This is a genomic window from Escherichia sp. HH091_1A (assembly GCF_030295175.1).
Lineage (GTDB): Bacteria > Pseudomonadota > Gammaproteobacteria > Enterobacterales > Enterobacteriaceae > Escherichia > Escherichia coli_F.
The window spans coordinates 3,042,207-3,503,579 of the sequence record NZ_AP025747.1 but is presented as its reverse complement, the minus strand read 5'-3'; the positions used below and the strand labels follow the sequence as shown (position 1 = coordinate 3,503,579).

General features: G+C 51.3%; 442 protein-coding genes, 10 tRNA genes, 3 rRNA genes, 1 other RNA gene, 17 pseudogenes, 2 CRISPR repeat arrays and 4 other annotated features (2 of these 479 running past the window's edge). Of the genes and pseudogenes, 288 read left to right on the top strand and 185 right to left on the bottom strand.

The window, feature by feature from the left end; translation table 11 throughout:
- Both pyrG and eno read left to right on the top strand, forming a co-directional pair.
- A protein-coding gene (gene pyrG, locus QUF14_RS17705; RefSeq protein WP_000210878.1) for a glutamine hydrolyzing CTP synthase crosses the window boundary here: on the top strand, positions 1-933 show its 3' portion. 705 nt of this gene lie to the left of the window's left edge; only the last 933 of its 1,638 coding nucleotides appear in the window; the start codon falls outside the window, past its left edge; its stop codon occupies positions 931-933.
- 87 nt (positions 934-1,020) lie between these two features.
- A complete protein-coding gene (gene eno / locus QUF14_RS17700) occupies positions 1,021-2,319 on the top strand; it encodes a phosphopyruvate hydratase (RefSeq protein WP_000036723.1) in 1,299 nt (432 codons plus the stop codon).
- Between the two features lie 59 nt (positions 2,320-2,378).
- Here the strand turns inward: eno and QUF14_RS17695 are convergent.
- The 6 genes and pseudogenes from QUF14_RS17695 to QUF14_RS17670 all read right to left on the bottom strand — a co-directional run bounded on the left by QUF14_RS17695 (position 2,379) and on the right by QUF14_RS17670 (position 7,257).
- Positions 2,379-3,251, bottom strand: a pseudogene (locus QUF14_RS17695) (TPM domain-containing protein).
- 5 nt (positions 3,252-3,256) lie between these two features.
- Positions 3,257-3,964 (bottom strand): annotated as a pseudogene (locus QUF14_RS17690) (TPM domain-containing protein); the annotation flags it as partial.
- Positions 3,965-4,003: 39 nt separating this feature from the next.
- A protein-coding gene (locus QUF14_RS17685) for an IS3 family transposase (RefSeq protein ID WP_371829233.1) occupies positions 4,004-5,217 on the bottom strand; the annotation gives its coding sequence in 2 pieces (ribosomal slippage) (positions 4,004-4,929 and positions 4,929-5,217; 1,215 coding nt in all).
- Positions 4,820-4,936, bottom strand: a sequence feature (AL1L pseudoknot). It overlaps the preceding gene by 117 nt.
- A gap of 54 nt (positions 5,218-5,271) precedes the next feature.
- Positions 5,272-5,718, bottom strand: a pseudogene (locus QUF14_RS17680) (TPM domain-containing protein); the annotation flags it as partial.
- A gap of 251 nt (positions 5,719-5,969) precedes the next feature.
- Positions 5,970-6,641, bottom strand: a pseudogene (locus tag QUF14_RS17675) (TPM domain-containing protein); the annotation flags it as partial.
- Between the two features lie 13 nt (positions 6,642-6,654).
- The gene (locus QUF14_RS17670) at positions 6,655-7,257 is read right to left on the bottom strand and encodes a LemA family protein (RefSeq protein ID WP_000944224.1); all 603 of its coding nucleotides are present in this window, start codon (positions 7,255-7,257) and stop codon (positions 6,655-6,657) included.
- Between the two features lie 172 nt (positions 7,258-7,429).
- On the opposite strand from QUF14_RS17670, the gene queE reads away from it, so the two are divergent.
- Complete coding sequence (gene queE / locus QUF14_RS17665) at positions 7,430-8,101, top strand: 7-carboxy-7-deazaguanine synthase QueE (RefSeq protein ID WP_001199973.1); 672 nt, start codon at positions 7,430-7,432, stop codon at positions 8,099-8,101.
- A gap of 340 nt (positions 8,102-8,441) precedes the next feature.
- Positions 8,442-8,772: direct repeats of the CRISPR family, unit length 26 nt; unit sequence GTTCCCCGCGCCAGCGGGGATAAACC.
- Between the two features lie 638 nt (positions 8,773-9,410).
- Here the strand turns inward: queE and QUF14_RS17660 are convergent.
- Together QUF14_RS17660 and QUF14_RS17655 are read right to left on the bottom strand one after the other, a co-directional pair.
- Positions 9,411-10,889: an FGGY-family carbohydrate kinase gene (locus QUF14_RS17660; RefSeq protein WP_000039722.1), complete on the bottom strand. Its 1,479-nt coding sequence runs from the start codon at positions 10,887-10,889 to the stop codon at positions 9,411-9,413.
- 26 nt (positions 10,890-10,915) lie between these two features.
- Complete coding sequence (locus QUF14_RS17655) at positions 10,916-12,193, bottom strand: MFS transporter (RefSeq protein ID WP_001164555.1); 1,278 nt, start codon at positions 12,191-12,193, stop codon at positions 10,916-10,918.
- A 318-nt stretch (positions 12,194-12,511) separates the two neighbouring features.
- Between QUF14_RS17655 and QUF14_RS17650 the strand changes: the two genes are divergently transcribed.
- From QUF14_RS17650 to QUF14_RS17630, 5 genes are all read left to right on the top strand, one after another.
- On the top strand, positions 12,512-13,297 hold the full coding sequence (locus QUF14_RS17650; RefSeq protein WP_000021332.1) for an SDR family oxidoreductase: 786 nt from the start codon (positions 12,512-12,514) through the stop codon (positions 13,295-13,297).
- Between the two features lie 69 nt (positions 13,298-13,366).
- Positions 13,367-14,821, top strand: a complete 1,455-nt coding sequence (locus QUF14_RS17645; protein WP_000059298.1) for an FAD-binding oxidoreductase — start codon at positions 13,367-13,369, stop codon at positions 14,819-14,821.
- Between the two features lie 21 nt (positions 14,822-14,842).
- Positions 14,843-16,252, top strand: a complete 1,410-nt coding sequence (locus QUF14_RS17640; protein WP_186269270.1) for an MFS transporter — start codon at positions 14,843-14,845, stop codon at positions 16,250-16,252.
- Positions 16,230-17,009 (top strand): adenine nucleotide alpha hydrolase family protein, encoded by a 780-nt coding sequence (locus QUF14_RS17635; protein WP_001023531.1) that lies wholly within the window; start codon positions 16,230-16,232, stop codon positions 17,007-17,009. Before QUF14_RS17640 ends, QUF14_RS17635 begins: the two co-directional genes overlap by 23 nt.
- Positions 17,006-17,866, top strand: a complete 861-nt coding sequence (locus tag QUF14_RS17630) for an electron transfer flavoprotein subunit alpha/FixB family protein (RefSeq protein ID WP_024212020.1) — start codon at positions 17,006-17,008, stop codon at positions 17,864-17,866. Before QUF14_RS17635 ends, QUF14_RS17630 begins: the two co-directional genes overlap by 4 nt.
- Positions 17,867-18,011: 145 nt before the next feature.
- Here the strand turns inward: QUF14_RS17630 and QUF14_RS17625 are convergent, their stop codons facing one another.
- From QUF14_RS17625 to queD, 4 genes are all read right to left on the bottom strand, one after another.
- Positions 18,012-18,587, bottom strand: coding sequence for a glycerol-3-phosphate responsive antiterminator (locus QUF14_RS17625; RefSeq protein WP_001130280.1), 576 nt, complete (start codon positions 18,585-18,587; stop codon positions 18,012-18,014).
- A gap of 16 nt (positions 18,588-18,603) precedes the next feature.
- Positions 18,604-18,864: a ferredoxin family protein gene (locus tag QUF14_RS17620; RefSeq protein WP_000109507.1), complete on the bottom strand. Its 261-nt coding sequence runs from the start codon at positions 18,862-18,864 to the stop codon at positions 18,604-18,606.
- Entirely contained in the window at positions 18,855-20,126 is a 1,272-nt protein-coding gene (locus tag QUF14_RS17615) for an FAD-dependent oxidoreductase (protein WP_024212019.1), read from the bottom strand. The genes QUF14_RS17620 and QUF14_RS17615 overlap by 10 nt, the downstream gene beginning before the upstream one ends.
- A gap of 77 nt (positions 20,127-20,203) precedes the next feature.
- Entirely contained in the window at positions 20,204-20,569 is a 366-nt protein-coding gene (gene queD, locus QUF14_RS17610; RefSeq protein WP_001329795.1) for a 6-carboxytetrahydropterin synthase QueD, read from the bottom strand.
- Between the two features lie 315 nt (positions 20,570-20,884).
- Between queD and cysJ the strand changes: the two genes are divergently transcribed.
- The 5 genes and pseudogenes from cysJ to QUF14_RS17585 all read left to right on the top strand — a co-directional run.
- On the top strand, positions 20,885-22,690 hold the full coding sequence (cysJ, locus tag QUF14_RS17605; RefSeq protein ID WP_000211945.1) for an NADPH-dependent assimilatory sulfite reductase flavoprotein subunit: 1,806 nt from the start codon (positions 20,885-20,887) through the stop codon (positions 22,688-22,690).
- Positions 22,690-24,402 (top strand): assimilatory sulfite reductase (NADPH) hemoprotein subunit, encoded by a 1,713-nt coding sequence (gene cysI / locus QUF14_RS17600; RefSeq protein ID WP_001290698.1) that lies wholly within the window; start codon positions 22,690-22,692, stop codon positions 24,400-24,402. Before cysJ ends, cysI begins: the two co-directional genes overlap by 1 nt.
- 136 nt (positions 24,403-24,538) lie before the next feature.
- Positions 24,539-25,273: a phosphoadenosine phosphosulfate reductase gene (gene cysH, locus QUF14_RS17595; protein WP_000039873.1), complete on the top strand. Its 735-nt coding sequence runs from the start codon at positions 24,539-24,541 to the stop codon at positions 25,271-25,273.
- A 264-nt stretch (positions 25,274-25,537) separates the two neighbouring features.
- A complete protein-coding gene (locus QUF14_RS17590) occupies positions 25,538-25,690 on the top strand; it encodes a Hok/Gef family protein (protein ID WP_000956457.1) in 153 nt (50 codons plus the stop codon).
- Between the two features lie 195 nt (positions 25,691-25,885).
- Positions 25,886-26,897 (top strand): annotated as a pseudogene (locus QUF14_RS17585) (CRISPR-associated endonuclease Cas3''); the annotation flags it as partial.
- Between the two features lie 41 nt (positions 26,898-26,938).
- Here the strand turns inward: QUF14_RS17585 and QUF14_RS17580 are convergent.
- Positions 26,939-28,152, bottom strand: a protein-coding gene (locus tag QUF14_RS17580; RefSeq protein WP_371829233.1) for an IS3 family transposase whose coding sequence is annotated in 2 segments (ribosomal slippage) — positions 26,939-27,864 and positions 27,864-28,152 — 1,215 coding nt in all. Because the reading frame shifts where the segments join, the coding sequence is not laid out codon by codon here.
- Positions 27,755-27,871: a sequence feature (AL1L pseudoknot), on the bottom strand. Its footprint overlaps the gene before it by 117 nt.
- 55 nt (positions 28,153-28,207) lie before the next feature.
- On the opposite strand from QUF14_RS17580, the pseudogene cas3 reads away from it, so the two are divergent.
- From cas3 to cas2e, 8 genes and pseudogenes are all read left to right on the top strand, one after another.
- Positions 28,208-29,899 (top strand): annotated as a pseudogene (gene cas3 / locus QUF14_RS17575) (CRISPR-associated helicase Cas3'); the annotation flags it as partial.
- A 97-nt stretch (positions 29,900-29,996) separates the two neighbouring features.
- Positions 29,997-31,559 carry a type I-E CRISPR-associated protein Cse1/CasA gene (gene casA, locus QUF14_RS17570; RefSeq protein ID WP_100733709.1) on the top strand — a complete coding sequence of 521 codons (1,563 nt, stop codon included), beginning with the start codon at positions 29,997-29,999 and terminating at the stop codon, positions 31,557-31,559.
- Positions 31,556-32,092 (top strand): type I-E CRISPR-associated protein Cse2/CasB, encoded by a 537-nt coding sequence (casB, locus tag QUF14_RS17565; RefSeq protein WP_000029337.1) that lies wholly within the window; start codon positions 31,556-31,558, stop codon positions 32,090-32,092. The genes casA and casB overlap by 4 nt, the downstream gene beginning before the upstream one ends.
- Before the next feature lie 14 nt (positions 32,093-32,106).
- Positions 32,107-33,162, top strand: a complete 1,056-nt coding sequence (gene cas7e, locus QUF14_RS17560) for a type I-E CRISPR-associated protein Cas7/Cse4/CasC (protein ID WP_100733708.1) — start codon at positions 32,107-32,109, stop codon at positions 33,160-33,162.
- Positions 33,163-33,172: 10 nt separating this feature from the next.
- On the top strand, positions 33,173-33,919 hold the full coding sequence (cas5e, locus tag QUF14_RS17555; protein WP_000085043.1) for a type I-E CRISPR-associated protein Cas5/CasD: 747 nt from the start codon (positions 33,173-33,175) through the stop codon (positions 33,917-33,919).
- The gene (gene cas6e, locus QUF14_RS17550; RefSeq protein WP_000281466.1) at positions 33,901-34,551 is read left to right on the top strand and encodes a type I-E CRISPR-associated protein Cas6/Cse3/CasE; all 651 of its coding nucleotides are present in this window, start codon (positions 33,901-33,903) and stop codon (positions 34,549-34,551) included. The genes cas5e and cas6e overlap by 19 nt, the downstream gene beginning before the upstream one ends.
- The gene (gene cas1e, locus QUF14_RS17545; RefSeq protein WP_000144850.1) at positions 34,548-35,471 is read left to right on the top strand and encodes a type I-E CRISPR-associated endonuclease Cas1e; all 924 of its coding nucleotides are present in this window, start codon (positions 34,548-34,550) and stop codon (positions 35,469-35,471) included. The genes cas6e and cas1e overlap by 4 nt, the downstream gene beginning before the upstream one ends.
- Entirely contained in the window at positions 35,468-35,761 is a 294-nt protein-coding gene (gene cas2e, locus QUF14_RS17540) for a type I-E CRISPR-associated endoribonuclease Cas2e (protein ID WP_000063171.1), read from the top strand. Before cas1e ends, cas2e begins: the two co-directional genes overlap by 4 nt.
- A 96-nt stretch (positions 35,762-35,857) precedes the next feature.
- Positions 35,858-36,984: a CRISPR direct-repeat array (repeat unit 29 nt; unit sequence GTGTTCCCCGCGCCAGCGGGGATAAACCG).
- A gap of 82 nt (positions 36,985-37,066) precedes the next feature.
- On the opposite strand, the gene iap is transcribed toward cas2e, so the two are convergent.
- Entirely contained in the window at positions 37,067-38,104 is a 1,038-nt protein-coding gene (gene iap / locus QUF14_RS17535) for an alkaline phosphatase isozyme conversion aminopeptidase (RefSeq protein ID WP_000490406.1), read from the bottom strand.
- Between the two features lie 251 nt (positions 38,105-38,355).
- On the opposite strand from iap, the gene cysD reads away from it, so the two are divergent.
- The 12 genes from cysD to rpoS all read left to right on the top strand — a co-directional run bounded on the left by cysD (position 38,356) and on the right by rpoS (position 48,126).
- A complete protein-coding gene (cysD, locus tag QUF14_RS17530; RefSeq protein ID WP_000372392.1) occupies positions 38,356-39,264 on the top strand; it encodes a sulfate adenylyltransferase subunit CysD in 909 nt (302 codons plus the stop codon).
- A 1-nt stretch (position 39,265) separates the two neighbouring features.
- Positions 39,266-40,693 (top strand): sulfate adenylyltransferase subunit CysN, encoded by a 1,428-nt coding sequence (gene cysN / locus QUF14_RS17525; protein ID WP_001090338.1) that lies wholly within the window; start codon positions 39,266-39,268, stop codon positions 40,691-40,693.
- Positions 40,693-41,298: an adenylyl-sulfate kinase gene (cysC, locus tag QUF14_RS17520; RefSeq protein WP_001173654.1), complete on the top strand. Its 606-nt coding sequence runs from the start codon at positions 40,693-40,695 to the stop codon at positions 41,296-41,298. Before cysN ends, cysC begins: the two co-directional genes overlap by 1 nt.
- A 49-nt stretch (positions 41,299-41,347) precedes the next feature.
- Positions 41,348-41,671, top strand: coding sequence for a DUF3561 family protein (locus QUF14_RS17515; RefSeq protein WP_001246104.1), 324 nt, complete (start codon positions 41,348-41,350; stop codon positions 41,669-41,671).
- A gap of 193 nt (positions 41,672-41,864) precedes the next feature.
- Positions 41,865-42,176: a cell division protein FtsB gene (gene ftsB, locus QUF14_RS17510; RefSeq protein WP_000517476.1), complete on the top strand. Its 312-nt coding sequence runs from the start codon at positions 41,865-41,867 to the stop codon at positions 42,174-42,176.
- Between the two features lie 18 nt (positions 42,177-42,194).
- Positions 42,195-42,905: a 2-C-methyl-D-erythritol 4-phosphate cytidylyltransferase gene (ispD, locus tag QUF14_RS17505; RefSeq protein WP_000246156.1), complete on the top strand. Its 711-nt coding sequence runs from the start codon at positions 42,195-42,197 to the stop codon at positions 42,903-42,905.
- On the top strand, positions 42,905-43,384 hold the full coding sequence (gene ispF, locus QUF14_RS17500; protein WP_001219246.1) for a 2-C-methyl-D-erythritol 2,4-cyclodiphosphate synthase: 480 nt from the start codon (positions 42,905-42,907) through the stop codon (positions 43,382-43,384). Before ispD ends, ispF begins: the two co-directional genes overlap by 1 nt.
- Positions 43,381-44,430 carry a tRNA pseudouridine(13) synthase TruD gene (gene truD / locus QUF14_RS17495; protein ID WP_000568917.1) on the top strand — a complete coding sequence of 350 codons (1,050 nt, stop codon included), beginning with the start codon at positions 43,381-43,383 and terminating at the stop codon, positions 44,428-44,430. Before ispF ends, truD begins: the two co-directional genes overlap by 4 nt.
- Entirely contained in the window at positions 44,411-45,172 is a 762-nt protein-coding gene (gene surE, locus QUF14_RS17490) for a 5'/3'-nucleotidase SurE (RefSeq protein WP_001295182.1), read from the top strand. The genes truD and surE overlap by 20 nt, the downstream gene beginning before the upstream one ends.
- Positions 45,166-45,792: a protein-L-isoaspartate O-methyltransferase gene (gene pcm / locus QUF14_RS17485; RefSeq protein ID WP_000254708.1), complete on the top strand. Its 627-nt coding sequence runs from the start codon at positions 45,166-45,168 to the stop codon at positions 45,790-45,792. Before surE ends, pcm begins: the two co-directional genes overlap by 7 nt.
- A 184-nt stretch (positions 45,793-45,976) precedes the next feature.
- Positions 45,977-47,071: a murein hydrolase activator NlpD gene (nlpD, locus tag QUF14_RS17480; RefSeq protein WP_337459506.1), complete on the top strand. Its 1,095-nt coding sequence runs from the start codon at positions 45,977-45,979 to the stop codon at positions 47,069-47,071.
- 62 nt (positions 47,072-47,133) lie between these two features.
- Complete coding sequence (gene rpoS / locus QUF14_RS17475) at positions 47,134-48,126, top strand: RNA polymerase sigma factor RpoS (protein WP_000081550.1); 993 nt, start codon at positions 47,134-47,136, stop codon at positions 48,124-48,126.
- A gap of 120 nt (positions 48,127-48,246) precedes the next feature.
- Here the strand turns inward: rpoS and QUF14_RS17470 are convergent, their stop codons facing one another.
- Positions 48,247-48,654 (bottom strand): MarR family winged helix-turn-helix transcriptional regulator, encoded by a 408-nt coding sequence (locus QUF14_RS17470; protein ID WP_001208080.1) that lies wholly within the window; start codon positions 48,652-48,654, stop codon positions 48,247-48,249.
- 146 nt (positions 48,655-48,800) lie between these two features.
- On the opposite strand from QUF14_RS17470, the gene QUF14_RS17465 reads away from it, so the two are divergent.
- Genes QUF14_RS17465 through QUF14_RS17455 form a run of 3 tightly spaced genes read left to right on the top strand, consistent with a single transcriptional unit; the run spans position 48,801 to position 51,068 of the window.
- Positions 48,801-49,394: a non-oxidative hydroxyarylic acid decarboxylases subunit B gene (locus QUF14_RS17465; protein WP_000767725.1), complete on the top strand. Its 594-nt coding sequence runs from the start codon at positions 48,801-48,803 to the stop codon at positions 49,392-49,394.
- Positions 49,394-50,821, top strand: a complete 1,428-nt coding sequence (locus tag QUF14_RS17460; protein WP_000863189.1) for a non-oxidative hydroxyarylic acid decarboxylases subunit C — start codon at positions 49,394-49,396, stop codon at positions 50,819-50,821. Before QUF14_RS17465 ends, QUF14_RS17460 begins: the two co-directional genes overlap by 1 nt.
- A 10-nt stretch (positions 50,822-50,831) precedes the next feature.
- A complete protein-coding gene (locus QUF14_RS17455) occupies positions 50,832-51,068 on the top strand; it encodes a non-oxidative hydroxyarylic acid decarboxylases subunit D (protein ID WP_000562989.1) in 237 nt (78 codons plus the stop codon).
- A gap of 38 nt (positions 51,069-51,106) precedes the next feature.
- Here QUF14_RS17455 and QUF14_RS17450 read toward each other — a convergent pair whose 3' ends face one another.
- From QUF14_RS17450 to ltnD, 5 genes are all read right to left on the bottom strand, one after another.
- On the bottom strand, positions 51,107-52,471 hold the full coding sequence (locus QUF14_RS17450) for a GntP family transporter (protein WP_000104457.1): 1,365 nt from the start codon (positions 52,469-52,471) through the stop codon (positions 51,107-51,109).
- 88 nt (positions 52,472-52,559) lie between these two features.
- Positions 52,560-53,336 carry an HPr family phosphocarrier protein gene (locus QUF14_RS17445; RefSeq protein WP_001136937.1) on the bottom strand — a complete coding sequence of 259 codons (777 nt, stop codon included), beginning with the start codon at positions 53,334-53,336 and terminating at the stop codon, positions 52,560-52,562.
- A 4-nt stretch (positions 53,337-53,340) separates the two neighbouring features.
- Complete coding sequence (otnC, locus tag QUF14_RS17440) at positions 53,341-53,979, bottom strand: 3-oxo-tetronate 4-phosphate decarboxylase (RefSeq protein WP_001278992.1); 639 nt, start codon at positions 53,977-53,979, stop codon at positions 53,341-53,343.
- Positions 53,976-55,238, bottom strand: coding sequence for a 3-oxo-tetronate kinase (gene otnK / locus QUF14_RS17435; RefSeq protein ID WP_000590401.1), 1,263 nt, complete (start codon positions 55,236-55,238; stop codon positions 53,976-53,978). Before otnK ends, otnC begins: the two co-directional genes overlap by 4 nt.
- Complete coding sequence (gene ltnD / locus QUF14_RS17430) at positions 55,235-56,143, bottom strand: L-threonate dehydrogenase (protein ID WP_000847985.1); 909 nt, start codon at positions 56,141-56,143, stop codon at positions 55,235-55,237. Before ltnD ends, otnK begins: the two co-directional genes overlap by 4 nt.
- A 195-nt stretch (positions 56,144-56,338) precedes the next feature.
- Between ltnD and ygbI the strand changes: the two genes are divergently transcribed.
- Positions 56,339-57,106: a DNA-binding transcriptional repressor YgbI gene (ygbI, locus tag QUF14_RS17425; RefSeq protein WP_001295181.1), complete on the top strand. Its 768-nt coding sequence runs from the start codon at positions 56,339-56,341 to the stop codon at positions 57,104-57,106.
- Positions 57,107-57,156: 50 nt separating this feature from the next.
- On the opposite strand, the gene pphB is transcribed toward ygbI, so the two are convergent.
- Both pphB and mutS read right to left on the bottom strand, forming a co-directional pair.
- Positions 57,157-57,813, bottom strand: a complete 657-nt coding sequence (gene pphB / locus QUF14_RS17420; protein ID WP_001141287.1) for a protein-serine/threonine phosphatase — start codon at positions 57,811-57,813, stop codon at positions 57,157-57,159.
- Between the two features lie 105 nt (positions 57,814-57,918).
- Positions 57,919-60,480 carry a DNA mismatch repair protein MutS gene (gene mutS / locus QUF14_RS17415; protein ID WP_001272892.1) on the bottom strand — a complete coding sequence of 854 codons (2,562 nt, stop codon included), beginning with the start codon at positions 60,478-60,480 and terminating at the stop codon, positions 57,919-57,921.
- 75 nt (positions 60,481-60,555) lie between these two features.
- On the opposite strand from mutS, the gene QUF14_RS17410 reads away from it, so the two are divergent.
- Both QUF14_RS17410 and QUF14_RS17405 read left to right on the top strand, forming a co-directional pair.
- Positions 60,556-60,735: a hypothetical protein gene (locus tag QUF14_RS17410; RefSeq protein WP_100733706.1), complete on the top strand. Its 180-nt coding sequence runs from the start codon at positions 60,556-60,558 to the stop codon at positions 60,733-60,735.
- A gap of 31 nt (positions 60,736-60,766) precedes the next feature.
- Entirely contained in the window at positions 60,767-61,120 is a 354-nt protein-coding gene (locus QUF14_RS17405; protein ID WP_000015483.1) for a nitrous oxide-stimulated promoter family protein, read from the top strand.
- A gap of 38 nt (positions 61,121-61,158) precedes the next feature.
- Here the strand turns inward: QUF14_RS17405 and flhA are convergent, their stop codons facing one another.
- From flhA to hypA, 6 genes are all read right to left on the bottom strand, one after another.
- Positions 61,159-63,237 carry a formate hydrogenlyase transcriptional activator FlhA gene (gene flhA / locus QUF14_RS17400; RefSeq protein ID WP_001354926.1) on the bottom strand — a complete coding sequence of 693 codons (2,079 nt, stop codon included), beginning with the start codon at positions 63,235-63,237 and terminating at the stop codon, positions 61,159-61,161.
- 73 nt (positions 63,238-63,310) lie between these two features.
- Positions 63,311-64,321 carry a hydrogenase maturation carbamoyl dehydratase HypE gene (gene hypE, locus QUF14_RS17395; RefSeq protein ID WP_001059968.1) on the bottom strand — a complete coding sequence of 337 codons (1,011 nt, stop codon included), beginning with the start codon at positions 64,319-64,321 and terminating at the stop codon, positions 63,311-63,313.
- On the bottom strand, positions 64,318-65,439 hold the full coding sequence (gene hypD / locus QUF14_RS17390) for a hydrogenase formation protein HypD (protein ID WP_001212978.1): 1,122 nt from the start codon (positions 65,437-65,439) through the stop codon (positions 64,318-64,320). The genes hypE and hypD overlap by 4 nt, the downstream gene beginning before the upstream one ends.
- The gene (hypC, locus tag QUF14_RS17385; RefSeq protein ID WP_000334886.1) at positions 65,439-65,711 is read right to left on the bottom strand and encodes a hydrogenase 3 maturation protein HypC; all 273 of its coding nucleotides are present in this window, start codon (positions 65,709-65,711) and stop codon (positions 65,439-65,441) included. Before hypC ends, hypD begins: the two co-directional genes overlap by 1 nt.
- Complete coding sequence (hypB, locus tag QUF14_RS17380; protein WP_000337676.1) at positions 65,702-66,574, bottom strand: hydrogenase nickel incorporation protein HypB; 873 nt, start codon at positions 66,572-66,574, stop codon at positions 65,702-65,704. The genes hypC and hypB overlap by 10 nt, the downstream gene beginning before the upstream one ends.
- Before the next feature lie 3 nt (positions 66,575-66,577).
- Entirely contained in the window at positions 66,578-66,928 is a 351-nt protein-coding gene (hypA, locus tag QUF14_RS17375; RefSeq protein WP_001299100.1) for a hydrogenase maturation nickel metallochaperone HypA, read from the bottom strand.
- Between the two features lie 211 nt (positions 66,929-67,139).
- Between hypA and hycA the strand changes: the two genes are divergently transcribed.
- The 11 genes from hycA to QUF14_RS17320 all read left to right on the top strand — a co-directional run bounded on the left by hycA (position 67,140) and on the right by QUF14_RS17320 (position 75,897).
- Positions 67,140-67,601, top strand: a complete 462-nt coding sequence (gene hycA, locus QUF14_RS17370) for a formate hydrogenlyase regulator HycA (protein WP_000158081.1) — start codon at positions 67,140-67,142, stop codon at positions 67,599-67,601.
- A gap of 124 nt (positions 67,602-67,725) precedes the next feature.
- Positions 67,726-68,337 (top strand): formate hydrogenlyase subunit HycB, encoded by a 612-nt coding sequence (hycB, locus tag QUF14_RS17365; protein ID WP_001079186.1) that lies wholly within the window; start codon positions 67,726-67,728, stop codon positions 68,335-68,337.
- Positions 68,334-70,160, top strand: a complete 1,827-nt coding sequence (gene hycC / locus QUF14_RS17360) for a formate hydrogenlyase subunit 3 (protein ID WP_001274427.1) — start codon at positions 68,334-68,336, stop codon at positions 70,158-70,160. The genes hycB and hycC overlap by 4 nt, the downstream gene beginning before the upstream one ends.
- A gap of 2 nt (positions 70,161-70,162) precedes the next feature.
- Entirely contained in the window at positions 70,163-71,086 is a 924-nt protein-coding gene (hycD, locus tag QUF14_RS17355; RefSeq protein ID WP_000115219.1) for a formate hydrogenlyase subunit HycD, read from the top strand.
- Positions 71,087-71,103: 17 nt separating this feature from the next.
- Entirely contained in the window at positions 71,104-72,813 is a 1,710-nt protein-coding gene (gene hycE, locus QUF14_RS17350) for a formate hydrogenlyase subunit HycE (RefSeq protein WP_001288134.1), read from the top strand.
- Between the two features lie 9 nt (positions 72,814-72,822).
- Positions 72,823-73,365, top strand: coding sequence for a formate hydrogenlyase subunit HycF (gene hycF / locus QUF14_RS17345; RefSeq protein ID WP_000493785.1), 543 nt, complete (start codon positions 72,823-72,825; stop codon positions 73,363-73,365).
- Positions 73,365-74,132: a formate hydrogenlyase subunit HycG gene (gene hycG, locus QUF14_RS17340; protein ID WP_000067390.1), complete on the top strand. Its 768-nt coding sequence runs from the start codon at positions 73,365-73,367 to the stop codon at positions 74,130-74,132. Before hycF ends, hycG begins: the two co-directional genes overlap by 1 nt.
- Entirely contained in the window at positions 74,129-74,539 is a 411-nt protein-coding gene (gene hycH, locus QUF14_RS17335) for a formate hydrogenlyase assembly protein HycH (protein WP_001291923.1), read from the top strand. Before hycG ends, hycH begins: the two co-directional genes overlap by 4 nt.
- Positions 74,532-75,002, top strand: a complete 471-nt coding sequence (gene hycI, locus QUF14_RS17330) for a hydrogenase maturation peptidase HycI (protein ID WP_000132961.1) — start codon at positions 74,532-74,534, stop codon at positions 75,000-75,002. Before hycH ends, hycI begins: the two co-directional genes overlap by 8 nt.
- A gap of 167 nt (positions 75,003-75,169) precedes the next feature.
- Positions 75,170-75,481, top strand: a complete 312-nt coding sequence (locus QUF14_RS17325) for a type II toxin-antitoxin system HigB family toxin (protein ID WP_000547560.1) — start codon at positions 75,170-75,172, stop codon at positions 75,479-75,481.
- Positions 75,478-75,897 (top strand): helix-turn-helix domain-containing protein, encoded by a 420-nt coding sequence (locus QUF14_RS17320; protein ID WP_000126290.1) that lies wholly within the window; start codon positions 75,478-75,480, stop codon positions 75,895-75,897. Before QUF14_RS17325 ends, QUF14_RS17320 begins: the two co-directional genes overlap by 4 nt.
- A 114-nt stretch (positions 75,898-76,011) precedes the next feature.
- On the opposite strand, the gene ascB is transcribed toward QUF14_RS17320, so the two are convergent.
- Together ascB and ascF are read right to left on the bottom strand one after the other, a co-directional pair.
- Positions 76,012-77,436, bottom strand: a complete 1,425-nt coding sequence (ascB, locus tag QUF14_RS17315) for a 6-phospho-beta-glucosidase AscB (RefSeq protein WP_000110369.1) — start codon at positions 77,434-77,436, stop codon at positions 76,012-76,014.
- Between the two features lie 8 nt (positions 77,437-77,444).
- The gene (gene ascF / locus QUF14_RS17310) at positions 77,445-78,902 is read right to left on the bottom strand and encodes a PTS cellobiose/arbutin/salicin transporter subunit IIBC (RefSeq protein WP_001107839.1); all 1,458 of its coding nucleotides are present in this window, start codon (positions 78,900-78,902) and stop codon (positions 77,445-77,447) included.
- Between the two features lie 259 nt (positions 78,903-79,161).
- On the opposite strand from ascF, the gene ascG reads away from it, so the two are divergent.
- The 3 genes from ascG to hypF all read left to right on the top strand — a co-directional run bounded on the left by ascG (position 79,162) and on the right by hypF (position 83,254).
- The gene (gene ascG, locus QUF14_RS17305; protein ID WP_032193944.1) at positions 79,162-80,172 is read left to right on the top strand and encodes a DNA-binding transcriptional regulator AscG; all 1,011 of its coding nucleotides are present in this window, start codon (positions 79,162-79,164) and stop codon (positions 80,170-80,172) included.
- A gap of 149 nt (positions 80,173-80,321) precedes the next feature.
- Positions 80,322-80,849, top strand: a complete 528-nt coding sequence (gene hydN / locus QUF14_RS17300; protein WP_001078777.1) for an electron transport protein HydN — start codon at positions 80,322-80,324, stop codon at positions 80,847-80,849.
- A 152-nt stretch (positions 80,850-81,001) separates the two neighbouring features.
- Entirely contained in the window at positions 81,002-83,254 is a 2,253-nt protein-coding gene (gene hypF, locus QUF14_RS17295; protein ID WP_024212039.1) for a carbamoyltransferase HypF, read from the top strand.
- A gap of 126 nt (positions 83,255-83,380) precedes the next feature.
- On the opposite strand, the gene norW is transcribed toward hypF, so the two are convergent.
- Both norW and norV read right to left on the bottom strand, forming a co-directional pair.
- Complete coding sequence (gene norW, locus QUF14_RS17290; protein ID WP_100733705.1) at positions 83,381-84,514, bottom strand: NADH:flavorubredoxin reductase NorW; 1,134 nt, start codon at positions 84,512-84,514, stop codon at positions 83,381-83,383.
- Positions 84,511-85,950 (bottom strand): anaerobic nitric oxide reductase flavorubredoxin, encoded by a 1,440-nt coding sequence (gene norV / locus QUF14_RS17285; protein ID WP_000029614.1) that lies wholly within the window; start codon positions 85,948-85,950, stop codon positions 84,511-84,513. The genes norW and norV overlap by 4 nt, the downstream gene beginning before the upstream one ends.
- A 186-nt stretch (positions 85,951-86,136) precedes the next feature.
- Here norV and norR point away from each other — a divergent pair, with 186 nt between their 5' ends.
- Complete coding sequence (gene norR, locus QUF14_RS17280) at positions 86,137-87,651, top strand: nitric oxide reductase transcriptional regulator NorR (RefSeq protein ID WP_000010744.1); 1,515 nt, start codon at positions 86,137-86,139, stop codon at positions 87,649-87,651.
- Here the strand turns inward: norR and gutQ are convergent.
- The 7 genes from gutQ to srlA all read right to left on the bottom strand — a co-directional run bounded on the left by gutQ (position 87,648) and on the right by srlA (position 92,595).
- The gene (gene gutQ / locus QUF14_RS17275) at positions 87,648-88,613 is read right to left on the bottom strand and encodes an arabinose-5-phosphate isomerase GutQ (protein WP_001287422.1); all 966 of its coding nucleotides are present in this window, start codon (positions 88,611-88,613) and stop codon (positions 87,648-87,650) included. The genes norR and gutQ overlap by 4 nt on opposite strands.
- Positions 88,606-89,379, bottom strand: a complete 774-nt coding sequence (srlR, locus tag QUF14_RS17270; RefSeq protein WP_000804558.1) for a glucitol operon DNA-binding transcriptional repressor SrlR — start codon at positions 89,377-89,379, stop codon at positions 88,606-88,608. Before srlR ends, gutQ begins: the two co-directional genes overlap by 8 nt.
- A gap of 66 nt (positions 89,380-89,445) precedes the next feature.
- A complete protein-coding gene (gutM, locus tag QUF14_RS17265) occupies positions 89,446-89,805 on the bottom strand; it encodes a transcriptional regulator GutM (protein ID WP_000252910.1) in 360 nt (119 codons plus the stop codon).
- Between the two features lie 105 nt (positions 89,806-89,910).
- Positions 89,911-90,690 (bottom strand): sorbitol-6-phosphate dehydrogenase, encoded by a 780-nt coding sequence (gene srlD, locus QUF14_RS17260; protein WP_001077342.1) that lies wholly within the window; start codon positions 90,688-90,690, stop codon positions 89,911-89,913.
- A gap of 3 nt (positions 90,691-90,693) precedes the next feature.
- Positions 90,694-91,065 carry a PTS glucitol/sorbitol transporter subunit IIA gene (gene srlB / locus QUF14_RS17255; protein WP_000216203.1) on the bottom strand — a complete coding sequence of 124 codons (372 nt, stop codon included), beginning with the start codon at positions 91,063-91,065 and terminating at the stop codon, positions 90,694-90,696.
- 10 nt (positions 91,066-91,075) lie between these two features.
- Complete coding sequence (srlE, locus tag QUF14_RS17250; protein ID WP_000196939.1) at positions 91,076-92,035, bottom strand: PTS glucitol/sorbitol transporter subunit IIB; 960 nt, start codon at positions 92,033-92,035, stop codon at positions 91,076-91,078.
- Positions 92,032-92,595: a PTS glucitol/sorbitol transporter subunit IIC gene (gene srlA / locus QUF14_RS17245; protein ID WP_000573321.1), complete on the bottom strand. Its 564-nt coding sequence runs from the start codon at positions 92,593-92,595 to the stop codon at positions 92,032-92,034. Before srlA ends, srlE begins: the two co-directional genes overlap by 4 nt.
- A 255-nt stretch (positions 92,596-92,850) precedes the next feature.
- Between srlA and mltB the strand changes: the two genes are divergently transcribed.
- Positions 92,851-93,936 carry a lytic murein transglycosylase B gene (gene mltB, locus QUF14_RS17240; protein ID WP_012311623.1) on the top strand — a complete coding sequence of 362 codons (1,086 nt, stop codon included), beginning with the start codon at positions 92,851-92,853 and terminating at the stop codon, positions 93,934-93,936.
- Positions 93,937-93,974: 38 nt separating this feature from the next.
- Here mltB and QUF14_RS17235 read toward each other — a convergent pair whose 3' ends face one another.
- Entirely contained in the window at positions 93,975-94,214 is a 240-nt protein-coding gene (locus tag QUF14_RS17235; protein WP_000201677.1) for a hypothetical protein, read from the bottom strand.
- 182 nt (positions 94,215-94,396) lie between these two features.
- On the opposite strand from QUF14_RS17235, the gene pncC reads away from it, so the two are divergent.
- The 13 genes from pncC (at position 94,397) to luxS (ending at position 104,519) form a co-directional block, all read left to right on the top strand.
- Positions 94,397-94,894, top strand: coding sequence for a nicotinamide-nucleotide amidase (gene pncC, locus QUF14_RS17230; protein WP_001354923.1), 498 nt, complete (start codon positions 94,397-94,399; stop codon positions 94,892-94,894).
- A 79-nt stretch (positions 94,895-94,973) separates the two neighbouring features.
- Complete coding sequence (gene recA, locus QUF14_RS17225) at positions 94,974-96,035, top strand: recombinase RecA (protein WP_000963143.1); 1,062 nt, start codon at positions 94,974-94,976, stop codon at positions 96,033-96,035.
- Between the two features lie 67 nt (positions 96,036-96,102).
- A complete protein-coding gene (recX, locus tag QUF14_RS17220) occupies positions 96,103-96,603 on the top strand; it encodes a recombination regulator RecX (RefSeq protein ID WP_000140517.1) in 501 nt (166 codons plus the stop codon).
- Between the two features lie 127 nt (positions 96,604-96,730).
- On the top strand, positions 96,731-99,361 hold the full coding sequence (gene alaS / locus QUF14_RS17215; RefSeq protein WP_000047200.1) for an alanine--tRNA ligase: 2,631 nt from the start codon (positions 96,731-96,733) through the stop codon (positions 99,359-99,361).
- A 234-nt stretch (positions 99,362-99,595) separates the two neighbouring features.
- Entirely contained in the window at positions 99,596-99,781 is a 186-nt protein-coding gene (gene csrA / locus QUF14_RS17210; protein ID WP_000906486.1) for a carbon storage regulator CsrA, read from the top strand.
- Between the two features lie 314 nt (positions 99,782-100,095).
- A tRNA-Ser gene (locus QUF14_RS17205) sits at positions 100,096-100,188 on the top strand.
- A gap of 3 nt (positions 100,189-100,191) precedes the next feature.
- A tRNA-Arg gene (locus tag QUF14_RS17200) sits at positions 100,192-100,268 on the top strand.
- 199 nt (positions 100,269-100,467) lie between these two features.
- Positions 100,468-100,544: transfer RNA gene (locus tag QUF14_RS17195), tRNA-Arg, on the top strand.
- 197 nt (positions 100,545-100,741) lie between these two features.
- A tRNA-Arg gene (locus QUF14_RS17190) sits at positions 100,742-100,818 on the top strand.
- A gap of 415 nt (positions 100,819-101,233) precedes the next feature.
- Positions 101,234-101,800, top strand: coding sequence for a fructose-1-phosphate/6-phosphogluconate phosphatase (yqaB, locus tag QUF14_RS17185; protein ID WP_000273296.1), 567 nt, complete (start codon positions 101,234-101,236; stop codon positions 101,798-101,800).
- Positions 101,797-102,225 carry a YqaA family protein gene (locus tag QUF14_RS17180; RefSeq protein WP_000005713.1) on the top strand — a complete coding sequence of 143 codons (429 nt, stop codon included), beginning with the start codon at positions 101,797-101,799 and terminating at the stop codon, positions 102,223-102,225. The genes yqaB and QUF14_RS17180 overlap by 4 nt, the downstream gene beginning before the upstream one ends.
- A 72-nt stretch (positions 102,226-102,297) precedes the next feature.
- The gene (gene gshA, locus QUF14_RS17175; RefSeq protein ID WP_000611789.1) at positions 102,298-103,854 is read left to right on the top strand and encodes a glutamate--cysteine ligase; all 1,557 of its coding nucleotides are present in this window, start codon (positions 102,298-102,300) and stop codon (positions 103,852-103,854) included.
- A 149-nt stretch (positions 103,855-104,003) separates the two neighbouring features.
- Positions 104,004-104,519, top strand: coding sequence for an S-ribosylhomocysteine lyase (gene luxS / locus QUF14_RS17170; RefSeq protein WP_001130208.1), 516 nt, complete (start codon positions 104,004-104,006; stop codon positions 104,517-104,519).
- Between the two features lie 44 nt (positions 104,520-104,563).
- On the opposite strand, the gene QUF14_RS17165 is transcribed toward luxS, so the two are convergent.
- The 16 genes from QUF14_RS17165 to QUF14_RS17090 all read right to left on the bottom strand — a co-directional run bounded on the left by QUF14_RS17165 (position 104,564) and on the right by QUF14_RS17090 (position 120,652).
- Positions 104,564-105,676, bottom strand: coding sequence for an AAA family ATPase (locus tag QUF14_RS17165; protein ID WP_000638150.1), 1,113 nt, complete (start codon positions 105,674-105,676; stop codon positions 104,564-104,566).
- Entirely contained in the window at positions 105,673-106,380 is a 708-nt protein-coding gene (locus QUF14_RS17160) for an RNA ligase family protein (protein ID WP_001097129.1), read from the bottom strand. Before QUF14_RS17160 ends, QUF14_RS17165 begins: the two co-directional genes overlap by 4 nt.
- A gap of 255 nt (positions 106,381-106,635) precedes the next feature.
- Entirely contained in the window at positions 106,636-108,174 is a 1,539-nt protein-coding gene (gene emrB, locus QUF14_RS17155) for a multidrug efflux MFS transporter permease subunit EmrB (RefSeq protein ID WP_001295176.1), read from the bottom strand.
- 16 nt (positions 108,175-108,190) lie between these two features.
- Positions 108,191-109,363: a multidrug efflux MFS transporter periplasmic adaptor subunit EmrA gene (gene emrA, locus QUF14_RS17150; RefSeq protein ID WP_001295175.1), complete on the bottom strand. Its 1,173-nt coding sequence runs from the start codon at positions 109,361-109,363 to the stop codon at positions 108,191-108,193.
- Between the two features lie 126 nt (positions 109,364-109,489).
- Positions 109,490-110,020: a multidrug efflux transporter EmrAB transcriptional repressor EmrR gene (emrR, locus tag QUF14_RS17145; RefSeq protein ID WP_000378442.1), complete on the bottom strand. Its 531-nt coding sequence runs from the start codon at positions 110,018-110,020 to the stop codon at positions 109,490-109,492.
- A 90-nt stretch (positions 110,021-110,110) separates the two neighbouring features.
- Positions 110,111-110,446, bottom strand: coding sequence for an L-valine transporter subunit YgaH (gene ygaH, locus QUF14_RS17140; RefSeq protein WP_000119745.1), 336 nt, complete (start codon positions 110,444-110,446; stop codon positions 110,111-110,113).
- Positions 110,436-111,173 carry an L-valine exporter subunit YgaZ gene (gene ygaZ / locus QUF14_RS17135; RefSeq protein ID WP_000445658.1) on the bottom strand — a complete coding sequence of 246 codons (738 nt, stop codon included), beginning with the start codon at positions 111,171-111,173 and terminating at the stop codon, positions 110,436-110,438. The genes ygaH and ygaZ overlap by 11 nt, the downstream gene beginning before the upstream one ends.
- Positions 111,174-111,296: 123 nt before the next feature.
- Positions 111,297-112,481 carry an MFS transporter gene (locus QUF14_RS17130; protein WP_000165707.1) on the bottom strand — a complete coding sequence of 395 codons (1,185 nt, stop codon included), beginning with the start codon at positions 112,479-112,481 and terminating at the stop codon, positions 111,297-111,299.
- 191 nt (positions 112,482-112,672) lie between these two features.
- On the bottom strand, positions 112,673-113,665 hold the full coding sequence (proX, locus tag QUF14_RS17125; RefSeq protein WP_001216525.1) for a glycine betaine/L-proline ABC transporter substrate-binding protein ProX: 993 nt from the start codon (positions 113,663-113,665) through the stop codon (positions 112,673-112,675).
- Positions 113,666-113,721: 56 nt separating this feature from the next.
- Complete coding sequence (gene proW, locus QUF14_RS17120; RefSeq protein WP_000774978.1) at positions 113,722-114,786, bottom strand: glycine betaine/L-proline ABC transporter permease ProW; 1,065 nt, start codon at positions 114,784-114,786, stop codon at positions 113,722-113,724.
- Positions 114,779-115,981, bottom strand: a complete 1,203-nt coding sequence (gene proV / locus QUF14_RS17115; RefSeq protein ID WP_000985492.1) for a glycine betaine/L-proline ABC transporter ATP-binding protein ProV — start codon at positions 115,979-115,981, stop codon at positions 114,779-114,781. The genes proW and proV overlap by 8 nt, the downstream gene beginning before the upstream one ends.
- A gap of 355 nt (positions 115,982-116,336) precedes the next feature.
- The gene (gene nrdF / locus QUF14_RS17110) at positions 116,337-117,296 is read right to left on the bottom strand and encodes a class 1b ribonucleoside-diphosphate reductase subunit beta (RefSeq protein ID WP_000777927.1); all 960 of its coding nucleotides are present in this window, start codon (positions 117,294-117,296) and stop codon (positions 116,337-116,339) included.
- A gap of 9 nt (positions 117,297-117,305) precedes the next feature.
- A complete protein-coding gene (gene nrdE / locus QUF14_RS17105; protein ID WP_100733544.1) occupies positions 117,306-119,450 on the bottom strand; it encodes a class 1b ribonucleoside-diphosphate reductase subunit alpha in 2,145 nt (714 codons plus the stop codon).
- On the bottom strand, positions 119,423-119,833 hold the full coding sequence (gene nrdI, locus QUF14_RS17100; RefSeq protein WP_000080942.1) for a class Ib ribonucleoside-diphosphate reductase assembly flavoprotein NrdI: 411 nt from the start codon (positions 119,831-119,833) through the stop codon (positions 119,423-119,425). The genes nrdE and nrdI overlap by 28 nt, the downstream gene beginning before the upstream one ends.
- Positions 119,830-120,075, bottom strand: coding sequence for a glutaredoxin-like protein NrdH (gene nrdH, locus QUF14_RS17095; protein ID WP_001223227.1), 246 nt, complete (start codon positions 120,073-120,075; stop codon positions 119,830-119,832). Before nrdH ends, nrdI begins: the two co-directional genes overlap by 4 nt.
- Before the next feature lie 247 nt (positions 120,076-120,322).
- Positions 120,323-120,652 (bottom strand): ElaB/YgaM/YqjD family protein, encoded by a 330-nt coding sequence (locus tag QUF14_RS17090; RefSeq protein ID WP_001354922.1) that lies wholly within the window; start codon positions 120,650-120,652, stop codon positions 120,323-120,325.
- A gap of 151 nt (positions 120,653-120,803) precedes the next feature.
- Between QUF14_RS17090 and QUF14_RS17085 the strand changes: the two genes are divergently transcribed.
- Complete coding sequence (locus tag QUF14_RS17085; RefSeq protein WP_000281316.1) at positions 120,804-121,148, top strand: DUF2002 family protein; 345 nt, start codon at positions 120,804-120,806, stop codon at positions 121,146-121,148.
- A 36-nt stretch (positions 121,149-121,184) separates the two neighbouring features.
- Here QUF14_RS17085 and alaE read toward each other — a convergent pair whose 3' ends face one another.
- Complete coding sequence (alaE, locus tag QUF14_RS17080) at positions 121,185-121,634, bottom strand: L-alanine exporter AlaE (RefSeq protein ID WP_000492661.1); 450 nt, start codon at positions 121,632-121,634, stop codon at positions 121,185-121,187.
- Positions 121,635-122,300: 666 nt separating this feature from the next.
- On the opposite strand from alaE, the gene stpA reads away from it, so the two are divergent.
- Complete coding sequence (gene stpA / locus QUF14_RS17075; RefSeq protein ID WP_000115383.1) at positions 122,301-122,705, top strand: DNA-binding protein StpA; 405 nt, start codon at positions 122,301-122,303, stop codon at positions 122,703-122,705.
- A 46-nt stretch (positions 122,706-122,751) separates the two neighbouring features.
- Here the strand turns inward: stpA and ygaP are convergent, their stop codons facing one another.
- Complete coding sequence (gene ygaP, locus QUF14_RS17070; RefSeq protein WP_001229453.1) at positions 122,752-123,276, bottom strand: thiosulfate sulfurtransferase YgaP; 525 nt, start codon at positions 123,274-123,276, stop codon at positions 122,752-122,754.
- A 9-nt stretch (positions 123,277-123,285) separates the two neighbouring features.
- A complete protein-coding gene (locus QUF14_RS17065; protein WP_000137280.1) occupies positions 123,286-123,585 on the bottom strand; it encodes an ArsR/SmtB family transcription factor in 300 nt (99 codons plus the stop codon).
- Between the two features lie 182 nt (positions 123,586-123,767).
- Here QUF14_RS17065 and QUF14_RS17060 point away from each other — a divergent pair, with 182 nt between their 5' ends.
- Positions 123,768-123,926 carry a YqaE/Pmp3 family membrane protein gene (locus QUF14_RS17060; RefSeq protein WP_000508177.1) on the top strand — a complete coding sequence of 53 codons (159 nt, stop codon included), beginning with the start codon at positions 123,768-123,770 and terminating at the stop codon, positions 123,924-123,926.
- Between the two features lie 83 nt (positions 123,927-124,009).
- Positions 124,010-124,459 (top strand): potassium binding protein Kbp, encoded by a 450-nt coding sequence (gene kbp, locus QUF14_RS17055; protein WP_000522415.1) that lies wholly within the window; start codon positions 124,010-124,012, stop codon positions 124,457-124,459.
- Here the strand turns inward: kbp and csiR are convergent, their stop codons facing one another.
- The 7 genes from csiR to QUF14_RS17020 all read right to left on the bottom strand — a co-directional run bounded on the left by csiR (position 124,460) and on the right by QUF14_RS17020 (position 134,487).
- The gene (csiR, locus tag QUF14_RS17050; protein WP_000156814.1) at positions 124,460-125,122 is read right to left on the bottom strand and encodes a DNA-binding transcriptional regulator CsiR; all 663 of its coding nucleotides are present in this window, start codon (positions 125,120-125,122) and stop codon (positions 124,460-124,462) included. It lies immediately after the preceding gene.
- 20 nt (positions 125,123-125,142) lie between these two features.
- Positions 125,143-126,543: a GABA permease gene (gene gabP / locus QUF14_RS17045; RefSeq protein WP_001301367.1), complete on the bottom strand. Its 1,401-nt coding sequence runs from the start codon at positions 126,541-126,543 to the stop codon at positions 125,143-125,145.
- 326 nt (positions 126,544-126,869) lie between these two features.
- A complete protein-coding gene (gene gabT, locus QUF14_RS17040; protein ID WP_000097633.1) occupies positions 126,870-128,150 on the bottom strand; it encodes a 4-aminobutyrate--2-oxoglutarate transaminase in 1,281 nt (426 codons plus the stop codon).
- A gap of 13 nt (positions 128,151-128,163) precedes the next feature.
- The gene (gabD, locus tag QUF14_RS17035; RefSeq protein ID WP_000772892.1) at positions 128,164-129,612 is read right to left on the bottom strand and encodes an NADP-dependent succinate-semialdehyde dehydrogenase; all 1,449 of its coding nucleotides are present in this window, start codon (positions 129,610-129,612) and stop codon (positions 128,164-128,166) included.
- A gap of 22 nt (positions 129,613-129,634) precedes the next feature.
- Complete coding sequence (gene lhgD / locus QUF14_RS17030; protein ID WP_100733543.1) at positions 129,635-130,903, bottom strand: L-2-hydroxyglutarate dehydrogenase; 1,269 nt, start codon at positions 130,901-130,903, stop codon at positions 129,635-129,637.
- A gap of 19 nt (positions 130,904-130,922) precedes the next feature.
- Positions 130,923-131,900: a glutarate dioxygenase GlaH gene (gene glaH / locus QUF14_RS17025; RefSeq protein ID WP_000993113.1), complete on the bottom strand. Its 978-nt coding sequence runs from the start codon at positions 131,898-131,900 to the stop codon at positions 130,923-130,925.
- A gap of 334 nt (positions 131,901-132,234) precedes the next feature.
- Positions 132,235-134,487, bottom strand: a complete 2,253-nt coding sequence (locus QUF14_RS17020) for an alpha amylase C-terminal domain-containing protein (protein ID WP_100733542.1) — start codon at positions 134,485-134,487, stop codon at positions 132,235-132,237.
- 560 nt (positions 134,488-135,047) lie between these two features.
- On the opposite strand from QUF14_RS17020, the gene QUF14_RS17015 reads away from it, so the two are divergent.
- The 5 genes and pseudogenes from QUF14_RS17015 (at position 135,048) to QUF14_RS16995 (ending at position 142,939) form a co-directional block, all read left to right on the top strand.
- A tRNA-Ile gene (locus QUF14_RS17015) sits at positions 135,048-135,123 on the top strand.
- A gap of 751 nt (positions 135,124-135,874) precedes the next feature.
- Entirely contained in the window at positions 135,875-137,329 is a 1,455-nt protein-coding gene (gene ypjCB / locus QUF14_RS17010; RefSeq protein ID WP_000961344.1) for a YpjCB family protein, read from the top strand.
- A gap of 322 nt (positions 137,330-137,651) precedes the next feature.
- Positions 137,652-137,816 (top strand): annotated as a pseudogene (locus QUF14_RS17005) (recombinase family protein); the annotation flags it as partial.
- Between the two features lie 265 nt (positions 137,817-138,081).
- A pseudogene (locus tag QUF14_RS17000) lies at positions 138,082-138,198 on the top strand (ATPase); the annotation flags it as partial.
- A 67-nt stretch (positions 138,199-138,265) separates the two neighbouring features.
- Complete coding sequence (locus QUF14_RS16995) at positions 138,266-142,939, top strand: AIDA repeat-containing protein (RefSeq protein WP_286333072.1); 4,674 nt, start codon at positions 138,266-138,268, stop codon at positions 142,937-142,939.
- 319 nt (positions 142,940-143,258) lie between these two features.
- Here QUF14_RS16995 and QUF14_RS16990 read toward each other — a convergent pair whose 3' ends face one another.
- The 14 genes and pseudogenes from QUF14_RS16990 to QUF14_RS16925 form a co-directional block, all read right to left on the bottom strand.
- A complete protein-coding gene (locus tag QUF14_RS16990; protein WP_249822568.1) occupies positions 143,259-144,275 on the bottom strand; it encodes a site-specific integrase in 1,017 nt (338 codons plus the stop codon).
- A protein-coding gene (locus tag QUF14_RS16985; protein WP_097494069.1) for an IS3-like element IS2 family transposase occupies positions 144,260-145,488 on the bottom strand; the annotation gives its coding sequence in 2 pieces (ribosomal slippage) (positions 144,260-145,173 and positions 145,173-145,488; 1,230 coding nt in all). The genes QUF14_RS16990 and QUF14_RS16985 overlap by 16 nt, the downstream gene beginning before the upstream one ends.
- A gap of 81 nt (positions 145,489-145,569) precedes the next feature.
- Positions 145,570-145,767, bottom strand: a pseudogene (locus tag QUF14_RS16980) (Arm DNA-binding domain-containing protein); the annotation flags it as partial.
- Complete coding sequence (locus tag QUF14_RS16975; RefSeq protein ID WP_071533262.1) at positions 145,722-145,931, bottom strand: excisionase; 210 nt, start codon at positions 145,929-145,931, stop codon at positions 145,722-145,724. The gene QUF14_RS16975 and the pseudogene QUF14_RS16980, both read right to left, overlap by 46 nt.
- Positions 145,932-145,939: 8 nt before the next feature.
- Positions 145,940-146,086 (bottom strand): annotated as a pseudogene (locus tag QUF14_RS16970) (hypothetical protein).
- Between the two features lie 3 nt (positions 146,087-146,089).
- Entirely contained in the window at positions 146,090-146,332 is a 243-nt protein-coding gene (locus QUF14_RS16965) for a DUF4222 domain-containing protein (protein WP_000457706.1), read from the bottom strand.
- A gap of 31 nt (positions 146,333-146,363) precedes the next feature.
- Positions 146,364-146,735 (bottom strand): DUF5406 family protein, encoded by a 372-nt coding sequence (locus QUF14_RS16960; protein ID WP_001364479.1) that lies wholly within the window; start codon positions 146,733-146,735, stop codon positions 146,364-146,366.
- A 40-nt stretch (positions 146,736-146,775) separates the two neighbouring features.
- Positions 146,776-147,603, bottom strand: a complete 828-nt coding sequence (locus QUF14_RS16955; RefSeq protein ID WP_000720004.1) for an SPFH domain-containing protein — start codon at positions 147,601-147,603, stop codon at positions 146,776-146,778.
- Positions 147,600-147,788: a hypothetical protein gene (locus QUF14_RS16950; protein ID WP_001242070.1), complete on the bottom strand. Its 189-nt coding sequence runs from the start codon at positions 147,786-147,788 to the stop codon at positions 147,600-147,602. Before QUF14_RS16950 ends, QUF14_RS16955 begins: the two co-directional genes overlap by 4 nt.
- 176 nt (positions 147,789-147,964) lie before the next feature.
- Positions 147,965-148,546 (bottom strand): hypothetical protein, encoded by a 582-nt coding sequence (locus QUF14_RS16945; RefSeq protein WP_001364484.1) that lies wholly within the window; start codon positions 148,544-148,546, stop codon positions 147,965-147,967.
- Positions 148,543-148,731: a hypothetical protein gene (locus tag QUF14_RS16940; RefSeq protein WP_000660643.1), complete on the bottom strand. Its 189-nt coding sequence runs from the start codon at positions 148,729-148,731 to the stop codon at positions 148,543-148,545. Before QUF14_RS16940 ends, QUF14_RS16945 begins: the two co-directional genes overlap by 4 nt.
- A gap of 198 nt (positions 148,732-148,929) precedes the next feature.
- Positions 148,930-149,136 carry a hypothetical protein gene (locus QUF14_RS16935; protein WP_000141091.1) on the bottom strand — a complete coding sequence of 69 codons (207 nt, stop codon included), beginning with the start codon at positions 149,134-149,136 and terminating at the stop codon, positions 148,930-148,932.
- A 287-nt stretch (positions 149,137-149,423) separates the two neighbouring features.
- Positions 149,424-149,972, bottom strand: coding sequence for a helix-turn-helix domain-containing protein (locus QUF14_RS16930; protein ID WP_032287411.1), 549 nt, complete (start codon positions 149,970-149,972; stop codon positions 149,424-149,426).
- A 145-nt stretch (positions 149,973-150,117) separates the two neighbouring features.
- A complete protein-coding gene (locus QUF14_RS16925) occupies positions 150,118-150,807 on the bottom strand; it encodes an XRE family transcriptional regulator (RefSeq protein ID WP_000800136.1) in 690 nt (229 codons plus the stop codon).
- Between the two features lie 133 nt (positions 150,808-150,940).
- Between QUF14_RS16925 and QUF14_RS16920 the strand changes: the two genes are divergently transcribed.
- From QUF14_RS16920 to QUF14_RS16880, 9 genes and pseudogenes are all read left to right on the top strand, one after another.
- Positions 150,941-151,240: a transcriptional regulator gene (locus QUF14_RS16920; RefSeq protein WP_000677967.1), complete on the top strand. Its 300-nt coding sequence runs from the start codon at positions 150,941-150,943 to the stop codon at positions 151,238-151,240.
- A gap of 76 nt (positions 151,241-151,316) precedes the next feature.
- Positions 151,317-152,171: an ORF6N domain-containing protein gene (locus tag QUF14_RS16915; RefSeq protein ID WP_000973322.1), complete on the top strand. Its 855-nt coding sequence runs from the start codon at positions 151,317-151,319 to the stop codon at positions 152,169-152,171.
- Entirely contained in the window at positions 152,168-152,380 is a 213-nt protein-coding gene (locus QUF14_RS16910) for a Lar family restriction alleviation protein (RefSeq protein ID WP_000983808.1), read from the top strand. Before QUF14_RS16915 ends, QUF14_RS16910 begins: the two co-directional genes overlap by 4 nt.
- 17 nt (positions 152,381-152,397) lie before the next feature.
- A complete protein-coding gene (locus tag QUF14_RS16905) occupies positions 152,398-153,057 on the top strand; it encodes an ash family protein (RefSeq protein WP_100733675.1) in 660 nt (219 codons plus the stop codon).
- The gene (locus tag QUF14_RS16900) at positions 153,054-154,079 is read left to right on the top strand and encodes an ash family protein (protein ID WP_100733674.1); all 1,026 of its coding nucleotides are present in this window, start codon (positions 153,054-153,056) and stop codon (positions 154,077-154,079) included. Before QUF14_RS16905 ends, QUF14_RS16900 begins: the two co-directional genes overlap by 4 nt.
- On the top strand, positions 154,076-154,309 hold the full coding sequence (locus QUF14_RS16895) for a hypothetical protein (protein WP_000621232.1): 234 nt from the start codon (positions 154,076-154,078) through the stop codon (positions 154,307-154,309). The genes QUF14_RS16900 and QUF14_RS16895 overlap by 4 nt, the downstream gene beginning before the upstream one ends.
- Positions 154,296-155,204 carry an LvrA C-terminal domain-related protein gene (locus QUF14_RS16890; protein ID WP_001247834.1) on the top strand — a complete coding sequence of 303 codons (909 nt, stop codon included), beginning with the start codon at positions 154,296-154,298 and terminating at the stop codon, positions 155,202-155,204. Before QUF14_RS16895 ends, QUF14_RS16890 begins: the two co-directional genes overlap by 14 nt.
- Before the next feature lie 10 nt (positions 155,205-155,214).
- The gene (locus QUF14_RS16885) at positions 155,215-156,093 is read left to right on the top strand and encodes an ATP-binding protein (protein ID WP_000988192.1); all 879 of its coding nucleotides are present in this window, start codon (positions 155,215-155,217) and stop codon (positions 156,091-156,093) included.
- Positions 156,090-156,680: pseudogene (locus tag QUF14_RS16880) on the top strand (DnaB-like helicase N-terminal domain-containing protein); the annotation flags it as partial. The gene QUF14_RS16885 and the pseudogene QUF14_RS16880, both read left to right, overlap by 4 nt.
- A 41-nt stretch (positions 156,681-156,721) precedes the next feature.
- On the opposite strand, the gene QUF14_RS16875 reads toward QUF14_RS16880, so the two are convergent.
- A protein-coding gene (locus QUF14_RS16875; RefSeq protein WP_371829233.1) for an IS3 family transposase occupies positions 156,722-157,935 on the bottom strand; the annotation gives its coding sequence in 2 pieces (ribosomal slippage) (positions 156,722-157,647 and positions 157,647-157,935; 1,215 coding nt in all).
- Positions 157,538-157,654: a sequence feature (AL1L pseudoknot), on the bottom strand. (Overlaps the previous gene by 117 nt.)
- Positions 157,936-157,990: 55 nt before the next feature.
- Here QUF14_RS16875 and QUF14_RS16870 point away from each other — a divergent pair.
- The 13 genes and pseudogenes from QUF14_RS16870 to QUF14_RS16810 all read left to right on the top strand — a co-directional run.
- A pseudogene (locus QUF14_RS16870) lies at positions 157,991-158,794 on the top strand (DnaB helicase C-terminal domain-containing protein); the annotation flags it as partial.
- Positions 158,791-159,048 carry a hypothetical protein gene (locus QUF14_RS16865; RefSeq protein ID WP_001041869.1) on the top strand — a complete coding sequence of 86 codons (258 nt, stop codon included), beginning with the start codon at positions 158,791-158,793 and terminating at the stop codon, positions 159,046-159,048. The pseudogene QUF14_RS16870 and the gene QUF14_RS16865, both read left to right, overlap by 4 nt.
- Complete coding sequence (locus QUF14_RS16860) at positions 159,048-159,422, top strand: RusA family crossover junction endodeoxyribonuclease (protein ID WP_001215514.1); 375 nt, start codon at positions 159,048-159,050, stop codon at positions 159,420-159,422. Before QUF14_RS16865 ends, QUF14_RS16860 begins: the two co-directional genes overlap by 1 nt.
- Positions 159,419-160,240 carry an antitermination protein gene (locus tag QUF14_RS16855; RefSeq protein ID WP_000762919.1) on the top strand — a complete coding sequence of 274 codons (822 nt, stop codon included), beginning with the start codon at positions 159,419-159,421 and terminating at the stop codon, positions 160,238-160,240. Before QUF14_RS16860 ends, QUF14_RS16855 begins: the two co-directional genes overlap by 4 nt.
- Positions 160,241-160,283: 43 nt before the next feature.
- Complete coding sequence (locus QUF14_RS16850) at positions 160,284-160,421, top strand: hypothetical protein (RefSeq protein WP_001329662.1); 138 nt, start codon at positions 160,284-160,286, stop codon at positions 160,419-160,421.
- Positions 160,422-160,485: 64 nt separating this feature from the next.
- Entirely contained in the window at positions 160,486-161,199 is a 714-nt protein-coding gene (locus QUF14_RS16845; protein WP_024166254.1) for an STM1630 family protein, read from the top strand.
- Positions 161,200-161,373: 174 nt separating this feature from the next.
- Entirely contained in the window at positions 161,374-161,571 is a 198-nt protein-coding gene (locus QUF14_RS16840) for a hypothetical protein (protein WP_000917767.1), read from the top strand.
- Positions 161,572-161,721: 150 nt separating this feature from the next.
- Positions 161,722-162,780, top strand: coding sequence for a DNA-methyltransferase (locus QUF14_RS16835; protein WP_135276010.1), 1,059 nt, complete (start codon positions 161,722-161,724; stop codon positions 162,778-162,780).
- A 40-nt stretch (positions 162,781-162,820) separates the two neighbouring features.
- Positions 162,821-162,896: transfer RNA gene (locus tag QUF14_RS16830), tRNA-Ile, on the top strand.
- Positions 162,897-162,903: 7 nt separating this feature from the next.
- Positions 162,904-162,984: transfer RNA gene (locus QUF14_RS16825), tRNA-OTHER, on the top strand.
- A gap of 13 nt (positions 162,985-162,997) precedes the next feature.
- Positions 162,998-163,074, top strand: a tRNA-Arg gene (locus tag QUF14_RS16820).
- Positions 163,075-163,164: 90 nt separating this feature from the next.
- Positions 163,165-164,124 (top strand): Shiga toxin Stx2g subunit A, encoded by a 960-nt coding sequence (gene stxA2g, locus QUF14_RS16815; RefSeq protein ID WP_001364489.1) that lies wholly within the window; start codon positions 163,165-163,167, stop codon positions 164,122-164,124.
- 12 nt (positions 164,125-164,136) lie between these two features.
- Entirely contained in the window at positions 164,137-164,406 is a 270-nt protein-coding gene (locus QUF14_RS16810) for a Shiga toxin Stx2g subunit B (RefSeq protein WP_000738083.1), read from the top strand.
- Positions 164,407-164,499: 93 nt separating this feature from the next.
- Here QUF14_RS16810 and QUF14_RS16805 read toward each other — a convergent pair.
- Positions 164,500-164,634, bottom strand: a pseudogene (locus QUF14_RS16805) (hypothetical protein); the annotation flags it as partial.
- 341 nt (positions 164,635-164,975) lie between these two features.
- Here QUF14_RS16805 and QUF14_RS16795 point away from each other — a divergent pair.
- On the top strand, positions 164,976-165,191 hold the full coding sequence (locus QUF14_RS16795; RefSeq protein WP_000284517.1) for a class II holin family protein: 216 nt from the start codon (positions 164,976-164,978) through the stop codon (positions 165,189-165,191).
- A 3-nt stretch (positions 165,192-165,194) separates the two neighbouring features.
- Complete coding sequence (locus tag QUF14_RS16790; RefSeq protein ID WP_215261664.1) at positions 165,195-165,836, top strand: hypothetical protein; 642 nt, start codon at positions 165,195-165,197, stop codon at positions 165,834-165,836.
- 9 nt (positions 165,837-165,845) lie between these two features.
- Here the strand turns inward: QUF14_RS16790 and QUF14_RS16785 are convergent, their stop codons facing one another.
- Complete coding sequence (locus tag QUF14_RS16785) at positions 165,846-166,202, bottom strand: hypothetical protein (protein ID WP_000818213.1); 357 nt, start codon at positions 166,200-166,202, stop codon at positions 165,846-165,848.
- An 86-nt stretch (positions 166,203-166,288) separates the two neighbouring features.
- On the opposite strand from QUF14_RS16785, the gene QUF14_RS16780 reads away from it, so the two are divergent.
- From QUF14_RS16780 to QUF14_RS29080, 4 genes are all read left to right on the top strand, one after another.
- Entirely contained in the window at positions 166,289-166,822 is a 534-nt protein-coding gene (locus QUF14_RS16780; RefSeq protein ID WP_001092885.1) for a lysozyme, read from the top strand.
- Positions 166,823-166,977: 155 nt separating this feature from the next.
- Entirely contained in the window at positions 166,978-167,160 is a 183-nt protein-coding gene (locus tag QUF14_RS16775) for a hypothetical protein (RefSeq protein ID WP_052834940.1), read from the top strand.
- A 12-nt stretch (positions 167,161-167,172) separates the two neighbouring features.
- The gene (locus QUF14_RS16770; RefSeq protein WP_371832130.1) at positions 167,173-167,304 is read left to right on the top strand and encodes a hypothetical protein; all 132 of its coding nucleotides are present in this window, start codon (positions 167,173-167,175) and stop codon (positions 167,302-167,304) included.
- Complete coding sequence (locus tag QUF14_RS29080; RefSeq protein ID WP_001082615.1) at positions 167,301-167,768, top strand: lysis protein; 468 nt, start codon at positions 167,301-167,303, stop codon at positions 167,766-167,768. Before QUF14_RS16770 ends, QUF14_RS29080 begins: the two co-directional genes overlap by 4 nt.
- Before the next feature lie 1,028 nt (positions 167,769-168,796).
- On the opposite strand, the gene QUF14_RS16760 is transcribed toward QUF14_RS29080, so the two are convergent.
- Positions 168,797-169,009: a YlcI/YnfO family protein gene (locus tag QUF14_RS16760; protein WP_000095729.1), complete on the bottom strand. Its 213-nt coding sequence runs from the start codon at positions 169,007-169,009 to the stop codon at positions 168,797-168,799.
- Positions 169,010-169,403: 394 nt separating this feature from the next.
- Between QUF14_RS16760 and QUF14_RS16755 the strand changes: the two genes are divergently transcribed.
- The 24 genes and pseudogenes from QUF14_RS16755 to QUF14_RS16640 all read left to right on the top strand — a co-directional run bounded on the left by QUF14_RS16755 (position 169,404) and on the right by QUF14_RS16640 (position 192,386).
- Positions 169,404-169,913: a terminase small subunit gene (locus QUF14_RS16755; protein ID WP_000235436.1), complete on the top strand. Its 510-nt coding sequence runs from the start codon at positions 169,404-169,406 to the stop codon at positions 169,911-169,913.
- Positions 169,885-171,812, top strand: a pseudogene (locus QUF14_RS16750) (phage terminase large subunit family protein). The gene QUF14_RS16755 and the pseudogene QUF14_RS16750 overlap by 29 nt, the downstream one beginning before the upstream one ends.
- Positions 171,796-172,002 carry a phage head-tail joining protein gene (locus QUF14_RS16745; protein ID WP_000259002.1) on the top strand — a complete coding sequence of 69 codons (207 nt, stop codon included), beginning with the start codon at positions 171,796-171,798 and terminating at the stop codon, positions 172,000-172,002. Before QUF14_RS16750 ends, QUF14_RS16745 begins: the two are co-directional and overlap by 17 nt.
- Positions 171,999-173,591 (top strand): phage portal protein, encoded by a 1,593-nt coding sequence (locus QUF14_RS16740; protein ID WP_100733827.1) that lies wholly within the window; start codon positions 171,999-172,001, stop codon positions 173,589-173,591. The genes QUF14_RS16745 and QUF14_RS16740 overlap by 4 nt, the downstream gene beginning before the upstream one ends.
- A complete protein-coding gene (locus tag QUF14_RS16735; protein WP_001253984.1) occupies positions 173,581-175,086 on the top strand; it encodes a S49 family peptidase in 1,506 nt (501 codons plus the stop codon). The genes QUF14_RS16740 and QUF14_RS16735 overlap by 11 nt, the downstream gene beginning before the upstream one ends.
- A gap of 36 nt (positions 175,087-175,122) precedes the next feature.
- Entirely contained in the window at positions 175,123-175,470 is a 348-nt protein-coding gene (locus tag QUF14_RS16730) for a head decoration protein (RefSeq protein ID WP_000256809.1), read from the top strand.
- Positions 175,471-175,527: 57 nt separating this feature from the next.
- Complete coding sequence (locus tag QUF14_RS16725; RefSeq protein ID WP_000522660.1) at positions 175,528-176,556, top strand: major capsid protein; 1,029 nt, start codon at positions 175,528-175,530, stop codon at positions 176,554-176,556.
- Positions 176,557-176,607: 51 nt separating this feature from the next.
- Complete coding sequence (gene gpFI, locus QUF14_RS16720; RefSeq protein ID WP_001355131.1) at positions 176,608-176,991, top strand: DNA-packaging protein FI; 384 nt, start codon at positions 176,608-176,610, stop codon at positions 176,989-176,991.
- A complete protein-coding gene (locus tag QUF14_RS16715) occupies positions 176,984-177,337 on the top strand; it encodes a head-tail joining protein (protein WP_001204560.1) in 354 nt (117 codons plus the stop codon). Before gpFI ends, QUF14_RS16715 begins: the two co-directional genes overlap by 8 nt.
- 14 nt (positions 177,338-177,351) lie before the next feature.
- Positions 177,352-177,885 (top strand): phage tail protein, encoded by a 534-nt coding sequence (locus QUF14_RS16710; protein ID WP_000975024.1) that lies wholly within the window; start codon positions 177,352-177,354, stop codon positions 177,883-177,885.
- Complete coding sequence (locus QUF14_RS16705) at positions 177,882-178,277, top strand: phage minor tail U family protein (RefSeq protein ID WP_000683091.1); 396 nt, start codon at positions 177,882-177,884, stop codon at positions 178,275-178,277. The genes QUF14_RS16710 and QUF14_RS16705 overlap by 4 nt, the downstream gene beginning before the upstream one ends.
- Positions 178,278-178,284: 7 nt before the next feature.
- Entirely contained in the window at positions 178,285-179,037 is a 753-nt protein-coding gene (locus tag QUF14_RS16700; protein WP_100733826.1) for a phage tail protein, read from the top strand.
- A 13-nt stretch (positions 179,038-179,050) separates the two neighbouring features.
- Entirely contained in the window at positions 179,051-179,482 is a 432-nt protein-coding gene (gene gpG / locus QUF14_RS16695) for a phage tail assembly chaperone G (RefSeq protein ID WP_000479080.1), read from the top strand.
- Between the two features lie 26 nt (positions 179,483-179,508).
- Positions 179,509-179,922 (top strand): phage tail assembly protein T, encoded by a 414-nt coding sequence (locus QUF14_RS16690; RefSeq protein WP_074394174.1) that lies wholly within the window; start codon positions 179,509-179,511, stop codon positions 179,920-179,922.
- Complete coding sequence (locus QUF14_RS16685; RefSeq protein WP_286333071.1) at positions 179,903-182,482, top strand: phage tail tape measure protein; 2,580 nt, start codon at positions 179,903-179,905, stop codon at positions 182,480-182,482. Before QUF14_RS16690 ends, QUF14_RS16685 begins: the two co-directional genes overlap by 20 nt.
- Positions 182,479-182,808, top strand: a complete 330-nt coding sequence (locus QUF14_RS16680) for a phage tail protein (protein WP_000847337.1) — start codon at positions 182,479-182,481, stop codon at positions 182,806-182,808. Before QUF14_RS16685 ends, QUF14_RS16680 begins: the two co-directional genes overlap by 4 nt.
- A complete protein-coding gene (locus QUF14_RS16675; RefSeq protein WP_001152535.1) occupies positions 182,808-183,506 on the top strand; it encodes a phage minor tail protein L in 699 nt (232 codons plus the stop codon). Before QUF14_RS16680 ends, QUF14_RS16675 begins: the two co-directional genes overlap by 1 nt.
- Positions 183,507-183,516: 10 nt before the next feature.
- On the top strand, positions 183,517-184,260 hold the full coding sequence (locus QUF14_RS16670) for a C40 family peptidase (protein ID WP_032287410.1): 744 nt from the start codon (positions 183,517-183,519) through the stop codon (positions 184,258-184,260).
- A complete protein-coding gene (locus QUF14_RS16665) occupies positions 184,224-184,799 on the top strand; it encodes a tail assembly protein (RefSeq protein WP_236927366.1) in 576 nt (191 codons plus the stop codon). Before QUF14_RS16670 ends, QUF14_RS16665 begins: the two co-directional genes overlap by 37 nt.
- 72 nt (positions 184,800-184,871) lie before the next feature.
- Positions 184,872-185,210, top strand: a complete 339-nt coding sequence (locus tag QUF14_RS16660; protein WP_001332187.1) for a hypothetical protein — start codon at positions 184,872-184,874, stop codon at positions 185,208-185,210.
- Between the two features lie 66 nt (positions 185,211-185,276).
- Positions 185,277-188,978, top strand: a complete 3,702-nt coding sequence (gene gpJ / locus QUF14_RS16655) for a phage attachment tail tip protein J (RefSeq protein WP_286333070.1) — start codon at positions 185,277-185,279, stop codon at positions 188,976-188,978.
- A 66-nt stretch (positions 188,979-189,044) separates the two neighbouring features.
- On the top strand, positions 189,045-189,644 hold the full coding sequence (locus tag QUF14_RS16650) for an Ail/Lom family outer membrane beta-barrel protein (RefSeq protein WP_047085483.1): 600 nt from the start codon (positions 189,045-189,047) through the stop codon (positions 189,642-189,644).
- A gap of 64 nt (positions 189,645-189,708) precedes the next feature.
- Entirely contained in the window at positions 189,709-191,799 is a 2,091-nt protein-coding gene (locus QUF14_RS16645) for a prophage tail fiber N-terminal domain-containing protein (RefSeq protein ID WP_286333069.1), read from the top strand.
- 14 nt (positions 191,800-191,813) lie between these two features.
- Positions 191,814-192,386: a DUF4376 domain-containing protein gene (locus QUF14_RS16640; RefSeq protein ID WP_286333068.1), complete on the top strand. Its 573-nt coding sequence runs from the start codon at positions 191,814-191,816 to the stop codon at positions 192,384-192,386.
- Positions 192,387-192,584: 198 nt separating this feature from the next.
- On the opposite strand, the gene ssrA is transcribed toward QUF14_RS16640, so the two are convergent.
- Both ssrA and smpB read right to left on the bottom strand, forming a co-directional pair.
- Positions 192,585-192,947: a transfer-messenger RNA gene (gene ssrA / locus QUF14_RS16635) on the bottom strand.
- Between the two features lie 214 nt (positions 192,948-193,161).
- Complete coding sequence (smpB, locus tag QUF14_RS16630; RefSeq protein WP_000162574.1) at positions 193,162-193,644, bottom strand: SsrA-binding protein SmpB; 483 nt, start codon at positions 193,642-193,644, stop codon at positions 193,162-193,164.
- 170 nt (positions 193,645-193,814) lie between these two features.
- On the opposite strand from smpB, the gene ratA reads away from it, so the two are divergent.
- A complete protein-coding gene (gene ratA, locus QUF14_RS16625) occupies positions 193,815-194,252 on the top strand; it encodes a type II toxin-antitoxin system toxin RatA (protein WP_001300750.1) in 438 nt (145 codons plus the stop codon).
- Positions 194,242-194,532: an RnfH family protein gene (locus QUF14_RS16620; protein WP_001117842.1), complete on the top strand. Its 291-nt coding sequence runs from the start codon at positions 194,242-194,244 to the stop codon at positions 194,530-194,532. Before ratA ends, QUF14_RS16620 begins: the two co-directional genes overlap by 11 nt.
- 61 nt (positions 194,533-194,593) lie before the next feature.
- Here QUF14_RS16620 and bamE read toward each other — a convergent pair whose 3' ends face one another.
- The 3 genes from bamE to nadK all read right to left on the bottom strand — a co-directional run bounded on the left by bamE (position 194,594) and on the right by nadK (position 197,709).
- Positions 194,594-194,935: an outer membrane protein assembly factor BamE gene (bamE, locus tag QUF14_RS16615; RefSeq protein WP_001203437.1), complete on the bottom strand. Its 342-nt coding sequence runs from the start codon at positions 194,933-194,935 to the stop codon at positions 194,594-194,596.
- Positions 194,936-195,083: 148 nt separating this feature from the next.
- Positions 195,084-196,745, bottom strand: a complete 1,662-nt coding sequence (gene recN / locus QUF14_RS16610; protein ID WP_100733560.1) for a DNA repair protein RecN — start codon at positions 196,743-196,745, stop codon at positions 195,084-195,086.
- An 85-nt stretch (positions 196,746-196,830) separates the two neighbouring features.
- Complete coding sequence (nadK, locus tag QUF14_RS16605; protein WP_001059169.1) at positions 196,831-197,709, bottom strand: NAD(+) kinase; 879 nt, start codon at positions 197,707-197,709, stop codon at positions 196,831-196,833.
- Between the two features lie 121 nt (positions 197,710-197,830).
- Here nadK and grpE point away from each other — a divergent pair, with 121 nt between their 5' ends.
- Positions 197,831-198,424 (top strand): nucleotide exchange factor GrpE, encoded by a 594-nt coding sequence (gene grpE / locus QUF14_RS16600; protein WP_001296310.1) that lies wholly within the window; start codon positions 197,831-197,833, stop codon positions 198,422-198,424.
- 54 nt (positions 198,425-198,478) lie between these two features.
- Here grpE and QUF14_RS16595 read toward each other — a convergent pair whose 3' ends face one another.
- Both QUF14_RS16595 and QUF14_RS16590 read right to left on the bottom strand, forming a co-directional pair.
- A complete protein-coding gene (locus tag QUF14_RS16595; protein ID WP_010723175.1) occupies positions 198,479-199,765 on the bottom strand; it encodes an HlyC/CorC family transporter in 1,287 nt (428 codons plus the stop codon).
- Positions 199,766-199,785: 20 nt separating this feature from the next.
- Positions 199,786-200,577 (bottom strand): cytochrome C assembly family protein, encoded by a 792-nt coding sequence (locus tag QUF14_RS16590; protein ID WP_001338897.1) that lies wholly within the window; start codon positions 200,575-200,577, stop codon positions 199,786-199,788.
- 166 nt (positions 200,578-200,743) lie between these two features.
- Here QUF14_RS16590 and ffh point away from each other — a divergent pair, with 166 nt between their 5' ends.
- From ffh to rplS, 5 genes are all read left to right on the top strand, one after another.
- On the top strand, positions 200,744-202,105 hold the full coding sequence (gene ffh, locus QUF14_RS16585) for a signal recognition particle protein (protein ID WP_000460035.1): 1,362 nt from the start codon (positions 200,744-200,746) through the stop codon (positions 202,103-202,105).
- A gap of 136 nt (positions 202,106-202,241) precedes the next feature.
- Positions 202,242-202,490 carry a 30S ribosomal protein S16 gene (gene rpsP, locus QUF14_RS16580; RefSeq protein ID WP_000256450.1) on the top strand — a complete coding sequence of 83 codons (249 nt, stop codon included), beginning with the start codon at positions 202,242-202,244 and terminating at the stop codon, positions 202,488-202,490.
- Positions 202,491-202,508: 18 nt separating this feature from the next.
- The gene (rimM, locus tag QUF14_RS16575) at positions 202,509-203,057 is read left to right on the top strand and encodes a ribosome maturation factor RimM (RefSeq protein ID WP_000043335.1); all 549 of its coding nucleotides are present in this window, start codon (positions 202,509-202,511) and stop codon (positions 203,055-203,057) included.
- 30 nt (positions 203,058-203,087) lie between these two features.
- Positions 203,088-203,855: a tRNA (guanosine(37)-N1)-methyltransferase TrmD gene (gene trmD, locus QUF14_RS16570; RefSeq protein WP_000264781.1), complete on the top strand. Its 768-nt coding sequence runs from the start codon at positions 203,088-203,090 to the stop codon at positions 203,853-203,855.
- Positions 203,856-203,896: 41 nt separating this feature from the next.
- Positions 203,897-204,244, top strand: coding sequence for a 50S ribosomal protein L19 (gene rplS, locus QUF14_RS16565; protein WP_000065253.1), 348 nt, complete (start codon positions 203,897-203,899; stop codon positions 204,242-204,244).
- Positions 204,245-204,320: 76 nt separating this feature from the next.
- Here rplS and QUF14_RS16560 read toward each other — a convergent pair whose 3' ends face one another.
- The 4 genes from QUF14_RS16560 to QUF14_RS16545 all read right to left on the bottom strand — a co-directional run bounded on the left by QUF14_RS16560 (position 204,321) and on the right by QUF14_RS16545 (position 207,068).
- On the bottom strand, positions 204,321-204,803 hold the full coding sequence (locus QUF14_RS16560; RefSeq protein WP_000589843.1) for an OmpA family protein: 483 nt from the start codon (positions 204,801-204,803) through the stop codon (positions 204,321-204,323).
- Between the two features lie 15 nt (positions 204,804-204,818).
- A complete protein-coding gene (gene dgcN, locus QUF14_RS16555) occupies positions 204,819-206,045 on the bottom strand; it encodes a diguanylate cyclase DgcN/YfiN (protein ID WP_286333067.1) in 1,227 nt (408 codons plus the stop codon).
- Positions 206,035-206,553: a regulatory sequestration protein YfiR gene (gene yfiR, locus QUF14_RS16550; RefSeq protein WP_001212403.1), complete on the bottom strand. Its 519-nt coding sequence runs from the start codon at positions 206,551-206,553 to the stop codon at positions 206,035-206,037. Before yfiR ends, dgcN begins: the two co-directional genes overlap by 11 nt.
- Before the next feature lie 149 nt (positions 206,554-206,702).
- Positions 206,703-207,068 (bottom strand): DUF2799 domain-containing protein, encoded by a 366-nt coding sequence (locus QUF14_RS16545; protein WP_024212107.1) that lies wholly within the window; start codon positions 207,066-207,068, stop codon positions 206,703-206,705.
- Between the two features lie 209 nt (positions 207,069-207,277).
- Between QUF14_RS16545 and aroF the strand changes: the two genes are divergently transcribed.
- Entirely contained in the window at positions 207,278-208,348 is a 1,071-nt protein-coding gene (gene aroF, locus QUF14_RS16540) for a 3-deoxy-7-phosphoheptulonate synthase AroF (RefSeq protein WP_001168045.1), read from the top strand.
- 10 nt (positions 208,349-208,358) lie between these two features.
- Positions 208,359-209,480 carry a bifunctional chorismate mutase/prephenate dehydrogenase gene (tyrA, locus tag QUF14_RS16535; RefSeq protein ID WP_000225210.1) on the top strand — a complete coding sequence of 374 codons (1,122 nt, stop codon included), beginning with the start codon at positions 208,359-208,361 and terminating at the stop codon, positions 209,478-209,480.
- Positions 209,481-209,522: 42 nt separating this feature from the next.
- Here tyrA and pheA read toward each other — a convergent pair whose 3' ends face one another.
- From pheA to bamD, 5 genes and pseudogenes are all read right to left on the bottom strand, one after another.
- Positions 209,523-210,683, bottom strand: a complete 1,161-nt coding sequence (gene pheA, locus QUF14_RS16530; protein WP_000200113.1) for a bifunctional chorismate mutase/prephenate dehydratase — start codon at positions 210,681-210,683, stop codon at positions 209,523-209,525.
- Between the two features lie 21 nt (positions 210,684-210,704).
- Positions 210,705-210,830: a sequence feature (Phe leader region), on the bottom strand.
- The gene (pheL, locus tag QUF14_RS16525; protein WP_001386991.1) at positions 210,782-210,829 is read right to left on the bottom strand and encodes a pheA operon leader peptide PheL; all 48 of its coding nucleotides are present in this window, start codon (positions 210,827-210,829) and stop codon (positions 210,782-210,784) included. (Overlaps the previous feature by 48 nt.)
- A gap of 102 nt (positions 210,831-210,932) precedes the next feature.
- A complete protein-coding gene (raiA, locus tag QUF14_RS16520) occupies positions 210,933-211,274 on the bottom strand; it encodes a ribosome-associated translation inhibitor RaiA (protein WP_000178456.1) in 342 nt (113 codons plus the stop codon).
- 259 nt (positions 211,275-211,533) lie between these two features.
- Positions 211,534-212,245 (bottom strand): annotated as a pseudogene (locus QUF14_RS16515) (IS4 family transposase).
- Positions 212,246-212,366: 121 nt separating this feature from the next.
- Complete coding sequence (bamD, locus tag QUF14_RS16510) at positions 212,367-213,104, bottom strand: outer membrane protein assembly factor BamD (RefSeq protein ID WP_000197686.1); 738 nt, start codon at positions 213,102-213,104, stop codon at positions 212,367-212,369.
- Between the two features lie 134 nt (positions 213,105-213,238).
- On the opposite strand from bamD, the gene rluD reads away from it, so the two are divergent.
- From rluD to kgtP, 8 genes are all read left to right on the top strand, one after another.
- Positions 213,239-214,219, top strand: a complete 981-nt coding sequence (gene rluD, locus QUF14_RS16505) for a 23S rRNA pseudouridine(1911/1915/1917) synthase RluD (protein WP_000079112.1) — start codon at positions 213,239-213,241, stop codon at positions 214,217-214,219.
- A complete protein-coding gene (yfiH, locus tag QUF14_RS16500; RefSeq protein ID WP_000040131.1) occupies positions 214,216-214,947 on the top strand; it encodes a purine nucleoside phosphorylase YfiH in 732 nt (243 codons plus the stop codon). The genes rluD and yfiH overlap by 4 nt, the downstream gene beginning before the upstream one ends.
- A 129-nt stretch (positions 214,948-215,076) precedes the next feature.
- Positions 215,077-217,650, top strand: a complete 2,574-nt coding sequence (clpB, locus tag QUF14_RS16495; RefSeq protein WP_100733558.1) for an ATP-dependent chaperone ClpB — start codon at positions 215,077-215,079, stop codon at positions 217,648-217,650.
- Between the two features lie 441 nt (positions 217,651-218,091).
- Positions 218,092-219,633 (top strand): 16S ribosomal RNA (locus QUF14_RS16490).
- A gap of 171 nt (positions 219,634-219,804) precedes the next feature.
- Positions 219,805-219,880: transfer RNA gene (locus tag QUF14_RS16485), tRNA-Glu, on the top strand.
- A gap of 194 nt (positions 219,881-220,074) precedes the next feature.
- A 23S ribosomal RNA gene (locus QUF14_RS16480) occupies positions 220,075-222,979 on the top strand.
- Positions 222,980-223,074: 95 nt separating this feature from the next.
- Positions 223,075-223,190: ribosomal RNA gene (gene rrf / locus QUF14_RS16475) — 5S ribosomal RNA — on the top strand.
- The 16S, 23S and 5S rRNA genes sit together here with 1 tRNA gene alongside, the layout of an rRNA operon.
- A gap of 332 nt (positions 223,191-223,522) precedes the next feature.
- On the top strand, positions 223,523-224,821 hold the full coding sequence (gene kgtP / locus QUF14_RS16470) for an alpha-ketoglutarate permease (RefSeq protein ID WP_000140612.1): 1,299 nt from the start codon (positions 223,523-223,525) through the stop codon (positions 224,819-224,821).
- Here the strand turns inward: kgtP and QUF14_RS16465 are convergent.
- From QUF14_RS16465 to trxC, 5 genes are all read right to left on the bottom strand, one after another.
- A complete protein-coding gene (locus QUF14_RS16465; RefSeq protein WP_001221087.1) occupies positions 224,818-225,141 on the bottom strand; it encodes a YfiM family lipoprotein in 324 nt (107 codons plus the stop codon). The genes kgtP and QUF14_RS16465 overlap by 4 nt on opposite strands.
- Positions 225,142-225,185: 44 nt before the next feature.
- A complete protein-coding gene (gene pssA / locus QUF14_RS16460) occupies positions 225,186-226,541 on the bottom strand; it encodes a CDP-diacylglycerol--serine O-phosphatidyltransferase (RefSeq protein WP_000949265.1) in 1,356 nt (451 codons plus the stop codon).
- 113 nt (positions 226,542-226,654) lie between these two features.
- Positions 226,655-229,315: a peptidyl-lysine N-acetyltransferase PatZ gene (gene patZ, locus QUF14_RS16450; RefSeq protein ID WP_000083014.1), complete on the bottom strand. Its 2,661-nt coding sequence runs from the start codon at positions 229,313-229,315 to the stop codon at positions 226,655-226,657.
- A 31-nt stretch (positions 229,316-229,346) separates the two neighbouring features.
- Positions 229,347-230,045: a tRNA-uridine aminocarboxypropyltransferase gene (gene tapT, locus QUF14_RS16445; RefSeq protein WP_001354828.1), complete on the bottom strand. Its 699-nt coding sequence runs from the start codon at positions 230,043-230,045 to the stop codon at positions 229,347-229,349.
- Positions 230,046-230,113: 68 nt separating this feature from the next.
- Positions 230,114-230,533, bottom strand: a complete 420-nt coding sequence (trxC, locus tag QUF14_RS16440; protein WP_001098726.1) for a thioredoxin TrxC — start codon at positions 230,531-230,533, stop codon at positions 230,114-230,116.
- Positions 230,534-230,739: 206 nt separating this feature from the next.
- Here trxC and QUF14_RS16435 point away from each other — a divergent pair, with 206 nt between their 5' ends.
- On the top strand, positions 230,740-231,777 hold the full coding sequence (locus QUF14_RS16435) for a tRNA/rRNA methyltransferase (RefSeq protein WP_000997419.1): 1,038 nt from the start codon (positions 230,740-230,742) through the stop codon (positions 231,775-231,777).
- A 47-nt stretch (positions 231,778-231,824) separates the two neighbouring features.
- Here the strand turns inward: QUF14_RS16435 and ung are convergent, their stop codons facing one another.
- Positions 231,825-232,514: a uracil-DNA glycosylase gene (ung, locus tag QUF14_RS16430; protein WP_001262701.1), complete on the bottom strand. Its 690-nt coding sequence runs from the start codon at positions 232,512-232,514 to the stop codon at positions 231,825-231,827.
- A 304-nt stretch (positions 232,515-232,818) separates the two neighbouring features.
- On the opposite strand from ung, the gene grcA reads away from it, so the two are divergent.
- The gene (gene grcA, locus QUF14_RS16425; RefSeq protein ID WP_000627804.1) at positions 232,819-233,202 is read left to right on the top strand and encodes an autonomous glycyl radical cofactor GrcA; all 384 of its coding nucleotides are present in this window, start codon (positions 232,819-232,821) and stop codon (positions 233,200-233,202) included.
- Positions 233,203-233,257: 55 nt separating this feature from the next.
- Here grcA and eamB read toward each other — a convergent pair whose 3' ends face one another.
- Positions 233,258-233,845: a cysteine/O-acetylserine transporter gene (gene eamB / locus QUF14_RS16420; RefSeq protein ID WP_100733758.1), complete on the bottom strand. Its 588-nt coding sequence runs from the start codon at positions 233,843-233,845 to the stop codon at positions 233,258-233,260.
- Positions 233,846-233,947: 102 nt separating this feature from the next.
- Here eamB and QUF14_RS16415 point away from each other — a divergent pair, with 102 nt between their 5' ends.
- Positions 233,948-234,829 carry a LysR family transcriptional regulator gene (locus QUF14_RS16415; protein ID WP_000365856.1) on the top strand — a complete coding sequence of 294 codons (882 nt, stop codon included), beginning with the start codon at positions 233,948-233,950 and terminating at the stop codon, positions 234,827-234,829.
- Positions 234,830-235,037: 208 nt separating this feature from the next.
- Here QUF14_RS16415 and srmB read toward each other — a convergent pair whose 3' ends face one another.
- The gene (srmB, locus tag QUF14_RS16410) at positions 235,038-236,372 is read right to left on the bottom strand and encodes an ATP-dependent RNA helicase SrmB (RefSeq protein ID WP_000219193.1); all 1,335 of its coding nucleotides are present in this window, start codon (positions 236,370-236,372) and stop codon (positions 235,038-235,040) included.
- A 131-nt stretch (positions 236,373-236,503) separates the two neighbouring features.
- On the opposite strand from srmB, the gene trmN reads away from it, so the two are divergent.
- Entirely contained in the window at positions 236,504-237,241 is a 738-nt protein-coding gene (trmN, locus tag QUF14_RS16405; protein ID WP_024212068.1) for a tRNA(1)(Val) (adenine(37)-N(6))-methyltransferase TrmN, read from the top strand.
- Here the strand turns inward: trmN and nadB are convergent.
- Complete coding sequence (gene nadB / locus QUF14_RS16400; protein ID WP_001094511.1) at positions 237,226-238,848, bottom strand: L-aspartate oxidase; 1,623 nt, start codon at positions 238,846-238,848, stop codon at positions 237,226-237,228. The two genes, trmN and nadB, sit on opposite strands and share 16 nt — an antisense overlap.
- Before the next feature lie 255 nt (positions 238,849-239,103).
- Between nadB and rseD the strand changes: the two genes are divergently transcribed.
- From rseD to shoB, 13 genes are all read left to right on the top strand, one after another.
- Entirely contained in the window at positions 239,104-239,259 is a 156-nt protein-coding gene (gene rseD / locus QUF14_RS16395; protein WP_001303621.1) for a rpoE leader peptide RseD, read from the top strand.
- Entirely contained in the window at positions 239,256-239,831 is a 576-nt protein-coding gene (gene rpoE / locus QUF14_RS16390) for an RNA polymerase sigma factor RpoE (RefSeq protein ID WP_001295364.1), read from the top strand. Before rseD ends, rpoE begins: the two co-directional genes overlap by 4 nt.
- A gap of 32 nt (positions 239,832-239,863) precedes the next feature.
- The gene (gene rseA / locus QUF14_RS16385; RefSeq protein ID WP_001168459.1) at positions 239,864-240,514 is read left to right on the top strand and encodes an anti-sigma-E factor RseA; all 651 of its coding nucleotides are present in this window, start codon (positions 239,864-239,866) and stop codon (positions 240,512-240,514) included.
- A complete protein-coding gene (rseB, locus tag QUF14_RS16380) occupies positions 240,514-241,470 on the top strand; it encodes a sigma-E factor regulatory protein RseB (protein ID WP_000812053.1) in 957 nt (318 codons plus the stop codon). The genes rseA and rseB overlap by 1 nt, the downstream gene beginning before the upstream one ends.
- Entirely contained in the window at positions 241,467-241,946 is a 480-nt protein-coding gene (gene rseC, locus QUF14_RS16375) for a SoxR-reducing system protein RseC (RefSeq protein ID WP_000589075.1), read from the top strand. The genes rseB and rseC overlap by 4 nt, the downstream gene beginning before the upstream one ends.
- 197 nt (positions 241,947-242,143) lie before the next feature.
- A complete protein-coding gene (gene lepA / locus QUF14_RS16370) occupies positions 242,144-243,943 on the top strand; it encodes a translation elongation factor 4 (RefSeq protein ID WP_000790168.1) in 1,800 nt (599 codons plus the stop codon).
- Positions 243,944-243,958: 15 nt separating this feature from the next.
- A complete protein-coding gene (lepB, locus tag QUF14_RS16365; protein WP_000002542.1) occupies positions 243,959-244,933 on the top strand; it encodes a signal peptidase I in 975 nt (324 codons plus the stop codon).
- 272 nt (positions 244,934-245,205) lie between these two features.
- Complete coding sequence (gene rnc, locus QUF14_RS16360) at positions 245,206-245,886, top strand: ribonuclease III (protein WP_001068343.1); 681 nt, start codon at positions 245,206-245,208, stop codon at positions 245,884-245,886.
- Positions 245,883-246,788, top strand: a complete 906-nt coding sequence (gene era / locus QUF14_RS16355) for a GTPase Era (protein ID WP_000063883.1) — start codon at positions 245,883-245,885, stop codon at positions 246,786-246,788. The genes rnc and era overlap by 4 nt, the downstream gene beginning before the upstream one ends.
- A 131-nt stretch (positions 246,789-246,919) precedes the next feature.
- A complete protein-coding gene (recO, locus tag QUF14_RS16350; protein WP_000399393.1) occupies positions 246,920-247,648 on the top strand; it encodes a DNA repair protein RecO in 729 nt (242 codons plus the stop codon).
- Positions 247,649-247,659: 11 nt separating this feature from the next.
- Positions 247,660-248,391, top strand: coding sequence for a pyridoxine 5'-phosphate synthase (gene pdxJ / locus QUF14_RS16345; RefSeq protein ID WP_024212067.1), 732 nt, complete (start codon positions 247,660-247,662; stop codon positions 248,389-248,391).
- On the top strand, positions 248,391-248,771 hold the full coding sequence (gene acpS, locus QUF14_RS16340; protein WP_000986029.1) for a holo-ACP synthase: 381 nt from the start codon (positions 248,391-248,393) through the stop codon (positions 248,769-248,771). Before pdxJ ends, acpS begins: the two co-directional genes overlap by 1 nt.
- Positions 248,772-249,190: 419 nt before the next feature.
- Positions 249,191-249,271, top strand: coding sequence for a type I toxin-antitoxin system toxin ShoB (shoB, locus tag QUF14_RS16335; protein ID WP_000128779.1), 81 nt, complete (start codon positions 249,191-249,193; stop codon positions 249,269-249,271).
- Positions 249,272-249,464: 193 nt separating this feature from the next.
- Here the strand turns inward: shoB and yfhL are convergent, their stop codons facing one another.
- Together yfhL and QUF14_RS16325 are read right to left on the bottom strand one after the other, a co-directional pair.
- Positions 249,465-249,725 (bottom strand): 4Fe-4S dicluster ferredoxin YfhL, encoded by a 261-nt coding sequence (yfhL, locus tag QUF14_RS16330; protein WP_001196294.1) that lies wholly within the window; start codon positions 249,723-249,725, stop codon positions 249,465-249,467.
- A 55-nt stretch (positions 249,726-249,780) separates the two neighbouring features.
- Positions 249,781-250,629 (bottom strand): MurR/RpiR family transcriptional regulator, encoded by an 849-nt coding sequence (locus tag QUF14_RS16325; RefSeq protein ID WP_100733757.1) that lies wholly within the window; start codon positions 250,627-250,629, stop codon positions 249,781-249,783.
- A 208-nt stretch (positions 250,630-250,837) separates the two neighbouring features.
- Here QUF14_RS16325 and yfhb point away from each other — a divergent pair, with 208 nt between their 5' ends.
- Both yfhb and tadA read left to right on the top strand, forming a co-directional pair.
- Positions 250,838-251,473 (top strand): phosphatidylglycerophosphatase C, encoded by a 636-nt coding sequence (yfhb, locus tag QUF14_RS16320; protein ID WP_000190668.1) that lies wholly within the window; start codon positions 250,838-250,840, stop codon positions 251,471-251,473.
- A gap of 57 nt (positions 251,474-251,530) precedes the next feature.
- Entirely contained in the window at positions 251,531-252,034 is a 504-nt protein-coding gene (gene tadA, locus QUF14_RS16315; protein WP_001297409.1) for a tRNA adenosine(34) deaminase TadA, read from the top strand.
- Here the strand turns inward: tadA and mltF are convergent.
- Complete coding sequence (mltF, locus tag QUF14_RS16310; RefSeq protein ID WP_000734229.1) at positions 252,031-253,587, bottom strand: membrane-bound lytic murein transglycosylase MltF; 1,557 nt, start codon at positions 253,585-253,587, stop codon at positions 252,031-252,033. The genes tadA and mltF overlap by 4 nt on opposite strands.
- 257 nt (positions 253,588-253,844) lie before the next feature.
- Between mltF and purL the strand changes: the two genes are divergently transcribed.
- The 5 genes from purL to glnB all read left to right on the top strand — a co-directional run bounded on the left by purL (position 253,845) and on the right by glnB (position 262,337).
- The gene (purL, locus tag QUF14_RS16305) at positions 253,845-257,732 is read left to right on the top strand and encodes a phosphoribosylformylglycinamidine synthase (RefSeq protein WP_000970072.1); all 3,888 of its coding nucleotides are present in this window, start codon (positions 253,845-253,847) and stop codon (positions 257,730-257,732) included.
- Positions 257,733-258,308: 576 nt separating this feature from the next.
- Positions 258,309-259,736, top strand: coding sequence for a two component system sensor histidine kinase QseE/GlrK (gene qseE / locus QUF14_RS16300; protein WP_001353026.1), 1,428 nt, complete (start codon positions 258,309-258,311; stop codon positions 259,734-259,736).
- 164 nt (positions 259,737-259,900) lie between these two features.
- Positions 259,901-260,614, top strand: coding sequence for a two-component system QseEF-associated lipoprotein QseG (gene qseG, locus QUF14_RS16295; protein ID WP_001215869.1), 714 nt, complete (start codon positions 259,901-259,903; stop codon positions 260,612-260,614).
- Positions 260,604-261,938 carry a two-component system response regulator GlrR gene (glrR, locus tag QUF14_RS16290; RefSeq protein ID WP_012599921.1) on the top strand — a complete coding sequence of 445 codons (1,335 nt, stop codon included), beginning with the start codon at positions 260,604-260,606 and terminating at the stop codon, positions 261,936-261,938. The genes qseG and glrR overlap by 11 nt, the downstream gene beginning before the upstream one ends.
- A 60-nt stretch (positions 261,939-261,998) precedes the next feature.
- Positions 261,999-262,337, top strand: coding sequence for a nitrogen regulatory protein P-II (glnB, locus tag QUF14_RS16285; RefSeq protein ID WP_000717691.1), 339 nt, complete (start codon positions 261,999-262,001; stop codon positions 262,335-262,337).
- 43 nt (positions 262,338-262,380) lie between these two features.
- Here the strand turns inward: glnB and hmpA are convergent, their stop codons facing one another.
- Complete coding sequence (hmpA, locus tag QUF14_RS16280) at positions 262,381-263,571, bottom strand: NO-inducible flavohemoprotein (protein ID WP_000883134.1); 1,191 nt, start codon at positions 263,569-263,571, stop codon at positions 262,381-262,383.
- A gap of 327 nt (positions 263,572-263,898) precedes the next feature.
- Here hmpA and glyA point away from each other — a divergent pair, with 327 nt between their 5' ends.
- Entirely contained in the window at positions 263,899-265,152 is a 1,254-nt protein-coding gene (glyA, locus tag QUF14_RS16275; RefSeq protein WP_000919162.1) for a serine hydroxymethyltransferase, read from the top strand.
- A gap of 197 nt (positions 265,153-265,349) precedes the next feature.
- Here glyA and QUF14_RS16265 read toward each other — a convergent pair whose 3' ends face one another.
- Positions 265,350-266,543 carry an ROK family protein gene (locus QUF14_RS16265; protein WP_001354820.1) on the bottom strand — a complete coding sequence of 398 codons (1,194 nt, stop codon included), beginning with the start codon at positions 266,541-266,543 and terminating at the stop codon, positions 265,350-265,352.
- Between the two features lie 117 nt (positions 266,544-266,660).
- On the opposite strand from QUF14_RS16265, the gene QUF14_RS16260 reads away from it, so the two are divergent.
- From QUF14_RS16260 to QUF14_RS16235, 6 genes are all read left to right on the top strand, one after another.
- The gene (locus QUF14_RS16260) at positions 266,661-269,942 is read left to right on the top strand and encodes a DUF5107 domain-containing protein (protein ID WP_100733756.1); all 3,282 of its coding nucleotides are present in this window, start codon (positions 266,661-266,663) and stop codon (positions 269,940-269,942) included.
- Positions 269,943-270,038: 96 nt separating this feature from the next.
- The gene (locus QUF14_RS16255) at positions 270,039-271,022 is read left to right on the top strand and encodes a substrate-binding domain-containing protein (RefSeq protein ID WP_100733755.1); all 984 of its coding nucleotides are present in this window, start codon (positions 270,039-270,041) and stop codon (positions 271,020-271,022) included.
- Between the two features lie 22 nt (positions 271,023-271,044).
- Positions 271,045-272,556, top strand: a complete 1,512-nt coding sequence (locus QUF14_RS16250; RefSeq protein ID WP_000493506.1) for a sugar ABC transporter ATP-binding protein — start codon at positions 271,045-271,047, stop codon at positions 272,554-272,556.
- 24 nt (positions 272,557-272,580) lie between these two features.
- A complete protein-coding gene (locus QUF14_RS16245; protein WP_001276687.1) occupies positions 272,581-273,579 on the top strand; it encodes an ABC transporter permease in 999 nt (332 codons plus the stop codon).
- A 32-nt stretch (positions 273,580-273,611) separates the two neighbouring features.
- Entirely contained in the window at positions 273,612-274,706 is a 1,095-nt protein-coding gene (locus QUF14_RS16240; protein ID WP_000700837.1) for a zinc-dependent alcohol dehydrogenase family protein, read from the top strand.
- A gap of 11 nt (positions 274,707-274,717) precedes the next feature.
- Positions 274,718-275,590, top strand: a complete 873-nt coding sequence (locus tag QUF14_RS16235; protein ID WP_000158524.1) for an aldose 1-epimerase — start codon at positions 274,718-274,720, stop codon at positions 275,588-275,590.
- 47 nt (positions 275,591-275,637) lie between these two features.
- Here QUF14_RS16235 and QUF14_RS16230 read toward each other — a convergent pair whose 3' ends face one another.
- The 6 genes from QUF14_RS16230 to hcaE form a co-directional block, all read right to left on the bottom strand.
- On the bottom strand, positions 275,638-276,060 hold the full coding sequence (locus tag QUF14_RS16230; RefSeq protein ID WP_001094726.1) for a DoxX family protein: 423 nt from the start codon (positions 276,058-276,060) through the stop codon (positions 275,638-275,640).
- Between the two features lie 96 nt (positions 276,061-276,156).
- Positions 276,157-277,359: a phenylpropionate dioxygenase ferredoxin reductase subunit gene (gene hcaD, locus QUF14_RS16225; RefSeq protein ID WP_000660748.1), complete on the bottom strand. Its 1,203-nt coding sequence runs from the start codon at positions 277,357-277,359 to the stop codon at positions 276,157-276,159.
- Between the two features lie 9 nt (positions 277,360-277,368).
- Positions 277,369-278,181, bottom strand: a complete 813-nt coding sequence (gene hcaB, locus QUF14_RS16220) for a 3-phenylpropionate-dihydrodiol/cinnamic acid-dihydrodiol dehydrogenase (RefSeq protein WP_001281377.1) — start codon at positions 278,179-278,181, stop codon at positions 277,369-277,371.
- Entirely contained in the window at positions 278,178-278,498 is a 321-nt protein-coding gene (locus QUF14_RS16215) for a bifunctional 3-phenylpropionate/cinnamic acid dioxygenase ferredoxin subunit (protein ID WP_001080106.1), read from the bottom strand. Before QUF14_RS16215 ends, hcaB begins: the two co-directional genes overlap by 4 nt.
- On the bottom strand, positions 278,498-279,016 hold the full coding sequence (gene hcaF / locus QUF14_RS16210) for a 3-phenylpropionate/cinnamic acid dioxygenase subunit beta (RefSeq protein ID WP_001276083.1): 519 nt from the start codon (positions 279,014-279,016) through the stop codon (positions 278,498-278,500). The genes QUF14_RS16215 and hcaF overlap by 1 nt, the downstream gene beginning before the upstream one ends.
- Positions 279,013-280,374 carry a 3-phenylpropionate/cinnamic acid dioxygenase subunit alpha gene (hcaE, locus tag QUF14_RS16205; RefSeq protein WP_000211172.1) on the bottom strand — a complete coding sequence of 454 codons (1,362 nt, stop codon included), beginning with the start codon at positions 280,372-280,374 and terminating at the stop codon, positions 279,013-279,015. Before hcaE ends, hcaF begins: the two co-directional genes overlap by 4 nt.
- Positions 280,375-280,509: 135 nt before the next feature.
- On the opposite strand from hcaE, the gene hcaR reads away from it, so the two are divergent.
- Positions 280,510-281,400 (top strand): DNA-binding transcriptional regulator HcaR, encoded by an 891-nt coding sequence (gene hcaR / locus QUF14_RS16200; RefSeq protein ID WP_000423269.1) that lies wholly within the window; start codon positions 280,510-280,512, stop codon positions 281,398-281,400.
- Positions 281,401-281,560: 160 nt separating this feature from the next.
- Positions 281,561-282,700, top strand: coding sequence for a 3-phenylpropionate MFS transporter (locus tag QUF14_RS16195; protein WP_000244171.1), 1,140 nt, complete (start codon positions 281,561-281,563; stop codon positions 282,698-282,700).
- On the opposite strand, the gene csiE is transcribed toward QUF14_RS16195, so the two are convergent.
- The 3 genes from csiE to suhB form a co-directional block, all read right to left on the bottom strand.
- Complete coding sequence (gene csiE / locus QUF14_RS16190; RefSeq protein ID WP_100733754.1) at positions 282,692-283,972, bottom strand: stationary phase inducible protein CsiE; 1,281 nt, start codon at positions 283,970-283,972, stop codon at positions 282,692-282,694. The genes QUF14_RS16195 and csiE overlap by 9 nt on opposite strands.
- Positions 283,973-284,162: 190 nt before the next feature.
- Positions 284,163-285,017 (bottom strand): alpha/beta hydrolase, encoded by an 855-nt coding sequence (locus QUF14_RS16185; protein WP_024212144.1) that lies wholly within the window; start codon positions 285,015-285,017, stop codon positions 284,163-284,165.
- Between the two features lie 144 nt (positions 285,018-285,161).
- Positions 285,162-285,965, bottom strand: coding sequence for an inositol-1-monophosphatase (gene suhB / locus QUF14_RS16180; RefSeq protein WP_000553451.1), 804 nt, complete (start codon positions 285,963-285,965; stop codon positions 285,162-285,164).
- A 118-nt stretch (positions 285,966-286,083) separates the two neighbouring features.
- Between suhB and trmJ the strand changes: the two genes are divergently transcribed.
- The 11 genes from trmJ (at position 286,084) to sseB (ending at position 295,289) form a co-directional block, all read left to right on the top strand.
- Positions 286,084-286,824, top strand: a complete 741-nt coding sequence (gene trmJ / locus QUF14_RS16175; RefSeq protein WP_000940023.1) for a tRNA (cytosine(32)/uridine(32)-2'-O)-methyltransferase TrmJ — start codon at positions 286,084-286,086, stop codon at positions 286,822-286,824.
- 360 nt (positions 286,825-287,184) lie between these two features.
- A complete protein-coding gene (gene iscR, locus QUF14_RS16170; protein WP_001241357.1) occupies positions 287,185-287,673 on the top strand; it encodes a Fe-S cluster assembly transcriptional regulator IscR in 489 nt (162 codons plus the stop codon).
- A 240-nt stretch (positions 287,674-287,913) separates the two neighbouring features.
- Complete coding sequence (iscS, locus tag QUF14_RS16165) at positions 287,914-289,128, top strand: cysteine desulfurase (protein ID WP_001295373.1); 1,215 nt, start codon at positions 287,914-287,916, stop codon at positions 289,126-289,128.
- Between the two features lie 27 nt (positions 289,129-289,155).
- A complete protein-coding gene (gene iscU / locus QUF14_RS16160; RefSeq protein WP_000331707.1) occupies positions 289,156-289,542 on the top strand; it encodes a Fe-S cluster assembly scaffold IscU in 387 nt (128 codons plus the stop codon).
- A gap of 16 nt (positions 289,543-289,558) precedes the next feature.
- Positions 289,559-289,882 carry an iron-sulfur cluster assembly protein IscA gene (gene iscA / locus QUF14_RS16155; RefSeq protein ID WP_000028953.1) on the top strand — a complete coding sequence of 108 codons (324 nt, stop codon included), beginning with the start codon at positions 289,559-289,561 and terminating at the stop codon, positions 289,880-289,882.
- Between the two features lie 95 nt (positions 289,883-289,977).
- On the top strand, positions 289,978-290,493 hold the full coding sequence (gene hscB / locus QUF14_RS16150; RefSeq protein WP_000384413.1) for a co-chaperone HscB: 516 nt from the start codon (positions 289,978-289,980) through the stop codon (positions 290,491-290,493).
- A 16-nt stretch (positions 290,494-290,509) separates the two neighbouring features.
- Complete coding sequence (hscA, locus tag QUF14_RS16145; protein ID WP_001196587.1) at positions 290,510-292,360, top strand: Fe-S protein assembly chaperone HscA; 1,851 nt, start codon at positions 290,510-290,512, stop codon at positions 292,358-292,360.
- Between the two features lies 1 nt (position 292,361).
- Positions 292,362-292,697 carry an ISC system 2Fe-2S type ferredoxin gene (gene fdx, locus QUF14_RS16140; RefSeq protein ID WP_001124471.1) on the top strand — a complete coding sequence of 112 codons (336 nt, stop codon included), beginning with the start codon at positions 292,362-292,364 and terminating at the stop codon, positions 292,695-292,697.
- An 11-nt stretch (positions 292,698-292,708) separates the two neighbouring features.
- Positions 292,709-292,909: a Fe-S cluster assembly protein IscX gene (gene iscX / locus QUF14_RS16135; RefSeq protein WP_000523616.1), complete on the top strand. Its 201-nt coding sequence runs from the start codon at positions 292,709-292,711 to the stop codon at positions 292,907-292,909.
- Positions 292,910-293,086: 177 nt separating this feature from the next.
- The gene (gene pepB / locus QUF14_RS16130) at positions 293,087-294,370 is read left to right on the top strand and encodes an aminopeptidase PepB (RefSeq protein WP_000133558.1); all 1,284 of its coding nucleotides are present in this window, start codon (positions 293,087-293,089) and stop codon (positions 294,368-294,370) included.
- A 142-nt stretch (positions 294,371-294,512) separates the two neighbouring features.
- On the top strand, positions 294,513-295,289 hold the full coding sequence (gene sseB, locus QUF14_RS16120; protein ID WP_001354817.1) for an enhanced serine sensitivity protein SseB: 777 nt from the start codon (positions 294,513-294,515) through the stop codon (positions 295,287-295,289).
- A 31-nt stretch (positions 295,290-295,320) separates the two neighbouring features.
- Here sseB and timP read toward each other — a convergent pair whose 3' ends face one another.
- Together timP and sseA are read right to left on the bottom strand one after the other, a co-directional pair.
- Positions 295,321-295,446 (bottom strand): small toxic inner membrane protein TimP, encoded by a 126-nt coding sequence (gene timP, locus QUF14_RS16115; protein WP_244591678.1) that lies wholly within the window; start codon positions 295,444-295,446, stop codon positions 295,321-295,323.
- 342 nt (positions 295,447-295,788) lie between these two features.
- The gene (gene sseA, locus QUF14_RS16110; RefSeq protein ID WP_000108599.1) at positions 295,789-296,634 is read right to left on the bottom strand and encodes a 3-mercaptopyruvate sulfurtransferase; all 846 of its coding nucleotides are present in this window, start codon (positions 296,632-296,634) and stop codon (positions 295,789-295,791) included.
- 205 nt (positions 296,635-296,839) lie between these two features.
- On the opposite strand from sseA, the gene yfhM reads away from it, so the two are divergent.
- The 14 genes from yfhM (at position 296,840) to QUF14_RS16040 (ending at position 325,150) form a co-directional block, all read left to right on the top strand.
- The gene (gene yfhM, locus QUF14_RS16105; RefSeq protein WP_000736367.1) at positions 296,840-301,801 is read left to right on the top strand and encodes an alpha2-macroglobulin; all 4,962 of its coding nucleotides are present in this window, start codon (positions 296,840-296,842) and stop codon (positions 301,799-301,801) included.
- A complete protein-coding gene (gene pbpC / locus QUF14_RS16100) occupies positions 301,802-304,114 on the top strand; it encodes a peptidoglycan glycosyltransferase PbpC (RefSeq protein WP_001137629.1) in 2,313 nt (770 codons plus the stop codon). It abuts the gene before it with no gap.
- A gap of 148 nt (positions 304,115-304,262) precedes the next feature.
- A complete protein-coding gene (ndk, locus tag QUF14_RS16095; RefSeq protein ID WP_000963838.1) occupies positions 304,263-304,694 on the top strand; it encodes a nucleoside-diphosphate kinase in 432 nt (143 codons plus the stop codon).
- Positions 304,695-304,843: 149 nt separating this feature from the next.
- Positions 304,844-305,998: a bifunctional tRNA (adenosine(37)-C2)-methyltransferase TrmG/ribosomal RNA large subunit methyltransferase RlmN gene (locus tag QUF14_RS16090; protein WP_000003317.1), complete on the top strand. Its 1,155-nt coding sequence runs from the start codon at positions 304,844-304,846 to the stop codon at positions 305,996-305,998.
- Between the two features lie 284 nt (positions 305,999-306,282).
- The gene (rodZ, locus tag QUF14_RS16085) at positions 306,283-307,296 is read left to right on the top strand and encodes a cytoskeleton protein RodZ (protein WP_001090841.1); all 1,014 of its coding nucleotides are present in this window, start codon (positions 306,283-306,285) and stop codon (positions 307,294-307,296) included.
- Positions 307,297-307,322: 26 nt separating this feature from the next.
- The gene (ispG, locus tag QUF14_RS16080; RefSeq protein WP_000551807.1) at positions 307,323-308,441 is read left to right on the top strand and encodes a flavodoxin-dependent (E)-4-hydroxy-3-methylbut-2-enyl-diphosphate synthase; all 1,119 of its coding nucleotides are present in this window, start codon (positions 307,323-307,325) and stop codon (positions 308,439-308,441) included.
- Between the two features lie 110 nt (positions 308,442-308,551).
- The gene (gene hisS / locus QUF14_RS16075) at positions 308,552-309,826 is read left to right on the top strand and encodes a histidine--tRNA ligase (protein ID WP_001107167.1); all 1,275 of its coding nucleotides are present in this window, start codon (positions 308,552-308,554) and stop codon (positions 309,824-309,826) included.
- A 17-nt stretch (positions 309,827-309,843) separates the two neighbouring features.
- Positions 309,844-310,464, top strand: coding sequence for an ancillary SecYEG translocon subunit YfgM (gene yfgM / locus QUF14_RS16070; protein ID WP_000409211.1), 621 nt, complete (start codon positions 309,844-309,846; stop codon positions 310,462-310,464).
- A 10-nt stretch (positions 310,465-310,474) separates the two neighbouring features.
- Positions 310,475-311,653: an outer membrane protein assembly factor BamB gene (bamB, locus tag QUF14_RS16065; RefSeq protein ID WP_001177040.1), complete on the top strand. Its 1,179-nt coding sequence runs from the start codon at positions 310,475-310,477 to the stop codon at positions 311,651-311,653.
- A 117-nt stretch (positions 311,654-311,770) separates the two neighbouring features.
- Positions 311,771-313,243 carry a ribosome biogenesis GTPase Der gene (gene der / locus QUF14_RS16060; protein WP_001317982.1) on the top strand — a complete coding sequence of 491 codons (1,473 nt, stop codon included), beginning with the start codon at positions 311,771-311,773 and terminating at the stop codon, positions 313,241-313,243.
- A gap of 62 nt (positions 313,244-313,305) precedes the next feature.
- Positions 313,306-313,521, top strand: coding sequence for a zinc ribbon domain-containing protein (locus tag QUF14_RS16055; protein WP_000422357.1), 216 nt, complete (start codon positions 313,306-313,308; stop codon positions 313,519-313,521).
- 209 nt (positions 313,522-313,730) lie between these two features.
- The gene (sinH, locus tag QUF14_RS16050) at positions 313,731-315,905 is read left to right on the top strand and encodes an intimin-like inverse autotransporter SinH (RefSeq protein ID WP_286333066.1); all 2,175 of its coding nucleotides are present in this window, start codon (positions 313,731-313,733) and stop codon (positions 315,903-315,905) included.
- 55 nt (positions 315,906-315,960) lie between these two features.
- Complete coding sequence (locus QUF14_RS16045) at positions 315,961-316,953, top strand: SinI family autotransporter-associated protein (RefSeq protein WP_000802327.1); 993 nt, start codon at positions 315,961-315,963, stop codon at positions 316,951-316,953.
- A gap of 109 nt (positions 316,954-317,062) precedes the next feature.
- Positions 317,063-325,150 carry an adhesion domain-containing protein gene (locus QUF14_RS16040; RefSeq protein WP_000109683.1) on the top strand — a complete coding sequence of 2,696 codons (8,088 nt, stop codon included), beginning with the start codon at positions 317,063-317,065 and terminating at the stop codon, positions 325,148-325,150.
- Positions 325,151-325,198: 48 nt separating this feature from the next.
- Here QUF14_RS16040 and xseA read toward each other — a convergent pair whose 3' ends face one another.
- Positions 325,199-326,566 (bottom strand): exodeoxyribonuclease VII large subunit, encoded by a 1,368-nt coding sequence (xseA, locus tag QUF14_RS16035; protein WP_000937868.1) that lies wholly within the window; start codon positions 326,564-326,566, stop codon positions 325,199-325,201.
- A gap of 161 nt (positions 326,567-326,727) precedes the next feature.
- Between xseA and guaB the strand changes: the two genes are divergently transcribed.
- The 3 genes from guaB (at position 326,728) to QUF14_RS16020 (ending at position 331,283) form a co-directional block, all read left to right on the top strand.
- Positions 326,728-328,194, top strand: coding sequence for an IMP dehydrogenase (gene guaB / locus QUF14_RS16030; RefSeq protein WP_001299507.1), 1,467 nt, complete (start codon positions 326,728-326,730; stop codon positions 328,192-328,194).
- Between the two features lie 68 nt (positions 328,195-328,262).
- Complete coding sequence (gene guaA, locus QUF14_RS16025; RefSeq protein WP_000138270.1) at positions 328,263-329,840, top strand: glutamine-hydrolyzing GMP synthase; 1,578 nt, start codon at positions 328,263-328,265, stop codon at positions 329,838-329,840.
- Between the two features lie 192 nt (positions 329,841-330,032).
- Positions 330,033-331,283: a tyrosine-type recombinase/integrase gene (locus QUF14_RS16020; protein WP_176257241.1), complete on the top strand. Its 1,251-nt coding sequence runs from the start codon at positions 330,033-330,035 to the stop codon at positions 331,281-331,283.
- A gap of 32 nt (positions 331,284-331,315) precedes the next feature.
- Here QUF14_RS16020 and QUF14_RS16015 read toward each other — a convergent pair whose 3' ends face one another.
- The 10 genes from QUF14_RS16015 to QUF14_RS15970 form a co-directional block, all read right to left on the bottom strand.
- Positions 331,316-331,966 carry an antA/AntB antirepressor family protein gene (locus QUF14_RS16015; RefSeq protein WP_089579944.1) on the bottom strand — a complete coding sequence of 217 codons (651 nt, stop codon included), beginning with the start codon at positions 331,964-331,966 and terminating at the stop codon, positions 331,316-331,318.
- A 324-nt stretch (positions 331,967-332,290) separates the two neighbouring features.
- Entirely contained in the window at positions 332,291-332,539 is a 249-nt protein-coding gene (locus QUF14_RS16010) for a hypothetical protein (protein ID WP_000809680.1), read from the bottom strand.
- A complete protein-coding gene (locus QUF14_RS16005; RefSeq protein WP_000163459.1) occupies positions 332,536-333,186 on the bottom strand; it encodes an MT-A70 family methyltransferase in 651 nt (216 codons plus the stop codon). Before QUF14_RS16005 ends, QUF14_RS16010 begins: the two co-directional genes overlap by 4 nt.
- A complete protein-coding gene (locus QUF14_RS16000) occupies positions 333,179-333,430 on the bottom strand; it encodes a PerC family transcriptional regulator (RefSeq protein WP_001335975.1) in 252 nt (83 codons plus the stop codon). The genes QUF14_RS16005 and QUF14_RS16000 overlap by 8 nt, the downstream gene beginning before the upstream one ends.
- Before the next feature lie 157 nt (positions 333,431-333,587).
- Positions 333,588-333,836 carry a helix-turn-helix transcriptional regulator gene (locus QUF14_RS15995; protein WP_000675390.1) on the bottom strand — a complete coding sequence of 83 codons (249 nt, stop codon included), beginning with the start codon at positions 333,834-333,836 and terminating at the stop codon, positions 333,588-333,590.
- Positions 333,837-333,885: 49 nt separating this feature from the next.
- Positions 333,886-334,767, bottom strand: coding sequence for a RecT family recombinase (locus QUF14_RS15990; protein WP_052934174.1), 882 nt, complete (start codon positions 334,765-334,767; stop codon positions 333,886-333,888).
- On the bottom strand, positions 334,764-335,585 hold the full coding sequence (locus QUF14_RS15985; RefSeq protein ID WP_023352465.1) for a PD-(D/E)XK nuclease-like domain-containing protein: 822 nt from the start codon (positions 335,583-335,585) through the stop codon (positions 334,764-334,766). Before QUF14_RS15985 ends, QUF14_RS15990 begins: the two co-directional genes overlap by 4 nt.
- Positions 335,582-335,881 carry a hypothetical protein gene (locus tag QUF14_RS15980; protein ID WP_023352464.1) on the bottom strand — a complete coding sequence of 100 codons (300 nt, stop codon included), beginning with the start codon at positions 335,879-335,881 and terminating at the stop codon, positions 335,582-335,584. The genes QUF14_RS15985 and QUF14_RS15980 overlap by 4 nt, the downstream gene beginning before the upstream one ends.
- A gap of 2 nt (positions 335,882-335,883) precedes the next feature.
- Entirely contained in the window at positions 335,884-336,036 is a 153-nt protein-coding gene (locus QUF14_RS15975) for a hypothetical protein (RefSeq protein WP_001198620.1), read from the bottom strand.
- A 153-nt stretch (positions 336,037-336,189) separates the two neighbouring features.
- The gene (locus tag QUF14_RS15970) at positions 336,190-336,774 is read right to left on the bottom strand and encodes a helix-turn-helix domain-containing protein (protein ID WP_000836290.1); all 585 of its coding nucleotides are present in this window, start codon (positions 336,772-336,774) and stop codon (positions 336,190-336,192) included.
- A gap of 154 nt (positions 336,775-336,928) precedes the next feature.
- Here QUF14_RS15970 and QUF14_RS15965 point away from each other — a divergent pair, with 154 nt between their 5' ends.
- The 13 genes and pseudogenes from QUF14_RS15965 (at position 336,929) to QUF14_RS15905 (ending at position 344,909) form a co-directional block, all read left to right on the top strand.
- Positions 336,929-337,159 (top strand): hypothetical protein, encoded by a 231-nt coding sequence (locus QUF14_RS15965; RefSeq protein WP_001282457.1) that lies wholly within the window; start codon positions 336,929-336,931, stop codon positions 337,157-337,159.
- Between the two features lie 150 nt (positions 337,160-337,309).
- A complete protein-coding gene (locus QUF14_RS15960) occupies positions 337,310-337,510 on the top strand; it encodes a hypothetical protein (protein WP_000402893.1) in 201 nt (66 codons plus the stop codon).
- Positions 337,511-337,525: 15 nt separating this feature from the next.
- A complete protein-coding gene (locus QUF14_RS15955; protein ID WP_286333065.1) occupies positions 337,526-338,341 on the top strand; it encodes a DnaT-like ssDNA-binding domain-containing protein in 816 nt (271 codons plus the stop codon).
- On the top strand, positions 338,338-339,123 hold the full coding sequence (locus tag QUF14_RS15950) for a replication protein P (protein ID WP_052934273.1): 786 nt from the start codon (positions 338,338-338,340) through the stop codon (positions 339,121-339,123). The genes QUF14_RS15955 and QUF14_RS15950 overlap by 4 nt, the downstream gene beginning before the upstream one ends.
- Before the next feature lie 117 nt (positions 339,124-339,240).
- On the top strand, positions 339,241-339,585 hold the full coding sequence (locus QUF14_RS15945; RefSeq protein ID WP_001231255.1) for a DUF1064 domain-containing protein: 345 nt from the start codon (positions 339,241-339,243) through the stop codon (positions 339,583-339,585).
- A 61-nt stretch (positions 339,586-339,646) separates the two neighbouring features.
- Positions 339,647-340,297, top strand: coding sequence for a hypothetical protein (locus tag QUF14_RS15940; protein ID WP_100733752.1), 651 nt, complete (start codon positions 339,647-339,649; stop codon positions 340,295-340,297).
- Positions 340,294-340,938 (top strand): hypothetical protein, encoded by a 645-nt coding sequence (locus QUF14_RS15935; protein WP_000071054.1) that lies wholly within the window; start codon positions 340,294-340,296, stop codon positions 340,936-340,938. The genes QUF14_RS15940 and QUF14_RS15935 overlap by 4 nt, the downstream gene beginning before the upstream one ends.
- Positions 340,935-341,237, top strand: a pseudogene (locus tag QUF14_RS29075) (ead/Ea22-like family protein); the annotation flags it as partial. The gene QUF14_RS15935 and the pseudogene QUF14_RS29075, both read left to right, overlap by 4 nt.
- A 169-nt stretch (positions 341,238-341,406) precedes the next feature.
- Positions 341,407-342,270 (top strand): DUF551 domain-containing protein, encoded by an 864-nt coding sequence (locus tag QUF14_RS15925; protein ID WP_100733751.1) that lies wholly within the window; start codon positions 341,407-341,409, stop codon positions 342,268-342,270.
- Positions 342,270-342,392, top strand: a complete 123-nt coding sequence (locus QUF14_RS15920) for a hypothetical protein (RefSeq protein WP_001030561.1) — start codon at positions 342,270-342,272, stop codon at positions 342,390-342,392. The genes QUF14_RS15925 and QUF14_RS15920 overlap by 1 nt, the downstream gene beginning before the upstream one ends.
- Complete coding sequence (locus tag QUF14_RS15915) at positions 342,385-342,723, top strand: hypothetical protein (protein WP_100733750.1); 339 nt, start codon at positions 342,385-342,387, stop codon at positions 342,721-342,723. The genes QUF14_RS15920 and QUF14_RS15915 overlap by 8 nt, the downstream gene beginning before the upstream one ends.
- A gap of 39 nt (positions 342,724-342,762) precedes the next feature.
- Positions 342,763-343,437: a terminase small subunit gene (locus tag QUF14_RS15910; protein ID WP_001090120.1), complete on the top strand. Its 675-nt coding sequence runs from the start codon at positions 342,763-342,765 to the stop codon at positions 343,435-343,437.
- A complete protein-coding gene (locus QUF14_RS15905) occupies positions 343,434-344,909 on the top strand; it encodes a hypothetical protein (RefSeq protein WP_000132534.1) in 1,476 nt (491 codons plus the stop codon). Before QUF14_RS15910 ends, QUF14_RS15905 begins: the two co-directional genes overlap by 4 nt.
- 90 nt (positions 344,910-344,999) lie before the next feature.
- Here the strand turns inward: QUF14_RS15905 and QUF14_RS15900 are convergent, their stop codons facing one another.
- Together QUF14_RS15900 and QUF14_RS15895 are read right to left on the bottom strand one after the other, a co-directional pair.
- Positions 345,000-345,371, bottom strand: coding sequence for a Gp49 family protein (locus QUF14_RS15900; protein ID WP_001280573.1), 372 nt, complete (start codon positions 345,369-345,371; stop codon positions 345,000-345,002).
- Positions 345,372-345,574: 203 nt separating this feature from the next.
- Positions 345,575-345,651 (bottom strand) — tRNA-Arg (locus QUF14_RS15895).
- A 427-nt stretch (positions 345,652-346,078) separates the two neighbouring features.
- Here QUF14_RS15895 and QUF14_RS15890 point away from each other — a divergent pair.
- The 14 genes from QUF14_RS15890 to QUF14_RS15825 are packed head-to-tail and all read left to right on the top strand — an operon-like array spanning position 346,079 to position 360,966.
- Complete coding sequence (locus QUF14_RS15890; protein ID WP_000335899.1) at positions 346,079-346,285, top strand: hypothetical protein; 207 nt, start codon at positions 346,079-346,081, stop codon at positions 346,283-346,285.
- A 14-nt stretch (positions 346,286-346,299) separates the two neighbouring features.
- Positions 346,300-347,979: a portal protein gene (locus QUF14_RS15885; RefSeq protein WP_100733749.1), complete on the top strand. Its 1,680-nt coding sequence runs from the start codon at positions 346,300-346,302 to the stop codon at positions 347,977-347,979.
- Positions 347,976-348,272 (top strand): Bbp19 family protein, encoded by a 297-nt coding sequence (locus QUF14_RS15880; protein WP_000133159.1) that lies wholly within the window; start codon positions 347,976-347,978, stop codon positions 348,270-348,272. Before QUF14_RS15885 ends, QUF14_RS15880 begins: the two co-directional genes overlap by 4 nt.
- A 2-nt stretch (positions 348,273-348,274) precedes the next feature.
- The gene (locus tag QUF14_RS15875) at positions 348,275-348,970 is read left to right on the top strand and encodes a peptidase (RefSeq protein WP_001048088.1); all 696 of its coding nucleotides are present in this window, start codon (positions 348,275-348,277) and stop codon (positions 348,968-348,970) included.
- Between the two features lie 14 nt (positions 348,971-348,984).
- Positions 348,985-349,971 carry a major capsid protein gene (locus QUF14_RS15870; RefSeq protein WP_000111619.1) on the top strand — a complete coding sequence of 329 codons (987 nt, stop codon included), beginning with the start codon at positions 348,985-348,987 and terminating at the stop codon, positions 349,969-349,971.
- Between the two features lie 51 nt (positions 349,972-350,022).
- Complete coding sequence (locus QUF14_RS15865; RefSeq protein WP_286333064.1) at positions 350,023-350,460, top strand: Bbp16 family capsid cement protein; 438 nt, start codon at positions 350,023-350,025, stop codon at positions 350,458-350,460.
- Positions 350,461-350,470: 10 nt separating this feature from the next.
- Entirely contained in the window at positions 350,471-350,806 is a 336-nt protein-coding gene (locus QUF14_RS15860; protein WP_000012378.1) for a hypothetical protein, read from the top strand.
- A gap of 50 nt (positions 350,807-350,856) precedes the next feature.
- Positions 350,857-351,180 (top strand): capsid staple protein, encoded by a 324-nt coding sequence (gp10, locus tag QUF14_RS15855; protein WP_000424495.1) that lies wholly within the window; start codon positions 350,857-350,859, stop codon positions 351,178-351,180.
- The gene (locus QUF14_RS15850; RefSeq protein ID WP_000179257.1) at positions 351,180-351,785 is read left to right on the top strand and encodes a phage connector family protein; all 606 of its coding nucleotides are present in this window, start codon (positions 351,180-351,182) and stop codon (positions 351,783-351,785) included. Before gp10 ends, QUF14_RS15850 begins: the two co-directional genes overlap by 1 nt.
- Positions 351,785-354,226 carry a phage tail protein gene (locus QUF14_RS15845; protein ID WP_100733747.1) on the top strand — a complete coding sequence of 814 codons (2,442 nt, stop codon included), beginning with the start codon at positions 351,785-351,787 and terminating at the stop codon, positions 354,224-354,226. The genes QUF14_RS15850 and QUF14_RS15845 overlap by 1 nt, the downstream gene beginning before the upstream one ends.
- The gene (locus QUF14_RS15840; protein WP_000568023.1) at positions 354,226-354,690 is read left to right on the top strand and encodes a hypothetical protein; all 465 of its coding nucleotides are present in this window, start codon (positions 354,226-354,228) and stop codon (positions 354,688-354,690) included. Before QUF14_RS15845 ends, QUF14_RS15840 begins: the two co-directional genes overlap by 1 nt.
- Positions 354,690-355,235: a virion core protein, T7 gp14 family gene (locus QUF14_RS15835; RefSeq protein ID WP_000332878.1), complete on the top strand. Its 546-nt coding sequence runs from the start codon at positions 354,690-354,692 to the stop codon at positions 355,233-355,235. The genes QUF14_RS15840 and QUF14_RS15835 overlap by 1 nt, the downstream gene beginning before the upstream one ends.
- On the top strand, positions 355,235-357,943 hold the full coding sequence (locus tag QUF14_RS15830) for a transglycosylase SLT domain-containing protein (protein ID WP_286333063.1): 2,709 nt from the start codon (positions 355,235-355,237) through the stop codon (positions 357,941-357,943). The genes QUF14_RS15835 and QUF14_RS15830 overlap by 1 nt, the downstream gene beginning before the upstream one ends.
- Positions 357,943-360,966 (top strand): hypothetical protein, encoded by a 3,024-nt coding sequence (locus QUF14_RS15825; RefSeq protein ID WP_137462090.1) that lies wholly within the window; start codon positions 357,943-357,945, stop codon positions 360,964-360,966. Before QUF14_RS15830 ends, QUF14_RS15825 begins: the two co-directional genes overlap by 1 nt.
- Positions 360,967-360,987: 21 nt before the next feature.
- On the opposite strand, the gene QUF14_RS15820 is transcribed toward QUF14_RS15825, so the two are convergent.
- A complete protein-coding gene (locus QUF14_RS15820) occupies positions 360,988-361,515 on the bottom strand; it encodes a hypothetical protein (protein ID WP_064236748.1) in 528 nt (175 codons plus the stop codon).
- 72 nt (positions 361,516-361,587) lie between these two features.
- Positions 361,588-361,974, bottom strand: a pseudogene (locus QUF14_RS15815) (phage antirepressor N-terminal domain-containing protein); the annotation flags it as partial.
- Positions 361,975-362,402: 428 nt separating this feature from the next.
- Here QUF14_RS15815 and QUF14_RS15810 point away from each other — a divergent pair.
- Complete coding sequence (locus tag QUF14_RS15810; RefSeq protein ID WP_137462092.1) at positions 362,403-363,089, top strand: BRO-N domain-containing protein; 687 nt, start codon at positions 362,403-362,405, stop codon at positions 363,087-363,089.
- Between the two features lie 143 nt (positions 363,090-363,232).
- Here the strand turns inward: QUF14_RS15810 and QUF14_RS15805 are convergent, their stop codons facing one another.
- Together QUF14_RS15805 and QUF14_RS15800 are read right to left on the bottom strand one after the other, a co-directional pair.
- Complete coding sequence (locus tag QUF14_RS15805) at positions 363,233-363,868, bottom strand: hypothetical protein (protein ID WP_001136300.1); 636 nt, start codon at positions 363,866-363,868, stop codon at positions 363,233-363,235.
- Between the two features lie 228 nt (positions 363,869-364,096).
- Positions 364,097-364,744, bottom strand: coding sequence for a BRO-N domain-containing protein (locus QUF14_RS15800; protein ID WP_286333539.1), 648 nt, complete (start codon positions 364,742-364,744; stop codon positions 364,097-364,099).
- Here QUF14_RS15800 and QUF14_RS15795 point away from each other — a divergent pair.
- Positions 364,625-364,894: a hypothetical protein gene (locus QUF14_RS15795; protein ID WP_235175297.1), complete on the top strand. Its 270-nt coding sequence runs from the start codon at positions 364,625-364,627 to the stop codon at positions 364,892-364,894. The two genes, QUF14_RS15800 and QUF14_RS15795, sit on opposite strands and share 120 nt — an antisense overlap.
- 228 nt (positions 364,895-365,122) lie before the next feature.
- Here the strand turns inward: QUF14_RS15795 and QUF14_RS15790 are convergent, their stop codons facing one another.
- Positions 365,123-365,380 (bottom strand): hypothetical protein, encoded by a 258-nt coding sequence (locus QUF14_RS15790; RefSeq protein ID WP_001188254.1) that lies wholly within the window; start codon positions 365,378-365,380, stop codon positions 365,123-365,125.
- Between the two features lie 195 nt (positions 365,381-365,575).
- On the opposite strand from QUF14_RS15790, the gene QUF14_RS15785 reads away from it, so the two are divergent.
- Positions 365,576-367,807, top strand: a complete 2,232-nt coding sequence (locus QUF14_RS15785) for a hypothetical protein (protein WP_286333062.1) — start codon at positions 365,576-365,578, stop codon at positions 367,805-367,807.
- A gap of 30 nt (positions 367,808-367,837) precedes the next feature.
- Here the strand turns inward: QUF14_RS15785 and QUF14_RS15780 are convergent, their stop codons facing one another.
- On the bottom strand, positions 367,838-369,778 hold the full coding sequence (locus QUF14_RS15780; RefSeq protein WP_001617180.1) for an acyltransferase family protein: 1,941 nt from the start codon (positions 369,776-369,778) through the stop codon (positions 367,838-367,840).
- Positions 369,779-369,932: 154 nt separating this feature from the next.
- On the opposite strand from QUF14_RS15780, the gene QUF14_RS15775 reads away from it, so the two are divergent.
- The 4 genes from QUF14_RS15775 to QUF14_RS15760 are packed head-to-tail and all read left to right on the top strand — an operon-like array spanning position 369,933 to position 371,730.
- Positions 369,933-370,337, top strand: a complete 405-nt coding sequence (locus tag QUF14_RS15775; RefSeq protein ID WP_001546698.1) for a putative holin — start codon at positions 369,933-369,935, stop codon at positions 370,335-370,337.
- Positions 370,324-370,632 (top strand): phage holin family protein, encoded by a 309-nt coding sequence (locus QUF14_RS15770; protein ID WP_001546697.1) that lies wholly within the window; start codon positions 370,324-370,326, stop codon positions 370,630-370,632. Before QUF14_RS15775 ends, QUF14_RS15770 begins: the two co-directional genes overlap by 14 nt.
- Entirely contained in the window at positions 370,622-371,251 is a 630-nt protein-coding gene (locus tag QUF14_RS15765) for a glycoside hydrolase family 19 protein (protein WP_052934160.1), read from the top strand. The genes QUF14_RS15770 and QUF14_RS15765 overlap by 11 nt, the downstream gene beginning before the upstream one ends.
- Positions 371,248-371,730: a DUF2514 domain-containing protein gene (locus tag QUF14_RS15760; RefSeq protein WP_064236844.1), complete on the top strand. Its 483-nt coding sequence runs from the start codon at positions 371,248-371,250 to the stop codon at positions 371,728-371,730. The genes QUF14_RS15765 and QUF14_RS15760 overlap by 4 nt, the downstream gene beginning before the upstream one ends.
- 217 nt (positions 371,731-371,947) lie before the next feature.
- Here QUF14_RS15760 and QUF14_RS15755 read toward each other — a convergent pair whose 3' ends face one another.
- The 3 genes from QUF14_RS15755 to QUF14_RS15745 form a co-directional block, all read right to left on the bottom strand.
- Positions 371,948-372,487, bottom strand: coding sequence for a DUF5384 family protein (locus QUF14_RS15755; RefSeq protein WP_000755178.1), 540 nt, complete (start codon positions 372,485-372,487; stop codon positions 371,948-371,950).
- A 15-nt stretch (positions 372,488-372,502) separates the two neighbouring features.
- Positions 372,503-373,021, bottom strand: coding sequence for an outer membrane lipoprotein (locus QUF14_RS15750; RefSeq protein WP_001295476.1), 519 nt, complete (start codon positions 373,019-373,021; stop codon positions 372,503-372,505).
- A gap of 310 nt (positions 373,022-373,331) precedes the next feature.
- A complete protein-coding gene (locus QUF14_RS15745; protein ID WP_000076001.1) occupies positions 373,332-373,523 on the bottom strand; it encodes a YfgG family protein in 192 nt (63 codons plus the stop codon).
- Positions 373,524-373,540: 17 nt separating this feature from the next.
- On the opposite strand from QUF14_RS15745, the gene QUF14_RS15740 reads away from it, so the two are divergent.
- Both QUF14_RS15740 and pdeF read left to right on the top strand, forming a co-directional pair.
- Positions 373,541-373,693 carry a hypothetical protein gene (locus QUF14_RS15740; RefSeq protein ID WP_000017552.1) on the top strand — a complete coding sequence of 51 codons (153 nt, stop codon included), beginning with the start codon at positions 373,541-373,543 and terminating at the stop codon, positions 373,691-373,693.
- A 181-nt stretch (positions 373,694-373,874) separates the two neighbouring features.
- The gene (pdeF, locus tag QUF14_RS15735; RefSeq protein WP_100733744.1) at positions 373,875-376,118 is read left to right on the top strand and encodes a cyclic-guanylate-specific phosphodiesterase PdeF; all 2,244 of its coding nucleotides are present in this window, start codon (positions 373,875-373,877) and stop codon (positions 376,116-376,118) included.
- A gap of 38 nt (positions 376,119-376,156) precedes the next feature.
- On the opposite strand, the gene ppx is transcribed toward pdeF, so the two are convergent.
- From ppx to QUF14_RS15710, 5 genes are all read right to left on the bottom strand, one after another.
- A complete protein-coding gene (gene ppx, locus QUF14_RS15730; protein ID WP_001121344.1) occupies positions 376,157-377,698 on the bottom strand; it encodes an exopolyphosphatase in 1,542 nt (513 codons plus the stop codon).
- A gap of 4 nt (positions 377,699-377,702) precedes the next feature.
- Positions 377,703-379,769 carry a polyphosphate kinase 1 gene (ppk1, locus tag QUF14_RS15725; RefSeq protein WP_000529576.1) on the bottom strand — a complete coding sequence of 689 codons (2,067 nt, stop codon included), beginning with the start codon at positions 379,767-379,769 and terminating at the stop codon, positions 377,703-377,705.
- Positions 379,770-379,940: 171 nt separating this feature from the next.
- Positions 379,941-380,579 (bottom strand): phosphoribosylglycinamide formyltransferase, encoded by a 639-nt coding sequence (gene purN / locus QUF14_RS15720; protein ID WP_001028613.1) that lies wholly within the window; start codon positions 380,577-380,579, stop codon positions 379,941-379,943.
- Positions 380,579-381,616, bottom strand: coding sequence for a phosphoribosylformylglycinamidine cyclo-ligase (gene purM / locus QUF14_RS15715; protein WP_001353041.1), 1,038 nt, complete (start codon positions 381,614-381,616; stop codon positions 380,579-380,581). The genes purN and purM overlap by 1 nt, the downstream gene beginning before the upstream one ends.
- A gap of 18 nt (positions 381,617-381,634) precedes the next feature.
- A complete protein-coding gene (locus tag QUF14_RS15710; protein WP_286333061.1) occupies positions 381,635-381,844 on the bottom strand; it encodes a hypothetical protein in 210 nt (69 codons plus the stop codon).
- Between the two features lie 96 nt (positions 381,845-381,940).
- On the opposite strand from QUF14_RS15710, the gene upp reads away from it, so the two are divergent.
- The 3 genes from upp to QUF14_RS15695 all read left to right on the top strand — a co-directional run bounded on the left by upp (position 381,941) and on the right by QUF14_RS15695 (position 384,738).
- Positions 381,941-382,567 carry a uracil phosphoribosyltransferase gene (gene upp / locus QUF14_RS15705; RefSeq protein WP_001295473.1) on the top strand — a complete coding sequence of 209 codons (627 nt, stop codon included), beginning with the start codon at positions 381,941-381,943 and terminating at the stop codon, positions 382,565-382,567.
- Positions 382,568-382,652: 85 nt separating this feature from the next.
- Entirely contained in the window at positions 382,653-383,942 is a 1,290-nt protein-coding gene (gene uraA / locus QUF14_RS15700) for a uracil permease (protein WP_000198328.1), read from the top strand.
- A gap of 94 nt (positions 383,943-384,036) precedes the next feature.
- Positions 384,037-384,738: a DnaA inactivator Hda gene (locus tag QUF14_RS15695; protein WP_001307333.1), complete on the top strand. Its 702-nt coding sequence runs from the start codon at positions 384,037-384,039 to the stop codon at positions 384,736-384,738.
- Between the two features lie 105 nt (positions 384,739-384,843).
- On the opposite strand, the gene arsC is transcribed toward QUF14_RS15695, so the two are convergent.
- Positions 384,844-385,203: an arsenate reductase (glutaredoxin) gene (gene arsC, locus QUF14_RS15690; protein WP_000166449.1), complete on the bottom strand. Its 360-nt coding sequence runs from the start codon at positions 385,201-385,203 to the stop codon at positions 384,844-384,846.
- Positions 385,204-385,223: 20 nt separating this feature from the next.
- Positions 385,224-386,687: a beta-barrel assembly-enhancing protease gene (gene bepA, locus QUF14_RS15685; RefSeq protein ID WP_000489665.1), complete on the bottom strand. Its 1,464-nt coding sequence runs from the start codon at positions 386,685-386,687 to the stop codon at positions 385,224-385,226.
- Positions 386,688-386,899: 212 nt separating this feature from the next.
- Between bepA and QUF14_RS15680 the strand changes: the two genes are divergently transcribed.
- The gene (locus QUF14_RS15680; RefSeq protein WP_000892051.1) at positions 386,900-387,961 is read left to right on the top strand and encodes an AI-2E family transporter; all 1,062 of its coding nucleotides are present in this window, start codon (positions 386,900-386,902) and stop codon (positions 387,959-387,961) included.
- A 36-nt stretch (positions 387,962-387,997) separates the two neighbouring features.
- On the opposite strand, the gene focB is transcribed toward QUF14_RS15680, so the two are convergent.
- The 14 genes from focB to QUF14_RS15610 all read right to left on the bottom strand — a co-directional run bounded on the left by focB (position 387,998) and on the right by QUF14_RS15610 (position 402,922).
- Positions 387,998-388,846 (bottom strand): formate transporter FocB, encoded by an 849-nt coding sequence (gene focB / locus QUF14_RS15675; RefSeq protein WP_100733743.1) that lies wholly within the window; start codon positions 388,844-388,846, stop codon positions 387,998-388,000.
- Positions 388,847-388,867: 21 nt separating this feature from the next.
- Entirely contained in the window at positions 388,868-390,880 is a 2,013-nt protein-coding gene (hyfR, locus tag QUF14_RS15670; RefSeq protein ID WP_001251515.1) for a DNA-binding transcriptional regulator HyfR, read from the bottom strand.
- A gap of 29 nt (positions 390,881-390,909) precedes the next feature.
- Positions 390,910-391,323, bottom strand: a complete 414-nt coding sequence (gene hyfJ, locus QUF14_RS15665) for a hydrogenase 4 assembly chaperone HyfJ (RefSeq protein ID WP_000796783.1) — start codon at positions 391,321-391,323, stop codon at positions 390,910-390,912.
- The gene (gene hyfI, locus QUF14_RS15660; RefSeq protein WP_000075545.1) at positions 391,316-392,074 is read right to left on the bottom strand and encodes a hydrogenase 4 catalytic subunit HyfI; all 759 of its coding nucleotides are present in this window, start codon (positions 392,072-392,074) and stop codon (positions 391,316-391,318) included. The genes hyfJ and hyfI overlap by 8 nt, the downstream gene beginning before the upstream one ends.
- Complete coding sequence (gene hyfH / locus QUF14_RS15655) at positions 392,071-392,616, bottom strand: hydrogenase 4 subunit H (protein WP_000916069.1); 546 nt, start codon at positions 392,614-392,616, stop codon at positions 392,071-392,073. Before hyfH ends, hyfI begins: the two co-directional genes overlap by 4 nt.
- Before the next feature lie 9 nt (positions 392,617-392,625).
- Positions 392,626-394,341 carry a hydrogenase 4 catalytic subunit HyfG gene (hyfG, locus tag QUF14_RS15650; RefSeq protein ID WP_001102310.1) on the bottom strand — a complete coding sequence of 572 codons (1,716 nt, stop codon included), beginning with the start codon at positions 394,339-394,341 and terminating at the stop codon, positions 392,626-392,628.
- Positions 394,331-395,911, bottom strand: coding sequence for a hydrogenase 4 subunit F (hyfF, locus tag QUF14_RS15645; protein ID WP_000122523.1), 1,581 nt, complete (start codon positions 395,909-395,911; stop codon positions 394,331-394,333). The genes hyfG and hyfF overlap by 11 nt, the downstream gene beginning before the upstream one ends.
- A 4-nt stretch (positions 395,912-395,915) precedes the next feature.
- A complete protein-coding gene (gene hyfE, locus QUF14_RS15640; RefSeq protein WP_286333060.1) occupies positions 395,916-396,566 on the bottom strand; it encodes a hydrogenase 4 membrane subunit in 651 nt (216 codons plus the stop codon).
- Positions 396,567-396,577: 11 nt separating this feature from the next.
- Positions 396,578-398,017 (bottom strand): hydrogenase 4 subunit HyfD, encoded by a 1,440-nt coding sequence (gene hyfD, locus QUF14_RS15635; RefSeq protein WP_000429082.1) that lies wholly within the window; start codon positions 398,015-398,017, stop codon positions 396,578-396,580.
- 16 nt (positions 398,018-398,033) lie between these two features.
- A complete protein-coding gene (gene hyfC / locus QUF14_RS15630) occupies positions 398,034-398,981 on the bottom strand; it encodes a hydrogenase 4 subunit HyfC (RefSeq protein ID WP_001353042.1) in 948 nt (315 codons plus the stop codon).
- 10 nt (positions 398,982-398,991) lie between these two features.
- Positions 398,992-401,010: a hydrogenase 4 subunit B gene (hyfB, locus tag QUF14_RS15625; protein WP_100733742.1), complete on the bottom strand. Its 2,019-nt coding sequence runs from the start codon at positions 401,008-401,010 to the stop codon at positions 398,992-398,994.
- Positions 401,010-401,627, bottom strand: a complete 618-nt coding sequence (gene hyfA, locus QUF14_RS15620; RefSeq protein ID WP_001353043.1) for a hydrogenase 4 subunit HyfA — start codon at positions 401,625-401,627, stop codon at positions 401,010-401,012. Before hyfA ends, hyfB begins: the two co-directional genes overlap by 1 nt.
- Positions 401,628-401,879: 252 nt before the next feature.
- Positions 401,880-402,350, bottom strand: a complete 471-nt coding sequence (bcp, locus tag QUF14_RS15615; protein ID WP_001068682.1) for a thioredoxin-dependent thiol peroxidase — start codon at positions 402,348-402,350, stop codon at positions 401,880-401,882.
- The gene (locus tag QUF14_RS15610; RefSeq protein WP_000176186.1) at positions 402,350-402,922 is read right to left on the bottom strand and encodes a glycine cleavage system transcriptional repressor; all 573 of its coding nucleotides are present in this window, start codon (positions 402,920-402,922) and stop codon (positions 402,350-402,352) included. The genes bcp and QUF14_RS15610 overlap by 1 nt, the downstream gene beginning before the upstream one ends.
- Before the next feature lie 145 nt (positions 402,923-403,067).
- Between QUF14_RS15610 and dapA the strand changes: the two genes are divergently transcribed.
- From dapA to ypfH, 6 genes are all read left to right on the top strand, one after another.
- Positions 403,068-403,946, top strand: a complete 879-nt coding sequence (gene dapA, locus QUF14_RS15605) for a 4-hydroxy-tetrahydrodipicolinate synthase (protein ID WP_001592471.1) — start codon at positions 403,068-403,070, stop codon at positions 403,944-403,946.
- Between the two features lie 16 nt (positions 403,947-403,962).
- The gene (gene bamC / locus QUF14_RS15600; RefSeq protein ID WP_001297320.1) at positions 403,963-404,997 is read left to right on the top strand and encodes an outer membrane protein assembly factor BamC; all 1,035 of its coding nucleotides are present in this window, start codon (positions 403,963-403,965) and stop codon (positions 404,995-404,997) included.
- A gap of 212 nt (positions 404,998-405,209) precedes the next feature.
- Positions 405,210-405,923, top strand: a complete 714-nt coding sequence (gene purC, locus QUF14_RS15595; protein ID WP_001295467.1) for a phosphoribosylaminoimidazolesuccinocarboxamide synthase — start codon at positions 405,210-405,212, stop codon at positions 405,921-405,923.
- Positions 405,924-406,090: 167 nt separating this feature from the next.
- Positions 406,091-406,954 (top strand): KPN_02809 family neutral zinc metallopeptidase, encoded by an 864-nt coding sequence (ypfJ, locus tag QUF14_RS15590; RefSeq protein WP_001267498.1) that lies wholly within the window; start codon positions 406,091-406,093, stop codon positions 406,952-406,954.
- 14 nt (positions 406,955-406,968) lie between these two features.
- Positions 406,969-408,984: a tRNA cytosine(34) acetyltransferase TmcA gene (gene tmcA / locus QUF14_RS15585; RefSeq protein WP_100733741.1), complete on the top strand. Its 2,016-nt coding sequence runs from the start codon at positions 406,969-406,971 to the stop codon at positions 408,982-408,984.
- Positions 408,985-409,057: 73 nt separating this feature from the next.
- Positions 409,058-409,759 carry an esterase gene (ypfH, locus tag QUF14_RS15580; protein WP_100733740.1) on the top strand — a complete coding sequence of 234 codons (702 nt, stop codon included), beginning with the start codon at positions 409,058-409,060 and terminating at the stop codon, positions 409,757-409,759.
- Between the two features lie 94 nt (positions 409,760-409,853).
- On the opposite strand, the gene QUF14_RS15575 is transcribed toward ypfH, so the two are convergent.
- From QUF14_RS15575 to QUF14_RS15565, 3 genes are read right to left on the bottom strand one after another with little or no spacing between them, the layout of a single operon-like run.
- Positions 409,854-410,054 (bottom strand): YpfN family protein, encoded by a 201-nt coding sequence (locus QUF14_RS15575; protein ID WP_000383836.1) that lies wholly within the window; start codon positions 410,052-410,054, stop codon positions 409,854-409,856.
- Positions 410,055-410,081: 27 nt separating this feature from the next.
- The gene (gene dapE / locus QUF14_RS15570; protein ID WP_100733739.1) at positions 410,082-411,209 is read right to left on the bottom strand and encodes a succinyl-diaminopimelate desuccinylase; all 1,128 of its coding nucleotides are present in this window, start codon (positions 411,207-411,209) and stop codon (positions 410,082-410,084) included.
- Positions 411,210-411,212: 3 nt separating this feature from the next.
- Positions 411,213-411,569, bottom strand: a complete 357-nt coding sequence (locus tag QUF14_RS15565) for an ArsC family reductase (protein ID WP_000258228.1) — start codon at positions 411,567-411,569, stop codon at positions 411,213-411,215.
- A gap of 380 nt (positions 411,570-411,949) precedes the next feature.
- On the opposite strand from QUF14_RS15565, the gene ypfM reads away from it, so the two are divergent.
- Positions 411,950-412,009, top strand: a complete 60-nt coding sequence (gene ypfM / locus QUF14_RS15560) for a protein YpfM (RefSeq protein ID WP_001386977.1) — start codon at positions 411,950-411,952, stop codon at positions 412,007-412,009.
- Between the two features lie 98 nt (positions 412,010-412,107).
- On the opposite strand, the gene acrD is transcribed toward ypfM, so the two are convergent.
- A complete protein-coding gene (acrD, locus tag QUF14_RS15555) occupies positions 412,108-415,221 on the bottom strand; it encodes a multidrug efflux RND transporter permease AcrD (RefSeq protein WP_001273157.1) in 3,114 nt (1,037 codons plus the stop codon).
- Between the two features lie 163 nt (positions 415,222-415,384).
- Positions 415,385-417,085, bottom strand: a complete 1,701-nt coding sequence (gene narQ / locus QUF14_RS15550) for a nitrate/nitrite two-component system sensor histidine kinase NarQ (RefSeq protein ID WP_001353046.1) — start codon at positions 417,083-417,085, stop codon at positions 415,385-415,387.
- Between the two features lie 205 nt (positions 417,086-417,290).
- Here narQ and aegA point away from each other — a divergent pair, with 205 nt between their 5' ends.
- The 3 genes from aegA (at position 417,291) to QUF14_RS15535 (ending at position 421,082) form a co-directional block, all read left to right on the top strand.
- On the top strand, positions 417,291-419,270 hold the full coding sequence (gene aegA, locus QUF14_RS15545) for a formate-dependent uric acid utilization protein AegA (RefSeq protein ID WP_001078894.1): 1,980 nt from the start codon (positions 417,291-417,293) through the stop codon (positions 419,268-419,270).
- Positions 419,271-419,337: 67 nt separating this feature from the next.
- Entirely contained in the window at positions 419,338-419,913 is a 576-nt protein-coding gene (gene nudK, locus QUF14_RS15540; RefSeq protein ID WP_001353047.1) for a GDP-mannose pyrophosphatase NudK, read from the top strand.
- Positions 419,914-420,038: 125 nt separating this feature from the next.
- Positions 420,039-421,082, top strand: a complete 1,044-nt coding sequence (locus QUF14_RS15535) for a DUF1176 domain-containing protein (protein WP_001270520.1) — start codon at positions 420,039-420,041, stop codon at positions 421,080-421,082.
- Positions 421,083-421,172: 90 nt separating this feature from the next.
- On the opposite strand, the gene tkt is transcribed toward QUF14_RS15535, so the two are convergent.
- Both tkt and tal read right to left on the bottom strand, forming a co-directional pair.
- Entirely contained in the window at positions 421,173-423,176 is a 2,004-nt protein-coding gene (tkt, locus tag QUF14_RS15530) for a transketolase (RefSeq protein ID WP_000087259.1), read from the bottom strand.
- A gap of 19 nt (positions 423,177-423,195) precedes the next feature.
- Positions 423,196-424,146 carry a transaldolase gene (gene tal / locus QUF14_RS15525; RefSeq protein ID WP_001003725.1) on the bottom strand — a complete coding sequence of 317 codons (951 nt, stop codon included), beginning with the start codon at positions 424,144-424,146 and terminating at the stop codon, positions 423,196-423,198.
- A 288-nt stretch (positions 424,147-424,434) separates the two neighbouring features.
- On the opposite strand from tal, the gene maeB reads away from it, so the two are divergent.
- From maeB to eutR, 18 genes are all read left to right on the top strand, one after another.
- Positions 424,435-426,714, top strand: a complete 2,280-nt coding sequence (maeB, locus tag QUF14_RS15520) for an NADP-dependent oxaloacetate-decarboxylating malate dehydrogenase (protein WP_000342645.1) — start codon at positions 424,435-424,437, stop codon at positions 426,712-426,714.
- Positions 426,715-427,006: 292 nt separating this feature from the next.
- Positions 427,007-427,342 carry an ethanolamine utilization microcompartment protein EutS gene (gene eutS, locus QUF14_RS15515; RefSeq protein ID WP_000356956.1) on the top strand — a complete coding sequence of 112 codons (336 nt, stop codon included), beginning with the start codon at positions 427,007-427,009 and terminating at the stop codon, positions 427,340-427,342.
- Between the two features lie 12 nt (positions 427,343-427,354).
- The gene (gene eutP / locus QUF14_RS15510; protein WP_000820779.1) at positions 427,355-427,834 is read left to right on the top strand and encodes an ethanolamine utilization acetate kinase EutP; all 480 of its coding nucleotides are present in this window, start codon (positions 427,355-427,357) and stop codon (positions 427,832-427,834) included.
- Positions 427,809-428,510: an ethanolamine utilization acetate kinase EutQ gene (gene eutQ / locus QUF14_RS15505; RefSeq protein WP_000733929.1), complete on the top strand. Its 702-nt coding sequence runs from the start codon at positions 427,809-427,811 to the stop codon at positions 428,508-428,510. The genes eutP and eutQ overlap by 26 nt, the downstream gene beginning before the upstream one ends.
- Entirely contained in the window at positions 428,507-429,310 is an 804-nt protein-coding gene (eutT, locus tag QUF14_RS15500) for an ethanolamine utilization cob(I)yrinic acid a,c-diamide adenosyltransferase EutT (protein ID WP_000651275.1), read from the top strand. The genes eutQ and eutT overlap by 4 nt, the downstream gene beginning before the upstream one ends.
- Entirely contained in the window at positions 429,307-430,323 is a 1,017-nt protein-coding gene (gene pta, locus QUF14_RS15495; RefSeq protein ID WP_000583010.1) for a phosphate acetyltransferase, read from the top strand. Before eutT ends, pta begins: the two co-directional genes overlap by 4 nt.
- Positions 430,324-430,361: 38 nt before the next feature.
- Entirely contained in the window at positions 430,362-430,655 is a 294-nt protein-coding gene (gene eutM / locus QUF14_RS15490) for an ethanolamine utilization microcompartment protein EutM (protein ID WP_000387713.1), read from the top strand.
- Positions 430,656-430,761: 106 nt separating this feature from the next.
- Positions 430,762-431,049 carry an ethanolamine utilization microcompartment protein EutN gene (eutN, locus tag QUF14_RS15485; protein ID WP_000762196.1) on the top strand — a complete coding sequence of 96 codons (288 nt, stop codon included), beginning with the start codon at positions 430,762-430,764 and terminating at the stop codon, positions 431,047-431,049.
- An 11-nt stretch (positions 431,050-431,060) separates the two neighbouring features.
- A complete protein-coding gene (locus QUF14_RS15480; protein WP_001075727.1) occupies positions 431,061-432,464 on the top strand; it encodes an aldehyde dehydrogenase family protein in 1,404 nt (467 codons plus the stop codon).
- A 10-nt stretch (positions 432,465-432,474) separates the two neighbouring features.
- Entirely contained in the window at positions 432,475-433,311 is an 837-nt protein-coding gene (gene eutJ / locus QUF14_RS15475; RefSeq protein WP_000929692.1) for an ethanolamine utilization protein EutJ, read from the top strand.
- Positions 433,301-434,488 (top strand): ethanolamine utilization ethanol dehydrogenase EutG, encoded by a 1,188-nt coding sequence (gene eutG, locus QUF14_RS15470; protein WP_001178770.1) that lies wholly within the window; start codon positions 433,301-433,303, stop codon positions 434,486-434,488. Before eutJ ends, eutG begins: the two co-directional genes overlap by 11 nt.
- A gap of 315 nt (positions 434,489-434,803) precedes the next feature.
- Positions 434,804-436,030 carry an ethanolamine utilization protein EutH gene (eutH, locus tag QUF14_RS15465; protein WP_000512386.1) on the top strand — a complete coding sequence of 409 codons (1,227 nt, stop codon included), beginning with the start codon at positions 434,804-434,806 and terminating at the stop codon, positions 436,028-436,030.
- Entirely contained in the window at positions 436,027-437,430 is a 1,404-nt protein-coding gene (eutA, locus tag QUF14_RS15460) for an ethanolamine ammonia-lyase reactivating factor EutA (RefSeq protein WP_286333059.1), read from the top strand. Before eutH ends, eutA begins: the two co-directional genes overlap by 4 nt.
- 11 nt (positions 437,431-437,441) lie before the next feature.
- Positions 437,442-438,803 carry an ethanolamine ammonia-lyase subunit alpha gene (eutB, locus tag QUF14_RS15455; RefSeq protein WP_000769937.1) on the top strand — a complete coding sequence of 454 codons (1,362 nt, stop codon included), beginning with the start codon at positions 437,442-437,444 and terminating at the stop codon, positions 438,801-438,803.
- A gap of 20 nt (positions 438,804-438,823) precedes the next feature.
- Positions 438,824-439,711: an ethanolamine ammonia-lyase subunit beta gene (gene eutC, locus QUF14_RS15450; protein WP_000372324.1), complete on the top strand. Its 888-nt coding sequence runs from the start codon at positions 438,824-438,826 to the stop codon at positions 439,709-439,711.
- A 9-nt stretch (positions 439,712-439,720) separates the two neighbouring features.
- The gene (gene eutL / locus QUF14_RS15445; protein WP_001111038.1) at positions 439,721-440,380 is read left to right on the top strand and encodes an ethanolamine utilization microcompartment protein EutL; all 660 of its coding nucleotides are present in this window, start codon (positions 439,721-439,723) and stop codon (positions 440,378-440,380) included.
- A 12-nt stretch (positions 440,381-440,392) separates the two neighbouring features.
- Positions 440,393-440,893, top strand: coding sequence for an ethanolamine utilization microcompartment protein EutK (gene eutK / locus QUF14_RS15440; RefSeq protein ID WP_001295463.1), 501 nt, complete (start codon positions 440,393-440,395; stop codon positions 440,891-440,893).
- Positions 440,894-440,938: 45 nt separating this feature from the next.
- A complete protein-coding gene (gene eutR, locus QUF14_RS15435) occupies positions 440,939-441,991 on the top strand; it encodes an HTH-type transcriptional regulator EutR (protein WP_000753721.1) in 1,053 nt (350 codons plus the stop codon).
- A 76-nt stretch (positions 441,992-442,067) separates the two neighbouring features.
- Here eutR and QUF14_RS15430 read toward each other — a convergent pair whose 3' ends face one another.
- The 4 genes from QUF14_RS15430 to amiA form a co-directional block, all read right to left on the bottom strand.
- On the bottom strand, positions 442,068-442,385 hold the full coding sequence (locus QUF14_RS15430; RefSeq protein WP_001285744.1) for a hypothetical protein: 318 nt from the start codon (positions 442,383-442,385) through the stop codon (positions 442,068-442,070).
- Between the two features lie 40 nt (positions 442,386-442,425).
- Positions 442,426-443,688 (bottom strand): DUF1963 domain-containing protein, encoded by a 1,263-nt coding sequence (locus tag QUF14_RS15425; RefSeq protein ID WP_100733738.1) that lies wholly within the window; start codon positions 443,686-443,688, stop codon positions 442,426-442,428.
- Between the two features lie 137 nt (positions 443,689-443,825).
- Positions 443,826-444,725 carry an oxygen-dependent coproporphyrinogen oxidase gene (hemF, locus tag QUF14_RS15420; protein ID WP_000803901.1) on the bottom strand — a complete coding sequence of 300 codons (900 nt, stop codon included), beginning with the start codon at positions 444,723-444,725 and terminating at the stop codon, positions 443,826-443,828.
- 3 nt (positions 444,726-444,728) lie between these two features.
- The gene (gene amiA / locus QUF14_RS15415) at positions 444,729-445,598 is read right to left on the bottom strand and encodes an N-acetylmuramoyl-L-alanine amidase AmiA (RefSeq protein WP_000102907.1); all 870 of its coding nucleotides are present in this window, start codon (positions 445,596-445,598) and stop codon (positions 444,729-444,731) included.
- A gap of 213 nt (positions 445,599-445,811) precedes the next feature.
- On the opposite strand from amiA, the gene QUF14_RS15410 reads away from it, so the two are divergent.
- From QUF14_RS15410 to yfeX, 4 genes are all read left to right on the top strand, one after another.
- A complete protein-coding gene (locus QUF14_RS15410) occupies positions 445,812-446,237 on the top strand; it encodes a GNAT family acetyltransferase (protein WP_000406000.1) in 426 nt (141 codons plus the stop codon).
- Positions 446,224-446,673, top strand: a complete 450-nt coding sequence (locus tag QUF14_RS15405) for a DUF2919 domain-containing protein (RefSeq protein WP_024211954.1) — start codon at positions 446,224-446,226, stop codon at positions 446,671-446,673. The genes QUF14_RS15410 and QUF14_RS15405 overlap by 14 nt, the downstream gene beginning before the upstream one ends.
- Before the next feature lie 60 nt (positions 446,674-446,733).
- A complete protein-coding gene (locus QUF14_RS15400) occupies positions 446,734-447,309 on the top strand; it encodes an RpoE-regulated lipoprotein (protein WP_000838945.1) in 576 nt (191 codons plus the stop codon).
- Positions 447,310-447,404: 95 nt separating this feature from the next.
- Positions 447,405-448,304 (top strand): porphyrinogen peroxidase, encoded by a 900-nt coding sequence (gene yfeX / locus QUF14_RS15395; RefSeq protein WP_000084590.1) that lies wholly within the window; start codon positions 447,405-447,407, stop codon positions 448,302-448,304.
- A 57-nt stretch (positions 448,305-448,361) separates the two neighbouring features.
- Here yfeX and pbp4b read toward each other — a convergent pair whose 3' ends face one another.
- From pbp4b to murQ, 3 genes are read right to left on the bottom strand one after another with little or no spacing between them, the layout of a single operon-like run.
- Positions 448,362-449,666 carry a penicillin binding protein PBP4B gene (pbp4b, locus tag QUF14_RS15390; RefSeq protein WP_100733737.1) on the bottom strand — a complete coding sequence of 435 codons (1,305 nt, stop codon included), beginning with the start codon at positions 449,664-449,666 and terminating at the stop codon, positions 448,362-448,364.
- Between the two features lie 2 nt (positions 449,667-449,668).
- Positions 449,669-451,093: a PTS N-acetylmuramic acid transporter subunit IIBC gene (gene murP / locus QUF14_RS15385; RefSeq protein WP_100733736.1), complete on the bottom strand. Its 1,425-nt coding sequence runs from the start codon at positions 451,091-451,093 to the stop codon at positions 449,669-449,671.
- A gap of 3 nt (positions 451,094-451,096) precedes the next feature.
- A complete protein-coding gene (gene murQ / locus QUF14_RS15380) occupies positions 451,097-451,993 on the bottom strand; it encodes an N-acetylmuramic acid 6-phosphate etherase (protein ID WP_001175601.1) in 897 nt (298 codons plus the stop codon).
- A gap of 163 nt (positions 451,994-452,156) precedes the next feature.
- Here murQ and murR point away from each other — a divergent pair, with 163 nt between their 5' ends.
- The 7 genes from murR (at position 452,157) to cysM (ending at position 459,095) form a co-directional block, all read left to right on the top strand.
- Positions 452,157-453,014: an HTH-type transcriptional regulator MurR gene (murR, locus tag QUF14_RS15375; protein ID WP_000966433.1), complete on the top strand. Its 858-nt coding sequence runs from the start codon at positions 452,157-452,159 to the stop codon at positions 453,012-453,014.
- A gap of 128 nt (positions 453,015-453,142) precedes the next feature.
- Positions 453,143-453,934 (top strand): SDR family oxidoreductase UcpA, encoded by a 792-nt coding sequence (gene ucpA, locus QUF14_RS15370; protein ID WP_000517442.1) that lies wholly within the window; start codon positions 453,143-453,145, stop codon positions 453,932-453,934.
- Between the two features lie 303 nt (positions 453,935-454,237).
- Positions 454,238-455,254: a thiosulfate/sulfate ABC transporter substrate-binding protein CysP gene (cysP, locus tag QUF14_RS15365; RefSeq protein WP_000290221.1), complete on the top strand. Its 1,017-nt coding sequence runs from the start codon at positions 454,238-454,240 to the stop codon at positions 455,252-455,254.
- On the top strand, positions 455,254-456,087 hold the full coding sequence (cysT, locus tag QUF14_RS15360; protein ID WP_000458406.1) for a sulfate/thiosulfate ABC transporter permease CysT: 834 nt from the start codon (positions 455,254-455,256) through the stop codon (positions 456,085-456,087). Before cysP ends, cysT begins: the two co-directional genes overlap by 1 nt.
- Positions 456,087-456,962 (top strand): sulfate/thiosulfate ABC transporter permease CysW, encoded by an 876-nt coding sequence (gene cysW, locus QUF14_RS15355; RefSeq protein ID WP_000852677.1) that lies wholly within the window; start codon positions 456,087-456,089, stop codon positions 456,960-456,962. Before cysT ends, cysW begins: the two co-directional genes overlap by 1 nt.
- Positions 456,952-458,049, top strand: coding sequence for a sulfate/thiosulfate ABC transporter ATP-binding protein CysA (cysA, locus tag QUF14_RS15350; RefSeq protein WP_000021028.1), 1,098 nt, complete (start codon positions 456,952-456,954; stop codon positions 458,047-458,049). The genes cysW and cysA overlap by 11 nt, the downstream gene beginning before the upstream one ends.
- A gap of 134 nt (positions 458,050-458,183) precedes the next feature.
- Positions 458,184-459,095 (top strand): cysteine synthase B, encoded by a 912-nt coding sequence (cysM, locus tag QUF14_RS15345; protein WP_000105470.1) that lies wholly within the window; start codon positions 458,184-458,186, stop codon positions 459,093-459,095.
- A gap of 2 nt (positions 459,096-459,097) precedes the next feature.
- Here the strand turns inward: cysM and QUF14_RS15340 are convergent, their stop codons facing one another.
- Complete coding sequence (locus QUF14_RS15340) at positions 459,098-459,466, bottom strand: YfeK family protein (RefSeq protein WP_000719945.1); 369 nt, start codon at positions 459,464-459,466, stop codon at positions 459,098-459,100.
- A 104-nt stretch (positions 459,467-459,570) separates the two neighbouring features.
- On the opposite strand from QUF14_RS15340, the gene pdxK reads away from it, so the two are divergent.
- Positions 459,571-460,422: a pyridoxine/pyridoxal/pyridoxamine kinase gene (gene pdxK, locus QUF14_RS15335; protein WP_000096671.1), complete on the top strand. Its 852-nt coding sequence runs from the start codon at positions 459,571-459,573 to the stop codon at positions 460,420-460,422.
- A 42-nt stretch (positions 460,423-460,464) separates the two neighbouring features.
- Here pdxK and crr read toward each other — a convergent pair whose 3' ends face one another.
- Positions 460,465-460,974, bottom strand: coding sequence for a PTS glucose transporter subunit IIA (gene crr / locus QUF14_RS15330; protein ID WP_000522247.1), 510 nt, complete (start codon positions 460,972-460,974; stop codon positions 460,465-460,467).
- A 40-nt stretch (positions 460,975-461,014) separates the two neighbouring features.
- Positions 461,015-461,373: the final stretch of a phosphoenolpyruvate-protein phosphotransferase PtsI gene (gene ptsI, locus QUF14_RS15325; protein ID WP_000623136.1), read on the bottom strand. The gene runs 1,369 nt beyond the window's last position; 359 of the gene's 1,728 nt are visible here — the last part of the coding sequence; its start codon lies beyond the right edge, outside the window; the stop codon is at positions 461,015-461,017.

The following is a 461,373-nucleotide window of genomic DNA, read 5'->3' as shown; positions in this document are numbered from 1 at the left end:
ATTTCTCTGAAAGACGTCGATTCCATCTATAAAATTCCGGGCCTGTTGAAATCGCAGGGGCTGGACGATTATATTTGTAAACGATTCAGCTTAAACTGCCCGGAAGCGAATCTGTCCGAATGGGAACAGGTTATCTTCGAAGAAGCGAATCCGGTAAGTGAAGTCACCATTGGTATGGTCGGCAAGTACATTGAACTGCCGGACGCTTACAAATCCGTGATCGAAGCACTGAAACACGGTGGGCTGAAGAATCGTGTCAGCGTCAACATCAAACTGATCGATTCACAAGATGTTGAAACGCGCGGCGTTGAAATCCTTAAAGGTCTGGACGCAATCCTCGTACCTGGTGGTTTCGGCTATCGTGGCGTAGAAGGCATGATTACGACCGCGCGTTTTGCGCGTGAGAACAATATTCCTTATCTGGGCATTTGCCTGGGTATGCAGGTGGCGTTAATTGATTACGCTCGCCATGTTGCCAACATGGAGAACGCCAACTCTACGGAATTTGTGCCAGACTGTAAGTACCCGGTTGTGGCGCTGATTACCGAGTGGCGCGATGAAAACGGCAACGTTGAAGTTCGTAGCGAGAAGAGCGATCTCGGCGGTACCATGCGTCTCGGCGCACAGCAGTGCCAGTTGGTTGACGATAGCCTGGTTCGCCAGCTGTACAATGCGCCGACAATTGTTGAGCGTCATCGTCACCGTTACGAAGTCAACAACATGCTGTTGAAACAGATTGAAGATGCAGGTCTGCGCGTTGCGGGCCGTTCCGGGGATGATCAGTTGGTCGAGATCATCGAAGTTCCGAATCACCCGTGGTTCGTGGCTTGTCAGTTCCATCCGGAGTTTACTTCTACTCCACGTGATGGCCACCCGCTGTTTGCAGGCTTTGTGAAAGCCGCCAGTGAGTTCCAGAAACGTCAGGCGAAGTAAGTAAAAAAGTTAGAACGGCAACGCGTACCCAGGGTACGCGTTGTTTGTCTGGAGTTTCAGTTTAACTAGTGACTTGAGGAAAACCTAATGTCCAAAATCGTAAAAATCATCGGTCGTGAAATCATCGACTCCCGTGGTAACCCGACTGTTGAAGCCGAAGTACATCTGGAGGGTGGTTTCGTCGGTATGGCAGCTGCTCCGTCAGGTGCTTCTACTGGTTCCCGTGAAGCTCTGGAACTGCGCGATGGCGACAAATCCCGTTTCCTGGGCAAAGGCGTAACTAAAGCTGTTGCTGCAGTTAACGGCCCGATCGCTCAGGCGCTGATTGGCAAAGATGCCAAAGATCAGGCTGGCATTGACAAGATCATGATCGACCTGGACGGCACCGAAAACAAATCCAAATTCGGCGCGAACGCAATCCTGGCTGTATCTCTGGCTAACGCCAAAGCTGCTGCTGCCGCTAAAGGCATGCCGCTGTACGAGCACATCGCTGAACTGAACGGTACTCCGGGCAAATACTCTATGCCGGTTCCGATGATGAACATCATCAACGGTGGTGAGCACGCTGACAACAACGTTGATATCCAGGAATTCATGATTCAGCCGGTTGGCGCGAAAACTGTGAAAGAAGCCATCCGCATGGGTTCTGAAGTTTTCCATCACCTGGCAAAAGTTCTGAAAGCGAAAGGCATGAACACTGCTGTTGGTGACGAAGGTGGCTATGCGCCGAACCTGGGTTCCAACGCTGAAGCTCTGGCTGTTATCGCTGAAGCTGTTAAAGCTGCTGGTTATGAACTGGGCAAAGACATCACTCTGGCGATGGACTGCGCAGCTTCTGAATTCTACAAAGACGGTAAATACGTTCTGGCTGGCGAAGGCAACAAAGCGTTCACCTCTGAAGAATTCACTCACTTCCTGGAAGAACTGACCAAACAGTACCCGATCGTTTCTATCGAAGACGGTCTGGACGAATCTGACTGGGACGGTTTCGCATACCAGACCAAAGTTCTGGGCGATAAAATCCAGCTGGTTGGTGACGACCTGTTCGTAACCAACACCAAGATCCTGAAAGAAGGTATCGAAAAAGGCATCGCTAACTCCATCCTGATCAAATTCAACCAGATCGGTTCTCTGACCGAAACTCTGGCTGCAATCAAGATGGCGAAAGACGCTGGCTACACTGCTGTAATCTCTCACCGTTCTGGCGAAACTGAAGACGCTACCATCGCTGACCTGGCTGTTGGTACTGCTGCAGGCCAGATCAAAACGGGTTCCATGAGCCGTTCTGACCGTGTTGCTAAATACAACCAGCTGATTCGTATCGAAGAAGCTCTGGGCGAAAAAGCACCGTACAACGGTCGTAAAGAGATCAAAGGCCAGGCATAAGCCTGACTTTATCTGATTTAAAAATGCCAGCCTTCGGGCTGGCATTTTTTATGGTTGAGTTACCAGCGACCGGAAGCACCGCCACCGCCAGAAGAACCGTCACCTCCGCTAAATCCGCCACCACTTGAGCCGCCACCAGAACCGCCGCTGTCTGAATGATAACTTCTACCTGATGCTTTTTTCTGTGGGACACATAACCAGGTAAAGACCATAATGATGGTGAAAGTAAAAAAGAAGGAAAATACAGCAATGGAAAAAGTTTGATCGGAGAACAGGAATAAATCTATAAGATAGACTGTTGAAATACAAACACTGCTTTTAAATGCCCGACAAAAATTATTGCCTTGATGAAAAAACCAGAAAGGGAAGAACATCACTGCAAATACCCAAAAAATAGCAAAGTAGTAATGATCACTGGAAGACGCTGATTCACTTTCTGAAGGATTAGACGAATATTGGTGTTGTGAAGTGAGTTGGTTATTCAAAGCGATTATAGCTAACTCTCATCCCTTAGCTAATTTTTGTTTTTTAAAGGCGGGTATCATGATGTTACGGATGATATTGCCAGCCAGAGCATCGGTTACCTTTTCTTCCAGCCCATAACCTACCTGAATGCGGACAGTTCGATCCGACCAGGCAACAACGATCAGTATCCCATCATTACGTTTGGCATCTCCTAAACGCCAATTGTCAAAAACCCTTGTAGCATATTGTTCAATAGAATCGCCTCCGGTGGATGGCACTATTAATACAGCGACCTGTGCCCGTGTTTTTTGTGTAATATCCTGCAGCTGTTGTGTCAGTGATTGTTGTTCAGACGTGCTTAAGGTACCAGTAATATCGGTCACCTGTTGGCGCAGCTCCGGCACAGCAATTTGCTGGGCAAGCACAGGAAGGCACCATAAAGTGAGTAGAAAAAGGATTATACGCATAACGATCACCAACGGTCGGATGAACCGCCACCGCCAGAAGAACCGCCGCCACCGCGGAAAGAGTTTTTCGACGAAGAACGAGAATGAGCATTACGATTCCCCGTTTTCTTGTTGCTTTTATGCCCTGATCCCAGTTTAAGATTGCCAGTAAATTTGGCCACAATGATCAGCAGAACGATGCCAGCAATGGTTATTGGGCCGATAAAATGATCAATTAGCCCAATAATTGTTGAGATGAACGCAATATCTTTATTACTGGCGAATACCAGGCACCATCCCACAACAATTATCAGCAGCACGACAAACAATGAATTTCGTCCTGATTCACGAACCTGCGGAGCCTTCTTTTGTTTATTCACTTTAGCGTTTTTATTTTGGGGGGCCAGCATCATAGGAAATGTGCGGCATATATTAAAAACTACCGCGAGACGCTGCCAGCAGATTGCTGCGAAAAATAAACTAAAACAAACGACCGATACCCGCCGAATGATGACATCGTCCTGAAAGGAGAAAAACCAGACCATAGGAGTAATCATCGATATCATCCATATGCCAGGCCCGGGACGGCTGGTAAATCGCCAGAGGACAACGATGGCAACGATCATCAGTAATGTCCAGGCAAGACATGGCAGCGAGCGTTGCGGATTAGCAAACAGATGATTGGCTAAAGCATCCAAAGGGCTAAGATTCGCTTTTATATAGGTAAACTGTGAACCGCCCCGGGTTTCCTGGAGAGTGTTTTATCTGTGAACTCAGGCTGCCAGATCATTGTTTCCGATGGAAGCATAATAAGCTTTTTCTGCTTCTGCCGGAGGAGTATGGCCCAGCCTTCCCAGCAATCGTCGATTGTTATACCAGTCCACCCACGTTAGTGTGGCCAGTTCCACTTCTGCACGGTTTTTCCAGCTCTTACGGTGTATTACCTCCGCTTTGTAAAGACCATTGATGCTCTCAGCCATCGCGTTGTCATACGAGTCGCCTGTACTCCCTGTTGATGCCAGTAATCCGGCTTCTTTTAGTCGCTCCGTATAGGCCAGTGACACATACTGAGAGCCTTTATCGCTGTGATGGATGGTGCCAGACGGACGACGGGCCCACAACGCCTGCTCCAGCGCATCCAGCACGAATGTCGTTTCCATAGACGATGAGACCCGCCACCCCACGATGTATCCGGCAAACACATCAATGATAAACGCCACATAGACGAAGCCCTGCCATGTGCTGACGTAAGTAAAATCAGCCACCCACAGCTGGTCAGGACGTTCTGCCACGAACTGACGGTTTACGCGGTCACCTGTGGCAACGGTTTTCCGGCTGACGGTAGTGCGGACCTTTTTACCCCGGAGAACACCGGCAAGTCCCATAACCGCCATGAGGCGCGCCACTGTACATCTGGCCACCCTGATTCCTTCCCGTAACAACTGACGCCAGACTTTACGCACACCGTACACCTGATGATTTTCATCGTATACGCGCTGTATCTCTCTCTTCAGCCAGTCATCGTGCTGCGCACGGGCACTGCGTTTATCCGGATGATGTCGCTGTTGCTGACAATGGTAATACGTTGACGGGGCAATATGCAGTTCGCTGCATACCGGTCCGACCCCGTACTGCTCACGCAGCTTATCCAGCAGTGGCATCATTTTTTCCAGAGGCGGTCGAACTCCGCCTTCGCAAAATAAGCGGAAGCCTGGCGAAGGATATCGTTACTGCGGCGCAGTTCACGATTTTCACGTTCCAGCTCTTTCAGACGCTGACGTTCAGCGCTGGTGAGCCCACCATCACCGCCCCCGGTATCCCGCTCATGCTGGCGAACCCAGACACGCAGAGTCTCCGGCGTACAGCCAATCTTTGGGGCAATGGAACAAATTGCCGCCCACTGTGAGTCATATTCATCCTGACTTTCCAGAACCATACGAATCGCCCGCTGACGGACTTCGGGGGAAAAACGAGTATTTTTAGTCATCCTGTTTACCTCTTTCTCAGGGAGTTTAGTCTCCAGGATTTCCGGGGCGGTTCACTGTGCGATGCCTTCAATTCCCTGCGTTAACCCGGAGAAGAGATTATTTTTTTTGAATTCCGGTTGCATATGGTAATGAACAATTTGCGCAGCTTGTTCCGGTGGCAGCATCTCTTCCAGTCCATGCCCAATCTTCATTGACGCCAGCCCTTCCGGCCAAACGACGAGAATTAAGATACCTTCGCCGTACCGCTTCTCTCCAACGGGTTTCCAGTGATATAACCCGTAGCTTTGCGAGGCTGTAAGTTTAATGTCTTTACTCCCAGTGGTCGGCGTAACCAACACGGCCACCTGGAAGTGGTTTTGCTGCGCGAGAGTCTGTAATTGTTGATTTAAAGCAGTTTGTTCTTCTGTCGTTAATGTCCCGGTTAAGTCAGTGACTGAAGGCAATCTTTCAGCGAATACCTGAAAACCGCATAGCATCAGAAGTAAGAGAAAAATACGCATTTCAATTCCTTTTGTTACCAGCGCCCGGAAGCGCCACCGCCACCAGATGAACCGCCGCCGCCGCTGAAATTATCATTGTCAAAAGAGGATGAAGAGGAAGATGACGACGATGATGAAGAACGCCTGGAGGCCGAGTTACTTCTTTCGTAATGTGACGGTCGGTTGGCACTGCGCATCGAATCCCGAACCTTTTTGCCGAAGGGGGTAAAAGCGATGGCGACAGCCAGGAACGGTGTGGCGAAGCAGAGTAATGTTGCGAGTACTCCCCAGCTTCCGCCGAAACCTGCTATAGGTAAAACAAAGGCCAGTACAATAGCTGTGAAGCAAATTAGTCCCAGCGTTTTGAAATATCCTCTGGCGGAAATAAAGGTCAGTACTATTGCCCAGACTAACAAAGCCCACCAACCGTTAAAGGGCAAAGGGTGATCGGTCGGTGTTATCGTTGCTAAATTATTCCCCGTCAGACGATTATCAATATCGCTAATTCCCTTTTGCAAGCCGCCAGCCAGGTCGCCATTTTTAAATGCCGGAATAATACTGTTGCGAATAATTTTCCCGGACTGCGCATCCGTAATAACGCCTTCCAGTCCGTAACCGATTTCAATACGCACGGCCTGATCCTGCCAGGCGACTAACAGTAGAACGCCATCATCGCGGTCTTTATCACCTGGTTTCCAGCTATCGAATACCCGCGTAGCGTACTGCTCGATGGTTTCATCGCCCGTTGTTTCAACCACTAACACGACCAGTTGTGCGTGGCTTTTTTGCGTCAGAGCTTTAATCTGGTTGGTCAGGGTGTTTACTTCGCTGCTCGTCAATGTGCCGGTTAAGTCATTCACATACCTGGGTGATTCAGGTACTGGAATTTGTGTGGCAAACACAGATGAACAGAAGAAAGCCATAAGGAAGATAAAATTTCGCACAGGACTTCCTCGCTTAATGAGCATTAGCATTCTGGCTAAAATCTATTGTTGGGGTTTTACTCACAGCGGCGACATCATCCGGCAAATAATTTTTCTTCGGTGTGTAATCCATGACTTTTGCGGTTAACACTGCGGGGAATTTGCGGATAGTGACATTATATTGTTCGATGGCTTTAATATATCTTCCTCGCGCAACGGCAATTCGATTTTCACTTCCTTCGAGCTGTACCATCAAATTTTGATAGAGTTCCTGGGCCTTTAGCTCAGGGTAACGTTCACTAATTATCGTTAACTGACCGAGAGTGCGGGACACCTGCGCCTGAGCTTGTTGCCAGGTTTGTAATTTTTGTTCATCTCCCGGAGTTTGCTGAAGAGCACTACTGGCGCGATTAGCCTGACTACGTGCCAATGTTACGGCTTCCAGTACCTCTTGTTCATGGCTGGAATAACCTTTAATACTGGCGACAAGATTAGGAATAAGATCGGCGCGACGTTGATATTGATTTAATACCTCAGACCAGGAAGCGTTAACCTGCTCATCATAGGTTTGAATATCGTTATATCCACAGCCTGATAAATTGAAAATAAATATAATTACGATGAATATTCTGAGCATGGTTAAATCCCTTTTAATTAATTCCTTAAAACATAATACGCCACTTCATTTTATTCTTTATGATCTAATCCACTTTTTGCCTTAAACCTGCCTGTAACAGAATGTTAATAAGACATGATTGTTGTGGCAGGATCTGCAATAATTAACAATTATCCACTTCACAGAGAATGCTATGCAGTACCCGATTAACGAGATGTTCCAGACCCTGCAAGGTGAGGGTTACTTTACCGGCGTCCCCGCCATTTTTATTCGTTTACAGGGATGCCCGGTCGGCTGTGCCTGGTGCGACACCAAACACACCTGGGAAAAGCTTGAGGATCGGGAAGTCTCCCTTTTCAGCATTCTGGCGAAGACCAAAGAGAGTGATAAGTGGGGGGCGGCGAGCAGTGAAGATTTGCTGGCTGTCATTGGTCGTCAGGGATACACCGCGCGGCATGTGGTGATTACGGGTGGTGAGCCTTGCATTCATGATTTGCTGCCACTGACTGACCTGCTCGAAAAGAACGGTTTTAGCTGCCAGATCGAAACCAGCGGTACTCATGAAGTACGCTGCACGCCGAATACCTGGGTTACCGTATCGCCAAAGCTGAACATGCGCGGCGGCTATGAAGTGTTGTCACAGGCACTGGAACGAGCCAACGAAATCAAGCATCCAGTGGGACGCGTACGTGATATTGAAGCACTGGATGAACTACTGGCAACGCTGACCGATGATAAACCACGAGTCATTGCACTGCAGCCAATTAGCCAGAAGGACGATGCCACACGTTTGTGCATTGAAACCTGTATTGCGCGTAACTGGCGTTTATCGATGCAAACACATAAATATTTAAATATTGCCTGATTAAACATTTATAAGCGTTATAAATGGGTGGAACCTGTAAAGACTTCCACTCATTTATATTCTTTGTCGCCTCTGAAAAAACTCTATTTTGCCCATTCTGGACTAATTATTATCATTCTCTACAAATTCTCTGGCGTTAATTTTTCGTTGGAGTGAAAATTATTGCAGTGAAGTTTGGTAGATTTTAGTGGGTATAGAGTTATTTTAAATATTTACTTTTTTAATCAATGGATTAAGTGTTCTTTAACATAATGGATGTGTTGTTTGTGTGATCCTGTAAAGTTGGTAGATTGTGACTGGCTTAAAAAATCATTAATTAATAATAGGTTATGTTTAGAGAGTTCCCCACGTCAGCGGGGATAAACCGACCGCGTTTTTTTGCTCTGTACCGTTTTCGCAGAGTTCCCCGCGCCAGCGGGGATAAACCATGATCAGGACCCAATCAAACAGCAACAGAATAGAGTTCCCCGCGCCAGCGGGGATAAACCGCGCGGAGCACGGCGACGGCTGTTCATCTTTTGGAGTTCCCCGCGCCAGCGGGGATAAACCGTTGAATGGCTGATTGATGCGGCGGAAACATATGAGTTCCCCGCGCCAGCGGGGATAAACCGTACGTTAAACGCCATCTGTCATGGGTCGTCATGTGTTCCCCGCGCCAGCGGGGATAAACCACCATATAACCCGTTATCTCTTTCTCAAGTTTTTATATTAGCTGTACTTGTAATAAGCAACATATCCACATAACACCTCATGTTCAAAATAGTTCCCCATGCCAGATAAGTTCACAATTATCGATACAAAAAATCAAATTTAATCAAAGTGTTATATGTATAATCCTTAAACCGTTAAGAAATTTTAATATATTATTTTTTTAATATTAATTAATGCCTGTTAATTTTTTCTTTAGAATAACAGTGTATTTTTTAAGCTTGTTATTCATTGATTAAGTAATAAATCTGGAAGTTTGTCTTTGTTTTGAGGCTAATGAGTGGTTTTACATAACCGCCTCTATACGCTGTTGATGAATAGTTCTTATGAATAAAGATATCCAGTTCATACTTTAAGTGAAAATTGATAAAGTGCGATTCGTATTGTCTTTTATTCTAAAGACATCGAGTGTAGTTAATATTCCTTGTAAAAACAGGGATAAACCGAACTAGTTAAAGTTTTTATTATGTTCCCTGCATCAGCGGGGATAAACCGGACTTGTTATCATTTTTTAAGTTGTCGAACTTATGTTCCCCGCGTCAGCGGGGATAACCATTCAGGTATGTTCAGGCCGGGCATTTTCCCGCCCGGCCTTCCTCACTTACGCATTCGACCAGCTCTGGATCGAATCTTCATTCCCCAACTCACCATGCATCACTTCATACGATTTTTTCAGGATCACATCAGTGTGTTTGGTTAGGTCTTTGAAAATGCCTTTATTCATCGCGTCGTAGCGTTTGGCGTTGCTCTCAACAGGCATAAAGATATCTTTCACGCGAACCATTTTGTCGACAGCCGTTGCGTAATCCGGGTATAGCCCCAGACCTACCGCCGTATTAATCGCTGCCCCCAGGCTTGCACAACCGTTAATGGCGTTACGTCGTGCCGGAAGGTTGAACACGTCGGCAAAAATTTGCATAAACAGATCGCTGTTCGAACCGCCGCCAGTAATGATCACATGTTTCGCAAAGTGATTCATTTCATGACACATATTGTCGTAATTGTTCTTCAGCGTCAGCGCCACGCTTTCCAGTATCGAACGATATATCCATGCGTAATCCATGCTGGAATCAAAGCCGATCATAATCCCGCGTTTGTACGGTTCCCACGGATTGGTCAGCCAGTCCAGCACCGTCATCAGACCATTACAGCCAGGCGGCACACAACAAGCTTTTTTGTTGAGCAAATCTTCCGGTGAAAGATCCTGCGCCCTGGCATCCTGAATTAACGATTCGCCTAGCATGTCGCGCAGCCAACTCACCGTCCACATGCCTTTGCGAATACCGTAACCTTCATACAGCAAGGTTTGCGGAATAGAAGACATAATCGGCCAGTACGCTACCGGATCTTTCGGCAGTACTTTGCCGTTCATCATCAACGCGATGTAAGTGCCAAGAGAAATTACCGCAGTTTCATCATCCAGTAACCCGGCTCCCAGTGCTTCTACCGGTTTATCACTGGTGGTACAAACAACCGGCAGCCCAGCCGGGAAATGTGTCGCCAGCGCGGCTTGTGGTGTGATATGCCCAAGAACAGTGCCTGGCATTTGCACATCAAACAGCATATGACGGGGGATATTAAACTTCTCCATGACTGCGGCATCTTCACTCCATGCCCAGGTCTTATAATCCACCGGCCACTGACCAAAATAGTTGGCGATATTGTCTTTAAACTCGCCGGTTAGGCGATGCGTCAGATAACCCGAAAAAGAGGTGACATATGCCACGTCAGGATTCGTATGTTCGTAAGGGCGTGTAACGCGTGCATCCTGCCAGCTAATCAACGGCGCAGCTGGCGTGCCATCGGCTTTCAATAACGCACGGCAGCAACGGATAGATCCCAGACCAATGCCGACAATATCTTCTTTATTCCCGGCAAACTGGCTCATCAAATCGTGACCAGCAAAACATAATGATGCCCATAAATCATCGTCAGGATGTTCTGCGGTATCGGCATCTGGAGTGTGCATCGGTTGTAATAAGCCTTTGCCTTCGCAAACCACGTTACCTTCCAGATCGTACATCACCACTTTTGTGCTCTGACTTCCGCCATCAATCCCTATGATGTATTTTTTCGACATGATTTTTCTCCTGTAATTTTCCTGGCTTACTTGCTGCTAGCCATTGCGGGGGTGCTATCAGCAGTACGAATTTTTTGGAACAGCAAAAAGGTAAAGACGATCACCATGGCAAGCGCCGCCATGCCCATCAGCCACATATTGCGGTAGGCTTCTGCCGCGGGCAGGGTGTCTTGCCAGTAGCCGATAATTGGGTAAACGAAGACATCCGGCAGGAATCCAATCACCGAACAAATACCTACCGTGGTGCCCATAATGTAAGACGGTGTTCTCGCTTCGCCGGGGCAGGCCCAGTACAGCCCGCGCGAGGCGTAACAGGTGAATCCCAGAAGTAAAATCAGACCAATCCCCATCGCGACCGATTGCGGGTTAGAGTTCGTGATGAGCAGGGCAGTTAACGCCAGCAGGCCGAGTACGGAAAGGATTTGGATCACGCGGGTAGGGGATTTCACTTTGCTGTAGGTGGTGATAATGCCACCAAGTGGGCCGCACAGTGCGCGGAAGATTTTGTTGATCACAATCCCCATGTAGCTCGCCGCCACCAGCGACATGCCGTACATTTCGGTCAGATAGTTGGTGGAGTAACTCAGAATGGCGTAGATGGTGAAGACGCCAAAAATCACCATGCTGCAGTACCATGTGGTGCTGATACGCAAAACGGCAAGGATGTCGCTAAGCTGGAATGACTGTTTTTCTTCGGTGTTGGTATTGCGCAGGTTGTTGTTATCGCTAACAAAAAACCAGCACAGAATCCCCAATAAAATGTAGACCACACTGTAGATGATAATGACCGTTTTCAGGCTGGCGCTGTCATCCGGTGCAAAGCGAGAAAAGACCCACATGGTAAACACCGCCAGCGACATTACACCGACGCCGCGCAGCCCTTCCATCCAGCCCATAATTTTCCCCTGCTCGCTATGATCGCCAAGCAACGATGCGGCTTTAATCGACACCGACCACAGCATTAAAATCGTCGTTATCGCAAAGGCGACCTGAATACAGAGCATTACCCACAGCGGTGGATACGTTGCCATTAACAGACCCAGCAATCCGGTAATGATCATCGCGGAAGTAATCATTTTGCGATGCGAAAATTTATCGGCAATAACGCCGCTGGGGGCATAAAGAATAATAGCCGCAATACCAAAGGTACTCATTATTAAACCTATCTCGGTATTGCTGAATCCCATAAATTTAGCCATGGGAATTTGATAAATATAACGTAAATAAGCCAGATCAAAACTAACGCCGCCACTAAAACTAATTATCGCGAGGGTTATCCAACGGCGATATGAGTTGTGTTGCATATCGTATTCCCATTTGTAATAGACAAAAAAAAGAGAAAAGTAAGCCGCCCTTTCAGGTGGATTACTTTTCTCAGGTCTCTAGTAATTGCAATAAGAAATAACATGGAAAGCAGGGGTGTTGTGTGAGAGTAGTCACGCTTCTGCTTTTTAAAATTATTTGATAATACGAATATCACACTGTGATTACGATCACATTAGCGTTTATGCCCTTATGCTAAAAATTATCTCCAGTTACCAGAGATAATGAGAAAGGTAACTTCCCTCTCGCGGGGGAAGTTACCTTTCTTTTTTTTTGCCTTACGGAAATTGGAGCTAACTATGTCAATCGAATCTCTCAATGCGTTCTCAATGGATTTTTTCTCCCTGAAAGGTAAAACCGCAATTGTTACCGGCGGGAATAGCGGTTTAGGCCAGGCATTTGCCATGGCACTCGCAAAAGCAGGCGCAAATATCTTTATTCCAAGTTTCGTTAAAGATAATGGCGAAACAAAGGAAATGATTGAAAAACAGGGTGTTGAGGTGGACTTCATGCAGGTGGATATCACCGCAGAAGGCGCGCCGCAGAAGATAATTACCGCCTGTTGTGAACGTTTCGGCACCGTCGATATTCTGGTTAACAATGCCGGTATATGTAAGCTGAATAAGGTGCTGGATTTCGGTCGTGCCGACTGGGACCCGATGATTGACGTGAACCTGACCGCCGCATTCGAGTTAAGCTACGAAGCGGCAAAAATTATGATCCCGCAGAAAAGCGGTAAAATCATTAATATCTGTTCACTGTTTTCTTACTTAGGTGGTCAATGGTCACCTGCTTATTCTGCCACTAAACACGCCCTTGCCGGATTTACCAAAGCCTATTGCGATGAATTAGGTCAATATAATATTCAGGTAAATGGTATTGCCCCAGGATATTACGCTACCGATATCACCCTGGCGACACGCAGTAATCCAGAAACCAATCAGCGCGTTCTTGATCATATTCCAGCAAATCGTTGGGGCGATACTCAGGATTTAATGGGCGCAGCCGTATTTCTCGCAAGTCCGGCATCGAATTATGTCAACGGGCATTTATTAGTGGTTGATGGCGGTTATTTAGTGCGCTAATCCATAACGGTGGTTTCTGATTTCTTTTATTAATGACTATTCCATTTTTATTATCAGGAAGGAATTACTATGTCTTTATCTCGCGCAGCGATTGTCGACCAGCTAAAGGAAATTGTTGGTGCAGATCGCGTAATTACCGATGAAACGGTATTAAAGAAAAACAGTATTGATCGTTTTCGTAAATTTCCGGATATTCATGGTATTTATACTTTGCCTATTCCGGCAGCGGTCGTAAAACTCGGTTCCACAGAGCAAGTGTCCCGTGTGCTGAATTTTATGAATGCACACAAAATTAACGGTGTGCCGCGTACCGGGGCTTCCGCTACCGAAGGTGGGCTGGAAACCGTTGTGGAAAACTCGGTAGTGCTTGATGGCTCTGCAATGAATCAAATCATTAATATTGATATAGAGAATATGCAGGCGACGGCGCAATGTGGCGTTCCGCTGGAAGTGCTGGAAAACGCGTTGCGTGAAAAAGGTTACACCACGGGGCACTCTCCGCAGTCAAAGCCGCTGGCGCAGATGGGCGGCCTGGTAGCAACCCGCAGTATCGGGCAGTTCTCCACACTTTACGGCGCAATCGAGGATATGGTCGTTGGCCTGGAAGCAGTACTGGCTGATGGCACCGTGACACGCATTAAAAACGTGCCACGACGCGCGGCGGGTCCGGACATTCGTCACATCATCATCGGCAACGAAGGCGCATTGTGCTATATCACTGAAGTCACTGTGAAAATCTTTAAATTCACCCCGGAAAACAACCTCTTCTACGGCTATATCCTGGAAGACATGAAAACCGGCTTCAACATCCTGCGTGAAATCATGGTGGAAGGATATCGTCCGTCGATCGCTCGTTTGTATGACGCTGAAGATGGCACCCAACACTTCACCCATTTTGCCGACGGAAAATGCGTGCTGATCTTTATGGCTGAAGGTAACCCTCGCATTGCGAAGGCGACGGGCGAAGGGATTGCTGAAATCGTGGCACGTTACCCGCAATGCCAGCGCGTGGACAGCAAGCTGATCGAAACCTGGTTTAACAACCTGAACTGGGGACCGGATAAAGTGGCTGCCGAACGTGTGCAGATCCTCAAAACCGGCAACATGGGCTTTACCACCGAAGTGTCCGGCTGCTGGAGTTGCATACACGAAATCTACGAAAGTGTTATTAACCGTATTCGTACCGAGTTCGCGCACGCCGACGACATCACCATGCTGGGCGGTCACTCCTCTCATAGCTATCAGAACGGCACCAACATGTACTTCGTCTACGACTACAACGTTGTTGACTGTAAGCCGGAAGAGGAAATCGACAAATACCACAATCCGCTCAACAAAATCATCTGCGAAGAAACCATTCGCCTCGGCGGTTCGATGGTACACCATCACGGTATCGGTAAACATCGTGTTCACTGGAGCAAACTGGAACACGGCAGCGCGTGGACATTGCTGGAAGGGCTGAAAAAACAGTTCGATCCTAACGGTATTATGAATACGGGTACTATCTATCCGATTGAAAAATAATGTGTCAGGCAGCGTTTCGCGATGACGGGGCGTTGTCTTTTCGGCTTCTCAACCGGGAAGCCGTTCTTATTACCGGACAATGAAGGGGTAAAGATGAACACTTCACCGGTGCGAATGGATGATTTACCGCTTAACCGTTTTCACTGTCGAATTGCTGCGCTGACTTTCGGCGCACACCTGACCGACGGTTATGTTCTCGGCGTCATTGGTTACGCCATAATTCAGCTTACTCCAGCCATGCAACTGACGCCGTTTATGGCGGGAATGATCGGCGGCTCGGCGCTACTTGGCCTGTTTATCGGCAGCCTGGTTTTGGGCTGGATCTCCGACCATATCGGGCGGCAAAAAATCTTCACCTTCAGCTTTATGCTGATTACACTCGCCTCGTTCCTGCAATTTTTTGCCACCACGCCAGAGCATCTTATTGGACTGCGCATTTTGATCGGCATTGGGCTGGGAGGCGATTACTCAGTAGGCCACACCTTGCTGGCTGAATTTTCTCCGCGCCGCCATCGCGGTATTTTGCTGGGCGCATTCAGCGTGGTGTGGACCGTAGGCTATGTGTTGGCAAGTCTTGCCGGACATCACTTTATTTCAGAAAACCCGGAGGCCTGGCGGTGGTTACTTGCATCGGCGGCATTTCCTGCCCTGTTGATTACGTTATTACGTTGGGGAACGCCAGAATCGCCACGCTGGCTACTGCGCCAGGGGCGTTTTGCAGAAGCTCACGCTATCGTGCATCGCTATTTTGGTCCCCATGTTTTACTGGGCGATGAAGTGGCAACGGCGACCCATAAACACATCAAAACCTTGTTCTCTTCGCGCTACTGGCGGCGCACGACGTTTAACAGTGTCTTCTTTGTCTGCCTCGTAATCCCATGGTTTGTAATTTACACCTGGCTGCCGACTATCGCCCAGACTATTGGACTGGAAGATGCGCTGACTGCCAGCCTGATGCTTAATGCGTTGTTAATTGTGGGCGCGCTGCTGGGATTAGTTCTGACGCACCTGCTGGCACATCGCAAATTTTTGCTGGGAAGTTTTTTGCTGCTGGCGGCAACGCTGGTAGTGATGGCCTGTTTGCCTTCTGGCTGTTCATTAACGCTGCTGCTTTTTGTTCTCTTCAGTACCACCATTTCGGCAGTCAGTAATCTGGTGGGCATTTTGCCTGCGGAAAGTTTTCCTACTGACATTCGCTCGCTGGGTGTCGGTTTTGCCACCGCCATGAGTCGGTTGGGCGCGGCGGTAAGTACTGGCCTGCTGCCGTGGGTGCTGGCGCAGTGGGGAATGCAAGTTACCTTATTGCTCCTGGCGACAGTGTTGTTGGTTGGTTTTGTTGTGACCTGGCTATGGGCGCCAGAAACCAAAGCACTCCCGCTGGTGGCGGCGGGAAATGTAGGAGGTGTGAATGAACATTCTGTTAGCGTTTAAAGCCGAACCGGATGCCGGAATGCTGGCAGAAAAAGAGTGGCAGGTGGCGGCTCAGGTTAATTGCGGACCGGATGTTTCGCTGCTGCGAAGTTTACTCGGTGCTGATGAACAGGCCGCTGCCGCGCTTCTGTTAGCGCAGAGAAAAAATGGTACGCCGATGTCTTTAATCGCGTTGAGCATGGGGGATGAACGGGCGTTGCACTGGCTGCGCTATCTTATGGCGTTGGGGTTTGAGAAGGCAGTATTGCTGGAGACGGCGGCAGATCTGCGCTTTGCACCGGAATTTGTCGCCCGGCATATTGCCGAATGGCAGTGCCAGAATCCGCTGGATCTGATAATTACCGGCTGCCAGAGCAGCGAAGGGCAGAACGGGCAAACGCCATTTTTGCTGGCGGAAATGCTGACCTGGCCCTGTTTTACTCAGGTGGAGCGTTTTACTCTCGACGCACCGTTTATCTCGCTCGAACAGCGTACTGAACATGGATTACGCTGTTGTCGGGTCCGCTTGCCTGCGGTGATTGCCGTGCGCCAGTGTGGCGAGGTGGCCTTGCCAGTACCGGGAATGCGCCAGCGAATGGCTGCGGGGAAAGCTGAAATTATCCGCAAAACTGTTACTGCTGAATCGCCAGCGATGCAGTGCCGGCAACTGGAAAGGCCAGAGCAACGACGCGGTGCAACGCTTCTTGATGGGCCAACGGTAGCAGAAAAAGCGCAAAAACTGTGGCGGGATTATTTGTGCCAGAGGATGCAGCCATGAATATCGCAATTGTGACAATAAATCAGGACCATGCCGCAATAGCGGACTGGCTGGCGGAGCAGGATTTCAGCGGCAGCACATTAACGCACTGGCAAATCGAGCCGCAGCCGATGGTCGCGGAACAGGTGCTGGATGCGCTGGTAGAACAGTGGCAGCGAACGCCTGTGGACGTTGTTCTCTTTCCGCCGGGAACGTTTGGCGATGAACTGTCGACACGGCTGGCCTGGCGTTTACATGGTGCAAGCATTTGCCAGGTGACTTCATTAGATATTCCAACCGTAAACGTACGCAAATCCCACTGGGGAAATGCGCTAACGGCGACGCTGCAAACAGAAAAACGCCCGCTATGCCTCTCCCTGGCGCGTCAGGCGGGAGCAGATAAAAACGCCTCGTTGCCCTCTGGTATGCAGCAACTGAACATTGTCCCAGGTGCGCTTCCCGACTGGCTGGTTAGCATAGAAAACCTGAAAAATGTTACCCGCGACCCATTAGCTGAGGCCAGACGGGTGCTGGTGGTGGGGCAGGGCGGAGAGGCAGATAACCAGGAAATCGCTATGCTGGCAGAAAAGCTGGGAGCCGAAGTGGGCTACAGTCGGGCACGAGTGATGAACGGTGGCGTTGATGCTGAAAAAGTGATTGGTATTTCCGGACATCTGCTGGCACCTGAGGTGTGTATTGTTGTTGGTGCTTCCGGCGCAGCAGCGTTAATGGCGGGCGTCCGCAATAGCAAGTTTGTGGTGGCGATTAATCATGACGCCAGCGCGGCGGTATTTTCACAGGCAGATGTTGGCGTGGTTGATGACTGGAAAGCGGTGCTGGAGGCACTGGTGACAACCATTCACGCAGATTGCCAATAACGTGCTGCCGGATGATCCTGTCTACGGTTCTGGGCTGGGGACTGTAGGCCTGATAAGACGCGTCAAGCGTCGTATCAGGCGCTGAATGTCGGATGTGGCGTGCAGCCTACAAATCACACAAATTCAACTCGTTACGAGTGTCCCGTCAAAGCAATTTTTTCGCTAACGTCCAGACCCCGGTATTCGTGGTAGAAAGCGCCACTACACCGGCGTTAATCGCATTACGCGCATCCTCTTCATCGCACACCAGCCCGCCAGCAATCAGCGGCTGGTGGATTTTCTCCGTTACCCAGCCCAGCACTTTAGGCATACAGCCTGGCAGAATTTCAATACAATCAGGATTCGATTGCGCAACCTGCTTATCAATGTTGTGAAAAGAAATCGAGTCGACAATAAACAAGCGATGAATACAGAAAAAGCCTTCCGCTCTCGCCGCTTTTAGCATTGACGCTTTGGTACTGATAATGCCGTCCGCCTCGGTCACCAGTTTCAGAAACTGAATTACTACTTCTTTATTTGACGCGCCTTCCAGCAAATCGACATGAATAAAAGCATATTTTCCGGCGTTCTTAATCTTTTTGACGATATGACTGATGGTGCAAATATTGCCGTACAACACGGAAATAAACCGGCATTCAGAGTCGATTGCCAGTTGCAGGCTGGCATTGTCTTTAACGGCAGCAATCACCGGATTCTGGCGGAGCAGGTGTAAGAGGGGCATAAATTATCCTTATTATTTATCCAAAGCGGTAGGTGATGCCGAATCCGGAAGGCGGATAGCGCCACTGTTGTAGGGTTTTTTCATCACACAGTAAACGGCAGGTGCCACACTCCAGGCAGCCGCGATAATCAACGCGTAAGTCGCCTTCCGGCGTGAGCGAAAAAAGACCAGCCGGACAAGCGTTAATCAACCGTTCTGCCGTCTGGCGCTCAACGGAGTCTGCCGGAACAATATGTGGCGCATCAGCAGCGCGCCAGAGATTACGGGCTACAGACATCGAATACTCCTGACAACATCGCCCGCCAGATGCCACAGGCCGTGACGACGTAAATGACGCCAGAGCAACTGGCGCAGCGGCGGAACAGGTTTATCACCTTGATCCCATAAATCACGGGAAATATCCTGCATTAACACAGGCCACTTACGGTACCAGCCCGGGCGTTGCAAAAGCGCCGGAACATGCTGATAGCGCTGTAGAACATCCCACAGCAGGCTGAGCTCTACGTTGTAATGATAAAGCGGAAACAGATTTTGCGGCTCGCGGTGCTGGCAGGCGCTTATCAGCGTTTGTGCCGCCGCCTGTGCGCCAGCCAGCGCCATATCCATGCCGCGCACGGACATTCCGGTATTGACGCAACTGCGCAACGTATCGCCCACCAGCAGCCAGCCGTTACCGGCGTATTGCACCGGCATACTGTGCAAGCCACCTTCTGGCACCAGATGCGCACCATACTCCAGTGATTCCGTGTTTTTGATAAGCGGGCGCACTGCCGGATGCGTTTTAAAGCGAGCCAGCAGCTCGCTTGCCGGAACACGACTTTGCGTAAGTGAAGAGAGCGGGCAAACAATCCCTAACGAGAGTGTTTGTTGATTAGTATAAAGAAATGCGCCGCCGGGTAAGTCATCACAGATTCCGCCGCTGAACAGCAACGCTGAGCCTTCGTTATTCTCCAGATGAAAACGTTCTTCAATAGCGGATGTTTCCAGCGCCAGCACTTCTTTGATCCCCAACGCCATCGCTTCGCCAGCAGGACGAGTCACTAACCCGTGACGCTCAGCCAGGACGCTGTTGGCACCTTCTGCCAGCACCACATAATGGGCGCGGAGAATATCGTCACCACAAATGACACCACACACCCTGCCGTTTTCTTCATACAGCGCATCTACCGTCGCACCAGGGATGCATTCGACACCTTCTTTTTCGGCTTCGGCAACCAGCCACGGATCGAACCGTGCACGTAATACGCTCCAGGATTCACCGCCGGGCTGTAAGCTGGAAAACGTCGTTGCGCCATCCGGCGTTAGCAGAGAAAGACTTTCGTGAGTGATGCGTCGTTCAAGAGGCGCGGTCAGGTGAAACTGAGGGAGGAGTTCCGCGAGCGCATGCGTGTATAAACGCCCGCCGGAAAGGTTTTTACTGCCGGGAATTTCAGCGCGTTCCAGTAACAGAACGGATAAACCTGCCCGCGCGCAGCGTAAAGAACAAGCGGTGCCTGCTATACCCGCACCAATAATAATAATGTCGCAGTCGTCTTCCATGTCATGCCCCAGATATCCAGAGCGCAACACCCTAACATAGCGTTACTTAAGGGAAATTGACCGCCGACACACTCTTATCATTCGCCGCGATAGATGCAACCTGCGGTGCAGGTTTCTTTCACCATAACCGCACTTAACAGCGGAACAACCGGTTTAACCTGATCCCAAATCCATTTTGCTAAAACCTCGCTGGTCGGGTTTTCCAGGCCAGGAATATCATTGAGATAATAGTGATCGAGGCGATCATAGGTTGGTTTAAATGCCGCTTTCAGTTCAGCGAAATCGATAATCCAGCCCGTATGCGGATCGACTTCCCCGGTAATTTCCAGTCGCACCATAAAGGAATGCCCGTGCAGGCGACCACATTTATGTCCTTCCGGGACGTGTGGTAAGCGGTGAGCGGCTTCGAAGGTGAAATCTTTAAATAACGTGGTGGACATCATAATTTCTCTACATGACGATAAAACCGCCGTAGAGTACCGGAAAGGCTGTTTTTTCGCATTATCTAAAACGACTTTGTTGCGCAAAATCGCTGATTTATCTTAATGATTGGTTAAATTCATTTGTTTTTCATTGGGTTGGTTAATCTGTTTTGTTGTTAAAGACTATTGCTAAAACAGGTTAGTCGATTTGGTTATTAGTTATCGCTATCCCGTCTTTAATCCACACCGTTCACCCCGTTAACCTTACCTTCTCTTCTGTTTTATGGGCGCTGACAGGGCGCAGAAACAGCTTTGCTTACTGGAACATAACGACGCATGACGACACAGGTCCCACCTTCCGCGTTGCTTCCGTTGAACCCGGAGCAACTGGCACGCCTTCAGGCGGCCACGACCGATTTAACTCCCACCCAGCTTGCCTGGGTTTCTGGCTATTTCTGGGGCGTGCTCAACCAACAGCCTGCTGCGCTTACAGCGACGCCAGCGCCCGCCCCCGCCGCAGAAATGCCGGGTATAACTATTATCTCCGCTTCGCAAACCGGCAATGCGCGCCGGGTTGCTGAAACATTACGCGATGATTTATTAGCGGCAAAACTGAACGTTAAGCTGGTGAACGCGGGCGACTATAAATTCAAACAAATCGCCAGCGAAAAACTGCTCATCGTGGTGACGTCAACGCAAGGTGAAGGGGAACCGCCGGAGGAGGCCGTCGCGCTGCATAAGTTCCTGTTCTCCAAAAAAGCGCCGAAGCTGGAAAACACCGCGTTTGCCGTGTTTAGTCTCGGCGATAGCTCTTATGAATTTTTCTGCCAGTCCGGAAAAGATTTCGATAGCAAGCTGGCGGAACTGGGCGGTGAACGCCTGCTCGACCGTGTCGATGCCGATGTTGAATACCAGGCCGCTGCCAGCGAGTGGCGCGCCCGCGTGGTAGATGCTCTTAAATCGCGTTCGCCTGTCGCGGCACCTTCGCAATCCGTCGCTACTGGCGCGGTAAATGAAATCCACACCAGCCCGTACAGCAAAGACGCGCCGCTGGTGGCGAGCCTTTCGGTTAACCAGAAAATTACTGGGCGTAACTCTGAAAAAGACGTTCGCCATATCGAAATTGACCTGGGCGACTCTGGCCTGCGTTACCAGCCTGGCGATGCGCTGGGCGTCTGGTATCAGAACGATCCGGCGCTGGTGAAAGAACTTGTCGAATTGCTGTGGCTGAAAGGCGATGAACCTGTCACCGTCGAGGGCAAAACGTTGCCTCTGAACGAGGCCCTACAGTGGCACTTCGAACTGACCGTCAACACCGCCAACATCGTTGAGAACTACGCCACGCTTACCCGCAGCGAAACACTGCTGCCGCTGGTGGGCGATAAAGCGAAGTTACAGCATTACGCCGCGACCACGCCGATTGTCGATATGGTGCGTTTCTCTCCTGCGCAGCTTGACGCTGAAGCCCTGATTAACTTGCTGCGCCCGCTGACCCCGCGCCTGTACTCCATCGCCTCCTCGCAGGCGGAAGTCGAGAACGAAGTACACGTCACCGTTGGTGTGGTGCGTTATGACATTGAAGGCCGCGCCCGTGCTGGCGGTGCCTCCAGCTTTCTTGCGGACCGTGTGGAAGAAGAGGGCGAAGTCCGCGTATTTATCGAACATAACGACAACTTCCGCCTGCCCGCTAACCCGGAAACGCCGGTGATTATGATTGGCCCAGGCACCGGCATCGCGCCATTCCGCGCCTTTATGCAGCAACGCGCCGCTGACGAAGCGCCGGGCAAAAACTGGCTGTTCTTCGGCAACCCACACTTTACCGAAGATTTCCTCTACCAGGTGGAGTGGCAGCGCTACGTCAAAGAGGGCGTGCTGACGCGTATCGATCTTGCCTGGTCGCGCGATCAAAAAGAAAAAATTTACGTACAAGACAAAATGCGCGAACAGGGCGCAGAGCTGTGGCGCTGGATCAATGACGGTGCCCACATTTATGTCTGCGGCGACGCTAATCGCATGGCGAAAGACGTTGAACAGGCACTTCTGGAAGTGATTGCCGAATTTGGTGGCATGGACACCGAAGCGGCGGATGAATTTTTAAGTGAGCTGCGCGTAGAGCGCCGTTATCAGCGAGATGTCTACTAATGAGCGAAAAACATCCAGGGCCTTTAGTGGTCGAAGGTAAACTGACAGACGCCGAGCGCATGAAGCTTGAGAGCAACTACCTGCGCGGGACCATTGCGGAAGATTTAAACGACGGTCTGACCGGCGGCTTTAAGGGCGACAACTTCCTGCTGATCCGTTTCCACGGTATGTATCAGCAGGATGACCGCGATATCCGCGCCGAACGTGCTGAACAGAAGCTGGAACCGCGTCATGCGATGCTGCTGCGCTGCCGTCTGCCGGGTGGGGTGATCACCACTAAACAGTGGCAGGCAATTGATAAATTCGCCGGTGAAAACACCATTTATGGCAGCATTCGCCTGACCAACCGCCAGACGTTCCAGTTCCACGGCATTCTGAAAAAGAACGTCAAACCGGTGCACCAGATGCTGCATTCGGTCGGTCTTGATGCGCTGGCGACCGCCAACGACATGAACCGTAACGTGTTGTGCACCTCGAACCCGTACGAGTCGCAACTGCACGCAGAAGCGTATGAGTGGGCGAAGAAGATCTCTGAACATCTGCTGCCGCGAACCCGTGCCTATGCGGAGATCTGGCTCGATCAGGAAAAAGTCGCCACCACTGACGAAGAACCGATCCTCGGTCAGACCTATCTGCCGCGTAAATTCAAAACGACGGTAGTGATCCCGCCGCAAAACGATATCGATCTGCATGCCAACGACATGAACTTCGTGGCGATCGCGGAAAACGGCAAGCTGGTAGGCTTCAACCTGCTGGTGGGCGGTGGGCTTTCTATCGAACACGGCAACAAGAAAACCTACGCCCGCACGGCGAGCGAGTTTGGCTATCTGCCACTGGAGCATACGCTGGCGGTGGCGGAAGCGGTCGTTACCACTCAGCGTGACTGGGGTAATCGTACTGACCGTAAAAACGCCAAAACCAAATACACGCTGGAGCGCGTGGGGGTCGAGACGTTTAAAGCAGAAGTGGAACGTCGCGCGGGGATCAAGTTCGAACCGATCCGTCCGTATGAATTTACCGGGCGCGGCGATCGTATCGGCTGGGTAAAAGGGATCGACGACAAATGGCACCTGACGCTGTTTATCGAAAATGGCCGAATTCTTGATTATCCGGGGCGTCCGCTGAAAACCGGCCTGCTGGAGATCGCAAAGATCCACAAAGGTGATTTCCGCATTACGGCGAACCAGAATCTGATCATCGCCAGTGTACCGGAAAGCGAGAAAGCGAAGATTGAGAAGATCGCCAAAGAGAGCGGATTGATGAATGCCGTCACGCCGCAGCGCGAAAACTCAATGGCCTGCGTGTCATTCCCGACTTGCCCGCTGGCGATGGCGGAAGCGGAGCGTTTCCTGCCGTCGTTTATCGATAACATCGATAATTTAATGGCGAAACATGGTGTCAGCGATGAGCACATCGTGATGCGTGTAACAGGCTGCCCGAACGGTTGTGGTCGCGCGATGCTGGCGGAAGTTGGCCTGGTGGGTAAAGCGCCTGGGCGCTACAACCTGCATCTTGGCGGCAACCGCATTGGGACACGTATCCCACGGATGCATAAAGAAAACATCACCGAGCCGGAAATCCTGGCGACGCTTGATGAACTGATAGGGCGCTGGGCGAAAGAACGTGAAGCGGGTGAAGGCTTCGGTGACTTTACGGTGCGTGCGGGCATCATTCGCCCGGTGCTCGACCCGGTGCGCGATTTGTGGGATTAATATGAATTGCCGCTTCAACTCGGTTTTGTTGGCCTGATAAGCGAAGCGCCATCAGGCACTGTGACACCTTTTGCCGGATGTGGCATAAACGTCTTATCCGGCCTACTTAACCCGCAAGGCAAACAGTGAGGAATCTATGTCCAAACTCGATCTAAATGCGCTGAACGAACTGTCGAAGGTAGATCGCATTCTGGCGCTGGCGGAAACTAACGCCGAGCTTGAAAAACTGGATGCTGAAGGCCGCGTCGCCTGGGCGCTGGATAATCTGCCCGGTGAATATGTGCTTTCTTCCAGCTTCGGCATTCAGGCGGCGGTGAGCCTGCATCTGGTGAATCAGGTTCGCCCGGATATTCCGGTGATCCTCACCGATACGGGTTATCTGTTCCCTGAAACCTACCGCTTTATTGACGAGTTAACGGACAAACTCAAGCTCAACCTGAAAGTGTACCGCGCTACCGAAAGCGCTGCCTGGCAGGAAGCACGCTACGGCAAACTGTGGGAGCAGGGCGTTGAAGGCATTGAAAAGTACAACGATATCAACAAAGTCGAACCGATGAACCGGGCGCTGAAAGAACTGAACGCACAAACGTGGTTTGCTGGCCTGCGCCGTGAACAATCCGGCAGTCGCGCTAATTTACCGGTGCTGGCAATTCAGCGTGGAGTATTTAAAGTGCTGCCGATTATCGACTGGGATAACCGAACTATTTATCAGTACCTGCAAAAACATGGCCTGAAATATCACCCATTATGGGACGAAGGATATTTATCGGTTGGTGATACCCATACAACCCGTAAATGGGAACCTGGTATGGCGGAAGAAGAAACGCGTTTCTTTGGCTTAAAAAGGGAATGTGGGCTGCACGAAGGGTAAATATTGCCGGATAAAATAAACGCCTCTGTCAGAAATGATGGGGGCGTTTTTATTTTGCGAGCCGCATTCCGGCATTTAAACGTGAATATAGCAGGGGAAATCAACAGTTATAGAATGGCGTCGGGTGCTTGAGGCTGTCTGGTGTTGAGCATTCGCGAGGTTCCAGATGGACAAAAGCCCCAGGCGATATATCTATCAACCTGAGGCTTACGTTCGAACCCAAACAATTCGAATGTTAGTCTCTTCTTTGCAGGGAGGCAAGACATGCTGACAAAATATGCCCTTGTGGCAATCATCGTACTGTGTTGTACAGTACTGGGATTCACGCTGATGGTAGGCGACTCGTTGTGTGAGTTGAGTATCAGAGAACGTGGTATGGAGTTTAAGGCAGTTCTCGCTTACGAACCGAAGAAGTAGCCACCACGCGGGGGTAAAACCCCGCGTATTGAATTGTGATGGTTTGGTCTCCTGCACCCTTTTTTTCATTTATATTGTTTTTGTGAATATTATGCCTGTGTTTATTATTTATATATATCACAGATGAAAATCATTGAATTATTCATAATGTAAATATTTTATTGAACGATATATATCACAGATAATTTTTAATATATGCGTAAATATCCTTTAAGTTTTACTGAAGGATAAAAACATTGTGACTTTCTTTGATTTCTGGGGAAAAACCCGACGTGGCGAGAAAGAGGGTGGCGACGATTATCACCTTCTTTGCTGGCATTCGCTGGATGTAGCCGCGATAGGCTATTTAATGGTCAAAAACAACTGTTTCGGGCTGGCTGACTATTTTCGTCAATTAGGTTTCGCTGACACGGATCAGGCAGCACAATTTTTCGCCTGGTTGTTGTGCTGGCACGATACTGGAAAATTTGCCCGCTCATTTCAGCAACTTTACCTGCACCCACAACTCAAGGTTCCGGAAGGCGCAAGAAAGAATTACGAAAAGATCTCTCATTCAACGCTGGGTTACTGGTTGTGGCATCATTATTTAATTGAATGTGAAGAGTTGCTTCCTTCATCTTCACTCTCTTTGCGCAAACTTAAACGGGTAATAGATATGTGGATGCCCGTGACGACCGGGCATCATGGTCGGCCTCCTGACCGTATCGATGAACTGGACAACTATCTGCCTGAAGACAAAGCTGCCGCACGAGATTTTCTCCTTGAAATCAAGGTACTGTTTCCGCTCATCGAGATCCCTACATTCTGGGATGATGACGAGGGCGTTGAACTTATAAAACATTTTTCCTGGTATATATCTGCAACCGTCATACTCGCAGACTGGACGGGATCGTCAACGCGGTTTTTTCCACGCGTCGCACACGTAATGGATATTAAAGATTACTGGCAGAAGGCTTTAGTTCAGGCTCAAAACGCATTAACCGTCTTTCCCCCAAAAGCAGAAAGCGCGCCTTTCACTGGAATTAATACGCTGTTTCCTTTTATTGAGCATCCGACACCGTTACAGCAAAAGGTGCTGGATCTGGATATCAGCCAGCCAGGACCACAGTTGTTTATTCTGGAAGATGTGACTGGCGCAGGTAAAACAGAAGCGGCGCTTATCCTGGCGCACAGGTTGATGTCTGCGGGTAACGCTCAGGGGCTGTTTGAACCGCCCCGGGTTTCCTGGAGAGTGTTTTATCTGTGAACTCAGGCTGCCAGATCATTGTTTCCGATGGAAGCATAATAAGCTTTTTCTGCTTCTGCCGGAGGAGTATGGCCCAGCCTTCCCAGCAATCGTCGATTGTTATACCAGTCCACCCACGTTAGTGTGGCCAGTTCCACTTCTGCACGGTTTTTCCAGCTCTTACGGTGTATTACCTCCGCTTTGTAAAGACCATTGATGCTCTCAGCCATCGCGTTGTCATACGAGTCGCCTGTACTCCCTGTTGATGCCAGTAATCCGGCTTCTTTTAGTCGCTCCGTATAGGCCAGTGACACATACTGAGAGCCTTTATCGCTGTGATGGATGGTGCCAGACGGACGACGGGCCCACAACGCCTGCTCCAGCGCATCCAGCACGAATGTCGTTTCCATAGACGATGAGACCCGCCACCCCACGATGTATCCGGCAAACACATCAATGATAAACGCCACATAGACGAAGCCCTGCCATGTGCTGACGTAAGTAAAATCAGCCACCCACAGCTGGTCAGGACGTTCTGCCACGAACTGACGGTTTACGCGGTCACCTGTGGCAACGGTTTTCCGGCTGACGGTAGTGCGGACCTTTTTACCCCGGAGAACACCGGCAAGTCCCATAACCGCCATGAGGCGCGCCACTGTACATCTGGCCACCCTGATTCCTTCCCGTAACAACTGACGCCAGACTTTACGCACACCGTACACCTGATGATTTTCATCGTATACGCGCTGTATCTCTCTCTTCAGCCAGTCATCGTGCTGCGCACGGGCACTGCGTTTATCCGGATGATGTCGCTGTTGCTGACAATGGTAATACGTTGACGGGGCAATATGCAGTTCGCTGCATACCGGTCCGACCCCGTACTGCTCACGCAGCTTATCCAGCAGTGGCATCATTTTTTCCAGAGGCGGTCGAACTCCGCCTTCGCAAAATAAGCGGAAGCCTGGCGAAGGATATCGTTACTGCGGCGCAGTTCACGATTTTCACGTTCCAGCTCTTTCAGACGCTGACGTTCAGCGCTGGTGAGCCCACCATCACCGCCCCCGGTATCCCGCTCATGCTGGCGAACCCAGACACGCAGAGTCTCCGGCGTACAGCCAATCTTTGGGGCAATGGAACAAATTGCCGCCCACTGTGAGTCATATTCATCCTGACTTTCCAGAACCATACGAATCGCCCGCTGACGGACTTCGGGGGAAAAACGAGTATTTTTAGTCATCCTGTTTACCTCTTTCTCAGGGAGTTTAGTCTCCAGGATTTCCGGGGCGGTTCAGTTTTTTGGTTTGCCGACAATGGCAACGGCCAATGCCATGTACGATAGGCTGGTAAAAACCTGGCTTGCTTTCTATTCGCCGGAATCCCGCCCCAGCCTGGTGCTGGCACACAGCGCTCGTTCGCTAATGGATCGCTTTAACGCATCGCTGTGGTCTGGTGATTTTGTGGGGTCAGAAGAACCGGATGAACAAGCGTTCAGTCAGGGATGTGCGGCCTGGTTTGCTGACAGTAACAAGAAGGCGTTGCTGGCTGAAATTGGCGTCGGCACGCTGGATCAGGCGATGATGGCGGTGATGCCGTTCAAACATAATAATCTGCGGCTTCTGGGGCTGAGTAACAAAATCCTGCTAGCCGATGAGATCCACGCCTGTGACGCTTATATGTCGTGCATTCTTGAAGGGCTGATCGAGCGGCAGGCGCGTGGCGGAAACAGCGTTATTTTGCTTTCTGCTACGTTGTCTCAACAGCAGCGTGACAAACTCGTCGCCGCCTTTGCGCGTGGTGCAGAGGGCCAGCAAGAAGCTCCGTTGCTGGAAAAAGATGATTATCCCTGGCTGACGCATGTCACGAAATCCGATGTGCATTCGCACCGGGTTGCGACGCGCAAAGACGTTGAGCGCAGCGTGAGTGTGGGTTGGCTTCATAGCGAACAAGAGTGTATTGCGCGTATCGAATCGGCGGTAAGCCAGGGGAAATGCATCGCCTGGATTCGGAATTCTGTCGATGACGCCATCCAGGTTCATCGTCAGTTACTTGCCCGCGGCGTCATTCCTGCTTCCAGCCTTTCACTTTTTCATAGCCGCTTTGCTTTTAGCGATCGCCAGCGAATTGAAACGGAGACGCTGGCACGCTTTGGTAAAGAAGACTGTTCACAGCGTGCCGGAAAAGTCCTCATTTGTACTCAAGTCCTGGAGCAGAGCGTTGACTGCGACCTGGACGAAATGATTTCCGACCTTGCCCCTGTTGATTTGCTGATCCAGCGAGCAGGGCGATTACAGCGACATATCCGCGATATTAATGGTCAGTTAAAGCGTGACGGTAAAGACGAGCGTCACCCTCCTGTATTGCTGATTCTGGCCCCCGTCTGGAACAACTCTCCGGGTGAAGAATGGTTTGGCAGTGCCATGCGTAACAGTGCATTTGTCTATCCCGATCATGGGCGAATCTGGTTGACGCAGCGTGTGCTGCGTGAACAAGGCGCGATTCAGATGCCACACTCAGCCCGGCTTCTGATTGAATCAGTCTACGGTGAGGACGTGGTAATGCCGGAAGGGTTTGCCCGCAGCGAGCAGGAGCAAGTGGGCAAATACTACTGCGATCGTTCAATGGCTAATAAGTTTGTGCTGAACTTCAGGCCCGGCTATGCCGCCAATATCAACGATTACCTTCCGGAAAAACTGTCGACACGTCTGGCTGAAGAGTCTGTTTCCCTGTGGCTGGCTAGCTGTATTGACGGTGTAGTGAAGCCTTATGCCACCGGTGCACACGCATGGGAAATGAGCGTTGTCAGAGTGCGCCGAAGCTGGTGGAAAAAACATCGGGATGAGTTTTCTTTACTGGAAGGGGATGCGTTCAGGCAGTGGTGCGTTGAACAGCGGCAAGATCCGGAGATGGCAAACGTGATTTTAGTCACCGATGACGAAAGTTGTGGATATTCGGCTACGGAGGGATTGATTGGCAAGGTTGGTTGATATGCCTGCGACAGGATTCTCTGAATAGTTGATACACAAAAAAGGATGGAAGGATGGATAACCGACCTGGGATGGTCTTTTTTACGAGAGGATGCGTATGAACTCGTTTTCACTTCTGACAACCCCGTGGTTGCCCGTTCGTTATAAAGACGGAACGACAGGCAAACTGGCGCCAGTCGATCTGGCGGATGAAAATGTTGTCGATATTGCTGCGCCGCGGGCAGATCTCCTGGGGGCGGCATGGCAGTTTTTGCTGGGACTACTACAAACCAGCTTCGCGCCCAAAAATTACGGTCGTTGGGATGATATCTGGGAAGACGGGCTGGAGGTTGAAAAGCTACGGGAAGCATTGCTGTCTTTAGAACACGCTTTCCAGTTTGGCCCAGATTCCCCTTCATTTATGCAGGATTTCGAGGCGCTTACGGGAGATAAAGTTCCGGTAGCTTCATTACTGCCTGAGATTCCCGGCGCTCAAACAACGAAGTTTAATAAAGACCACTTTATTAAGCGTGGTGTAACGGAATACCTGTGCCCACATTGTTCTGCGTTAGCTCTGTTCTCCCTACAGTTAAATGCGCCGTCAGGAGGCAAAGGCTACCGCACCGGTTTACGCGGCGGTGGGCCGATGACCACTCTGATTGAATTACAGGAATATCAGGGCAATCAACAAACACCCTTATGGCGCAAACTGTGGCTCAACGTGATGCCGCAGGATGAAGCCAACTTACCGCTACCCAAAAAATTTGACGATCTGGTTTTCCCCTGGCTTGGCCCGACGCGTACCAGTGAACTGGCCGGTGCGGTGGTGACTGATGATCAGGTCAACAAACTCCAGGCGTACTGGGGAATGCCTCGGCGTATACGTATTGATTTTAATACCACGACAGTCGGCAACTGCGATATTTGCGGTGAGCAGAGCGACGCGCTCCTGAGCCTGATGACGACCAAAAATTACGGTGCGAATTATGCCATGTGGCAGCATCCCTTAACGCCTTACCGTGTACCACTTAAAGAGGGCGGCGAGCTTTACTCGGTCAAGCCACAACCGGGCGGTTTAATCTGGCGCGACTGGTTAGGTCTTATCGAAACGGGTAAGTCAGAAAACAATACGGAACTTCCCGCGCTGGTGGTGAAACTCTTTAATCCCAGCAGTCTGAAACAGGCAAAAGTGGGCCTTTGGGGATTTGGCTATGATTTCGACAACATGAAAGCGCGCTGTTGGTACGAACACCATTTCCCGCTACTGCTCAATAAAAAAGAAGGCCAGATACCAAAGCTGCGGCTGGCTGCGCAAACGGCTTCACGGATTCTAAGTCTGTTACGGAGTGCATTGAAAGAAGCATGGTTCTCCGATCCAAAAGGTGCAAGGGGTGATTTCAGTTTTGTGGATATCGACTTCTGGAACAAAACTCAGCATCGCTTCCTGAGGTTAGTGCGCCAAATTGAAGAAGGTCAGGAGCCGGACGAATTACTCGGCAAATGGAATAAGGAGATTTGGTTATTCGCGCGTCAGGATTTTGACGAGCGGGTATTCACCAATCCTTATGAGCCCGTTGATTTGAAACGCGTCATGACCGCGCGCAAGAAATATTTTACAACATCGGCGGAGAAGCAAAGTGCTAAAGCCGCCAGGGAGAAAAAGCAGGAGGCTGCTGAATGAGTATTGTAAAAGAGGAGCACAAAGCCACGCTGCGCAAATGGCACGAGGAATTGCAGGAAAAACGCGGCAATCGTGCCAGTCTGCGGCGTAGTACGACGGTTAATGATGTTTGTTTGTCAGAAGGATTTCGTTCTCTGCTAATGCAGACCCACACGTTGTGGAAAGTTGAAGCGCAAGAGTGGCGTTTTACCGCACTGGCACTGGTCGCTGCAGTTAGCGCCAATGTAAAAGCCATTGATGAACGGCAGCCTTTTGCCGCGCAGCTGGCAGCAGTAATGTCAGAAGGGCGGTTTTCGCGCCTGTCGGCAGTAAAAACGCCGGATGATTTACTGCGCCAGTTACGTCGCGCGGTCAAATTATTAAACGGTTCCGTCAATCTTATCTCTTTGGCAGACGATATTTTCCGCTGGTGCCAGGAGAGTGACGATCTGCTCAACCATCACCGCCGCCAGCAGCGGCCAACAGAATTTATCCGTATCCGCTGGGCGCTGGAATATTACCAGGCTGGCGACGCCGATAACGAACAAAATTAATAAAGGACTATCTCATGACGACATTTATTCAGCTCCATTTGTTAACCGCTTACCCTGCAGCCAACCTTAACCGTGATGACACCGGTGCGCCGAAAACCGTGGTGCTGGGTGGAGCAACGCGTCTGCGCGTTTCCTCGCAAAGTCTGAAACGTGCGTGGCGCACTTCTGCACTTTTTGAACAGGCGCTGGCGGGCCATATTGGTATTCGTAGTGGGCGTATCACGCGCGAGGCAGCAACTATCATGATTGAGAAAGGAATCGAAGAAAAAAAAGCCATCGAATGGGCGGCAGATATTGCCGATTATCTTGGTAAAGCCAAAAAAGACAAAAAACCAAAAGATCCGCTCACTAACGCTGAAACTGAACAGCTCGTCCATATCAGCCCTGCAGAATTTGACGCCGTAAAAGCGCTGGCCCATCAACTGGCAGAAGAAAAGCGCGCGCCAAAAGAGGACGATCTCGCTTTGTTACGTAAAGATCGTATGGCGGTAGATATCGCCATGTTTGGTCGTATGCTGGCGAATAAACCCGAGTTTAATGTTGAAGCCGCCTGTCAGGTCGCGCACGCGTTTGGTGTCAGTGAAACGATTGTCGAAGATGATTTTTTCACCGCCGTTGATGATTTGCGCCAGGCCTCTGAAGATGCTGGTGCAGGGCATCTTGGTGAAACTGGGTTTGGTTCTGCGCTGTTCTACACCTATATCTGCATTGATAAAGATCTGCTGGTCGAAAACCTCGGCGGTGACGAAGCATTAGCTAATCAGACCCTGCGCGCCTTTACGGAAGCAGCGTTTAAAGTTTCCCCAACCGGTAAACAAAACAGCTTTGCCAGCCGTGCCTACGCCTCCTGGGCGCTGGCAGAAAAAGGCACCGAACAACCGCGTTCTCTGGCGGCGGCTTTCTATGAACCCATTAATGGCACACGTCAGTTAGATGTGGCAGTGCAGCGTATTACAACGCTTCGCGAAAACATGAATACGGTTTACGAACAGAAGACCGAATGCGCAAGTTTTGACGTGATGAACAAACAGGGAAGCATGAAGGACGTGCTGGACTTTATCTGCGCGTAAGGGGCGGCTTATGAGCCAATATCTGATTTTTCAGCTTCATGGGCCAATGGCATCCTGGGGCGTTGATGCACCCGGTGAGGTGCGTCATACCCATGAACTGCCTTCGCGTTCAGCATTGCTGGGGCTGCTGGCTGCCGGGTTAGGGATACGGCGTGATGACACCGAATGCTTAAACGCGTTTAATCGCCACTATTCACTGGTGGTTTGCGCCAGCCGTAACCCGCGCTGGGCACGGGATTATCACACGGTCCAGATGCCAAAAGAGGTGCGTAAAGCGCGTTATTTCAGCCGTCGCGAAGAGTTGAGCGACCCTGATCTTCTAAGCGCGATTATCTCCCGGCGCGACTACTACACCGATGCCTGGTGGATGGTGGCCGTGGCAACAACAGCTGATGCGCCTTACAGCCTCGAACAGTTGCAGGAAGGTTTACGCCATCCGGTTTTTCCGCTTTATCTGGGGCGAAAAAGCCATCCGCTGGCATTACCCCTTGCGCCGTTACTGCTCGAAGGCAACGCGTCTGATGCCTTACGTAACGCATACCAACAGTATCAGGATCGTTTCCACGAACTAAAAGTCTCACTCCCGAAACTTCAGGATGAATGCTGGTGGGAAGGGGAGCACGATGGCCTGGTCTCGAGCAAAATATTACGCCGCCGGGATGTTCCTTTAAATCGTCAGCAGTGGCTGTTTGGGGAACGCACCGTCAATCAGGGGCCGTGGCTCAGCAAGGAGGAACCATGTACCTCTCAAGAATAACCTTACATACCGGCCAGCTTTCGCCTGCGCAGTTACTGCATCTGGTGGATCGCGGTGAATATGTGATGCATCAGTGGCTGTGGGATCTTTTTCCTGGCGGCAAAGAAAGGCAATTTCTTTATCGTCGGGAAGAACTCCAGGGCGCGTTTCGCTTTTTTGTCCTGTCGCAGGAACGCCCGGAGGAAAGTGAAACGTTCACCATCGAATGCCGGTCATTTGCGCCGGAGCTGCGTACCGGACAATCCCTTTTTTTCAACCTGCGAGCGAATCCAACAGTCTGTAAAGCGGGTAAGCGCCACGATCTGCTGATGGAGGCGAAACGGCAGGTGAGGGGGCAGGCGGAAGGAAGAAATGTCTGGTTGCATCAACAACAGGCGGCGCTGGGCTGGCTGGCTGCGCAGGGAGAGAGAAGTGGTTTTACACTGCTGGATACCTCGGTCGATGCCTACCGACAACAGCAACTGCGGCGGGAAAATGCCCGGCAACTGATCCAGTTCAGTAGCGTGGATTATACGGGGATGCTGACGGTCACCGAGCCAGGGTTATTTCTGCAACGTCTCTGCCTGGGGTATGGCAAAAGCCGGGCGTTCGGCTGTGGTCTGATGTTAATCAAACCCGGAGCAGAGGCGTGACGTTTGTACCACTGAGTCCGATCCCGTTAAAAGATCGCACCTCCATGATCTTCCTCCAGTACGGTCAGATCGACGTACTGGACGGCGCTTTCGTGCTGATCGACAAAACAGGGATCCGCACGCATATTCCGGTGGGATCGGTCGCTTGCATAATGCTCGAACCAGGAACGAGAGTTTCCCACGCGGCGGTGCATCTGGCCGCCACGGTGGGGACACTGCTGGTCTGGGTTGGTGAAGCGGGCGTTCGCGTTTACTCCTCCGGACAACCCGGAGGGGCGCGGGCAGATAAATTACTCTACCAGGCAAAGCTGGCTTTAACGGAAGATCTACGGTTGAAGGTGGTGCGCAAAATGTATGAATTACGTTTTCGTGAACCACCGCCAGCTCGCCGTTCAGTGGAGCAGCTACGGGGAATTGAGGGAGCCCGAGTACGCCAGACCTATGCATTACTGGCGAAGCAATATGGTGTGAAATGGAATGGTCGCAACTACGATCCTAAAGACTGGGAAAAAGGCGATGTTGTGAATCGCTGCATCAGTGCTGCCACATCATGCCTGTACGGTATATCTGAAGCGGCGGTATTAGCCGCGGGATATGCGCCCGCTATTGGTTTTATCCATGGTGGCAAACCGCTTTCATTTGTTTATGACATAGCCGATATCATTAAATTTGATACGGTTGTGCCAAAGGCATTTGAAATAGCGGCGAGGCAACCCGCAGAACCAGATAAAGAAGTCAGGTTGGCCTGTCGCGATATTTTCCGTAGCACTAAGTTAACGGGCAAATTAATCCCGTTAATTGAGGAAGTCCTTGCCGCCGGTGAAATTGAACCACCACAACCCGCGCCGGATATGTTACCGCCAGCTATCCCGGAACCTGAAACGCTGGGTGATAGTGGTCACCGGGGGCGCAGCGGATGAGCATGGTCGTGGTTGTTACAGAAAATGTCCCGCCGCGCTTACGTGGACGGCTCGCGATCTGGCTACTGGAAGTGCGTGCTGGTGTTTATGTTGGTGATACATCCAAACGTATTCGGGAGATGATCTGGCAGCAAATCTCCCAACTGGCAGGTTGCGGAAATGTGGTCATGGCCTGGGCGACCAATACCGAGTCGGGTTTTGAATTTCAGACCTGGGGTGAAAACAGACGTATTCCGGTGGATTTGGATGGGTTACGGTTGGTTTCGTTTCTTCCTGTTGAGAATCAATAAGTTACCCGTTCTTTAAAAATAAGGAAATGTTTGAATTTAGTTGGTAGATTGTTGATGTGGAATAAAATTGTTTAAAAACAGATACGTATGCTTAGTGTGTTCCCCGCGCCAGCGGGGATAAACCGCCCGGTCGTAAGAAACGACGGTTGCGGGGAGCATGTTCCCCGCGCCAGCGGGGATAAACCGGACAGACCAGTGGCGGCGGGGTAAATAAATGAGTGTTCCCCGCGCCAGCGGGGATAAACCGAAAAATAGACTTTCCCGACTGGATCTGCAAATGTGTTCCCCGCGCCAGCGGGGATAAACCGGCTGCGCCGCCGACAATAAAAAATTGCTTTACGTGTTCCCCGCGCCAGCGGGGATAAACCGGGGCCGGATGGCTCCCTTTTTATGTATTTAACGTGTTCCCCGCGCCAGCGGGGATAAACCAGTTCACCGCCCTTCTCTACTACGCCCTGTAACGTGTTCCCCGCGCCAGCGGGGATAAACCGAGTGCCTGACGCACAAAAAACAGCGCAAACAGGTGTTCCCCGCGCCAGCGGGGATAAACCGCCAGCGTTCCCGATGCTCAATTGGGCTGGTACGTGTTCCCCGCGCCAGCGGGGATAAACCGTATCAGAGGCGTGAATAGTTTTGTGTTTTTGTGTGTTCCCCGCGCCAGCGGGGATAAACCGCTTTCCTGTTTGTGTTCCTGAATTCATATTTCGTGTTCCCCGCGCCAGCGGGGATAAACCGTACCACCTGTGTATTGAGTTACGTCGCCGGGGGTGTTCCCCGCGCCAGCGGGGATAAACCGGAGCTTCATCGGTGGTTCTGGGAGCAACGGGAGTGTTCCCCGCGCCAGCGGGGATAAACCGGCACAAGTGACTACATCAAGGATGGGGAATGGGTGTTCCCCGCGCCAGCGGGGATAAACCGCCGCTGTCTTTATCCAGAACGCGCACGCTACCGTGTTCCCCGCGCCAGCGGGGATAAACCGATCTATTGGCGGAAATAGCGCCCGGTGCTGAGGTGTTCCCCGCGCCAGCGGGGATAAACCGATCGATAAAGGGGCCGGTCAGACGATCAGCATGTGTTCCCCGCGCCAGCGGGGATAAACCGAACCCACCGGTGCTGTCGATAGTATTGGCTAAGTGTTCCCCGCGCCAGCGGGGATAAACCGGTCGGGCTGATATTCAAACAACGCGAGGAAATGTGTTTCCCGCGCCAGCGGGGATAAACCGCTCTCGGTTCTGGGGTACTGTTACCCATAACTGAGTTCCCCCGCGTCAGCGGGGGAACTCCCAGCTCCCATTTTCAAGCTCATCAAGACGCCTTCGCCAGTTCCTTCACCAGCGGTAGCATTATCCGCATAACGTCACGGCAGCGACGTTCTATTCTTCCAGGAAGCGCCTTATCAATATGCTGTTGATTATCAAGCCTTACATCATGCCAGCTATTTCCCGCCGGGAAGGCCGGTGTTTTTGCGCGTTGCTGATAACCATCCTTATTTCCAAGATTCCAGTTGGTCGCCTCCACCGAAAGTACCGCAATACCGGCTTTGTCGAAAACTTCTGCATCGTTACAACACCCAGTGCCTTTCGGATAGTTTTTATTCAAACCTGGATTTGTTGTCGCTGCAATCCCATGATTATGCGCAATTGCCAGCGCTCGATCACGGGTTAATTTCCTGACAGCCTCTGGTGTATTTACACCACTATTAAAATACAATTTATCGCCAACAATTAAGTTATCGAGATTAATCACCAGCAGCGTATTTTTCTTTTCAGTATCGCTCATGCGCTTGAGTAAATTCTCAGCGCCTAATTTCCCTTCTTCTTCTCCACTGGTTGCCACAAAACGAATACCATACTCGGTAGGCGTATTTTTCAGACGTTCAGCCAGTTCCAGCATGACACCTAAACCTGCGGCGTTATCATCCATTCCTTGTAATGTCAGCCCGCCGAGATTGGCATCGGCGTCGGCATCGCTCAGTGGAGCGTACGTATCAAGATGCGCCATAATAATGATCTGCTGCGGCGCTTTGCCTTCATGAGCGGCAATCACCGTACTTCCCGTCACGTTGTGCCAGTTTTTGCGGTTATCGCGGGCGGTGTAAATATATCGGCTATTAAATGTCCGAATATCACTGCGATAACCCATCTGTTGAAACTGTTGGCGAATATAATCGGCAGATAACATTTCTGCAGGAGTTCCGGTCATGCGTCCCGGAAAGAAAGTAGCAATATGTCGTGCCTGTGTATTAGCAAAATCACCAGGTTTAGGTGACGAGGCGTGTACGGGGAGAATAAAGCATACGCCGAGCGCCAGGGCAGCGGTACGGTGGCGCAATGCGGAAAACATAGTGAGTCCTTAAATACCATGCAAATTTTTTTACCGCCATAGTATGAAACTGCCGCTGCGCTAAAACAATTTCAAATCTTCCTAAACGCCCGAAATCCGGTGCCTTAAGCACTTTTTGATATTAGCTTTGCCAAATCGTTATTCCGTTAAGGAACTACTCATTCTAATTGGTAATTTCATTCGTTCTCTTACGCTCCCTATAGTCGAAACATCTGATGGCAAGAAAATAGCGGTATTGCAAAGGAACGGTTATGGATCAAAAACGACTTACTCACCTGCGGCAACTGGAGGCGGAAAGCATCCACATTATTCGCGAGGTGGCGGCAGAATTCTCAAATCCGGTGATGCTCTACTCTATCGGTAAAGATTCCAGCGTCATGCTGCATCTGGCGCGCAAGGCGTTTTATCCGGGTACGCTGCCTTTCCCTCTGCTGCATGTTGATACTGGCTGGAAATTCCGCGAGATGTATGAGTTTCGCGATCGTACGGCTAAAGCCTATGGCTGCGAGTTGCTGGTGCATAAAAACCCGGAAGGCGTGGCGATGGGGATTAATCCATTCGTACACGGCAGCGCAAAACATACCGATATTATGAAAACCGAAGGTTTGAAGCAGGCGTTGAACAAGTACGGTTTTGATGCCGCCTTCGGTGGCGCACGTCGTGACGAAGAGAAATCCCGCGCTAAGGAGCGAATCTACTCTTTCCGTGACCGCTTCCATCGCTGGGACCCGAAAAATCAGCGCCCGGAGCTGTGGCACAACTACAACGGGCAAATTAACAAAGGCGAAAGTATCCGCGTTTTCCCGCTCTCTAACTGGACCGAGCAGGATATCTGGCAATACATCTGGCTGGAAAATATCGACATTGTCCCGCTGTATCTCGCTGCTGAACGTCCGGTTCTGGAACGCGACGGTATGTTGATGATGATTGATGACAACCGTATCGACCTGCAACCGGGCGAAGTGATTAAAAAACGGATGGTGCGTTTCCGTACGCTGGGCTGCTGGCCGCTGACCGGCGCGGTGGAGTCAAATGCGCAAACACTACCGGAAATCATCGAAGAGATGCTGGTTTCCACCACCAGTGAACGTCAGGGGCGCGTGATTGACCGCGACCAGGCGGGATCCATGGAGCTGAAAAAACGTCAGGGGTATTTTTAAGATGAACACCGCACTTGCACAACAAATTGCCAATGAAGGCGGCGTTGAAGCCTGGATGATTGCGCAACAACATAAAAGCCTGCTGCGTTTTCTGACCTGTGGTAGCGTCGATGACGGCAAAAGTACCCTGATTGGTCGCCTGCTACACGATACCCGCCAAATCTACGAAGATCAGCTCTCATCGCTGCATAACGACAGTAAGCGTCACGGCACCCAGGGCGAAAAGCTGGATCTGGCACTGCTGGTGGACGGCCTGCAAGCTGAGCGCGAACAGGGCATCACTATTGATGTGGCCTACCGCTATTTCTCTACCGAGAAGCGTAAATTTATTATCGCCGACACCCCAGGGCACGAGCAGTACACCCGCAATATGGCGACTGGCGCATCGACATGCGAACTGGCGATCTTACTGATCGATGCCCGTAAAGGCGTGCTCGATCAAACGCGTCGTCACAGTTTTATCTCCACGCTGTTGGGTATCAAACATCTGATCGTGGCGATCAACAAAATGGATCTGGTGGATTACAGCGAAGAGACGTTCACCCGCATTCGTGAAGACTATCTGACCTTTGCCGAGCAGTTGCCGGGTAATCTGGATATTCGCTTTGTGCCGCTCTCCGCGCTGGAAGGCGACAACGTGGCTTCGCAAAGTGAAAGCATGCCGTGGTACAGCGGTCCGACACTACTCGAAGTACTGGAAACCGTGGAGATACAGCGAGTGGTGGATGCCCAGCCAATGCGCTTTCCGGTGCAGTACGTTAACCGCCCGAATCTTGATTTTCGCGGCTACGCCGGAACGCTGGCATCCGGTCGCGTGGAAGTCGGGCAACGAGTCAAAGTGCTGCCCTCTGGTGTGGAATCAAACGTCGCGCGGATCGTGACCTTTGATGGCGATCGCGAAGAAGCCTTTGCCGGAGAAGCGATCACCCTGGTGCTGACGGATGAGATCGACATCAGCCGTGGCGATCTGCTGCTGGCGGCAGACGAAGCGCTACCGGCAGTGCAGAGCGCGTCGGTGGATGTGGTGTGGATGGCGGAACAGCCGCTTTCCCCTGGACAAAGCTACGACATCAAAATTGCCGGTAAGAAGACGCGTGCCCGTGTTGATGGTATTCGCTATCAGGTTGATATCAATAACCTTACCCAACGCGAAGTTGAAAACCTGCCGCTGAACGGCATTGGTTTGGTGGATCTCACCTTTGACGAGCCACTGGTGTTAGATCGTTATCAGCAAAACCCGGTTACCGGTGGGCTGATTTTTATCGATCGCCTGAGTAATGTGACCGTAGGTGCCGGTATGGTGCACGAACCAGTTAGCCAGGCAACTGCTGCGCCATCTGAATTCAGTGCATTCGAACTGGAATTGAATGCCCTGGTTCGCCGCCATTTCCCGCACTGGGGTGCGCGCGATTTACTGGGAGATAAATAATGGCGCTGCATGACGAAAACGTCGTCTGGCATAGCCACCCAGTAACTCCGCAACAACGCGAACAGCACCACGGTCATCGTGGTGTTGTGCTGTGGTTTACCGGCCTCTCTGGTTCCGGTAAATCAACCGTCGCGGGGGCGCTGGAGGAGGCGTTACATAACCTTGGTGTCAGTACGTATTTGCTGGATGGCGACAACGTCCGCCACGGCTTATGCAGCGATCTCGGTTTTAGCGATGCCGATCGTAAAGAGAATATCCGTCGCGTCGGTGAAGTGGCGAATTTAATGGTTGAAGCTGGACTGGTGGTGCTGACCGCGTTTATCTCGCCCCACCGCGCCGAACGCCAGATGGTTCGCGAACGCGTAGGAGAAGGGCGTTTTATCGAAGTGTTTGTCGATACGCCGCTGGCGATTTGCGAGGCCCGCGATCCAAAAGGCTTATATAAGAAAGCACGTGCCGGTGAACTGCGTAACTTTACGGGAATAGATTCCGTTTACGAAGCACCTGAATTGGCAGAAATTCATCTCAATGGTGAACAATTAGTAACAAATTTGGTACAGCAATTATTAGATCTGTTGAGACAGAACGATATTATCAGATCCTGAGACACCACCGGGTTTCCATGCCCGGTCCGTCAAAGTTACAGGATCAAATATGCGTAATAGCCATAACATTACACTAACAAATAACGACAGCCTTACTGAGGATGAAGAAACCACATGGTCACTGCCTGGTGCCGTGGTCGGTTTTATCTCCTGGTTATTTGCGCTGGCGATGCCGATGTTGATTTATGGCTCTAACACGCTGTTCTTCTTTATCTACACCTGGCCTTTCTTTCTGGCACTGATGCCTGTCGCGGTGGTGGTGGGGATTGCGCTGCATTCATTGATGGACGGAAAGCTACGCTACAGTATTGTTTTCACCCTGGTGACAGTCGGCATTATGTTTGGCGCACTGTTTATGTGGCTACTGGGCTAATTTGTACTTTCCCGTCTCCTCTGTTCATAATTCAAACCGTAACGAATAATGAGATTATGTTCTGCACGCCCTGGGTATACGTAACAATGGACAAATGTGGTACATTTGCCCGCGTTGTCGCGGTATCCCCAACAGAGGATGTAGAGTCGTCTTCGGATGCATGGGATGATGATGCCGTTTTTCAGGGGGCAGGATGGGTAAACTAACGCTGCTGTTGCTGGCTATTCTGGTCTGGCTACAGTATTCGCTGTGGTTCGGTAAGAACGGTATACATGACTATACCCGCGTCAATGATGATGTGGCGGCACAGCAAGCTACAAACGCGAAACTTAAAGCGCGAAACGATCAACTTTTTGCCGAAATTGACGATCTCAATGGCGGCCAGGAGGCGCTCGAAGAGCGTGCGCGTAATGAACTCAGCATGACCAGGCCGGGCGAAACTTTTTATCGTCTGGTGCCTGACGCGTCGAAGCGCGCACAGTCTGCGGGGCAAAACAATCGATAAATCAGCCCAGGAATTAACATGGCAACCACTCATTTGGATGTTTGCGCCGTGGTTCCGGCGGCCGGATTTGGCCGTCGAATGCAAACGGAATGTCCTAAGCAATATCTCTCAATCGGTAATCAAACCATTCTTGAACACTCGGTGCATGCGCTGCTGGCGCATCCCCGGGTGACTCGTGTCGTCATTGCCATAAGTCCTGGCGATAGCCGCTTTGCACAACTTCCTCTGGCGAATCATCCGCAAATCACCGTTGTAGATGGCGGTAATGAGCGTGCCGATTCCGTGCTGGCAGGTCTGAAAGCCGCTGACGGCGCGCAGTGGGTATTGGTGCATGACGCCGCTCGTCCTTGTCTGCATCAGGATGACCTTGCGCGATTGTTGGCGTTGAGCGAAACCAGTCGCACAGGGGGGATCCTCGCCGTACCGGTGCGCGATACCATGAAACGTGCCGAACCTGGCAAAAATGCCATTGCTCATACCGTTGATCGCAACGGCTTATGGCACGCGCTGACGCCGCAATTTTTCCCTCGTGAGCTGTTACATGACTGTCTGACGCGCGCTTTAAATGAAGGTGCGACTATTACCGACGAAGCCTCGGCGCTGGAATATTGCGGATTCCATCCGCAGTTGGTCGAAGGCCGCGCGGATAACATTAAAGTCACGCGTCCGGAAGATTTGGCACTGGCCGAGTTTTACCTCACCCGAACCATCCATCAGGAGAATACATAATGCGAATTGGACACGGTTTTGACGTACACGCCTTTGGCGGTGAAGGCCCAATTATCATTGGTGGCGTACGCATTCCTTACGAAAAAGGGTTGCTGGCGCATTCTGATGGCGACGTGGCGTTACATGCACTGACCGATGCATTGCTTGGTGCAGCGGCGTTGGGGGATATCGGCAAGCTGTTCCCGGATACCGATCCATCATTTAAAGGGGCCGACAGCCGCGAATTGCTGCGCGAAGCTTGGCGTCGTATTCAGGCGAAGGGGTATACCCTCGGTAACGTCGATGTCACTATCATCGCTCAGGCACCGAAGATGTTGCCGCATATTCCACAAATGCGCGTGTTTATTGCCGAAGATCTCGGCTGCCATATGGATGATGTTAACGTGAAAGCCACTACTACGGAAAAATTAGGATTTACCGGGCGTGGGGAAGGGATTGCCTGTGAAGCGGTGGCGCTACTCATTAAGGCAACAAAATGATTGAGTTTGATAATCTCACTTACCTCCACGGTAAACCGCAAGGTACCGGGCTGCTGAAAGCCAATCCGGAAGACTTTGTGGTGGTGGAAGATTTGGGCTTTGAGCCTGATGGTGAAGGTGAGCATATTCTGGTTAGAATCCTCAAAAACGGCTGTAATACCCGTTTTGTGGCGGATGCACTGGCGAAATTCCTGAAAATTCATGCCCGTGAAGTCAGCTTCGCTGGGCAAAAAGACAAACATGCTGTTACGGAACAGTGGTTATGCGCTCGCGTGCCAGGCAAAGAGATGCCCGATCTCAGTGCTTTTCAACTGGAAGGTTGTCAGGTGCTGGAGTATGCGCGGCACAAGCGTAAGCTGCGTTTAGGGGCGCTGAAAGGTAACGCTTTTACCCTGGTTCTGCGCGAAGTGAGCAATCGTGATGACGTTGAACAACGTCTGATCGATATTTGCGTAAAAGGTGTACCGAACTACTTTGGTGCCCAACGTTTTGGGATTGGCGGTAGCAACTTGCAGGGTGCGCTGCGCTGGGCGCAAACCAATACTCCGGTGCGTGATCGCAATAAACGGAGTTTTTGGTTGTCGGCAGCCCGCAGTGCGTTGTTTAATCAGATTGTTGCTGAGCGCCTCAAAAAAGCAGACGTTAATCAAGTTGTTGACGGCGATGCGCTACAATTAGCCGGACGTGGCAGCTGGTTTGTTGCCTCCAATGAAGAACTGGCGGAATTACAGCGTCGCGTCAACGATAAAGAGCTGATGATTACTGCTGCATTGCCGGGCAGTGGCGAATGGGGAACTCAGCGTGAAGCGCTGGCATTCGAACAAGCAGCTGTCGCCGAAGAAACTGAATTACAAGCCTTACTGGTGCGCGAAAAAGTTGAAGCCGCGCGCAGAGCGATGCTGCTGTATCCGCAACAATTAAGCTGGAACTGGTGGGATGACGTCACCGTAGAAATCCGTTTCTGGCTTCCGGCAGGCAGTTTTGCGACCAGCGTTGTCAGGGAACTTATCAACACAACAGGTGATTATGCGCATATTGCTGAGTAATGATGACGGGGTACATGCACCCGGTATACAAACGCTGGCGAAAGCCTTGCGTGAGTTTGCTGACGTTCAGGTGGTCGCCCCCGATCGTAACCGCAGCGGCGCTTCAAATTCTCTGACACTGGAATCCTCCTTGCGCACGTTTACCTTTGAAAATGGTGATATTGCTGTGCAAATGGGAACCCCGACCGATTGCGTCTATCTTGGCGTGAATGCTCTGATGCGTCCGCGCCCGGACATTGTTGTGTCGGGGATTAACGCCGGGCCGAATCTGGGGGATGATGTTATCTATTCCGGTACGGTAGCCGCCGCGATGGAGGGCCGTCATTTAGGCTTTCCGGCGCTTGCTGTCTCGCTTGACGGGCATAAACATTACGACACTGCCGCGGCGGTAACCTGTTCCATTTTGCGAGCTCTGTGTAAAGAGCCGTTGCGCACCGGGCGTATTCTCAATATTAACGTACCGGATTTACCGTTGGATCAAATCAAAGGTATTCGCGTGACGCGCTGCGGTACCCGACATCCGGCAGATCAGGTGATCCCGCAGCAAGATCCGCGCGGCAATACGCTGTACTGGATTGGCCCGCCGGGTGGTAAGTGCGATGCCGGTCCGGGGACCGATTTTGCTGCGGTCGATGAGGGCTATGTCTCTATCACGCCGCTGCATGTGGATTTAACTGCGCATAGCGCGCAAGATGTGGTTTCAGACTGGTTAAACAGCGTGGGAGTTGGCACGCAATGGTAAGCAGACGCGTACAAGCACTTCTGGATCAATTACGTGCGCAAGGTATTCAGGATGAGCAGGTGCTGAATGCACTTGCCGCCGTGCCGCGTGAAAAATTCGTTGATGAAGCGTTTGAACAAAAAGCCTGGGACAATATCGCCTTGCCGATAGGTCAGGGGCAGACAATTTCGCAGCCGTATATGGTGGCGCGAATGACCGAATTACTCGAGCTGACGCCGCAGTCGCGGGTGCTGGAAATTGGCACCGGTTCGGGATATCAAACGGCAATTCTGGCGCATCTTGTTCAGCATGTTTGCTCGGTTGAACGTATTAAAGGCTTGCAGTGGCAGGCGCGTCGCCGCCTGAAAAACCTTGATTTACATAATGTTTCAACCCGTCATGGCGATGGATGGCAAGGTTGGCAGGCACGTGCGCCGTTTGACGCTATCATTGTTACGGCGGCACCGCCGGAAATTCCAACTGCGCTAATGACGCAGCTGGACGAAGGCGGGATTCTCGTCTTACCCGTAGGGGAGGAGCACCAGTATTTGAAACGGGTGCGTCGTCGGGGAGGCGAATTTATTATCGATACCGTGGAGGCCGTGCGCTTTGTCCCTTTAGTGAAGGGTGAGCTGGCTTAAAACGTGAGGAAATACCTGGATTTTTCCTGGTTATTTTGCCGCAGGTCAGCGTATCGTGAACATCTTTTCCAGTGTTCAGTATGGTGCCTTGCACGGTAATTATGTCACTGGTTATTAACCAATTTTTCTTGGGGGATAAATGAGCGCGGGAAGCCCAAAATTCACCGTTCGCCGCATTGCGGCTTTGTCACTGGTTTCGCTATGGCTGGCAGGCTGTTCTGACACTTCAAATCCACCGGCACCGGTCAGCTCCGTTAATGGCAATGCGTCTGCAAACACCAATTCTGGTATGTTGATTACGCCGCCGCCGAAAATGGGGACGACGTCTACAACGCAGCAACCGCAAATTCAGCCGGTACAGCAGCCACAAATTCAATCTGCACAACAACCGCAAATCCAGCCGGTGCAGCCAGTTGCTCAGCCGCCGGTACAGATGGAAAACGGACGCATCGTCTACAACCGTCAGTATGGGAACATTCCGAAAGGCAGTTATAGCGGCAGTACATACACCGTGAAAAAAGGCGACACACTTTTCTATATCGCCTGGATTACTGGCAATGATTTCCGTGACCTTGCTCAGCGCAACAATATTCAGGCACCATACGCGCTGAATGTAGGTCAGACCTTACAGGTGGGTAATGCTTCCGGTACGCCAATCACTGGCGGAAATGCCATTACCCAGGCCGACGCAGCAGAGCAAGGAGTTGTGATCAAGCCTGCACAAAATTCCACCGTTGCTGTTGCGTCGCAACCGACAATTACGTATTCTGAGTCTTCGGGTGAACAGAGTGCTAACAAAATGTTGCCGAACAACAAGCCAACTGGGACCACGGTCACAGCGCCTGTAACGGTACCAACAGCAAGCACAACCGAGCCGACTGTCAGCAGTACATCAACCAGTACGCCTATCTCCACCTGGCGCTGGCCGACTGAGGGCAAAGTGATCGAAACCTTTGGCGCTTCTGAGGGGGGCAACAAGGGGATTGATATCGCAGGCAGCAAAGGACAGGCAATTATCGCGACCGCAGATGGCCGCGTTGTTTATGCCGGTAACGCGCTGCGCGGCTACGGTAATCTGATTATCATCAAACATAATGATGATTACCTGAGTGCCTACGCCCATAACGACACAATGCTGGTCCGGGAACAACAAGAAGTGAAGGCGGGGCAAAAAATAGCAACCATGGGTAGCACCGGAACCAGTTCAACACGCTTGCATTTTGAAATTCGTTACAAGGGGAAATCCGTAAACCCGCTGCGTTATTTGCCGCAGCGATAAATCGGCGGAACCAGGCTTTTGCTTGAATGTTCCGTCAAGGGATCACGGGTAGGAGCCACCTTATGAGTCAGAATACGCTGAAAGTTCATGATTTAAATGAAGATGCGGAATTTGATGAGAACGGAGTTGAGGTTTTTGACGAAAAGGCCTTAGTAGAAGAGGAACCCAGTGATAACGATTTGGCCGAAGAGGAACTGTTATCGCAAGGGGCCACACAGCGTGTGTTGGACGCGACTCAGCTTTACCTTGGTGAGATTGGTTATTCACCACTGTTAACGGCCGAAGAAGAAGTTTATTTTGCGCGTCGCGCACTGCGAGGAGATGTTGCCTCCCGCCGCCGGATGATCGAGAGTAACTTGCGTCTGGTGGTAAAAATTGCCCGCCGTTATGGCAATCGTGGTCTGGCTTTGCTGGATCTTATCGAAGAGGGCAACCTGGGGCTGATCCGCGCGGTAGAGAAGTTTGACCCGGAACGTGGTTTCCGCTTCTCAACATACGCAACCTGGTGGATTCGCCAAACGATCGAACGGGCGATTATGAACCAAACCCGTACTATTCGTTTGCCGATTCACATCGTAAAGGAGCTGAACGTTTACCTGCGAACCGCACGTGAGTTGTCCCATAAGCTGGACCACGAACCAAGTGCGGAAGAGATCGCAGAGCAGCTGGATAAGCCAGTTGATGACGTCAGCCGTATGCTTCGTCTTAACGAGCGCATTACCTCGGTAGACACCCCGCTGGGTGGAGATTCCGAAAAAGCGTTGCTGGACATCCTGGCCGATGAAAAAGAAAACGGCCCGGAAGATACCACGCAAGATGACGATATGAAACAAAGCATCGTCAAATGGCTGTTCGAACTGAACGCCAAACAGCGTGAAGTGCTGGCACGTCGATTCGGTTTGCTGGGGTACGAAGCGGCAACACTGGAAGATGTAGGTCGTGAAATTGGCCTCACCCGTGAACGTGTTCGCCAGATTCAGGTTGAAGGCCTGCGCCGTTTGCGCGAAATCCTGCAAACGCAGGGGCTGAATATCGAAGCGCTGTTCCGCGAATAAGTAAGCATCTGTCAGAAAGGCCAGTCTCTTATGAGGCTGGCCATTTTCTTTTGTATGGGGAGTTGGTGTGTTTCGTCGCCTGGATAAGACACGTCAGCGTCCCATCCGGCAATCAACATCCTATTTGCTCATCATCTTGCGCACCAGCTGCATAAACAGCTCCTGCTCTTCTCCACTCAAACGCCCCAAAAATTCCTCATCCACACTGTCGCCAATCGGTATCGCCGCAGCAAGTACCTTTTCTCCTTCGGCAGTCAGCCAGACAAAGCGTCGCCGCTTATCAGCGGTGTCATGTTCACGTCTGACTAAGCCACGATTTTCCATTCTTGCCAACATTTCTGCCAGCGTTGCTTTGGTGCTGACGGCTGCTTCCATCAGTGCCACCTGTTCGATACCAGGTTTATCAGCAATGGCGCGCATCACCGCGTACTGTGGTTTGGTCAGGTCAGGTAACTCGTGCTGCCAGCGGGCCGTATGCTGCTGAAAAAGCTGTCGTAACTGATGGAACGCTTTATTTCGTAACGCCATGTAAACTCCGGGCTAATTCTCTGTCGCTATCATAGCGGTTTTTCAGTGACGAAGAAGATGTTGTTACTTTTCAATCCTTGCCGCTGTGGAAATGAAGGAGTATGTTAATAATAACGTTCGTATACGAACAATTAAGAGAGTTAGCAATGAAACTGATCGTCGGGATGACAGGGGCTACCGGTGCGCCTCTTGGTGTGGCATTACTGCAAGCGCTGCGGGAGATGCCGAATGTCGAGACTCATCTGGTGATGTCGAAGTGGGCGAAAACCACTATTGAACTGGAAACGCCTTACAGCGCTCGCGATGTTGCCGCCCTCGCTGACTTCAGCCATAACCCGGCGGATCAGGCTGCGACCATCTCTTCCGGCTCCTTTCGTACCGACGGCATGATCGTTATTCCATGCAGTATGAAAACGCTCGCCGGTATCCGCGCTGGTTACGCCGATGGTCTCGTAGGGCGCGCGGCGGACGTCGTGCTCAAAGAAGGCCGCAAACTGGTGCTGGTGCCGCGTGAAATGCCGCTTAGCACCATCCATCTCGAAAATATGCTCGCACTTTCGCGCATGGGCGTGGCGATGGTGCCGCCGATGCCTGCCTTTTATAACCATCCCGAAACGGTAGATGACATTGTCCACCACGTGGTAGCCCGCGTGCTGGATCAATTTGGCCTCGGACATCCTCACGCCAGGCGCTGGCAAGGGTTGCCGCAGGCCCGGAATTTTTCTCAGGAGAATGAATAATGGCATTTGATGATTTACGCAGCTTCTTACAGGCGCTTGATGACCACGGCCAGTTACTGAAAATCAGCGAAGAGGTGAACGCGGAACCGGATCTGGCAGCCGCTGCCAACGCCACCGGGCGTATCGGCGACGGCGCGCCCGCGCTGTGGTTTGATAATATTCGCGGCTTTATCGATGCCCGCGTTGCAATGAACACCATCGGTTCCTGGCAGAACCACGCAATTTCCCTCGGCCTGCCGCCAAACACCCCGGTTAAAAAACAGATTGATGAGTTTATCCGCCGCTGGGATAACTTCCCGATAGCCCCGGAGCGCCGTGCGAATCCTGCTTGGGCGCAGAACACCGTCGATGGCGACGAGATCAATTTGTTTAATATCCTGCCGCTGTTTCGTTTAAACGATGGCGATGGCGGTTTCTATCTCGACAAAGCGTGCGTGGTTTCCCGCGATCCGCTCGATCCGGATAACTTCGGCAAGCAGAACGTCGGCATCTATCGCATGGAAGTGAAGGGTAAGAGTAAGCTCGGCCTGCAACCGGTGCCGATGCACGATATCGCCCTGCATCTGCATAAAGCGGAAGAACGTGGTGAAGATTTGCCAATTGCCATCACGCTGGGTAACGATCCGATCATCACCCTGATGGGCGCCACCCCGCTGAAATATGATCAATCGGAGTACGAAATGGCGGGCGCGCTACGCGAAAGCCCGTACCCGATCGCCACCGCCCCGCTGACCGGTTTTGATGTGCCGTGGGGTTCAGAAGTGATCCTCGAAGGGGTTATCGAAAGCCGCAAACGTGAAATCGAAGGGCCGTTCGGTGAGTTTACCGGGCACTACTCCGGTGGGCGCAACATGACCGTAGTGCGCATCGATAAAGTCTCTTACCGCACCAAACCGATTTTTGAATCGCTCTATCTCGGCATGCCGTGGACCGAAATCGACTACCTGATGGGGCCTGCCACCTGCGTGCCGCTTTACCAGCAGTTGAAAGCCGAGTTCCCGGAAGTGCAGGCGGTGAACGCTATGTACACCCACGGCCTGCTGGCGATTATCTCCACCAAAAAACGCTATGGCGGCTTTGCCCGCGCAGTGGGCCTGCGTGCGATGACCACGCCGCACGGTCTGGGTTATGTGAAGATGGTGATTATGGTCGATGAAGACGTTGACCCGTTCAACCTGCCGCAGGTGATGTGGGCGCTCTCGTCGAAAGTGAACCCGGCAGGCGATCTGGTGCAACTGCCGAATATGTCCGTGCTGGAACTCGACCCAGGCTCAAGCCCGGCGGGGATCACCGATAAGCTGATTATCGACGCCACCACGCCTGTCGCCCCGGACAACCGTGGCCACTACAGCCAGCCGGTGGTGGACTTACCGGAAACCAAAGCCTGGGCTGAAAAACTGACCGCTATGCTGGCCGCACGTAAATAAGGAGAACAAGATGATTTGTCCACGTTGTGCCGATGAACAGATTGAAGTGATGGCGAAATCGCCGGTGAAAAATGTCTGGACGGTCTACCAGTGCCAGCATTGCCTTTATACCTGGCGCGATACTGAACCGCTACGCCGCACCAGCCGCGAACATTATCCCGAAGCCTTCCGCATGACGCAGAAAGATATTGATGACGCGCCGATGGTGCCGAGCATCCCGCCGCTGCTGGCGGAAGGTAAGCGCTAAATAAAAGGTCCGATGCCCATCGGACCTTTTTATTAAGGTCAAATTACCGCCCATACGCACCAGGTAATTAAGAATCCGGTAAAACCGAGAATGGTCGTTAACACTGTCCAGGTTTTCAGACCGTCTGCTACCGACAACCCCAGATATTTGGTCACAATCCAGAACCCTGAGTCATTAATATGTGACGCGCCAAGCCCACCAAAGCAGGCTGCCAGCGTCACCAATACGCACTGAATCGGATTCAATCCCATCACCGCTTCTGAGAGTAACCCGCCGGTTGTCAGGATTGCTACGGTTGCTGACCCCTGCGATGCACGCAGCGCCAGTGAAATAATAAATGCGGCTGGTAACAGAGGCAGGTCAATCATTTGTAGCATGTTGGCAAGGGCTTTGCCGACGCCCGATTCCACCAGCACTTTGCCAAATACCCCTCCAGCACCAGTAACCAAAATCACTACCGCCGCAGTGGGAAGGGCTGAGCCCATAATGTCGCTGGTGTGTTGTAAGCTCCAGCCGCGACGTAAAGCCAATAACCAGAATGCCAGCACCAGCGCAATCATTAGAGCTACCATTGGTGAGCCGATCAGCTGTAGCGTACCAAGCAGGGGATGCGAAGGCGGCATCAGTGTTGCGGAAACCGTACCCGCCATGATAATCGCGATAGGAATAACAATTAGCGAGGTGACCAGCGCGACGCCCGGTGGATTTATTTTATCGCTTAATTTTGTCGCGCCTTCCTCACTGGCCGGAGCCAGTTGCATCTGTTCCAGTACTTCCACCGACATCGCATATTGGCGCTTATTGATTATTTTCGCTGCAAAGTAGCCAACAATCCCTACGGGAATAGAAATCGCAATACCGATGATGGTTAGCCAGCCGATGTCTGCGTGGAGTAACCCCGCTGCGGCGACAGGGCCTGGATGCGGCGGTACCGCCACATGAACAGTTAGCATGATTCCAGCGACAGGCAGGCCAAATTTGAGTGGCGATATTTTGGCAACCTTGGCAAAACCGTAAATGATTGGCGCAAGAATAATAAAGCCGACATCAAAGAAGACGGGAATACCGAGGAAGAACGCTGCCAGAGTCAGCGCAGCGATAGTTCGTTTGTCACCTAACTTGCGACTGAAATAATTAGCCAGTGACTCTGCACCACCAGAGTGTTCGATCATACGCCCCAGCATAGCGCCCAGACCAATAATAATAGTGACGGAACCAAGCACACCGCCCATCCCGGCGATCATCACTTTACCCACTTCGCCCGCCGGTATACCCGCCGCAAGTGCGACTAACAGGCTGACGAGGAGCAGAGCAACGAATGGTTGTACCTTTGCCTTGATGACCAGCAGCAACAGCATGATTACGCCAGTTAACGCAATGCATAACAATGTAATTGTGGACATGGGAAACCCTGTCTGAAAGTTATAGTTAACCTACCCCATCCGTAGATGGGGGGATGTATGGGTACGTTGTAATTAGGGATTTAACGAATTAGCGCCAGGCGTCAAACCAGCCAAGCCCTTCTTCGGTGAGGCCACGAGGTTTATATTCACAACCGATCCAGCCCTGATATCCCACCTCATCGAACAGGCGGAACAGCCACGGATAGTTGATTTCTCCATCGTCCGGTTCATGTCGATCAGGTAGTCCGGCAATTTGTACGTGCGCATATTTCCCGGCGTAGTCGCGGATTAAATGCGTCAGGTTGCCATCTACTTTTTGCGCATGAAAAGTATCTAGTTGAATAAACACGTTATCTCGCGCAACTTCTTCAACAATAGCCAGTGCCTGATACTGGCTGGAGAAGAGATAATGAGGCTTAACGCCGGGGCTGAGTGCTTCAACTAATATTCGCTTGCCGTGTGGCGCAAAGCGGTCGGCAGCGTAGCGGAGATTATCGATAAATACTGCCCTGTACCGTTCAGCATCTTCGCCAGCGGGCACGACGCCTGCCATCACATGGACTTGTTCACAATTGAGCGCCAATGCATATTCCAGTGCCAGGTCGATGTCTGCGTGTGCTTCGTGCTCACGTCCGGGAAGGGCGGATAATCCCCATTCCCCCGCATTAATATCTCCGGGAGCGGTATTGAACAGCGCCAGTGTCAGATGGTTTTGCTCCAGTTGCTTTTGGATTTGCAGGGTGGAGTAGTTATAGGGAAACAGAAATTCCACAGCATCGAACCCGGCTTTTCGCGCTGCGGCGAAGCGTTCAATAAAAGGCACTTCGGTGAACATCATGGATAAATTAGCTGCAAAACGAGGCATTGCATTAACTCCTTAATTCCGCAATTTCACCTGCGGTCAGATAACGGATCGGGCGGTCACCGAGAATAAAAATCAGCTTTGCCGTTTCCTCCAGCTCTTCCATATTGTTGGCGGCTTCTTGCAGGCTTTCACCGCAAACCACTGGGCCATGATTTGCCAGTAAAAAAGCCTGATTGTCTGCTGCCAGTTCCGCCAGATCCTGTGCGATGCGTTTATCGCCCGGTCGGTAATAAGGCACCAGCGGGATATTTCCCATCCGCATCACCACGTATGGTGTGAACGGACGAATAACGTTGCTGCTGTCCAGCCCTTGCAGGCAGGAAAGCGCCGTCGACCATGTGCTGTGCAAATGCACCACCGCTTTACAGCGCGGATTGTTGCGATACAGCGCCAGATGAAAGAGCACCTCTTTCGAGGGTTTGTCACCACTTAACCATTCGCCATCCGCGGCGACTTTGGAAAGCCGCTGCGGATCGAGATTGCCCAGGCATGAACCTGTCGGTGTCGCCAGTAAATTCCCGTCAGGTAAAAGCAGCGACAGATTGCCAGCCGAACCGGTTGCATAGCCGCGCTGAAAGAATGAACTGGCAATCCGCGTCATCTCCTCTCGCAAAGACTGCTCTACTTTTGCGAAATCGCTCATGATAAAAACTCTCTTTGGGCTCGTGAAAAAAAGGCTTCATCACCGAAGTTGCCAGATTTAAGGGCGAGTGAGACAGGCTTATCCAGTGCGTTTACCCACGGCACGCCGGGGGAAATGGTTGGGCCAATATGAAACCCTTTTATTCTCAGGCTCTGTGTGACTACGCCGGAGGTCTCACCGCCTGCGACAATAAAGCGTGTCACGCCTTCCGCTGCTAACCGCGCCGCTAGTTGAGAAAACAGTGTTTCTACTGCCTGACTGGCTTTTTGTGCACCGTATTGCTGTTGAATTGCTGCCAATGCGTCAGTGCTGGCGGTGGCAAAAACCAGTGGAGCAAGTACACCTTCCTGGCCCAGAACCCACTCTGCCAGCTCGTGTGCATAAGCGGCCAGAGTTTCGGTTGAGAGGCAGCGTGCCACATCAACTTCACGGGCTGGTGCAATTTGACGGTAATGTGCTACCTGGCGGTTGGTCATTTGAGAGCATGAACCGGAGAGCACTACGCCGCGCCCAGCGAGCGGATGCCCTGCTTTGCGAGCCTGGTTACCGTTTTCTTGCGCCCACTGCCGGGCAAGGCCAATCGCCAGACCAGAACCGCCCGTTACCAGTGGGGCATCGCGCAAGGCTTCCCCCTGAATTTCCAGATGGTGTTCGGTCAGCGCATCAAGCACCGCGTAGCGGTAGCCCTCTTGCTGTAAGCGAGCCAGCTCTTGACGAACGGCATCCACACCTTGTTCGAAAACATGTGCCGAAACGACGCCGCAGCGCCCTGTGGATTGCGCTTCAACCAGACGGGGAAGATAGCTGTCGGTCATGGGATTTACCGGGTGATGGCGCATCCCGGATTCGGCCAGCAGTTGATTCATTACGAACAAATACCCCTGATAAACCGTACGTCCGTTGACCGGCAGGGCCGGAGAGAAGACCGTAAACGGCGTGTCGAGAGCATCCATTAATGCATCGGTAACCGGGCCGATATTACCTTTCGCCGTACTGTCGAAAGTAGAGCAGTATTTGAAATAGATCTGTTTGCAACCTTGCTGTTGCAACCAGCTCAGAGCCGCCAGCGATTGCTGTGTGGCTTCAACCACCGGACAGGAACGCGTTTTCAGGCTGATCACCAGTGCGTCGATTGCTTCCGGCATTTTACCTGTTGGAACACCGTTAATTTGTACCGTTGGTAGACCGTTTTCCACCAGAAAACTGGCGATATCCGTCGCGCCGGTAAAATCATCGGCGATAACGCCAATCTTGATCATGATTTCGCTCCCGGTAGAGTGATGCCAGAGAAAATCTTGATAACTGCGCTATCGTCTTCTTTCCCGTAACCCGCGTTACTGGCGCTGGTGAACATATTCAATGCTGTTGAGGCCAATGGCAGCGGGAAGTGCAGGGCTTTGGCTGTATCGGCAACCAGACCAAGATCCTTAACAAAAATATCGACGGCTGAATGCGGGGTGTAATCGCCATCCACCACATGACGCATCCGGTTTTCGAACATCCAGGAATTTCCGGCGGCATTGGTCACGACGTCATACATCACATCCAGCGGGATCCCCGCACGGGCTGCAAGTGCCATCGCTTCGGCTCCGGCAGCAATATGTACGCCCGCTAACAACTGGTGAATAATTTTTACGGTCGAACCTAGTCCCGGTTCTGCACCTATGCGATAAACTTTTCCGGCAACGGCTTCCAGCACGGGTGCCAGTCGTTCAAAGGCAATATCGCTACCGGAGGCCATGACAGTCATTTCACCGTTAGCGGCTTTTACTGCACCACCAGAAACTGGCGCATCCAGCATTTCCAGATCGAATCCAGCCAGAGCGGTAGCAATTTCTTGCGCATCAGCACTAGCGATAGTGGAAGAAACCATTACTGCCGTACCGGGTTTCAGATGTTGTGCAACGCCTGTTTCACCAAACAGCACCTGTTTAACCTGGGCTGCATTGACCACCAGCACCAGCAGAGCGTCCAGTTTTTCGGCAAACGTCGCGGCGTTATCAGAAACCCCGCAAGCACCTGCCTCTTTCAACGTAGCGCAGGCATTGCTGTTCAGGTCTGCGCCCCAGGTAGAAAGACCTGCGCGGACACATGACAGTGCTGCTCCCATTCCCATTGACCCTAAGCCAACGATACCGACATGAAACTCAGATCCCGTTTTCATCTGCTCTCCTTGTTAATTTAAGTGATATTTTGTTTGATATTGTGAATATAAGCGCTGGAAGATAACGATATGGTGAGCTGATTCACAAAAATTAACATTATGTGTTATTTTATGTGAACTAAGCGTTAGTTGCGCCGCGCACGTTTCGCAGGCAAATAGCGTAGAATGTCAGCAGGACAAAGGAAGGAGCAAAAGTTGATACCCGTAGAGCGTCGCCAAATCATCCTTGAGATGGTAGCTGAAAAAGGCATTGTCAGTATTGCTGAACTAACGGACAGAATGAATGTGTCACATATGACCATTCGTCGGGATTTACAAAAACTGGAGCAGCAGGGAGCCGTTGTGCTGGTGTCCGGAGGCGTCCAGTCTCCGGGACGCGTGGCGCATGAACCTTCTCATCAGGTAAAAACTGCGCTGGCAATGACGCAAAAAGCGGCTATTGGCAAGCTGGCGGCAAGTCTTGTTCAGCCGGGAAGTTGTATCTATCTGGATGCGGGAACGACCACGCTAGCGATAGCACAGCATCTGATTCACATGGAGTCACTGACTGTGGTCACAAACGATTTCGTTATTGCGGACTACTTGCTCGACAACAGTAATTGCACAATTATTCACACTGGCGGTGCAGTGTGTCGGGAAAACCGTTCCTGTGTCGGGGAAGCCGCTGCGACCATGCTGCGCAGCCTGATGATTGATCAGGCTTTTATTTCTGCATCGTCATGGAGTGTGCGGGGGATTTCTACGCCAGCGGAAGATAAAGTCACGGTGAAACGGGCGATTGCCAGTGCCAGCCGCCAGCGAGTTTTGGTCTGTGATGCGACGAAATATGGTCAGGTGGCGACATGGCTGGCGTTACCATTAAGCGAGTTTGATCAGATTATTACAGACGACGGTTTGCCGGAGAGTGCCAGTCGCGCGCTGGCGAAGCAGGATCTCTCTTTGCTGGTAGCGAAAAATGAATAATGGCCTGCAATAACACCGGGTTACTCATGCTTCACAGAAGAAGCATGAGACTACTTTATTTTATAAAATGACAGCCGCCCGCTTTTCGGCGATCCGGTATCAATATAAATCTGGTTTGCGAACGTCTGGATGTTATCAAACATCATATGACCGAAGATAAAGCAGTCGGCGCCGTTTATTTCCTGTAACTCGCCTTTGAGCGATTTCAGTACGCGATCAACAGGCCAGAGCAATTCTCTCTCCGCTATTTCTTTGCCAAAGAGATATTCATTCCCCGGATAATCTGCATGCGCGATGACATATTTTATTATGTCGTTAGTGATTTCAACAATATGCGGAAGATTATGAAAACGTAGCAACAGGTCTATTGCTTCTTTTTGTTCCGTATCACTTAACTCAAAGAACCAGTCGCCACCGCTGGCAAGCCACATATTGCCATCGCCGGTCGCGAACGCATCCAATGCCATCGCTTCATGGTTGCCTTTAACCGATGTAAACCAGGGCTGGTTTAGCAGGCGCAGCACGTTAAGACTCTCCGGCCCACGATCAATATTATCGCCGACAGAAATAAGTAAGTCGATTTCAGGGCAAAAAGAGAGTTGATGTAAGCGGGATTGTAATAATTGATAGTCACCATGAATATCACCAACGGCCCATATATGGCGATAGTGATGGGCATTAATTTTTTGATAGCGTGTAGATGGCATGGTTTTACCCTGTAAAATAAGATTTCCTATTATACAGGGTATTTTTATTTGATTTGTCAGTTGTCGTTAATATTCCCGATAGCAAAAAACTATCGGGAATTGTTATTACACCAGACTCTTCAAGCGATAAATCCATTCCAGCGCCTGACGCGGGGTAAGTGAATCCGGGTCAAGATTTTCCAGCGCTTCGACCGCTGGCGACGTTTCTTCCGGTACTGACAGCAAAGACATTTGCGTACCATCCACTTGCGTAGCGGCGGCGTTCGGCGAAATGCTTTCCAGTTCACGCAGTTTTTGCCGTGCGCGCTTAATCACCTCTTTTGGCACGCCCGCCAGAGCAGCAACCGCCAGGCCGTAGCTTTTGCTCGCCGCGCCATCCTGCACACTGTGCATAAAGGCGATGGTGTCGCCGTGCTCCAGTGCATCGAGATGCACGTTGGCGACGCCTTCCATTTTCTCCGGCAGTTGAGTCAGTTCAAAGTAGTGGGTAGCAAACAACGTCAACGCTTTAATCTTATTCGCCAGATTTTCAGCGCACGCCCATGCCAGCGACAGACCATCGTAAGTGGACGTTCCGCGCCCAATCTCATCCATCAACACCAGGCTGTACTCCGTGGCGTTATGCAGAATATTGGCGGTTTCGGTCATCTCCACCATAAAGGTTGAACGCCCGGATGCCAGATCGTCAGCCGCGCCCACACGGGTAAAGATACGATCGATAGGTCCAATCTCGACTTTTTGCGCCGGTACGTAGCTGCCGATATAGGCCATCAGCGCAATCAGTGCGGTCTGGCGCATATAGGTACTTTTACCGCCCATATTCGGACCGGTGATGATCAACATGCGACGCTGCGGCGACAGGTTCAGCGGGTTAGCGATAAACGGCTCATTCAGTACCTGTTCAACCACCGGATGGCGACCTTCGGTAATGCGAATGCCCGGTTTATCAATGAAGGTCGGGCAGGTGTAGTTCAGGGTATAGGCTCGTTCCGCCAGGTTTACCAGTACGTCGAGTTCTGCCAGTGCGCTCGCGCTCTGTTGCAACGCTTCCAGATGCGGCAACAGCAGGTCGAACAACTCTTCATAAAGCTGTTTTTCCAGTGCCAGCGCTTTACCTTTCGAGGTGAGTACTTTGTCTTCATACTCTTTTAGCTCTGGAATAATGTAGCGTTCGGCGTTTTTCAGCGTCTGACGACGCATATAGTTGATGGGTGCCAGATGGCTTTGTCCACGGCTAATCTGAATGTAATAACCATGCACCGCGTTAAAGCCGACTTTCAGCGTGTCCAGGCCGGTACGTTCACGCTCGCGAACTTCCAGACGCTCCAAATAATCTGTCGCGCCGTCAGCCAGCGCGCGCCACTCATCCAGCTCTTCGTTATAGCCTGATGCGATAACACCACCGTCGCGTACCAGCACCGGCGGTGTGTCGATGATTGCTCGCTCCAGCAGATCGCGCAGCTCTGCAAACTCGCCCATTTTCTCACGCAGCGCCTGTACCGGTGCACTATCGACACTTTCTAACTGCGCGCGTAGTTCTGGCAGTTGCTGGAAAGCGTGACGCATACGGGCCAGATCGCGTGGGCGAGCAGTCCGTAAAGCCAGACGTGCCAGAATACGTTCCAGGTCGCCGACCTGACGCAGTACCGGCTGCAGCTCAGCGGTGAAATCCTGCAATGCGCCAATAGTTTGCTGGCGCTCAAGCAACACGCGGGTATCGCGCACTGGCATATGCAGCCAGCGCTTCAGCATACGACTCCCCATCGGCGTTACAGTGCAGTCGAGCACGGAAGCCAGCGTGTTTTCCGCACCGCCCGCCAGGTTCTGGGTAATTTCCAGGTTACGGCGCGTCGCGGCATCCATAATGATACTGTCCTGCTCACGTTCCATAGTGATAGAACGAATGTGCGGCAGAGTCGTACGTTGAGTATCTTTCGCATACTGCAACAGACAACCGGCGGCACAAAGTCCGCGCGGCGCGTTCTCGACGCCAAAACCGACCAGATCGCGAGTGCCAAATTGTAGATTCAACTGCTGGCGCGCGGTGTCGATTTCAAACTCCCACAGCGGACGACGACGCAGGCCGCGACGACCTTCAATCAGCGACATTTCAGCAAAATCTTCTGCATACAGCAGTTCCGCCGGATTAGTGCGTTGCAGTTCTGCCGCCATCGTTTCGCGGTCAGCCGGTTCGCTCAGGCGAAAACGACCGGAACTGATATCCAGCGTCGCGTAGCCGAAACCTTTACTGTCCTGCCAGATAGCCGCCAGCAGGTTGTCCTGACGCTCCTGCAACAGCGCTTCATCGCTGATGGTGCCCGGCGTAACGATACGCACAACTTTGCGCTCAACCGGACCTTTGCTGGTCGCCGGATCGCCAATTTGTTCGCAGATGGCAACGGACTCGCCCTGATTCACCAGTTTGGCGAGGTAGTTTTCCACCGCATGGTAGGGAATCCCCGCCATCGGGATCGGCTCTCCCGCGGAAGCGCCGCGTTTGGTCAGTGAAATATCCAGCAGTTGTGACGCACGTTTTGCGTCGTCATAAAACAGTTCGTAAAAGTCACCCATCCGGTAGAACAGCAGGATCTCGGGATGCTGGGCTTTCAGCTTGAGATACTGCTGCATCATGGGCGTATGGGCATCGAAATTTTCTATTGCACTCATGGGGTTATGTCCGGTTCCCTGATATTAAATGGGGTGTGATGGTTTTTATTTTCGTTGTAATCACATAAGGCGCACATGATACCGGAGTTAATCATTTCAGGGGAAGAAGCGAACGGCGAGTTCTTGATGGTGATTCCGGGAAAGATGCTGTTTTGCAGCTTTTGCGTGATGCTTATGAAGCAAGTACGCAAAATTGTATCAGTTGGCGACCCCTTCTTCTTCAGAGCCATAGTCTCCTTTCAAATTAAGTTGTAATATAAATACATCTTAAGAGTATGGAGGCAGCATGTCTGGCAAGCGTATCTCTCGTGAAAAACTGACGATTAAAAAAATGATCGATCTTTATCAAGCGAAATGCCCGCAGGCGTCAGCGGAGCCGGAGCATTACGAAGCGTTGTTTGCCTACGCGCAAAAACGGCTGGATAAATGTGTGTTCGGCGAAGAGAAACCCGCCTGTAAGCAGTGTCCGGTGCACTGTTACCAGCCTGCAAAGCGTGAAGAGATGAAACAGATTATGCGTTGGGCCGGGCCGAGAATGCTGTGGCGTCATCCGATCCTAACCGTACGCCATCTCATTGATGACAAGCGTCCGGTGCCGGAGTTGCCAGAAAAATATCGCCCGAAAAAACCTCGTGAATAGTATACCGGACAGGCAGATCTGTCCGGCACCTCATGCAGTTAAACCAATGCCGATTTATCAATCCCCAGTCGTTTCATCCGTGATAGCAGTGTGGTGCGTTTTAGTCCCAGACGTTGCGCCGCGCCTTTCGGCCCGGCAACCACGCCGTTAGTCTCTTTTAATACACGCACAATTAGCTGATATTCATCTTCGCCCTCCTGAGCGACGACCGTTGCAGTCGGCGGCGTTTTAGGTTCCGGTAAAGCAATATCAGGCAATGACAGCTGCAGCACGTTGCCACGTGTCAGCAATACCGCGCGCTCAATGACGTTTTCCAGCTCGCGTACGTTACCTGGCCACTCCATATTGCTCAACGCGCGCAATGTTTCGGCAGGAATGCTGTCGATATTACGCCCCAGACGGCGGGCAATTTTAAAAGTAAAGGCTTTCGCCAGCAGCGGAATATCTTCCGGACGCTCGCGTAGTGGCGGCAGGTGGATCGGGAATACGTTCAGGCGATAATAGAGATCGCTACGGAACTCGCGGTCGGCAACCATTTTTTTCAGATCGCGGTTAGTCGCGGCAATTAAACGCACGTCCGTCTGTATAATTTTATTACTGCCGAGACGTTCAAACTCCTGTTCCTGTAATACACGCAGCAACTTCGGTTGTAACTCCAGCGGCATATCACCCACTTCATCGAGGAACAGGGAGCTTTTATCCGCCAGCTCAAAACGACCGATACGCTGGGCGCTGGCTCCGGTAAACGCACCACGCTCATGGCCAAACAGATCGCTTTCCAACAATCCGGCAGGCATCGCCGCGCAGTTCATTTTTACCATGCGGCGATTATTACGCCCACTGAGATTATGGATCGCGCGGGCAATCAGCTCTTTACCAGTGCCAGTTTCACCGAGGATCAGAACTGTACTGTCACTTTGTGCCACCATTTCAACTTGTTTAAGCACGCTGTACATGGCTTCACTGCGACCAATAATCTCGCCAAATTCACTATCAACATTGTTGAGCTGCTCGGTCAGGGCGAGATTTTCATCAACCAGTCGTTCTTTCAGACGATGAATTTCCTGATAGGCAAGGGCGTTATCGACAGCGATTGCCACACGTTCGGCAATCTGGCGCAGTAAATTCAGATTGGTCGTGGTAAACACTTTCTCTTCGCATTGCGCCAGTTTCAGCACGCCCAGCATGGTGTCGCCAGACATCAGCGGTAACAGGCACAAGGTTTGAATCTGGTTGCCCCAGGTGTCGAACAACATGCGTTCGTAGGGGGCTAAATTATCTCGCTCGTGGAGATTAATCAGCAGCATCTCTTTGCTTTTAAACACGCGTTCGGTGAGGGTTCCTGCTTCATCGACTTCGCTCTGTTCGTGAGCGGGATGCTGTTTATCAAGATAGTGAGTGGAGTAGATGTTGAGTTTGTTTTTACGGTGGCTGCGTAAGACGATGCTGATATCGTCAATGTCGAAATAGTAATGGATTTCTTTGGCGACTTCGCTGACCAGTTCGTCCATATCCAGGCGAGAAAGCACCGCGTTGGTGATGGCAACCAGGATGCGGAAGTTATCGCGTTCCCGGCATAACAACTCATAGTCGACATTATTGACGACGCGGCTCTGGATTTGTTCGGTGACGACAGAAATGATCTGCGTAAAAGTTTGCAGGCGATTGAACTCTTTTTCACTCCACGGGCGATCGTCATAACGAATAAATTCACAGCCACCAAAAATATGCCCTTCCGCCGCCAGTGGCATCAGGCAATAGTGACCAAATTTGGGGTATAGCCCACCAGCGGCCAGCTGCGGCCAGGTTTCACAAAATTCTTCGTAACTGCAATGCAGTGTATCAGGGCGCGACAAAATGCTGCGCACCGGACCGTGTGCCAGAACAGTTTCGTCTTCATAATTTATGGGGGTGTCTTTTTCACGCGACGCGTAATAAGACGCACGTTGAGTATGCGCTTGCCACAACACAATAGCTGCATTGTCGGCGAGCGCAGAACGCTTTACCAATTGCGAAAGAGCCTCACACAGCGAGGCCAGATCGGGCTGCTGCAATAGTGTCCGAGTGATGTCGAACAACCCTTGTTGTCCGAGATCACTCATCGGTGTATATGACATTTTGTTCTTCCAGGAAAGCACCGCAAAGCGGTGCAAAAGGTCATTGACTAAATATAGGAGATTTAGAATTTTATTAGCATATACGCGGAAGCGGTTCGGCGTGTGGTAAATCGAGGGTTCGTTTCACGCCATACAGACCGGCAAGACGAACACCTTTACGTTCCACCACTTCACCAATCAGCGCCGCGTCTTTCCCCAGTGGATGGGAATGTAACGCCGCCAGCACTTGCTCTGCTGCGTTGCGTTCAACGGCGATCACCAGTTTGCCTTCGTTGGCAAAGTTAAGGGCGTCCAGCCCCAGCAGTTCGCAAACGCCGCGCACGGCAGGTTTAACCGGCAGTGCCGCTTCTGAAATTTCAATACCACAACCGCAGGCTGCCGCGAACTCATGAACTACCGCGTTCACTCCACCACGGGTGGCGTCACGCAGTGCCTTCACACCGGGAATATCACGCAGCGTCTGGATGAGCGGCGTCAGCACTGCGCAGTCGCTGACCAGTTCGCCATCCAGCCCCAGTTGCTCGCGCAGATTAAGAATAGTTGCTCCGTGGTCGCCGAGAGTTCCACTCACCAGCAGAACATCGCCTGCGGTTAGCGTCTGTGCGCCCCAGTGAATATTCGCCGGGATCGCGCCCATGCCAGCGGTGTTGATAAACAGTTTATCTGCCGCGCCGCGTTGCACCACTTTAGTGTCGCCAGTAACGATGGCAATGCCTGCCGCGCGGGCGGTTTCTGCCATGCTGGTCACCACGGCTTTTAGCGTCTCCATCGGCAATCCCTCTTCGAGGATAAAGCCACAAGAGAGATAGCGCGGAATAGCGCCACTGACCGCAACGTCATTCGCGGTGCCACAAATCGCCAGCTTGCCAATATTACCACCAGGAAAGAACAGCGGGTCGATGACGTAGCTGTCGGTGGAGAACGCCAGACGGTCGCCTTCTGCCACCAGCTGCGCCAGCTCAAGGCGCGCCTGGTCTTCCTGTTCTGCCAGCCACGGATTGGCAAAAGCTTCCATAAATAGGCTGTTGATTAATTGCTGCATCGCCTGGCCGCCGCTGCCGTGGGCGAGTTGGATATTATTCACGCTTCACTCTCCTGCTGACGATACTGATACCACGCGGCGCATGCTCCCTCGGAGGAAACCATCAGCGCGCCAAACGCGGTTTGAGGATTACAGGTGTTACCAAACAGCGGGCATTGATGCGGCTTACATTTGCCCGTCAATACTTCGCCACAACGTGCGCGCGGGTCATCGCAAACCTGCTGCGGTGCCGGGCGGAAATGCGCTTCGGCGTCAAATCGTTGATAGTCTGGCGTCAGGTGTACACCAGAAGATTCAATCATGCCTAAGCCGCGCCATTCGCTGTCGCCGTTGACGCAGAAGACATCCGCAATCGCCTGTTGCGCCAGCAGGTTACCGGCATCCGGCACCACGCGCCGATACTGATTTTCTACCTTGCTGTGGGCCGCTATTTTCTGCTCCACCAGCATGACCACGCCTTGTAGTAGATCAAGCGGTTCGAATCCAGCAACCACCAGAGGACGATGAAAATCACTGGCGATAAAATTATAGGCGTCGGTGCCGATAACCATACTGACGTGGCCCGGCGCGAGGAACGCATCGATACCGTTATCCGGCTGTTCCAGCAAACTGCGTAGCGTTGGGATCAGCGTAATATGCTGGCAGAAAAAGTAAAAATTTTGCACATCGCGGGCTTTCGCCTGTTGCAGAGTGATGGCCGTCGTCGGCATGGTGGTTTCAAACCCTAAGCCGAAGAACACCACTTTACGAGTTGGATTCTCCTGCGCCAGTTTCAACGCATCCATTGGCGAGTAAACGATGCGAACATCGGCACCGCGCGCTTTTGCCTGTAACAGCGACCCTTGTTTCCCTGGTACGCGCATGGCGTCGCCAAAGGTACAGAAGATGACTTCCGGATGGCTGGCAATCTCCACGCAGGTGTCGATTCTTCCCATCGGCAGTACACATACCGGGCAACCCGGACCGTGGATAAACTCGACGTTTTCCGGCAGCAACTGGTCGAGGCCGAATTTAAAAATGGCGTGGGTATGACCGCCGCACACTTCCATAATTCGCAGAGGGCGTTCAGCGGTGTAAGAGAGATGTGAAGCACGTTCGCGTAGATGCTCAATTAACTGCATCACCTGTTCCGGCGCGCGATATTCATCAACAAAACGCATTATTTTTCCTCGCCATACAACAGCGCGCCGACATCCGGCTCAACGTCAAACATATTTTGTAAGGCGTCGAGAGTGTCGCGCGCTTCGGCTTCATTAATTACGCTCATGGCAAAGCCAACGTGAACCAGTACCCACTGGCCCACGCGTGGCTGACCGTTTTCATCGCAGCTGCCGACTAACGTTAGATCGACGTCGCGCTGAATACTGCAGACGTCGACTTTCGCCTGGTTGCCGTCAATGGTGCGGATCTGGCCGGGAACGCCTATGCACATCGCTGTGTCTCCAGCCAGTTCAGCCACTGGTCCATCCCTTCGCCGCTGGTGGCGGAAATAAGGATGATTTCAATTTCTGGATTGACTTCGCGGGCGCAGGCGATGCACTTCTCAACGTCGAAATTGAGATACGGCAGCAGGTCAACTTTGTTGAGCAGCATCAGTGAGGCGGCGGCAAACATATGTGGATATTTCAGCGGTTTGTCTTCACCTTCGGTAACGGAAAGCACCGCCACTTTGTGTTTTTCACCGAGATCGAAGCTCGCCGGACATACGAGGTTGCCAACGTTTTCGATAAACAGAATACCGTTATCGTCCAGTGGCAGGCGCGGCGCGGCGTCGGCAATCATCTGTGCGTCAAGATGGCAACCTTTACCGGTATTCACCTGAATCGCTGGCGTGCCGGTAGCGCGAATGCGCGCGGCATCGTTCACGGTTTGCTGGTCACCTTCAATAACTGCGCACGGAACGCTGTCTTTCAGGCGTATCAAGGTTTCCGTCAGCAGGGTGGTTTTACCGGAACCAGGGCTGGAAACCAGGTTGAGTACCAACTGATTGCGGGCAGCAAAGCGCGCTCGGTTGCGTTCAGCCAGACGGTTGTTTTTGTCCAGCACGTCAATTTCGACTTCCAGCATCCGACGCTGGCTCATGCCCGGCGCGTGAGTACCCGCTTCGCCATGACCGTAATGCAGGTCGCCTTCTTCAGTCTGGCTGGGGGTAAATTCAGGCGCTTTAATGCCGGTGATTTTCATCTTCGGGCGTGCCGCCGGGGCAAATGGCGCGCTACGAAACGCGGAATGAGGGTTATGTTCATCACCCTCGATATACAGGTTGCCTTCACCGCAACCGCATGTTGTACACATCGCTCACTCCTGGTCTATTTCTATCCGCCGAATCTGTAAACCGTCGTCTGCCACAATTTGTAGCATGTCGCCATGACACTGTGGACAGCGTCGGACGCGCTGGGTTAATAGCGTCACATATTGTTGGCATGTTTCGCACCAGCATTCGGCCTCTTGTTCTTCGAGGTGCAGTTTACAACCTTCCGCCACGCTGCCGCGGCAAACCAGATCAAAACAAAAGGCAAGAGAGCTGGTTTCGACACAAGAAAATGCGCCAATTTTGAGCCAGACCCCAGTTACGCGTTTTGCGCCGTGTTTTGCGGCCTGCTGTTCGATCAATTCCAGTGCCCGTTGGCAGAGGGTTATTTCGTGCATATCGCCTCCCATTAACTATTGCCAGCTACAAGCAATAATTGTGCCAGTGTTGATTATCCCTGCGGTGAATAATGTCGATGATGTCGAAATGACACGTCGACACGGCGACGAAATTCATCTTTAGCTTAAAAATCGCTTTAATAACAATAAATTAAAAGTTGGCACAGAAAATGCTTAAAGCTGGCATCTCTGTTAAACGGGTAACCTGACAATGACTATTTGGGAAATAAGCGAGAAAGCCGATTACATCGCACAGCGGCATCGTCGCCTACAGGACCAGTGGCATCTCTACTGCAATTCGCTGGTTCAGGGGATCACGTTATCGAAAGCGCGCCTGCATCACGCCATGAGCTGTGCGCCAGACAAAGAACTCTGTTTCGTCCTTTTTGAACATTTTCGCATTTACGTCACCCTGGCGGATGGCTTTAACAGCCACACCATCGAGTATTACGTCGAAACGAAAGAGGGTGAAGAAAAACAGCGGATTGCGCAGGCACAATTGAGCATTGACGGAATGATAGATGGCAAGGTCAACATCCGCGATCGCGAACAGGTGCTGGAACACTATCTCGAAAAAATCGCTGGCGTTTACGACAGCTTATACACCGCCATTGAAAACAATGTACCGGTGAATTTAAGCCAACTGGTAAAGGGACAAAGCCCGGCGGCATGAGCTGAGGCTTTGCCCGTTTTGCAGGCGTTACGCCTGTTTGGGGATGGGCGTGTCGATGAGTGTCGAAAATGACATTTCATCGGCATGTTTTCGTCAAAAATGACAATCACCTGAGGAATGCCTGGTGAATCGTTTTGTAATTGCTGACTCCACGCTCTGTATCGGCTGCCACACCTGTGAGGCCGCCTGTTCAGAGACGCATCGCCAGCACGGCCTGCAATCAATGCCGCGCCTGCGAGTGATGCTAAATGAAAAAGAATCTGCGCCGCAGCTCTGTCACCACTGTGAAGATGCACCCTGTGCGGTGGTCTGCCCGGTTAACGCTATCACCCGCGTTGATGGGGCAGTGCAGCTGAATGAAAGCCTGTGCGTAAGCTGCAAACTGTGCGGCATCGCCTGCCCGTTTGGCGCAATCGAATTTTCCGGCAGCCGTCCGCTGGATATTCCGGCAAACGCCAATACCCCGAAAGCACCACCGGCACCGCCTGCTCCGGCGCGTGTCAGCACGTTGCTTGACTGGGTGCCGGGTATTCGCGCGATCGCCGTCAAATGTGACCTCTGTAGCTTTGATGAACAAGGTCCGGCCTGCGTGCGGATGTGCCCAACCAAAGCCCTGCATCTGGTGGATAACACCGATATCGCCCGTGTCAGCAAACGTAAGCGTGAGCTGACTTTTAACACGGATTTTGGCGATCTCACCTTGTTTCAGCAGGCTCAAAGTGGAGAGGCTAAATGAGCGCAATTTCCCTGATCAATAGCGGCGTGGCGTGGTTTGTTGCCGCCGCTGTTCTGGCATTTCTCTTTTCTTTTCAAAAGGCGTTAAGCGGCTGGATTGCCGGAATTGGCGGCGCGGTGGGTAGCCTGTATACGGCAGCCGCAGGCTTCACTGTGCTGACTGGCGCGGTTGGCGTGAGCGGCGCGTTGTCGCTGGTAAGCTACAATGTGCAAATCTCTCCGCTTAATGCGATTTGGCTGATAACTCTCGGCCTGTGCGGTCTGTTTGTCAGCCTCTACAACATTGACTGGCATCGCCATGCGCAGGTGAAGTGTAACGGCTTGCAGATCAATATGTTGATGGCTGCTGCCGTCTGTGCCGTCATTGCCAGCAATCTGGGCATGTTCGTAGTAATGGCAGAAATCATGGCCCTGTGTGCGGTGTTCCTCACCAGCAACAGCAAAGAGGGCAAACTGTGGTTTGCGCTGGGGCGTCTTGGCACTTTGCTGCTGGCGATTGCTTGCTGGCTGCTGTGGCAACGTTACGGCACGCTGGATCTGCGCCTGCTGGATATGCGCATGCAACAGCTGCCGCTTGGTTCCGATATCTGGCTGCTCGGTGTGATTGGTTTTGGCCTGCTGGCCGGGATTATCCCGCTGCACGGCTGGGTGCCGCAGGCACATGCTAACGCCTCTGCGCCAGCTGCGGCGCTGTTTTCCACGGTGGTGATGAAAATTGGCCTGCTGGGTATTTTAACCCTGTCTCTGCTGGGTGGTAATGCGCCGCTGTGGTGGGGAATTGCACTTCTGGTACTCGGCATGATCACCGCGTTCGTCGGCGGTCTGTATGCGCTGATGGAGCACAACATTCAGCGTTTGCTGGCTTACCACACTCTGGAAAATATCGGCATCATCCTGCTGGGGCTGGGCGCTGGCGTAACGGGTATCGCGCTTGAACAACCGGCGCTGATTGCCCTTGGCCTGGTCGGTGGTCTGTACCATCTGCTTAACCATAGCCTGTTCAAGAGCGTACTGTTCCTCGGGGCTGGGAGCGTCTGGTTCCGTACCGGTCATCGCGATATCGAAAAACTCGGCGGTATTGGCAAAAAAATGCCGGTTATCTCCATCGCCATGTTGGTCGGTCTGATGGCAATGGCTGCGCTGCCACCGCTGAACGGTTTTGCCGGGGAATGGGTTATCTATCAATCCTTCTTCAAACTGAGCAATAGTGGCGCGTTTGTTGCTCGTCTTCTCGGGCCGCTGCTCGCCGTGGGGCTGGCAATTACCGGTGCGCTGGCAGTGATGTGTATGGCGAAAGTTTATGGCGTTACTTTCCTTGGCGCGCCGCGTACCAAAGAAGCCGAAAACGCCACCTGTGCGCCGCTCCTGATGAGCGTAAGCGTAGTGGCACTGGCGATTTGCTGCGTGATTGGCGGTGTTGCTGCGCCGTGGCTGCTGCCGATGTTGTCTGCAGCCGTACCTCTGCCGCTGGAGCCTGCTAATACAACCGTTTCTCAACCAATGATCACGTTGCTGCTGATTGCCTGCCCACTTCTGCCATTCATCATTATGGCGATTTGCAAAGGCGACCGTCTGCCGTCGCGTTCCCGCGGCGCTGCCTGGGTATGTGGCTACGACCATGAAAAATCAATGGTGATTACCGCTCACGGTTTTGCCATGCCGGTGAAACAGGCATTTGCGCCAGTGCTGAAACTGCGCAAATGGCTGAATCCGGTGTCGCTGGTACCAGGCTGGCAGTGCGAGGGGAGTGCGTTGCTGTTCCGCCGGATGGCGCTGGTTGAACTGGCGGTGCTGGTGGTGATTATTGTTTCACGAGGAGCCTGAGAATGAGTGTTTTATATCCGTTAATTCAGGCGCTGGTGTTATTTGCCGTTGCGCCGCTGCTCTCCGGTATTACCCGCGTGGCGCGCGCCCGCTTGCATAACCGTCGCGGGCCGGGCGTGTTGCAGGAGTATCGCGACATTATCAAACTGCTGGGTCGTCAGAGCGTTGGTCCCGATGCCTCCGGCTGGGTGTTCCGCCTGACACCGTACGTAATGGTTGGCGTCATGTTGACTATCGCTACCGCGCTGCCGGTAGTGACTGTCGGTTCTCCGCTGCCGCAACTGGGGGATTTGATCACTTTACTGTATCTCTTCGCCATTGCGCGTTTCTTCTTTGCCATTTCTGGTCTGGATACCGGTAGTCCGTTTACTGCTATTGGCGCGAGCCGTGAAGCGATGCTTGGCGTGCTGGTCGAACCGATGTTGCTGCTTGGTCTGTGGGTCGCCGCGCAGGTGGCCGGTTCCACCAACATCAGCAACATCACCGACACCGTTTATCACTGGCCGCTGAGTCAGAGCATCCCGCTGGCGCTGGCGCTTTGTGCCTGTGCGTTCGCCACCTTTATCGAAATGGGCAAACTGCCGTTCGACCTGGCGGAAGCCGAGCAGGAGCTGCAGGAAGGTCCGCTCTCTGAGTACAGCGGCAGCGGCTTTGGTGTCATGAAATGGGGTATCAGCCTGAAACAGCTGGTGGTGTTACAGATGTTCGTCGGGGTGTTTATTCCGTGGGGACAAATGGAAACCTTCACTGCCGGTGGGCTGCTGCTGGCGCTGGTGATTGCCATCGTCAAACTGGTGGTCGGCGTACTGGTTATCGCGCTGTTCGAAAACAGCATGGCCCGTCTGCGTCTTGATATTACACCACGCATTACCTGGGCTGGTTTTGGCTTTGCATTTTTAGCGTTCGTCTCCTTGCTGGCGGCGTGATTAAAGAGAGTTTGAGCATGTCTGAAGAAAAATTAGGTCAACATTATCTCGCCGCGCTGAATGAGGCATTTCCGGGCGTCGTGCTGGACCACGCCTGGCAGACCAAAGATCAGCTGACTGTCACCGTAAAGGTGAACTATCTGCCGGAAGTGGTGGAGTTCCTCTACTACAAGCAGGGGGGCTGGCTGTCGGTGCTGTTTGGTAACGACGAACGCAAACTGAATGGTCATTACGCCGTTTACTACGTGCTGTCGATGGAGAAGGGCACTAAGTGTTGGGTAACGGTGCGCGTCGAAGTTGACGCCAACAAACCGGAATATCCGTCCGTGACACCGCGCGTTCCGGCGGCGGTGTGGGGCGAGCGCGAAGTGCGCGATATGTACGGTTTGATTCCGGTAGGGCTTCCGGATGAACGCCGTCTGGTGCTGCCGGATGACTGGCCGGATGAACTTTATCCGCTGCGTAAAGACAGCATGGATTATCGTCAGCGTCCGGCACCAACTACCGATGCTGAAACCTACGAGTTCATCAACGAACTGGGCGATAAGAAAAACAATGTCGTGCCGATTGGTCCGCTGCACGTCACTTCTGACGAACCGGGCCACTTCCGTCTGTTCGTCGATGGCGAAAACATTATCGACGCCGACTACCGCCTGTTCTATGTCCATCGCGGCATGGAAAAACTGGCGGAAACCCGCATGGGTTACAACGAAGTGACCTTCCTCTCTGACCGTGTGTGCGGGATCTGCGGCTTTGCTCACAGCACCGCCTACACCACGTCGGTGGAAAACGCGATGGGTATTCAGGTGCCAGAACGTGCGCAGATGATCCGCGCCATTCTGCTGGAGGTAGAACGCCTGCACTCGCATCTGCTCAACCTCGGCCTCGCCTGTCACTTTACCGGCTTCGACTCCGGCTTTATGCAGTTCTTCCGCGTGCGTGAAACCTCCATGAAAATGGCAGAGATCCTTACCGGTGCACGTAAAACCTACGGCCTGAACCTGATCGGCGGGATTCGTCGCGATCTGCTGAAAGACGACATGATCCAGACCCGCCAGCTGGCACAACAGATGCGTCGTGAAGTGCAGGAGCTGGTGGATGTGCTGCTGAGCACACCGAACATGGAACAACGCACCGTCGGTATTGGTCGTCTGGACCCGGAAATCGCTCGCGACTTCAGTAACGTTGGCCCGATGGTCCGTGCCAGCGGTCACGCCCGTGATACCCGTGCCGATCACCCGTTTGTTGGTTATGGCCTGCTGCCAATGGAAGTCCACAGCGAGCAGGGCTGCGACGTGATTTCCCGTCTGAAAGTGCGTATCAACGAAGTCTATACCGCGCTGAACATGATCGACTACGGTCTGGATAACCTGCCGGGTGGCCCGCTGATGGTGGAAGGCTTTACCTACATTCCGCACCGTTTTGCGCTGGGCTTTGCCGAAGCGCCGCGCGGTGATGATATCCACTGGAGCATGACCGGCGACAACCAGAAGCTGTACCGCTGGCGCTGCCGTGCCGCGACCTACGCGAACTGGCCGACCTTGCGCTACATGCTGCGCGGCAACACCGTTTCTGATGCGCCGCTGATTATTGGTAGCCTGGACCCTTGCTACTCCTGTACCGACCGCATGACCGTGGTCGATGTGCGTAAGAAGAAGAGCAAAGTGGTGCCGTACAAAGAACTTGAGCGCTACAGCATTGAGCGTAAAAACTCGCCGCTGAAATAAGGAATCGCCATGTTTACCTTTATCAAAAAAGTCATCAAAACCGGCACGGCGACCTCGTCTTACCCGCTGGAGCCGATTGCAGTTGATAAAAACTTCCGTGGTAAGCCAGAGCAGAACCCGCAGCAGTGCATCGGCTGTGCAGCCTGCGTCAATGCCTGCCCGTCAAACGCCTTAACGGTTGAAACTGACCTCGCCACCGGTGAGCTGGCGTGGGAGTTCAATCTTGGACGCTGCATCTTCTGTGGACGCTGCGAAGAAGTCTGCCCGACGGCGGCGATCAAACTGTCGCAAGAGTACGAACTGGCGGTGTGGAAGAAAGAAGATTTCCTGCAACAGTCTCGCTTCGCGCTGTGCAACTGCCGCGTCTGCAATCGTCCTTTCGCCGTCCAGAAAGAGATCGACTACGCCATTGCGCTGCTTAAGCACAATGGTGACAGCCGCGCGGAAAACCACCGCGAAAGCTTTGAGACTTGCCCGGAATGTAAGCGCCAGAAATGCCTGGTGCCGTCCGACCGTATTGAACTGACTCGCCATATGAAAGAGGCCATCTGATGAGCAATTTATTAGGCCCCCGTGACGCCAACGGCATTCCGGTCCCGATGACGGTGGATGAATCCATCGCCAGTATGAAGGCGTCGTTACTGAAAAAAATCAAACGTTCTGCCTACGTTTACCGCGTGGACTGCGGCGGCTGCAACGGCTGCGAAATTGAAATTTTCGCTACCTTATCGCCGCTGTTCGATGCAGAACGCTTCGGCATTAAAGTCGTTCCGTCTCCGCGTCATGCGGATATTTTACTGTTTACCGGCGCGGTCACCCGTGCAATGCGATCCCCTGCGCTGCGTGCGTGGCAGTCCGCGCCGGACCCGAAAATCTGTATCTCCTACGGTGCCTGCGGTAACAGCGGCGGGATCTTCCACGATCTCTACTGCGTGTGGGGGGGTACGGATAAAATCGTCCCGGTGGATGTCTACATTCCGGGGTGCCCGCCAACGCCAGCCGCCACGCTGTACGGCTTTGCAATGGCGCTCGGCCTGCTGGAGCAGAAAATTCACGCCCGTGGGCCGGGTGAACTGGATGAACAACCGGCAGAGATCCTGCATGGCGATATGGTGCAGCCGCTGCGTGTAAAAGTAGATCGCGAAGCACGCCGTCTGGCGGGTTATCGTTACGGTCGCCAGATTGCCGATGATTTCCTGACGCAGTTAGGGCAGGGTGAAGAGCAGGTTGCACGCTGGCTGGAAGCGGAAAACGATCCGCGTCTGAACGAGATTGTCAGCCATCTGAATCATGTTGTTGAAGAGGCGCGTATTCGATGAGTGAAAAGGTGGTGTTCAGTCAACTGAGCCGTAAATTTATTGATGAGAACGATGCTACGCCCGCCGAGGCGCAGCAGGTGGTCTATTATAGCCTGGCGATTGGTCACCACCTTGGGGTTATCGATTGCCTGGAAGCCGCGCTCACCTGCCCGTGGGATGAATATCTGGCATGGATTGCCACTCTGGAGGCGGGCAGTGAAGCCCGCCGTAAAATGGAAGGCGTGCCGAAATATGGTGAGATCGTTATCGACATTAACCATGTGCCGATGCTGGCCAACGCATTCGATAAAGCCCGGGCAACGCAAACTTCGCAACAGAAAGAATGGAGTACCATGCTGTTAAGTATGCTGCATGATATTTATCAGGAAAATGCCATCTATTTGATGGTGAGGAGACTGCGTGACTGACGTTTTACTCTGTGTTGGCAATAGCATGATGGGCGATGATGGCGCAGGTCCGCTGCTGGCGGAAAAGTGCGCCGCCGCGCCGAAAGGTAACTGGGTGGTGATTGACGGCGGAAGCGCACCGGAAAACGACATTGTCGCCATCCGCGAACTGCGCCCGACACGACTGCTGATTGTCGACGCCACGGATATGGGGCTAAACCCCGGCGAGATCCGCATCATCGATCCGGATGACATCGCCGAGATGTTTATGATGACTACCCATAACATGCCGCTGAACTACCTTATCGACCAGTTGAAAGAAGATATTGGTGAAGTGATTTTCCTCGGTATCCAGCCGGATATCGTCGGTTTTTACTACCCGATGACCCAGCCGATTAAAGACGCCGTAGAAACCGTTTATCAACGTCTGGAAGGCTGGGAAGGGAATGGTGGATTTGCGCAGTTAGCGGTGGAAGAAGAGTAGTTCGTAGACAAACATATTCACGTTTTTGAATTTGGACGTGCTATTGTGACGGTTAGACGGGTGTTTACATATTGTGAACACTCGTGTGATCAACTACTATAGAAAAATAAAACCGAAGGAACGGGTAGTCCAGGCTTAGTCATTCAGGCGCTGATAAGGAAGTTAAAATGCACATCATTTCTAAAGCGCCATTTGAAGAGTCTGCGCGTAAATATCCTAACGACGCTCTGGCTCTACACTCATTGTATCGGGTTATTAAGGAAACGGATTTTTCTACGCCAGAAGAAATGCGAACGGCGTTTCCCAACCTCGACAATTTTAAATATCGCAATAAATGGTACGTTCTGGATGTAGGCGGGAACAATCTTAGGGTTATTGCCTACATAAACTTTGTTAATAAGCGGTTCTTTGTGAAGCACATAACGAATCATGCCGAGTATGACAAACTGACACGTTACTACAGAGAGAACAAAGAATGACTGCTAATGCTGCACGCGCTGTTAAAGCAACAAGAGAACTGGTCAATGCAGTCCCCTTTCTGGGAGGCAGTGACTCAGAAGATGATTATCGTGAAGCACTGGAACTGGTCGAATATTTGATTGAAGAAGATGACACCAATCCACTTATCGACTTTCTGGCGAGCCGTATTGCAGAATATGAAAACAACCACGAAAAGTTTGCAGAGTTCGATAAAGCCGTTGCAGCAATGCCGATTGGCGTGGCGTTACTTCGCACGCTGATTGATCAACATAATCTGACCTATGCGGATTTGAAGAACGAAATCGGCTCTAAATCCCTGGTCAGTCAGATTTTGTCTGGACAAAGATCCCTGACGATATCCCACATTAAGGCACTTTCAGCCCGATTTGGCGTTAAGCCGGAATGGTTTCTTTGATTTTTGACAGATGCCAAACGCCAGATTGCCCGATGTGCTGCGCTTATCGGGCCTACATGTCGCACGAACTATGTAGGCCGGATAAGGCGTTCACGCCGCATCCGGCACGTTTGCTTACTCTAAATCTTCACCGTTACTGGCAATCACTTTTTTATACCACCAGAATGATTTCTTACGCGTGCGCGCCAGCGTGCCGTTGCCTGCATCGTCACGGTCTACATAGACAAAACCGTAGCGTTTGCTCATTTCACCCGTTGACGCGGAAACTAAATCAATACAGCCCCAAGTGGTGTAGCCCATCAGCGGAATACCGTCTGCAATCGCTTCGCCCATTGCGCGGATATGTTCGCGTAAATAGCTGATGCGATAGTCGTCGTTAATTTCGCCATTGGCAGCAAATTCATCTTTTGCGCCCAGGCCGTTTTCCACCAGAAACAGCGGCTTCTGATAACGGTCATACATCATGTTCATAGTGATACGCAGACCGAGTGGATCAATACCCCAACCCCAGTCGCTTACCTGCAGATAGGGGTTACGCAGCGATTTCACCACGTTCGCTGCACTGCTGTTGTTGGCGTTCATCTCCGCCGAGGCACAGCGCGAGGCGTAATAGCTGAAAGAGACAAAATCGACGGTATTTTTCAGGATTTCATCATCGCCCGGAGCTTTATCAATGGTTACCCCTTTTTCGCGGAATACGCGGGCAGAGTAAGCCGGATACGCGCCCCGTGCCTGCACATCAATAAAAAACAGGTTTTCCCGGTCTTTCTCCAGCGCTGCCCAGACATCTTCCGGCTTGCAGCTGTAAGGGTAGAAGTTGCCGCCCGCCAGCATACAGCCCACCTGATTTTGCGGGTTAACCTCATGGGCGATTTTGGTAGCTAACGCACTGGCAACCAGCTGGTGGTGCGCAGCCTGATATTTCACCTGCTCCTGATTTTCCCCTTCTTCAAACACCAGACCTGCGCCGGAGAACGGGCTATGCAACATAATGTTGATTTCATTGAAGGTGAGCCAGTATTTCACCAGGCCATCAAATGCTTCAAAGCAGGTCCGGGCGTAGCGGCTGAAAAACTCCACCAGCTTGCGGTTACGCCAGGAGCCATATTCAGTGACCAGATGCATCGGCACGTCGAAGTGACACAACGTGACCAGCGGTTCGATACCGTACTTTTTACACTCTTCAAATACCGCGCGGTAAAAAGCAATGCCCTGCTGGTTGGGCGTCAGTTCATCGCCCTGCGGAAAGAGGCGGCTCCAGGCAATCGAGGTACGAAAAACCTTGAATCCCATCTCTGCCATCAGGGCGATATCTTCTTTATAACGATGATAAAAATCCGTCGCCTCATGGCTGGGATAAAACTCGTCATCGCGCAACTGAAAACGTTTTTCCAGCCCCAGTTTCACCGCCATTCGATGTTCGCCGTGCGGGATCATATCGACCGTGGTCAGCCCTTTGCCACCTTCACGGTACGCACCTTCAGATTGATTGGCGGCAAGCGCGCCGCCCCATAAAAAATCTTGCGGAAATACTGACATTTTCATCCTCAATTAAGACTTACTTCTTTGGCGACGGTCGGTTGTACGCTCTGATGCTTTCGCGCCTGGGCAGCCGCTTCCTCAACAGGAATATCCTCAAAGCCGAGCAACAGTGTGAGGATAAATGACAGCACGACCGCCAGCGCCATGACGGCGAACACCCAGACGATGCTCATTGGATTAGCCGGATCGAAGAACTGCACGCTGGTAAATAATCCCGGCGCTGCCATTGAGTGGCTGGCAAGCCCCGCCATACCGGCAACCGCGCCGCAAATAAAACCGCTGATAAGACTGGCGATAAGCGGACGTTTCAGGCGGATCGCCACGCCGTATAATGCCGGTTCGGAAATCCCCGCCATAATGGCCGATGCCGCCGCCGCCAGCGCCGTCTGGCGCAGTTCCGGGTTTTTCGTTTTCCACGCCACCGCCAGTGATGAACCGCCCAGCGACAGGTTAGCGCCGATTTCTGACGGCATGACCATTCCTTCTTTGCCGGTTTCGGCAATGGTCTGAATGATGGTTGGCGTAAAGACGCGGTGCATCCCGGTCATTACCAGCAGAGGCCACAGCGCGCCCATAATGGCGACTGGAAGCCAGCCCAGATAACCATGAATGGTGTAAACCAGTGCCGAAATGGCGCTACCGATCCAGATACCAATCGGGCCAATTAGCAGGATTGCCAGCGGTGCGGCAATCAACACAATCAGCATTGGCTTGAGGAAGTTTTTCGTCACCGCCGGTGTAATGCGATCCACCCAGCGTTCGATATATGACAGGCACCAGGTCATCACCAGCGCCGGGATCACCGTGTAGGTGTATTTCACCGCGGTGACCGGAATCAGGGCAAATTCAACATGTTCACCCTGGGCCGCTTTCGCCATCAGCTCAATAAAACTCGGATGTACCAGCACACCCGCAATGGCAATCGCCAGCGACATATTGGTTTTAAATTTGATGGCGGCAGAAGCAGCGACCATCAGCGGCAGGAAGAAGAAAGCACCATCACCAATCACATTGAGAATGGTTAAGGTCGGCGATCCTTTTGTCAGCACGCCGCTCATCTCGAGGATCATCGCCAGCAGTTTGACCATCGATCCGCCGATGATCGCCGGGATCAGCGGTGACATGGTGCCGATCAGCGCATCGAGGATCCCCGCACCAATGCGACGTAGCGTGAGTTTGGGTTTCTCCACGGGCTGCGTGGGCTGCATATCTCCAGGTAACAAGCTGACAACTTCCTGAAAAGCCTGCGAAACCGTATTACCGATAATCACCTGACACTGGTTGTCACTACGTACCACACCGAGCACGCCGGAGATAGTTTTTAACGTTGGGCTGTCGATCAGTGCATCATCTTTGATAACAAAGCGTAAACGCGTCATACAGTGCGTGACTGCCGAGATGTTATCAACGCCGCCCAGTGCCGCTATCACCGAGCGTGCCAGCGCCGCATAATTTTTGGCCATCGGATTTTATCCTGTTATCAGTAGGGTAGAGGTAGTTGTTATCAGTCGACGTGACGGGAAATTGCCGATGCTGAAACGGAATTAAGAAACCGGTTTCACAAAATCATGAATAGTTGATACTGATTAAGCAAGAGAGTTAATTGCTCATTTTTTATATTTGTGAAACCGGTCACCTGAATATTTTTCCCGCTGCTTGCGCAAGGACAATCAGCCAACGGTGCAGTACACTGCGTTGATTGCGTGTAAAGGGATGAAAATGATGACGACGATGCTGGAAGTGGCGAAGCGCGCCGGGGTTTCAAAAGCGACCGTTTCCCGCGTGCTTTCAGGTAATGGCTACGTCAGCCAGGAGACTAAAGATCGCGTGTTTCAGGCGGTGGAAGAGAGCGGCTACCGCCCAAATTTGCTGGCGCGCAATCTGTCAGCGAAGAGTACCCAGACGCTAGGGCTGGTAGTGACCAACACGCTTTACCACGGCATTTATTTTAGTGAATTACTGTTTCATACCGCGAGAATGGCGGAAGAGAAAGGGCGTCAGCTGCTATTGGCAGATGGCAAACATAGCGCCGAAGAAGAACGCCAGGCGATTCAGTATCTACTGGATCTGCGCTGCGACGCCATTATGATTTACCCGCGCTTTTTAAGCGTAGATGAGATTGATGACATCATTGACGCACACAATCAGCCGATAATGGTGCTCAATCGCCGCCTGCGCAAAAACAGCAGCCATAGTGTCTGGTGCGATCATAAACAGACCAGCTTTAACGCCGTGGCAGAGTTGATAAACGCCGGACATCAGGAGATTGCTTTCCTTACCGGTTCGATGGATTCCCCCACCAGCATTGAACGCCTTGCCGGATATAAAGACGCGCTGGCGCAGCATGGTATTGCACTCAATGAAAAACTTATCGCTAACGGTAAATGGACGCCTGCCAGCGGGGCCGAAGGGGTAGAAACGTTGCTCGAACGTGGGGCTAAATTTAGCGCGTTAGTTGCCAGTAACGACGATATGGCGATAGGTGCGATGAAAGCGTTGCATGACCGTGGTGTAGCGGTGCCGGGGCAAGTGTCGGTTATTGGATTTGATGATATCGCAATTGCCCCCTACACCGTTCCGGCGCTCTCCAGCGTAAAAATTCCGGTGACTGAGATGATTCAGGAAATAATTGGGCGGCTGATATTTATGCTCGATGGTGGTGCTTACTCACCGCCGAAAACCTTCAGCGGAAAACTAATCCGCCGCGACTCACTCATTGCTCTTTCGCGATAAACATTGTCATCACATGTCATCGTCACTAGTGTCGATGACATCGTTTTTTCTGCATTGCAGAATTTAATTTCTTTAAATAACAATGAATTAAAAATTGGCATGATTTGTGAATGTATCGGCAGCATTAACTGTCATTGCTGGAGAATTTGATGAACCGTTTCATCATTGCTGACGCGAGTAAATGTATTGGTTGTCGTACCTGTGAAGTGGCGTGCGTGGTTTCTCATCAGGAGAATCAGGACTGTGCATCGCTGACCCCGGAAACTTTTTTACCGCGAATCCATGTCATTAAAGGTGTGAACATTTCCACGGCGACAGTCTGCCGTCAGTGTGAAGATGCACCGTGCGCTAACGTCTGCCCGAATGGTGCTATCAGCCGTGATAAAGGGTTTGTTCATGTCATGCAGGAACGTTGCATTGGTTGCAAAACCTGCGTTGTGGCTTGCCCGTATGGTGCGATGGAAGTGGTAGTGCGTCCGGTGATTCGCAACAGCGGCGCAGGGCTTAACGTACGCGCTGACAAAGCCGAAGCTAATAAATGCGACCTCTGTAACCATCGTGAAGACGGCCCGGCGTGTATGGCTGCTTGCCCGACCCATGCGCTGATTTGTGTCGATCGTAATAAACTTGAACAACTGAGCGCAGAAAAACGCCGCCGCACGGCGCTGATGTTCTAAAAATCTTACAGAACTGTTCTGGCATCAAAGGAATTCCCGGAAATATTCGTAGAATACGGAGCGGGCGGTATCGCCAACCTGTGACTACCGGATGCGACGCGGTCGTGTCCGGCTGGGCGGGTTACGCAATTCATGATGGCGGGAATAACTCAATGGCAAAAAACACATCTTGCGGTGTCCAACTGCGTATTCGTGGCAAAGTGCAGGGCGTCGGTTTTCGTCCCTTTGTCTGGCAACTGGCACAGCAATTAAATCTTCACGGCGATGTCTGTAATGACGGCGATGGCGTGGAAGTCCGGCTGCTGGAAGACCCGGAAACGTTTCTTGCGCAGTTGCATCAGGATTGTCCGCCGCTGGCGCGTATTGATAGCGTCGAATGTGAGCCGTTTATCTGGATGCAGCCGCCCACTGAGTTCACCATCCGCCAGAGCGCGGGCGGCGTCATGAATACGCAAATTGTTCCCGATGCCGCAACTTGCCCTGCCTGTCTTGCCGAAATGAATACCCCAGGCGAACGGCGTTATCGTTATCCGTTTATCAACTGTACCCATTGCGGCCCGCGTTTCACCATTATTCGCGCGATGCCTTACGACCGTCCATTTACCGTGATGGCGGCGTTTCCGCTATGTCCGGCCTGCGATAAAGAATATTGCGACCCGCTCGATCGTCGCTTCCACGCCCAGCCGGTGGCCTGCCCGGAGTGTGGCCCACATCTTGAATGGCTAAGTCATGGTGAACATGCGAAACAAGAGGCGGCATTACAGGCGGCTATCGCTCAGTTAAAAATGGGCAACATTGTCGCTATCAAAGGGATTGGCGGATTTCATCTCGCCTGCGATGCGCGTAACAGTAACGCGGTGGCGACACTACGGGCGCGCAAACATCGCCCGGCGAAACCGCTGGCGGTTATGTTGCCAACGGCAGAAGGTTTGCCCGACGCTGCCCGTCAGTTGCTTACCACGCCCGCCGCGCCGATTGTACTGGTGGATAAAATATATGTTCCGGAACTTTGTGACGATATCGCCCCTGGCCTTAACGAAGTCGGGGTGATGTTGCCTGCGAATCCGCTCCAGCATTTGCTGTTACAGGAACTGCAATGCCCGCTGGTGATGACCTCCGGCAACCTGAGCGGTAAACCACCGGCTATCAGCAACGAACAGGCGCTGGAGGACTTGCAGGACATTGCCGACGGATTCTTGATTCATAACCGCGACATCGTGCAGCGGATGGATGATTCAGTGGTGCGCGAAAGTGGCGAAATGTTGCGCCGCTCGCGGGGGTATGTACCGGATGCGCTGGCTTTGCCTCCGGGCTTTAAAAATATTCCTCCTGTGCTGTGTCTCGGTGCGGATCTGAAAAATACCTTCTGTCTGGTGCGTGGTGAACAGTCGGTGTTGAGTCAACATTTGGGCGATTTAAGTGACGATGGCATTCAGATGCAGTGGCGCGAAGCGTTGCGCCTGATGCAAAACATCTACGATTTTACTCCACAGTTTGTGGTGCATGATGCGCATCCGGGCTATGTCTCCAGCCAGTGGGCGCGTGAGATGAATCTGCCGACGCAAACGGTGCTGCATCACCATGCCCACGCGGCGGCGTGTCTGGCAGAACATCACTGGCCGCTGGATGGCGGTGATGTCATTGCTTTGACGCTCGACGGTATTGGTATGGGCGAGAACGGCGCTTTATGGGGCGGCGAGTGCTTGCGGGTGAACTATCGCGAATGCCAGCACCTGGGCGGTTTGCCTGCGGTGGCGCTTGCTGGTGGCGATTTGGCTGCAAAGCAGCCGTGGCGTAACCTGCTGGCGCAGTGCCTGCGCTTTGTGCCGGAGTGGCAGAATTACCCTGAAACGGTAAGTGTGCAACAGCAAAACTGGAGCGTACTGGCGCGGGCCATTGAGCGTGGAATTAACGCGCCGCTGGCGTCATCGTGTGGGCGTTTGTTCGATGCTGTGGCGGCGGCACTGGGCTGTGCGCCAGCCACGTTAAGTTATGAAGGTGAAGCGGCTTGTGCTCTGGAGGCGCTCGCAGCTTTGTGCCACGGAGTGACGCATCCGGTGACGATGCCGCTGGTGGACAATCAACTGGATCTCGCCACTTTCTGGCAGCAGTGGCTGAACTGGCAGGCTCCGGTTAATCAACGCGCGTGGGCATTTCATGATGCGCTGGCGCAGGGTTTTGCCGCGTTGATGCGTGAGCAGGCCACGATGTGCGGTATCACTACGCTGGTATTTAGCGGTGGGGTTATTCATAACCGTTTGCTGCGTGCACGTCTGGCGCATTATCTTGCTGATTTTACGTTGCTCTTCCCGCAGAGTTTACCTGCGGGGGATGGCGGGTTGTCTCTGGGGCAGGGGGTTATTGTTGCGGCCCGTTGGGTGGCGGGTGAAGTCCAGAATGGATAAACGTGTTGCATTTGGGCGCAGTGCCTGATGCGGCGTGAACGCCTTATCCGGCCTACACATGCGCTCCCCGTAGGTCGGATAAGACGCGCCAGCGTCGCATCCGACATTTTGGGCACACTAGCCTACCTACATCGGCAAGGTTTTCAACAATCCAAACGCCTCTTTCATCCGATCCTCACTGACTACAAAGGCGCGAAGCTGGTCGGCATCGTCAACGCCGCGCGCCACCATTCCCTGGCGTTCGGTATTAATTTGCCAGCGTAAATCCTGACGCTGGGTTTCGCCTGCCAGATGCAGCGGTAATTCCGGCGTTTTGATTTTCACCAGCATCGCCGGGAGTTTCAGCGGCGTGTTATTGCCGAGAAGATTTTTTGCCAGCACCATCGCGCTAAGTTGAATCGGCTGGAGGAACGGCAATACCTGACCGTTAATTTCTGCGCAATCGCCCAGCGCATAAATATCGGCATTACTGGTTTGCAGATAACTATCGACGCAAACGCCGCGATTAATCGTCAGCCCGGCGCGTCGTGCCAGGGCGGTTTCCGGGCGCAGTCCGGTGGCGGCAATTACCGCATCCACTTCGATACTGCGATGGCGGTCCAGCGTTGCCTGAATGCCAGAATCCGTTTTTTCCAGCCACTGCAACTGAGATTTTAACAGCAGATGAACGCCCAACTCCGTCAACCGATGCTGCAAGCGGCTGTTTACTTCCGGTGGCATTAACGACGCCAGAATACTGGCAGCGTTGTCGATTAGCGTGACCGCTTTGCCTGCCCGACAAAAATCCATCGCCAGTTCGCTACCAATCAAACCACCGCCTACAATCAACACCCGTCGGGCATCCCGCAGTTGTGTTTCACAGGCGCGATACTCTTGCTGACTATTTAACGTCAGCATTAACTCACGCCCAGGCACCGGCGGGACAAAGGCGTTGGCACCGGTTGCCAGCACTAGCTTGTCGTATTGCCACTGATTATTCTGGCTTTTCACCACATGGGCTTCGGCATCGATATCCGTCACCCAGGTGTGCGGAAACAGGCGCAGATTAAACTGCTCGGCAAATTCACCCGCCGTCTGGCGGGTAAGGTCGTCGGCACGTTGCCCCTGACTGATCACATGGCTAAGATCAGGTTTGTTGTACTCATCCATGCTGTCGGCGGCAATCAGGGTCAATGGAATACCGGTATCCTGTTTACGAATATTTTTCACCAGTTGGCGGGCGGCGAAGCCTGAACCAATGATCACAATGCCGTTGCTCATTTTGCCTCCGATGCCAGTTCGTCAAAGACGTCTTTGCCAAGGGAGCATTCCGGGCACAGGAAGTTATCCGGGACTTCACTCCACGGCGTTCCTGGCGCAACGTCCTGCATTGGCTCGCCTTTTGCCGGATCGTAAATCCACTGGCAGACACTGCACTGCATCCGCGGACCGAGGTCAGCCGTCGTGGCGGCACAGGTCTCTTCTTTAACCACCGTATTCACCGTGCTCTGCGGCAGCGGTGCGAGCGCCCACTGACGGGCGATTTCGCGACCGTGTTCACGGCATAATTCCAGTGCATCCTGGTCCGGTCGCCATTTGGCTTTCAGACTAAGTGACATTTCGAAACCCGCATCTTGCAGGCGCGTGGAAAGACGATCCACGGCACCACCGCTCCAGCCGTGAGAGCCGAAAGCACTGGCGCGTTTGTTACGGAAGCGTAATCCGGTCATCTCCTCCACCAGCCCGGCGATTTTCGGCATCATCACGTTATTCATCGTCGACGTGCCGACCAGCACGCCTTTTGAGCGGAAGACATTGGTCAGGATTTCGTTTTTATCGCTTCGGGCGACGTTGAAAATTTTCACCGCTACGCGCGGGTCGGTTTCCGCAATCCCCTGGGCGATAGCGTCAGCCATCATGCGGGTGTTATTCGACATGGTGTCGTAGAAAATGGTGATTCTGTCTTCCTGATAATCCGCCGCCCATTTCAGGTACAGCTCGACAATTTGCGTCGGGTTATCGCGCCATACCACACCGTGAGAGGTGGCAATCATATCGACCGGCAAGTTAAAGCCCAGGATCTCGGTGATTTTCGGCGTTACCAGGCGGCTGAACGGTGTCAGGATATTGGCGTAGTAACGCTGGCACTGCTCGAAAAGCTCGGTCTGATCCACTTCATCGTTGAACAGATGCTCGTCGCAGTAGTGCTGACCGAAAGCATCGTTACTGAACAGCACCGCGTCGCCCGTCAGGTAAGTCATCATGCTGTCCGGCCAGTGCAGCATTGGCGTTTCGACAAAAATGAGTTGTTTGCCGTTGCCGATATCCAGCGTGTCGCCGGTTTTCACCACGTTGAAATTCCACTCTGGATGATGGTGATGACCATTTATTGAGTCGATAGCGTTGGCAGTACAATAGATCGGCGTATCGGGAATTTGCGCCATCAGTTCGGTCAGCGCCCCGGCGTGATCCTCTTCAGCATGGTTAATTACGATGTAATCGATATCTGCCAGATCGATTTCATTCCGCAGGTTCTGTACAAATTCGCGGCTGAATTTATGGTCGACGGTGTCGATCAGCACGTTTTTTTCTTCGCGAATGAGGTAGCTGTTGTAGCTGCTGCCGCGCAGCGTTTTATATTCCGTGCCGTGAAAATCACGCACTTCCCAGTCACGTTGACCAACCCAATGAATGTTATTTTTCACCACAATAGACATAGCAACCTCAATTTATTCAGCGTGTTCTAAAAAGATGTCTTGTTAATTGCAGATTGCGTGCCAGTTTTTTATCTGATTGTTTTTAATATATAAATTAATTTATGCTCATTAATGAGTAGTCAAAATGACTATCAATCAAATGGTCGATATGACAATATCTATAGTCAAATTGACAGTGAGGCAAAGATGAGTTTTTCCGTTGATGTGCTGGCGAATATCGCCATCGAATTGCAGCGTGGGATTGGTCATCAGGATCGTTTTCAGCGCCTGATCACCACGTTGCGTCAGGTGCTGGAGTGCGATGCGTCTGCGTTGCTACGTTACGACTCGCGGCAGTTTATTCCGCTTGCCATCGACGGGCTGGCGAAGGATGTTCTCGGTAGACGCTTTGCGCTGGAAGGGCATCCACGGCTGGAAGCGATTGCCCGCGCCGGGGACGTGGTGCGCTTTCCCGCAGACAGCGAATTGCCCGATCCCTATGACGGTTTGATTCCAGGGCAGGAGAGTCTGAAGGTTCACGCCTGTGTTGGTCTGCCCTTATTTGCCGGGCAAAACCTGATCGGCGCACTGACGCTCGATGGGATGCAGCCCGATCAGTTCGATGTTTTCAGCGACGAAGAGTTACGGCTGATTGCTGCGCTGGCGGCGGGAGCGTTAAGCAATGCGTTGCTGATTGAACAACTGGAAAGCCAGAATATGCTGCCAGGCGATGCCACGCCGTTTGAAGCGCTGAAACAGACGCAGATGATCGGCCTGTCGCCAGGCATGACGCAATTGAAAAAACAGATTGAGATTGTGGCGGCGTCCGATCTCAACGTCCTAATCAGTGGTGAGACGGGAACGGGTAAGGAATTGGTGGCGAAAGCGATTCATGAAGCCTCGCCGCGGGCGGTGAATCCGTTGGTCTATCTCAACTGTGCCGCACTGCCGGAAAGTGTGGCGGAAAGTGAGTTGTTCGGGCACGTGAAAGGGGCGTTTACTGGCGCTATCAGTAACCGCAGCGGGAAGTTTGAAATGGCGGATAACGGCACGCTGTTTCTGGATGAGATCGGCGAGTTGTCGTTGGCATTGCAGGCCAAGCTGCTGAGGGTGTTGCAGTATGGCGATATTCAGCGCGTTGGCGATGACCGCAGTTTGCGGGTCGATGTGCGCGTGCTGGCGGCGACTAACCGCGACTTGCGCGAAGAGGTGCTGGCAGGGCGATTTCGTGCTGACTTGTTTCATCGCCTGAGTGTGTTTCCGCTTTTGGTGCCGCCGCTGCGTGAGCGGGGTGATGACGTCATTCTTCTGGCGGGATATTTCTGTGAGCAGTGTCGTTTGCGGCTGGGGCTCTCCCGCGTGGTATTAAGTGCCGGGGCGCGGAATTTATTGCAACACTATAGTTTTCCGGGGAACGTGCGCGAACTGGAACATGCTATTCATCGGGCGGTGGTGCTGGCGAGAGCCACCCGCAGCGGCGATGAAGTGATTCTTGAAGCGCAACATTTTGCTTTTCCTGAGGTGACGTTGCCGCCGCCAGAAGCGGCGGCGGTGCCCGTTGTTAAGCAAAACCTGCGTGAAGCGACAGAAGCGTTCCAGCGTGAAACTATTCGCCAGGCGCTGGCACAAAATCATCACAACTGGGCTGCCAGCGCACGGATGCTGGAAACCGACGTCGCCAACCTGCATCGGCTGGCGAAACGTCTGGGGCTGAAGGATTAAATAATCCCGGCCTGATAGAAATCCTGCAGGTTAATTGCGCCGGTAAGTTTGCCGTTTTCATCCACCACTGGTGCGGCGGTGATTTTGCGCTTCATCAGGATCTCTTTGGCGTCGATGGCGCGACTTTGCGATAGCAACGTCGTGCCGCCTGCCGTCATCGCTTCATTAACTGGCGTGGTGAGTGCACCGCCGCCAACCAGCCAGCGACGTAAATCCCCGTCGGTAAAGACGCCTTTCACCAGTCGTTGATCGTCGCACACGGCTACCAGTCCCAGACCGGTGCGACTGAGTTCCAGCATCGCATCCATCACGCTGGCGGTTAACGCCACCTGCGGGATGGCGTCATCACGGCGCATCAGATGATGCACTTTGTTCAGCAAGCGAGCGCCCAGTGCCCCAGCTGGGTGGGAGCGGGCAAAATCTTCTTCATTAAATCCGCGCGCCTGCATGACCGCCATCGCCAGCGCGTCGCCCATCATCAGGGTATTGACGGTGCTGGAGGTCGGCGCAAGGTGCATCGGGCAGGCTTCGCGTTCTACAGAGATATCCAGCACCGCTTTCGCCGCCAGGCCCAGCGGTGATGTCGGTTTACCGGTCATCGCCAGCAGCGCGATAGATTTGTCTTCCAGACGCGGAATAATCAGATCCAGCTCCTTTGCGCCACCAGAGTAAGAGATAAACAGCATCACATCGCGGCTTTCAATCATCCCCAGGTCGCCGTGCAGTGCCTCTGCCGGATGAACAAAAAAGGCAGGTGTGCCGGTGCTGGCAAGCGTTGCGGCGATTTTCTTACCAATGTGGCCCGATTTGCCAATTCCCGAAACCACCACTTTGCCTTCGCAGTGCAGGATGATATTGGCGGCGCGAACAAAATCATCGCCCAGACGTTCTGGTAAACGGCTTGCTTCCTGCAACTCCAGCATTAACGTCTGACGCCCCGCGTTCAGTAGTGCTTCACTCATTGCTCTCTCCGGTTATGATCACGTCGATCCCTTTTTCTTCCAGCGCCTGACGAAACGCCGGATCGATACCTGCGTCGGTAATCAGCTTATCGACGCTTTCAAGACTACAAACCACGTTGGGGCTTTTACGGCCAAACTTCGATGAGTCAGCCATCAAAATAACTTCGCGCGCGGCATTACACATTGCTTTACTGACGGTATAGACCTCGTTGAAGGTGGTTACGCCTGCATTGAGATCGATGCCGTCGGTGCCCATAAACAATTTATCGAAGCTGAAATGTTCGAAGGCATTCTCTGCCAGCTGCCCGTGAAATGAGGCCGATTTTTTACGAAATGTGCCGCCTGGCATCAGGATAGTTTGTTCGTTATCCAGTTCGGATAGCGCATTGACGATGTGCAGGCTGTTGGTCATCACCGTGATGTTATTAAAGCGCGAGAGCAGAGGCACCATCTGTAATACGGTACTGCCAGCATCAAGAATGATTGAATCGCCATCATGGATAAAACTGACGGCAGCTTCTGCAATCAGCTCTTTCTTGCGGGTGTTGATGAGCGTTTTATGATCGATAGGTGGATCGGATTCCTCTTTATTTAACACCACGCCGCCATAGGTACGAATGACGGTTCCAGCATGTTCCAGAATGACCAGATCTTTGCGAATGGTTGTGCCTGTGGTGTCAAAGTATTGCGCCAATTCTTCAACCGAGCATTTCCCCTGCTTTTGCAGGTACTCCAGAATGGCGGCCTGACGCTGACGAGGTTTCATGGGCGTGATTACCTGATTTAGGTTTCAAAATGATAACTTCGCAAGCAAGTAACATTCACAACGAAATTATCCACGTTTCAGTTTAAGCGCCAATGATAGAGCATTCTGTGATAGTGGATCATGGGGAAAGATCACATCGGGCTGTAAATCAGCAGAATGCATGCCCGTAATTGCGGGAATTTTTTGCGGTCGGGCGAAGACAGTCAGTCCTTTCATAAACAAGGTGTCGACGATGCGCTGCTGATCGTCCAGGGCGATGGCGACCACGACCCGCGGTTTAAAGCGCCCGCTGGAACGGCCCACGCCAACCCGCCCTTGCTGGCATAGTGTGTCGAAGGCACGGTTAAAACGAGAAATTTGCCAGCCGCCTAAGGCCAGTTGCGCACACCAGGCGATAACGGCGACGGTGATGAGTGCGGATACCATAACTTTTCCTTAATGTAGTGGCGGAAGTCCTGTAGGCCTGATAAGCGTAGCGCATCAGGCATTCTATTAGTCTCGCGGAGATCCTTAACGGATCTCCGCTGTTGATCAGAACATCACCTGACCGCCGGTGACATTGATCGACTGACCAGTGCAGTACGATGCCTTTGGACTGGCGTAGAACAGCAGCATATTCAGCACATCCTGATAATCGCAGCCGCGTTTGAGCGGTACTTTATCGATGTAATACTGCTCGACTTGATCCGGTTTGATACCTAGCTTGGTCGCGTATTGTGGCAACAGTGACTGGAACATCGGCGATTTCAGCAGATTACCGAGCATTAGTGAATGCACCGTAATGCCGTACTCCGCCAGATCCAGAGCCAGTGATTGAGTCAGTCCGACGCCACCAAATTTCGCTGCGCTGTAGCCAGAGTTGTGTTTGCTGCCCACTTTGCCGGATTTCGAGTTGATCTGAATAATGCGCCCCTGAATGCCGTCGCGGATCATCAAACGCGAGAATTCACGCGCACACAGGAAATAACCCACCAGATTCACTTGTAGCGAACGATCAAAATCGCCGAGCTGGAAGTCGCTGATAAAGGCTGCTTTTGCTATTCCGGCGCTGTAGACCAGTAAATCCACGCGACCAAAGATTTCATCTACCCCACGAGAGAGCGCCAGCACGCTCTGCTCGCTGGTGGCGTCAGCACCAAAACCATACGCCATACCTTCACCATATTCGGCGTTAATTTCTTGTGCCACATTTGCGGCTTTGTCGCTCTGAATATCGACAACCGCTACGCGATACCCCTCGGCAGCCAGACCGTGGCACAGGAACGCGCCTAAGGTTTGCCCACCACCGATGACAACGGCAACCTGATTCATTTTTTACTCCTTAACAGATTCAAACTTCAAAACCGATCCCGGCGCGATATCGTCGGGTACAGGGCCTGCCACATGGACAGTGCCCGGAAATTCCGCTTCGCTTAAACCATCGAAGCGCAGGGTGACATGACCCAGTTCGCGAAGGTTGTCTTCCGCCACGCTGCCAACGGCGGTCACCGGATAGCGATGCTGCCCGAGTGAAAATTGCAAACCGGGATGGAGTGCACCTTTCAACTCGCCGTGGCAATGAATGAAGCAATACTCTTCGAGATCCGCAGGCGCGCCTTCACGAAAGGTGATGAGCATCTGGTCGCTGAGAGCGTCAGTGGCACTCGCGCCGATACGGGTGATGGTGGTCTGATAAATAACGGTCATGTTTCAGCCTCTATTGATAGATAAAACCGGAGACAAACCATGCGATCAGTACAGTTGGCGCGCCGGTTAAAAAGCGGCTCACCAGTACAGAAGGGACACCGACGCGAACCGTGTCCTGACGGGCTTCCGCCAGCGACAAACCGACCGGGATGAAGTCGCAGGCCGCCTGCGCGTTGATGGCAAACAGTGCAGGTAAAGCCAGATGCGGCGGAATATTGCCGAGACCAATCTGCACGCCAATCAATACGCCGATAACCTGTGCGATAACTGCGCCAGGGCCGAGAAAAGGTGAAAGCAGCGGGAAGGAGCAGATGAGCGCCAGCATGACCAGACCCAGTGGATGGCTCGCCAGCGGAGCAAGACCGTGGGCAATCCAGTCACCAAGGCCAGAAGCCATAATGATGCCAATGAGCGCCGAGACGAACGCCATAAACGGCAGAATGGTTTTTAATACAGTGTCGATGGTGTCACGGCCAGATTGAAACAGCACGGCAACGGCAGAACCCATACCCATTCCCACCTTCGCCAGTAAACCATCGCTTTGTTCGGTGATTTTCTTGCTGGTGTCATAGTCACGGCCCACGGAAGAGGGTTGTGGTGTCGCATCACCCACTACAGTGATGTTTTCTTCTTTCACGCCAGAGACATAAATATCTTCCACAATGTACTGCGCCAGTGGACCGGACTTGCCCGTCGAGTGGATATTAATGGTGGGAATACGCCGTTTCGGATAGATGCCGCAGCGTAATGTGCCGCCACAGTCGATTACCGCGACACCAATTTCTTCCTCCGCAGGTTCACCTTCTTTAAATCCGTCGATAGCCTGCCAGCCAGTAAGCTGTGCCAGTTTGTCGACAATCGCAGGCCGGGTACCGGCGGTGATATAGACAATTTTTTTGCCCGGCGTGGCTTCCAGCTCAAGCGGGCCGCCCCAGCCACCCGTTCCTTTTTCGATCCGAATACGCGTCATGATGTTGCTCCTGCCAGGTGAACTTTTTGTTCAAGTTGAATGCCCATCTTTTTCTCAAAAATAGCGGTGGTTAGATCGGTTACCCAGCCGCGGAAGAAGTTGGTGACCAGACCAACCAGCAGATAGCTTACCGCCAGTGGGCCAAGTGGCAGATTCAGTGTTGTCAGACCGCTGGCAATTCCGAGATAAACAAACAGTTCGCCAGGGTTGATATGGGGGAAGAGGCCATTCATTGAGTGACAGCTATAAGAGGCCGCCGCGTAATAGCTGGGTTTGTACTTTTCCGGCATAAAGCGACCCAGGCTTAAGGTCATCGGATTGCAAAAGACAAACGTGCCAATGCACGGTAACAGCAGGTAACGGGAAACAGGGTTACCGGCGCAACGTTGAGCAAAACGTTCAATACGATGCTGACCGATAAAATTAATCAGTGCGTTCATGATAACCAGCAGGCTAATCAACAGCGGAAGAATGCCGGTCACCATCCCGGTAAACACCTCTCCGCCCTTTTGGAACAGCCCGATAAACCACTCTGCACCATGAGTAATGGTTTCTATCATTGTTCTCTCCTTCAGGATTTATTGTTTTATTACCAAACGGCAACCTAATATAATCAGATTGAAAGATTTAAAAGTGTTATTTTGATCGCAAAATGAAAGATAAATATTTTAACTTGAAAGTTTAAATGAAAGGATAGCGAGGAGAATGAGTTGAGTTATGTAAAGTCCGTATCGGGCAGTGACTACCGCTTCCTTGTGCGGGGCGTGATGCTTTACCATACTTGCCCCTGGTTGAATCTGTTAAATGGACCCCTCATGTTCAAGCGTCGTTATGTAACATTGCTTCCCCTTTTTGTGTTGCTTGCCGCCTGTAGCAGCAAGCCAAAACCTACTGAGACTGAAACGACCACCGGAACGCCGTCTGGCGGCTTCCTGCTTGAGCCGCAGCACAATGTGATGCAGATGGGCGGCGATTTCGCTAACAACCCGAATGCCCAGCAGTTCATCGACAAAATGGTGAACAAACACGGTTTCAATCGTCAGCAGTTGCAGGAAATTCTCTCCCAGGCGAAACGTCTGGATTCGGTATTGCGGCTGATGGATAACCAGGCACCAACCACATCGGTGAAGCCGCCATCAGGTCCGAACGGCGCATGGCTGCGTTATCGCAAAAAATTTATTACGCCGGACAACGTGCAAAACGGCGTGGTTTTCTGGAATCAGTATGAAGATGCGCTGAATCGTGCGTGGCAAGTGTATGGCGTACCGCCAGAAATCATCGTCGGGATTATCGGCGTCGAAACTCGCTGGGGACGCGTGATGGGGAAAACTCGTATCCTCGATGCGCTGGCAACGTTGTCATTTAACTACCCACGCCGCGCGGAGTATTTCTCTGGTGAGCTGGAAACCTTCTTGCTGATGGCGCGCGATGAGCAGGACGATCCGCTCAATCTGAAAGGTTCCTTTGCCGGGGCGATGGGCTACGGTCAGTTTATGCCATCGTCTTATAAACAATATGCAGTGGATTTTAGCGGCGACGGGCATATCAACCTGTGGGATCCGGTTGATGCCATCGGTAGCGTGGCGAACTATTTCAAAGCGCACGGCTGGGTGAAAGGTGATCAGGTTGCGGTGATGGCAAACGGTCAGGCTCCAGGCTTACCGAATGGCTTCAAAACCAAGTACAGCATTTCACAACTTGCTGCAGCTGGACTAACGCCACAGCAGCCGCTGGGCAATCATCAGCAGGCCAGCTTACTGCGCCTGGATGTTGGCACCGGTTACCAGTACTGGTACGGTTTGCCGAACTTCTACACTATCACCCGTTACAATCACAGCACCCATTACGCAATGGCCGTCTGGCAGTTAGGACAAGCCGTGGCACTGGCGCGCGTTCAGTAACTCTTTGCAAGAGGGGGGTTAAACTTCCCTCTGTTTTCTTACTGTTTATTCGAATGACGTAATTGCTTGATTTTTTTCGACAGCGATATCGCATATCCCAGGCAGACAACGCCTAACGCAGCCTGACCGAAGTCGAAAGGTTCAAGGTAGCCAGAAGATAAAATTTTACATATCACTGAAACCAGTGCACCGATGCCACCAATGATGACCCAAATACGCATTTGCGTGGTTTGTTTAAGCGCGTTTTGTGGCGTGTTATCCGTTTTCTTTGTTGCCATTGCTATTCTCTCCCTGTGAATACATATCAATGTGAACGCGGCATGGTAGCGCTTTTTCTTTACCGACTGGTCGCAACAGTCTTTTTCCGGAACGCAACTCGTAAAATGAATCGCTCGTCCCCATCTTCTGCGGGAAAGTGCTATCTTGTCCGGCATATATTTTTTGACTGACTGAGGTTGTGATGATTGACAGTGAACTGATGCAGTTAAGCGAACAGGTAGGGCAGACGCTGAAAGCCCGTGGCGCAACCGTAACAACTGCCGAGTCTTGTACCGGCGGTTGGGTAGCGAAAGTGATTACCGATATTGCCGGTAGTTCCGCCTGGTTTGAACGCGGATTTGTCACCTACAGTAACGAAGCCAAAGCGCAGATGATCGGCGTACGCGAAGAGACGCTGGCGCAGCATGGCGCGGTGAGCGAACCCGTCGTGGTGGAAATGGCGATAGGCGCACTGAAAGCGGCTCGTGCTGATTATGCTGTGTCTATCAGCGGTATCGCCGGGCCGGATGGCGGTAGTGAAGAGAAACCTGTCGGCACTGTCTGGTTTGCTTTTGCCACTGCCCGCGGCGAAGGCATTACCCGCCGGGAATGCTTCAGCGGTGATCGTGATGCGGTGCGTCGTCAGGCTACTGCGTATGCATTGCAAACCTTGTGGCAACAATTTCTACAAAACACTTGATACTGTATGAGCATACAGTATAATTGCTTCAACAGAACATATTGACTATCCGGTATTACCCGGCATGACAGGAGTAAAAATGGCTATCGACGAAAACAAACAGAAAGCGTTGGCGGCAGCACTGGGCCAGATTGAGAAACAATTTGGTAAAGGCTCCATCATGCGCCTGGGTGAAGACCGTTCCATGGATGTGGAAACCATCTCTACCGGTTCGCTTTCACTGGATATCGCGCTTGGGGCAGGTGGTCTGCCGATGGGCCGTATCGTCGAAATCTACGGACCGGAATCTTCCGGTAAAACCACGCTGACGTTACAGGTGATCGCCGCAGCGCAGCGTGAAGGTAAAACCTGTGCGTTTATCGATGCTGAACACGCGCTGGACCCAATCTATGCACGTAAACTGGGCGTCGATATCGACAACCTGCTGTGCTCCCAGCCGGACACCGGCGAGCAGGCACTGGAAATCTGTGACGCTCTGGCGCGTTCTGGCGCAGTAGACGTTATCGTCGTTGACTCCGTGGCGGCACTGACGCCGAAAGCGGAAATCGAAGGCGAAATCGGCGACTCTCACATGGGCCTTGCGGCACGTATGATGAGCCAGGCGATGCGTAAGCTGGCGGGTAACCTGAAGCAGTCCAACACGCTGCTGATCTTCATCAACCAGATCCGTATGAAAATTGGTGTGATGTTCGGTAACCCGGAAACGACTACCGGTGGTAACGCGCTGAAATTCTACGCTTCTGTTCGTCTCGACATCCGTCGCATCGGCGCGGTGAAAGAGGGCGAAAACGTGGTGGGTAGCGAAACCCGCGTGAAAGTGGTGAAGAACAAAATCGCTGCGCCGTTTAAACAGGCTGAATTCCAGATCCTCTACGGCGAAGGTATCAACTTCTACGGCGAACTGGTTGACCTGGGCGTGAAAGAGAAGCTGATCGAGAAAGCGGGCGCGTGGTACAGCTACAAAGGTGAGAAGATCGGTCAGGGTAAAGCGAATGCGACTGCCTGGCTGAAAGACAACCCGGAAACTGCGAAAGAGATCGAGAAGAAAGTACGTGAGTTGCTGCTGAGCAACCCGAACTCAACGCCGGATTTCTCTGTAGATGACAGCGAAGGCGTAGCAGAAACTAACGAAGATTTTTAATCGTCTTGTTTGATACACAAGGGTCGCATCTGCGGCCCTTTTGCTTTTTAAGTTGTAAGGGTATGCCATGACAGAATCAACATCCCGTCGCCCGGCATATGCTCGCCTGTTGGATCGTGCGGTACGCATTCTGGCGGTGCGCGATCACAGTGAGCAAGAACTGCGGCGTAAACTCGCGGCACCGATTATGGGCAAAAATGGCCCGGAAGAGATTGATGCCACGGTAGAAGATTACGAGCGTGTTATTGCCTGGTGCCATGAACATGGCTATCTCGATGACAGCCGATTTGTTGCGCGCTTTATCGCCAGCCGTAGCCGCAAAGGCTACGGTCCGGCGCGTATCCGTCAGGAACTGAATCAGAAAGGTCTTTCCCGCGAGGCGACAGAAAAAGCGATGCGTGAATGTGACATCGACTGGTGTGCACTGGCGCGCGATCAGGCGACGCGAAAATATGGCGAACCTTTGCCAACTGTCTTTTCAGAAAAAGTTAAGATCCAGCGTTTTCTGCTCTATCGCGGCTATCTGATGGAGGATATCCAGGATATTTGGCGAAATTTTGCCGACTGAACGCATACGGTATTTTACTTCCCAGTCAAGAAAACTTATCTTATTCCCACTTTTCAGTTACCAGCCCGGCGGTTAAGACACGCTGTCGCTGGTGGCGATATTTCGTTAGCTTGATTTCAGGATAATTATGAGCAAGAGCACCGCTGAGATCCGTCAGGCGTTTCTCGACTTTTTCCATAGTAAGGGACATCAGGTAGTTGCCAGCAGCTCCCTGGTACCCCATAACGACCCAACTTTGTTGTTTACCAACGCCGGGATGAACCAGTTCAAGGATGTGTTCCTTGGGCTCGACAAGCGTAATTATTCCCGCGCTACCACTTCCCAACGCTGCGTGCGTGCGGGTGGTAAACACAACGACCTGGAAAACGTCGGTTACACCGCGCGTCACCATACCTTCTTCGAAATGCTGGGCAACTTCAGCTTCGGCGACTATTTCAAACACGATGCTATTCAGTTTGCATGGGAACTGCTGACCAGCGAAAAATGGTTTGCCCTGCCGAAAGAGCGTCTGTGGGTTACCGTCTATGAAAGCGACGACGAAGCCTACGAAATCTGGGAAAAAGAAGTAGGGATCCCGCGCGAACGTATTATTCGCATCGGCGATAACAAAGGTGCGCCATACGCATCTGACAACTTCTGGCAGATGGGTGACACTGGTCCGTGTGGCCCGTGCACCGAAATCTTCTACGATCACGGCGACCACATTTGGGGTGGCCCTCCGGGAAGTCCGGAAGAAGACGGCGACCGTTACATTGAGATTTGGAACATCGTCTTCATGCAGTTCAACCGCCAGGCAGATGGCACGATGGAACCGCTGCCGAAGCCGTCTGTAGATACCGGTATGGGTCTGGAGCGTATTGCTGCGGTGCTGCAACACGTTAACTCTAACTATGACATTGACCTGTTCCGCACGCTGATCCAGGCAGTAGCGAAAGTCACTGGTGCGACCGATCTGAGCAATAAATCACTGCGCGTAATCGCTGACCACATTCGTTCTTGTGCGTTCCTGATCGCAGATGGCGTAATGCCGTCCAACGAAAACCGCGGTTATGTACTGCGTCGTATCATTCGTCGCGCAGTGCGTCACGGTAATATGCTCGGCGCGAAAGAAACTTTCTTCTACAAACTGGTTGGTCCGCTGATCGACGTTATGGGCTCTGCGGGTGAAGACCTGAAACGCCAGCAGGCACAGGTTGAGCAGGTGCTGAAGACTGAAGAAGAACAGTTTGCCCGCACTCTGGAGCGCGGTCTGGCGCTGCTGGACGAAGAGCTGGCGAAACTTTCTGGCGATACGCTGGATGGCGAAACTGCTTTCCGTCTGTACGACACCTACGGTTTCCCAGTTGACCTGACGGCTGATGTTTGTCGTGAACGCAACATCAAAGTTGACGAAGCTGGTTTTGAAGCAGCAATGGAAGAGCAGCGTCGTCGTGCGCGCGAAGCCAGCGGCTTTGGTGCCGATTACAACGCAATGATCCGTGTTGACAGTGCATCTGAATTTAAAGGCTATGACCATCTGGAACTGAACGGCAAAGTGACCGCGCTGTTTGTTGATGGTAAAGCGGTTGATGCCATTAATGCAGGCCAGGAAGCGGTAGTCGTGCTGGATCAAACGCCATTCTATGCGGAATCTGGCGGTCAGGTTGGCGATAAAGGCGAACTGAAAGGCGTTAACTTCTCCTTTGCGGTGGAAGATACGCAGAAATACGGCCAGGCGATTGGTCACATCGGTAAACTTGCTGCGGGTTCTCTGAAAGTGGGCGACGCGGTGCAGGCTGATGTTGATGAGGCTCGTCGCGCTCGTATTCGTCTGAATCACTCCGCAACGCACCTGATGCACGCTGCGCTGCGCCAGGTTCTGGGTACTCATGTATCGCAGAAAGGTTCACTGGTTAACGACAAAGTGCTGCGCTTCGACTTTTCACACAACGAAGCGATGAAACCAGAAGAGATTCGTGCAGTCGAAGACCTGGTGAACGCGCAGATTCGCCGTAACTTGCCGATCGAAACCAACATCATGGATCTCGAAGCGGCGAAAGCGAAAGGCGCTATGGCGCTGTTTGGCGAGAAGTATGATGAGCGCGTTCGCGTGCTGAGCATGGGCGATTTCTCCACCGAGCTGTGTGGCGGTACTCACGCCAGCCGCACCGGTGATATTGGTCTGTTCCGCATCATCTCTGAATCGGGTACTGCTGCAGGCGTTCGTCGTATCGAAGCGGTAACCGGAGAAGGCGCTATCGCCACCGTTCATGCAGACAGCGATCGCTTAAGCGAAGTCGCACATCTGCTGAAAGGCGATAGCAATAATCTGGCTGATAAAGTGCGTTCAGTACTGGAACGTACGCGTCAGCTGGAAAAAGAGTTACAACAGCTTAAAGAACAGGCTGCCGCACAGGAGAGCGCAAATCTTTCCAGTAAGGCAATTGATGTTAATGGTGTTAAGCTGTTGGTTAGCGAGCTTAGCGGTGTTGAGCCGAAAATGTTGCGTACCATGGTTGACGATTTAAAAAATCAGCTGGGGTCGACAATTATCGTGCTGGCAACGGTAGCCGAAGGTAAGGTTTCTCTGATTGCAGGCGTATCTAAGGACGTCACAGATCGTGTGAAAGCAGGGGAACTGATTGGTATGGTCGCTCAGCAGGTGGGCGGCAAGGGTGGTGGACGTCCTGACATGGCGCAAGCCGGTGGTACGGATGCTGCGGCCTTACCTGCAGCGTTAGCCAGTGTGAAAGGCTGGGTCAGCGCGAAATTGCAATAATATAAGCGTCAGGCAATGCCGTGGACTCGCTTCACGGCATTCGCATTAACGCTATCGACAACGATAAAGTCAGGTTGAAGTTGTGTATATCGGCTAAACTTAGGTTTAACAGAATGTAATGCCATGACTGCTTACATGTAATGTGTTTGTCATTGCTTACTTTTTGGCGTTATATGATGGATAATGCCGGGATACAGAGAGACCCGACTCTTTTAATCTTTCAAGGAGCAAAGAATGCTGATTCTGACTCGTCGAGTTGGTGAGACCCTCATGATTGGGGATGAGGTCACCGTGACAGTTTTAGGGGTAAAGGGCAACCAGGTACGTATTGGCGTAAATGCCCCGAAGGAAGTTTCTGTTCACCGTGAAGAGATCTACCAGCGTATCCAGGCTGAAAAATCCCAGCAGTCCAGTTACTAATCTTTCCGCGTCTCATCTTTATCGGTGAGACGCACCCTCAAAATTCCTCCTTCACTCCATTGTTTTTTCGCTTTACTCCCGTTCATTCCACTTTAGTCTCCATTTTTTGCATTACTGCTATCTGTCAGACCTCCGTTTTTCTGTTGATAAAACACTCTTTTTGACGTTTTTACAGACTAATTGAGCGTGAAGTGTGCAAACGATAAAAGTGTGGGAAAAATTGTTTGACTTATAAGTCTCAGAAAGTAATATGTGCGCCACGCAGCGACGATGAGCGATAAACAAGTTCTTCGAAGCACTCGTAAGAGGCGTGTGGTGAGGTGGCCGAGAGGCTGAAGGCGCTCCCCTGCTAAGGGAGTATGCGGTCAAAAGCTGCATCCGGGGTTCGAATCCCCGCCTCACCGCCATTTGCATCCGTAGCTCAGCTGGATAGAGTACTCGGCTACGAACCGAGCGGTCGGAGGTTCGAATCCTCCCGGATGCACCATATTCTACGAAACCTTCAGCGATGAAGGTGTCGAAGAGGTGGCGGTACTAACCGCAAGCACCAGGGAGGATAACGTTGTTTTAGCAACGGCCCGAAGGGCGAGCCGTAAGGCGAGTAATCCTCCCGGATGCACCATCTCTTACTTGATACGGCTTTAGTAGCGGTATCAAAAAATCTGCAGTAAAGTAAGTTTCCCGATGCATCCGTAGCTCAGCTGGATAGAGTACTCGGCTACGAACCGAGCGGTCGGAGGTTCGAATCCTCCCGGATGCACCATATTCTACGAAATCTTCAGCGATGAAGGTGTCGAAGAGGTGGCGGTACTAACCGCAAGCACCAGGGAGGATAACGTTGCTTTAGCAACGGCCCGAAGGGCGAGCCGTAAGGCGAGTAATCCTCCCGGATGCACCATCTCTTACTTGATATGGCTTTAGTAGCGATATCAATATCAGCAGTAAAATAAATTTCCCGATGCATCCGTAGCTCAGCTGGATAGAGTACTCGGCTACGAACCGAGCGGTCGGAGGTTCGAATCCTCCCGGATGCACCATATTCTCCGAAATCTTCAGCAATGAAGATATCGAAGAGGTAGCGGAATTAACCGCAGGCACCAGGAAGGATAACGTTGCGCCAGCAACGGCCCGAAGGGCGAGCCGCAAGGCGAGTAATCCTCCCGGATGCACCATATTCTCCGTAATCTTCAGCGATGATGGTATGGAAGAGGCGATGGTAATCACCGTCTGCTCCAGGGAGGATAACGTTGCGGCAGCAACGGCCCGAAGGGCGAACGCCAGTGAGTCATCCTCCCGGATGCACCATCTTCTCCAAAAAATCCCCTTCAAAAATATCTCATTTCTAAATAGCTACTTTATCCATTTCCTGAATATTCTTCTCCTTCGCCATCAGCGACAAAATCAAGCAATTACGCTAAAGTAGCGTCATATTTTTCGACTTGCGAGAAGACCATGTACGAGCGTTATGCAGGTTTAATTTTTGATATGGATGGCACAATCCTGGATACGGAGCCTACGCACCGTAAAGCGTGGCGCGAAGTATTAGGACACTATGGTCTTCAGTACGATGTTCAGGCGATGATTGCGCTTAATGGCTCGCCCACGTGGCGCATTGCTCAGGCGATTATTGAACTGAATCAGGCCGATCTCGACCCGCATGCGCTGGCGTGTGAAAAAACAGAAGCAGTCAGAAGCATGTTACTCGATAGCGTCGAACCACTCCCCCTTGTTGAAGTGGTGAAAAGCTGGCACGGACGTCGACCAATGGCTGTAGGAACGGGGAGTGAAAGCGCCATCGCTGAGGCACTGCTAACGCACCTGGGATTACGCTGTTATTTTGACGCCGTCGTTGCTGCCGATCACGTCAAACATCATAAACCTGCGCCAGACACATTTTTGTTGTGCGCGCAGCGTATGGGCGTGCAACCAACGCAGTGTGTGGTCTTTGAAGATGCCGATTTCGGTATTCAGGCGGCCCGTGCTGCAGGCATGGACGCTGTGGATGTTCGCTTGCTGTGAGTGAAGTTTTATCGCTTTTCTCGTTGTTTGCCAGTAGTTTCCTCAGCGCTACACTATTACCCGGTAATTCCGAAGTCGTGCTGGTTGCAATGTTGCTTTCCGGGGTAAGTCATCCCTGGGTTTTAGTTTTAACAGCAACAATGGGTAATAGCCTTGGAGGGTTAACTAACGTTATCCTTGGGCGTTTCTTTCCATTGCGTAAAACATCGCGCTGGCAAGAGAAAGCTACCGGCTGGCTGAAACGCTATGGTGCAGTCACGCTATTATTAAGCTGGATGCCCGTGGTTGGCGATTTACTGTGTCTGTTAGCGGGATGGATGCGCATCTCCTGGGGGCCAGTAATCTTTTTTTTGTGCCTTGGTAAAGCGTTACGTTATGTTGCAGTTGCAGCAGCGACCGTTCAGGGCATGATATGGTGGCACTAATTGTAGGCCTGCACACATGGTCACCATTACAGTTATGCTAATTAAAACGATTTTGACAGGCGGGAGGTCAACTTGATCCCGGACGTATCACAGGCGCTGGCCTGGCTGGAAAAACATCCTCAGGCGTTAAAGGGGATACAGCGTGGGCTTGAGCGCGAAACTTTGCGTGTTAATGCTGATGGCACACTGGCAACAACAGGTCATCCTGAAGCATTAGGTTCCGCACTGACGCATAAATGGATTACTACCGATTTTGCGGAAGCATTGCTGGAATTTATTACACCAGTGGATGGTGATATTGAACATATGCTGACCTTTATGCGCGATCTGCATCGTTATACGGCGCGCAACATGGGCGATGAGCGGATGTGGCCGTTAAGTATGCCATGCTATATCGCAGAAGGTCAGGACATCGAACTGGCACAGTACGGCACTTCAAACACCGGTCGCTTTAAAACGCTGTACCGTGAAGGGCTGAAAAATCGCTATGGCGCACTGATGCAAACCATTTCCGGCGTGCACTACAATTTCTCTTTGCCAATGGCATTCTGGCAAGCGAAGTGCGGCGATATCTCGGGCGCTGATGCCAAAGAGAAAATTTCTGCGGGCTATTTCCGCGTTATTCGCAATTACTATCGTTTCGGTTGGGTCATTCCTTATCTGTTTGGCGCGTCTCCGGCGATTTGTTCTTCTTTCTTGCAAGGAAAACCAACGTCGCTGCCGTTTGAGAAAACTGAGTGCGGTATGTATTACCTGCCGTATGCGACCTCTCTTCGTTTGAGCGATCTTGGCTATACCAACAAATCGCAAAGCAATCTTGGTATCACCTTCAACGATCTCTACGAGTACGTAGCGGGCCTTAAACAGGCAATCAAAACGCCATCGGAAGAGTACGCGAAGATTGGTATTGAGAAAGACGGTAAGCGGTTGCAAATCAACAGCAATGTGCTGCAGATTGAAAACGAACTGTACGCGCCGATTCGTCCAAAACGTGTGACCCACAGCGGCGAGTCGCCTTCTGATGCGTTGTTACGTGGCGGCATTGAATATATTGAAGTGCGTTCGCTGGACATCAACCCGTTCTCGCCGATTGGTGTAGATGAACAACAGGTGCGATTCCTCGATCTGTTTATGGTCTGGTGTGCGCTGGCTGATGCACCGGAAATGAGCAGTAGCGAGCTTGCCTGTACACGCGTTAACTGGAACCGGGTGATCCTCGAAGGTCGCAAACCGGGCCTGACGCTGGGTATCGGCTGCGAAACCGCGCAGTTCCCGTTGCCGCAGGTGGGGAAAGATTTGTTCCGCGATCTAAAACGCGTGGCGCAAACGCTGGATAGCATTAACGGCGGCGAAGCGTACCAGAAAGTGTGTGATGAACTGGTCGCCTGCTTCGATAATCCCGATCTGACTTTCTCTGCCCGTATCTTAAGGTCTATGATTGATACTGGTATTGGCGGAACAGGTAAAGCGTTTGCTGAAGCGTACCGTAATCTGCTGCGTGAAGAGCCGCTGGAAATTCTGCGTGAAGAGGATTTTGTAGCCGAGCGCGAGGCATCTGTACGCCGTCAGCAGGAAATGGAAGCCGCTGATACCGAACCGTTTGCGGTGTGGCTGGAAAAACACGCCTGACAGAAAAGAAAAAGGCCACTCGTGAGTGGCCAAAATTTCATCTCTGAATTCAGGGATGATGATAACAAATGCGCGTCTTTCATATACTCAGACTCGCCTGGGAAGAAATAGTTCAGAAAATTTTTAAAAAAATTACCGGAGGTGGCTAAATGCCGTTGTTAGATAGCTTCACAGTCGATCATACCCGGATGGAAGCGCCTGCAGTTCGGGTGGCGAAAACAATGAACACCCCGCATGGCGACGCAATCACCGTGTTCGATCTGCGCTTCTGCGTGCCGAACAAAGAAGTGATGCCAGAAAGAGGGATCCATACCCTGGAGCACCTGTTTGCTGGTTTTATGCGTAACCATCTGAACGGTAATGGCGTTGAGATTATCGATATCTCGCCAATGGGCTGCCGCACCGGTTTTTATATGAGTCTGATTGGTACGCCAGATGAGCAGCGTGTTGCTGATGCCTGGAAAGCGGCAATGGAAGACGTGCTGAAAGTGCAGGATCAGAATCAGATCCCGGAACTGAACGTCTACCAGTGTGGTACTTATCAGATGCATTCGTTGCAGGAAGCGCAGGATATTGCGCGTAATATCCTGGAACGTGACGTACGCATCAACAGCAACGAAGAGTTGGCGCTGCCGAAAGAAAAGTTGCAGGAATTGCACATCTAGTCAATTGAAGAGGCCGGGCAGGTGATATCACCGCCCGGTTTTTATTACCTGTCAGTCACCCGATATTCCACGCTATGTGCTTCATCAGGTTGAGGAACTTCCAGCCTTGAGGCCATCCGCATCACGACCGCTTCAGGAACGGCATACTCGCGCCTGGCATTTTGCTGCTTCCATTGCGCCCACGGTACTTCCAGATAAACGATTTTTACTCGTGCACCGTAAGCCGTAAACAGACTGATGAGCTGGCTACGCAACTGGCGGGTAATGTTCGTTGCATTCCAGATGAACGGCTTCTTCTGGCGTAAAAAAACGCGCGCTTCTTCTTTTGCCTGTTGCACAATACGCCCGGTGGCGGTTTTGTCGTCCGGACTGGCATTGATTCGCCGCCGCATATCATCAAGGCTGATAACGTTCACTCTCTGGCACTGTTCACTGATAAAGCGATCTTTGCCCATACCCGGTAAACCACACAGCAAAATAACCTCAAAAGATTCAGCCTCCCAGGGAACAAAATCAGGAGAACTTTGTTCATGGGTCAGGTAATGCCAGCGTGCGGAATCCGAAGCGAATGAACGCACTTTTCCCCAGCATTGTTGCTCCTGGCAAAATAGCTCGAACAGATCGATGCGTTCCAGCATTGATTGCTGATCATGACAATGGCGACCAAGCAGATCGGCACGAGCAAGCAAAGCGAGCAGACGCGTGTCGATACGCATTGCAGCCGTGAGCAGCAAACGCTCCGGTTCCGGACGTTCCAGTAACCATAGCGGTAACCCATGCAGACGCACCAGTGCAACAATTTGCTCGCGTAGCACGAACGGCGTAGGGATATCGCGCCATAAAATTTGTCGGGCCGTCAATTCACCCCGACGAGCATGACCAGGAGACTGAATACGTCCGTTTTCCTGCACGGTAGTACTGCGCTTTTCAACGTCATGCAATAACGCCGCCGCCCATAAAATTTCCTGCTGCTGAGCGGGGAGTTGCTGAAACTCAGCCATCGCAACGAGTGCGTTCAGCACCATTTCAGTATGCACACCAACGTCGCCTTCACCATGATGCTCCGGGTCTTGCGGCGTGTTATGCATATCCTCAACCCAGCTAAAACGCTGGCGTAGCGTCGACCAGCGTTTGTCGTCGGTAAGTTGCCAAATCATGACTGTTCTCCATAAGCGAACTCATGGGCCATCCGCGCCCGTCGCCAGTGGCGTTTCCAGTGCTCGGTGGTTTTGACATGATTTTTGCGCACATACTTGAAGACGTTATGCGAAAAGTCAGCGACGGAAAACGCATCACGATTCCGGCTGACAATGCCTTCCAGCGTACAGGGTTGCCCGGTTTGCGTATCCCAGGGATCGAACACGCCGCGCGCATTGGTCAGCGCCAGAAAATCATGTTGCCAGCTTTTTTCATCATTCCCCGGCTGCGGGCCGGAGATTTCGGGAACGCAGGGGAAATCCAACAGAGCGGCGTAAAACTGCACCTCTTCCCAGCTCAGCCACATATCCTGGCAGCGAACGGCAAACAGGTAAAAGTCCTGTTCCAGAGCGCGATATTCAATCGAATGAACGGCATAAAGATTTTCACCAAACAACTCCAGATCGCCGAGATCGTTTTTCAGCAGTTGCCAGCGTTGGCGAATTTTATAGGTCCATGCCGATTGTGTAGGCGCGGCATGGGAACGGGCAAACACGCCGTAGCGGTTAAGGCAGTTATTTTCACCGTCGAGTTTTTCTGTGTGCACCAATTGCGTGATGGCCTGTAAATCCTGCCAGTAATCGGTGTTAATACGGTCATCGCTGGTGGTGCCAGGGGAGAAAGGATAATGCCAGGTTCTCCCGTATTTTCGTTGGGTATTCATAATAATCCATTATTTTGTGTGTAATAAATGTACGCCCGCGAGGGTGCGAGTTATGGGGTTAAAAAAAATGTGAGTATCACCCGCGAAAGCGAGGGCGAAGAAAAAAGAGAGTTAACAACCTGAGCGAATGCTCAGAACCGGTTAATGGTGAATGGAAGAGTTTGGGGCGGCGAAAAGATACACCGTTTGAGATGATAAAACAACCGTTTACAGAATGAGCAAATAAAAAGGGAGCCGCAGCTCCCTTTGACAACCTTAGTGCGCACCGCCTCCGCCGCCACCTGCGCCAAATGGCGGTTTAGCAAACCACACCAGCCCCAGCAGGACGAGGAATATCCCGGCTGACATCCAGAAGATCTCATTGGCGGAAATAATCAGCCCCTGATTGGTGATCTGCTGGGCAATCCAGCCTGATGCCTGTTGTTGCGTCATCCCCAGCCCTTCCAGTTGGCTGTACATCGCCTGAGCGTTCGGGTTAAACGGGTTTACCGACTCGGTTAACTGTGCGTGGTGCATCGACTCGCGGTTAGTCCACATGGTGGTGGTGATGGATGTGCCGATAGACCCCGCCAGCGTTCGCGTAAAGTTAGAGAGGCTCGATGCCGCCGCCAGTCGTTCCGGTGGCAAACCAGACAGCGTAATGGTGGTCAGCGGCATAAAGAAGCAGGCCACTGCGAAGCCCTGGATAAACTGCGGCCAGGCCGACGCACCAAAATCCATACCCGGTTCAAAGGTATAGGCACGCCAGTAGAAGCAGACGGCATACATAATAAAGCTGAAGGTTACCAGCCGCCGCATATCCAGTTTATGCGCGAAGCGGCCGATAATCGGCGACAGGATCACCGGAATAATCCCTACCGGCGCAGAGGCCAAACCTGCCCAGGTCGCCGTGTAACCGTAGACCTCCTGCAACAACTGCGGCAGCAGAACAATCGCGCCGAAGTAGAGCATATACGCGAGGCTGATACACAAGCAGCCGATGGTGAAGTTGCGCGACTTAAACAACGACAGATCGACTATCGGATTATCGTCAGTTAGCTCCCAGACAATCAGGAAGCAGATAGCCACCACCGCCACCACGGTGAGAATGATTATTTCCTGCGATGAGAACCAGTCCAGCTCTTTACCGCGGTCGAGCATAATCTGCAGGCTGCCGATACCAATCACCAGCAGTGCCAGCCCCACGGCATCAATCCGCCGCCGTTCGGTGCGGGTTTCGCGTCCGCGCAGGGTTTGCAGTGTCATCAACACCACCGCCACGCCAATCGGCACGTTGATGAAGAATATCCAGCCCCAGTGGTAATTATCGCTGATATAACCGCCGAGGATCGGGCCGCAAATTGGCGCGACAATCACCGTCATCGACCACAACGCCAGCGCGATAGAACGTTTGGCTGGCGGGTAGTTATTCAGTAACAGACTTTGCGAAAGCGGGATCAGCGGCCCAGCGACAATCCCCTGAATCACGCGGAAGAAGATCAGCATATTCAGGCTGCTGGAGACACCACACGCCCACGACGCAATAGCGAAGGCGATGGTTGACCAGAGGAACAGCTTCACTTCCCCAACGCGCTTTGCCAGCCAGCCGGTAAGCGGGATCGAGATGGCATTCGCCACCCCGAAAGAAGTGATTACCCACGTTCCCTGGCTGAGCGATGAGCCCAGATTCCCGGCGATAGTGGGGATCGCCACGTTAGCAATGGTGGAGTCCAGCACCTGCATGAATGTCGCTAGCGACAGCGCAATCGTCATAATGACCAGTTGCGCGCCTTCCAGCGGTTTTTGCTGTTGCATCACACGCACCTCTGGATTAGCCAGCGTTAGCTTTTACGATATCGTCGATCAGTTTATTGACAGGTGCCAGGCTGATTTCACGCGCGGTGCTTACCGCGACCGGTGTGGAACGTACTTTATTTGCCAGTACCTGACCGTCACGGTTAGTGGTATTGACGCTCACCAGCGTGGATAAACCGATACGCAGCGGGTATTGCTCCAGCTGTTTCTGGTCCAGTTCAATACGAACAGGCAGACGCTGAACGACTTTGATCCAGTTACCGGTGGCGTTTTGCGCCGGAAGCAGCGAGAACGCGCTACCTGTGCCCATATCCAGACCAACCACTTTACCGGTGTATTTCACATCATCGCCGTAAATATCGGTGGTGATGGTGACCGGCTGACCGATGCGCATATTGGCAATCTGCGTTTCTTTAAAGTTGGCATCCACCCACATATTGGTGGCTGGAACGACCGCCATCAGCGGCGTCGTTGGGCTAATTTGCGCGCCAGGCTGTACTGCGCGGCGGGAGACATAACCGGTCATCGGACTGACAATACGGGTACGCTCCAGCGCCAGCCAGGCGTTACGTACTTCGGTGGCAGCCTGTTGCACGGCAGGCTGATCTTCCAGTTTAGTCCCCAGAATCATCGCCTGATTGGCATTGTATTGTTGAATGGCGACATCCAATTGCGCCTGGGCACTGGTCACCGCGTCGCGGGCATGTTGCAGCTCTTCGCGACCAATCAGGTTGGCATTGCCCAGCGGCACACGACGGTTGTAGTCGCTTTGTGCTTTCGCGAGGGCGATTTTCTGCACCTCAATATTCGCCTGCAACTGTTTGCTGTTAATCATCAGCTGGTGGGTTTGGCGAACGCTGGAAGCCAGTGCCGTTTTGGCTTTTTCAAACGCCTGGCGAGCATCCGTCGGGTCGAGAGTGACTAGCACATCGCCTTCTTTTACAAAATCGGTGTTATCGGCCCAGACTTTCGTCACGCTGCCAGACACCTGAGACATAATTTGAATCTGATTCCCTGCCACATATGCGTCATCGGTTTCTTCGAAATGACGCAGTACCAAAAACCAATAAATCCCTATCGCTACGGCAATAATTATAAAGAGCAAGGTGAGAAGGAGGAGCAGACGCTTACGTTTGCCGCTCTTCTTTACCGGTTGCTGCGGGGTTTGAGTCTCCGCATTTGCGCTCATATTGTTCTCCACGATCTTCTTAACTCATCGGCTGAGCCGACCTGCTTGCCAAAAAGGCCAGCATGTTGCGATGCTGGCCGGTCATTTTTTCTGTTATAAATCTGGATTTTTGAGCGAGATGACGCGTTAGCTCATCGCTTCGAGAACCACACCGTCTTGTTCCATCTGGTCGAGACGGGAGAGCAATTTGCGGGTGATTTGCTCGAGCTGATCTTTTTCTGTTGTGCTGAGCGCGGACCAGAGTTGATGCAGGCAGTTATGCTGTGGCGGTAAAACCTCGCGCAAAAACTCGTGACCTTTTTCCGTTAATTGCAGATGCAGGCAACGACGATCGTTATCGCTTTCACGACGTTCGATCCAACCGCGTTTTTCCAGTTCATCGGCAATACGCGTCGCGTTGGTACGGGATGATCCAAGAGCACAACTCAATTCAGAAGGCTGAATACTGTGGTTTTCCTGAGACTCCAGCGTAATCAACGCCATAAACAACGTCTCGTTAATCCCCTGAGCCTTCAGCATTTTATTGCGGTTCTCCAGCAGTTTGCTTTGCATATGCATGCAAAGACGGGTCAGAAGGATCTCCTGATAAGGAAAATCTTCGTGGCGGCTGGCGCGAAATTTTAGCATTTGTTCAATGGGCGTAAACGAACTATCCATTTGGGTATGACCTCATTAATTTCAGCCGATATAGTAACGACAGTGACAAATAAAGTAAATGTATTGTTTTAGAAAAATGATTCTTGTGGGTTATATAATCGCCATCACTTTCCAGGCGAGCCCATAGGCCAGCGCACTAAGCAGTGTTGGGATGATAATGCTGCGTGTTTTATAGAAACTGGCACCCAGTACCGCGAAGCCGACCAGAGTGGGCACGAAACGGCGTGTATCATGCATCACTTCTGGTGCGGTAGAGACAACCAGCAGAGCGCATATCGAGGCGATGCCAATGGTGTCGAGCAATATGCCTATCGCGCCACGTTTGGTTGGGCGGGCATTACCCACACGCAGGCGCAGCGGCAAATAGCGGAAGCAATAATTCGCCGCGCCAACCAGTAACCCAAGCAGCAGAACCTCATAGCTCATCGGGCGCTCCTTGCCAGAATGCCTGGATTAACGCAGTGAGGCAGCCACAGACAATGCCTGCCAGAATGGCGACGGGAATAGAAAATAGCGTTACGCCTGCAAGGGCACCAACTAACGCTGCGGTAACGCAAAGAGATTGTTTGCGCTGGAAAGAGGCGAGCAGGAAACTCATAAAGAGTGCCGGAAGCATAAAACCTAATGCTGCTTCAACGGCGGGATATCCTTGCAGCAAGCCGCTGCCGGAGAATGCCCCTATTACCGTACCAAATACCCACGATGACCATGAACTGAAGGCAATGCCGATCATCCAGTTCTCGCTCCAGCGGCGATTATTGCGTACCAGTTTTGCGGTTGCGGCGGCAAAAACCTCATCCGTCAGGCCAAACGCCCACAGGGCGGTTTTCGATTTTTGCAGACGCTGAATAATACGGCTACGCAGTGACGGGCCATACAAAACATGGCGAACATCCATTGCCATGACGGTCAGTGCAGCAACCCACAAACTACTCCCGGCTGCCAGCATCGCGGTAATGACGAACTGGCTCGCGCCTGCATAAATGATGCAGGAGAAAAAAACGCTTTCGAGAGGAGAGAATCCCAGACGGGTCGCATTCAGACCGAACGCAAAGGCCACCGGAATATAACTAATAACAATCGGTAAACTGTCTTTGCATCCTTCCATGAAGGTCGCCGAACCAGGAGCAGGCTGTGGAGTAGGGCTTTCCATAGAGTGTACGCTTAACGATTGTTAATATTATAAATAGACTGAATGAATATCTTAACCTTATCAGACTGATGGGCTTCTTAACACCCTTATAAGTGTAAAGCCACGAAAACGGTTGCTGATTGCTTAAATTGCGGCTTCCTGACGATGAAAACCTCGCCACCAGACCAGTAAGTTAACCAGGGCAATCGTCGCGCCAGCCAGACAAACGCCAGCCCAACCGCCATGTTGCCAGGCTGAGGCTGAAATTAGCGAACCGGCAGCACCGCCAATAAAGTAGCTGGTCATGTAACCTGCGGTCAGGCGATTACGCGCATCAGGATGTATTCGATAAATTACCGTCTGGTTAGTGATATGCACGCCCTGCACGGTGAGATCCAGCACCAGGATGCCGATAATCAAGGCCAGTACGGAAGTGTGTCCAAACCAGATAGCCAGCCATGAAAGTAACAGCAGCAGCAGGCCGAAAGTTGTGGTGAGGTGTGATTTGCCCTTATCGGCAAAACCGCCCGCCGGACGAGCGCCCAACGCTCCGGCAGCTCCCGCGAGTCCAAACAGACCAATTACGCCATCGCTGTAATTAAAAGGCGGAGCGGCGAGCAAAAAGGCCATCGAGGTCCAGAGAATGCTGAAGTTGGCAAAGGTCAGGCAGCCCAGCAACGCGCGGGTGCGCAGGATTTTATCGCTGATAAACATGCTGAAAACAGAACCTAGCAACTGTGGGTAGTTGAGGTGGGTTTCTGATTTCATTTGTGGCAGACCACGCCATAATGCCAGCGCCATCAGTGCCATTAACACCGAGGCAACCCAAAAGACGGTGCGCCAGCCGCCGAGGTTTGCCAGTAACCCGGCAACGGTCCGTGCCAGCAAGATCCCCAACAGCAGCCCGCTCATAATGGTGCCGACCACTTTGCCGCGTTTGTCCGGTGAAGCCAGCGTCGCTGCCAGCGGAACCAGAATTTGTGCCACGACCGAGAATAAACCGGTTAATGCCGTACCGAGGATCATCATCGCCAGCGACTGACTGCTGGCGGTAATCAACATACCGCCCGCTGCCAGTAAGGTCATCGAGACAATCAGGCGGCGGCGTTCAAACATATCACCGAGGGGAACAAGAAACAGCAGACCTGCGGCATAGCCCAACTGCGCGGCGGTAACAATAAAGCCCGCCGAACTGGCGGAAAGGGAAAAGTTACGCGCGATGGTGTCGAGTAATGGCTGGGCGTAATAGTTACTCGCTACCGCCAGACCGGTGGCGATAGACATCAGCACGATCAGTGCCGGGCTAAGCTCATGATTAGGTTTAGTCATTATTTTTGTTCATCAGGTGATGATTAAGCTGGAAATCAATAATAGCGGATGTTGATGAATATGGGATGAAAGATAGATTGTTGAAATGTGCGGTGTGGTTTGTAGGCATGATAAGACGCGGCCGCGTCGCATCAGGCATTGTGTACAGAGCGGCGGATGCGGCGAAAACGCCTTATCCGCCCGAATAAAAATTACTTCTGCGCTGCCAGCGCCTCATTCACCCAGCCATCGAACTGCTGCTGGTGGGCTTTGATCCAGCCATCAACGTGGCCCTGAATATCGCCTTCTGAGGCTTTGCCGTCATGCATAATGGCGTTCTGGGCGTTAATATCTGCCACTGGCAACTGCATAATGGCAAACAGTTTCGCTGCCGCCGGGTTTTTCTCGGCCCAGGCTTTGTTGGCAACGATATGCATGGTGCTGACCGGGAAGCCATAATTCGCACCATTCGGCAGTTTAGTGTCGGCGTTTTTATCGCCCGGCAGTGCGGAGAACGGCACCTGCAACCAGACGACATCTTTGCCCGGCTTCAGTTCGTTACTCACCCAGTACGGCGTCCAGGTGTAGTAAAACACCGGCTTACCCTCTTTGTAACGACTGATGGTGTCAGCCATCATCGCTGCGTAGTTCCCCTGATTATGCGTCACGGTATTGGTCAGTTCATACGCGGCAAGCTGGTGGTTGATCGCACCTTCGCAGCCCCAGCCTGGGTTACAGCCAGTCAAATCTGCTTTACCGTCGCCGTTGGTATCGAACAGTTTGGCGATCTTCGGATCTTTCAGTTGCGCGATGTTGGTGATTTTATACTGGTCAGCGGTTTTCTTATCGATCAGGTAACCTTGTGCCGCGCCGTTAACAAATACTCCTTCACGATAAAATTTCTTATCGCCACCGGCAGCTTCGTACATGTTGTCATGCAGTGGCGTCCAGTTCACTGCGGTGAAGGTTGCATCGCCGGAAGCAAGCGAGGTGTAGCCAACGTTGTAATCCACTTCGCTGGGTTTATTGACGGTATAACCTAATTTCTCCAGTGCACGACTGACCAGCAGCGTCTGGAAGGTTTCTTCAGTGATGGTGCTCTGAACTGGATTAACGGTAATGCCTTTGCCCGGCAGATCGGCAGCAAAAGTTTGTGTAGAGATAAGCGTGGCAAACGCTGTCGCAAAAAGTACGCTATGTCGCATTGTTATTCCTTTTTTTGGCAGGGGGATATGCCCGGCGTCACCGGGCAAGTGCAGAGTTACTTAATGAATGGACGGGTCAGCAGACCGACAGGGCCAGTGGTGTACCAGCGACGGTTGCCGCGACTGCGTGAGTCGCGCCCAACGGCCTGCGTCAGGCGGTCGAGGATAATGGCGAGGATCACAATCCCGACGCCGCCAACGGTGGCAAGCCCCATATCCAGGCGACCGATACCGCGTAGTACCATCTGACCCAGCCCGCCGACGGCAATCATCGAGGCGATGACCACCATAGAAAGGGCCAGCATCAGCGTCTGGTTAACGCCCGCCATTATGGTCGGCATCGCCAGCGGTAACTGAACTTTGAACAGCATTTGACGCGGGCTGGCACCGAATGAGCGCGAGGCTTCAATCAGATCCGCCGGAACCTGGTTAATCCCCAGAATCGTCAGACGGATAATCGGCGGCAGAGCAAAGATGATCGTCACCACTACGCCCGGCACGTTACCGATACCAAACAGCATGACGATTGGCACCAGATAAACAAACGCTGGCGTGGTCTGCATGGCATCAAGCAGTGGACGAATAATTTTCGCCGCTCGTGGACTTCTCGCCAGCCAGATCCCCAACGGCAAACCGATGACGATACAGAACAGCAGGGCGGTTAATACCAGCGCCAGAGTAACCATTGCCTGCGACCAGGCACCGATTGCGCCGATGGCAATCAGCGAAACCAGCGTCGCCACGCCCATTCCGACACCGGAAATTTGCCAGGCTATGAGAGCGAAAACGATAATCGCCACCGGTGCGGGCATACCCAGCAGCAATTGCTGGAAACCGTTAAGGATGTAATCGACCGGAACGCGAACGCCCTGGAAGACGGGACGGAAATGGGTAACGACCCAGTCGATCCCTTCAGTGACCCAACTGTCGAGCGGGATCAGCGTTTTATGGAACGGATCGAGAATATTAAAATGCTCGACGTTTGGTGCAGGCGTACTGGTCAGCCAGTCAGCGCCACCGCCGTCAGTCGGTGCAGTCGCCGGTGTACCCCAGGCGTCTGCGGATTGTGCGGCACTGTCCGCCGCTGGCGTGGTATCCCACGGATTATTTTGATCAGCCATTATTTACCCCCTCACGATCTAAAGCGCGCAGCAGCATTCCTTTCGAAATAATGCCGACATACTGTTGGTCCTCGTCGACCACGGGCACCGCACAGGGCGCTTGTCCGACATGAGAGAGCAAGTCGCTAAGAGGCGTTTGCGCATCGACCGCTAATGGCGCGTCAATCAGCGCCGCATCAAGGCCTTGCTGCTGCGTTAACGCGGTTTTAAGTGAATCGATAGACACTGCACCGACAAATTTATTACCGCGTTCGATGACGTAACCATATTCGCGATCTTCATCCTGTAATAATTTCAGTGCTGAACGCGGGCCGAAGCCAGGAGTTTTACGAATTAAGCCATTCGGTGTCCGACGGGCAATATCTTTCGCACTGAATACCTGACTAATATCGACGCCACGGAAGAAGGTTCGGACATAATCATTCGCCGGATTATTGAGAATTTCATCCGGTGTACCGACCTGTACTACTTCACCATTTTGCATAATGGCAATTCGGTCGCCAATACGCATAGCTTCGTCGAGATCGTGAGAAATAAAGACAATGGTACGTTGATGTTTCGCCTGTAATTTTACCAGCTCATCCTGCATCTCGGTGCGAATTAATGGATCAAGCGCCGAGAAGGCTTCGTCCATTAATAATATATCCGGATTAATTGCTAATGCGCGTGCTAATCCGACGCGTTGACGCATCCCACCAGAGAGCTCGTCCGGGTAGCTATGGGCATAATTTTCCAGCCCGACCTGACGCAGTGCATCAAGGGCTTTTTCCCGGCGTTCTTCGGCATTAATTCCGGCCAATTCCATACCGAATGCAGTATTGTCCAGCACGGTCATATGCGGCATTAAGGCAAAGGACTGGAAGACCATCGCAATCTTTTTTCTGCGCACCTCACGGAGTTCGGCGTCGGATATTTTGGCAATATCCACACCATCAATCAGCACTTGCCCGCGGGTGGGTTCAATCAGGCGATTGAGAAGGCGTACCATTGTGGATTTACCCGAACCGGATAATCCCATGATGACAAATATCTCGCCTTCTTCAATGGCCAGACTGGCGTCTTTTACGCCAAGCGATAGCCCGGTTTTTTCCAGAATTTGTTCTTTTGAAAGTCCTTGTTCGATATATTTGAACGCTCGCTGAGGATGCTCGCCAAATATTTTATAGAGATTTTTAATTTCTAATTTAATTGCCATGCAATAGAAAGATTCCTGTTATTTGTTTATGTCGATACATTACCCAATGGAAATAGTCACTTTTTTCTACCCTAACATACTGAGAATCTGAGGCAACCCCTGATGGCAAATGTGGCATGAATATTGATGCGAGCAAATCGCCGGAATTTCCCATGATATAAGGGCTGAGGGCAAATCGAGAAAGTTGATATTTTTTTGTCATAGATAGCGAAAAAACGCCTGAATATTGTGGTTTCAGGCGAATAATGCAACAGAGTATCAGTGTAGATCACCACAAAATATTTGCGTGATAAAAAGCTATTTGGCAGGAATTATTTCCCTACTGTGGTTGGTGATACTTTTGAAAATAACACACTCAGAAATTCCAGTCTTCATCTTCTGTTTCTACCGCTTTTCCCATCACATATGAAGAGCCTGAACCGGAAAAGAAATCGTGATTTTCATCGGCATTCGGCGAAAGCGCGGCGAGGATTGCCGGATTTACTTCCGCCATTTCTGCGGGAAATAGCGGTTCGTAGCCCAGATTCATCAAAGCCTTATTGGCGTTGTAACAGAGAAACGCTTTCACATCGTCAGCCCATGTGGTTTCGGCATAGAGCTCATCGGTGTATTGCAACTCGTTGTCGTAAAGTTCCAGTAGCAAATCGAAGGCGAAACTCTTCAACTCTTCACGTTGGGCCATGGAGATCTTTTCAAGGTTTTTCTGATATTTATAGCCGATGTAATAACCGTGCACTGCTTCATCGCGGATAATCAGACGGATCAGGTCTGCGGTATTGGTTAGCTTTCCGCGACTGGAAAAATACATAGGCAGCCAGAAACCGGAATAGAACAAAAAAGATTCAAGAAACACACTGGCGATTTTCTTTTTCAGCGGATTATTACCGCGATAATGTTGCTGAATAATCTGTGCTTTTCGCTGCAACGGCGCGTTTTCTTCACTCCAGGCGTAGGCGGCATCGACATCTTTGGTCTGGCACAGCGTCGAGAAAATCGAACTGTAAGAGCGGGCATGAACCGCTTCCATAAAGCTGATATTCGATAAAACCGCCTCTTCATGGGGCGTGATCGCATCGGGCATCAGCGAAGGTGCGCCGATAACATTTTGCAGCGTGTCGAGCAGCGTCAGGCCAGTAAAAACGCGCATCGTCAGTTGTTGTTCTACGACACTTAATGTCTGCCAGGCGGGAATATCGTTCGACAGCGGCACCTTTTCCGGGAGCCAGAAATTGCTGGTCAGGCGATTCCACACCTCCAGATCTTTATCGTCAGATATCTTATTCCAGTTGATGGCGCTGATACGTGAGAGTTTCATAGATATTCCTTAAAGCGCGCAGGAGACGCAGCCTTCAATTTCAGTACCTTCCAGCGCCATCTGACGCAGGCGGATGTAGTAGAGCGTTTTGATACCTTTGCGCCAGGCGTAAATCTGCGCTTTGTTGATATCGCGAGTGGTGGCGGTATCGGGGAAAAACAGTGTCAGCGACAGCCCCTGATCGACATGGCGAGTCGCTTCGGCGTAGGTGTCGATGATCTTTTCTGCGCCGATTTCGTAAGCGTCCTGATACAGCGCCAGATTCTCGTTAGTCATAAACGGGGCAGGGTAGTAAACGCGTCCTGTTTTGCCCTCTTTGCGTATCTCTACTTTCGCCACAATCGGATGAATACTCGACGTGGCATGGTTGATATAAGAGATGGAACCGGTTGGCGGCACCGCCTGGAGATTTTGGTTGTATATGCCATAGCGCATCACGTCGTCGCGCAGTTGCGCCCACATTTCGCGGGTAGGTAACGTAATACCGCTGCGAGCAAACAACTCGCCAACTTTCGCCGTTTTCGGCTGCCAGTTCCCTTGCAGATATTGGCTGAAATATTCACCATTGGCATAGCGTGACTGTTTGAACCCGGCGAAGGTTTCACCGCGTTCGCGCGCCAGCAACATTGAGGTACGCAGCGCGTGCCAGGTGATGGTGTAGAAATAGAGATTGGTGAAATCCAGTGCTTCCGGCGAACCATAGGCGATGCCTTCTCGCGCCAGATAACCGTGTAAATTCATCTGCCCCAGACCGATAGCGTGTGAGGCGGCATTTCCGGCTTCGATGGACGGCACGCTGCGAATATGACTCATATCTGACACCGCAGTTAAACCGCGTACGGCGATCTCTACCGTGCGGGCAAAATCGGGGGAATCCATGGTGTGGGCAATATTCAACGAACCTAAATTGCAGGAAATATCATGGCCTGTGCGGGCATAGTCGAGATTCTCGTCATACTCTGAGGCGCTGTTAATCTGTAAAATTTCTGAGCAGAGATTGCTCATATTTATACGCCCGGCAATAGGGTTAGCACGGTTAACCGTGTCTTCATACATGATGTAGGGATAGCCGGATTCAAACTGGATCTCCGCCAGCCGCTGGAAGAAATCACGGGCGTTGATGTATTTTTTACGGATGCGTTCATCGGCTACCAGTTCGGCATAGTGTTCGCTGATGGCGATATCGGCAAACGGCTTGCCATAAACTCGCTCAACGTCATAGGGCGAAAACAGCGCCATCTGCGCATTCTCTTTTGCCAGATGGAAGGTGATATCCGGGATAACCACGCCCAGCGACAGTGTTTTAATGCGGATTTTCTCGTCGGCATTTTCCCGTTTCGTATCGAGAAAACGCAGAGTATCGGGATGATGGGCATGTAAATAGACTGCGCCAGCACCCTGACGCGCGCCGAGCTGGTTGGCATAAGAAAATGCGTCCTCCAGCATTTTCATCACCGGAATCACGCCAGAGGATTGATTTTCAATACGTTTAATTGGTGCGCCCGCTTCCCTCAGATTCGACAGCAAAAATGCCACGCCGCCGCCGCGTTTCGACAGTTGTAGTGCGGAATTTACTGCCCGGCCAATCGACTCCATATTGTCTTCAATACGCAGCAAAAAACAGGAAACCAGTTCGCCGCGCTGCCGCTTACCGCAGTTGAGGAATGTCGGTGTTGCAGGCTGAAAGCGTCCTGACAGCATCTCATCGGTCAGTTGCGTAGCCAGTGTTTTATCGCCTTGTGCCAGCGTCAGCGCCACCATCGTGACTCGATCGGCAAAATCTTCCAGATAACGCTTACCGTCGAATGTCTTCAACGTATAGCTGGTGTAAAACTTCCATGCTCCGAGGAATGTCTGAAAACGAAAACCGCTGGCGTGTGCGTGGGCAAACAGTGTAATGACAAAATCGCGAGAGTAGCGATTAAGGACGCTTTCATCATAGTAACCTTCGTTGACCAGCCAGTTCAGGCGCTGCTGCTGGCTACTGAAGGTCACACTGTTCGGACGCACATGTGTCGCCATAAAGGCGTCAACGGCCTGGCGATCTTTATCGAACTGAATGCGACCCGCGTTATCGTAAATATTAAGCATCGCATTCAGAGCGTGGTAATCCGTCGTTTCCTGCGTCAGGCGTTCTGCGGTTGTCGTTGCCAAAATTCGGTTACTCCTTTACGAACGTTTTCGATATCGCTTTGCGTACCCATGAGTTCAAAGCGGTACAGCCACGGCACGCCGCATTTCCGGGCAATCACATCTCCGGCGCGGCCATACGCCTCACCAAAGTTGCGATTACCCGAAGCAATAACGCCGCGAAGCAACGCCCGGTTGTGCGCGTCGTTTAAAAAGCGAATTACCTGTCGTGGCACCGCGCCAGCTGTACCGCCGCCGCCGTAAGAGGGCACGATCAGGATGTAAGGCTCGTCTACCTGAATCCGTTCCCGCTCATTGAGCGGGATGCGCACCGCGGGCAGTCCTAAACGTTCGATAAAACGCTGCGTATTTTCGGAGCTGCTGGAAAAGTAGACGAGTTGGCTCATGCACTGGCCGCGTGTGGCGCTGGATGCAGACGATTGATCATGTCCGGGCGGAAACCAGACCAGCTAAGATCGCCTGCAATCACTACCGGCAACTGACGAAAGCCCTGAGCACGTAACGCTTCCGCCGCTTCAGGAACGCGATCGACATTAATCATTTCAAAATCAAAGCCCCGGTTTTCCATCGCCCGTTTGGTGGCGTGGCACTGAACGCAATCGTTACGAGTGTAAATAGTAATGCGCATGATTCGTATTTCCGTTTAAAATGAAGATACGGCGCGATGATACGCGTCGGGTTGTCTCTCTGTTGATACAGAGATACTAGATGTAGTTGAAAAAAGATTCAACCACACAATATATAGCAAATGGTGGTCGAAATTACCCTGGGTATGAGCGTGACGGGGTAGGGGGATTTTTGTGATTCACCAGGCAAAAAGAAACCCCGAAGCCAGGCTTCGGGGTCAAAGACGCGTATTTATTATCATTGTTGCACTACGATTTGCGCATGCTTAACAGTGCGCCGATAAAAATACCAACCGCAGCTGCTGTACCCACGCTACACCAGGGTCTTTCACGAACAAAAGAATCCGCGCAGCCAACGGCATCGTGCGCGGCTTGCTGAACGCGAGTACGACCATGCATTCGCGCTCTGGTTTCTTTCAGTAGAGCCTGCGCTTTACTACGAGCGGCTTCGGCTTCCCCTTTGGCGTCGCTGCCCCAGGACTTCAATACAGATTCGAGGCTGTCAGCTAATTGATTGACATCATTCTGGATATCCTGCACGCCATCATCGACGTCGTTGCGGTTCGGTCGGTTAAACATATGATCCCCCATTAGAATTCGATGTAATTTTCAGTGTAGACCATAATTTTCTTAACTGAGGTTCATCGCGGCTTTATGGACTTTTCTGAAAGCGTTGTGAATGCGCAATCAGGTAAGGTAGGCCCGCGGTTGATAATAACGAGGATCAAATATGTATTTACGACCAGACGAGGTGGCGCGCGTACTTGAAAAAGTCGGTTTTACTGTCGATGTGGTAACTCAGAAAGCGTATGGTTACCGCCGTGGGGAAAATTATGTCTATGTTAATCGCGAAGCACGCATGGGACGTACCGCTCTGGTAATTCATCCAACATTAAAAGAACGCAGTTCAACACTGGCTGAACCCGCTTCCGATATTAAAACGTGCGATCATTACCAGCAATTTCCGCTCTATTTAGCGGGTGAATGTCATGAGCATTACGGTATCCCGCATGGCTTTAGTTCGCGTGTTGCGCTTGAACGTTATTTGAATGGTTTATTTGGCGAAGCCAGTTAAAGACGCGACTGGCGATGCCAGTCGCGAAAAGAAGGGTCAGGCTTTTACCTGCTGGTAACGGCTGACTTTAAACAGTCGGCGGCAATAATCGAGGAAGTAGCCATAAACCGCCCCCATCAACATCGAAACAACGATGTTTGAACTGACCGCCGCCATAATCTGATGCCAGTCTGCGCCCACCACTAACAAGATCGCCACATACACCGGTGACTGGAACGTCACATACGCCAGGATATCCGCCAGATTTTTTACCCAGCCCGACGGACTAACTTTGCGTGCCGCACGCATAAACAGATCGCGGTACATACCGTATGGCCATGCAATTAAGATGTTCACCGGAATCGCTACCAATCTGGAATAAAGAGACTGTTCGAAGCTCATTCCGGAGAGGAAAACTTCAATACACATGTTCACGACAGAACAGTAAACAACCATCGCGAACGTATCTGCAACTGCATGACGCAAGCGTGACTGCGGTGAGAACATGCTAATGCTCCTTAATAAAAGCGTAATGGGACGTTAATAGAGATGAAAGCAGTGGATCTCATTGCCATCTGCATTTTCGCATAGCGTATATCGCTGGCTATGACTAATCAATTAGTGAAAAATTTTTATTTAATCTGTTTTTGTAGATAAAATATTCCGTAGCGGCGCGTTTTTTGTACATTGTGGATTTTTACATGCTGATATGATTTATTTTTAATTAAATCAATTAGATATGCACGTATCTTTATTTTCACTAATGAAAGTTTGGGGGTGAGGTAACGCTATAAGCGTAGAGAGTTCGGTGTATGCAGTGACTGGGTCATTTTCAGCATTTTTTATGCCAGACAATGTACATTAACAGCAGAAAGCACCAGTGAGTGATGTTTATTTTTATTCGTATATATTGCATTTTTATTCGATTTGGTTTTATCAGGCTTGCGGAATTAGCGAGCAGAGAGCGCCGCTCTGTTCACCAATAACCGAAATTACTCATCAAATTGGCTAATATATAATCTTGAAATTATTCTGAGAGTTTCAGAAAATAACAGCTGAAATAATCTCGTGCAGGACTGTAAATAGATTAAATTTTGTGGAAATATAATAAGTGATCGCTTACACTACGCGACGAAATACTTTTTGTTTTGGCGTTAAAAGGTTTCCTTTATTATGTCCGTAATGTTACAAAGTCTAAATAACATTCGCACTCTCCGTGCGATGGCTCGCGAATTCTCCATTGACGTTCTTGAAGAAATGCTCGAAAAATTCAGGGTTGTCACTAAAGAAAGACGTGAAGAAGAAGAACAGCAGCAGCGTGAACTGGCAGAGCGCCAGGAAAAAATTAGTACCTGGCTGGAGCTGATGAAAGCTGACGGAATTAACCCGGAAGAGTTATTGGGTAATAGCTCTGCTGCTGCACCACGCGCTGGTAAAAAACGCCAGCCGCGTCCGGCAAAATATAAATTCACCGATGTTAACGGTGAAACTAAAACCTGGACCGGTCAGGGCCGTACACCGAAGCCAATCGCTCAGGCGCTGGCAGAAGGTAAATCTCTCGACGATTTCCTGATCTAATTACTGAGGCCGGATGTCGCTGCTATGGCGCGTCCGGCGTCGCTTCTCAAGCTTGTTGGTTCCACGGCATCTTATCTAACAACCTTGCCATCCCACAAAAACCGCTAATTCCTGCAAACAGTAACCCGGCACCAACAAAGCCACTTAATAAGAAGAAACCACTATTTACGGTATAACCCAGTACAACGCCGATTAATATTAAACCACCCGCGGCGATCTGCACCTGGCGCATTAACGGCAAGGGTTGAGACTTATTTACCGCAACTGGCAATCCTGCTTTTTTCCAGCCATCAATCCCATCTTCGAGTAAAAAGATTTCTGCGGGTGCGGCAATCGCTGCTAATTTATCGGCGTTATTACTGGTGCGTTTACCTGCCTGGCAGTGGAAGATAATTTGCTCACGACGTAATTTAGCCGGAAGACCTGACTGTTCGAGCACAGATAATGGAGCCAAATCTGCTTCAGGAATATGTTCACGAAGATATTCATCAGCATCACGAATATCGATTAACTTTGCGCCGCGTGCGATTAATTCTTGTGCATCATGCGGCGAAATGGTTGTCAAAGCCATAGTGACTCCTTACGGACAATAGACATTTTTCAGGGTGGCGATAATGGCATTTACCGCCTCATTTTTAATGGAATATAGAATGCGTTGGGCATCCCGTTGGCTGTCGATAAGCCCTTCGTCCCGCATACGAGCGAGATGCTGTGATGTTGCAGAGGCACTTAGTCCGGTAATGCGCGTCAGCTCTCCCGCACTGGTACCGGGGGAACCGCTAAGCATGCACAGAATCAGCAACCGTTTAGGGTGGCTCATTGCTTTCAATAAGGCCGCTGCCTGTTCGGCACTGGCCTGTAATTGCGCGAGTTCAGTCATAGTTATTTAAGTGTTTTCTAAATTAAGTAAACTCTAAACTAAAAATACAATATATGCCAGCATCAGCAGCGTAAATGAGAGTAAAAGCGTAAGCTGAAACTGGCAGGCTCCGCTAAAATTACTACGCTTAAGAGATAAAATCTCTTTTTAAACAATGAGTAATTTTCTTATAGGGAGTACATATGGGTTTCTGGAGAATCGTCATCACCATCATTCTGCCGCCGCTCGGCGTGCTGCTCGGTAAAGGGTTCGGTTGGGCGTTCATTATTAATATTCTGCTGACACTGCTTGGGTATATCCCCGGTTTGATTCACGCGTTCTGGGTGCAAACCCGCGATTAAACCTGTCCTCACCCCCGCGGCGTTAACGCGCCGCGTTCCTCTGCTACACTTTCTGAGTGTTTCCGTTAACGAATGAGGTAGCTATGGGTCTGTTCAATTTTGTGAAAGATGCCGGAGAAAAACTCTGGGACGCGGTTACAGGTCAGCACGATAAAGACGATCAGGCGAAGAAGGTGCAGGAGCATTTGAACAAAACCGGTATACCTGATGCCGATAAAGTGAATATTCAAATTGCCGACGGCAAAGCGACGGTCACTGGTGACGGCTTAAGTCAGGAGGCGAAGGAGAAAATCCTTGTTGCGGTGGGGAATATTTCCGGTATTGCCAGTGTCGATGATCAGGTGAAAACGGCGACACCAGCCACTGCCAGCCAGTTTTATACCGTTAAGTCTGGCGACACTCTGAGTGCCATTTCCAAACAGGTCTACGGTAATGCCAATCTGTACAATAAAATCTTCGAAGCGAATAAACCGATGCTAAAAAGCCCGGATAAAATTTACCCGGGGCAGGTGTTGCGTATTCCTGAAGAGTAGTTAATTGCCAGCCATTGCCTGCTGGATAATGGGAATTGGCGTCAGTAAATGCTGGCGCATTAACTCACTGGCGCGCGCGGTATCTCGCGCCAGTACCGCCGCAGTCAGGGTCTGGTGCTGATCGCGTTTATCCTCCAGCATTTCCACCGAAAGCACTGTTCGCCGCAGCCAGATAAATCGATAGCGCGCCGCCAGATCAAACAACCGTTCACGCATTTGCAGCAAATAGTGAGAACCACAGCCCGCCACAATTGCAGTATGAAACGCCTGATGACGCAGATCCCACTCATCAAGCATTTTCTCACTGGCGTCACAGGCCTCCAGCTTACTCAGCAGATGCGCTTTTGCGAGAACGTCTGCCTCCCATTCATCGCCACCGCGGGCAATCGCCAGACTGACCAGCATCGCTTCCATATTGGCGCGGGCGTCGAAAATATCGAGCAGCTCCTGCTCTGACATAGACGCCACCCGATACCCTTTTTGATTCACCACCGTGACCAGTCGTTCTGCTACCAGTTGCGAAAGCGCTTCCCGCAACGGCCCAACGCCAAGTGCATAACGCGATGTCAGCAAACTCATCCGTAATTTTTCATCCGGTTGAAAATTACCGCGAATAATATCGTTCTTCAGCCAGCGATAGCCATCCAGAGACGTAATGGTCATGGTGTGACTCCTGATCATTATTAGCGCGTATTATGAACGGGTGTTTTTTGCCACAATACCAGTTTTTTCCAGCGCGCCATAATCGGCACGGTACAGATTATCCCTATCGCTAATAAGCCGGTGGAGATGACCTCGAGTTGCTGTGCCGGGCGGAATAGCATCACTACCAACACAAAGGTAATAAAGCCGATTACCAGCCAGGTGAGCCACGGATAAAGCCACATTCGCAGGCGAATTTCGCTTCCTTCTGCTCGCAGGATTTTGCGCATCCGTAACTGTGAAACGGCGATGACTAAATAAACCAGCAGGGCGATAGCGCCGGAGCTGTCGATCAAAAATTTAAACACTTTCGCCGGTGCGTAATAGTTAACCACCACCGTTAAAAACGCCGCACCGGTCGAGAGTAATACCGCCACATACGGGGTTTTACTGCGGTTAATTTTGCCCATTACCGCGGGTGCATCACCGCGACGGCTTAAGGAGTAGAGCATCCTTGACGCGGTATACAGCGCCGAGTTCAGGCAACTGGTTACGGAAAGTAATATCACGCAGTCCATGATTAATTTCGCATGAGGAATATTGAGCAATTCCAGAACCGAGCGATAAGAACCCACGGCTTTCAGCCCCGGCATATTCCACGGAATTAATGCCACGACGACAAAAATAGAACACAAATAGAAAATAGAGATACGCCAGATAACCGAGTTGGTGGCGCGGACAATGTGTTTTTCCGGGGTGTCGGATTCCGCTGCGGCGATGGTGACAATTTCTGCGCCCATAAATGAGAACATGGTGATCAGCATCGCGCTTAATACTGCGCCGAAGCCGTTGGGCATAAAGCCGCCGCTATCCCATAATCTTGAAATACCGCTTACGTCGGCATACGGGTAAAAACCGCTAATCGCTACAGCGCCAAGGAATATAAACGCCAGAATGGCAATGACTTTGCACAGCGCCAGCCAGAATTCAAATTCGCCGTAGTTTTTAACGCTTAATAAATTACTGCCGGTTAAGGCGAGGGTAATGACGAGGGAAAATAACCAGATGGGAATGCCTGGAACCCACGAGTGCAGGATCATGGCGGCGATGTTGGCTTCCAGCGGGATAACCAGTACCCAAAACCACCAGTACAACCAGCCGATGGTATAGCCCGCCCAGCGGCCAATGGCTTTATCGGCATAGGTGGAAAACGAACCCGTGTCGGGTGTAGCAACCGCCATTTCCGCCAACATCCGCATAATCATAACCACCAGTAATCCGGCGAACAGATAGGCCAGTAATACCGCCGGGCCCGCTTCGGCGATGGCGACGCTGGAACCGACAAACAGACTTGCGCCGATAACACCGGCAATAGACAACATGGTGACGTGGCGTGATTTCAGCCCGCCGCCTAACTCATGTGGTTGCGATGATTGCCCCATCCTGAATCCTCTCGAAAGTGTGACACTTGGGAGAGCGGCCCGACATTTCCCGCGTCGGGTCACGCGTTTAATTGTTATTGGTTCTTTTTACCGGAGAGCGGCTCCGCCTTATCCGGCCGACATAGATTTATTCCTGTTCACGTACAGATTGTCGGATGCGGCGTAAACGCCTTATCCGACCTGGGTTCTCGTAGGCCGGACAAGACGCAAAGCGTCGCCTCCGGCATGGTGCGCCGAATGTCGGATGCGGCGTAAACGCCTTATCCGACCTACATTTCCGTAGGCCGGACAAGACGCAAAGCGTCGCCTCCGGCATGGGTGCGGTGCTACTGCTTCGCCTCATCAAAACACTGGCTGATGATCTCCAGCCCCTGACGGATCTGAGCATCTTCAATAGTGAGCGGGACAAGGATGCGCAGCACGTTGTAATACGGGCCGCAGGAGAGAAGAATCAGGCCTTTATCGCGGGCGTGCGCCACGATGTCGGCGGTGAGTTTGGCGTCCGGTTTGCTGTGATCGCCATCTTCAAACAGCTCGATAGCAATCATCGCCCCCAGCCCGCGAACGTCGCCGATCTCGGTATGTTTTTCGGCGATCGCCAATAATCCGTCTTTCAGCTTTTGCCCCAGGTCGTTGGCTTTTTGCAGCAGATTTTCCTGTTCAAACACCTTCAACACTTCCAGCGCCGCGACGCAGGCAATCGGGTTACCCGCATAGGTACCGCCCAGACCGCCTGGAGCGACGGCATCCATCACTTCGGCGCGCCCGGTGACGCCCGCCAGCGGGAAGCCGCCTGCGATCGATTTCGCAAAGGTGGTGAGATCCGGCGCGACGCCCATTTGCTCCATCGCAAACAGCGTGCCGGTACGTCCCGCGCCGCTTTGCACTTCATCGGCAATCAACATGATCCCGTGCTCGTCACACAGCGCGCGTAAACGCTGCATAAACGCAGGTGTCGCGGCGTAGAAACCGCCTTCACCCTGAACCGGCTCAATCACGATGGCGGCAATATCTTCCGGCGCCGCGTCATTTTTAAAAATTCGGTGAATACTGGCGATAGCGTCATCTTCACTGATCCCGTGGAGCGGGCAAGGATAAAGCGCGCGATAAACATGCCCTGGCATCAGGCCCATACCCGCAGAGTACGGATTCACCTTGCCGGTCAGCGCCAGCGTGTAGTGCGTACGCCCGTGATACGCGCCGCTAAAGGCGATGGTGCCGCTACGTTTGGTGGCGGCGCGGGCGATTTTCACCGCGTTTTCCACCGCTTCGGAACCAGTCGTCACCAGCAGCGTTTTTTTGGCGAAATCGCCCGGTACCTTCTGATTCATTATTTCGCACAGCGCCAGATATGGCTCATAAGCCAGCACCTGGAAGCAAGTGTGCGACAGTTTTTTCAACTGCGCTTCCACTGCCGCCACCACTTTCGGATGCAGGTGCCCGGTATTGAGCACCGCAATCCCGCCCGCGAAATCAAGATACTCACGGCCTTCAACGTCCCACACCCGGCAGTTTTCTGCGCGATCAGCGAAAATGGGGTGAATTTGCCCAACGCCACGGGGAATCGCCTGACTGCGGCGCTGCATTAACTCTTTATTGCTGCTCATTCGCGTTCTCCAGTTAAAGACCGATGCACATGTATTTGATTTCTAAATAATCTTCGATGCCATACTTCGAACCTTCACGACCCAGACCCGAGGCTTTTATGCCGCCGAACGGGGCCACTTCATTGGAAATAATGCCGGTATTGATACCGACGATGCCGTATTCCAGCGCCTCGCCCACGCGGAAGACGCGGCTTAAATCACGGGCGTAGAAATAGGCGGCAAGGCCAAACTCGGTGTCATTGGCCTGCGCAATCACATCGGCTTCATCTTTAAAACGGAACAGCGGGGCGAGGGGGCCGAACGTCTCTTCTTTCGACACTTTGGCGTTGGCCGGAACATCCACCAGAATGGTTGGCTGGAAGAAGTTGCCGCCGCGTTCATGCGCTTTACCGCCGCAAACCACGCGCGCGCCTTTCTCCAGCGCATCGGCGATATGCTCTTCCACTTTTGCTACCGCTTTTTCATCGATCAGTGGCCCAATGGTTACGCCTTTTTCCAGCCCATCACCGATGTGCTGTTTGCTCACCGCCTGCTGCAATTTTTCAGCAAAGCGGTCATACACGCCGTCCTGTACATACAGGCGGTTGGCGCAGACGCAGGTTTGCCCGGCGTTACGGAATTTCGAGGCCAGCGCACCTTCCACGGCTTTATCGAGATCGGCATCGTCAAAGACGATAAACGGTGCGTTGCCGCCCAGCTCCAGCGACACTTTTTTGATGTCTTTCGCGCACTGTTCCATTAACTGACGGCCAATTTCGGTCGAGCCGGTAAACGACAGCTTGCGCACCAGCGGGTTGCTGGTCAGTTCGTTACCGACCGCGCCCGCCGAACCGGTCACCACGTTAAACACGCCAGCCGGAATGCCCGCGCGAATAGCCAGCTCTGCCAGCGCCAGCGCTGAGAACGGCGTCTGACTGGCGGGCTTCAGCACCATCGTGCAGCCTGCCGCCAGCGCCGGACCGGCTTTGCGGGTAATCATCGCCGCCGGGAAGTTCCACGGCGTGATAGCCGCGGTGACGCCAATCGGCTGCTTGATAACAATCAGGCGTTTATCGGCCTGATGACCGGGAATGGTGTCGCCATAAATGCGTTTGCCTTCTTCGGCAAACCACTCAATAAATGAGGCGGCGTAGCTGATTTCGCCTTTCGCTTCCGCCAGCGGTTTGCCCTGTTCGAGGGTCATCAGGCGCGCTAAATCGTCCTGATGCTCCATCATCAAATTGAACCAGTTACGCAGAATGTTGGCGCGTTCTTTGGCGGTAAGGGCACGCCAGGCGGGCAGGGCGCGGTTGGCGGCGTCGATAGCGGCGCGGGTTTCATCTGCGCCCATTTTGGGTACGCTACCCAGCTTGTCGCCATTCGCCGGATTGGTGACCTCGATGACTTCGCCATTGTTGGCGTCCAGCCATTCCCCGTTAATTAACGCCTGCTGGCGGAATAAGTTACTGTCGTTCAGTTTCATCGCTACATCCTGTTTTCAAAGGTTATTGATTAAAGGCGGCGTGTAAGGCATCCACACTACGTGCCGCTCGCAGCGTGCGTCCGGGGTTACTCTGGCTTGCCAACAGCGTTTGTACCTTGCTGACAATATGCGCACCAATAGGAATTGCTGATGTCGCTGCCGGGGAGGGCGCATTGCAGGTGTGGATCGTGCGCGGGGTGGTGACAAACAGAAAATCGTCAATCAGCTTGCCGTCCGGCGATACTGCCTGCGCACGCACACCGGCGGGCCAGGGCTGGAAATCGCTTAACGAAAGCCCGGGACAATACTTTTGCACCAGCCGCAGATAGCCGCTTTTGCACAGCGAGTTTTTCATCTCGCCCAGTCCTGAGCGTAGATGGTTTTGCAGCACCCGGCGAATCCCCGACGAGCCCAAAATCTCCAGCGTGTCGCTAAATGAGAAGTCGCGCTTGCGATAGCCTTCGCGTTTGAACGCCAGCACCGCGTTTGGCCCGACGGTCACGCTGCCGTCGATCATACGAGTGAGATGCACGCCCAAAAACGGCATTGCCGGGTCGGGGATGGGGTAAATCAGGTGGTTAACAATCTGTTTATGCGCCGGGGCAAGGCGGAAATATTCGCCACGGAACGGGCAGATGATAAAGCCCGGCTCGAGTCCGAGCATTTTCACCAGCCGGTCAGCCATCAGCCCGGAACAGCTAATCAGCGTCGATGCTTCATATTCACCGCCCTGACGGGTCCGTATCACCACTCCGTTTTTATGCTCACTGAGGGCGCTGACTTCGGCGTTATAAATAATCTCACCACCTCTGGCCTGGAAGATTTTTGCCATTGCCGCTGTCACTTCGCGGTAGCTGACAATACCGCTGGACGGCACAAAAATACCGCCAAGCCCGGTGATATTCGGTTCGCGCTCGCGTAGCTCCTCGGCGTTTAACCACTCGCGCTCAATACCGTTCGCCGCTGTGCGTTCCCATAAAGCGCGCATCCGTTCCATTTCGAGTTCAGACGTGGCGACCAGCATCTTGCCGCAGTTGTCGTAGCGAATGCCGTTTTGATCGCAAAAGGCTTTAGTGGCGCGGTTTCCCGCCAGGCAAAACTGCGCCTTCAGGCTGCCGGGCGTGTAATAGACCCCAGCATGGATCACGCCGCTGTTGTGGCCCGTCTGGTGACAGGCCGGGCCGGACTCTTTTTCCAGCAACGCAATGCGGGCGTCCGGATAGACATCAATCAGTTGCATGGCGGTCGACATGCCAATGATGCCGCCGCCAATAATCACAAAATCATACATCCGCTCGATTCCTTTGCGCTTACTGATGCGTCTGGTAGTGGTGAGTGGCGTAAGCGAAATAGCCGCGCTGGCGCATCAGTTCGCGACGCAGATCCGGATGCGGAGTAAAGCGGTCGCGTCCATGTAGCCAGAACAGATTGTTTATCAAAAGGAATTTGCCAACGGGAACGGGTACAGACAAAATGCCTTTGCTGGTTTCAATGGCGTCTGAAAGCTCGCTCAACCACACGCCTTCCTCGAAATCCTTCGGCTGAACGAACTGGTCGATATAGCGCATCACCGGGCGGCCCTGCTGGTCGACGTCGAACACCGGATGGAAGACATCTTTGCTGACGTTTTTGCTCGGCGGCGCAGCAAAGCGCATCGGACGGCGCGCCAGCGGATGGCGGAAATAGTGCTCCAGATGTTCCCAGTCATCGAGATGCAGCAGCAGCGAGTTGCCGCCCTGCATGTTTTGCTCGTCGATTTTCATCATCAGCACGTAATCAGTGATTTCTTCGACGTATGTGCCGTCGTTGTGCAGCTCCATCACACGATGCGGCTGACGCAGATAGCTGTCTGAGTTATCGACATTTTTCACCACAAAACGCGCGTAATACTGACCACTCATGGCGTCGAAATTTGAGCGACCAATCAGATGCGCCACCGCCGTTGCCAGCTTCACCATCTCATCTGCCTGCGCGACATCATCGACACCTACCGCATTAATTAACAGCGCACCTTCAGCACGGTTTAGCAGCGTCTTCAACAGCAACGGTTGCAGCTGATTCGCACACAAATCATCAAGAATTTTGCCTACCCGAAAACGCAGAAACGATTTGTACTCCAGCGCCTGCACGGGCCATTCGGCAACCTGCTCGAGAAACTGTTTGGTCGTCTGTTCGGTGAAGGTGAGTTCCAGCAGACGCGGGGATTGCGCCGACGGGATGAGAGTGAATCCGCTATAGTCCTGGCCTGAATCGACAGCGTTATTTTGTACGGCGGTCAGTGCATTCATCAGAAGCGATCCTCTTATGAGATGTAGGGTGACATGGCGATGCTCATTTCGTAGCCATAATCTAAAAATATCTACATTTCTGAAAAATGCGCACAAAAGCGACATATTGTTTTCTTATTGTGATCAAAAGCAACAAATTAGTAACATTTAATGTAGGGTATTAAGGCAAAGGAGACAGGAAATGAATAACTAAAGCAACAGGTTAGGGAGAGCTACCATCAGAGAACAGATTATCTGGTCGATAAAAAACAGTAAATGGCTTCACTGCAAAATGACCGTTAGTAAACTAAACATATCATCTGCCCCGTTTTAGCGGGGCAGATATAACATTAAATTACAAAGAGAAATAGTTCGGCGGTTCTCCTGTTTTCCCTAAAAGAAGAGCGCTGCGCCCAGGAATATTGATATTTAGAGCTCCGCCTCTAAGCGTAAATACTTTACCAGGGGTAATACTTTTGCGTGTATTATTATTATTAATGGTAACGCTATTACTCCCCATGTTTTTATATATTCCTGGTTGCAATTTGTTAGGCCAGGTACCTTCAACTTCTTCGTTTCCTTTATTTATTATAACTAGTCCATCATGAGGAGAGTGATTAATGTTCACAGAATCCCCACGACTAAAGGCCAGAACATTTTTAGTTGCAAATACACCCTCAAATGCGCTCCATATTCCTTCTTTATCTATATATAATGCGTGGAATTCGTTGTAGAGCTGCTGATAGGTAGAGCAACCTTTATTAAGCCACGCCTCACCGCCGACACGAGTGGACCCATCATCATTTTTAATCTCAGTCGTTGATTTTAATACCTGACCATCCCAGTAAACTAAAGGCCTGCTGAACGGGAGAGCGGCCATATATGCCATTGCTAATTGTTCATCTTGCTGATGGTTAAATAAAAAGTCATTGAAAAGATTACCATTGTTAGGGAAGTCGTGGTTGATGTTAATCAATATCCGTCTTTCTGATGGGATGCTTGAGATTGCGGAACCCGGTTTTGATGCAAGGGTTTGGAGATCTCCACCGAATGAAAAGGCTTTTATCGTCTTCATGAGCAATGAAAAATCAATGGCGCTTAAATCATCTCTTTCATAAAGCAGCGATGACATTTGTTGTTCATCTAACGGACAAGTTACCAGGTATTCCATGTAATTCATAACAGCTTTTTTTTGATATTTTGGATTAAATAAATTTGTATTGTGCAACCGCTCATTATAATTTTTAAGCGGTGGGGTTATCGACCTCTCTATTTGTTCATGTTTTGAGTGTTTTGCTGCATCATAACGTAAACCTCGTACGCCATATTTTCGCATTTCACGAACGTATTGATTTTGCAACATAATAACCTGGTCACTTTTGGGTGTTGTTTTAGGCATTCCATTTAAACGCTTTTCTTTTAATGCATGGAGGTTTTCCCATTCATCCTTAGAAATATTATCTTTACTTGCTTCGAAGTCTTTTGCAGTGAGATGTATATCTTCTGGATGGATTTGGTCACGTTCTTTTGTTACTGGATCTATAATAAAGGGAATCAAGACCTGACCTTGCCAATAGCCAGGGATACCACTTTCTATATCTTTTCTAATCTTCGCTCGTATATCGGCAGAGGGATAATCCAGATCGTTTTTACCACTTCCTCCGATCCCCATAAAGTTAAATGTATAATCAGGAATGATATCGATGCCAAATTTTTTGGCATCTTTAACCAATGCGATAAAATCCTGCAAATCTCCCATTGGATTATGGATGGTACAAAGATCTTCGGGTTGATAAGCGTGATACCAGTAACCTTTTTCTTCTTCAGGTGTTTCTGGTCCGTCGGCGCGGAAAGTTGTTACGGGAGGGATTTGTATATAACCATAATGGCAACGTGCAAACTCGGCCATATTTTTCCTGATTTGCTGGTAGGTGGCATTAAAAGCATGAAGAATCGCCTCGCCAGGTTTTTTGGGTGTGATGATTTCACATTGTGATTTCTGATCAGCAGTAAGAGATTTACGCTCAAGTGTTTGCCGTAGATGTTCTGGATTGATTAATATTTTAAATGTTTCTTGCTGGCCGGAAGGTGACGTTACGTTAATATTATATACATCAGCTGCCAGTTCATAGTCAGGAATGTTAATAGCATATGCAACATACTTATCTTTTGGAGACGGTTTGTCAGATATAATGTGAGTGAAATGTTCAGCTGGACCATACTGATGAACACCGCTGTTATCACCTCTTTCAATCATTGTATCTCGTTGATAAACCCATGTTTTTCCTTCTCCTATCCTGTCTGGCGCTGTAATGCTACGCTGTGCTGCTTTATTCAACTCTCGGTAAGTTGTATCTGGAAAAAGGGAAATTTTATAATCGTTTTTTAACAGATCATTAATGACTTTTTCTGCGTGAAAAGTTGATATAATTTCTCTGTCTTTTAAATCCTGAGGATAAACTCCACAAGAATTAATAATATTTGTTATACAGTTTAGATATTCTAATGTATTTAATTTGGAATTTAGATTCCCGTCAGTAATGTTCCATGATAACAATGTGGGGTTGTCGATAGGTAAATTTCTTGGTCCTGGTTTTATAGAAAACATAATAAAGTTCCTCTAATGGTAGAGTAATATGGTGTATACGGAAACATAAAAATGTTTAATTGTTGTGAAAGTAATTGCAAACAGATGTCCTACTTTTATCCAATATTTATATGGAAAAGGATAATGCTTAAATCTGTTTTTTTAATTATCGATGTGGTCTGGAGAGGCAACTGTCAAAAATCGCTCATACGAAACTAATGATTAGCAGAATAAGATCTATGAAAGAATATATTGCTATATGAAGTTTATTTTTATGGGGTGAAAAGTAACAGATATCATAATGATGCGAAAACTCTTCAGTTAATGTAATAAACTTATATTATTAGATACAAAATCATCACAAAGTATCATTGAATCGATGATAACTATAGATTGTGCTAATTATTAACATTTGCTTGTTGACTGCGAGTATCGACTTTGCGAATGGAGGTGGTGTCGGGTTTTATGTCGCATGTATTGACGACCCAGGATGGATGAGAACGCATAAAAAATCTGTTATTTACATCATAAGATCATCATGTTTATTGCGTGGTTTATAAGTATTGTTATTGCATACTCAAGGCCCTTTAGCTCAGTGGTTAGAGCAGACGACTCATAATCGCCTGGTCGCTGGTTCAAGTCCAGCAAGGGCCACCAAATCAGCATTCTCGTATCAGGAAGAGTTAAGGGTACAAGGGGTACTCGATGGCGGTCTATATTTCACGACTAACGCCATTTCAAGGAAGAAGTGTGGTGGGTGGTTTCGAATGAGGGCTGGTGTTTTGGTACGTGGCACGCCACTGCAATGTATTTATCCATCAGTACTCATTCAAAAGTACCTGGAAAAAATGCCCGCTATGCCAAGCGGGCAAATTGCTTACATGTGGAATTAAGTAATTAACGATAAAGCCAGAGTATTATCATTTATTATACCCATTCATTTAATCAGGTTAATTACTCAAATCACTGAACTATTCTCTGTTCGCTCACTTATGCTGAGTGAGTACCACGACCAATGTATGTAGAACAATGCCGTAGAGTAAGGATGAAATGTCTCTGCCACGCCTTAAACATCTACTACTGACTAGAACCGCCGTCGCATGCAGAAGAGTCTTGTGAGCGTTACAGGAGTCTGGCTTTGCTCATTAATCAACGCTATTTAGATATAAATTTCTAATACTCGAAAAACGATTTTCACAAATAAATTATAACGGGTGGTTTTTATCATACAGCGAAATAACCTTTTGTTTATTAAATTTAACATTCCTGTGCTAAATTAATTAAAAGTACCATGTATAGCATATGAAGCTGTTAATGCCAGCAATTGTCTCAAATGAGCGATTTTTTATAGTGACAAACAATAATAACATTAAAAATAGTCATGTAGACATTAACTGAGGAAAAGACAATGTTAGTTAGTAAAAGCAACGAAATTAACACTAGCACATTTATAAATAGTGGAAATTGTAATGAAAGAAAATCTTCTAAATCCATGGAGTTACTAGCTTATAGTATTATAAAATTAATTTGTAAAGAAGCTGCCTCAGGGACGTATAACGGTGCTCTTGAAATTTTACAAAAAATGATGTCTGAATGTAAATATCATGAAGGCAATGCTTTTGTCATTATGGGATCCGGAGAACAATTAAAACGTATTAAATATGATGCTAATGAAAATAAATTAAAAGTATACAACGTACACTTTGATAATAATCAAGAGTTAGTTGCTGATGGTGAGCCTGACGTAGTATTTTTAAAAAAAACGGTGTGGGAAGACCTTCTCGTTAAACTAAAGCTGGAGAACAAAGAAAATGCGGTTTCTGAAATTAACCTGTCATCTAATAAAAATAATGTTGATCAGTTTATTGAATGCGCTAAGAGAAATGAACAGACCCTATTCGACAATATAAGAAAAAGTGATTTTCATGTTGCTTCACTTCAGCCAGGTAGAACGCGTAGTGTTATTTCAGAAACGCCGCCAAATGACTGTATGGAATCACCTAATTTATATGAAAACCACACAGATAAGTTTTCAACTGTAACTAAAAATTCTCAGCAAGTTAAAGGTCACTATGGAGATAAGTTGAAAGAAATGCAGTTGTTCCTCAACCAGATGAGCAATGCACTTCAACAGGATTCATCTTTGTTAGAGTCAAAGGAACACACCATAGATATTCAAGAAAAAACGAATAAGTTTGTGCAGCATTTTCAGCGGGTATTATTTGATAAAAATGGAAGGTCATCAGAGTTTCTACTTAATTTTTATGAGTGTTGCTATAAGTTTCTACCAAGAGCGCAGCCTCAAGATAAAATCGATAGCTATAATTCAGCACTGCAAGCTTTTTCCATCTTTTGTTCATCTACGTTCACACATAATAATGTAGGGTTTAATTTCAAATTATTTCCAGAAGTCAAGCTGTCTGGAGGAGATCTTGAAACGGTATTCAAATACAAAAATGGCAATTTTGTCTGGGAGATAGCCAGAATTAAAATTACTCTCCCAAAAGAAGAGGGTGGTTTATATAATTTAGGTGGATTGGACTTTAAGGGGTGCTTCTTTTCTGGACAGAACTTCAGTAACTATGATATTAAATATGTGAACTGGGGGACGTCATTGTTTGATGTTGATACTCCGTGTATTTTTAATACGCCTGCTAACAATGAGAGTTATGAAAAATCATTAAAGCCTGTGAGCGAAAACGGTTTAAATGGAGTCTTATCTGATCGTAATAAAAAAATAAAAATGATCACGGGCGTGGCACCATTCGATGGTATTTCATCTATGGATGATGACTTTGATGATAGTTCCTCTGAGGATGAGCCCGTTGAGAATAGTCCTGTTGTGACTAGGCCCCTTGTATAAAGTTCTAAAAGCAGTTTTCAATGATAAATAAATGGCGATTTTTACAAAGAGATAATAACGTAGATTGAAATAATATGTATTATTGATTGAGTAAACGGGATTATTCTTCACACTGCATCCATTTTGCTGTCACTACCAAAGTAAAAGGGGCTATGCTTTCACGTAACCCCTTGATTTATTTGATAAGTTTGCGGTGTCTGAACTGGTGCTGTAATTGGTTGAAATATTTCATCTAATGTCTGGTTCAACTTTCCTTAGCTGCCTGAAAGTTTTTTTGATATTACCCATCAATAATAGGGTTACGGTGTACCACGCCTGACTGATGAACTGCGTGCTCAGAGTTACCACTTCAGCGCATAACCGTGGCAGCAGGCCCGGACAGAACAAACGGCTCAGGACATTATCGGTAGGGGACGTACTGGTAGTCTGTAAACTAAACCGACTGGGGCGCAGTATGCGGCATCTTGCCGTGCTGTTGGAGGAGCTGTGAGAACGTGGTATTAACTTTCGTGCTCTGACTCTACCAATATTTGCCCAACAATGGGTGGACGAAAGCTGTAAAAGTAAAACAATCTGCAATCTCAATATTATTGCGTGATTTTTATGTGAGCAGAAGATATTCATCAGAAACGATTATGTAAATCATTTTATTTTTCCGACGGCTTCAATGTCGAAAGAAAAGAATACGCCCGTATTTCCTGAATAGATTGACTTTTTTATCCAACCACACTTCAGCGCACTGCGTTTAAAAAATGCCTCTTTCTTATGCGGAATATCATCATTTCATCATGATGTCTTTGATGAGCGGTGAACACAATACACTTGCGCTGTCTCTTAAGGATGAATCCCCTGGTCTGGTGCCTGTGGGCCGATGTTGCAGCAGAGCTAAGGTCGCTTACCCGCTACTCAGTATTCACTTTTCAGAGGATGAAATTTATGAACAGGACCAGTCGCTATTATTTTCGCCGTTCAGTACTTTCCTTATTGATATCTGCTTTGATATATGCCCCACCAGGGATGGCAGCTTTTACTTCAACCGTTATTGGCGTGGTAAACGATGAGACTGTAGATGGCGTCCAAAGAGTGGATGAACGAGGTACAACAAATAACACTCATATTATCAACCACGGTTATCAGGATGTTTATGGCGGGGTATCTAATGGAAGTATTATTGAATCTGGTGGCCGTCAATATGTATCAGCCAATGGTACTCATCAGGGGCAGGCCAATAATACAGTCATTAACGGTGGCAGCCAGACAATTCTGGACGGGGGAATTTCCACAGGGACGATAATCCAGAGTGGCAGTCAGTATGTTTATGCAGGTGGTACCAGTAATGCAACAACGATAATAAGCGGTCGTTCAACAGTAATGGGGGGAACTGCGAATGGAACAATAATTAATGGTGGGAGCCAGTCAGTATCGAGTCAGGGGCGTGTTGACGGTACGACGATAAATATGTCCGGGTATCAGGAGATTACGCAAGGAAGTCTGGCAACGAACACAACAATAGATGGGGGGTGGCAGTATGTGGACTCAAGCAGTGTAGAAAATACTACCATTAAGAATGGAGGCGAGCAAAGAACAGTTAAGAGCCATGCGCTGAACACCACAATATATGGTGGTCTACAGGTTGTCGATTCAAGTACCGCAGAAATAACCACCATTAAGAGTGGAGGAACGCAACAATTAAATAACAGCCAGGCTATGTTCACCACGATTGAAGGCGGAACTCAGTCTCTGAATAGTAAGTCAACGGCAAAAAATACTCAGATCTATTCTGGTGGGACGCAAATTGTTGATAACACCAGCACCTCGGATGTTATTGAAATTTATTCCGGTGGCGTGCTTGATGTTAGAGGTGGTATGGCAACAAATGTTACTCAGCACGATGGCGCGGCTTTAAAAGCAATGACTGACTGGTCGACGGTGAGCGGTACGAATAGTGAAGGGGCATTCTCTATTCACAATAACGTGGCAGACAATGTGTTGCTGGAAAACGGTGGTCATTTAGACGTATATGGTTCGGCAAATAAGACGATTATTAAAGATAAAGGAACAATGTCAGTTTTAACGAATGCTAAAGCTGATGCGACCCGAATAGATAATGGCGGCGTTATGGATGTTGCCGGAAACGCGACCAATACCATAATTAATGGTGGCACACAGAATATAAATAATCATGGTATTGCCACGGGAACCAATATCAACAGCGGAACACAAAATATCAAGAGCGGCGGGAAAGCTGACACGACAAATATCTCCTCCGGGAGCCGGCAGGTTGTTGAGAAAGATGGTACGGCAACTGGCAGCAATATTAGCGTCGGAGGCTCGCTGATTGTCTATACCGGTGGTATCGCACATGGGGTTAACCAGGAGACGGGCAGTGCTTTAGTTGCCAACACGGGCGCAGGGACTGATATTGAAGGATACAACAAGCTCTCTCACTTCACTATTACCGGAGGGGAGGCTAATTATGTTGTGCTGGAAAATACCGGCGAACTGACGGTAGTGGCTAAAACCACGGCGAAAAATACTACCGTTGATGCTGGCGGTAAGCTGATTGTCCAGAAGGAGGCTAAAACAGATACCACCAGACTTAATAATGGTGGCGTTCTGGAGGTTCAGGACGGTGGTGAGGCTAAGCATGTTGAGCAACAATCCGGCGGCGCATTGATTGCTTCCACGACTTCCGGAACACTTATCGAAGGAACCAACAGTTATGGTGATGCTTTCTACATCAGGAATTCAGAAGCTAAAAATGTAGTGCTGGAAAACGCTGGCTCATTAACAGTCGTTACTGGTTCCCGGGCAGTTGATACGATTATTAATGCCAACGGCAAAATGGATGTTTATGGAAAAGATGTTGGCACTGTACTCAATAGTGCGGGCACCCAAACAATATATGCCAGTGCCACTTCTGATAAAGCAAATATCAAAGGTGGCAAGCAAACGGTATATGGTTTAGCCACTGAGGCAAATATCGAAAGTGGTGAACAAATTGTTGATGGTGGGTCAACAGATAAAACGCACATCAAAGGCGGCACGCAAACCGTTCAGAATTATGGTAAGGCGATCAATACCGATATCGTCTCTGGCCTACAACAAATTATGGCAAACGGGACAACGGAAGGTTCCATTATTAATGGCGGTTCACAGGTAGTTAATGAGGGCGGTCTGGCTGAAAACTCGGTACTTAATGACGGCGGCACACTCGATGTGCGGGAGAAAGGCAGCGCTACGGGGATACAGCAGAGTAGCCAGGGCGCGTTGGTGGCAACCACCAGGGCGACGCGGGTCACAGGGACACGCGCTGATGGCGTCGCGTTCAGCATCGAGCAGGATGCGGCGAACAATATCCTGCTGGCAAATGGCGGCGTGTTAACCGTGGAGTCAGACACCACTTCCGCCAAAACACAGGTCAATGCGGGCGGACGGGAGATCGTCAAAACAAAAGCCACTGCGACTGGCACGATGCTTACCGGCGGTGAACAAATCGTCGAGGGTGTGGCGACTGAGACAACGATTAACGACGGCGGAATACAAACAGTTTCGGCTAACGGTGAGGCAGTAAAAACAACGATTAATGAAGGCGGTACGCTGACAGTCAACGATAATGGCAAAGCGACAGATATCATCCAGAACAGCGGTGCCGCTCTCCAGACGAGCACGGCTAACGGTATTGAAATCAGCGGTACTCACCAGTACGGCACCTTTTCCATTGCCGGAAATTTAGCGACCAATGTGCTGCTGGAAAATGGCGGTAATTTATTGGTATTAGCAGGTACCGAAGCTCGCGATTCCACGGTTGGCAACGGTGGGGCAATGCAAAACCTGGGTCAGGACTTCGCCACAAAGGTTAATTCCGGTGGGCAATATACCCTTGGTCGGTCAAAAGATGAGTTTCAGGCTCTGGCCCGGGCAGAAGATCTACAGGTCGCTGGCGGGACGGCAATCGTCTACGCAGGTACGCTGGCGGATGCATCGGTCAGTGGAGCGACAGGAAGCCTGTCGTTAATGGCGCCACGGGATAATGTTACGCCAGTTAAACTTGAAGGGGTGGTCCGGATTACCGATAGCGCGACATTAACTATCGGAAATGGCGTCGATACGACGCTTGCCGACCTGACGGCTGCCAGCCGGGGCAGTGTCTGGCTTAACAGCAATAATTCCTGTGCAGGCACCAGCAACTGCGAATATAGAGTAAACAGTTTGCTCCTCAACGACGGTGATGTTTATTTATCAGCACAAACAGCAGCGCCTGCCACAACTAACGGTATCTACAATACGCTGACCACCAGTGAACTTTCCGGCAGCGGTAATTTCTACCTGCATACCAACGTTGCAGGCTCCCGGGGCGATCAACTGGTCGTCAACAACAACGCCACTGGCAATTTTAAAATCTTTGTTCAGGATACCGGCGTCAGCCCTCAGTCTGACGACGCGATGACGCTGGTGAAAACAGGGGGAGGGGATGCTTCGTTTACGCTGGGTAATACCGGCGGTTTCGTTGATCTTGGGACCTATGAGTATGTCCTGAAAAGCGACGGCAACAGCAACTGGAACCTGACCAATGATGTCAAACCCAACCCGGACCCCAACCCAAATCCGAAACCGGATCCAAAACCAGACCCAAAACCGGATCCGAAACCAGACCCGACTCCCGATCCAACGCCGACACCCGTCCCGGAGAAACGCATCACGCCTTCTACGGCAGCCGTACTCAATATGGCAGCAACATTACCGTTGGTCTTTGATGCTGAGCTAAACAGTATTCGCGAGCGGTTGAACATAATGAAAGCGAGTCCACACAACAATAATGTCTGGGGGACGACGTATAACACCCGTAATAATGTCACCACCGATGCGGGTGCCGGGTTTGAGCAGACGCTGACCGGAATGACGGTGGGGATCGATAGCCGTAATGGTATTCCTGAGGGGATTGCGACGCTGGGCGCTTTTATGGGTTATTCCCATTCACATATCGGTTTTGATCGTGGAGGACATGGCAGTGTGGGCAGTTATTCTCTGGGGGGCTATGTCAGCTGGGAACATGAAAGTGGTTTCTATCTGGACGGTATCGTGAAGCTGAACCGCTTTGAAAGTAACGTAGCCGGTAAAATGAGCAGCGGTGGAGCCGCCAACGGCAGTTATCGCAGCAACGGGCTGGGCGGTCACATTGAAACCGGGATGCGATTTACCGATGGTAACTGGAACCTGACGCCGTATGCATCGTTAACGGGGTTCACCGCTGACAACCCCGAATATCATTTATCCAATGGTATGGAATCGAAATCAGTCGATACCCGCAGTATATATCGTGAACTGGGCGCAACGCTGAGTTACAACATGCGTCTGGGGAACGGCATGGAAGTTGAGCCGTGGCTGAAGGCGGCTGTGCGCAAAGAATTTGTCGATGATAACCGGGTGAAAGTGAATAATGACGGTAATTTTGTCAATGATTTGTCGGGCAGACGTGGAATATACCAGGCAGGTATTAAAGCCTCATTCAGCAGTTCGTTAAGCGGGCATCTCGGGGTGGGGTATAGCCATGGTGCCGGTGTGGAATCCCCGTGGAACGCGGTGGCTGGTGTGAACTGGTCGTTCTGACCATCAACGAAAAAGCCCACATCTGTGGGCTTTCATATCACCAGGAGCCGCGGCTCCTTTGCGTATCCTTTTATGTCTCCTCACCGTCTGGTCGGTGTCTTGCTGAGACTTCTAACTTCCTGTTTTTGTTGGTGTTGTCCTTACACCGTTCAATCATGATTGGTGGAGCTGGCGGGAGTTGAACCCGTGATCGTGATTAATCCAATTTATTGAATATGAACGATTTATTTTTTCAAACAATGAATTATGTGCATTTTACGTACATATTGTTGTCCCTGTAACGTCCTGATTCTGTACAACATTTTGAAATATTTTGCCGTCACGGGGTTGCAGAAATCGCCGTTTTTCCATCGTATTCTGCAAGGTAAGAGCCGTAATGTCTGAACAACATTTCCGGTCCTTTATGCCCCATCTGACCAGCAAGCCAGAACAGGTTAACGCCCTGGCTAATGTGCCGAGTGGCGAACGTGTGGCGTGTCTGGTACGGATTGCGATAGCGTACACCAGCCTTTTTAAGGGTTGGCACCCAGGCTTTTTTTCGGATCGCGTCCGCATTTGCCCAAGGGGCGCGAGTTTTCGGATCGCTGAATATAAAGTCGCTTTTTAGCGCCGTGTAGGGCTTTTGTGCCTGAAGAGCCGCCAGCGCTTCGCTGTTCAGTTGCACTTTGCGGGTGCCGGCTTTTGTTTTGGTGCTTTTGATTACCCCGACTACGCTTGCAGTTTGAACATGCGCGGTGTTGCCGATGAAGTCTATATCCGTCCAGCGCAACGCGCACAATTCTGAGCTGCGCAGTCCGGTATTAAAGGCAAAGCGAAACAGATTTCGCCATTCCGGGTAATGACAGGCGTCATAGATTGCTGCCGTCTCCGCTGGTGTAAAAGGATCGACCTCGTAATCATCACTGCCTGGTGTGTTGTCCAATACGTGATACCGGCTGGCGCTGACTAGCGTGACAGGATTTATTGTTAACAAACCATCGGTCACCGCTTCATCTATGGCGCTGCGCAGGAATGAAAGATTATTGCGGATAGTTTTCAGTTTTGTTTTTCTGCTGGCGATCCAGTTTTTTAGTACTGCAGGTGTCAGTTCTGATACATGAAATTTATGCAATGCTGACAGCGCCGACAGGCATTTTTCATAACCTCTAATTGTCGATGGTGACAGGTTACGGTTCTGGCAGATAATCAGGTATTCATCCAGGTAAGATTTTATATTTTTGTTTTTTTTCACTCCCCCGAACAACTCCAGCTTTTGGGAGTTGGGGAAGTATTTTGCATATTCGAAGGTACCATCGATAATCTGATTTTTTGGATTTGCCCCTATATTTCCAGACATCTGTTATCACTTAACCCATTACAAGCCTGCTGCCGCAGATATTCCCGTGGCGAGCGATAACCCAGCGCACTATGCGGATGCCATTCGTTATAATGCTCGAACGCCTCTGCAAGGTTCTTTGCTGCCGTTAACCCGTCTGGTTTGGGCATGATACTGATGTAGTCACGCTTTATCGTTTTCACGAAGCTCTCTGCTATTCCGTTACTCTCCGGACTCCGCACCGCCGTGTTCTTCGGTTCAAGTCCCAACATCCGGGCGAACTGGCGTGTTTCATTAGCCCGGTAGCATGAACCATTATCCGTCAGCCACTCCACTGGAGACGACGGAAGATCGTTGCCGAAGCGGCGTTCCACCGCTCCCAGCATGACGTCCTGTACTGTTTCACTGTTGAAGCCGCCGGTAGTGACCGCCCAGTGCAGTGCCTCACGATCACAGCAGTCCAGCGCGAACGTGACACGCAGTCTCTCTCCGTTATCACAGCAGAACTCGAACCCGTCAGAGCACCATCGCTGATTGCTTTCTTTCACGGCCACTCTGCCTGTATGTGCCCGTTTCGATGGCGGTACAGCAGGTTTTCGCTCAAGCAACAGCGCATTCTGGCGCATGATCCGGTAAACACGTTTGGCATTGATCGCAGGCATACCATCAAGTTCTGCCTGTCTGCGAAGCAGCGCCCATACCCGACGATAACCATACGTGGGCAGCTCTCCGATAACATGGTGTATACGGAGAAGCACATCCGTATCATCAGTGTGACGACTGCGGCGGCCATCCATCCAGTCATCGGTTCGTCTGAGAATGACGTGCAACTGCGCACGCGACACCCGGAGACAACGGCTGACTAAGCTTACTCCCCATCCCCGGGCAATAAGGGCGCGTGCGCTATCCACTTTTTTGCCCGTCCATATTCAACGGCTTCTTTGAGGAGTTCATTTTCCATCGTTTTCTTGCCGAGCAGGCGCTGGAGTTCTTTAATCTGCTTCATGGCGGCAGCAAGTTCAGAGGCAGGAACAACCTGTTCTCCGGCGGCGACAGCAGTAAGACTTCCTTCCTGGTATTGCTTACGCCAGAGAAATAACTGGCTGGCTGCTACACCATGTTGCCGGGCAACGAGGGAGACCGTCATCCCCGGTTCAAAGCTCTGCTGAACAATTGCGATCTTTTCCTGTGTGGTACGCCGTCTGCGTTTCTCCGGCCCTAAGACATCAATCATCTGTTCTCCAATGACTAGTCTAAAAACTAGTATTAAGACTATCACTTATTTAAGTGATACTGGTTGTCTGGAGATTCAGGGGGCCAGTCTATTTTTTATTTCTCCCAGCAGACGCTCGGCGTACTTCACACCGCGCGCGTTTACTTCCATTCTGGAGAGGGGCTCCCGACACAGAACCCCTTTATATGTAAAAGTGATAATCAGAGTGCTACCAGTTTTATGCTGGCGAATAGTTACTCCTCTAGGGAGTGATAATGATCCTTGTTCTTTCTTGCCCATTTTGTAATCTCCATTAAGTCGACCCAACGTTCTTTAACTCCGTCGACTTTTAATACATGTACCCCTTCTTTCCATATTCCTCTTTGTATCCGTTTGTTAACGGCATCAACCGTTTCTCCTGCGTTGCGGCAGTAGGTTGATATAGGTACGCAATCCAGCCCCACAGTTCACCTCATACAACATTCAGCCCACGGCAGTGGCACCACACTTCAAACATTCGTTTCACAATTTCACGACAGTAGAAACCGTCAACATCTCATGTCAGGTCATAGCGATTGCCGTAACGCTGGTGGACCCATCGTTCAAATGCTTTATTCATTCTTTACTTCCTTTTCATGGCCCGTAATTTTTTCAGATGCGTTTCCTGTTCTGTTTCTGCCAGAATTTGTCGGTATTCCTGGTGATCGAGTCGTTCAAACAGTTCATTAAAATCGTTTATTTTTACCGACTGTGTTCGCCCATCCATTCTTCTGTACAACACAGTGTTATTTATGCAGCGAATAATTTTTATCGGGTAACCGGCACTGTCGGTATACAGTTGTCCCTGATTAATCAAAGCGAACATTTTTTCTCCTGCTCTCTGAATAGTGAGAACTTCAGAGCCGTATGTTTATAGCGGGTTCAATACTGATAATTTCTGCTGAGATAAGCATCCCGGCAAGCCAGAGCTCTCCGGACAGGTCTTCATCCTGACATGTCAGTTCGCCAATATTAATGGTGGCCATGATATCTGTTTCCCCTGTACGCTCATCCTCGACTTCTTCATAAGGCAGCGTTGCGTACAGGCTTTCAATAGCGCAACTGATAACATCGAGTCCGGTCAGGTTGCCACCGACAGTAACTTCGAATGTTTCGCGGTATTCCCATAGCCCGAAAGTTAATCGAACGGTTTGTTTTGCCATGCGTCCGCACAACGTCAGATTCGGGTCATAGTTCATTATTTGCGGTTGAGTATTCTGGGTATTCATCTGCTTTTTCCTTAGTCCGGCGTTCTGCCGGGCATATAAGTTATTTAACCTGGATAAATGGTGTATTAGCACCGCTGGTCATGTATTGCGGCAGTGTGCCGTTCCATTTATTGATGGCTTCCAGTTCCATAACTTCGGGGTTCTGGCGCAGAGCTTCACCGCGTAAACGAATAGCATCGGCTTCAGCCTGGGCTTTTGTGCGAATTGCATCAGCCTGTCCGGCAGCTTCCGCGCGCAACATGTTGGCTTCCGCTTCGCGCTGTTTAACTTCCTGCTCGCGCTGCAGTGTTTTCTGGTTCGCCGTGACTTTGGCATTAATGCTGTCGATAACGGTTGACGGGTACTCCGGCTTACCCACATATGAGAGGCTCATTACCTGAATACCGATAGGTGTCATCTCTGCCTGAATGTCTTTAAGAGCTTCATCCAGCAGCTTAGACTTGCCGCCGTCGATAAATTTGTCAGTGGTCATTTTGCTGGCCAGTCGGTTGAGTGCATCGGCGATCTTCTGGCGCAGGTCAGTGTCGGTAATGTCGTCCACGCCTTTGCGGTAGGTCTGAAACACCGTGGTAACTTTGGATGGATCAACTTTGTAGGCCACGCCGATGTGATAGCCGATGGTTGTACCGTCACTCATCTGGAAACTGAACGGTTCATCGTAGGTCTTCATTTGCTTGAAGGTGGGGAAGATGTAAACTTCAGTATTCCAGCCAGTCCAGTAGCGACCAACACCTACCACCTCACCGACGCCTTTGTCGTCGCCCAGTTTATTTACCTTGATGCCAACATTACCTGGTTCAACGCGATCGCAACCGACAAGGCCAATAGTCGGCAGAATAATGGCTAAAGCAAAAATAATTTTTTTCATCTTTTATCCTTAGTGAAAGAAAGACCCTTGTAAATGGCATAAATGCAGGGCGGGGTCAGAAACGCCAGTGCAAAGCCAGAAATAACTGCTATCGTATCCTTCATGGATATAAGGAACGGAACAAGTAATCCGTAAATGCATGCGATAATTGCCAGTAAAATTACTATTGTGAAATACAGTCTCATTGGTCTGTGGTATCCCGATATTTTTAACCGACTGACAGCGCAATAAAGAGAATAATGATTTCTGTTAGTGTCAGCACTGTGGCAAGGATTAAAATCAGTTTTACTCTGTTTAATTCACGGTTGCTTTTCATATGAACGGTTAGTAAAAAACGGAAGAATTATTTTCTTCTTAATATTTAATGTGTCACTGGCGCTTCTGGCATACCATGAGTATTTAGGTCGTTAATCATTTCATCCAGAAGAAGTTCAAGCCCTTCTCGTCCCATAGCAGATACAATGAAGCCATTATCAGGATCTGCGATGAGCATTTTTTGATAGAGAAACAGAACTCGCCCCATGCCTTCAGCTTCGCCATATTTTTCAATGAATCCCCATTCGACATGGTTTTGCAGGGCAATGCGAAGTGGCCCTGGGTATATACTCATGCAACCATGCTTCCCCTTATAAATAACTGCGCGATCTGTAGTTCCGTTATCGTTAGGGATATCAATGGTGCCGTTCTTGTCTTCCTCTTCACTGATAAATTTCGCCACATACAGCCAGCGCCACTGGGCAACCTTCAGATCGACTGAAAATCTTCCCAGCAATCCGGCATCATCAGCTTCGGCAAGACATTGCATGATTCTTAAACCGTGCCAGTATGGATTATCGAATTCACCATCATTAAGTTGCTGTACGGCCTCAACATAATCAATGGTTGTATTGCCAATTTTTATGCCATGTGGCGTAACTTCTGGTTGGAACTCTGAATAATTCATAATGTTTGTTCCTTTGCTGGTGGAATAATCGTGTAACCCGCTCTTTTTACCATCCACAGAAATGTATCCATGCAGCCAACGAATTCATCATCCGACAGATGTTTTGAGTAAATCACTTTCCCATTTTCAATGGTCAACAACACTCTTACTTTTTCATGTGTTATGTTCTGTTGTTTTTCTTTCATTTATTTATCTCCCATATGCTTTGCGCAAATACAGGTTGGCTATATGAAGATAAGAATCTCCATGTTGTGCAATGAGGCAGGCAGTTTTATACGATGCCTTATTTTTCAGGAAAGTCATAACTGAGTTACCTCTATGAATAAAGGTTGCAACAATCTCCGGCGATAAAACCGTAATAAACGGTCATGGCATATTTGTTGTTATTGCGCTAATTCTTTTTCGGCAGCAGCTTTTGCATATTCACATGCAAAATTCAGAATTTCGCTGCCAAGTACTTTTGTTTCGTGATTACTGGACATATGTAATACCTGTGTTGCATGTAATAAATGATAAACATTTACCGCAAATGAGTCCGGCTCCAGACAAATGCCTTCATAATCATCTTGTTGTGAGGTTGTTTCTGTCATTGCTCCTGAAGTGCATGCGAGCCTGTTTTTGACAATTCTCTTTCCTCTAATCACTATATCGGCAACATCTATTGCCTTTACAACCTCCGGGAGAAGTTCCGGGTTTGTATAATCAAAGTCATCAACATGGAGAACAGTTATGTTTTCGAACTTTTTCATGGCTTCCTCAGCTGACTTATATGTTCTGCTATATAGCGAGTCTCAGAAGTGTTTTCATATTGAGACTGTTTCCGCAATGATTGATAAAAATGTTCGCATGTACCTTGAGGGGCGAAGCGGCGATTATGTCACCATTGGTATTGGTTCTTCCGTAGAAGAGCTTCGCGAGATAAGGAGCAAACTTGTTGAGATGCGTCATGGTGTTGCTGCTCCTCACTTTTTGGTTGCTCCGGAGGAGTAACCTCGCCAGTTAACAGCCACATCGGATCGCAGCCAAGAATATTTGCCAGTGGGATAAGCATACTGAGAGTTGGTTCATACTCTCCGCTCTCCCACTGGATGATGATTTCTTCATCGAGATCGAGCAGCCTGGCGAGTTCGGCGGTTGTTAAGCCGCAGGCTTCGCGTTGGGTGCGAAGGTTAACCAGCCAGCTTTTAGGGAAGGATTGTTTTTGTTGTGCAGGAGAAGCCGCAGATAGAGCATATTCATGGATAAATTCCATTACCTCAATGCCCAGTTCCTTTGAACGAGCACAATCCAAAAGATGGAATGTGCGTACAGCACTTAGCAAATTGGCAATATTTAATGCAAAGGAATCAAGTTCTAAGCCTTCAAGCGTAACACAGCCGCAGTTGATAAAATTAGTTGTTTCTGGAGTTGCTTTTAGTGTCTTCATATACCCACCAACAATTTTAAATTGAATTTAATCAAGTTATAATTGATGGTGCGATATTATGCTTCGAGAAATAGGCTGTCAAGAAAAAATTGATATCGTGTGTTTTAGGCAGAAAAAAACGGGCAAAGCCCGTTAAAATCAAAGACTACCCAAATCTGTTTATATTGAATGGTACTGATGAGATCACTTTAGACTGGATATAAAGCAGAGCTAACCCCTCTTTTTCGATGCTCCATGGTTGATAATTGGGGTTATCAGATAACACCATGATTTTGCTTCCAATTTTTTGAAGTCTTTTCACGTAGCATTCTCCATCAAAACAAAATGCATAAATGCCATCGCCATCAAAATAAGTTACTGTCTTATCAAGAAAAAGAAGGTCGCCAGGTGAGATTGTGGGAGCCATACTGTCTCCTCTGGCGTTACCTATTTCTATATTTTTGAATGCCCGATTTCCAACAAGGCGTCGGGCATATTCAGGATCAAGTTCTATTGAGCGCACTACATCTATCAAGTCACCACGGACATGAGTTCCATCACCGCAACTAAACTCAACATCAAGGACATTAAACACGACGCTATCTGTTCTTGTCTGGTGTTTCTCTTGCGAGGAAAAGGTTGGTGAGGAGTCTTCACCTAAGAACCAGGATTGTGGATAACCGCTAATCTCGGATAAATGCGCGAGCTTATCACTCCGTGGAAATGTTTTTCCTGTTGTCCAGTACTGCACTGATTGCGCACTCACACCTAACTTGCGGGCCAGTTGAGCCTGAGTCCATCCTTTTGCTTTCAGCATCGCGGCTATTCGATTTTCCGTGTTTTTGACGTTCTTCATGACCAAATCCTGTGGGTTTCTTTACAAGGATAAATCTTTACTTGATTTTAGTGTATTCGATCCTTTTGCAACTTGCATGTTAATTTAAACTTGATGTATTCTTGATTTATAAAGTTAATATTGGTGCTTTGTTATGAAAGGAAATGATTACGACAAACTTCGTGCATTAATTGCGCAAAATGCCATAGCGCGAAATCTTGGTGTGACGCCGCAAGCGGTGAATCAGTGGTTTTCAAAAAACACAATTCCTGCTCGTTTCGTTTTACGCGTATGTGAAGTAGTTGCATGGAAGGTCACGCCACATGGCTTAAGGCCAGATCTTTATCCTCACCCTGAAGATGGAATTCCTGATTCGTTACGCAAAATTTCAAATCTAAGCCTAGCGCGCACGGAAGATGGGCAGAGTGATTCATCAGAAATGTCCACGCGATGAACGGTTACTGAACGAAAAAAGAAAAGCCGGGCCGCACTCCGTCAGCCCGACTTATTCTGATTAGTAAGGGGATTTCATGATGATCAATAAACAAAAATTAGTCAACCCTGAAAACTTGCCAGTTATTGAGTGGCAGGGAGTACGTGTAGTTACCACCGAAACGTTGGCGGCGGGATATGGAACAACGCCAATCCGTATACAACAGAACTACATTCGAAACGAAGATCGTTTCGTTGAGGGTAAACACTTTTTCAAAATCAGCGGTGATGAGCTGAAATCTTTCCGACTATCTTTTAGCGAGTCGGTTAATAAACATACAACATCACTTGTCCTCTGGACAGAACGCGGCGCTGCCCGCATGTCAAAAATCGTCGATACAGACGAGGCCTGGTCGTTCTTCGAAAAAATGGAGCAGGCGTATTTTCGTAAAGCAACGCCTTCTTCAAACACTATTCCAGACTTTGACGATCCGATCGCTGCTGCTGAAGCGTGGATTGAAGCCAAAAAATCCGAACGCCTTGCTCTCGGGTATGCAGAGCGTCAGGCTCGCTACATCAGCAAACTCGAAAGCCATCTCGCCGATGGCATCACTCCTGTGCAGTTCTGCAAACAGCTCAACGGTGTAAACACTCGTCAGATTAATGCGTTCCTTGAAGAGCGTAACTGGCTGTATGACGACCGTCCGGAGGCTATGTATCCGCGCTGGCGTGTAAAAGCGTATGCACGTGACCAATACCTGACTGAGCGTTCTGGGCAGGTTGAGCAGGAAAACGGGGAAATGCGCGAGATTTTCAAACCACTCCTGAAGAAAAAAGGTGCCGCCTGGTTATATCGCCATTATCTGAACGGCGAACTACCTATGAAGAAAACATGGGATGGGCAATTTACCCATAACACTGAGCTCGCGAATCTTTTACAGGAGAGCAAATGATGCAAACCAAGACATGTGTAACTGGTGATGTCGATCTGAAACCTTGCCCGTTCTGCGGAAATCCGGAAGTACAACTCATTGAGGTGAAATATTTTCTGGATGGCGATGATGGTTATTACGTCGCATGTACTTGCTGTAACGCAAACCAGATTCCTGATTCGAAAGAACGTGCTGTTCATGACTGGAACCAGCGCGAAAACGCGGATTGACGGCGAGTAGGTACAAAATGATCCGCAACCAACATATTGATTCTGCAATTTCGGGACGTTACACTGTCTCTGCACCTTATAAAGCGGGTGCCGGGATTGGCGTCTTGGAAATGTTATCGGCGATATATGACGCACCAGCGTCTTTTTTATCGTCTGCGTCTGCGCACACCCAAATTATGGTGGGCTGGGCGGGGGCACCGAAAGGTGCGCCGGTTTCCGATAACGCCGGTTACGCCAACCCCGTTCAGTTCACCACCAGCGAAATTGGCGTTTCCGGTGGTGAAGGTAATTCACTGTTATCGGAGGCTGCCATCATGGCTACAGTCCCAACTTCCCCATACCTGAAAATCGAAGTCGTCAACGGCAAGGCCGTTATTTTCTCCCTGCATGTTGCCTGCCATTTCAAGCGAATGCACCAGAACATCGTCGACAAAATCGAGTACCTGAACTGCTCGCGAGAATTTTTTACCCGCAATTTCATACCGGGTACTTATCACGTCTATGGTGACTCCCTGCGTGGTTATTACATCACCCTTGATGGCCTGATGATGCTTCAGCTTGGGTTAAGTCTGCGCACAATGCGGTACTACGAGAGCTGTATTGAAGCATTCCATGAGGCGGAAACCAACCTGAATCACACTGTTTTCCGTCGTAATCAATGGGAGGTGCGCCCATGATTCGCCAACATATTGATTCTGCAATTTCGGGACGTTACACTGTCTCTGCACCTTATAAAGCGGGTGCCGGGCGTGGAAACCCGAAATTCAATATAGAGCACAACCGCGCTCATGCGGTTTTTTCGTGTCATGAGCATCGTTACGCCCAAATTATGGTGGGGCGTGCAGGGCCAACTTCGGTTGGGCCGGGTTCTATGTTGACCGGTATTTCCACCCCTGTACGTCTCACCACCTATATGGTCGTGGAAAGCCTTGGTGGTGAGTTCATTGAATTCAACATAGGGGCTGTCACCATGACTACCACCACTACTCACCCGTTCCTCAAAATTGAGATCGTCAACGGCAAGGCTGTTACGCTGTCACTTTTCGAATATCTCAAACTATTGCGCCTTGCTGGTGTTCCGGGTTATATTTCTCGCGTTGCTGTAAATCCAGCAACCGGGCTTCGCATCCCGAAACATCACACAGGGCTGACACGCCATAAGCGTGTTTTTTTGTCTACGCACGTCTATTCAATGGCGGCTCAGATGGGAGCTTCTTCGGAAGCGCCGGTTTTCCCTTGTGTGTCCGGTAATGCGAATCCTGTCTGGGCTGCCACCAATCATGGTTTCGCATCCGTGGGTGGTAGCTGTAAAGCACACACACAAGGGGCTGTCTCCATGACTACCACCACTACTCACCCATTCCTCAAAATTGAGACCGTCAACGGTAAGGCCGTTATTTTCTCCCTGCATGTTGCCTGCCATTTCAAGCGCATGCACCAGAACATTGTCGACAAAATCGAGTATCTGAACTGCTCGCGCGAGTTTTTCACCCGTAATTTCATACCCGGCACTTATCACCTTTATGGCGATTCTTTGCGTGGTTATTACATAACTCTTGATGGTCTGATGATGCTTCAGCTTGGGTTAAGTCTGCGCACAATGCGGTACTACGAGAGCTGCATTGAAGCATTCCATGAGGCCGAAACCAGCCTGACTCACACTGCTTTCCGCTGTAATCAACGGGAGGTGCGCCCATGATTCGCCGCGTCGTTAATTCCCTGTATCACCGATACAACCGTTGCCCCCGTGTGGGGCAGTGGTTCACCACCAGCAACGGTCACGTTCTGCGGGTTTGCCTGGTCAATACAGAAAGCCAGAAGGTTGTCTGCCAGGTTCAGAGACGTACTCATACCCTGAGTTATCCGCTGGTGGCGTTTCAGTCCGGAAAAATGTTTAAACGCCTGGGAGGTGGCTATGCGTCCGTCTGATCTTCTGCTCGATTTTGGACATCCGGTTGCTTATTACCCTGGGCTCGTTAAATACATGGGAAGTCCGCACGCTGTTATTTTCTTTGGTCAGATTTTTTACTGGCAGGATAAAGCACATGCAGCGGAAGGCGTACATAAAACGCGTGAAGAGATACAACACGAAACCGGGCTTACATTTGAACAACAGGCTGTAGCGCGTAAGCATCTTGTGTCCAGAGGCATTTTGGTTGAAACCAACAAGCGTCTTGAGCACAAAATGTTCTACCGTATAGATTGTGAGCGCCTTAATGAAATTATCAATGAAAACAATCAGTTTTCCCGAAATGGGGAAACCCGTTTTCGGGAAACTGTAAAACCCAATTTCGCGGAGGAGGGAAAGCCTTCACCGCGGACACGGGAAACCCCTCGCCGCGGAGAAGGGAAAACCAATTTCGATCTTACAGAGAATACAACAGAGATTACTTCAGAGAATACTACAGAGAGTAAAAACACTATTGGCGCATCCGCTGACGCGTCTGCACCAGCACGTTCTGCCCGACAGGAATATTCACCGGAATTTGAACAGGCCTGGCAGGAATATCCCAAACGTGCTGGTGGCAATTCCAAGTCAGCTGCTTTCAAAGCCTGGAAAGCCCGTATCAGGGAAGGTGTGACACCCGAAACCATGCTTGATGGCGTGAAACGCTATGCCGCCTGGGTACGTGCTACAGGAAATACCGGCACACAGTTCGTGAAGCAGGCAGCGACGTTCTTTGGCCCCGATCGTCACTTCGAAGACTTCTGGCAACAACCAGCCGCTCCCGGAGGTGGGCGACAGCGACAGGTCGATGTCCTGTCTGGCCTGGGAGCCATGTCTGACAAATTCGGTAAATCCAGTGACAAACTGACATTCTGAGGTGACAGCGATGATGACGTTTAACCTTCGTGAACAACAAAAAAGACTACAGGCGCGAATGGATGAGTTACGGGCAGAGATTGCATTTGCTCAGAAGAGCGAAAAGCCATGGCCTTATCGTTCCTGCCTGATGCGTGAAGGTCGCGGATATTGCGAAAAACACGGTAAATACAGCACGCATATACTGGTGTGGAGTGATCGTAATGGCGAGGACAGAGAAAAAATTTCATGCTGCCCTGACTGCTTGATCGCAGAGGCCAACGATTTGACCATGGAGCTGTCGTCCCTCAAGGCGGAAGAGCTGACTGATAACGCCGGAATAGCCCTGCGTTTTCGGGACTGTGAGTTTGATAATTATCTGGAGGTTAATCCTGACGCAGCCAGAAATCTTGCGGCCTGTCGTCGCTATGCGGAGAACTGGCCAGATATGCTGGAGAACGGTACCAGTCTTGTTATGACCGGCAGTTGCGGTACCGGGAAAAATCATCTGGCGGTATCAATGGCAAAACACATCATCCGTAACTATCTGGCCAGTGTGGAGATCATCGACGTGATGCGCCTTACCCGTGCTGTGAAAAACTGCTGGCGGAATGACAGCGAAAAAACAGCGGATGAAGTTATTGAGTATTATGCGTCACTGGATTTGCTGATCATCGACGAAGTCGGCGTTCAGTTTGGTAGCGTGGCTGAAATGGCTATTTTGCAGGAAATTATCAATGCCAGGTACGAAAGTATCTTGCCCACCATCCTGATCAGCAACCTTTCACCGGAAGAGTTGTGGGCGTTCATCAGCCCCCGCATTGCCGACAGGATCACAGACGGGGGACGCAACTGGTTGTCGTTTAACTGGCCCAGCTATCGTTCTCGTATCAGAGGTGTGGCTGCATGACAACACCAGTCTGGCGTAACGATGATCTGGAAGGCGCTGTCATTGGCGCGTTCTTTCTGCGTGGGGCAGATCATGAAGTGATGGATATTCTGGCCACATTGCCGGCAGACGTTTTTTCTGTACGAGCGTATCGGGATATCTACACAGGCATCTGCAGACAGGCCCGTGTTTCAGGCGTGATTGACCCTGTGCTGTTGTGTAATGAGATGCCGGAACTTGCCCCGGTGATTACTGATACCGGGCGCAAAACCTGGGTGAAGTCTTCACTGGAGCACTATGTTGCAGCGTTGCGGCGCAATGCGGCATTGCGCGATGCAGAAAAAACGCTGAATGAGGCGCTGCAGAAATTACGTGATGCGCATACCTGTGAAGCGGCTGAAGATGCTCTGAAGGATGCGCAGAACATGATGGCCTCATTGTCGACGGAAAAGGGCGCTATTCAGCCGGTACATATTGATGATGTGCTTCCGGAAGTGGTTGAGCGTGTTGAATGCCGGAATCAGGGACAGGAGAAATCCAGGACACTGATGACCGGTATTGATGAACTGGACGCAAAAACAGGCGGCATGGAACCCGGCGACCTGGTTGAACCGCCCCGGGTTTCCTGGAGAGTGTTTTATCTGTGAACTCAGGCTGCCAGATCATTGTTTCCGATGGAAGCATAATAAGCTTTTTCTGCTTCTGCCGGAGGAGTATGGCCCAGCCTTCCCAGCAATCGTCGATTGTTATACCAGTCCACCCACGTTAGTGTGGCCAGTTCCACTTCTGCACGGTTTTTCCAGCTCTTACGGTGTATTACCTCCGCTTTGTAAAGACCATTGATGCTCTCAGCCATCGCGTTGTCATACGAGTCGCCTGTACTCCCTGTTGATGCCAGTAATCCGGCTTCTTTTAGTCGCTCCGTATAGGCCAGTGACACATACTGAGAGCCTTTATCGCTGTGATGGATGGTGCCAGACGGACGACGGGCCCACAACGCCTGCTCCAGCGCATCCAGCACGAATGTCGTTTCCATAGACGATGAGACCCGCCACCCCACGATGTATCCGGCAAACACATCAATGATAAACGCCACATAGACGAAGCCCTGCCATGTGCTGACGTAAGTAAAATCAGCCACCCACAGCTGGTCAGGACGTTCTGCCACGAACTGACGGTTTACGCGGTCACCTGTGGCAACGGTTTTCCGGCTGACGGTAGTGCGGACCTTTTTACCCCGGAGAACACCGGCAAGTCCCATAACCGCCATGAGGCGCGCCACTGTACATCTGGCCACCCTGATTCCTTCCCGTAACAACTGACGCCAGACTTTACGCACACCGTACACCTGATGATTTTCATCGTATACGCGCTGTATCTCTCTCTTCAGCCAGTCATCGTGCTGCGCACGGGCACTGCGTTTATCCGGATGATGTCGCTGTTGCTGACAATGGTAATACGTTGACGGGGCAATATGCAGTTCGCTGCATACCGGTCCGACCCCGTACTGCTCACGCAGCTTATCCAGCAGTGGCATCATTTTTTCCAGAGGCGGTCGAACTCCGCCTTCGCAAAATAAGCGGAAGCCTGGCGAAGGATATCGTTACTGCGGCGCAGTTCACGATTTTCACGTTCCAGCTCTTTCAGACGCTGACGTTCAGCGCTGGTGAGCCCACCATCACCGCCCCCGGTATCCCGCTCATGCTGGCGAACCCAGACACGCAGAGTCTCCGGCGTACAGCCAATCTTTGGGGCAATGGAACAAATTGCCGCCCACTGTGAGTCATATTCATCCTGACTTTCCAGAACCATACGAATCGCCCGCTGACGGACTTCGGGGGAAAAACGAGTATTTTTAGTCATCCTGTTTACCTCTTTCTCAGGGAGTTTAGTCTCCAGGATTTCCGGGGCGGTTCAGGTGTTCATTGCGGCTCGTCCGTCAATGGGCAAAACCGAACTGGCGCTGGATATCATCGACAAGGTGACTGAGCAGGGGCATGGTGTTCTTCTGTTCACAATGGAAATGGCGAACATCCAGATTGGTGAACGCATGGTATCTGCGGCTGGAGGAATGCCGGTATCACGCCTGAAATCTGTCACTCACTTTGAAGACGAAGACTGGGCACGTTTCTCACAAGGAGTGGGGCGGATGACCGGGCGCAATATCTGGATGGTGGACCAGGCGAACCTGACCATTGATGAGATATGCGCAACAACGAAACACCACCTGATTAAACATCCGGAAACGGCGCTGGTGGTGGTTGATTATCTCGGGCTGATAAAAACCCGAACCACGGGGCGTCATGACCTTGCCGTGGGTGAAATATCAAAGGGGCTTAAAGGCCTGGCAAAATCTGGTGGTTTTCCCTTAATTGCGCTGAGCCAGCTCTCCCGTGGTGTGGAGTCCAGACCCAATAAACGCCCCATGAACTCAGACCTGAAAAATTCCGGAGAAATAGAGGCGGATGCGGACATCATTCTGATGCTTTACAGGGATGAAGTATACAACCCGGATACGCAGGCCAGAGGTATCGCGGAAATCAATATAACGAAACAACGTAACGGTTCTCTGGGAACGATTTACCGGCGTTTTTATAACGGACATTTTCTGCCCGTAGACCAGGAAAGCGCACAGGTTCTTTCCACCCCAATGCGGTCATCCCAGCCGCGCAGATACAGCAATAAGCGAACCGACAGCAGTAAGATGGAGCGTTTCTTTTGAACAAACAGACAATGACTTTTACCCCTGAACAATTACGTAAACAGGCGCAGGAAATGTTGCGACAGGCGGAACAACTGGAAAAAACAGGTGTAACAAAAGATGCCATTCGTCGGGATATGGTGCCGGCGCTCAGGGAACTGATGCAGGCGAAGCACCGCGCACAAAAAGCAGTGGATGAGATGGTGGATTGTGTGGCAGAACTGGAAACCAAAGTTGGTAAGTTTGAAAAACTGGTGCAGGAGGTGCTGCGCTGATGCGCCATGAGTTTATTTTACCTTATCCGCCGACGGTAAATACTTACTGGCGACGTCGTGGCAACACATATTTTGTATCAAAAGTCGGTGAGCGTTATCGCCGTGATGTGGCGCTAATTGTTCGCCAGCAGCGGTTGAAATTAAACCTGTCCGGAAGGCTGGCGATAAAGGTTATCGCAGAGCCGCCGGATAAGCGCCGTCGTGACCTGGACAATATCCTGAAAGCACTGCTGGATGCGCTGACACATGCGGGGTTGCTTATCGACGACGAGCAGTTTGATGAAATCAATATTGTGCGAGGTCAGGTCGTTCCTGGTGGTCGGCTGGGCGTGAAGATTTACGAAATAATGCATGACGGGCAGGTCCAAAAATGAAACTGGAAGATTTACCGAAATACTATTCCCCGAAATCGCCAGGCCTGACTGATGCATCCGCCTCGACATCAAAAGATGCACTGAGTATCACTGATGTGATGGCTGCACAGGGCATGACACAGAACTGGGCTGAGATGGGATTTTCTGCGTTCCTGGGGAAAATGGGCATTAGTATGAACGACAGGGCGCGGGCAACAGAATTACTGGCAGATTATGCATTAAGTCAGTGCGATCGCGTGGCGGCGTTAAGAAAACTTCCGGCAGAAATAAAACCGGCAGTGATGCGCATTATGGCTTCGTATGCTTTTGAGGATTATGCCCGCAGTGCAGCGAGTAAAAAGCAGTGTTCTTGTTGCCGTGGGGAAAAATTTATTGAAAGCGAAGTTTTTACAAACAAGGTTCAGTATCCGGATGGTAAGCCGCCAGTATGGGCAAAGTGCACAAAAGGCGTGTATCCGTCTTATTGGGAAGAATGGAAAAAAATCCGGGAGGTGGTGAAAGTTTCCTGTCCTGAATGTAAAGGGAAGGGAGAGATCTCCACTGCCTGTAAAGACTGCCGTGGGCGTGGTGTTGCCATTCATCGTGAAGAGTCAGAAAAACGGGGTATGCCTGTTATCAGGGACTGCCGGCGTTGTGGCGGTCGTGGCTATGAAAGACTGCCATCAACGGAGGCATTTAATGCCATATGCAAAGTGACGAGTGCTATCACGCTTGATACATGGAAAAAATCAGTGAAACGCTTTTACGATACGTTGGTGGTTCGGTTTGACATTGAAGAGGCATGGGCGGAGCGGCAGTTAAAGAGGGTAACGCGATAGTGTTGTTGATTTTTCCCGAATCTGTGGTAAATTTGCTCTAACGATGGGCGTTTTATGCCTGACGTTAGAAGGATTTTTACAGCCCGCCATCGAGCGGGTTTTTTATATCTGGAAAGCGGTGCATAACGTTAAACGTGATGGCGATTGTGCAATGAGTTTCTCCTGCTCTGAAGTCTCTTGACTGCATGGAATCTCCTTTGTTATGTAAGGTGAGTCAATGTTTTTAAATTGTTAGAGAGATGGGTATGGATGACAGTACTCTACTGAGGAACTCTTCACTTTTTATTGCTTATATGGGCTGTCTTGGATGGGGAAGCGCTTATTTCTATGGATGGGGTACTTCCTTTTACTATGGCTTTCCATGGTGGGTTGTCGGAGCTGGCGTTGATGATGTGGCCCGAAGTTTGTTTTATGCTGTGACCGTTATCGTTATATTCCTTACTGGATGGGGTGTTGGTATTGTTTTCTTTTTAGGCATAAAACAAAAAAACAATATACAGAATTTGAGTTTTATCAGACTTTTTCTGGCAATATTGCTGCTTTTTATTCCACCTGTTCTGGAATTTTCGGTCATTCATCAGTACGTTGAGCCAGATGTGCTTATTTTTTGTGTTATTGCTGTCTTTATAATTACGCTTTTTGTCAGGTCAGGAAGAAAACTTATTTCAGTCAAATGCTTTTCGGAAGTATCTTTTATTCGCCATCACCGAATTGAGTTCATGATGGCTGGATTCATGATTTATTTCTGGACATTCTCTCTTATTGCCGGTTGGTACAAACCCCAGTTTAAGAGGGAATATCAGTCGATCCACTATGATAATGTCTGGTATTACGTTCTTGCACGCTATGATGATCGTCTTGTGTTATCAAAATCGTACAGAAGTGGGAGTACGAAATTCGTTATACTTAATAGCGGACATATTGATGATTTTGAAATTAACATTGTCAGGGTGCGTTAAAATCACCTGAGTAACAAAGAATTTTTACTGCCCGTCATTGAGCATTTTTTTATGCCCCGAAAGTGGTGCGGTATATTAAACGCGCTGGTGGTTATTAATACCGGTCTTTCAGCTTGCTGGCTTTTTCGACAAGAGGTATTGGTATGTCACGTTAACCAGAAAAGGGAAAAAGACATGCTAAAACAGCAGGATATGACCGAAACCGCCAGAGTGGTGTTTAATGAATTAAGTGTCACCGAACCGGCGACCGTCGGGGAAATTGCGCAGAATACTTACCTTTCACGCGAACGCTGTCAGTTAATACTGACCCAGCTTGTTATGGCGGGTCTGGCAGATTATCAGTTCGGTTGTTACAGACGCCTTCCGCAGTGAAGGCTTTTTAATTTGTGGTAATGGGCGGCTGGTGGGTGTTAGCGGCACCTGCCAGCCATCTGCTCATACGTTGGGGTCACAAGCAAACCTCAGGCCCATCTGCTTTGCGCAAAAGCGGTATGAGCCTATCAGAGAAGTGCTTATTGATCTATGGTTGATACTGTAAAAATATCCAGTTGTGAGTTAATCAACGCTGATTGCCTGGAGTTTATCCAGGCCTTACCGGAAAACTCTGTCGACCTGATAGTCACAGACCCGCCATACTTTAAAGTGAAGCCCGAGGGCTGGGATAACCAGTGGAAGGGCGATGATGATTACCTGAAATGGCTGGACCAGTGTCTGGAGCAGTTCTGGCGGGTATTAAAGCCCGCCGGAAGTCTTTACCTGTTCTGTGGTCATCGCCTGGCATCTGATATCGAAATCATGATGCGTGAACGCTTTAATGTGCTGAATCACATTATCTGGGCGAAGCAGTCCGGACGCTGGAACGGGTGCAGTAAGGAAAGCCTGCGGGCGTATTTTCCCGCCACAGAGCGTATTCTGTTTGCTGAACATTATCAGGGGCCATACCAGCCAAAAAATGGCGGCTATGCGGCAAAGGAGCGCGAGCTTAAACAGCATGTGATGTCTCCGCTGATTTCTTACTTTCGTGATGCGCGTGAATCACTGGGGATAACGTCGAAACAGATAGCGGAAGCCACCGGAAAGAAAAACATGGTGTCGCACTGGTTTGGTGCCCGCCAGTGGCAGTTACCGAACGAAGCTGATTACAACAAATTGCAGGCGTTGTTTGCGCGTGTTGCAGCAGAAAAACATCAGCGCGGTGAACTGGAGCAGCCACACCACCAGCTGGTCAGCACATACAGTGAACTGAACCGGCAGTATACGGAACTGCTGAGAGAATATAAAAATTTGCGGCGGTATTTCGGTGTGACTGTGCAGGTGCCGTACACCGATGTGTGGATGCATAAACCGGTGCAGTACTATCCCGGGAAACATCCGTGCGAAAAACCGGCAGAAATGTTGCAGCAGATAATCAGCGCAAGCAGTCGTCCGGGAGATCTGGTTGCAGATTTTTTCATGGGGTCGGGTTCGACGGTCAAAGCAGCGATGGCGCTGGGACGTCGTGCAATTGGCGTTGAGCTGGAGACTGAGCGTTTTGAGCAGACGGTCAAGGAAGTTCAGGATTTAGTCAGTCAGAACGGATGATATTGCAGAATTAGTTACGTACCGTTATTATCCTGCGCCCGGCCCTTTAGCTCAGTGGTGAGAGCGAGCGACTCATAATCGCCAGGTCGCTGGTTCAAATCCAGCAAGGGCCACCATAACATACCGCCATTAGCTCATCAGGAAGAGCAGACGACACGATAACAGGGTTGTTGGTGCGGGGTTCGAGTCCTCGATGGCGGTCCATTATCTGCATCATGCGTTGTTAGCTCAGTCGGACAGAGCAATTGCCTTCTAAGCAATCGGTCACTGGTTCGAATCCAGTACAACGCGCCATATTTATTTACCAGGCTCGCTTTTGCGGGCCTTTTTTATATCTGCGCCGGGTCTGGTGCTGATTACTTCAGCCAAAAGGAATACCTGTATATGAAGTGTATATTGTTTAAATGGGTACTGTGCCTGTTACTGGGCTTTTCTTCGGTATCCTATTCCCGGGAATTTACGATAGACTTTTCGACTCAACAAAGTTATGTATCTTCGTTAAATAGTATACGGACAGAAATATCGACCCCTCTTGAGCATATATCTCAGGGGGCTACATCGGTATCTGTTATTAATCATACTCCACCGGGTAGTTATATTTCTGTGGATATCCGAGGGCTTGATATCTATGAGGCGCGTTTTGACCATCTTCGTCTGATTATTGAGCAAAATAATTTATATGTGGCCGGGTTCGTTAATACGGCCACAAATACTTTCTACCGTTTTTCAGATTTTACACATATATCAGTGCCCGGTGTGACAACTGTTTCCATGACAACGGACAGCAGTTATACCACGCTGCAACGTGTCGCAGCGCTGGAACGTTCCGGAATGCAAATCAGTCGTCACTCACTGGTTTCATCATATCTGGCGTTAATGGAGTTCAGTGGTAATACAATGACCAGAGATGCATCCAGAGCAGTTCTGCGTTTTGTCACTGTTACAGCAGAAGCCTTACGGTTCAGGCAAATACAGAGAGAATTTCGTCTGGCACTGTCTGAAACTGCTCCTGTTTATACGATGACGCCGGAAGACGTGGACCTCACTCTGAACTGGGGGAGAATCAGCAATGTGCTTCCGGAGTATCGGGGAGAGGATAGTGTCAGAGTGGGGAGAATATCCTTTAATAATATATCAGCAATACTGGGTACTGTAGCGGTTATTCTGAATTGCCATCATCAGGGGACGCGTTCGGTTCGCTACGTGAATGAAGAGATGCAACCAGAATGTCAGATAAGTGGCGACAGGCCAGTTATAAAAATAAACAATACATTATGGGAAAGTAATACAGCAGCAGCCTTTCTGAACAGAAAGTCTCAGTCATTATATACAACGGGTGAATGAAAGGAGTTAAGCATGAAGAAGATGTTTATGGCGGTTTTATTTGCATTGGTTTCTGTTAATGCAATGGCGGCGGATTGTGCTAAAGGTAAAATTGAGTTTTCCAAATATAATGGGGATAACACATTTACTGTAAAGGTTGACGGGAAAGAATACTGGACTAACCGGTGGAATTTGCAGCCGTTGTTACAAAGTGCACAGTTAACAGGAATGACCGTAACAATCAAATCCAATACCTGTGAATCAGGCTCTGGATTTGCTGAAGTGCAGTTTAATAATGACTGAAGAATAACCTGATTCGTGGTATGTGGGTAACAAGTGTAATCCGTGTCACTATTCAGTCAGTTGACAGTTGCCTGTCAGACTGAGCATTTGTTAAAAAAATCTCGCATGGTGAATCCCCCTGTGCGGAGGGGCAATCAGCAAGTAGGTATATGGGATAATTGCGGATTCAGGTGCTGATACTGAATTCACCGGGAGGCACCCGGCACCATGCAGGTAAGCAGTGTAAATGTTTACATAAGCAAATCCCCTCACCGGAGGGGATTTTTTACGCCCAAAAATTCCGCGTATGGTGTTGAGATTGAAAGCCTGGTGCTGGAAATAAATGCACCGACATCATAATAAAAAAACGCCAGCACAGAAGAGAACGGGAAAACGAGTCTGACGCTGGCGTGGGGATATTCCCCGTGGAGAAATGATATGTAACACATATCGGGAGTATTTTTATATAAAAATGATAACCATTGTCAATCATAACGGTCAGGAATGATGACGTTTATGCATCAGAGCCATCAGTAATTAACGGGTGGCTTTTTTATTGTTGTCAGCTTCCGGATAACGGGAGACGGGGTATGTACCAGATGGAAAAAATCACAACAGGTGTGTCATACACCACGTCAGCGGTGGGGACGGGATACTGGTTACTGCAGCTGCTGGACAAAGTCTCTCCGTCCCAGTGGGTGGCAATAGGCGTGCTGGGGAGTCTGCTGTTTGGTCTGCTGACGTATCTGACGAACCTGTATTTCAAAATTAAAGAAGACCGGCGTAAGGCGGCGCGGGGAGAGTAGACGATGAACCATGAAGAAATGAATCAGCGCATAAGTTGCCTGGAAAATGAAATCACTGAACTGAATAAAAAACTGTCGGTGCTGATGGTTTCTGAAGATGAAAAAAAACGCCGCGATGAGCAGGAAGCAGCGTTTTACGATGATTGCATCAAAATTGCTCGCAGGACCTTTGCGAAGATTTTGCAGGAAAAGTTTTTACCGACCGCATTGTCAGAAAAGTACTCCATTACAGTTAAAAGTGCCGGAGAGGAAGGCAATAAACGTTATTTTATTGCGTCTGCACCGGATAAAGACCAGGCATGGGGGGGGAATCGGCCATCTTTTATTGTGACAAGCGATGACTGGAATATCACGATCCGTGAAGATGGAAAAGTAACACCAGCATCGCACCAGCACAGTGAGGCGCTCATTGAATTTGCCATTGATTACCTGAAGAACAATAAAAAGCAGGGACTAATGAAGCGCATTGGTCGTTGCATGGGATATCTGCAGGTAGCTGCTGAGATTGAAGCGCTGGCCAGTGGTGCGGACAAGGATGCAGTTGTGCGGGAGGCTCTTCTTCGTGATTTTGATAATCCACCCTTTAAAAAAGTGCCTGCTTACTGGTTTCATCCAGGACTGACTTATCTTAAAGGACGTATATAAGCTGGCTCGTTATCTGTTGCCGGATAATCGACGGAAGATGCGTTCTTTTTGTGATTTGGCGTAATGATGATCCCACTCACATTCAAGGTAGTTTAATTCTTCGTTTAACCAGTCATTTATATTGTCTTTCAGACGTAGAAGCATGGCTGGTGTTAATATTCTGGACATAATGTCGAGAGTTGGTGGTGTGAGGTGTCCATACGGCTCAGCCTGAATGGATTTTACTGCTTTGTGGTTTTGCTGAATGAGTTTAAGGAATGCTGATTTAAATTGTTCATTCATGGCCTGCATGCAGGCGGTATATTTATGTTCATCGTTATACATTGCTAAATCCTCGACGGGAATTGTCAGATATATTTCAGCCATCAGGTAAAACACCAGTGCCCACCACTGGCGGGCTGAAGACTTAACATATCCAGGGATTCGGAACCGATAAATCCTGATAAATATCCATGAACACCAAAATCAAATACGGTCTGTCGGCTGCCGTTCTGGCGCTGATTGCCGCAGGTGCGCCTGCGCCTGAAATCCTCGACCAGTTTCTGGATGAAAAGGAAGGTAACCACACCACGGCATACCGTGATGGTGCGGGGATCTGGACCATCTGCCGTGGAGCCACCCGGGTGGATGGTAAGCCTGTTATTCCTGGCATGAAGCTGTCAAAGGAAAAATGCGACCGGGTTAACGCCATTGAACGTGATAAGGCGCTGGCATGGGTGGCGAAAAACATCAAAGTGCCACTGACTGAACCCCAGAAAGCGGGGATCGCGTCATTCTGCCCGTATAACATTGGCCCCGGTAAGTGTTTCCCGTCGACGTTTTATAAACGAATTAATGCAGGCGATCGCAGGGGAGCGTGTGAAGCGATTCGCTGGTGGATTAAGGACGGTGGCAGAGACTGCCGTATCCGCTCAAACAACTGTTACGGTCAGATATCCCGTCGTGACCAGGAGAGCGCGCTGGCGTGCTGGGGAATCGACAGATAAGCAGAATATTTTGCTGAAAAATGACGTTGACCAACGCGGACGGATAACACGAAATCCTGCGAACTGGCAAAACCTAAGTGAATAAAAGTAAAACCCCGTTTGTTGGCAGCAAGCGGGGTTTTGTGTTTCTGACCTTGGATAAGGCAAGGGAGAACATGGAAAAGTATAAACGAATTCTGTTGAGGTTGACTATGAAAAACGGCCTTGAACTGAAAGCGCCTGTAACTGATGACATCAGCAGAGCGCTGGCTTTTGCTATTAAGTGGGTGGCGGTCGGTATTGCTGTGTCTCCGATGCTGTATGGGCTGGCAAAACTGGTCATTGCGTTGAAATCGTGAAGAGGATTAAGCATGTCAGACAAGCTCATAACGCTGGCGAAGATCCTCTGTGTAATCGTCGGCATTTCATTTTCACTAATGCTGGTTGCTCTTAGGCTGGATGATGTTGTCTTCGTCGGGGATGCTGGGGTGAGGGGGATATGAACCGTGTTCTGTGTGTGGTGATTATTGTCCTGCTGGTAGCCTGTGGTGCGCTTGGTCTGGGGCTGAATCATTACCGCGATAACGCCATCACTTACAAAGAGCTGCGCGATAAAAAAGTCAGTGAGCTGAAGCTGGCGAACGCCACCATTACTGATATGCAGCAGCGCCAGCACGATGTTGCTGCGCTCGATGCAAAATACTCGAGGGAATTAGCCGATGCGAGAGCTGAAAATGAAACTCTGCGTGCTGATGTTACCGCTGGTCGTAAGCGCCTGCGGATCAACGCCACCTGCTCAGGTTCCGTGCGTGAAGCCACCGCCACCGCCCGCGTGGGCAATGATGCCAGCGTCGAACTCTCTCAAGTTGCTGGACGAAACGTTCTCGGTATCAGAGACGGAATCATCAGCGACCAGGCAGCATTGAGAACGCTTCAGGAATATATCCGTACTCAGTGCCTGAAATAGTTTTTTCAATGCGTTGTATCGTCGCCGTATTTCCGCATTAACAGAGACCGCAGCCCTACGGGGAGACTCCTCTGCGCGAGTGTGCGGGGATAATCAAAAACGATACACACCGGGGTTTACTGCGTTAACGGAGCGCGGCGTTGTCCCCTCATAGTCGCCTGGCCGGTGCGATGGTGGAAGAAACCGGAAATTTATTCAATAAAAAAACCTGCCGGGTTGTTACGGCAGGTTATGGCACATGCAGAAGAGAATGTTGTTGTTATGACGAATTTTTTATCAGATTTTAATGCAAGTATTCAATTCGAAATAACCGAGCCTGAATTACAATATATGTTATGAATTATTCTCTTATTTTTTGAGCCATTCAACAAGACTGGCATGGAGCAGTTACCCGATCTCCATAAAGGAATAACAGGAAATATCTTATTATTAAGCATTTCTGAATAATAAATGAGGTCGCTGGATTAATATATTGTCTTTTTAACTGGAGTTGCGGTAGTTTTGCCCGATGTTTTTTGATGACTTATTATTTATTCTTATGCAATATGCGATTTTAAGTATGTTAAGTCTTTATCGGATTGTTTATGTAAGCACGATGGTTAAATTTTATGATTCTCTGCCGTCTGACATGGATTGAATTTGCTCATTATTTGACTGGGTGAATACATCATAAAATGAAAACGGGGCAACTGCACTCGCAGGCTCTTTGTCAGTGTCGCTGGTGTGTTTTGGGGCTGATAACGATGAAGACCTCTCCCGGAGGAGATTCAGACATACCTGCACAAAGCCTGAATTGAAAAGCAACAGTTATAATGTGCAGTGCGGTGGGGATGAAAAATATGTGAGCATAATCAAAAAAACTGCTGTGTTGGAGCACAGCAGTAAAGGTACTGATAAGGGTAGAAGATTATTATTGTTATTCTTTTTTATTTTATATGACGGATGATTTCAATTCGGAATAAATACGACTAATAACTGCGACTTTTTGTAAATTCAGCAATATAAAGAAATGGTTATATGAACAGTTATCACAGAGCAGACGGTGTATCATTCTTTGTTACAGTTAACTGACGGGCACATTTTATGTCTGCTGCCAGCCTCCGGCGACAGGCTTCAATAACCCATGCCGAAAAGTTGCCGGAGCCTTTATGCTCAAGGGCGATATTGATCTGCTCAATCATGTGATTGGGAAAACGGATGTTACGGGTTGTTGTTTTGCTGGTTTTGTTCTTCGATGACATTGTCTTTTTCCATATTCACTGCAGTGTTCTGTATTGTCCAAAGATGTTTTTACTTAAATTTGATGCAGATCAATTAATGCATTGAGACCGAACTCATTATTTGTCCTCTTTCATGGTGAACTTGTCGGTTGAGATAACTTTTATTTAATTGATAATTATTATCATTTTCGGGTCCTTTCTGGCGATCCGGCCTGTTACGGGGCGGCGACCTCGCGGGTTTTCGCTATTTATGAAAATTTTCCGGGATCCATGTCCGGTTTCTCTTCAAGTTAACTATATGAAAAATATAAAAACAGGTTTTCTGTGAACCGGACATGAACAAAAAATAGACATGTAAGCCGGACATGACCGGTTTTGTTGTGATTGCGAGGTGAGAGTTTTTGCGAGGTGAGGAGTGGCTACGCAGACTGAAGTTGCCAGGCATTTAAGTCTGACCGATCGCCAGCTTCGCAGATTGCAGAAATTGCCGGGTGCCCCGATATCGAATAAGCGAGGGCAACTGGATCTGGATGCCTGGCGCGATTTTTACATATCGTATCTGAGGAGAAGTAAAAACGATGTGCCTGATGGCGATAGCGAAGACGACTATGAGGAGAAATTGCTTATTGCCAGATGGGAACTGACAGCAGAACAGGCTGTTACACAGCAGTTAAAAAATGAGGTGTCAAAAGGAAAACTTATTGACACCGGGTTCTGTATTTTTGCCCTCAGTAAGCTGGCAATGGCGTTATCCAGTACGCTTGATTCCATCCCTTTATCCATGCAGCGACAGTTTCCTGATTTAACACCGCGCCATCTTGACCATCTGAAAACCCTTATTGCGAAGGGGGCAAATCAGTGTGCGCGGGCGGGGGATAAATTACCGGATTTACTCGATGAATATATCAGAGCAACAACTGAATAATATGATGAGCGCTGTCACAACAGCATTACAGCCCCTGATAAGGGCATTGCCGGTGACGCCAGTTGAATGGGCTGATCAAAATTATTATCTGCCTAAAGAATCTTCATATGGTGAGGGAGAATGGAAAACGCTGCCATTCCAGATCGCCATCATGAACAGCATGGGGAATGATCAGATCCGCACTGTTAATCTGATTAAATCTGCCCGTGTTGGCTATACAAAGATGTTGCTGGGGGTGGTCGGGTATTTTATTGAGCATAAATCCCGTAACAGTCTGCTTTTTCAGCCTACGGATTCTGCCGCTGAAGATTTTATGAAGTCTCACGTGGAGGCGACGATTCGGGACGTGCCATGCCTGAAAGACCTTTCCCCATGGCTGGGTCGTAAACATCGTGACAATACTCTCACGCTGAAACGCTTTTCATCGGGTGTGGGCTTCTGGTGCCTGGGCGGCGCTGCCGCCAAAAACTACCGTGAAAAATCCGTGGACGTGGTCTGCTATGACGAACTTTCCTCGTTCGAGCCGGATGTCGAAAAAGAGGGCTCGCCAACCCTGCTGGGGGATAAGCGTATTGAGGGCTCTGTATGGCCAAAATCCATTCGCGGCTCGACGCCTAAAATCAAAGGCACCTGTCAGATCGAAAAAGCCGCTAACGAGTCGGCACATTTCATGCGTTTTTATGTGCCCTGCCCGCACTGTGGGGAGGCGCAGTATCTGAAATTTGGCGATGAATCCACGCCTTTTGGCCTTAAATGGGAGAAGGACAGCCCCGAAAGCGTTTTCTACCTCTGTGAACATCATGGCTGCGTGATCCATCAGTCTGAACTTGACCAGAGCAACGGGCGGTGGATCTGTGAAAACACGGGGATGTGGACCCGTGACGGCCTGACGTTTTTCAGCGCTGCGGGTAATGAAATTCCGCCGCCGCGCTCCATCACATTCCATATCTGGACGGCGTACAGTCCGTTCACCACCTGGGTACAGATTGTCTATGACTGGCTGGATGCACTGAAAGATCCCAACGGCCTGAAAACCTTTGTGAACACCACGCTGGGCGAGACCTGGGAAGAGGCCGTGGGCGAAAAACTCGATCACCAGGTACTGATGGATAAGGTTGTGCGTTACACGGCGGCGGTGCCTGCCCGGGTGGTTTATCTGACGGCGGGCATTGACTCGCAGCGAAACCGTTTTGAGATGTATGTCTGGGGATGGGCTCCGGGAGAGGAAGCCTTTCTGGTGGATAAAATCATCATTATGGGGCGTCCCGATGAGGAAGAGACGCTGTTACGTGTGGATGCGGCGATCAACAAAAAATACCGCCATGCGGATGGCACTGAAATGACCATTTCCCGTGTCTGCTGGGACACCGGGGGGATCGATGGTGAAATCGTTTATCAGAGATCAAAAAACACGGTGTTTTCCGGGTTCTGCCGGTAAAAGGCGCATCTGTCTATGGCAAGCCGGTGATCACCATGCCAAAAACCCGCAATCAGCGGGGAGTGTATCTGTGTGAAGTGGGGACAGACACCGCAAAAGAAATTCTCTATGCCCGTATGAAAGCCGATCCCACGCCTGCGGATGAAGCCACGTCGTATGCCATCCGTTTTCCTGATGATCCGGAGATTTTTTCGCAGACAGAGGCGCAGCAACTGGTGGCGGAAGAGCTGGTGGAGAAGTGGGAAAAAGGAAAGATGCGTCTGCTGTGGGATAACAAAAAGCGGCGTAACGAAGCGCTGGACTGCCTGGTGTATGCCTACGCGGCATTACGTGTGTCCGTGCAACGCTGGCAGCTTGATCTGGCTGTACTGGCAAAATCCCGGGAAGAAGAGACAACCCGGCCAACCCTGAAAGAACTGGCAGCGAAGCTGTCCGGAGGAGTGAATGGTTACAGTCGCTGAACTGCAGGCGCTGCGTCAGGCGCGCCTTGATTTATTAACCGGTAAACGGGTGGTGTCTGTCCAGAAAGATGGTCGCAGAATTGAATATACGGCGGCTTCTCTGGATGAGCTTAACCGTGCGATCAATGATGCGGAGTCGGTACTGGGGACAACCCGCCGTCGCCGTCGTCCGCTGGGAGTGAGGTTATGAAACGAACGCCTGTCCTGATTGATGTGAACGGCGTTCCGCTTCGGGAGAGCCTCAGCTACCACGGGGGCGGCGCAGGATTTGGCGGGCAAATGGCGGAGTGGTTGCCACCGGCGCAGAGTGCCGATGCGGCCCTGCTGCCCGCGTTGCGTCTGGGGAATGCCCGGGCAGATGATCTGGTGCGCAATAACGGAATAGCGGCTAATGCGGTGGCCCTGCATAAGGATCACATTGTCGGGCATATGTTTCTGATCAGCTACCGTCCGAACTGGCGCTGGCTGGGGATGCGGGAGACCGCAGCAAAAAGCTTTGTCGATGAGGTGGAGGCGGCCTGGTCGGAATACGCCGAAGGGATGTCTGGCGAGATCGACGTGGAAGGAAAACGCACGTTCACGGAATTTATCCGTGAAGGTGTGGGCGTTCATGCGTTTAACGGCGAAATCTTTGTGCAGCCGGTCTGGGATACGGAAACCACGCAGTTATTCCGTACGCGTTTTAAAGCCGTGAGTCCGAAACGGGTGGACACGCCAGGACACGGTATGGGGAACCGTTTTCTGCGTGCCGGTGTGGAGGTCGATCGATATGGCCGTGCCGTTGCGTACCATATCTGTGAGGATGATTTTCCGTTCTCTGGTAGTGGACGATGGGAACGGATCCCGCGTGAACTTCCCACCGGGCGTCCGTCCATGCTGCATATTTTCGAGCCGGTAGAGGACGGGCAGACCCGTGGGGCTAATCAGTTTTACAGCGTCATGGAACGGCTGAAGATGCTCGATTCCCTTCAGGCAACACAGCTTCAGTCGGCCATAGTGAAGGCGATGTATGCAGCGACGATTGAAAGTGAACTTGATACCGAAAAGGCCTTTGAATATATCGCCGGCGCGCCACAGGAGCAGAAGGATAATCCGCTTATTAATATTCTGGAGAAGTTCTCCAGCTGGTATGACACGAATAACGTGACACTGGGCGGTGTCAAAATTCCGCACCTTTTCCCCGGTGATGATCTGAAACTACAGACAGCGCAGGATTCAGACAATGGATTTTCTGCGCTTGAACAGGCGCTGCTGCGGTATATCGCCGCCGGTCTTGGCGTTTCCTACGAACAGTTGTCCCGTGATTACTCGAAGGTCAGTTACTCAAGTGCCCGCGCCTCCGCCAATGAGTCGTGGCGCTATTTTATGGGGCGGCGAAAATTTATTGCGGCCCGGCTGGCCACGCAGATGTTTTCCTGCTGGCTGGAAGAGGCACTTCTTCGGGGGATTATTCGTCCGCCACGGGCGCGTTTTGATTTTTATCAGGCGCGATCAGCCTGGTCACGGGCAGAGTGGATTGGTGCCGGAAGAATGGCCATTGACGGGCTCAAGGAAGTCCAGGAATCGGTGATGCGCATTGAGGCCGGACTGAGCACGTATGAGAAAGAGCTGGCGCTGATGGGCGAGGATTATCAGGACATTTTCCGCCAGCAGGTCAGGGAATCTGCAGAGCGGCAAAAAGCCGGACTCTCACGTCCGGTGTGGATAGCGCAGGCGTATCAGCAGCAGATAGCGGAGAGTTGCAGCCCGGAAGAGGAGACAACACCACGTGAGACGTAATCTTTCACACATTATTGCCGCAGCATTCAATGAACCGCTGCTTCTGGAGCCCGCCTATGCGCGGGTTTTCTTTTGCGCGCTCGGGCGCGAGATGGGGGCAGCAAGTCTTTCGGTACCACAACAGCAGGTACAGCTTGATGCTCCCGGAATGCTGGCTGAAACGGACGAGTACATGGCCGGAGGTAAACGACCGGCCCGTGTTTACCGGGTGGTGAACGGTATTGCTGTACTGCCGGTGACCGGCACGCTGGTGCACAGGCTGGGTGGTATGCGGCCATTTTCCGGAATGACAGGCTATGACGGCATTGTCGCCTGTCTTCAGCAGGCAATGGCGGATAGCCAGGTGCGGGGCGTACTGCTGGACATTGACAGTCCGGGCGGGCAGGCCGCCGGCGCGTTTGACTGCGCTGACATGATTTATCGCCTCCGCCAGCAGAAGCCGGTCTGGGCACTGTGCAATGACACGGCCTGTTCTGCAGCCATGCTGCTGGCGTCGGCCTGCTCCCGACGGCTGGTTACCCAGACATCCCGTATCGGCTCCATTGGCGTGATGATGAGCCATGTCAGCTATGCCGGGCATCTGGCACAGGCCGGTGTGGATATCACGCTGATTTACTCAGGGGCGCATAAGGTGGATGGCAATCAGTTTGAAGCCTTACCGGCAGAGGTTCGCCAGGACATGCAGAAGCGCATTGATGCGGCGCACCGGATGTTTGCCGAAAAAGTGGCGATGTATACCGGGTTGTCTGTGGATGCGGTCACGGGAACAGAGGCCGCCGTTTTTGAAGGTCAGTCCGGCATTGAGGCCGGGCTGGCGGATGAATTAATCAATGCGTCGGATGCCATCAGTGTGATGGCAACGGCGCTGAACACACATGATACAGGAGGCACTATGCCGCAATTAACTGCAACGGAAGCCGCCGTGCAGGAGAACCAGCGAGTAATGGGGATCCTGACATGCCAGGAAGCGAAAGGACGTGAACAGCTTGCCACGATGCTGGCAGGACAACAGGGCATGAGCGTTGAACAGGCCCGGGCGATTCTGGCCGCGGCGGCACCGCAGCAGCCGGTGGCATCCACGCAGAGTGAAGCCGATCGCATTATGGCGTGTGAAGAGGCGAAAGGTCGTGAACAACTGGCGGCAACGCTGGCGGCGATGCCGGAGATGACGGTGGAAAAAGCCCGCCCTGTCCTGGCTGCTTCACCGCAGGCGGATGCCGGACCCTCACTCCGTGATCAGATCATGGCACTGGATGAGGCAAAAGGGGCTGAGGCGCAGGCTGAACAGCTGGCTGCCTGCCCGGGAATGACCGTGGAGAGCGCCCGGGCTGTGCTGGCTGCGGGATCAGGTAAGGCAGAGCCGGTCTCTGCATCCACAACCGCCCTGTTTGAACGCATCATGGCGAACCATTCACCGGCAGCGGTACAGGGTGGCGTGCCACAGACGTCAGCAGACGGTGATGCGGACGTGAAAATGCTCATGGCCATGCCATGAAGTCAGTGCTGACCATCAACAGGAGGTTTTTACAATATGGTAACGAAAACCATCACTGAACAGCGTGCGGAAGTACGTATTTTTGCCGGTAATGATCCGGCTCACACCGCCACAGGCAGCAGCGGGATTTCCTCGGCAACACCGGCACTGACGCCCCTGATGCTGGATGAAGCCAGCGGGAAACTGGTGGTCTGGGACGGACAGAAAGCCGGTAGTGCGGTTGGCATACTGGTACTGCCGCTTGAAGGCACAGAGACGGTACTGACCTATTACAAGTCGGGGACCTTTGCGACGGAGGCAATCCGCTGGCCTGAAAGTGTGGATGAACACAAAAAGGCAAATGCATTTGCCGGCAGTGCCCTGAGTCACGCGGCGCTGCCGTAACACGTTATCAGGCCACCGCGGTGGCCTGACTGATTTCTGAATGAAAGGAACTGATTTATGGGATTGTTTACGACCCGCCAGTTGCTCGGTTATACCGAACAAAAAGTGAAATATCGTGCGCTGTTTCTGGAGCTGTTTTTCCGCCGTACGGTGAATTTCCATACCGAAGAGGTGATGCTGGACAAAATTACCGGAAAAACGCCGGTGGCGGCCTATGTTTCCCCGGTTGTTGAAGGAAAAGTGCTGCGTCATCGTGGTGGTGAAACCCGCGTGTTACGTCCGGGCTACGTCAAGCCGAAACACGAATTTAATTACCAGCAGGCGGTTGAGCGTCTTCCCGGTGAAGATCCGGCTCAGCTGAACGACCCGGCCTACCGTCGTCTGCGTATCATCACAGATAACCTCAAACAGGAAGAGCACGCCATTGTCCAGGTGGAAGAAATGCAGGCGGTGAATGCCGTGCTGTATGGCAAATACACCATGGAAGGAGACCAGTTCGAGAAAATTGAGGTTGATTTTGGACGCTCTGAAGGAAATAACATTGAGCAGGCCGACGGTAAAAAATGGTCTGAGCAGGACCGTGATACGTTTGATCCGACGCATGATATTGACCTTTACTGCGATCAGGCCAGCGGTCTTGTGAATATTGCCATTATGGACGGTACTGTCTGGCGTCTGCTGAATGGCTTTAAGCTTTTCCGCGAAAAACTGGATACCCGTCGCGGCTCAAATTCACAACTCGAAACGGCAGTGAAAGACCTGGGGGCTGTGGTGTCTTTCAAAGGGTATTACGGTGATCTGGCCATTGTGGTGGCAAAAACGTCTTATGTGGCAGAAGACGGTACCGAAAAACGTTATCTGCCGGAGGGTACACTGGTCCTGGGGAATACGGCAGCAGAGGGCATTCGTTGCTATGGTGCCATTCAGGATGCACAGGCGTTGTCCGAAGGTGTGGTGGCCTCTTCCCGTTATCCGAAACACTGGCTGACCGTGGGCGATCCGGCCCGTGAATTTACCATGACGCAGTCCGCACCGCTGATGGTGCTGCCGGATCCGGATGAGTTTGTGGTGGTGCAGGTGAAATAATCCGTGAGCGGGGGCGAAATGCCCCCGTGTCTTTTTTCACAGGGGGCTGATATGGCAACAAAAGAAGAAAATCTGAATCGTCTTCGTCAACTGGCTGGCCTGCTGGGGCGCGAGGCGGATATATCGGGGAGTGCTGCGGATATTGCGCAACGTGTGTCTGAGTGGGAAGAGGAGCTTGCTGCTTCCCGGGAGGGCATTATGCCTGGTGATGAGAGCGGGCCTGAGCAAAATCACACAGACGATGGTGAGCAGTTGCACAACACTGATGCTACGGATGATGTTAAAGCGGTTCGTGTGCGGAAATGCCTGCATGTGATGGGGTATTGCCCGGAGACAGGCCGTCCCGTTGAACTGACGTACCGGGGCATGCGTGTTCTGGTGCCATCACCACTGGCGACAGCCATGATACAGCACGGAACGGCTGAGCATGCGTGATTTTCAGAATGCCTTTGATGCTGCCCTTGCCGGGGTGGACAGCACGATTGTTGAAGTGATGGGGCTCTGTGCGCAGTTCACCTCGGGGGCACAGTGTGGCAGCGAAGTTCAGGGGGTTTTTGACGATCCGGAATCGCTGGGGTTTGCCGGTAGCGGGGTCCGTATTGAAGGAAGCTGCCCGTCATTATTTGTACGGACGGATACGGTTCGTGCTGTGCGGCGTGGTGACACGCTGACCATTAATGGTGAGACATTCTGGGTGGATCGTGTTTCTCCGGATGACGGGGGCAGTTGTTATCTCTGGCTCAACCGTGGGCAACCACCGGCAGTTAACCGGCGACGATAAACGCAGGGTGAATTATGGCGATAAAAGGGCTTGATCAGGCGATTGAAAATCTGAGCCGGGTTCGTAAAAACGCCATTCCGGCGGCTTCAGCAATGGCCATTAACCGCGTGGCCACAACGGCGATTAATCAGTCTTCGTCACAGGTTGCCCGGGAGACCAGGGTGAGCCGGAAACTGGTAAAGGAACGGTCCAGACTGAAACGGGCCACGGTCAGAAATCCGAATGCCAAAATTATCGTTAAACGCGGTGATCTCCCGGTGATTAAGCTGGGGATCAGGATGCTGGGCCGTCGTCCGAACAGCATACTCAAAGCCGGTCAGCATCGTTATCAGCGGGCATTTATTCAGCGATTAAAAAATGGTCGCTGGCATGTAATGCAGCGTGTGGCCGGGAAAAACCGTTACCCCATTGATGTGGTGAAAATCCCGATGGCGGCCCCACTGAAACAGGCGTTTGATGAAAACGTTGACCGTATCCGGCGTGAACGCCTGCCCGGAGAACTGGCATATGCGCTGAAACAACAACTGAGGATTGCGATAAAACGATGAAACATACTGATATCCGTGCTGCAGTGCTGGATGCACTGCAGCAGCATGAACACGGGGCGACGCTGTTTGATGGTCGCCCCGTTGTTTTTGACGAAGAGGATTTTCCCGCGGTCGCGGTTTATCTGACGGATGCAGAGTATACCGGTGAAGAGCTGGATGCAGATACCTGGCGGGCCACACTGCATATTGAGGTGTTTTTACCGGCACAGGTACCGGATTCAGAGCTTGATCAGTGGATGGAAAGCCGGATTTACCCGGCGATGGCGGCGATCCCTGCACTGGCAGGCATGATTACCACGATGGTTACGCAGGGCTATGACTATCGTCGTGATGACGATATGGCATTGTGGAGTTCTGCAGATCTGACTTATTCCATTACATACGAGATGTGAGGACGATATGGCAACACCAAATCCCCTGGCGCCGGTAAAAGGTGCCGGTACCACACTGTGGGTTTACACCGGCACGGGTGATGCTTATGCAAACCCGTTGTCAGACGATGACTGGCAGCGACTGGCTAAGGTGAAGGATCTGACACCCGGCGAGATGACGGCAGAATCCTACGATGATAACTACCTGGATGATGAAGACGCGGACTGGACCGCGACCGGGCAGGGACAGAAATCTGCGGGTGATACCAGTTTTACGCTGGCCTGGAAACCGGGAGAGGAAGGCCAGAAAGGGCTTATAGGCTGGTTTGAAAGCGGCGATGTCCGGGCCTATAAAATCCGTTTTTCGAATGGCACGGTGGATGTGTTTCGTGGCTGGGTCAGCAGTATCGGTAAGGCCGTGACGGCGAAAGAAGTGATCACCCGAACAGTGAAAGTTACCAACGTGGGCAAACCCTCCGTGGCGGAAGAACGCAGCGAAATTACGCCGGTCACTGCAATTAAGGTGACGCCGACATCCGGTACCGTGGAAAAAGGGAAAGCAACCACCCTGACTGTTTCTTTTGAGCCGGAAAGTGCAACCGACAAGACGTTCAGAGCGGTTTCCGCCGATCCGTCAACGGGAACCATTGCTGTGAAAGATATGGTGATCACTGTGACGGGGGTTAAGGCTGGAAAAGTGAGTATCCCCGTGATTTCCGGTAATGGTCAGTTTGCCACGGTAGCTGAAGTCACCGTTACTGAAGCGGGCGCTGCAGGGTAAACGGAGGTTATACATGTTTCTGAAAACAGAACAATTTGAATATAACGGTGTGTCCGTCACGCTTTCTGAACTGTCTGCGCTGCAGCGTATCGAGCATCTTGCCCTCCTGAAACGGCGGGCAGAAGAGTCTGAAGCCAGCGGCAACCTGCAGGTGAGCGTGGAAGACATTGTCAGAACCGGGGCGTTTCTGGTGGCGATGTCCCTGTGGCATAACCATCCGCAGAAAACGGAGTCACCGTCAATGAATGAGGCTGTGATGCAGATTGAGCAGGAAGTCCTGACCACCTGGCCTGCTGATGCCATTGCCCGGGCGGAAGACGTGGTGTTGCGTCTGTCCGGGATGAGTGAGCCTGTTCATGTGGATACGGATATCACCGAAGTGGCGAAAAATAATGCGCTTACTGATGATGATTTTTCTGCGGGAAAGTCTTCGACGGCGAGCTGAATTTTGCCCTCAGACTGGCGCGTGAGATGGGGAGGCCTGACTGGCGCGCCATGCTTGCCGGGATGACATCCACCGAATATGCCGACTGGCGACATTTTTACCGCACGCATTATTTTCACGATACCCAACTGGATATGCATTTTTCCGGGCTGACGTACACCGTACTCAGCCTGTTTTTTTGCGATCCGGATATGTATCCCTCGGACTTCAGTCTGCTTGCCCCCCGGCGTGAGGAAGAGCAGACGGAGATGGCGGATGAGGAAAAAATGCTGATGCAGAAAGCGGCAGGACTTGCCGGAGGCATCCGGTTTGGTGGGGAAGGAGGGGGCGATATTTCACCTTCTGCGGATGTGGTGGATGTCAGTGAGGATGATGTCGCATTAATGATGGCTTCAGCGGAGATTCCTGGAGGTGTGAGATATGTCCCAGCCGGTTGGTGATCTTGTTATTGACCTGAGTCTGGATGCGGTCCGTTTCGATGAGCAGATAAGCCGGGTAAGGCGTCATTTTTCAGGACTGGATACCGACGCCAGAAAAACCGCCAGTGCTGTTGAACAGGGCCTGAGCCGTCAGGCGCTGGCTGCACAAAAAGCCGGGATTTCCGTCGGGCAGTATAAAGCGGCCATGCGTACCCTGCCTGCACAGTTTACGGATATCGCCACGCAGCTTGCCGGTGGTCAGAATCCCTGGCTTATTCTGCTGCAACAGGGCGGTCAGGTGAAGGACGCCTTCGGCGGGATGCTCCCCATGTTCAGGGGGCTTGCCGGTGCGATCACCCTGCCGATGGTCGGGGTCACCTCGCTGGCGGTGGCGACAGGTGCGCTGGCGTATGCCTGGTACCAGGGGGATTCCACGCTTTCAGCGTTTAATAAAACCCTGGTTCTTTCCGGTAATCAGTCCGGACTGACTGCCGATCGCATGCTGACGCTCTCCAGAGCCGGACAGGCAGCAGGGCTGACGTTTAACCAGGCGAGTGAGTCACTGGCAGCCCTGGTGAATGCCGGTGTGCGTGGTGGTGAACAGTTTGATGCCATCAACCAGAGTGTGGCGCGTTTTGCTTCTGTATCCGGTGTGGAAGTGGACAAGGTTGCAGAGGCTTTTGGAAAGCTGACCACCGACCCGACGTCGGGACTGATGGCTATGGCGCGCCAGTTCCGTAACGTGACGGCAGAGCAGATTGCGTATGTTGCGCAGCTGCAGCGTTCGGGTGATGAGGCAGGGGCCTTACAGGCGGCGAACGATATCGCCACAAAAGGCTTTGATGAGCAGACCCGTCGCCTGAAAGAAAACATGGGGACGCTGGAAACCTGGGCGGATAAAACCGGGAAGGCATTCAAATTGATGTGGGATGCCATCCTGGATATCGGTCGTCCTGAATCCTCAGCGGATATGCTCGCCAGTGCGCAGAAGGCATTTGATGAGGCGGATAAAAAATGGCAGTGGTACCAGAGCCGGAGTCAGCGCCGGGGAAAGACCTCCTCTTTCCGTGCCAACCTTCAGGGTGCATGGGATGACCGTGAAAATGCCCGTCTGGGGCTGGCGGCAGCCACGCTGCAGTCGGATATGGAAAAAGCCGGTGAACTGGTGGCAAGGGACCGGGCTGAGCGTGAGGCGTCACAGCTGAAGTATACCGGAGAGGCGCAGAAGGCGTATGAGCGCCTGCTGACGCCACTGGAGAAATATACTGACCGGCAGGAAGAGCTGAATAATGCCCTGAAAGACGGGAAAATCCTGCAGGCGGATTACAACACGCTGATGGCGGCGGCGAAAAAGGATTATGAATCGACGCTGAAAAAACCGAAGTCGTCAGGTGTCAAAGTGTCAGCCGGGGAGCGTCAGGAAGACCGGGCGCATGCAGCCCTGCTGACGCTTCAGGCAGAACTCCGGACGCTGGAGAAGCATGCCGGAGCGAATGAGAAAATCAGCCAGCAGCGCCGGGATTTGTGGAAGGCGGAGAGTCAGTTCGCGGTACTGGAGGAGGCGGCGCAACGTCGCCAGCTGTCTGCACAGGAGAAATCCCTGCTGGCGCATAAAGATGAGACGCTGGAGTATAAACGCCAGCTGGCTGCACTTGGCGACAAGGTTACGTATCAGGAGCGCCTGAACGCGCTGGCGCAGCAGGCGGATAAATTCGCACAGCAGCAACGGGCAAAACGGGCCGCTATTGATGCGAAAAGCCGGGGGCTGACTGACCGGCAGGCAGAACGGGAAGCCACGGAACAGCGCCTGAAGGAACAGTATGGCGATAATCCGCTGGCGCTGAATAACGTCATGTCAGAGCAGAAAAAGACCTGGGCAGCTGAAGACCAGCTTCGCGGGAGCTGGATGGCAGGCCTCAGGTCCGGCTGGAGCGAGTGGAAAGAGACTGCCACGGACAGTATGTCGCAGGTTAAAAGTGCTGCCACGCAGACCTTTGATGGTATTGCGCAGAATATGGCGGCGATGCTGACCGGCAGTGAGCAGAACTGGCGCAGCTTCACCCGTTCCGTGCTGTCCATGATGACAGAAATTCTGCTTAAGCAGGCAATGGTGGGAATTGTCGGGAGTATCGGCAGCGCCATTGGCGGTGCTGCCGGTGGCGGCTCATCAGCGTCAGGTGGTACAGCCATTCAGGCAGCTGCGGCGAAATTCCATTTTGCGACCGGAGGATTTACGGGAACCGGCGGCAAATATGAGCCAGCGGGGATTGTTCACCGTGGTGAGTTTGTCTTCACGAAGGAGGCAACCAGCCGGATTGGCGTGGGGAATCTCTACCGGCTGATGCGCGGCTATGCCACCGGTGGTTATGTCGGTACACCGGGCAGTCTGGCTGACAGCCGGTCGCAGGCGTCCGGGACGTTTGAGCAGAATAACCATGTGGTGATTAACAACGAAGGCACGAACGGGCAGATAGGGCCACAGGCGCTGAAGGCGGTTTATGACGTAGCCCGTAAGGCGGCAATGGATGTTGTGACCGGGCAGATGCGCGATGGTGGTCTGTTCTCCGGAGGTGGACGATGAAAACCTTCCGCTGGAAAGTGAAACCCGGTATGGATGTGGCTTCGGCCCCTTCCGTCAGGAAGGTGCGCTTTGGTGATGGCTATTCCCAGCGTGCGCCTGCCGGGCTGAATGCCGACCTGAAAACGTACAGTGTGACGCTTTCCGTGACCCGGGAGGAGGCCCGGCATCTGGAGTCGTTTCTGGCAGAGCACGGGGGCTGGAAGGCCTTTCTGTGGACGCCGCCTTATGCATACCGGCAGATAAAGGTGACCTGCGCAAAATGGTCGTCGCGGGTCAGTATGCTGCGTGTTGAGTTCAGTGCAGAGTTTGAACAGGTGGTGAACTGATGCAGGATATCCGGCAGGAAACACTGAATGAATGCACCCGTGCGGAGCAGTCGGCCAGCGTGGTGCTTTGGGAAATCGATCTGACAGAGGTCGGTGGAGAACGTTATTTTTTCTGTAATGAGCAGAACGAAAAAGGTGAGCCGGTCACCTGGCAGGGGCGACAGTATCAGGCGTATCCCATTCAGGGGAGCGGTTTTGAACTGAATGGCAAAGGCACCAGTACGCGCCCCACGCTGACGGTTTCTAACCTGTACGGTATGGTCACCGGGATGGCGGAAGATCTGCAGAGTCTGGTCGGCGGAACGGTGGTCCGGCGTAAGGTTTACGCCCGTTTTCTGGATGCGGTGAACTTCGTCAACGGAAACAGTGACGCCGATCCGGAGCAGGAGGTGATCAGCCGCTGGCGCATTGAGCAGTGCAGCGAACTGAGCGCGGTGAGTGCCTCTTTTGTACTGTCCACGCCGACGGAAACGGACGGCGCTGTTTTTCCGGGACGTATCATGCTGGCCAACACCTGCACCTGGACCTATCGCGGTGACGAGTGCGGTTATCACGGTCCGGCTGTCGCGGATGAATATGACCAGCCGACGTCCGATATCACGAAAGATAAATGCAGCAAATGCCTGAGTGGCTGTAAGTTTCGCAATAACGTCGGCAACTTTGGCGGCTTCCTTTCCATTAACAAACTTTCGCAGTAAATCCCATTTTATGACACAGACTGAATCAGCGATTCTGGCGCACGCCCGGCGGTGTTCGCCTGCGGAATCGTGCGGCTTCGTGGTGAGAACGCCGGAGGGAGACAGGTATCTTCCCTGCGTGAATATCTCCGGTGAGCCGGAGGCGTATTTCCGGATGTCGCCGGAGGACTGGCTGCGGGCAGAAATGCAGGGTGAGATTGTAGCGCTGGTCCACAGCCACCCCGGTGGACTGCCCTGGCTGAGTGAGGCCGACAGGCGGCTGCAGGTGCAGAGTGATTTGCCGTGGTGGCTGGTCTGCCGGGGGGCGATTCACAAGTTCCGCTGTGTGCCACATCTTACCGGGCGACGCTTTGAGCACGGGGTGACGGACTGTTACACGCTGTTCCGGGATGCTTACCATCTGGCGGGGATTGAGATGCCGGATTTTCATCGCGGGGATGACTGGTGGCGTAACGGCCAGAATCTCTATCTGGATAATCTGGAGGCCACAGGGCTGTATCAGGTGCCGTTGTCAGCGGCGCAGCCGGGCGATGTGCTGCTGTGCTGTTTTGGTTCATCTGTGCCGAATCATGCCGCCATTTACTGTGGTGACGGCGAGCTGCTGCACCATATTCCTGAACAACTGAGCAAACGAGAGAGGTATACCGACAAATGGCAGCGACGCACACACTCCCTCTGGCGTCACCGGGCATGGCACGCATCTGCCTTTACGGGGATTTGCAACGATTTGGCCGCCGCATCGACCTTCGTGTGAAAACGGGAGCCGAAGCCATCCGGGCGCTGGCCACGCAGCTACCGTCGTTTCGCCAGAAACTGAATGAGGGCTGGTATCAGGTGCGCATTGCCGGGCGTGATGCAGGCGAAAACGAATTATCTGCCCGTCTTAATGAGCCGCTGGCAAATGGTGCCGTGATCCACATCGTACCGCGTCTGGCGGGTGCCAAAAGTGGCGGTGTTTTTCAGGCAGTGCTGGGTGCGGCGCTGATTGCTACGGCAATCTGGATGCCGGGAATCAGTATCGCTTTCAGTGACATTCTCTTTTCTATGGGGGCAGCGATGACGCTTGGTGGTGTTGCACAGATGCTGGCCCCTAAACCCAAAACTCCACGTACACAGACAACGGATAACGGCAAACAGAACACCTATTTCTCCTCGCTGGATAACATGGTTGCCCAGGGCAATGTCCTGCCTGTTCTGTACGGTGAAATGCGCGTGGGGTCACGTGTGGCATCTCAGGAGATCAGCACGGCAGATGAAGGGGATGGTGGTCAGGTTGTGGTAATTGGGCGGTAATATTATTTACTCATGTTTTAACTGATTTAATATTTATATCGAATACTGATAATTATTCTGTTGGTTAGCTATATGAACAAAACGATTTTATTCTGCACGATTATTGCCTTAACAGGATGTAAATCTTTGGATTACGTAAAATCCGGAAAACCTGTAATGGAAGGTAATTCATTAAAAAATATTGATGAATTGTCAGGCTGCATATCCAGACAATGGGCTGGTAATGGAACACCTATAACATCCCTTCCTATTGAGAATGGGGTAAGCCTTTTAGTTCCACAGGCTATGGGTGGGTACGATGTTGTGCTTGATATCAAAAAAGCAGGAAATGGCAGTAGTTTTACTCTTTATGAACGCGTACCAGCATTAACGCCAAAAATTTTTGCTGATAGTGTTAATGCATGTAAATAATAGTTAATCCTGCCGTAACTCATGAGCCGCCTTTTGGGCGGCTTTGTCGTTTATGGAGTGTGAGGAATGGGTAAAGGAAGCAGTAAGGGGCATACCCCGCGCGAAGCGAAGGATAACCTGAAGTCCACGCAGTTGCTGAGTGTGATCGATGCCATCAGCGAAGGGCCGGTTGAAGGTCCGGTGGATGGATTAAAAAGCGTGCTGCTGAACAGTACGCCGGTGCTGGACAGTGAGGGGAATACCAATATCTCCGGTGTCACGGTGGTGTTCCGTGCAGGTGAGCAGGAGCAGACACCGCCGGAGGGATTTGAATCCTCCGGCTCCGAGACGGTGCTGGGTACGGAAGTGAAGTACGACACGCCGATTACCCGGACCATCACGTCTGCAAACATCGACCGTCTGCGCTTTACCTTCGGTGTGCAGGCACTGGTGGAAACCACCTCAAAGGGGGACCGGAATCCGTCGGAAGTCCGCCTGCTGGTTCAGATACAACGTAACGGTGGCTGGGTGACGGAAAAAGACATCACCATTAAGGGAAAAACCACCTCACAGTATCTGGCCTCGGTGGTGGTGGGTAACCTGCCGCCGCGCCCGTTCAGTATCCGGATGCGCAGGATGACGCCGGACAGCACTACAGACCAGCTGCAGAACAAAACGCTCTGGTCGTCATACACCGAAATCATCGATGTGAAACAGGGCTACCCGAACACGGCACTGGTCGGTGTACAGGTGGACTCGGAGCAGTTCGGCAGCCAGCAGGTGAGTCGTAATTATCATCTTCGCGGGCGCATTCTGCAGGTGCCGTCGAACTATAACCCGCAGACGCGGCAATACAGCAGTATCTGGGACGGAACGTTTAAACCGGCATACAGCAACAACATGGCCTGGTGTCTGTGGGATATGCTGACCCATCCGCGCTACGGCATGGGGAAACGTCTTGGTGCGGCGGATGTGGATAAATGGGCGCTGTATGTCATCGGCCAGTACTGCGACCAGTCAGTGCCGGACGGCTTTGGCGGCACGGAGCCGCGCATCACCTGTAATGCTTACCTGACAACACAGCGTAAGGCGTGGGATGTGCTCAGTGATTTCTGCTCGGCGATGCGCTGTATGCCGGTATGGAACGGGCAGACGCTGACGTTCGTGCAGGACCGACCGTCGGATAAGGTGTGGACCTATAACCGCAGTAATGTGGTGATGCCGGATGATGGCGCGCCGTTCCGCTACAGCTTCAGCGCCCTGAAAGACCGCCATAATGCCGTTGAGGTGAACTGGATTGACCCGAACAACGGCTGGGAGACGGCGACAGAGCTTGTGGAGGACACGCGGGCCATTGCCCGTTACGGTCGTAATGTCACGAAGATGGATGCTTTTGGCTGTACCAGCCGGGGGCAGGCACACCGCGCCGGGCTGTGGCTGATTAAAACAGAACTGCTGGAAACGCAGACCGTGGACTTCAGCGTGGGCGCAGAAGGGCTTCGCCATGTGCCGGGCGATGTCATTGAAATCTGTGATGATGACTATGCCGGTATCAGCATCGGCGGGCGCGTGCTGGCGGTAAACAGCCAGACCCGGACGCTGACGCTCGACCGTGAAATCACTCTGCCATCCTCCGGTACCACGCTGATAAGCCTGGTTGACGGAAGTGGCAATCCGGTCAGCGAGGAGGTTCAGTCCGTCACCGACGGCGTGAAGGTGAAAGTGAGCCGTGTTCCTGACGGCGTTGCTGAATACAGCGTGTGGGGGCTGAAGCTGCCGACGCTGCGCCAGCGCCTGTTCCGCTGCGTGAGTATCCGTGAGAACGACGACGGCACGTATGCCATCACTGCCGTGCAGCATGTACCGGAAAAAGAAGCCATCGTGGATAACGGGGCGCACTTTGACGGCGACCAGAGCGGCACGGTGAATGGTGTCACACCGCCAGCGGTGCAGCACCTTACCGCCGAAGTCACCGCAGACAGCGGGGAGTATCAGGTACTGGCCCGCTGGGACACGCCGAAGGTGGTGAAGGGCGTGAGCTTCATGCTTCGCCTGACCGTGGCAGCGGACGACGGCAGTGAGCGGCTGGTCAGCACAGCCCGGACAACGGAAACCACATACCGCTTCAGACAACTGGCGCTGGGGCGTTATATGCTGACGGTCCGGGCGGTAAATGCCCGGGGGCAGCAGGGTGATCCGGCGTCGGTATCGTTCCGGATTGCGGCACCGGCAGCGCCTGTCACTATTGAACTGATACCGGGGTATTTTCAGATAACGGCAGTCCCGCGTCTTGCGGTGTATGACCCGACGGTGCAGTTTGAGTTCTGGTTCTCGGAAAATCAGATTACGGATATCCGGCAGGTTGAAACCACAGCCCGCTATCTTGGTACGGCGATGTACTGGACAGCTGCCAGTATTAATATCAGGCCGGGCCATGATTATTACTTTTATATCCGCAGTGTGAACATCGTCGGTAAATCAGCGTTTGTGGAAGCTGTCGGCCAGCCGGTTAATGATGCTGAGGTGTATCTCAATTTTTTTGAAGGGAAAATAAACAGCACCCTGCTGGGGCAGGAGCTGAACGATCGTATTAATGCCTCGGCATTGCGCAGTGAAGTTGAGCAACTGGAGGATGAGATCAATCAGCAGATAGAGAGTGATATTGCTGAAGTGACCCAAAAAATCGGGGAGACAGAAAACAGCCTCACACAGCTGGTTGCGAAAAAAAATGATGAGCTGTCACTGGGTATATCACAGGTGAGCCAGAGAGTGGATAACGTCAGCAGCGAACTCACGCAGACGGTCAGTCAGAGTAATGAGGAGAATGCACGCCAGATAGCGCAGGTTCGCCAGTATGTGGATCAAAAAAGCAGTGAAATCATGACGACAACGGACCAGAAGCTGGGAGATCAGGAGGCCACCATCCAGCAGATACAAAAGGTTCAGACGGACACCAGTAATAACCTGAACAGTATGTGGGCCGTGAAACTGCAGCAGATGCAGGATGGTCGCCTTTATATTGCGGGTATCGGTGCCGGTATTGAGAACACCCCCGACGGCATGCAGAGTCAGGTGCTGCTGGCGGCAGACAGGATTGCGATGATTAATCCTGCAAATGGCAACACAAAACCGATGTTTGTTGGTCAGGGTGATCAGATATTCATGAATGAAGTGTTCCTGAAATATCTGACGGCTCCCGCCATTACCAGCGGCGGTAATCCTCCTGCATTTTCCCTGACACCGGACGGAAAGCTGACCGCTAAAAATGCCGATATCAGCGGTAACGTGAATGCGAACTCCGGGACGCTCAACAACGTCACGATAAATGAGAACTGTCAGATTAAGGGGAAACTGTCAGCCAATCAGATTGAAGGCGATATTGTCAAAACGGTGGGAAAATCCTTTCCGAGAAATGGCAGTTATGCCAGCGGTACAATAACGGTCACTGTGTACGATGACCAGGCTTTTGACCGTCAGATAGTAATCCCACCCGTTCTGTTTCGCGGTGGTAAGCATGAAAACTTTAACAGCAACAACCAACAGTCATACTGGTACTCAACCTGTAAGCTGCAGGTGCTGAAGAACGGACAGGAAATCTTTCAGCAACCCGCGACGGATGTCAGCAGGGTATTTTCATCCGTCATCGATATGCCTGCCGGACACGGGCATGTCACCCTGACTTTCAATGTTTCTTCATATGGTGCTAATAACTGGACGCCAACGACCAGTATCAGCGACCTTCTTGTTGTCGTGATGAAGAAATCAACAGCCGGTATCAGTATCAGCTGAATTTTATAACCCCAATACGGGCGCCAGAAATGGCGCTTTTTTATTGCAGAAAAGCGAGAGGTAATTATGCGTAAATTATGTGCTGTTATTCTGTCTGCAGTAGTCTGGCTGGTCGCCGCTGGTACGCCAGCGAGTGCAGCAGAGCATCAGTCCACACTAAGCGGCGGGTATCTTCAGTCCCATACTGATATGCCCGGAAACGATGACCTGAAGGGCATTAACGTGAAATACCGTTATGAATTTACGGACACGCTGGGGCTGGTGACGTCATTCAGCTATGCAGGAGACAAGAATCGCCAGCTGACCCGTTACAGTGATACCCGCTGGCATGAAGATTCCGTTCGTAACCGCTGGTTCAGCGTAATGGCGGGGCCGTCTGTGCGCGTGAATGAATGGTTCAGCGCGTATGCGATGGCGGGTGTGGCTTACAGCCGTGTGTCGACTTTCTCCGGGGATTATCTCCGCGTAACTGACAATAAGGGGAAAACGCACGATGTGCTGACCGGAAGTGATGACGGTCGCCACAGCAACACGTCTCTGGCGTGGGGAGCTGGCGTGCAGTTTAACCCGACCGAATCCGTGGCCATTGATATTGCTTATGAAGGCTCCGGCAGTGGCGACTGGCGCACTGACGGTTTCATCGTGGGTGTCGGTTATAAATTCTGATTAGCCAGGTAACACAGTGTTATGACAGCCCGCCGGTTCAGGCGGGCTTTTTTGTGGGGTGAATATGGCAGTAAAGATTTCAGGTGTCCTGAAGGACGGAGCGGGTGAGCCTGTCGTAAACTGTGCGATTGAATTGCGTGCCAGAAGAACCAGTCCGACAGTTGTGGTTAATATTGTGGCAACCTGTCTTACGGGAAGTGATGGTGGGTATACTATTAATGCTGAGCCGGGATTTTATGATGTATTTTTGTCCCGCTCAGGGCATCCTCCTGTAAAGGCGGGGGAAATTTATGTTGCACCGACAGATGAGCCGGATACGCTGAATGCTTTTCTGGATGCACCAAAGGAGGGTGATTTACGCCCTGAGGTAATGAAGCGTTTTGAGGAAATGATAAATACCGTTTTTCGCTTGTCTGAGCAGGTGGTCAGTGACAGGGAGAGAGCAGAAACAGCTGCTGATGATGCAATCAATGCAGCAACATCTGCGGCGGTTAGTAAGGATGAGGCAGAAGAGCTAAAAAATCAGACACAGCAGAGCGCCGAAGCTGCAGCCGGAAACGCACAGCAGACGGCACAGGATGTGACGACAACCGCAACGGCCCGTGATGATGCGGAACGTTTTGCGGGTGAGGCAGAAAACAGCGCACAGTCATCAGGCACATCGCGGGATGAATCAGTCGATGCCGCCGAACGTGCCCGCCTTTATCATAATGCCGCATCATCAGCTGCAACCAGCGCGGAAAATGCAGCAAATGCTGCACTCGGGCATGAAAATAACGCTGCCGAATACGCCCGACAGGCTAAAGCCAGCCAGGATGCAGGTGCAGACAATGCGCAGGAAGCGAAACAGTACAGGGATGAGGCGCAGCAGATAGTTGATGACCTGAATGCAACAAATGCCTCCACGACAGAAAAAGGTCTGGTGCAACTGTGTAGTGATACGGACAACGACAGCGAGGAACTGGCTGCCACGCCAAAGGCTGTCAAAACCGTCATGGACGAGACGAAAACAAAAGCGTCACTGGACAGCCCGGCTTTCACCGGCACCCCAACCACCCCAACCCCACCGGATGATGCCGCCGGTCTGGAAGCAGCGAACGCAGCGTTTGTGCGCAAACTGCTTGCTGCGCTGGTTGGCTCATCGCCGGAAGTTCTGGACACCCTGAACGAGCTGGCAGCGGCGCTGGGCAATGACCCGAACTTTGCGACGACAATCACAAACGCGCTGGCAGGCAAACAACCGCTTAATGACGTCTTAACGGCAATCAGCGCACTGACGCAACGGTCAGATAATCTTCTGTACTTCAATACAGACGGGAATGCCTCACTGTCTCTGCTGTCAGAGAAGGGCCGCGCATTACTGGCGCATGACACAGCTGAAGCCATGCGCACGGAGCTTGAGCTGAAAGCAGCTGCGACGATGGAACCCCAGAGTGATATTCGCGACCGCACACCGGGCAGGCTGGCCCTGTCCGGGATGCATGGATTTGGTCAGGCATTCACCAGCGCCGACGCTCTGTCATTTAACGGACAGGCTGATTTCGTAGTATGGCTGCAGACAGTCACACCGGGGCGTTATGCGGTCAGTATTGCGGACTCCTCCACGCTGCTGAAGGGGACCACGAAATTTAACGGTATCATTGATGTGATGTGGTCACCCTCTGATAACGATGGTTCAGACTCAGCGCGTAAATTCAAAATGCTGCTGTACTACAACCAGTATTACGAGGATGAGCACAGCATACATTGTATGCGTTATCGCTACAGTGGTAACAGCTGGAATGCAACATCAAGCCTTATTGTGTATGACGGCAACTCCCTGGCATATCTGATGTCCTCAACCGCCGGTAATGGTCCGTTCTCATATTACCAATACCCGGCCGTCGGTGTGCCGATTATGGCGGTATATCAGGGAGAAAGTTTTGGTGAAAATGCTTCTCTGGGACTCGGTGATACTGTGCCGGGTTCCCGTCTTGGTCCTCTGGCCATGAGTGCACAGGTTAGTGATACAGGGACATACGCATCCTCACCGCAGGTTGTGATTGGCGGTGCCGGTGAATACAACTTCCCCGGTCGTTACACGGCGCTTTCGGGCCTGGGTAACAATTATGGTACTCAGCGTGGCTTTATCGGTCTTTTTGTACGCATTGAGTAATGAGGAAATCAGGCATGAAAATCAGAGCGGTGAAAGGTATCAGAAACGCACATTATCTTGAAAATGGTGCGGTTGACTGCGAGGTGTTATTTGAAGGTGAAACGGAGTTCGCCCTGTATACTGCCATACAGGATGATATGGCCCCGACAGGCCAGCATGTCTGGCAGGAGCTGCAAAGCGGGAAATGGGGCGAAATCGCCCCGTTCACTGTCACGCCTGAACTTATTGCAGCGGCAAAGGATGCCAAAAGGCGGGAAATTGAGGCATGGCGCGACAGTCAGGAAAACGTTGAGTTTATTTTCACGTTTGATGGCCGTCGTTTTGATGGCGGAAAAACCTCGCAGTCACGCCTTGCCCCCGTGGTTGCAACAGCACAGGCCGGACTGCTTCCGGATGGTTTTTTCTGGACTGATGCGGATAATAACAACGTCGTACTGACCAGGGAGAAACTTATTGCGCTGAACGATGCCATGATGGTGGCCATGGTGGCGGAGGGCTTTAAAATCCACGAACGCCAGCGCGAGATGAAGGAACAACTGAATAATCTGGATGATTTGCGTTCAATCAGAGCGTTTGACGTGACGTAATTGGTAGGTTGCGTCATGTTGAATTGTTACTCTTAGTTACAAATAGAAAAGCCTCTGACTTCACAATCAGAGGCTTTTTTGAAATGCACGTGCATTTTGCGTGTATATTTTTGTCTTTTTTAAGTCCGCTTACTGTCTGGTCAGTGTCCGTAAGTGGCTGTTTTTATTGCCGCTGTCCGGTTGCAGTCCTATCAAAAGTGGTGGAGCTGGCGGGAGTTGAACCCGCGTCCGAAATTCCTACATCCTCGGTACTACATGCTTAGTCAGTCTTTACATTCGCTTGCCAGCTGCGGACGGACACGCCACTAACAAACTAGCCTGATTAAGTTTTAACGCTTCAACCCCAGGCAGGGCTTCCACGCGATCTCTTTTGGGTTTGACCTCTCTTGATCCCCGTCCTAAGAGCGGAGGCTAGGGAGAGAGGGCTCTAAGCAGGTTATTAAGCTGCTAAAGCGTAGTTTTCGTCGTTTGCGACTATTTTTTGCGGCTTTTTACGAGGCCAACCGCCCCTCGGCATGCACCTTGGGTTTCGCAAATCCCGTCGAATCCAGAATCAGCCCCAATGTGTAACGGTAAGTATACCAGATTCATGAGTGCCATGACCAGCCTCAATGGCGTTATCGTTAAAGATTTAGCACCCATGTAGCCTGATTTTTATTCGATTAAGCAATGGGATGGCAACATTTGGGTCGGATGTGATAGCCAATAAGATGTTCATTCGCGCCGCCGGAGAGGGTGGCGCGGTGAGGAACTGGTCAATAATTGGAGTGCAGATTTAACGGTGGGCGTTTTTCATGATACGCGCTTTATCCACCTGCCATTCGCGTTCTTTGATGTCTGAACGTTTATCGTGCTGTTTCTTACCTTTAGCGACGCCGATTTTCACTTTGCACCAGGCATTTTTCCAGTACAGGGAGAGCGCCACTACGGTATAGCCTTCTCGATTGACGCGACCGTACAATGAGTCCAGTTCGCGCTGGTTGAGAAGTAACTTGCGGGTACGGGTAGGATCGCACACCACATGCGTGGATGCCACAGCCATTGGCGTGATGTTAGCGCCAAACAGAAATGCTTCTCCATCACGTAGAAGGACGTAGCTGTCGCTGATATTGGCTTTTCCTGCGCGCAGGGATTTAACCTCCCAGCCTTGCAGGGCAAGTCCCGCTTCGAACTCTTCTTCGATAAAGTATTCGTGACGGGCGCGCTTGTTAAGCGCGATGGTCGCTGAACCAGGTTTATGTGCTTTTTTCTTCGTCATAAGCGTCGTGAATCATCGGTAATCTGAAATCGAAAACACCCCATATCAATCCTGCGGGGGACAAGGCTCTATCTTAGCATGAACCCGATGTTACCCAGCGCCGGGATAGCGTTTTTTTTACAGCAGGATAAATGATATTATTTGTTGGATTTTTGTTGATGGAAATTGTTATGCCTCAGATTAGCCGGACCGCACTGGTACCCTACAGCGCGGAGCAAATGTATCAGTTAGTGAATGACGTTCAGTCTTATCCTCAGTTTTTGCCGGGTTGTACCGGAAGTCGGATTCTGGAGTCCACTCCTGGGCAGATGACCGCGGCGGTAGATGTCTCTAAGGCTGGGATCAGCAAAACGTTTACTACCCGCAACCAGTTGACCAGTAACCAAAGTATTCTTATGAATCTGGTGGATGGGCCGTTCAAGAAATTGATCGGTGGATGGAAGTTTACGCCGCTGAGCCAGGAGGCGTGTCGTATCGAGTTTCATCTCGACTTTGAGTTTACCAATAAGTTGATTGAACTCGCCTTTGGCCGCGTGTTTAAAGAGCTGGCGGCTAATATGGTGCAGGCTTTTACGGTTCGTGCGAAAGAGGTTTACAGTGCCAGGTAAAATTGCCGTTGAGGTGGCTTATGCTCTACCTGAGAAGCAGTACCTGCAGCGCGTGACGCTGCAGGAGGGCGCGACGGTTGAGGAAGCTATTCGCACCAGTGGCTTGCTGGAATTGCGTACCGATATCGATTTAACTAAAAACAAAGTCGGCATTTACAGCCGTCCGGCAAAACTGAGCGATACCGTGCATGATGGCGATCGGGTGGAGATTTATCGTCCTCTCATTGCCGATCCGAAAGAGCTTCGCAGGCAACGAGCAGAAAAATCAGCGAATAAATAACAGACAGAAAAAAGGTGCTCATTGAGCACCTTTTTTAACGTCTTTGAGAGCAACTTTATTATTAGTTACCACTCAGCGCAGGTTTGTTATCAATGTTGGTCAACACCCCGCTACTGTTAAAGGTCAGCGTCAGCGTTTGCTGCGTTACACCTTCATGACCTGGTTGCTGGCGGAAGACATAGAACCAGGTATTCGTACCAAATGGATCGGACATCAGCGGTGTACCCAATGCGTACGCAACTTGTTGTTGCGTCATGCCAACACGTATTTTGGATACGTCGTTAGCGGTCAGATAGTTCCCCTGGTTGATGTCAGGACGGTAAACCACTCGCTCCAGAGTGGAACAGCCTGCGGTCAACATCAATAGTACTGCTGCTGCAGCAGTCAGCGTTTTACAGCGCATAGTGATTTGATTCCTTTTCGGGCCCGAGCAGTACGTGGCTCATCTGTAATATGCCGATGATAATAGACCTTTCATCACTTTAAAACCTTTTGCTTTCCGGTCTTACGGCGTTTTGCTGTTTACTCTGACCGTGAAGCAGGAAAAAAGTTTACGCCGCAAGCAGTTCTTTCGCATTCGCCAGTGTGTTACGTGTGACTTCACTGCCACCAAGCAGGCGCGCCAGCTCTTGTAACCGCGCTTTTTTGTCCAGCGACTCCATATGCGTTTCTGTCATCGCACCATCGGTTTCTTTGCTGACAAAATAGTGTTGATGACCACATCCCGCGACTTGTGGCAGGTGGGTAACACACATCACCTGAGTTGATTCGCCGAGTTGACGCAGCAGTTTGCCGACAACTGCCGCTGTTGGACCGCTAATCCCTACATCCACTTCATCAAAAATCAGTGCCGGGGTTTCCATTTTACGCGCTGTGATGACCTGAATTACCAATGCGATGCGGGACAATTCACCACCAGATGCGACTTTGGCAATAGGCTGCATTGGCTGACCTGGGTTGGTGGTTACCCGAAACTCAATACGATCAGCGCCGTCAGCGCCCAGGTGATGCTCATCAAATTTAACATCAATCGTAAACTGCCCATGCGGCATAGAGAGTGCATGCATACTGTCGGTGATCAGCTGTGCCAACTCATTTGCATAATGCTGGCGTTGCTGGTGTAACGCGCGCGCCGTTTCCAGTGCCTGCTGATGATGTTTCGTTACCGCCAGCGCGAGCGTTTCTTGTGAGTCGGCCTGATCGTCCAGTTGCTGCTGCTCTTCCAGTAGCGACTGGTAATACTGTGGCAATACCTCAGGGCTGACGTGATGTTTACGTGCCAGCGAAATCTGTTTTGAGATGCGCTGTTCAAGTTCAAACAGTCGGTTGGGATCGAGATCCAGACGATCGCAGTAGTGGCGTAGTTCGTCGCTGGCTTCAACAATCTGGATGGTAGCTTCTTCCAGCATATCAAGTACGCCGGACAGTTTGCTGTCCATGCCAATCAATTCGCTCACCAGTTGTTTAGCCGTGTAAAGCTGACTTTGCAGGTTTGCGTCTTCACCGTCGGCCATTAATGCCAATGCATTCTGGCTGGTGGTCAACAATTGACCGCTGTTCGCCAGGCGTTTGTACTCTTCGTCGATTTGCTCAAACTCTCCGGGCTGCGGATTAAATTCGTTAAGTTCTTTTAATTGGTATTGCAGCAGCTCCGCACGAGCGGCGCGTTCCTGACTTAACTGTTGATGATGCGCGAGGTCGCGGCAGCTTTGATGCCACAACTGATAACGTGCGGTCATTTCCTGAAGCAGAGAGGTTTCATTAGCATAGCCATCAAGTAGGAATTTTTGGTGCTCGGGTTTGGTGAGTAATTGATGGGCGTGCTGACCATGGATCTGAATGAGCAACTGGCCCAGTTCGCGCAGTTGTGACAGTGGAACAGCTGTACCGTTGATAAAACCACGAGAGCGACCATCGCTACTGATTACGCGACGAAGCAGGCATTCACGGCCATCTTCCAGTTGGTTTTCTTCCAGCCAGCGCAGTGCTGCGGGTGTATCTTTCAGAGAAAAACGGGCGCACAGATCTGCGCGAGCAGCGCCGGTACGCACCATGTCGGCTTCAGCGCGACCGCCGAGACAAAGGCCCAGGGCATCTATTGCAATAGATTTACCCGCGCCAGTCTCGCCGGTGATTACGGTCATGCCGCTGTGAAAATCAATCTCAAGCTCACGAACGATAGCAAAGTTGCTGATGGTCAGTTGTGCCAACATAGTTGTTTTCCTGTATGAAAAACCATTACTGTTATTGTGTACAGTATAAACTGGTTTTATATACAGTAAAGAGGCTGGCGTAAAATTAGAATAATTTTTTTGACCAGCCGAGCTTGGTGCTTAATGTATTGAAATAGCTGTAATCTTTCGGATGAATCAGATTCAGATGGTAATCACAGCGACGAATCAGGACATCTTCTCCTTCCTGAATCGGTAGTGCTATCTGGCTGTCGCAACTGATTTCCAGGTCGTTACGGCGATGTGAAAAACGCAGACGGATCGTGCTGCTGCTGTTTATGACCAGTGGTCGTGCTGACAACGTATGCGGGAACATGGGCACCAGGGTAATCGCATCCAGAGAAGGCGTCAGGATTGGACCGCCTGCCGAGAGAGAATAGGCAGTAGAGCCTGTAGGTGTCGAAATAATCAGGCCATCGGAACGCTGCGAAAACGCAAAGATCTCGTCGATATATACTTCGAATTCAATCATATGCGCCACTTTTCCTGGGTGAAGCACCACTTCATTTATCGCGGTGCTGATGCGCTTTTGGCAATCTTGCTGACAGACTTGCGCTTCCAGCAAAAAACGTTTCTCGCTGATGTAGTGACCTTCCAGCACATCGGCTAATTGTTGCTGAGCGTTATCGGGGTCAAGGTCGGTCAGGAAACCCAGGTTGCCACGGTTGATTCCAATAACTTTAATATCGTAACGGGCGAGTGTGCGCGCCGCGCCCAGCATATTACCGTCGCCACCAACGACTACCGCGAGATCAGCCAGTTGCCCAATCTCCGCGAGCGTGCCAGTTTTCACATTCTTCAGTTGCAGTTCGTGAGCGATTTGTTGCTCGACGATGACCTCGTAACCTTTTGTGCACAGCCAGCGGTAGAGCATTTCATGTGTTGTCAGTGCAGTAGGGTGCCGTGGGTGTCCCACAATGCCAATACACTTGAAATGATTATTCATTTTTCCGAGGTCCTTGTTGCGAAGATTGATGACAATGTGAGTGCTTCCCTTGAAACCCTGAAACTGATCCCCATAATAAGCGAAGTTAGCGAGATGAATGCGAAAAAACGCGGAGAAATTCATGAGTAGTAAAGAACAGAAAACGCCTGAGGGGCAAGCCCCGGAAGAAATTATCATGGATCAGCACGAAGAGATTGAGGCAGTTGAGCCAGAAGCTTCTGCTGAGCAGGTGGATCCGCGCGATGAAAAAATTGCGAATCTCGAAGCTCAGCTGGCTGAAGCCCAGACCCGTGAACGTGACGGCATTTTGCGCGTAAAAGCCGAAATGGAAAACCTGCGTCGCCGTACTGAACTGGATATCGAAAAAGCACATAAATTCGCGCTGGAGAAATTCATCAACGAATTGCTGCCGGTGATTGATAGCCTGGATCGTGCGCTGGAAGTGGCTGATAAAGCTAACCCGGATATGTCCGCGATGGTTGAAGGTATTGAGCTGACGCTGAAGTCGATGCTGGATGTTGTGCGTAAGTTTGGCGTTGAAGTGATCGCCGAAACTAACGTGCCGCTGGACCCGAACGTGCATCAGGCCATCGCAATGGTGGAATCTGATGACGTTGCGCCAGGTAACGTACTGGGTATTATGCAGAAGGGTTATACGCTGAATGGTCGTACGATTCGTGCGGCGATGGTTACTGTAGCGAAAGCAAAAGCTTAATTTCTGCTTTCGTAATAAATCACGGCCCAGCATGCGAATGCCGGGCCGTTTTCGTTACTCCGCCACACTCTCACGCAGCGGTTTTACAGGAAAAACTTTTACCTGTTTAATCATATTGTCCTGTACGTCGAGAATATCGATATCGTACTCGCCAATACGCACGCGAGTTCCTGCGACAGGAATCTCTTCCAGTGCCTCAAGAATGACGCCATTAACCGTTCGTGCATCATCTTCCGGTAGATGCCAGTTGAAGGCTTTGTTGATTTCCCGCACGTTGGCAGTGCCATCGATAATCACCGAACCGTCGTTTTGCGGCGTGACCTCTTCGGCGAGCGTTGGCGACATCGACGTGGTGAAATCACCAACAATCTCTTCGAGAATATCTTCGACCGTCACCAGACCCTGAATATCTCCATACTCGTTGACGACCAGGCCGACTTTCTTTTTGTTGCGCTGAAACTTCACCAGCTGCGTGCTGAGCGGCGTACCTTCCGGGACAAAATAGATTTCGTCCGCGGCGCGTAGCATGGTTTCTTTGGTGAACTCTTTTTTTTCCGACATGAGTCGCCAGGCTTCACGTACTCGCAGCATACTGATGGCGTCGTCAAGCGAGTCACGGTAGAGCACGATGCGTCCGTGAGGTGAGTGGGAGAGTTGGCGGAGAATCGATTTCCAGTCATCGTTGATATCAATACCGATAATTTCACTACGCGGCACCATGATGTCATCGACGGTCATCTTTTCCAGATCGAGTACCGACAGCAGCATATCCTGATTGCGACGGGAAATTTGTGAGCGCGATTCGTGCACGATAGTACGCAACTCTTCTTTGCTCAAAGAGCCGCTAACCACGATATCGGTTTTGATGCCCATCATGCGCATTAACATTCGGGTAATAGCATTCAGCAACCAGACCAGCGGCATCATCAAAATTTGTAGCGGTGCCAGCAGAAAACTACTTGGATAGGCGACTTTTTCCGGGTACAGCGCGGCAATGGTTTTCGGCAATACTTCAGCAAAAACCAGTACGACAAAAGTAAGCACACCAGTCGCAATTGCCACGCCCGCATCCCCGTACAAACGCATCCCCACAATAGTGCCGAGCGCGGAAGCAAGAATATTGACCAGGTTATTGCCGATTAACACCAGGCTTATCAGGCGGTCTGGCTTACGCAGCAATTTTTCGACGCGTTTGGCCGAGCGATTACCCTGTTTCGCCATATGCCGCAGACGATAGCGGTTGAGTGTCATCATTCCGGTTTCGGACCCGGAAAAATAGGCTGAAATGACCACCATGATGATCAGAATAATGATCAACGTAGTAGTAGAAATGTGTTCCAGGGGAAACTCCTTTTCTGGGATTAGCTGATTAACTGCTGGACAATTCGGCTACCGAAGTAGGCCAGTGTCAGAATGACCGCACCCGCAACGTTAAACCAGACGACGCGGCGTCCACGCCATCCTTCATGATAATGTCCCCACAGCAGCACAATATAGACAAACCACGCCACGATAGAGAGCACGGCCTTGTCGATATTTTCCATGCTAAATAAGTTGTGCATGTAGAACAGACCAGTGCAAAGAGTGAGCGTTAACAGCACCACGCCAATCTGCGTGATGTGGAACATTTTACGCTCAATACTCATCAACGGCGGCATTTCCTGGTTAAACGCCAGCTTCTTGTTCTTCAGTTGGTAATCAATCCACGCCAGTTGTAATGCATACAGAGCGGCGATAATCAGCGTGGCATAGGAAAAGAGCGATAAGCCAATGTGAACCAGCATCCCAGGCGTTGCTTCCAGATGGGTGATGTATTCATTGGGCATAAAGGTGGCCAGCGCCAGGTTGATAAGCGCAAAGGCATAGACAATGGGTAGCAGCAACCAGCCACGATTGCGAGAAGCCACGATGGTCATTACCGTACAGATCATCAAACTGACCAGCGAACCAACGTTCAGCAGGCTGAGGTTTTGTCCGCTATCACCGTCGGGCAAGATGCGGGCTTCCAGAGCGATTGCGTGGCAGACCAGCGCGATGACCGCAGAAATAATAGCCATGCGCCGCCAGCCGCCGTTTTTTTGCAGCAGACCGGGAACAATCAGCGCAAGACTGACGGAGTAGGCGACAAGCGCGAGCAGAGCAAAAACGGGCATAGTAATGTCGACAGTTTGAGCAATAAGAAAGAGAAGCAGTATAGCGTCAGGTGAACGCTGCTCCAACCGTTGCATAACAACAAAGACGCCTTCATGTTATACTGCGGCAAAATACTGATGATGTGTCGCGATTGCGGCCAACCGTTTCCACCCCAGGCGAGAGACAATGTTTGATAATTTAACCGATCGTTTGTCGCGCACGCTGCGCAATATCAGTGGCCGTGGACGCCTCACTGAAGACAACGTAAAAGATACGCTGCGCGAAGTGCGCATGGCGCTGCTGGAGGCGGACGTCGCCCTGCCGGTAGTGCGTGAGTTTATCAATCGCGTAAAAGAGAAAGCGGTTGGTCATGAAGTTAATAAGAGCCTGACGCCGGGGCAGGAGTTCGTCAAAATCGTCCGTAACGAACTGGTTGCGGCGATGGGCGAAGAGAACCAGACCCTGAATCTGGCTGCGCAACCGCCAGCGGTGGTACTGATGGCGGGCCTGCAAGGTGCCGGTAAAACAACCAGCGTGGGCAAGCTCGGTAAGTTCCTGCGTGAGAAGCACAAGAAAAAAGTGCTGGTGGTTTCTGCCGACGTTTATCGTCCGGCGGCAATCAAACAGCTGGAGACGCTGGCAGAGCAGGTGGGTGTTGATTTCTTCCCTTCTGATGTTGGTCAGAAGCCGGTTGATATCGTTAACGCGGCGCTGAAAGAAGCCAAACTGAAATTCTACGACGTGTTGCTGGTGGATACCGCCGGTCGTTTGCACGTTGACGAAGCGATGATGGACGAGATCAAGCAGGTCCATGCATCGATTAATCCGGTTGAAACTTTGTTCGTGGTTGACGCCATGACCGGTCAGGATGCGGCCAATACGGCAAAAGCATTCAATGAAGCGTTACCGCTGACCGGTGTGGTACTGACTAAAGTCGACGGCGATGCCCGTGGCGGTGCGGCGCTCTCTATTCGTCACATTACGGGCAAACCGATCAAGTTCCTCGGTGTTGGCGAGAAAACTGAGGCGCTGGAGCCGTTCCATCCGGACCGTATCGCTTCCCGTATTCTCGGCATGGGCGACGTACTGTCGCTGATCGAAGATATCGAAAGCAAAGTTGACCGCGCGCAGGCAGAGAAATTAGCCAGCAAGCTGAAAAAAGGTGACGGCTTCGATCTCAACGACTTCCTTGAGCAACTGCGCCAGATGAAAAATATGGGCGGCATGGCTAGCCTGATGGGCAAACTGCCGGGCATGGGGCAGATCCCGGATAACGTCAAGTCGCAGATGGACGATAAAGTGCTGGTGCGTATGGAAGCCATCATCAACTCGATGACGATGAAAGAGCGCGCTAAGCCAGAAATCATCAAAGGTTCGCGTAAACGCCGTATCGCTGCCGGTTGCGGTATGCAGGTGCAGGACGTTAACCGTCTTCTGAAACAGTTCGACGACATGCAGCGCATGATGAAGAAAATGAAGAAGGGCGGAATGGCGAAGATGATGAGAAGCATGAAAGGGATGATGCCGCCGGGATTTCCTGGTCGCTAAATGACCTTATGCGACAGAGTTATTAACTGCTGATTGCATTTTCTCCAGAAATCAGTAAAATTTTCGGGCTTTTAATATGACACCGGACTCCGTTCCTCGATGGGGTCCGGTTGTTTTATTCACACAAGAGGATGTTATGGTAACTATTCGTTTAGCACGTCACGGCGCTAAAAAGCGTCCGTTCTACCAGGTTGTTGTCGCTGACAGCCGTAATGCACGCAACGGTCGCTTCATCGAGCGCGTTGGTTTCTTCAACCCAATCGCTAGCGAAAAAGAAGAAGGCACTCGCCTGGATCTGGATCGCATCGCTCACTGGGTTGGCCAGGGCGCAACTATTTCTGATCGCGTTGCTGCGCTGATCAAAGAAGTAAACAAAGCAGCTTAATCTGTCACGGTGGTCATGATGAGCAAACAACTCACCGCGCAAGCACCTGTTGATCCCATCGTTTTGGGAAAAATGGGTTCGTCTTACGGTATTCGTGGGTGGCTCAGAGTGTTTTCTTCCACCGAAGACGCCGAAAGCATTTTTGACTATCAGCCCTGGTTTATCCAGAAGGCGGGTCAGTGGCAGCAAGTCCAGCTGGAAAGCTGGAAGCACCACAATCAGGACATGATCATCAAGCTGAAAGGCGTTGACGATCGTGATGCGGCGAACCTGCTGACGAATTGTGAAATTGTCGTGGATTCATCGCAGCTGCCTCAGCTTGAAGAGGGTGACTACTACTGGAAAGACCTGATGGGCTGCCAGGTAGTAACCACTGAAGGCTACGATCTCGGTAAAGTCGTCGATATGATGGAAACCGGATCTAATGACGTTCTCGTCATTAAGGCAAACCTGAAAGATGCGTTTGGTATCAAGGAACGACTTGTACCGTTCCTCGATGGGCAGGTTATCAAGAAAGTCGATCTCACTACTCGTTCAATCGAAGTAGATTGGGATCCTGGTTTTTAAACCACCGGATAAACGGTAAAAGACGGCGCTATGTGGATTGGCATAATTAGCCTGTTTCCTGAAATGTTCCGCGCAATTACCGATTACGGGGTAACTGGCCGGGCAGTTAAAAATGGCCTGCTGAGCATCCAGAGCTGGAGTCCTCGTGACTTCACGCATGACCGGCACCGTACCGTGGACGATCGTCCTTACGGCGGCGGACCGGGGATGTTAATGATGGTGCAACCTTTACGGGACGCCATTCATGCAGCAAAAGCCGCGGCGGGTGAAGGCGCAAAGGTGATTTATCTGTCACCGCAGGGGCGCAAGCTTGATCAAGCAGGCGTCAGCGAACTGGCAACGAATCAAAAATTGATTCTGGTGTGCGGTCGCTACGAAGGTATAGATGAGCGCGTGATCCAAACCGAAATTGACGAAGAATGGTCAATCGGCGATTACGTTCTCAGTGGTGGTGAGTTACCCGCAATGACGCTGATTGACTCCGTTTCCCGGTTTATTCCGGGAGTACTGGGACATGAAGCTTCGGCAACGGAAGACTCCTTTGCTGAAGGATTGCTGGATTGCCCGCACTATACGCGGCCTGAGGTGTTAGAAGGGATGGAAGTTCCGTCAGTGTTACTGTCGGGCAACCATGCCGAGATACGTCGCTGGCGTTTGAAACAGTCGCTGGGCCGTACCTGGCTTAGAAGACCTGAACTTCTGGAAAACCTGGCTCTGACTGAAGAGCAAGCAAGGTTGCTGGCGGAGTTCAAAACGGAACACGCACAACAGCAACATAAACATGATGGGATGGCGTAAGCCCCCGAGATATCAGTTTACCCAGGATAAGAGATTAAATTATGAGCAACATTATTAAGCAACTTGAACAAGAGCAGATGAAGCAGGACGTACCTTCCTTCCGTCCGGGTGATACCGTGGAAGTGAAAGTATGGGTTGTTGAAGGTTCCAAAAAACGTCTGCAGGCATTCGAGGGCGTGGTTATCGCTATTCGTAACCGCGGTCTGCACTCTGCATTCACTGTTCGTAAAATTTCCAACGGCGAAGGCGTTGAGCGTGTCTTCCAGACTCACTCTCCGGTAGTTGACAGCATTTCTGTCAAACGTCGTGGTGCTGTTCGTAAAGCTAAACTGTACTACCTGCGTGAGCGTACTGGTAAGGCTGCTCGTATCAAAGAGCGTCTTAACTAAGATTTCGCTTAAGCGACATCCTGTTAAGAAGGGCTGGCCAATTGGCTGGCCCTTTTTTTGTCTGTTTGCTCGTGTTTTAAGGGGTTGTAATCACCACTGCGACGCGGCGGTTCTCGGCGCGACCCTGGGCGGTCTTGTTACTGGCTATGGGATATTTTTTTCCTAAACCCTGTGTGGTGAGATTTCTGCGCGGAATTTGTCCACCCATAGCCCATGCATCGGCCACAACATTCGCCCGTTTCAATGATAAGGCTTCGTTGTAACTGTCTTCACCATAGTTGTCGGTGTGTCCATCCATACGGGCATGCGTTAGCCCTGTCGAGGCCAATTTGGCTGCCATGGTTTGGATCTGTTGCTGGCTTTCCGGGAGCAATTTGTAGTCATTTTTTGCGAACAGAATGGCATCTGATAATCCCAGCGACCAGTCGCCGGCGGATTCAGTAAATCCATAAGATTGCATAGCGGCAACTTGCTCAGGAGTAAACTTTCCCTGAGGGGACTGGCAGCCAGTCAGTACTAGCGAGGTGAAAATCAGGGGTGCTACCAGGTGCTTTATCATATCGATATATCCTTGTTATCTCACCAGCTTTTCGGCACGCTGGTGTTTGGCCTGATACATATTGTGATCGGCCAGCTCTTGTAATTTTTCCGCAGAGGCATGCTCAATGGTCATCGCGTAACCAATGCTTAATGTCATGGTGGTCTGATGACCATTATGAAGATCAAACGGGCGATTAAAGATTTGTGTCAGTGCTGAGCAAATCCGCTGTACTTCGGATTCCGACTGTACACCAAAGAGGACCATCGCAAATTCATCGCCGCCTATGCGGTATGCTTTATGTTGCAGCCCGCCAAATTCAGCTAACCGTTTTGCTACCTCAATCAAGACACGATCGCCCGTCGCATGACCCCAGGTATCATTGATATATTTGAAATTATCGCCATCAAGAAATAGTAACGCCGACGTTTTTCGGGCGTCGGAACTGCTCATCAACGTGTTGATGCCGCTACGAAACGCAGCCCGGTTCGCCAGCCCGGTTAATGGGTCATGTAGCGCGGTACGTAGCAGCTGCGCATTTTTAGCCTGTAAGCGAAGCTGCCACTCTTCCATTTCATCCAGCAGACTGTTGAAGTCGAGAGCGAAGCGGTGAAACTCAGCGATACGTTCTTCCGAAACTCGTCGGGAAAAATTGCGGTTGGAACGCACATCATGTACGACATCGGTGATATTTTTCAGCGCTTCCACCAGGCCATTGTGCAAATGGCGGGTGAGGGTAATTGCGATGCCTGATGCCAGCAGAATACAACCGGTCAGGACAGCGAGCGAAAACCAGATAAAATGGCTGATCGAGCTGTCGCGAGCGGTTAAGCGTACTTCGCCAATGGTTTCACCATTGTGACGAATCGGCTGAGTGATGGGGGCAGGGAAGAGCCAGTGGCTTATGAAATTGCTGAAAGTATCGCCTGGATCCTTACGGGGGTAATGCCAGGATGCCAGAATATTTTGCTGCTTATCACGCACTTCTGCAGTTGAAAATTGCCCTTGCTTCCCCAGCGCTGCCAGTGTTTGAGTTGCTGCAGGGCCATCGGCAAAAACGACCGCTGCTTCCAGACTGTAAGTCATTGTTGCTGCTGTCAGTGCCAGGTTTTTTTGCGCGTACTGTTTCAGGGTCAGCACCGAGGTCACGGAAAGCAGCAACCAGATCAGCATCATAGTGATAAATATGCTGGTCATACTGATGTTGCGTAATGCTCTTTTAAACGTGGGGCGCTTATTAAGAGAATTATCGTTATCCATCATTTTTCTTCCGTGCGAGCATTAAGACATCCGGGTTGACCTTTACACCGCTACGCGATAAGGCATCCAGGTTTACGGCAAATCTGACGTCATTATTGTGGATGATCAGACAAAAGGCGCTACCAATAATGCAATCGGTATTTTGTTCGGCAATTAATAATAACGCCTTTGACGGATATTGTTCGGTTAATTCCATCTGGAATGTCGGTGACTCCTTGCCAAAATAAAAACCATTGCAGCCTGAAATCATCGCCTCTTGTTGAGTGTGAATGATGACAGGCAAATAAGGCAAAGATGTCGCGGCATTCTCTTGTAGGGCGGTACTAAAACGTGAAGATGAAAAGATACATAACTTTGGTGGCCCTGATAGCACGGGCCAGCGGGTGTAACTGACAATACCGGAAACCATCATACGCACGTTTTTCGCAACGTCAGAAGGTTCCTGAGCGAGTATTGGTGCTCCCGTCAGCAGGAGAATCAGCAGTAAGAACAGTCGGTGAGAAAAACGCATTCAGGGATCCTCACCATCTTCGCTCGAAATGCATCGATATTTTTTCAGAATGCTCATTAAAATATCATTCTTTCATGCGTTCGTCATCAATGTGAGAAATAAAACACAATGAGTAGAATCTCATGTTTAATTTATTTGTGGGGGTTTAATTAATTTAATCGTATTGTGCTGGCATTTTCATCAGCCCCTTTTTGCCATACTTCATGCAGTTGGCTGGCATTTTCAACATTGTTGCAGCTGGCAGGAAAGCTTTTACCGGAAAGTCCTCGGGCATAAGTAAAATCGGTCTGGCAAGTTTTCTTTTGTCCTTCGGCATATCCTTTAAGGTATAGACCGCGATCCGCCTGTGAATCGCTAAATACATCGTCTTCTTTTATGGCGTTGCCCGATATCGCATCTTCCATACCAACATCATACCAGTCGGTGCTGGTCAAGGTTGGCGCGTGAGTATAAGGATCAATCTGACATCCGCTAACCAGTAAAGCCAACAAGGGGGCGATAAACTTTTTCATCATTTCTTTCTCCTTTTTCAAAGCATAGCGGATTGTTTTCAAAGGCGATGTAAATTTATTTATACATAAACAAGGGTTAAAAGCGCGAATAAATTGCTTGTGTAAAGAAAAATGTACGAAATATGGATTGAAAACTTTACTTTATGTGTTATCGTTACGTCATCCTCGCTGAGGATCAACTATCGCAAACGAGCATAAACAGGATCGCCATCATGCAAAAAGACGCGCTGAATAACGTACATATTACCGACGAACAAGTTTTAATGACTCCGGAACAACTGAAGGCCGCTTTTCCATTAAGCCTGCAACAGGAAGCCCAGATTGCTGACTCGCGTAAAACCATTTCAGATATTATCGCCGGGCGCGATCCTCGTTTGTTGGTAGTATGTGGTCCTTGTTCCATTCATGATCCGGAAACTGCTCTGGAATATGCTCGTCGATTTAAAGCCCTTGCCGCAGAGGTCAGCGATAGCCTCTATCTGGTAATGCGCGTCTATTTTGAAAAACCCCGTACCACTGTCGGTTGGAAAGGGTTGATTAACGATCCCCATATGGATGGCTCTTTTGATGTAGAAGCCGGGCTGCAGATCGCGCGTAAATTGCTGCTTGAGCTGGTGAATATGGGACTGCCACTGGCGACGGAAGCGTTAGATCCTAATAGCCCGCAATACCTGGGCGATCTGTTTAGCTGGTCAGCAATTGGTGCTCGTACAACGGAATCGCAAACACACCGTGAAATGGCCTCCGGGCTTTCCATGCCGGTTGGTTTTAAAAACGGCACCGACGGCAGCCTTGCAACGGCTATTAACGCTATGCGTGCCGCCGCCCAGCCGCACCGTTTTGTTGGCATTAACCAGGCAGGGCAGGTTGCGTTGCTACAAACTCAGGGGAATCCGGACGGGCATGTGATCCTGCGCGGTGGTAAAGCGCCGAACTATAGCCCTGCGGATGTTGCGCAATGTGAAAAAGAGATGGAACAGGCGGGACTGCGCCCGTCTCTGATGGTAGATTGCAGCCACGGTAATTCCAATAAAGATTATCGCCGTCAGCCTGCGGTGGCAGAATCCGTGGTTGCTCAAATCAAAGATGGCAATCGCTCAATTATTGGTCTGATGATCGAAAGTAATATCCACGAGGGCAATCAGTCTTCCGAGCAACCGCGCAGTGAAATGAAATACGGTGTATCCGTAACCGATGCCTGCATTAGTTGGGAAATGACCGATGCCTTGCTGCGTGAAATTCATCAGGATCTGAACGGGCAGCTGACGGCTCGCGTGGCTTAAGAGGTTTATTATGGTTGCTGAATTGACCGCATTACGCGATCAAATTGATGAAGTCGATAAAGCGCTGCTGAATTTATTAGCGAAGCGTCTGGAACTGGTTGCTGAAGTTGGCGAGGTGAAAAGCCGCTTTGGACTGCCTATTTATGTTCCGGAGCGCGAGGCATCTATGCTGGCCTCGCGGCGTGCAGAGGCGGAAGCTCTGGGTGTACCGCCAGATCTGATTGAGGATGTTTTGCGTCGGGTGATGCGTGAATCTTACTCCAGTGAAAACGACAAAGGATTTAAAACGCTTTGTCCGTCTCTGCGTCCGGTGGTTATCGTCGGTGGTGGCGGTCAGATGGGACGTCTGTTCGAGAAGATGCTGGCACTCTCGGGTTATCAGGTGCGGATTCTGGAGCAACATGACTGGGATCGAGCGGCTGATATTGTTGCCGATGCCGGAATGGTGATTGTTAGTGTGCCCATCCACGTTACTGAACAAGTTATTGGCAAATTACCGCCTTTACCGAAAGATTGTATTCTGGTCGATCTGGCATCGGTGAAAAATGGACCATTACAGGCCATGCTGGCGGCGCATGATGGTCCGGTGCTGGGGTTACACCCGATGTTCGGCCCGGACAGCGGTAGCCTGGCAAAGCAAGTTGTGGTCTGGTGTGATGGACGTAAGCCGGAAGCATACCAATGGTTTCTGGAGCAAATTCAGGTCTGGGGCGCTCGGCTGCATCGTATTAGCGCTGTCGAGCACGATCAGAATATGGCGTTTATTCAGGCACTGCGCCACTTTGCTACTTTTGCTTATGGGCTGCACCTGGCAGAAGAAAATGTTCAGCTTGAGCAACTTCTGGCGCTTTCTTCGCCGATTTACCGCCTTGAGCTGGCGATGGTTGGGCGACTGTTTGCTCAGGATCCGCAACTGTATGCCGACATTATTATGTCGTCAGAGCGTAATCTGGCGTTAATCAAACGTTACTATAAGCGTTTCGGCGAGGCGATTGAGTTGCTGGAGCAGGGCGATAAGCAGGCGTTTATTGACAGTTTCCGCAAGGTGGAGCACTGGTTCGGCGATTACGCACAGCGTTTTCAGAGTGAAAGCCGCGTGTTATTGCGTCAGGCGAATGACAGTCGCCAGTAATAATCCAGTGCCGGGTGGCGTGTTTCACCCGGCACGATTTCATTATGCCGGATCGACTGGTACCACATTCTCGCTTGGGTAACAGCCCAGGACTTTCATCGAGCGAGTGATTTCACCTAGCTCTTTCAACGCCTGTTGCATTTCCGCTGATTCCAGATTGGCCTGAATATCCAGATAAAACATCTCTTCCCACGGGTTTCCGTGAATCGGGCGTGATTCCAGACGGGTCATAATCAGATTGTGGTTGCGCAGTACCAGCAACGCTTCAACCAGCGCACCAGCTTGTTGTCCGGTCGCCATTAACAACGTCGTTTTCGCCGGAACCTGGTCAGAAACGTTAATGGCTTTACGTGCCAACACCACAAATCGGGTGAAGTTTTGTCGCTGATTCGCTTCAATATGCTCCAGTACCTGCAAACCGTACAAAGTGCCGCCAGCTTCGCTTCCCAACGCAGCAACATGCGGTGATTTTGCCTGTGCAACCTTTTCCATTGCCGCAGACGTACTTTCGGTATATTCAATCTTCCAGTGCGGATAACGATTAAGGAATTTGCTGCATTGCTGGAATGGCTGCGGATGGCTGTAGACCGTATTAATGGTGGATAAATCAGTAGTGCCGGAGACCAACAAACAATGATCGATAGTTAACGTCATCTCGCCAACAATCGACAAACTGGTATGTTGCAGCAGATCGTAAACGTCGTTTATGGCACCGGAGCTGGTATTTTCAATCGGTACGACGGCATAGTCGGCCTGGCCGGTTTCCACCTGATTAAAAATATCGGCAAATTTGGCGCAGCCACTTTCAATGAATTGCTCAAAGTGACGCGCAGCGTACTGACGAGCGGCAAGATGTGAATAGGAGCCTTTGGGGCCGAGAAAAGCGATGCGTGCTGAGTGCGGATTAATTTTATTGAGATGTTGCTGGAGCAGTGCCTGCTGAGTTAATACGGAATCTTCAATGATGAGCTGGAACAGGCGAGTAATGTAATGGGCGTCCAGATGGTGCGCTTTACCGAGCGTAATTAATCTTTCCAGCAAATCGCGTTCGCGATCAATATCACGTACCGGGCGATGCGAGAGCAGTTTGGCTTTTCCCACCTCGACGGCCAGTTCGCGCCGCTCTGCCAGTAATGCTAATAATTTTTCATCCAGCGCGCTGATTTTCTCTCGCAGCGCCAGTAACGGGTTTTCCGATGTCATAGTGTTGCCTTTTTGTTATCAATAAAAAAGGCCCCCCGGTTTGGGAGGCCTTATTGTTCGTCTTCGCATTCTGTTTCACACGACGAAACGCCTCCCATTCAGGGGAAGGTAAAAAAGAATGCGAAGAAAAACGGCGTGTGTTTCATGTTTGTTTCCTTAGGTGACTTCAGTACAGTACCCGTACTGTTTTCTCGCTGTCAACAAAAAACGCGCCCGAAGGCGCGTTGGCGATACACTCAATATAAAGGACTACTCTTCTTCAACTTCTTCGACGAAGTTGGCGTCTTTCACCGATGTTGCGGCACGACGTGCTTCGCCTTTGTGCTGCAGTTTATTGAGCTGCCGTTCCAGCTTGTTGATCAATTCGTTAATTGCGGTGTACATATCTTCATGTTTACCACTGGCAACCAGAACGCCGTTAGGAGTATTGATTGTGGCGTCAGCAACAAAACCTTGTGGCTCTTTGGACAGAATGATATGTGGATTAATCAGATGTGTTTGCCATTTTTCCAGTTTGGCGAGACGGTCTGCGACATGTTGGCGGATGGCCGGAGTAATTTCCATTTGTTTGCTGGTAATGTTCATTGTCATAAATTTTACCTCTTGTCTTCCCGTCTTGGTGAATTCAGCATACCGTTCCTGATGTCAAAATGTGTGATGGAAATCTCATAATTTTGTCACTTTTTGTCAACGAATCTTTTTTGTGAGAAATCGCAGGAAGAGGTGTTTTTTTACTTGAGGAATATCTCAAAGCGAGCCATATTCGATGAGATCGATAGTGACTAAATCGCTTCAGTTTCACAACTAACAGAATAAAAAAACGGCAGCTCAAGGCTGTAATGCCAGTCAGTTAAGCAACTGACTGGCTCTTTTTTGGGGCTGTGGGGTATTTCCAGGGCCTCTCCTTTACCACTCTCGGGAAGGCCCTTTCCCTTCTTGTCGGTAATTTCACAAGTTGTCCCATACTTGCAAGATCGCGCATCAGCTCCGGTATACGTCCCGGTGAAGCGCATGGCGTCCGTCATCGACGTCAGCAGATGGCTGGTCAGTTCCATCTGGCAGACCATTTTGACCTGCGGGTAGAGCGCCGGGGTCCCGGTATGTGTCTGGCGAGGGAAGGCTGCATCGTTCTCTGGTGTATCCGGTGTGCGCCAGAACACACCATCGATGGCCAGCAGGGTCAGGCCGCACCAGTGCGGATGCGGCGTGGCGTTATGCCAGAGCTGCGCTGTTTTCGTGAACACGCGGCGGACAGCCTCACTTCCCAGGCGCTGGCGGGCCTGAATAACGGCACTGGGGGCAACGAAGGGGCGATTGCCCGGCAGCATGATGTCCAGGCGATTCACAATCTGGTGAAGAGGTTCTTTACGCTCAAGCGCCATGCCAACAATACACCAGACCATCATTTCGAGGGGAAGACGGCGCTTGCGTAGCGTTACAGTACCTGATTCGGCAAGGCAACGAGAGATGAGTTCGGGGTCGAGGTAATCCCCCAGAGAAGTCAGTGGGTTACGCAGAGAATCGTAACGGGATACCAAATCAAGGGCCTGTCCAATGAGCATAAAAAAAATCCGGAAACGAGTGAGCGTTTCCGGATTCTTACACAGGCACTGGATCGGTCAACTGATCCTTAACTGATCGGCATTACAGCTCAAGGCTGCCGTTTTGTGTTTCAGGTTTCTGTTATGTATTGCTGCTGTTTGCGGCGATGATTTTCGCTACTTTTTCAGCTTGCGCATTCATCTGCATCTGACGGTATGCATTTTCCATCAGCGGCAGCGCATCACGCGTAGCCTGGGTATCCGGATAGTCGCGCAACATGCCTTCTACGCGGTTAACGACAGCAACCCATGCACCACGTTCTGTATAATACTCGGCAACGGAGTATTCATATTTCGCCAGACGATCTTTCAGGAATACCAGACGTTTGGTGGCATCGGTGGTGTACTGACTGTTCGGATAGCCGCGCACCAGTTTGGAAAAGTCACTAAACGCAGCTCGTGCATGTTGAGGATCGCGATCGCTACGATCGACGCCAAAGAACCCTTGCAGTGCACTGTCATCGAGCGCCATATTGGTCAGGCCACGCATGTACATGACATAATCGATATTCGGATGGGTCGGGTTAAGGCGAATAAAACGATCGATGGCAGCCTGTGCTAACGGCAAATCGGCGTTTTTATAGTAGGCGTAGATGAGATCCAGCTGCACCTGCTGCGAATACGGACCAAACGGATAGCGATTATCTAACGCTTCCAGTTGCGTTATTGCCTGTCTCCAGTTACCGTCCTGCAGCTTTTGTTGTGCAGTCGCGTAAATTTCATTTGGCGGATTATCAGGTACTTCTTCCTTTGACCCCGAGCAACCCGCCAAAAACAGGCTTAGTGTGGCGGCTGCCACCAGATATTTCATGCGCGTCATGACGTTTTGACTTTCCTCAAAATGTAATACGGGAGATTCTCTGTTCCTGCTCCCGGTTAAGACCAGCTACAATAGCACACTATATTAAACGGCAAAGCCGTAAAACCCCAACGATAAACGAAGAAGCAGTATATATGGCACAACGAGTACAGCTCACTGCAACGGTGTCCGAAAACCAACTCGGTCAACGCTTAGATCAGGCTTTGGCCGAAATGTTCCCGGATTATTCACGTTCGCGAATAAAAGAATGGATCCTCGACCAGCGCGTGCTGGTTAACGGCAAAGTTTGTGATAAGCCGAAAGAAAAAGTATTGGGTGGCGAGCAGGTGGCCATCAACGCTGAGATTGAAGAAGAAGCGCGTTTTGAACCGCAGGATATCCCGCTGGATATCGTCTATGAAGATGAAGATATCATCGTCATTAATAAACCGCGCGACCTGGTGGTACATCCTGGCGCGGGTAACCCGGATGGCACGGTACTGAATGCGTTGCTTCATTATTATCCGCCCATTGCCGATGTACCGCGTGCGGGCATCGTCCATCGTCTGGATAAAGACACCACCGGCCTGATGGTTGTGGCAAAAACCGTTCCGGCTCAGACGCGTTTAGTCGAATCTTTGCAACGGCGTGAAATTACTCGTGAGTATGAAGCGGTGGCAATTGGTCATATGACCGCTGGCGGTACAGTAGATGAACCAATCAGCCGCCACCCGACCAAACGTACTCACATGGCGGTGCATCCGATGGGTAAACCGGCGGTCACTCACTATCGCATCATGGAACACTTCCGTGTGCACACGCGTCTGCGGTTGCGTCTGGAAACCGGACGTACGCACCAGATCCGCGTGCATATGGCCCATATCACTCATCCGCTGGTGGGCGATCCGGTTTATGGCGGCCGTCCGCGTCCGCCAAAAGGTGCTTCGGAAGCGTTTATCTCCACGCTGCGTAAGTTTGACCGCCAGGCGCTTCATGCAACCATGCTGCGTCTTTATCACCCGATCTCCGGCATCGAAATGGAATGGCATGCGCCTATTCCACAAGATATGGTGGAGCTGATTGAGGTGATGCGCGCCGATTTCGAAGAGCATAAGGATGAAGTGGACTGGTTATGAGTAAGCTGATTGTCCCGCAGTGGCCGCTGCCAAAAGGTGTTGCGGCCTGTAGCTCTACCCGTATCGGCGGCGTGAGCTTGCCGCCGTATGACTCGCTCAACCTCGGTGCCCATTGTGGCGATAACCCGGATCACGTCGAGGAAAATCGTAAGCGACTTTTTGCTGCGGGCAATTTGCCTTCAAAACCGGTCTGGCTTGAGCAGGTACACGGCAAAGATGTGCTTAAGCTTACTGGCGAACCTTATGCCTCAAAACGAGCAGATGCCTCTTATAGCAACACGCCCGGCACGGTTTGCGCCGTGATGACGGCTGACTGCCTCCCTGTGCTGTTTTGCAATCGAGCGGGAACGGAAGTCGCCGCCGCTCATGCTGGCTGGCGTGGACTGTGCGCAGGCGTGCTGGAAGAGACGGTTTCCTGTTTTGCTGATAATCCCGAAAACATTCTCGCCTGGTTAGGGCCGGCAATTGGTCCACGCGCGTTTGAAGTGGGAGCGGAGGTTCGCGAGGCGTTTATGGCAGTAGACGCCAAAGCGAGTGCAGCTTTCATTAAGCATGGAGATAAATATCTGGCGGATATTTATCAGCTTGCCCGGCAGCGTCTGGCGAACGTTGGTGTTGAGCAAATTTTCGGCGGCGACCGTTGTACATATACGGAAAATGAGACATTCTTCTCTTATCGTCGCGACAAGACCACCGGTCGTATGGCAAGTTTCATTTGGCTGATATAACCTAAAGAATCAAGACGATCCGGTACGCGTGATTTTCTTTTCACATTAATCTGGTCAATAACCTTGAATAATTGAGGGATGACCTCATTTAATCTCCAGTAGCAACTTTGATCCGTTATGGGAGGAGTTATGCGTCTGGATCGTCTTACTAATAAATTCCAGCTTGCTCTTGCCGATGCCCAATCACTTGCACTCGGGCACGACAACCAATTCATCGAACCACTTCATTTAATGAGCGCCCTGCTGAATCAGGAAGGGGGTTCGGTTAGTCCTTTATTAACATCCGCCGGCATCAATGCTGGTCAGTTGCGCACAGATATCAATCAGGCATTAAATCGTTTACCGCAGGTTGAAGGCACTGGCGGCGATGTCCAGCCCTCACAGGATCTGGTGCGCGTTCTTAATCTTTGCGACAAGCTGGCGCAAAAACGTGGTGATAACTTTATCTCGTCAGAACTGTTCGTTCTGGCGGCACTTGAGTCTCGCGGCACGCTGGCCGACATCCTGAAAGCAGCAGGGGCGACCACCGCCAACATTACTCAAGCGATTGAACAAATGCGTGGAGGTGAAAGCGTGAACGATCAAGGAGCTGAAGACCAACGTCAGGCTTTGAAAAAATACACTATCGACCTCACCGAACGAGCTGAACAAGGCAAACTCGATCCGGTGATTGGCCGTGATGAAGAAATTCGCCGTACCATTCAGGTACTGCAACGTCGTACTAAAAATAACCCGGTACTGATTGGCGAACCAGGCGTCGGTAAAACTGCCATCGTTGAAGGTCTGGCGCAGCGTATTATCAATGGCGAAGTGCCGGAAGGGTTGAAAGGCCGCCGCGTACTGGCGCTGGATATGGGCGCGCTGGTGGCTGGGGCGAAATATCGCGGTGAGTTTGAAGAACGTTTAAAAGGCGTACTTAACGATCTTGCTAAACAGGAAGGGAACGTCATCCTGTTTATCGACGAATTACATACCATGGTCGGCGCGGGTAAAGCCGATGGCGCAATGGACGCCGGAAACATGCTGAAACCGGCGCTGGCGCGTGGTGAATTGCACTGCGTAGGTGCCACGACGCTTGACGAATATCGCCAGTACATCGAAAAAGATGCTGCGCTGGAACGTCGTTTCCAGAAAGTGTTTGTTGCCGAGCCTTCTGTTGAAGACACCATTGCTATTCTGCGTGGCCTGAAAGAACGTTACGAACTGCACCACCATGTGCAAATTACTGACCCGGCAATTGTTGCAGCGGCGACGTTGTCTCATCGCTACATTGCGGACCGTCAGCTGCCGGATAAAGCCATCGACCTGATCGATGAAGCAGCATCCAGCATTCGTATGCAGATTGACTCAAAACCAGAAGAACTCGACCGACTCGATCGTCGTATCATCCAGCTCAAACTGGAACAACAGGCGTTAATGAAAGAGTCTGATGAAGCCAGTAAAAAACGCCTGGATATGCTCAACGAAGAACTGAGCGACAAAGAACGTCAGTATTCCGAGTTAGAAGAAGAGTGGAAAGCTGAGAAAGCGTCGCTTTCTGGTACGCAGACCATTAAAGCGGAACTGGAACAGGCGAAAATCGCCATTGAACAGGCTCGCCGTGTGGGTGATCTGGCGCGGATGTCTGAACTGCAATACGGCAAAATTCCAGAACTGGAAAAGCAACTGGAAGCCGCAACGCAGCTCGAAGGCAAAACTATGCGTCTCTTGCGTAATAAAGTGACCGACGCCGAAATTGCTGAAGTGCTGGCGCGTTGGACGGGGATTCCGGTTTCTCGCATGATGGAAAGCGAGCGCGAAAAACTGCTGCGTATGGAGCAAGAGCTGCACCATCGCGTTATTGGTCAGAACGAAGCGGTTGATGCGGTATCTAACGCTATTCGTCGTAGCCGTGCGGGGCTTGCTGACCCGAATCGCCCGATTGGTTCATTCCTCTTCCTCGGCCCAACGGGTGTGGGGAAAACTGAGCTTTGTAAGGCGCTGGCGAACTTTATGTTTGATAGCGACGAGGCGATGGTCCGTATCGATATGTCCGAGTTTATGGAGAAACACTCGGTGTCTCGTCTGGTTGGTGCGCCTCCGGGATATGTCGGTTATGAAGAAGGTGGCTACCTGACCGAAGCGGTGCGTCGTCGTCCGTATTCCGTCATCCTGCTGGATGAAGTGGAAAAAGCGCATCCGGATGTCTTCAACATTCTGTTGCAGGTACTGGATGATGGGCGTCTGACTGACGGGCAGGGGAGAACGGTCGACTTCCGTAATACGGTGGTCATTATGACCTCTAACCTCGGTTCCGATTTGATTCAGGAACGCTTCGGTGAACTGGATTATGCGCACATGAAAGAGCTGGTACTCGGTGTGGTAAGCCATAACTTCCGTCCGGAATTTATTAACCGTATCGATGAAGTGGTGGTCTTCCATCCGCTGGGTGAACAGCACATTGCGTCGATTGCGCAGATTCAGTTGAAACGTCTGTACAAACGTCTGGAAGAACGTGGTTATGAAACCCACATTTCTGACGAGGCGCTGAAACTGCTGAGCGAGAACGGTTACGATCCGGTCTATGGTGCACGTCCTCTGAAACGTGCTATCCAGCAGCAGATCGAAAACCCGCTGGCACAGCAAATACTGTCTGGTGAATTGGTTCCGGGTAAAGTTATTCGCCTGGAAGTTAATGAAGACAGGATTGTCGCCGTCCAGTAATGATAAAACGAGTCCTTCGGGGCTCGTTTTTGTCTATAAATTAGACGGAAAAGACTATATTCAAGATGTTTTGCCTGAAAAATGAGCGAACGATAAAGTTTTTATATTTTTCGCTTGTCAGGCCGGAATAACTCCCTATAATGCGCCATCACTGACACGGAACAACGGCAAACACGCCGCCGGGTCAGCGAGGTTCTCCTGAGAATCTCGACAGAGAAAAGCAAAAAAATGCTTGACTCTGTAGCGGGAAAGCGTATTATGCACACCCCGCGCCGCTGAGAAAAAGCGAAGCGGCACTGCTCTTTAACAATTTATCAGACAATCTGTGTGGGCACTCGAAGATACGGATTCTTAACGTCGCAAGACGAAAAATGAATACCAAGTCTCAAGAGTGAACACGTAATTCATTACGAAGTTTAATTCTTTGAGCATCAAACTTTTAAATTGAAGAGTTTGATCATGGCTCAGATTGAACGCTGGCGGCAGGCCTAACACATGCAAGTCGAACGGTAACAGGAATCAGCTTGCTGATTTGCTGACGAGTGGCGGACGGGTGAGTAATGTCTGGGAAACTGCCTGATGGAGGGGGATAACTACTGGAAACGGTAGCTAATACCGCATAACGTCGCAAGACCAAAGAGGGGGACCTTCGGGCCTCTTGCCATCGGATGTGCCCAGATGGGATTAGCTAGTAGGTGGGGTAACGGCTCACCTAGGCGACGATCCCTAGCTGGTCTGAGAGGATGACCAGCCACACTGGAACTGAGACACGGTCCAGACTCCTACGGGAGGCAGCAGTGGGGAATATTGCACAATGGGCGCAAGCCTGATGCAGCCATGCCGCGTGTATGAAGAAGGCCTTCGGGTTGTAAAGTACTTTCAGCGGGGAGGAAGGGAGTAAAGTTAATACCTTTGCTCATTGACGTTACCCGCAGAAGAAGCACCGGCTAACTCCGTGCCAGCAGCCGCGGTAATACGGAGGGTGCAAGCGTTAATCGGAATTACTGGGCGTAAAGCGCACGCAGGCGGTTTGTTAAGTCAGATGTGAAATCCCCGGGCTCAACCTGGGAACTGCATCTGATACTGGCAAGCTTGAGTCTCGTAGAGGGGGGTAGAATTCCAGGTGTAGCGGTGAAATGCGTAGAGATCTGGAGGAATACCGGTGGCGAAGGCGGCCCCCTGGACGAAGACTGACGCTCAGGTGCGAAAGCGTGGGGAGCAAACAGGATTAGATACCCTGGTAGTCCACGCCGTAAACGATGTCGACTTGGAGGTTGTGCCCTTGAGGCGTGGCTTCCGGAGCTAACGCGTTAAGTCGACCGCCTGGGGAGTACGGCCGCAAGGTTAAAACTCAAATGAATTGACGGGGGCCCGCACAAGCGGTGGAGCATGTGGTTTAATTCGATGCAACGCGAAGAACCTTACCTGGTCTTGACATCCACGGAAGTTTTCAGAGATGAGAATGTGCCTTCGGGAACCGTGAGACAGGTGCTGCATGGCTGTCGTCAGCTCGTGTTGTGAAATGTTGGGTTAAGTCCCGCAACGAGCGCAACCCTTATCCTTTGTTGCCAGCGGTCCGGCCGGGAACTCAAAGGAGACTGCCAGTGATAAACTGGAGGAAGGTGGGGATGACGTCAAGTCATCATGGCCCTTACGACCAGGGCTACACACGTGCTACAATGGCGCATACAAAGAGAAGCGACCTCGCGAGAGCAAGCGGACCTCATAAAGTGCGTCGTAGTCCGGATTGGAGTCTGCAACTCGACTCCATGAAGTCGGAATCGCTAGTAATCGTGGATCAGAATGCCACGGTGAATACGTTCCCGGGCCTTGTACACACCGCCCGTCACACCATGGGAGTGGGTTGCAAAAGAAGTAGGTAGCTTAACCTTCGGGAGGGCGCTTACCACTTTGTGATTCATGACTGGGGTGAAGTCGTAACAAGGTAACCGTAGGGGAACCTGCGGTTGGATCACCTCCTTACCTTAAAGAACTGTACTTTGCAGTGCTCACACAGATTGTCTGATGAAAAGTGAATAGCAAGGCGTTTACGCGTTGGGAGTGAGGCTGAAGAGAATAAGGCCGTTCGCTTTCTATTAATGAAAGCTCACCCTACACGAAAATATCACGCAGCGCGTGATAAGCAATTTTCGTGTCCCCTTCGTCTAGAGGCCCAGGACACCGCCCTTTCACGGCGGTAACAGGGGTTCGAATCCCCTAGGGGACGCCACTTGCTGGTTTGTGAGTGAAAGTCGCCGACCTTAATATCGTTAAAGATGACTTACGAGTCATGTTTAAGATATTTGCTCTTTAAAAATCTGGATCAAGCTGAAAATTGAAACACTGAACAACGAGAGTTGTTCGTGAGTCTCTCAAATTTTCGCAACACGATGATGAATCGAAAGAAACATTTTCGGGTTGTGAGGTTAAGCGACTAAGCGTACACGGTGGATGCCCTGGCAGTCAGAGGCGATGAAGGACGTGCTAATCTGCGATAAGCGTCGGTAAGGTGATATGAACCGTTATAACCGGCGATTTCCGAATGGGGAAACCCAGTGTGATTCGTCACACTATCATTAACTGAATCCATAGGTTAATGAGGCGAACCGGGGGAACTGAAACATCTAAGTACCCCGAGGAAAAGAAATCAACCGAGATTCCCCCAGTAGCGGCGAGCGAACGGGGAGGAGCCCAGAGCCTGAATCAGTGTGTGTGTTAGTGGAAGCGTCTGGAAAGGCGCGCGATACAGGGTGACAGCCCCGTACACAAAAATGCACATATTGTGAGCTCGATGAGTAGGGCGGGACACGTGGTATCCTGTCTGAATATGGGGGGACCATCCTCCAAGGCTAAATACTCCTGACTGACCGATAGTGAACCAGTACCGTGAGGGAAAGGCGAAAAGAACCCCGGCGAGGGGAGTGAAAAAGAACCTGAAACCGTGTACGTACAAGCAGTGGGAGCCTCTTTATGGGGTGACTGCGTACCTTTTGTATAATGGGTCAGCGACTTATATTCTGTAGCAAGGTTAACCGAATAGGGGAGCCGAAGGGAAACCGAGTCTTAACTGGGCGTTAAGTTGCAGGGTATAGACCCGAAACCCGGTGATCTAGCCATGGGCAGGTTGAAGGTTGGGTAACACTAACTGGAGGACCGAACCGACTAATGTTGAAAAATTAGCGGATGACTTGTGGCTGGGGGTGAAAGGCCAATCAAACCGGGAGATAGCTGGTTCTCCCCGAAAGCTATTTAGGTAGCGCCTCGTGAATTCATCTCCGGGGGTAGAGCACTGTTTCGGCAAGGGGGTCATCCCGACTTACCAACCCGATGCAAACTGCGAATACCGGAGAATGTTATCACGGGAGACACACGGCGGGTGCTAACGTCCGTCGTGAAGAGGGAAACAACCCAGACCGCCAGCTAAGGTCCCAAAGTCATGGTTAAGTGGGAAACGATGTGGGAAGGCCCAGACAGCCAGGATGTTGGCTTAGAAGCAGCCATCATTTAAAGAAAGCGTAATAGCTCACTGGTCGAGTCGGCCTGCGCGGAAGATGTAACGGGGCTAAACCATGCACCGAAGCTGCGGCAGCGACGCTTATGCGTTGTTGGGTAGGGGAGCGTTCTGTAAGCCTGCGAAGGTGTACTGTGAGGTATGCTGGAGGTATCAGAAGTGCGAATGCTGACATAAGTAACGATAAAGCGGGTGAAAAGCCCGCTCGCCGGAAGACCAAGGGTTCCTGTCCAACGTTAATCGGGGCAGGGTGAGTCGACCCCTAAGGCGAGGCCGAAAGGCGTAGTCGATGGGAAACAGGTTAATATTCCTGTACTTGGTGTTACTGCGAAGGGGGGACGGAGAAGGCTATGTTGGCCGGGCGACGGTTGTCCCGGTTTAAGCGTGTAGGCTGGTTTTCCAGGCAAATCCGGAAAATCAAGGCTGAGGCGTGATGACGAGGCACTACGGTGCTGAAGCAACAAATGCCCTGCTTCCAGGAAAAGCCTCTAAGCATCAGGTAACATCGAATCGTACCCCAAACCGACACAGGTGGTCAGGTAGAGAATACCAAGGCGCTTGAGAGAACTCGGGTGAAGGAACTAGGCAAAATGGTGCCGTAACTTCGGGAGAAGGCACGCTGATATGTAGGTGAAGCGACTTGCTCGTGGAGCTGAAATCAGTCGAAGATACCAGCTGGCTGCAACTGTTTATTAAAAACACAGCACTGTGCAAACACGAAAGTGGACGTATACGGTGTGACGCCTGCCCGGTGCCGGAAGGTTAATTGATGGGGTTAGCGGTAACGCGAAGCTCTTGATCGAAGCCCCGGTAAACGGCGGCCGTAACTATAACGGTCCTAAGGTAGCGAAATTCCTTGTCGGGTAAGTTCCGACCTGCACGAATGGCGTAATGATGGCCAGGCTGTCTCCACCCGAGACTCAGTGAAATTGAACTCGCTGTGAAGATGCAGTGTACCCGCGGCAAGACGGAAAGACCCCGTGAACCTTTACTATAGCTTGACACTGAACATTGAGCCTTGATGTGTAGGATAGGTGGGAGGCTTTGAAGTGTGGACGCCAGTCTGCATGGAGCCGACCTTGAAATACCACCCTTTAATGTTTGATGTTCTAACGTTGGCCCGTAATCCGGGTTGCGGACAGTGTCTGGTGGGTAGTTTGACTGGGGCGGTCTCCTCCTAAAGAGTAACGGAGGAGCACGAAGGTTGGCTAATCCTGGTCGGACATCAGGAGGTTAGTGCAATGGCATAAGCCAGCTTGACTGCGAGCGTGACGGCGCGAGCAGGTGCGAAAGCAGGTCATAGTGATCCGGTGGTTCTGAATGGAAGGGCCATCGCTCAACGGATAAAAGGTACTCCGGGGATAACAGGCTGATACCGCCCAAGAGTTCATATCGACGGCGGTGTTTGGCACCTCGATGTCGGCTCATCACATCCTGGGGCTGAAGTAGGTCCCAAGGGTATGGCTGTTCGCCATTTAAAGTGGTACGCGAGCTGGGTTTAGAACGTCGTGAGACAGTTCGGTCCCTATCTGCCGTGGGCGCTGGAGAACTGAGGGGGGCTGCTCCTAGTACGAGAGGACCGGAGTGGACGCATCACTGGTGTTCGGGTTGTCATGCCAATGGCACTGCCCGGTAGCTAAATGCGGAAGAGATAAGTGCTGAAAGCATCTAAGCACGAAACTTGCCCCGAGATGAGTTCTCCCTGACCCTTTAAGGGTCCTGAAGGAACGTTGAAGACGACGACGTTGATAGGCCGGGTGTGTAAGCGCAGCGATGCGTTGAGCTAACCGGTACTAATGAACCGTGAGGCTTAACCTTACAACGCCGAAGATGTTTTGGCGGATTGAGAGAAGATTTTCAGCCTGATACAGATTAAATCAGAACGCAGAAGCGGTCTGATGAAACAGAATTTGCCTGGCGGCCTTAGCGCGGTGGTCCCACCTGACCCCATGCCGAACTCAGAAGTGAAACGCCGTAGCGCCGATGGTAGTGTGGGGTCTCCCCATGCGAGAGTAGGGAACTGCCAGGCATCAAATTAAGCAGAAGGCCATCCGTCAGGATGGCCTTTTTGCGCTGGTGCGGAAAAAATGCCGGATGCGACGCTGGCTGCATCTTATCCGTCCTACGCTCCCACATAAGCCAGATTCAACAGCGAATACGGCTTCCCCAAATTGCCCACTTAAATACTTCCTCCTTACCAGAAATCTATCCTTAAGCTCCTTAATAACCATTTTCCTGCTAACTAAATTCATGGTTAAGGTTGCATAATGATGTGCAACAAATGTATAACATTTTCTTTACCAAAAAAATAAACAACAGCGACCGACAAAAGCATCGGATTACGGCAGGAGACATAATGGCATGACTGAAAGTACTGTAACGGCAGACAGCAAACTGACAAGTAGTGATACTCGTCGCCGCATCTGGGCAATTGTGGGGGCCTCTTCAGGTAATTTGGTCGAGTGGTTCGATTTCTATGTCTACTCGTTCTGTTCACTCTACTTCGCCCACATCTTCTTCCCTTCCGGGAACACGACGACTCAACTACTGCAAACAGCAGGTGTTTTTGCTGCGGGATTTCTGATGCGCCCAATAGGCGGTTGGCTATTTGGCCGGATAGCCGATAAACATGGTCGCAAAAAATCGATGCTGTTATCGGTGTGTATGATGTGTTTCGGCTCACTGGTTATCGCCTGTTTGCCAGGCTACGAAACAATCGGTACCTGGGCTCCGGCATTATTGCTTCTTGCTCGTTTATTCCAGGGATTATCCGTTGGCGGAGAATATGGCACCAGCGCCACCTATATGAGTGAAGTTGCCGTTGAAGGGCGCAAAGGTTTTTACGCATCATTTCAGTATGTGACGTTGATCGGCGGGCAACTGCTAGCTCTACTGGTTGTCGTGGTTTTACAACACACCATGGAAGACGCTGCACTCAGAGAGTGGGGATGGCGTATTCCTTTCGCGTTAGGAGCTGTGTTAGCTGTTGTGGCGTTGTGGTTACGTCGTCAGTTAGATGAAACTTCACAACAAGAAACACGCGCTTTAAAAGAAGCTGGATCTCTGAAAGGATTATGGCGCAATCGCCGTGCATTTATCATGGTTCTCGGTTTTACCGCTGCGGGCTCCCTTTGTTTCTATACCTTCACCACTTATATGCAGAAGTATCTGGTAAATACTGCGGGAATGCATGCCAACGTGGCGAGTGGCATTATGACTGCCGCATTGTTTGTATTCATGCTTATTCAACCACTTATTGGCGCGCTGTCGGATAAGATTGGTCGTCGTACCTCAATGTTATGTTTCGGTTCTCTGGCAACCATTTTTACCGTTCCTATTCTCTCAGCATTGCAGAACGTTTCTTCGCCTTATGCCGCTTTTGGTCTAGTGATGTGCGCCCTGCTGATAGTGAGTTTTTATACTTCAATCAGTGGAATACTAAAGGCTGAAATGTTCCCGGCACAGGTTCGCGCATTAGGTGTTGGTCTGTCGTATGCGGTCGCCAATGCTATATTTGGTGGCTCAGCAGAGTACGTAGCGTTGTCGCTGAAATCAATAGGAATGGAAACAGCCTTCTTCTGGTATGTGACCTTGATGGCCGTGGTGGCGTTTCTGGTTTCTTTGATGCTACATCGCAAAGGGAAGGGGATGCGCCTTTAATTATGCGCCAACTGCCAGACGGTATAGCCAGTAGTTGCACCGGCGACATCCCAGGTAAAATCTTTCCAGCTCCAGCCGCTCCCCTCGGGGCGGCTATCCCAAAGTTCTTTTGACGCGCCCAGCCCAACAGAGAACATCAGCCCGAAAGTGGCACTGCGATCGCGACTCATCCCCTGATGCTGTGAATATTCATTTCCGGCAGCGGAAAGCATCGCCGAGGCGATAAAGTGTTGAGCTTTATCCTGCCCGCTCCAGCTATCGTTAGCCATATGGCTGCATCCAGAAAGTAACAATAGCGAACAGACAAAAAGAATACGCAAAACGTGGCCTCCAAAAACAAACCCCGTACAGGACGGGGTTGTGATTACAGGATGCGGCTAATTAATCGGTCGATGCGGATACGGCGCAAACGGCGGATAAGTTTACGAACCTTCACCGGATAATCGGCAATGCTTTGCAGATCGCGGTAGTGCTTAACGATGGTGGTATGCTCGCGGATCAGTTCCAGTTCTTTCTCACGCTGTGGCGCAAGTTCCAGTTGCGGATCGTGAATCAAAATGGCGTTTTCCAGATCCAGACGCCAGGCGCGTGGGTTCAGGTTATTGCCGGTGATCAGCATCCACTTATCATCAACCCACATCCCTTTCAGGTGATAGGTGTTGTCGTCGTCTTTCCATAACCGAACCACTAACTGGTCAGTATTGACGTAATACTGCAAACGGCTCAGGAAACGACGCAGATTGATCTCATAGAGATAAGGCAATGCGCCAATTATCTTGAAAGGTTCATCTTCCGGAATGTAGAAGTCATTCGCGGTTTTATCACCAACAATAATTTCGACCTTTTTCCCTTCGCGCAGCAACTGGATGATATTGCGCACAAGGATTGCTGGCAGGTTGAAGTATGGCGTACAGATGGTTAGTTTCTGCTCGGCACAAGGCATAAGGTGGAAAATGGTCTTGTTCAACAGACTCGATTTCCCCAGGCCCACCAATGGCGTAACAGAAAGCTGATCGTTATCAGCATCACCCTGGAAATGATAAGCGGCATCACGCAGCTCCTGGCGGAACAGGCGAATGTCGTTCTTGATTTCCGGGCTTTTTGGACGATTAACATCATCCAGACGATTAACTCCGCGACCATTCATTATATTCTGTGTAACCCATTCGAACATAATGTCTGACATCTTGCGGTTACGAATCAGATGATAACGGTCGTAGCGGTATTTATCGTGCTGATGCAGATAAACATCGTTCAAGCTGGCACCGCTATAAAGAACGCTATCGTCGATGATAAAGCCTTTAAAGTGCAGAACGCCAAGGGCTTCACGGGTATTGATTGGAACGCCATAAACCGGAACATCTACGCCCGGATTTTCCTGCGCCATGCGGCAGTACCAGTCAGCGTTAGTATTAGACGCCGCAGCACCAATGCGTCCACGTTGTGCACGATGCCAGTCGACCAGCACCCGCACATCCAGTTCCGGACGCTGCCGTTTAGCCTCATACAACGCGTTCAGAATGCCTTTGCCACCGTCATCCTGTTCGAGATACAGGGCGACAATGCAAATGCGCTGCTTCGCGCTGGCTATTTTTTCCAGCAGCGTCTCCCGGAAGTCGGCGGGAGCGTAAAAGAAATCGACATCATCAACTGATTGAGAAATCTTGGGTAGTTGGGCAAGGTGTTGTTGATGTTTATTACGCTTAAATTTTGACAACATCACAGTGCATTTCTTCTCTGTTCATTGAAGGGTCCTCTGTGCAATGCAGACGACATAAGCGGGCAATAATAACACCAGTCCCGATTAAGTGGTCAACATTTCCAGTACCTTACTCATGATTCCTCGCGCTGGGCAAGATTTAGCGTAAGCCCAACGATCCCCTCTTCGAGCTGGATATCAACGTTAAACCCGAGCTTGCGGGCCAGCGCCACCATGCCACGATTGTTTGGCATCGTAATACCATTCAGACGTTGCAGTCCGTGATCTCGCGTATAGGTAATCAACTTTTCCATTAAGCGTCGACCTAAGCCTAACCCTTTGAGATCCGAGCGAACCAGCACGGCAAATTCGGCATCGATGTTATCAGGATCGGAGATCGCACGCGTGACGCCGAGGATCTCTTCCGTTTGATCAATACGTCGTACCGCTACAAACGCCATTTCCCGATCGTAGTCGATCTGCGTCATGTTGGCTAAATCTTCATGGGTAAATTCGTTGATCTCGCTAAAGTAGCGGTAATAAAGATCTTCTTTGGTGACTCGCGAAATGAATTGCTGAAGCTGTGGCTCATCTTCCGGCAAAATCGGGCGGAACAAGCAACGTTCGCCGTTTTTCAATTCTACCCATTCTTCCAGCTGATGAGGATAAGGGCGCACAGCCAGGCGACTCTCGTTATCGCCTTCAAACGGAGCGATATCCAGCGTGACATCAAGCGCGGTAAATTCATTGCCGGAAGCCAGCAAAGGATGAATATCCAGCCTCTGAATCTCCGGACAATCAACAATCAAGTTAGAAACCTGCACCAGTAACTGGCTTAATCCCGCCACATCCAGCGGGCGTAGCGCACTACGCGCACGAATCTTTTTACTTTTGATCCCCTGAATGACCAGATAACGTGCCAGGTTCATGTTCAGCGGCGGTAGTGCGACGACGGCTTGATCTTCAGGACGCCACTCCACACCGCCTTCGCCCAGCATGATCAACGGTCCGAAAACCGGATCGTGCTCAACCACTACTCGCAACTCCTGAGCGCCAGCACGGTTAGCCATACTTTGTACCAGCAGGCCGTGGATACGCGCCTGCGGCCAGGCCATTTTTACGCGATCGAAAATAGCATTTGCGGCTTGCTGGACTTCATTGGCTGTACGCAAGTAGAGCATGACGCCCTGAACTTCTGATTTATGTGGAATATCCGGCGAGCGTAATTTTAGTGCCACCGGATAACCAATCTGTTCGGCAATATGCACAGCCTCGGTGCTGTCAGTGGCAATCCAGGTGGGAAGTGTGTTCATGCCGTACGCTTGCAGGATAGGCTGAACTTCATGGGTATCGAGCGACGTTGCCCCTTCGACAATGGCCTGTTGCAACAGAAGATGCGCTTCTGCGGTATTAGAGGTCAGATTGCTGGGCAACGCCGGCGTTTCGCGTAGTTGCTTCTGATTACGCCGGTACTCCACCATATGCATAAAAGCGGTGATGGTTCCTTCCGGGGTGCGGTAGGTCGGCAGCCCGGCTTCGCTGAATAAACGTCGTGCCTCTTGCGAGGAGTGCTCGCCGCACCAGTTCGTCAGCAGAGAAACATACTTGCTGCGGGGATGATGCTTTACCGCTTCAATTAATGCATGTGCGCTTTCTGTTGCGGGAGCAGCGGCGCTGGGCGAATGAATAACCATCAGCGCATCAAAATCCTGACTGTGGAGCAGAATATCCAGCGTTTTAATATAATGCTCACTACTGGCGTCATCACGAAGATCGAGCGGGTTAGAGATTGCCACATGTTCTGGCAGTGCATCGCGCAATTTCTGGCAGGTTTCTTCACTGAGCGTAGCCAGCTTGCCATTGCGTGACCATAAGGCATCCAGCGCCAGTGCGGCAGGTGCTGCACCGTTGCTGATAATCATCAGCCGCTCTCCACGTAGCGGGCGCATATGGCTAAGGGTTTCGACTGCCGAAAACAGCTCGTGGGTATCCTGTACTCGCAACAAACCGGCGCGCTGAATAGCTGCATCCCAAGCAGGATCCATTCCTGCCGTGGTGTTCAGTAGTCGTTGCGCCGCCGGGCTACGTCCACTTTTAATCACCAGAATCGGTTTATTACGTGAGGCGCTACGTGCAGCCGAAACAAAACGTCGCGCATCACTTAATTGTTCGAGGTAGAGCAGGATTGCACTGGTTTTGCTGTCGCGCGCCAGATAATCGAGCAATTCATCAACGTCGATATCCAGGCTGTCGCCGAGAGCAATAAAGTAGGAAAAGCCCATTTCCCGCTGTTGTGCCCAGTCGAGGATGGTATTGGAGACGGCGGCAGACTGCGAAATAAACGCCAGTTTGCCGCGTTTAATCGGTACAGGCGAAAAGCTGGCATTCAGGCCTTGCCAGGGGGCCAGTAATCCCAGACTGTTTGGCCCCAGCAGACGCATGTTATGGCGCAGGGCGCAGGCGCGGAGATCTTCGTGTTGCGATACCGGGGCGGAAAGAATAATGCAGGTTTTACAGCCTTTCTCGCCGAGCTCTTCCAGAAGAGCAAGATTGCGGCTGGCATTGGTACATAAAACCGCAAGATCGGGTGTAAAGGGCAGGCTGGCAATATCCGGCCAGGCCAACACACCCAACACCGCTTTCCAGGCAGGCGTCACCGGGAGTACCGGCCCGTTAAATCCCCCCGCCAGCAGGTTACGCATCATCAGATAACCTGCGCGATTGGGTTTCATCGATGCGCCAATTACCGCAATCGATTTTGGTCGCAGTAATGCTTCCAGTCCTCGCTGACTCATATCGGTCTCCCGCAGAAGTGACCGAATGATTTTAAACGCTTTCTAACTGTTCTGCTGTGATGCTACCCAGATGTTGCGTTTTTCCTGCCAGATAGCGTGTTTTAAAGCGGGTGAAATACTCGCCTAGACCTGCCGCCGCTCCGGTATCGCCGGCCATATCTAACAGTGCGATGGCAACTTCGGCAGTGCAGTATTGGCCTTCAGCCTGGGCTTCACGCAGGCGATAGGCAGATAGCCGGGAAAGATCGACGGAAATGACGGGGAGATTATCCAGATACGGACTTTTACGAAACATCTTGCGAGCTTCCGGCCAGGTACCATCGAGCATGATAAACAGCGGTGGCTTACCAGCAGGTGGTGTAAAAATCACTTCCCGTTGTTCATTAGCATATGAGGCAGGGAAGACCACCACCGGTTGATAATCCGGGTTTTGTACCAGAGCCAGCAAATCCTGCGAGGGTTCGGTACGGGACCATTGAAACGCGACGGTATTTGGCAAGATATCGGCAATCAGACGCCCGGTGTTACTGGGCTTCATTGGCTCGGTGTCGAACATCAGCAAACAAAAGCGACTTTTAGCTTCCGCTGGAGTAATTGTCGAACAGAGACATAATTTCTCTGGCAAAAGACAGCGTTGGCAGCGACGAACGCGATTACCGCGGGCAAGAAAAGGACGTGTTGCGCGCGCAATACGCTCGGCGCGTAACTGGAGAACAGCGTTTTCGGTCATAAGAGAGCGTCGAAAAAACGCCATTGTCGCAGAGGAGAAAACGGGGCACAAGATGCACCCCGACAAGATTAAAGCGATTCGTTCAGCCAGCTATCGAAAGGTGCTTTTGGTACTGCGCCATTAAGCATGTCGACAACCTGACCGTTTTTGAAAATCATGATTGTCGGAATGCTACGAATACCAAAGCGGCTGCTTAATTCACGTTCAGCTTCGGTATTCACTTTCACAAAGCGCACTTTACCGCTACGCTCTTGCGCAACATCTTCAAAAATTGGTGCGAAATTACGGCAGGGGCCGCACCACGGCGCCCAGAAGTCGATCACCACAGGCAGATCATCTTTCAGCAATTTATCGAGCGTTTCACCGGTCGCATTAATCACCTCTCCGTCAAACAAGTCGTGACCGCAGCGTCCGCATTTTGCCGCATCTTCGATCCGATCGTCGGGAATGCGATTGATGGCCTGACAATGGGTACAAACGGTATTCATAACTAACCTCGGGATGAGTAAGGAGACTTATCGGCAACGACGCCGGTATGTTTCTAATATGTTACATATTATCGGGGACATTGTTCCAGACAACAATCTGTTTTATTCAATAGGTATGATAGTCGCAGGCTTTGGTACGAAATCATGGCGAACCGCGCGCACTTCGGGTAATCTGCGCGCTTCGCGCAGCGCTGGTGGAGAAAAGCATGAACGATGAGATGAAAGGTAAAAGCGGCAAGGTCAAAGTGATGTATGTCCGCAGTGATGATGATTCTGATAAACGTACCCATAACCCGCGTACCGGGAAAGGGGGCGGGCGTCCAGGAAAATCTCGTGCCGACGGTGGCCGTCGCCCCGCCCGCGATGACAAACAAAGTCAGCCCCGTGACCGCAAGTGGGAAGAGTCTCCGTGGCGCACGGTTTCCCGCGCGCCGGGTGATGAGACGCCGGAAAAGGCCGATCACGGTGGCATCAGTGGTAAAAGTTTTATTGATCCGGAAGTGTTGCGTCGTCAGCGTGCGGAAGAAACCCGCGTCTACGGCGAAAACGCCTGTCAGGCACTGTTCCAGAGCCGCCCCGAAGCGATTGTTCGCGCCTGGTTTATTCAGAGCGTAACGCCACGTTTTAAAGAAGCATTGCGCTGGATGGCGGCAAACCGCAAAGCGTATCATGTGGTGGATGAAGCGGAACTGACCAAAGCGTCAGGCACGGAACATCACGGCGGCGTTTGCTTCCTGATCAAAAAGCGTAACGGTACAACCGTGCAGCAGTGGGTAAGTCAGGCAGGTGCGCAGGATTGTGTACTGGCACTGGAAAACGAATCTAACCCGCATAACCTGGGTGGCATGATGCGCAGTTGCGCGCACTTCGGCGTGAAAGGCGTTGTGGTGCAGGATGCGGCGTTGCTGGAATCCGGTGCGGCTATCCGTACCGCAGAAGGCGGTGCAGAGCATGTTCAGCCGATTACTGGCGACAACATTGTTAACGTGCTGGATGACTTCCGCCAGGCGGGTTACACCGTAGTGACCACCTCCAGCGAGCAGGGTAAACCGCTGTTCAAAACCAGTCTGCCAGAGAAAATGGTGCTAGTGCTGGGTCAGGAATATGAAGGGTTACCGGATGCCGCACGCGATCCGAACGATTTGCGCGTGAAGATTGACGGAACTGGCAATGTTGCCGGGCTGAATATCTCTGTTGCAACCGGCGTTTTGCTTGGCGAATGGTGGCGTCAGAACAAAGCCTGATAAATCAGCCGGGTGGCAATTCTGCCATCCGGCGTTTTCCCTTAAATTTACTCACTCTCTGCCGGTAATACTGGCATCCAGTCAATCGGTTTCTCGCCACGTTGTTCCAGCCACTGATTTGCCAGCACAAAATGATTGCAGCCAAAGAATCCACGATGTGCAGAAAGCGGCGATGGATGCGGCGCTTTCAGTACGTGGTGGCGTTGCTTATCTATAATCGCCCCTTTCTTTTGCGCATGTGATCCCCACAACAAAAACACCACGCCTTCGCGGTGCTGGTTAATCAGGCTGATGACTTTGTCGGTGAAGGTCTCCCAACCGAGGCTGGCGTGGGAATGCGCCTGACCTGCGCGAACCGTCAAGACGGTATTGAGCAGCAAAACGCCCTGACGCGCCCAGCTCTCAAGATAGCCATGATCAGGGCGGGTAAAGCCGGGAATGGTATTTTCCAACTCTTTATACATATTCAGTAATGACGGAGGAATGGCGATTCCGGGACGAACAGAAAATGCCAGACCATGCGCTTGCCCGGGGCCATGATAGGGGTCCTGACCGAGGATCACGACTTTGACATCGCCCAACTCGGTAAAGCGAAAGGCGTTAAAGACATCTTTTTGTGGTGGATAGATAGTGATGCCGGACTGCCGCTCGCTGGCGACGGTTTGAAGGGTATTAAGGAAATAGGGTTGTTGCTTCTCTTCAGCCAGCACGTCATGCCAGGTTAATTCGTTAGCCATCTCGCTCTCCTGCGAATTTTCAATCCGCCTAGCTTAACTGCTTCTTTCTACAGAACAAAACCAAGCTCATTTTTTAGACTTTAATGAGTGCAAAAAAATGTAAATTGGTAAAATTTCACACCCGTATAAGTTGATGTAAAACAATAAAATCCATTTACGACCACACTTGATGCGTGGTTTTTATTGATTTAAATCAATGAATCAAGGGTGTTTGAGGAGTATATATACACTCAAGCAACAATGGTTTTACCAATTGGCCGCGACAGGCTAAACAAATCAAATAATTTTGCCGGGGAGGCATCACATGATTACAGGTATCCAGATTACTAAAGCTGCTAATGACGATCTGCTGAACTCTTTCTGGCTGCTGGACAGCGAAAAAGGCGAAGCGCGTTGCATCGTTGCGAAAGCAGGTTTTGCAGAAGACGAAGTGGTTGCAGTAAGCAAACTGGGTGACATTGAATACCGTGAAGTTCCAGTAGAAGTTAAACCAGAAGTTCGCGTTGAAGGTGGTCAGCACCTGAACGTAAACGTTCTGCGACGTGAAACTCTGGAAGATGCAGTTAAGCATCCGGAAAAATATCCGCAGCTGACCATCCGTGTATCCGGTTATGCAGTTCGCTTTAACTCTCTGACTCCGGAACAGCAGCGCGATGTTATCGCTCGTACCTTTACTGAAAGCCTGTAAGGTTTAAGTAGCAAGTTACTAAGCGGAAGAGGGCGACCTCTTCCGCTTTTTTTCATTAACAGAAAATGCGCACCGCGCAATAGACCAGCAACAACGCCAGCACGATATTTAACTGGCGACCATACTGGCGAAACAATCGCTGAAACAGATGCCCCGCCAGCGCCCAGCACACATTGCCAAAGGTCCCAATCATTGCCAGCAAAACGCTGACGCCAATCACCCAGCTTAACGCCTGCGTTTGTGGCAGGACAAATGTCGACAGTGCTGTAATGCCGTACAAAATAATTTTGACGTTCACAAACTGCAAAGCAAAGCTGGCCCAGAAGCTGATCGGTTTGGCCTGAAGTCCGTCTTCCTTGGTTGCACTGGTAGCGATTTTCCACGCCAGCCAGACAATATATGCCGCTCCTGCCCAACTCAAAAGGTGCACCGCTGCCGGGTCAATAACACCCAGTGAAAATGAAATTCCTGCACACAGTAACATCACAATCAAAAATCCCAGACTCATCCCTGCCAGCACGTGGGTACTCCGACGAAATCCATGCGACGTGGCAGAGCTAAGAGCGAGTATATTGTTTGGTCCTGGCGTCAGGGCGGTAATCAGAGTGTAGGTCCAAAAAGCACTTAAAAGGGTCGGTGTCACTTGTTATCTCCTCTGTTTTGGTAGACAGTACCCGACACAAAACATTTAAAAAAATGAATGTTTTAACATTCTAAATTCGATATTTTCGATAGGTTTGGGGTTATGGATCTGCGCCGTTTTATTACGCTTAAAACCGTGGTGGAAGAGGGTTCCTTTTTGCGAGCCTCGCAAAAATTGTGCTGCACACAATCGACGGTGACTTTTCATATTCAGCAGCTTGAACAGGAGTTCTCAGTACAATTGTTTGAGAAAATTGGTCGACGCATGTGCCTCACTCGCGAAGGCAAAAAGTTGCTGCCGCACATCTATGAACTCACCAGAGTGATGGATACGCTTCGTGAGGCTGCCAAAAAAGAGTCTGATCCGGACGGAGAACTGCGCGTTGTTTCAGGCGAAACGCTGCTCTCTTACCGAATGCCGCAGGTGTTGCAGCGTTTTCGGCAACGTGCACCAAAAGTGCGTTTATCACTGCAGTCGCTGAACTGTTACGTGATCCGTGATGCTCTACTGAATGATGAGGCCGACGTCGGTGTTTTTTATCGCGTAGGAAATGATGATGCTCTGAATCGACGAGAATTGGGTGAACAATCGCTGGTGCTGGTGGCTTCACCGCAAATTGCAGATGTCGATTTTACCCAGCCGGGAAGACATAACGCCTGTAGTTTTATTATCAACGAACCGCAATGTGTCTTCCGGCAGATATTTGAGAGCACGCTGCGCCAGCGGCGAATCACGGTGGAAAATACCATTGAGCTTATAAGTATCGAAAGCATAAAGCGTTGTGTCGCGGCGAATATCGGAGTTAGCTATCTGCCGCGTTTTGCGGTGGCAAAAGAGTTGGAGTGCGGAGAATTAATCGAATTGCCTTTTGGCGAACAGTCGCAGACCATTACGGCAATGTGCGCACACCATGCCGGGAAAGCGGTTAGCCCGGCGATGCACACTTTTATTCAGTGTGTTGAAGAGTGTTTTTTGCCGGGATAAAAATAATGCCGGGCTTAAACCCGGCACCCAACTTGTCGACGAAGTGCGTTTTGTTCATGCCGGATGCGGCGTGAACGCCTTATCCGGCCTACAAGATCGTGCAAATTCAATATATTGCATGAGCCATGTAGGCCTGATAAGCGTAGCGCATCAGGCAGTTTTGCGTTTGCCAGCACTTTTAATTCCGGGCTTAAACCCGGAATTAAGATCACTCTTCTGTCGTTTGCGGTGGTACGCCTGTTCCGCTTGGTTTGCGTCGCTTACCAATATTTTTGGTATCGCGATGGCGTTTTTTCACCCGTGGCTTCTCTTTCTCTTTAGCCTTTTTCTTCTCGGCGCGTTTTGCCAGTACTTTCTTCGATGGCTTGCCGGTCTGCTTCTCGCTTGGCGCACGCGTTTTCGGGCGTAACTCATCAATTACGCGAGCTTTAATTGGCTCTTCAATATAACGGCCTACTTTGCCCAGCAGCAGATGGTCATGAGCTTCAACCAGTGAAATCGCGGTTCCCTTACGACCAGCGCGAGCAGTACGTCCGATACGGTGTAAATAAGTATCGCCACTGCGTGGCATATCGAAGTTAAAGACATGGCTGACATCCGGAATGTCGATACCGCGCGCGGCAACATCAGTGGCAACCAGTACGTTAACGCGACCTTCGGTCAGACGCTTGATCGCTTCGTTACGCTTGCCTTGTACCATCTCACCTTCGAGATAGCAGTTGTTGATGCCCGCTTCGCGCAGCCAGTTTGCCAGTTCATGCACACGCTCACGCTTACGCACAAATACAATTGAGCGGGTCGCTTCCGGTTGTTTTAACAGATGCACCAGTAATGCGGTTTTATGTTCCAGGTCATCGGCGCGGTAATACCACTGATGAATCTTTTTGCGCTCACGGGTGGATGGATTCGCAGAAACTTCCACCGGATCTTCAAGCAGACGCTCGGCAAAATCCTGAATGGCATCGCCTTCAAGCGTTGCCGAGAAGAGCAGGGTCTGTTTACGCCAGCGCGTTTCGCCTGCAATATGTTCGATATCCTGAGCAAACCCCATATCCAGCATACGGTCTGCTTCGTCGAGGATCAGCGTTTCAACCGCGCGGCAATCGAAGTTCTCTTCTTTTATGTATTGCAGCAGACGTCCGGTCGTGGCAACCACGATATCCTGGTTTTCGCTGAATACTTCCGCGTGGTTCATATAGGCTACGCCGCCGGTGATGGTGGCGATATCCAGATGCGTATGTTTCGCCAGTTCGCGGGCATGATCGGCCACCTGCATCGCCAATTCGCGAGTCGGGGTGAGGATCAAAATACGCGGCGGACCGGATTTCTTACGGGGGAAATCGAGCAGGTGCTGCAACGCTGGCAGCAGATACGCCGCCGTTTTACCGGTGCCTGTCGGCGCAGAACCGAGTACATCACGGCCATCGAGCGCAGGCGGAATGGCGGCAGCCTGAATGGCGGTCGGGCGAGTGAAACCTTTATCCTGGAGGGCTTCCAGCAGGCTTTCGTCGAGTTCAAGTTCGGAAAAAGTCGTTACAGTCATGTTCTACCTCTGTGTGGGGCGCTGATTATAGACGTTACGGCTGCAATCTTCATCTGTTTGTATGGATATCGCTTCTCGGGTATTGTTCTCACCCGGTGCTATCGCCGTTTTTCCTGCAAGGTTTTATTTTCATGTCACAGTCTACATCCGTGCTTCGTCGTAATGGATTTACTTTTAAACAGTTTTTTGTTGCTCACGATCGCTGTGCGATGAAAGTGGGAACGGATGGCATTTTGCTGGGCGCATGGGCACCGGTGGCTGGGGTAAAACGTTGCCTTGATATCGGCGCGGGTAGCGGGTTGCTGGCATTAATGCTGGCGCAGCGAACCGATGACAGCGTGATGATTGATGCCGTTGAACTGGAAAGTGAAGCTGCGACTCAGGCGCAGGAAAATATCAACCAGTCCCCGTGGGCAGAGCGGATTAATATCTATCCGGCGGATATTCAGCAGTGGATCACACAGCAGACAGCACGCTTTGATTTAATCATCAGTAACCCGCCTTATTATCAGCAGGGCGTTGAGTGCGCTACGCCGCAGAGGGAACAGGCACGCTATACCACTACGCTTGATCATCAATCGTTGCTAACCTGCGCGGCGGAGTGCATTACTGAAGAGGGATTTTTTTGCGTGGTGTTGCCAGAGCAGATTGGTAATGGTTTTACTGAACTGGCATTAAGAATGGGCTGGCATTTACGTTTACGGACGGATGTGGCGGAAAACGAAACGCGACAGCCGCATCGGGTGCTGCTGGCATTCTCCCCACAGGCGGGAGAATGCTTTAGCGATCGCTTAGTCATTCGTGGGCCAGACCAGAACTATTCCGAAGCGTACACGGCGCTGACCCAGGCTTTTTATCTGTTTATGTAATGATTGCTGGGGGAAAGGATCGATGGACCGGAATGCGTGAGTAGGTGTGGGTAATCCAGCGTAAAATGCAGGCCACGGCTCTCTTTGCGCATCATCGCACAGCGAACAATCAACTCGGCAACCTGTACCAGATTACGCAGCTCCAGCAAATTATTTGAGACGCGGAAATGGGCGTAATATTCGTCTATTTCTTGTTGGAGCATGGTTATCCGCCGCAGGGCGCGTTCCAGGCGCTTCGTTGTGCGCACAATGCCAACGTAATCCCACATAAACAGACGTAACTCGTGCCAGTTATGTTGAATCACCACCAGCTCGTCTGGGTTCTCAACGCGGCTTTCATCCCATGGCGGTAACGTACTGACGCCGTGGGCATAAGGCATACGCCTGGTAATATCCTCCGCCGCCGACCAGCCGTAAACCAGACACTCCAGTAATGAATTTGAGGCCATGCGGTTAGCGCCGTGTAAGCCGGTATAACTCACTTCGCCAATGGCGTACAAACCTTCGACGTCCGTACGCCCATGATCATCAACCATTACACCACCGCAGGTATAATGTGCAGCAGGCACAATCGGCACAGGGTCTTTCGTGAGATCTATCCCCAGCCCGAGCAACTTTTCATAGATCATCGGGAAATGCTGGCGAATAAAATCGGCAGGCTTATGGCTGATGTCGAGATACATACAATCCGCACCGAGGCGTTTCATTTCATGATCAATAGCGCGGGCGACAATATCGCGCGGGGCCAGTTCGCCGCGCTCATCGAAATCGGGCATAAAACGCGTGCCATCCGGGCGCTTGAGATAAGCACCTTCGCCGCGCAGTGCTTCCGTTAACAGGAAATTTCGTGCCTGTGGGTGATAGAGCGCGGTAGGGTGAAACTGATTAAATTCGAGATTGGCGACCCGGCAGCCCGCGCGCCACGCCATAGCAATGCCATCGCCAGAAGAAATATCCGGATTGGTGGTGTACTGATAAACCTTCGACGCACCGCCGGTTGCCAGCACAACCGCTTTTGCGTGGCAGGTTTCAACCGTTTCTTTATTTCGGTTCCATACCCACGCGCCTACAACTCGTCGCGTGCCCGGCAGGCCAATTTTGTCAGAGACAATCAGATCAACCGCGTTGCTGCGCTCCAGCACGCGAATATTCGGATGGTTCTGCGCCTTGCTCACTAGGGTGGTTTCTACTTCTTTACCGGTGGCGTCCGCAGCATGAAGAATTCGTCGGTGACTATGTCCACCTTCACGGGTCAAATGGTAACTTTCTTCGCCATTCGATTGAACGTGGGTATCAAACAACACCCCCTGGTCGATTAACCATTGCACACAGGAACGCGCATTGCTGGCGACAAATTCAACTGCATGGCGATCACAAATACCAGCACCGGCTATCATTGTGTCTTCCACATGCGAATCAATGCTGTCAGTTTCATCAAACACGGCGGCAATTCCGCCCTGGGCATAAAATGTTGAACCTTCCGTGACTGGGCCTTTACTTAGAACGATGACATGATGCCGATCAGCCAGACGTAGCGCCAGTGAAAGCCCGGCAGCGCCGCTACCGATAATCAACACGTCACATGAATGTTCAGGGAGAGTATTCATTTTCTTTGTTTAATTTACTAAACATGGTTTGGTCAGCATAGCATCATGTTGTGCGATTAAACACCTGCTATTTTAATTTTTGTTACAGAGGCTAAACAGACCGAATCACGGCGACGAGAAAACGAGAAGTTACTGGCTGGCGAAGGATTAGGTGGTGAAATAAAAAGGCCGTTGGGTTACTCTTCAGGCAGTTAAATGGGCATTTCTACACAGATAATGCGATGTTCAGATTCTGTAGACTTATAATGATAGATAATGATCCGTCTACAGCATGACAAACAAAAACAGATGCGTTACGGAACTTTACAAAAACGAGACACTCTAACCCTTTGCTTGCTCAAATTGCAGCTAATGGAGTGGCGTTTCGATAGCGCGTGGAAATTTGGTTTGGGGAGACTTTACCTCGGATGAGCGAGCAGTTAACGGACCAGGTCCTGGTTGAACGGGTCCAGAAGGGAGATCAGAAAGCCTTTAACTTACTGGTAGTGCGCTATCAGCATAAAGTGGCGAGTCTGGTTTCCCGCTATGTGCCGTCGGGTGATGTTCCCGATGTGGTACAAGAAGCTTTTATTAAAGCCTATCGTGCGCTGGATTCGTTCCGGGGAGATAGCGCTTTTTATACATGGCTGTATCGGATTGCTGTAAATACAGCGAAAAATTACCTGGTTGCTCAGGGACGCCGTCCACCTTCCAGTGATGTGGATGCCATTGAAGCTGAAAACTTCGAAAGTGGCGGCGCGTTGAAAGAAATTTCGAACCCTGAGAACTTAATGTTGTCAGAAGAACTGAGACAGATAGTTTTCCGAACTATTGAGTCCCTCCCGGAAGATTTACGCATGGCAATAACCTTGCGGGAGCTGGATGGCCTGAGCTATGAAGAGATAGCCGCTATCATGGATTGTCCGGTAGGTACGGTGCGTTCACGTATCTTCCGAGCGAGGGAAGCTATTGATAACAAAGTTCAACCGCTTATCAGGCGTTGACGATAGCGGGATACTGGATAAGGGTATTAGGCATGCAGAAAGAACAACTTTCCGCTTTAATGGATGGCGAAACGCTGGATAGTGAGCTGCTTAACGAACTGGCTCATAACCCAGAAATGCAGAAAACCTGGGAAAGCTATCACTTAATCCGTGACTCAATGCGGGGTGATACTCCCGAGGTGCTCCATTTCGATATCTCTTCACGCGTAATGGCCGCCATTGAAGAAGAGCCAGTACGTCAACCGGCGACACTGATCCCAGAGGCCCAGCCTGCGCCGCATCAATGGCAGAAAATGCCATTCTGGCAGAAAGTACGTCCATGGGCTGCACAGCTTACCCAAATGGGCGTAGCAGCATGCGTATCGCTTGCAGTTATCGTTGGCGTCCAGCACTATAATGGGCAATCTGAAACGTCCCAGCAGCCCGAAACGCCAGTATTTAATACACTGCCGATGATGGGTAAAGCCAGCCCGGTTAGCCTGGGAGTACCTTCTGAAGCGACTGCAAATAATGGTCAACAGCAGCAGGTACAGGAGCAGCGTCGTCGCATTAATGCTATGTTGCAGGATTACGAACTGCAACGTCGACTCCACTCTGAACAGCTTCAGTTTGAGCAGGCCCAAACCCAGCAAGCCGCTGTACAGGTGCCAGGAATTCAAACTTTAGGAACGCAATCGCAGTAATGAAGCAACTTTGGTTTGCCATGTCATTAGTGACAGGTAGCCTGTTATTCTCTGCTAACGCCTCGGCCACTCCCGCGTCCGGGGCGTTATTACAGCAGATGAACCTGGCCAGTCAGTCACTGAATTACGAGCTGTCATTCATCAGCATCAATAAACAGGGTGTTGAGTCTCTGCGTTATCGACATGCACGCCTCGATAACCGTCCTCTTGCACAATTGTTGCAAATGGATGGCCCGCGCCGGGAAGTGGTACAGCGCGGCAATGAAATCAGCTACTTTGAACCGGGCCTTGAACCGTTCACGCTTAATGGCGATTACATTGTTGATTCTCTGCCATCGCTCATCTATACCGATTTCAAACGCCTTTCTCCTTACTACGACTTTATCTCCGTGGGACGCACGCGTATTGCTGATCGTCTTTGCGAAGTCATTCGCGTGGTGGCCCGTGATGGCACACGCTACAGCTACATCGTGTGGATGGACACCGAATCGAAATTACCGATGCGGGTTGATCTCCTTGATCGCGATGGTGAAACGCTGGAACAATTTCGCGTGATTGCTTTTAACGTTAATCAGGATATCAGCAGCAGTATGCAGACGCTGGCGAAAGCAAATCTGCCGCCGCTGCTTTCTGTTCCTGTAGGTGAAAAAGCTAAATTCAGCTGGACGCCAACCTGGTTGCCACAGGGGTTTAGTGAGGTTTCCAGCAGCCGACGTCCGTTACCGACGATGGACAACATGCCTATCGAATCACGTCTCTATTCCGACGGATTATTCAGCTTCTCGGTAAACGTTAACCGCGCTACGCCATCGAGCACCGATCAGATGTTGCGCACCGGACGCAGAACCGTCAGTACAAGCGTACGTGATAACGCCGAAATCACCATTGTCGGCGAACTGCCGCCGCAAACGGCGAAACGCATTGCCGAGAATATTAAGTTCGGGGCAGCGCAATGATCAAAGAGTGGGCTACTGTCGTCTCCTGGCAAAACGGGCAGGCGCTGGTCAGTTGTGATGTTAAAGCCTCATGCAGCAGCTGTGCTTCTCGTGTCGGTTGCGGTAGCCGCGTGCTGAATAAACTTGGCCCACAAACCACGCATACCATTGTCGTACCCTGTGATGAACCGTTAGTGCCGGGGCAAAAAGTGGAATTAGGAATCGCCGAGGGCAGCCTGCTTAGCTCCGCATTACTGGTTTATATGTCGCCGTTGGTGGGATTATTCCTCATCGCTTCGTTATTTCAGCTACTCTTTGCTTCAGATATTGCAGCATTATGCGGTGCGATTCTCGGCGGCGTTGGTGGATTCCTGATTGCACGCGGCTACTCGCGAAAGTTTGCTGCCCGGGCGGAATGGCAACCGATCATCTTAAGCGTGGCATTGCCGCCAGGCCTTGTGCGATTTGAAACATCTTCGGAAGACGCGAGCCAGTGATTTCACTGGCTTTGTTGCATTTTGCATAACAAATGCGAGGACGTTTCCAGATACCACAATCCATACCGTATGAACATTTCCTCGCCTCAATGTTGTAGTGTAGAATGCGGCGTTTCTATTAATACAGACGTTAAGCTCAGAACAGCGACTTCTAAAAGCCTGGTTAACCGGGCATTAAGGCACAATAATCATACTTTATGAAGAATATACGTAACTTTTCGATCATAGCTCACATTGACCACGGTAAATCGACGCTGTCTGACCGTATTATCCAGATCTGCGGTGGCCTGTCTGACCGTGAAATGGAGGCGCAGGTTCTCGATTCCATGGATCTTGAGCGTGAGCGTGGCATTACCATCAAAGCGCAAAGCGTGACGCTGGATTACAAAGCGTCTGACGGCGAAACCTATCAGCTTAACTTTATCGACACCCCGGGCCACGTAGACTTCTCCTATGAAGTTTCCCGTTCGCTGGCTGCCTGTGAGGGTGCATTGCTGGTGGTCGACGCCGGGCAGGGCGTAGAAGCGCAAACCCTGGCAAACTGCTACACCGCGATGGAAATGGATCTCGAAGTAGTGCCGGTACTGAACAAGATTGACCTGCCGGCAGCTGATCCTGAACGCGTAGCAGAAGAAATTGAAGATATCGTTGGTATCGACGCCACCGACGCAGTGCGCTGCTCAGCGAAAACCGGCGTTGGTGTGCAGGACGTTCTCGAACGTCTGGTGCGCGATATTCCGCCGCCGGAAGGCGATCCGGAAGGCCCGTTACAGGCGTTAATTATCGACTCCTGGTTCGACAACTACCTGGGCGTTGTTTCACTTATCCGTATTAAAAACGGCACCCTGCGTAAGGGCGACAAAGTGAAAGTCATGAGTACCGGGCAGACCTATAACGCCGACCGTCTGGGTATTTTCACGCCGAAGCAGGTTGACCGCACTGAACTGAAATGCGGTGAAGTTGGCTGGTTGGTATGTGCGATCAAAGACATCCACGGTGCACCGGTAGGCGATACCTTAACACTGGCGCGTAATCCGGCAGAAAAGGCGCTGCCTGGCTTTAAGAAAGTCAAACCGCAGGTTTACGCAGGCTTGTTCCCGGTAAGCTCTGACGACTATGAAGCCTTCCGTGACGCGCTGGGCAAACTCAGCCTGAATGATGCCTCACTGTTCTATGAGCCGGAAAGCTCCAGCGCGTTGGGCTTTGGTTTCCGCTGCGGCTTCCTCGGCCTGCTGCACATGGAGATCATTCAGGAACGTCTGGAACGTGAATACGATCTGGATCTGATCACCACTGCGCCGACCGTAGTGTATGAAGTTGAAACTACGTCAAGAGAAGTTATTTACGTCGACAGCCCATCGAAGCTGCCAGCGGTAAATAACATCTACGAACTGCGCGAGCCGATTGCAGAGTGTCACATGCTATTGCCGCAGGCATATCTCGGTAACGTTATTACGCTGTGCGTAGAAAAACGTGGCGTACAAACTAACATGGTTTACCACGGTAACCAGGTAGCGTTGACCTACGAGATCCCGATGGCGGAAGTGGTGCTCGACTTCTTCGATCGCCTGAAATCTACCTCGCGTGGTTATGCGTCTCTGGATTACAACTTCAAACGCTTCCAGGCGTCCGACATGGTACGTGTAGACGTATTAATCAACGGTGAACGTGTTGATGCGCTGGCGCTGATCACCCACCGTGATAATTCGCAAAACCGTGGTCGCGAGCTGGTGGAAAAGATGAAAGATCTGATCCCACGCCAGCAGTTTGATATCGCCATTCAGGCAGCGATTGGTACGCACATCATTGCGCGCTCCACCGTGAAACAGCTGCGTAAAAACGTACTGGCTAAATGTTATGGTGGCGATATCAGCCGTAAGAAAAAGCTGCTGCAGAAGCAGAAAGAAGGTAAGAAACGCATGAAGCAGATCGGTAACGTCGAGCTGCCGCAGGAAGCGTTCCTCGCCATTCTGCACGTCGGCAAAGACAACAAATAACCCTTAGGAGTTGGCATGGCGAATATGTTTGCCCTCATTCTGGTGATTGCCACACTGGTGACGGGCATTTTATGGTGCGTGGATAAATTCTTTTTCGCACCTAAGCGACGGGAACGTCAGGCAGCGGCTCAAGCGGCTGCTGGTGACTCACTGGATAAAGCAACGCTGAAAAAAGTTGCGCCGAAGCCAGGTTGGCTGGAAACCGGGGCTTCTGTTTTTCCGGTGCTGGCTATTGTATTGATTGTGCGTTCGTTTATTTATGAACCGTTCCAGATCCCGTCAGGTTCGATGATGCCGACTCTGTTAATCGGTGACTTTATTCTGGTAGAAAAGTTTGCTTACGGCATTAAAGATCCTATCTACCAGAAAACGCTGATCGAAACCGGTCATCCGAAACGTGGCGATATCGTGGTCTTTAAATACCCGGAAGATCCAAAGCTTGATTACATCAAGCGTGCGGTGGGTTTACCGGGCGATAAAGTCACTTACGATCCGGTTTCAAAAGAGCTGACGATTCAGCCGGGATGCAGTTCCGGTCAGGCGTGTGAAAACGCGCTGCCGGTCACCTACTCAAACGTGGAACCGAGCGATTTCGTTCAGACCTTCTCGCGCCGTAATGGTGGGGAAGCAACCAGCGGATTCTTTGAAGTGCCGAAAAACGAAACCAAAGAAAATGGAATTCGTCTTTCCGAGCGTAAAGAGACTCTGGGTGATGTGACGCACCGTATTCTGACAGTGCCGATTGCGCAGGATCAGGTGGGGATGTATTACCAGCAGCCAGGGCAACAACTGGCAACCTGGATTGTTCCACCGGGCCAATACTTCATGATGGGTGACAACCGTGACAACAGCGCGGACAGCCGTTACTGGGGCTTTGTGCCGGAAGCGAATCTGGTAGGTCGGGCAACGGCTATCTGGATGAGTTTCGATAAGCAAGAAGGCGAATGGCCGACTGGTGTGCGCTTAAGTCGTATTGGCGGCATCCATTAATAGCTTATCTTCGTTCACGTTGTCGCCGTTATGGCGACAACGTGAATTATTTATGAGATAAATCTCCCGTGGCTAACGACATCCCCCGTCGTTGTGTATAGAATATTCCCCCGAAGTTTAAGGTTGGCACCTCCAGGTTGCCACGGCACACGAAACAGCGTTGGTCCCCATATACCGGTAAACTGAAACTGCAGCGAAGCAGTTAGCAGAGCCATGTATATCAGGTCTGTTTCGTGTGCTGAATTGTTGACGCATTTATTTATTGGTATCGCATGAACCCCATCGTAATTAATCGGCTTCAAAGGAAGCTGGGCTACACTTTTAATCATCAGGAACTGTTGCAGCAGGCATTAACCCATCGTAGTGCCAGCAGCAAACATAACGAGCGTTTAGAATTTTTAGGCGACTCTATTCTGAGCTACGTTATCGCCAATGCGCTTTATCACCGTTTCCCTCGCGTGGATGAAGGCGATATGAGCCGGATGCGCGCCACGCTGGTCCGTGGCAATACGCTGGCTGAACTGGCGCGCGAATTTGAGTTAGGTGAGTGCTTACGTTTAGGGCCAGGTGAACTTAAAAGCGGTGGATTTCGTCGTGAGTCAATTCTCGCCGACACCGTCGAAGCATTAATTGGTGGCGTATTCCTCGACAGTGACATTCAAACCGTCGAGAAATTAATCCTTAACTGGTATCAAACCCGTCTGGACGAAATTAGCCCAGGCGATAAACAAAAAGATCCGAAAACGCGCTTGCAAGAATATTTGCAGGGTCGCCATCTGCCGCTACCGACTTATCTGGTAGTCCAGGTACGTGGTGAGGCGCACGATCAGGAATTTACTATCCACTGCCAGGTCAGCGGCCTGAGTGAACCGGTGGTTGGCACAGGTTCAAGCCGTCGTAAGGCTGAGCAGGCTGCCGCCGAACAGGCGTTGAAAAAACTGGAGCTGGAATGAGCAACGATAAAAGTTACTGCGGATTTATTGCTATCGTCGGACGTCCGAACGTTGGCAAATCCACATTGTTGAATAAATTGTTGGGGCAGAAAATCTCCATCACCTCCCGCAAGGCGCAGACAACTCGTCACCGCATTGTGGGGATCCATACTGAAGGCGCGTATCAGGCGATCTACGTCGATACCCCAGGCCTGCATATGGAAGAAAAACGCGCCATTAACCGCCTGATGAACAAAGCGGCGAGCAGTTCCATTGGCGACGTTGAGCTGGTGATTTTTGTCGTTGAAGGCACCCGCTGGACGCCGGACGATGAAATGGTGCTTAACAAACTGCGCGATGGCAAAGCGCCGGTAATCCTCGCGGTGAACAAAGTGGACAACGTGCAGGAAAAAGCCGATCTGCTGCCACACTTACAGTTCCTGGCAAGCCAGATGAACTTCCTCGATATCGTACCGATCTCTGCCGAAACTGGGCTGAATGTCGACACTATCGCGGCAATCGTGCGTAAGCATCTGCCTGAAGCGACCCATCACTTCCCGGAAGATTACATCACCGATCGCTCGCAGCGTTTTATGGCGTCTGAAATCATCCGCGAAAAACTGATGCGTTTCCTCGGTGCTGAACTGCCATATTCCGTGACCGTGGAGATCGAACGTTTTGTCTCTAACGAACGCGGTGGTTATGACATCAACGGTTTGATTCTCGTTGAGCGTGAGGGGCAGAAGAAGATGGTGATTGGCAACAAAGGGGCCAAGATTAAAACCATCGGAATTGAAGCGCGTAAAGACATGCAGGAAATGTTCGAAGCGCCTGTCCACCTTGAACTGTGGGTAAAAGTGAAATCTGGCTGGGCCGACGACGAACGCGCACTGCGCAGTCTCGGTTACGTTGACGATCTTTAATTAGCATACTCTATGACTTTCGAGGTGCAGGAAGGCGGCAAGACCGTGAATCCCTGGGAGCTTACTAAAGTAAGTGACCAGGGTGAACGGGTGCAGCCAAGGCACCTGCAACTTGAAAGGCGACGAGTATGATGGAAGGCTGGCAGCGCGCATTTGTCCTGCATAGTCGCCCGTGGAGCGAAACCAGCCTGATGCTGGACGTCTTCACGGAGGAATCGGGTCGCGTGCGTCTGGTTGCCAAAGGCGCACGCTCTAAACGCTCTACTCTGAAAGGTGCATTACAGCCTTTCACCCCTCTCTTGCTACGTTTTGGCGGGCGTGGCGAAGTCAAAACGCTGCGCAGTGCCGAAGCTGTCTCGCTGGCGCTGCCATTAAGCGGTATCACCCTTTACAGCGGTTTGTACATCAACGAACTTCTTTCCCGCGTGCTGGAATACGAGACGCGCTTCTCTGAACTCTTTTTCGATTACTTGCACTGCATTCAGTCTCTTGCAGGTGCCACTGGTACGCCAGAACCCGCGCTGCGCCGCTTTGAACTGGCACTGCTCGGTCATCTGGGTTATGGCGTCAATTTTACCCATTGTGCGGGTAGCGGCGAGCCGGTAGATGACACCATGACGTATCGTTATCGCGAAGAAAAAGGGTTTATCGCAAGCGTCGTTATCGACAATAAAACGTTCACCGGAAGGCAGTTAAAAGCGTTAAACGCGCGGGAATTTCCTGACGCAGACACACTGCGCGCCGCGAAACGCTTTACCCGCATGGCGCTAAAGCCGTATCTTGGCGGTAAACCATTAAAGAGCAGGGAACTGTTCCGGCAGTTTATGCCTAAGCGAACGGTGAAAACACATTATGAATGATGAGGATTGTCATGGCTGAATTACTGTTAGGCGTCAACATTGACCATATTGCAACGCTGCGTAACGCACGTGGTACTGCTTACCCGGATCCGGTGCAGGCGGCGTTTATTGCTGAGCAGGCGGGGGCGGATGGCATTACCGTGCATCTACGTGAAGATCGTCGCCACATTACCGACCGCGACGTGCGCATCCTGCGTCAGACGCTGGATACCCGCATGAATCTGGAGATGGCGGTGACCGAAGAGATGCTGGCGATCGCCGTTGAAACAAAGCCGCATTTTTGCTGCCTGGTACCGGAAAAGCGTCAGGAAGTAACAACCGAAGGCGGCCTGGACGTCGCTGGACAGCGTGAAAAAATGCGCGATGCCTGCAAACGTCTGGCGGAGGCCGGGATCCTGGTTTCTCTGTTTATCGACGCCGATGAAGAGCAGATCAAAGCTGCGGCAGAGGTTGGCGCACCGTTTATCGAGATCCACACCGGTTGCTATGCTGGTGCCAAAACTGACGCCGAACAGGCGCAAGAGCTGGCGCGTATCGCCAAAGCCGCGGCCTTTGCCGCAAGTCTCGGTCTGAAAGTTAACGCTGGTCACGGTCTGACCTATCACAACGTGAAAGCCATTGCCGCCATTCCTGAGATGCACGAACTGAATATCGGTCATGCCATTATTGGTCGTGCAGTGATGACCGGACTGAAAGATGCGGTGGCAGAAATGAAGCGTTTGATGCTGGAAGCGCGTGGCTAATGGCAATATTAGGTTTAGGCACGGATATCGTGGAGATCGCTCGCATAGAAGCGGTGATCGCCCGATCCGGTGAGCGCCTGGCACGCCGCGTATTAAGCGATAACGAATGGGCAATCTGGAAAACGCACCACCAGCCGGTGCGTTTTCTGGCGAAACGCTTTGCCGTAAAAGAAGCCGCAGCAAAAGCGTTTGGCACCGGGATCCGCAATGGTCTGGCGTTTAATCAGTTTGAAGTATTCAACGATGAGCTCGGCAAACCACGGCTGCGGCTATGGGGTGAGGCGTTAAAACTGGCGGAAAAGCTCGGCGTTGTAAATATGCATGTAACGCTGGCAGATGAACGCCACTATGCTTGCGCCACGGTAATTATCGAAAGTTAAAATAATACCGTTCTCTTTAAAAAGTAAAACCCCCGAACTGGTAAGGAACGGGGGTTTTACTTTACAACTTTAATTTTGTGCAGCACGCACCCTCAATGAGAGCGATTATGGATCAGTGTGGTTATCTTTTACAAGCAACTTGCAATCTTTAGTATAAAAACTCGAGCCTTGACGAAGAAATCGATATTGATGGAAAGATTAACGTGACCACCAATTCGTAAGTACATTAAAATTGGCTTCGTTATTGGAGATTTTGCTGTGCTTTAAACCATATCACTGAATTCCCCCATTGAAACGAGTGGTGTCGTCAAAGCTCTGGTGTGGAGTGCAGCATGCACCCTCAATAACTCGCACGTTCAGATTTGGGGAGATGTAAGGGCTAATCTTAACGGCTGCATTCCTTGTTTAAGGAAAAACGAATGACTGATTGCCGATACCTGATTAAACGGGTCATTAAAGTCGTCATTGCTGTTTTACAGCTGATCCTTCTGTTCTTGTAACACCAGGAAACGTACTTAAGGCGCGTCAGGTTAACCAGCCAGGCGCGCCTTTAATAATTAGACGTAAGTGTCGGCGTATATATTATCGGAATTCATTTAATGAATATATTCATTAATGACATCATGGAAATGAATATGTAACTTTCGCTTTTATACGAGCAAATAAGCAATATCCTGCTCATAGAGCAAAATATTAAATTTTATCCGCGTGGTGCATCAGCACAAATTTATCCCACAACTGTTCTTCTGTCTCGACATGCGCCGGATCTTTCACAATAGTATTAGGGATCGGGCACACCTTCTGGCAGGTGGGCGTCTCGTAGTGGCCTACGCATTCGGTACACTTATCGCTGTTAATCTCGTAGATATGTTCACCCATCGAAATCGCCTCATTCGGGCATTCGGGTTCACACATATCACAATTGATGCATTTTTTAGTGATTAACAGCGCCATAAGGAAACTCTCAAAACAACACAAACCGGGCGGGCATTATACGCGCATTCTTTACTCAAACCAGTTTTTTCACCAGCGCTTCACTATGACGAATACGTTCTGGTGCCAGCTCCAGATCCTGCTGAATCAGAGCAATGAACAGTAAATCCGTTAACATTCCCTGAGCGTGACAAGCAGAGATTGAAGCACTGTTTGTCGCTTGTTCTTCGGCAATGGTATACAGGCAATGAGAAGCACGCTGTTGCAGGGCATTGGGAGTAAAGCCGGTAATCGCCAGCACTTTTCCGCCCACTCGCAGCATCTCATCTGCCGCCAGGTTTAACTCGCGTCGTACACCGGTGTAGGATATGGCTAATAACAGATCGTCAGGGGACGACGCCTGTACTGTAGCGAGTAGCGCATGCATATCGCGCACTGCGGCAGCATTGAAGCCAATCTTCATCAGCTTCCAGGCAAAGTTTTGCGCCACCAGACCCGAAGCGCCAATACCGGTCAGAATTATCCGCCGTGCAGAGCGCAACATTGTTACGCATTCATGCAGTTTCTCTTCACTATTAACATTTAGCGTTGCGTACATAGCGGCAGTATTTTCTTTAATCAGTTTTTCGCCAACCAGCCGTAACGGATCATCACCGCGGATTTGATTATGAATGGGCACGGAGGGAGATTCCGGCTGGCTTGCCAGCGCTTCACTCAATGCCAACTTAAGTGCCGGAAAACCTTTATTGCCGAGTTTTTGCGCGAACTTCACGACGCTGGACTGACTGACTCCGGCTTCGTTGGCCAGTTGCTGAGAGCTTAAATGGCGCGCCGTATCAGGTTGTAGCAGCAGATAATCCGCCAGTTTTTTATCACTCTGGGCAAGCCCCTGGTAACGCTGACGGATACGAAGTAAGCCGTTCATATCTTTCCTCGCGATGAAATAGTGGCGACAACAGGCAATATGAGACAAACGCGAGTGAATTTTATATTCCATTGCCGCTAATTGCCATGAATTAAAAATTCCAGTTAGCCATGATGCGGTCGATTGTTGCCGGAAAAGTGATGATCTATCTGTTAGGCTATGTAGTAGCGAAAATTAATCAGGATGTTTCAGTCCAGAGGAGTATGGTTTGGCAACTCACGAGCGTCGTGTGGTGTTTTTTGACTTAGATGGAACATTGCATCAGCAGGATATGTTCGGCAGTTTTATGCGTTATTTACTGCGTCGCCAACCTCTGAATGCATTACTTGTCCTGCCGTTGTTGCCGGTCATTGCCATCGCGTTATTGATAAAAGGTCGTGCAGCACGATGGCCGATGAGTCTGCTTCTTTGGGGATGCACTTTTGGTCACAGTGAAGCGCGCTTACAGGCGTTGCAGGCCGATTTTGTGCACTGGTTTCGCGACAATGTTACCGCTTTTCCGCTTGTCCAGGAGCGTTTGACTACCTACCTGTTAAGTTCCGATGCGGATATTTGGTTGATCACAGGATCTCCGCAGCCGCTGGTTGAAGCGGTTTATTATGATACGCCCTGGTTGCCGCGGGTTAATCTTATTGCCAGTCAGATCCAGCGGGGTTATGGCGGTTGGATATTGACGATGCGTTGTCTGGGACATGAAAAGGTCGCGCAACTGGAGCGCAAAATTGGCACGCCGCTGCGGCTGTACAGTGGCTATAGCGACAGTAATCAGGACAATCCACTGCTTTATTTCTGCCAGCATCGCTGGCGGGTAACCCCGCGTGGTGAACTCCAGCAACTGGAATAGAGTAAAGCATAGCGTACGTGTATAATGCGCCGCGCTTTTATAACCGGAGTTTTCTTTTTGTCTGAAGTCGAATTTAGCCACGAATACTGGATGCGTCACGCGCTGACGCTGGCGAAGCGTGCATGGGATGAGCGGGAAGTGCCGGTCGGCGCGGTATTAGTGCATAACAATCGGGTAATCGGCGAAGGCTGGAACCGTCCGATTGGTCGACATGATCCCACCGCACATGCAGAAATCATGGCTCTGCGGCAGGGCGGTCTGGTGATGCAAAATTATCGTCTGATCGACGCCACGTTGTATGTCACGCTCGAACCCTGTGTAATGTGTGCCGGAGCAATGATCCACAGTCGCATTGGTCGCGTGGTCTTTGGTGCGCGTGACGCGAAAACGGGCGCTGCGGGATCTTTAATGGATGTGCTGCACCATCCGGGTATGAATCACCGAGTGGAAATTACAGAAGGAATACTGGCGGATGAGTGCGCGGCGTTGCTCAGTGACTTCTTTCGCATGCGCCGACAGGAAATTAAAGCGCAGAAAAAAGCGCAATCCTCGACGGATTAATTTTGTTTCTCTTCACTCCCTTTCCTCGAAAACAGCAGAGAGGGAGAGTGGGTCAAATAGTTTGATGACGACTGGGAAAGAAACGAGAGAAAAGGAAATTTCTCTTTGCCCAGCTCCGTTGGCGATACTGCCGGATAATCCTGCGCCAGTTGTATCGCCGCTTCTGTAGCCTGCTTCTCTTTCTCTTGCAGATACCCCACCAGGCTAATCTGATACTTACGAATATTTTCGACATAAGCGTAGGCTTCATGCCCACGTGCGTAGCCGTAAGTCAGCTTGCTGTAATAGGGTTTCTGGCTAAGTAAAGGCAGGCGCTGTTTCACGTCAGCCCAACTGTCAGGATTACCTTTAGTTTTTGCCGTCAGGGCGCGGGCATCCAGCATATGCGCATAGCCCATATTGTACGCGGCGAGGGCAAACCAGATCCGTTCGTTCTCCGGCACACTTTCCGGCACTTTACTCATCATATCCTGCAAATAACGCACGCCGCCGCTGATGCTCTGTTCGGCATCGGTACGATCCGTTATGCCGAGGCTTTGCGCGGTATTTTTGGTTAACATCATCATGCCACGCACACCCGTCGGTGAAGTGGCCTGTGCATCCCAGTGCGATTCCTGATAAGCAATAGCGGCCAGCAAACGCCAGTCAATTTCTTCGGCGTACTTCTCAAACAGCGGTTTCAACTGCGGCAGTACGGTATCGACGGCGCGTAAAAACGTGCGTGTATCGACGTAATCAAAATCATCGCCATGCCCCAGGTATTTCTCTTCAATGCGTGCCAGCGTGCCGTCTTCATTCATTTCGTTGAAGAAGTCGAGCAGAGCGGCAGAAAGGGTATTATCGCCATCTAATCGGCTAAACCAGGTCACCGGCTGTTCGTCGGTGATATCAAGCGCTACAGCGAGTTCCGGGTGAACGCGCTGAAACAGGCTGATGGCGACAGAATCAGCAATGGTGTAATCGAGTTTTCCTTCGATGACATCTTCCATTAATTCTGCTGAGCCTTTTTTGTCGTCTACCTTCCAGCTTAATTCCGGGAATTTTGTTTCTTTCAGGGTCTGGAGATCGTTAACCACCACATGGCCTGGTGCGATGGTAAGTTGCTCCGCTGTCAGATTGCCCAGCGTACGCGGGCGATACTGACCCACTTTATAAACCAGTTGTTGTGACACGGAATAGTAGGTAGGGCCAGGCTGATAGTTTTTTACCCGCTCACTGTTATAAACCAGTCCTGCAGCCAGCAGATCGGCGTTGCCGTTATCGAGGTCGTCAAACAGCTGGCTGATATTCTGCCGCACGGTCACTTTCAGTTTTACGCCGAGGTACTCGGCAAACTGTTTCGCCAGTTCGTAATCCAGGCCAAAAGGTTTCCCGTTGATTTCGTTATAAGTCAGTGGGGTATGAATAGTGCTCACACGCAACTCTCCCCGCGCTTGAATGGCGGCGATACGGTTGTCGGCTTTACCAAACCAGGGAATGGATGGCCAGAGAGCGACCGCGAGCAGCAGTGCCAGAATGCCGATGAACAGATAATTAATCTTTAATTTTTTCAATTAGTTAATTCTCTGTGTCGTGCGCATCCCAGCTTGAAAAAACGTAATAATAGTGAAAGGTTTACTCATAAATGAGCGGCATTTTGCGTAAACCAGCGCCAGTTGGCAACTTATTACAGCCATTGGCGGCACGCGTTGCTAATTCACGATGGTGATTTTATTTCCACGCAAACGGTTTCGTCAGCGCATCAGATTCTTTATAATGACGCCCGTTTCCCCCCCTTGGGTACACCGAAAGCTTAGAAGACGAGAGACTTATGATGGAAATTCTGCGTGGTTCGCCTGCATTGTCGGCATTCCGAATCAACAAACTGCTGGCACGTTTTCAGGCTGCCAGGCTCCCGGTTCACAATATTTACGCCGAGTATGTCCATTTTGCTGACCTCAATGCGCCGTTAAACGATGATGAGCACGCACAACTTGAACGCCTGCTGAAATATGGCCCGGCACTCGCCAGCCACGCCCCGCAAGGCAAACTCCTGCTGGTGACTCCGCGTCCTGGTACCATCTCTCCCTGGTCTTCGAAAGCGACCGATATCGCCCATAACTGCGGGCTGCAACAGGTAAACCGCCTTGAGCGCGGCGTTGCTTACTATATAGAAGCCGGTACGCTGACCCATGAACAATGGCAGCAGGTGACCGCTGAACTGCACGACCGCATGATGGAAACGGTCTTTTCTGCTTTAGATGATGCAGAGCAGCTGTTTGCACACCATCAACCGACTCCGGTCACCAGCGTTGATTTGCTGGGGCAGGGCCGTCAGGCGCTAATCGACGCTAACCTGCGTCTTGGCCTGGCACTGGCGGAAGATGAAATTGACTATCTGCAGGATGCATTCACAAAGCTGGGTCGTAACCCGAACGACATCGAGCTGTATATGTTCGCCCAGGCGAACTCTGAGCACTGCCGCCACAAAATTTTTAACGCCGACTGGATTATCGACGGAGAACAACAGCCGAAATCGCTGTTCAAGATGATCAAAAATACCTTCGAAACCACGCCGGATCACGTTCTTTCTGCTTATAAAGATAACGCCGCCGTGATGGAAGGTTCCGAAGTGGGCCGCTACTTTGCTGACCATGAAACGGGCCGCTACGACTTCCATCAGGAACCGGCGCATATCCTGATGAAAGTCGAAACCCACAACCACCCAACGGCGATTTCTCCGTGGCCGGGCGCAGCAACCGGTTCCGGTGGCGAAATTCGCGATGAAGGTGCCACCGGCCGCGGCGCGAAGCCGAAAGCTGGTCTGGTCGGTTTCTCCGTATCTAACCTGCGTATTCCTGGCTTTGAACAACCGTGGGAAGAAGATTTCGGTAAGCCTGAGCGCATTGTCACCGCGCTGGACATCATGACAGAAGGTCCGCTGGGCGGCGCGGCATTTAACAATGAATTTGGTCGTCCGGCACTGAACGGCTACTTCCGTACCTATGAAGAAAAAGTGAACAGCCACAACGGCGAAGAGCTGCGCGGGTATCACAAACCGATCATGCTGGCGGGTGGGATCGGCAACATTCGCGCCGATCACGTACAAAAAGGCGAGATCAACGTCGGTGCGAAACTGGTCGTTCTCGGCGGCCCGGCAATGAACATCGGTCTTGGCGGCGGCGCGGCCTCTTCCATGGCCTCCGGCCAGTCTGACGCGGATCTCGATTTCGCGTCCGTTCAGCGCGATAACCCGGAAATGGAACGTCGTTGCCAGGAAGTGATCGACCGCTGCTGGCAGCTTGGCGACGCGAACCCGATTCTGTTTATCCACGACGTCGGCGCGGGTGGCCTTTCTAATGCCATGCCGGAGCTGGTGAGCGACGGCGGGCGCGGCGGTAAATTTGAACTGCGCGATATCCTGAGCGACGAACCGGGCATGAGCCCGCTGGAAATCTGGTGTAACGAATCCCAGGAACGCTACGTGCTGGCCGTTGCTGCCGATCAGTTACCGCTGTTTGACGAACTGTGTAAGCGTGAGCGCGCACCGTACGCGGTGATTGGTGAGGCCACCGAAGAATTACATCTTTCTCTGCACGATCGTCATTTTGATAATCAACCCATCGATCTGCCGCTCGACGTACTACTTGGCAAAACGCCGAAGATGACCCGCGATGTGCAAACGCTGAAAGCGAAAGGCGACGCGCTGGCCCGTGAAGGGATCACCATCGCTGACGCGGTGAAACGTGTGTTACATCTGCCGACTGTGGCGGAGAAAACCTTTCTGGTGACCATCGGCGATCGCAGCGTAACCGGCATGGTGGCGCGCGATCAGATGGTGGGTCCGTGGCAGGTGCCGGTCGCTAACTGCGCAGTCACTACCGCCAGCCTCGACAGTTACTACGGTGAAGCGATGGCAATAGGCGAACGTGCGCCAGTTGCACTGCTGGATTTCGCCGCTTCTGCCCGCCTGGCGGTCGGTGAAGCGTTAACTAACATCGCCGCTACGCAGATTGGCGATATCAAACGCATTAAACTTTCCGCTAACTGGATGGCGGCAGCAGGTCATCCAGGTGAAGACGCGGGCCTTTATGAAGCCGTTAAAGCGGTGGGCGAAGAGCTTTGTCCGGCGCTGGGCCTGACGATTCCGGTGGGTAAAGACTCCATGTCGATGAAAACCCGCTGGCAGGAAGGTAGCGAAGAGCGCGAAATGACCTCGCCGCTTTCGCTGGTGATTTCTGCATTTGCCCGCGTGGAAGATGTGCGTCACACCATCACGCCGCAGCTTTCTACCGAAGATAACGCACTGCTGCTGATTGATCTGGGCAAAGGCAATAACGCGCTGGGTGCAACGGCGCTGGCGCAGGTTTATCGTCAGCTTGGCGACAAACCGGCAGATGTACGCGATGTCGCGCAACTGAAAGGCTTCTATGACGCGATTCAGGCGCTGGTTGCACAGCGTAAGCTGCTCGCGTATCACGACCGCTCTGATGGCGGGCTGGTGGTAACGCTGGCGGAAATGGCCTTTGCTGGTCATTGCGGCATTGACGCGGATATCGCCACTCTGGGTGACGATCGCCTGGCGGCGTTGTTTAACGAAGAACTGGGTGCGGTGATTCAGGTTCGAGCCGCTGACCGTGAAGCAGTTGAAGCGGTACTGGCACAGCATGGGCTTGCTGATTGCGTCCATTATGTTGGGCAGGCGGTTTCCGGTGACCGTTTTGTAATTACCGCCAACGGGCAGACTGTATTCAGCGAAAGCCGCACCACGTTGCGTGTCTGGTGGGCAGAAACTACCTGGCAGATGCAGCGCCTGCGTGACAACCCGGAGTGTGCCGATCAGGAACATCAGGCGAAATCTAACGACGCCGATCCGGGCCTGAATGTGAAACTGTCGTTTGATATCAACGAAGATGTGGCAGCACCGTATATTGCCACTGGTGCGCGTCCGAAAGTTGCCGTGCTGCGTGAGCAGGGGGTGAACTCGCATGTTGAAATGGCGGCAGCTTTCCACCGTGCAGGCTTCGATGCAATCGATGTGCATATGAGCGACCTGCTGGCTGGACGCACGGGCCTGGAGGATTTCCACGCTCTGGTAGCGTGCGGCGGTTTCTCCTACGGTGATGTGCTGGGTGCTGGTGAAGGCTGGGCGAAGTCTATCCTGTTCAATGACCGTGTACGCGATGAGTTTGCAACCTTCTTCCACCGTCCGCAAACGCTGGCGCTGGGGGTATGTAACGGTTGTCAGATGATGTCTAACCTACGCGAACTGATCCCAGGTAGCGAGTTGTGGCCACGTTTCGTGCGTAACACCTCCGATCGCTTTGAAGCGCGTTTCAGCCTGGTAGAAGTGACACAAAGCCCGTCGCTGCTGTTGCAAGGGATGGTGGGTTCGCAGATGCCGATTGCTGTCTCTCACGGCGAAGGGCGCGTGGAAGTGCGCGATGCGGCGCATCTGGCGGCACTGGAAAGCAAAGGGCTGGTGGCACTGCGCTATGTCGATAACTTCGGTAAAGTCACCGAAACCTACCCGGCTAACCCGAACGGTTCTCCGAATGGTATTACGGCGGTCACGACTGAAAGTGGTCGAGTCACCATTATGATGCCGCACCCGGAACGTGTTTTCCGTACTGTCAGTAACTCCTGGCATCCGGAAAACTGGGGCGAGGATGGCCCATGGATGCGTATTTTCCGCAATGCGCGTAAGCAGTTGGGGTAAGTCGTCAAGCTATTGGTTTTGCTGCCCGGATGTGGCATTCACGCCGCATCCGGCATTAAACGCCAACCACTATCATAAGCTCCCAACTCCGGGAGCTTTTTTTGTGTCTGTAAATCACGACAATGGGTGGTTTACCGTGTCGCTTTTTGGCGACATTTAATTGATTGATTTTATTTGGATCTAATAAATTTATCTTAAGGTGTCTCTTTTTAGCGACACAATGGCTGATTTACAGCCAAATAGCGAAGAAGTCATAAATCCATCAAAACAACGTATAATCAGTACGTTACCAAACTATTTTATTTATTGGCACAGTTACTGCATAATAGTCATCAGTGGCTCATTCACCGACTTATGTCAGCCCCTTCGGGACGTGCTACATAAAATTCGAATGACGCACAACAAGGTGCCTGCCGTCCAACTTCTGATATCAGCTTAGCTATATCAACCCTCGGGCGAAACGTCGAGTTAGGCACCGCCTTATTCCATAACAAAGCCGGGTCATTCCCGGCTTTGTTGTATCTGAACTTCCCCTCGGTTAGCATCAGGCTATTCGCGTCTGACGAGAGTAACACCTTGAAACGCTGGCCCGTTTTTCCCCGCTCATTACGACAACTGGTAATGCTGGCATTTTTGCTGATTCTGCTGCCCCTGTTGGTGCTGGCATGGCAAGCCTGGCAAAGCCTGAATGCGCTTAGCGATCAGGCGGCGCTGGTTAACCGCACTACGCTTATTGATGCCCGGCGCAGTGAAGCGATGACCAACGCGGCGCTGGAGATGGAGCGTAGCTACCGTCAGTATTGCGTGCTGGATGACCCAACCCTGGCGAAGGTTTATCAAAGCCAGCGCAAGCGTTATAGCGAAATGCTCGATGCCCACGCAGGCGTACTGCCGGACGATAAACTATACCAGGCATTGCGTCAGGACTTGAACAATCTGGCTCAACTTCAGTGTAACAACAGCGGTCCCGATGCTGCCGCCGCCGCGCGTCTGGAAGCTTTTGCCAGCGCCAATACCGAAATGGTACAGGCCACGCGCACAGTGGTGTTCTCTCGCGGACAGCAGCTTCAGCGTGAAATCGCCGAACGTGGGCAATATTTTGGTTGGCAATCGCTGGTGTTATTTCTGGTAAGTCTGGTGATGGTGCTGCTCTTCACGCGGATGATTATCGGCCCGGTGAAAAATATTGAACGGATGATCAACCGTCTGGGGGAAGGGCGTTCTCTGGGCAATAGCGTTTCGTTCAGTGGACCGAGTGAGTTACGCTCGGTTGGGCAACGTATTCTTTGGTTAAGTGAGCGCCTGTCATGGCTGGAATCCCAACGCCATCAATTTTTAAGACATTTATCTCATGAATTAAAAACGCCACTGGCGAGTATGCGCGAGGGCACTGAATTATTGGCTGACCAGGTTGTCGGGCCGCTTACGCCCGAGCAAAAAGAGGTGGTGAGCATCCTTGATAGCAGCAGCCGCAATTTGCAAAAACTGATCGAACAACTGCTTGATTACAACCGTAAACAGGCGGACGGTGCAGTGGAACTGGAGAGTGTAGAGTTGGCACCGCTGGTGGAAATGGTGGTTTCTGCTCATAGCCTGCCCGCACGGGCTAAAATGATGCATACCGACGTCGATCTCAAAGCAACAGCTTGCCTGGCGGAGCCAATGCTGCTGATGAGCGTACTGGATAATCTTTACTCCAATGCGGTGCACTACGGGGCTGAATCCGGTAACATTTGCCTTCGCAGCAGTTTACATGGCGCGCGGGTTTATATTGATGTCATCAATACGGGCACACCCATTCCGCAAGAGGAACGCGCCATGATCTTCGAACCCTTTTTTCAGGGAAGCCACCAGCGAAAAGGGGCGGTGAAGGGCAGCGGTCTGGGATTAAGCATTGCCAGGGATTGTATTCGCCGTATGCAGGGGGAACTGTATCTGGTCGACGAGAGCGGGCAAGAGGTTTGCTTCCGCATTGAATTACCGTCGTCGAAAAACACGAAATAATGTTAAGAGCCTATCCCATCAGGCTATTTTATTTGCCAGTTTGGCCTCGTGCAGTGCTCGAAATCCTTACGTACTACGTGTACGCTCCGGTTTCTCCGCGCTGTCCATGTCCAAACTGCCTGCAACAATTACGCCCACTGGGATAGGTTTTAAGTCTGGTGAATATGCGACACATTTTTCAACGATTATTGCCCCGACGGCTATGGCTGGCAGGGCTGCCATGTCTGGCATTGCTGGGTTGCGTGCAGAGTCACAATAAGCCAGCTATTGATGCGCCAGCAGAAGAAAAAATTCCGGTTTATCAACTGGCTGACTATCTTTCTACTGAATGCAGCGACATCTGGGCACTGCAAGGTAAGTCAACTGAAACCAATCCGCTTTACTGGCTGCGGGCGATGGATTGTGCTGATCGTTTAATGCCTGCGCAGTCGCGTCAGCAAGCCCGCCAATATGACGACGGCAGCTGGCAAAATACCTTCAAACAAGGGATTTTGCTCGCCGACGCCAAAATTACGCCTTATGAGCGCCGCCAGCTGGTCGCGCGCATTGATGCGTTAAGTACCGAGATCCCGGCACAGGTTCGCCCACTGTATCAACTCTGGCGCGACGGTCAGGCGCTGCAACTGCAACTGGCGGAAGAGCGCCAACGCTACAGCAAACTCCAGCAGTCCAGCGACAGCGAACTGGATACTTTGCGCCAGCAACATCACGTTCTACAGCAGCAACTGGAGCTCACCACCCGCAAGCTGGAAAATCTGACCGATATTGAACGTCAGCTCTCGACCCGCAAACCGGCTGGCAATTTCTCGCCGGATACGCCGCACGAGAGTGAAAATCCCGCGCCATCTACCCATGAGGTCACTCCTGATGAGCCATAAGCCTGCGCATTTATTACTGGTCGATGACGATCCTGGATTGCTGAAACTGCTTGGCTTGCGTCTGACCAGCGAAGGCTACAGCGTGGTCACGGCAGAAAGTGGAGCTGAAGGATTGCGGGTACTGAATCGCGAAAAAGTAGATTTAGTCATCAGCGACCTGCGGATGGATGAAATGGACGGTATGCAGTTGTTTGCCGAAATCCAGAAAGTGCAGCCGGGAATGCCGGTAATTATTCTTACCGCCCATGGTTCCATTCCCGATGCGGTTGCCGCGACACAGCAGGGCGTGTTCAGTTTCCTCACCAAGCCTGTCGATAAAGACGCGCTGTATCAGGCAATTGACGATGCTCTGGAGCAATCAGCTCCCACTACCGACGAACGCTGGCGCGAGGCGATTGTCACTCGTAGTCCGTTAATGTTGCGCTTGTTGGAACAGGCGAGGCTGGTGGCGCAGTCAGATGTTAGCGTTTTGATTAACGGTCAGAGCGGTACCGGGAAAGAGATTTTTGCCCAGGCGATCCACAACGCCAGCCCGCGCAACAGCAAGCCGTTTATTGCTATTAACTGTGGCGCATTGCCCGAGCAATTACTGGAGTCCGAGCTGTTTGGTCATGCGCGTGGCGCGTTTACTGGCGCTGTCAGCAATCGCGAAGGTTTATTCCAGGCGGCGGAAGGCGGTACGCTGTTTCTCGATGAGATTGGCGACATGCCCGCACCGTTGCAGGTCAAACTGCTACGCGTGTTGCAGGAGCGCAAAGTGCGCCCGCTGGGCAGCAACCGCGATATTGATATCGACGTGCGGATTATTTCCGCCACTCACCGTGACCTGCCAAAGGCGATGGCGCGCGGGGAATTCCGTGAAGATCTCTACTATCGCCTCAATGTTGTCAGTCTGAAAATTCCGGCATTGGCGGAGCGCACAGAAGACATTCCGCTACTGGCAAACCACTTATTGCGCCAGGCGGCAGAGCGACATAAACCGTTTGTCCGCGCATTCTCCACCGATGCAATGAAACGACTGATGACCGCGAGCTGGCCGGGTAATGTGCGCCAGTTGGTCAACGTGATTGAACAGTGCGTGGCGCTAACATCATCTCCGGTGATTAGTGATGCGTTAGTCGAGCAGGCGCTGGAGGGCGAAAATACGGCTCTGCCAACCTTTGTTGAGGCGCGTAATCAGTTTGAACTCAACTACTTGCGTAAGCTGCTGCAAATCACCAAAGGTAATGTCACCCACGCGGCGAGAATGGCGGGGCGCAACCGGACAGAATTTTATAAACTGCTTTCCCGACACGAGCTGGATGCAAACGATTTCAAGGAATGAATCGGCGTTATGTGTTACGTTTAGCAGATCAAAAGACAGGCGACCTTTTCAAGGAATAGCATGAAAAAGATTGATGCGATTATTAAACCCTTCAAGCTGGACGATGTCCGCGAAGCACTGGCTGAAGTCGGCATTACCGGCATGACGGTCACCGAGGTGAAAGGTTTTGGCCGCCAGAAAGGCCATACCGAGCTGTATCGCGGCGCGGAGTATATGGTGGATTTTCTGCCGAAAGTGAAAATTGAGATTGTCGTGCCGGACGACATTGTCGATATCTGCGTAGATACGATTATTCGCACGGCGCAAACCGGCAAAATCGGTGACGGTAAAATTTTCGTCTTTGACGTGGCACGGGTCATTCGTATCCGTACTGGCGAAGAGGACGACGCGGCAATTTAAACCGCGTCAGGGTTGCCGGATGTCTCCATCCGGCAACCTCAAATCACAGCACTTTATGCGGGCCAAAGCATTCGTAATGAATGTTTTCCTGTTTCACACCCAGGTCCACTAACTGTTTCGCCGCAAACTGCATGAAGCCAACCGGGCCGCAGAGATAGAACTGCATTGTCGGATCGCTGAACGCACCTTCCAGTTTGCTCAAATCCATCAGACCTTCACTATCAAACTGACCTTTAGCGCGATCGGCTTCGCTCGGCTGACGATACCAGGTGTGCGCGGTAAAGCGTGGCAGTGCTTGCCCCAGTTCCTTAACTTCATCGGCAAAGGCATGAACATCGCCATTTTCTGCCGCATGGAACCAGTTTACCTCAGCGCTATGACCTGCTTTTGCCAGCGTGTCGAGCATTGCCAGCATTGGTGTTTGACCGACACCGGCAGAGATTAACGTCACCGGCGTGTCATCTGCGATAGCCATAAAGAAATCACCTGCCGGAGCGACCAGTTTCACGACATCGCCAACGTTGGCGTGATTGTGTAACCAGTTTGATACCTGCCCACCCTCTTCGCGTTTCACTGCAATACGATAGCCTTTGCCATCCGGTTTGCGCGTCAAAGAGTACTGACGAATTTCCTGATGTGGGAAACCTTCCGGCTTCAGCCAGACGCCGAGATATTGCCCTGGACGGTATTCCGCCACTGCGCCGCCGTCCACCGGCTCAAGTTCGAAGCTGGTGATAAGCGTGCTGCGCGGTGTTTTAGCTACAATGCGGAAATCGCGAGTACCTTCCCAGCCACCGGCTTTGCTGGCGTTTTCGTTATAGATTTCTGCCTCGCGATTGATAAATACATTAGCCAGTACGCCATAGGCTTTACCCCACGCGTCCAGCACTTCCTGGCCCGGACTGAACATTTCGTCCAGCGTCGCCAACAGGTGTTCACCGACGATATTGTATTGTTCCGGTTTGATCTGGAAGCTGGTGTGTTTCTGAGCGATTTTTTCAACCGCTGGCAGCAGCGCAGGCAGGTTTTCGATATTGCTGGCGTAGGCGGCAATGGCGTTAAACAAGGCTTCACGTTGATCGCCATTACGCTGGTTACTCATGTTAAAAATTTCTTTGAGTTCTGGGTTATGAGTAAACATACGGTCGTAGAAATGGGCGGTTAACTTTGGCCCTGTTTCCACCAGTAAAGGGATGGTGGCTTTTACTGTAGCGATGGTTTGAGCGTCAAGCATATGGTCTTCCTTTTTTTGCATCTTAATTGATGTATCTCAAATGCATCTTATAAAAAATAGCCCTGCAATGTAAATGGTTCTTTGGTGTTTTTCATGAAGAATGTGATGAAGTGAAAAATTTGCATCACAAACCTGAAAAGAAATCCGTTTACGGTTGCAAGCTCTTTATTCTCCAAAGCCTTGCGCAGCCTGAAGGTAATCGTTTGCGTAAATTCCTTTGTCAAGACCTGTTATCGCACAATGATTCGGTTATACTGTTCGCCGTTGTCCAACAGGACCGCCTATAAAGGCCGAAAATTTTATTGTTAGCTGAGTCAGGAGATGCGGATGTTAAAGCGTGAAATGAACATTGCCGATTATGATGCCGAACTGTGGCAGGCTATGGAGCAGGAAAAAGTACGTCAGGAAGAGCACATCGAACTGATCGCCTCCGAAAACTACACCAGCCCGCGCGTAATGCAGGCGCAGGGTTCTCAGCTGACCAACAAATATGCTGAAGGTTATCCGGGCAAACGCTACTACGGCGGTTGCGAGTATGTTGATATCGTTGAACAACTGGCGATCGATCGCGCGAAAGAACTGTTCGGCGCTGACTACGCTAACGTCCAGCCGCACTCCGGCTCCCAGGCGAACTTTGCGGTCTACACCGCGCTGCTGGAACCCGGCGACACCGTTCTGGGTATGAACCTGGCACATGGCGGTCACCTGACTCACGGTTCTCCGGTTAACTTCTCCGGTAAACTGTACAACATCGTTCCTTACGGTATCGATGCTACCGGTCATATCGACTACGCCGATCTGGAAAAACAAGCCAAAGAACACAAGCCGAAAATGATCATCGGTGGCTTCTCTGCATATTCCGGCGTGGTTGACTGGGCGAAAATGCGTGAAATCGCTGACAGCATCGGTGCTTACCTGTTCGTTGATATGGCGCACGTTGCGGGACTGGTCGCTGCTGGCGTCTACCCGAACCCGGTTCCTCATGCTCACGTAGTGACTACCACCACTCACAAAACCCTGGCGGGTCCGCGCGGCGGCCTGATCCTGGCGAAAGGCGGTAGCGAAGAACTGTACAAAAAACTGAACTCTGCCGTTTTCCCTGGTGGTCAGGGCGGCCCGTTGATGCACGTAATCGCTGGTAAAGCGGTTGCTCTGAAAGAAGCGATGGAACCTGAGTTCAAAACTTACCAACAGCAGGTCGCGAAAAACGCTAAAGCGATGGTAGAAGTATTCCTGGAGCGCGGCTACAAAGTGGTTTCCGGCGGTACTGATAACCACCTGTTCCTGGTTGATCTGGTTGATAAAAACCTGACCGGTAAAGAAGCTGACGCCGCTCTGGGCCGTGCTAACATCACCGTCAACAAAAACAGCGTACCGAACGATCCGAAGAGCCCGTTTGTAACCTCCGGTATTCGCGTGGGTACTCCGGCGATTACTCGTCGTGGCTTTAAAGAAGCCGAAGCGAAAGAACTGGCTGGCTGGATGTGTGACGTGCTGGACAGCATCAATGATGAAGCCGTTATCGAGAGCATCAAAGGTAAAGTTCTCGACATCTGCGCACGTTACCCGGTTTACGCATAAGCGAAACGGTGATTTGCTGACAATGTGCTCGTTGTTCATGCCGGATGCGGCGTGAACGCCTTATCCGGCCTACAAATTATTGCAAATTCAAGATATTGCAATCTCCGTGTAGGCCTGATAAGCGTAGCGCATCAGGCAATTTTTCGTTTGTGATCATCAAGGCTTCCTTAGGGAAGCCTTGTTACGTTATCGCGCCATCAAATCTGTCGTAACTGCGCCTCAACATACAAATAGCCAATCCCCAGCACCTGCTGTGCGCGGCTTAATTGCCCAAAGCCAATTTGCGTCGCTTTCACGCTCGGTCCTTCGTCACGGTCGAACGGGTTAAATCCTGTCTGGCGAATAATGGAATTAAGCCAGTTCTCACCAAAGGCGCAGCTGCGACCATACAGCCAAATCTGATTAATATTGAGGATATTCAGGAAGTTATACAGACTCAAACCAATGGCGTTGGCACTGCGGTCAACCCAGCTGGTGATCCACGGTTCTCCACTCTGCCAGGCAGCGATTAATTGTGCGGTAGTCAGTTTTTCAGGATCAAGCTGAGTATTAACCGGTTGTGATTTTAGCCATACTCGCGCCTGTTTTTTTAATGCGCTTAACGAGGCGACGGTTTCCAGGCAGCCATAACGTCCACAGTCGCAGGCGACGCCATCCGGATTAACGATGGTGTGACCAATCTGTCCGCTACCATACAAACTGCCGCGATAAATTTGCTCGTTAATCACGAACGACGAGCCAATACCGTAATCAACGTTGATCACGCAGAAATCCCGTCCTTGCGAATTATTTTGCCATTTCTCCGCCAGCGCCAGCATCACGCAGTCATTATCGACCATCACCCGAATGCCCAGCTTCTCTTCCAGCAGATACTTCACCTCAACCGGTGTTGTCCACGGCGCTTGCGGCATGGTTTGCGACACGCCAGTCACTGGATCAACCTGACCGTGGATAGCCAGCGCCAGGTTGATGGTACGGTCTGGCCACAGTTTACGATGGCGATGCCAGCATTTTTCGATTTCGGACAACAGAGCCTGCGGTGTCGGTGCATCAATCTGAAAATATTCAAATTCGCCTTTCGGACTTAAACAGGCATTAGCGACCTGACACTCAATGCTGGTGGGCGTCACGTTCAGGCACAGCGTCCAGTCACCTTCCGGCGCGATCAGCCATGTACCGCTACTGTGCCCGCGCGTCTGGCTTTCATCGTCGATATTCACCACCCGTTTTTCGCTTTCCAGCTCCTGCAAAATATTACTGACCGCTGGAATTGAAATTTGCGCCAGCCGGGCCAGCGTTGATTTATTGGCGCGCTTTTGCCGGTACAGCAGTTCCAGAATCACGCATTTGTTATGGTGGCGAATCTGTTGATTATTAATGCAGGCTCTCATCTTCACTAAACCTTGTTTAGTTAATTGCGTGATTATTCCGCGAAAACATTGCCAGATTGTTCAATACACTGCCACAAATCTTTTAATTCAGTATGTCTTGTTAATATTGAGGGCACTATGACTCCAGTAAAAGTGTGGCAAGAGCGCGTTGAGATCCCGACTTATGAAACCGGGCCGCAGGATATACACCCTATGTTCCTGGAAAATCGCGTTTATCAGGGATCGTCCGGCGCGGTTTATCCCTACGGCGTGACCGATACGCTGAGCGAGCAGAAAGTCCTGAAATCCTGGCAAGCGGTGTGGCTGGAAAACGACTATATCAAAGTGATGATCCTGCCGGAGTTGGGCGGTCGGGTGCATCGCGCTTGGGATAAAGTGAAACAGCGCGATTTTGTCTATCACAATGAGGTGATTAAACCGGCGCTGGTAGGGCTATTGGGGCCGTGGATTTCGGGCGGGATTGAGTTTAACTGGCCACAACACCATCGCCCGACTACCTTTATGCCCGTTGATTTCACCCTCGAAGCCCATGAAGACGGCGCACAGACGGTGTGGGTCGGCGAAACGGAGCCGATGCACGGTTTACAGGTGATGACCGGTTTCACACTACGCCCTGACCGGGCGGCGCTGGAGATTGCCAGCCGCGTCTATAACGGCAATGCCACGCCGCGTCATTTCTTGTGGTGGGCCAACCCGGCAGTGAAAGGTGGCGAAGGGCATCAGAGCGTTTTCCCGCCGGATGTAACGGCGGTGTTTGATCACGGCAAACGGGCTGTTTCAGCTTTCCCTATCGCTACCGGCACTTACTACAAAGTGGACTACTCCGCCGGAGTGGATATTTCTCGCTATAAAAATGTGCCAGTGCCGACTTCGTATATGGCCGAAAAATCGCAGTACGATTTTGTTGGCGCATGGTGTCACGATGAAGATGGTGGTTTGCTACACGTTGCCAACCACCACATCGCGCCAGGTAAAAAACAGTGGAGCTGGGGACACAGTGAATTCGGCCAGGCGTGGGATAAGAGCCTGACCGACAATAACGGCCCGTATATCGAACTGATGACGGGTATTTTTGCCGATAACCAGCCCGATTTTACCTGGCTTGATGCTTACGAAGAGAAGCGTTTCGAGCAGTATTTCCTGCCTTATCATTCTCTGGGCATGGTGCAAAACGCCTCCCGCGATGCGGTGATTAAACTCCAGCGTAGCGAGCGGGGGATTGAGTGGGGGCTGTATGCCATCTCCCCGTTGAACGGATACCGGCTGGCGATCCGCGAAATCGGCAGATGCAACGCGTTACTCGACGATGCCGTGGCTCTGACACCAGCGAACGCCATTCAGGGCGTGTTGCATGGTATCAATCCTGACAGACTAACCATTGAACTCTCCGATACTGACGGCAATATCGTACTGAGTTATCAGGAACATCAGCCGCAAGAGTTGCCGTTGCCGGACGTCGCCAAAGCGCCACTGGCAGCACAAGACATTACCAGTACAGATGAAGCCTGGTTTATCGGTCAGCATCTGGAGCAATATCATCATGCCAGCCGTTCACCGTTCGATTACTACCTGCGCGGTGTGGCGCTGGATCAGCTGGATTATCGCTGTAACCTGGCGTTGGCAATGCTGGAATATAACCGCGCCGATTACCCACAAGCGGTGTCGTATGCCACTCAGGCGCTGAAACGCGCACATGTGCTGAACAAAAACCCGCAGTGCGGACAGGCGAGTTTGATTCGCGCCAGTGCTTACGAACGTCAGGGGCAATATCAACAAGCCGAAGAGGATTTCTGGCGTGCGGTCTGGAGCGGAAACAGTAAAGCCGGTGGCTATTATGGTCTGGCACGGCTGGCGGCGCGTAATGGTCACTTCGACGCGGGTCTGGATTTTTGCCAACAAAGTCTTCGCGCCTGCCCAACCAATCAGGAAGTGCTTTGCCTGCATAACCTGCTGCTGGTGTTAAGTGGTCGTCAGGACAACGCGCGTATGCAGCGAGAGAAGTTGCTGCGTGATTATCCGCTGAACGCCACTCTGTGGTGGCTGAACTGGTTCGATGGTTGTAGCGAATCTGCCCTCGTACAGTGGCGAGGTCTGTGTCAGGGACGCGACGTTAACGCCCTGATGACCGCCGGGCAACTGATTAACTGGGGCATGCCCGCTCTGGCGGCAGAGATGCTGAACGCACTGGACTGTCAGCGCACGCTACCGCTTTACCTGCAAGCCAGTTTGCTGCCGAAAGCTGAACGCGGCGAACTGGTCGCAAAAGCCATTGATGTTTTCCCGCAGTTTGTCCGTTTCCCTAATACGCTGGAAGAGGTTGCGGCGCTGGAGAGTATTGAAGAGTGCTGGTTTGCCCGTCATTTACTGGCCTGCTTTTACTACAACAAGCGCAGTTACAACAAAGCCATTGCCTTATGGCAGCGTTGCGTTGAGATGTCGCCGGAGTTTGCCGACGGCTGGCGTGGGCTGGCAATCCATGCGTGGAATAAGCAGCATGATTATGAACTGGCCGCGCGTTATCTTGATAGTGCTTATCAGCTTGCGCCGCAGGATGCTCGTCTGCTTTTTGAACGGGATTTGCTGGATAAGCTAACCGGTGCTGCACCAGAAAAACGTCTGGCGCGTCTGGAAGCTAATCTGGAAATCGCCCTGAAGCGTGATGACATGACCGCAGAATTGCTCAATTTGTGGCATCTCACTGGTCAGGCAGACAAAGCGGCGGACATTCTCGCCACGCGCAAATTCCACCCGTGGGAAGGTGGGGAAGGGAAGGTCACCAGCCAGTTTATCCTCAACCAGTTATTACGCGCCTGGCAGCATCTTGATGCCAGAGAGCCGCAGCAGGCCAGCGAACTGCTTCATGCCGCGTTGCATTATCCGGAGAATTTAAGCGAAGGCCGTTTACCGGGGCAAACTGACAACGACATCTGGTTCTGGCAGGCGATATGCGCCAAGGCGCAGGGCGATGAAACTGAAGCGACGCGTTGTTTACGTCTGGCGGCGACCGGCGATCGCACCATTAACATCCACAGTTATTACAACGATCAGCCGGTTGATTATCTCTTCTGGCAAGGGATGGCGCTGCGATTACTGGGCGAACAACAAACCGCACAGCAACTGTTTATTGAAATGAAACAGTGGGCGCAAGAGATGGCGAAAACCAGTATCGAAGCGGATTTCTTTGCCGTCTCGCAACCTGACTTGTTATCGCTGTATGGCGATTTACAACAGCAACATAAAGAAAAATGTCTGATGGTGGCGATGCTGGCGGCTGCGGGATTAGGCGAGATTGCGCAATACGAATCTGCTCGCGCTGAATTGACGGCGATTAATCCAGCCTGGCCGAAAGCGGCATTATTTACCACCGTGATGCCTTTTATTTTTAGCTACGTTCACTAAACACTATTAACTGTAATATTTGAGCGGCACGCGCTGCCGCTCACGCTCAAATAATTAAAATAAGCCGTTGTAAATAAAAACCCTACAGGAGGCACTATGCCTAAAAAAATGAGAACAACCCGTAATCTATTATTAATGGCTACGCTATTAGGTAGCACACTATTTGCCAACGCTGCGGAAAAAGAAATGACCATTGGTGCAATATACCTTGATACCCAGGGATATTACGCTGGAGTGCGCCAGGGCGTTCAGGATGCGGCAAAAGATTCTTCAGTACAGGTACAGTTAATTGAAACTAACGCCCAGGGCGATATTTCGAAAGAAAGTACCTTTGTTGATACCCTCGTGGCGCGTAATGTCGATGCCATTATTTTGTCGGCAGTGTCTGAAAATGGCAGTAGCCGCACCGTTCGCCGCGCCAGTGAGGCGGGTATTCCGGTGATTTGCTACAACACCTGTATTAATCAAAAGGGTGTCGATAAATATGTCTCGGCATATCTGGTTGGCGATCCGCTGGAATTTGGTAAAAAACTGGGTAACGCTGCCGCCGATTATTTTATTGCTAACAAAATTGACCAGCCGAAAATTGCTGTCATCAATTGCGAAGCCTTTGAAGTTTGTGTGCAACGACGTAAAGGGTTTGAAGAAGTATTAAAAGCCCGCGTTCCCGGCGCGAAAATTGTCGCTAATCAGGAAGGGACTGTTTTAGATAAAGCGATTTCTGTTGGTGAAAAACTGATTATCTCCACGCCAGATCTCAATGCCATTATGGGGGAATCGGGTGGAGCGACACTCGGCGCGGTAAAAGCGGTACGTAATCAAAATCAGGCTGGAAAAATTGCCGTTTTCGGTTCGGATATGACCACTGAAATTGCACAGGAACTGGAAAATAACCAGGTGCTGAAAGCGGTAGTGGATATTTCCGGTAAGAAAATGGGCAATGCTGTTTTCGCGCAAATATTGAAGGTTATCAATAAACAAGCCGACGGTGAAAAAGTGATTCAGGTGCCAATCGATCTCTATACCAAAACGGAAGACGGTAAACAGTGGCTGGCAACGCACGTTGATGGTCTGCCCTAATCGCTGATTCGCAGAGGTCCCTATGTTCACGGCAACAGAGGCAGTTCCGGTAGCAAAAGTGGTGGCAGGAAATAAGCGTTACCCCGGCGTCGTTGCGCTGGATAACGTTAACTTTACGCTCAATAAAGGCGAAGTTCGCGCGCTGTTAGGCAAAAACGGTGCGGGAAAATCGACCCTCATTCGAATGCTTACCGGTAGCGAACGTCCGGATAGCGGTGATATCTGGATTGGCGAGACGCGACTGGAAGGCGACGAAACTACGCTGACTCGCCGTGCCGCTGAACTGGGGGTACGCGCGGTTTATCAGGAATTAAGTCTGGTGGAAGGGCTGACAGTGGCGGAAAACCTCTGCCTCGGTCAGTGGCCCCGCCGCAACGGCATGATTGATTACCTGCAAATGGCGCAGGATGCCCAACGTTGCTTACAGGCGCTGGGCGTCGATGTTAGCCCTGAACAACTTGTTTCGACACTAAGCCCGGCGCAAAAGCAACTGGTGGAAATTGCGCGGGTGATGATAGGCGAGCCGCGCGTGGTCATTCTTGATGAACCTACCAGTTCGCTTGCCAGTGCGGAAGTTGAACTGGTGATAAGCGCCGTGAAAAAGATGTCGGCACTGGGCGTGGCGGTGATTTATGTCAGCCACCGGATGGAAGAAATTCGCCGCATTGCCTCCTGTGCCACCGTTATGCGCGATGGTCAGGTGGCGGGCGATGTGATGCTCGAAAACACCTCAACCCGTCATATTGTGTCGCTGATGCTCGGGCGCGATCACGTTGATCTTGCACCGGTTGTAGCTCAGGAGATTGCGGACCAGACCGTACTGGAAGTTCGCGCGTTACGCCACAGACCAAAACTTACGGAGATCAGTTTTTCCCTGCGTCGTGGCGAAGTGCTCGGCATTGCTGGCCTGCTGGGGGCAGGGCGCAGTGAATTGCTGAAGGCGATTGTTGGGCTGGAGACGTATGAACAGGGCGAAATTGTTATCAACGGCGAGAAAATCACGCGCCCCGATTACGGCGAGATGCTGAAACGCGGCATTGGCTATACGCCAGAAAACCGCAAAGAAGCGGGGATCATTCCCTGGCTGGGCGTTGACGAAAATACGGTACTGACCAATCGGCAAAAAATCAGCGCCAACGGTGTGCTGCAATGGTCCACCATCCGCCGCCTGACCGAAGAGGTGATGCAGCGGATGACGGTCAAGGCAGCCAGTAGCGAAACGCCTATTGGCACGCTTTCTGGCGGCAATCAACAAAAAGTGGTGATCGGTCGTTGGGTCTATGCCGCCAGCCAGATTTTATTGCTCGACGAGCCAACGCGCGGCGTTGATATCGAAGCCAAACAGCAGATTTACCGTATTGTCCGCGAGCTGGCTGCCGAAGGGAAAAGCGTGGTGTTTATCTCCAGTGAAGTGGAGGAGTTGCCGCTGGTGTGCGACCGCATCCTGTTGTTACAGCACGGCACGTTCTCGCAGGAGTTTCACTCGCCGGTCAATGTGGATGAGCTGATGTCCGCCATTCTGTCTGTGCACTGATGAATTTTACCGAGGAACCTGAAGATGTCTGCTTCGTCATTATCATTGCCGCAGGGCAAGAGCGTCTCGCTCAAACAATTTGTCAGTCGCCATATTAATGAGATCGGTTTGCTGGTGGTGATTGCCATTCTTTATCTGGTCTTCTCTCTGAACGCGCCGGGTTTTATCTCATTGAATAACCAGATGAACGTGCTGCGCGATGCCGCCACCATTGGGATTGCCGCCTGGGCGATGACGCTGATTATTATCTCCGGTGAAATTGATGTCAGCGTTGGACCGATGGTGGCTTTTGTCTCGGTGTGCCTGGCATTTTTGCTGCAATTTGAGGTTCCGCTGGCGATTGCTTGTCTGCTGGTGTTGCTGTTAGGGGCGCTGATGGGAACGCTCGCCGGGGTACTGCGCGGCGTGTTTAACGTGCCAAGTTTCGTTGCCACGCTGGGGCTGTGGAGCGCCCTGCGCGGAATGGGGCTGTTTATGACCAACGCCCTGCCAGTGCCGATTGACGAAAACGAGGTGCTGGACTGGTTAGGTGGACAATTTCTCGGTGTGCCGGTATCCGCGCTGATCATGATGGTGTTGTTTGCGCTGTTTGTGTTCATTAGCCGCAAAACCGCCTTCGGGCGCTCGGTTTTTGCTGTTGGCGGTAATGCCACGGCGGCGCAGTTGTGCGGTATCAACGTTCGTCGGGTGCGCATTCTTATTTTTACCCTTTCGGGATTATTAGCGGCGGTGACCGGCATTTTGCTGGCAGCTCGCCTCGGTTCTGGTAACGCAGGTGCCGCAAACGGTCTGGAGTTTGACGTCATCGCTGCGGTCGTGGTCGGCGGTACGGCGCTTTCCGGTGGTCGCGGCTCGTTGTTCGGTACGCTGCTTGGCGTACTGGTGATTACGCTAATCGGTAACGGTCTGGTGCTGCTCGGGATTAACTCTTTTTTCCAGCAGGTGGTGCGCGGCGTCATCATCGTGGTGGCGGTTCTGGCGAATATCTTGCTGACCCAGCGAAGCAATAAAGCGAAACGCTAAACCTTAACGCCCCTGGCGCGGGTGCGGCAGGGATGAAAATTAATCGTATTGTTAATGAGGGAATTATGAAAACGATGCTGGCAGCTTATTTACCAGGAAATTCGACCGTCGATCTGCGGGAAGTTGCGGTGCCGACACCGGGGATTAACCAGGTACTGATTAAAATGAAATCCTCCGGGATTTGCGGAAGCGATGTCCACTATATCTATCATCAACACCGCGCCACAGCGGCGGCTCCCGATAAACCGTTATACCAGGGATTTATCAACGGTCATGAACCGTGCGGGCAAATTGTGGCGATGGGGCAAGGCTGTCGCCATTTTAAAGAGGGCGACCGCGTGCTGGTGTATCACATTTCTGGCTGTGGTTTTTGCCCGAACTGCCGTCGCGGTTTTCCTATCTCTTGTACTGGCGAAGGAAAAGCCGCTTACGGCTGGCAGCGTGACGGCGGCCATGCTGAATACCTGCTGGCGGAAGAAAAAGATCTGATCCTGCTGCCGGATGCGTTGAGCTACGAAGATGGTGCGTTTATCAGTTGTGGCGTTGGCACAGCGTATGAAGGGATTTTGCGCGGCGAAGTTTCCGGCAGTGATAACGTGCTGGTGGTCGGTCTGGGGCCGGTCGGCATGATGGCGATGATGCTGGCGAAAGGTCGCGGTGCAAAAAGGATCATCGGCGTTGATATGCTGCCGGAACGTCTGGCGATGGCGAAACAGTTAGGGGTGATGGATCACGGCTATTTAGCAACGACCGAAGGCCTGCCGCAGATTATCGCCGAACTCACCCACGGTGGCGCGGATGTTGCGCTCGATTGTTCCGGTAATGCCGCAGGTCGCTTACTGGCGTTGCAATCCACTGCTGACTGGGGACGGGTGGTTTACATCGGGGAAACCGGAAAAGTGGAGTTCGAGGTTAGCGCTGATCTGATGCATCATCAACGGCGGATTATTGGCTCCTGGGTGACCAGTCTGTTCCATATGGAAAAATGCGCCCACGATTTAACGGACTGGAAACTGTGGCCGCGTAACGCCATTACCCACCGCTTCACGCTGGAACAGGCAGGTGATGCCTATGCGCTGATGGCGAGCGGCAAATGCGGGAAAGTTGTGATTAACTTCCCGGATTAAGGAGTCAGCGGATGACTATCTATACCTTATCTCACGGGCCGCTAAAGCTGGACGTTTCTGACCGGGGCGGCGTCATCGAAGGCTTCTGGCGTGACGCGACGCCGCTCTTACGTCCCGGTAAAAAAAGCGGTGTGGCAACCGATGCCTCTTGTTTTCCGCTGGTGCCGTTTGCAAACCGGGTGAGTGGCAACCGTTTTGTCTGGCAGGGGCGTGAGTATCAACTGCAACCGAATGTTGAGTGGGATGCGCACTATCTGCACGGCGACGGCTGGCTGGGGCAGTGGCAATGTGTCTCGCGCAGCGATGATAGCTTGTGTCTGGTGTATGAACATCGCAGCGGTGTTTATCACTATCGGGTAAGTCAGGCGTTTCATTTAACGGCAGATACGCTGACGGTGACGCTCTCTGTCACCAATCAAGGGGCAGAGACGCTGCCATTTGGTACCGGCTGGCATCCTTATTTTCCGTTGTCACCACAAACGCGGATTCAGGCGCAGGCGAGCGGTTACTGGCTGGAACGGGAGCAGTGGCTGGCGGGGGAGTTTTGCGAGCAGCTACCGCAGGAGCTGGATTTCAACCAGCTCGCGCCGTTGCCGCACCAGTGGGTGAACAATGGCTTTGCCGGATGGAATGGTCAGGCCCGCATTGAGCAGCCGCAGGAGGGTTATGCCATCATCATGGAAACGACGCCACCTGCACCATGTTATTTCATCTTTGTTTCCGACCCGGCGTTTGATAAAGGATATGCGTTTGATTTCTTCTGTCTGGAACCGATGAGCCATGCGCCGGATGACCATCATCGCCCGGAAGGAGGTGACCTCATTGCGCTTGCGCCGGGGGAATCAACAACGTCAGAGATGTCGTTGCGGGTTGCGTTACTGTAATTTATAAAATGCCGGATAAGGCGTTCACGCCGCATCCGGCATCTTTCCTAACGCCGATCGAGAGAAATTGCCCCCGGCCCGGTAATTGCCAACAGCAGGAATGCGCCAGCGATACTGACATTCTTCCAGAAATTAATCATATTTGGCCCAACCGCATCGCCGGTCATATCCCAGTAATGGTGACCAATCACCGCCGTACCCAGCGTGTAGAAAATAAACAGCACCGCCAGCGGACGGGTGAAAAAGCCAAGCACGATTAAAATCGCGGCGGGCACTTCCATAACTACCGCAATAATCGCTGCCAGCATCGGCATTGGCGCGCCCAGCGAGGCCATATATTGGACCGTACCGTCAAAGCCCATCATTTTGGGAAAACCAAAAATAATGAAAATTAAGACCACGGCGATACGGGCAATTAATAACAAAACGGGGCGGGCAGCACCAAAATCAAAATAACGTAGTGTGTTCATAACCAATCCCTTTGCAAGATAATGTGATTTAAACGTAATACACACTCTGGTACCTCGCCACGCCCCAGGCGTTGAGATATTCGCTAATTATCCTGGTTACAGTGATTTAAGCGCGATGTCCTCATCTATCAGCAGTTTCGCATCAAACGTTTTGCCGCTCTGGATCCATTTGCGGATTGGGCGAATCTCACGGCCCTGATTCAGTGTTACCGCACCGATAAGCACGCCGTTTTGCAGATTAAACCAAATCGCCTTCTGAGTTTCCGGGTTGCCACGACAAATCCAGTCATCGCCACGCATATCGCCAATAAACTGTAAGTTATCACTGTACTGATCGCTCCAGAACCACGGCGGCGGTAGTCGCGGAAGCGGTAGCCCCAACATTGCGGCAGCGGCAATTTGCGCCTGGTTATTGGCGTTTTCCCAGCTTTCGCAGCGGTGTAGTGCACCATTATCAATACGGGTGATTGCCACATCGCCACCGGCAAAGATCGCGGGATCGCAGGTGCGGCAAGCTTCATCAATGACAATACCATTGGCAGTATCAAGGTTGGCCTCGCGAGCCAGTTGGTCGTTGGCGCTGATACCAATACCGTAAATCACCACATCGGCCTGAAGCGTTTCGCCACTTTGCAGCGTCAGTTCTACTTTTTCACCATCGACCACATGTTCAATGGCATTATTGAGCAGAATGCTCACACCAGCCTGCTGATGGCGCTGTAAAAGATAGTGTTGCACGGGCGGTGGTGCATTACGGCCCATGACGGTTGCCGCCAGTTCAATCACTGTCACCTTACATCCACGCTGCGTGGCGCTGGCAGCCAGTTCCAGACCAATAGTTCCGGCACCGACAATCACGACTGACCGTTCGGGCTGCAGAACTTCTCGCAGTCTGGCGGCATCGCCGGCATGGCGCAGGGTAAAGCAGCGTTCTCCCAGTGCATCAAGCAATGGCAGCGGTCGGGCTGCCGCGCCGGTTGCCATAAACAGCTGATCCCAGTGCCAGCTTTCGCCGTTGGTTAACACTAACTCTCGTGTGTCGCGACCCAGCGTTTTGATGGTTACGCCAGAATGCAGATGAACATTGTTTTCCTGCCACCAGTTAGCGGGTAACACCGACTGCAACTGTGGGGAATCCTCCAGCAACATGGCTTTCGAGAGCGGTGGACGTTCATATGGAAGATGTTGCTCATCGGAAAACAGATGCAGCTCACCGGTGAACCCTTGCTGGCGTAGCGAGGCCGCAGCCATTGCCGCCGCTTGCCCGCCACCGACAATAATGATCGTTTTTTCTTTCATCGTGCTTCCTTAAAGATCCAGCCCAGCCGCTACGTGGCGAATGCCGCGAATCGCTAAACCCGCATCAGCGTTGATCATCACACCGCTTAATGCGCGATTATTGCGCCGCGATGCCAACATCACATACGGACCCGTAAAATCCGCCGGTTGCGGGAAAAATTGCAGCGGTAATATGGCGGCAATTTTCTCCGGCGTCAGAGACTGCATTATCGAGGTTTCACTTTGCCCGAGCGCCTGTGGGCCGCGCAGGTCGCTGGCCATACCACACGGGCCGACGCCATTCACCCGCACTTTCGGTGCCAGTTCATAAGCCAGTTGGCGAATAAGTCCGGTTGCGGCATGTTTACTGGCGGTGTACAGCGGGCCACCGCCGCCGGGATACCAGGCGGCATTTGACAGTGTGAAAATCATGCTGCCTTCACTGGCGATTAACGCCGGAGCGCAGGCTTTTGCGCCCAGCAGGTAACCGAGTACGTTGACGTTAAACAGCTCGTGGAAGCCGGTTTCGAGCGTCTCTGCGGGAGTATTAACCAGTGAGGCATTGTGATCCCAGATGCCCGCATTGCCGATAAAACAATCCAGCTTGCCAGAACGAGTCAGGATCTGATCGACCGCGCGTTGATAATCGGCATAGCAGGTCACGTTACCTTCCACCGCCAGAATATGTTCGCCAAATCGCTGACGCAGACTGGCGACTTTTGCCGCCGACAGTTCCAGCGTGGCAACCTGCGCACCTTCTTCGATAAATCGCTCGACCAGTGCCAGTCCTAATCCCGATCCGCCACCAGTAATAAAGATGGACTCGTTATGCAGATCGCTCATGGCTGCGCCTCCGGTAAGTCGATGAAGATATCACCACCTTCAACGTGTACTGGATAAGTGGTTAGCGGATCGGTGGCGGGCAGGCATAACGCTTTCCCCGTTTTCAGGCAAAAACTGGCGGCGTGCAGTGGGCACTCTACCGTAGCATCATCTTCCAGATACCCTTCTGACATCGACGCATTACCATGACTGCAACGATCGTTAATGGCATAAAACTCGCCGCCAACGTTGAACAGGGCGATGACGGGCGAGGTATCGAGCCGGAGAGCCTCACCTTCCGGCACATCCGCAACGGGACACGCATAAATTCGATTCATCAGAACAGTACACTCAGGTTATGGGACGTGATCACCGCTTGATCCAGGACGATATCCCGTTCCAGCAAGCGCCAGTTGTCATCTTCCAGACGGCGAACTTTGTCAAAACGAGTCCCGACATAGAATGTTTCATCGCGCTCTTTTTGTGCCCGATAAAGCAGATAATTTACCCGCACAGCAAACACGTTTGGGATGTCGGTTTCGTTTACCTGGCAGTTGCTGATTAAGTGACGGGTGCGCGACGGCGGCTCTTCCGCCCAGGCCATGCCCGTTTCCAGACGCGCGATTCGCCGCTCCAGCTGGTCTTTGGTGTCATTAAAAATCCAGGTTGTCGGTGGCTGAACGCCTTTGCGGCGGTCACGCGTTTGCGCGTTAACCGTGGTGCGCATGGTGTAACGAATATCTTCGTCGAGCTGCGCCAGCCAGTCACGAAATTTCCAGTCATCCAGCAGACTGGCTTCGTGATAGAGAAACTGGCTAATGCGGTGATGTAACTCCAGTGAAACCTGCGCACTCATTTCATCACCTCCTGCTGGTATGCGGCGGTTTTATCGAGCACTTCCTGCCAGCTTTCGCTGCTCAGGAGATCGGCCCAGCGTTGATACATTCCACGGGCGGCCGTTTCTGAGAAGATATAGTTTGTAATGCCTGGAATGCCGTCGTCGCGACGTTTTTCCTGACCAAGTCCCATTTCCAGACAAAGTTTACTGTTGCGGGCGCGGTGGCCTTTCAGCAATTTTTGAATTTCACACCAGTTCTCCGAGTCATCCTGCTCAAGAAAACCAGCAGGACCAAAAGCGCGGGTGGCGCTGTTTTCAAAAGCGGCTTTAACCTCATCAGAGGCGGCTTTGTCAGTAATACAGAACGCCCACACTTCGACTTGATCTGGGCCGCGCGGATGCCAGACGCGGAGTGTGGCAGTGCCGTTGAGCCAGGAAAGCGTGGGGAAAATATTGTTATGACCCGCCAGGCGCAGGGCGCGAACTTCGCCTAAACGTTGTTCTGCTTCGGCGTAGGTTTCGCGGTAATAGCTGGAAACTGCACCATCGACCCAGACATTGGCGTCTGGCTTTTCGGTAAAGAAGAAACCGCTACCGTGACCGTCCTGACCAAATTGCAGCGCATCTTTGGCGGTTTCCCACACCGGGCGGGCGGTTTGTCCATCACCGAGACGCTTATCGCTGCCATCATCTTTCGCCCCTAATACCTGAACGGCAGAAGCATGGCTGAACAGAGCATGATACTGGTCACTGGCGAACTGCTCTGCCGGGAATTTCCAGTTGCAGTTGATCACCCACTTTTGTACGCCGCCGACAATTTCGGTGCCGCCTTCGCGACGATCCAGCATGCCATCCAGATACCAGGCAATGTCACCCAGGTAATCACGCAGGCCCGGCGCGGAGGTATCCCAGTTGCCAAAAATCAGCCCCTTATAACTCTCCACACAGGGAACTTCGTTTAACCCCCAGTGGGATTTACACAGCCCTTGTGGGTAGGCGCGAGGTTCCAGCGGTACATCAATCAACTCGCCGTTAATACCATAAGACCAGCCATGATACGGGCAGGTAAAGGCGCGAGTGTTGCCGCAATCGGCATAACTCACACGCATGGCCCGGTGGCGGCATTGGTTGAGAAACGCCTTGATGCTGCCGTCTTTTTGGCGCACCACGACAACCGCATCTTCTCCCATGTAGGTGTTAAAAAAATCACCGGGTTTAGGGATCTGGCTTTCATGAGCGAGAAATAGCCAGCAACGACCGAAAATGCGCTCAAGCTCCAGTTGGTAAATATCCGGGTCGGTATAAATACGCGGAGTAACCCGACCGTTTTGGGTGTCTATCAGTTGGTAAATGTTCAAATCTGAGGGTGTGGTCATATTTTTTAATCCTGAAAGATAAGATGTATTGACCTTCTATTTTTGTGCCATAAGGATGTTGCTGGTTGGTTGCTGATATGTGAAATAGTTAATTTCTACCAACTGAGACGTTTTTTCGATAACAAGGGGAAGGTGATGGAACTACGGCATTTACGCTATTTCGTCGCAGTGGCGCAGGCACTGAACTTTACCCGTGCGGCGGAAAAACTGCATACCTCACAGCCTTCGTTAAGCAGCCAGATCCGCGATCTCGAAAACTGTGTTGGTGTTCCGCTACTGGTACGTGATAAACGTAAAGTCGCGTTGACGGCGGCGGGAGAATGTTTTCTCCAGGACGCGCAGGCAATCCTGGAACAAGCGGAAAATGCCAAACAACGGGCGCGGAAAATTGTTCAGGAAGATAAGCATTTAATCATCGGTTTTGTGCCATCGGCGGAAGTGAATTTACTGCCAAAAGTATTGCCCATGTTCCGACTGAAACAGCCAGAAACCTTGATCGAGTTGGTGAGTTTAATTACCACGGAACAGGAAGAAAAAATTCGCCGTGGTGAACTGGATGTCGGCTTAATGCGCCATCCTGTCTATAGCCCGGAGATTGATTATCTGGAACTTTTTGACGAACCATTAGTGGTGGTGTTGCCGGTTGATCATCCTTTAGCACAAGAAAAAGAGATCACCGCCGCGCAGCTGGATGGCGTGAATTTCGTTAGTACCGATCCGGCATATTCCGGTTCGCTTGCGCCGATCGTTAAGGAGTGGTTTGCGCAAGAAAACAGCCAGCCGAATATCGTCCAGGTGGCAACCAATATTCTGGTAACGATGAATTTGGTGGGGATGGGGCTTGGCGTAACTTTGATACCCGGTTATATGAATAATTTTAATACCGGGCAGGTGGTATTTCGGCCAATTGCCGGAAATGTGCCTTCCATTGCCCTACTAATGGCGTGGAAGAAAGGCGAAATGAAACCGGCATTACGCGATTTCATCGCCATTGTGCAGGAACGTTTGGCAAGCGTAACGGCATAAATACGCAATAATTTTGCAAGGTGCGTTGTGGGGCGCAGCTTTTATAGTGCTTGCGAACAGGCGTTACAGACATCGGGAAGCAGGCTCGAATATTCTTATTTTTCAACTTGCACCAACATTCGATTAACCCCAGACTAACGCCTCCTGACGGGAGGGACTCATGGTTTTGCAATCCACGCGCTGGTTGGCGCTCGGTTATTTCACATACTTTTTTAGTTACGGCATTTTTCTACCTTTCTGGAGCGTCTGGCTTAAGGGGATTGGCTTAACGCCAGAAACTATCGGCCTGTTATTGGGGGCTGGTCTGGTTGCCCGTTTTCTCGGGAGTTTGATCATCGCGCCCCGCGTTAGCGATCCTTCCCGCCTGATTTCCGCCTTGCGCGTACTGGCACTGCTGACACTTCTCTTTGCTGTCGCCTTCTGGGCGGGGGCGCATGTAGCGTGGTTGATGGTGGTGATGATTGGCTTTAACCTCTTTTTCTCACCGCTGGTACCGTTGACCGATGCACTGGCGAATACATGGCAAAAACAGTTCCCGCTTGATTACGGCAAAGTGCGACTGTGGGGCTCGGTGGCGTTTGTCATTGGCTCGGCGCTGACAGGCAAACTGGTCAGTATGTTGGATTATCGGGTGATCCTCGCGCTGTTGACGTTGGGCGTGGCGTCCATGCTGCTCGGATTTCTCATTCGTCCAACGATTCAGCCACAAGGGGCTAGCCGTCAGCAGGAGAGCACGGGAGGGCCAGCCTGGCTGACACTGGTCCGCCAGAACTGGCGCTTTCTGGCCTGCGTTTGTTTATTACAGGGAGCGCATGCAGCCTATTACGGTTTTAGCGCTATTTACTGGCAGGCAGCTGGGTATTCTGCTTCAGCGGTGGGCTATTTGTGGTCGCTGGGCGTGGTGGCAGAAGTCATTATTTTTGCGCTGAGTAATAAACTTTTCCGCCGTTGTAGTGCACGCGATATGCTGCTGATCTCGGCGATTAGCGGTGTAATGCGCTGGGGAATTATGGGAGCAACGACGGCGTTGCCGTGGTTGATAGTGGTGCAAATTCTGCATTGCGGCACCTTCACGGTCTGCCACCTGGCGGCCATGCGTTATATTGCCGCCCGCCAGGGTAGCGAAGTCATCCGTTTGCAGGCGGTTTACTCTGCCGTTGCAATGGGCGGTAGTATCGCCATCATGACCGTCTTCGCCGGTTTCCTGTATCAATATCTGGGCCACGGCGTGTTCTGGGTGATGGCGCTGGTGGCGCTTCCGGCAATGTTCTTGCGCCCGAAAGTTGTTCCCTCATGCTGATTCGAGCATTTTGCGGATCTGCTCCTGTTGGTGTGTTGTCAGCGTCAGATCTGTGTAGATCAGTGGTGGTGAAAAAAGCGGTAACGGCGTGGTGTAAGGCGAAATAATCAGTGCCGCGCCGCGTGGAGCACCTCTCTGCAAAAATGCTTTTACCGACATATGCTTAATGTTGAGCGGCAGTAACGTCAGTTCACGTAACTGCTGCTCAATCTGCGCTTCACGCTCGCTATCATTCCCGGTCAGTAGAATAATCTGTTTTTCATGCAGGTCGTTTTCCTGCATTAGCCAGGCACCGAAAATCACAGCGACCAGACCGCTTTCCTCATCAGAAAGATGGACGCTGTATTCACTTTCAAATCCGGTCAGCGCCGCGCGGGTGGTGCGCACCAGGCGTGGGTACAGTCTGGAGAACTCTTCTGGCAGGGTGTTATCAATACCGATGGCAAACAAACTGCGATTTAACGCCTGGGCGAGGTGAGTATAAAGCTGATCGCATAACCCCTGTTCATCATAAAAACGAACATTTCCCAGCTCACGAAAATGGTTTACCAGACGTTTGATAGACTGACGCAATTGTCTGTCCCGCTGATGCGCATCCCGAATTGGATCGGGAACTCGCAACATGGAAAAAAGTAATGCCATAAATAGTGGCTCATCAGGCGGTACAGGCTGAAGCGCCCGACGCTGCCAGTGGCGTCCAATTTCCTGCGCTACCTGAAATTCCAGGCAGGATTCTGCCCAGCGACGTTGGAGCGGATTAAACTGAGGCGTAATGCCAGCGTGGTGTTGCAGCAAGCAATATTGCAGATACAGACACAGGAAATGAATATCGCGCGTTTCAAAGCGTTTTTGCAGCCGTCGGGAGCAGAGATTCACTAACGCTTGTAGATTGGTATCGTCGTAAAAGTTACGCGCAATTCCGCGCCGCTTCAGTTCACTCTTCAGGGCGGGGGTGAAATGGCTGGTAATAAATGACGGACACAGACGGAAACCACGTCGTAGCCAGTGAAATAAACACAAACGTTGGTTAAGCACTGTGCCTTCAACCCGGTAGCTACCGTCATAACCAGTAGTCAGTGTGAGTTGATGATAGCGCAGGATCTCCCGTCCTGTTTCGCTGATATCAAGACTGGCAATATCATCATCCACACCATTAAGCTTGCTGAAGGTTGCCGTGGTGGCGGTCAACCCCGGCTGAAAGAGTGTCAGCAAGATCTGGCAGCGGCGCTGGGGAGCCGAAAGGACAGATGGTGAAGCAAGCGTAGGCATCATCTGTAGATCTCCCATAAGCATAATTGATAAGAATAGCTAAAGTTTGCCCAGGGAAATGGCGAAGGGAATGCTAATCATCAGAAATGTTGGCAAGCGTCACAGAATTTTTCTCATCTTAAACTGTTCTGACCAGTGGATTAGCTCGTCTAAAGGTGGATTTGTGAATGATTATCGCGCTAGCGATCATGGGTTAGTTGTGCGGATTCAACGTGCTAAGGATAAAATCCACTATTTGTTCGCGATAAACATCACCGTGACGATCGGAAAAAGCATCAATGTGTTCGCCGTCAGGGATTAAGATTAAACGTTTTGGCTCTTTTGCCAGATCATACAACTTTTGGCTGTGCTGCCATGGGATAACGTGATCGGCCTTACCGTGAATGAGTAAAACTGGGATCGGGCTGACGCTGGCGATGTAATTTTCGCCGCTGTAACTCTCATCAAGTAAGTAGCCACTGCCGGGGATCATCTGGTTGGCGATGGTTGCATAAGAGGCAAATGTGGAGTCGAGGATCACTGCACGTATGCCCTCACGATCACCCTGACCAACAACATCAAGAATATTCGCCCCGCCAATACTCTGCCCGAACAGCACCAGTCGTTGTGGGTTTACATCACTGCGATGGCGCACCACATTGATGGCACTTAGCGTATCGTCCAGCAATCCGGCCTGAGACGGCGTGCCTTTTGATTTACCAAACCCGCGATAATCAAACATAAAAACGTTGAAATTACGCTCGGGTAACCAACTGACCAGCGGCCAGTGGGCGGACATATTTCCGGCATTGCCGTGAGCATGAATGATGGTTGCGATGGCGTTGTCAGCGGGGCCTGTCGAAGAAGGGATAAACCAGCCTTGCAGACGAGTACCGTCCTTAGCTGTAAATTCGACGGATTCCGCCGACCAGGGGTCGGGACCGTAAATTTTGTCGTCGGGATAATAGAAGAAGTTGATGGCAACGCGCGGCACTAAATAAACGCAGAAGGCAACAACAAAGAGAATAAACAGAATTTTGAGAACGCGTGTGTTCACTGGCAGTGCCATAACCTTTCCTTGCGACTTCTTTATCATCCATTAATCGGGGAAAGATGGTGGGAGAGTGACGAAAGAAAGTAAAGCAGAGCGGAAGCATTTCGGAATAGCGCCTGAAAGGCGAGGGCGGGTGAGAGAAATCACCCGCCAGAGAAATTAACGCTTCAGGGCGTCGCTTAACTCGTCACGCATGTTCGCCAGCATGGCTTTAACAACGCGCGGGTTACCGGCAACGATGTTACCGGTCAGCATGTAGTTATGACCACCGGTGAAGTCGCTGACGATACCGCCCGCTTCACGAACCAGCAGCTCACCTGCGGCGAAATCCCACGGACGCAGACCGATTTCAAAGAAACCGTCAACACGACCTGCGGCAACGTAAGCCAGATCCAGCGCCGCAGAACCAGTACGACGGAAGTCTGCACATTCGTTGAACAGTTTGCCGACGATGTTGATGTAAGTGGTAGCGTACTGTTTTGCTTTGAACGGGAAGCCGGTCGCCAGAATAGTACCGTCGAGATCGCGAGCGGTGCTGCCGCGCAGACGGTAGCCGTTCAGCTGTGCGCCCTGACCGCGAGTCGCGGTGAACAGTTCGTTACGCATAGGATCATAAACCACAGCAACTTCAGTGCGGCCTTTGATACGAACGGCAATAGATACCGCGAAGTGCGGCAGGCGTTTGATAAAGTTGGTAGTGCCATCCAGTGGATCGATAACCCATTGAACATCCTGATCGGTACCTTCAAGTTCACCGCTTTCTTCGGTGATGATGGTGTGCTGTGGGTAAGATTTACGAATCGTGTCGATAATCACCGCTTCGGCAGCTTTATCTACGTTGGTCACGAAATCGTTACTGCCTTTCTGGCTCGCTTCTACAGCGTCCGGGGTTTCATAGTTTTTGGCAATTAAATTACCCGCCTTGCGCGCTGCGCGCACGGCGATGTTCAGCATCGGATGCATCGGTCTCTCTCACTGGATGTTAAAGAACGGGAAAACGGCGCAGAGTATAGCAGCGAGATCGGCATCTGTCTTCGTTTTATGATAAGATGCGTGAATAATCTTTAGATGAAGAAAGACAATGCTGCAAAATATTCGAATTGTGCTGGTGGAGACGTCACACACCGGTAATATGGGTTCTGTTGCCCGTGCCATGAAAACAATGGGCTTAACCAATCTGTGGCTGGTTAATCCATTGGTGAAACCTGACTCCCAGGCGATTGCTCTGGCAGCAGGGGCCAGCGACGTGATTGGTAATGCTCACATTGTCGATACGCTCGACGAAGCGTTAGCCGGTTGTAGCCTGGTGGTTGGCACCAGCGCACGTTCCCGCACTCTGCCGTGGCCGATGCTCGACCCGCGCGAATGCGGTTTGAAAAGCGTCGCTGAAGCGGCAAATACGCCGGTGGCACTGGTTTTTGGTCGTGAGCGCGTTGGCTTGACCAATGAAGAGTTGCAAAAGTGCCATTATCATGTCGCCATTGCCGCTAACCCGGAATACAGTTCGCTTAACCTGGCGATGGCTGTTCAGGTTATTGCCTATGAAGTGCGCATGGCCTGGCTGGCGACTCAGGAGAACAGCGAGCAGGTTGAACATGACGAGACGCCGTATCCGCTGGTCGATGATCTGGAACGTTTTTACGGTCATCTTGAACAAACGCTGCTGGCAACCGGCTTTATCCGTGAAAACCATCCGGGGCAGGTGATGAATAAGCTGCGTCGTCTGTTTACCCGTGCGCGCCCGGAAAGCCAGGAGTTGAATATCCTGCGCGGGATTCTGGCTTCTATTGAGCAGCAGAATAAAGGTAACAAGGCCGAATAACCGAGGTTGCCTGATGCGGCGCTTAACGCGTCTTGTCAGGCCTACAGTGCACAGCGCCGTAGGTCGGATAAGGCGTTCACGCCGCATCCGACAGCGGTTGCCTGATGCGACGCGTAACGCGTCTTATCAGGCCTACAGTGCACAGAACCCCAGGTCGGATAAGGTGTTTACGCCGCACCCGACAACAGGTACAAACGCCACGATAAAAAAATGGCACTGAAGGTTAAATACCCGACTAAATCAGTCAAGTAAATAGTTGACCAATTTACTCGGGAATGTCAGACTTGACCCTGCTATGCAATACCCCCACTTTTACAATAAAAAACCCCGGGCAGGGGCGAGTTTGAGGTGAAGTAAGACATGAGACTGACATCTAAAGGGCGCTATGCCGTGACCGCAATGCTTGACGTTGCGCTCAACTCTGAAGCGGGCCCGGTACCGTTGGCTGATATTTCCGAACGTCAGGGAATTTCCCTTTCTTATCTGGAACAACTGTTTTCCCGTCTGCGTAAAAATGGTCTGGTTTCCAGCGTACGCGGACCAGGCGGTGGTTATCTGTTAGGCAAAGATGCCAGCAGCATCGCCGTTGGCGAAGTGATTAGCGCCGTTGATGAATCTGTAGATGCCACCCGTTGTCAGGGTAAAGGCGGCTGCCAGGGGGGCGATAAATGCCTGACCCACGCGCTTTGGCGTGATTTGAGCGACCGTCTCACCGGTTTTCTCAACAACATTACTTTAGGCGAACTGGTTAATAACCAGGAAGTGCTGGATGTATCTGGTCGTCAGCATACTCACGACGCGCCACGCACCCGCACACAAGACGCGATCGACGTTAAGTTACGCGCTTAATTTAACCGTCCTGTTTCGTGTTGCATCTGCGTTGACTGCACATACTCACTCCGGTCACTTACTTATGTAAGCTCCCGGAGATTCGTAAGTTTGTCAACTTGCTGAAACCCGAAACAGTTAGGTTAAAGATAACAAGATATTAGAATCAGGCCGGGGCGTCTCGCGCTCCGTAAACACGGTCGTACATCCAGCCGGTAGCCTGGTTCCTTGCATTGAGTGATGTACGGAGTTTATAGAGCAATGAAATTACCGATTTATCTCGACTACTCCGCAACCACGCCGGTGGACCCGCGTGTTGCCGAGAAAATGATGCAGTTTATGACGATGGACGGAACCTTTGGTAACCCGGCCTCCCGTTCTCACCGTTTCGGCTGGCAGGCTGAAGAAGCGGTAGATATCGCTCGTAATCAGATTGCCGATCTGGTTGGCGCTGATCCGCGTGAAATTGTCTTTACCTCTGGTGCTACCGAATCTGACAACCTGGCGATCAAAGGTGCTGCTAACTTTTATCAGAAAAAAGGCAAGCACATCATCACCAGCAAAACCGAACACAAAGCGGTACTGGATACCTGCCGTCAGCTGGAGCGCGAAGGTTTTGAAGTCACTTACCTGGCACCGCAGCGTAACGGTATTATCGACCTGAAAGAACTCGAAGCAGCGATGCGTGACGACACCATCCTTGTTTCCATCATGCACGTAAATAACGAAATCGGCGTGGTGCAGGATATCGCGGCTATCGGTGAAATGTGCCGTGCTCGTGGCATTATCTATCATGTTGATGCAACCCAGAGCGTGGGCAAACTGCCTATCGACCTGAGCCAGTTGAAAGTTGACCTGATGTCTTTCTCCGGTCACAAAATCTACGGCCCGAAAGGTATCGGTGCGCTGTATGTGCGTCGTAAACCGCGCGTACGTATCGAAGCACAAATGCACGGCGGCGGTCACGAGCGCGGTATGCGTTCCGGTACTCTGCCTGTTCACCAGATCGTCGGTATGGGCGAAGCCTATCGCATCGCAAAAGAAGAGATGGCGACCGAGATGGAACGTCTGCGCGGCCTGCGTAACCGTCTGTGGAACGGCATCAAAGATATCGAAGAAGTTTACCTGAACGGTGACCTGGAACACGGTGCGCCGAACATTCTCAACGTCAGCTTTAATTACGTTGAAGGTGAGTCGCTGATTATGGCGCTGAAAGACCTTGCGGTTTCTTCCGGTTCTGCCTGTACGTCAGCAAGCCTCGAACCGTCCTACGTGCTGCGCGCGCTGGGGCTGAACGACGAGCTGGCACATAGCTCTATCCGTTTCTCTTTAGGTCGTTTTACTACTGAAGAAGAGATCGACTACACCATCGAGTTAGTTCGTAAATCTATCGGTCGTCTGCGTGACCTTTCTCCACTGTGGGAAATGTACAAGCAGGGCGTGGATCTGAACAGCATCGAATGGGCACATCATTAATCGGTATCGGAATCAGGAGAATTTATAATGGCTTACAGCGAAAAAGTTATCGATCATTACGAGAATCCGCGTAACGTGGGTTCCTTCGACAACAACGACGAGAACGTGGGCAGCGGCATGGTGGGTGCACCGGCCTGTGGCGACGTGATGAAGTTGCAGATTAAAGTCAACGATGAAGGTATCATTGAAGACGCGCGTTTTAAAACTTACGGCTGCGGTTCCGCTATCGCTTCCAGCTCCCTGGTCACCGAATGGGTGAAAGGGAAGTCTCTCGACGAAGCACAGGCGATCAAAAACACCGATATTGCTGAAGAACTTGAACTGCCGCCGGTGAAAATTCACTGTTCTATTCTGGCAGAAGACGCGATCAAAGCCGCCATTGCGGACTATAAAAGCAAACGTGAAGCAAAATAAGAGTTGAGGTTTGGTTATGTCGATTACACTGAGCGACAGTGCAGCAGCGCGAGTAAATACCTTTCTGGCTAACCGCGGCAAAGGGTTTGGCCTGCGTCTGGGTGTGAGAACCTCCGGATGTTCAGGTATGGCTTATGTACTGGAATTTGTTGACGAACCGACGCCGGAAGACATCGTGTTTGAAGACAAAGGCGTGAAAGTCGTGGTCGATGGCAAAAGCCTGCAATTTCTGGACGGTACGCAACTGGATTTCGTAAAAGAAGGCCTGAACGAAGGGTTTAAATTTACCAACCCGAACGTCAAAGATGAGTGTGGTTGCGGCGAAAGCTTCCACGTTTGATGCGCATACCGATAACCCCACCGTGGTCAGCTGCGCGTGGGGTTTGTTTTACCTGATTCGTCGTTATTGCGGCGGATCGCAGCCCTGAGAATGTTATGGATTACTTCACCCTCTTTGGCTTGCCTGCCCGTTATCAACTCGATACCCAGGCACTGAGCCTGCGTTTTCAGGATCTACAACGTCAGTATCATCCTGATAAATTCGCCAGCGGAAGCCAGGCGGAACAACTCGCCGCCGTACAGCAATCTGCAACCATTAACCAGGCCTGGCAAACGCTGCGTCATCCGTTAATGCGCGCGGAATATTTACTTTCTTTGCACGGTTTTGATCTCGCCAGCGAGCAGCATACTGTGCGCGACACCGCGTTCCTGATGGAACAGCTGGAGCTGCGCGAAGAACTGGACGAGATCGAACAGGCGAAAGATGAAGCACGGCTGGAAAGTTTTATCAAACGTGTGAAAAAGATGTTTGATACCCGCCATCAGTTGATGGTTGAACAGTTAGACAACGAGACGTGGGACGCAGCGGCGGATACCGTGCGTAAGCTGCGTTTTCTCGATAAACTGCGAAGCAGTGCCGAACAACTCGAAGAAAAACTGCTCGATTTTTAATTTCTGGAAGCTAAACATGGCCTTATTACAAATTAGTGAACCTGGTTTGAGTGCTGCGCCGCATCAGCGTCGTCTGGCGGCCGGTATTGACCTGGGCACAACCAACTCGCTGGTGGCGACAGTACGCAGCGGTCAGGCCGAAACGTTAGCCGACCATGAAGGCCGTCACCTGCTGCCCTCTGTTGTTCACTATCAACAGCAGGGGCATTCGGTGGGTTATGACGCGCGCACTAACGCAGCGCTTGACACCGCCAACACCATTAGTTCTGTTAAACGCCTGATGGGGCGCTCGCTGGCTGATATCCAGCAACGCTACCCGCATTTGCCTTATCAATTCCAGGCCAGCGAAAACGGCTTGCCGATGATTGAAACAGCAGCGGGATTGCTGAATCCGGTGCGCGTTTCTGCGGACATCCTCAAAGCACTGGCGGCGCGGGCAACTGAAGCCCTGGCAGGCGACTTGGATGGTGTCGTTATCACCGTTCCGGCGTACTTTGACGATGCCCAGCGTCAGGGCACCAAAGACGCGGCGCGTCTGGCGGGGCTACATGTTCTGCGCTTGCTTAACGAACCGACCGCTGCGGCTATCGCCTACGGACTGGACTCCGGTCAGGAAGGCGTGATCGCTGTTTATGACCTCGGTGGCGGGACGTTTGATATTTCCATTCTGCGCTTAAGTCGCGGCGTGTTCGAAGTGCTGGCGACCGGCGGTGATTCCGCGCTCGGCGGTGATGACTTTGACCATCTGTTAGCAGATTACATTCGCGAACAGGCGGGCATTCCTGACCGTAGCGATAACCGCGTTCAGCGTGAACTGCTGGATGCCGCCATTGCGGCCAAAATCGCGCTGAGCGATGCGGACTCTGTGACCGTGAATGTTGCGGGCTGGCAGGGTGAAATCAGCCGTGAACAATTCAACGAACTGATCGCGCCATTGGTAAAACGAACCTTACTGGCTTGTCGTCGTGCGCTGAAAGACGCGGGCGTAGAAGCTGATGAAGTGCTGGAAGTGGTTATGGTTGGTGGTTCTACCCGCGTGCCGCTGGTGCGTGAACGGGTGGGTGAATTTTTCGGTCGTCCACCGCTGACTTCCATCGACCCGGATAAAGTCGTCGCTATTGGCGCGGCGATTCAGGCGGATATTCTGGTGGGTAACAAGCCGGACAGCGAAATGCTGTTGCTTGATGTGATCCCGCTGTCGCTGGGCCTGGAAACTATGGGCGGCCTGGTGGAGAAAGTGATCCCGCGTAACACCACAATTCCGGTGGCGCGCGCCCAGGATTTCACCACCTTTAAAGATGGTCAGACGGCGATGTCTATCCATGTAATGCAGGGTGAGCGTGAGCTGGTGCAGGACTGCCGCTCGCTGGCACGTTTTGCGCTGCGTGGTATTCCGGCGCTACCGGCTGGCGGCGCGCATATTCGCGTAACGTTTCAGGTCGATGCTGATGGTCTTTTGAGCGTGACGGCGATGGAGAAATCCACCGGCGTTGAGGCGTCTATTCAGGTTAAACCGTCTTATGGTCTGACCGACAGTGAAATCGCCTCGATGATCAAAGACTCAATGAGCTATGCCGAGCAGGACGTAAAAGCCCGTATGCTGGCTGAACAAAAAGTAGAAGCGGCGCGTGTGCTGGAAAGTTTGCACGGCGCGCTGGCTGCTGATGCCGCGCTGTTAAGCGCCGCAGAACGTCAGGTCATTGACGATGCTGCCGCTCACCTGAGTGAAGTGGCGCAGGGCGATGATGTTGACGCCATCGAACAAGCGATTAAAAACGTAGACAAACAAACCCAGGATTTCGCCGCTCGCCGCATGGACCAGTCGGTTCGTCGTGCGCTGAAGGGCCATTCCGTGGACGAGGTTTAATATGCCAAAGATTGTTATTTTGCCTCATCAGGATCTCTGTCCTGATGGCGCTGTTCTGGAAGCGAATAGCGGTGAAACCATTCTCGACGTTGCGCTGCGTAACGGCATCGAGATTGAACACGCCTGTGAAAAATCCTGTGCTTGCACCACCTGCCACTGCATCGTTCGTGAAGGTTTTGATTCGCTGCCGGAAAGCTCAGAGCAGGAAGACGACATGCTGGACAAAGCCTGGGGGCTGGAGCCGGAAAGCCGTTTAAGCTGCCAGGCGCGCGTTACCGACGAAGATTTAGTGGTCGAAATCCCGCGTTACACTATCAACCATGCGCGTGAGCATTAACAGAGGTTAGTATGGGACTTAAGTGGACCGATAGCCGCGAAATTGGCGAAGCACTGTACGATGCATATCCCGATCTTGATCCGAAAACGGTTCGATTCACCGATATGCATCAGTGGATTTGCGATCTGGAAGATTTCGACGACGACCCGCAGGCGTCCAACGAGAAAATCCTCGAAGCGATTTTATTAGTCTGGCTGGACGAAGCCGAGTGATTTCCGCGTCATGCTTCACGCCGCAGATGCGTTGGCTGCGCTCGTTCACCCCAGTCACATAGTTATCTATGCTCCTGGGGCTTCACTCACTTGCCGCCTTCCTGCAACGCGAATCATTTAGCGGAAAAATCCTGGGGCTGCCAACTGGCGGCCCTTTTACAAATAAGGATAACTAAAATGACAGAAGCGATGAAGATTACCCTCTCGACCCAACCTGCCGACGCGCGCTGGGGAGAAAAAGCGACTTACAGCATTAATAATGATGGTATTACCCTGCATTTGAACGGGGCAGACGATCTGGGGCTGATCCAGCGTGCGGCGCGCAAGATTGACGGTCTGGGCATCAAGCATGTTCAGCTAAGCGGTGATGGCTGGGATGCGGATCGTTGCTGGGCATTCTGGCAAGGTTACAAAGCCCCGAAAGGCACGCGTAAAGTGGAGTGGCCGGATCTGAACGATGCCCAGCGTCAGGAATTGGATAACCGCCTGATGATCATCGACTGGGTGCGTGACACCATCAACGCACCGGCAGAAGAACTGGGGCCATCGCAACTGGCACAGCGTGCTGTTGATCTGATCAGCAACGTCGCAGGCGATCGTGTGACTTACCGGATCACCAAAGGTGAAGATCTTCGTGATCAAGGTTATATGGGGCTGCACACTGTCGGGCGTGGTTCAGAACGTTCCCCGGTATTGCTGGCGCTGGATTATAACCCAACTGGCGATAAAGAAGCGCCGGTGTACGCGTGCCTGGTAGGTAAAGGCATCACCTTTGATTCCGGCGGCTACAGCATCAAACAGACCGCGTTTATGGACTCAATGAAGTCTGACATGGGCGGTGCGGCAACGGTTACCGGGGCGCTGGCATTTGCCATTACGCGCGGTCTGAACAAGCGCGTGAAGCTGTTCCTCTGCTGTGCGGATAACCTGATTAGCGGCAACGCGTTCAAACTGGGGGATATCATTACCTATCGCAACGGTAAAAAAGTCGAAGTCATGAACACCGATGCGGAAGGGCGTCTGGTTCTGGCAGATGGACTGATTGACGCCAGTGCGCAGAAACCGGAACTGATTATCGATGCCGCGACACTCACCGGTGCGGCGAAAACCGCGCTGGGTAATGATTATCACGCGCTGTTCAGTTTTGACGATGCGCTGGCCGGTCGCCTACTGGAGAGTGCCGCCCAGGAGAACGAACCGTTCTGGCGTCTGCCGCTGGCGGAGTTCCACCGTAGCCAGCTGCCATCTAACTTTGCGGAACTGAACAATACCGGAAGTGCGGCGTATCCGGCGGGTGCAAGTACGGCGGCGGGCTTCCTGTCGCACTTTGTTGAGAACTATAAACAAGGTTGGCTGCATATCGACTGTTCGGCGACTTACCGTAAAGCACCAGTTGAACAGTGGTCTGCGGGTGCGACCGGGCTGGGTGTGCGCACGATTGCTAATCTGTTAACGGCGTAAACTAATATGCCGGATGCGGCGTAAACGCCTTATCCGGCCTACAAAGTATTGTGAATTCAAAAAATTGCGATTCCCTTGTAGGCCTGATAAGCGTAGCGCATCAGGCACTTGTGCCCCGAACGTTGAATGAATTGTGGTTCTTATGTCCGAAACAAAAAACGAACTTGAAGACCTGCTGGAAAAAGCAGCAACTGAACCGGCGCACCGTCCGGCCTTTTTCCGTACTCTACTGGGATCCACCGTCTGGGTGCCTGGTACGGCGGCGCAGGGCGAGGCTGTGGTTGAAGATAGCGCGCTTGATTTACAGCACTGGGAAAAAGAAGACGGCACCAGCGTCATTCCTTTTTTCACCTCGTTAGAAGCACTTCAACAGGCGGTTGAAGACGAACAGGCATTTGTCGTAATGCCCGTTCGCACATTGTTTGAGATGACCCTTGGCGAAACGCTCTTCCTTAATGCCAAACTGCCAACCGGTAAAGAATTTATGCCGCGTGAAATCAGTTTGCTGATTGGTGAAGAAGGGAATCCGCTGAGCAGTCAGGAAGTACTGGAAGGCGGTGAATCGCTGATATTATCGGAGGTTGCAGAGCCGCCAGCGCAAATGATTGATTCACTTACCACCTTATTTAAAACCATTAAGCCGGTGAAGCGTGCTTTTATTTGTTCAATTAAAGAGAACGAAGAGGCACAGCCTAATTTACTTATTGGCATTGAAGCCGATGGTGATATCGAAGAAATTATTCAGGCGGCGGGAAGTGTAGCGACCGATACATTACCTGGCGATGAACCCATCGATATTTGTCAGGTGAAAAAAGGGGAAAAAGGAATTAGCCACTTTATTACCGAACATATTGCGCCATTCTATGAACGTCGCTGGGGGGGATTCCTGCGTGATTTTAAACAGAATCGAATAATTTAAAATATGCCGCCCCAAAGGGCGGCATTCGGGCTTACTTGCTGTTCTGAAGGTTGTTAACCATCAGTAAATTGTTGCCGGAGGGACTCCGGTTATTATTTACCTCGGTTAACAGCGCACCAGAAACAATAAGTACGATACAGAAGTACCGTATCTTCATTGTGCGGTCCATGCGAAGACCGCATCACGACAGCACCACTGGCGATATTGCCGCGATAGCAAGCGCTGTGGGGTGCCTGCATTTACGGTCATGGAACATCCTTTCCTAAAGCCAGCGCCCGTTTGCGAGACGGCGAAAAGGGCCGTCACGAATAATACCCTCATATTTGAATAATTACTCTATTTATTATCTTGACTTAGCCAGGCATAAAAGAGAGTATTTCAACACTGTGGGGTGCCTGCGTTGCTCCGGCAACACAAGTCAACCTGCTGGAAAGGCCGCGAACCAGACCAGCAATAAAAAACCGCCAAATTCGGCGGTTTTTTATTGCCTGTAAAAAGCTTATTTCTCTGGCTCAACCGGTAAATCGGCCCGTGCGCCCCATTCACTCCATGCGCCGTCGTACAGTTTCACGTTTGGCACATCCAGCGTCGCGAGTGCTAACAAAACCACGGCTGCCGTTACACCAGAACCGCAACTGACGATAATTGGTTTGTCGTAGCTGACACCGCGACCAAAAAATATCGCATCCAGTTCATCGGTCGTTTTTAGTTCGCCTTCACGTACCAGTTCTGTCCACGGAACGTTCAACGCGCCGGGAATGTGCCCGCGACGTAAACCTGGGCGAGGTTCATCAACTTCTGCATTAAAACGTGCAGCCGGGCGGGCATCAATAATTTGCGCCGTATTTTCATGGCTTGCCAATAACACATCGGTTACTTTCACCACAGCCTCAGGATTAAACGCAGCGTTAAACTCACCTTCTCGCAGCGCTACTGCACCTTCTTCTAATAACAGATCATCACGCTGCCAACCTGCAAGTCCACCACCCAGAATCGACACTTTCTCTACACCAAAGGTGCGCAGCATCCACCATGCGCGTGGGGCTGAGAAAAGATTACCTTCGTCATAGACAATCAGGTGCTTATCCTGGTTAACGCCTAACTCACGCATTGCAACGGCGAACGTTTCCGGGCGCGGCAGCATGTGCGGAAGCGGGGAATTGTGATCAGAAAGCGCTTCGATATCGAAAAACACTGCGCCGGGAATATGTCCATTCAGATACTCCTGGGCAACGTTACGATCTTCCTGTCCAGGCGGTGCCATGCGGGCATCGATAATCTGAATTTCCGGGTCATCAATATGTTCGGCGAGCCAGTCGGCTCCTACAAACCATGTCGTGGACATAGGCATCTCCATTTTTGCCGGGTTAGGCTAAATTGTCGGATGTTTAGTGAAAAGCGACAAGCAAAAGAGGCTAATTTGGCTGTCTGAGCCACAATTCTCACTAAAATTCGGATTCCATGGGCACGATACTGAATTACATAACGTAAATTCTCACGCATAATAATTATTCGACGTTGCTAACGGGCCATTGTGGCAGGGATGAAAAATGAAAAAGTTACGCGTAGCCGCCTGCATGCTAATGCTGGCGCTGGCAGGGTGCGACAACAACGATAACGCGCCAACAGCGGTGAAAAAAGATGCACCTTCTGAAGTTACTAAAGCGGCATCTTCAAAAAACGCGAGTTCAGCAAAACTCTCTGCACCGGAGAGACAAAAACTGGCACAACAGAGTGCCGGTAAGGCGCTGACATTGCTGGATCTCTCTGAAGTCCAACTCGATGGCGCAGCCACGCTGGTGCTGACCTTCTCTATCCCTCTCGACCCGGATCAGGATTTCTCGCGCGTTATTCACGTGGTTGATAAAAAAAGCGGCAAAGTGGATGGGGCCTGGGAGCTGTCAGATAATCTTAAAGAGCTGCGTTTACGCCACCTCGAGCCGAAACGTGATTTGATCGTTACTATTGGCAAGGAGGTCAAGGCACTCAACAACGCAACCTTCAGTAAAGATTACGAAAAAACTATAACTACCCGCGATATCCAGCCCAGCGTCGGTTTTGCCAGCCGTGGTTCGCTGCTGCCTGGAAAAGTCATTGAAGGGCTGCCGGTAATGGCGCTCAATGTTAACAATGTCGATGTTAACTTCTTCCGTGTTAAGCCAGAATCTCTGCCAGCATTTATTAGCCAATGGGAATACCGAAATTCGCTGGCGAACTGGCAGTCAGACAAACTGCTGCAAATGGCGGATCTGGTTTATACCGGACGTTTTGATCTCAATCCTGCGCGTAACACCCGTGAAAAATTATTGCTGCCGCTGGGTGATATCAAACCGCTTCAGCAGGCGGGTGTGTATCTGGCTGTGATGAATCAGGCTGGACGTTACGATTACAGTAATCCCGCGACGCTGTTTACATTAAGTGATATCGGCGTATCGGCCCACCGTTATCACAATCGTCTGGATATCTTTACCCAAAGCCTGGAAAACGGCGCGGCCCAGCAAGGAGTTGAAGTCTCATTATTAAATGAGAAAGGGCAGACTTTGACTCAGGCAACCAGTGATGCTCAGGGGCATGTGCAGCTGGAAAATGATAAAAACGCGGCATTACTGTTGGCGCGTAAAGACGGTCAGACAACGCTACTCGATTTAAAACTTCCGGCGCTGGACTTAGCAGAATTTAACATTGCTGGCGCGCCAGGCTATAACAAACAGTTTTTCATGTTTGGCCCGCGCGATCTTTATCGCCCGGGTGAAACAGTCATCCTTAATGGTTTATTGCGTGATGCAGACGGTAAAGCGTTGCCCGATCAACCCATCAAGCTGGACGTAATTAAACCCGACGGGCAGGTACTCAGGAGCGTCGTTAGTCAGCCGGAGAATGGCCTCTATCACTTTACCTGGCCACTCGATAGTAATGCGGCCACCGGCATGTGGCATATCCGAGCCAATACGGGCGATAACCAGTATCGGATGTGGGATTTCCACGTCGAAGATTTTATGCCAGAGCGCATGGCGCTGAATCTGACCGGTGAGAAAACCCCGCTAACGCCGAAAGATGAAGTGAAATTCTCCGTGGTGGGTTACTACCTGTACGGGGCGCCTGCTAATGGTAATACTTTGCAAGGGCAACTTTTCCTGCGCCCACTGCGTGAAGCTGTGTCAGCCTTACCTGGTTTCGAATTCGGCGATATAGCTGCTGAAAACCTTTCGCGCACGCTGGATGAAGTTCAGTTGACGCTGGATGATAAAGGGCGCGGCGAAGTTTCTACAGAAAGCCAGTGGAAGGAAACGCATTCCCCATTACAGGTTATTTTCCAGGGCAGTTTGCTGGAATCTGGCGGTCGCCCGGTGACGCGCCGTGCTGAGCAGGCTATCTGGCCTGCCGATGCATTGCCGGGGATCCGTCCGCAATTCGCCTCGAAATCGGTTTACGATTATCGCACTGACAGTACGGTAAAACAGCCCATTGTTGATGAAGGCAGTAACGCCGCTTTTGACATCGTTTATAGCGATGCACAGGGCGTCAAAAAAGCTGTGTCTGGCTTACAAGTGCGCCTGATTCGCGAACGCCGCGATTACTACTGGAACTGGTCAGAAGATGAAGGCTGGCAGTCACAGTTTGATCAAAAAGATCTGATCGAAAATGAACAAACACTGGATCTTCAGGCTGATGAAACCGGTAAAGTCAGTTTCCCGGTAGAGTGGGGCGCTTATCGTCTGGAAGTCAAAGCGCCGAATGAAGCGGTCAGTAGTGTGCGTTTCTGGGCTGGCTATAGCTGGCAGGACAATAGCGACGGTAGCGGTGCTGTGCGACCAGACCGTGTCACGCTGAAACTGGATAAAGCCAGTTATCGCCCTGGTGATACCATTAAGTTGCACATTGCCGCGCCAACGGCGGGTAAAGGCTATGCGATGGTCGAGTCCAGTGAAGGGCCGCTGTGGTGGCAGGAGATTGATGTTCCGGCACAAGGGCTGGATCTGACGATTCCGGTCGATAAAACCTGGAATCGTCATGATCTTTATTTAAGTACGCTGGTGGTACGTCCTGGCGATAAATCTCGCTCCGCGACGCCAAAACGCGCAGTTGGCGTGTTGCATTTGCCGCTTGGCGATGAAAACCGTCGTCTCGATCTGGCGCTGGAAACTCCAGCGAAAATACGCCCCAATCAGCCATTAACCGTGAAAATTAAAGCCAGCAATAAAAATGGTGAGATGCCAAAACAGGTGAATGTGCTGGTGTCTGCGGTTGATAGCGGTGTGTTGAATATTACTGATTATGTCACGCCAGATCCGTGGCAGGCATTCTTTGGTCAGAAACGCTATGGCGCAGATATTTACGATATTTACGGTCAGGTCATTGAAGGTCAGGGGCGTCTGGCAGCTCTGCGTTTTGGTGGCGATGGTGATGAACTGAAACGCGGTGGTAAACCGCCAGTAAATCACGTCAATATTGTTGCGCAACAGGCGCTACCGGTAACACTCAACGAACAGGGCGAAGGCACGGTTACATTGCCGATTGGTGATTTTAACGGTGAATTGCGCGTCATGGCACAAGCATGGACGGCAGATGATTTCGGTAGCAACGAAAGCAAAGTGGTTGTTGCCGCACCGGTGATAGCAGAACTGAATATGCCGCGCTTTATGGCCAGCGGTGACACCTCACGTCTGACGCTGGATATCACTAATCTTACCGATAAACCGCAAAAACTGAACGTTGCTCTGACCGCCAGTGGCTTGCTTGAACTGGTTAGCGATTCACCCGCAGCCGTTGAATTAGCGCCGGGCGTGCGAACCACGCTGTTTATCCCGGTGCGAGCATTGCCGGGTTATGGTGATGGTGAAATTCAGGCCACTATTAGCGGGTTAGCGTTACCGGGCGAAACCGCTGCCGATCAGCATAAGCAGTGGAAAATGGGTGTCCGTCCGGCATTTCCGGCACAAACCGTCAATTACGGTACGGCGTTGCAGCCTGGTGAGACATGGGCGATTCCAGCTGATGGATTGCAAAACTTCTCGCCTGTTACGCTGGAAGGGCAATTGTTGTTGAGCGGCAAACCACCGTTGAATATTGCACGTTATATCAAAGAGTTAAAAGCGTATCCGTACGGTTGTCTGGAGCAAACCGCCAGCGGCCTGTTCCCGTCACTTTACACCAACGCAGCCCAACTGCAGGCGTTGGGAATCAAAGGCGACAGTGATGAGAAGCGCCGTGCGGCAGTCGATATCGGCATTTCTCGTTTACTGCAAATGCAACGTGATAACGGTGGCTTTGCGCTGTGGGATAAAAACGGTGATGAAGAGTACTGGCTGACGGCTTACGTGATGGATTTCCTGGTCCGCGCAGGTGAGCAGGGTTACAGCGTGCCGACAGAAGCCATTAACCGGGGGAATGAGCGTCTACTGCGCTATTTACAAGATCCGGGCATGATGTCGATTCCGTATGCGGATAATCTCAAAGCCAGTAAATTCGCCGTACAGTCTTACGCTGCGCTGGTGCTGGCCCGTCAGCAAAAGGCACCGCTGGGTGCGCTGCGTGAAATCTGGGAGCATCGTGCCGATGCTGCGTCTGGATTACCGCTGCTGCAACTTGGCGTTGCGCTGAAAACCATGGGCGATGCAACGCGTGGTGAAGAAGCGATTGTGCTGGCGCTGAAAACGCCGCGCAATAGTGATGAGCGGATATGGCTGGGTGATTACGGTAGTCCACTGCGCGACAACGCATTGATGCTCTCCTTGCTGGAAGAGAACAAATTGCTACCCGATGAGCAGTACCCTCTGCTGAACACACTTTCGCAGCAGGCGTTCGGTGAACGCTGGTTATCAACTCAGGAAAGTAACGCGTTGTTCCTGGCTGCCCGTACGATTCAGGATTTACCGGGCAAATGGCAGGCGCAAACGTCTTTCTCTGCTGAGCTGCTGACAGGTGAGAAAGCGCAAACCAGCAATCTGAATAGCGATCAACTTGCCACCTTACAGGTGACCAACAGTGGCGATCAGCCGTTATGGCTGCGTGTGGATGCCAGCGGTTATCCGCAATCCGCCCCTTTACCGGCGAGCAATGTGCTGCAAATCGAGCGCCATATTCTTGGCACTGACGGTAAGAGCAAATCGCTGGATTCGTTACGTAGCGGCGATCTGGTACTGGTCTGGTTGCAGGTCAAAGCCAGTAACAGCGTGCCGGATGCTTTGGTCGTTGATTTACTGCCTGCTGGCCTGGAACTGGAAAACCAGAACCTGGCTAACGGCAGCGCCAGCCTGGAGCAAAGTGGTAGCGAAGTGCAAAACCTACTCAGTCAAATGCAACAAGCGAACATTAAGCATATTGAGTTTCGTGACGATCGCTTTGTGGCGGCGGTTGCCGTTGATGAATATCAACCAGTCACGCTGGTGTATCTGGCGCGGGCGGTAACGCCGGGAACATACAATGTTCCGCAACCAATGGTGGAATCGATGTATGTTCCCCACTGGCGGGCGACTGGCGCGGCTGAAGATCTGTTGATTGTCAGACCGTAAATGCCTCGCCTGTTAACCAAACGCGGCTGCTGGATAGCGCTGGCAGCTGCGCCTTTTCTCCTTTTTTTTGCCGCGTGGGGAGCAGATAAACTCTGGCCTCTACCATTGCATGAAGTCAATCCCGCACGCGTAGTCGTGGCGCAGGATGGTACGCCACTCTGGCGTTTCGCCGATGCTGAGGGCATCTGGCGCTATCCGGTAACCATCGAAGATGTCTCTCCGCGTTACCTTGAAGCACTGATCAATTATGAAGATCGCTGGTTCTGGAAGCATCCGGGGGTAAATCCATTCTCGGTGGCGCGCGCAGCATGGCAAGATCTCACTTCGGGACGGATTATTTCCGGCGGCAGCACACTCACCATGCAGGTTGCTCGTCTGCTTGATCCTCACCCCAAAACTTTTGGCGGCAAAATTCGCCAGCTCTGGCGCGCGTTTCAACTGGAATGGCACTTGTCTAAACGTGACATTCTGACCTTGTATCTTAATCGCGCTCCGTTTGGTGGTACGTTGCAGGGGATCGGTGCGGCAAGCTGGGCATATCTCGGAAAATCGCCTGCGAATTTAAGCTATTCCGAGGCGGCAATGTTAGCGGTGTTACCGCAAGCGCCCAGCCGACTGCGTCCGGATCGCTGGCCGGAACGTGCCGAGGCCGCACGTAATAAAGTGCTCAATCGGATGGCTGCGCAAGGTGTGTGGTCCCGTGAGCAGGTAAAAGAATCTAGTGAAGAGCCCATCTGGTTGGCACCCCGACAAATGCCGCAACTGGCACCGCTGTTTTCGCGCATGATGCTCGGTAAAAGCAAAAGCGACAAAATCGTTACTACGCTGGATGCTGGTTTACAGCGTCGTCTGGAAGAACTGGCGCAAAACTGGAAAGGACGATTGCCACCGCGCAGTTCGTTGGCAATGATCGTTGTTGATCATACTGATATGAGTGTGCGCGGCTGGGTAGGATCGGTTGATCTTAATGATGATTCCCGCTTTGGGCATGTCGATATGGTCAATGCGATCCGATCGCCGGGGTCGGTACTCAAACCGTTTGTTTATGGTCTGGCGCTGGATGAAGGCTTGATCCACCCTGCATCGCTGTTGCAAGACGTTCCCCGGCGCACTGGTGATTATCGACCAGGCAACTTTGACAGCGGTTTTCATGGCCCGATCAGCATGAGTGAGGCGCTGGTGCGCTCGCTGAATTTACCTGCTGTGCAGGTGCTGGAAGCCTATGGACCGAAACGGTTTGCGGCAAAGTTACGCAATGTTGGATTGCCGTTATATCTGCCCAATGGCGCTGCGCCGAATCTTTCGCTCATTCTCGGCGGCGCAGGTGCAAAACTGGAGGATATGGCTGCAGCGTATACCGCATTTGCTCGCCACGGTAAGGCGGGTAAGTTGCGCTTACAGCCGGGGGACCCATTACTTGAGCGATCGTTAATGTCGCCGGGGGCCGCGTGGATTATCCGCCGTATTATGGCAGATGAAGCGCAGCCGCTTCCGGATGGCGCTTTGCCACGCGTCGTACCACTGGCGTGGAAAACAGGAACCAGTTATGGCTATCGCGATGCATGGGCTATTGGCGTTAACGCTCGTTACGTAATTGGGATCTGGACTGGCAGACCGGACGGTACGCCCGTTGTCGGTCAGTTTGGCTTTGCCAGCGCCGTACCGCTGTTGAATCAGGTCAATAATATCTTACTGTCGCGCAGTGCGAATCTGCCGGAAGACCCGCGTCCTGATTCTGTAAGCCGTGGCGTTATCTGCTGGCCGGGTGGGCAATCATTGCCAGAAGGTGACAGTAATTGCCGCCGTCGTCTTGCCACCTGGTTGCTCGAAGGTAGCCAGCCACCAACATTACTTTTACCGGAGCAGGAAGGAATAAGTGGGATTCGTTTCCCCATCTGGCTTGATGAGCAAGGTAAACGTGTTGCTGCTGATTGTCCTCAGGCTCGACAAGAAATGATTAATGTCTGGCCATTACCACTTGAACCCTGGCTACCTGCTGCTGAACGACGAGTAGCGCGCTTACCTGGGGCATCAACAAATTGCCCGCCGTATGGTCGTGATGCTCAGGTACCTTTACAGTTGATTGGTGTGCGTGATGGCGTAATTATCAAACGTCTGCCAGGAGCTACTGATGCGTCATTACCAGTACAATTAAGCGGAGGAACAGGCGAACGCTGGTGGTTTCTTAATGGTGAACCGTTAGCTGAACGCGGGCGTAACGTGACTCTGCATTTGACAGAGAAAGGCGATTATCAATTGCTGGTAATGGACGAAATGGGGCAGGTGGCGACAGTGAGATTTGTCATGCAGTAGTCTGTTTTGCTCATATTTGTTGCTTAAACTCGTTTTATTTTAAAAAAATGTTACCTTCATCAATAGTCAACGGCCTTGTTGCTCATTATAATCCGCGCCATCTCGTACGCTGGTACAGACAACAACAGAATAATTTACAGAGGTAAAAATGGCTATTGAACGTACTTTTTCCATCATCAAACCGAACGCGGTAGCAAAAAACGTCATTGGCAATATCTTTGCGCGCTTTGAAGCTGCAGGGTTCAAAATTGTCGGCACCAAAATGCTGCACCTGACCGTTGAACAGGCTCGTGGCTTTTATGCTGAACACGATGGAAAACCGTTCTTTGATGGTCTGGTTGAATTCATGACCTCTGGCCCGATCGTGGTTTCCGTGCTGGAAGGTGAAAACGCCGTTCAGCGTCACCGCGATCTGCTGGGCGCGACCAATCCGGCAAACGCACTGGCTGGTACTCTGCGTGCTGATTACGCTGACAGCCTGACCGAAAACGGTACTCACGGTTCTGATTCCGTCGAATCTGCCGCTCGCGAAATCGCTTATTTCTTCGGCGAAGGTGAAGTGTGCTCGCGCACGCGTTAATAATTTCGTAAATGCCGCGTGCAAACGTGGCATCCATGCGCCAGAATTTGTACAATGCAGCGCCCCCGGACGAGCAGCCGCTCACCGGGGCGTTTCTTTTTTCAACCCTCCAGGGGCCATAACGTGTAATAACGAGGCCGGAATAGCATATGTCTGAACAATTAGTCACACCTGAAAATGTCACCACGAAAGATGGAAAAATCAACCTGCTGGATCTCAACCGTCAGCAGATGCGGGAGTTTTTTAAAGATTTAGGTGAAAAACCCTTCCGCGCCGATCAGGTGATGAAGTGGATGTATCACTATTGCTGCGACAACTTTGATGAGATGACCGACATCAACAAAGTGTTGCGCGGCAAACTAAAAGAGGTGGCGGAAATCCGCGCACCGGAAGTGGTTGAAGAACAGCGTTCATCTGACGGCACCATTAAATGGGCGATTGCCGTTGGCGATCAGCGCGTCGAAACGGTGTATATCCCGGAAGACGACCGTGCCACGCTTTGCGTTTCCTCGCAGGTGGGGTGTGCGCTGGAGTGTAAATTCTGTTCCACCGCCCAGCAGGGCTTTAACCGCAATCTGCGGGTGTCGGAAATTATCGGCCAGGTGTGGCGTGCAGCGAAAATCGTTGGCGCAGCAAAAGTCACCGGTCAGCGCCCAATCACTAACGTAGTGATGATGGGTATGGGCGAGCCGCTGCTCAACCTGAACAATGTCGTTCCGGCGATGGAAATCATGCTCGATGATTTCGGTTTTGGTCTGTCTAAACGTCGCGTTACGCTCTCTACATCAGGCGTTGTTCCGGCGCTGGATAAACTGGGCGATATGATCGACGTAGCGCTGGCAATTTCCCTGCACGCGCCGAACGACGAAATTCGTGACGAAATTGTGCCGATCAACAAAAAGTACAATATCGAAACGTTCCTTGCTGCGGTGCGCCGCTATCTGGAGAAATCTAACGCCAATCAGGGCCGAGTCACTATTGAATACGTGATGCTTGATCACGTTAACGACGGCACTGAACACGCGCACCAACTGGCGGAGCTGCTGAAAGATACGCCGTGTAAGATCAACCTGATCCCGTGGAACCCGTTCCCTGGCGCGCCGTATGGACGCAGCTCAAACAGTCGTATCGACCGTTTCTCTAAAGTGCTGATGAGCTACGGTTTTACCACTATTGTGCGTAAAACTCGTGGTGATGATATCGATGCTGCCTGTGGTCAGTTGGCGGGCGATGTTATCGACCGTACGAAACGTACCCTGCGTAAACGAATGCAGGGTGAGGCCATCGACATTAAAGCGGTCTGATAGCCATTACGCCACGGTTACTTTATGTACCGTGGCGTAATCTTTTATGAATGAAGTATTAAGTTGCAATTGTCTGGTCAATATTAACGGTGCGTTTTTGCTGACTTTAAGGCAGTATGTAACGATGCAACAGTAAGTTAGCCTTAGTGAATGTGGGCTTTGTCACGAGCACACAGACGGTCTTATACTGTATGATAACGGTTAACTTAACGGATGTTTCGCGGTGTGGGTGAGCATGATGGTTCACCGGCATCTCAATTCTCATTTAAACGTACCTGCAGCGAATGAATACTGAAGCCACGCACGACCAAAATGAAGCACTTACTACCGGCGCTCGCCTGCGTAATGCTCGCGAACAACTAGGACTTAGTCAGCAGGCCGTTGCTGAGCGACTTTGCCTGAAGGTTTCCACGGTACGCGACATTGAAGAAGATAAGGCACCTGCCGATCTTGCTTCAACATTCCTGCGCGGATATATCCGCTCTTATGCGCGTCTGGTACATATTCCAGAAGAAGAACTGCTACCGGGGCTGGAAAAACAGGCTCCACTACGAGCTGCAAAAGTTGCGCCGATGCAGAGTTTTTCCCTCGGTAAACGCCGCAAAAAACGTGACGGCTGGCTGATGACCTTCACCTGGCTGGTGTTGTTTGTGGTTATTGGCCTGAGCGGTGCCTGGTGGTGGCAAGACCACAAAGCTCAGCAGGAAGAGATCACTACTATGGCCGATCAATCTTCTGCGGAACTGAGCAGTAATAACCAACAGGGGCAGAGTGTTCCGTTAGATACGTCGACAACCACAGACCCGACTACCACGTCCACGCCGCCAGCGTCTGTGGATACTACCGCAACTAACACGCAAACACCTGCCATAACTTCGCCAGCACCAGCTGTTGATTCGCAACAGAATGCAGTTGTTTCACCTTCACAGGCAAATGTTGATACTGCTGCGACCCCGGCACCAACGGCAACAACAACGCCAGATGGTGCTGCGCCGCTGCCAACCGATCAGGCTGGCGTGACCACGCCGGCGGCTGATCCGAATGCGCTGGTGATGAACTTTACTGCCGATTGCTGGCTGGAAGTCACTGATGCTACCGGTAAAAAACTGTTTAGCGGTATGCAGCGTAAAGACGGTAATTTGAACTTAATCGGCCAGGCTCCGTACAAACTGAAAATTGGTGCGCCAGCCGCAGTACAGATCCAGTATCAAGGGAAACCTGTCGATCTGAGTCGTTTTATCAGAACTAACCAGGTTGCGCGTCTGACCCTAAATGCCGAACAATCACCGGCGCAGTAACAGACGGGTAACGCGGGAGATTTTTCATGCATAACCAGGCTCCAATTCAACGTAGAAAATCAACACGTATTTACGTTGGGAATGTGCCGATTGGCGATGGTGCCCCCATCGCCGTACAGTCCATGACCAATACGCGCACGACAGACGTCGAAGCAACGGTCAATCAAATTAAGGCGCTGGAACGTGTTGGCGCTGATATCGTCCGTGTCTCCGTACCGACGATGGACGCGGCAGAAGCGTTCAAACTCATCAAACAGCAGGTTAACGTACCGCTGGTGGCTGATATCCACTTTGACTATCGCATTGCGCTGAAAGTAGCGGAATACGGGGTCGATTGTTTGCGTATTAACCCTGGCAATATCGGTAATGAAGAGCGTATTCGCATGGTGGTTGACTGCGCGCGCGATAAAAACATTCCGATCCGTATTGGCGTTAACGCTGGATCGCTGGAAAAAGATCTGCAAGAAAAGTATGGCGAACCGACGCCGCAAGCATTGCTGGAATCTGCCATGCGCCATGTTGATCATCTTGATCGTCTGAACTTCGATCAGTTCAAAGTCAGCGTCAAAGCGTCTGATGTCTTCCTCGCTGTTGAGTCTTATCGTCTGCTGGCAAAACAGATCGATCAACCGCTGCATCTTGGGATCACCGAAGCGGGCGGCGCACGTAGTGGGGCAGTAAAATCTGCCATTGGTTTAGGCCTGCTGCTGTCTGAAGGCATCGGCGACACGCTGCGCGTATCGCTGGCGGCCGATCCGGTCGAAGAGATCAAAGTCGGTTTCGATATTTTGAAATCGCTGCGTATCCGTTCGCGCGGGATCAACTTCATCGCCTGCCCGACCTGTTCGCGTCAGGAGTTTGACGTTATCGGTACGGTTAACGCCCTGGAGCAACGCCTGGAAGATATCATCACTCCGATGGACGTTTCGATTATCGGCTGCGTGGTGAATGGACCAGGTGAGGCGCTGGTTTCTACACTCGGCGTCACCGGCGGCAACAAGAAAAGCGGCCTCTATGAAGATGGCGTGCGCAAAGACCGTCTGGACAACAACGATATGATCGACCAGCTGGAAGCGCGCATTCGTGCGAAAGCCAGCCAACTGGATGAAGCGCGTCGAATTGACGTTCAGCAGGTTGAAAAATAATAACGTGATGGGAAGCGCCTCGCTTCCCGTGTATGATTGAACCCGCATGGCTCCCGAAATATTGAGGGGCGCGTTGAGGGTTCATTTTTATATTCAGAAAGAGAATAAACGTGGCAAAAAACATTCAAGCCATTCGCGGCATGAACGATTACCTGCCTGGCGAAACGGCCATCTGGCAGCGCATTGAAGGCACACTGAAAAACGTGCTCGGCAGCTACGGTTACAGTGAAATCCGCTTGCCGATTGTAGAGCAGACCCCGCTATTCAAACGTGCGATTGGTGAAGTCACCGACGTGGTTGAAAAAGAGATGTACACCTTTGAGGATCGCAATGGCGACAGCCTGACTCTGCGCCCTGAAGGGACGGCGGGCTGTGTACGCGCCGGCATCGAGCATGGTCTTCTGTACAATCAGGAACAGCGTCTATGGTATATCGGGCCGATGTTCCGTCACGAGCGTCCGCAGAAAGGGCGTTATCGTCAGTTCCACCAGTTGGGTTGCGAAGTTTTCGGTCTACAAGGTCCTGATATCGACGCTGAACTGATTATGCTCACCGCCCGCTGGTGGCGTGCGCTGGGTATCTCTGAACACGTAACTCTTGAGCTGAACTCTATCGGTTCGCTGGAAGCTCGCGCCAATTATCGCGATGCGCTGGTTGCATTCCTTGAGCAGCATAAAGAAAAGCTGGACGAAGACTGCAAACGCCGCATGTACACTAACCCGCTGCGCGTGCTGGATTCCAAAAATCCGGAAGTGCAGGCCCTTCTCAACGACGCCCCAGCATTAGGTGACTATCTTGACGAGGAATCTCGTGAGCACTTTGCTGGTCTGTGCAAACTGCTGGAGAGCGCGGGTATCGCTTACACCGTAAACCAGCGTCTGGTGCGTGGTCTGGACTACTATAACCGTACTGTTTTTGAGTGGGTGACTAACAGCCTCGGTTCCCAGGGCACCGTGTGCGCAGGCGGTCGTTATGACGGTCTGGTGGAACAACTGGGTGGTCGTGCAACACCGGCAGTCGGTTTCGCGATGGGTCTCGAACGTCTTGTATTGTTAGTTCAGGCCGTTAATCCGGAATTTAAAGCCGATCCTGTTGTCGATATATATCTGGTGGCTTCAGGTGCTGACACACAATCTGCGGCTATGGCATTAGCAGAGCGTCTGCGTGATGAATTACCGGGCGTGAAACTGATGACCAACCACGGCGGCGGCAACTTTAAGAAGCAGTTTGCCCGTGCTGATAAATGGGGCGCCCGCGTTGCTGTGGTGCTGGGTGAGTCTGAAGTGGCTAACGGCACAGCAGTAGTGAAGGATTTGCGCTCTGGTGAGCAAACGGCAGTTGCGCAGGATAGCGTAGCCGCGCATTTGCGCACGTTACTGGGTTAAGGAAGGAGAAGGACAGCGTGGAAATTTACGAGAACGAAAACGACCAGGTTGAAGCGGTTAAACGCTTTTTTGCTGAAAATGGCAAAGCACTGGCTGTTGGGGTGATTTTGGGCGTTGGCGCATTGATTGGCTGGCGCTACTGGAACAGCCATCAGGTTGATTCTACACGCTCCGCTTCTCTTGCCTATCAAAATGCGGTTACCGCAGTGAGCGAAGGCAAACCGGATAGCATCCCGGCGGCGGAAAAATTTGCTGCTGAAAATAAAAATACCTATGGTGCGCTGGCTTCTTTGGAACTTGCGCAGCAATTTGTTGACAAAAATGAACTAGAGAAAGCTGCCACCCAGTTACAACAGGGATTGGCGGACACGAGCGATGAAAATCTCAAAGCCGTGATAAATCTGCGTCTTGCCCGCGTTCAGGTACAGCTCAAGCAGGCTGATGCCGCGCTGAAAACCCTCGATACCATCAAAGGTGAAGGGTGGGCTGCCATTGTTGCCGACCTGCGTGGCGAAGCATTGCTGAGCAAAGGTGATAAGCAAGGTGCGCGTAGTGCATGGGAAGCAGGCGTGAAAAGCGATGTTACTCCGGCACTGAGCGAAATGATGCAGATGAAAATTAATAATTTGTCCATCTGAGAGGGACCCGATGCAATTGCGTAAATTACTGCTGCCAGGACTGCTTTCCGTTACCCTTTTAAGCGGCTGTTCGCTGTTTAACAGCGAAGAAGATGTGGTAAAGATGTCCCCATTGCCGACCGTTGAAAACCAGTTTACGCCGACCACGGCGTGGAGCACTTCCGTGGGTAGCGGCATTGGCAACTTCTATTCCAATCTTCATCCGGCACTGGCGGACAACGTTGTCTATGCAGCAGACCGCGCTGGTTTAGTAAAAGCGCTGAATGCGGATGATGGCAAAGAAATCTGGTCTGTCAGTCTGGCCGAGAAAGATGGCTGGTTCTCTAAAGAGCCTGCATTACTTTCTGGCGGCGTGACCGTGTCTGGAGGACATGTCTACATTGGTAGCGAAAAGGCGCAGGTTTACGCGCTGAATACCAGCGATGGTACTGTGGCATGGCAAACTAAAGTCGCGGGTGAAGCGCTTTCTCGCCCGGTGGTCAGCGACGGTCTGGTGTTAATCCACACCAGTAACGGTCAGTTGCAAGCCCTGAACGAAGCTGACGGCGCTGTCAAATGGACAGTTAACCTCGATATGCCTTCACTCTCTTTGCGTGGCGAGTCTGCGCCAGCAACGGCTTTTGGTGCGGCCGTCGTGGGTGGCGATAATGGTCGCGTCAGCGCAGTGCTAATGGAACAGGGCCAGATGATTTGGCAGCAGCGTATTTCCCAGGCGACCGGTTCTACCGAAATTGACCGCCTGAGCGATGTTGACACGACTCCCGTCATTGTTAACGGCGTTGTTTTCGCGCTGGCCTATAATGGTAACCTGACGGCGCTTGATCTGCGCAGCGGTCAGATTATGTGGAAACGCGAACTGGGTTCGGTGAATGATTTCATCGTCGACGGCAACCGCATCTATCTGGTCGATCAAAATGACCGGGTGATGGCGTTGACCATTGATGGCGGCGTTACGCTGTGGACACAAAGCGATCTGCTGCATCGTCTGTTGACTTCTCCGGTGCTGTATAATGGCAACCTGGTGGTAGGTGACAGTGAAGGTTATCTGCACTGGATCAACGTCGAAGATGGTCGTTTCGTTGCCCAGCAAAAAGTTGATAGCTCCGGTTTCCAGACTGAACCGGTTGCCGCTGACGGCAAACTGCTGATCCAGGCAAAAGACGGGACTGTGTACTCTATTACACGTTAATCGTCTCTGTCGTTCACTTTGAAAACGGCTCCTGGACAGGGGCCGTTTTCCTGTTTTTAACAACGACACGAATATAGCGTGCGTTGTCTGATGATTTATAAAAATGAGGCTTTAAACATGGTACCTGTGGTCGCGCTTGTCGGGCGCCCTAACGTAGGAAAATCCACGTTATTTAACCGTCTAACTCGCACCCGAGATGCGCTGGTTGCGGATTTCCCGGGGCTGACTCGTGACCGTAAGTACGGTCGTGCGGAAATTGAAGGCCGCGAGTTTATTTGTATTGATACCGGCGGGATTGACGGAACAGAAGACGGTGTAGAAACCCGCATGGCGGAACAGTCGCTGCTGGCGATTGAAGAAGCGGACGTCGTACTGTTTATGGTGGATGCGCGCGCGGGCCTGATGCCTGCGGATGAAGCGATTGCTAAACATCTGCGCTCCCGCGAAAAACCGACCTTCCTGGTGGCAAACAAAACCGATGGTCTGGATCCGGATCAGGCCGTTGTTGATTTCTATTCGCTCGGTTTAGGTGAAATCTACCCGATCGCCGCATCTCACGGGCGTGGCGTATTAAGTCTGCTGGAGCACGTGCTGCTGCCGTGGATGGAAGATCTCGCACCACAAGAAGAAGTGGATGAAGACGCTGAGTACTGGGCGCAATTTGAAGCGGAAGAGAACGGCGAAGAAGAAGAGGAAGACGACTTTGACCCGCAAAGTCTGCCAATCAAACTGGCGATAGTGGGTCGTCCTAACGTCGGTAAGTCTACACTCACTAACCGTATCCTTGGCGAAGAACGCGTCGTAGTTTACGACATGCCGGGCACCACGCGTGACAGTATTTACATTCCAATGGAACGCGATGGACGTGAGTATGTACTCATCGATACTGCGGGCGTACGTAAACGCGGCAAAATCACCGATGCGGTAGAGAAATTCTCCGTAATCAAAACATTGCAGGCGATTGAAGATGCCAACGTGGTGATGTTGGTGATTGATGCTCGCGAGGGTATTTCCGATCAGGATCTCTCCTTGCTGGGCTTTATTCTCAATAGTGGGCGCTCACTTGTGATTGTAGTGAACAAGTGGGACGGCCTGAGCCAGGAAGTGAAAGAGCAAGTAAAAGAGACGCTGGACTTCCGTCTGGGCTTTATCGACTTCGCCCGTGTGCATTTTATCTCTGCATTACACGGCAGCGGCGTTGGTAACCTGTTTGAGTCAGTACGTGAAGCGTATGACAGTTCCACCCGTCGTGTGGGGACATCTATGCTGACGCGTATCATGACCATGGCGGTTGAAGATCACCAGCCGCCGCTGGTTCGCGGGCGTCGTGTGAAGCTGAAATATGCCCACGCCGGTGGTTACAATCCGCCGATTGTGGTGATTCACGGCAACCAGGTGAAAGACCTGCCTGATTCCTATAAGCGTTATCTGATGAACTACTTCCGCAAGTCTCTGGACGTGATGGGTACGCCGATTCGTATTCAGTTCAAAGAAGGGGAAAACCCATATGCGAACAAGCGTAACACCTTGACGCCGACCCAAATGCGCAAGCGTAAGCGTTTGATGAAGCATATTAAGAAAAGTAAGTAATCACTTATCTGGTTTCCCTTTCCAAACGGAGAGGGAAACTGAACAACAGGCGAGGAGTATTTATGGAACTCAACTGCCCAACCTGCCATAACCCTCTCGAACGCAACGGTGAAACTGCCCACTGTGCAACTTGTGCCAAAGATTTCACCATTCAGGCGCTTTGTCCTGACTGCCATCAGCCATTACAGGTGTTAAAAGCTTGTGGTGCAGTAGATTATTTCTGCCAGCATGGGCACGGTTTAATATCCAAAAAGCGCGTTGAATTTATTGTTGCTTAATATTATTTAAATATATGGTGTAATCATTTGTATTCATAATATAAATGATTGCATCCTATTTTATTTGTTGAAACGCAAATGTAAGTGAGCAAAATCACTGTGTTATAAATTTAAGATTATATTTAGTTTTCCTGGCGTGCCTTTCTGAATAATCTGGAATAGAATATTAGAGCTAATTTTAAGCATTATTAATGTCACAGGGGATGTGCATGCTGCGATGGAAACGCTGTATTATGCTAACATTTATCTCTGGAGCTGCTTTTGCGGCTCCAGAGATAAATGTTGAGCATAAAGAATCGTTACCTGATTTAGGTAGTCAGGCCGCACAACAGGAAGAACAAACCAACAAGGGTAAATCGCTAAAAGAGCGTGGTGCCGATTACGTCATTAACTCTGCCACGCAAGGGTTTGAAAACCTGACACCCGAGGCGCTGGAGTCCCAGGCCAGAAGCTATCTGCAAAGTCAAATTACCTCTACGACACAATCTTATATTGAGGATACACTCTCCCCCTACGGTAAGGTCCGAACGAATCTTTCTCTTGGTCAGGGCGGCGATCTGGATGGCAGTTCCATCGACTATTTTGTTCCCTGGTATGATAATCAAACTACTGTTTATTTCAGCCAATTTTCTGCACAACGAAAAGAAGATCGTACGATCGGGAATATTGGGCTTGGTGTAAGACATAATTTTGATAGATGGTTATTGGGTGGAAATATATTTTATGATTATGATTTTACCCGTGGGCATCGCCGTTTAGGTTTAGGCGCCGAAGCGTGGACTGATTATTTAAAATTCTCTGGCAACTATTATCACCCGCTTTCTGACTGGAAAGACTCCGAAGATTTCGATTTTTATGAGGAGCGTCCTGCGCGCGGTTGGGATATTCGCGCCGAAACCTGGCTACCCGCTTACCCGCAGCTTGGCGGCAAAATCGTTTTCGAACAATATTACGGTGATGAAGTCGCGCTTTTTGGCACCGATAATCTGGAGAAAGATCCCTTCGCCGTCACGCTGGGTGTGAAATACCAGCCCGTACCACTCATTGCCGTAGGAACGGATTTCAAAGCCGGCACTGGCGATAATACCGATCTTTCTGTTAACGCAACGCTGAACTACCAGTTTGGTGTCCCGCTCAAAGACCAGCTTGATCCTGACAAAGTGAACGCGGCTCACTCGCTCATGGGCAGCCGCCACGACTTTGTTGAACGTAACAACTTTATTGTTCTGGAATACAAAGAGAAAGATCCGCTCGATGTCACTTTGTGGCTGAAAGCCGATGCGACGAATGAACATCCCGAGTGCGTGATTAAAGATACGCCAGAAGCAGCCATCGGGCTGGAAAAATGTAAGTGGACCATTAACGCGCTCATTAATCATCACTACAAAATCGTTGCTGCCTCCTGGCAGGCGAAAAACAATGCTGCACGTACGCTGGTGATGCCGGTTATCAAAGAAAATACGCTTACTGAAGGTAACAACAATCACTGGAATCTGGTGCTGCCTGCCTGGCAGTACAGCTCTGATAAAGCCGACCAGGAAAAACTCAATACCTGGCGGGTACGGCTGGCGCTGGAAGATGAAAAAGGCAATCGGCAGAACTCCGGCGTGGTGGAAATCACCGTTCAGCAGGATCGTAAAATTGAGCTCATCGTTAACAACATCGCCAATGTACCGGATGAGAACAATCACAGCCACGAAGCCAGCGCGCAAGCGGATGGTGTAGATGGTGTCGTCATGGATCTCGACATTACCGATAGCTTTGGCGACAACACTGACCGTAACGGTAATGTCTTGCCGCAGGATAATCTCAGCCCGCAGCTGTTTGATGCCAACGATAAAAAAGTGACGCTGACGAATAAACCCTGCACCACCGAAGTACCGTGCGTTTTTATCGCCAAACAAGATAAAGAAAAGGGGACCGTTACGCTCTCCAGTACGTTGCCCGGCACTTTCCGCTGGAAGGCGAAAGCCGCCCCTTACGATGACAGTAACTATGTTGACGTAACGTTCCTGGGTTCTGACATCGGCGGGCTGAATGCTTTTATCTACCGCGTTGGTGCAGCTAAGCCCGTGAATCTTATTGGTAACAAAGAACCGTTACCCCTCAATAGCCGCTATCGCTTTGTGCTGTGGCGAGACGCTAACAAAGACGGTGTGTTCCAACTTTCTGAGAAGCTCACTGACAACGAGATGAAACAGTATGACTATCAGTGGGAATTCACGGGGCATAGCGTAAATGGCAATACCGGTGCGCAAACCAATACCACGAACGTCGATATAGAGATCCCGGCAACCAACAAGGACGCGGCAGCAAAGTTTAGTGCCCAGGTAACCGATGGCGTGCAGGGATACGGTTTGCAGGTCAATTACAGCAAGAAATAGGGGCGGCGCCATGGCTGATCGGGCCACCGCTGAATATTAATCAAGGAGAGTGTTTATGAAACCTCATATGAAACGTGGCCTGACAAAAGTCGCGCTGGCACTGATGCTGGCTGGATACTGTGCCGTACCAGCCGCTATGGCGGAAGATGCCGCCTGGGTCGCCAGTGGAACGACCGCTGAATTCGAGGGGACTATACCCTGGCTCTATCGCGAAGGGGGGAATGCCACGATTAACTCGGAAGATGCGGATCACATTAAAGTGACGTCTGATGGTAAAGGGACCCGTCCTGCAGGTAGCGAGACGGATAAACGCCTTTACTCAGGGGATACCATCACGCTGGGTTGGGATATCGGCGATACCGAAGGGGATATTGATGATGGTCCCGCAGGCATTGATGCGAAAACGACAGCCACTATCAAATGGTACAGTTACAGCGATAATGCGGGTGGCGGTAAAACGGAGCTGACCGCAGCGGCAGGCAAGACGAGTTATAAACTCACTGATGACGAACGTGGGCGTTATATCGGTGTTGAAATCCAGCCCATCACCCAGACCGGTAATCCTTTCCAGGGAACGTCGCTGACTCTGCTGGATATTTCAACGGCCAGCGGTGGCGGCAGCGATACGGACAATGTCGATCCCGGCCCGGTTGTGAACCAGAATCTGAAAGTTGCCATCTTCGAGAAAGGCACCACTACCAACCTTATCGGTGGTAATACGGCCATTGCGCTTAACAAAACGTATGTGGCCAAACTGTACTCGGATGAAAACCAGAACGGTAAATACGACGCAGGTACGGATATGGACGTTACCGCTAACTATGACTTTGCATGGGTCTTTAACGGTAACAGTAAACAACTCGGTGCGGCGGGCGGTATTGCTAATGCCAGCTTCGATAACAATGACATTGTTATCCCGCAAACTAACGAAGAAGCAAGAACCAGCCTTAACGGTAGTGACCGTAATGGTAAGAGTGGTCTTGCGATCCCGGCAAACGGCGACGGCGTTCAGGGCTATACGCTGTCAATTATTTACAAACACCACTAATGCGCACAACAGCATTCCCATACGGGGATGCTGTTTTCCGCCTGTTTTGCTTAGCGACGCGTTAAGCAAAACAGGTTGATGTTTTGTTTATCATGCTGGAGTTTTTTACATGTCGGTATGTCTGAAACCAGGGAAAATCATTATGCTTCTGGGCATGTTGGCAGCTTTTATGCTGTCTGACTTTGCACGGGCAGGGGCTGAATGGCAGACATATCCTGATTCTACAGGCGAGTTTAACGGAACCGTTCCTTTTGCCGACAGCGCCAGCGTACCCGTCTATCAGGGCAGTGTTCAGCTTAATCCTGCTGAATCTCATAATGTCGGGTTTTCTGCTAAACCGAATGAATTTAGCGTTGACGATGACGCTGCTAACCTGATTGTCGCTAATCCTCAGGACAATGAAGGCGACCAGTTTTCCACACCACCTGCGCTGCGCTGGGAAAATCAAACACCCCCTACCGTCAGCCTGGTGTGGGCCGATGCCGCCACGCCCGATGTGCCCCTTAACCCACAACCTATTGCTAACCGTAGCTTTTGCGCTCAGGGGCTGGCCGGACGCTTGCTGGTGGCCTGGCCACAGATTGATGCGCAGCAAACCCTCCCAATGCTCTACCTGCTGACCTCGACCGGGTATCCCTATGCGGGGACGGTGGCGCTGGTGGACCAGAAAGTGACCCTGAACATCGCGCCCGCGCAGGGCGATTTAATCTCGGTGAGCGCCAGTGGTTTTAACGAAACGATCGCGGCGGCAAAAACCACCGTTGGCGACACCATCACGCTCACCGTCACCACTAAAGATTGTCAGGGCAACGTCGCGGGTAATATTCCGTTTATTATCAAACGTAAAGATGCTGAAAATCGCCAGGGGGCGGTGAATAATAGTGCGCCGGTGATACTGGATAGCACCGAGTTAACGACGACGGATACCGAATACCATGGCACTTCTGATGCCAACGGCACGGCCACCATCACGGTGAGCCAACCGAATGGCCCTGGCGTCAAAACGCCATTGGTGGTCAGCATCTCCGGTTTTGCGCAAACCAGCGAAACCGCGGTGATTTTTACGGTACTCACCAGCCCGGACGTGGCGCAGGCTACGATGTGGGGCCATATGGCGGAGACGGTAGAAGCCCACGGTTACACCTTCAGTCGACCAAAGCTGGCGGCAGAAGTCAGCAATGAAAGCGCCACGGTCGTCGATCATAACGAAACCTGGTCCACCTTCACCTGGAGCGGCGCAGATAGCCACTGCACCGTGCTGCCCGGCATGCGCCACTTCGGCGCGCTGGCGACCGTTATCCCCACGTCGGTGCAGACAGTCCTTGGCTGGCCGATGCAGGGGGATTATTACTGGTCATCGCTGGCGGGCACCACCGGGCAGCACCATGCGGCGGATGTTTCAAACCGTGGTGAAATGCAAAAGCCGGATAGCACCCCGTTTCTTGTGAGCTGCGTGGATAAACCCGCGCCTGACGTCGAACCGAAAATCGTCCTTACGCCCGAAAACTATGATGATACGGCACAGGCGATGAAAGCGAAGGTGGGTGAAGACGCCTCGATGCGTCTGACAATCACCGACAATAAAAATAACGATCAACCGCTGGCGTATTACTACTTCTCGCTGCATCTGGATGACGGTGTTAACCGCAAAAATCAAACCGATCCTGCCTGGGAAGCCCATCCGGTGCAGATTACTGGTGGTTCGAATTTGCAACAGGTTGATGCTCACACCTATGAAGGCATGACCGATGTCAACGGTCAGGCTTCGCTAACCCTGAGCCAGCCCGACGGCGCAGGCGTGAAAACCCATATCACGGCGAAAATGCGCAGCAATTTTACGGCCACGGATGCCAAAGACGTGATTTTTACTGTGATCACCAGTCCGGACAGCGACAAGGCGCGGATGTGGGGCCATATGCGCGGCATTGTTGTATCTGGCAGTCTGTTCAAACGCCCATTACTTGCGGATGAAACTGAGCATGAACTGGGATCGGTGCGGGAAAATAACGAAGACTGGGCGCTGTTCGATCAAGACACCAGTATGCAGGCAGAATGCGGTGTGGGCCATATCCCCCGGCAGAGTTCGCTGGAAGGCTTATTTACTGCCCATCCAGGCAACGCCATCGGCACGGAATATGGCTGGCCCACCGCACAACAGAGCTACTTAAGCGCGGCGGAGCAAGCCACGCATTCATCGGTGAATTTGGCGAACGGGAGCGTCGACAGCTACTCCGGCTTTAAGCGAAATTATCTCTCCTGTTCGGGCAATGAGATGGTAGCGAACGTTGAAGTCAGCACCGATCACGATATTACTCTCGGCAGCAAAGCACAGGCCAAAGTGGGAGACACCATCGTGATGACCGTGCGTACGATTAACGCGCTCAATAATACCCCCGTTCCCTTTACAGCCTTCACCATCACTAAAGGCATGGGGTATAACCGAGCGGGGCAGGTGAGCGGGTTTGATGACCCGAGCAGCGGCGCAATCACGATGAATGGCACGCAATACGGCACATCGCAGCCCTCTATGGTCTACACGGGTACGACAGATGCACAAGGTGTAGCAACGGTCGAAATAGAGCAACCCCAAGGGGTGGGGTTAAGAACCGTGCTGAGCATTACGCCGGTCAATTCCCATCTACCAAATGCCATTAATTACAATGTTATTTTTACCACCCCAACCAGCCCGGATGTTAGTGGGGCGCAGATGTGGGGCCATATGGATGAAACGATTACCGTTGATTCATTAACCTTTACCCGGCCTAAGCTGGCAGCAGAAATCACCAGTCCGGATGGCACATTAACGGAAAAAAACGAAGTCTGGGCGCGTGTTAGCCAGGCCAGTACGGCCATTACCAGTAAAGGCGGTTGCGGAGCCAATATGCTGCCGCGCCGCTCACAGCTCAATGCGCTCTATGACGCTAATAACGGCAATGCGGTGCAAACCACACACGGCTGGCCGACGCAGCGTCAGCCCTACTGGAGCAGTTCCCCCGCGGATGTAACGCCGCACTATTACACCATTGCCCTGGATAACGGCGCACAGGCTATCGGCGGCGATACGCCGGTTTACGTCAGTTGCCTGACGACGGCGAACAAACCTGCCAGCAGCATTACGTTGGATGTGGTTGATAACGCACAGTGGGCTGCCGGAAATAACGCGGCGAAGCTGAAAAAAGGCGAAACGCTACGGGTTAAGGTAACGGTAAAAGATGCGCAGGGTAATCCGCTCACGGATATGCCATTTAAACTCAGTCGCGGAGACGGTTATACCCGCACGGGCGAAAAACATATTGCCGGTAGTGGCGATGCGCTGGTGGCACCGGTGGTGATTAACAGTGGGCTGGCGGATGAAACGACGTTGAACGACACCGCGGGATTTTATACTGCCATGACCAGTAGCGACGGCAGCAAAATCCTCAATATTACACGCCCGGATACTCACGGCACCAAAACGGCGCTGACGGCGACGCTTTACTCTGATGCGACGAAAAAAGACAGCCTGGATACGATCTTTACTGTGGTCACCAGCCCGGATAGTAGCAAAGCGAAAATGTGGGGCCATATGCCGGAAACCTTAACGGCGGCAGATGGTACCGTTTTTAAACGCCCATTGCTGTTAAAGGAACTGTCAAGTCAGACCGGGCGAACATCAATATTCGAAGACAATGAAAACTGGGCGCTGTTTACCCAAACCCAGGCGAACTCAACCAGTAGCGGCTGCGGCGCTAGCTATGTTCCCACTCAGGCTGGGTTGTTGTCGTTGTTTGATAATCACGCCGGCAATACCATAAAAACCGTCCAGGGCTGGCCGGTTGTAACGCGTTATTTATCCAGCACGCCCGACAACACTGGCATGGAACAGCGTAACTACAAAGCGGTGGATCTCGGTAATGGCACCAGTGCCATGGTGTCAACGTCGACACTGGATCTACTGACCTGTCAAACCACGCCGGTCACCACGGTGACCCAGATTCTACTGGAAGCGGCAGATCCTGCGGCTCTGGTTTATGTTGACGATACACTGAGTGTAGTTAAAGCCAAAAAAGGCGAAGAGTCGGTAGTGCGCGTCACCACGAAAGATGCGCAAGGTAACCCGGTTGGCAATGCGGCGTTTATTCTGAAACGTGCCACCAGCATAAACCGGAGGTATACATCAGCGACAGCGAGTGCAGGTGCGCTGACCGTAGCCGATGTCTGGGGAAATACGCGGAGTAATTTTCAGGCAACAACTGAAATGATCTATGGCGTGACGGGGGCTGACGGGTCGACAACCTTTACGCTGAAACAGGATAACAGTACCGGGTTAAGAACCGATCTCACGGCATCACTGGATGGCGTCAGCGGCGTTCAGGCGACCCTCCCGGTGGTCTTTACCGTGGTAACCAGCCCAGATTCTCCTAAAGCGAATTTTTGGGGGCACATGCCTGAAACGGTAACGGCCTCTGATGGCATGACGTATAAGCGACCATTACTGTTTAAAGAACTTACCAATAACTATGCACGCTATAGCACTTTTGAGAATGGTGAAGATTGGGCAAGATTCAGTGTGGTTCAGTCAAATAACACCGATATGGATGGATGCGGTGCAGAGTATATGCCGACACTGGATGGCCTGCAGTCTTTGTACAGTGCCAATAGTGGTAATGCGATGGGTACAGTGCAGGGATGGCCGGTAGCAACCAGTTATCTCACCAATACACCGAGTGATACGCAATTAAGTAACCGTTATTACAATGTGGTGCAGCTGAATTCTGGCGCGGTTTCTCAAATCGTGACCACCGTGCTGGTATTACAAACCTGTCGCACAACACCTGCGGCTGTTGCCAGCCAGGTGTCTCTGGAGCCTGCGGACGCCACGCAATTCGTTAAGGTTGACGATAATCTGAGCGCCATTAAAGTGAAAAAAGGCGATGAGGTTGTTATTCGCGTCACGACCAAAGATGCGCAAGGAAACCCGGTGGGTAATACGCCGTTTACACTGAAGCGCAGCAGTTCTTTCAATCGCCAGAATGTATTAGTGACGATGCAGACGGTTTCGGTGACACCCGCAGCGGCCAGTACAGTTGATACCAATGCATCGGCCACCGTGTATGGCGTGACCGGGCCAGACGGAACCACCACGATAACACTCCGACAGGATGCGTCCACCGGACTTAAAACCGACTTTTATGCCCTGTTGAATGATACCGGGGTGTCGTCGAACACCTTGCCAGTGATCTTCACCGTCGTCACCAGCCCGGATACACCGCTGGCGGCCAACTGGGGGCATATGGCGGAAACCTTTACCAGCAGCGAAGGCGTCACCTTCAAACGGCCTTTCCTCAAAGCTGAACTTTCTGGTGGTACGGCGGTTACGACTAATAATGAAGTCTGGTCGCGTCTGACAGCAACGGAGAAAATGGATGCCAGCAAGGCTGGATGTGATGAGAGTTATCAACCGCTGATGACTGACATGCAGGGGTTGTATGCGGATTACCCTAACAACCAGTTGGGCACGGTGCTCGGCTTGCCGACTTCCGCCGGGTATATGTGGGCCTACGACATGATGACGGTTTCTGGCAGCAGCTGGAGCAACCAGGCATATTCGCTCGTTAATGGTCAGACAGTTCAGGCATCGTCCAGTTATACGGCGGTAGTGATGTGCCTGGTGGAACCGCATACCGTTCCGGCGACGATAGCGATCACTTCAACAGCGCAGGATGTGGCAAAAACGGCCAGCAATGGTGGTCGACCGAGCGCCGTGGCGAAGAAAGGTGAGACGATTCCGCTGACGGTGACCGTACGTGATAGCGCCGGGAACCCGGTGCCCTACGCCGACTTTACCCTCACGCGTGAAACGACGCTGGATCGCTCGAAAGCAACCGTTAACTCAAGTGCGGACGATCTTACCGTGAAGTCATTGATACCCGTGAACAGCGACGCTGGGCTGACGGCAAATGGGTCAAAAGTGCTCAGAACAACGGGCAGTGATGGCACAGCCACCTTTGAAGTGAGTCAGAATGCCACGACCGGTCTGGCGACACCGATAACCGTCACGCTGGCGCGCGATACAACCAAAACCGCCACGCTGGATGTTATCTACACTGTGATAACCAGCCCGGACTCACCGAGCGCGAAATTCTGGGGGCACATGCCGGACACCTTTACCAGTTCGGCAGGCGTCACCTTCAGACGACCGCTGCTGAAAGCCGAAGCGACTTCAGGGTCATCGATTAGCACTAACGGCAATGGTGAAGTGTGGTCGTATATGAGCAACTTTCAAAATTTAACATCGACAGATTGTCCGCTGGAGAATCAACCGCGCAGTAATGAATTGTTGGATTTGTATAATGATCATCCCAACGGTGCGATAAAGACTGACCTGGGGCTGCCGATATATGCAGGCAAGTGGTGGGCTTATGATATGGTCATGCCGGATTTATATACGTGGCAGTATCAAACTGTCAGCCTGAGCGCAGGAGATATCGCGAAGAGCTCGTCAACCAACGCGCTGATGCTTTGCCTGACGAAGCCGCATCCGGCAGGCGTCAGCGTAATGTTGACGTCATCCGCAATGGATAACGCCAGAACCCTCAGTAATGGCGGGCGACCCAGCGCGTCAGTGAAAAAAGGTAACCCACTGCCGATTGTGGTGACGGTCAAAGATCGTGATGGTAACCCGCTGGCGGGAGAGGCCGTGACGCTCAGGCGTGGTTCAGCGATGAGTCGTTCAGGAGCAGGAGTGAACACGACGGCAAATGCAATGACGTTGACAGAATTGACACCTGTGTCGGCGGAGTTTTCTCTGGCCGCACACGATACGCAATGGCAAGGTTTCACCGGCAGTGATGGTACGGCCACTTTCAATGTTGAACAGCCTGAGACCATCGGCCTGGCCATTCCATTCACCGCTATACTGGCGCGAGATGTCGCAACTACCAGCGTTCTTGATGCGATCTTTACCGTCGTCACCAGCCCGGATTCCGCAATGGCGACCTACTGGGGCCATATGCCAGATACGGTAACGGCGGAAAACGGCGTGGTCTTTGAACGGCCTAAATTGTTGAAAGAGCTGCCGTCGAGCGCTGGAGTCAGTCAGGTGACGGATAACAATGAAGTGTGGCCGTTGTTTAACGCAACGCAAAGGGCAGACGGCAATCTCAGCCCATGTGAATCGGCGCGTCGCCCATTGAGCGATGATTTATCATCGCTCTATGCGCGTTATCCGGGGAACACGCTGACGACTCAAATCGGCTGGTCTACGAAGTATGCATGGTGGGCACTGGATAACAGACAGGGGAATGCCCTGGTTGTCAGTCTGAGTAATGGTTTGGAGTCGTCGACGGCGAGTACGGCGTATCAGGGATGTCTGGTCAATCCTCGCGCGACCGTCTCCAGCGTCACGCTGACATCGACCGCGATGGATGCCATTACTCAGGCGGCGAAGGTAAAAAAAGGTGAAGCCGTGCCCCTCGTTGTTACCGTAAAAGACAGCGCCGGGAAGCCGGTACCGAATGTCGCTTTCACCTTAAAACGTGGTGAAGCCGTGCCGCGTAACAGCGGGGCGACATTGTATGGTGATGTGGACGCGATGGACGATTTGACTGTGCAACCCTCATCCGGTGCAGCAGTCACGCTGGCTGACAGTGGGAATACGATCGACGGCGTGACAGGGGCGGACGGTACGGCAAGTTTTACCGTTCGTCAGGATAATACGCCAGGATATAAAACGCCGTTGACGGTGACGCTGACCAATAACGCCGCGATAACCGCGACGCTGGATACCATTTTCACCGTGCCGACCAGTCCGAATGTTGCCACGGCTTATTTCTGGGGACATATGGCGGATACCGCCACAGTAAGTGGCAAGACGTTACACCGCCCACTATTGAAATCAGAGTTGCCGTCAGGGGCTACAGCGGCAGTAGCGCCAACGGTGAATAATGAAATCTGGGCGCTGGCACATGTGATCGATGCTCAAAAATGGGATATTGCAAAGCAGTGCGGTGACTTTAGTAGAGCACCGAGCTATACCGATTTACAGTCGTTACATAGCAGCTTTAGCGCGCTGGGATGGCCATCATCGATAAGCTTCCCCTATTTCTCTACCGATCGGGCCGGTTCGTTCTATTGTGGCATGGATGAAGGGGCGGGGACACAAAACTGCGGTATTCAGGCATCCAGTACTGCGGGGTTTGCGACCTGTTTCCAGTAGTCTTATCGGGTCTGTAAAGCGGGGGAAAGTCTGGTACGCAATACGTCATCAGGTTTTCTTGCGCGGCTTGCGGCTTTTCGTCACAGCACTCACTTCACTGATCACTACGCCATCGCCCAGGCGAGTGGTCAGTGTCTCACCCACTTTCACCTGCTTAACCTGTTTTAGCACCGCGCCATCAGCGGCGCTGGTAACGCTATAACCGCGTGCGAGCGTGGAGAGTGGACTCACCGCTTCGAGGTGCGTCACTGTGTTACCAAAGCGTTCGCGCGTTGCGCTAAGCTGTACGCGAAGTGTTTCAGCGAGACGATATTCCAGCTGTTGGATCCGCGTTTGCGCACGGTGAATCTTCGGCTGCGGATTTTGCTGATTCAGCCGCTGTGTTAATCGCTGCTGTTGCTGACCGGCGCGTTTAAGCTGATTCTCCAACGCAAAGCTCATCCGCTTTTGCAGACGCTCAAGGGTGGTTTGCTGACGCGCCAGCCGGAGCTGTGGATGCTGTTGCTGCAAGCGGTGATGGATCTGCGTAAAACGTCGCGTGCGGTTGGCGAGGTAGTAATCCATCGCCATTTCCAGCCGTTGCTGGGCTGAATGCACCTGGCGCAGTAACTCTTGTTGATTGCGGCTCACCACTTCGGCGGCAGCTGACGGCGTTGGCGCACGTAGATCAGCAACAAAGTCGGCAATCGTCACATCGGTTTCATGCCCAACGGCGCTAACCACCGGAATGCGGCTGGCAAAAATCGCCCGTGCCACGCGTTCATCGTTAAAACTCCATAAATCTTCCAGCGAACCACCGCCACGCCCGACGATCAGTACGTCACATTCGTTGCGAAGATTCGCCAGCTCAATGGCGCGAACGATTTGCCCCGGTGCGTCATCGCCCTGAACGGCGGTCGGGTAGATGATCACCGGCAGAGACGGATCGCGGCGTTTCAACACATGCAAAATATCGTGCAGTGCAGCACCGGTCTTTGAGGTGATAACGCCCACGCAGTGCGCAGGTGACGGTAGCGGATTCTTGAATTGCTGGTCGAACAAACCTTCAGCCTGCAACTTCGCTTTAAGCTGTTCGTACTTCTGTTGCAGCAAACCTTCACCGGCGGGCTGCATACTTTCGACAATAATTTGATAATCGCCGCGAGGTTCATACAGCGTAATGTTGGCGCGAACTAAAACCTGCTGCCCATGCTGTGGGCGAAAGGTCACCCGGCGATTGCTGTTGCGGAACATCGCACAGCGCACCTGGGCGTTATCGTCTTTAAGCGTAAAGTACCAGTGACCGGAAGCCGGTTGTGTGAAATTAGAGATTTCGCCACTGATCCACACCTGCCCCATCTCATGCTCAAGCAGCAGACGAACCGTTTGATTCAGGCGGCTAACGGTAAAAATTGCAGGGGATTGAGAAGGTAACATGTGAGCGAGATCAAATTCTAAATCAGCAGGTTATTCAGTCGATAGTAACCCGCCCTCCGGGGATAGCAAGCATTTTTTGCAAAAAGGGGTAGATGCAATCGGTTACGCTCTGTATAATGCCGCGGCAATATTTATTAACCACTCTGGTCGAGATATTGCCCATGCTACGTATCGCTAAAGAAGCTCTGACGTTTGACGACGTTCTCCTCGTTCCTGCACATTCTACCGTTCTGCCGAATACCGCTGACCTCAGCACCCAGCTGACGAAAACTATTCGTCTGAATATCCCTATGCTCTCCGCAGCAATGGATACCGTAACGGAAGCGCGCCTGGCTATCGCCCTGGCTCAGGAAGGCGGTATAGGCTTTATCCACAAAAACATGTCTATCGAGCGCCAGGCTGAAGAAGTTCGCCGTGTGAAAAAACACGAATCTGGCGTGGTAACCGATCCGCAGACCGTACTGCCAACCACGACGCTGCGCGAAGTGAAAGAGCTGACCGAGCGTAACGGTTTTGCAGGCTATCCGGTTGTGACCGAAGAAAACGAACTGGTCGGCATCATCACCGGTCGTGACGTGCGTTTTGTTACCGACCTGAACCAGCCGGTCAGCGTTTACATGACGCCGAAAGAGCGTCTGGTAACCGTGCGTGAAGGCGAAGCCCGTGAAGTTGTGCTGGCAAAAATGCACGAAAAACGCGTTGAAAAAGCGCTGGTGGTTGATGATGAATTCCACCTGATCGGCATGATCACTGTGAAGGACTTCCAGAAAGCGGAGCGTAAACCGAACGCCTGTAAAGACGAACAAGGCCGTCTGCGTGTAGGTGCAGCGGTTGGTGCAGGTGCGGGTAACGAAGAGCGTGTTGATGCGCTGGTTGCCGCAGGCGTTGACGTTCTGCTGATTGACTCCTCTCACGGTCACTCTGAAGGCGTTCTGCAGCGTATCCGTGAAACTCGCGCTAAATATCCTGACCTGCAAATCATCGGCGGCAACGTGGCAACAGCTGCAGGTGCCCGCGCGCTGGCAGAAGCCGGTTGCAGTGCCGTTAAAGTGGGTATCGGCCCTGGTTCTATTTGTACTACCCGCATTGTTACTGGCGTCGGTGTTCCGCAGATCACTGCCGTTGCTGACGCAGTAGAAGCCCTGGAAGGCACCGGGATTCCGGTTATCGCTGACGGTGGTATTCGTTTCTCTGGCGATATCGCCAAAGCTATCGCTGCTGGTGCAAGCGCGGTGATGGTAGGTTCCATGCTGGCGGGTACTGAAGAATCTCCAGGTGAAATCGAGCTCTACCAGGGCCGTTCTTACAAGTCTTACCGTGGGATGGGCTCTCTGGGCGCGATGTCCAAAGGTTCTTCTGACCGTTACTTCCAGAGCGACAACGCTGCCGACAAACTGGTGCCGGAAGGTATCGAAGGTCGCGTAGCCTATAAAGGTCGCCTGAAAGAGATCATTCACCAGCAGATGGGCGGCCTGCGCTCCTGTATGGGCCTGACCGGCTGTGGTACTATCGACGAACTGCGTACTAAAGCGGAGTTTGTACGTATCAGCGGTGCGGGCATTCAGGAAAGCCACGTTCACGACGTGACCATTACTAAAGAGTCCCCGAACTACCGTCTGGGCTCCTGATTCTCTTCGCCCGACTTCATGTCGGGCGATTTATATTATCTGTTTCACTTGCCTCGGAATAAGCGTCAATGACGGAAAACATTCATAAGCATCGCATCCTCATTCTGGACTTCGGTTCTCAGTACACCCAACTGGTTGCGCGCCGCGTGCGTGAACTGGGTGTTTACTGCGAACTGTGGGCGTGGGATGTGACAGAAGCACAAATTCGTGACTTCAATCCAAGCGGCATTATTCTTTCCGGCGGCCCGGAAAGCACCACCGAAGAAAACAGCCCGCGTGCGCCGCAGTATGTCTTTGAAGCAGGCGTACCGGTATTCGGCGTTTGCTATGGTATGCAGACCATGGCAATGCAGTTGGGTGGTCATGTTGAAGCCTCTAACGAACGTGAATTTGGCTATGCGCAGGTTGAAGTCGTAAACGACAGCGCACTGGTTCGCGGTATCGAAGATGCTCTGACAGCAGACGGTAAACCTCTGCTCGATGTCTGGATGAGCCACGGCGATAAAGTTACCGCTATCCCGTCCGACTTCATCACCGTAGCCAGCACCGAAAGCTGCCCGTTCGCCATCATGGCAAATGAAGAAAAACGCTTCTATGGCGTACAGTTCCATCCGGAAGTGACTCACACCCGCCAGGGGATGCGCATGCTGGAGCGTTTTGTGCGTGATATCTGCCAGTGTGAAGCCCTGTGGACGCCAGCGAAAATTATCGACGATGCAGTAGCCCGTATCCGTGAGCAGGTAGGCGACGATAAAGTGATCCTCGGCCTCTCTGGTGGCGTGGATTCCTCCGTAACCGCAATGCTGCTGCACCGCGCAATCGGCAAAAACCTGACTTGCGTATTCGTCGACAACGGCCTGCTGCGTCTTAACGAAGCAGAGCAGGTTCTGGATATGTTTGGCGATCACTTTGGTCTGAACATTGTTCACGTTCCGGCAGAAGATCGCTTCTTGTCAGCGCTGGCTGGTGAAAACGATCCGGAAGCAAAACGTAAAATCATCGGTCGCGTTTTCGTTGAAGTATTCGATGAAGAAGCGCTGAAACTGGAAGATGTGAAGTGGCTGGCGCAGGGTACTATCTACCCTGATGTTATCGAATCTGCCGCGTCTGCAACCGGTAAAGCTCACGTCATCAAATCTCACCACAACGTGGGCGGCCTACCGAAAGAGATGAAGATGGGCCTGGTTGAACCGCTGAAAGAGCTGTTCAAAGACGAAGTGCGTAAAATTGGTCTGGAGCTGGGCCTGCCGTACGACATGCTGTACCGTCACCCGTTCCCGGGACCAGGGCTTGGCGTTCGTGTGCTGGGCGAAGTGAAGAAAGAGTACTGCGACCTGCTGCGCCGTGCTGATGCCATCTTCATTGAAGAACTGCGTAAAGCGGACCTGTACGACAAAGTCAGCCAGGCGTTCACCGTCTTCCTGCCAGTACGTTCCGTTGGCGTAATGGGCGATGGTCGTAAGTATGACTGGGTTGTCTCTCTGCGTGCTGTCGAAACCATCGACTTTATGACCGCACACTGGGCGCATCTGCCGTACGATTTCCTCGGTCGCGTTTCCAACCGCATTATCAATGAAGTGAACGGTATTTCCCGCGTGGTGTATGACATCAGCGGCAAGCCGCCGGCGACTATTGAGTGGGAATGATTAACAGCTAACTCATAGCAACTCATTCCTATTCAGATACTAATTTAACCCTCTGTTTTTACAGAGGGTTTTTGTTTTTATGTATTCATTTCTATTCACTCTACACCATATTTTTCTGCGGTACAGGTGACGGTATTACCTTAAAGGTATACTCTCATACCGTCATGAAAATGGTTTCTATACGGGTGAATTGTGCTTACCGATACAAAATTAAAAAACCTCAAGCCGCAGGACAAACTGTACAAGGTCTCCGATCGTGACGGGCTGTATGTAGCTGTGCTTACGTCAGGCACGGTCTCGTTTCGCTATGACTACCGTATCAACGGTCGCCGCGAAACACTGGTAATCGGGCAGTATGGGCGTGACGGTATCAGCCTGGCAGAAGCGCGAGAAGAACTGATTGCTGCAAAGAAGCTGCTTAAAGCAGGCCAGTCACCGGCTGCGGCTAAACGTGACGGTATCAAAAAGATTCGTGGTGCCGAGACGTTTACGGTACATACCGACAGTTATATGAAACACGTCATCCTGGCTGACAGTACCCGCGCAATGAAGCAGGCGGTGATCGACCGTGACATACTTCCAGTTCTTGGCAACAAAATGATGACTGAAATTACCACATCGATGGTTCGTGATTTGTGTGACCGGATTGTCGAACGCGGTGGTCGGGCAACAGCAGTACAGGCAAGGGAGATCATCAGCAGCGTATACCGTCACGCCAATGACCGTGGTCATGGTTTGTTTAATCCTGCGGCTGACATTAAACCTTCGTCTATCGCCATATTTAAACCAAGAGAGCGAACACTGACACCAGAAGAAATTGGCCTGTTCTTCCGCACGCTGGATGCCATTGGTGCTATGGGCACTATGAAAATGGCTTTAAAGCTGGTGCTTATCACTATGGTTCGTAAAGGCGAATTCACCAACGCAACGTGGGATGAAATAGATTTTAAAAAATGGACATGGACAATTCCTTCAGACCGCATGAAGGGAAGCCGGGCGCACGTTATTTACCTGCCTAAACAGGCTCAGGATATATTGGTCGGGTTGCAGATGTGCGCTGGTGGAAGTGAATATCTGGTTCCTGGTCGTTACAATTTCCGGAAGCCATTATCTAATGCCGCGCTGAACTCTCTGATCGACAGAACGGTGAAAATAATAAATGAAGATGGTGAGCATATTCAGGGCTTCACCGTACACGATATGCGCCGTACAGCCAGTACGTTGTTGCATGAGGCTGGTTATCCTTCAGACTGGATTGAAAAGGCTCTGGCACATGAGCAGAAAGGTGTGCGCGCCGTATATAACAAAGCGGAATACGCCAGACAGCGCGCCTACATGTTGCAGCAGTGGGCCGATATGATTGATTCCTGGATTAACGGGGAGCATACGGATCTGATTCCGTTCTCCCCGTCGAAGTTTGAGAAGTGGATGGCGGGGGAATAATTTTGCCCGGCACATCCCTGTGCCGCCGCCCGTCAGAAGAATCCTGCTTTGTCGTTGATGTACTCCGCGTGAGTCTGGATATCACGCAGGCATTTGCTCACACCGACGATGTAGCAGAACATGGTGGTCAGCTCCGCCGCCGCGCCCGATACGTCGTGCCCGTCGTCCTGCAACTGGTTCAGCAGATTCATCAGCAGTGAGTTCTCCGTCAGACCGAGAACACCAGACGGAGAATGAATCAGGCTGCGGTAGCCGGGCTTCAGCGGGGCGCTGTATTCTTTTTTGTCTTCCAGCTTGATCGCCTCCATAATGGCGGGCATGAAGCCTGACAAGACCTTCTCCACTTTTGTTTCTTGTTGTCTTAAACGTTTCTCGCATTCAATGAAGTAGCGTCGTACCTGACGACCTTTTTCGTTACGCTCGACCATCGCCAGCTCTTTGGCTGTATCGAGGGTTAGGTGGTAGTCTTTTGCAGGACGGCCTCTGCCTATTTTTTCCCGAACTTGGGAAATAATCATAAAGTCTTGATTTTCAACGAAACCATATTCAGCAATTCGTTCGACAATCCACGAAGCAAATCGCTTACCCACATCGAGGAAAGTGTGTAAATCACGGGCATTAACGAGAAGAGCGGTTTCGTTGGATATAGTGCCGTTGAATACGGGGATGAGTTGACTGGTCATGATGACCTCCTTTGAAGTTTTAGTTAGCAATCACCAGTTAGTAGCTGGTGATCGGGTGTCAACTAGAGCCTTCAAAGACGCTCCGGGCATATTCCCCTTTTGGGTATTGTATTACGCCTCTCCACCCGACCTTTGTACGGATGTGACTATGCCAAATTGCAGGCATAAAAAAGCCGCAAAGCTATCGGGTGCGGGTGACCGCTTTGAAGTTCTAGTGCGGTCAGTATGCGATAGCTCTGGCGGCATTGTCAAATCATGCGCCACTGAGTCCAGCAATCTCTGCAATACCAATAGCGAGATAATCGCGATTCGTCAGGCGTGATTTTATTGCATATGTCTTAGCTCCACTGAAGTTGTGATTTTATATGGGTTGCCTTTTACCTCAATAACACGATGAGGATCATTTTTTAGCTCTTCCGTAATCTTCCGTAATCTTCTAACAGCTGAACTTCGGTGTTTATAACGGTAAGTTACAGTTTCTTTTCTCTGCAATACCTCATCATTGCGGTACTTAGTCAAAACCATGACGACTTCAAACCTGACGCCGTTGTGTGCAACCATAATCTGCTTCATGCTGCACGCTCCCGCCCCTGGTTGTCTGTTGGTGACAGCGGAGCATTGCTGAATGCATTTGTTAATCCGCCAATATCCAACGCGTATCCAGGATGTAGTTGCACTGCCGGGTCTTCGCACTGATTACCCCAAACATCGAAGCCATGAGACGTCTGGCGGGCGAACAGTTCAATGCGAGAAACATCGCCTAATAATTGCACAAGTTTTTCACGAACGATATCTGGCTTTCTTGAATGCTCAAGCCGCGGTGCGGTAAATGACTGAACGATCCCTGCATTAATGCGCGTAGGTAGTTTTCCCTTTACCGCAAACAGGCAATCTTCACTATTGGCGCGAGTCATGTGTCCCATACCCATAACCAGTTTATCTGGTTGTCGACTACCACATTTTATCCACGTGAAGCCCTTCATCGTCATCAGACGGAATCCCCAGGCTTCAACAACTTTTAGTGCTTCGAGTGGTTGTGTTGGCACCCACCACATGGCCAACAGACAGTTTTCATCGGCCAAATCCCACACAGGAAGGCGGCAGATATCCAGCACACTCATAACCGGATATTTAAAACCGGCACCGCGATTACCATCTGCGGCTTTGTCCCGGTATACCCAGGGTGGATCTGCATAGATTAGTGTGTATTTCTTAGTCATAAACCACCCCACAACATCCTATGCCGCTATAGTCGCCACGGCGAAGGCCGTTACCTTTTGTGATACATTGGTCCCTGCGAACCGCGATCCTTGCACGTTCAACATCACCAGAAGCAACATCCATACACTGAAGCCAAAGGTGAGCGGCAATGCGGAATTGCCCTTTTTTCTCTCTTTCAATCGCGCGTTTTTCGATCTCTATCGCCGCAGGAGTAACGGCGACAATCTTTGACGGACTGCGCATTGAAACCTTATTCATGTGATATTTTTCAAGTCGGCTTAACTTTCTCACTTAATCCAACCCTCTCTGAAAATTAATGCCAGCAGATAAAGCCATGCTGAAACAGAGGCCAGGAATAAGTACCATCCTGACCATTTGCTCCAGTGCCTTAGCAGCGCACTCATGCAGCGTTGCTCACGGGACGATATACACGTTGCTGAACAGGAGGCTTTTTACCCTGGAACTCTGCCGGGCTTGCTGCCTGACGTTCATCAAGCCAACGCTCAACTTCATCACGGTTCCATGCGCAGCGTTTATCGGTGATATACCAGCGTTTAGGAAATTCCCCTGCGCGCTCCATACGGTCGATAGTGCTCCATGACAGTGGCACCACCGCCAGGAGTTCTTTCTTACCTAATGCACCTTTCATGAATACCTCTCTTGGTTGCAGTGCGGCGCACGTGGCGCCGCGGTGGTGGTTACATAGATGTTTCGTTTAATTCTTCCCGACGAACGCTGTAAACGTCGGTTGCTTTTGCCAGCAGTTCGTCATCATCTGAAAGTTTTTGTGCAATGTATTTGTAAGCCTTATCCAGTTCGGAGACAGTGCTGTAATTCATCGCTGCGCTGGTAAAGGCCATCAGCATTTCTTCTGGATCACGGCTATCCGCTTTACGCGTTTGCTCATCAGGCTTTTTCATTGGTTTAGCGTTGATCAGACTGTTCATTCCCGCAGCAGTAGTTGTTTGCGGAGTAATGTCTCGTTCAACGCGCGGTGCCGTTTCCTGTAATTCGTCAGGGGTGTAAACACCGAGAAGTACATCAGGAGCGTGCAGGCGAGCCCATCGTTTCGTGCAAAGATAGGCAAGCTGCTGGCGCGGATCCTGTTCCCACAATGGAGAGTTACGCACTCCGGCTTGCGCCATACTGATGGTAAGCTCACGTGGTTCTGCTTCTCCTTTAAGAACTGCTGACACAGTTACCGTCAGATTCGGTGATTTATCTGTTTTGCCGTTAACATTCGACCAGTCACCGCTCCAGCGATAATTCAGGCGTGTCGCCAGCAGGCTGGAAGAGGATACGACCGCGTTTACCAACTGTGCTTCGTAGCCTAACGTTCCGTTTACCACATGCGTTTTCTGCGCCACGGCGAAAGGGTTCATTCCCCACTGTGCCGCCTGCATGGTCACCGCCAGGCAATCGGCAGGTTTGCCTTCAAGATGTTTCGGTACAGTCGCTTTGCTTTGTGACATCAACTCAGCGAAACGCACCAGTTGATTCATGCCCTCGGGGCTGAAGATTGCCGCAGCAGTGCCTACAGTTGCGCCTGGTTGTGATGTGATTGCGATATCATTGCTCATACGTACATATCCTGTTTACGTGCCCAGTCAGGGCGTTTAATAATTTCCACTCCGCCCCACTCATCGTTGATGCGGCATTCGTGATAGGTATTCAGATCCCGGCGGAACAGAGCGTGCCCGGCATCGACATCCGGCGCATCCAGCTCGAACACGCGTACCGGATACCGACCACAATCAATGCTTTCGCTCACGGCAAGAAAGAAAAAACCATGCGGCTGACCAGTAACCCTCATTGCGCCTTCGCGGTACATTGCGTCCTGCACGTGGTAGCGGAATTCCTCGATGTGACGTGCAAAACGGTCCATATCTGCAACCTTTTTCACGTCGATGATCACGTTGTGCTCGTTCAGCCATTTGTCTGGACGAATTCGGCACAACTCACCCGTCTCTTCATCGTTCCAGTACATTGACGCTTCGCAGTAACCAGGTGCTTCCAACATCCAGCGTGCCGCCGGGTGAGCCATTGCGCTATCACGCATCAGCTCCAGTTTCCGCCACTGCTCTTCATCAAGTACCGAAATACCCATATCCGCCACATCACGAAGAAATGCCTCTTCGTCAGCTTTACCTTGTTTCGTCCGACGATCGAATTTCGGTGAAACAATGAAGCGTTTGTCGAACTCTCCAGGCTCCAGAAGCAGACAGTGCAATGCGGTTCCCATATCCAGTGCAGACTTTTTCTCTTCGTCTTCTGGTGCTGCCTGAATCCATTTAAGAAGCGCCGGATTCTTGGCAACCATGTCCAGTTGCGACTTACTCACGCCGTCACCGGCGTGGTAGTCTTCGTTGCTGATGTCGAAATAAATTCCCGGTTTCATGCCGCGTCCCTCTGTCCATCAAGCTGATCAGCCAGATCCCAGCGGGCGATAATTGCCATTGCCTCTCGCCGATAGGCATCCATCAGTTCTTCGAACTCAGGGCTGTCTTTAGCAGCCTCCAGTACTTCCTGACGAACGCCTTTGCCTGTTACAACGTCGAAAGTTGAGGACAGTTGATGAAGCCGGATACTCTCAATCAGTTCTACTTGTCGGTCATATAGCTGTTCTGACAGTCGGTAGTCCTTGTCGAATGCCTGCATGATTTTTTGAAGATTTTTCTGCTGATTAACGTTCATTATCAGCCCTCCCATATCTCGTTATCGTTGGCCACATCGCGAGCTTCTTTGCTGACGAAAGCCCACTTAATGCCTTCCTGTAAGGTGCGGAACTTCCAGCTCATGAATCCGCATGCAGTAACGCAGTACCAACCGTTGATGATTTTCCACTGCATAACTTGTTACCTCGGTTTGTTACCGTTGAGGTAATAATTATGCGTATCTGGTTTGATGTCAATAGATATGAGTTAAAAAAATTACCTGTTAGGTAATCTAACAGGCAATAAAAAAGCCGCCAGAAGGCGGCTTACTTACTGAAAAATATGATTTTATTGTTTGTTTTTTTCGTTCTGGTTGATGACAAATTCAATGTAACTTTCGATCTTTGCTTTCTCGGTTTCGGGTAACAAAGCGTAGCGCGAGCGGTCATAGTTGATAGTCGCAGGGTCGTGCGGGTGAATCAGTAATTCATAGCCGTGACGCCCGAATGCGGATGCAACATTCTCCAGGGTGGAAATGGAAACGCTGACCTCATTGTTTAACAGGCGGCTGATTGTCACCTGGGCGACGCCGGATGCGCGGTGAAGTTTTCCCTGCGTTGAAAGGTCGCGGCTTTCGCTCATCCAGCGTTCCAGGTTGTGAGCCGCCAGTTGACCAATGTCGCTTGGTCCGACAGGCTGAAAACCTTCCTGAGAAAGCGAGCGATCGATATCAAGCCAGTTACGGGGTTTATTGGCGGCAGCTTCAATTTTTCGCGCAACCTGGTCGCCGATAACCTTCTTGCCAAGAGCCCAGCGGTTTACCAGATTTGCCTGAGTTCCAAGTTTTTCAGCCATCCGCGTCTGAACACCATTGAATTCACGGTCGATCAAGTCGTTGAGATTTTGCCTGCGGACGTCCTGGATACTTTTCATTTTCTGGAAAATCGCCTCATATCTGAATCAGAAGATGATTCAATTTAAAGCAATATTACCCAACAGGTAAATGCACCTCATGGGTAACTATCCTTGATTTTTGTTACCTTATAGGTGAATATTTATTATCTGAAATAAATATCAGGCAATAGCTATGAGCGATAACGGACATTTCGATTTCAAAAAGCACTGGCTTGCACTTACTCCGGATGAGCGTGAAGCCTTCGCACAGGAAGCCGGAACGACGAGTCACTATATCCAGACTCACTTAACAGGTAAGCGCAAAATGCCAGGTAAGGTATTGATGGATGGGCTTTTTAAAGCCTGTAAATCAAGACAATGGCTGCGCTCAAAAGCAGAACTGGCATACTTCTTCTACTCATGATATCCAGCCACAACCCTCTGTAGACCGCCATCCGGCGGTCTTTTCATATCTATTCGTACCTCAAAGGTAATAAAAAACCAAATATGGTTGATCTTTTTTTTGTGTCAGCACAAAATAACCGTAATCCCAATACTAATAACAGGGCTTACCATGGAAATCATTACACGTATTGATGCCGCAAAGCGCGGACTTAAACGCTACTACACCGGAAAACCATGTAAGCACGGACATGACAGTGAACGCTGGGTTTACAACGGACACTGTGTTGAGTGCACCATGGAATCAAACCGTCGCATCAGGGCAGAGATTAAGCAGATCATGATTAATTCCTCCCCACAACACTCAAGCTGATAGCGGAGATTAATCATGAGCAGACATGCAACAGATTGGGCCTGGGAGACAGATCCAGGTAGCTCATCATTAAAGCTCATACTGCTCTCGATGGCTGACAGAGCCGATGAATATAACCTCTGCTACCCCAGCATAGAACGCCTCGTTAAAGACACTTGCCTGAATAAAAAAACCGTGCAGGCCGGGCTTATATCGCTCATGAAAATGGGGCTTATTTCAGATACCGGAGAGAGAAAGGGAGCGACGAAAAGAGTGCGGGTTTTCTCTCTTAATATAACCAAAAACGGGAACATTAAAGGCAACCGGGAAGGGGGTAATGAACCCGAAAACGGTAATGTTACCGAAAACGGGAATATACCCAAAAACGGGATGTTGAATGATCCCAAAAACGGGATGTTGAATGATCCCAAAAACGGGATCCAGAACCAGTCATATAACCAGTCATTTAACCAAGAGAGGGAGAGCAGGACAAAAAGCGGGGATTCTGTGCCTCATGACCCCGGAGCAAACAACGCCGTGATGAATAACTTTGTTCCTCCTGGTGGGCCAGGGCAATTAGGCAAATTTGTCATGCGTGAACAATGGCAGCCATCAGATGACTTTCTTCGGAAAAGCTCATTGCAGGGGATCTACCTGGACAGTCTGCCAACGGCACAGGAACTTGCAGAGTTCAGAATTTACTGGATGGCTGAGGGTAAGGCATACCATCAGGCACAGTGGGAGCAGAAGCTGGCAAGGCGGCTGCAGATTAGCAGACAGAAGCAATCAACATTACCTGATAACAACGTTCCGCACTGGAACAGCCCTGAAGCATGGGAGGATTTCTTGTGAACAACGTTTTTACCGCGATACAAAACCGTGACGGAGAAGCCCTTTCTCGCATGTCAGGTTATGAGCATCAGTACGTCAACAATGACAATGTGGTGAACATGTCAGCAGAGAGGCTTGTTGATGCCCTTTTTAAACAGCTGAAACAACTGTTTCCGGCGGCAGTGGTAACCAACCTGAAGACGCCAGAGCAGGAAGTCGCTGCAAAACAGCAGTGGATTGCTGCGTTTGCTGAAAGTGGGATCCGAACCCGTGAACAGGTTTCTGCTGGTATGCGCCACGCCCGCGCCAGTGAATCTCCGTTCTGGCCGTCGCCAGGGCAATTCATCAAGTGGTGTAAAGACAGCAAGATGGTTCTTGGCGTCACCATTGACGATGTGATGGCGGAGTTTCATCGGTACAGCAAGGAAAAAAGTTTATATCCTGGTGGTCCCGAAAGATTCCCGTGGCGACATCCGGTTATGTACTGGGTCGTATGTGATACCCGCCGTGCAATGTATCAGCGCCAGCTTAGCGAGATTGAGGTTGAGAAACACGCGCGCAGGCTGCTCGATGATTGGGCGAAAAAGGTGGCTTCCGGACAGCAGATACCCGATCCGGTGATCAGCATACAGGCAAAGCCAGAGCCCATGAGTACACCTCCGGACACAGGGAGAGACGTTTACCATCCACCAGGGCGAAGTTTCGGGTGCATGCCTAACGCCGCCACCCTTGGGGGAATAACACCGGCGCAGTGGCTGATGGAGGAATACAGGCGGGGAAAGGCGGCAGGATTTATCAAGTAATACCAGCGCGATAGCGCATTTTTTTACGCCTATATGATTACCTTGTAGGTAATAAAATGTTCTAATTTCTATTGATTTCATGTCTTATGTGGTTTTTAATTACCTAAGGGGTAAATCATGAGAAAACAGATACAGGCTCTTGGTCGACTCAAAACAGGCCAGATGAACAAAACAGAATCTGCGTATTGCCAGCACCTTGAGCTGCGTAAACGTGCAGGAGAAATCGTCTGGTATCGATTTGAGGGTATCAAGTTGCGGTTAGCTGACAACACGTTCTATACGCCCGATTTTGCTGTGATGCTCGCCACCGGCGAGATGGAACTGCACGAAGTGAAAGGTTTCTGGACCGACGACGCCAGGGTGAAAACCAAAGTCGCCGCAGATCAGTATCCGTTCCGAATCATCGGGGTAACGGTTAAACCAAAGAAAGCAGGTGGTGGCTGGAACATCGAAAAGTTCTGAATCGACGATCTTTTTAGTTATCAATGTAATCAATAAGTTATGTGGATAAGCGAGGGTAAAGATGGAAAGTAATATCAAAGGGTTAGTTGCCGCCGGGCATGAGATGGCTTCGGAACTGAAAGCTGAATGTGGTGCCGTTGATATGCGTAGTGTGGCAAAGCTGCTCAGCGATTTGGCAACGCAACTGGAAGTGCAACTGGTGCGTGCTAATGCGCTGGCCGAAGACCACCAGAGAGCGATTGAGTCAATTAAGCAGGCTGATGCGGCTGTTAAGTTGGCACACGAGAAGTTTTCAGCGCTGGCGGCGGAGAATGCGCGGTGCCTTTTTGAGGTATCCCGCTGCCACCAGACAGTTGATGAAATGTTTCACCATAAGGATAAATGGTTTGATAAAGAGTGGCTTTCCGCGCTTTGGTCAACGTCAAAAAAACTAATGGAAAATACCCCAGCCACCGACGCTTTCCTTGCTGAAGTACGTGCGGAAGCACGCAACGAGGGGATTAACTATGCCGCCATCCGTCTTGCTGCTGCGTTCAATCACGGATTTATCAATAAGTCTTTGCGTGAAGTTTTCGACGTTACGCGCATGATTCTGTCAGCGAAAGAAGAGTTGGCTAATGAACCGCACCCGATTGATGGCCTGTCCGGTGAATATGCGGAGAAATCCCTTGAAGAATGGGCGGAACAGATTCGCAAAGGAGGCAACCAGTGAGCAACCGTTTTTACATGATGTGTTTGCGTGAAACTGTGGGTAATAACGCCTCATTCCATTGCCATAACGGCAATGGTTACAGTTCTGATATCGATCGCGCTCATGTTTACACGCTGGAAGAAGCCCTAAAAGCCTGGAATTGTGGGCGAGATATCGATCAGCCTGTTTGTGCCGATAGTGTGGATGCAATGGCTGTGTGGCACGTTGATTGCCAGTACATCCCTACAGAAAGCCTGATTGAGTCAGATTGCACTGCGTATGTAGCCTACAAAAAAGGTAGCTGGAACGGCAACGATGTTTACTGGCTTCAACACGGTGGATTGCCAACAGATGACTTCAGTAAAGCGACCATCTTTAGCGTCGCCAACAAAAACGAACCAGGAATAGTTTGGTTGCCATTTTCCATCGCCGATGCAGCAAAGCGCCGGACGTTCAATATCAATAACTTTAACCGCAGAACAATGGTTCAGGGCGCAGGTTTGGTCATGCCTGACTGGTTGAAAGAGCAGAACAGAAGAAAGAAGTCGCGAAGCGGGAAGGTGCGTTGGAATTGTCCGCATTGCGGAAAAATCACCTGGCAGTACAGCCCATATGATTTTGAAGGCTGTAGTGATTACAACTGTGAAGGATGGCGAGAATGACAATTGACTATCAGGCACTGCGTGAGGCGGCAGAACGTGCAACTCCAGCAATGGAACGCCTGTTAATGTTGCCAGTTGATGATGATTTGTTAAGTGAACAGGAGCTTAAAGATTACGGTGTGGATATTGATGCGCTCAACGCCTTCAAATTTCTGACCGGACCAGAAACCGTGCTGGCGCTGCTGGATGAACGGGAAAGAAACCAGCAATACATCAAACGCCGCGACCAGGAGAACGAGGATATTGCGCTAACGGTAGGGAAACTGCGTGTTGAGCTGGAAGCCGCAGAGAAGCGGATTGCTGACATGGAGGCGCGGGAGGTTGTACTGCCGCGTGCGCACGATGTTCACCCATTAGGGCCGCAGTCGGCGAAAATTTTTTGTGAGTTTCACCGGAGTATCGTGAACAGATGCGCCGATGAGATTCGCAAGGTTGGCGTCAAAGTCAGCATCAAGGGGAATTAGGGATATGGCTGAACTAACCAAAGAATGGCTGAAGCAAACTATCGCTGAATACGAAGCCAATCGTGATGAATTACCGTTTGGACTGGATACCAACAGTGCCATTGAGCTTCAGGCGTTCAAGTTGGCGCTGGCATCGCTGGAAGCAGAGCCTGTTCTGTATCAGTCCTGCACTCGCCCCACCTGGAATAGCGGTGTTCCGTGGACGGAATGGAAAGAACGTAGTCGTGAGTGCTACGAAGACGATTTGCGTTTTACAGACACGCCTGACCATGCCGGTTGGATATACAAATGTCGAAAACTATATACCACTCCGCCAGCGCCGATAGCGTTAGAGGCCATTGAAAACGCAATTGAATACATTCGTAGTATCGCTTTTCACATCGATGAAGACGATTACCACGGCAAACATATTGCGTATTTCATGCGACAAGCATTGGCCTGGCTGGAAGGGCATTCATGCAGCGACGACAGACTGGGTAAAGCCGACAATCAACCAGTACGCGGCAACCAGGCTGCCGAATCCAATCGCGGTAATGAGTGGACCGGCAATCCTGATATTGATAACGCAATCATCATGCTCGACCGCATAGATACGGCGGAAAGTTACGATGATGACCGTATTGAGGCTGTTAAGGCTGTTTTGCGTAGACTGGCAGGCAACTCTCCGGTAACTCCGGATGGTTGGATAAGCTGTAGTGAGCGAATGCCCCCTCAAGATGATTGGATTTTAATTTATTCAAAGCACGGCGAGTATATGGCAGGACAGGTACAAGGGGAATACGTGGAGTTGAGCGACGGCACTTTATCGTGGTTAGGGAACGCCTTGTTCTGGATGCCGCTACCAGAACCGCCGCAGGAGGTGAAGTAATGAACAAGTGCAACGCTCTGCTTTATGCCATGGTGATTGGTTTCGGCCTGGCTGCTGGTATCCGGGTTTATATTGCCTGGGAGTCATTAATCAATCTGGCGTGGAGTGCGATTCGTGGCTAAATCCCCCGCAGAACGCAAAGCCGCGCAGCGCGCTCGGCAGTCCGCCGCCGGTGAGCGCAAAATTGAACTGGTGCTGGATAAGCAGGAGCAGGAAATGCTGGCGCGGAACTGCGCCGCCCGGCGCCCTGGTCGCGATCCCTATGAAATGGCCGAGTACATCGCGCTGCTGATCCGCCAGGATGATGCACGCGTGCGCGGGCGTATAAAATCGATCATTAGAAAACGTTGCGGTAAGTGCGGCGAGAGAGTTCCAGTTAATTCATGTCCGTGTAATGGTGACTCACAATGCTGGGTGACTAAAGGCTGGCATGAAACGAAATTAATAGTGTGACATGTCACGAGTAGATTATGCATGATGAATTTGATGGTTTTGAATACTGCCGCCAACTATGGCGGCTTTATTTTGCATGGTACTATTACCACAACGGTAACTATTACCACGGTGGTTATGATGCCTGCTGAACCTAAAACCTATAAACGCAAATCAACGCAATTTAAGCCACTAACAGCAATGCAGGAGGCTTATTGCCAGTCATACATCAAAACGCCTGAAAACCAGACTCAGGCAGCGATTAACGCAGGATTCTCCCCAAATACAGCGGCAGTTAAAGCCAGTGTCATGATGCGCGATGAACGCATTCAAAAACGGATTGCCGAGTTGATGGAGGAGCGCAACAAACGAATGCGCGTCAGTGCTGATTACGTTCTCATGCGCCTGGTGGAGATCGACCAGATGGACGTGATCGACATCCTCAACGACGATGGGAGCCTTAAGCCAATCCGCGAGTGGCCGAAAATCTGGCGCACTACGCTTAGTGGCTTTGATCTGTCATCGACCATCATGAACATGAACGAGGATTCGATAGAGACAATCCTCAAAAAAATTAAATGGCCTGACAAGGTGAAGAACCTCGAACTGATTGGTAAGCACGTCGACGTCAACGCGTTCAAAGAACGCCTGGATGTTAATGTGAATGTGACAATTGCTGATCGCATAGCGGCAGCCAGGAAGCGACTCAAAGAACGTCAGGATGGTAATCAGTGACAGATACAGCGTTATCTCCTGAAGAGCAGTTGATCGAGGATATTGCAGGGTTCACTCACGATCCGCTTGGCTATGCCCTCTATGCGTTCCCGTGGGGGGAAGAGGGGACTGAACTGGCACATGCCACCGGCCCACGTCAGTGGCAGGCTGATGCGTTCCGAGAGATACGTGATCACCTGCAGAATCCAGAGACGCGCTATCAGCCGCTTATGCTGGCACGCGCTTCTGGTCACGGTATTGGTAAATCCGCATTCATCTCAATGCTGATCAACTGGGGCATGTCCACTTGCGAGGATTGTAAGGTCGTGGTGACCGCCAACACCGACAACCAGCTACGAACGAAGACCTGGCCGGAAATTATCAAGTGGTCGAACCTTGCTATCACGAAAGACTGGTTTACCTGTACCGCTACCGCGATGTACAGCAATGATCCTGGGCACGACAAGCGGTGGCGAGCTGACGCAATCCCTTGGTCTGAGCACAACACTGAGGCATTCGCCGGACTACACAACGAGCGCAAACGCATCATCGTGGTATTCGATGAAGCGTCGAACATTGCGGATCTGGTGTGGGAAGTTGCCGAAGGTGCGCTAACGGACGAAGACACTGAGATTATCTGGGTGGCGTTCGGAAACCCGACGCGTAATACCGGGCGATTCCGTGAATGTTTCCGCAAATATAAACACCGCTGGAAAACTGCGCAGATTGACAGCCGGACGGTGGAAGGCACTAACAAACAGCAGTTGCAGAAATGGGTTGATGACTACGGGGAAGACAGCGACTTCGTTAAAATCCGTGTGCGCGGCATATTCCCTGATGCATCTGAATTGCAGTTTATCCCTACCGGTCTTACTGACGAGGCAATGAAACGGGTGGTAACTGCTGCGCAGGTGGCACATGCTCCGGTGATAATCGGCGTTGACCCTGCATACTCCGGTGTTGATGACGCGGTGATATACCTGCGGCAGGGGCTGCACAGTAAGGTGCTGTGGACCGGCAACAAGACCACTGACGATCTGATTATGGCAAAGCGTATCGCTGACTTTGAAGACCAGTATCAGGCTGACGCGGTGTTCATCGACTTCGGTTACGGTACCGGGCTGAAGTCAATCGGTGACGGTTGGGGGCGCACATGGCAACTTGTTCCGTTCGGTGGCGCGTCTACTGACCCGCAGATGCTCAACAAGCGTGGGGAGATGTTCAACTCATGCAAGACATGGCTGAGGCTGGGCGGCATGCTGGATGACCAGGAAACAGCGGACGACCTGTCGGCGGCAGAGTACAAAGTTCGAGTGGACGGTAAAATCGTTATCGAACCGAAGGAAGATATCAAGGAGCGGCTTGGGCGTTCGCCGGGTAAAGGCGATGCGCTACTGCTGACGTTTGCGTTCCCTGTGTCTAAGCGTCTGCGAATTCCCGGGCAGCAGAACCAGCAAGGCAAGGCCATTACAGATTACGATCCCTATGCTTAATCCGTTAGCGGGGATAATGACGGAGATATCCTCTGGTGAGGATAAAACAAAGCCAGCTCATCGGCTGGCTGTTTGTGACATGTCACGGTGTTATTGCTCGCTTAACTTCTGCTTCAGCAAGTAACCTTCAAGCATCCAGATTTTGTTTACAGCATTCTGCCGGGCAATCTTCCGACCAATTTCCGCATCAAAGTTTTCCGGGCTTGCACAGGCGCTCTCTCCGGTGACGGTGAAGCCGTTGCGCAGCACCAGAACGCAGAACGTCAGCAGAGAAAGTGATTCGTGCGGCTGGTAGTTTACCTCTCCGCCAGTATGTTTCGCTTTTATGGCTACGCCAAAGACACCATCTTCTGCTGTGAAATATGCCTCCTGAGCAATAATGCTCTCGATATGGTCTGGCGTAACGCGCGGCGCGGCTAAACCTTTAGCCTGAATTTCAGATTCAATGTCTTTGTCACTCATAGTCTAATCTCACCTTAAAAAAATGCCCGGCGAACCGGGCGAACTGGAAGCAATGAGTTATGCCTTCCGTGGCTGTACTGGTTTACAGCATGAAGTCATCGCAATGGCGTCCTGCTGTAAAAAGGGCGGTGATAGTCCTTCAAGGGAAACCATCACCGCCAAGCCCCTGGAACTTCTGGCATCACGGTCCTTAGGCGTGATTCTGGCGTGGCATGCAGGATTCGAACCTGCGACCAACCGCTTAGAAGGCGGTTGCTCTGTCCAACTGAGCTAATGCCACAACGCTGAGAGCACTTAGCCTGTTAAGGCGCCACACTTTGTCGCGGCTCCATAAATGCTCTCATCGTTGCACCCTCGTCTCTTCCGAGGCGTCACACCGAATCGCCGGGATGGTGAATCCCCGTGCGCGGAATAAAACCGCTCGACTTGCACATTCCGGCTACCTGGTTCGTTTGCCCGAGCAAGGGAGGGTGCCCCTTAAACGTATCCAGACCGCTATCGGCGCATGTGCCATACGCCGTACTGCTCAAAATAAAATCTCACTCCACCTGTTCAATTTAACGACAAGCCAGTCAGGTTAATAACAGGAATGCACTCTTTGCTTACCTGAAAGGTAATAATTCGTGCGTTAGATGTCAACTGTCTACGATAAATAAATCATATGTGGTTAAATTGGTAATAATTTAATTGCGTACGGAGTCATTGATATGTGCATGGGTAGCTCACCATCAGTGCCTGCAACACCAGAAGTTCAGGCAGCACCACAGGAGCAGGATGCCGCCGTTGTTGATGCCCGCGACGAAGAAACACGTCGCCGTCGCGCTGCTGCTGGTCGTAGTTCTACGCTGCTTACCGGTTCTCAGGGCGACACATCAACCGCTAATACCAGCGGTAAAACGCTGCTTGGTCAGTAACCGGAGTCATTGAAATGGCGGAAACAACTAAAGAGCGATTGAACAAACAGTTCGCACAACTTGAAAGCGAGCGTCAGTCGTTCGAGCCGCACTGGCGCGAGTTGAGTGATTACATCAACCCGCGTGGTTCCCGCTTTCTGACTTCTGAGGTCAACCGTAACGATCGACGCAATACACGTATTATTGATTCGACCGGGACTATGGCGGCGCGCACTCTCGCCAGCGGCATGATGTCAGGCATCACAAGCCCCGCGCGTCCGTGGTTTCGCCTGGCTACGCCAGATCCTGAAATGATGGATTATGGCCCTGTTAAGTTGTGGCTTGAGGCGGTGCAGAACCGCATGAACGATATGTTCAATAAGTCGAATCTCTATCAGTCGCTGCCGCAGTTATACGGAAGCCTCGGCACATACAGCACTGGTGCAATGGCAGTGCTGGAGGATGACGAGGACATCATTCGCACAATGCCATTCCCGATAGGCAGTTACTACCTGGCTAACTCACCTCGTGGCAGTGTTGACACCTGTTTTCGCAAGTTCTCTATGACTGTTCGTCATCTTGTTCAGGAGTTCGGGCTAAATAACGTCAGCGAATCCGTAAAAAGCATGTGGGAAAGCGGCACCTACGAGAAGTGGATCGAAGTGATGCATTCGGTTTACCCGAACATTGACCGCGATACATCGAAGCTGGATAGCAAGAACAAGCCATTCAAATCGGTTTATTACGAGGTTGGTGGCGATAACGACAAGTTGTTGCGTGAGTCCGGATTCGATGAGTTTCCAATTATGGCTCCGCGCTGGGAAGTTAATGGCGAAGATGTTTATGGATCATCATGCCCGGGTATGCTGGCGCTTGGACCTGTTAAGGCATTGCAGCTTCTCCAGAAGCGCAAGTCGCAGTTGATTGATAAAGCCACCAATCCGCCGATGGTTGCTCCGACTTCCCTCAAGAATCAGCGTGCCTCCCTTCTTCCTGGCGACATCACGTATATCGATCAGATTACTGGTCAGGATGGCTTCAGGCCTGCTTATCTGGTTAACCCCAGTACAGCAGATTTGGTGGCAGACATTCAGGACACTCGTCAAATCATTAACAGCGCCTACTTCGTCGATCTGTTCATGATGTTGCAGAACATCAATACCCGCTCAATGCCTGTTGAAGCGGTGATCGAAATGAAAGAAGAAAAGCTTCTGATGTTGGGGCCGGTTCTGGAGCGTCTGAACGACGAATGTCTTAATCCTCTCATTGACCGCGCTTTCTCGATGATGGTGCGTAAAAACATGCTGCCGCCACCGCCTGACGCGATGGAAGGCATGCCCCTGAAGGTCGAATACATTTCCGTCATGGCTCAGGCGCAGAAGTCTATCGGCCTGTCCAGTCTGGCGTCCACGGTTAACTTCATTGGTCAACTTGCGCAAGCGAAACCAGAAGCTCTCGACAAACTCAACGTTGATCAGGCGATCGATGCATTCGCTGATATGTCCGGAGTGTCTCCAACCGTCATTGTTCCGCAGGAACAGGTTGAGCAGGCTCGCCAGCAACGGGCACAGCAGCAACAGCAGCAACAAATGATGGCGATGGGGATGGCGGCGGCACAGGGTGCCAAGACGCTAAGCGAAGCTAAAACTTCGGATCCGAGTGTTTTGTCAGCTATGGCGAATGCAGTTAGTGGTCAGGGTGGGCAATCACAATGACAGATTACGAAGACGATCAACTGAAAGAAGAAAACGCCCGTAAGCAACGTGACATGGCACAGCGTGAAATTGATGACATTCGCTTTGTCATGAGCAGTGAACATGGGCGTCGCGTTGTCTGGTCGGTGCTGGAGAAAGGCCGTGTGTTTTCCGCTATCTCACCGATGGACGCTATGGCAATGGCATTTAATGAGGGGCAACGCAATCTGGCGCTGGAACTGTTTCAGCGCGTTATGGCGCATTGCCCTGAACAGTATTTGAAGATGGCCAAAGAGGCCAGTGAACAGGAGTGATCATGAATTTATTTGAGCGTTTGCTGTATAGCCGTCTTTGCAATGAGCAACCAGTCGATGGTGGAGCAGCTCCGGCTGCGTCAGAACCGTCAGCGCCTGCAGGTGATAACCCTGCTCCAGTTGGTGATCCATCACAACAGGAAGGTGATAAGCCACAACCTGTTGCTGATGGCGATAAACCTGCTGATGACAAAAAGCCTGAAAACGATAAGCAGGATGAAAAAAAGGACGGCGATAAACCAGAGGGTGCGCCTGAGAAGTACGAGTTTCAGGCTGCCGAAGGCGTAGAGCTGGATACAGAAGCGTTGAAGGAATTCGAGCCGGTGGCGCGAGAACTTAACCTGACCAACGAGCAAGCGCAAAAGCTGGTTGATGCTTATCCGAAGATTCTGGCAGGTGTTCAGCAGCGCCAGGCAGAAGCCTGGCAGAAAACAACCGAGCAGTGGGCTGAGGATGTAAAAGCTGACAAAGAAATCGGTGGCGACAAGTTGATTTCTAACCTTAGCGCCGCACAGCGTGCGCTTGACCAGTTCGGGACACCTGAACTCAAAGAATATCTGAACACCACCGGGCTGGGTAATCACCCTGATCTGGTCAAAACGTTCGTGAAAATCGGAAAGGCGATGTCTGAAGATGGCATGGTCACCGGTGGTAATGAAGGCCAGCGTAGTGCGGCCGAAGTGCTCTATGGCAAATAAGAGAGGAAATGACAATGTCTGTTAAAGGCTTAACTGCGCTAACGCTGGCTGACTGGGGTAAGCGCGTCGATCCAAACGGGAAAGTCGATAAGATTATCGAGCTTCTCGGTCAAACTAACCCGATCCTTCAGGATATGCCTTTTGTCGAAGGGAACCTTCCTACCGGACACCGAACCACCATTCGTTCTGGTTTACCTTCAGCTACCTGGCGTTTGCTGAACTATGGCGTACAGCCAAGCAAATCAACCACAGTGCAGGTAACCGATTCCGTGGGCATGCTGGAAACCTATGCTGAAGTCGATAAGTCACTGGCTGATCTGAACGGCAATACCGCCGAATTCCGCCTGTCTGAAGACCGCGCATTTATTGAAGCGATGAATCAGCAGATGGCGCAGACGCTGTTTTATGGTGATTCCAGCGTTAACCCTCAGCAGTTTATGGGACTGTCCTCCCGCTATTCCAGCCTGTCTGCGGGTAATGCTCAGAACATCATTGATGCTGGTGGCACGGGTACAGATAACACCTCAATCTGGTTAGTGGTGTGGGGCGAAAACACCGTGCATGGCATCTTCCCGAAAGGGCAGAAGGCTGGCATCCAGATGGAAGATAAAGGCCAGGTGACACTGGAAGATGCTAATGGCGGCAAGTACGAAGGCTATCGCACCCATTATAAATGGGATAACGGACTTGCTCTGCGTGACTGGCGTTATGTTGTTCGCATTGCAAACATCGATGTCAGCAATCTTTCAGAACCTTCCTCTGCCGCAAATATTGCTAAGTTGATGGTTAAAGCACTGCATCGCATTCCAAACCGTGGCATGGGCCGCCCGGTGTTCTACATGAACCGCACTGTAGGCCAGGCTCTTGATCTACAGTCTCTGGAGAAAACATCTCTGGCTATCAGCGTAAAAGAGACTGAAGGCGAGTGGTGGACTTCATTCCGTGGTGTACCAATCCGTGAAACTGATGCGCTTCTGGAAACAGAAGCCCGCGTGGTGTAACGCCTGTTATTAACCTGTGGGTCGTAACAGACCCACTAATGGAGAAAGAAGATGATCACCGACAAACTGTTGATGTTCTCCGAAGCTCAGGCGGTTACGAATACCGCGGCTTCAACTGACGTAATCGATCTCGGTCCAATTGACGGAAAACGTCGTGATATCGGCGTGGGTTACCCGCTTGAGTTTTGGGCGCTGGTTAACACAGCCGCCGCAGCAAGCGGTGATGCAACTGTAAACATCCAGTTGCAGACGAGTGAGGATAACAGCTCATGGAACACTATTTATGATAGTGGTGCACTGGCAAAGACCGCCCTGACAGCAGGTAAACGAGTTGTTTCTGCAAAGGTGCCTACCGGTGTTCAGCGATATCTGCGTGTTAACTACTCCGTCGCAACTGGCCCGCTAACGGCTGGCAAATTCACTGCTGGTATCAGTCTTGATGTTGATGCCAATACACCGTACCCGATCCGCTCAAAAGTAACTGGTTAAGGTGATTTCGATGTCAGGTGAGAAACCAAGATACCGCGTTCTGCGCCTCTCTCATATCCATAACACACTGTGGCCGGAGGGGGCAGAAATCGAATACGAAGGTGAGCCTGGTAGCGCACTGGAACCTGTTAACGATGCAGCCAGACAGGCAAAAGCAAAGGTAGTAGGAAAGGTGACTATGGCAGCAACCAGCACCAAAATCATCAACGATGTGTCAGATGATGGTGAACTGGATAAGCTCCGTGAAGAGTACGAATTGCTCTTTAACGAGAAGCCACACCATAACGCCAAAGCCGAAACGCTCCGCGAGAAGATCGCAGATAAGCGTAAAGAACTGGGCGTGTAAGCCTCGCGAATCAGACAAGGGGCTTCGGCCCCTTTATTGCAGGAGTGTATATGGAACTCGTAAACCTCAAAACCGGCACTGACAGCTACCAGGATGAGAGCGGAGAAACCAGAACTCGCGATGAATACCCGTGGGGGCTGTGCATCACTCTTAATAACGACACATTGAATAAGCTGAAGGCACAACCTCAGGGCGTCGGAACAGAAGTGATGATAACTGCAAAGGCTGTTATTCGAGGCCTGTCTGCCAGAGAAACTGACGATGGTGTTAATCGCAGCGCCGATCTGCAGATCACTGATATGGCGATCGCTCCTGTTTCCGGGGATGTAGAAAAATCAGCGGCTGAAACTCTGTACGGTAACGGAGGTGAGTGATGGCCTCTGTAGTAGAGATCTGTAATCGTGCGCTGTCCAATATTGGCAATAGCCGCAGCATTAACAGCCTGACGGAAGCCAGCAAGGAAGCGGGGGAATGTTCGCTGCACTTTGAGGCCTGCCGTGATGCTGTGCTTTCTGATTTTGACTGGAACTTTGCTACCAAACGCGTGGCGCTTGCAGATACGAGCAATCCACCGCCTGACTGGGAATATGCGTACCAGTACCCGTCCGATTGTCTGCGCATTACTGAAATTATGCTTCCTGGTGTACGCAATCCAACAGCAGCAATGCGCGTTCAGTACGAAGTTGGTGCAGACACCGACGGAACAGGAAAGTTGATCTACACAGACCAGCCGCAGGCATGGCTCAAGTATGTCTCTCGCGTTTCAGATGTGAACATGTTTGATGCCATTTTTATGGAGGCGTTGGCCTGGCGTCTTGCGGCAGCCATTAACATGGCGCTGACTGGGAATGCGGATCTCGGTACATTTGCTCTCAATATGTACAATCGCGTGATTCTTAGTGCTGGCTCGCATAGCCAGAATGAATCACAGGAACCACAGCCACCGGTTGACGAGTTTACCATTGCGAGGTTGTCCTGATGGCTATCAGTTGGATCCAGCCCAGCTTTGCCGGTGGTGAGATTGGACCGTCGTTGTACGGTCGTATCGACATGGCGAAGTACCAGGTGGCATTGCGCAAGTGCGATAACTTTATCGTGCGGCAGTATGGCGGCGTTGAGAATCGACCTGGTACGCGTTTTGTCGGTGCCGCCAAATACCCAAATCGGAAATGCCGCCTGATCCCGTTCCAGTTCTCGACGGTTCAGACCTACGCTCTGGAGTTCGGACACCAGTACATGCGCGTTATCAAAGATGGTGCGTTGGTGCTGAACAGCAGCAATGTTATTTATGAAATTGCCACGCCATATACTGAAGCCGATCTGTTCCGAATTAAATTCACGCAAAGCGCCGACGTGCTTACGCTGGTTCATCCGGCATACCCGCCGAAAGAGCTGCGCCGCTATGCGCATGACAACTGGCAACTGGTTGATGTGGTAACGAAGAACGGGCCATTTGAAGATATCAATATTGATGAGTCAGTGACGGTTTATGCCAGCGCCAGCACCGGGACAATTACGTTAACGGCAAGCGCCTCTATTTTTGGCGCGGAGCAGGTAGGCAAATTGTTCTATCTGGAACAGCCTGCAGTGGATTCAGTACCGGTATGGGAAACCAGTAAGAGTACGTCGATTGGCGATATTCGCCGTGCAGACAGTAACTACTATCGCGCCGTTACAGCAGGCAAAACAGGTACTTTGCGCCCTTCGCATACAGAAGGCACATCATGGGATGGCTGGGGCGGATCCGGTGATGATGATACTGGCATTGAGTGGGAGTATCTGCACAGTGGTTTTGGCATTGCCCGTATCACTGCTGCAAATGGCACTACTGCAACTGCTGAGGTGATTTCCTATATCCCTTCGCAGGTCGTTGGCGAGGATAATGCCAGCTATAAATGGGCTAAATATGCCTGGAACAGTGTTAATGGTTATCCTGGCACTGTTGTTTATTATCAACAGCGTCTTTACTTCGCCGCATCGACTGCGTTCCCTCAGACTATCTGGGCCAGCCGTACTGGGGATTATAAGGATTTTGGCAAAAGCAATCCTACGCAGGATGACGACAGAATTATCTACACCTATGCCGGGCGTCAGGTTAATGAGATCCGTCACCTGATTGATGTTGGTTCGCTGGTGGCACTGACTTCCGGAGGTGAGTACGTCATCACCGGCGACCAGAACAAAGTGTTAACCCCATCATCATTTGCATTCAGCTCTCAGGGATCAAATGGCTCGAGCAATGTCCCACCAATTGCCGTGGCGAATATTGCTCTGTTCGTCCAGGAGAAAGGCAGTGTTGTCCGTGATCTGGCCTACTCATTCGATGTTGACGGCTATCAGGGGAACGACCTGACCATCCTTGCCAATCATCTTTTTCAGAAGCACAGCATTGTTGACTGGTGCTTCTCTATTGTCCCTTACTCCAGCGCCTTCTGCATTCGTGATGACGGTAAATTACTGGTGATGACCTATTTGCGTGATCAGCAGGTTTTTGCATGGGCACCACAATCCAGTACCGGAAAATATGAAAGCACATGCAGTATCAGCGAAAAAAATGAAGATGCGGTGTATTTCGTCGTTAACCGAACCGTTAACGGGCAAACAGTGAGATACATCGAGCGACTGTCCAGCCGTTTATTTACCAGCGATGAAGATGCTTTCTTTGTTGATTCTGGCCTTAGCTATGATGGAAGAAATACGTCTGACAGAACGATGACCATCACTGGTGGTTCTGGCGAATGGGATTACCGCGCGGAATATACAATCAGTATTTCTGGTGGTGCGTACTTCACCAGTAGTGATGTCGGTGCGCAACTACAGTTCCCTTATACCGGAACTGAATTACGTTGCGACATCATTTCTGTAACCAGCAATACCGCTGTAGTGGTTCGTGCTAACAGGAACGTCCCGCCATCCCTCAGGAATGTGGGCACCACGAACTGGCAGATGGCGCGCCGGACATTTGGAGGCCTGTCTCATCTTGAAGGCCAGACCGTAAACATCCTCTCTGATGCGAACGTGGAACCACAAAAAGTGGTTTCCGGAGGTGCCGTCACGCTGGAATCACCGGGGGCTGTTGTGCACATCGGCCTGCCAATAACTGCTGAATTCGAAACACTGGATATCAACATTAACGGACAGGAAACGCTGCTGGACAAAAAACAGGTGATCCCGTCCGTTACTCTGGTTGTGAATGCCAGTCGCGGCATCTGGGCGACTACGCCCGGCGGTAAATGGTACGAATATCCACAGCGTGAATTCGAGTTCTACGATGATCCTGTTGATGATGCTACCGGAAAAGTAGAAGTGAAACTGGACAGTAACTGGGGCAAAAACGGGCGTGTAAAAATCCGTCAGCTTGACCCGTTGCCGCTGTCTGTTCTTGCCGTTATTCCTCGCCTTACTGTTGGGGGATTCTGATGATCGATGTTCAAATTATTCCCGCTACCGAAGAGCATCTTCAGATGATTTTGCCGGATGTTCGTCAGGCTGATATTGACGAACTGTATGCGGTATCGCTGATGACTACCGAAGATGCGCTGCGCGTTGGTCTTCGCACTGCGACTATGGCCTGGTCAGGGTTCGCGAACGGAGAACTGGTAACCATGTTTGGTGTATCTCCGGCGTCAATGATCGGTGGCAATGGTACGCCCTGGCTGGTAGGAACCAGCCGTATTGAAAAATATCAGAAGACATTTCTGCGCCACTGCCGCCCTGTATTGCAGCAGATGCTGGCAGTTTATCCGCGCCTGGAAAACTACGTCGACGAGCGAAACCATGTTGCCAAAGCATGGCTGCACTGGCTTGGATTCAGGCTTGAAGAAGCCGCGCCTTATGGTGCTCTTGGTCTTAATTTCCACAGATTTCACATGGAGAGAAAATAATGTGCGATCCGGTTATTGCTGGTGGCGCAATGCTCGCCATGAGTGGCATTCAGGCATACACCCAGTACCAACAGGGAAAGTATGCCTCGAAGGTTGCAGAAGCGAACGCAGATATAGCCACAGCTCAGGCAAATGATGCAATAAACAGGGGTAACGCTGAAGCTGAGCAACGGCGCAGAGAGACCCGACAGCGGCTTGGTACACAGGCAGCGACAATGGGGGCTACCGGCGCTGATTTATCTACAGGTAACGCGCTGGATATATTTGGCGACACTGCCCAGTTTGGCGCTCTTGATTCGCTAACGACGGTGAATAACGCGCAACGCGAGGCTTACGGTTATCAGGTTCAGGCTGCCAACTATAAAGCAGAAGCCAGTTCAGCCCGTAAACAGGGGAATGTGGGAGCAGCAACAACATTGCTCACTGCGCCTCTGAAGGCATACGGTGCGTACCAGATGTTTGGTGGGACGTGGAGTCCGTTTACTCAAAGCACCCCTGCGCCAATCGGGGCAGCAGCAGGAACCAGATTACCCGGAGGATTATAATGCCAGTCGTACCAACAGTATCCGGACGCCAGGTTGAGAGCCGTGGAGTTCAGTCAGCAGGCTTGCAGACGTTTTCTCAGCCAGGTATTGGTGATGCTTTTGTTCGGGCAGGGGCAGAGGCAATTGATGTTTTTGGTCAGGCAAAACAGCGTGCCAATATCGCTCTGGCTCAGGAGGCATCTCTTAACCTCAGTCAGATAAGCAGCGATCTGCTGAATAACCCTGAAACAGGTTTGCTTAACCTGAAAGGGAAAAATGCTATTGGAAAAGGCCATGAGTATACGCAGCAGTTTGATGCTCAGGTCGAACAACTGGCTATGTCGCTGCCGGATGAACAGGCTCGTAATGCTTTCATGCAGCAGGCGCAGCAGCAGCGCATTCAGTTCACTACGCAGGCAGGGCGGCACGAGATAGGGCAGACAAATGCCTATGAAGATGAGCAATATCAGGCAACGAGAAAATTATGGATACAAAATGAAGCGGATGCCTGGAATGACCCGCAAACTGCCACTTTAGCCAGAAATTCCAGAATGGTAGCCATTGCCAGATATGGAGCTGCCAGGGGATGGTCACAAGAACGCATTCTGGAAGAAATAGAAAGTGATGATCGCCGTGCCACAGAAATGCGGGCGAAGAATTATGCCGCTGCCAATCCAGAAGGATGGCTAAATGGTCTGTTTCAGAAAAATGATTCTGGAGGCATGGACATGCGTGCCATACGCCTTGTTGAATCAGGTGATCGACATTTTAATCCTGATGGTAGTCTTCTTGAAGGACCGATAACATCTTCTGGAGAGAGAGCCCAGGGGAAATACCAGTTAATGCCGGGCACAGGGAAAGAACTGGCGGCCAAGCGTGGCGTTAAATACAACCCTACGGACGAACAACAGCATGAAATGCTCGCCAGTGACTATGTAAATCAACTGTATGGTAAGTACGGCTCCGAAATATTGACCGGAGCAGCATATAACTGGGGGATGGGTAACGTGGATAAACTGATCGCCAAAGTCGGTGATCCACGTAAAGGTGAAATATCAGAAGAAGAATTTATCCGAAATCTTCCATCAGAAACACAAGGGTGGCTTTCCCGATATAGAAAAAATAAAACTGGAATGGATCCGCTGACTATTTATCAAATAGATAACCTTGCTAATAGTCAGATAGAAAAGCAAAGGAAGTTAATATTAGAACAGCTTGAGCCAGCTATTAATAACACCATGGCCCAGCTATATAACGGTGAGGTTCCAGATTATATACCGGCTCAGGAGACTATCATCAGGGGGTATGGAAAAAATGCAGATAAAATAATCAATCAACTGGATATAGCGATTGATAACGCGAGAATATTCCAGGCAATTCAGTATTTACCTCCTTCTCAGCAGCAAGAAGAAATGCAGAAAGTGAAGCCTGAGGTTAACGATCCTCACTATGCGTTAAAACTCGATGCTTACGGAAAATTGTCTGCATTGCTTCAGCGATCAAATGAAGCAATTCAGGCGCAACGTGATTCACGCAGATTCAATGAGGCGCTGACAATAGGTGAAAAATTAGACCCAAGCAACAAATCAATGCAGAAAGCTGCTGATTACACAGAAATGGCGCAGAACTTTCGTATTAATGATGCCTCCACTCATGATGGGGTTGTTCGGCTTGTGGCTCAGACTGGCATCATGCCTTCGCAGGTCATCACGCAGCTTTCAGCAGTATCCAGATCCAGCAATCAGGAAGTGGTTAAAAATGCAGCGAATTTGTTTAGTCGGTTATATGAAACAGAGAATGCATCTATTGGAAATATGCCGAAGGATATGCAGGGTTTTTATCTGACTGTTAAGCAACTAACAGATTCTGGCATGTCTGCTGATGCGGCTATCGAGCAGGCGCAGAACCTGACGTACAACCAGACAGATGCACTAAGGGCGCAGCTCTCATCTGTTCAGAGTACAAGAGAATACAAAAAAGAGCGTGACAGCGCAGCCAATTCTGCTGTCAGTAATATGACTCACTGGCTTCGCTGGGATCCGTCTGCGGATGACCAGACGCCGGAAGCAGCGCTCTTTCGCAATGACTATCAGATGCTGTATGACGTTAACTATCGCCTTGCTGGTGGTAACGCTGACGTAGCGAAGCAAATGACCAACCAGCAGATAGCCCGCACCTGGAGTATCAGCGAGGTCAACGGGGAAGCACAGTTTATGAAATATGCACCGGAGGCGCTTTATCAATATGGGCCGTCAGGCTGGATTGCAGCGCAATGGAAGGCTGAAAAAGAAAAAATCATGTATGGCGATGACTTACATAAACCGGCTCCTTCATTTAACCGACCTTCAACTGAGGCTGGTGCATTGGGACTGAATAAGCCACGCTCACTGGTTGGAGGTGAGTTGATTCTCGTTCCTGACTTATCAACTCCGAGAGATAAGCTTTATTCAGTTGTGATCAGAACAAAAGATAAAGATGGTATTACGAGGGATGATTTATTTTATGACAAGCATGGAAGACAGATGCGCTGGGGGCCATCACTAGAAGATTGGGAACCTTATAAGAAAATGCAGCAGGAACGGGTGCAGCACGAGCAGGAAGAAATTATGCGTGGACAGGCTATACGAAACTTCAAAGACAAGCATCGCGCTCTGGATGAGCAGTATCAGCGCCTGCATAACGAACGTATGGACAAATTTAAAGATTACTTTTCGTGGGGATCTAAATAATGCCGTTCTATCCTGTATCTGAATCAAACAATAACGGATTTATTTCTGCTGGTCTCGCCATTCCTGAACCTGATGAACAGAGTTTTGATGTGCATCCGCCAGAAGGTAAGAACCCTGAACCTCGTCCCAAAGAGCCTTCATTGCTTGCCGCAGCAATACGACAGAACAATATTCTGGCTGGTTTTTTCCGTCCTGCCAGACAGTTTGAACCGGTCGAAGGTTATAATCCATATGCTGATAAAAATGAGTTGCACGGCTATGAATACTGGGGGGCGAAATTTGCAGGTTCCCGCTCGCCAGAAGAAACAGCGTGGATTAAGCAGCGGATAGATGATGAAAATGAAGATCGGCGTTTTATCTCTGAAGCAGGCTTAGCTGGTGGAATTGCCAGTGCAACAGCGATGCTTTTTGACCCGGTTACTGTTGCGTCAATGTTTATCCCCGGTGCTCAAGGAGGGGCACTGGCGCGTATTGGCTCACAGATTGCGATTGGTGCTGCCGGTACAGCATTAAGCGAGGTTGTGCTGAATAATCAGCAAATAACACGCTCATGGGGTGAAAGTACCGCTCACATTGCAGCGGGTGCGATGATGAGCGGCGTGTTTGCCAGTGCTGGTGTTGCGCTTTCGCCATCCGTCCGGGCTGCAGCCACGCGTGAGGTTGCTGATGCTCTTGATAATATGAGCATTACATCAGCGACTGACAGGGCTGCCGCTTCGCTTTCTGATGGTGGTAGTGTTGGTGCTATGAAAATTGATACAGCGACTCTGGATGATTTAACCCCTGTTTCCGGTGGGGTGGTTGGAAAGGCTGCATGGAAAGCAGGGAGCTATCTTACTCCTTTGACAAGGTTAATGGAGTCTCCGTCCAAGACAGTGCGAAAAACAACGCTGGAGTTAGCCGAAAATAATTTCACCCTTAAAGGAAATGAAAGGGGGATTGAAACACCGGTAGCTGTAGAAACCCGTACACGTGGATGGCAGCGTGAAGAAGCTGCTGTTGTTGTCGGAAATAAACAGGCATACGCAAAGTATAAAGCTGATGGTGGTGACATGAGTTTTGATTCATTTCGTCAGCAGGTTGGGAATGCTATGCGAAGCGGTGATGTGCATGCTAATCCTGTTGTTCAGGAAACGGCGCAGGCGATGCGAACTGTATTAAATCGGGTGAAGGTTGAAATGCAAAAGCTTGGTTTATTGCCGCCAGATGAAGAACTGAAAGCATTAGGCCAGGCAAGCTATTTCCCACGTATATATAAAGTTGGAAAAATAATCAGTGAACGCGATAAATTTCGACGTATTTTGGTTGACTGGTGGTCGAGAGGCAATAAAACACTGGATCCTGAGGATGCTGAAATTGCAGCGGATATCGTAATTAATAAAATTACTGGTGCTAAGGTTCCACAGGATTTTGTCAGCGTATTTTCTGTAAAAGCCGCAGGTAGTACGAAAGAAAGAACATTAAATGTGCCTGATAGTCTTATCAGGGATTATCTCGAAAGTGATGTGAATTACGTTCTACAACGTCATATCCGTGAAGCGGCAGCAGAAATTGAGTTGACGAGAACATTTGGCAAACGAACTATGACAGAGCGTCTGCAATTAATTGAGGACGAATATGACAGTCTGTTACGGGAAGTGCCTGAAAAAATAAAGGCGAAATATGACGAAAGTGTGGCAAATCTGAAAGCACGTTATGAGAGCAATGGTGAAGTTGTTCCTCAGGGTAAACTCGATTCATTAATGCGAAAGTACGAAAAGGAATTACGGAAAGAACAGTCCAGACTTTCAAAATCAAGAGCAAATGATCTCAGAGACATAACAGCATTACGCGATCGTCTTGTTGGTACATATGGTATGCCTGATGACCCGTCTTCGTTTTTTGTTCGTGCTGGCGCTTTTCTGCGGGATGTGAACTTCACGACCAAACTCGGTGGAATGACAGTATCAGCTATTCCAGATCTGGCCAGAGGGGTTATGGTTAATGGTTTCCGTAACTCCATGAAAGGCTATGCTTCTCAGATATCCCAATCACCGGCATTTAAGGCCAGCAAAGAAGAGATGTTGAAGATGGGGATTGGATTGGAAACTGTACTACATTCACGTTCTCGTGCAATTGGTGATCTTGTTGACAGTTCTTCCAGGACAACAGCAGTCGAAGCAGGAATGGAGCGAATTACTGATGCCTTCGGCAAGCTGACACTCATGGATCGATTTAATGACATAAACAAATCCATGAACGGAATGCTCACGTCAGACGGTATTTTGTCTGGTGCGTTTTCTGCACGTCGCATGGCAAAACTCGGTATCAACGACAATATGGCTGCGCGTATTCGCAGTGAGTTCGAGAAACATGGTGAGGTAATTGATGGATGGCACATTGGTAACTTTGATAAATGGGACGATCAGTACGTTGCCGGAGTATTCCAGTCAGCGGTTCTGAAAGACGTTAATAACACTATCATCACCCCCGGTATTGGTGACACACCTTTATGGGCGAGTACTCCAATGGGGCGAACGATATTTCAGTTTAAATCATTCACAACGGCTTCATACAACCGTGCGCTACTTGGTGGGTTACAGGAAGGAACTGCGCAATTTTATTATGGCACTGCATTTCAGATTGCTCTTGGCTCACTGGTCTATGCGCTAAAAGAAGCATCGAAAGGGAAAAATGTTGACTGGTCACCAGAGAAGCTGGTGCTTGAGGGTATAGATAGATCCGGTATTCTTGGGCCATTGATGGAATATAACAACATGGCTGAAAAGGCTACTGGTGGTGCTGTTGGGCTGGGGGCTTTATTTGGCACTGGCACACAGTCTAGGTATGCCAGTCGTGGATTCGTAGGATCTCTATTCGGACCGTCATTTGGTCTTGCGGATAGCATCATTGATGTGACCGCAGGAGTGTTGAATGGTGATGCCGGTGATCGTATTGTGCATAATGTCCGAACCCTGATACCCGGCAATAACCTGTTCTGGATTGCGCCACTAATAAACCAGGTGGATCCGGTGATGCGTTAATCAATATTTATTGGAGTTCTTTCAATGGCTGTTTATGGCTTCTAAAGAAGCTTCTGCACTTATCGGCAAAGCAATAGTATCCTTGTTAGATGTGCTATTGCTTTCCAGAACTATGGAAATCCAATCCTCTTGGTTTTCATTAATTGTGCTGACAGCCATGATAGCATTCAAATCATTTTTATATATTTCTGATCGAATAAGACCTTTCCTGAATAATTTAGTTAAGCTTTCAGCTATCGACATCGCACGAATGCTAACTTTACTAAGCTCAATTGCGTCACTACCTGCGACTTTGGCGTGTTGAGAAAGAGCCATCAAAGCTATATGCGAAAATGTTTCTTCTTTTGAAAAACCGTTACTTAAAGACATGAGTGATACACCAGCTCCGTATGGGGTGAGTTTATATCCTGATACATTCAGTGCATGCTCTACAAAGGTAAGATCATCAGTTGTAGAAACATGCATATCGTTACTTTTTTGTTTTTTTGCAATAAATAAAAAAACAAAATTAATAATCACGATGCCGACGATGATTAAGAAAACTTCCATTGCTTTTCCTCACAATAACATTACCTTAAAGGTAATATTTTGTGCTAATGTGATCAAGTGTTAAGTGTATACCTCCTGTTGCTCAGTAGTGATTTTACCCGGCAACGCCTTTTTAGCTTTGCGTGGGTTAACCACATGGCCTTTAGTCCAGTACTCGTAGAGCACATCGTCACACTCTTCCTGATACTGGATTACCTTGTCGCGGATTTCAGGGCGGACTTTGTTAGGGCTGATGCTGTTCAACCAAGCTGCCAATTTTCGTAAAGCCATACAAATCATGGCTTGCACCCCACCGGCAGAAGGTATGGTGATTTCCACCATACCCTTCGAGAAGCGTTGAGAAATCTTCTTATGTTGAGATTTCCAGTCTAGCCCCATTCCCTCAACGATAGGTTTCATTGGGGTATACGGTTCGCCGTTGTGATTGACAACATAAAGCTCTGCGCCGTGGAATGGCACGTTGATAGTAGTGACAAATTTGAAACATCGCTGGTTGTAAGCCAGCAGATGCTCGTTATTTTACGTCGCGGCACAATTTCTCGCTGCTGGCTCTTTTACACGCATTAACCAAATATGGTTGATTTTAATGTTTGTCTGCGTTTATCATTACCTTTTCGGTAAATTTACATCGCACTCCTCTTGTGCCATAGTAATCGGGCACTGGCAAAATCCAGTGCCGGGATTGGCGTCCCGAGTTACTACAGAGGCACATATGCCGCATAAGCGGTTTTTTTATGTGTAAAGCGCACCTATTCTATGGTGGGCTGTGTGGGGGCACCGAAAGGTGCGCCGGGTCCTTTGTAGCCGGTTACGCCAACCCTGCACAGTTCACCACCAACCGATTGGCGTCGGTAGTGGTGATTAACCTAACTACAAAGGTGATCGCTATGACTGCTAACGTAACCCCATCTGTTTTTCATTTTGAATCAGAAGCAACCATTCGAGCCATTGTTATTGATGGAAATCCTTGGTTTGTTGCCAAAGACGTTATTAAAGCTCTTCAACTGACAAACCCCACTATGTCAATAAAATCTCTTGATGATGATGAAAGGGCTAAATTTAACTTAGGCCGTCAAGGCGAAACCAATATTATCAACGAGTCAGGCCTCTACACACTGATCCTCCGCTGCCGCGATGCAGTAACACCAGGCACTATCCCCTACCGCTTTCGTAAATGGGTTACAGGTGAGGTTCTTCCTCAGATCCGCCACACCGGAAGTTACATTAAAAACTCGCTCCCGCAGGATGAACGCATAAAGATGGTTGCCGACCAGGTAGCCAACGCCACAGCATCAGCAGTGATGCAGGCGATGAAGATAGAGAACAAAACCTACAGTGCCCCGCTGAAGCCCGGCTACCGCAGTCTGATTCATTCTCCGTCTGGTGTTCTCGGCCTGACGGAGAACTCACTGCTGATGAATCTGCTGAACCAGTTACAGGAAGACGGGCACGACGTATCGGGCGCGGCGGCGGAACTGACCACCATGTTCTGCTACATCGTCGGAGTGAGCAAATGCCTGCGTGATATCCAGACGCACGCGGAGTACATCAACGACAAGGCTGGGTTCTTCTGACGGGCGGTGGCACAGGGATGTGCAAAACGGAACTAGCGTGACATGTCACAGGCCGCTTTCGCGGCCTTGTTTTTAACGAATGCCACCGCCGCCCGGGCGGGAATCCGCAGACACAAAAAAGCCCGCGTCGCGGGCTTAAAGAACTATTTTATTGGCAGCTTATGCTTTGAAATTATGGCCAATCTGTTTTGGAAGTTTTCCGCATCACCCCACAACCAGGTTTCACCTTTCTCAAGCTCTTCCTCGTTATTCATCTCTATCAGCTCGCATGTCATCATGTCGTAACCATAGAGGTGGAGGCCAAGTTCCAGTGCGTCATACATGCGAGCCTGCCAGAACGACATGCCTTCATGAGTCTGGTTGCGATCTGACACGATGATATCGTACCGTTCCAAGAGGTAGTTCATGAAGATGATGCCGGCGAAATCATGAAGCACAGCACGATGCTTAGGCTTCTGGGTTCTCCATACCAATATCTGCGTGACAGGACGGCAGTTAAGATAGCTGTCAGGCTGGATAATGACACGATTGTAATACACTACCTCTTCGGTGAGGTCATTTATCAATGACAGTTCAAAGTGCGCCTGTGGAATCTCGCCTTTCTTACGATCGTCTACACGGACAACGCGGTATCCAGGAGCCAGAGAAACGCCTTTGACATCAGATGTGACATCGTTGCCGTTCACTAACTCTGAATACAGGGCGCGGTTGTCTGGAGTTTCGTTCAGATGAGCGAAAACCTCAGTTACCTTTGCCGGATTCAGCAGTTGTTGTGGCATACATCACCTCATAATATATAGATGCTTCTTTAAGCGGGATTTACCATTAGGGTAAATGAACTATCCGAATGTTAAACGCCTTCGTACTCGTCAAATTTTCTCATGTGGGCTCCTCCTGTATCGGTGCCTAATCGCTATGGATCACCCGTGAGGTAATAGTACGCTATTCACCCCCAGTCTGCAATCTGTACAGAATTATTTAAAGGCACATCCCTGTGCCGCCGCCCGTCAGAAGAACCCTGCTTTGTCGTTGATGTACTCCGCGTGCGTCTGGATATCACGCAGGCATTTGCTCACACCGACGATGTAGCAGAACATGGTGGTCAGCTCCGCTGCCGCGCCCGATACATCGTGCCCGTCTTCCTGTAACTTGTTCAGCAGATTCATCAGCAGTGAGTTCTCCGTCAGGCCGAGAACACCAGACGGCGAATGAATCAGGCTACGGTAGCCGGGCTTCAGTGGGGCGCTGTAGGTTTTGTTCTCTATCTTCATCGCCTGCATTACTGCTGACGCCGTGGCGTTGGCTACCTGGTCGGCAACCATCTTTATGCGTTCTTCCTGCGGGAGCGAGTTTTTAATGTAACTTCCGGTGCGGCGGATCTGAGGAAGAACCTCACCTGTAACCCATTTGCGAAAGCGGTAGGGGATAGTGCCTGGTGTCACTGCGTCGCGGCAGCGGAGGATCAGTGTGTAGAGGCCTGACTCGGAGATGATGTTGATCTCTTTTACTCGGCTGTCAAAAATTGCACGATGTTCATGCCCTATGTTGAACATAGACCTTTCATCATCATCCAGTTTTTCAAGTGCTTGGGTGACGTTTTGGATACGCAGCGCACTACAAACGTCTTGGGCTACAAACCATGGTTGGCCATCGATAATGATGGAACGGATAGGGTTAACAGATTCAAATTTGAAGATGGCAGTTTGAGCATTAGCCATGGTGGTTATCTCCACTTAGTGATTTTAATCACCACCGCAACGCCAATTACTGGTGGTGAACTGGACAAGGTTGGCGTACCGGCCTAAGTGGTACCGGCGTCCTTTCGGACCCCTGCCCAGCCCACCATAATTCGGATATAGCTGTGCTTAACGCATAAAAAAACCACGTCTGGCGTGGTATGCGCCACTTAGTAACTCGGGACGCCAATCCCGGCACTGGATTTTGCCAGTACCCGATTACTATGGCACAAGAGGAGTGCGATGTAAATTTACCGCAAAGGTAAATATAAGCACTCCACTTGGTAATTGCAAACCTTATCTGGTTTGCTTTCGTAATTGTTCGGCACAATAGTCGAGATGTGTTTGCAGATCCCGCATAGACATCTGTGAGCTGGTGACGTAGTTAATTAGTGCAGTCAGTTCGGCAAGTGGGCCATCGACATTAAATCCATCCTTATCGAGATCCCGGAGTAATTTCATCAAGTGCGATCCCTCCACCAGTGACCTGACGCCTCCCGGCGTGTGAATCCTTTCGGTAAATCCGTCTTCCAGTGGATAGTGATACTGCTGCATCTTATCTTCTCCATGCAATAACTGTATATTTATACAGTAGCAAATAATTTGTTTGCTATCCAGCACGTTTTGCAAATTACCTGAAAGGTAATATCTATTCGTATTTACAGCCTTTCTATCCATATATGGTTTTTCAGGTAATAGAATAACCAGATATGCGGCGCAACGGGTGCTGCGACTATCTGGAGATTTAACATGACGGTCTCAACCGAAGTTGACCACAACGAATACACAGGCAATGGCGTTACGACTTCATTCCCTTATACCTTTAGGGTTTTCAAGGAATCTGATCTGGTAGTGCAGGTGGTTGACCTTGACGAAAATATCGCTGTGCTGGCTCTTGATACTGATTACACTGTCACTGGGGCTGGTGGATATAACGGCGGTAATGTAATTCTGTCGAAGGCGTTAGCTAACGGTTACCAGATTTCTATATCACGAGAGCTCCCGGTTACGCAGGAAACTGATTTGCGTAATCAGGGTAAGTTCTTTGCAGAAGTGCATGAGGATGCTTTTGATAAGCTAACGATGCTGATCCAGCAGGTTCGAAGTTGGTTTAGCTTGGCGCTGCGCAAGCCGTCATTCGTAGCAAATTATTATAACGCGCTGAACAACTATATTCGGAACCTGAAAGACCCGGTTAACCCGCAGGATGCATCCACAAAGAATTATGTGGACAGTACGGTTTTATCGAATATCGACCATACAATCCGTGTTCCTGATTCTTATATCGATCCGCTGCCACCTCTCGCTCAACTTGAAGGAAGCATAATCGGCATCGCCAACGGTAAGCCCGTTCCGTTCCCTGTGCCTTCAGGAACGGCGGCTGACGTATTCAACCAGTTGGCCAGCGGCGAGGACGGGAAAGGCGATGCTCTGATCTCGGTGAAGCAACCTTTCATTAGTTCATTTATTCGTACACAGCATGATAAAAACAGCGATTTTATTAGTGCAAAAGATTTTGGTGCTACAGGCGATGGAAAACTTCATCAGTTAAGCGAAGTGTTTTCAACATTGACAGCAGCACAAATGGTATATCCATTTGTGACATCGCTTACCCAGTCTTTTGACTACGCAGGAATACAGGCAGCTATTAACACTGGACGAAATGTGTTTATTCCAGGTGGAAATGCATATTTTGTTAATGACATTATTAAGATGAATACATCTGCAACTGTATACGGTGAGTGTAATAACATAATAAACAGATCAGGGACTTTTATTTCCGTAATTGGAAATAAAGCGTGCTTCCATTATGGAGAGTCTTTTGCTTCAGGAAATATTGAGAATTTATATATTTTCTATGATCAGAATGGAATTGACTATCCAACAGATGCTGCCACAAACGACGGTAAAATTGGCATTCTTATAAATGGTGGTGAGACATCGCCGGGTTTGATAAGGATTAAAAACGTCGATATAGATGGGGCATGGTGGGGAGTATATGACGACTCTGGAAATTATATGTCTAGGCTTGAGCATGTATGGGTGCGTCGCAGTCGCGGTGGTTTCTACAAAAACACCGGCACGACGATCCATTATGAGTCCTGCTATGTAATGGGGGGTGTATGCGCGTGGTATTTAACAAACCTCCTTTCAGGGCAGATGACGAACTGCGCAGCAGATAAGATGACAGTAAACTCCAACGCGTCTATCGGTCAGTCTGCTATTTACCTTTCGAATTGTCACGGATTTCTTATCTCCGGTTTTGATGGTGAGGCGAACGTTATAAACAACAACTCAGCACTTGAGGTGGCGTTTATGACATTCGATAATTCAACCGTTTCGATAGTCGGGGCAGTTGGTTCTGGCAACAAGTTGAAAACATCTTTCGGTGGTTCTAATGGTATCGTTGATTTTTACCGCGCGATGAATGGATCTCGCGTGAAGATGCTGAACTGCAAAGATAGCTTCGATGGTACGCCGATCGCTTTTGAAGGAATGGCCGGCTATCCATCATTCATCCACACAGATGTAACCTCGCAGGTTGATGCAGATAACTGCCGGTTCCAGGCTCCGGCCGGAGGAACTCCAACCATCTCTACTGTGAGCACCGGCAACGTTAACTACACGAACTGCATCACGTCAGGCGTTATTGCTGGTGGGTATGTAGAAAATAAAAATGCCAATGGGCTTCAGGTGCCCACGGTCTATACCGACAAGGGTACTAAATCGGTCAACGCTAACGTAGCGTCCGTGCTATTTACTTTGCCAAACTCTGAGGGAGTTTATGATGTTAACGTGTGGGTTTCTGGCGGAGGTGCAAACTACGCGATTTCATTCCTGGTAATTTATGATGGTACGACAGCAATGATCCAGACGCTGAAGACTGCGGCGTTCCTCACAGCAAGCGCATCAGAAAGGAATATATCTATTACCAGCAGCGGTACGACCACTGTTACATGGTCGTACATTAAGAAGTCTTAATTTAGGCATGTGCGCCGCGAGGCGCACTCCTTATCGAAATGGGTTTGCGTAGTTTTTCAAATACTCTTCCCCGATTTTTTTTGCTCCAACAGCATTCAGGTGTGAACCATCAGTTCTGAAAATGATCTTTCCATCCACGATGGCATCACATTCCCCTTTGTGGCAAAGTACATCGTTAGGATCGATTAGCGTTATCTGAGGGAACTCCTGCTTTAACTTGTATTCTATCCGATCATCTTTCTTTACGCCGTATTCATATTTTTCAGTTGTTACATCCCCATGCCGCAGCTTAATTTGGCGCAGTTTGTTTATCGCAGCAGGGCCAATAGACTGGTAAGGTCTTGCAATGATGTAAACTTTCACGCCATTGGACAACAGATATTTTATTGCTTCAGATTGCAACTGGTAAGCATTCTCCGATACGTCACCGTTTTTATCGAAGATACGGAAGTAATTATTTTGTGGCCCGTACTGATCCCAAAAAACGGAAATTATCGCGAACTTTTGTTTTGCTGCATACTCCAGCCTGTTTTTTGTATATGTCATTATCAGGTTAGCATCTATGTCAGATATCTTATTCCTGATATCCTGCACATAAATTCCTGATATTACAGGTGTTGAGCTATATGTAGTATCTGTTATTGATATTCCAGCATCTTTCGCAAGTTCATCAATAAAGTAAGCATATGCATTACCAAAGGAGTCACCAAGAAGCACGCCATCTACTTCGCCTTTATTAACGCCAAGATGACAGTCATTTACATTACCGATAAATAATTTATCAATACACTGTGGGCGCATAATATTTGTCGCATTTCTCTCTTCTAATTCAGATACTAACTCTGAACTTTTGGCGCGAAAACCATCATTTTTTAAAATGTACGCTGCATAGGCAGCGGATACTATTAATGGTATCAGGTAGATGGTTATAAATGCAGTCCTGAAATATTGCAGCGAATCCTTCCTAAATGGCTTTTCAACGAAGTGATAGCTTATGCTTGCCATGATGAATGCGATAAGTATGAGCGCCGTCGCATTTAAGGCCGTAAGATCGATCCCCCTATATTCAGCAAGAATCAGTACAGGCCAGTGCCATAAATAAAGAGAGTAGGAAATTCTTCCTACATAAACAACTGGAGTTAAAGACAGCACTTTAGAAATGAAGTTTTTGGATGAGTCACCTGCAGCAATAAGCATTACAGCGCCTAAACATGTAGGCAAAACAGTGAACCCAGGAAATGGCGTGTTAGAATTTATAAATAATGAACTCAACACAATCAGCATTACGCCGACCAGTGAAATTACAGAACCGTGGCGCAGATGTTTTGTTATTGAATCTTTATAGATAGCAAGTAGGGCACCTGAGAGCAACTCAAAGAACCTAAAAGGCAGTAGGAGATACGCTGCTGTTTTATAATTAACCGCTCCATACTGTGAAATACCAAGGAATACAATAAATAGTAATGAGGATATTATTATTGCTTTTTTTGTCCCTGAGTTCCGAGCGAGCATGAAAACGATGAAAGGCCATACAATGTAGAACTGCTCTTCAACGGAAAGCGACCATGTGTGTAAAAGCGGTTCATAAGAGGTTGAGTTAAAGTAACCTGTGCTACTAAAAAAATAGAAATTGCTTATGCCAAGAAGAGCGTATACCGCACTTTTAGAGAATGATATAAGTTCATCTGGCATCAAATATAATTTGCAGTAAACAAATAAAAATAAAAGAAGAAAAGCAAAAGCTGGGAGCAATCTCTTTATTCGACGTTTGTAAAAATTAAGGAATGAAAAAATATTTCTTTTAGTCTCTTTATATATGATGTTGGTAATGAGATATCCTGATATGACGAAAAAAACATCTACACCAATAAAACCACCATGAATAGGAAAGTTTGCGTGGTACAGCACGACCAGCAAAACCGCAATAGCTCGCAGCCCATCAATATCTGTTCTGTATTTTAAATAAGACATAATTGCTATCGTTTTGAATAGGATAACCCAATGATATCACCTATAGGGTAATTTCGTGAAGAGTTATCCGTTTAAATGTGATTCATATATGGTTTAATATGTGTGTTATTTCACTAACTAAGTGGGGCTTCATGCACATTAAACGGTGGTCTTTATGTCAGTTCAGCTAACCAGCGAATCTTTAAATCAATGGCTTAGTATGAGTTCTCTTGCTGCGGTTATAGCAGGAGTTCCTCCTGAGGTTGCTTTAGGGTCTTTGGCTGGTGCGGTAATTTTTGTTACCTCTGCGGTAGAGTACCCAATTCATCGTCGCGTACTCTTATCGATGCTTAGCTTTCTCTGCGGACTTCTTTTCTACAAACCAGCAGCATCAATTCTTATCGGCATAGCCAGCCTGATCCCTACCATCACGCAGGACTCTTTTGAAAAAGGGATTGTTTTCTCTGCTGGCGCATTCGTGTCAGCAATTGTCGCTGTGCGTATTGGTATATGGCTCTACCACCGTTCAGACAATCCACGCGATTTAATTCCGGGGAGAAAAGACGATGGTAACGCATGAGTTTTTTTTGCTTATCACCAATGCAGTTATTTGTACTGGCATAGCAATTCGCGTTGTCACATTCCGGCGTAACGGCTCTCAACATCGAAGATGGGGAGGGTGGCTTGCTTATTTCCTTATTGTTGCTGCTGCCAGTATCCCTGTTCGTGTCGTCTATGCAATCTGGTTACGCACGCCAATGGCTGTGGATTTATCTGAGGTCATTATCAACGCTGTCATGCTTGCCGCGGTTATTAAAACACGCGGTAACGTTGTTCAGATTTTCAAAATATCGAGGTCTAAACATGGAGATTAAACAATTCCAGCGAGCTGCTGGTATTAGCGAGGCGCTGGCCGCACGCTGGTTCTCGCATATAACTTCTGCGATGAAAGAGTTTGGTATCAGCAAACCAGAAGATCAGGCAATGTTTATTGCTCAGGTTGGTCATGAGTCTGGAGGCTTCATCCGGTTGCAGGAAAATTTCAACTACAGCGTTACCGGACTGGCTAACTTCGTTCGTGCCGGTCGTCTCACTCAGGGACAAGCCAACGCACTGGGTCGCCGTGCTGGTGAACCGCCATTACCACTCGAGCGCCAGCGTGCGATCGCAAATCTGGTGTACAGCAAACGCATGGGTAACAATGCCCATGGTGACGGCTGGAACTACCGTGGGCGCGGACTTATCCAGATTACCGGTTTGAATAACTATCGTGACTGTGGAAACGGTCTTAAGGTTGACCTGCTGGAGAGTCCTGAACTGCTGGCGCAGGACGAATACGCGGCTCGTAGCGCGGCGTGGTTCTTCTCCAGCAAAGGCTGCATGAAGTATACCGGAGATATTGCACGTGTAACTCTGCTTATCAATGGTGGTCGGAACGGCATTGATGACCGGCGCGCGCGATACATCACTGCCAGTAAGGTGCTGGCGGTATGATCTGGGCATTCGCAAAAGCATACTGGAAACAGTTGGTTATCATGGCGATGCTTGCTGTTCTGGTCATATCAGGAGTTGTCGCCTGGAATGCACACGGCAGTCGTCAGTACGACGCCGGGTATGCGCAGGCGAAAGAAGACCGCAAAACCGAAGATGAGAGAGTTCGTCAGCACTACGAACAGGAGAAATCGATCAATGAACGTGAAGCGCAGCAGAGGATCGACCAGGCGCGCAATGATGCTCTTGATGCTGCCGCTCGCGCTGGCCGGTTGCAGCAACAGCTCGTTGCCATCCGTGAGCAGCTCAGGCACTATAACGCCATTGTCGGCGCTGGGTCGTCAGCCGCAGACACCGGAGTTTTGCTTGCCGACGTGTTCAGCAAATCTCTCGAGAGAAATAGACAACTGGCAGAGTATGCTGACCGGGCATCCGAAGCCGGAAGAGTCTGCGAAAAACAGTATGACACCCTGACCAGATAGCATGGCATTTTTCATGGTACTGATTTCCTGTGACGGTATATAAAACGGTACGAGGAAATTTTAGCTTTAGAAAAGTGTTATCACTCAATTGGTTATGGCTTCCGTAAATAATTGAGTGGGAATGATTTGATCCCTGCACTATGAATTAGCAAAACCCTCTGTTACTACAGAGGGTTTTTATACTCACGAATCATAGGATTGAAGTTACTGACATCGCTTAGTTAAACCAGCTGTCCGATTTGTTCTCTTCTGCTTTGCCCACGCTTTTCATCAGATCGCGACCGCCTTCAGTCATATTCCTGTTTGCGTCAGCTTCAGATTGCACCACATCGGTTTGCGCAGCTTTGTGCTTCAGTTCCTGATCGATAAATTCGTTTTCTCGCTTAACGCGGGCTTCTTCTTTCGCCAGCGCCAGTTTTTGTTTCTGAATCTCTAAGCTGCGTAGCTCATCTTCATAACTTTGATCGCGTTTCTTGTCCGCAGTGGCTTCGGCGTCCAGTTTATCCTGACGAGCTTTCTTATTCGCCGCTGCCGTTGCCGCTCTTTTATTAGCCGCGGCCTGGGCGTTTGCGCGACGTTGCTTCTCTTGCTGGATTTCCCTGTTGCGCTCCGCGACCCATTCGTCATGCTGCCTTTGCTCTTCATTTTTACCTTGCTGTTCCGCTTCTGCGACAGCAGAGAGTTGATCCTGCAATGATGAGGCGATAGCCGGATAGCTTAAGGAGGCTAAGATGGCGCAAAGAAAAACTTTCTTCATGACTCCTCCTGATTATTAGCTCTTTTCAGGACATTTGGTATTTGGCTGAATACGCGTTTCGTTATACGTCGTGGTAATAACAACGGCTAAACCTGTCGTAAACTGGCACTCTTTACCCACCTGGGTGGAGGTATACACTTTGGTGCCTTCCTTATACGTTAGAGAAACACCTTCCACTAAGGTTTTATCATTCACCATAGAACCTGCTGCCGCGCCAACAGCTCCGCCGCCAACTGCACCTGCCGTCGTTCCGGAATTGCTGCCAGACCCCACGTTGTGGCCGATAACACCGCCAGCGACTGCACCAATAAGCGCGCCGAAGGCTTGTGCGTTTCGTTTATTTTGGGAGTTGTCTACGGCAACTTTTGCGGGAAGAATGGAAATAATATTAACGGTTTTAGTTTCTTGTTTGGTATTCAGTTGATCGGTTTGATAAACATCGGCGGCATGATCATCAGCATTTGACTGGCATCCTGCCAGAGTGAATGACGCTAACATTGCCACAGGCAGAAGACATTTTTTAAATTTCATCACTATTCCTTGTTATACACATTACGAAAAATAAGACATTTAAGATCATCAAAAGAGGAAAGTAAATGTATTGCGTATAAAGGAATAGATTAAATTTATTAAAATTCATGTGGAAAATAATTTATAATAATACATCATTAAAACATATGTATTAATTTTATATTTATTTCGCAGCCAAACAGGATAAACATCAGTCAGGACAAAGACGTAAAATTTAAGATGAAAGAATATCTGCCGCTTTGATAATCCCAAAGAGCAAAAGCATCCGACAGCGAGGTGCCGTTATGTTCTGTGAAAGTGGAGAAGGTAACCGCTAACGTTGTACCGGTGATTCGACGGAGAGTGTGGATTGCTGAGCTTCTTTTTTGCTCTGATGGTGCTGCCATGCACCGACGGACGAGTAGATAAAACGGCCAAAGAAGAAGATAAAGCTGATGAGCAGTACGATACGGGTCATGCGACTGTTAAATCGGTGTCGTTTTCGCATACTGGTTGCCTGACTCACAAAAGGTTCCTTGAAGTATGTCCCACGCCGTGGACGGTACTTACATTAAGGCACAACAGGACAAAATGGTCAATTCTTCGTTATGTAAAAAAGCGTCAGTGGATACATATTTTAATGTTATGGAAGTTAATTTAATTATTTACAATGATGATGTAATAATGATGAATTAACATGATAAACGTAATAATTCATTAATCAGGGTTATTTTGTTTGATATATATCAATTGGAACTTTCATATGACACTTAGAATCAATGCTCTCTATAGTGATGAATAATCATCATTCGAAGTCAGGTGGGATGCCTGTCTGAATACACCTCCTTCAGGATGTGGGGGATTCTGCTGAGCATCTATGAAACTGAATGCAACCTATATAAAAATACGTGATAAATGGTGGGGGCTTCCGCTGTTCCTGCCTTCTTTAATCTTGCCCATTTTCGCCCATATTAATACTTTCGCGCATATTTCTTCCGGTGAGGTTTTTCTCTTTTACCTGCCTTTGGCACTGATGATCAGCATGATGATGTTTTTCAGCTGGGCGGCATTGCCAGGGATCGCCTTAGGGATTTTTGTTCGCAAATATGCAGAGCTGGGTATTTACGAAACGCTCTCATTAACAGCTAATTTTATTATCATTATCATTCTCTGTTGGGGCGGTTACAGGGTCTTTACTCCCCGGCGTAACAACGTTTCACATGGTGATACCCGTTTAATTGCCCAGCGTATATTCTGGCAGATTGTATTTCCTGCAACGCTGTTTCTAATACTTTTCCAATTTGCTGCGTTTGTTGGATTACTGGCGAGCAGAGAAAATCTGGTCGGCGTCATGCCCTTTAACCTCGGGACCTTAATCAATTATCAGGCCTTGCTGGTAGGTAATCTGATTGGTGTCCCGCTGTGCTATTTCATCATTCGGGTGGTGCGAAATCCGTTTTATTTACGCAGCTATTATTCGCAATTAAAACAGCAAGTTGATGTCAAAGTCACCAAAAAAGAGTTCGCGCTCTGGCTACTGGCATTAGGTGCGTTGTTGTTGCTGTTATGCATGCCGTTAAATGAAAAAAGCACGATTTTCAGCACCAATTATACCTTGTCATTATTGCTACCCCTGATGATGTGGGGAGCCATGCGCTATGGTTATAAGTTGATTTCGCTGCTCTGGGCGGTCGTGCTGATGATTAGCATCCACAGCTATCAAAATTACATTCCCATTTATCCTGGCTATACCACGCAACTGACCATAACCTCCTCCAGTTATCTGGTATTCTCTTTTATTGTCAATTATATGGCTGTACTGGCAACCCGTCAGCGAGCGGTAGTCAGACGCATTCAGCGGCTTGCGTATGTGGACCCGGTGGTTCATCTGCCAAATGTTCGCGCCCTGAATCGCGCGTTGCGTGATGCCCCCTGGTCTGCGCTTTGTTATTTACGCATCCCCGGCATGGAAATGCTGGTTAAGAACTATGGCATCATGCTACGGATTCAATACAAGCAAAAACTTTCTCACTGGCTGTCACCATTGCTGGAACCGGGTGAAGATGTTTATCAGCTTTCGGGTAACGATCTCGCGCTGCGACTGAATACAGAAGCGCACCAGGAGCGCATTACCGCACTGGATAGCCATCTCAAGCAATTTCGTTTCTTTTGGGATGGAATGCCGATGCAACCGCAGATTGGCGTCAGTTACTGCTATGTGCGCTCGCCAGTGAATCATATCTACTTACTGCTGGGAGAGCTAAATACGGTTGCTGAACTCTCCATCGTGACCAACGCCCCGGAAAATATGCAGCGTCGCGGGGCAATGTATTTGCAACGCGAATTGAAAGATAAAGTCGCGATGATGAATCGGCTACAGCAGGCGCTGGAACACAACCATTTTTTCCTGATGGCCCAGCCGATTACCGGTATGCGTGGTGATGTCTACCATGAGATCCTTCTGCGCATGAAAGGTGATAATGATGAACTGATCAGCCCCGACAGCTTCTTGCCGGTCGCGCACGAATTTGGTTTATCGTCGAGTATCGACATGTGGGTCATTGAGCATACGCTGCAATTTATGGCTGACAACAGAGCGAAGATGCCCGCTCACCGTTTTGCTATTAATCTGTCGCCAACCTCGGTATGTCAGGCTCGTTTTCCATTTGAAGTCAGTCAGTTGCTGGCTAAATATCAAATTGAAGCGTGGCAACTTATTTTTGAAGTCACCGAAAGTAATGCTCTGACCAATGTTAAGCAGGCGCAGATCACCTTGCAGCATCTTCAGGAATTAGGCTGCCAGATTGCGATTGATGATTTCGGAACCGGCTACGCCAGCTATGCACGGCTTAAAAATGTGAATGCCGATCTGCTTAAAATTGACGGCAGTTTTATCCGCAATATTGTGTCAAATAGTCTGGATTATCAGATAGTGGCGTCGATTTGCCACCTGGCGCGAATGAAGAAAATGCTGGTAGTGGCAGAGTACGTTGAAAACGAAGAGATCCGCGAGGCGGTGCTCTCTTTGGGGATCGATTATATGCAGGGTTATCTTATTGGTAAGCCGCAACCGTTAATTGATACGCTGAATGAAATCGAACCCATTCGCGAAAGTGCCTGAATAATGCGGGCCGACATTTCTTGTCGGCCCGCAAAGCATTAAGCGGCGATTTCTGGTGTACTTTCTTCTTCAATTTTCAACCGCCAGCCAGCCACGCCTTCCCAGTATTCTTGCTCCTTTTCCAGATCAAGCAGTACCAGCGCATTCTGACTAAACCAGTCATGCGGAAAACGCAGTGTCCAGTGACTGTCATCGGTAATCAGCGTCAATGTTGGCGGTGTGGTGGTTGCCTGACGTTGATTATTGAGTAATACGCCAAGGCGCAATAGCTGAATCAGTGGCAGGAACTGTTTCTTCTTAAACAAGGTAAAGCGCGGCAGATCGTCGAGCTTAATCGCTTTACGGTGATAGCGCACCAGCGTCGCCATCATCAACTGCTGTTCCTGATTAAAACCCGGCAAGTCGCTGTTTTGCAGAATATAAGCGGAGTGGCGATGCAAACCGCTGTGGTTGATATTCAACCCGACCTCATGCAGCATGGCGGCCCATCGCAGTAGCGCCTCCAGTTGCGGATGCGCCAGCTTCGGTTGCTGTTCCCGCCACTGTTCGTACATTTGCATAGTGGTATCCAGCACCCGTCGGGCCTGTTCACTGTCGATGTGATACTGGTTAGCGAGACTACTGGCGGTGCGACTACGCACATCCTGATGACGGAAACGTCCTTCCATTTCATACAATACGCCTTCGCGTAACGCCCCGTCAGAAAGGCGCAGTTCACGGATGGCTAAAGCATCAAACACACCGCATAAAATCGCCAGTCCAGGAACGAAGACTGTTTTCCGTTCTTCGGAAAGACCCGGTAAACTCAGCGATGCGAAATTACGGTGACGTAAAACTTCTTTTACCAGTTTTTCCAGACGTTCCGGGGTAATTATCCCGTCTTTCTCGCCCATTTCCATTAACACTTCATGGGCGGCTTTTATGGTACCGGAAGCGCCCATTGCCACGTTCCAGCCCTGAATACGGAATTGCCAGGTTAAAGTTTCCAGTTTTTGTGCTGCCGCCATGCGAGCGCGCTGAAAATTCTCTTTATTGATGACCCCGCCCGGGAAATAGAGTTGGGCAAAGCTGACACAACCCATCCGGCGGCTTTCAACGAGAATCGGTTCGAAATTTTCACCAATCACCAGTTCCGTAGATCCGCCGCCAATATCAATAACCAGTTTGCGACCTTTTTCCGGCTGGGTATGTTCCACGCCCATGAAAATCAGACGGGCTTCTTCATTACCGGAAATAATTTCAATCGGGTAGGGAATGACCTTTTCCGCGCGTTTCAAAAAGTCAGTAGCATTCAACGCCTGACGCAGCGTATGGGTGCCAACAATACAAACGCTGGCAGGCGAAAATCCCTGCAAGCGTTCAGCAAACAACGATAGGCAGTTCAATCCGCGTGTGATTGCCTCTTCACTCAACATATTATCTGGCCCCAGACCGTCTGCCAGATGGACCCGCTGTTTCAGGCGACCAATAATCTGCATAGCGCCATCCACCACACGGGCAATAACCATGTGGAAACTGTTTGAACCAAGATCGACCGCAGCAAACTCCTGCGGACGAGGGGATTTGTCGTGTATTGGCATAGGGTTATTCAGGTTGTTCGAGGGATTTGATGTAATCGTAAATCGCCAACTGCGCCCGCACTTTGCGGCGGTTACCGCGGGGAACGTAGCGATTACTAAGTTCTTTATCGATATAACGCGCTTTGACCGTATCGCTGAATAAAATGTCGATGATGTCCAGTACTCGCTGCTTCAGGCGTGGATCGAGTAGTGGCGTCGCTACTTCAATACGATAATCAATATTGCGCGTCATCCAGTCGGCGGAAGAAAGATAAACCTTTTTATCGCCGCCATTTTCAAAAATATAAACCCGGTCATGTTCAAGGTAACGGTCAACAATACTGATAGCACGGATGTTATCACTAATGCCTTCCAGATTAGGGATCAGCGAACACATTCCACGAACCAGCAGATTCACCGGCACGCCGGAGCTGGAAGCCGCATACAGACGGTCGACCAGACCTTTATCGACAAGGTTATTTAGCTTCAGGGTGATACCGCTGGGCAGCCCCTGCTGCGCGTTGGCGATTTCGCGGTCAACCATTTCATACAACAGGCGGCGGGAGTTTTGTGGTGACACCATTAAATAATCAAATGTCACCGGGCGGTATGGGTTTTCAATAAAGTTGAACACCCGCCGTACTTCGTTGGTAATGCGCGCATCGGCGGTCAGCAACGAATAGTCAGTATAAAGACGCGCGGTTTTTTCGTTAAAGTTCCCGGTCCCGATGTGTGCGTAACGCACCACTTCACCGTTTTCTTTACGTGAAATCAGGAACAGTTTGGCGTGAATTTTCAGCCCCGGCGCAGAGAAGATAACGTGCACGCCTGCTTCGGTCAGGCGCTTCGCCCAGTGAATGTTGGCTTCTTCGTCGAAACGCGCCTGTAACTCAACCACCACGGTGACTTTCTTACCGTTGTGTGCGGCGTGGATCATCGAGTCGATGATGCGTGAATCTTTCGCCACGCGGTAAATGTTAATTTTAATCGCCAGTACGCTCGGGTCGAACGAAGCCTGACGCAGCAGTTCCAGTACATGCTCAAAGGTATGATAAGGATAATAGAGCAACACATCGCGTTCGCGAATAGCATCAAAACCATTGCGGAACTGGGCTTTATCAAACCAAATGTGGCGTAAACGCGGCAGTGGTTTGTTCACCAGATTGGCTTTGCCGACGTTGGGGAAATTAATAAAGTCTTTAAAATTGTGATAACGGCCGCCGGGGACGATGGAGTCGTAGCGGGAAATAGTCAGTTTTTCACGTAATACTTCAACCAGCGCATTAGGCATATCGCGCTGATAAACAAAACGCACCGGCTCAGCAGTTAAACGCTGCTTGAGACTGGAAGACATCAACTCCATCAGGCTGGCTTCCATCTCATGCACTAAATCGTATTCGGCATCGCGGGTCATCTTCATTGAATAGGCATTCAGCGCGTCATAATCAAAGAAGCCTTTGAAAATATCATCAAGGCAGTAACGCAGAATGTTATCCAGAAGAATCATCGGCTTGCGTCGACGCGGCGCTTCTGGCGGTAAATTCACAAATCGCGGCACTTTATCTGATGGGATCTCCAGCAGCGCGTAACGGATGGTATCGCCACGGATAATTTCCACCGCCAGATAGGTGTAATCATCTTTCAGGAACTGCACTAAGTCAGTGTCAGGATTGATTAAAATCGGCGTAATGTGCTGACGCAGATACTGCTTAAAATAATGACGCAGCCAGTTTTGTTGATTGACGGAGAGTTGGCGTTCATTAATCAGGAAGATCTGGTTGCGCGCCATCTCCAGCAACAGCTCGTTGTAGAGGCCGTCGAATTCCTGATCGGCTTTCAGCACCCGGGACTGAATTTTGCCCAGTAAATGGCGGGAATGAGAGTTGGAACCTTGTTCTTCGCTAATAATGATGCGTCGCTTCAGTTCAGCGAAGCGGACTTTATAGAACTCATCAAGGTTATTGGAATAGATCCCCAGGAAACGCATCCTTTCAATCAGCGGGTTAGATTTGTCCGCCGCTTCCTGAAGCACGCGTTCATTGAACGATAACCAACTGAGCTCTTTTTCGATGTATAGCTTTTCCTGACCCATTACCACTTTTACTCCGTTTTATTCACGGGACACTGCCTGGATATTATGGCGAGCAATATTGGCAGATGTCCAACTATGCCAGAAAAGGGGGAAAAAAACTGCTGGAGCTTGCGATTTACAGGTGAATTGAAAAACGCCAGCGGCAGAGCTGGCGCTTTAACTACGGGGGCATTACTCGTCGGCAGCGTAGCCCTGCGGCGGCAGATGTTGACCATCCAGCCACGCGGCGTTTTCGTGCATTTTCAGACGACCATCGGCAAACCAGCTAATCACCAGTGGATAAATAGCGTGTTCCTGGGTTTGCACGCGGGCGGTGATGTCATCCTCCGTATCACCAGCAAATACCGGGACTTTCGCCTGTAAAATAACCGGGCCACCGTCCAGTTCATCGGTGACGAAATGCACCGATGTACCGTGCTCTTCATCGCCATTTTCCAGCGCCTGACGATGGGTGTGTAATCCGGGATATTTCGGCAGCAGAGAAGGGTGAATATTCAGCAAACGCCCGGCATAGTGGGAGACAAACGCCGGGCTGAGAATGCGCATAAAACCAGCCAGCACGACCACATCGGGTGCGTACATGTCGATTTCATGAATCAACTCCCGGTCATAGGCTTCACGACTGTCAAACGCGCTGGCGATGAGCGTATGGGTAGCAATACCCGCCTGGCGGGCGCGTTCAAGGCCGAACGCGTCGGCCTTATTGCTGAAAACTGCCCGTACGGTGCCTTTAATTTTATTGGTTTTGCAGGCGTCAATTATTGCCTGCAAATTACTTCCGTTGCCGGAAATAAGCACCACAATATTCATTATTCGATAACCACGCGTTGTTCGGAATCAGAAGCTTTGATGATACCGATTTTCCACGCGTTTTCACCGTTGGCATTGAGCAGGGCGAGGGCTTTGTCCACTTCCGGAGCAGGCAGGGCAATAATCATCCCGACGCCGCAGTTGAAGGTGCGATACATTTCATGGCGCTCAACGTTACCTGCCGTTTGCAGCCAGTTGAACACTTCCGGCCACTGCCAGGAAGATTCATCAATCACTGCCTGGGTATTATCTGGCAATACGCGCGGAATGTTTTCCCAGAAGCCGCCACCGGTCAGGTGCGCAATAGCATGCACATCAACGTTTTCAATCAACTCCAGCACGGACTTCACATAAATGCGGGTCGGTGCCAGTAGATGATCGGCTAACGGTTTACCGTCGAGTTCTGTAGTTTGCGGATCGCAACCGCTGACTTCGAGAATTTTGCGCACCAGCGAGTAACCATTTGAATGCGGGCCGCTGGAGCCGAGTGCAATCAGTACATCGCCGTCGCTGACTTTAGAACCGTCAATGATTTCTGATTTTTCTACTACCCCGACGCAGAATCCGGCGACATCGTAATCTTCACCGTGATACATCCCCGGCATTTCTGCCGTTTCGCCACCCACAAGCGAACAGCCCGATTGCAGACAACCTTCGGCGATGCCGCTGATCACCGCTGAAGCGGTATCAACATCCAGTTTTCCGGTTGCGTAATAGTCGAGGAAAAACAGCGGTTCCGCGCCTTGTACTACCAGATCGTTAACACACATGGCGACCAGATCGATACCAATGGTGTCGTGACGTTTTAAGTCCATCGCCAGACGCAGCTTGGTGCCAACGCCATCAGTGCCGGAAACCAGCACGGGTTCACGATATTTTTGCGGCAATGCACACAGCGCACCGAAGCCGCCCAGACCGCCCATCACTTCCGGACGACGCGTTTTCTTCACTACGCCTTTGATTCTTCCAACCAGAGCATTACCCGCGTCAATATCAACACCGGCATCTTTGTAGCTAAGAGAGGTTTTATCGGTCACTGCTTGGGTCCCCACGCGTTACTTGCGGTAGAAAAATAAAATTCGGCGCAATTCTAACAGGGAAAGCAAACGTTTGCGAGACTGCTTTACACAACCTTTTTGCACTTCATTTTCCCAAACGCGCGGCGAAAGAATAGCTGCACCGTGGCAAAGGAGAGTTTTTGGATGGAATAATATTCTTTCATAACGACATGAATATAAAGTAACTTTATCTAAAACCGTTATCATTTTGACTAAAGTCAACGAAAATAATATTGCCGCCTTGAAGAAAGGAGGTATAATCCGTCGATTTTTTTTGTGGCTGCCCCTCAAAGGAGAAAGAGTATGAAGATCGTGGAAGTCAAACACCCACTCGTCAAACACAAGCTGGGACTGATGCGTGAGCAAGATATCAGCACCAAGCGCTTTCGCGAACTCGCTTCCGAAGTGGGTAGCCTGCTGACTTACGAAGCGACCGCCGACCTCGAAACGGAAAAAGTAACTATCGAAGGCTGGAACGGCCCGGTAGAAATCGACCAGATCAAAGGTAAGAAAATTACCGTTGTGCCAATTCTGCGTGCGGGTCTGGGGATGATGGACGGTGTGCTGGAAAACGTTCCGAGCGCGCGCATCAGCGTCGTCGGTATGTACCGTAATGAAGAAACGCTGGAGCCGGTACCGTACTTCCAGAAACTGGTTTCTAACATCGATGAGCGTATGGCGCTGATCGTTGACCCAATGCTGGCAACCGGTGGTTCCGTTATCGCGACCATCGACCTGCTGAAAAAAGCGGGCTGCAGCAGCATCAAAGTTCTGGTGCTGGTAGCTGCGCCAGAAGGTATCGCAGCGCTGGAAAAAGCGCACCCGGACGTCGAACTGTATACTGCATCGATTGACCAGGGACTGAACGAGCACGGATACATTATTCCGGGCCTCGGCGATGCCGGTGACAAAATCTTTGGTACGAAATAAAGAATAAAAATAATTAAAGCCGACTTTAAGAGTCGGCTTTTTTTTGAGTAAAGCGCCTATAACACATAATACAGAGGATAATACTATGACGCGCCGTGCTATCGGGGTGAGTGAAAGACCGCCACTTTTACAGACAATCCCGCTTAGTTTGCAACATTTGTTCGCCATGTTTGGTGCAACCGTCCTGGTGCCCGTCTTATTTCATATTAACCCAGCGACTGTACTGTTATTTAACGGTATAGGAACGCTGCTGTATCTCTTCATCTGTAAAGGGAAAATCCCGGCTTATCTTGGTTCCAGCTTTGCCTTTATTTCACCGGTATTGTTACTGTTGCCGTTAGGGTATGAAGTCGCGCTGGGCGGCTTTATTATGTGCGGCGTGCTGTTCTGCCTGGTTTCTTTTATCGTGAAGAAAGCGGGGACCGGCTGGCTGGACGTGCTGTTTCCACCTGCGGCAATGGGCGCAATCGTTGCCGTCATCGGTCTGGAGTTGGCGGGCGTAGCTGCCGGTATGGCAGGTTTACTCCCGGCTGAAGGGCAAACGCCAGACTCCAAAACCATCATCATCTCCATTACCACGCTGGCAGTCACGGTTTTAGGTTCCGTGCTGTTTCGTGGTTTCCTGGCAATTATCCCGATTTTAATTGGTGTGCTGGTAGGGTATGCGCTCTCTTTCGCAATGGGGATTGTCGATACCACGCCGATTATTAACGCCCACTGGTTTGCGCTGCCAACTCTCTATACGCCGCGCTTCGAGTGGTTTGCCATTCTGACTATTCTGCCAGCGGCGTTAGTGGTTATTGCCGAACACGTAGGGCACCTGGTAGTAACGGCTAATATCGTCAAAAAAGATCTGCTGCGCGATCCAGGTCTGCACCGTTCGATGTTTGCTAACGGCTTGTCGACCGTGATCTCCGGCTTCTTTGGCTCCACGCCAAATACTACCTACGGGGAAAACATTGGCGTGATGGCGATCACCCGTGTTTACAGTACCTGGGTTATCGGCGGGGCGGCGATTTTCGCTATCCTGCTTTCCTGCGTCGGTAAACTGGCTGCTGCTATCCAGATGATCCCATTGCCGGTGATGGGCGGCGTTTCGCTGCTGCTTTATGGTGTTATCGGTGCTTCCGGTATTCGTGTTTTGATCGAATCGAAAGTGGATTACAACAAAGCACAGAACCTGATCCTGACTTCCGTGATTTTGATCATCGGTGTCAGTGGTGCCAAGGTAAACATTGGCGCGGCGGAGCTGAAAGGTATGGCGCTGGCGACCATCGTCGGTATCGGCTTAAGTTTGATCTTCAAACTGATTAGTGTGCTGCGCCCTGAAGAAGTGGTGCTGGACGCAGAAGACGCGGATATAACAGACAAATAATGTACCGACCGGGCAGTGTTGCTGCCCGGTTCAAACATCATGGGATTCTGTGGTAAACTTCTCGCGATTTTGTGAAATCCTGGTTGAGGTATCTCTGAACACACCGGCACAGCTCTCTTTGCCACTTTATCTTCCTGACGACGAAACCTTTGCAAGTTTCTGGCCGGGGGATAACTCCTCTTTACTGGCCGCGCTGCAAAACGTGCTGCGTCAGGAACATAGCGGTTACATCTATCTCTGGGCACGCGAAGGCGCGGGGCGCAGCCATCTGCTGCACGCGGCTTGCGCGGAATTGTCGCAGCGTGGCGATGCGGTGGGCTATGTCCCGCTGGATAAACGCACCTGGTTTGTTCCGGAAGTGCTCGACGGTATGGAGCATTTGTCGCTGGTCTGTATCGACAACATTGAGTGTATTGCAGGCGATGAGTTGTGGGAGATGGCGATTTTCGATCTCTACAATCGAATTCTGGAATCGGGTAAAACACGGTTGTTAATCACCGGCGATCGTCCACCGCGGCAGTTGAATCTGGGATTACCGGATCTCGCGTCGCGACTCGACTGGGGGCAGATCTACAAATTGCAGCCTCTTTCTGATGAAGATAAGTTGCAGGCGCTACAGTTACGCGCGCGTTTGCGTGGTTTTGAACTGCCGGAAGATGTGGGGCGTTTCTTGCTGAAGCGGCTCGACAGAGAGATGCGCACGTTATTTATGACGTTGGATCAGTTGGATCGTGCGTCGATTACCGCGCAACGTAAGCTGACCATTCCGTTTGTGAAAGAGATTCTGAAACTGTAGACAAGACGTTTATTGTCGGATGCGCACCCATAGTATTCGTCGGCCGGATAAGACGCGGCAAGCGTCGCATCCGGCAACGTGATTTAACTCGCGAAAGGGCGCATATTAACCCACGATTTCCAGCACCTGCTCCGGTGGACGACCAATTCGCGCTTTGCCATTCGCGACCACAATCGGGCGCTCCATTAGCTTCGGATTATCCACCATTGCCTGAATCAGCGCCTCTTCGCTAAGCGAACTGTCAGCCAGGTTCAGTTCTTTATAAAGATCCTCTTTCTGGCGCATCAATTCACGAGCGCTATTCATTCCCAGCATTTTCAGCAAATCGCGCAGCGTTGCCGCATCGGCGGGTGTCTCAAGGTAGAGCACCACTTCTGGCTCCACGCCGTTTTCTTTCAGCAGGTTCAGCGTTTCCCGGCTCTTTGAACAGCGTGGGTTATGGTAGATTTTTACCTGTTTGGTCATTGTTCTTCCTTTAATGCGAATTACATCTTGGTATAAGGCTTAAAGCGTTCTTGCAGCTGGCGCAACTGGTCGATGCGCGCATCGTAACGCGCTTGTTGCAGGCTGCCTAATTTCACCTGAGAACTGGCGCTACTCAACAAGGAAATGGCCTGATCGAGTCGCCCGGCGAGCGCATAACCTTCTGCTCGCGCAGCCAGTTCCTGATCGCGGTTATTTAGTGCGGCTTCCGCCTGTGCCAGTAAATCCCAGCCGTTGCTGTCATCTTTATTGTTAAAAGTGTAGCGATTCAGAATATTGGCCGCTTCCTGTGGTTGCCCCCCTTGCAGATAAGCGTTCGCCAGGTTGAGCTGCAACACCGGATTGGTGCGCAAATCGCGGGCATTTTTCAGGCGATTGATAGCGTCATTGGCTTTGTTTTGCCCAAGATCGATATCGGTAGCCAGATCGAGATACCATGCGTTGCCAGGTTCTGCCGCCAGTAACGGTTGCAGCGTTTTACGCGCTTCGTCGTATTTATTGGCTTCCATCGCCTGTAAAGCACGACCATATTGCGCCGCTCGTTGCTGACGAACGTTTCCTTTCGCCCATTCATCCAGCAAATCACTGGTGAGCTGATTACGTCCGGAATTATACATCCCCAGTGTGCGCGCTTTCGCCAGATAGAAATCCTCCGACGACTGCACCACCATCGGGCGCATCTGATTAGCACGGTTGCGGGCATCTGCCAGACGACTTTCCGGCAATGGGTGAGTCAATAAAATTTCCGGCGGACGCGAGGAGTAACGCGCCTGATCGAGCAATTTTTCGAGGAAGGTCGGCATCGCCTGCGGATCGAATCCTGAGCGTTGCAGCACCTGAATACCAATGCGATCCGCTTCCTGTTCATTTTGCTGGGTGAAGCTGATCATCCCCTGGCGCGTTCCCGCCAGTGTACCGGTCAGCGCTGCCATCCCCGCCTGCGGACTGGCCATCGCCAGTAAAATAGAACCTAACGCGCCGACCCAGGTAAGCGGTGCGCTGCGCTGTTGATCTTCCATCGCTCGCGCCAGGTGACGTTGGGTGACGTGGGAGATTTCGTGCGCCATAACTGAAGCCAGTTGACTTTCGTTATCGGAATAACGGAACAGGGCAGAGTGCAACACCACGTTGCCGCCAAAGAAAGCAAAGGCGTTAATTTCGTCGTTATTGATCAAAAAGAAATGGAACGGCGTCTTAACCGAATTGGCATGCGAAACCAGACGCATCCCCAGCGAATTAATGTACTGCGTTAACAACGGGTCATTAATTAACGGCGCACTGCCGCGTAATTGGCGGACATAATAGTCGCCCATCTGCATTTCCTGACCAATGGAAAGCGTGCTTCCTGCGGAGGTTCCCATATCCGGCAAGGTGTCTGCGCTATCGGCAAACGCCGGGGCTACCTGACCGATAGTCATAGCAGCAATGAGGGTAGCAACCAGGTTTTTTTTCAACTGCCTGAACATAACCTCTGTCCTGTGTTTCTGGAGATAGTCATTTGACCGATACTGTGAAATATCGTTCCCACCGCGCCGCCTTTGAGTGTAACGGCGAAGATTAGCCCACTCAAATGACTTTTCAGTTTCCTGAATCCGTCATAAAAAGCGAAGTCTTTTTTGTGACATTTCGATACAATTGCGGATCACAATCCCGCTCTTGAGGTTCAGGGAAGGTCTTTATGCTCGAAATGTTGATGCAATGGTATCGCCGCCGTTTTAGTGACCCGGAAGCGATTGCCTTGCTGGTTATTTTAGTTGCCGGATTTGGCATTATCTTTTTCTTTAGCGGCCTACTCGCACCGTTGCTGGTGGCGATTGTGCTGGCCTATTTACTGGAATGGCCAACCGTGCGGCTACAATCAATAGGCTGCTCCCGACGCTGGGCGACGTCGATTGTATTGGTCGTTTTCGTCGGTATTTTGCTGCTGATGGCGTTCGTGGTAATGCCTATCGCCTGGCAACAGGGCATCTACTTAATCCGCGATATGCCGGGGATGCTCAATAAGCTCTCTGATTTTGCCGCCACGTTGCCGCGCCGCTATCCGGCGTTAATGGATGCGGGGATTATTGATGCAATGGCCGAAAATATGCGCAGCCGGATGCTCACCATGGGCGATTCGGTGGTGAAAATTTCCCTCGCCTCGCTGGTCGGTTTGCTGACCATTGCCGTCTATCTGGTGCTGGTACCATTGATGGTCTTCTTCCTGCTGAAAGACAAAGAGCAGATGCTGAACGCCGTTCGCCGGGTGCTGCCGCGTAACCGTGGACTGGCAGGACAGGTGTGGAAGGAGATGAATCAACAAATCACCAACTATATCCGCGGCAAAGTGCTGGAGATGATCGTGGTGGGGATTGCCACCTGGCTGGGATTCTTACTCTTCGGGCTGAACTATTCGCTGCTGCTGGCGGTGCTGGTCGGCTTCTCGGTACTTATTCCGTACATTGGTGCATTTGTGGTGACCATTCCGGTGGTTGGCGTGGCGCTATTCCAGTTTGGTGCTGGCACGGAATTCTGGAGCTGCTTCGCGGTGTATCTGATCATTCAGGCGCTGGACGGCAACCTGTTAGTACCTGTGTTGTTCTCCGAAGCGGTTAACCTGCATCCGCTGGTCATTATTTTATCAGTAGTGATCTTCGGTGGTTTGTGGGGATTCTGGGGCGTATTCTTCGCCATTCCATTGGCGACGCTGATCAAAGCCGTGATTCACGCCTGGCCCGATGGGCAAATCGCGCAAGAATAATCTTCAGCCCGACGAACTGTTTCGCCGGGCTGATTTTTAGGGTTCCTGACGTAAATAAATCGCCCGATAACAAATACTCACCAACACTGTACCGCCGATAATATTACCCAGCATCACCGGGAGCAGATTGGCGGTAATAAAATGGCTGACCGTCAGTGCCGGAAAATTGTCTGCGCTACTGTGCGCCAGTTGCCAGAAGGAGGTAGGGGCGAAATGGCGAATGGCAATGGCGAACGGAATCACAAACAAATTGGCGATACAGTGCTCAAAGCCACTGGCGACAAACAGGGTGATGGGCAAAATCATGGCGACGATTTTGTCGCATAATGAACGTCCGCAATAACTCATCCACAGCGCCAGACAAACCATCAGATTGCACATAATGCCGAGGCTGACAGATTCAGTAAATGTATGATGCATTTTGCCCTCGGCGCAGTGTAAAACCGTGACTCCCCACATCGCGTTTTCACTCATCACCAGCCCGGAAAACCAGATTAACAAACTGAAACAGGCAATACCTGCCAGATTACCGCAGGCCACCAGAAGTGCATTAATCAGCCATGTTCGCCAGCTAATAATGCCCCGACTTTTTGCCATCACCGTCATTACCGACGAGGTGAACAGGCTGGTGCCGCAAACCGCCAGCAAAATAAAGCCGAGTGTAAAGCAAAGGCCACCCACCAGATGGGTTAATGCCTGTGAAGACGGGGCATCGGCGATAACGGTAAGGTAAAAAGTAAATCCGATCGTCATAAACACGCCTGCGGACATCGCCATTAAAAAGACCGACACTTTGCTGCGGGCAATTTTATGGGCGGCAATCCGTTCAGCGATTGCCGCTTTTCTGGCGCTCAACTGCAAGTCGAAAGAGAGTTTGTTTCTCATGCATACTCCTGCAAAAACAGATTACAACACCTCGCGAACCGAGATCCCCAGCCGCTGCATTCGTGACAGCAGCGTGGTGCGCTTCATCCCTAATCGCGTCGCCGCGCCACGGGGCCCGGCAACAATGCCATTGGTTTCTCGCAATACCTGAACAATGCGCTTACGTTCTTCTTCGTCATTCTCTGGCGTCGTCGGGTGCAGTAACTGCGCCATTGAACTGCGAAGCGCTGAATCTTCATTTAGCGTCGGCAGTAAACGGCTTTGTCGGACATTAAGATGTAAATTCAGACTGTTACCGCGAGTCAGTAGTACCGCTCGCTCAATCACGTTTTCCAGCTCGCGCACGTTGCCCGGCCAGTCCCACGACATCAACTGGCGTAGCGCTTCTGTTGGAATGGCATCAATTGTGCGATTCATATGGCGAGCCATTTTTTGTGTAAAATGTTTTGCTAAAAGAGGGATATCTTCCGGACGGTCGCGTAGCGGCGGCAATTCCAGTGGAAAGACGTTCAGGCGATAAAAGAGATCGCTGCGAAACTGGCGATCTTCTACCATTTGCCACAAATCACGGTTGGTGGCGGCAATGACTCTGACATTCACCGGGATCGTTCTACTCCCACCGAGACGCTCAATTTCCCGCTCCTGTAATACGCGTAGCAGTTTGGGCTGAAGTTCTAACGGCAGATCGCCAATTTCATCGAGAAATAACGTGCCGCCATCGGCAATTTCAAAACGACCACGATGAGTGTTAATCGCGCCAGTAAATGCCCCTTTGTCGTGACCGAATAACTCACTTTCCAGAAGACTGGCGGGGATGGCAGCGCAGTTGATTTTGACCAGCGGCTTGTCGCGTCGTGGGCTAAGTTGATGGATCGCTCTGGCGATCACCTCTTTGCCGGTTCCGGTTTCACCACAAATCAACACCGTACTGTCGCTCTTCGCCACAATATCTACCTGCTGGAGCAAATCTTCCATTGCCTGGCTTTGATAGATAATGTCACCGACGCCCAGATTCGAAAGGAGCTGCTCGCTAAGCTGGTGGTTTTCTTGCTGCAAGCTTTCCTGCAAATCGGTCATGCTACGCCAGGCATCGGCATTGCCAACGGCAATAGCGATGCGATCGGCAATATGTTGTAGTAGCTGGCAGTTTTCCTCCCCAAAGAGAGTGGAAGAGGTATGCGCCAGCAACAATGCACCCGGTGTATGGTTGCCAAAGGTGAGCGGTATAAGGAGCGCAGATTCGCAGCCGTTAGATGCAAGTAAGTGTAATAACGGGTCGCGTTGCCAGAGAAACAGATCGTCTGCACGGTGCGTCAAGGTCGGTTGTCGGGTTTGTAGCGTTTGTGTCAGCAATACACTTTCGCCAGGCATACAGCGTGGCAGACTCGCACAATGTGAGGCAGAAAGATCGCTGCACCACAGGCTGAACTTCTCGTTCTTTCGATGATCGCCCAGTACCATACTGACTGAAGCCAGACCGAAAAAATGATGGATCTCACGAGCGACGTCAGCGATCAGATCGTCGAGATCAAGATGTGACAACACTGCATTAGTGATATCCACCAGTACCCGATGATGATCGCGATCTTTCTCCAGCAAACGCAGCGCCACCTGCTGTTCTTCATCATTGAGCCATGATTGCAGAACCGGAGTGATTATGTGTGCCAGCCAGTTAAACAGTGTGCAATCCTGGGGAGTAAAACGATTGCCGTGGGTGCGAATAAAGCGTAGCTCCGCCATTCCACTACTGCCGAGAAGGACGGCGTGGCGCGAATAATCGACCATCTCGCCCTGATACTCTGTTGTTGCCGTCACATCGCTGCCATCATCATGGTAGCGGTAATAGAAGTTGCTTTTGAGAACATGCAGTTCAATAAGTTGTACCGGGCTGAACGGCGGCGGCAGCGGGATGAAGGCGCGTAATAAAGACGCCTTGCCGTGTTTCTGCGCTAACCGCTCCGCGAGCATTCCGTTTACCGCTTCAATTGTTATTCCTTGTGGCGGGGCAAACATCGCCTCGTCTGACATAGCCATTAACAGTCCTTATTAATGAGAAATCCTTCTCACGCAATTTTTCTGGCCATCAGATAGATGGCCGGTTCCTGCACAATTTCATCCAACAGATGAATGAATTGAATGCTACGCGCCTGCCACACAGACGTCGCGTCATCTGCCAGTGGCGCGAATGCCCGGGTCAACAGGGCGGTGTGGCTGGCGTCAATAACAATCTCACCAAAGGTCATCACCCCCAGCATCTTACGTCGGGCTTGCTCCTCTTCGACCTGTGCAAGCCAATCTTCGTATTCCGTCTGTGGGCAGCGGAAGGCGACATTCAGACAATCAATCACGCCAACGTGATGACCGATAGCCAACGAGTAATACATTACCTGGGAGCTGTGTTCCGGCATCTCGTCGCTACTGGCGATAAATTTTTTTCGCAGTGTCCAGAAAACAATTTCCCCGCACTCCTCAGCCATGTAACCCCCGGAGAACGCGAAAGAGTTGCTGAACGATACTATTGAGACGCGGATCGTCGGCTTCGCGCAACCAGGTGTTAACCCGATTTCCTGTAGGATCGTCGCTTAAATGGCGCAGGAGCCGATCGCAAATTTCTCGCCCCTGACGATAGCCCGCCAGCCGCCTCGCTTCTCGCTCAATGGCGATACGCTGTGATGGCGGGATATGCGGCCACAGCGGTTGCATGGTCACCCCGGTGGGATCGCGATAATCCACCGCGTGAATCTTCTGTTGTAGCAAACCGAGCGCCACGGCGAAACCGTGAATGGTGGCGGCCGGTGTTGGCGGGCAGCCGGGGATCCAAACATCAATGGGGACAATGGTGTCGCTGCCGCCCCAGACGCTGTAGAGATCGTGGAAAATACCGCCGCCGACACCGCACGCGCCGTAGGAAACACAGATTTTATGATCGGGGGCAGACTCATATGCCCGAAGTGCAGGCATACGCATCGCCCGGGTGACTGCGCCAGTAAATAACAAAATATCGGCGTGACGAGGTGATGAAACAACCTTAATGCCAAAGCGTTCTGCGTCGAACACTGGCGTGATGGCGGCAAAAATTTCGATTTCACAGGCGTTGCAGCCGCCACAATCCACGCGATAAACGTAGGCCGAACGACGGATATCCTGTAGCAAATGCTGCTTCATCTTTTGCGTTTGTTCGTCCAGCGTGATGGGCTGGCTGACATGTTGCGTAAGCACTGGACTCATAGCTGCTCCTTAGCCACCAGCGGTTCATCTGTGTCGTCGTTGATCAGCGTCGCGCGTTGTTTGCATTCCGGGCAGACGCTCGCTTGCGCCCACAACATTTCGCGGTTTTGTGGTGCATTTTGTTGCTGTGCCAACAGTTCTGCAGCCAGTGCGACGGTTTTTTGCGGGGCAAACGGGCGTTCGCAACGGCTGCAACGTTGTAGATGGAACTTCGCGCGGGTATAGAGATCGGCTTTATTGGTGACGGTCAGTTCAAAGTTATCAGTAAGCTGAATGGCTCTGGTCGGGCACACTTCTTCACAACGTCCGCAGTAAATACAACGCCCCAGATAGAGCTGCCAGGTGCGCGTATTTTGCTGGTCGTCGGTCTGGATAGTCAGCGCATTTGCCGGACAAGCACAGGCGCAGGCACCGCAGGCAATACATTGGCTGGGCATCAGGTCCGGTTTCCCGCGAAAGCCTGGGCTGACCTCCAGTGGCGCGAAGGGATATTTCACCGTCGCGGTTCCGGCGCGCATAATAGTTTTCAGTAACTTCAGCATTTTCTGTCCTTACTTCAGCGGCGAACGGTTACGATCAATGCCGTAGCGTTCGATCTCTTTATACGGCACGGTTTTTGACTGGCGCTTGCGCACATCAACCAGCGTCACACGGTCGGTACAGGAGTAGCAGGGATCAAGGCTACCGATAATCAGCGGTGCGTCAGAAACGGTATTGCCGCGCAGCATGTAACGCAGCACTGGCCAGTTGGCGTAGGTGGCGGCACGACAGCGCCAGCGGAACAATTTTTGGTTATCGCCGAGCATGCTCCAGTGCACGTCTTCACCGCGTGGCGCTTCAACAAAGCCCAGCGCGAATGCGTGAGGTTTATAGCTAAAGCCTTCGGTCAGCAGTGGGGTATCCGGCATGTTGTCGAGGGCAAATTCCAGCATTGCCAGCGAATCAAACGTCTCTTTGACACGGACCATCACGCGGGAGAAGACATCGCCGCCGGTAAAGGTAAACAGCGTTTTTGGAATATTGCCGTAGTCGGCGTAGGGGTGATCAAAGCGCAAATCACGGGCAAAACCACTGCCACGGATCAGCGGCCCTACGGGGCTATAATCACGGGCGATTTGTCGGTCGAGAATGCCAATGCCCTGAGTGCGTTGTTCCATATTCGGCGTGGCAAGCAGCATCTCTACCAGCTCCGACACGTCGGCGCGCATCTCGCGCACCAGTTTCATCGTTTGCAGACGTTGCTCTTTGAGAATATCGCGGCGAACACCACCAATCAGATTCAGACCGTAGGTTTTACGCGACCCGGTCAGCAATTCCGCCATCGTCATCGACTTTTCCCGCACGCGGAAAAATTGCATAAAACCGGTATCAAAACCAACAAAATGGCAGGAGAGGCCAAGGTTGAGCAAATGACTATGCAGCCGTTCGACTTCCAGCAGAATCGAGCGAATAGTATGCGCTCGTTGCGGCACCTCAATCCCCAGTGCATTTTCAACCGAGTTGGTATAGGCCACACTGTGGGCAAAACCGCAAATCCCACACACGCGGTCCGACAAGAAGGTCACTTCGTTGTAGCCCATCCGCGTTTCTGCCAGTTTCTCCATGCCGCGATGGACATAAAACAGGCGGTAATCAGCATCGACAATATGCTCGCCATCCACAAACAAGCGGAAGTGACCTGGTTCATCGGAGGTGATATGCAGCGGGCCAACAGGGATCACCCGCGCATCGCTGTTGCCCTCGTTGATAAACGGATACGTTTCGGTATCAGTCGTCGGTTCAGGGCGCAGGCGATAATCCATCGCGTCTTTGCGCAGCGGATGCATATCTTCCGGCCAGTCATCGGGCAACACCAGGCGACGCTGATCCGGCAGGCCAACCGGAATCAGCCCGTACATATCGCGAATTTCTCGCTCGCCCCAGACCGCGGCAGGGACGCGCGGTGTGACTGACGGAAACTCCCGACTGTCGGCATCGACCAGTGCCTTCACCACGATCCAGCATTTTTCGGCCCCTTCCATTGAAAGGGCATAATAAACCGCGTAATGACCGTTAAGTGTCCGCTCGTCGTTGCCAAACAGGACCGGAAGCCAGCCATCATGTTGATAATAAAGATAATGTACAACGTCAGGCAGCAGATTTATTTTCACCGTAATGGTGACCTGTTCAGGCGTTTGTCGCTCTTCATCCAGCACCGCGCCGGGGAACTGCGTTTTCAGGGCGGCGAGAATCGCTTCGCCACGATTTGACGATGAATTAACGTTCACTGTGTTTCTCCGAAACAGATGCGGTGCCTGAAGGCAAAAAATCATGCCAGGTGCTACGTTGTGCAGGCAGGTCGTGCGTCCCTGAGAGGACTATAGTGGAAGCGCCCGCCAGGATCCTGATGACAGGTTGTGGAATATGCGTTCCCATCGCCAGCATCATGACCAGCAGAATCACCATTGGCGAGGTGGTCAACCAGCCAAGTTCACCCCGGTTAACGGCCTGCGGCGGTTTCGCCATTAACACCCGCGCAGCCATCCGTACCAGGCCCGCCAGCACCAGCGTTAACAGCAATAACAGCAGGACGATAATCAACAGGTGATTACGAGCCAGTCCGGCGGTAACGGTCATAAATTCGCTAAGAAAAATGTTGAAGGGCGGCATCCCGGCCAGCGCCAGCGCACCGCCGCCAAACAGCACGGCGGTAAATGGCATGATTTTGAGCATTCCGCAGACGACGTTGAGATCGCGCGTGCCGTACTTGAGCAGTACATTGCCGGAACCGCAGAACAGCAGCGTTTTTGCCAGACTGTGGTTTAAGGTGTGCAGCAGCGCAGCAAAAATTCCCAGCGGCCCGCCAATGCCTAGCGCCACCGCGACCAGTCCCATGTTCTCCACGCTGGAGTACGCCAGCAGACGCTTAATGTCCCGCTGTACCAGAATGAAAAATGCCGCCACGGCAACCGACAACATGCCGAAGATGAGCAATAACCGGTTGGGGAAATCGCTGCCGATGGCCTGGCAAATAATGATGTAATAGCGAATCAGCACCAACAGCGCGCAGTTCAGCAATACGGCGGAGAGCAGGGCGCTGACCGGACTCGGCGCTTCACTGTGAGCATCCGGCAGCCAGGCGTGCATGGGAAATAGCCCGGTTTTGGTGCCAAAGCCAATTAGCACAAACACAAAGGCCAACAGCATTAATGTTGGGTCAAGCAAGGACGATTGCTTAAGAACCTCGCTCCAGAATATCGCCATTTCTGCCTGCGGCATAACACTGGCGGCGTTGGCGTATACCAGCACGGTACCGAACAGACCAAAAGCGACACCAACAGTACAAATAATGATGTACTTCCATGCAGCTTCCAGAGATGAACGCTGACCGTAAATGCCTACCAGAAACGCCGAGCTTAAGGTGGTGGCTTCGATTGCCGCCCACATCACAATCAGGTTATTGCTGGTAACAACCAGCAGCATGGTGAACAAAAACAGATGGAAGAAACCGTAGTAATCGCACAGCGTAACGGGTGAAAGCTCGCCGTGAGCCACTTCATGACGCATGTAGCCAATCGAGTAAACACCGGTGAGAAAGCCAATCACACCAAGAATGGCGAGGAACAAACCGCCCAGACCATCAATATGAAGCCACAGTCCCGCAGCGAATATTTCTCCCGCATCAGCGGCAGTTTGGACCACCCACAGTGCCAGAATCAGCAGCAGTGTGATCCCTAAGCTATGTAGTACTGTCACCGTGCGAGTCGCAGAGTGTCCCCGTTTCCGGCAGGCAAAACAGAGCAGCGAAAAAAGCAGCGGCGTGAGCAGGAGTAAAGCGAACATCACAGAATAACTCATCTCATTATCCCTTCAGCGCGGTCAAGTTGTTCACGTCCAGCGTGCCGTGGGTACGCCATAATTTTCTTGCTAGCAACACCATCACAACGACGGCGAAAATGGCGTCGGTAGCGATACCAATTTCCACCAGTTCCGGTGCACGCCAGGCAAGAAGCGCCAGCACCAGATGGGAGCCGTTTTCCATCAGGCAGTAACCAAAAATTTGCCGCAGGATATTGCGCTGGCTGACAATGCACAGCAGGCCAAGCAGAAAATGACCTAACGCCACCGCCAGCGCCGGTTTCAGCCCGGTAGCCATCGGTAGCTTCACGGGCTGAACGACAAATGCGCAAAGCAGGACAATTAACGCCGCGAGCAGTGTCATCATTGCCGGACCGAATAACGCTTTTTCCGGGATGTTCTGGGGAATATTTCGTGCAGCGTAAATCATGATTAACGGTACCAGCAGCACTTTGGTGATAAAGGCGCTGGCGGACCAGATCAGCAGTTGCTCTGCGGCGAACAGGCACGAGAGGGTGGCGAAAATAGACACCAGCACCAGCGACTGGCAGGCGTAAAATCCGCATGACAGGCGATAGCTTTTGACACTAATCACAAACAGCGATGTCAGCATCATCAGTCCCGCCAGATTATTTACGATCATAGAACCGGTCATTCATCATCTCCTTACTGCAACCAGGTCGCGGCGAATACGCTGGAAATCAGCGACATCACAATCAGTACAATCAACACCAGGCGCATTGATCCTGGCAGCGGTGCGGCATCGGCGACGGCTTCGCTCGGTTTGCCAGGAACGACGCGACCAAACCAGCGAATAAACCAGGCGAAACTGGCGACCGATTCAATCATCAGCAGAATCATGGCGGGCAGCAGGATCCAGTACTCCACTGACAACGAAAAACCGGCAGCAAACAGTGGGAATTTACTGAAGAAGCCGTTGAACGGCGGCACGCCAGTAATCGCCAGCGCGGCCACGCAGAAACCCACGCCTGGCAACGGCAGGGTGTGCAATACGCCACGCAGACGCGGCAACAAGCGCGTGCCGCAGCTGTAACTCAGCGCACCGGCTACAAGGAAAAACAGGCTTTTAGCGAACGCGTGGTTGACGATGTAGGCGATGCTGCCCTCCAGTGCCAGCCGCGAGCCGAAGATGGAGAGCGACAAGCCGAAGAACATCCAGCCAAGTTGAGTGATGGTCGACCAGGCCAGCAACCGCTTCATATCCTGCTGCGGCAAATACATCAGGAAGCCGTAAAGAATGGTGACCAGTGCCATGACCATGCCAACGCCGCCAATCACATGCGGGATATTGCCGCCGTCGATAATGGCGCGGGCAAAAATGTAAACGCCCACTTTCACCATCGATGCGGCGTGGAGATAGGCGCTGATCGGTGTTGGCGCTTCCATTGCATCCGGTAGCCACGCTTGCATCGGTAGCTGGGCCGATTTCCCCCACGCGGCAAACAGGATGCCACCATAAACCAGATAGCGTGCGTCGCCGTGTAACTCGCTCATCGCGCTAAGCGCAAACGTTCCGGTCTGCAAAAACAGCGTGGCGGCGGCAAGATACAACCCCAGCGAACCGATATGAGTGATAAGTAACGCTTTTAGTGCTGAACGCTGCGCTTTATCGCTCTGGTAATAACTGATCAACGCCCAGGAGCAGCCGCCCGTAATTTCAAAAAACAACAACTGACCGAGCAGCGTCGAGGAGAGTACCAGTCCCGCCATCGCGCCGATAAAAACCAGCAAAAATGCGTAATAACGATTCGTGCCGTTATGCGGGTGTTCGCGATTTTTATCCGTCAGATAACCCGTGGAGTAGATCGTGACCAGCAAACCGAGGAACACCACCACAAACAGAATCAGCGTACTCACGCGATCAATGACCAGGCCAAACAACGCCACATCCCCCACGTTTACCAACGTCAACGTGACGGCAACTTTATCGGCCTGATAAAACGCGGAGATCAGCGACAACATACACAGCGTGGTCAGCGCGGCGAACAAAATCCCCCATTCGGCGGCCCGACGTTGTGGCGAAAACGAAACGACCAGTGCGCCGATAAAAGGCAGCAATAACGTCGTCAGAGCAAGATTTTCCATATTCCGTCAGTGCTCCTTACAGACCGGTTAACCAGAAGACCCAGGCAAGCGCAGCAAGGCTGAAGCCAAGCCAGGTCACATGGTGAATGAGTAAAAAACGCCCGCGTGCCAGCGTGTTTTCTGCGATAGAGGCCAGAACAAAAATCAGCAAAACCTTGAGCAGCGTAACGACAAGTGAAGTCAGCAGGCAGGTGAGAGAAAGCTCTTGCGCGCGCCCAAAGGGCAGAAACAGGGCCACAAACAGTGATGCCATCACGACCTGTTTCAGCCCCAGCCCCAACTTCGCCAGCGCCAGCCCGGCACCGGAATATTCGGTCAGCGGGCCTTCCTGTAATTCCTGTTCTGCTTCAGCAACATCAAAGGGAATTTTTCCCATCTCAATGAAGCAGGCAAAACCACAGGCCAGTAACGCCAGTACGGTGGTTAGTGGCGAGTTCCAGCCCGTCGCCAGCGTCTTGCTGATCATCTCGATATGCGTGGAATCCGCTATCAGCGCCAATACCAGCAGTGAGAGAATGAGCATGGGTTCGACCAGAATGCCGAGCGTCAACTCGCGACTGGCACCGACTCCCGCAAACGGGCTTCCGGTATCCAGCCCGGAAAGAGCAAAGAAAAAACGAAACAGGGCAAGAAGATAGATAAGGGTGATCAGATCGCCGCCGCCCGCAAAAGGGGAAACAGTAATAAATAGTGGTAGGGCCATCGCCAGCACCAGCATGCTGCTGATTAATACCCACGGCATCAGGCGGAACATCAGACCTGAAGATGTCGGCGCAACTTCCTGGCGTTTAAACAGTTTGTGGATATCGCGATAATCCTGCCAGATCCCCGGTCCGCGACGGGAGTGCATACGCGCGCGTATCTGCCGGGAAATCCCCGTAAAAAGCGGGGTTAGCGCCAGCAGAATCACGGCCTGTGCTAACGCAAAAATGATCAGATATCCGTCGCAAAGAGTTTGTCTCATGGTGATTTCCTTAGACGGCAATAGCGATTAGCAGCACAACCAGTGCGGCGACCACATACAGGCAATAGAGACGAAAGTCGCCGCTTTGCAGATGCTGTATTTCTTTGGCCAGCCGTTGGGTGGCGCTCACGATGGGGCGGATCACCCGCTCATCCCAAAAGGGTTCTGTGCTCTGAGTCCTGGCGGTGATGTGCGCGAGACCTTTGTTCAGCCTCAGCGTAGGGTCGAGCTGTTGTCGTAGACGAAATAGCGCAGAAAAGACCACACGCAGCGGCTGCATCACGCCATTGCCTGACGGGGCCATCGCATTTTCCCAGCCGTAGCCGCATGCCCAGGCATCTCCTGTGCGACGAAACGCTGCGCGGCGCGAACGACACCACAGCCAGTAAAGGCCAGGCAGCAAAGGCATCGCCAGTAGTAACAGCAACAGTAATGAGGGGGTGACCTGTGTATGAAACGTGCCGGGGACAAGTGCCATTCCGCTGGCGACAGTGACGGCAGGGGTATTGGTAAACGCATGGGCAATGTGCATTATTTTCGGTGCCAGCCAACTGGCACTAAGCGCAATTAATACGCAGAAAGCCGCGAGCAGTAACATGGCGACGATCATCGTATTTGGCACTTCCTGTGCCTCTTCAGCGTGTGTACTGCGCGGCGCACCACAGAAAGTAATGCCGTACATTTTGACGAAGCACATTACTGCCAGCCCGCCAGTGACTGCCAGCATCACCATAGCAATAGGACCCGCAAGTTGTAGCGCTACGGCTTCCACACGACTTAGTGAGAACAGCGACTGCCAGGTGTACCATTCGCTGATAAAACCATTCAGCGGAGGAATGGCTGATATCGCGAGGCAACCAATCAGGCATGCTGCGGCTGTCCACGGCATCCGTTTTGCCAGTGCCCCCATTTTTTCCATGTCGTGGGTATGCAAACGCGAAATAATCGCACCCGCGCCGAGAAATAGCAGCCCTTTGAACAGCGCATGGTTGAGCAGATGAAACAGTGCGCCGAGCAGTCCAACCACGGTGAGCAGCGGGTCGTGCCGTGACAGACCGACCATGGACACACCGACCGCCAGCAAAATAATGCCGACGTTTTCGACGGTACTCCAGGCCAGCAGCCGTTTGATATCCTGTTCCGCCAGCGCATACAGCACGCCCAGGAGCGCGGAGATTGCGCCGATCGCCATCACCAGAATGCCCCACCACAGCGGCAAACCCGTTTGCGCCAGCAGATCCATCGCCACTTTCAGGATGCCGAAAATACCGATTTTGACCATTACGCCAGACATCAACGCCGAAGCGTGCGATGGTGCGGCAGGGTGAGCGCGCGGCAACCAGCTGTGCAACGGCATCATCCCGGCTTTCGCGCCAAAACCGAAGAAGGCCAGCAGGAACACCGCCGATGCCAGCCCCGGAGAAAGTGAAAGCGTGCGGAAACTGGCAAAATCGAGGTTGCCGCTTTCGCGCCACATCAGCAAGAAGGCAATCATAATCAGCACCGATCCGGCGTGGGCGATAAAAAAGTAGAGCATGCCAGCGTTGATTGACGTTTTATCCTGCCTGGTAATGACCAGAAACCAGGAAGACAGCGACATCATTTCAAACAGCACGATGAACCAAAAAGCGTTGTCCATCACCAGCAGGGCAACCATCGATGCGATGAAAAGATTCATAAAGAAGCCCATCGCCGCCGCGCCTTTGCCCTCGTATTCGCGCATATAAGTCAATGAATAGAGCGAACAAACCACCACCAGCAAGGAGATAACCAGCACCATAAATGCCGAGAGGCTATCCATTCGCAGGGTTAAATCGGCAAAGTCAAAAGGCGTGGCAAAACGGGCGACTAAAGTTACGCCTGCATGTAATTGCGTAATTCCGCTGATGATGCCAATCGCGCCGCCCACCAGCGATGTGATGCCGGAAAGCTTAATAGCCAGTCTGTCCAGACCGAGTAAAAACAGCGAAGCCAGACTGGCAAACAGATAGAGGATCAGCGACCAGGTTAATAATTGCAGGGCATCCATTAGCGTTGCTCCTGAGTGAGGGAAAGGGGATCCTCCCCGCCATTGGCAAACCAGCTTGCGGCAAGGCGCTGTTTTTCTTTCATCTGACGTTGCAGGCTATCGTCGGTGATCAGCCGTAACGCATGATTCGGGCAAGCGCGAACGCAGGCCGGACCTTCTGGCAAGAAATCACACAGGTCGCATTTCACCGCGACGGTCTGGACACCCGGTTCCCAGCGCAGCAAAGCATGTTGGGTCGGCGCGTTTTCTTCGCCGTCTTTGAGTGAGCCGTCAGCCTGAAAAACATATTGCGCAGGGGCATTCACCGGACGGCTTCCTGAAGCGCTGATTGCGCCAAATGGGCAGACCACGGCGCAAAGCTTGCAGCCAATACAGAGGCTTTCGTTGAGTTGGATCGCATCATCTCTCTGGGAGATGGCATTGACCGGGCAGACCTGCAGGCAAGGGGCTTCCTCACAGTGATGACACACGACAGGGGCAGTGAGTGTTGACGTCTTCGCCAGGGCCAGGCGCGGGTGTTGCTGTAAACCTTGCGTTTTATGCACGTCCGAACAGGCAGCGAGACAGGTATTACATCCTGTACACCACAGTGGTTCGGCCACCACAAAGCGGTTCATGTCGGCTCCTTGAAAATGATATGAAACATTGCATTTCATATTGCATAAAGGATGCCAGTCTGATTAATTTAATATATTCAATAAGTTATGTGTTAACTGGATTCTGAGCGGTACAAAAATGATGGTCATTAACGTTCAGCAATAAATGGATTCGACACCCGTGTCGCAGGGGAAAGCGAGAATGTGATCTTGATCACGAGAAGTGAGATGTGCTGACCGCAAGCGCAGCCAGCACTGAATGGAGCAAAGTAATCAGGCGTGTTCTTTCAGCCAGTTCAGCACAACGTCGTGGTGATTGCTGGTTTTGAAATCGTCAAAGACATGTTCGATTTTGCCATCAGCGTCAATCAGGAAGCTGATGCGATGAATACCATCGTAGGTTTTGCCCATGAAGGACTTTTCACCCCAGACGCCGAATTGTTCGCACACCTGGTGGTCCTCATCAGACAGGAGCGTAAAGTTAAGCAGCTCTTTTTCCGCAAAACGGGAGAGTTTTTCGGGTTTATCGGTGCTGATACCCAGCACATCAACGCCCGCTTTTTTCAACTCATCCATGTTATCGCGTAAGCCGCAGGCCTGTACGGTACAGCCGGGGGTCATGGCTTTCGGGTAGAAATAAACCAGAACACGCTGTCCCTGGAAGTCGGTCAAATTAACTTGTTCTCCGTCTTGATCCGGCAAGCTAAATTTCGGTGCGATATCACCGGCTTTCAGTGGATTCATTACTTAACTCCATCCTGTTCATCATGTGGGGAATAATTGACGACGTTTATACTGCCTTGTGCATTGAGTTCTGTACATAGGGCTTTGAACGCTTGCTCAATATTTGCTGCATCCGCAGAGGCGGGACTGTGGGCAGTAATCTGAATATGCAACTGCGCAGCCCGTTCATTTTCAGCAGGTTGCGTGCGCGATACCAGCTCCGCAATGTTCATATGATGCGCGTCGAAAAGTGCTGTGAAGCGTTCAATTAAATGCGGGGAGTCTGCCACATCGACCTGAACCCAGACAGATGCTGGCATTGGCGGACGCGGACGAGCCGTCGTGCGCTTCATCACGATTAAAAGATCCAGTTCGGCACCTTTCAACGGTAACGTTGATTCAATCAGAGTAATGGCATTCCATGAACCGGAAAGCAGCATGATAAACGTGAACTCTTCTCCCAGCATCGCCAGGCGACTGTCTTCAATATTACAGCCGCAACTACTGACATGACGGGTGATGGTGTTCACAATTCCAGGGCGATCGGCACCCAACGCAGTGATCACCAGATAATGTTGCGATGACAGTGTCAAACTGGTTATTCCTTTAAGGGGTGAGTTGTTCTTAAGGAAAGCATAAAAAAAACATGCATACAACAATCAGAACGGTTCTGTCTGCTTGCTTTTAATGCCATACCAAACGTACCATTGAGACACTTGTTTGCACAGAGGATGGCCCATGTTCACGGGAAGTATTGTCGCGATTGTTACTCCGATGGATGAAAAAGGTAATGTCTGTCGGGCTAGCTTGAAAAAACTGATTGATTATCATGTCGCCAGCGGTACTTCGGCGATCGTTTCTGTTGGCACCACTGGTGAGTCCGCTACCTTAAATCATGACGAACATGCTGATGTGGTGATGATGACGCTGGAGCTGGCTGACGGGCGCATTCCGGTGATTGCCGGGACCGGCGCTAATGCCACTACGGAAGCAATTAGCCTGACGCAGCGTTTCAATGACAGTGGTATCGTCGGCTGTCTGACGGTAACCCCTTACTATAATCGTCCGTCGCAAGAAGGTTTGTATCAGCATTTCAAAGCCATCGCTGAACATACTGACCTGCCGCAAATTCTGTATAATGTGCCGTCCCGTACTGGTTGCGATCTGCTCCCGGAAACGGTGGGCCGTCTGGCGAAAGTAAAAAATATTATCGGAATCAAAGAGGCTACAGGGAACTTAACGCGTGTAAACCAGATCAAAGAGCTGGTTTCAGATGATTTTGTTCTGCTGAGCGGCGATGATGCGAGCGCGCTGGACTTCATGCAATTAGGCGGTCATGGGGTTATTTCCGTTACGGCTAACGTCGCAGCGCGTGATATGGCCCAGATGTGCAAACTGGCGGCAGAAGGGCATTTTGCCGAGGCACGCGTTATTAATCAGCGTCTGATGCCATTACACAACAAACTATTTGTCGAACCCAATCCAATCCCGGTGAAATGGGCATGTAAGGAACTGGGTCTTGTGGCGACCGATACGCTGCGCCTGCCAATGACACCAATCACCGACAGTGGTCGTGAGACGGTCAGAGCGGCGCTTAAGCATGCCGGTTTGCTGTAAAGTTTAGGGAGATTTGATGGCTTACTCTGTTCAAAAGTCGCGCCTGGCAAAGGTTGCGGGTGTTTCGCTTGTTTTATTACTCGCTGCCTGTAGTTCTGACTCACGCTATAAGCGTCAGGTCAGTGGTGATGAAGCCTACCTGGAAGCGGCACCGCTTGCGGAGCTTCATGCCCCGGCTGGAATGATTTTGCCGGTGACCTCCGGTGATTATGCAATCCCGGTGACCAACGGTAGTGGTGCTGTCGGTAAGGCGCTGGACATTCGTCCACCAGCCCAGCCGCTGGCACTGGTTTCTGGCGCGCGTACCCAGTTCACGGGCGATACCGCTTCATTGCTGGTGGAAAATGGTCGTGGCAATACTCTGTGGCCGCAGGTGGTTAGCGTGCTGCAGGCGAAAAACTACACCATCACCCAACGTGATGATGCGGGTCAGACGCTGACCACCGATTGGGTACAATGGAACCGTCTGGACGAAGACGAGCAGTATCGTGGTCGTTATCAAATCTCTGTTAAGCCGCAGGGTTATCAGCAGGCGGTTACGGTTAAACTGCTGAACCTGGAACAGGCGGGCAAACCGGTTGCAGACGCGGCTTCCATGCAGCGTTACAGCACGGAGATGATGAACGTTATTTCCGCCGGTCTGGATAAATCTGCCACTGACGCCGCGAACGCTGCGCAAAATCGTGCCTCCACCACTATGGACGTACAAAGTGCAGCTGATGACACCGGTTTACCGATGCTGGTCGTACGCGGGCCGTTCAATGTGGTTTGGCAACGTCTGCCAGCGGCGCTGGAAAAAGTGGGCATGAAAGTGACCGACAGCACCCGTTCGCAGGGCAACATGGCCGTAACTTACAAGCCGCTGTCTGACAGCGACTGGCAGGAACTGGGCGCGAGCGATCCAGGCCTGGCATCCGGTGACTATAAACTGCAGGTTGGCGATTTAGATAACCGCAGCAGCCTACAGTTCATCGATCCGAAAGGTCATACTCTGACTCAGAGTCAGAACGACGCGCTGGTAGCTGTCTTCCAGGCTGCGTTTAGCAAGTAAAAATACAGGGCTGGAGTCATCCGGCCCTTTTTTCTGATATGATACGCAAACGTGTGCGTCGGCAGAAAAATGCGATTTTGGCGGTAATTCGCACGAAATTTGTTTGTCGGACGTAGGGCGGATAAGGCGTTCTTGCCGCATCCGACAAAACATCCGGCACACCAGACAGCAAAAGATTTTAAAACGTTAATTCACACCCAGGAGTGATAAAGATGCAAAAGCAAGCTGAGTTGTATCGTGGTAAAGCGAAAACCGTATACAGCACGGAAAACCCGGACCTGTTGGTGCTCGAATTCCGCAATGATACGTCAGCAGGGGATGGCGCGCGCATTGAGCAGTTTGATCGCAAAGGTATGGTGAACAACAAGTTCAACTACTTCATTATGAGCAAACTGGCTGAAGCGGGTATCCCGACTCAAATGGAGCGTCTGCTCTCCGATACCGAATGTCTGGTGAAAAAGCTGGATATGGTGCCGGTTGAGTGTGTCGTGCGTAACCGTGCTGCTGGCTCTCTGGTGAAACGTCTTGGAATCGAAGAAGGTATTGAGCTGAACCCGCCGCTGTTCGATCTGTTCCTGAAAAACGACGCCATGCACGATCCGATGGTCAACGAATCTTACTGCGAAACCTTTGGCTGGGTGAGCAAAGAGAATCTGGCGCGTATGAAAGAGCTAACCTACAAAGCGAACGACGTGCTGAAAAAACTGTTCGATGATGCTGGTCTCATTCTGGTCGACTTCAAGCTGGAGTTTGGTCTGTACAAAGGCGAAGTGGTTCTGGGCGATGAGTTCTCCCCGGACGGCAGCCGCCTGTGGGACAAAGAAACGCTGGAGAAAATGGATAAAGACCGTTTCCGCCAGAGCCTCGGTGGCCTGATCGAAGCCTATGAAGCCGTTGCCCGCCGCCTGGGTGTACAGCTGGACTGATTTTTCTATTCATCATCTTGCCGTGCTGCTGGCACGGCAAGACAACCGCGCTCATAAGATGTGCATTGAACGCTCATTCCTCCGCCATTTCATTCCGCTTTCCTGTGGTAATCTTCCTCTGAACCACCTACGATCATTTCTATAATGAATATATTGTTGAGGTATCTATGCGTTGGCAAGGGCGACGTGAAAGTGACAATGTTGAAGACAGGCGCAATAGCTCCGGTGGTCCGTCAATGGGCGGTCCCGGTTTCCGTCTGCCAAGCGGTAAAGGCGGGCTGATTTTACTGATAGTCGTGCTGGTTGCAGGCTACTATGGCGTTGATTTAACTGGGTTGATGACCGGACAGCCGGTTTCCCAACAGCAATCAACGCGGTCAATTAGCCCAAATGAAGACGAAGCCGCAAAATTCACCTCGGTGATTCTGGCAACCACCGAAGACACCTGGGGACAGCAGTTCGAGAAGATGGGTAAGACCTATCAGCAACCGAAGCTGGTCATGTACCGTGGAATGACGCGCACCGGCTGCGGGGCGGGCCAGTCCATTATGGGGCCGTTCTATTGCCCGGCGGATGGCACGGTTTATATCGATCTCTCCTTCTATGATGACATGAAAGACAAACTTGGCGCGGATGGCGATTTTGCCCAGGGGTACGTTATCGCCCATGAAGTCGGTCATCATGTGCAGAAACTGTTAGGCATCGAGCCGAAAGTCCGTCAACTGCAACAAAACGCGACGCAGGCGGAAGTGAACCGCTTATCTGTACGTATGGAACTCCAGGCCGACTGTTTTGCCGGTGTCTGGGGGCATAGCATGCAGCAGCAAGGCGTTCTGGAAACCGGCGATCTGGAAGAAGCGCTGAACGCGGCGCAGGCCATCGGCGATGACCGTTTACAGCAGCAAAGTCAGGGGCGAGTCGTACCAGACAGTTTCACTCATGGCACTTCTCAGCAACGCTACAGCTGGTTTAAACGTGGTTTCGACAGCGGCGATCCGGCACAATGCAATACTTTTGGTAAAAGCATTTAACTTTCGGGGCAGGGATGGCTGAACTGACTGCGCTTCACCCATTAACAGCGCAAATGAAACGTGAAGGGATCCGCCGCTTGCTGGTGTTGAGCGGGGAAGAACGTTGGTGCTTTAACCTTGCGCTTAAGTTGAGTGATGCCTTACCTGGCGACTGGTTGTGGGTTTCGCCGCAGCCAGTCGCTGAAAACCACTGTACTCCCTCGGCGCTACAAACTTTACTTGGACGCGAATTCCGGCATGCGATATTCGACGCCCGCCAGGGCTTTGATGCCGCTGCCTTTGCTGCACTTAGCGGAACGTTGAAAGCCGGAAGCTGGCTGGTGTTGTTACTCCCTGTATGGGAAGAGTGGGAAAACCAACCTGATGCCGACTCGCTGCGCTGGAGTGATTGCCCTGACCCTATTGCGACGCCGCATTTTGTCCGGCACCTCAAACGCGTACTTACGGCGGATCACGATGCTATCCTCTGGCGGCAAAACCAGCAGTTCACGTTGACGCATTTTATTCCCCGTACTGACTGGCAACCCGCGACCGGCGCACCACAACCAGAACAACAGCAACTCTTACAGCAGCTACTCACCATGCCGCCGGGTGTGTCAGCGGTAACTGCTGCGCGTGGGCGCGGTAAGTCGGCGCTGGCAGGGCAACTCATTTCTCGTATTGCGGGCAGTGCGATTGTCACCGCGCCTGCAAAAGCGGCAACGGATGTACTGGCACAATTTGCGGGCGAAAAGTTTCGCTTTATTGCGCCGGATGCCTTGTTAGCCAGCGATGAGCAAGCCGACTGGCTGGTGGTCGATGAAGCCGCAGCCATACCTGCGCCGTTGTTGCATCAACTGGTATCGCGTTTTCCTCGAACGTTGTTAACCACTACGGTACAGGGCTACGAAGGTACCGGACGTGGTTTTTTGCTGAAATTTTGTGCGCGTTTCCCGCATTTACACCGTTTCGAATTGCAACAGCCGATCCGCTGGGCGCAGGGATGCCCGCTGGAAAAAATGGTCAGCGAGGCACTGGTTTTTGACGATGAAAACTTCACCCATACACCACAAGGCAATATCGTCATTTCCGCTTTTGAACAGACCTTATGGCGAAGCGATCCGGATACACCGTTAAAGGTATATCAGCTATTGTCTGGCGCGCACTACCGGACCTCGCCGCTGGATTTACGCCGCATGATGGATGCACCTGGGCAACATTTTTTCCAGGCGGCTTGTGAAAACGAGATCGCCGGGGCGCTGTGGCTGGTGGATGAGGGCGGATTATCTCAAGAACTCAGCCAGGCGGTATGGGCAGGTTTTCGTCGCCCGCGCGGTAATCTGGTAGCCCAGTCGCTGGCGGCGCACGGCAGCAATCCACAGGCAGCGACATTGCGCGGACGGCGGGTCAGCAGGATAGCAGTTCATCCAGCTCGTCAGCGTGAAGGCATTGGGCAACAGCTTATTGCCCGTGCTTTAAATTATACGCATGACCTCGACTATCTTTCGGTGTGTTTTGGCTACACCGCGGAGTTATGGCGTTTCTGGCAACGCTGCGGTTTTGTGCTGGTGCGAATGGGTAATCATCGTGAAGCCAGCAGCGGTTGCTATACGGCGATGGCACTGTTACCGATGAGTGATGCGGGTAAACAGCTGGCTGAACGTGAGCATTACCGTTTACGTCGCGATGTGCATGCTCTCACGCAGTGGAATGGCGAAACGCTCCCCGTCGATCCACGAAATGATGCCGTCCTTTCTAAGGACGACTGGCTTGAACTGGCCGGTTTTGCTTTCGCTCATCGTCCGCTATTAACGTCGTTAGGTTGCTTAACGCGTCTGCTACAAACCAGTGAACTGGCATTACCGGCGCTGCGTGGTCGTTTACAGAAAAACGCCATTGACGCGCAGTTATGTACCACACTTAAACTTTCAGGCCGCAAGATGTTACTGGCCCGTCAGCGAGAGGAGGCCGCGCAGGCGCTGTTCGCACTTGATAATGTTCGCACTGAGCGTCTGCGCGATCGCATAACGCAATGGCAATTTTTTCACTGACTCCTTCAATTTTCTCCCATGGTCATTGTGAGTCAGCGGCGTAAAATTAATGACATCAGTTAAGGAGTTCGCCATGAAACATGACCATTTTGTTGTTCAAAGCCCGGATAAACCTGCACAACAGTTGTTACTGCTTTTCCACGGTGTCGGGGATAACCCGGTAGCGATGGGTGAGATCGGCAGCTGGTTTGCGCCGCTGTTTCCTGATGCACTGGTGGTGAGCGTCGGTGGCGCGGAGCCGAGCGGTAATCCGGCGGGGCGTCAGTGGTTTTCGGTACAGGGTATTACGGAAGATAATCGCCAGGCGCGTGTGGATGCCATCATGCCGACCTTTATTGAGACTGTACGCTACTGGCAGAAACAGAGCGGAGTAGGGGCTACCGCCACGGCATTAATCGGTTTCTCTCAAGGCGCGATTATGGCGCTGGAGAGCATTAAAGCCGAACCGGGCCTAGCCTCACGCGTCATTGCTTTTAACGGACGTTATGCCAGCCTGCCGGAAACTGCGTCTACAGCCACGACAATTCACCTGATTCATGGCGGTGAAGATCCGGTTATCGATCTGGCGCATGCGGTTGCGGCGCAGGAAGCGTTAATCAGTGCCGGTGGTGACGTGACGCTGGATATTGTGGAGGATTTAGGCCATGCAATCGACAATCGCAGTATGCAATTTGCCCTGGATCACTTGCGTTATACCATACCGAAACATTATTTCGACGAAGCGCTAAGTGGTGGCAAACCTGGCGATGATGATGTAATTGAAATGATGCAATAATAGCCTGGTAGGCCTGATAAGACGCGTGAGCGTCGCATCAGGCATCGTTCACCATTGCCGGATGCGGCATTAACGCCTTATCCGGCCACTTAGCTTACTTCTTCGGTTGATCCTTTTTCGGCCAATCGTCGTCATCGTCCCACTTATCGTTGAAATCACGATGCGGGGGAAGCTCCGGCTTGTTGGCGAGAAATTTCTTATGGTCGACGCGCTTGAGATCTTTAATCACGTTCAGCAGGACGCCAACCAAAAAGACAATCACCAGAATCCACCAATATTTAGCCAGCCAGTCCATGCTTATTTCCTCTTGCAGAACCACTCATCAGGCGACGAGCTGTTCCATGATACGTTGATACATACGGGCAAGTAGCTGCAGGTCGGCAGCGTTCACACATTCATTAATTTTATGAATAGTGGCATTGACCGGCCCGAGTTCCACCACCTGCGCCCCCATGCGGGCAATAAAGCGCCCGTCAGACGTTCCGCCTGTGGTCAGTAGCTGCGGTTTAATTTCATTATAGTGCTCAACCGCGTTAACGACCGCATCCACCAGTTTGCCGCGCGCGGTCAAAAATGGCTGCCCGGAAAGCCACCAATCCACCGTATAACGCAGTTGATGTTTTTCAAGCAGGGCAAGCACCAGCGCTTTGATCATCTCATCCGTCAGTTCGGTGCTAAAGCGGAAGTTAAACTGCACAAACAGTTCACCCGGAATAACGTTGTTACTGCCCGTTCCCGCCTGAATATTGGCAATCTGCATACTGGTCGCCGGGAAAAATTCATTACCCTGATCCCACTCGATAGCCACTAGCTCATTTAGGAAAGGTGCTGCGCGATGTACCGGGTTGTCAGCCAGATGCGGGTAGGCTACATGCCCCTGCACGCCATGAATGGTGAGGTTGCAGGTTAACGATCCGCGACGACCATTTTTCACCACGTCACCAACCACTTCGATGCTCGATGGTTCGCCGACCAGGCAGTAATCGAGACGCTCATTACGCGCCATTAACGCTTCGACGACTTTTACCGTACCGTTGTGGGCACTGGCTTCTTCATCAGAAGTGATCAGGAATGCCAGTCGACCTGTATGGTTGGGATGTTGCGCGACAAAACGTTCTGCTGCTACCACCATCGCCGCCAGTGAGCCTTTCATATCTGCCGCGCCGCGCCCGAACAACATGCCGTCACGAATGGTTGGTTCAAACGGCGGATTAATCCAACGGTCTGCGTCGCCAGGCGGTACCACGTCGGTATGTCCGGCAAAGGCTAACGTTTCGCCCTGCCCACGCCACGCCCAAAAGTTTTGCGTATCGGCAAAGTCCATGCGTTCAACGGTAAAACCGATCGCCTGCAGACGTTCGATCATGATTGCCTGACATCCCGCATCATCAGGGCTTAAGGATGGGCGGCGAATAAGCTGCTGGGTCAGCTCAATAACCGGGCACGACATAGACTACACCTCATGGAAAAATTGCTGATAACTGGAATCACTGAAACCCAGCAGCATAGGCTTCCCGGGCGCACAGAGCAATGGGCGTTTGATAATTGCAGGCATTTCAGTCATTAATGCCGCCGCAGAGGCCGCATCGGTGATTTTATTGCGGGTGGTTTCGTCCAGTTTACGCCAGGTTGTACCACGGGTGTTGAGTAACGCTTGCCAGCCTAATTCGTTGATAAAACCGTTCAATAATCCGCTGTCCAGCCCATCAATGCGGTAATCATGAAAACGATAGGCGATGTTATTGGCTTCCAGCCAACGGCGAGCCTTTTTAATGGTGTCACAATTTTTGATGCCGTAAAGTGTAACCATAATGAATCCTTTTTCGATTTATGAGAATAAATACTCATTTAAGGGTGAAAACATTTTGCCTGCAAATCATTATCAAGAAATATAACATTATCGAAGTATTCAAATTAACAACTATTAAATAATATTAAACATTTTTAACGTAAGCATTAAGAATATTCATCTTGTTATCTGCCTGTATTTTAAACAGAATTAAACCAGTACTAGATTCCGTATGAATATCTCGAAATGTTGCTGTGTATCACATACAAATCATTGCTGCAGGACCATAGTATTTACATAAAGTTTGTCCCCCGGAGGTAGTCATCGCAGCAATCGAGTAAATTAGCTTCACCACGGTATATTGTTTCCGTAGAATACCCATAATTATAAGAGAGGTTGTTATGATTGAACGTGAACTGGGGAACTGGAAAGACTTTATCGAAGTTATGCTTCGTAAGTAATTCCTGAGACAAAGTACAAACAGAAAGTACCTGCTGAACAGGTTCTTTATCGGAAAGTTGAAAAAGGCGACACATTGGTATGTCGCCTTTTTAATTGCTTATTCCGGGCGTGGCTTCAGCGGGAAGCGGCGGCGTACCAACACAAAGAACAGCGGCACGAAGTAAATAGCCAGAATCGTGGCCGAAATCATCCCGCCCATTACGCCAGTACCCACCGCATGCTGGCCACCGGAACCGGCCCCTGTGCTGGTTGCCATTGGCAATACGCCGAAGATAAAGGCCAGAGAGGTCATCAGAATCGGACGTAAACGCTGACGGCAGGCGTGGAGCGTCGCTTCAAACAGGTCGTGGCCTTTTTGGTTCATCTCGTTAGCAAACTCGACGATAAGGATGGCGTTTTTCGCCGATAAACCAATCACCGTTAACAGGCCTACCTGGAAGTAAACGTCGTTTTCCAGCCCGCGCAGCCATGTTGCCAGCAGCGCGCCGATAACGCCCAGCGGCACGACCAGCATCACCGAGAACGGCACCGACCAGCTTTCATACAGCGCCGCCAGACACAGGAATACCACCAGCAATGAAATGGCATACAGCGCCGGAGCCTGCGCGCCGGAGAGTCGCTCCTGATACGACATCGCCGTCCATTCCAAACCAAAGCCGCTTGGCAACTGCTTCACTAACGATTCCATAATATCCATTGCCGTACCGGTGCTGACCCCCGGCGCGGCTTCCCCGACAATCTCTACCGCTGAATAACCGTTATAGCGTTCCAGACGCGGCGAGCCTGTTTCCCAGCGTGAGGTCGCGAAAGCAGAGAAGGGGACCATGCCACCATCTTTATTTCGTACATACCAGAGATTGATGTCATCTGGCAGCATGCGATATGGCGCAGCTGCCTGCACATAGACTTTCTTCACGCGACCGCGATCCATAAAGTCATTCACATAGCTCGAACCCCACGCGGTTTGCAGCGTGTCGTTAATATCGTCGATAGCAACGCCCAGCGCCTGAGCTTTACGCTGATCGATATCAATCTGCAACTGCGGACTGTCGTCGAGGCCGTTATGGCGTACACGGGTTAACTCCGGATTTTCCGCCGCCAGAGCCAGCAACTGGTTACGTGCTGCCATCAGCGCATCGTGACCCGCACCAGCGTGGTCCTGCAACTCCATATCAAAACCCGCAGAACTGCCAAGGCCACTAATTGCTGGCGGGCTGCTGGCGATAACGCGAGCTTCTTTAATCTTATTAAATTCCTTCGTTGCACGTTCGATAATGGCAAACGAGGTGCCGGTCTTACTGTCGCGTTCGCTCCAGTCTTTCAGGCGGATAAACATTCGCGCCACGTTTTGCCCGTTACCCCCAGGGCCAGAACCAACGGTGGCAAACACTGACATGATGTTGTCTTTTTCATGGGTGAAGTAATATTTCTCGATTTGCTCAACGACTTTCAGGGTCTGTTGTTGGGTTGAACCGCTGGGCAACTGTACCGAGGTAGTAAACATGCCACGGTCTTCCAGCGGCAAGAACGACGTCGGCAAACGCAGGAACAGGAACACCATGCCGCCAAGCAGCAGGACATAAATCACAATCCAGCGCAGGCTACGGTGGAGAATTTTTGCTACCCCTTTTTCGTAGCGTTCGGCGTTGCGGTTAAACATCTGGTTAAACCAGGCAAAAAAGCCTTTTTGCCCGTGATGCTCACCTTTTTTCAGTGGCTTAAGTAGCGTGGCGCACAGAGCCGGAGTGAGGATCATCGCTACCAGTACTGACAGCACCATCGCCGCAACAATGGTAATAGAGAACTGGCGATAGATAGCTCCGGTGGTGCCGCCGAAGAAGGCCATTGGCACAAATACCGCCGACAGCACCATCGCAATCCCGACCAGTGCTCCCTGGATCTGCCCCATCGATTTACGTGTGGCTTCGCGAGGAGTGAGTCCTTCCTCACTCATAATACGTTCGACGTTTTCCACCACCACGATGGCGTCATCCACCAGCAGACCGATCGCCAGCACCATCGCGAACATGGTTAAGGTGTTGACGCTGTAACCGAAGGCGTAAAGTACGGAGAAGGTTCCCATCAACACCACCGGCACGGCGATAGTTGGTATCAGCGTGGCACGGAAGTTTTGCAAGAACAGATACATAACGAGGAAAACCAGGGCGATAGCTTCCAGCAGCGTTTTCACCACGTCTTCAATGGAGGCTTTAACAAATGAGGTGGTTTCATATGCCACCTTGTATTCCAGTCCATGTGGGAAGTACTGCGCCAGTTCGTCGAGACGATTGAGTACCAGCTCCGCTGTTGCCATTTCGTTCGCGCCGGAGGCCAGTTTTACCCCCAGCCCGGAGGCTGGCTTACCGTTGAAGCGGCTGAGATAATCGTATTTCTCTGCCCCCATTTCGACGGTGGCGACATCGCCCAGCCTTACTTCTGAGCCGTCCTGATTCACCCGTAAGGTGATATCGCGGAACTGTTCTGGTGTTTGCAGCAGTGACTGGGCGTTAATGGTGGCGTTGAGCGCCTGCTTATCGACGGAAGGCGTACCACCAAGTTGCCCAACCGCAATCTGCGCGTTCTGTGACTCAATGGCATCAGTGACATCTTTAGCCGTCATCTGAAAACTGTTGAGTTTCGCCGGGTCCAGCCAGATACGCATTGAATATTGCGAACCATAGGCATCGATATCCCCGACGCCATTCACGCGGCTTAATGGGTCCTGAATATTACTGGCAACGTAATCGGCAATATCCTGCTTATCCATCGAACCATCGGTAGAGACGAAGGCAATGGTAAGAATGTTGGTATCGCCGGTTTTACGCACCGTCACGCCCTGATTTTGCACCGCCTGCGGCAACTTTCGCATGGCTGATTGCAGCTGGTTTTGTACTTGCTGCACTGCTTCGTCCGGATCGGTGCCCGCTTTAAAACTTAAGGTGACAGATGCCTGACCGGTGCCACTGCTTTGAGACGACATATACATGAGATTATCGAGGCCGGTCATATTTTGCTCGATAACCTGGGTCACGGTGTTTTCCAGCGTCTGAGCCGATGCGCCGGGGTAGTTAGCGGTTACTCGCACGTTAGGCGGTGCAAGATCCGGGTATTGTTCAACGGGCAATGAGAAAATCGCCAGGGTTCCTGTCAGACACAACAGGATTGCCAGCACCCAGGCAAAAATGGGGCGATCAATAAAGAAATTCGCCATTAAAAGAGGACCTCGTGTTTCTGCGTATTGTTGTTGGCATGCCTTGCTTCACTGTAGCGGCAAGGTACGGACCAATCGTGGAGAAAAAAAGGAGTTAATGTAAATTATCATGCCCTTTTATACTGAACCTTAAGTGCAAGTATTCTTTGGTAAGTAGGTGGCATTACATTAGCTGGCTTTCCTCACCCTCCGCAGAGCGAAAGCTAATACTCACTAACGTGCCGCCACCGGAAGGTTGTGAAAAAGTCAGCGTTCCACCCAGTCGTTCCGCGCGTTCGCGCATAATATTCAGACCATAGTGACCTTCGGGTTCTTTCGGTTCTCCGATGCCAATCCCGTTATCACGGATATAGACTGTGTGATTGCCGTCCGGCGCGGTGACGCAACTAACGGCTATTTCGCTGGCGTTGGCGTGCTTCATCGCATTGAGTACCGCTTCGCGAATAATTTGCAACAAATGCACCTGCATTTGCGCATCCAGCGCCAGTGTTGGCAGACGGCAGTCGAGAGTCAGTTTTGCGCTGGTTTGATTTTGTAACGTATCCAGCATTTCCCGCAACGCGGAGGGAAGATCCGCTTGCTGCAGCGTCAGGCGGAACGTGGTCAACAGCTCGCGTAACTGTCGATAAGCATCATTCAATGCCTGGGAGAAATCGGCCATGATATTTTGTGCGGTGGCGTTATCTTCCGGTATCGAACGTTTAAGTAACGTCAACTGGATACGTAAGTAAGAAAGCACCTGGGCCAGCGAATCATGTAATTCCCGTGCGATGGTGGCACGTTCTTCCATCAACAGTAACTGCTGAAAATGCTTCTGCGCCTGATTAAAGTACAAACCGCGCCCCAGCATCGACGAAACGCTGTTAAGCAGCGGTTCTGATGATGACACGTGGCTATTTTGCCAGTGCAGTTCGCCGTAAACCGTCTCTTGCATCGTTACCGGTAAAATCTGCATCGGCAATTCGGGGTTTGGTTTCCCTTCACTAATCCGCCAGTTTTCACCGACATTCAACTCCAGATATTCAGCCGCTTCATTGTCGCGAACAATCTGCAAAATATGGCGGAAACAATGCACATCTATCTGGCTGGTGTTCAGCGCCTGCGAACACTGATACAACACCTCCAGGCGACGCTTGGCCTCGTGGAGATCACGGGTTTTTTCTTCTACTGAAGCTTCCAGCGAACGATACAATTTATGCAGCTCGCTCGACATCTGGTTAAAGGTTTTGGCCAACAGTCCCAGCTCATTGGGCAGACTGGTATCCAGCGGCGGCGAATCGAACTGGCCGTGTTCAATACGCTGACTGGCGGTAACCAGCTGATTCAGCGGGGCAACCACCTGATGGCGTATGCGGCGCAGAGTAAAAAAGACCAGCGTGAAAATACCGATGCCGCCAGCCAGGGAGATCGCCACCACCAGCAGCATTTTGCGTTCGGCGTAGTGCTGTAAAGCCAGCACGAACAGGTCTATCTGATTAACATAATTATTAATATTGGCCTGATACCACGGCAAATCGCCCTTGCTGAGCCGATTATTCATCTCCAGCCAGTTGGCATTCAGATGCGCATAGCGGGTTTTTACTGCCTCTGGCACATACCAGACGTTGAGATTGGTTAACACCGGTGAGTGCAGTGCCTGTTGGAACAGCTGGCGATGCGCATTGAGTTGTGGACTGCCGCTTTGCAAGTCGTAGCCCAGGCGGTAACTCTGCATACGCAACGATCCGGCAATATTGATAGCCTCAGCGTCGCGCAAACTGCTCGCCAGAGTTAGCAGTGCGATACCCGTGGAAAGAATCGACAGCAGCACAATGTAAAAAAAGGCCCGGGCCAGACTGGCCGAGACGGGGCGTTTAACAATCACACGCGTCTTCTCCACATAAAATCATTAATGTTCCAGTTTGCTGAAATGCAATTTAATCAGTGATGGGATTATTTGATCTGCCACAGTTTATAGCGAAATAGTGACTTATTCTGGGCACATGAACATTGCCGATTCCCCTGTAAGTCGGGTAATAACAACACTCATATAAAGAATAAGGTTTTTACAACCAAAAAAGAAGGTCGTTATGAATCGTTTTATTATGGCCAACAGTCAGCAATGTCTGGGTTGTCATGCTTGTGAAATCGCCTGTGTCATGGCTCACAATGATGAGCAACATGTCCTGAGCCAACACCATTTTCATCCCCGAATTACGGTTATCAAACATCAGCAGCAACGTAGTGCGGTGACCTGTCACCATTGCGAAGATGCGCCCTGCGCCCGTAGTTGCCCTAATGGCGCGATCAGCCATGTTGATGACAGCATTCAGGTCAATCAGCAAAAGTGTATTGGCTGTAAATCCTGCGTGGTTGCTTGTCCATTTGGTACGATGCAAATCGTCCTGACACCCGTCGCGGCAGGCAAAGTTAAAGCCACGGCGCATAAATGCGACCTTTGTGCAGGTCGCGAAAGCGGTCCTGCCTGTGTCGAGAATTGTCCGGCGGACGCTCTGCAATTGGTCACTGACGCCGCACTCTCCGGCATAGCGAAATCTCGCCGCCTGCGCACCTCACGTCAGGAGCATCAACCGTGGCATGCCAGTACTGGGGCACCAGAAATGCCGGCGATGAGTAAAGTCGAGCAAATGCAGGCAACCCCCGCGCGAGGCGAGCCGGATAAACTGGCGATTGAAGCGCGCAAAACTGGTTTTGATGAAATTTATCTGCCATTTCGCGCCGACCAGGCACAACGGGAAGCCTCGCGTTGCCTGAAGTGCGGCGAGCACAGCGTTTGTGAATGGACCTGCCCTCTGCATAACCACATTCCGCAGTGGATAGAGCTGGTGAAAGCCGGAAATATCGACGCCGCCGTCGAGCTTTCTCACCAGACCAACACCCTGCCAGAAATTACCGGACGTGTTTGCCCGCAAGACCGTCTGTGCGAAGGAGCCTGCACCATTCGCGATGAGCACGGAGCGGTAACTATCGGCAACATCGAACGCTACATTTCGGATCAGGCGTTGGCGAAAGGTTGGCGTCCTGACTTAAGCCATGTCATCAAAGTGGATAAGCGGGTGGCGATTATCGGTGCAGGTCCGGCAGGGCTAGCCTGTGCGGATGTTCTGATCCGCAATGGCGTGGAGGTGACGGTGTATGATCGCCATCCAGAAATCGGTGGCCTGCTCACCTTCGGCATTCCTTCTTTCAAACTGGATAAGTCCCTGCTGGCGCGTCGCCGGGAAATCTTCAGCGCGATGGGGATTCACTTCGAACTCAATTGTGAAGTGGGTAAAGATGTCACTTTGGATTCGCTTTTGGAACAATACGACGCGGTCTTCGTTGGCGTAGGCACTTACCGTTCCATGAAAGCGGGTTTACCTAATGAAGATGCGCCGGGCGTTTATGACGCGCTGCCATTCCTCATCGCCAACACTAAACAGGTGATGGGACTTGAAGAGTTACCTGAAGAGCCGTTTATCAATACCGCCGGACTCAATGTCGTGGTACTGGGCGGTGGCGACACCGCGATGGACTGTGTGCGTACCGCGCTGCGCCATGGCGCGAGTAATGTCACCTGTGCCTATCGTCGTGATGAAGCTAACATGCCTGGCTCGAAGAAGGAGGTGAAGAACGCCCGCGAAGAGGGGGCAAACTTCGAATTTAACGTCCAGCCGGTGGCGCTTGAGCTGAATGAGCAAGGTCATGTTTGCGGAATTCGTTTCCTGCGTACGCGTCTTGGCGAGCCGGATGCCCAGGGGCGTCGGCGTCCGGTGCCGGTGGAAGGCAGTGAGTTTGTGATGCCAGCCGATGCGGTGATCATGGCATTTGGTTTTAATCCTCATGGTATGCCGTGGCTGGAGTCGCACGGTGTAACGGTAGACAAATGGGGCCGCATCATCGCGGATGTGGAAAGCCAGTACCGTTACCAGACCACGAATCCGAAAATCTTCGCCGGTGGCGATGCCGTGCGTGGTGCGGATCTGGTGGTTACCGCAATGGCAGAAGGACGTCATGCGGCACAGGGGATCATTGACTGGCTGGGGGTAAAATCAGTCAAATCTCACTGATAGCCTGCGCAGACAAAACTGACTTCACAGCGTAAGATAATTGTTCATTTCGCGCTGTGGAGTCGGTATGACGCAACAAATCACCCTCATTAAAGACAAAATTCTCTCCGATAACTATTTCACCCTGCACAACATAACTTACGATCTCACGCGAAAAGATGGCGAAGTTATCCGCCATAAACGTGAAGTTTATGATCGCGGTAATGGTGCGACGATCCTCCTGTACAACGCGAAGAAAAAGACCGTCGTTCTGATTCGTCAGTTCCGCGTCGCTACCTGGGTTAATGGCAATGACAGCGGGCAGCTGATTGAAACCTGCGCCGGGCTGCTGGATAACGACGAACCGGAAGTGTGTATTCGCAAAGAAGCGATTGAAGAGACGGGGTATGAAGTTGGCGAAGTGCGCAAATTATTTGAACTGTATATGTCGCCAGGCGGTGTGACTGAGCTAATCCACTTTTTTATCGCCGAATACAGTGACAGCCAGCGCGCTAATGCGGGCGGTGGTGTCGAAGATGAAGATATTGAAGTGCTCGAGCTGCCGTTCAGCCAGGCGCTGGAGATGATCAAAAGCGGCGAAATACGTGACGGTAAGACGGTGTTATTGCTTAACTATTTGCAAACATCACATTTAATGGACTGAAAAATAACAATAATATTTCGTTGTTTATTATTGGCTCAATCCGATAAATCCGATTGAGCCGCGCTACCTGCGCAACGAAGATACGACTTGTGCTGTTTGTTTGAACTTCTGGGGTCGTACCGTCCATGCGCTATCGCATTTTCCTTCTCTTTTTTTTCGCTTTGTTGCCGACGTCTTTGGTGTGGGCGGCACCAGCGCAACGGGCATTTTCCGACTGGCAGGTCACCTGTAATAATCAAAATTTTTGTGTGGCGCGCAATACGGGCGATCATAATGGACTGGTGATGACCCTGAGCCGCAGCGCCGGGGCGCATACCGATGCCGTTTTACGTATTGAGCGCGGCGGGTTGAAGTCGCCGGATGCGTCGGAAGGGGAGATAGCGCCACGGCTGCTGTTAGATGGCGAGCCGTTGGCGTTAAGTGGTGACAAGTGGCGGATTTCACCATGGTTATTAGTAACCGATGATACGGCAACCATCACCGCGTTTTTGCAGATGATTCAGGAAGGGAAGGCGATCACCTTACGCGACGGCAATCAGACCATTTCTCTGAGTGGCTTAAAAGCGGCGTTGTTGTTTATAGATGCTCAGCAAAAGCGCCTCGGCAGTGAAACCGCCTGGATAAAGAAAGGGGACGAACCGCCGCTCAGCGTACCGCCAGCGCCTGCGCTAAAAGAGGTCGCGGTAGTGAACCCGACGCCGACCCCTCTTTCTCGTGAAGAACGTAACGATTTGCTGGATTACGGTAACTGGCGGATGAATGGTCTGCGCTGTTCGCTTGATCCGTTGCGTCGTGAAGTGAGCGTTACGGCGCTGACCGACGATAAAGCATTAATGATGATTAGCTGTGAAGCAGGCGCGTATAACACCATTGATCTTGCGTGGATTGTGTCGCGTAAAAAGCCACTGGCCTCGCGCCCGGTACGGTTGCGTTTACCGTTCAACAACGGTCAGGAGACCAATGAACTGGAACTGATGAACGCAACATTCGATGAAAAATCGCGTGAACTGGTGACCTTAGCGAAAGGGCGCGGATTAAGCGATTGTGGCATTCAGGCGCGCTGGCGCTTTGACGGTCAGCGTTTTCGCCTGGTGCGTTACGCTGCAGAACCCACCTGCGATAACTGGCATGGACCAGACGCCTGGCCCACGTTGTGGATCACCCGTTAAACAAAATGGCGGGGACATGTAGGCCGGATAAGACGCGTCAGCGTCGCATCCGGCAATCAGCATCCGGCAATCAGCATCCGGCGATCACCATCAGGCACCTTTCACTCCCAGTACCTTATGCGCTTTTGCCACAATATTCTCGGCGGTAAAGCCAAAGAACGGGAACAGCTTATCCGCAGGAGCTGATTCCCCATAACCCGTCATCCCGACAATTGCCCCTTTCAGACCAACATATTTGTACCAGTAATCGGCGATGCCTGCTTCCACCGCCACGCGAGCCGCAACGTTAGAAGGCAACACCGACTCCCGATATTCCTCATCCTGGGCGTCGAAAATATCGGTCGAGGGCAGGGAAACTACGCGTACATTGCGACCTTCTCCCGCTAATTTCTCCGCTGCTTGCAAGGTGATTTCCATCTCTGAACCAGTGGCAATCAAAATAATATCCGGCTTGCCGCCGCTGTCTTTCAACACATAACCACCGCGGGCAATCTCTTTTACCTGATCTGGCGTACGTTCCACCTGGGCCAGATTCTGCCTTGAGAGGATAAGCGCCGTCGGCCCGTTGTGACGCTCGACCGCCAGCTTCCAGCCCACCGCAGCTTCCACCTGATCACACGGTCGCCAGGTGCTAAAATTCGGCGTCAAGCGCAGACTGGCCAGTTGCTCAACGGCCTGGTGGGTCGGACCATCTTCCCCTAAGCCAATTGAGTCGTGGGTATAAACCATAATCTGCCGCGCTTTCATCAGTGCCGCCATCCGCGCGGCGTTACGAGCGTATTCAACAAACATCAGGAACGTCGCGGTATACGGCACGAAGCCGCCGTGGTGCGCAATGCCATTGGCGATAGCGGTCATACCAAATTCACGCACCCCGTAGTGAATATAGTTGCCCGCCGGATCTTCCTTCAGCGACACAGAACCTTTCCAGATGGTGAGGTTGCTGGGAGCCAGATCCGCCGAACCGCCGAGCAACTCAGGAAGCATTGGCCCGTAAGCGTTAAGCGTATTTTGCGAAGCCTTACGGGTCGCGATTTTCGCCGGATTCGCCTGCAACTCATTGATATATTTCTGAGTCGTTTTCTCCCAGTCTTTCGGTAAACCACCGCTCATCCGGCGAGTAAACTCTTCTGCCAGTTGCGGATGAGCCTTTTTATACGCGGCAAACTTCTCATTCCAGCTCTGCTGTGCTTTATCGCCTTTTTCGCGGGCATCCCAGGCGTGATAAATCTCTTTGGGGATCTCAAATGGCGGATGATGCCAGCCCAGTTTCTGTCGTGCCAGCGCCACCTCTTCTTCACCCAGCGGTGCACCGTGGGCCTCTTCTTTACCCGCTTTATTGGGTGAACCAAAGCCAATCACCGTACGGCAGATAATCAACGATGGCTTATTTTTTACGCTTTGCGCTTCAAGAATCGCTTCCTTCACCGCCTGCGGATCGTGACCGTCGATTTCATGGATCACATGCCAGTGATAGGCTTCAAAACGTTTTGCCGTATCGTCGGTAAACCAGCCTTCGGTTTCACCGTCGATGGAAATACCATTGTGATCGTAAAAACCAATCAGCTTGCCCAGCCCCAGCGTGCCCGCCAGCGAACAGACTTCGTGAGAAATACCTTCCATCAGGCAGCCGTCGCCCATAAACACATAGGTGAAGTGATCGATAATTTCATGATCCGGCTGGTTAAACTGCGCCGCTAGTGTACGTTCTGCTATCGCCAGTCCGACCGCGTTCGCCAAACCTTGTCCAAGTGGACCGGTGGTGGTTTCAACACCAGGCGTATAGCCAATCTCCGGGTGACCAGGGGTTTTCGAATGCAACTGACGGAAGTTCTTCAGCTCTTCCAGCGGCAGGTCGTAACCGGTCAGATGAAGCAAACTGTAGAGCAGCATCGACGCGTGACCGTTAGAGAGAATAAAGCGGTCGCGATCATACCAGGTTGGATCGGTGGGGTTATGTTTAAGAAAATCGTTCCACAGCACTTCGGCAATATCAGCCATGCCCATCGGCGCGCCGGGATGACCAGAATTGGCTTTTTGTACCGCATCCATACTGAGCGCGCGAATCGCATTGGCAAGGTCTTTTCGGGACATATAACACTCCGTGGCTGGTTTATAGTTTGACGGCAAGAAGATCTTCCAGTTTGCGTTGATCAACGGCGAACAGGCGGATGCCTTCAGAGAGTTTTTCTACTGCCATTGCATCCTGATTGTGCTCCCAACGGAACTCCGCTTCGCTCATCGGGGCTGGGCGTGGGAACGTCTGAGAAGGCGGGATTAATTTACGCACTACTGGAGAAACTTTTTCCTGCAACTCCTTCAGCAAATTCGGCGCAATAGTCAGTCGATCGCAGCCGGTTAAGGCGAGGATTTGTTCGGTGCGACGGAAGCTCGCGCCCATTACAATGGTTTCGTAGTGGTGTTGCTTATAGTAGTCGTAGATATTGCGCACTGACTTAACGCCCGGATCTTCTTCCACCACATACGGGTCCATCGGCTTACGCGCCTGATACCAGTCATAAATACGCCCGACAAACGGCGAAATCAGAAAAACGCCTGCTTCTGCACAGGCCCGCGCCTGAGCAAAAGAAAACAGTAGCGTCAGGTTGCAGTTAATACCTTCTTTTTCCAGTTCTTCTGCCGCGCGAATTCCTTCCCAGGTTGAAGCCAGCTTGATCAGAATACGTGATTTCTCAACGCCTTGTTGCTGATACAAGTCCACCAAATGGCGCGCCTTCTCAATACTTTTTTCTTTATCAAAAGAGAGGCGTGCATCAACTTCTGTTGACACGCGACCGGGTACGATTTTGAGAATTTCAGTGCCGAAATTGACCGCCAGTTTGTCACATGCAGCGACCACCTGTTGTTCCTGGGTCTTGCCATTTTTTTTGCCCCAGGCGATAGCATCGTCTATTAAATGCTCATATTGTGATAATCCGGCAGCCTTGAGTAACAGCGAAGGATTGGTGGTGGCATCCTGGGGATGATAATGGCGAATGGATTCAATATCGCCGCTGTCTGCCACGACAGTGGTGAACTGTTTGATGCCGTCTAACTCGTTCATAGGAAATACTCCTTGAAAAGTAAAGTGTTAGATGAGTGCGTTAATTCACACTTCTGAGAAATTTCGCTAAACGCATCAAAAAAGCATAGCAGACAGGCATGGTATTGCTGGATTAAGCAGGTAACATCAGTGTTATAGGATTATTACCAAAACATTATATTAATGGTGAGAGTTTGGACTTGCTCAAAGTCTGTAGACTCCGGCAAGGTAATAATGTGCGCCACGTTGTGGGCAGGGGCTGTTGCCCACACACTTTATTTGTGAACGTTACGTGAAAGGAACAACCAAATGGATGACCAGTTAAAACAAAGTGCACTTGATTTCCATGAATTTCCAGTTCCAGGGAAAATCCAGGTTTCTCCAACCAAGCCTCTGGCAACGCAGCGCGATCTGGCGCTGGCCTACTCACCAGGCGTTGCCGCACCTTGTCTTGAAATCGAAAAAGACCCGTTAAAAGCCTACAAATATACCGCTCGTGGTAACCTGGTGGCGGTGATCTCTAACGGTACGGCGGTGCTGGGGTTAGGCAACATTGGCGCGCTGGCAGGCAAACCGGTGATGGAAGGCAAGGGCGTTCTGTTTAAGAAATTCGCCGGGATTGATGTATTTGACATTGAAGTTGATGAACTTGACCCGGACAAATTTATTGAAGTCGTCGCTGCGCTCGAACCGACCTTCGGCGGCATCAACCTCGAAGACATTAAAGCGCCAGAATGTTTCTATATTGAACAGAAACTGCGCGAGCGGATGAATATTCCAGTATTCCACGACGATCAGCACGGCACGGCAATTATCAGCACTGCAGCCATCCTCAACGGATTGCGCGTGGTGGAGAAAAACATCTCCGACGTGCGGATGGTGGTTTCCGGCGCGGGTGCAGCAGCAATTGCCTGTATGAACCTGCTGGTGGCGCTGGGGCTGCAAAAACATAACATCGTGGTTTGTGATTCAAAAGGCGTTATCTATCAGGGCCGTGAGCCAAATATGGCGGAAACCAAAGCCGCATATGCGGTGGTGGATGACGGCAAACGTACCCTCGATGATGTAATTGAAGGCGCGGATATTTTCCTGGGCTGTTCCGGCCCGAAAGTGCTGACCCAGGAAATGGTTAAGAAAATGGCTCGTGCGCCGATGATCCTGGCGCTTGCAAACCCGGAACCAGAAATTCTGCCGCCGCTGGCAAAAGAAGTGCGTCCGGATGCCATCATCTGTACCGGCCGTTCCGACTACCCGAACCAGGTTAATAACGTGCTTTGCTTCCCATTCATCTTCCGTGGCGCGTTGGACGTTGGTGCAACAGCCATCAACGAGGAAATGAAACTGGCGGCGGTACGCGCGATTGCAGAACTGGCCCATGCGGAACAGAGCGAAGTCGTTGCTTCGGCGTATGGCGATCAAGATCTGAGCTTCGGCCCGGAATACATCATTCCAAAACCGTTTGATCCGCGTTTGATCGTTAAGATCGCTCCTGCGGTCGCTAAAGCGGCGATGGAGTCGGGCGTGGCGACGCGTCCGATTGCTGATTTCGACGTCTACATCGACAAGCTGACTGAGTTCGTTTACAAAACCAACCTGTTTATGAAGCCGATTTTCTCCCAGGCCCGCAAAGCGCCGAAGCGCGTTGTTTTACCGGAAGGGGAAGAGGCACGCGTTCTGCATGCTACTCAGGAACTGGTGACTCTGGGACTGGCGAAACCGATCCTTATCGGTCGTCCGAACGTGATCGAAATGCGCATTCAAAAACTGGGCTTGCAGATCAAAGCGGGCGTTGATTTTGAGATCGTCAATAACGAATCCGATCCGCGTTTTAAAGAATACTGGACCGAATACTTCCAGATCATGAAGCGCCGTGGTGTAACTCAGGAGCAGGCACAGCGGGCGCTGATCAGTAACCCGACAGTGATCGGCGCGATCATGGTTCAGCGTGGCGAAGCCGATGCAATGATTTGCGGTACGGTGGGTGATTATCATGAACACTTCAGCGTGGTGAAAAATGTCTTTGGTTATCGCGATGGCGTTCACACCGCAGGTGCAATGAACGCGCTGCTATTGCCGAGTGGTAACACTTTTATTGCCGATACCTACGTCAATGACGAGCCAGACGCAGAAGAGCTGGCGGAGATCACCTTGATGGCGGCAGAAACTGTTCGTCGTTTTGGTATTGAGCCGCGTGTGGCTCTGTTGTCGCACTCCAACTTTGGTTCTTCTGACTGCCCGTCGTCGAGCAAAATGCGTCAAGCGCTGGAACTGGTCAGAGAGCGTGCGCCAGAACTGATGATTGATGGTGAAATGCACGGCGATGCAGCGCTGGTGGAAGCGATTCGCAGCGATCGTATGCCGGACAGCCCTTTGAAAGGTTCCGCCAATATTCTGGTGATGCCGAACATGGAAGCTGCCCGTATTAGTTACAACTTACTGCGCGTTTCCAGCTCGGAAGGTGTGACTGTCGGTCCGGTGCTGATGGGTGTGGCGAAACCGGTTCACGTGTTAACACCAATCGCATCCGTACGTCGTATCGTCAACATGGTGGCGCTGGCCGTGGTTGAAGCGCAAACCCAACCGCTGTAATTCATTCTTAACTCTCACGCTTACCCTGAATATTCAGGGTAAGCGGTTTTACTATAATATATTAGTAAAGCTTATTACTAAGTTTTCGAATAATAAAAAAAGCAGCATATAAACTATCTCGATATCATTTTATTTATATTCATGCGTTGCATATGAAAGTTTATGCATCACAGTAAATATCTCTCCATTCTTAGTGATCTACCTCACCTTTTAAACGCGCTTGCCGAATTTTGTTATTTACTCTGACGAAAAATTGTCACGATACACGCAAGTTTTTCACAGGCGGCGACTTATGGATAAAGAACGCATCATTCAGGAATTTGTGCCCGGCAAACAGGTCACACTGGCGCATCTCATTGCGCATCCCGGCGAAGAACTGGCGAAGAAAATCGGCGTTCCGGATGCGGGCGCAATCGGCATTATGACGCTAACTCCCGGCGAAACGGCGATGATCGCCGGTGATTTAGCACTGAAAGCTGCCGATGTGCATATCGGTTTCCTCGACCGTTTTAGCGGCGCACTAGTGATTTATGGCTCGGTGGGCGCAGTAGAAGAAGCGTTATCACAAACCGTCAGTGGTTTAGGTCGTTTATTAAATTATACGCTTTGTGAAATGACCAAAAGTTAATACGAGGCATTCATGAAACGAATTGCGTTTGTGGGTACCGTCGGGGCAGGAAAAACAACGTTATTTAATGCGTTGCAGGGGAATTATACCCTCGCCAGAAAAACACAGGCCGTGGAATTTAATGATAAGGGTGATATTGATACGCCGGGTGAATATTTTAGCCATCCCCGCTGGTATCACGCCTTAATTACCACGCTACAGGATGTGGACATGCTGATTTATGTCCACGGCGCGAATGACCCGGAAAGCCGATTGCCTGCCGGGTTGCTGGATATTGGTGCCAGCAAACGGCAAATCGCCGTCATCAGTAAAACGGACATGCCGGATGCTGACGTCGCAGCAACGCGAAAGTTATTGCTTGAAACTGGTTTTGAAGAGCCGATTTTCGAGCTAAACAGCCACGACCCGCAAAGCGTGCAGCAACTGGTGGATTATCTGGCATCTCTCACCGAACAGGAGGAAGCAGGTGAAAAAACTCATCACAGCGAATGATATTCGTGAAGCACATGCGCGCGGCGAACAGGCAATGTCTGTGGTTCTGCGCGCCAGCATTATTACCCCGGAAGCCCGCGAAGTGGCGGACTTGCTGGGGTTTACCATCACCGAATGCACTGAATCGACGCCAGTAGCGGCATCTGTTCCCGTCAGCGTGCCTGCCGATAAAACTGAAAGCCAGCGTATCCGCGAAACCATCATCGCCCAGCTGCCGGAAGGCCAGTTTACCGAAAGCCTGGTCGCGCAGCTGATGGAAAAAGTGATAAAGGAAAAACAGTCGCTGGAGCAGGGTGCAATGCAGCCGAGTTTTAAATCGGTGACCGGCAAAGGCGGCATCAAAGTTATTGATGGCAGCAGCGTGAAGTTTGGTCGTTTCGATGGCGCGGAACCGCACTGCGTAGGCTTGACTGATCTCGTGACCGGAGACGACGGCAGCAGCATGGCCGCCGGTTTTATGCAGTGGGAGAACGCCTTCTTCCCGTGGACCCTGAACTACGACGAAATCGACATGGTACTGGAAGGGGAACTGCACGTTCGCCACGAAGGCGAAACCATGATCGCCAAAGCAGGCGATGTGATGTTTATCCCGAAAGGCTCCAGCATCGAATTTGGTACGACATCCAGCGTGAAATTCCTGTATGTCGCCTGGCCGGCTAACTGGCAATCCCTATGAAAGATTTCATCACCGAAGCATGGCTAAGAGCGAACCATACGCTCAGCGAAGGCGCAGAGATCCATCTCCCTGCGGACAGTCGCCTGACGCCCTCTGCCCGGGAGTTACTGGAAAGCCGCCATCTGCGCATCAAGTTTATTGACGAGCAGGGCCGCCTGTTTGTTGACGATGAACAGCAGCAGCTACAGCCCGTTCACGTGCTGACCAGTAGTGATGAACATCCGCAGGCGTGCTGCGAACTGTGTCACCAGCCAGTGGCGAAAAAGCCGGACACGCTGACTCACCTGTCGGCGGAAAAAATGGTCGCCAAAAGCGATCCGCGCCTGGGTTTTCGCGCTGTTCTCGACAGCACCATTGCGCTGGTAGTGTGGCTGCAAATTGAACTGACAGAACCGTGGCAGCCGTGGCTGGCGGATATCCGTTCGCGTCTTGGCAACATTATGCGTGCCGATGTGTTGGGCGAACCGCTGGGCTGCCAGGCGATTGTCGGGTTTTCTGACGAAGATCTGCATCGACTTTCTCACCAGCCACTGCGTTATCTCGACCACGATCATCTGGTGCCGGAAGCCAGCCACGGACGCGATGCGGCGTTGCTGAATCTGCTACGCACCAAAGTGCGGGAAACCGAAACCGTCGCGGCGCAGGTGTTTATTACCCGTAGTTTTGAAGTATTACGCCCGGACATCTTGCAGGCGCTGAACCGCCTTTCCAGCACGGTTTACGTGATGATGATTTTGAGCGTAACGAAGCAGCCGCTAACGGTGAAGCAGATCCAACAACGACTGGGGGAAACGCAATGATTATTGAACGTTGTCGTGAACTGGCGTTGCGAGCGCCCGCCACAGTGGTATTTCCGGATGCGTTAGATCAACGTGTGCTGAAAGCTGCGCAATATTTACATCAACAAGGTCTGGCAACGCCCATTCTGGTCGCCAATCCGTTTGAACTTCGTCAGTTTGCGCTCAGTCACGGCGTGGCGATGGACGGGCTACAGGTGATAGATCCGCATGGCAACCTCGCAATGCGGGAAGAATTTGCTCTCCGCTGGCTGGCCCGTGCGGGCGAAAAAACGCCGCCGGATGCGCTGGAAAAACTCACCGATCCGCTGATGTTCGCTGCCGCAATGGTCAGCGCCGGGACAGCGGATGTCTGTATCGCGGGCAATCTCTCTTCCACGGCAAATGTGCTGCGTGCCGGATTACGCATTATTGGCTTACAGCCAGGCTGTAAAACGCTCTCCTCCATTTTCCTGATGCTGCCACAGTACAGTGGCCCCGCATTGGGCTTTGCCGATTGCAGCGTAGTGCCACAGCCGACGGCGGCGCAGCTGGCAGATATCGCGCTTGCCAGCGCCGAAACCTGGCAGGCCATCACCGGAGAAGAGCCGCGCGTGGCGATGTTGTCGTTTTCCAGTAACGGCAGCGCCCGTCACCCCTGCGTTGCCAACGTCCAGCAGGCGACAGAAATCGTCCGTGAGCGCGCACCAAAGCTGGTCGTCGATGGCGAGTTGCAGTTTGACGCCGCCTTCGTGCCGGAAGTGGCGGCGCAAAAAGCGCCTGCCAGCCCGCTACAAGGCAAGGCCAATGTGATGGTTTTTCCGTCGCTGGAAGCCGGAAATATTGGCTACAAAATCGCACAACGACTCGGCGGATATCGTGCCGTCGGGCCATTGATACAAGGACTTGCCGCGCCGATGCACGATCTCTCTCGTGGTTGTAGCGTGCAGGAAATTATCGAGCTGGCGCTGGTGGCAGCTGTGCCGCGTCAGACAAAAGTGAACCGCGAAAGCAGTTTACAAACACTGGTTGAATGAACGGTCCCGTTCTGGACCCCTATAAAGAGGAAAACACAATGGAAGCATTAGGAATGATCGAAACCCGGGGCCTGGTTGCACTGATTGAGGCTTCTGATGCGATGGTGAAAGCTGCGCGCGTCAAACTGGTTGGTGTTAAGCAGATTGGCGGCGGCCTGTGTACTGCCATGGTTCGTGGTGATGTTGCTGCCTGTAAAGCGGCGACCGATGCCGGTGCCGCAGCGGCGCAGCGTATCGGCGAGCTGGTATCTGTACACGTTATCCCGCGTCCGCACGGCGACCTGGAAGAGGTCTTCCCGATCGGCCTGAAAGGCGATAGCAGCAACCTGTAATCACCCTGTGTGACGTCGATCCGGGCGTCACGCTCTCTCCTGTTTAATTTTACCTTCCGCGGAAGGTAGGGGGAGCTTTTACCTGAAATATGCCACGGAGGCGGGTATGAAACTGGCAGTCGTCACAGGACAAATTGTTTGTACCGTACGCCATCACGGACTGGCGCATGACAAATTGCTGATGGTGGAAATGATTGATCCACAAGGTAATCCTGACGGGCAATGTGCTGTCGCCATCGACAATATTGGTGCGGGAACCGGGGAGTGGGTGTTGCTGGTGAGTGGCAGTTCCGCCCGCCAGGCGCATAAAAGCGAAACGTCACCGGTCGATCTGTGCGTAATTGGCATTGTCGATGAGGTGGTCTCTGGCGGTCAGGTAATTTTCCACAAATAAGGCAGAACATCATGAATCAACAGGATATTGAACAGGTGGTGAAAGCGGTACTGCTGAAAATGCAAAGCAGTGACACGTCGCCCGCCGCCGTTCATGAGATGGGCGTTTTTGCTTCCCTGGATGACGCCGTTGCGGCGGCCAAAATTGCCCAGCAAGGGTTAAAAAGCGTGGCAATGCGCCAGTTAGCCATTGCTGCTATTCGTGAAGCAGGCGAAAAACACGCCAGAGATTTAGCGGAACTTGCCGTCAGTGAAACGGGTATGGGCCGCGTAGAAGATAAATTTGCCAAAAACGTCGCTCAGGCACGCGGTACGCCAGGCGTTGAGTGCCTCTCTCCACAGGTGCTGACCGGTGACAACGGCCTGACTTTAATTGAAAACGCGCCCTGGGGCGTGGTGGCTTCGGTGACGCCTTCCACTAACCCGGCGGCAACCGTAATTAATAACGCCATCAGCCTGATTGCCGCGGGCAACAGCGTTATTTTTGCCCCGCATCCGGCGGCGAAAAAAGTCTCTCAACGGGCTATTACGTTGCTCAACCAGGCGATTGTTGCCGCAGGCGGGCCGGAAAACTTACTGGTTACTGTGGCAAATCCAGATATCGAAACCGCGCAACGCTTATTCAAGTTTCCGGGCATCGGTCTGTTGGTGGTGACCGGCGGCGAAGCGGTGGTGGAAGCGGCGCGCAAACACACCAATAAACGTCTGATTGCCGCAGGTGCTGGCAACCCGCCGGTGGTGGTGGATGAAACCGCCGACCTCGCCCGTGCCGCTCAGTCTATCGTCAAAGGCGCTTCTTTCGATAACAACATCATTTGTGCCGATGAAAAGGTGCTGATTGTTGTTGATAGCGTAGCCGATGAACTAATGCGTCTGATGGAAGGCCAGCATGCGGTGAAACTGACTGCAGAACAGGCACAGCAGTTACAACCGGTGTTGCTGAAAAATATCGATGAGCGCGGAAAAGGCACCGTCAGCCGTGACTGGGTGGGTCGCGATGCGGCGAAAATCGCGGCGGCAATCGGCCTGAACGTGCCGCAAGAAACGCGCTTGCTGTTTGTAGAAACCCCCGCAGAACATCCGTTTGCCGTGACCGAACTGATGATGCCAGTGCTGCCGGTCGTGCGCGTCGCCAACGTGGCGGATGCCATTGCGCTGGCGGTGAAACTGGAAGGCGGTTGCCACCACACGGCGGCAATGCACTCGCGCAATATCGAGAACATGAACCAAATGGCGAACGCCATTGATACCAGTATTTTCGTTAAGAACGGACCGTGCATTGCCGGGCTGGGGCTGGGCGGGGAAGGCTGGACCACGATGACCATCACTACGCCAACCGGTGAAGGGGTAACCAGCGCGCGTACGTTTGTCCGTCTGCGTCGCTGTGTATTAGTCGATGCGTTTCGCATTGTTTAAGGAGTAACCGATGGCGCACGACGAACAATGGCTTACCCCGCGGCTGCAAACGGCGGCAACGCTGTGTAACCAGACGCCCGCCGCGTCGGAATCTCCGCTGTGGCTGGGGGTAGATCTGGGCACCTGCGATGTGGTGTCGATGGTTGTCGACTGCGACGGTCAGCCGGTGGCGGTATGTCTCGACTGGGCCGATGTGGTCCGCGACGGCATCGTCTGGGATTTCTTCGGTGCGGTCACCATTGTTCGTCGCCATCTCGACACGCTCGAGCAGCAATTCGGTCGCCGTTTTAGCCATGCGGCGACCTCTTTTCCTCCAGGTACGGACCCGCGTATTTCCATCAACGTGCTGGAGTCTGCCGGGCTGGAAGTGAGCCATGTGCTGGATGAGCCAACCGCAGTCGCGGATCTGCTGCAACTGGACAACGCCGGTGTAGTGGATATTGGCGGCGGCACTACCGGAATTGCCATCGTGAAAAAGGGCAAGGTGACTTATTCAGCGGATGAAGCGACCGGCGGACATCACATTTCTCTGACTCTCGCCGGAAATCGCCGTATTTCGCTGGAAGAGGCAGAGCAGTACAAGCGCGGTCACGGTGACGAGATTTGGCCTGCGGTGAAGCCGGTGTACGAAAAAATGGCGGACATTGTTGCCCGGCATATTGAAGGGCAGGGCATTACTGATTTATGGCTGGCGGGCGGCTCCTGTATGCAACCGGGCGTGGCGGAACTGTTTTGCAAACAATTCCCGGCGTTACAGGTGCATCTACCGCAGCACAGTTTGTTTATGACCCCGCTGGCGATCGCCAGTAGCGGGCGAGAGAAAGCGGAGGGACTATATGCAAAATGAATTGCAGACCGCGCTCTTTCAGGCGTTCGATACCCTGAATCTGCAACGGGTAAAAACATTTAGCGTTCCACCGGTGACGATTTGCGGTCCGGGCGCGGTGAGCAGTTGCGGACAGCAAGCACAAACGCGTGGGCTGAAACATCTGTTCGTGATGGCAGACAGCTTTTTGCATCAGGCGGGGATGACCGCTGGGCTGACGCGTAGCCTGGCCGTTAAAGGCATCGCCATGACGCTCTGGCCATGTCCGGTGGGCGAACCGTGCATCACCGACGTGTGTGCCGCCGTGGCGCAGTTGCGTGAATCAGGCTGTGACGGAGTGATCGCGTTTGGCGGTGGCTCGGTGCTGGATGCGGCAAAAGCCGTTGCGTTGCTGGTGACGAACCCCGACCGCACGCTGGCAGAAATGTCAGAAACCAGCGTTCTGCAACCGCGTCTGCCGTTGATTGCCATTCCAACTACCGCCGGAACCGGCTCTGAAACCACCAACGTAACGGTGATTATCGACGCGGTGAGCGGGCGCAAGCAGGTGTTAGCCCATGCCTCGCTGATGCCGGATGTGGCGATTCTCGACGCCGCGCTGACCGAAGGCGTGCCGTCGCATGTCACGGCGATGACCGGTATCGACGCGTTAACCCATGCTATTGAAGCGTACAGCGCGCTGAACGCTACACCGTTTACAGACAGCCTGGCGATTGGCGCAATTGCGATGATTGGTAAATCACTGCCGAAAGCAGTGGGCTACGGTCATGACCTTGCCGCGCGCGAGAGTATGTTGCTCGCATCATGCATGGCGGGAATGGCATTTTCCAGTGCGGGGCTTGGGTTGTGCCACGCGATGGCGCATCAGCCGGGGGCGGCGCTGCATATTCCGCACGGACTGGCGAACGCCATGCTGCTGCCCACGGTGATGGAGTTTAACCGGATGGTCTGTCGCGAACGCTTTAGTCAGATTGGTCGGGCGCTGCGAACTAAAAAATCCGACGATCGTGATGCTATTAACGCGGTAAGTGAGCTGATTGCGGAAGTCGGGATTGGTAAACGACTGGGCGATGTTGGTGCGGCATCTGCGCATTACGGCGCATGGGCGCAGGCCGCGCAGGACGATATTTGTCTGCGTAGTAACCCGCGTACTGCCAGCCTGGAGCAGATCGTCGGCCTGTACGCGGCGGCGCAATAAATGCCGGATGCGACGCCTGTCGCGTCTTATCCGGCCTACAGGATTGCACATGTAGGGCGGATAAGGCGTTCACGCCGCATCCGCCAATGGCGCGGTGCAAGTGCCGGATGCGACGCTTGTCGCGTCTTATCCGACCTGGGGATTACACATGTAGGGCGGATAAGGTGTTCACGCCGCATCCGCCAATGGCGCGGTGCAAGTGCCGGATGCGACGCCTGTCGCGTCTTATCCGGCCTACAGGATTGCACATGTAGAGCGGATAAAGCGTTCACGCCGCATCCGCCAATAAATAACAACTAACAGGGAGTAAAGGCGATGGGAATTAACGAAATCATCATGTACATCATGATGTTCTTTATGCTGATAGCTGCCGTAGACAGGATCTTGTCGCAGTTCGGCGGTTCTGCTCGTTTCCTCGGTAAGTTTGGTAAAAGTATCGAAGGATCGGGCGGCCAGTTCGAAGAAGGCTTTATGGCAATGGGCGCACTGGGCCTGGCGATGGTCGGTATGACCGCACTGGCACCAGTACTGGCCCACGTACTTGGGCCGGTGATTATCCCGGTTTACGAAATGCTCGGCGCAAACCCGTCAATGTTCGCTGGAACACTGCTGGCGTGCGACATGGGCGGCTTCTTCCTCGCCAAAGAGCTGGCGGGCGGCGATGTGGCAGCGTGGCTATACTCTGGGTTAATTCTCGGATCGATGATGGGGCCAACGATTGTGTTTTCCATTCCGGTGGCGCTCGGCATTATCGAACCTTCTGACCGTCGTTATCTGGCGCTCGGCGTGCTGGCGGGCATTGTGACCATTCCCATTGGCTGTATTGCCGGTGGTCTGGTGGCTATGTATTCCGGTGTGCAGATCAACGGTCAGCCAGTGGAATTCACCTTTGCCCTGATCCTGATGAACATGATCCCGGTACTTATCGTCGCGGTACTGGTGGCGCTGGGGCTGAAATTCATCCCGGAAAAAATGATCAACGGCTTCCAGATCTTCGCCAAGTTCCTCGTTGCATTGATCACCCTCGGTCTTGCCGCTGCGGTAGTGAAATTCCTGCTCGGTTGGGAACTGATCCCCGGTCTGGATCCGATCTTCATGGCTCCAGGCGACAAACCCGGTGAAGTGATGCGCGCCATTGAAGTTATCGGTTCTATCTCCTGCGTGCTGTTAGGGGCGTATCCGATGGTGCTGCTGCTGACACGCTGGTTTGAAAAACCGCTGATGAGCGTCGGTAAAGTGCTGAATATGAACAATATCGCGGCAGCTGGCATGGTCGCAACCCTTGCCAACAATATCCCGATGTTCGGCATGATGAAGCAGATGGATACCCGCGGCAAAGTGATCAACTGTGCCTTCGCCGTTTCCGCTGCTTTCGCCCTGGGTGACCACTTAGGCTTCGCCGCTGCCAACATGAACGCCATGATCTTCCCGATGATTGTCGGCAAGTTGATCGGCGGCGTTACGGCGATTGGCGTGGCGATGATGCTGGTGCCAAAAGAAGACGCGACCGCGGCTAAAACCGAAGCGGAGGCACAATCGTGAACACTCGCCAGCTACTGAGCGTCGGTATCGATATCGGCACTACCACCACCCAGGTGATCTTCTCCCACCTGGAGCTGGTTAACCGTGCGGCGGTGTCGCAGGTGCCGCGCTACGAATTCATCAAACGCGAAATTAGCTGGCAAAGCCCGGTGTTCTTTACCCCTGTCGATAAACTGGGCGGTTTAAAAGAAGCGGAACTGAAAACCTTAATCCTCGAGCAATATCAGGCTGCGGGCATTGCGCCGGAAAGCGTTGATTCTGGTGCCATCATCATCACCGGTGAAAGCGCGAAAACCCGCAATGCTCGCCCGGCGGTGATGACGCTCTCCCAGTCGCTTGGCGATTTTGTCGTCGCCAGCGCCGGGCCGCATCTCGAATCCGTGATCGCCGGTCACGGTGCTGGGGCGCAAACCCTTTCTGAACAACGGTTATGTCGGGTACTGAATATTGACATCGGCGGTGGCACCGCGAACTACGCTTTGTTCGATGCCGGAAAAATCAGCGGCACTGCCTGCCTTAACGTCGGCGGTCGCCTGCTGGAAACCGACAGCCAGGGGCGCGTGGTTTACGCTCATAAACCGGGGCAGATGATAGTGGATGAGTGCTTCGGTGCAGGCACTGACGCCCGTTCACTGACCGGCGCGCAGCTGGTGCAGGTTACCCGGCGGATGGCGGAACTGATTGTCGAAGTGATTGACGGAACGCTCTCGCCGCTCGCGCAGGCATTGATGCAAACCGGTTTGCTGCCCGCAGGTGTTACGCCCGAAATCATTACGCTTTCTGGCGGCGTGGGCGAATGTTATCGCCACCAGCCCGCTGACCCGTTCTGTTTTGCCGATATTGGCCCGCTTCTGGCAACGGCGCTGCATGAGCATCCTCGTCTGCGTGAGATGAACGTGCAGTTTCCAGCGCAAACCGTGCGCGCCACGGTGATTGGCGCGGGCGCACATACTCTTTCGCTCTCTGGCAGCACAATCTGGCTGGAGGGGGTACAACTGCCGCTGCGCAATTTGCCGGTGGCGATCCCAATTGATGAAACGGATCTGGTGAGTGCCTGGCAACAGGCGCTGATTCAGCTGGATCTTTGCCCCAAAACTGACGCGTACGTGCTGGCGCTTCCCGCCTCGCTGCCTGTGCGTTACGCCGCGGTACTGACGGTCATCAACGCGCTGGTCGATTTCGTCGCGCGTTTTCCGAATCCGCATCCCCTGCTGGTGGTGGCCGGGCAGGACTTTGGTAAAGCTCTGGGCATGTTGTTGCGCCCACAGCTACAACAACTCCCGTTGGTAGTCATTGACGAAGTGATTGTCCGCGCGGGGGACTATATCGACATTGGTACGCCTCTTTTTGGCGGATCGGTTGTGCCGGTGACGGTGAAATCACTCGCATTTCCTTCCTGAGGGAACGACTTATGAAACTAAAGACCACATTGTTCGGCAATGTATATCAGTTTAAGGATGTAAAAGAGGTGCTGGCTAAAGCCAACGAACTGCGTTCGGGGGATGTGCTGGCGGGCGTTGCAGCGGCAAGCTCACAGGAGCGCGTGGCGGCAAAGCAGGTGTTGTCGGAAATGACCGTAGCGGACATCCGCAATAATCCGGTGATTGCCTATGAAGATGACTGCGTGACGCGGCTGATTCAGGACGACGTTAACGAAACGGCCTACAACCAGATTAAAAACTTGAGCATCAGCGAGCTGCGTGAGTATGTGCTGAGTGATGAAACCAGCGTTGACGACATTGCTTTTACCCGCAAAGGGCTGACCTCGGAAGTGGTCGCGGCGGTAGCGAAGATTTGCTCTAACGCGGATCTGATCTACGGCGCGAAGAAAATGCCGATTATCAAAAAGGCCAATACTACCATCGGTATTCCGGGCACCTTCAGCGCCCGTTTGCAGCCAAACGATACCCGCGACGACGTGCAAAGTATCGCCGCGCAAATCTACGAAGGGCTTTCTTTCGGGGTGGGCGATGCGGTGATCGGCGTTAACCCGGTGACTGACGACGTGGAAAACTTAAGCCGCGTGCTGGATACCATCTATGGCGTGATCGACAAATTCAACATTCCGACCCAGGGCTGCGTGCTGGCGCACGTCACCACCCAAATTGAAGCGATCCGTCGTGGCGCACCAGGCGGGCTGATTTTCCAGAGTATCTGCGGCAGCGAAAAAGGGCTGAAAGAATTTGGCGTGGAGCTGGCGATGCTCGATGAAGCACGCGCAGTGGGCGCGGAGTTTAACCGTATCGCCGGGGAAAACTGCCTCTACTTCGAAACCGGGCAAGGCTCGGCGCTGTCTGCTGGCGCGAACTTCGGCGCTGACCAGGTGACGATGGAAGCACGTAACTACGGGCTGGCACGTCATTACGATCCGTTTATCGTCAACACCGTAGTGGGCTTTATTGGGCCAGAGTATCTCTACAACGACCGGCAGATTATCCGTGCGGGCTTAGAAGATCACTTTATGGGCAAACTGAGCGGCATTTCTATGGGCTGTGACTGCTGCTACACCAACCACGCTGACGCTGACCAGAACCTCAACGAAAACCTGATGATCTTGCTCGCCACCGCAGGCTGTAACTACATCATGGGGATGCCGCTGGGTGATGACATCATGCTCAACTACCAGACCACCGCATTCCACGACACTGCCACTGTGCGTCAGTTACTCAACTTGCGCCCGTCACCGGAGTTTGAACGCTGGCTGGAAAGCATGGGCATTATGGCAAACGGTCGCCTGACCAAACGGGCGGGCGATCCGTCACTGTTCTTCTGATGACGCGGAGATAACTCATCATGGATCAAAAACAGATTGAAGAAATTGTACGCAGCGTGATGGCGTCAATGGGACAAGCGGCCCCCGCGCCGTCAGAAGCAAAATGCGCCACTACCACCTGTGCAGCACCGGTGACCTCGGAAAGCTGCGCGCTGGATTTAGGTTCCGCAGAAGCAAAAGCGTGGATTGGCGTTGAAAACCCGCATCGCGCAGACGTATTAACAGAACTGCGCCGCAGCACCGTGGCTCGCGTCTGTACCGGTCGTGCCGGTCCGCGTCCGCGTACCCAGGCGTTGCTGCGTTTTCTGGCCGATCACTCTCGTTCGAAAGACACCGTTCTGAAAGAAGTGCCGGAGGAGTGGGTGAAAGCGCAGGGCTTGCTGGAAGTCCGCTCTGAAATTAGCGACAAAAATCTCTATCTGACTCGCCCGGATATGGGCCGCCGCTTGTGTGCAGAGGCTGTTGAAGCGCTGAAAGCGCAGTGTGTTGCCAATCCGGACGTACAGGTGGTTATTTCCGATGGTCTGTCTACTGATGCGATCACCGTGAACTATGAAGAGATTCTGCCACCGCTGATGGCGGGCCTGAAACAGGCCGGGTTGAAAGTCGGCACACCGTTCTTTGTGCGTTACGGTCGCGTGAAGATTGAAGATCAGATTGGCGAACTTCTTGGCGCGAAAGTGGTGATCCTGCTGGTGGGTGAACGTCCGGGGTTGGGGCAGTCAGAAAGTCTCTCCTGCTACGCCGTTTACTCGCCGCGTATGGCAACCACCGTTGAGGCCGACCGTACCTGTATCTCTAACATTCACCAGGGCGGCACGCCGCCGGTTGAAGCCGCAGCCGTCATTGTGGATTTGGCGAAACGTATGCTGGAGCAGAAAGCATCCGGCATCAACATGACCCGATAAGGAGGCATCATGCCAGCTTTAGATTTGATTCGACCGTCGGTAACCGCCATGCGGGTGATTGCCTCTGTTAACGCCGAATTTGCGCGTGAACTGAAATTGCCGCCGCATATTCGTAGCCTCGGGCTGATTTCTGCTGATTCCGATGACGTCACCTACATTGCGGCTGACGAAGCGACCAAGCAGGCGATGGTTGAAGTCGTGTATGGTCGCTCGCTGTATGCGGGAGCTGCACACGGGCCGTCACCGACTGCCGGTGAAGTGCTGATTATGCTCGGGGGGCCAAACCCGGCGGAAGTGCGTGCCGGTCTGGATGCGATGGTTGCGCATATTGAAAATGGCGCTGCTTTCCAGTGGGCTAATGATGCAGAAAACACAGCCTTCCTGGCGCATGTCGTTTCGCGTACCGGCTCTTATCTCTCATCAACCGCCGGGATCACGCTTGGCGATCCGATGGCGTATCTGGTGGCACCGCCGCTGGAAGCGACCTACGGCATTGATGCAGCGTTGAAATCTGCCGACGTGCAGCTGGTGACCTATGTCCCGCCACCGTCTGAAACCAACTACTCGGCAGCATTTTTAACCGGTAGCCAGGCCGCGTGTAAAGCAGCCTGTAACGCCTTTACCGATGCAGTGCTGGAAATCGCGCGTAATCCAATCCAGCGTGCGTAACGGAGGTTGCCGATGATCAATGCACTGGGATTGCTGGAAGTGGACGGCATGGTCGCCGCGATAGATGCAGCTGATGCCATGCTCAAAGCAGCTAACGTTCGTCTGCTCAGTCACGAAGTGCTTGACCCTGGTCGCCTAACGCTGGTGGTGGAAGGCGATCTGGCGGCGTGTCGTGCGGCGCTGGACGCAGGTTGTGCTGCCGCGATGCGTACCGGGCGTGTCATCAGCCGTAAGGAGATCGGTCGGCCAGACGATGACACCCAGTGGCTGGTTACTGGCTTTAACCGCCAGCCGAAGCAACCCGTAAAGGAACCCGACGCGCCAGTTATCGTCGCGGAATCTGCTGACGAGTTGTTGGCGCTGTTAACATCAGTACGTCAGGGAATGACGGCCGGAGAAGTGGCTGCCCACTTTGGCTGGCCGCTGGAAAAAGCCAGAAATGCGCTCGAACAGCTCTTTTCTGCCGGGACGTTACGTAAACGCAGTAGTCGTTATCGTCTCAAGCCCCATTAACCTGTCGGAGGTGCCGGGTGTCATACAACACCCGGCATTAACATCATGAAAAAGACCCGTACAGCCAATTTACACCATCTTTATCATGAACCCTTACCCGAAAACCTGAAGCTAACGCCGAAGGTCGAAGTGGATAATGTTCATCAACGGCAAACAACGGATGTCTATGAACATGCTTTGACGATTACCGCCTGGCAGCAGATTTACGATCAGCTGCATCCGGGCAAGTTTCATGGTGAATTTACGGAAATACTGCTCGATGATATTCAGGTTTTCCGTGAATACACGGGGCTGGCGCTGCGTCAGTCGTGCCTGGTCTGGCCGAACTCGTTCTGGTTTGGCATTCCGGCGACGCGCGGTGAGCAGGGATTTATCGGTTCGCAATGTCTGGGAAGCGCAGAAATTGCGACGCGCCCTGGAGGAACCGAGTTTGAATTAAGTACGCCGGACGATTACACGATCCTTGGCGTGGTGCTTTCTGAAGATGTCATCACCCGTCAGGCTAACTTTTTGCATAACCCGGAAAGGGTGCTGCATATGTTACGTAACCAGTCGGCGCTGGAAGTGAAAGAGCAGCATAAGGTCGCGCTGTGGGGCTTTGTCCAACAGGCGCTGGCGACATTTTGCGAGAACCCGGAAAATCTCCATCAGCCTGCAGTGCGAAAAGTGCTGGGAGATAATTTGCTAATGGCGATGGGGGCGATGCTGGAAGAAGCGCAGCCAATGATGACGGCGGAAAGTATAAGTCATCAGAGTTACCGCCGGTTGCTTTCCCGGGCCCGTGAATATGTGCTGGAAAACATGTCCGAACCAGTGACGGTGCTGGACTTGTGTAATCAACTGCATGTCAGCCGCCGCACCTTGCAAAACGCATTTCACGCTATTTTGGGCATTGGCCCGAATGCGTGGCTGAAACGCATTCGCCTGAACGCCGTGCGCCGTGAACTGATTAGCCCGTGGTCGCAAAGTATGACGGTAAAAGACGCCGCCATGCAGTGGGGATTCTGGCATCTTGGGCAGTTTGCCACGGATTATCAGCAATTGTTTGCAGAAAAGCCGTCTCTGACGCTGCATCAGCGGATGCAGGAACTGGAGTGAGGGTGAGGGCCGGATGAGGATGGTGTTTGATCCGGTCCATAGTGAAGTTACAAATTACGTTGAATTGCTATGTATTTTATTGCCCAACGGGATAGGCGATAAACAAACCGACAATTGTCAGAATACACGCCAGCAGGAATACCAACATACAATTTACGCGCTTTCGCGAAATTTTAAAGAAATAGCAAAATAGTGTTGTTACCACGATCACTACCGGGATAGTCATAAAATTAATAACGATGAGTGCTATCAATCCAAAACTTGCTCCTCCACCGTGGGGAATAAAAATGTGTTCTTCAAAATAAATTTCTATAGCAAATGCCAGCACACATCCCAGAAAACTCATATCCAGATGAGGGTGCCATTTACTTTCTTTATGTGATGTGTCTGACATTCTTAAATGCTCCCGTGAGCAAACTGGCGTAAAATAATTTCTAAGATTGCTGATAAGACGTCGCTGTTGTCCGGCACTCCGGGCAGATAAACGCGTAAATCATCCCTTCGCCATATTGTTCAATATCGGCATAATCCAGTTGCGCAAGAAACATCATTGTGTGGGAACATTGCGGACAGAGAGGATATTCCGCGTCCTGAATCCAGGTTGGATGCCCGCCAAGTTGCGAGAAAGAGACAGGTAAAAATGGGTCTGCGGCAAATAACGGTGACCTAAGGTTTCCCTGTCTCATGCTGTTTACAGGGAGTCGACGCCATTCCGATACATCATCCGGCAGCCAGGCAGGCGGGATATTTTTTGCAGACAAATGAGCGTTACCCTGTGAGTCCATGTAGCCGAAAATGGTGCTGTAGGCGGTGCAACATTCGCAAGTCACGACGCGAAAACTGCCGTTATCGCTAAGACCCGTGGCCTTCAGGTCAACGTCGAAAAGATTTGTTAGTGGCAATGCGCAATTTGGACAGGTATCGTTGCGTTCATCAACAACACGCAAAGCTTCGCAAGACCCGGTGCTTTTCATCTCCAGATGAAAACATTGAGGAAAATAGAGATTACGCCTTTGATCTTCAGCGGTTAACTCCCAACCGGCCTCATGCGCATATTCTTCAGGCGCGATGTAAAGGGAGCTGCGCCACGGCGGTGGGCTATTGCGCCATTGGACAAAACGTTCAACGACAACGTCATCCCCAATCCATGCCAGACATTGCAGAATACAATTTCTGTTTTCTGCATCATCCTCAACCCGTTCTAACAGCCTGTCGCGTACATCTGTGGGGGCGCGGTGGAAAGGCATATAAGAATCACTGTCCAAATCATCGTAAGAGATCCATTCTCTGAAATAGGCATTCAGATTCGCCTGGGTAAATGCCGCCAGACAAAGGCAAATCTCCTGAGCGAGCTTATATTCACCAGATGCAAAGCGTTCTGTGGCGTAATCAGCCATTTGCTGCGCTTGCTCGGCGGTCAACTGTTGATACAGGGCATCGGTGGGAACGGGGCAGGGAGTCCAGTCGATTAACGCATCGAATTTCCGCGGTTGGTGAATTAATTTCAGCATGGCTACCGGATCGCTTAACCCAGCAAACGCATTCACGATCTTTTTGTTTTTCTTGATATATTCGTCGTGCTCACGCTGCTGTTGGGACTGCTCGCAGGGCATGCAGTATCCGTTAGTACGCGCTGCGGTTTCCGGAAGAATGGTTGATGTACAAGCGGGGCTTTTACAGGGAATACGGTGAGTCATAGAGGCGCTCCTTGCCTGAGGATGTTAAGTCGAAAGAGATTATTATTAGATATTAGGGTGTCACCATGGCACACAAATTAAACAGAATTAATTTCAAGCCACAAACATAGGGTTATTTTTCTTTTATTTTCATGATATTAAATCCAATCCTTGACCTTAATAAACTCACTTAACGCCGCTTCCGGGCTGCCTGCTTCTGGCTGATAATCATACTCCCAGCGTACCAGTGGCGGCATTGACATCAGGATAGACTCGGTGCGCCCGCCAGTTTGCAGGCCAAACAGCGTTCCGCGATCCCAGACCAGGTTGAACTCGACATAGCGACCGCGACGGTAGAGCTGGAAATTGCGCTCGCGCTCGCCGTATTCCATCGCTTTGCGTCGTTCAACAATCGGTAAATAAGCGTCGGTGTAGCCTTTACCTACCGCCTGCATAAAGGCAAAACAGTGGTCAAAGTCTGGCGTGTTCAGGTCATCAAAGAAAAGCCCGCCAATACCGCGCTGTTCGTTACGATGTTTGAGGTAGAAGTATTCGTCGCACCACTTTTTGTAACGCGGATAAACGTCTTCGCCAAATGGCAGGCACAGGTCACGGGCGGTGCGGTGCCAGTGAATGGCGTCTTCTTCAAAACCATAGAAAGGGGTTAAATCGAAGCCGCCGCCAAACCACCAGACGGGCTCGGCACCCGGTTTTTCGGCAATAAAAAAGCGCACATTCGCGTGGCTGGTGGGAACGTACGGGTTATGCGGATGCACTACCAGCGAGACGCCCATCGCTTCGAAACTGCGTCCGGCAAGTTCCGGGCGATGAGCAGTGGCGGAAGCAGGCATCGCCTCACCGTGGACATGTGAAAAGTTGACGCCCGCCTGTTCGAAAACACCACCATTACGCAACACCCGGCTACGTCCGCCGCCGCCAGCTTCGCGCTGCCAGCTATCTTCGACAAATTCTGCGCCATCGACGGCGCTCAGCTGCTGACAAATTGTATCCTGAAGGTTGAGCAGAAACTGTTTAACCTGGTGTGCGTTGGGTTTCATCTCTTACCGCTTTCTCGAGTGTGCTTTCTGGTTGTCAAACCAGTGGAAATAACTGATCACGCCTTCGGCAATGGCTGTGGCGATTTTCTGGCGAAATGCCGCCGTGCCTAACAGCCGCTCTTCTTCCGGGTTGGTGATAAAAGAAGTTTCCACCAGCACCGAAGGAACAGATGGCGATTTCAACACTACAAACGCGGCTTGTTCGGTATTGCGACTGTGCAGCTTATGCACCGGCTTAATCTTTTTCAGAATATGCGAGCCAAGCGTCAGGCTGTTTTTAATGGTATCGGTTTGCACCAGATCAAACAGCACTTGCTGCAATAGGTGATCCTTGTCAGTCGCTTTTTTACCGGCAACTTCATCAGCGCGGTTTTCGCGTTCAGACAAGTATTTCGCCATTGCGCTACTTGCGCCGCGGTTAGAGAGAGCAAATACCGAAGCACCGGCAGCTTTCGGGTTAGTAAAGCCGTCGGCGTGAATTGACATAAACAGATCTGCGCCATGTTTATGGGCGATTTCAACGCGATCGTACAGCGGGATAAACGTATCGCCAGAACGCGTTAAACGCGCATCAATGCCATGATTACGCAAAATGGAACGGACGTTTTTGGCAATCGCCAGCACCACATGTTTTTCTTTCGATCCATTGCGACCAATCGCTCCGGTATCAATTCCGCCGTGGCCTGGATCGAGAACAACGACACGTTTGCCGCCGCTTTTTTTGGCTTTCGGCTTACTGTGTCCGTTACTGGTTTTTAAAGGTTCTTCTTTGGCGATGGCTTGCGACATTCCTGACAACGTCAGGGCAGCCAATCCGGCTTTCAGCACCTGGCGGCGCGAAGTGAGTGTTTTTAGTGGTTTAAAAGTGCTCATACGGCCTGAGTTGTAATAATAAAGTTCCAGATGTTATATCGTATCGCGTAATCCGTTACGACCGTTTGCTGTTGAGAATTGTTTTACTTTTCATTTCAATAGTTGACAACTCCCCATTATGCCACTTTTTCAACCGATTTTCGTCAGATATTGGCTAATTCGACCGTTCACGCCATAATCAGCCTTTTAACCCGCAAAAAGGTAACGAATACCATGGAGATACGCGTATTTCGCCAGGAAGATTTCGAAGAGGTCATCACCCTTTGGGAGCGTTGCGACTTGCTGCGTCCGTGGAACGATCCGGAAATGGACATCGAGCGTAAGATGAACCATGACGTCAGTCTGTTTCTGGTCGCTGAGGTAAACGGTGAAGTGGTCGGAACGGTGATGGGCGGTTATGACGGGCATCGCGGATCCGCTTATTATCTTGGCGTGCATCCTGAGTTTCGTGGGCGTGGCATTGCCAATGCGTTGCTTAATCGGCTGGAGAAAAAACTGATTGCTCGCGGCTGCCCGAAAATTCAGATCAACGTGCCGGAAGATAACGACATGGTGCTCGGAATGTATGAACGCCTGGGATATGAACACGCCGACGTGCTGAGTCTGGGTAAGCGTTTGATTGAAGATGAAGAGTACTGAGTTTCATCCTGTCCATTATGATGCGCACGGTCGCCTGCGTTTACCCTTGCTCTTCTGGCTTGTGCTATTGCTTCAGGCGCGAACCTGGGTGCTGTTTGTCATTGCCGGTGCGTCGCGCGAGCAGGGTACTGCGCTGCTAAATCTGTTTTATCCCGATCACGATAATTTCTGGCTGGGGTTGATTCCCGGTATTCCGGCGGTGCTGGCGTTTTTGCTGAGTGGTCGGCGGGCTACGTTTCCTCGCATCTGGTATGTACTCTATTTTCTGTTGCTGTTGGCGCAGCTTGTTTTGCTTTGCTGGCAACCGTGGTTGTGGCTGAACGGTGAATCCGTTAGCGGTATCGGTCTGGCGCTGGTAGTGGCGGATATTGTGGCGTTAATTTGGCTTTTGACCAATCGACGTTTACGCGCTTGTTTTAATGAAGAAAAAGAATAACGGCACTTTTTGGTGAATTTGCACTCCAAGCAACGTTATTGAATAACCAAAGGAAGTGACATGAAATCGCTGCGTTTAATGTTATGCGCTATGCCGTTGATGCTGACCGGGTGTTCCACGATGTCGTCAGTTAACTGGTCTGCCGCTAACCCGTGGAACTGGTTTGGGTCGTCCACCAAAGTGAGCGAGCAGGGCGTGGGTGAATTAACGGCGTCCACCCCACTGCAAGAACAAGCCATTGCCGATGCGCTTGATGGCGATTATCGCCTGCGCAGCGGAATGAAAACCGCGAACGGCAACGTGGTGCGCTTTTTTGAAGTGATGAAAGGCGACAACGTGGCGATGGTAATTAACGGCGATCAGGGCACGATCAGCCGCATAGATGTGCTGGATAGCGATATTCCTGCTGACACCGGTGTTAAAATCGGTACACCGTTTAGCGACCTTTACAGCAAAGCATTTGGCAATTGCCAAAAAGCTGATGGTGATGATAATCGTGCCGTCGAATGTAAAGCCGAAGGCAGTCAACATATTAGCTACCAGTTCAGCGGGGAATGGAGTGGTCCTGAAGGGTTAATGCCTTCGGACGATACCCTGAAAAACTGGAAAGTCAGTAAAATTATCTGGCGGCGTTAATTTGCGTCTGAACAAACCGCCGCCGCAAAAAAACACGTAAAATAGCGCCCAACAATGCCACGGATTGCGTGGCATTCTTATTTTCAGGAGGAACAATGTCTCAGGTTCAGAGTGGCATTTTGCCAGAACATTGCCGCGCGGCGATTTGGATCGAAGCCAACGTGAAAGGGGAAGTTGACGCCCTGCGTGCGGCCAGTAAAACATTTGCCGACAAACTGGCAACTTTTGAAGCGAAATTCCCGGACGCGCATCTTGGTGCGGTGGTTGCCTTTGGTAACAACACCTGGCGCGCTCTGAGCGGCGGCGTTGGGGCCGAAGAGCTGAAAGATTTTCCGGGCTACGGTAAAGGCCTTGCGCCGACCACCCAGTTCGATGTGTTGATCCACATTCTTTCTCTGCGTCACGACGTAAACTTCTCTGTCGCTCAGGCGGCGATGGAAGCCTTTGGTGACTGCATTGAAGTGAAAGAAGAGATCCACGGCTTCCGTTGGGTTGAAGAGCGTGATCTGAGCGGCTTTGTTGACGGTACAGAAAACCCGGCGGGTGAAGAGACGCGTCGCGAAGTGGCGGTTATCAAAGACGGCGTGGATGCAGGCGGCAGCTATGTATTTGTGCAGCGTTGGGAGCACAACCTGAAGCAACTCAACCGGATGAGCGTTCACGATCAGGAGATGATGATCGGGCGTACCAAAGAGGCTAACGAAGAGATTGACGGCGATGAGCGTCCGGAAACTTCTCACCTGACCCGTGTTGATCTGAAAGAAGATGGCAAAGGACTGAAGATTGTTCGCCAGAGCCTGCCATACGGCACTGCCAGCGGCACGCACGGTCTGTATTTCTGTGCCTACTGCGCGCGTTTACATAACATTGAGCAGCAACTGCTGAGTATGTTTGGCGATACCGATGGTAAGCGTGATGCGATGTTGCGTTTCACCAAACCGGTCACTGGCGGCTATTATTTCGCGCCGTCGCTGGACAAACTGATGGCACTGTAAGCGCTTCTGATTCAATGATTAAAGGCCAGCCAGTAACACAACTGGCTGGCCTTTTTATTACTTCTGCTTTAACGCCGCATACACCTGATCCACCACCCAACCATAAGTTGCAATCGGTAGCTGACCGCTTTCGAACATATTGGGATTTTTTTGTGGATCGGCAACTGGCGAATGTGGCTTGTTGCTTAACATCACAATCGCCATATGATTCACCGGATCGATAACGGTCACCGTCCCGGTCCAGCCAGTGTGACCGTAGGTTTGCGGGCTTGCCAGCGTGCCAAACGTCGGCGTCATGGTGGCATTACCATTCACGCGCCAGCCAAGGCCAAAAGTGGCGTCTTCCTTAGAGCTGATGGTGAACATCTTCACCGTTTCCGCACTGAACAGCTGCACATCGCCATAGCCGCCGCCGTTCAGCATCGTTTGCATTAACACCGCAATATCGCCGGTATTGGAAAACAAACCTGCGTGCCCGGAAACGCCGCCCATCGAATAGAATGCTTTTTCATCGTGCACCTGACCCCAGAGAGTGGAGGTGCGGATATTCGGGAAGTGAATCACGCCATCGCGGGTATTGCCGTTCAGTTCCGTGGCGGCAATTTGCTGTGGTTTAAAGCCTTTCAGCAGCGGATTAAACACCGTATGCGTCAGGTTGAGCGGGCGATAAATCGACTCTTCAACATAGCGGTCAAGCGGCTGACCGGTGACTGACTCGACGATAAATCCAAGCAGCATATAATCGACATCGCTGTAGATATGTTTGCTGCCGGGCTGATATTCCAGCGGCGTGCGCTTGATCATTTCCAACGTCTGGCCTTTATCCTGGGAATATAACGCGCCCGCGACGGCTTTATTTGGGTATTGCGGGTCCGCCGGGAAACCGCCGCTGTGATGCAGCAGATCAGAAATCCGCAGCGTGTTTTTGCCTTTGATGGTGTCATTTGGACTGTCGGCAAATCCCGGAATATATTTCGCAATCAGATCGTCAGGATGTAGTTTGCCTTCGCTCATTAGCTTTTGTAGGGCGAAGTTAGTGGCGTACATTTTTGTGTTTGAGGCCAGGTCATACAGCGTCTCGGTGGTTGCTTTTACTGGCTGCTTCATTAACACGCTGCCATCGTACTTTTTCGCCGCGCCCCAGGCTTTGCGATACACAATCTGATTATCTTTAATGATCAGCAGGTTAACGCCGGGATAACCGGCATCGACTTGCTGGCTAATCCAGCGATCCATCTGGTTAAGCCGTTCGACGTTAAACCCTGCTTTCTCTGGCGAACTTTCTGTCAGAACAGGGTATTTTGCGGCGCTGACGCTACAGCTGACAGCCAGCAGAGAAAAATAGAGCATTGTCCGTTTCATAATCAGTCCAGATTGACGTTACGGCAGCCAAAGAGTGTGGTGAAAATAAACCCACAAACCCATGCCACCAGAATCCCGCCAGCGTAAACCGCCATTGCCGGAAGGATGCCTTTCGCGGATGTCATCAGCGGCAGCGCCACCAGGCCAGACGGCCCAAAGGCGCTGTTTAAGCCCATCGGCAGACCCCACCAGGCTATCAGGCCGATAAACAAACCGCCCGCCGCGCCACCTAAACAGGCGGTAACAAACGGTTTCATGCGGGGTAGGGTGACGCCGTAAATTAACGGTTCGCCAACGCCCAGCAGACCGGGAATAATTGCCCCGCGGACCTGACTGCGTAATGCACTGTGCGGTTGCGCCCGCCAGTAGAGTGCCAGCGCCGCACCCACCTGGCCCGCGCCTGCCATTGAAAGGATGGGGAACAGGCTGTTGAATCCCTGGCTGTCCATTAAGGCCAGGTAAACAGGAATAAAGCCCTGATGCACGCCAAACACCACGGCGATCAGGAATAGCCCTGCTAAAACTGCACAACCGAGCGGATTACTGTTCAGGTGCATAAACAGCCACGACATGCCTTCGAATAACCAGCCACCCAGCGGCATAATGATCAAATACGCCAGTGTGGCGGTGATCAGCAGAGTGATTAACGAGGTCAACAGCATGTCGAGATCGTCTGGCATAATGCGGCGCACCATGCCTTCGATGCGGGCGCAGGCCCAGGCGGCAATCAACACGCCGATAATATTGCCACGCGGATCGATGGGCAGACCGAAGAAATCGTGAAAACCGGCGTAGTAACCGGTGGTGGCAGCAGGGTTATAACCGAGCAAAAAGAGCGCGGCGATAATTGCGCCATTGACGCCCGTGCCGCCAAATGCCTGGGCAGCGTTATAGCCCACCAGAATCACCAGGAAAGTGAACAAACCTTTGCTGAACACCTTCATAAAATTCAGCGCATCGGGTAGCGTTCCCTGAGCATCTGCCGGAACGTGCATCACGGTGGCAATTAACGTCGCTATCCCCAGCAACAGACCCGCAGCAATAAAACCGGGGATCAGCGGCGTGAAGATAGTGGCGAATTTGGCAAGAAACTGTTGCACGCCGGAGGTTTGTTTGGCTTTTAACTGGCGTTTATTCTGAGCGGCGATTTCTGCGGCATCCTGTACCGGGGCTTCGCCCAGCAGTTCGCTCATCGCTTTGGCGGCACGATGCGCTTTACCTGGTCCAAAAACGACCTGTACCTGATCGCTGGTCAAAATGACGCCCTTCACGCCTTCCAGCGTTTTGATATTGGGATCAACCAGTGAACTGTCATGTACACCCAGACGCAGGCGCGTCATACAGTTACCACAACTGGCGATATTCCCCGGTCCGCCGACACGGGTAAGGATGGTGTTCAGAAGTTCACTGCTGATCTCTTTGGCCATGGGTTATTCCTTGTCTAAAACCTGACGAATAAAGCCGCCGTGTTGATCCAGGCGTTTTTTAGCTTCTGCGGCATCGAGATTTTTCAGCACCATCACAATGGCCGTTTTGCAGTTGCGCTCGCAGGCAATTAACGCCGCTTCCGCTTGTTCGGCGTTACATCCGGTGGCGTTTTTAACGATATTGACCTGGCGCACATGCAATTTTTCGTTGGTGGCGACCACATCGACCATCAGGTTGCCGAACACTTTGCCGGATTTAATCATCAGCCCGGTAGAGAGCATATTGAGTACCAGTTTCTGCGCTGTGCCTGCTTTCATTCGCGAAGAACCGGTAACCACTTCGGCACCAACCACCGGAGTAATAGCAAACTCAGCGGTGGTTGAAACGGCGCTCCCCGGATTACAGGAAATGCCCACTGTGCGGCAACCGAGTTGGCGTGCGTATTCCAGCCCGGCAATCACATACGGTGTGCGACCACTGGCAGCAATACCAACCACTACATCCTGTGTGGTTAAGCCGATATTTTTTAGATCGTTAACGCCACCTTCCCGGCTATCTTCTGCGCCTTCCACCGCGTGCTGAATGGCATATTCACCGCCAGCAATCAAACCAACCACCAGGCCCGGTTTGACGCCGTAGGTCGGCGGACATTCGCTGGCATCAAGAATACCCAGACGACCGGAAGTCCCCGCACCGATGTAAATCAGTCGACCGCCGCCGCTTACTTGGGCGTGGATAACATCGATCGCTGCGGCGATATCCGGCAGTACACGCTCAACGGCGAGTGGTACGGTTTTATCTTCATCGTTGATAATCCGGCACATTTCCAGCGTTGATACGCGGTCAATTTCAGCCGAAGCGGCGTTCGAGCCTTCGGTAATCATCTTTTCAAGTTGCATCGGTGGTGACCTTACTATTTACGATCAAATAATTGCAGATGGATGGAATCATATATCCCGAATTGACAGACTTAAAGGAATCATTGAGTCTACACTCGCAGAGTGTGAAGAGCGTCATAAGAACTTAAGCGGAATTTTTGCTGCCAGCCCAGGAGAGTGGAAGATGTTGTACCTGACGAAAATACGCAATGCAGAAAGTGAATTTACCGAGAACGAGCAAAAAATAGCTGACTTTCTGCAGGCTAAAGTGAGTGAGCTGAAATCCGTCTCTTCGCGCAAGATGGCGAAACAGCTCGGCATCAGCCAGTCGAGTATTGTGAAGTTTGCCCAGAAGCTCGGCGCGCAAGGATTTACTGAATTGCGTATGGCGTTAATTGGCGAATACAGTGCCAGCCGGGAGAAAACGAATGCCACGGCGCTGCACTTGCACAGTTCGATTACCAGTGACGATTCGCTGGAAGTGATTGCCCGCAAACTGAATCGCGAAAAAGAGCTGGCACTGGAGCAAACCTGCGCCTTACTCGATTACGCGCGGCTGCAAAAAATCATTGAGGTCATCAGTAAAGCGCCGTTTATCCAGATAACAGGCCTGGGCGGGTCGGCGCTGGTGGGGCGCGATCTTTCATTCAAACTGATGAAAATTGGTTATCGCGTGGCCTGTGAAGCCGACACGCACGTACAAGCTACCGTTTCCCAGGCGTTGAAAAAAGGTGATGTACAAATCGCTATCTCTTACAGCGGCAGTAAAAAAGAGATTTTGCTATGCGCCGAGGCAGCGCGAAAGCAGGGGGCAACGGTGATTGCCATTACTTCACTGACTGATTCTTCGCTGCGGCGGTTGGCACATTTCACCCTCGATACCGTTTCTGGTGAAACCGAATGGCGTAGCTCGTCGATGTCCACCCGCACGGCGCAAAATTCGGTTACCGATTTACTGTTTGTTGGGCTGGTACAACTTAATGATGTCGAGTCATTGAAAATGATTGAGCGCAGCAGTGAGCTAACACAACGCCTGAAATGATGCATAAAGCAGCGACTGGATTGAGATTTTCCTGAATTAGTGAGCTGATCCGCAGCAATATTTTGTTTATCCTGTATTTTCAGAGGGAATGGAGTGTAACGCTCTGTATTAACAAGGAGAGCATTAAAATGGGTAAACTCACGGGCAAGACAGCACTGATTACGGGCGCATTGCAGGGAATTGGCGAAGGAATTGCCAGAACTTTTGCGCGTCATGGCGCAAACCTAATCTTGCTGGATATCTCCCCTGAGATCGAAAAGCTGGCGGACGAACTGTGTGGTCGTGGTCATCGCTGTACGGCGGTTGTCGCCGATGTGCGTGACCCGGCGTCGGTAGCCGCAGCTATCAAGCGCGCAAAGGAAAAAGAAGGGCGCATTGATATCCTGGTGAATAACGCAGGCGTTTGTCGTCTGGGCAGTTTCCTCGATATGAGCGATGAAGATCGCGATTTCCATATTGATATCAATATAAAAGGCGTATGGAACGTCACGAAGGCGGTGCTGCCGGAGATGATTGCCCGCAAAGATGGTCGCATTGTGATGATGTCTTCGGTCACTGGCGATATGGTGGCCGATCCGGGCGAAACGGCGTATGCCTTAACGAAAGCGGCGATTGTTGGCCTGACTAAATCGCTGGCGGTGGAGTACGCGCAGTCTGGTATTCGCGTTAACGCCATCTGCCCAGGATATGTTCGCACGCCAATGGCGGAAAGCATCGCGCGTCAGTCAAACCCGGAGGATCCGGAATCGGTGCTGACTGAAATGGCGAAAGCAATCCCGCTGCGTCGCCTCGCCGATCCGCTGGAAGTTGGCGAACTGGCGGCCTTCCTCGCATCCGATGAATCCAGCTATTTAACCGGTACACAGAATGTGATTGATGGCGGCAGCACACTGCCGGAGACGGTTAGCGTCGGCATCTGATTCACCTCTGTTTCCTCCCTGCATGTGTGGGGAGGATTTCGTCTTGAACTAAGTTCACCAGGCTATTTTATTTGTCATTTTGGCCCCGGGCAGTGCTCGAAATCCTCACGTACTATGTGTACGCTCCGGTTTCTCCGCGCTGTTCGTGTCCAAACTGACTGCAACAATTACGCCTGTTGAACCAAGTTCTTATTCCCTTTTCAACTTCCAAATCACCAAACGGTATATAAAACCGTTACTCCTTTCACGTCCGTTATAAATATGATGACTAATAGAAAGTCATTTAATTAATAAGGGTGCGCAATGGCCGTTAACTTACTGAAAAAGAACTCACTCGCGCTGGTCGCTTCTCTGCTGCTGGCGGGCCATGTACAGGCAACGGAACTGCTGAACAGTTCTTATGACGTCTCCCGCGAGCTGTTTGCTGCCCTGAATCCGCCGTTTGAGCAACAATGGGCCAAAGACAACGGCGGCGATAAACTGACGATAAAACAATCTCATGCCGGGTCATCAAAACAGGCGCTGGCGATTTTGCAGGGCTTAAAAGCGGACGTTGTCACTTATAACCAGGTGACCGACGTGCAGATCCTGCATGATAAAGGCAAGCTGATCCCGGCTGACTGGCAGTCGCGCCTGCCGAATAACAGCTCGCCGTTTTACTCCACCATGGGCTTCCTGGTGCGTAAGGGCAACCCGAAGAATATCCATGACTGGAACGATCTGGTGCGCTCCGACGTGAAGCTGATTTTCCCGAACCCAAAAACCTCCGGTAACGCGCGTTATACCTATCTGGCGGCATGGGGCGCAGCGGATAAAGCTGACGGTGGCGATAAAGCCAAAACCGAACAGTTTATGACCCAGTTCCTGAAAAACGTGGAAGTGTTCGATACCGGCGGTCGTGGCGCGACCACTACTTTTGCCGAGCGCGGGCTGGGCGATGTGCTGATTAGCTTCGAATCGGAAGTGAACAACATCCGCAAGCAGTATGAAGCGCAGGGCTTTGAAGTGGTGATTCCGAAAACCAACATTCTGGCGGAATTCCCGGTGGCGTGGGTCGATAAAAACGTGCAGGCCAACGGCACGGAAAAAGCGGCAAAAGCTTACCTGAACTGGCTCTACAGCCCACAGGCGCAAACGATCATTACCGATTATTACTACCGCGTGAATAACCCGGAAGTCATGGACAAACTGAAAGACAAATTCCCGCAGACCGAGCTGTTTCGCGTGGAAGATAAATTTGGCTCCTGGCCGGAAGTGATGAAAACCCACTTCAACAGCGGCGGCGAGTTAGACAAGCTGTTAGCGGCGGGGCGTAACTAATGTTTGCAGTTTCTTCCAGACGCGTGCTGCCGGGCTTTACCTTAAGCCTCGGCACCAGTCTGCTGTTTGTGTGCCTGATTTTGCTGCTGCCGCTCTCCGCACTGGTGATGCAACTGGCTCAGATGAGCTGGGCGCAGTATTGGGAGGTGATCACCAACCCGCAGGTGGTTGCGGCCTATAAAGTGACGCTGCTGTCGGCGTTTGTGGCATCGATTTTTAACGGCGTTTTCGGCCTGCTGATGGCGTGGATTTTAACCCGCTATCGCTTTCCGGGCCGCACGCTGCTTGATGCGCTGATGGATTTACCGTTTGCGCTACCAACGGCGGTAGCAGGTTTAACGCTGGCCTCGCTCTTTTCCGTGAACGGTTTTTACGGTGAATGGCTGGCGAAGTTTGATATCAAAGTCACCTATACGTGGCTTGGTATCGCGGTGGCGATGGCCTTTACCAGTATTCCGTTTGTGGTGCGTACCGTGCAGCCGGTGCTGGAGGAGTTAGGCCCGGAATATGAAGAAGCCGCAGAAACGCTCGGCGCAACGCGCTGGCAGAGTTTCTGCAAAGTGGTGCTGCCGGAGCTTTCTCCGGCGCTGGTGGCGGGCGTGGCGCTGTCGTTTACCCGTAGTCTCGGTGAGTTTGGTGCGGTGATTTTTATCGCCGGGAACATCGCCTGGAAGACGGAAGTGACGTCGCTGATGATTTTTGTTCGCTTACAGGAGTTTGATTACCCGGCGGCGAGCGCAATTGCTTCGGTGATCCTCGCGGCGTCACTGCTGCTGCTGTTCTCAATTAACACTCTGCAAAGTCGCTTTGGTCGGCGTGTGGTAGGTCATTAATGGCGGAAGTGACACAGTTGAAGCGTTATGACGCGCGCCCAATTAACTGGGGCAAATGGTTTCTGATTGGCATCGGGATGCTGGTTTCGGCGTTCATCCTGCTGGTGCCGATGATTTACATTTTCGTGCAGGCATTCAGCAAAGGGCTGATGCCGGTGTTACAGAATCTTGCTGACCCGGACATGCTGCACGCTATTTGGCTGACGGTGATGATCGCGCTGATTGCCGTACCGGTAAACCTGGTGTTCGGTATTCTGCTGGCCTGGCTGGTGACGCGCTTTAACTTCCCCGGACGCCAGTTATTGCTGACGCTGCTGGACATTCCGTTTGCCGTGTCGCCGGTGGTTGCCGGTCTGGTCTATCTGCTGTTCTACGGCTCTAACGGCCCGCTCGGTGGCTGGCTGGATGAACATAATCTGCAAATTATGTTCTCCTGGCCGGGAATGGTGCTGGTCACCATCTTCGTGACCTGTCCGTTTGTGGTGCGCGAGCTGGTGCCGGTGATGTTAAGCCAGGGCTGCCAGGAAGACGAAGCGGCGATTTTGCTTGGCGCGTCTGGCTGGCAGATGTTCCGCCGCGTCACGCTGCCGAACATCCGCTGGGCGCTGCTTTACGGCGTGGTGCTGACCAACGCCCGCGCGATAGGCGAGTTTGGCGCGGTGTCGGTGGTATCCGGCTCGATTCGTGGCGAAACCCTGTCGTTGCCGTTACAGATTGAATTGCTGGAGCAGGACTACAACACCGTCGGCTCCTTTACCGCCGCGGCGCTGTTGACGCTGATGGCGATTATCACCCTGTTTTTAAAGAGTATGTTGCAGTGGCGCCTGGAGAATCAGGAAAAACGCGCGCAACAGGAGGAACATCATGAGCATTGAGATTGCCAATATTAAGAAGTCGTTTGGTCGCACCCAGGTGCTGAACGATATCTCACTGGATATTCCTTCTGGTCAGATGGTCGCATTGCTGGGGCCGTCCGGTTCCGGGAAAACCACGCTGCTGCGGATTATCGCCGGGCTGGAGCATCAAACCAGCGGGCATATTCGTTTCCACGGCACCGACGTCAGCCGCCTGCATGCACGCGATCGCAAAGTCGGTTTCGTGTTTCAGCATTACGCGCTGTTCCGCCATATGACGGTGTTCGACAATATCGCCTTCGGCCTGACGGTGCTGCCGCGTCGCGAGCGCCCGAATGCCGCAGCCATCAAAGCGAAAGTGACAAAGTTGCTGGAAATGGTCCAGCTTGCCCATCTGGCGGATCGTTATCCGGCCCAGCTTTCCGGCGGGCAGAAACAGCGTGTGGCGCTGGCGCGCGCGCTGGCTGTCGAACCGCAAATTCTGCTGCTTGATGAACCGTTTGGCGCGCTGGATGCGCAGGTGCGTAAAGAGCTGCGTCGCTGGCTGCGTCAGTTGCATGAAGAGCTGAAATTCACCAGTGTGTTCGTTACCCACGACCAGGAAGAAGCGATGGAAGTCGCCAACCGCGTTGTGGTGATGAGCCAGGGCAATATCGAACAGGCTGATGAACCGGATCAGGTCTGGCGCGAACCGGCGACCCGTTTTGTGCTGGAGTTTATGGGCGAAGTGAACCGCTTGCAGGGAACGATTCGCGGTGGGCAGTTCCACGTTGGTGCGCACCGCTGGCCGCTGGGATATACCCCTGCGTACCAGGGGCCGGTGGATCTCTTCCTGCGCCCGTGGGAAGTGGATATCAGCCGCCGCACCAGCCTCGATTCGCCGCTGCCGGTGCAGGTGCTGGAAGCCAGCCCGAAAGGCCACTACACCCAATTAGTCGTGCAGCCGCTGGGGTGGTATGAAGATCCGCTCACCGTGGTAATGCGTGGTGATGATGCGCCGGTGCGCGGCGATCGTTTGTTCGTCGGGCTGCAACATGCGCGACTGTATAACGGCGACGAGCGTATTGAAACCCGCGATGAGGAACTTGCTCTCGCACAAAGCGCCTGATAGGTTGAGTGAATGTTAAACGCCCGGAGGCGCTTCCCGCGATCCGGGCTTTTTAATGGCAAGGTTTTGTAACCTGTAGGCCTGATAAGACGCGTAAACGTCGCATCAGGCAACACCACGTATGGACAGAGATCGTGAGTACATTAGAACAAACAATAGGCAATACGCCTCTGGTGAAATTACAACGAATGGGGCCGGATAACGGCAGTGAAGTGTGGTTAAAGCTGGAAGGCAATAATCCGGCCGGTTCGGTGAAAGATCGTGCGGCGCTTTCGATGATCGTCGAGGCGGAAAAGCGCGGGGAAATTAAACCGGGTGATGTGTTAATCGAAGCCACCAGTGGTAACACCGGGATTGCACTGGCAATGATTGCCGCGCTAAAAGGCTATCGCATGAAATTGCTGATGCCCGATAACATGAGCCAGGAGCGTCGCGCGGCGATGCGTGCCTACGGTGCGGAGCTAATTCTGGTCACCAAAGAGCAGGGCATGGAAGGTGCGCGCGATCTGGCGCTGGACATGGCGAATCGCGGTGAAGGCAAGCTGCTCGATCAGTTCAATAATCCCGATAATCCTTATGCGCATTACACCACCACCGGGCCGGAAATCTGGCAGCAAACCGGCGGTCGCATTACCCATTTTGTCTCCAGCATGGGGACGACCGGTACGATTACCGGCGTGTCGCGCTTTATGCGCGAGCAATCCAAACCGGTGACCATTGTTGGTCTGCAGCCGGAAGAGGGCAGCAGCATTCCCGGCATTCGTCGCTGGCCTGAGGAATATCTGCCAGGCATCTTCAACGCTTCGCTGGTGGATGAGGTGCTGGATATTCATCAGCGCGATGCGGAAAACACCATGCGCGAACTGGCAGTGCGGGAAGGGATTTTCTGCGGTGTAAGTTCCGGCGGCGCGGTTGCCGGAGCACTGCGGGTGGCAAAAGCCAACCCTGGTGCAGTGGTGGTAGCGATCATCTGCGATCGTGGCGATCGCTACCTTTCTACCGGGGTGTTTGGGGAAGAGCACTTTAGTCAGGGGGCGGGGATTTAAGATTATTGTGCAGGCACCGTTTTATCCGTCTGCGCAATTAACGCATGTAAAAAAGGTTGCGCGTTTTCATCGCTCTTACCGGGCATCTTCACGATATACGGCTTCCCGGTAATCGATGATGACGAAGCAACCTTATCAATAAATTGCTCAGCAGTATCAATGCGATTACGGGTATTGCCCAGCTTCAGACGCAAATGGGAAACCGCTTCATCGCAGGTATGTTCATCGCCGTTGCGCACAAATATCAAATCCTTTTTCTGTGCTAATCCCTCCAGCATGGCGTTGATGCGGGCTTCTTCGTGGGCGGTTAACTTCGCGTAAGCGGGGAGTGTCATTAGCAGCGTAATGACCAGACAAATGATTTTCTTCATTGAATTACCTTATCCTTGTTTTGTGATAGCCGATTTGACTGCCAGAATCAGGTAAAGTTTCGGTTGGAATACGATGAGGATCATCGGCAAGGAGAAAAAATTAAATGAGTAGTTTGTTGTTGTTTAACGATAAGAGCAGGGCATTGCAGGCGGATATCGTCGCCGTGCAGTCGCAGGTAGTGTACGGCAGCGTAGGCAACAGCATTGCCGTGCCTGCTATCAAACAGAACGGCCTGAATGTCTTTGCCGTGCCGACGGTATTGCTGAGCAATACGCCGCATTATGACACTTTCTACGGTGGTGCGATTCCGGACGAATGGTTTAGCGGTTATTTGCGTGCGCTTCAGGAGCGTGATGCGCTGCGCCAGCTGCGCGCTGTCACCACGGGCTATATGGGAACGGCATCGCAAATCAAAATCCTTGCCGAGTGGCTGACTGCGCTACGCAAAGACCATCCTGACTTATTGATTATGGTCGATCCGGTGATTGGCGATATTGATAGCGGAATTTATGTCAAACCTGACCTTCCTGAGGCATACCGACAATATTTACTGCCTCTGGCGCAGGGTATTACGCCCAATATCTTTGAGCTGGAAATCCTGACAGGTAAAAATTGCCGCGATCTCGACAGCGCCATTGCTGCCGCAAAAAGTCTGCTTTCAGACACATTAAAGTGGGTGGTGATTACCAGTGCCTCCGGTAATGAAGAAAATCAGGAGATGCAGGTGGTGGTGGTCACCGCCGACAGCGTGAATGTCATTTCCCATTCACGGGTTAAAACTGACCTGAAAGGGACTGGCGACCTGTTTTGTGCTCAACTTATCAGTGGCTTGTTGAAAGGTAAGGAATTAACTGACGCGGTACATAGCGCGGGATTACGCGTGCTGGAGGTGATGCGCTATACCCAGCAGTATGGTAGCGATGAATTGATTTTGCCGCCGCTGACTGAAGCATAAAAAAATGGCGCCGATGGGCGCCATTTTTCACTGCGGCAAGAATTACTTCTTGATGCGGATAACCGGGGTTTCACCCACAGTCACGCTACCGGACAGTTTGATCAGTTCTTTGATTTCGTCCATGTTGGAGATAACAACCGGAGTCAGGGTAGACTTGGCTTTCTCTTCCAGCAGCGGCAGATCAAATTCAATCACAGTATCGCCAACTTTCACGCGCTGACCTTCTTCAGCAATACGCTTGAAGCCTTCGCCTTTCAGTTCAACAGTGTCGATACCGAAGTGAACGAACAACTCAACGCCGCTATCAGATTCGATAGAGAACGCGTGGTTGGTTTCAAAGATTTTACCAATGGTGCCGTCTACAGGCGCGACCATTTTGTTTCCAGTTGGTTTGATAGCAATGCCATCACCAACGATTTTTTCCGCAAAAACGACATCCGGCACGTCTTCGATATTGACGATCTCGCCAGAGAGCGGAGCAATGATCTCAATAGTTCCGGTATCCTTCTTGTCGTCGGAAACCAGAGATTTCAGTTTATCGAACAAACCCATGATCTTCTCCTAAGCAGTAAATTGGGCCGCATCTCGTGGATTAGCAGATTGTTTTTTCTTCAATGAACTTGTTAACCAGCGTCATTAACTCGTCCGTTGTCGGTTGAGCAAGAGCCTGCTCTGCTAACACCTTCGCATCTTCGAAGTTCGTGTTACGGATAATCTTCTTAATGCGCGGGATAGAAATGGCGCTCATAGAGAATTCGTCCAGACCCATCCCCAGCAACAGAAGTGTAGCACGTTCATCGCCAGCAAGCTCACCACACATGCCAGTCCATTTGCCTTCAGCATGAGAAGCATCAATAACTTGCTTGATCAAGTTCAGCACGGACGGTGACATTGGCTGGTAAAGGTGTGAAATCATATCATTACCACGGTCAACTGCCAGAGTGTACTGCG

What these genes read in the sequence shown, in the direction of transcription:
- cysA (WP_000021028.1), top strand. Translation starts at nt 456,952, where the DNA reads ATGAGCATTGAGATTGCCAATATTAAGAAGTCGTTTGGTCGCACCCAG.
- hycE (WP_001288134.1), top strand. Translation starts at nt 71,104, where the DNA reads ATGTCTGAAGAAAAATTAGGTCAACATTATCTCGCCGCGCTGAATGAG.
- murR (WP_000966433.1), top strand. Translation starts at nt 452,157, where the DNA reads ATGTTGTACCTGACGAAAATACGCAATGCAGAAAGTGAATTTACCGAG.
- dapA (WP_001592471.1), top strand. Translation starts at nt 403,068, where the DNA reads ATGTTCACGGGAAGTATTGTCGCGATTGTTACTCCGATGGATGAAAAA.
- QUF14_RS16055 (WP_000422357.1), top strand. Translation starts at nt 313,306, where the DNA reads ATGGAACTCAACTGCCCAACCTGCCATAACCCTCTCGAACGCAACGGT.
- ispD (WP_000246156.1), top strand. Translation starts at nt 42,195, where the DNA reads ATGGCAACCACTCATTTGGATGTTTGCGCCGTGGTTCCGGCGGCCGGA.
- ung (WP_001262701.1), bottom strand. Translation starts at nt 232,514, where the DNA reads ATGGCTAACGAATTAACCTGGCATGACGTGCTGGCTGAAGAGAAGCAA.
- flhA (WP_001354926.1), bottom strand. Translation starts at nt 63,237, where the DNA reads ATGTCATATACACCGATGAGTGATCTCGGACAACAAGGGTTGTTCGAC.
- alaS (WP_000047200.1), top strand. Translation starts at nt 96,731, where the DNA reads ATGAGCAAGAGCACCGCTGAGATCCGTCAGGCGTTTCTCGACTTTTTC.
- QUF14_RS16795 (WP_000284517.1), top strand. Translation starts at nt 164,976, where the DNA reads ATGTACCAGATGGAAAAAATCACAACAGGTGTGTCATACACCACGTCA.
- ascG (WP_032193944.1), top strand. Translation starts at nt 79,162, where the DNA reads ATGACGACGATGCTGGAAGTGGCGAAGCGCGCCGGGGTTTCAAAAGCG.
- proX (WP_001216525.1), bottom strand. Translation starts at nt 113,665, where the DNA reads ATGCGACATAGCGTACTTTTTGCGACAGCGTTTGCCACGCTTATCTCT.
- QUF14_RS15405 (WP_024211954.1), top strand. Translation starts at nt 446,224, where the DNA reads ATGAAGAGTACTGAGTTTCATCCTGTCCATTATGATGCGCACGGTCGC.
- csiR (WP_000156814.1), bottom strand. Translation starts at nt 125,122, where the DNA reads ATGACCATTACGTCTCTGGATGGCTATCGCTGGCTGAAGAACGATATT.
- amiA (WP_000102907.1), bottom strand. Translation starts at nt 445,598, where the DNA reads ATGAGCACTTTTAAACCACTAAAAACACTCACTTCGCGCCGCCAGGTG.
- QUF14_RS15770 (WP_001546697.1), top strand. Translation starts at nt 370,324, where the DNA reads ATGGTAACGCATGAGTTTTTTTTGCTTATCACCAATGCAGTTATTTGT.
- gpJ (WP_286333070.1), top strand. Translation starts at nt 185,277, where the DNA reads ATGGGTAAAGGAAGCAGTAAGGGGCATACCCCGCGCGAAGCGAAGGAT.
- hypD (WP_001212978.1), bottom strand. Translation starts at nt 65,439, where the DNA reads ATGCGTTTTGTTGATGAATATCGCGCGCCGGAACAGGTGATGCAGTTA.
- eutG (WP_001178770.1), top strand. Translation starts at nt 433,301, where the DNA reads ATGCAAAATGAATTGCAGACCGCGCTCTTTCAGGCGTTCGATACCCTG.
- QUF14_RS16965 (WP_000457706.1), bottom strand. Translation starts at nt 146,332, where the DNA reads ATGTTCGCTTTGATTAATCAGGGACAACTGTATACCGACAGTGCCGGT.
- QUF14_RS17065 (WP_000137280.1), bottom strand. Translation starts at nt 123,585, where the DNA reads ATGACTGAACTCGCGCAATTACAGGCCAGTGCCGAACAGGCAGCGGCC.
- QUF14_RS16685 (WP_286333071.1), top strand. Translation starts at nt 179,903, where the DNA reads ATGTCCCAGCCGGTTGGTGATCTTGTTATTGACCTGAGTCTGGATGCG.
- patZ (WP_000083014.1), bottom strand. Translation starts at nt 229,315, where the DNA reads ATGAGTCAGCGAGGACTGGAAGCATTACTGCGACCAAAATCGATTGCG.
- gpG (WP_000479080.1), top strand. Translation starts at nt 179,051, where the DNA reads ATGTTTCTGAAAACAGAACAATTTGAATATAACGGTGTGTCCGTCACG.
- QUF14_RS17660 (WP_000039722.1), bottom strand. Translation starts at nt 10,889, where the DNA reads ATGTCGAAAAAATACATCATAGGGATTGATGGCGGAAGTCAGAGCACA.
- QUF14_RS16850 (WP_001329662.1), top strand. Translation starts at nt 160,284, where the DNA reads ATGGGCGTTTTATGCCTGACGTTAGAAGGATTTTTACAGCCCGCCATC.
- QUF14_RS17470 (WP_001208080.1), bottom strand. Translation starts at nt 48,654, where the DNA reads ATGGCGTTACGAAATAAAGCGTTCCATCAGTTACGACAGCTTTTTCAG.
- ygaP (WP_001229453.1), bottom strand. Translation starts at nt 123,276, where the DNA reads ATGGCTTTGACAACCATTTCGCCGCATGATGCACAAGAATTAATCGCA.
- QUF14_RS16090 (WP_000003317.1), top strand. Translation starts at nt 304,844, where the DNA reads ATGTCTGAACAATTAGTCACACCTGAAAATGTCACCACGAAAGATGGA.
- arsC (WP_000166449.1), bottom strand. Translation starts at nt 385,203, where the DNA reads ATGACCAAACAGGTAAAAATCTACCATAACCCACGCTGTTCAAAGAGC.
- srlR (WP_000804558.1), bottom strand. Translation starts at nt 89,379, where the DNA reads ATGAAACCTCGTCAGCGTCAGGCCGCCATTCTGGAGTACCTGCAAAAG.
- QUF14_RS17325 (WP_000547560.1), top strand. Translation starts at nt 75,170, where the DNA reads ATGCACATCATTTCTAAAGCGCCATTTGAAGAGTCTGCGCGTAAATAT.
- glyA (WP_000919162.1), top strand. Translation starts at nt 263,899, where the DNA reads ATGTTAAAGCGTGAAATGAACATTGCCGATTATGATGCCGAACTGTGG.
- eno (WP_000036723.1), top strand. Translation starts at nt 1,021, where the DNA reads ATGTCCAAAATCGTAAAAATCATCGGTCGTGAAATCATCGACTCCCGT.
- cas6e (WP_000281466.1), top strand. Translation starts at nt 33,901, where the DNA reads ATGTACCTCTCAAGAATAACCTTACATACCGGCCAGCTTTCGCCTGCG.
- QUF14_RS17020 (WP_100733542.1), bottom strand. Translation starts at nt 134,487, where the DNA reads ATGTTTTCTATAAAACCAGGACCAAGAAATTTACCTATCGACAACCCC.
- QUF14_RS15850 (WP_000179257.1), top strand. Translation starts at nt 351,180, where the DNA reads ATGGCCTCTGTAGTAGAGATCTGTAATCGTGCGCTGTCCAATATTGGC.
- tyrA (WP_000225210.1), top strand. Translation starts at nt 208,359, where the DNA reads ATGGTTGCTGAATTGACCGCATTACGCGATCAAATTGATGAAGTCGAT.
- murQ (WP_001175601.1), bottom strand. Translation starts at nt 451,993, where the DNA reads ATGCAACTTGAAAAGATGATTACCGAAGGCTCGAACGCCGCTTCGGCT.
- hcaB (WP_001281377.1), bottom strand. Translation starts at nt 278,181, where the DNA reads ATGAGCGATCTGCATAACGAGTCCATCTTTATTACTGGTGGCGGATCG.
- QUF14_RS17645 (WP_000059298.1), top strand. Translation starts at nt 13,367, where the DNA reads ATGTCTTTATCTCGCGCAGCGATTGTCGACCAGCTAAAGGAAATTGTT.
- QUF14_RS17445 (WP_001136937.1), bottom strand. Translation starts at nt 53,336, where the DNA reads ATGCCTCGTTTTGCAGCTAATTTATCCATGATGTTCACCGAAGTGCCT.
- bepA (WP_000489665.1), bottom strand. Translation starts at nt 386,687, where the DNA reads ATGTTCAGGCAGTTGAAAAAAAACCTGGTTGCTACCCTCATTGCTGCT.
- sinH (WP_286333066.1), top strand. Translation starts at nt 313,731, where the DNA reads ATGCTGCGATGGAAACGCTGTATTATGCTAACATTTATCTCTGGAGCT.
- rseD (WP_001303621.1), top strand. Translation starts at nt 239,104, where the DNA reads ATGATCCGTCTACAGCATGACAAACAAAAACAGATGCGTTACGGAACT.
- QUF14_RS17630 (WP_024212020.1), top strand. Translation starts at nt 17,006, where the DNA reads ATGAATATCGCAATTGTGACAATAAATCAGGACCATGCCGCAATAGCG.
- QUF14_RS15990 (WP_052934174.1), bottom strand. Translation starts at nt 334,767, where the DNA reads ATGAGCAATGATATCGCAATCACATCACAACCAGGCGCAACTGTAGGC.
- purN (WP_001028613.1), bottom strand. Translation starts at nt 380,579, where the DNA reads ATGAATATTGTGGTGCTTATTTCCGGCAACGGAAGTAATTTGCAGGCA.
- cysD (WP_000372392.1), top strand. Translation starts at nt 38,356, where the DNA reads ATGGATCAAAAACGACTTACTCACCTGCGGCAACTGGAGGCGGAAAGC.
- grcA (WP_000627804.1), top strand. Translation starts at nt 232,819, where the DNA reads ATGATTACAGGTATCCAGATTACTAAAGCTGCTAATGACGATCTGCTG.
- casB (WP_000029337.1), top strand. Translation starts at nt 31,556, where the DNA reads ATGAGTATTGTAAAAGAGGAGCACAAAGCCACGCTGCGCAAATGGCAC.
- hmpA (WP_000883134.1), bottom strand. Translation starts at nt 263,571, where the DNA reads ATGCTTGACGCTCAAACCATCGCTACAGTAAAAGCCACCATCCCTTTA.
- QUF14_RS17130 (WP_000165707.1), bottom strand. Translation starts at nt 112,481, where the DNA reads ATGACTAAACCTAATCATGAGCTTAGCCCGGCACTGATCGTGCTGATG.
- eutR (WP_000753721.1), top strand. Translation starts at nt 440,939, where the DNA reads ATGAAAAAGACCCGTACAGCCAATTTACACCATCTTTATCATGAACCC.
- QUF14_RS17650 (WP_000021332.1), top strand. Translation starts at nt 12,512, where the DNA reads ATGTCAATCGAATCTCTCAATGCGTTCTCAATGGATTTTTTCTCCCTG.
- QUF14_RS17590 (WP_000956457.1), top strand. Translation starts at nt 25,538, where the DNA reads ATGCTGACAAAATATGCCCTTGTGGCAATCATCGTACTGTGTTGTACA.
- QUF14_RS16545 (WP_024212107.1), bottom strand. Translation starts at nt 207,068, where the DNA reads ATGATGAAAAAGTTTATCGCCCCCTTGTTGGCTTTACTGGTTAGCGGA.
- QUF14_RS16040 (WP_000109683.1), top strand. Translation starts at nt 317,063, where the DNA reads ATGTCGGTATGTCTGAAACCAGGGAAAATCATTATGCTTCTGGGCATG.
- QUF14_RS16835 (WP_135276010.1), top strand. Translation starts at nt 161,722, where the DNA reads ATGGTTGATACTGTAAAAATATCCAGTTGTGAGTTAATCAACGCTGAT.
- stpA (WP_000115383.1), top strand. Translation starts at nt 122,301, where the DNA reads ATGTCCGTAATGTTACAAAGTCTAAATAACATTCGCACTCTCCGTGCG.
- QUF14_RS16890 (WP_001247834.1), top strand. Translation starts at nt 154,296, where the DNA reads ATGCGTCCGTCTGATCTTCTGCTCGATTTTGGACATCCGGTTGCTTAT.
- QUF14_RS15410 (WP_000406000.1), top strand. Translation starts at nt 445,812, where the DNA reads ATGGAGATACGCGTATTTCGCCAGGAAGATTTCGAAGAGGTCATCACC.
- QUF14_RS15765 (WP_052934160.1), top strand. Translation starts at nt 370,622, where the DNA reads ATGGAGATTAAACAATTCCAGCGAGCTGCTGGTATTAGCGAGGCGCTG.
- QUF14_RS16215 (WP_001080106.1), bottom strand. Translation starts at nt 278,498, where the DNA reads ATGAATCGAATTTATGCGTGTCCCGTTGCGGATGTGCCGGAAGGTGAG.
- nudK (WP_001353047.1), top strand. Translation starts at nt 419,338, where the DNA reads ATGACGCAACAAATCACCCTCATTAAAGACAAAATTCTCTCCGATAAC.
- QUF14_RS16710 (WP_000975024.1), top strand. Translation starts at nt 177,352, where the DNA reads ATGGCGATAAAAGGGCTTGATCAGGCGATTGAAAATCTGAGCCGGGTT.
- recA (WP_000963143.1), top strand. Translation starts at nt 94,974, where the DNA reads ATGGCTATCGACGAAAACAAACAGAAAGCGTTGGCGGCAGCACTGGGC.
- alaE (WP_000492661.1), bottom strand. Translation starts at nt 121,634, where the DNA reads ATGTTCTCACCGCAGTCACGCTTGCGTCATGCAGTTGCAGATACGTTC.
- QUF14_RS16675 (WP_001152535.1), top strand. Translation starts at nt 182,808, where the DNA reads ATGCAGGATATCCGGCAGGAAACACTGAATGAATGCACCCGTGCGGAG.
- QUF14_RS16640 (WP_286333068.1), top strand. Translation starts at nt 191,814, where the DNA reads ATGAAAATCAGAGCGGTGAAAGGTATCAGAAACGCACATTATCTTGAA.
- QUF14_RS17450 (WP_000104457.1), bottom strand. Translation starts at nt 52,471, where the DNA reads ATGTCCACAATTACATTGTTATGCATTGCGTTAACTGGCGTAATCATG.
- QUF14_RS16005 (WP_000163459.1), bottom strand. Translation starts at nt 333,186, where the DNA reads ATGACTAAGAAATACACACTAATCTATGCAGATCCACCCTGGGTATAC.
- pdxJ (WP_024212067.1), top strand. Translation starts at nt 247,660, where the DNA reads ATGGCTGAATTACTGTTAGGCGTCAACATTGACCATATTGCAACGCTG.
- QUF14_RS15795 (WP_235175297.1), top strand. Translation starts at nt 364,625, where the DNA reads ATGCCCTATGTTGAACATAGACCTTTCATCATCATCCAGTTTTTCAAG.
- QUF14_RS16895 (WP_000621232.1), top strand. Translation starts at nt 154,076, where the DNA reads ATGATTCGCCGCGTCGTTAATTCCCTGTATCACCGATACAACCGTTGC.
- ispG (WP_000551807.1), top strand. Translation starts at nt 307,323, where the DNA reads ATGCATAACCAGGCTCCAATTCAACGTAGAAAATCAACACGTATTTAC.
- QUF14_RS16775 (WP_052834940.1), top strand. Translation starts at nt 166,978, where the DNA reads ATGGAAAAGTATAAACGAATTCTGTTGAGGTTGACTATGAAAAACGGC.
- QUF14_RS16660 (WP_001332187.1), top strand. Translation starts at nt 184,872, where the DNA reads ATGAACAAAACGATTTTATTCTGCACGATTATTGCCTTAACAGGATGT.
- hscA (WP_001196587.1), top strand. Translation starts at nt 290,510, where the DNA reads ATGGCCTTATTACAAATTAGTGAACCTGGTTTGAGTGCTGCGCCGCAT.
- hcaD (WP_000660748.1), bottom strand. Translation starts at nt 277,359, where the DNA reads ATGAAAGAAAAAACGATCATTATTGTCGGTGGCGGGCAAGCGGCGGCA.
- hscB (WP_000384413.1), top strand. Translation starts at nt 289,978, where the DNA reads ATGGATTACTTCACCCTCTTTGGCTTGCCTGCCCGTTATCAACTCGAT.
- ypfH (WP_100733740.1), top strand. Translation starts at nt 409,058, where the DNA reads ATGAAACATGACCATTTTGTTGTTCAAAGCCCGGATAAACCTGCACAA.
- QUF14_RS16645 (WP_286333069.1), top strand. Translation starts at nt 189,709, where the DNA reads ATGGCAGTAAAGATTTCAGGTGTCCTGAAGGACGGAGCGGGTGAGCCT.
- yfhM (WP_000736367.1), top strand. Translation starts at nt 296,840, where the DNA reads ATGAAAAAGTTACGCGTAGCCGCCTGCATGCTAATGCTGGCGCTGGCA.
- QUF14_RS16770 (WP_371832130.1), top strand. Translation starts at nt 167,173, where the DNA reads ATGTCAGACAAGCTCATAACGCTGGCGAAGATCCTCTGTGTAATCGTC.
- QUF14_RS17635 (WP_001023531.1), top strand. Translation starts at nt 16,230, where the DNA reads ATGAACATTCTGTTAGCGTTTAAAGCCGAACCGGATGCCGGAATGCTG.
- ndk (WP_000963838.1), top strand. Translation starts at nt 304,263, where the DNA reads ATGGCTATTGAACGTACTTTTTCCATCATCAAACCGAACGCGGTAGCA.
- norV (WP_000029614.1), bottom strand. Translation starts at nt 85,950, where the DNA reads ATGTCTATTGTGGTGAAAAATAACATTCATTGGGTTGGTCAACGTGAC.
- hyfB (WP_100733742.1), bottom strand. Translation starts at nt 401,010, where the DNA reads ATGGATGCCCTGCAATTATTAACCTGGTCGCTGATCCTCTATCTGTTT.
- pepB (WP_000133558.1), top strand. Translation starts at nt 293,087, where the DNA reads ATGACAGAAGCGATGAAGATTACCCTCTCGACCCAACCTGCCGACGCG.
- srlD (WP_001077342.1), bottom strand. Translation starts at nt 90,690, where the DNA reads ATGAATCAGGTTGCCGTTGTCATCGGTGGTGGGCAAACCTTAGGCGCG.
- pncC (WP_001354923.1), top strand. Translation starts at nt 94,397, where the DNA reads ATGATTGACAGTGAACTGATGCAGTTAAGCGAACAGGTAGGGCAGACG.
- QUF14_RS15820 (WP_064236748.1), bottom strand. Translation starts at nt 361,515, where the DNA reads ATGGAAGTTTTCTTAATCATCGTCGGCATCGTGATTATTAATTTTGTT.
- eutN (WP_000762196.1), top strand. Translation starts at nt 430,762, where the DNA reads ATGAAACTGGCAGTCGTCACAGGACAAATTGTTTGTACCGTACGCCAT.
- QUF14_RS15845 (WP_100733747.1), top strand. Translation starts at nt 351,785, where the DNA reads ATGGCTATCAGTTGGATCCAGCCCAGCTTTGCCGGTGGTGAGATTGGA.
- QUF14_RS16930 (WP_032287411.1), bottom strand. Translation starts at nt 149,972, where the DNA reads ATGAAGACACTAAAAGCAACTCCAGAAACAACTAATTTTATCAACTGC.
- cysI (WP_001290698.1), top strand. Translation starts at nt 22,690, where the DNA reads ATGAGCGAAAAACATCCAGGGCCTTTAGTGGTCGAAGGTAAACTGACA.
- srlE (WP_000196939.1), bottom strand. Translation starts at nt 92,035, where the DNA reads ATGACGCGTATTCGGATCGAAAAAGGAACGGGTGGCTGGGGCGGCCCG.
- nrdF (WP_000777927.1), bottom strand. Translation starts at nt 117,296, where the DNA reads ATGAAACTCTCACGTATCAGCGCCATCAACTGGAATAAGATATCTGAC.
- QUF14_RS15400 (WP_000838945.1), top strand. Translation starts at nt 446,734, where the DNA reads ATGAAATCGCTGCGTTTAATGTTATGCGCTATGCCGTTGATGCTGACC.
- QUF14_RS15785 (WP_286333062.1), top strand. Translation starts at nt 365,576, where the DNA reads ATGACGGTCTCAACCGAAGTTGACCACAACGAATACACAGGCAATGGC.
- QUF14_RS17620 (WP_000109507.1), bottom strand. Translation starts at nt 18,864, where the DNA reads ATGTCTGTAGCCCGTAATCTCTGGCGCGCTGCTGATGCGCCACATATT.
- QUF14_RS16920 (WP_000677967.1), top strand. Translation starts at nt 150,941, where the DNA reads ATGAAAGGAAATGATTACGACAAACTTCGTGCATTAATTGCGCAAAAT.
- luxS (WP_001130208.1), top strand. Translation starts at nt 104,004, where the DNA reads ATGCCGTTGTTAGATAGCTTCACAGTCGATCATACCCGGATGGAAGCG.
- QUF14_RS16995 (WP_286333072.1), top strand. Translation starts at nt 138,266, where the DNA reads ATGAACAGGACCAGTCGCTATTATTTTCGCCGTTCAGTACTTTCCTTA.
- eutC (WP_000372324.1), top strand. Translation starts at nt 438,824, where the DNA reads ATGGATCAAAAACAGATTGAAGAAATTGTACGCAGCGTGATGGCGTCA.
- QUF14_RS16945 (WP_001364484.1), bottom strand. Translation starts at nt 148,546, where the DNA reads ATGAATTATTCAGAGTTCCAACCAGAAGTTACGCCACATGGCATAAAA.
- hemF (WP_000803901.1), bottom strand. Translation starts at nt 444,725, where the DNA reads ATGAAACCCAACGCACACCAGGTTAAACAGTTTCTGCTCAACCTTCAG.
- QUF14_RS16230 (WP_001094726.1), bottom strand. Translation starts at nt 276,060, where the DNA reads ATGAACACACTACGTTATTTTGATTTTGGTGCTGCCCGCCCCGTTTTG.
- murP (WP_100733736.1), bottom strand. Translation starts at nt 451,093, where the DNA reads ATGGCCAAAGAGATCAGCAGTGAACTTCTGAACACCATCCTTACCCGT.
- QUF14_RS16910 (WP_000983808.1), top strand. Translation starts at nt 152,168, where the DNA reads ATGATGCAAACCAAGACATGTGTAACTGGTGATGTCGATCTGAAACCT.
- xseA (WP_000937868.1), bottom strand. Translation starts at nt 326,566, where the DNA reads ATGTTACCTTCTCAATCCCCTGCAATTTTTACCGTTAGCCGCCTGAAT.
- QUF14_RS15940 (WP_100733752.1), top strand. Translation starts at nt 339,647, where the DNA reads ATGGAAAGTAATATCAAAGGGTTAGTTGCCGCCGGGCATGAGATGGCT.
- QUF14_RS16905 (WP_100733675.1), top strand. Translation starts at nt 152,398, where the DNA reads ATGATCCGCAACCAACATATTGATTCTGCAATTTCGGGACGTTACACT.
- QUF14_RS17090 (WP_001354922.1), bottom strand. Translation starts at nt 120,652, where the DNA reads ATGTTTAACCGACCGAACCGCAACGACGTCGATGATGGCGTGCAGGAT.
- cysJ (WP_000211945.1), top strand. Translation starts at nt 20,885, where the DNA reads ATGACGACACAGGTCCCACCTTCCGCGTTGCTTCCGTTGAACCCGGAG.
- hcaF (WP_001276083.1), bottom strand. Translation starts at nt 279,016, where the DNA reads ATGAGTGCGCAGGTTTCACTGGAGTTACATCACCGCATTAGCCAGTTT.
- cysN (WP_001090338.1), top strand. Translation starts at nt 39,266, where the DNA reads ATGAACACCGCACTTGCACAACAAATTGCCAATGAAGGCGGCGTTGAA.
- hypF (WP_024212039.1), top strand. Translation starts at nt 81,002, where the DNA reads ATGGCAAAAAACACATCTTGCGGTGTCCAACTGCGTATTCGTGGCAAA.
- hyfA (WP_001353043.1), bottom strand. Translation starts at nt 401,627, where the DNA reads ATGAACCGCTTTGTGGTGGCCGAACCACTGTGGTGTACAGGATGTAAT.
- hyfR (WP_001251515.1), bottom strand. Translation starts at nt 390,880, where the DNA reads ATGGCTATGTCAGACGAGGCGATGTTTGCCCCGCCACAAGGAATAACA.
- yfiH (WP_000040131.1), top strand. Translation starts at nt 214,216, where the DNA reads ATGAGTAAGCTGATTGTCCCGCAGTGGCCGCTGCCAAAAGGTGTTGCG.
- queD (WP_001329795.1), bottom strand. Translation starts at nt 20,569, where the DNA reads ATGATGTCCACCACGTTATTTAAAGATTTCACCTTCGAAGCCGCTCAC.
- csrA (WP_000906486.1), top strand. Translation starts at nt 99,596, where the DNA reads ATGCTGATTCTGACTCGTCGAGTTGGTGAGACCCTCATGATTGGGGAT.
- QUF14_RS16415 (WP_000365856.1), top strand. Translation starts at nt 233,948, where the DNA reads ATGGATCTGCGCCGTTTTATTACGCTTAAAACCGTGGTGGAAGAGGGT.
- era (WP_000063883.1), top strand. Translation starts at nt 245,883, where the DNA reads ATGAGCAACGATAAAAGTTACTGCGGATTTATTGCTATCGTCGGACGT.
- aroF (WP_001168045.1), top strand. Translation starts at nt 207,278, where the DNA reads ATGCAAAAAGACGCGCTGAATAACGTACATATTACCGACGAACAAGTT.
- QUF14_RS16745 (WP_000259002.1), top strand. Translation starts at nt 171,796, where the DNA reads ATGGTTACAGTCGCTGAACTGCAGGCGCTGCGTCAGGCGCGCCTTGAT.
- eutS (WP_000356956.1), top strand. Translation starts at nt 427,007, where the DNA reads ATGGATAAAGAACGCATCATTCAGGAATTTGTGCCCGGCAAACAGGTC.
- QUF14_RS15425 (WP_100733738.1), bottom strand. Translation starts at nt 443,688, where the DNA reads ATGACTCACCGTATTCCCTGTAAAAGCCCCGCTTGTACATCAACCATT.
- QUF14_RS17165 (WP_000638150.1), bottom strand. Translation starts at nt 105,676, where the DNA reads ATGATTTGGCAACTTACCGACGACAAACGCTGGTCGACGCTACGCCAG.
- QUF14_RS15810 (WP_137462092.1), top strand. Translation starts at nt 362,403, where the DNA reads ATGACTGCTAACGTAACCCCATCTGTTTTTCATTTTGAATCAGAAGCA.
- QUF14_RS16650 (WP_047085483.1), top strand. Translation starts at nt 189,045, where the DNA reads ATGCGTAAATTATGTGCTGTTATTCTGTCTGCAGTAGTCTGGCTGGTC.
- QUF14_RS17060 (WP_000508177.1), top strand. Translation starts at nt 123,768, where the DNA reads ATGGGTTTCTGGAGAATCGTCATCACCATCATTCTGCCGCCGCTCGGC.
- QUF14_RS15865 (WP_286333064.1), top strand. Translation starts at nt 350,023, where the DNA reads ATGATCACCGACAAACTGTTGATGTTCTCCGAAGCTCAGGCGGTTACG.
- QUF14_RS15430 (WP_001285744.1), bottom strand. Translation starts at nt 442,385, where the DNA reads ATGTCAGACACATCACATAAAGAAAGTAAATGGCACCCTCATCTGGAT.
- QUF14_RS15740 (WP_000017552.1), top strand. Translation starts at nt 373,541, where the DNA reads ATGTCCCACGCCGTGGACGGTACTTACATTAAGGCACAACAGGACAAA.
- gutQ (WP_001287422.1), bottom strand. Translation starts at nt 88,613, where the DNA reads ATGAGTGAAGCACTACTGAACGCGGGGCGTCAGACGTTAATGCTGGAG.
- cysP (WP_000290221.1), top strand. Translation starts at nt 454,238, where the DNA reads ATGGCCGTTAACTTACTGAAAAAGAACTCACTCGCGCTGGTCGCTTCT.
- norW (WP_100733705.1), bottom strand. Translation starts at nt 84,514, where the DNA reads ATGAGCAACGGCATTGTGATCATTGGTTCAGGCTTCGCCGCCCGCCAA.
- iscR (WP_001241357.1), top strand. Translation starts at nt 287,185, where the DNA reads ATGAGACTGACATCTAAAGGGCGCTATGCCGTGACCGCAATGCTTGAC.
- QUF14_RS15790 (WP_001188254.1), bottom strand. Translation starts at nt 365,380, where the DNA reads ATGCAGCAGTATCACTATCCACTGGAAGACGGATTTACCGAAAGGATT.
- maeB (WP_000342645.1), top strand. Translation starts at nt 424,435, where the DNA reads ATGGATGACCAGTTAAAACAAAGTGCACTTGATTTCCATGAATTTCCA.
- norR (WP_000010744.1), top strand. Translation starts at nt 86,137, where the DNA reads ATGAGTTTTTCCGTTGATGTGCTGGCGAATATCGCCATCGAATTGCAG.
- QUF14_RS15995 (WP_000675390.1), bottom strand. Translation starts at nt 333,836, where the DNA reads ATGAAAGGTGCATTAGGTAAGAAAGAACTCCTGGCGGTGGTGCCACTG.
- der (WP_001317982.1), top strand. Translation starts at nt 311,771, where the DNA reads ATGGTACCTGTGGTCGCGCTTGTCGGGCGCCCTAACGTAGGAAAATCC.
- eutT (WP_000651275.1), top strand. Translation starts at nt 428,507, where the DNA reads ATGAAAGATTTCATCACCGAAGCATGGCTAAGAGCGAACCATACGCTC.
- acrD (WP_001273157.1), bottom strand. Translation starts at nt 415,221, where the DNA reads ATGGCGAATTTCTTTATTGATCGCCCCATTTTTGCCTGGGTGCTGGCA.
- srmB (WP_000219193.1), bottom strand. Translation starts at nt 236,372, where the DNA reads ATGACTGTAACGACTTTTTCCGAACTTGAACTCGACGAAAGCCTGCTG.
- QUF14_RS16235 (WP_000158524.1), top strand. Translation starts at nt 274,718, where the DNA reads ATGACTATCTATACCTTATCTCACGGGCCGCTAAAGCTGGACGTTTCT.
- QUF14_RS16015 (WP_089579944.1), bottom strand. Translation starts at nt 331,966, where the DNA reads ATGACCAGTCAACTCATCCCCGTATTCAACGGCACTATATCCAACGAA.
- ratA (WP_001300750.1), top strand. Translation starts at nt 193,815, where the DNA reads ATGCCTCAGATTAGCCGGACCGCACTGGTACCCTACAGCGCGGAGCAA.
- rpoS (WP_000081550.1), top strand. Translation starts at nt 47,134, where the DNA reads ATGAGTCAGAATACGCTGAAAGTTCATGATTTAAATGAAGATGCGGAA.
- QUF14_RS16195 (WP_000244171.1), top strand. Translation starts at nt 281,561, where the DNA reads ATGGTTTTGCAATCCACGCGCTGGTTGGCGCTCGGTTATTTCACATAC.
- ispF (WP_001219246.1), top strand. Translation starts at nt 42,905, where the DNA reads ATGCGAATTGGACACGGTTTTGACGTACACGCCTTTGGCGGTGAAGGC.
- QUF14_RS16240 (WP_000700837.1), top strand. Translation starts at nt 273,612, where the DNA reads ATGAAAATTAATCGTATTGTTAATGAGGGAATTATGAAAACGATGCTG.
- QUF14_RS15860 (WP_000012378.1), top strand. Translation starts at nt 350,471, where the DNA reads ATGTCAGGTGAGAAACCAAGATACCGCGTTCTGCGCCTCTCTCATATC.
- eutJ (WP_000929692.1), top strand. Translation starts at nt 432,475, where the DNA reads ATGGCGCACGACGAACAATGGCTTACCCCGCGGCTGCAAACGGCGGCA.
- QUF14_RS15900 (WP_001280573.1), bottom strand. Translation starts at nt 345,371, where the DNA reads ATGAGTGACAAAGACATTGAATCTGAAATTCAGGCTAAAGGTTTAGCC.
- fdx (WP_001124471.1), top strand. Translation starts at nt 292,362, where the DNA reads ATGCCAAAGATTGTTATTTTGCCTCATCAGGATCTCTGTCCTGATGGC.
- QUF14_RS16845 (WP_024166254.1), top strand. Translation starts at nt 160,486, where the DNA reads ATGGATGACAGTACTCTACTGAGGAACTCTTCACTTTTTATTGCTTAT.
- QUF14_RS16560 (WP_000589843.1), bottom strand. Translation starts at nt 204,803, where the DNA reads ATGATAAAGCACCTGGTAGCACCCCTGATTTTCACCTCGCTAGTACTG.
- QUF14_RS15960 (WP_000402893.1), top strand. Translation starts at nt 337,310, where the DNA reads ATGGAAATCATTACACGTATTGATGCCGCAAAGCGCGGACTTAAACGC.
- QUF14_RS16000 (WP_001335975.1), bottom strand. Translation starts at nt 333,430, where the DNA reads ATGCGCAGTCCGTCAAAGATTGTCGCCGTTACTCCTGCGGCGATAGAG.
- proV (WP_000985492.1), bottom strand. Translation starts at nt 115,981, where the DNA reads ATGGCAATTAAATTAGAAATTAAAAATCTCTATAAAATATTTGGCGAG.
- cysH (WP_000039873.1), top strand. Translation starts at nt 24,539, where the DNA reads ATGTCCAAACTCGATCTAAATGCGCTGAACGAACTGTCGAAGGTAGAT.
- QUF14_RS17405 (WP_000015483.1), top strand. Translation starts at nt 60,767, where the DNA reads ATGTCTGGCAAGCGTATCTCTCGTGAAAAACTGACGATTAAAAAAATG.
- csiE (WP_100733754.1), bottom strand. Translation starts at nt 283,972, where the DNA reads ATGATGCCTACGCTTGCTTCACCATCTGTCCTTTCGGCTCCCCAGCGC.
- QUF14_RS15340 (WP_000719945.1), bottom strand. Translation starts at nt 459,466, where the DNA reads ATGAAGAAAATCATTTGTCTGGTCATTACGCTGCTAATGACACTCCCC.
- rseA (WP_001168459.1), top strand. Translation starts at nt 239,864, where the DNA reads ATGCAGAAAGAACAACTTTCCGCTTTAATGGATGGCGAAACGCTGGAT.
- surE (WP_001295182.1), top strand. Translation starts at nt 44,411, where the DNA reads ATGCGCATATTGCTGAGTAATGATGACGGGGTACATGCACCCGGTATA.
- QUF14_RS16265 (WP_001354820.1), bottom strand. Translation starts at nt 266,543, where the DNA reads ATGAGAGCCTGCATTAATAATCAACAGATTCGCCACCATAACAAATGC.
- bamC (WP_001297320.1), top strand. Translation starts at nt 403,963, where the DNA reads ATGGCTTACTCTGTTCAAAAGTCGCGCCTGGCAAAGGTTGCGGGTGTT.
- mutS (WP_001272892.1), bottom strand. Translation starts at nt 60,480, where the DNA reads ATGAGTGCAATAGAAAATTTCGATGCCCATACGCCCATGATGCAGCAG.
- rpsP (WP_000256450.1), top strand. Translation starts at nt 202,242, where the DNA reads ATGGTAACTATTCGTTTAGCACGTCACGGCGCTAAAAAGCGTCCGTTC.
- QUF14_RS16725 (WP_000522660.1), top strand. Translation starts at nt 175,528, where the DNA reads ATGGGATTGTTTACGACCCGCCAGTTGCTCGGTTATACCGAACAAAAA.
- QUF14_RS15965 (WP_001282457.1), top strand. Translation starts at nt 336,929, where the DNA reads ATGAGCGATAACGGACATTTCGATTTCAAAAAGCACTGGCTTGCACTT.
- hycG (WP_000067390.1), top strand. Translation starts at nt 73,365, where the DNA reads ATGAGCAATTTATTAGGCCCCCGTGACGCCAACGGCATTCCGGTCCCG.
- hycA (WP_000158081.1), top strand. Translation starts at nt 67,140, where the DNA reads ATGACTATTTGGGAAATAAGCGAGAAAGCCGATTACATCGCACAGCGG.
- ppx (WP_001121344.1), bottom strand. Translation starts at nt 377,698, where the DNA reads ATGCCAATACACGACAAATCCCCTCGTCCGCAGGAGTTTGCTGCGGTC.
- trmN (WP_024212068.1), top strand. Translation starts at nt 236,504, where the DNA reads ATGTCACAGTCTACATCCGTGCTTCGTCGTAATGGATTTACTTTTAAA.
- gutM (WP_000252910.1), bottom strand. Translation starts at nt 89,805, where the DNA reads ATGGTATCCGCACTCATCACCGTCGCCGTTATCGCCTGGTGTGCGCAA.
- suhB (WP_000553451.1), bottom strand. Translation starts at nt 285,965, where the DNA reads ATGCATCCGATGCTGAACATCGCCGTGCGCGCAGCGCGCAAGGCGGGT.
- QUF14_RS15840 (WP_000568023.1), top strand. Translation starts at nt 354,226, where the DNA reads ATGATCGATGTTCAAATTATTCCCGCTACCGAAGAGCATCTTCAGATG.
- yfeX (WP_000084590.1), top strand. Translation starts at nt 447,405, where the DNA reads ATGTCTCAGGTTCAGAGTGGCATTTTGCCAGAACATTGCCGCGCGGCG.
- QUF14_RS15680 (WP_000892051.1), top strand. Translation starts at nt 386,900, where the DNA reads ATGCTCGAAATGTTGATGCAATGGTATCGCCGCCGTTTTAGTGACCCG.
- QUF14_RS16250 (WP_000493506.1), top strand. Translation starts at nt 271,045, where the DNA reads ATGTTCACGGCAACAGAGGCAGTTCCGGTAGCAAAAGTGGTGGCAGGA.
- recO (WP_000399393.1), top strand. Translation starts at nt 246,920, where the DNA reads ATGGAAGGCTGGCAGCGCGCATTTGTCCTGCATAGTCGCCCGTGGAGC.
- qseG (WP_001215869.1), top strand. Translation starts at nt 259,901, where the DNA reads ATGCGACACATTTTTCAACGATTATTGCCCCGACGGCTATGGCTGGCA.
- hyfF (WP_000122523.1), bottom strand. Translation starts at nt 395,911, where the DNA reads ATGAGTTATTCTGTGATGTTCGCTTTACTCCTGCTCACGCCGCTGCTT.
- otnC (WP_001278992.1), bottom strand. Translation starts at nt 53,979, where the DNA reads ATGAGCGATTTCGCAAAAGTAGAGCAGTCTTTGCGAGAGGAGATGACG.
- QUF14_RS15825 (WP_137462090.1), top strand. Translation starts at nt 357,943, where the DNA reads ATGCCGTTCTATCCTGTATCTGAATCAAACAATAACGGATTTATTTCT.
- nadB (WP_001094511.1), bottom strand. Translation starts at nt 238,848, where the DNA reads ATGAATACTCTCCCTGAACATTCATGTGACGTGTTGATTATCGGTAGC.
- cysW (WP_000852677.1), top strand. Translation starts at nt 456,087, where the DNA reads ATGGCGGAAGTGACACAGTTGAAGCGTTATGACGCGCGCCCAATTAAC.
- pbpC (WP_001137629.1), top strand. Translation starts at nt 301,802, where the DNA reads ATGCCTCGCCTGTTAACCAAACGCGGCTGCTGGATAGCGCTGGCAGCT.
- gp10 (WP_000424495.1), top strand. Translation starts at nt 350,857, where the DNA reads ATGGAACTCGTAAACCTCAAAACCGGCACTGACAGCTACCAGGATGAG.
- QUF14_RS15885 (WP_100733749.1), top strand. Translation starts at nt 346,300, where the DNA reads ATGGCGGAAACAACTAAAGAGCGATTGAACAAACAGTTCGCACAACTT.
- QUF14_RS17465 (WP_000767725.1), top strand. Translation starts at nt 48,801, where the DNA reads ATGAAACTGATCGTCGGGATGACAGGGGCTACCGGTGCGCCTCTTGGT.
- QUF14_RS17460 (WP_000863189.1), top strand. Translation starts at nt 49,394, where the DNA reads ATGGCATTTGATGATTTACGCAGCTTCTTACAGGCGCTTGATGACCAC.
- crr (WP_000522247.1), bottom strand. Translation starts at nt 460,974, where the DNA reads ATGGGTTTGTTCGATAAACTGAAATCTCTGGTTTCCGACGACAAGAAG.
- QUF14_RS16255 (WP_100733755.1), top strand. Translation starts at nt 270,039, where the DNA reads ATGCCTAAAAAAATGAGAACAACCCGTAATCTATTATTAATGGCTACG.
- timP (WP_244591678.1), bottom strand. Translation starts at nt 295,446, where the DNA reads ATGAAGATACGGTACTTCTGTATCGTACTTATTGTTTCTGGTGCGCTG.
- trmJ (WP_000940023.1), top strand. Translation starts at nt 286,084, where the DNA reads ATGCTGCAAAATATTCGAATTGTGCTGGTGGAGACGTCACACACCGGT.
- bamE (WP_001203437.1), bottom strand. Translation starts at nt 194,935, where the DNA reads ATGCGCTGTAAAACGCTGACTGCTGCAGCAGCAGTACTATTGATGTTG.
- rnc (WP_001068343.1), top strand. Translation starts at nt 245,206, where the DNA reads ATGAACCCCATCGTAATTAATCGGCTTCAAAGGAAGCTGGGCTACACT.
- yfiR (WP_001212403.1), bottom strand. Translation starts at nt 206,553, where the DNA reads ATGCGTTTTTCTCACCGACTGTTCTTACTGCTGATTCTCCTGCTGACG.
- rimM (WP_000043335.1), top strand. Translation starts at nt 202,509, where the DNA reads ATGAGCAAACAACTCACCGCGCAAGCACCTGTTGATCCCATCGTTTTG.
- aegA (WP_001078894.1), top strand. Translation starts at nt 417,291, where the DNA reads ATGAATCGTTTTATTATGGCCAACAGTCAGCAATGTCTGGGTTGTCAT.
- rseC (WP_000589075.1), top strand. Translation starts at nt 241,467, where the DNA reads ATGATCAAAGAGTGGGCTACTGTCGTCTCCTGGCAAAACGGGCAGGCG.
- QUF14_RS16840 (WP_000917767.1), top strand. Translation starts at nt 161,374, where the DNA reads ATGCTAAAACAGCAGGATATGACCGAAACCGCCAGAGTGGTGTTTAAT.
- gabT (WP_000097633.1), bottom strand. Translation starts at nt 128,150, where the DNA reads ATGAGCAGCAATAAAGAGTTAATGCAGCGCCGCAGTCAGGCGATTCCC.
- QUF14_RS15925 (WP_100733751.1), top strand. Translation starts at nt 341,407, where the DNA reads ATGGCTGAACTAACCAAAGAATGGCTGAAGCAAACTATCGCTGAATAC.
- casA (WP_100733709.1), top strand. Translation starts at nt 29,997, where the DNA reads ATGAACTCGTTTTCACTTCTGACAACCCCGTGGTTGCCCGTTCGTTAT.
- QUF14_RS17455 (WP_000562989.1), top strand. Translation starts at nt 50,832, where the DNA reads ATGATTTGTCCACGTTGTGCCGATGAACAGATTGAAGTGATGGCGAAA.
- QUF14_RS15780 (WP_001617180.1), bottom strand. Translation starts at nt 369,778, where the DNA reads ATGTCTTATTTAAAATACAGAACAGATATTGATGGGCTGCGAGCTATT.
- glnB (WP_000717691.1), top strand. Translation starts at nt 261,999, where the DNA reads ATGAAAAAGATTGATGCGATTATTAAACCCTTCAAGCTGGACGATGTC.
- QUF14_RS16590 (WP_001338897.1), bottom strand. Translation starts at nt 200,577, where the DNA reads ATGCCCGTTTTTGCTCTGCTCGCGCTTGTCGCCTACTCCGTCAGTCTT.
- recX (WP_000140517.1), top strand. Translation starts at nt 96,103, where the DNA reads ATGACAGAATCAACATCCCGTCGCCCGGCATATGCTCGCCTGTTGGAT.
- QUF14_RS15710 (WP_286333061.1), bottom strand. Translation starts at nt 381,844, where the DNA reads ATGATAACGGTTTTAGATAAAGTTACTTTATATTCATGTCGTTATGAA.
- rpoE (WP_001295364.1), top strand. Translation starts at nt 239,256, where the DNA reads ATGAGCGAGCAGTTAACGGACCAGGTCCTGGTTGAACGGGTCCAGAAG.
- ffh (WP_000460035.1), top strand. Translation starts at nt 200,744, where the DNA reads ATGTTTGATAATTTAACCGATCGTTTGTCGCGCACGCTGCGCAATATC.
- QUF14_RS16705 (WP_000683091.1), top strand. Translation starts at nt 177,882, where the DNA reads ATGAAACATACTGATATCCGTGCTGCAGTGCTGGATGCACTGCAGCAG.
- QUF14_RS16680 (WP_000847337.1), top strand. Translation starts at nt 182,479, where the DNA reads ATGAAAACCTTCCGCTGGAAAGTGAAACCCGGTATGGATGTGGCTTCG.
- QUF14_RS16715 (WP_001204560.1), top strand. Translation starts at nt 176,984, where the DNA reads ATGCGTGATTTTCAGAATGCCTTTGATGCTGCCCTTGCCGGGGTGGAC.
- pbp4b (WP_100733737.1), bottom strand. Translation starts at nt 449,666, where the DNA reads ATGAAACGGACAATGCTCTATTTTTCTCTGCTGGCTGTCAGCTGTAGC.
- stxA2g (WP_001364489.1), top strand. Translation starts at nt 163,165, where the DNA reads ATGAAGTGTATATTGTTTAAATGGGTACTGTGCCTGTTACTGGGCTTT.
- pta (WP_000583010.1), top strand. Translation starts at nt 429,307, where the DNA reads ATGATTATTGAACGTTGTCGTGAACTGGCGTTGCGAGCGCCCGCCACA.
- tkt (WP_000087259.1), bottom strand. Translation starts at nt 423,176, where the DNA reads ATGTCCCGAAAAGACCTTGCCAATGCGATTCGCGCGCTCAGTATGGAT.
- eutB (WP_000769937.1), top strand. Translation starts at nt 437,442, where the DNA reads ATGAAACTAAAGACCACATTGTTCGGCAATGTATATCAGTTTAAGGAT.
- ypjCB (WP_000961344.1), top strand. Translation starts at nt 135,875, where the DNA reads ATGTTAGTTAGTAAAAGCAACGAAATTAACACTAGCACATTTATAAAT.
- hydN (WP_001078777.1), top strand. Translation starts at nt 80,322, where the DNA reads ATGAACCGTTTCATCATTGCTGACGCGAGTAAATGTATTGGTTGTCGT.
- mltB (WP_012311623.1), top strand. Translation starts at nt 92,851, where the DNA reads ATGTTCAAGCGTCGTTATGTAACATTGCTTCCCCTTTTTGTGTTGCTT.
- rodZ (WP_001090841.1), top strand. Translation starts at nt 306,283, where the DNA reads ATGAATACTGAAGCCACGCACGACCAAAATGAAGCACTTACTACCGGC.
- iscS (WP_001295373.1), top strand. Translation starts at nt 287,914, where the DNA reads ATGAAATTACCGATTTATCTCGACTACTCCGCAACCACGCCGGTGGAC.
- recN (WP_100733560.1), bottom strand. Translation starts at nt 196,745, where the DNA reads ATGTTGGCACAACTGACCATCAGCAACTTTGCTATCGTTCGTGAGCTT.
- QUF14_RS16740 (WP_100733827.1), top strand. Translation starts at nt 171,999, where the DNA reads ATGAAACGAACGCCTGTCCTGATTGATGTGAACGGCGTTCCGCTTCGG.
- QUF14_RS17670 (WP_000944224.1), bottom strand. Translation starts at nt 7,257, where the DNA reads ATGCTCAGAATATTCATCGTAATTATATTTATTTTCAATTTATCAGGC.
- QUF14_RS16950 (WP_001242070.1), bottom strand. Translation starts at nt 147,788, where the DNA reads ATGAGACTGTATTTCACAATAGTAATTTTACTGGCAATTATCGCATGC.
- QUF14_RS16860 (WP_001215514.1), top strand. Translation starts at nt 159,048, where the DNA reads ATGCGCCATGAGTTTATTTTACCTTATCCGCCGACGGTAAATACTTAC.
- nadK (WP_001059169.1), bottom strand. Translation starts at nt 197,709, where the DNA reads ATGAATAATCATTTCAAGTGTATTGGCATTGTGGGACACCCACGGCAC.
- QUF14_RS29080 (WP_001082615.1), top strand. Translation starts at nt 167,301, where the DNA reads ATGAACCGTGTTCTGTGTGTGGTGATTATTGTCCTGCTGGTAGCCTGT.
- QUF14_RS15880 (WP_000133159.1), top strand. Translation starts at nt 347,976, where the DNA reads ATGACAGATTACGAAGACGATCAACTGAAAGAAGAAAACGCCCGTAAG.
- ftsB (WP_000517476.1), top strand. Translation starts at nt 41,865, where the DNA reads ATGGGTAAACTAACGCTGCTGTTGCTGGCTATTCTGGTCTGGCTACAG.
- ygaZ (WP_000445658.1), bottom strand. Translation starts at nt 111,173, where the DNA reads ATGGAAAGCCCTACTCCACAGCCTGCTCCTGGTTCGGCGACCTTCATG.
- gabP (WP_001301367.1), bottom strand. Translation starts at nt 126,543, where the DNA reads ATGGGGCAATCATCGCAACCACATGAGTTAGGCGGCGGGCTGAAATCA.
- hycC (WP_001274427.1), top strand. Translation starts at nt 68,334, where the DNA reads ATGAGCGCAATTTCCCTGATCAATAGCGGCGTGGCGTGGTTTGTTGCC.
- QUF14_RS15945 (WP_001231255.1), top strand. Translation starts at nt 339,241, where the DNA reads ATGAGAAAACAGATACAGGCTCTTGGTCGACTCAAAACAGGCCAGATG.
- eutL (WP_001111038.1), top strand. Translation starts at nt 439,721, where the DNA reads ATGCCAGCTTTAGATTTGATTCGACCGTCGGTAACCGCCATGCGGGTG.
- nrdH (WP_001223227.1), bottom strand. Translation starts at nt 120,075, where the DNA reads ATGCGCATTACTATTTACACTCGTAACGATTGCGTTCAGTGCCACGCC.
- QUF14_RS15480 (WP_001075727.1), top strand. Translation starts at nt 431,061, where the DNA reads ATGAATCAACAGGATATTGAACAGGTGGTGAAAGCGGTACTGCTGAAA.
- gpFI (WP_001355131.1), top strand. Translation starts at nt 176,608, where the DNA reads ATGGCAACAAAAGAAGAAAATCTGAATCGTCTTCGTCAACTGGCTGGC.
- QUF14_RS16780 (WP_001092885.1), top strand. Translation starts at nt 166,289, where the DNA reads ATGAACACCAAAATCAAATACGGTCTGTCGGCTGCCGTTCTGGCGCTG.
- emrA (WP_001295175.1), bottom strand. Translation starts at nt 109,363, where the DNA reads ATGAGCGCAAATGCGGAGACTCAAACCCCGCAGCAACCGGTAAAGAAG.
- bamD (WP_000197686.1), bottom strand. Translation starts at nt 213,104, where the DNA reads ATGACGCGCATGAAATATCTGGTGGCAGCCGCCACACTAAGCCTGTTT.
- hypC (WP_000334886.1), bottom strand. Translation starts at nt 65,711, where the DNA reads ATGTGCATAGGCGTTCCCGGCCAGATCCGCACCATTGACGGCAACCAG.
- glrR (WP_012599921.1), top strand. Translation starts at nt 260,604, where the DNA reads ATGAGCCATAAGCCTGCGCATTTATTACTGGTCGATGACGATCCTGGA.
- purC (WP_001295467.1), top strand. Translation starts at nt 405,210, where the DNA reads ATGCAAAAGCAAGCTGAGTTGTATCGTGGTAAAGCGAAAACCGTATAC.
- QUF14_RS16700 (WP_100733826.1), top strand. Translation starts at nt 178,285, where the DNA reads ATGGCAACACCAAATCCCCTGGCGCCGGTAAAAGGTGCCGGTACCACA.
- sseA (WP_000108599.1), bottom strand. Translation starts at nt 296,634, where the DNA reads ATGTCCACGACATGGTTTGTAGGAGCCGACTGGCTCGCCGAACATATT.
- raiA (WP_000178456.1), bottom strand. Translation starts at nt 211,274, where the DNA reads ATGACAATGAACATTACCAGCAAACAAATGGAAATTACTCCGGCCATC.
- QUF14_RS15775 (WP_001546698.1), top strand. Translation starts at nt 369,933, where the DNA reads ATGTCAGTTCAGCTAACCAGCGAATCTTTAAATCAATGGCTTAGTATG.
- QUF14_RS16960 (WP_001364479.1), bottom strand. Translation starts at nt 146,735, where the DNA reads ATGAATACCCAGAATACTCAACCGCAAATAATGAACTATGACCCGAAT.
- iap (WP_000490406.1), bottom strand. Translation starts at nt 38,104, where the DNA reads ATGTTTTCCGCATTGCGCCACCGTACCGCTGCCCTGGCGCTCGGCGTA.
- QUF14_RS16690 (WP_074394174.1), top strand. Translation starts at nt 179,509, where the DNA reads ATGGGGAGGCCTGACTGGCGCGCCATGCTTGCCGGGATGACATCCACC.
- rseB (WP_000812053.1), top strand. Translation starts at nt 240,514, where the DNA reads ATGAAGCAACTTTGGTTTGCCATGTCATTAGTGACAGGTAGCCTGTTA.
- QUF14_RS15575 (WP_000383836.1), bottom strand. Translation starts at nt 410,054, where the DNA reads ATGGACTGGCTGGCTAAATATTGGTGGATTCTGGTGATTGTCTTTTTG.
- cysC (WP_001173654.1), top strand. Translation starts at nt 40,693, where the DNA reads ATGGCGCTGCATGACGAAAACGTCGTCTGGCATAGCCACCCAGTAACT.
- QUF14_RS15920 (WP_001030561.1), top strand. Translation starts at nt 342,270, where the DNA reads ATGAACAAGTGCAACGCTCTGCTTTATGCCATGGTGATTGGTTTCGGC.
- srlB (WP_000216203.1), bottom strand. Translation starts at nt 91,065, where the DNA reads ATGACCGTTATTTATCAGACCACCATCACCCGTATCGGCGCGAGTGCC.
- yqaB (WP_000273296.1), top strand. Translation starts at nt 101,234, where the DNA reads ATGTACGAGCGTTATGCAGGTTTAATTTTTGATATGGATGGCACAATC.
- pcm (WP_000254708.1), top strand. Translation starts at nt 45,166, where the DNA reads ATGGTAAGCAGACGCGTACAAGCACTTCTGGATCAATTACGTGCGCAA.
- QUF14_RS16940 (WP_000660643.1), bottom strand. Translation starts at nt 148,731, where the DNA reads ATGAAAGAAAAACAACAGAACATAACACATGAAAAAGTAAGAGTGTTG.
- ppk1 (WP_000529576.1), bottom strand. Translation starts at nt 379,769, where the DNA reads ATGGGTCAGGAAAAGCTATACATCGAAAAAGAGCTCAGTTGGTTATCG.
- otnK (WP_000590401.1), bottom strand. Translation starts at nt 55,238, where the DNA reads ATGATCAAGATTGGCGTTATCGCCGATGATTTTACCGGCGCGACGGAT.
- trxC (WP_001098726.1), bottom strand. Translation starts at nt 230,533, where the DNA reads ATGAATACCGTTTGTACCCATTGTCAGGCCATCAATCGCATTCCCGAC.
- QUF14_RS16760 (WP_000095729.1), bottom strand. Translation starts at nt 169,009, where the DNA reads ATGTCATCGAAGAACAAAACCAGCAAAACAACAACCCGTAACATCCGT.
- ygaH (WP_000119745.1), bottom strand. Translation starts at nt 110,446, where the DNA reads ATGAGCTATGAGGTTCTGCTGCTTGGGTTACTGGTTGGCGCGGCGAAT.
- QUF14_RS16730 (WP_000256809.1), top strand. Translation starts at nt 175,123, where the DNA reads ATGGTAACGAAAACCATCACTGAACAGCGTGCGGAAGTACGTATTTTT.
- QUF14_RS16855 (WP_000762919.1), top strand. Translation starts at nt 159,419, where the DNA reads ATGAAACTGGAAGATTTACCGAAATACTATTCCCCGAAATCGCCAGGC.
- QUF14_RS15980 (WP_023352464.1), bottom strand. Translation starts at nt 335,881, where the DNA reads ATGAACGTTAATCAGCAGAAAAATCTTCAAAAAATCATGCAGGCATTC.
- lepB (WP_000002542.1), top strand. Translation starts at nt 243,959, where the DNA reads ATGGCGAATATGTTTGCCCTCATTCTGGTGATTGCCACACTGGTGACG.
- hyfH (WP_000916069.1), bottom strand. Translation starts at nt 392,616, where the DNA reads ATGCTGAAGTTACTGAAAACTATTATGCGCGCCGGAACCGCGACGGTG.
- queE (WP_001199973.1), top strand. Translation starts at nt 7,430, where the DNA reads ATGCAGTACCCGATTAACGAGATGTTCCAGACCCTGCAAGGTGAGGGT.
- iscX (WP_000523616.1), top strand. Translation starts at nt 292,709, where the DNA reads ATGGGACTTAAGTGGACCGATAGCCGCGAAATTGGCGAAGCACTGTAC.
- QUF14_RS16010 (WP_000809680.1), bottom strand. Translation starts at nt 332,539, where the DNA reads ATGAAGCAGATTATGGTTGCACACAACGGCGTCAGGTTTGAAGTCGTC.
- hyfJ (WP_000796783.1), bottom strand. Translation starts at nt 391,323, where the DNA reads ATGGCTGAGGAGTGCGGGGAAATTGTTTTCTGGACACTGCGAAAAAAA.
- QUF14_RS17085 (WP_000281316.1), top strand. Translation starts at nt 120,804, where the DNA reads ATGTATTTACGACCAGACGAGGTGGCGCGCGTACTTGAAAAAGTCGGT.
- pssA (WP_000949265.1), bottom strand. Translation starts at nt 226,541, where the DNA reads ATGTTGTCAAAATTTAAGCGTAATAAACATCAACAACACCTTGCCCAA.
- QUF14_RS17320 (WP_000126290.1), top strand. Translation starts at nt 75,478, where the DNA reads ATGACTGCTAATGCTGCACGCGCTGTTAAAGCAACAAGAGAACTGGTC.
- QUF14_RS15975 (WP_001198620.1), bottom strand. Translation starts at nt 336,036, where the DNA reads ATGCAGTGGAAAATCATCAACGGTTGGTACTGCGTTACTGCATGCGGA.
- QUF14_RS16790 (WP_215261664.1), top strand. Translation starts at nt 165,195, where the DNA reads ATGAACCATGAAGAAATGAATCAGCGCATAAGTTGCCTGGAAAATGAA.
- shoB (WP_000128779.1), top strand. Translation starts at nt 249,191, where the DNA reads ATGACTGATTGCCGATACCTGATTAAACGGGTCATTAAAGTCGTCATT.
- QUF14_RS15755 (WP_000755178.1), bottom strand. Translation starts at nt 372,487, where the DNA reads ATGAAGAAAGTTTTTCTTTGCGCCATCTTAGCCTCCTTAAGCTATCCG.
- QUF14_RS16810 (WP_000738083.1), top strand. Translation starts at nt 164,137, where the DNA reads ATGAAGAAGATGTTTATGGCGGTTTTATTTGCATTGGTTTCTGTTAAT.
- hypA (WP_001299100.1), bottom strand. Translation starts at nt 66,928, where the DNA reads ATGCACGAAATAACCCTCTGCCAACGGGCACTGGAATTGATCGAACAG.
- QUF14_RS16670 (WP_032287410.1), top strand. Translation starts at nt 183,517, where the DNA reads ATGACACAGACTGAATCAGCGATTCTGGCGCACGCCCGGCGGTGTTCG.
- iscU (WP_000331707.1), top strand. Translation starts at nt 289,156, where the DNA reads ATGGCTTACAGCGAAAAAGTTATCGATCATTACGAGAATCCGCGTAAC.
- QUF14_RS16045 (WP_000802327.1), top strand. Translation starts at nt 315,961, where the DNA reads ATGAAACCTCATATGAAACGTGGCCTGACAAAAGTCGCGCTGGCACTG.
- QUF14_RS15955 (WP_286333065.1), top strand. Translation starts at nt 337,526, where the DNA reads ATGAGCAGACATGCAACAGATTGGGCCTGGGAGACAGATCCAGGTAGC.
- QUF14_RS15805 (WP_001136300.1), bottom strand. Translation starts at nt 363,868, where the DNA reads ATGCCACAACAACTGCTGAATCCGGCAAAGGTAACTGAGGTTTTCGCT.
- QUF14_RS15830 (WP_286333063.1), top strand. Translation starts at nt 355,235, where the DNA reads ATGCCAGTCGTACCAACAGTATCCGGACGCCAGGTTGAGAGCCGTGGA.
- srlA (WP_000573321.1), bottom strand. Translation starts at nt 92,595, where the DNA reads ATGATAGAAACCATTACTCATGGTGCAGAGTGGTTTATCGGGCTGTTC.
- QUF14_RS16435 (WP_000997419.1), top strand. Translation starts at nt 230,740, where the DNA reads ATGAACGATGAGATGAAAGGTAAAAGCGGCAAGGTCAAAGTGATGTAT.
- sseB (WP_001354817.1), top strand. Translation starts at nt 294,513, where the DNA reads ATGTCCGAAACAAAAAACGAACTTGAAGACCTGCTGGAAAAAGCAGCA.
- QUF14_RS17655 (WP_001164555.1), bottom strand. Translation starts at nt 12,193, where the DNA reads ATGCAACACAACTCATATCGCCGTTGGATAACCCTCGCGATAATTAGT.
- tapT (WP_001354828.1), bottom strand. Translation starts at nt 230,045, where the DNA reads ATGACCGAAAACGCTGTTCTCCAGTTACGCGCCGAGCGTATTGCGCGC.
- hyfC (WP_001353042.1), bottom strand. Translation starts at nt 398,981, where the DNA reads ATGAGACAAACTCTTTGCGACGGATATCTGATCATTTTTGCGTTAGCA.
- QUF14_RS16185 (WP_024212144.1), bottom strand. Translation starts at nt 285,017, where the DNA reads ATGGCACTGCCAGTGAACACACGCGTTCTCAAAATTCTGTTTATTCTC.
- rplS (WP_000065253.1), top strand. Translation starts at nt 203,897, where the DNA reads ATGAGCAACATTATTAAGCAACTTGAACAAGAGCAGATGAAGCAGGAC.
- trmD (WP_000264781.1), top strand. Translation starts at nt 203,088, where the DNA reads ATGTGGATTGGCATAATTAGCCTGTTTCCTGAAATGTTCCGCGCAATT.
- hcaE (WP_000211172.1), bottom strand. Translation starts at nt 280,374, where the DNA reads ATGACCACACCCTCAGATTTGAACATTTACCAACTGATAGACACCCAA.
- QUF14_RS17640 (WP_186269270.1), top strand. Translation starts at nt 14,843, where the DNA reads ATGACGGGGCGTTGTCTTTTCGGCTTCTCAACCGGGAAGCCGTTCTTA.
- iscA (WP_000028953.1), top strand. Translation starts at nt 289,559, where the DNA reads ATGTCGATTACACTGAGCGACAGTGCAGCAGCGCGAGTAAATACCTTT.
- pphB (WP_001141287.1), bottom strand. Translation starts at nt 57,813, where the DNA reads ATGCCATCTACACGCTATCAAAAAATTAATGCCCATCACTATCGCCAT.
- QUF14_RS15565 (WP_000258228.1), bottom strand. Translation starts at nt 411,569, where the DNA reads ATGGTTACACTTTACGGCATCAAAAATTGTGACACCATTAAAAAGGCT.
- uraA (WP_000198328.1), top strand. Translation starts at nt 382,653, where the DNA reads ATGACGCGCCGTGCTATCGGGGTGAGTGAAAGACCGCCACTTTTACAG.
- hyfE (WP_286333060.1), bottom strand. Translation starts at nt 396,566, where the DNA reads ATGACCGGTTCTATGATCGTAAATAATCTGGCGGGACTGATGATGCTG.
- guaA (WP_000138270.1), top strand. Translation starts at nt 328,263, where the DNA reads ATGACGGAAAACATTCATAAGCATCGCATCCTCATTCTGGACTTCGGT.
- QUF14_RS15970 (WP_000836290.1), bottom strand. Translation starts at nt 336,774, where the DNA reads ATGAAAAGTATCCAGGACGTCCGCAGGCAAAATCTCAACGACTTGATC.
- ucpA (WP_000517442.1), top strand. Translation starts at nt 453,143, where the DNA reads ATGGGTAAACTCACGGGCAAGACAGCACTGATTACGGGCGCATTGCAG.
- QUF14_RS16785 (WP_000818213.1), bottom strand. Translation starts at nt 166,202, where the DNA reads ATGGCTGAAATATATCTGACAATTCCCGTCGAGGATTTAGCAATGTAT.
- hcaR (WP_000423269.1), top strand. Translation starts at nt 280,510, where the DNA reads ATGGAACTACGGCATTTACGCTATTTCGTCGCAGTGGCGCAGGCACTG.
- QUF14_RS15985 (WP_023352465.1), bottom strand. Translation starts at nt 335,585, where the DNA reads ATGAAACCGGGAATTTATTTCGACATCAGCAACGAAGACTACCACGCC.
- pheA (WP_000200113.1), bottom strand. Translation starts at nt 210,683, where the DNA reads ATGACATCGGAAAACCCGTTACTGGCGCTGCGAGAGAAAATCAGCGCG.
- ypfJ (WP_001267498.1), top strand. Translation starts at nt 406,091, where the DNA reads ATGCGTTGGCAAGGGCGACGTGAAAGTGACAATGTTGAAGACAGGCGC.
- QUF14_RS17410 (WP_100733706.1), top strand. Translation starts at nt 60,556, where the DNA reads ATGATACCGGAGTTAATCATTTCAGGGGAAGAAGCGAACGGCGAGTTC.
- gabD (WP_000772892.1), bottom strand. Translation starts at nt 129,612, where the DNA reads ATGAAACTGAACGACAGTAACTTATTCCGCCAGCAGGCGTTAATTAAC.
- upp (WP_001295473.1), top strand. Translation starts at nt 381,941, where the DNA reads ATGAAGATCGTGGAAGTCAAACACCCACTCGTCAAACACAAGCTGGGA.
- rluD (WP_000079112.1), top strand. Translation starts at nt 213,239, where the DNA reads ATGGCACAACGAGTACAGCTCACTGCAACGGTGTCCGAAAACCAACTC.
- focB (WP_100733743.1), bottom strand. Translation starts at nt 388,846, where the DNA reads ATGAGAAACAAACTCTCTTTCGACTTGCAGTTGAGCGCCAGAAAAGCG.
- tmcA (WP_100733741.1), top strand. Translation starts at nt 406,969, where the DNA reads ATGGCTGAACTGACTGCGCTTCACCCATTAACAGCGCAAATGAAACGT.
- QUF14_RS16900 (WP_100733674.1), top strand. Translation starts at nt 153,054, where the DNA reads ATGATTCGCCAACATATTGATTCTGCAATTTCGGGACGTTACACTGTC.
- kbp (WP_000522415.1), top strand. Translation starts at nt 124,010, where the DNA reads ATGGGTCTGTTCAATTTTGTGAAAGATGCCGGAGAAAAACTCTGGGAC.
- proW (WP_000774978.1), bottom strand. Translation starts at nt 114,786, where the DNA reads ATGGCTGATCAAAATAATCCGTGGGATACCACGCCAGCGGCGGACAGT.
- dapE (WP_100733739.1), bottom strand. Translation starts at nt 411,209, where the DNA reads ATGTCGTGCCCGGTTATTGAGCTGACCCAGCAGCTTATTCGCCGCCCA.
- hypB (WP_000337676.1), bottom strand. Translation starts at nt 66,574, where the DNA reads ATGTGTACAACATGCGGTTGCGGTGAAGGCAACCTGTATATCGAGGGT.
- acpS (WP_000986029.1), top strand. Translation starts at nt 248,391, where the DNA reads ATGGCAATATTAGGTTTAGGCACGGATATCGTGGAGATCGCTCGCATA.
- cas5e (WP_000085043.1), top strand. Translation starts at nt 33,173, where the DNA reads ATGAGCCAATATCTGATTTTTCAGCTTCATGGGCCAATGGCATCCTGG.
- emrB (WP_001295176.1), bottom strand. Translation starts at nt 108,174, where the DNA reads ATGCAACAGCAAAAACCGCTGGAAGGCGCGCAACTGGTCATTATGACG.
- QUF14_RS16260 (WP_100733756.1), top strand. Translation starts at nt 266,661, where the DNA reads ATGACTCCAGTAAAAGTGTGGCAAGAGCGCGTTGAGATCCCGACTTAT.
- QUF14_RS16925 (WP_000800136.1), bottom strand. Translation starts at nt 150,807, where the DNA reads ATGAAGAACGTCAAAAACACGGAAAATCGAATAGCCGCGATGCTGAAA.
- nrdI (WP_000080942.1), bottom strand. Translation starts at nt 119,833, where the DNA reads ATGAGCCAACTCGTCTACTTTTCCAGCAGCTCCGAAAATACGCAGCGT.
- eutH (WP_000512386.1), top strand. Translation starts at nt 434,804, where the DNA reads ATGGGAATTAACGAAATCATCATGTACATCATGATGTTCTTTATGCTG.
- QUF14_RS17235 (WP_000201677.1), bottom strand. Translation starts at nt 94,214, where the DNA reads ATGGCAACAAAGAAAACGGATAACACGCCACAAAACGCGCTTAAACAA.
- QUF14_RS16885 (WP_000988192.1), top strand. Translation starts at nt 155,215, where the DNA reads ATGATGACGTTTAACCTTCGTGAACAACAAAAAAGACTACAGGCGCGA.
- purL (WP_000970072.1), top strand. Translation starts at nt 253,845, where the DNA reads ATGATGGAAATTCTGCGTGGTTCGCCTGCATTGTCGGCATTCCGAATC.
- hycD (WP_000115219.1), top strand. Translation starts at nt 70,163, where the DNA reads ATGAGTGTTTTATATCCGTTAATTCAGGCGCTGGTGTTATTTGCCGTT.
- glaH (WP_000993113.1), bottom strand. Translation starts at nt 131,900, where the DNA reads ATGAATGCACTGACCGCCGTACAAAATAACGCTGTCGATTCAGGCCAG.
- bamB (WP_001177040.1), top strand. Translation starts at nt 310,475, where the DNA reads ATGCAATTGCGTAAATTACTGCTGCCAGGACTGCTTTCCGTTACCCTT.
- ltnD (WP_000847985.1), bottom strand. Translation starts at nt 56,143, where the DNA reads ATGAAAACGGGATCTGAGTTTCATGTCGGTATCGTTGGCTTAGGGTCA.
- QUF14_RS15835 (WP_000332878.1), top strand. Translation starts at nt 354,690, where the DNA reads ATGTGCGATCCGGTTATTGCTGGTGGCGCAATGCTCGCCATGAGTGGC.
- QUF14_RS17515 (WP_001246104.1), top strand. Translation starts at nt 41,348, where the DNA reads ATGCGTAATAGCCATAACATTACACTAACAAATAACGACAGCCTTACT.
- eutP (WP_000820779.1), top strand. Translation starts at nt 427,355, where the DNA reads ATGAAACGAATTGCGTTTGTGGGTACCGTCGGGGCAGGAAAAACAACG.
- grpE (WP_001296310.1), top strand. Translation starts at nt 197,831, where the DNA reads ATGAGTAGTAAAGAACAGAAAACGCCTGAGGGGCAAGCCCCGGAAGAA.
- hycF (WP_000493785.1), top strand. Translation starts at nt 72,823, where the DNA reads ATGTTTACCTTTATCAAAAAAGTCATCAAAACCGGCACGGCGACCTCG.
- hyfI (WP_000075545.1), bottom strand. Translation starts at nt 392,074, where the DNA reads ATGAGTCCAGTGCTTACGCAACATGTCAGCCAGCCCATCACGCTGGAC.
- guaB (WP_001299507.1), top strand. Translation starts at nt 326,728, where the DNA reads ATGCTACGTATCGCTAAAGAAGCTCTGACGTTTGACGACGTTCTCCTC.
- QUF14_RS15535 (WP_001270520.1), top strand. Translation starts at nt 420,039, where the DNA reads ATGCGCTATCGCATTTTCCTTCTCTTTTTTTTCGCTTTGTTGCCGACG.
- hyfD (WP_000429082.1), bottom strand. Translation starts at nt 398,017, where the DNA reads ATGGAAAATCTTGCTCTGACGACGTTATTGCTGCCTTTTATCGGCGCA.
- yfhL (WP_001196294.1), bottom strand. Translation starts at nt 249,725, where the DNA reads ATGGCGCTGTTAATCACTAAAAAATGCATCAATTGTGATATGTGTGAA.
- QUF14_RS16935 (WP_000141091.1), bottom strand. Translation starts at nt 149,136, where the DNA reads ATGACAGAAACAACCTCACAACAAGATGATTATGAAGGCATTTGTCTG.
- QUF14_RS15870 (WP_000111619.1), top strand. Translation starts at nt 348,985, where the DNA reads ATGTCTGTTAAAGGCTTAACTGCGCTAACGCTGGCTGACTGGGGTAAG.
- QUF14_RS17160 (WP_001097129.1), bottom strand. Translation starts at nt 106,380, where the DNA reads ATGAATACCCAACGAAAATACGGGAGAACCTGGCATTATCCTTTCTCC.
- QUF14_RS16325 (WP_100733757.1), bottom strand. Translation starts at nt 250,629, where the DNA reads ATGAACGGCTTACTTCGTATCCGTCAGCGTTACCAGGGGCTTGCCCAG.
- bcp (WP_001068682.1), bottom strand. Translation starts at nt 402,350, where the DNA reads ATGAATCCACTGAAAGCCGGTGATATCGCACCGAAATTTAGCTTGCCG.
- eutK (WP_001295463.1), top strand. Translation starts at nt 440,393, where the DNA reads ATGATCAATGCACTGGGATTGCTGGAAGTGGACGGCATGGTCGCCGCG.
- kgtP (WP_000140612.1), top strand. Translation starts at nt 223,523, where the DNA reads ATGACTGAAAGTACTGTAACGGCAGACAGCAAACTGACAAGTAGTGAT.
- ascF (WP_001107839.1), bottom strand. Translation starts at nt 78,902, where the DNA reads ATGGCCAAAAATTATGCGGCGCTGGCACGCTCGGTGATAGCGGCACTG.
- QUF14_RS15875 (WP_001048088.1), top strand. Translation starts at nt 348,275, where the DNA reads ATGAATTTATTTGAGCGTTTGCTGTATAGCCGTCTTTGCAATGAGCAA.
- clpB (WP_100733558.1), top strand. Translation starts at nt 215,077, where the DNA reads ATGCGTCTGGATCGTCTTACTAATAAATTCCAGCTTGCTCTTGCCGAT.
- QUF14_RS17625 (WP_001130280.1), bottom strand. Translation starts at nt 18,587, where the DNA reads ATGCCCCTCTTACACCTGCTCCGCCAGAATCCGGTGATTGCTGCCGTT.
- dgcN (WP_286333067.1), bottom strand. Translation starts at nt 206,045, where the DNA reads ATGATGGATAACGATAATTCTCTTAATAAGCGCCCCACGTTTAAAAGA.
- QUF14_RS15890 (WP_000335899.1), top strand. Translation starts at nt 346,079, where the DNA reads ATGTGCATGGGTAGCTCACCATCAGTGCCTGCAACACCAGAAGTTCAG.
- smpB (WP_000162574.1), bottom strand. Translation starts at nt 193,644, where the DNA reads ATGACGAAGAAAAAAGCACATAAACCTGGTTCAGCGACCATCGCGCTT.
- cas7e (WP_100733708.1), top strand. Translation starts at nt 32,107, where the DNA reads ATGACGACATTTATTCAGCTCCATTTGTTAACCGCTTACCCTGCAGCC.
- pdxK (WP_000096671.1), top strand. Translation starts at nt 459,571, where the DNA reads ATGAGTAGTTTGTTGTTGTTTAACGATAAGAGCAGGGCATTGCAGGCG.
- eutM (WP_000387713.1), top strand. Translation starts at nt 430,362, where the DNA reads ATGGAAGCATTAGGAATGATCGAAACCCGGGGCCTGGTTGCACTGATT.
- cas2e (WP_000063171.1), top strand. Translation starts at nt 35,468, where the DNA reads ATGAGCATGGTCGTGGTTGTTACAGAAAATGTCCCGCCGCGCTTACGT.
- ascB (WP_000110369.1), bottom strand. Translation starts at nt 77,436, where the DNA reads ATGTCAGTATTTCCGCAAGATTTTTTATGGGGCGGCGCGCTTGCCGCC.
- QUF14_RS16915 (WP_000973322.1), top strand. Translation starts at nt 151,317, where the DNA reads ATGATGATCAATAAACAAAAATTAGTCAACCCTGAAAACTTGCCAGTT.
- lhgD (WP_100733543.1), bottom strand. Translation starts at nt 130,903, where the DNA reads ATGTATGATTTTGTGATTATTGGCGGCGGCATCATTGGCATGTCGACC.
- cysT (WP_000458406.1), top strand. Translation starts at nt 455,254, where the DNA reads ATGTTTGCAGTTTCTTCCAGACGCGTGCTGCCGGGCTTTACCTTAAGC.
- tal (WP_001003725.1), bottom strand. Translation starts at nt 424,146, where the DNA reads ATGAACGAGTTAGACGGCATCAAACAGTTCACCACTGTCGTGGCAGAC.
- emrR (WP_000378442.1), bottom strand. Translation starts at nt 110,020, where the DNA reads ATGGATAGTTCGTTTACGCCCATTGAACAAATGCTAAAATTTCGCGCC.
- truD (WP_000568917.1), top strand. Translation starts at nt 43,381, where the DNA reads ATGATTGAGTTTGATAATCTCACTTACCTCCACGGTAAACCGCAAGGT.
- hycH (WP_001291923.1), top strand. Translation starts at nt 74,129, where the DNA reads ATGAGTGAAAAGGTGGTGTTCAGTCAACTGAGCCGTAAATTTATTGAT.
- QUF14_RS16990 (WP_249822568.1), bottom strand. Translation starts at nt 144,275, where the DNA reads ATGTCTGGAAATATAGGGGCAAATCCAAAAAATCAGATTATCGATGGT.
- QUF14_RS17615 (WP_024212019.1), bottom strand. Translation starts at nt 20,126, where the DNA reads ATGGAAGACGACTGCGACATTATTATTATTGGTGCGGGTATAGCAGGC.
- QUF14_RS16245 (WP_001276687.1), top strand. Translation starts at nt 272,581, where the DNA reads ATGTCTGCTTCGTCATTATCATTGCCGCAGGGCAAGAGCGTCTCGCTC.
- QUF14_RS16955 (WP_000720004.1), bottom strand. Translation starts at nt 147,603, where the DNA reads ATGAAAAAAATTATTTTTGCTTTAGCCATTATTCTGCCGACTATTGGC.
- QUF14_RS15760 (WP_064236844.1), top strand. Translation starts at nt 371,248, where the DNA reads ATGATCTGGGCATTCGCAAAAGCATACTGGAAACAGTTGGTTATCATG.
- pdeF (WP_100733744.1), top strand. Translation starts at nt 373,875, where the DNA reads ATGAAACTGAATGCAACCTATATAAAAATACGTGATAAATGGTGGGGG.
- lepA (WP_000790168.1), top strand. Translation starts at nt 242,144, where the DNA reads ATGAAGAATATACGTAACTTTTCGATCATAGCTCACATTGACCACGGT.